Annotated in this window: 311 protein-coding genes, 4 tRNA genes, 3 rRNA genes and 3 pseudogenes (1 of these 321 only partly in view); 118 read left to right on the top strand and 203 right to left on the bottom strand. The window is 69.2% G+C overall.

What is annotated here, in order from left to right:
- Positions 1-944: glycosyltransferase family 4 protein (locus tag SACCYDRAFT_RS03550; RefSeq protein WP_005453660.1), on the bottom strand; the 944-nt coding region annotated here is incomplete at its 3' end.
- Positions 945-984: 40 nt separating this feature from the next.
- On the opposite strand from SACCYDRAFT_RS03550, the gene SACCYDRAFT_RS03545 reads away from it, so the two are divergent.
- The 3 genes from SACCYDRAFT_RS03545 to SACCYDRAFT_RS03535 are packed head-to-tail and all read left to right on the top strand — an operon-like array spanning position 985 to position 5,586.
- Positions 985-1,962 carry a glycosyltransferase family 2 protein gene (locus SACCYDRAFT_RS03545; protein ID WP_157606461.1) on the top strand — a complete coding sequence of 326 codons (978 nt, stop codon included), beginning with the start codon at positions 985-987 and terminating at the stop codon, positions 1,960-1,962.
- Positions 1,963-1,988: 26 nt separating this feature from the next.
- On the top strand, positions 1,989-4,511 hold the full coding sequence (locus SACCYDRAFT_RS03540; protein WP_005453658.1) for a glycosyltransferase: 2,523 nt from the start codon (positions 1,989-1,991) through the stop codon (positions 4,509-4,511).
- Positions 4,504-5,586 carry a glycosyltransferase family 4 protein gene (locus tag SACCYDRAFT_RS03535; RefSeq protein ID WP_005453656.1) on the top strand — a complete coding sequence of 361 codons (1,083 nt, stop codon included), beginning with the start codon at positions 4,504-4,506 and terminating at the stop codon, positions 5,584-5,586. The genes SACCYDRAFT_RS03540 and SACCYDRAFT_RS03535 overlap by 8 nt, the downstream gene beginning before the upstream one ends.
- Here SACCYDRAFT_RS03535 and rfbD read toward each other — a convergent pair.
- Both rfbD and rfbB read right to left on the bottom strand, forming a co-directional pair.
- Positions 5,562-6,503: a dTDP-4-dehydrorhamnose reductase gene (gene rfbD, locus SACCYDRAFT_RS03530; RefSeq protein ID WP_005453650.1), complete on the bottom strand. Its 942-nt coding sequence runs from the start codon at positions 6,501-6,503 to the stop codon at positions 5,562-5,564. The two genes, SACCYDRAFT_RS03535 and rfbD, sit on opposite strands and share 25 nt — an antisense overlap.
- Before the next feature lie 76 nt (positions 6,504-6,579).
- Complete coding sequence (rfbB, locus tag SACCYDRAFT_RS03525) at positions 6,580-7,572, bottom strand: dTDP-glucose 4,6-dehydratase (protein WP_005453649.1); 993 nt, start codon at positions 7,570-7,572, stop codon at positions 6,580-6,582.
- Positions 7,573-7,770: 198 nt separating this feature from the next.
- Here rfbB and SACCYDRAFT_RS03520 point away from each other — a divergent pair, with 198 nt between their 5' ends.
- The 3 genes from SACCYDRAFT_RS03520 to SACCYDRAFT_RS03510 all read left to right on the top strand — a co-directional run bounded on the left by SACCYDRAFT_RS03520 (position 7,771) and on the right by SACCYDRAFT_RS03510 (position 11,597).
- Positions 7,771-9,336, top strand: a complete 1,566-nt coding sequence (locus SACCYDRAFT_RS03520) for an LCP family protein (RefSeq protein ID WP_005453648.1) — start codon at positions 7,771-7,773, stop codon at positions 9,334-9,336.
- Between the two features lie 43 nt (positions 9,337-9,379).
- Entirely contained in the window at positions 9,380-10,759 is a 1,380-nt protein-coding gene (locus SACCYDRAFT_RS03515; RefSeq protein ID WP_005453647.1) for an LCP family protein, read from the top strand.
- A 130-nt stretch (positions 10,760-10,889) separates the two neighbouring features.
- The gene (locus SACCYDRAFT_RS03510) at positions 10,890-11,597 is read left to right on the top strand and encodes a TIGR03089 family protein (RefSeq protein ID WP_005453646.1); all 708 of its coding nucleotides are present in this window, start codon (positions 10,890-10,892) and stop codon (positions 11,595-11,597) included.
- A 7-nt stretch (positions 11,598-11,604) separates the two neighbouring features.
- Here the strand turns inward: SACCYDRAFT_RS03510 and SACCYDRAFT_RS03505 are convergent, their stop codons facing one another.
- Together SACCYDRAFT_RS03505 and SACCYDRAFT_RS27155 are read right to left on the bottom strand one after the other, a co-directional pair.
- Positions 11,605-12,108: a GNAT family N-acetyltransferase gene (locus SACCYDRAFT_RS03505; RefSeq protein ID WP_005453644.1), complete on the bottom strand. Its 504-nt coding sequence runs from the start codon at positions 12,106-12,108 to the stop codon at positions 11,605-11,607.
- A gap of 31 nt (positions 12,109-12,139) precedes the next feature.
- A complete protein-coding gene (locus SACCYDRAFT_RS27155) occupies positions 12,140-12,268 on the bottom strand; it encodes a hypothetical protein (protein ID WP_269744647.1) in 129 nt (42 codons plus the stop codon).
- 94 nt (positions 12,269-12,362) lie between these two features.
- Between SACCYDRAFT_RS27155 and SACCYDRAFT_RS03500 the strand changes: the two genes are divergently transcribed.
- Complete coding sequence (locus tag SACCYDRAFT_RS03500; protein WP_005453641.1) at positions 12,363-13,097, top strand: SDR family NAD(P)-dependent oxidoreductase; 735 nt, start codon at positions 12,363-12,365, stop codon at positions 13,095-13,097.
- Positions 13,098-13,101: 4 nt separating this feature from the next.
- On the opposite strand, the gene purE is transcribed toward SACCYDRAFT_RS03500, so the two are convergent.
- From purE to SACCYDRAFT_RS03485, 3 genes are all read right to left on the bottom strand, one after another.
- Positions 13,102-13,608, bottom strand: coding sequence for a 5-(carboxyamino)imidazole ribonucleotide mutase (gene purE / locus SACCYDRAFT_RS03495; RefSeq protein ID WP_005453639.1), 507 nt, complete (start codon positions 13,606-13,608; stop codon positions 13,102-13,104).
- 68 nt (positions 13,609-13,676) lie between these two features.
- Positions 13,677-14,858 (bottom strand): 5-(carboxyamino)imidazole ribonucleotide synthase, encoded by a 1,182-nt coding sequence (locus SACCYDRAFT_RS03490; protein ID WP_005453638.1) that lies wholly within the window; start codon positions 14,856-14,858, stop codon positions 13,677-13,679.
- A 12-nt stretch (positions 14,859-14,870) separates the two neighbouring features.
- Positions 14,871-16,229, bottom strand: coding sequence for a glycosyltransferase 87 family protein (locus SACCYDRAFT_RS03485; protein WP_005453636.1), 1,359 nt, complete (start codon positions 16,227-16,229; stop codon positions 14,871-14,873).
- Between the two features lie 236 nt (positions 16,230-16,465).
- Here SACCYDRAFT_RS03485 and SACCYDRAFT_RS03480 point away from each other — a divergent pair, with 236 nt between their 5' ends.
- Both SACCYDRAFT_RS03480 and SACCYDRAFT_RS03475 read left to right on the top strand, forming a co-directional pair.
- A complete protein-coding gene (locus SACCYDRAFT_RS03480; protein WP_005453634.1) occupies positions 16,466-18,661 on the top strand; it encodes a sigma-70 family RNA polymerase sigma factor in 2,196 nt (731 codons plus the stop codon).
- A 10-nt stretch (positions 18,662-18,671) separates the two neighbouring features.
- Complete coding sequence (locus SACCYDRAFT_RS03475) at positions 18,672-19,214, top strand: GtrA family protein (RefSeq protein WP_005453632.1); 543 nt, start codon at positions 18,672-18,674, stop codon at positions 19,212-19,214.
- Here the strand turns inward: SACCYDRAFT_RS03475 and SACCYDRAFT_RS03470 are convergent.
- Positions 19,211-20,494 carry an ATP-binding protein gene (locus SACCYDRAFT_RS03470; protein WP_005453630.1) on the bottom strand — a complete coding sequence of 428 codons (1,284 nt, stop codon included), beginning with the start codon at positions 20,492-20,494 and terminating at the stop codon, positions 19,211-19,213. The two genes, SACCYDRAFT_RS03475 and SACCYDRAFT_RS03470, sit on opposite strands and share 4 nt — an antisense overlap.
- Positions 20,495-20,502: 8 nt before the next feature.
- A complete protein-coding gene (locus SACCYDRAFT_RS03465; RefSeq protein ID WP_005453629.1) occupies positions 20,503-21,225 on the bottom strand; it encodes a response regulator transcription factor in 723 nt (240 codons plus the stop codon).
- Between the two features lie 9 nt (positions 21,226-21,234).
- Between SACCYDRAFT_RS03465 and hisN the strand changes: the two genes are divergently transcribed.
- Together hisN and SACCYDRAFT_RS03455 are read left to right on the top strand one after the other, a co-directional pair.
- Positions 21,235-22,050 (top strand): histidinol-phosphatase, encoded by an 816-nt coding sequence (gene hisN / locus SACCYDRAFT_RS03460; RefSeq protein WP_005453628.1) that lies wholly within the window; start codon positions 21,235-21,237, stop codon positions 22,048-22,050.
- 237 nt (positions 22,051-22,287) lie between these two features.
- Entirely contained in the window at positions 22,288-22,512 is a 225-nt protein-coding gene (locus SACCYDRAFT_RS03455; RefSeq protein WP_005453627.1) for a hypothetical protein, read from the top strand.
- 21 nt (positions 22,513-22,533) lie between these two features.
- Here SACCYDRAFT_RS03455 and SACCYDRAFT_RS03450 read toward each other — a convergent pair whose 3' ends face one another.
- The 7 genes from SACCYDRAFT_RS03450 to SACCYDRAFT_RS03420 all read right to left on the bottom strand — a co-directional run bounded on the left by SACCYDRAFT_RS03450 (position 22,534) and on the right by SACCYDRAFT_RS03420 (position 28,250).
- Entirely contained in the window at positions 22,534-22,806 is a 273-nt protein-coding gene (locus SACCYDRAFT_RS03450) for a hypothetical protein (RefSeq protein ID WP_005453625.1), read from the bottom strand.
- Entirely contained in the window at positions 22,803-24,893 is a 2,091-nt protein-coding gene (locus SACCYDRAFT_RS03445) for a glycohydrolase toxin TNT-related protein (RefSeq protein WP_005453624.1), read from the bottom strand. Before SACCYDRAFT_RS03445 ends, SACCYDRAFT_RS03450 begins: the two co-directional genes overlap by 4 nt.
- A 9-nt stretch (positions 24,894-24,902) precedes the next feature.
- Positions 24,903-25,241, bottom strand: coding sequence for a hypothetical protein (locus SACCYDRAFT_RS03440; protein ID WP_005453622.1), 339 nt, complete (start codon positions 25,239-25,241; stop codon positions 24,903-24,905).
- Positions 25,238-25,699, bottom strand: a complete 462-nt coding sequence (locus SACCYDRAFT_RS03435; protein WP_005453620.1) for a YbaB/EbfC family nucleoid-associated protein — start codon at positions 25,697-25,699, stop codon at positions 25,238-25,240. The genes SACCYDRAFT_RS03440 and SACCYDRAFT_RS03435 overlap by 4 nt, the downstream gene beginning before the upstream one ends.
- A 128-nt stretch (positions 25,700-25,827) precedes the next feature.
- Positions 25,828-26,772, bottom strand: coding sequence for a hydroxymethylglutaryl-CoA lyase (locus SACCYDRAFT_RS03430; RefSeq protein ID WP_005453619.1), 945 nt, complete (start codon positions 26,770-26,772; stop codon positions 25,828-25,830).
- The gene (locus tag SACCYDRAFT_RS03425) at positions 26,759-27,334 is read right to left on the bottom strand and encodes a PH domain-containing protein (protein WP_005453618.1); all 576 of its coding nucleotides are present in this window, start codon (positions 27,332-27,334) and stop codon (positions 26,759-26,761) included. The genes SACCYDRAFT_RS03430 and SACCYDRAFT_RS03425 overlap by 14 nt, the downstream gene beginning before the upstream one ends.
- Before the next feature lie 82 nt (positions 27,335-27,416).
- A complete protein-coding gene (locus SACCYDRAFT_RS03420) occupies positions 27,417-28,250 on the bottom strand; it encodes a biotin--[acetyl-CoA-carboxylase] ligase (protein WP_005453617.1) in 834 nt (277 codons plus the stop codon).
- 102 nt (positions 28,251-28,352) lie between these two features.
- Between SACCYDRAFT_RS03420 and SACCYDRAFT_RS03415 the strand changes: the two genes are divergently transcribed.
- Genes SACCYDRAFT_RS03415 through SACCYDRAFT_RS03405 form a run of 3 tightly spaced genes read left to right on the top strand, consistent with a single transcriptional unit; the run spans position 28,353 to position 30,943 of the window.
- A complete protein-coding gene (locus SACCYDRAFT_RS03415; protein WP_005453616.1) occupies positions 28,353-29,993 on the top strand; it encodes an acyl-CoA carboxylase subunit beta in 1,641 nt (546 codons plus the stop codon).
- A 36-nt stretch (positions 29,994-30,029) separates the two neighbouring features.
- The gene (locus SACCYDRAFT_RS03410; RefSeq protein WP_005453615.1) at positions 30,030-30,254 is read left to right on the top strand and encodes an acyl-CoA carboxylase subunit epsilon; all 225 of its coding nucleotides are present in this window, start codon (positions 30,030-30,032) and stop codon (positions 30,252-30,254) included.
- A gap of 38 nt (positions 30,255-30,292) precedes the next feature.
- Complete coding sequence (locus tag SACCYDRAFT_RS03405; RefSeq protein ID WP_005453614.1) at positions 30,293-30,943, top strand: Maf family protein; 651 nt, start codon at positions 30,293-30,295, stop codon at positions 30,941-30,943.
- A gap of 7 nt (positions 30,944-30,950) precedes the next feature.
- Here the strand turns inward: SACCYDRAFT_RS03405 and SACCYDRAFT_RS03400 are convergent, their stop codons facing one another.
- The gene (locus SACCYDRAFT_RS03400) at positions 30,951-31,679 is read right to left on the bottom strand and encodes a hypothetical protein (protein ID WP_005453613.1); all 729 of its coding nucleotides are present in this window, start codon (positions 31,677-31,679) and stop codon (positions 30,951-30,953) included.
- A gap of 181 nt (positions 31,680-31,860) precedes the next feature.
- Between SACCYDRAFT_RS03400 and SACCYDRAFT_RS03395 the strand changes: the two genes are divergently transcribed.
- From SACCYDRAFT_RS03395 to SACCYDRAFT_RS27150, 4 genes are all read left to right on the top strand, one after another.
- Entirely contained in the window at positions 31,861-33,633 is a 1,773-nt protein-coding gene (locus SACCYDRAFT_RS03395) for an acetyl/propionyl/methylcrotonyl-CoA carboxylase subunit alpha (RefSeq protein ID WP_005453612.1), read from the top strand.
- Positions 33,634-33,704: 71 nt separating this feature from the next.
- Positions 33,705-34,109, top strand: coding sequence for a DUF1707 SHOCT-like domain-containing protein (locus tag SACCYDRAFT_RS03390; protein WP_043537021.1), 405 nt, complete (start codon positions 33,705-33,707; stop codon positions 34,107-34,109).
- A 107-nt stretch (positions 34,110-34,216) separates the two neighbouring features.
- On the top strand, positions 34,217-34,741 hold the full coding sequence (locus tag SACCYDRAFT_RS03385; protein ID WP_005453601.1) for a GNAT family N-acetyltransferase: 525 nt from the start codon (positions 34,217-34,219) through the stop codon (positions 34,739-34,741).
- A complete protein-coding gene (locus tag SACCYDRAFT_RS27150) occupies positions 34,738-34,860 on the top strand; it encodes a hypothetical protein (RefSeq protein ID WP_005453600.1) in 123 nt (40 codons plus the stop codon). Before SACCYDRAFT_RS03385 ends, SACCYDRAFT_RS27150 begins: the two co-directional genes overlap by 4 nt.
- Here the strand turns inward: SACCYDRAFT_RS27150 and glpD are convergent.
- Complete coding sequence (gene glpD / locus SACCYDRAFT_RS03380) at positions 34,857-36,572, bottom strand: glycerol-3-phosphate dehydrogenase (protein WP_005453599.1); 1,716 nt, start codon at positions 36,570-36,572, stop codon at positions 34,857-34,859. The genes SACCYDRAFT_RS27150 and glpD overlap by 4 nt on opposite strands.
- 205 nt (positions 36,573-36,777) lie before the next feature.
- Here glpD and SACCYDRAFT_RS03375 point away from each other — a divergent pair, with 205 nt between their 5' ends.
- The 5 genes from SACCYDRAFT_RS03375 (at position 36,778) to SACCYDRAFT_RS03355 (ending at position 41,208) form a co-directional block, all read left to right on the top strand.
- A complete protein-coding gene (locus tag SACCYDRAFT_RS03375) occupies positions 36,778-37,731 on the top strand; it encodes an MIP/aquaporin family protein (RefSeq protein WP_005453598.1) in 954 nt (317 codons plus the stop codon).
- Between the two features lie 30 nt (positions 37,732-37,761).
- A complete protein-coding gene (gene glpK, locus SACCYDRAFT_RS03370) occupies positions 37,762-39,276 on the top strand; it encodes a glycerol kinase GlpK (RefSeq protein ID WP_005453596.1) in 1,515 nt (504 codons plus the stop codon).
- Between the two features lie 147 nt (positions 39,277-39,423).
- The gene (locus SACCYDRAFT_RS03365) at positions 39,424-39,819 is read left to right on the top strand and encodes a DUF6153 family protein (protein ID WP_005453594.1); all 396 of its coding nucleotides are present in this window, start codon (positions 39,424-39,426) and stop codon (positions 39,817-39,819) included.
- Between the two features lie 79 nt (positions 39,820-39,898).
- On the top strand, positions 39,899-40,528 hold the full coding sequence (locus SACCYDRAFT_RS03360) for a DUF305 domain-containing protein (RefSeq protein ID WP_005453592.1): 630 nt from the start codon (positions 39,899-39,901) through the stop codon (positions 40,526-40,528).
- Between the two features lie 77 nt (positions 40,529-40,605).
- Positions 40,606-41,208 (top strand): DUF305 domain-containing protein, encoded by a 603-nt coding sequence (locus SACCYDRAFT_RS03355; RefSeq protein WP_005453591.1) that lies wholly within the window; start codon positions 40,606-40,608, stop codon positions 41,206-41,208.
- A 64-nt stretch (positions 41,209-41,272) separates the two neighbouring features.
- Here the strand turns inward: SACCYDRAFT_RS03355 and SACCYDRAFT_RS03350 are convergent, their stop codons facing one another.
- Both SACCYDRAFT_RS03350 and SACCYDRAFT_RS03345 read right to left on the bottom strand, forming a co-directional pair.
- Positions 41,273-42,079 carry a VOC family protein gene (locus SACCYDRAFT_RS03350; protein WP_005453589.1) on the bottom strand — a complete coding sequence of 269 codons (807 nt, stop codon included), beginning with the start codon at positions 42,077-42,079 and terminating at the stop codon, positions 41,273-41,275.
- A 135-nt stretch (positions 42,080-42,214) separates the two neighbouring features.
- Positions 42,215-43,615: an NAD(P)H-quinone dehydrogenase gene (locus SACCYDRAFT_RS03345; protein ID WP_005453587.1), complete on the bottom strand. Its 1,401-nt coding sequence runs from the start codon at positions 43,613-43,615 to the stop codon at positions 42,215-42,217.
- Positions 43,616-43,713: 98 nt separating this feature from the next.
- Here SACCYDRAFT_RS03345 and SACCYDRAFT_RS03340 point away from each other — a divergent pair, with 98 nt between their 5' ends.
- Complete coding sequence (locus tag SACCYDRAFT_RS03340; protein WP_005453585.1) at positions 43,714-44,166, top strand: gamma-glutamylcyclotransferase; 453 nt, start codon at positions 43,714-43,716, stop codon at positions 44,164-44,166.
- A 142-nt stretch (positions 44,167-44,308) separates the two neighbouring features.
- On the opposite strand, the pseudogene SACCYDRAFT_RS03335 reads toward SACCYDRAFT_RS03340, so the two are convergent.
- The 6 genes and pseudogenes from SACCYDRAFT_RS03335 to SACCYDRAFT_RS03310 form a co-directional block, all read right to left on the bottom strand.
- Positions 44,309-45,138, bottom strand: a pseudogene (locus SACCYDRAFT_RS03335) (DUF559 domain-containing protein).
- Between the two features lie 201 nt (positions 45,139-45,339).
- On the bottom strand, positions 45,340-46,620 hold the full coding sequence (locus SACCYDRAFT_RS03330) for a M20 family metallopeptidase (RefSeq protein WP_005453583.1): 1,281 nt from the start codon (positions 46,618-46,620) through the stop codon (positions 45,340-45,342).
- 209 nt (positions 46,621-46,829) lie between these two features.
- A complete protein-coding gene (locus SACCYDRAFT_RS03325) occupies positions 46,830-47,159 on the bottom strand; it encodes a hypothetical protein (protein ID WP_005453582.1) in 330 nt (109 codons plus the stop codon).
- A gap of 50 nt (positions 47,160-47,209) precedes the next feature.
- Positions 47,210-48,211, bottom strand: a complete 1,002-nt coding sequence (gene meaB, locus SACCYDRAFT_RS03320) for a methylmalonyl Co-A mutase-associated GTPase MeaB (protein WP_005453579.1) — start codon at positions 48,209-48,211, stop codon at positions 47,210-47,212.
- Positions 48,212-48,213: 2 nt separating this feature from the next.
- Positions 48,214-50,394 carry a methylmalonyl-CoA mutase gene (scpA, locus tag SACCYDRAFT_RS03315; RefSeq protein ID WP_005453577.1) on the bottom strand — a complete coding sequence of 727 codons (2,181 nt, stop codon included), beginning with the start codon at positions 50,392-50,394 and terminating at the stop codon, positions 48,214-48,216.
- Positions 50,391-52,259, bottom strand: a complete 1,869-nt coding sequence (locus SACCYDRAFT_RS03310) for a methylmalonyl-CoA mutase family protein (RefSeq protein WP_005453576.1) — start codon at positions 52,257-52,259, stop codon at positions 50,391-50,393. The genes scpA and SACCYDRAFT_RS03310 overlap by 4 nt, the downstream gene beginning before the upstream one ends.
- A 110-nt stretch (positions 52,260-52,369) precedes the next feature.
- Between SACCYDRAFT_RS03310 and SACCYDRAFT_RS03305 the strand changes: the two genes are divergently transcribed.
- A complete protein-coding gene (locus SACCYDRAFT_RS03305; protein ID WP_005453571.1) occupies positions 52,370-53,629 on the top strand; it encodes a serine/threonine-protein kinase in 1,260 nt (419 codons plus the stop codon).
- On the opposite strand, the gene SACCYDRAFT_RS03300 is transcribed toward SACCYDRAFT_RS03305, so the two are convergent.
- Positions 53,552-54,265 carry a MerR family transcriptional regulator gene (locus SACCYDRAFT_RS03300; RefSeq protein WP_005453569.1) on the bottom strand — a complete coding sequence of 238 codons (714 nt, stop codon included), beginning with the start codon at positions 54,263-54,265 and terminating at the stop codon, positions 53,552-53,554. The two genes, SACCYDRAFT_RS03305 and SACCYDRAFT_RS03300, sit on opposite strands and share 78 nt — an antisense overlap.
- A 94-nt stretch (positions 54,266-54,359) precedes the next feature.
- Here SACCYDRAFT_RS03300 and SACCYDRAFT_RS03295 point away from each other — a divergent pair, with 94 nt between their 5' ends.
- The 5 genes from SACCYDRAFT_RS03295 to SACCYDRAFT_RS03275 all read left to right on the top strand — a co-directional run bounded on the left by SACCYDRAFT_RS03295 (position 54,360) and on the right by SACCYDRAFT_RS03275 (position 59,231).
- Positions 54,360-55,388, top strand: coding sequence for a hypothetical protein (locus tag SACCYDRAFT_RS03295; RefSeq protein ID WP_005453567.1), 1,029 nt, complete (start codon positions 54,360-54,362; stop codon positions 55,386-55,388).
- Positions 55,389-55,393: 5 nt separating this feature from the next.
- On the top strand, positions 55,394-55,864 hold the full coding sequence (locus SACCYDRAFT_RS03290; RefSeq protein ID WP_005453566.1) for an ABA4-like family protein: 471 nt from the start codon (positions 55,394-55,396) through the stop codon (positions 55,862-55,864).
- Positions 55,833-56,642 carry a purine-nucleoside phosphorylase gene (locus tag SACCYDRAFT_RS03285; protein ID WP_005453565.1) on the top strand — a complete coding sequence of 270 codons (810 nt, stop codon included), beginning with the start codon at positions 55,833-55,835 and terminating at the stop codon, positions 56,640-56,642. The genes SACCYDRAFT_RS03290 and SACCYDRAFT_RS03285 overlap by 32 nt, the downstream gene beginning before the upstream one ends.
- 389 nt (positions 56,643-57,031) lie before the next feature.
- Entirely contained in the window at positions 57,032-58,684 is a 1,653-nt protein-coding gene (locus SACCYDRAFT_RS03280) for a phospho-sugar mutase (RefSeq protein WP_005453563.1), read from the top strand.
- A 94-nt stretch (positions 58,685-58,778) separates the two neighbouring features.
- Positions 58,779-59,231 (top strand): flavodoxin family protein, encoded by a 453-nt coding sequence (locus tag SACCYDRAFT_RS03275; RefSeq protein ID WP_005453561.1) that lies wholly within the window; start codon positions 58,779-58,781, stop codon positions 59,229-59,231.
- 66 nt (positions 59,232-59,297) lie between these two features.
- On the opposite strand, the gene rrf is transcribed toward SACCYDRAFT_RS03275, so the two are convergent.
- The 3 genes from rrf to SACCYDRAFT_RS03260 all read right to left on the bottom strand — a co-directional run bounded on the left by rrf (position 59,298) and on the right by SACCYDRAFT_RS03260 (position 64,329).
- Positions 59,298-59,415: ribosomal RNA gene (gene rrf / locus SACCYDRAFT_RS03270) — 5S ribosomal RNA — on the bottom strand.
- Between the two features lie 76 nt (positions 59,416-59,491).
- Positions 59,492-62,621 (bottom strand): 23S ribosomal RNA (locus tag SACCYDRAFT_RS03265).
- A gap of 185 nt (positions 62,622-62,806) precedes the next feature.
- Positions 62,807-64,329, bottom strand: a 16S ribosomal RNA gene (locus tag SACCYDRAFT_RS03260).
- Together the 16S, 23S and 5S rRNA genes form the textbook arrangement of a ribosomal RNA operon.
- A gap of 505 nt (positions 64,330-64,834) precedes the next feature.
- Here SACCYDRAFT_RS03260 and SACCYDRAFT_RS03255 point away from each other — a divergent pair.
- Entirely contained in the window at positions 64,835-65,422 is a 588-nt protein-coding gene (locus SACCYDRAFT_RS03255; RefSeq protein WP_005453559.1) for a TetR/AcrR family transcriptional regulator, read from the top strand.
- Between the two features lie 9 nt (positions 65,423-65,431).
- Here the strand turns inward: SACCYDRAFT_RS03255 and upp are convergent, their stop codons facing one another.
- Entirely contained in the window at positions 65,432-66,055 is a 624-nt protein-coding gene (gene upp / locus SACCYDRAFT_RS03250) for a uracil phosphoribosyltransferase (protein ID WP_005453557.1), read from the bottom strand.
- A 99-nt stretch (positions 66,056-66,154) separates the two neighbouring features.
- Here upp and SACCYDRAFT_RS03245 point away from each other — a divergent pair, with 99 nt between their 5' ends.
- The 5 genes from SACCYDRAFT_RS03245 to SACCYDRAFT_RS03225 are packed head-to-tail and all read left to right on the top strand — an operon-like array spanning position 66,155 to position 70,527.
- Positions 66,155-66,535, top strand: coding sequence for a VOC family protein (locus tag SACCYDRAFT_RS03245; protein WP_005453555.1), 381 nt, complete (start codon positions 66,155-66,157; stop codon positions 66,533-66,535).
- Between the two features lie 58 nt (positions 66,536-66,593).
- The gene (locus tag SACCYDRAFT_RS03240) at positions 66,594-67,235 is read left to right on the top strand and encodes a DUF1707 SHOCT-like domain-containing protein (RefSeq protein WP_005453553.1); all 642 of its coding nucleotides are present in this window, start codon (positions 66,594-66,596) and stop codon (positions 67,233-67,235) included.
- Positions 67,236-67,281: 46 nt separating this feature from the next.
- Positions 67,282-68,235 (top strand): deoxyribose-phosphate aldolase, encoded by a 954-nt coding sequence (deoC, locus tag SACCYDRAFT_RS03235; protein ID WP_005453551.1) that lies wholly within the window; start codon positions 67,282-67,284, stop codon positions 68,233-68,235.
- A 2-nt stretch (positions 68,236-68,237) separates the two neighbouring features.
- Positions 68,238-69,677: an aldehyde dehydrogenase family protein gene (locus SACCYDRAFT_RS03230; RefSeq protein WP_005453549.1), complete on the top strand. Its 1,440-nt coding sequence runs from the start codon at positions 68,238-68,240 to the stop codon at positions 69,675-69,677.
- Entirely contained in the window at positions 69,664-70,527 is an 864-nt protein-coding gene (locus SACCYDRAFT_RS03225; RefSeq protein WP_005453544.1) for an aldehyde dehydrogenase family protein, read from the top strand. The genes SACCYDRAFT_RS03230 and SACCYDRAFT_RS03225 overlap by 14 nt, the downstream gene beginning before the upstream one ends.
- A gap of 77 nt (positions 70,528-70,604) precedes the next feature.
- Here the strand turns inward: SACCYDRAFT_RS03225 and SACCYDRAFT_RS03220 are convergent, their stop codons facing one another.
- The 4 genes from SACCYDRAFT_RS03220 to SACCYDRAFT_RS03205 form a co-directional block, all read right to left on the bottom strand.
- Positions 70,605-73,877 (bottom strand): S8 family serine peptidase, encoded by a 3,273-nt coding sequence (locus tag SACCYDRAFT_RS03220; protein ID WP_005453542.1) that lies wholly within the window; start codon positions 73,875-73,877, stop codon positions 70,605-70,607.
- Positions 73,878-74,146: 269 nt separating this feature from the next.
- On the bottom strand, positions 74,147-77,416 hold the full coding sequence (locus tag SACCYDRAFT_RS03215; protein WP_005453540.1) for a S8 family peptidase: 3,270 nt from the start codon (positions 77,414-77,416) through the stop codon (positions 74,147-74,149).
- A gap of 195 nt (positions 77,417-77,611) precedes the next feature.
- Entirely contained in the window at positions 77,612-80,920 is a 3,309-nt protein-coding gene (locus tag SACCYDRAFT_RS03210; RefSeq protein WP_043536106.1) for a S8 family peptidase, read from the bottom strand.
- Positions 80,921-81,173: 253 nt separating this feature from the next.
- A complete protein-coding gene (locus SACCYDRAFT_RS03205; protein ID WP_005453536.1) occupies positions 81,174-83,702 on the bottom strand; it encodes a DEAD/DEAH box helicase in 2,529 nt (842 codons plus the stop codon).
- A 141-nt stretch (positions 83,703-83,843) separates the two neighbouring features.
- Between SACCYDRAFT_RS03205 and SACCYDRAFT_RS03200 the strand changes: the two genes are divergently transcribed.
- Complete coding sequence (locus tag SACCYDRAFT_RS03200) at positions 83,844-85,127, top strand: hypothetical protein (RefSeq protein ID WP_005453534.1); 1,284 nt, start codon at positions 83,844-83,846, stop codon at positions 85,125-85,127.
- A gap of 64 nt (positions 85,128-85,191) precedes the next feature.
- Here SACCYDRAFT_RS03200 and SACCYDRAFT_RS03195 read toward each other — a convergent pair whose 3' ends face one another.
- Complete coding sequence (locus SACCYDRAFT_RS03195) at positions 85,192-86,283, bottom strand: adenosine deaminase (protein WP_005453533.1); 1,092 nt, start codon at positions 86,281-86,283, stop codon at positions 85,192-85,194.
- A 245-nt stretch (positions 86,284-86,528) separates the two neighbouring features.
- On the opposite strand from SACCYDRAFT_RS03195, the gene SACCYDRAFT_RS03190 reads away from it, so the two are divergent.
- Positions 86,529-87,572 (top strand): coiled-coil domain-containing protein, encoded by a 1,044-nt coding sequence (locus SACCYDRAFT_RS03190; protein WP_005453529.1) that lies wholly within the window; start codon positions 86,529-86,531, stop codon positions 87,570-87,572.
- A 17-nt stretch (positions 87,573-87,589) separates the two neighbouring features.
- Here SACCYDRAFT_RS03190 and SACCYDRAFT_RS03185 read toward each other — a convergent pair whose 3' ends face one another.
- From SACCYDRAFT_RS03185 to SACCYDRAFT_RS03160, 6 genes are all read right to left on the bottom strand, one after another.
- Complete coding sequence (locus SACCYDRAFT_RS03185) at positions 87,590-88,912, bottom strand: thymidine phosphorylase (RefSeq protein WP_005453527.1); 1,323 nt, start codon at positions 88,910-88,912, stop codon at positions 87,590-87,592.
- Complete coding sequence (locus SACCYDRAFT_RS03180; protein WP_005453525.1) at positions 88,909-89,307, bottom strand: cytidine deaminase; 399 nt, start codon at positions 89,305-89,307, stop codon at positions 88,909-88,911. The genes SACCYDRAFT_RS03185 and SACCYDRAFT_RS03180 overlap by 4 nt, the downstream gene beginning before the upstream one ends.
- Positions 89,307-90,587, bottom strand: coding sequence for an ABC transporter permease (locus SACCYDRAFT_RS03175; protein WP_005453523.1), 1,281 nt, complete (start codon positions 90,585-90,587; stop codon positions 89,307-89,309). The genes SACCYDRAFT_RS03180 and SACCYDRAFT_RS03175 overlap by 1 nt, the downstream gene beginning before the upstream one ends.
- Positions 90,584-91,678, bottom strand: a complete 1,095-nt coding sequence (locus SACCYDRAFT_RS03170; protein WP_005453521.1) for an ABC transporter permease — start codon at positions 91,676-91,678, stop codon at positions 90,584-90,586. Before SACCYDRAFT_RS03170 ends, SACCYDRAFT_RS03175 begins: the two co-directional genes overlap by 4 nt.
- Entirely contained in the window at positions 91,675-93,228 is a 1,554-nt protein-coding gene (locus tag SACCYDRAFT_RS03165; RefSeq protein WP_005453515.1) for an ABC transporter ATP-binding protein, read from the bottom strand. The genes SACCYDRAFT_RS03170 and SACCYDRAFT_RS03165 overlap by 4 nt, the downstream gene beginning before the upstream one ends.
- Before the next feature lie 102 nt (positions 93,229-93,330).
- The gene (locus SACCYDRAFT_RS03160; RefSeq protein WP_043536104.1) at positions 93,331-94,428 is read right to left on the bottom strand and encodes a BMP family lipoprotein; all 1,098 of its coding nucleotides are present in this window, start codon (positions 94,426-94,428) and stop codon (positions 93,331-93,333) included.
- Positions 94,429-94,876: 448 nt separating this feature from the next.
- On the opposite strand from SACCYDRAFT_RS03160, the gene sdhC reads away from it, so the two are divergent.
- From sdhC to SACCYDRAFT_RS03140, 4 genes are read left to right on the top strand one after another with little or no spacing between them, the layout of a single operon-like run.
- Entirely contained in the window at positions 94,877-95,323 is a 447-nt protein-coding gene (gene sdhC, locus SACCYDRAFT_RS03155; protein ID WP_005453512.1) for a succinate dehydrogenase, cytochrome b556 subunit, read from the top strand.
- Positions 95,323-95,739, top strand: coding sequence for a succinate dehydrogenase hydrophobic membrane anchor subunit (locus tag SACCYDRAFT_RS03150; RefSeq protein ID WP_005453510.1), 417 nt, complete (start codon positions 95,323-95,325; stop codon positions 95,737-95,739). Before sdhC ends, SACCYDRAFT_RS03150 begins: the two co-directional genes overlap by 1 nt.
- A 27-nt stretch (positions 95,740-95,766) precedes the next feature.
- The gene (sdhA, locus tag SACCYDRAFT_RS03145; RefSeq protein ID WP_005453508.1) at positions 95,767-97,554 is read left to right on the top strand and encodes a succinate dehydrogenase flavoprotein subunit; all 1,788 of its coding nucleotides are present in this window, start codon (positions 95,767-95,769) and stop codon (positions 97,552-97,554) included.
- A 1-nt stretch (position 97,555) separates the two neighbouring features.
- Positions 97,556-98,335, top strand: a complete 780-nt coding sequence (locus SACCYDRAFT_RS03140; RefSeq protein ID WP_005453506.1) for a succinate dehydrogenase iron-sulfur subunit — start codon at positions 97,556-97,558, stop codon at positions 98,333-98,335.
- A gap of 63 nt (positions 98,336-98,398) precedes the next feature.
- On the opposite strand, the gene SACCYDRAFT_RS03135 is transcribed toward SACCYDRAFT_RS03140, so the two are convergent.
- The 3 genes from SACCYDRAFT_RS03135 to SACCYDRAFT_RS03125 all read right to left on the bottom strand — a co-directional run bounded on the left by SACCYDRAFT_RS03135 (position 98,399) and on the right by SACCYDRAFT_RS03125 (position 100,806).
- A complete protein-coding gene (locus SACCYDRAFT_RS03135) occupies positions 98,399-98,878 on the bottom strand; it encodes a hypothetical protein (RefSeq protein WP_005453504.1) in 480 nt (159 codons plus the stop codon).
- A 45-nt stretch (positions 98,879-98,923) separates the two neighbouring features.
- A complete protein-coding gene (locus SACCYDRAFT_RS03130) occupies positions 98,924-99,187 on the bottom strand; it encodes an SCO4848 family membrane protein (protein WP_005453501.1) in 264 nt (87 codons plus the stop codon).
- Positions 99,188-99,423: 236 nt separating this feature from the next.
- Positions 99,424-100,806: an endo-1,4-beta-xylanase gene (locus tag SACCYDRAFT_RS03125; RefSeq protein ID WP_005453499.1), complete on the bottom strand. Its 1,383-nt coding sequence runs from the start codon at positions 100,804-100,806 to the stop codon at positions 99,424-99,426.
- 457 nt (positions 100,807-101,263) lie between these two features.
- Between SACCYDRAFT_RS03125 and SACCYDRAFT_RS03120 the strand changes: the two genes are divergently transcribed.
- A complete protein-coding gene (locus SACCYDRAFT_RS03120) occupies positions 101,264-102,499 on the top strand; it encodes a D-alanyl-D-alanine carboxypeptidase (RefSeq protein ID WP_005453497.1) in 1,236 nt (411 codons plus the stop codon).
- A 6-nt stretch (positions 102,500-102,505) separates the two neighbouring features.
- Here the strand turns inward: SACCYDRAFT_RS03120 and SACCYDRAFT_RS03115 are convergent, their stop codons facing one another.
- The 4 genes from SACCYDRAFT_RS03115 to SACCYDRAFT_RS03100 all read right to left on the bottom strand — a co-directional run bounded on the left by SACCYDRAFT_RS03115 (position 102,506) and on the right by SACCYDRAFT_RS03100 (position 106,829).
- Entirely contained in the window at positions 102,506-103,714 is a 1,209-nt protein-coding gene (locus SACCYDRAFT_RS03115) for an MFS transporter (RefSeq protein WP_005453496.1), read from the bottom strand.
- Positions 103,715-103,751: 37 nt separating this feature from the next.
- Positions 103,752-104,786, bottom strand: coding sequence for an inner membrane protein YhjD (yhjD, locus tag SACCYDRAFT_RS03110; protein WP_005453494.1), 1,035 nt, complete (start codon positions 104,784-104,786; stop codon positions 103,752-103,754).
- A gap of 82 nt (positions 104,787-104,868) precedes the next feature.
- Positions 104,869-106,314, bottom strand: coding sequence for an alpha-amylase (locus tag SACCYDRAFT_RS03105; protein WP_005453492.1), 1,446 nt, complete (start codon positions 106,312-106,314; stop codon positions 104,869-104,871).
- 182 nt (positions 106,315-106,496) lie between these two features.
- Positions 106,497-106,829, bottom strand: coding sequence for a hypothetical protein (locus SACCYDRAFT_RS03100; RefSeq protein ID WP_005453490.1), 333 nt, complete (start codon positions 106,827-106,829; stop codon positions 106,497-106,499).
- A gap of 254 nt (positions 106,830-107,083) precedes the next feature.
- Here SACCYDRAFT_RS03100 and SACCYDRAFT_RS03095 point away from each other — a divergent pair, with 254 nt between their 5' ends.
- Positions 107,084-107,590, top strand: a complete 507-nt coding sequence (locus SACCYDRAFT_RS03095) for a hypothetical protein (RefSeq protein WP_005453488.1) — start codon at positions 107,084-107,086, stop codon at positions 107,588-107,590.
- Between the two features lie 12 nt (positions 107,591-107,602).
- Here the strand turns inward: SACCYDRAFT_RS03095 and SACCYDRAFT_RS03090 are convergent, their stop codons facing one another.
- From SACCYDRAFT_RS03090 to SACCYDRAFT_RS03065, 6 genes are all read right to left on the bottom strand, one after another.
- Positions 107,603-109,714: a DEAD/DEAH box helicase gene (locus SACCYDRAFT_RS03090; protein ID WP_005453487.1), complete on the bottom strand. Its 2,112-nt coding sequence runs from the start codon at positions 109,712-109,714 to the stop codon at positions 107,603-107,605.
- A complete protein-coding gene (gene brxD, locus SACCYDRAFT_RS03085) occupies positions 109,711-111,036 on the bottom strand; it encodes a BREX system ATP-binding protein BrxD (protein ID WP_005453486.1) in 1,326 nt (441 codons plus the stop codon). The genes SACCYDRAFT_RS03090 and brxD overlap by 4 nt, the downstream gene beginning before the upstream one ends.
- 22 nt (positions 111,037-111,058) lie before the next feature.
- Positions 111,059-113,812, bottom strand: a complete 2,754-nt coding sequence (gene pglZ / locus SACCYDRAFT_RS03080) for a BREX-2 system phosphatase PglZ (RefSeq protein WP_005453485.1) — start codon at positions 113,810-113,812, stop codon at positions 111,059-111,061.
- Positions 113,809-117,690, bottom strand: a complete 3,882-nt coding sequence (locus SACCYDRAFT_RS03075; RefSeq protein ID WP_005453484.1) for a hypothetical protein — start codon at positions 117,688-117,690, stop codon at positions 113,809-113,811. The genes pglZ and SACCYDRAFT_RS03075 overlap by 4 nt, the downstream gene beginning before the upstream one ends.
- Positions 117,687-121,349 (bottom strand): BREX-2 system adenine-specific DNA-methyltransferase PglX, encoded by a 3,663-nt coding sequence (pglX, locus tag SACCYDRAFT_RS03070; protein WP_005453483.1) that lies wholly within the window; start codon positions 121,347-121,349, stop codon positions 117,687-117,689. Before pglX ends, SACCYDRAFT_RS03075 begins: the two co-directional genes overlap by 4 nt.
- Before the next feature lie 155 nt (positions 121,350-121,504).
- Complete coding sequence (locus SACCYDRAFT_RS03065; protein WP_043536101.1) at positions 121,505-121,705, bottom strand: MerR family transcriptional regulator; 201 nt, start codon at positions 121,703-121,705, stop codon at positions 121,505-121,507.
- 166 nt (positions 121,706-121,871) lie between these two features.
- On the opposite strand from SACCYDRAFT_RS03065, the gene SACCYDRAFT_RS03060 reads away from it, so the two are divergent.
- Positions 121,872-122,405, top strand: coding sequence for a hypothetical protein (locus tag SACCYDRAFT_RS03060; protein ID WP_005453482.1), 534 nt, complete (start codon positions 121,872-121,874; stop codon positions 122,403-122,405).
- A 44-nt stretch (positions 122,406-122,449) separates the two neighbouring features.
- Complete coding sequence (locus SACCYDRAFT_RS03055; RefSeq protein WP_005453480.1) at positions 122,450-122,881, top strand: hypothetical protein; 432 nt, start codon at positions 122,450-122,452, stop codon at positions 122,879-122,881.
- A gap of 18 nt (positions 122,882-122,899) precedes the next feature.
- Here SACCYDRAFT_RS03055 and SACCYDRAFT_RS25650 read toward each other — a convergent pair whose 3' ends face one another.
- From SACCYDRAFT_RS25650 to pglW, 4 genes are all read right to left on the bottom strand, one after another.
- Positions 122,900-123,499: a DUF3558 family protein gene (locus tag SACCYDRAFT_RS25650; protein ID WP_232283884.1), complete on the bottom strand. Its 600-nt coding sequence runs from the start codon at positions 123,497-123,499 to the stop codon at positions 122,900-122,902.
- A 65-nt stretch (positions 123,500-123,564) separates the two neighbouring features.
- Entirely contained in the window at positions 123,565-124,089 is a 525-nt protein-coding gene (locus SACCYDRAFT_RS25645) for a DUF3558 family protein (RefSeq protein WP_083844725.1), read from the bottom strand.
- A 51-nt stretch (positions 124,090-124,140) separates the two neighbouring features.
- Positions 124,141-124,593 (bottom strand): hypothetical protein, encoded by a 453-nt coding sequence (locus SACCYDRAFT_RS03050; RefSeq protein ID WP_005453478.1) that lies wholly within the window; start codon positions 124,591-124,593, stop codon positions 124,141-124,143.
- A 128-nt stretch (positions 124,594-124,721) separates the two neighbouring features.
- Positions 124,722-129,071, bottom strand: a complete 4,350-nt coding sequence (pglW, locus tag SACCYDRAFT_RS03045; protein ID WP_005453477.1) for a BREX system serine/threonine kinase PglW — start codon at positions 129,069-129,071, stop codon at positions 124,722-124,724.
- 196 nt (positions 129,072-129,267) lie between these two features.
- On the opposite strand from pglW, the gene SACCYDRAFT_RS03040 reads away from it, so the two are divergent.
- Positions 129,268-135,672: an AAA domain-containing protein gene (locus SACCYDRAFT_RS03040; RefSeq protein ID WP_005453475.1), complete on the top strand. Its 6,405-nt coding sequence runs from the start codon at positions 129,268-129,270 to the stop codon at positions 135,670-135,672.
- Between the two features lie 345 nt (positions 135,673-136,017).
- Here SACCYDRAFT_RS03040 and SACCYDRAFT_RS03030 read toward each other — a convergent pair.
- The 7 genes and pseudogenes from SACCYDRAFT_RS03030 to SACCYDRAFT_RS03000 form a co-directional block, all read right to left on the bottom strand.
- Positions 136,018-136,814 (bottom strand): annotated as a pseudogene (locus SACCYDRAFT_RS03030) (exodeoxyribonuclease III).
- 27 nt (positions 136,815-136,841) lie between these two features.
- Positions 136,842-137,147, bottom strand: a complete 306-nt coding sequence (locus tag SACCYDRAFT_RS03025) for a hypothetical protein (RefSeq protein ID WP_005453470.1) — start codon at positions 137,145-137,147, stop codon at positions 136,842-136,844.
- Positions 137,148-137,332: 185 nt separating this feature from the next.
- On the bottom strand, positions 137,333-137,653 hold the full coding sequence (locus tag SACCYDRAFT_RS03020) for an SH3 domain-containing protein (protein ID WP_005453469.1): 321 nt from the start codon (positions 137,651-137,653) through the stop codon (positions 137,333-137,335).
- Between the two features lie 112 nt (positions 137,654-137,765).
- Positions 137,766-138,776, bottom strand: coding sequence for an XdhC family protein (locus tag SACCYDRAFT_RS03015; protein ID WP_005453468.1), 1,011 nt, complete (start codon positions 138,774-138,776; stop codon positions 137,766-137,768).
- Positions 138,773-141,160 (bottom strand): aerobic carbon-monoxide dehydrogenase large subunit, encoded by a 2,388-nt coding sequence (locus SACCYDRAFT_RS03010; protein ID WP_005453467.1) that lies wholly within the window; start codon positions 141,158-141,160, stop codon positions 138,773-138,775. The genes SACCYDRAFT_RS03015 and SACCYDRAFT_RS03010 overlap by 4 nt, the downstream gene beginning before the upstream one ends.
- Positions 141,157-141,705, bottom strand: a complete 549-nt coding sequence (locus SACCYDRAFT_RS03005; protein ID WP_005453466.1) for a (2Fe-2S)-binding protein — start codon at positions 141,703-141,705, stop codon at positions 141,157-141,159. Before SACCYDRAFT_RS03005 ends, SACCYDRAFT_RS03010 begins: the two co-directional genes overlap by 4 nt.
- A 1-nt stretch (position 141,706) precedes the next feature.
- Positions 141,707-142,591, bottom strand: a complete 885-nt coding sequence (locus SACCYDRAFT_RS03000) for an FAD binding domain-containing protein (RefSeq protein ID WP_005453465.1) — start codon at positions 142,589-142,591, stop codon at positions 141,707-141,709.
- A gap of 132 nt (positions 142,592-142,723) precedes the next feature.
- Here SACCYDRAFT_RS03000 and SACCYDRAFT_RS02995 point away from each other — a divergent pair, with 132 nt between their 5' ends.
- The gene (locus tag SACCYDRAFT_RS02995; RefSeq protein ID WP_005453463.1) at positions 142,724-143,662 is read left to right on the top strand and encodes a LysR family transcriptional regulator; all 939 of its coding nucleotides are present in this window, start codon (positions 142,724-142,726) and stop codon (positions 143,660-143,662) included.
- A gap of 278 nt (positions 143,663-143,940) precedes the next feature.
- Here the strand turns inward: SACCYDRAFT_RS02995 and SACCYDRAFT_RS02990 are convergent, their stop codons facing one another.
- The 3 genes from SACCYDRAFT_RS02990 to SACCYDRAFT_RS02980 form a co-directional block, all read right to left on the bottom strand.
- Positions 143,941-144,564, bottom strand: coding sequence for a GyrI-like domain-containing protein (locus SACCYDRAFT_RS02990; protein WP_005453462.1), 624 nt, complete (start codon positions 144,562-144,564; stop codon positions 143,941-143,943).
- On the bottom strand, positions 144,548-145,018 hold the full coding sequence (locus SACCYDRAFT_RS02985) for a hypothetical protein (protein WP_043536098.1): 471 nt from the start codon (positions 145,016-145,018) through the stop codon (positions 144,548-144,550). The genes SACCYDRAFT_RS02990 and SACCYDRAFT_RS02985 overlap by 17 nt, the downstream gene beginning before the upstream one ends.
- Positions 145,019-145,211: 193 nt before the next feature.
- The gene (locus SACCYDRAFT_RS02980; RefSeq protein ID WP_005453460.1) at positions 145,212-146,435 is read right to left on the bottom strand and encodes an NADP-dependent isocitrate dehydrogenase; all 1,224 of its coding nucleotides are present in this window, start codon (positions 146,433-146,435) and stop codon (positions 145,212-145,214) included.
- Between the two features lie 237 nt (positions 146,436-146,672).
- Here SACCYDRAFT_RS02980 and SACCYDRAFT_RS02975 point away from each other — a divergent pair, with 237 nt between their 5' ends.
- Both SACCYDRAFT_RS02975 and SACCYDRAFT_RS02970 read left to right on the top strand, forming a co-directional pair.
- Positions 146,673-146,861 carry a DUF1918 domain-containing protein gene (locus tag SACCYDRAFT_RS02975; protein WP_005453458.1) on the top strand — a complete coding sequence of 63 codons (189 nt, stop codon included), beginning with the start codon at positions 146,673-146,675 and terminating at the stop codon, positions 146,859-146,861.
- 314 nt (positions 146,862-147,175) lie between these two features.
- Positions 147,176-148,405, top strand: a complete 1,230-nt coding sequence (locus SACCYDRAFT_RS02970) for an MFS transporter (protein ID WP_005453456.1) — start codon at positions 147,176-147,178, stop codon at positions 148,403-148,405.
- A gap of 54 nt (positions 148,406-148,459) precedes the next feature.
- Here the strand turns inward: SACCYDRAFT_RS02970 and SACCYDRAFT_RS02965 are convergent, their stop codons facing one another.
- Genes SACCYDRAFT_RS02965 through SACCYDRAFT_RS02950 form a run of 4 tightly spaced genes read right to left on the bottom strand, consistent with a single transcriptional unit; the run spans position 148,460 to position 151,141 of the window.
- A complete protein-coding gene (locus SACCYDRAFT_RS02965; protein ID WP_005453455.1) occupies positions 148,460-148,942 on the bottom strand; it encodes a GtrA family protein in 483 nt (160 codons plus the stop codon).
- Positions 148,943-148,947: 5 nt separating this feature from the next.
- Entirely contained in the window at positions 148,948-149,259 is a 312-nt protein-coding gene (locus SACCYDRAFT_RS02960; RefSeq protein WP_005453453.1) for a DUF3017 domain-containing protein, read from the bottom strand.
- The gene (locus SACCYDRAFT_RS02955) at positions 149,256-150,110 is read right to left on the bottom strand and encodes a bifunctional methylenetetrahydrofolate dehydrogenase/methenyltetrahydrofolate cyclohydrolase (RefSeq protein WP_005453450.1); all 855 of its coding nucleotides are present in this window, start codon (positions 150,108-150,110) and stop codon (positions 149,256-149,258) included. The genes SACCYDRAFT_RS02960 and SACCYDRAFT_RS02955 overlap by 4 nt, the downstream gene beginning before the upstream one ends.
- Complete coding sequence (locus tag SACCYDRAFT_RS02950) at positions 150,107-151,141, bottom strand: DMT family transporter (RefSeq protein ID WP_083844724.1); 1,035 nt, start codon at positions 151,139-151,141, stop codon at positions 150,107-150,109. Before SACCYDRAFT_RS02950 ends, SACCYDRAFT_RS02955 begins: the two co-directional genes overlap by 4 nt.
- A 124-nt stretch (positions 151,142-151,265) precedes the next feature.
- Here SACCYDRAFT_RS02950 and SACCYDRAFT_RS02945 point away from each other — a divergent pair, with 124 nt between their 5' ends.
- A complete protein-coding gene (locus SACCYDRAFT_RS02945) occupies positions 151,266-153,791 on the top strand; it encodes a TNT domain-containing protein (protein WP_005453447.1) in 2,526 nt (841 codons plus the stop codon).
- Positions 153,792-154,415: 624 nt separating this feature from the next.
- On the opposite strand, the gene SACCYDRAFT_RS02940 is transcribed toward SACCYDRAFT_RS02945, so the two are convergent.
- Positions 154,416-155,546: an epoxide hydrolase family protein gene (locus tag SACCYDRAFT_RS02940; protein WP_005453445.1), complete on the bottom strand. Its 1,131-nt coding sequence runs from the start codon at positions 155,544-155,546 to the stop codon at positions 154,416-154,418.
- A 62-nt stretch (positions 155,547-155,608) separates the two neighbouring features.
- On the opposite strand from SACCYDRAFT_RS02940, the gene SACCYDRAFT_RS02935 reads away from it, so the two are divergent.
- Positions 155,609-156,592 carry a helix-turn-helix transcriptional regulator gene (locus tag SACCYDRAFT_RS02935; RefSeq protein WP_005453435.1) on the top strand — a complete coding sequence of 328 codons (984 nt, stop codon included), beginning with the start codon at positions 155,609-155,611 and terminating at the stop codon, positions 156,590-156,592.
- Here SACCYDRAFT_RS02935 and purH read toward each other — a convergent pair whose 3' ends face one another.
- The 7 genes from purH to SACCYDRAFT_RS02900 all read right to left on the bottom strand — a co-directional run bounded on the left by purH (position 156,593) and on the right by SACCYDRAFT_RS02900 (position 165,326).
- Positions 156,593-158,173 (bottom strand): bifunctional phosphoribosylaminoimidazolecarboxamide formyltransferase/IMP cyclohydrolase, encoded by a 1,581-nt coding sequence (gene purH / locus SACCYDRAFT_RS02930; protein ID WP_005453432.1) that lies wholly within the window; start codon positions 158,171-158,173, stop codon positions 156,593-156,595.
- Complete coding sequence (gene purN, locus SACCYDRAFT_RS02925) at positions 158,170-158,787, bottom strand: phosphoribosylglycinamide formyltransferase (protein ID WP_005453430.1); 618 nt, start codon at positions 158,785-158,787, stop codon at positions 158,170-158,172. The genes purH and purN overlap by 4 nt, the downstream gene beginning before the upstream one ends.
- Before the next feature lie 71 nt (positions 158,788-158,858).
- Positions 158,859-160,055, bottom strand: coding sequence for a cell division protein PerM (locus tag SACCYDRAFT_RS02920; protein ID WP_005453429.1), 1,197 nt, complete (start codon positions 160,053-160,055; stop codon positions 158,859-158,861).
- Between the two features lie 101 nt (positions 160,056-160,156).
- Positions 160,157-160,963, bottom strand: a complete 807-nt coding sequence (locus tag SACCYDRAFT_RS02915) for a DUF5336 domain-containing protein (protein WP_005453427.1) — start codon at positions 160,961-160,963, stop codon at positions 160,157-160,159.
- A 250-nt stretch (positions 160,964-161,213) separates the two neighbouring features.
- Entirely contained in the window at positions 161,214-162,101 is an 888-nt protein-coding gene (sucD, locus tag SACCYDRAFT_RS02910) for a succinate--CoA ligase subunit alpha (protein WP_005453424.1), read from the bottom strand.
- 5 nt (positions 162,102-162,106) lie between these two features.
- The gene (sucC, locus tag SACCYDRAFT_RS02905) at positions 162,107-163,276 is read right to left on the bottom strand and encodes an ADP-forming succinate--CoA ligase subunit beta (protein WP_005453423.1); all 1,170 of its coding nucleotides are present in this window, start codon (positions 163,274-163,276) and stop codon (positions 162,107-162,109) included.
- A gap of 220 nt (positions 163,277-163,496) precedes the next feature.
- Positions 163,497-165,326 (bottom strand): hypothetical protein, encoded by a 1,830-nt coding sequence (locus SACCYDRAFT_RS02900; RefSeq protein WP_005453421.1) that lies wholly within the window; start codon positions 165,324-165,326, stop codon positions 163,497-163,499.
- A gap of 599 nt (positions 165,327-165,925) precedes the next feature.
- Between SACCYDRAFT_RS02900 and SACCYDRAFT_RS02895 the strand changes: the two genes are divergently transcribed.
- On the top strand, positions 165,926-166,636 hold the full coding sequence (locus SACCYDRAFT_RS02895) for a M23 family metallopeptidase (protein ID WP_005453419.1): 711 nt from the start codon (positions 165,926-165,928) through the stop codon (positions 166,634-166,636).
- A gap of 281 nt (positions 166,637-166,917) precedes the next feature.
- Here SACCYDRAFT_RS02895 and pcrA read toward each other — a convergent pair whose 3' ends face one another.
- The gene (gene pcrA, locus SACCYDRAFT_RS02890) at positions 166,918-169,398 is read right to left on the bottom strand and encodes a DNA helicase PcrA (RefSeq protein WP_005453417.1); all 2,481 of its coding nucleotides are present in this window, start codon (positions 169,396-169,398) and stop codon (positions 166,918-166,920) included.
- Between the two features lie 497 nt (positions 169,399-169,895).
- Here pcrA and SACCYDRAFT_RS02885 point away from each other — a divergent pair, with 497 nt between their 5' ends.
- The 9 genes from SACCYDRAFT_RS02885 to SACCYDRAFT_RS02845 all read left to right on the top strand — a co-directional run bounded on the left by SACCYDRAFT_RS02885 (position 169,896) and on the right by SACCYDRAFT_RS02845 (position 179,985).
- Complete coding sequence (locus tag SACCYDRAFT_RS02885) at positions 169,896-170,192, top strand: chorismate mutase (RefSeq protein ID WP_005453415.1); 297 nt, start codon at positions 169,896-169,898, stop codon at positions 170,190-170,192.
- Positions 170,193-170,306: 114 nt separating this feature from the next.
- On the top strand, positions 170,307-170,618 hold the full coding sequence (locus tag SACCYDRAFT_RS02880) for a hypothetical protein (RefSeq protein ID WP_005453413.1): 312 nt from the start codon (positions 170,307-170,309) through the stop codon (positions 170,616-170,618).
- Between the two features lie 269 nt (positions 170,619-170,887).
- Positions 170,888-172,096 carry a hypothetical protein gene (locus tag SACCYDRAFT_RS02875; protein WP_005453410.1) on the top strand — a complete coding sequence of 403 codons (1,209 nt, stop codon included), beginning with the start codon at positions 170,888-170,890 and terminating at the stop codon, positions 172,094-172,096.
- Between the two features lie 370 nt (positions 172,097-172,466).
- Positions 172,467-173,276, top strand: a complete 810-nt coding sequence (locus SACCYDRAFT_RS25375) for a hypothetical protein (protein WP_157606459.1) — start codon at positions 172,467-172,469, stop codon at positions 173,274-173,276.
- Positions 173,277-173,443: 167 nt separating this feature from the next.
- Complete coding sequence (locus SACCYDRAFT_RS02865; protein ID WP_005453406.1) at positions 173,444-175,162, top strand: serine/threonine-protein kinase; 1,719 nt, start codon at positions 173,444-173,446, stop codon at positions 175,160-175,162.
- A gap of 54 nt (positions 175,163-175,216) precedes the next feature.
- Positions 175,217-176,179 (top strand): serine/threonine-protein kinase, encoded by a 963-nt coding sequence (locus SACCYDRAFT_RS02860; protein ID WP_005453404.1) that lies wholly within the window; start codon positions 175,217-175,219, stop codon positions 176,177-176,179.
- A 172-nt stretch (positions 176,180-176,351) separates the two neighbouring features.
- The gene (locus tag SACCYDRAFT_RS02855) at positions 176,352-177,302 is read left to right on the top strand and encodes a glycosyltransferase family 2 protein (RefSeq protein WP_005453402.1); all 951 of its coding nucleotides are present in this window, start codon (positions 176,352-176,354) and stop codon (positions 177,300-177,302) included.
- Positions 177,287-177,709, top strand: a complete 423-nt coding sequence (locus SACCYDRAFT_RS02850) for a GtrA family protein (RefSeq protein ID WP_005453400.1) — start codon at positions 177,287-177,289, stop codon at positions 177,707-177,709. Before SACCYDRAFT_RS02855 ends, SACCYDRAFT_RS02850 begins: the two co-directional genes overlap by 16 nt.
- On the top strand, positions 177,706-179,985 hold the full coding sequence (locus SACCYDRAFT_RS02845) for a hypothetical protein (RefSeq protein WP_005453397.1): 2,280 nt from the start codon (positions 177,706-177,708) through the stop codon (positions 179,983-179,985). Before SACCYDRAFT_RS02850 ends, SACCYDRAFT_RS02845 begins: the two co-directional genes overlap by 4 nt.
- Here the strand turns inward: SACCYDRAFT_RS02845 and SACCYDRAFT_RS02840 are convergent.
- Together SACCYDRAFT_RS02840 and SACCYDRAFT_RS02835 are read right to left on the bottom strand one after the other, a co-directional pair.
- A complete protein-coding gene (locus tag SACCYDRAFT_RS02840) occupies positions 179,943-180,617 on the bottom strand; it encodes a response regulator (protein WP_005453396.1) in 675 nt (224 codons plus the stop codon). The two genes, SACCYDRAFT_RS02845 and SACCYDRAFT_RS02840, sit on opposite strands and share 43 nt — an antisense overlap.
- Positions 180,614-182,014: an ATP-binding protein gene (locus SACCYDRAFT_RS02835; RefSeq protein ID WP_232283770.1), complete on the bottom strand. Its 1,401-nt coding sequence runs from the start codon at positions 182,012-182,014 to the stop codon at positions 180,614-180,616. Before SACCYDRAFT_RS02835 ends, SACCYDRAFT_RS02840 begins: the two co-directional genes overlap by 4 nt.
- A gap of 127 nt (positions 182,015-182,141) precedes the next feature.
- Here SACCYDRAFT_RS02835 and SACCYDRAFT_RS02830 point away from each other — a divergent pair, with 127 nt between their 5' ends.
- Together SACCYDRAFT_RS02830 and SACCYDRAFT_RS02825 are read left to right on the top strand one after the other, a co-directional pair.
- Complete coding sequence (locus tag SACCYDRAFT_RS02830; RefSeq protein WP_043537009.1) at positions 182,142-183,413, top strand: PspC domain-containing protein; 1,272 nt, start codon at positions 182,142-182,144, stop codon at positions 183,411-183,413.
- Positions 183,406-183,624, top strand: coding sequence for a hypothetical protein (locus SACCYDRAFT_RS02825; RefSeq protein WP_005453390.1), 219 nt, complete (start codon positions 183,406-183,408; stop codon positions 183,622-183,624). Before SACCYDRAFT_RS02830 ends, SACCYDRAFT_RS02825 begins: the two co-directional genes overlap by 8 nt.
- Positions 183,625-183,649: 25 nt before the next feature.
- Here the strand turns inward: SACCYDRAFT_RS02825 and SACCYDRAFT_RS02820 are convergent, their stop codons facing one another.
- The 6 genes from SACCYDRAFT_RS02820 to guaB all read right to left on the bottom strand — a co-directional run bounded on the left by SACCYDRAFT_RS02820 (position 183,650) and on the right by guaB (position 191,593).
- Positions 183,650-184,432 carry an E3 ubiquitin ligase family protein gene (locus tag SACCYDRAFT_RS02820; protein WP_043536094.1) on the bottom strand — a complete coding sequence of 261 codons (783 nt, stop codon included), beginning with the start codon at positions 184,430-184,432 and terminating at the stop codon, positions 183,650-183,652.
- A 27-nt stretch (positions 184,433-184,459) separates the two neighbouring features.
- Positions 184,460-186,004, bottom strand: a complete 1,545-nt coding sequence (gene guaA / locus SACCYDRAFT_RS02815; protein WP_005453388.1) for a glutamine-hydrolyzing GMP synthase — start codon at positions 186,002-186,004, stop codon at positions 184,460-184,462.
- Between the two features lie 181 nt (positions 186,005-186,185).
- The gene (locus tag SACCYDRAFT_RS02810) at positions 186,186-187,007 is read right to left on the bottom strand and encodes a DUF1963 domain-containing protein (protein ID WP_232283768.1); all 822 of its coding nucleotides are present in this window, start codon (positions 187,005-187,007) and stop codon (positions 186,186-186,188) included.
- 59 nt (positions 187,008-187,066) lie between these two features.
- Positions 187,067-188,785: an FAD-dependent oxidoreductase gene (locus tag SACCYDRAFT_RS02805; RefSeq protein WP_005453386.1), complete on the bottom strand. Its 1,719-nt coding sequence runs from the start codon at positions 188,783-188,785 to the stop codon at positions 187,067-187,069.
- Between the two features lie 69 nt (positions 188,786-188,854).
- Complete coding sequence (locus tag SACCYDRAFT_RS02800; RefSeq protein WP_005453385.1) at positions 188,855-189,988, bottom strand: GuaB3 family IMP dehydrogenase-related protein; 1,134 nt, start codon at positions 189,986-189,988, stop codon at positions 188,855-188,857.
- Between the two features lie 60 nt (positions 189,989-190,048).
- On the bottom strand, positions 190,049-191,593 hold the full coding sequence (gene guaB / locus SACCYDRAFT_RS02795) for an IMP dehydrogenase (RefSeq protein WP_005453384.1): 1,545 nt from the start codon (positions 191,591-191,593) through the stop codon (positions 190,049-190,051).
- A gap of 107 nt (positions 191,594-191,700) precedes the next feature.
- Here guaB and SACCYDRAFT_RS02790 point away from each other — a divergent pair, with 107 nt between their 5' ends.
- Positions 191,701-192,087, top strand: a complete 387-nt coding sequence (locus tag SACCYDRAFT_RS02790; RefSeq protein ID WP_043536092.1) for a DUF5319 domain-containing protein — start codon at positions 191,701-191,703, stop codon at positions 192,085-192,087.
- Positions 192,088-192,145: 58 nt separating this feature from the next.
- Here the strand turns inward: SACCYDRAFT_RS02790 and SACCYDRAFT_RS02785 are convergent, their stop codons facing one another.
- The 4 genes from SACCYDRAFT_RS02785 to SACCYDRAFT_RS02770 form a co-directional block, all read right to left on the bottom strand.
- The gene (locus SACCYDRAFT_RS02785) at positions 192,146-193,174 is read right to left on the bottom strand and encodes an anti-sigma-D factor RsdA (RefSeq protein WP_005453382.1); all 1,029 of its coding nucleotides are present in this window, start codon (positions 193,172-193,174) and stop codon (positions 192,146-192,148) included.
- On the bottom strand, positions 193,174-193,746 hold the full coding sequence (locus SACCYDRAFT_RS02780; RefSeq protein WP_005453381.1) for a sigma-70 family RNA polymerase sigma factor: 573 nt from the start codon (positions 193,744-193,746) through the stop codon (positions 193,174-193,176). The genes SACCYDRAFT_RS02785 and SACCYDRAFT_RS02780 overlap by 1 nt, the downstream gene beginning before the upstream one ends.
- Positions 193,747-194,057: 311 nt before the next feature.
- On the bottom strand, positions 194,058-194,654 hold the full coding sequence (locus SACCYDRAFT_RS02775; protein WP_003073605.1) for a response regulator transcription factor: 597 nt from the start codon (positions 194,652-194,654) through the stop codon (positions 194,058-194,060).
- A 140-nt stretch (positions 194,655-194,794) separates the two neighbouring features.
- Complete coding sequence (locus tag SACCYDRAFT_RS02770; protein ID WP_005453380.1) at positions 194,795-195,685, bottom strand: hypothetical protein; 891 nt, start codon at positions 195,683-195,685, stop codon at positions 194,795-194,797.
- 297 nt (positions 195,686-195,982) lie between these two features.
- Here SACCYDRAFT_RS02770 and SACCYDRAFT_RS02765 point away from each other — a divergent pair, with 297 nt between their 5' ends.
- Complete coding sequence (locus SACCYDRAFT_RS02765) at positions 195,983-196,285, top strand: WhiB family transcriptional regulator (protein ID WP_005453377.1); 303 nt, start codon at positions 195,983-195,985, stop codon at positions 196,283-196,285.
- Positions 196,286-196,429: 144 nt separating this feature from the next.
- On the opposite strand, the gene groL is transcribed toward SACCYDRAFT_RS02765, so the two are convergent.
- A complete protein-coding gene (gene groL, locus SACCYDRAFT_RS02760) occupies positions 196,430-198,037 on the bottom strand; it encodes a chaperonin GroEL (protein WP_005453371.1) in 1,608 nt (535 codons plus the stop codon).
- Positions 198,038-198,121: 84 nt separating this feature from the next.
- A complete protein-coding gene (gene groES / locus SACCYDRAFT_RS02755) occupies positions 198,122-198,415 on the bottom strand; it encodes a co-chaperone GroES (protein ID WP_005443379.1) in 294 nt (97 codons plus the stop codon).
- Between the two features lie 345 nt (positions 198,416-198,760).
- On the opposite strand from groES, the gene SACCYDRAFT_RS02750 reads away from it, so the two are divergent.
- Both SACCYDRAFT_RS02750 and SACCYDRAFT_RS02745 read left to right on the top strand, forming a co-directional pair.
- A complete protein-coding gene (locus SACCYDRAFT_RS02750; RefSeq protein WP_005453369.1) occupies positions 198,761-200,386 on the top strand; it encodes an alkaline phosphatase D family protein in 1,626 nt (541 codons plus the stop codon).
- 42 nt (positions 200,387-200,428) lie between these two features.
- Complete coding sequence (locus SACCYDRAFT_RS02745; protein WP_005453367.1) at positions 200,429-201,658, top strand: alpha/beta fold hydrolase; 1,230 nt, start codon at positions 200,429-200,431, stop codon at positions 201,656-201,658.
- Here the strand turns inward: SACCYDRAFT_RS02745 and tsaD are convergent.
- The 7 genes from tsaD to SACCYDRAFT_RS02710 form a co-directional block, all read right to left on the bottom strand.
- The gene (tsaD, locus tag SACCYDRAFT_RS02740; RefSeq protein ID WP_005453364.1) at positions 201,639-202,685 is read right to left on the bottom strand and encodes a tRNA (adenosine(37)-N6)-threonylcarbamoyltransferase complex transferase subunit TsaD; all 1,047 of its coding nucleotides are present in this window, start codon (positions 202,683-202,685) and stop codon (positions 201,639-201,641) included. The genes SACCYDRAFT_RS02745 and tsaD overlap by 20 nt on opposite strands.
- Positions 202,685-203,158: a ribosomal protein S18-alanine N-acetyltransferase gene (gene rimI / locus SACCYDRAFT_RS02735; protein WP_005453359.1), complete on the bottom strand. Its 474-nt coding sequence runs from the start codon at positions 203,156-203,158 to the stop codon at positions 202,685-202,687. Before rimI ends, tsaD begins: the two co-directional genes overlap by 1 nt.
- On the bottom strand, positions 203,155-203,778 hold the full coding sequence (tsaB, locus tag SACCYDRAFT_RS02730) for a tRNA (adenosine(37)-N6)-threonylcarbamoyltransferase complex dimerization subunit type 1 TsaB (protein ID WP_005453357.1): 624 nt from the start codon (positions 203,776-203,778) through the stop codon (positions 203,155-203,157). The genes rimI and tsaB overlap by 4 nt, the downstream gene beginning before the upstream one ends.
- A 280-nt stretch (positions 203,779-204,058) precedes the next feature.
- Positions 204,059-204,718: a DUF5701 family protein gene (locus tag SACCYDRAFT_RS02725; protein WP_005453355.1), complete on the bottom strand. Its 660-nt coding sequence runs from the start codon at positions 204,716-204,718 to the stop codon at positions 204,059-204,061.
- A gap of 17 nt (positions 204,719-204,735) precedes the next feature.
- Positions 204,736-205,113 (bottom strand): VOC family protein, encoded by a 378-nt coding sequence (locus SACCYDRAFT_RS02720; RefSeq protein WP_005453354.1) that lies wholly within the window; start codon positions 205,111-205,113, stop codon positions 204,736-204,738.
- Positions 205,110-206,006 carry a Vgb family protein gene (locus SACCYDRAFT_RS02715; protein WP_408640308.1) on the bottom strand — a complete coding sequence of 299 codons (897 nt, stop codon included), beginning with the start codon at positions 206,004-206,006 and terminating at the stop codon, positions 205,110-205,112. The genes SACCYDRAFT_RS02720 and SACCYDRAFT_RS02715 overlap by 4 nt, the downstream gene beginning before the upstream one ends.
- 11 nt (positions 206,007-206,017) lie before the next feature.
- Entirely contained in the window at positions 206,018-206,674 is a 657-nt protein-coding gene (locus SACCYDRAFT_RS02710) for a CatB-related O-acetyltransferase (RefSeq protein ID WP_005453350.1), read from the bottom strand.
- A 91-nt stretch (positions 206,675-206,765) separates the two neighbouring features.
- Between SACCYDRAFT_RS02710 and SACCYDRAFT_RS02705 the strand changes: the two genes are divergently transcribed.
- Complete coding sequence (locus SACCYDRAFT_RS02705; RefSeq protein ID WP_005453349.1) at positions 206,766-207,404, top strand: TetR/AcrR family transcriptional regulator; 639 nt, start codon at positions 206,766-206,768, stop codon at positions 207,402-207,404.
- Between the two features lie 66 nt (positions 207,405-207,470).
- Here the strand turns inward: SACCYDRAFT_RS02705 and tsaE are convergent, their stop codons facing one another.
- The 4 genes from tsaE to xylB form a co-directional block, all read right to left on the bottom strand.
- Positions 207,471-207,944 carry a tRNA (adenosine(37)-N6)-threonylcarbamoyltransferase complex ATPase subunit type 1 TsaE gene (tsaE, locus tag SACCYDRAFT_RS02700; protein ID WP_005453347.1) on the bottom strand — a complete coding sequence of 158 codons (474 nt, stop codon included), beginning with the start codon at positions 207,942-207,944 and terminating at the stop codon, positions 207,471-207,473.
- 36 nt (positions 207,945-207,980) lie between these two features.
- Positions 207,981-208,934: an alpha/beta fold hydrolase gene (locus tag SACCYDRAFT_RS02695; protein WP_005453345.1), complete on the bottom strand. Its 954-nt coding sequence runs from the start codon at positions 208,932-208,934 to the stop codon at positions 207,981-207,983.
- Positions 208,934-210,070 (bottom strand): alanine racemase, encoded by a 1,137-nt coding sequence (gene alr, locus SACCYDRAFT_RS02690; RefSeq protein ID WP_043537004.1) that lies wholly within the window; start codon positions 210,068-210,070, stop codon positions 208,934-208,936. The genes SACCYDRAFT_RS02695 and alr overlap by 1 nt, the downstream gene beginning before the upstream one ends.
- Positions 210,071-210,165: 95 nt before the next feature.
- Positions 210,166-211,575 (bottom strand): xylulokinase, encoded by a 1,410-nt coding sequence (xylB, locus tag SACCYDRAFT_RS02685; RefSeq protein ID WP_005453341.1) that lies wholly within the window; start codon positions 211,573-211,575, stop codon positions 210,166-210,168.
- 231 nt (positions 211,576-211,806) lie between these two features.
- Between xylB and SACCYDRAFT_RS02680 the strand changes: the two genes are divergently transcribed.
- Positions 211,807-212,592, top strand: coding sequence for an SGNH/GDSL hydrolase family protein (locus SACCYDRAFT_RS02680; protein ID WP_005453340.1), 786 nt, complete (start codon positions 211,807-211,809; stop codon positions 212,590-212,592).
- On the opposite strand, the gene SACCYDRAFT_RS02675 is transcribed toward SACCYDRAFT_RS02680, so the two are convergent.
- A complete protein-coding gene (locus tag SACCYDRAFT_RS02675; protein ID WP_005453338.1) occupies positions 212,564-214,003 on the bottom strand; it encodes an NAD(P)H-hydrate dehydratase in 1,440 nt (479 codons plus the stop codon). The two genes, SACCYDRAFT_RS02680 and SACCYDRAFT_RS02675, sit on opposite strands and share 29 nt — an antisense overlap.
- Before the next feature lie 7 nt (positions 214,004-214,010).
- The gene (gene glmS, locus SACCYDRAFT_RS02670; RefSeq protein ID WP_005453336.1) at positions 214,011-215,873 is read right to left on the bottom strand and encodes a glutamine--fructose-6-phosphate transaminase (isomerizing); all 1,863 of its coding nucleotides are present in this window, start codon (positions 215,871-215,873) and stop codon (positions 214,011-214,013) included.
- A gap of 181 nt (positions 215,874-216,054) precedes the next feature.
- Between glmS and SACCYDRAFT_RS02665 the strand changes: the two genes are divergently transcribed.
- On the top strand, positions 216,055-216,888 hold the full coding sequence (locus SACCYDRAFT_RS02665; protein WP_005453334.1) for a dienelactone hydrolase family protein: 834 nt from the start codon (positions 216,055-216,057) through the stop codon (positions 216,886-216,888).
- A gap of 21 nt (positions 216,889-216,909) precedes the next feature.
- On the opposite strand, the gene SACCYDRAFT_RS02660 is transcribed toward SACCYDRAFT_RS02665, so the two are convergent.
- From SACCYDRAFT_RS02660 to rplM, 6 genes are all read right to left on the bottom strand, one after another.
- On the bottom strand, positions 216,910-217,389 hold the full coding sequence (locus tag SACCYDRAFT_RS02660; RefSeq protein WP_043536090.1) for a hypothetical protein: 480 nt from the start codon (positions 217,387-217,389) through the stop codon (positions 216,910-216,912).
- Between the two features lie 27 nt (positions 217,390-217,416).
- A complete protein-coding gene (locus SACCYDRAFT_RS02655; protein ID WP_157606458.1) occupies positions 217,417-219,879 on the bottom strand; it encodes a hypothetical protein in 2,463 nt (820 codons plus the stop codon).
- A gap of 23 nt (positions 219,880-219,902) precedes the next feature.
- Positions 219,903-220,208 carry a hypothetical protein gene (locus tag SACCYDRAFT_RS02650; protein WP_005453330.1) on the bottom strand — a complete coding sequence of 102 codons (306 nt, stop codon included), beginning with the start codon at positions 220,206-220,208 and terminating at the stop codon, positions 219,903-219,905.
- Positions 220,209-220,353: 145 nt separating this feature from the next.
- Complete coding sequence (glmM, locus tag SACCYDRAFT_RS02645) at positions 220,354-221,688, bottom strand: phosphoglucosamine mutase (RefSeq protein ID WP_005453329.1); 1,335 nt, start codon at positions 221,686-221,688, stop codon at positions 220,354-220,356.
- A 235-nt stretch (positions 221,689-221,923) separates the two neighbouring features.
- Positions 221,924-222,394, bottom strand: coding sequence for a 30S ribosomal protein S9 (rpsI, locus tag SACCYDRAFT_RS02640; RefSeq protein WP_005453324.1), 471 nt, complete (start codon positions 222,392-222,394; stop codon positions 221,924-221,926).
- Positions 222,395-222,408: 14 nt separating this feature from the next.
- The gene (rplM, locus tag SACCYDRAFT_RS02635; protein ID WP_005453322.1) at positions 222,409-222,861 is read right to left on the bottom strand and encodes a 50S ribosomal protein L13; all 453 of its coding nucleotides are present in this window, start codon (positions 222,859-222,861) and stop codon (positions 222,409-222,411) included.
- Positions 222,862-223,046: 185 nt separating this feature from the next.
- Here rplM and SACCYDRAFT_RS02630 point away from each other — a divergent pair, with 185 nt between their 5' ends.
- Both SACCYDRAFT_RS02630 and SACCYDRAFT_RS02625 read left to right on the top strand, forming a co-directional pair.
- A complete protein-coding gene (locus SACCYDRAFT_RS02630; RefSeq protein ID WP_005453320.1) occupies positions 223,047-223,934 on the top strand; it encodes a hypothetical protein in 888 nt (295 codons plus the stop codon).
- Positions 223,935-223,973: 39 nt separating this feature from the next.
- Positions 223,974-224,477, top strand: a complete 504-nt coding sequence (locus SACCYDRAFT_RS02625; RefSeq protein ID WP_005453318.1) for a DUF4333 domain-containing protein — start codon at positions 223,974-223,976, stop codon at positions 224,475-224,477.
- 60 nt (positions 224,478-224,537) lie between these two features.
- Here SACCYDRAFT_RS02625 and SACCYDRAFT_RS02620 read toward each other — a convergent pair whose 3' ends face one another.
- From SACCYDRAFT_RS02620 to SACCYDRAFT_RS02605, 4 genes are all read right to left on the bottom strand, one after another.
- Positions 224,538-224,825 carry a WXG100 family type VII secretion target gene (locus SACCYDRAFT_RS02620; protein WP_005453316.1) on the bottom strand — a complete coding sequence of 96 codons (288 nt, stop codon included), beginning with the start codon at positions 224,823-224,825 and terminating at the stop codon, positions 224,538-224,540.
- Between the two features lie 51 nt (positions 224,826-224,876).
- Positions 224,877-225,194, bottom strand: coding sequence for a WXG100 family type VII secretion target (locus tag SACCYDRAFT_RS02615; protein WP_005453314.1), 318 nt, complete (start codon positions 225,192-225,194; stop codon positions 224,877-224,879).
- A 194-nt stretch (positions 225,195-225,388) separates the two neighbouring features.
- Positions 225,389-227,338 (bottom strand): type VII secretion-associated protein, encoded by a 1,950-nt coding sequence (locus SACCYDRAFT_RS02610; protein WP_005453313.1) that lies wholly within the window; start codon positions 227,336-227,338, stop codon positions 225,389-225,391.
- 120 nt (positions 227,339-227,458) lie between these two features.
- A complete protein-coding gene (locus SACCYDRAFT_RS02605) occupies positions 227,459-231,472 on the bottom strand; it encodes a type VII secretion protein EccC (RefSeq protein WP_005453311.1) in 4,014 nt (1,337 codons plus the stop codon).
- A gap of 222 nt (positions 231,473-231,694) precedes the next feature.
- Between SACCYDRAFT_RS02605 and eccD the strand changes: the two genes are divergently transcribed.
- Together eccD and mycP are read left to right on the top strand one after the other, a co-directional pair.
- Positions 231,695-233,089 carry a type VII secretion integral membrane protein EccD gene (gene eccD / locus SACCYDRAFT_RS02600; protein ID WP_005453309.1) on the top strand — a complete coding sequence of 465 codons (1,395 nt, stop codon included), beginning with the start codon at positions 231,695-231,697 and terminating at the stop codon, positions 233,087-233,089.
- Between the two features lie 55 nt (positions 233,090-233,144).
- On the top strand, positions 233,145-234,653 hold the full coding sequence (gene mycP, locus SACCYDRAFT_RS02595) for a type VII secretion-associated serine protease mycosin (RefSeq protein WP_232283767.1): 1,509 nt from the start codon (positions 233,145-233,147) through the stop codon (positions 234,651-234,653).
- Between the two features lie 336 nt (positions 234,654-234,989).
- Here the strand turns inward: mycP and eccB are convergent, their stop codons facing one another.
- Positions 234,990-236,606 (bottom strand): type VII secretion protein EccB, encoded by a 1,617-nt coding sequence (eccB, locus tag SACCYDRAFT_RS02590; protein WP_005453305.1) that lies wholly within the window; start codon positions 236,604-236,606, stop codon positions 234,990-234,992.
- 562 nt (positions 236,607-237,168) lie between these two features.
- Between eccB and eccE the strand changes: the two genes are divergently transcribed.
- The 3 genes from eccE (at position 237,169) to SACCYDRAFT_RS26750 (ending at position 240,265) form a co-directional block, all read left to right on the top strand.
- Complete coding sequence (gene eccE, locus SACCYDRAFT_RS02580) at positions 237,169-238,383, top strand: type VII secretion protein EccE (protein ID WP_005453302.1); 1,215 nt, start codon at positions 237,169-237,171, stop codon at positions 238,381-238,383.
- The gene (locus SACCYDRAFT_RS02575) at positions 238,380-239,102 is read left to right on the top strand and encodes a hypothetical protein (protein WP_005453300.1); all 723 of its coding nucleotides are present in this window, start codon (positions 238,380-238,382) and stop codon (positions 239,100-239,102) included. Before eccE ends, SACCYDRAFT_RS02575 begins: the two co-directional genes overlap by 4 nt.
- Before the next feature lie 158 nt (positions 239,103-239,260).
- On the top strand, positions 239,261-240,265 hold the full coding sequence (locus tag SACCYDRAFT_RS26750) for an endonuclease domain-containing protein (RefSeq protein ID WP_005453298.1): 1,005 nt from the start codon (positions 239,261-239,263) through the stop codon (positions 240,263-240,265).
- Here SACCYDRAFT_RS26750 and truA read toward each other — a convergent pair.
- From truA to rpsL, 37 genes are all read right to left on the bottom strand, one after another.
- Entirely contained in the window at positions 240,175-241,101 is a 927-nt protein-coding gene (truA, locus tag SACCYDRAFT_RS25630; protein ID WP_083844723.1) for a tRNA pseudouridine(38-40) synthase TruA, read from the bottom strand. The genes SACCYDRAFT_RS26750 and truA overlap by 91 nt on opposite strands.
- Positions 241,098-241,679, bottom strand: a complete 582-nt coding sequence (rplQ, locus tag SACCYDRAFT_RS02570) for a 50S ribosomal protein L17 (protein ID WP_005453296.1) — start codon at positions 241,677-241,679, stop codon at positions 241,098-241,100. Before rplQ ends, truA begins: the two co-directional genes overlap by 4 nt.
- Before the next feature lie 37 nt (positions 241,680-241,716).
- Positions 241,717-242,790: a DNA-directed RNA polymerase subunit alpha gene (locus tag SACCYDRAFT_RS02565; protein WP_005453293.1), complete on the bottom strand. Its 1,074-nt coding sequence runs from the start codon at positions 242,788-242,790 to the stop codon at positions 241,717-241,719.
- Between the two features lie 115 nt (positions 242,791-242,905).
- Positions 242,906-243,514, bottom strand: a complete 609-nt coding sequence (gene rpsD / locus SACCYDRAFT_RS02560; protein WP_005453291.1) for a 30S ribosomal protein S4 — start codon at positions 243,512-243,514, stop codon at positions 242,906-242,908.
- A gap of 23 nt (positions 243,515-243,537) precedes the next feature.
- Complete coding sequence (rpsK, locus tag SACCYDRAFT_RS02555) at positions 243,538-243,942, bottom strand: 30S ribosomal protein S11 (RefSeq protein WP_005443310.1); 405 nt, start codon at positions 243,940-243,942, stop codon at positions 243,538-243,540.
- Between the two features lie 16 nt (positions 243,943-243,958).
- Positions 243,959-244,144, bottom strand: coding sequence for a hypothetical protein (locus SACCYDRAFT_RS02550; RefSeq protein ID WP_005453289.1), 186 nt, complete (start codon positions 244,142-244,144; stop codon positions 243,959-243,961).
- Positions 244,141-244,521 (bottom strand): 30S ribosomal protein S13, encoded by a 381-nt coding sequence (gene rpsM, locus SACCYDRAFT_RS02545; protein ID WP_005453286.1) that lies wholly within the window; start codon positions 244,519-244,521, stop codon positions 244,141-244,143. Before rpsM ends, SACCYDRAFT_RS02550 begins: the two co-directional genes overlap by 4 nt.
- Before the next feature lie 196 nt (positions 244,522-244,717).
- Complete coding sequence (gene rpmJ / locus SACCYDRAFT_RS02540) at positions 244,718-244,831, bottom strand: 50S ribosomal protein L36 (RefSeq protein WP_005453284.1); 114 nt, start codon at positions 244,829-244,831, stop codon at positions 244,718-244,720.
- A gap of 76 nt (positions 244,832-244,907) precedes the next feature.
- Positions 244,908-245,129: a translation initiation factor IF-1 gene (gene infA, locus SACCYDRAFT_RS02535; protein WP_005443304.1), complete on the bottom strand. Its 222-nt coding sequence runs from the start codon at positions 245,127-245,129 to the stop codon at positions 244,908-244,910.
- Between the two features lie 275 nt (positions 245,130-245,404).
- Positions 245,405-246,184: a type I methionyl aminopeptidase gene (map, locus tag SACCYDRAFT_RS02530; protein WP_005453275.1), complete on the bottom strand. Its 780-nt coding sequence runs from the start codon at positions 246,182-246,184 to the stop codon at positions 245,405-245,407.
- A gap of 42 nt (positions 246,185-246,226) precedes the next feature.
- The gene (locus SACCYDRAFT_RS02525) at positions 246,227-246,781 is read right to left on the bottom strand and encodes an adenylate kinase (protein ID WP_005453273.1); all 555 of its coding nucleotides are present in this window, start codon (positions 246,779-246,781) and stop codon (positions 246,227-246,229) included.
- Positions 246,778-248,085 carry a preprotein translocase subunit SecY gene (gene secY, locus SACCYDRAFT_RS02520; RefSeq protein ID WP_043537003.1) on the bottom strand — a complete coding sequence of 436 codons (1,308 nt, stop codon included), beginning with the start codon at positions 248,083-248,085 and terminating at the stop codon, positions 246,778-246,780. Before secY ends, SACCYDRAFT_RS02525 begins: the two co-directional genes overlap by 4 nt.
- Positions 248,086-248,478: 393 nt before the next feature.
- Positions 248,479-248,922, bottom strand: a complete 444-nt coding sequence (gene rplO, locus SACCYDRAFT_RS02515) for a 50S ribosomal protein L15 (RefSeq protein WP_005453269.1) — start codon at positions 248,920-248,922, stop codon at positions 248,479-248,481.
- On the bottom strand, positions 248,922-249,104 hold the full coding sequence (gene rpmD / locus SACCYDRAFT_RS02510; RefSeq protein ID WP_005453267.1) for a 50S ribosomal protein L30: 183 nt from the start codon (positions 249,102-249,104) through the stop codon (positions 248,922-248,924). Before rpmD ends, rplO begins: the two co-directional genes overlap by 1 nt.
- A gap of 1 nt (position 249,105) precedes the next feature.
- A complete protein-coding gene (rpsE, locus tag SACCYDRAFT_RS02505) occupies positions 249,106-249,735 on the bottom strand; it encodes a 30S ribosomal protein S5 (RefSeq protein ID WP_005453265.1) in 630 nt (209 codons plus the stop codon).
- Positions 249,736-249,771: 36 nt separating this feature from the next.
- Positions 249,772-250,170 (bottom strand): 50S ribosomal protein L18, encoded by a 399-nt coding sequence (rplR, locus tag SACCYDRAFT_RS02500; protein WP_005453263.1) that lies wholly within the window; start codon positions 250,168-250,170, stop codon positions 249,772-249,774.
- Between the two features lie 2 nt (positions 250,171-250,172).
- Positions 250,173-250,712 carry a 50S ribosomal protein L6 gene (rplF, locus tag SACCYDRAFT_RS02495; RefSeq protein WP_005453260.1) on the bottom strand — a complete coding sequence of 180 codons (540 nt, stop codon included), beginning with the start codon at positions 250,710-250,712 and terminating at the stop codon, positions 250,173-250,175.
- 15 nt (positions 250,713-250,727) lie between these two features.
- Positions 250,728-251,126 (bottom strand): 30S ribosomal protein S8, encoded by a 399-nt coding sequence (gene rpsH / locus SACCYDRAFT_RS02490; RefSeq protein WP_005453258.1) that lies wholly within the window; start codon positions 251,124-251,126, stop codon positions 250,728-250,730.
- A 95-nt stretch (positions 251,127-251,221) separates the two neighbouring features.
- Positions 251,222-251,407, bottom strand: a complete 186-nt coding sequence (locus SACCYDRAFT_RS02485) for a type Z 30S ribosomal protein S14 (protein WP_005453257.1) — start codon at positions 251,405-251,407, stop codon at positions 251,222-251,224.
- Between the two features lie 4 nt (positions 251,408-251,411).
- A complete protein-coding gene (gene rplE / locus SACCYDRAFT_RS02480; protein ID WP_005453256.1) occupies positions 251,412-251,981 on the bottom strand; it encodes a 50S ribosomal protein L5 in 570 nt (189 codons plus the stop codon).
- The gene (rplX, locus tag SACCYDRAFT_RS02475) at positions 251,981-252,295 is read right to left on the bottom strand and encodes a 50S ribosomal protein L24 (RefSeq protein WP_005453255.1); all 315 of its coding nucleotides are present in this window, start codon (positions 252,293-252,295) and stop codon (positions 251,981-251,983) included. The genes rplE and rplX overlap by 1 nt, the downstream gene beginning before the upstream one ends.
- Positions 252,296-252,664 (bottom strand): 50S ribosomal protein L14, encoded by a 369-nt coding sequence (rplN, locus tag SACCYDRAFT_RS02470; RefSeq protein ID WP_005453254.1) that lies wholly within the window; start codon positions 252,662-252,664, stop codon positions 252,296-252,298.
- A gap of 78 nt (positions 252,665-252,742) precedes the next feature.
- Positions 252,743-253,024, bottom strand: coding sequence for a 30S ribosomal protein S17 (gene rpsQ / locus SACCYDRAFT_RS02465; protein WP_005453253.1), 282 nt, complete (start codon positions 253,022-253,024; stop codon positions 252,743-252,745).
- Entirely contained in the window at positions 253,021-253,272 is a 252-nt protein-coding gene (gene rpmC, locus SACCYDRAFT_RS02460; protein WP_005443256.1) for a 50S ribosomal protein L29, read from the bottom strand. The genes rpsQ and rpmC overlap by 4 nt, the downstream gene beginning before the upstream one ends.
- On the bottom strand, positions 253,272-253,691 hold the full coding sequence (gene rplP, locus SACCYDRAFT_RS02455) for a 50S ribosomal protein L16 (RefSeq protein ID WP_005453252.1): 420 nt from the start codon (positions 253,689-253,691) through the stop codon (positions 253,272-253,274). The genes rpmC and rplP overlap by 1 nt, the downstream gene beginning before the upstream one ends.
- Before the next feature lie 3 nt (positions 253,692-253,694).
- Positions 253,695-254,549, bottom strand: a complete 855-nt coding sequence (gene rpsC / locus SACCYDRAFT_RS02450; protein ID WP_005453248.1) for a 30S ribosomal protein S3 — start codon at positions 254,547-254,549, stop codon at positions 253,695-253,697.
- On the bottom strand, positions 254,549-254,971 hold the full coding sequence (gene rplV, locus SACCYDRAFT_RS02445; protein WP_005453246.1) for a 50S ribosomal protein L22: 423 nt from the start codon (positions 254,969-254,971) through the stop codon (positions 254,549-254,551). The genes rpsC and rplV overlap by 1 nt, the downstream gene beginning before the upstream one ends.
- Positions 254,972-254,997: 26 nt before the next feature.
- Positions 254,998-255,279 (bottom strand): 30S ribosomal protein S19, encoded by a 282-nt coding sequence (gene rpsS / locus SACCYDRAFT_RS02440; protein ID WP_005453244.1) that lies wholly within the window; start codon positions 255,277-255,279, stop codon positions 254,998-255,000.
- 18 nt (positions 255,280-255,297) lie between these two features.
- The gene (gene rplB, locus SACCYDRAFT_RS02435; protein ID WP_005453242.1) at positions 255,298-256,131 is read right to left on the bottom strand and encodes a 50S ribosomal protein L2; all 834 of its coding nucleotides are present in this window, start codon (positions 256,129-256,131) and stop codon (positions 255,298-255,300) included.
- Between the two features lie 14 nt (positions 256,132-256,145).
- Positions 256,146-256,457, bottom strand: coding sequence for a 50S ribosomal protein L23 (rplW, locus tag SACCYDRAFT_RS02430; protein ID WP_005453240.1), 312 nt, complete (start codon positions 256,455-256,457; stop codon positions 256,146-256,148).
- Entirely contained in the window at positions 256,454-257,137 is a 684-nt protein-coding gene (gene rplD / locus SACCYDRAFT_RS02425) for a 50S ribosomal protein L4 (protein ID WP_005453237.1), read from the bottom strand. Before rplD ends, rplW begins: the two co-directional genes overlap by 4 nt.
- Positions 257,134-257,790, bottom strand: a complete 657-nt coding sequence (rplC, locus tag SACCYDRAFT_RS02420) for a 50S ribosomal protein L3 (protein WP_005453236.1) — start codon at positions 257,788-257,790, stop codon at positions 257,134-257,136. Before rplC ends, rplD begins: the two co-directional genes overlap by 4 nt.
- A 30-nt stretch (positions 257,791-257,820) precedes the next feature.
- The gene (rpsJ, locus tag SACCYDRAFT_RS02415) at positions 257,821-258,126 is read right to left on the bottom strand and encodes a 30S ribosomal protein S10 (RefSeq protein ID WP_003883485.1); all 306 of its coding nucleotides are present in this window, start codon (positions 258,124-258,126) and stop codon (positions 257,821-257,823) included.
- 427 nt (positions 258,127-258,553) lie between these two features.
- Positions 258,554-259,747: an elongation factor Tu gene (gene tuf / locus SACCYDRAFT_RS02410; protein WP_005453235.1), complete on the bottom strand. Its 1,194-nt coding sequence runs from the start codon at positions 259,745-259,747 to the stop codon at positions 258,554-258,556.
- A gap of 284 nt (positions 259,748-260,031) precedes the next feature.
- Positions 260,032-262,137 (bottom strand): elongation factor G, encoded by a 2,106-nt coding sequence (gene fusA, locus SACCYDRAFT_RS02405; RefSeq protein WP_005453234.1) that lies wholly within the window; start codon positions 262,135-262,137, stop codon positions 260,032-260,034.
- Positions 262,138-262,230: 93 nt separating this feature from the next.
- Complete coding sequence (gene rpsG / locus SACCYDRAFT_RS02400) at positions 262,231-262,701, bottom strand: 30S ribosomal protein S7 (RefSeq protein WP_005453233.1); 471 nt, start codon at positions 262,699-262,701, stop codon at positions 262,231-262,233.
- Complete coding sequence (gene rpsL, locus SACCYDRAFT_RS02395) at positions 262,701-263,075, bottom strand: 30S ribosomal protein S12 (RefSeq protein ID WP_005443238.1); 375 nt, start codon at positions 263,073-263,075, stop codon at positions 262,701-262,703. The genes rpsG and rpsL overlap by 1 nt, the downstream gene beginning before the upstream one ends.
- 472 nt (positions 263,076-263,547) lie before the next feature.
- Here rpsL and SACCYDRAFT_RS02390 point away from each other — a divergent pair, with 472 nt between their 5' ends.
- From SACCYDRAFT_RS02390 to SACCYDRAFT_RS02355, 8 genes are all read left to right on the top strand, one after another.
- Complete coding sequence (locus tag SACCYDRAFT_RS02390) at positions 263,548-264,129, top strand: YbaB/EbfC family nucleoid-associated protein (protein ID WP_043537001.1); 582 nt, start codon at positions 263,548-263,550, stop codon at positions 264,127-264,129.
- Between the two features lie 70 nt (positions 264,130-264,199).
- Entirely contained in the window at positions 264,200-265,042 is an 843-nt protein-coding gene (locus SACCYDRAFT_RS02385; RefSeq protein WP_005453231.1) for a hypothetical protein, read from the top strand.
- A complete protein-coding gene (locus tag SACCYDRAFT_RS02380) occupies positions 265,039-265,380 on the top strand; it encodes a WXG100 family type VII secretion target (RefSeq protein WP_005453230.1) in 342 nt (113 codons plus the stop codon). The genes SACCYDRAFT_RS02385 and SACCYDRAFT_RS02380 overlap by 4 nt, the downstream gene beginning before the upstream one ends.
- Before the next feature lie 36 nt (positions 265,381-265,416).
- The gene (locus tag SACCYDRAFT_RS02375) at positions 265,417-266,529 is read left to right on the top strand and encodes a hypothetical protein (protein ID WP_005453228.1); all 1,113 of its coding nucleotides are present in this window, start codon (positions 265,417-265,419) and stop codon (positions 266,527-266,529) included.
- A 9-nt stretch (positions 266,530-266,538) separates the two neighbouring features.
- A complete protein-coding gene (locus tag SACCYDRAFT_RS02370; protein ID WP_005453226.1) occupies positions 266,539-267,126 on the top strand; it encodes a hypothetical protein in 588 nt (195 codons plus the stop codon).
- Between the two features lie 323 nt (positions 267,127-267,449).
- A complete protein-coding gene (locus tag SACCYDRAFT_RS02365; RefSeq protein WP_005453223.1) occupies positions 267,450-268,136 on the top strand; it encodes a hypothetical protein in 687 nt (228 codons plus the stop codon).
- Positions 268,137-268,205: 69 nt separating this feature from the next.
- Complete coding sequence (locus SACCYDRAFT_RS02360) at positions 268,206-268,553, top strand: type VII secretion target (protein WP_005453221.1); 348 nt, start codon at positions 268,206-268,208, stop codon at positions 268,551-268,553.
- A 13-nt stretch (positions 268,554-268,566) separates the two neighbouring features.
- Positions 268,567-269,715, top strand: coding sequence for a hypothetical protein (locus SACCYDRAFT_RS02355; protein WP_005453219.1), 1,149 nt, complete (start codon positions 268,567-268,569; stop codon positions 269,713-269,715).
- A 21-nt stretch (positions 269,716-269,736) separates the two neighbouring features.
- On the opposite strand, the gene SACCYDRAFT_RS02350 is transcribed toward SACCYDRAFT_RS02355, so the two are convergent.
- A complete protein-coding gene (locus SACCYDRAFT_RS02350) occupies positions 269,737-270,270 on the bottom strand; it encodes a DinB family protein (protein ID WP_005453217.1) in 534 nt (177 codons plus the stop codon).
- Positions 270,271-271,307: 1,037 nt separating this feature from the next.
- Between SACCYDRAFT_RS02350 and SACCYDRAFT_RS26745 the strand changes: the two genes are divergently transcribed.
- The gene (locus SACCYDRAFT_RS26745) at positions 271,308-271,541 is read left to right on the top strand and encodes a hypothetical protein (RefSeq protein WP_005453215.1); all 234 of its coding nucleotides are present in this window, start codon (positions 271,308-271,310) and stop codon (positions 271,539-271,541) included.
- An 82-nt stretch (positions 271,542-271,623) separates the two neighbouring features.
- Here SACCYDRAFT_RS26745 and SACCYDRAFT_RS02340 read toward each other — a convergent pair whose 3' ends face one another.
- The 15 genes from SACCYDRAFT_RS02340 to rplJ all read right to left on the bottom strand — a co-directional run bounded on the left by SACCYDRAFT_RS02340 (position 271,624) and on the right by rplJ (position 292,504).
- Positions 271,624-275,535, bottom strand: coding sequence for a DNA-directed RNA polymerase subunit beta' (locus SACCYDRAFT_RS02340; RefSeq protein ID WP_005453213.1), 3,912 nt, complete (start codon positions 275,533-275,535; stop codon positions 271,624-271,626).
- Between the two features lie 120 nt (positions 275,536-275,655).
- Positions 275,656-279,147, bottom strand: a complete 3,492-nt coding sequence (rpoB, locus tag SACCYDRAFT_RS02335) for a DNA-directed RNA polymerase subunit beta (protein WP_005453211.1) — start codon at positions 279,145-279,147, stop codon at positions 275,656-275,658.
- Between the two features lie 334 nt (positions 279,148-279,481).
- Positions 279,482-280,588, bottom strand: a complete 1,107-nt coding sequence (locus SACCYDRAFT_RS02330) for a hypothetical protein (RefSeq protein WP_005453209.1) — start codon at positions 280,586-280,588, stop codon at positions 279,482-279,484.
- A 63-nt stretch (positions 280,589-280,651) separates the two neighbouring features.
- Positions 280,652-281,377 (bottom strand): hypothetical protein, encoded by a 726-nt coding sequence (locus tag SACCYDRAFT_RS02325; protein ID WP_005453206.1) that lies wholly within the window; start codon positions 281,375-281,377, stop codon positions 280,652-280,654.
- A gap of 59 nt (positions 281,378-281,436) precedes the next feature.
- The gene (locus SACCYDRAFT_RS02320) at positions 281,437-282,699 is read right to left on the bottom strand and encodes an MCE family protein (protein ID WP_005453203.1); all 1,263 of its coding nucleotides are present in this window, start codon (positions 282,697-282,699) and stop codon (positions 281,437-281,439) included.
- The gene (locus SACCYDRAFT_RS02315) at positions 282,699-283,934 is read right to left on the bottom strand and encodes an MCE family protein (protein ID WP_005453202.1); all 1,236 of its coding nucleotides are present in this window, start codon (positions 283,932-283,934) and stop codon (positions 282,699-282,701) included. The genes SACCYDRAFT_RS02320 and SACCYDRAFT_RS02315 overlap by 1 nt, the downstream gene beginning before the upstream one ends.
- Positions 283,935-283,942: 8 nt before the next feature.
- Positions 283,943-285,124, bottom strand: a complete 1,182-nt coding sequence (locus SACCYDRAFT_RS02310; protein ID WP_005453201.1) for an MCE family protein — start codon at positions 285,122-285,124, stop codon at positions 283,943-283,945.
- Positions 285,121-286,107 (bottom strand): MCE family protein, encoded by a 987-nt coding sequence (locus SACCYDRAFT_RS02305; protein WP_005453200.1) that lies wholly within the window; start codon positions 286,105-286,107, stop codon positions 285,121-285,123. Before SACCYDRAFT_RS02305 ends, SACCYDRAFT_RS02310 begins: the two co-directional genes overlap by 4 nt.
- Positions 286,104-287,135 carry an MCE family protein gene (locus tag SACCYDRAFT_RS02300; RefSeq protein WP_005453199.1) on the bottom strand — a complete coding sequence of 344 codons (1,032 nt, stop codon included), beginning with the start codon at positions 287,133-287,135 and terminating at the stop codon, positions 286,104-286,106. Before SACCYDRAFT_RS02300 ends, SACCYDRAFT_RS02305 begins: the two co-directional genes overlap by 4 nt.
- Before the next feature lie 49 nt (positions 287,136-287,184).
- Positions 287,185-288,513 (bottom strand): MCE family protein, encoded by a 1,329-nt coding sequence (locus SACCYDRAFT_RS02295; protein ID WP_005453198.1) that lies wholly within the window; start codon positions 288,511-288,513, stop codon positions 287,185-287,187.
- Positions 288,510-289,349 (bottom strand): MlaE family ABC transporter permease, encoded by an 840-nt coding sequence (locus SACCYDRAFT_RS02290; protein ID WP_005453197.1) that lies wholly within the window; start codon positions 289,347-289,349, stop codon positions 288,510-288,512. Before SACCYDRAFT_RS02290 ends, SACCYDRAFT_RS02295 begins: the two co-directional genes overlap by 4 nt.
- Positions 289,350-289,353: 4 nt before the next feature.
- Positions 289,354-290,148: an MlaE family ABC transporter permease gene (locus SACCYDRAFT_RS02285; protein ID WP_005453196.1), complete on the bottom strand. Its 795-nt coding sequence runs from the start codon at positions 290,146-290,148 to the stop codon at positions 289,354-289,356.
- Positions 290,145-291,308 (bottom strand): ABC transporter ATP-binding protein, encoded by a 1,164-nt coding sequence (locus SACCYDRAFT_RS02280; protein ID WP_005453195.1) that lies wholly within the window; start codon positions 291,306-291,308, stop codon positions 290,145-290,147. The genes SACCYDRAFT_RS02285 and SACCYDRAFT_RS02280 overlap by 4 nt, the downstream gene beginning before the upstream one ends.
- A gap of 203 nt (positions 291,309-291,511) precedes the next feature.
- The gene (gene rplL, locus SACCYDRAFT_RS02275) at positions 291,512-291,904 is read right to left on the bottom strand and encodes a 50S ribosomal protein L7/L12 (protein ID WP_005453193.1); all 393 of its coding nucleotides are present in this window, start codon (positions 291,902-291,904) and stop codon (positions 291,512-291,514) included.
- A gap of 54 nt (positions 291,905-291,958) precedes the next feature.
- Positions 291,959-292,504, bottom strand: coding sequence for a 50S ribosomal protein L10 (rplJ, locus tag SACCYDRAFT_RS02270; RefSeq protein WP_005453190.1), 546 nt, complete (start codon positions 292,502-292,504; stop codon positions 291,959-291,961).
- Positions 292,505-292,914: 410 nt separating this feature from the next.
- Here rplJ and SACCYDRAFT_RS02265 point away from each other — a divergent pair, with 410 nt between their 5' ends.
- Positions 292,915-293,793, top strand: a complete 879-nt coding sequence (locus SACCYDRAFT_RS02265) for a hypothetical protein (protein WP_005453189.1) — start codon at positions 292,915-292,917, stop codon at positions 293,791-293,793.
- Positions 293,794-293,873: 80 nt separating this feature from the next.
- Here the strand turns inward: SACCYDRAFT_RS02265 and rplA are convergent, their stop codons facing one another.
- The 5 genes from rplA to SACCYDRAFT_RS02240 all read right to left on the bottom strand — a co-directional run bounded on the left by rplA (position 293,874) and on the right by SACCYDRAFT_RS02240 (position 296,673).
- Positions 293,874-294,593, bottom strand: coding sequence for a 50S ribosomal protein L1 (rplA, locus tag SACCYDRAFT_RS02260; RefSeq protein ID WP_005453188.1), 720 nt, complete (start codon positions 294,591-294,593; stop codon positions 293,874-293,876).
- Between the two features lie 106 nt (positions 294,594-294,699).
- Positions 294,700-295,131 carry a 50S ribosomal protein L11 gene (gene rplK / locus SACCYDRAFT_RS02255; protein WP_005453187.1) on the bottom strand — a complete coding sequence of 144 codons (432 nt, stop codon included), beginning with the start codon at positions 295,129-295,131 and terminating at the stop codon, positions 294,700-294,702.
- Positions 295,132-295,213: 82 nt separating this feature from the next.
- Positions 295,214-296,032, bottom strand: coding sequence for a transcription termination/antitermination protein NusG (gene nusG / locus SACCYDRAFT_RS02250; protein WP_005453186.1), 819 nt, complete (start codon positions 296,030-296,032; stop codon positions 295,214-295,216).
- A gap of 78 nt (positions 296,033-296,110) precedes the next feature.
- Positions 296,111-296,566 (bottom strand): preprotein translocase subunit SecE, encoded by a 456-nt coding sequence (secE, locus tag SACCYDRAFT_RS02245; RefSeq protein WP_005453185.1) that lies wholly within the window; start codon positions 296,564-296,566, stop codon positions 296,111-296,113.
- Positions 296,567-296,600: 34 nt separating this feature from the next.
- Positions 296,601-296,673: transfer RNA gene (locus tag SACCYDRAFT_RS02240), tRNA-Trp, on the bottom strand.
- 228 nt (positions 296,674-296,901) lie between these two features.
- Here SACCYDRAFT_RS02240 and SACCYDRAFT_RS02235 point away from each other — a divergent pair.
- The 4 genes from SACCYDRAFT_RS02235 to SACCYDRAFT_RS02220 all read left to right on the top strand — a co-directional run bounded on the left by SACCYDRAFT_RS02235 (position 296,902) and on the right by SACCYDRAFT_RS02220 (position 300,456).
- Positions 296,902-298,134 carry a pyridoxal phosphate-dependent aminotransferase gene (locus tag SACCYDRAFT_RS02235; RefSeq protein WP_005453184.1) on the top strand — a complete coding sequence of 411 codons (1,233 nt, stop codon included), beginning with the start codon at positions 296,902-296,904 and terminating at the stop codon, positions 298,132-298,134.
- Between the two features lie 112 nt (positions 298,135-298,246).
- On the top strand, positions 298,247-298,597 hold the full coding sequence (locus SACCYDRAFT_RS02230) for a GntR family transcriptional regulator (protein WP_005453183.1): 351 nt from the start codon (positions 298,247-298,249) through the stop codon (positions 298,595-298,597).
- The gene (locus tag SACCYDRAFT_RS02225; protein ID WP_005453182.1) at positions 298,594-299,577 is read left to right on the top strand and encodes a DUF1648 domain-containing protein; all 984 of its coding nucleotides are present in this window, start codon (positions 298,594-298,596) and stop codon (positions 299,575-299,577) included. The genes SACCYDRAFT_RS02230 and SACCYDRAFT_RS02225 overlap by 4 nt, the downstream gene beginning before the upstream one ends.
- A gap of 39 nt (positions 299,578-299,616) precedes the next feature.
- Positions 299,617-300,456, top strand: a complete 840-nt coding sequence (locus tag SACCYDRAFT_RS02220) for an SGNH/GDSL hydrolase family protein (protein ID WP_005453181.1) — start codon at positions 299,617-299,619, stop codon at positions 300,454-300,456.
- A gap of 17 nt (positions 300,457-300,473) precedes the next feature.
- On the opposite strand, the gene SACCYDRAFT_RS02215 is transcribed toward SACCYDRAFT_RS02220, so the two are convergent.
- The 8 genes from SACCYDRAFT_RS02215 to SACCYDRAFT_RS02180 all read right to left on the bottom strand — a co-directional run bounded on the left by SACCYDRAFT_RS02215 (position 300,474) and on the right by SACCYDRAFT_RS02180 (position 306,867).
- Entirely contained in the window at positions 300,474-300,899 is a 426-nt protein-coding gene (locus tag SACCYDRAFT_RS02215) for a MaoC family dehydratase (RefSeq protein ID WP_043536996.1), read from the bottom strand.
- Between the two features lie 2 nt (positions 300,900-300,901).
- Entirely contained in the window at positions 300,902-301,345 is a 444-nt protein-coding gene (locus SACCYDRAFT_RS02210; protein WP_005453179.1) for a MaoC family dehydratase N-terminal domain-containing protein, read from the bottom strand.
- Between the two features lie 114 nt (positions 301,346-301,459).
- On the bottom strand, positions 301,460-302,605 hold the full coding sequence (locus tag SACCYDRAFT_RS02205) for a S1 family peptidase (RefSeq protein ID WP_005453178.1): 1,146 nt from the start codon (positions 302,603-302,605) through the stop codon (positions 301,460-301,462).
- Positions 302,606-302,787: 182 nt separating this feature from the next.
- On the bottom strand, positions 302,788-302,952 hold the full coding sequence (gene rpmG, locus SACCYDRAFT_RS02200; RefSeq protein ID WP_005453176.1) for a 50S ribosomal protein L33: 165 nt from the start codon (positions 302,950-302,952) through the stop codon (positions 302,788-302,790).
- Positions 302,953-302,983: 31 nt separating this feature from the next.
- Positions 302,984-303,056 (bottom strand) — tRNA-Met (locus SACCYDRAFT_RS02195).
- A 15-nt stretch (positions 303,057-303,071) separates the two neighbouring features.
- A tRNA-Thr gene (locus SACCYDRAFT_RS02190) sits at positions 303,072-303,144 on the bottom strand.
- 76 nt (positions 303,145-303,220) lie between these two features.
- The gene (locus SACCYDRAFT_RS02185) at positions 303,221-305,878 is read right to left on the bottom strand and encodes a bifunctional diguanylate cyclase/phosphodiesterase (protein ID WP_005453174.1); all 2,658 of its coding nucleotides are present in this window, start codon (positions 305,876-305,878) and stop codon (positions 303,221-303,223) included.
- Positions 305,879-306,216: 338 nt separating this feature from the next.
- Positions 306,217-306,867 (bottom strand): DedA family protein, encoded by a 651-nt coding sequence (locus SACCYDRAFT_RS02180; RefSeq protein ID WP_005453172.1) that lies wholly within the window; start codon positions 306,865-306,867, stop codon positions 306,217-306,219.
- A 166-nt stretch (positions 306,868-307,033) separates the two neighbouring features.
- Here SACCYDRAFT_RS02180 and SACCYDRAFT_RS02175 point away from each other — a divergent pair, with 166 nt between their 5' ends.
- From SACCYDRAFT_RS02175 to SACCYDRAFT_RS02145, 7 genes are all read left to right on the top strand, one after another.
- Positions 307,034-308,179, top strand: coding sequence for a sensor histidine kinase (locus tag SACCYDRAFT_RS02175; RefSeq protein WP_005453170.1), 1,146 nt, complete (start codon positions 307,034-307,036; stop codon positions 308,177-308,179).
- On the top strand, positions 308,170-308,814 hold the full coding sequence (locus tag SACCYDRAFT_RS02170) for a response regulator (RefSeq protein ID WP_005453168.1): 645 nt from the start codon (positions 308,170-308,172) through the stop codon (positions 308,812-308,814). The genes SACCYDRAFT_RS02175 and SACCYDRAFT_RS02170 overlap by 10 nt, the downstream gene beginning before the upstream one ends.
- 62 nt (positions 308,815-308,876) lie before the next feature.
- Positions 308,877-309,131: a DUF2630 family protein gene (locus SACCYDRAFT_RS02165; protein WP_005453166.1), complete on the top strand. Its 255-nt coding sequence runs from the start codon at positions 308,877-308,879 to the stop codon at positions 309,129-309,131.
- 143 nt (positions 309,132-309,274) lie between these two features.
- On the top strand, positions 309,275-311,038 hold the full coding sequence (gene ctaD / locus SACCYDRAFT_RS02160) for an aa3-type cytochrome oxidase subunit I (protein WP_005453165.1): 1,764 nt from the start codon (positions 309,275-309,277) through the stop codon (positions 311,036-311,038).
- 36 nt (positions 311,039-311,074) lie between these two features.
- The gene (locus SACCYDRAFT_RS02155; RefSeq protein WP_005453162.1) at positions 311,075-311,551 is read left to right on the top strand and encodes a DUF309 domain-containing protein; all 477 of its coding nucleotides are present in this window, start codon (positions 311,075-311,077) and stop codon (positions 311,549-311,551) included.
- A 68-nt stretch (positions 311,552-311,619) separates the two neighbouring features.
- Positions 311,620-312,315 (top strand): hypothetical protein, encoded by a 696-nt coding sequence (locus SACCYDRAFT_RS02150; protein WP_005453160.1) that lies wholly within the window; start codon positions 311,620-311,622, stop codon positions 312,313-312,315.
- Complete coding sequence (locus SACCYDRAFT_RS02145; protein ID WP_005453159.1) at positions 312,312-312,557, top strand: hypothetical protein; 246 nt, start codon at positions 312,312-312,314, stop codon at positions 312,555-312,557. Before SACCYDRAFT_RS02150 ends, SACCYDRAFT_RS02145 begins: the two co-directional genes overlap by 4 nt.
- A 3-nt stretch (positions 312,558-312,560) precedes the next feature.
- Here SACCYDRAFT_RS02145 and SACCYDRAFT_RS02140 read toward each other — a convergent pair whose 3' ends face one another.
- From SACCYDRAFT_RS02140 to SACCYDRAFT_RS02125, 4 genes are all read right to left on the bottom strand, one after another.
- Entirely contained in the window at positions 312,561-313,502 is a 942-nt protein-coding gene (locus tag SACCYDRAFT_RS02140) for an ABC-2 transporter permease (RefSeq protein WP_005453158.1), read from the bottom strand.
- The gene (locus SACCYDRAFT_RS02135) at positions 313,499-314,407 is read right to left on the bottom strand and encodes an ABC transporter ATP-binding protein (RefSeq protein WP_005453157.1); all 909 of its coding nucleotides are present in this window, start codon (positions 314,405-314,407) and stop codon (positions 313,499-313,501) included. The genes SACCYDRAFT_RS02140 and SACCYDRAFT_RS02135 overlap by 4 nt, the downstream gene beginning before the upstream one ends.
- A 1-nt stretch (position 314,408) precedes the next feature.
- Positions 314,409-314,813, bottom strand: coding sequence for a GntR family transcriptional regulator (locus tag SACCYDRAFT_RS02130; protein ID WP_005453156.1), 405 nt, complete (start codon positions 314,811-314,813; stop codon positions 314,409-314,411).
- Between the two features lie 80 nt (positions 314,814-314,893).
- On the bottom strand, positions 314,894-315,706 hold the full coding sequence (locus tag SACCYDRAFT_RS02125) for an aminoglycoside 3'-phosphotransferase (protein WP_005453155.1): 813 nt from the start codon (positions 315,704-315,706) through the stop codon (positions 314,894-314,896).
- A gap of 97 nt (positions 315,707-315,803) precedes the next feature.
- Here SACCYDRAFT_RS02125 and SACCYDRAFT_RS02120 point away from each other — a divergent pair, with 97 nt between their 5' ends.
- Positions 315,804-317,294 carry an amidase gene (locus SACCYDRAFT_RS02120; RefSeq protein ID WP_005453154.1) on the top strand — a complete coding sequence of 497 codons (1,491 nt, stop codon included), beginning with the start codon at positions 315,804-315,806 and terminating at the stop codon, positions 317,292-317,294.
- A 198-nt stretch (positions 317,295-317,492) separates the two neighbouring features.
- Here the strand turns inward: SACCYDRAFT_RS02120 and fmdA are convergent, their stop codons facing one another.
- From fmdA to SACCYDRAFT_RS02105, 4 genes are all read right to left on the bottom strand, one after another.
- Positions 317,493-318,740 (bottom strand): formamidase, encoded by a 1,248-nt coding sequence (gene fmdA / locus SACCYDRAFT_RS02115; protein WP_005453153.1) that lies wholly within the window; start codon positions 318,738-318,740, stop codon positions 317,493-317,495.
- 80 nt (positions 318,741-318,820) lie between these two features.
- Complete coding sequence (locus SACCYDRAFT_RS02110) at positions 318,821-319,450, bottom strand: AmiS/UreI family transporter (RefSeq protein ID WP_005453152.1); 630 nt, start codon at positions 319,448-319,450, stop codon at positions 318,821-318,823.
- 126 nt (positions 319,451-319,576) lie between these two features.
- Positions 319,577-319,852, bottom strand: a complete 276-nt coding sequence (locus SACCYDRAFT_RS25620; RefSeq protein ID WP_005453151.1) for an FmdB family zinc ribbon protein — start codon at positions 319,850-319,852, stop codon at positions 319,577-319,579.
- A 275-nt stretch (positions 319,853-320,127) separates the two neighbouring features.
- A tRNA-Tyr gene (locus SACCYDRAFT_RS02105) sits at positions 320,128-320,209 on the bottom strand.
- Between the two features lie 117 nt (positions 320,210-320,326).
- On the opposite strand from SACCYDRAFT_RS02105, the gene SACCYDRAFT_RS02100 reads away from it, so the two are divergent.
- The 4 genes and pseudogenes from SACCYDRAFT_RS02100 to SACCYDRAFT_RS02085 all read left to right on the top strand — a co-directional run bounded on the left by SACCYDRAFT_RS02100 (position 320,327) and on the right by SACCYDRAFT_RS02085 (position 323,199).
- The gene (locus SACCYDRAFT_RS02100) at positions 320,327-320,818 is read left to right on the top strand and encodes a YajQ family cyclic di-GMP-binding protein (RefSeq protein ID WP_043536992.1); all 492 of its coding nucleotides are present in this window, start codon (positions 320,327-320,329) and stop codon (positions 320,816-320,818) included.
- A gap of 10 nt (positions 320,819-320,828) precedes the next feature.
- Positions 320,829-321,245: pseudogene (locus SACCYDRAFT_RS27235) on the top strand (hypothetical protein); the annotation flags it as partial.
- Positions 321,246-321,464: 219 nt separating this feature from the next.
- A complete protein-coding gene (locus tag SACCYDRAFT_RS02090; protein ID WP_005453149.1) occupies positions 321,465-321,893 on the top strand; it encodes an ester cyclase in 429 nt (142 codons plus the stop codon).
- 616 nt (positions 321,894-322,509) lie between these two features.
- Positions 322,510-323,199, top strand: a complete 690-nt coding sequence (locus SACCYDRAFT_RS02085; RefSeq protein WP_043536991.1) for a DUF4232 domain-containing protein — start codon at positions 322,510-322,512, stop codon at positions 323,197-323,199.
- Positions 323,200-323,206: 7 nt separating this feature from the next.
- On the opposite strand, the gene SACCYDRAFT_RS02080 is transcribed toward SACCYDRAFT_RS02085, so the two are convergent.
- The gene (locus tag SACCYDRAFT_RS02080) at positions 323,207-324,628 is read right to left on the bottom strand and encodes an MBL fold metallo-hydrolase (protein WP_005453147.1); all 1,422 of its coding nucleotides are present in this window, start codon (positions 324,626-324,628) and stop codon (positions 323,207-323,209) included.
- 116 nt (positions 324,629-324,744) lie between these two features.
- On the bottom strand, positions 324,745-326,109 hold the full coding sequence (locus SACCYDRAFT_RS02075; RefSeq protein ID WP_005453146.1) for a hypothetical protein: 1,365 nt from the start codon (positions 326,107-326,109) through the stop codon (positions 324,745-324,747).
- Positions 326,110-326,258: 149 nt separating this feature from the next.
- On the opposite strand from SACCYDRAFT_RS02075, the gene SACCYDRAFT_RS02070 reads away from it, so the two are divergent.
- On the top strand, positions 326,259-327,248 hold the full coding sequence (locus SACCYDRAFT_RS02070) for an ArsR/SmtB family transcription factor (protein WP_005453144.1): 990 nt from the start codon (positions 326,259-326,261) through the stop codon (positions 327,246-327,248).
- Positions 327,249-327,333: 85 nt separating this feature from the next.
- Positions 327,334-328,215, top strand: coding sequence for a glucose-1-phosphate thymidylyltransferase RfbA (rfbA, locus tag SACCYDRAFT_RS02065; RefSeq protein ID WP_005453142.1), 882 nt, complete (start codon positions 327,334-327,336; stop codon positions 328,213-328,215).
- Positions 328,216-328,225: 10 nt separating this feature from the next.
- Here the strand turns inward: rfbA and htpX are convergent, their stop codons facing one another.
- The gene (gene htpX / locus SACCYDRAFT_RS02060) at positions 328,226-329,089 is read right to left on the bottom strand and encodes a zinc metalloprotease HtpX (RefSeq protein ID WP_005453140.1); all 864 of its coding nucleotides are present in this window, start codon (positions 329,087-329,089) and stop codon (positions 328,226-328,228) included.
- A gap of 56 nt (positions 329,090-329,145) precedes the next feature.
- Between htpX and SACCYDRAFT_RS27145 the strand changes: the two genes are divergently transcribed.
- From SACCYDRAFT_RS27145 to SACCYDRAFT_RS02040, 5 genes are read left to right on the top strand one after another with little or no spacing between them, the layout of a single operon-like run.
- Entirely contained in the window at positions 329,146-329,277 is a 132-nt protein-coding gene (locus SACCYDRAFT_RS27145; RefSeq protein ID WP_269744644.1) for a hypothetical protein, read from the top strand.
- A 48-nt stretch (positions 329,278-329,325) separates the two neighbouring features.
- The gene (locus SACCYDRAFT_RS02055; RefSeq protein ID WP_005453139.1) at positions 329,326-330,333 is read left to right on the top strand and encodes a metal ABC transporter solute-binding protein, Zn/Mn family; all 1,008 of its coding nucleotides are present in this window, start codon (positions 329,326-329,328) and stop codon (positions 330,331-330,333) included.
- Positions 330,330-331,100, top strand: a complete 771-nt coding sequence (locus SACCYDRAFT_RS02050) for a metal ABC transporter ATP-binding protein (RefSeq protein ID WP_005453137.1) — start codon at positions 330,330-330,332, stop codon at positions 331,098-331,100. Before SACCYDRAFT_RS02055 ends, SACCYDRAFT_RS02050 begins: the two co-directional genes overlap by 4 nt.
- Positions 331,097-331,987, top strand: coding sequence for a metal ABC transporter permease (locus tag SACCYDRAFT_RS02045; RefSeq protein WP_005453135.1), 891 nt, complete (start codon positions 331,097-331,099; stop codon positions 331,985-331,987). The genes SACCYDRAFT_RS02050 and SACCYDRAFT_RS02045 overlap by 4 nt, the downstream gene beginning before the upstream one ends.
- On the top strand, positions 331,984-332,838 hold the full coding sequence (locus SACCYDRAFT_RS02040) for a metal ABC transporter permease (protein ID WP_005453133.1): 855 nt from the start codon (positions 331,984-331,986) through the stop codon (positions 332,836-332,838). Before SACCYDRAFT_RS02045 ends, SACCYDRAFT_RS02040 begins: the two co-directional genes overlap by 4 nt.
- Positions 332,839-333,002: 164 nt before the next feature.
- Here SACCYDRAFT_RS02040 and ddaH read toward each other — a convergent pair whose 3' ends face one another.
- Entirely contained in the window at positions 333,003-333,827 is an 825-nt protein-coding gene (ddaH, locus tag SACCYDRAFT_RS02035; RefSeq protein ID WP_408640297.1) for a dimethylargininase, read from the bottom strand.
- 74 nt (positions 333,828-333,901) lie between these two features.
- Here ddaH and SACCYDRAFT_RS02030 point away from each other — a divergent pair, with 74 nt between their 5' ends.
- From SACCYDRAFT_RS02030 to SACCYDRAFT_RS02020, 3 genes are all read left to right on the top strand, one after another.
- Positions 333,902-334,348 carry an Lrp/AsnC family transcriptional regulator gene (locus SACCYDRAFT_RS02030; protein ID WP_005453129.1) on the top strand — a complete coding sequence of 149 codons (447 nt, stop codon included), beginning with the start codon at positions 333,902-333,904 and terminating at the stop codon, positions 334,346-334,348.
- Positions 334,349-334,494: 146 nt separating this feature from the next.
- The gene (locus SACCYDRAFT_RS02025; protein WP_005453127.1) at positions 334,495-336,447 is read left to right on the top strand and encodes a 2-oxoacid:acceptor oxidoreductase subunit alpha; all 1,953 of its coding nucleotides are present in this window, start codon (positions 334,495-334,497) and stop codon (positions 336,445-336,447) included.
- Positions 336,444-337,508, top strand: coding sequence for a 2-oxoacid:ferredoxin oxidoreductase subunit beta (locus tag SACCYDRAFT_RS02020; RefSeq protein ID WP_005453125.1), 1,065 nt, complete (start codon positions 336,444-336,446; stop codon positions 337,506-337,508). Before SACCYDRAFT_RS02025 ends, SACCYDRAFT_RS02020 begins: the two co-directional genes overlap by 4 nt.
- Positions 337,509-337,576: 68 nt before the next feature.
- Here the strand turns inward: SACCYDRAFT_RS02020 and SACCYDRAFT_RS02015 are convergent, their stop codons facing one another.
- Both SACCYDRAFT_RS02015 and SACCYDRAFT_RS02010 read right to left on the bottom strand, forming a co-directional pair.
- The gene (locus tag SACCYDRAFT_RS02015; protein ID WP_005453124.1) at positions 337,577-338,650 is read right to left on the bottom strand and encodes a sunset domain-containing protein; all 1,074 of its coding nucleotides are present in this window, start codon (positions 338,648-338,650) and stop codon (positions 337,577-337,579) included.
- A gap of 13 nt (positions 338,651-338,663) precedes the next feature.
- Positions 338,664-339,683, bottom strand: coding sequence for a polyprenyl synthetase family protein (locus SACCYDRAFT_RS02010; RefSeq protein WP_005453122.1), 1,020 nt, complete (start codon positions 339,681-339,683; stop codon positions 338,664-338,666).
- A 330-nt stretch (positions 339,684-340,013) separates the two neighbouring features.
- Between SACCYDRAFT_RS02010 and SACCYDRAFT_RS02005 the strand changes: the two genes are divergently transcribed.
- The 4 genes from SACCYDRAFT_RS02005 to SACCYDRAFT_RS01990 are packed head-to-tail and all read left to right on the top strand — an operon-like array spanning position 340,014 to position 343,116.
- Positions 340,014-340,484: a hypothetical protein gene (locus SACCYDRAFT_RS02005; protein ID WP_232283763.1), complete on the top strand. Its 471-nt coding sequence runs from the start codon at positions 340,014-340,016 to the stop codon at positions 340,482-340,484.
- Entirely contained in the window at positions 340,481-341,101 is a 621-nt protein-coding gene (locus SACCYDRAFT_RS02000; RefSeq protein WP_005453119.1) for a DUF3558 domain-containing protein, read from the top strand. Before SACCYDRAFT_RS02005 ends, SACCYDRAFT_RS02000 begins: the two co-directional genes overlap by 4 nt.
- Positions 341,102-341,113: 12 nt before the next feature.
- On the top strand, positions 341,114-342,436 hold the full coding sequence (locus SACCYDRAFT_RS01995; protein ID WP_005453116.1) for a PPE domain-containing protein: 1,323 nt from the start codon (positions 341,114-341,116) through the stop codon (positions 342,434-342,436).
- Positions 342,421-343,116, top strand: a complete 696-nt coding sequence (locus SACCYDRAFT_RS01990) for an ESX secretion-associated protein EspG (RefSeq protein ID WP_005453114.1) — start codon at positions 342,421-342,423, stop codon at positions 343,114-343,116. Before SACCYDRAFT_RS01995 ends, SACCYDRAFT_RS01990 begins: the two co-directional genes overlap by 16 nt.
- A gap of 6 nt (positions 343,117-343,122) precedes the next feature.
- Here SACCYDRAFT_RS01990 and nuoN read toward each other — a convergent pair whose 3' ends face one another.
- Together nuoN and SACCYDRAFT_RS01980 are read right to left on the bottom strand one after the other, a co-directional pair.
- Positions 343,123-344,694, bottom strand: a complete 1,572-nt coding sequence (nuoN, locus tag SACCYDRAFT_RS01985; protein WP_005453111.1) for an NADH-quinone oxidoreductase subunit NuoN — start codon at positions 344,692-344,694, stop codon at positions 343,123-343,125.
- Positions 344,695-344,702: 8 nt separating this feature from the next.
- Positions 344,703-345,147 carry the final stretch of an NADH-quinone oxidoreductase subunit M gene (locus tag SACCYDRAFT_RS01980; protein ID WP_005453110.1) on the bottom strand. It continues 1,148 nt past the right edge of the window, so only the last 445 of its 1,593 coding nucleotides appear in the window; its start codon lies beyond the right edge, outside the window; the stop codon is at positions 344,703-344,705.

The raw sequence follows: 345,147 nt of genomic DNA, 5'->3' as shown, positions 1-345,147 counted from the left end.
ACCGCCGCGCCCGCCGACACCTCGACCAGCGCGGGGTCGTCGCTGTGGACCACGGGAACGCCCGCCGCCATCGCCTCCAGCACCGGCAGCCCGAACCCCTCCGCGAGACTCGGCACGGCGAGGACGCTCGCATTCCGCAACACGGTCGCCAGCTCACCGTCGGCGACCCTGCCGAGCATCCGGACCCGGCTTCCGGCGAGCCCGTGACCCGCGGCGATCCGGACGGGGTCCAGACCACCCCAGCCGGGTTGGCCCACGAGTACCAGTGGCACGTCAACCACGTCGACGGGCCCGCCCGAGCGCGACAACTCGGCCACGGCCTCCACCAGCACGTCCACTCCCTTGCGCGGCTCCACGGTGCCCACGGCCAGCACGTAGCGGTCGGGCAGGCCGGGCACGGGCGTGGGCGGCCCGAGGTCGGTGACGCCGTGCGCGGCCACGCGGGTGGGCACCCGCACCGCGACCCGTCGCGCCAGGTCGCGGGCGACGGCCTCGGTGGGCACCACGAGGGTGTCCGCCCGCCGCGCCGCTCTCGCGACCATCCGCCGGTGCCAGCTCACTCCCCGGGGAGTGAGGGTCTCCGGATGCGACCAGGGCACGGTGTCGTGCACCGTCACCGACAGCGAGCGCCCGCGAGGCGCCTTCGGCGGGGCCAGCGGCGTGGGCGCGTGCACGGCGTCACCGCCAGGCCACAGTGACATCCCCGGTACCCCCGCCTCCCAGGCGGCCACGAGCACCCTCGGCGGCAGGGGCAGCACCCTGGGGCCCGCGACACCGTCGACCCTGGCGACCTCCACCTCCGCGTGCCTGGCCACGACACTGGACACCGTCCAGCCGCGCGGCGCGGTGGCGGCCAGCGCCCGCAGCAGTTGCGCGGTGTACCGGCCGGTACCACCCGGCACGGGAGCGAGCAGCTGCTCGGCGACGACCACGAGTTCCGGCACGCGGCCATTCTGCCGCCGCCGCGCGGGCTATCCTGCCCCGGTGCCGACCCGCGCCACGTCAGCCACGTCAGCCACGTCTTCCACCTCTTCGGACCCCGCCACCACCGTCGTGGTGGTCACCTGGCGCGGCGCGGAGCACATCACCGACTGTCTCGACGGCCTCGCCGCGCAGGACCGTCCACATCGAACACTTGTGATCGACAACGCGTCCGACGACGGGACGGCGGCCCTGTTGGCTCGGCACCCCAGCCGCCCGCGGGTGCTCCGGCTTCCCCGCAACACCGGCTACGCGGGCGGGGTGGCCGCGGCGCTCGCGCGGGTGGAGACACCACTGGTGGCCTGGTTGAACGACGACGCCGTGCCGGAGTCGGGGTGGCTCTCCGCCCTGGAGGACGCGTTGCTCGCCGGCCCGAGGCTCGGGGCCGTCGGCTCGCTGCTGCGGCACGCCGACGGTGGGGTGCAGTCGTTCGGGGTGCGTCTGACCGCCGACGGGCACGGCGCCGACCTGACCGAGCCACGCCGCCCGTTCGGTTTCTGCGGCGGTGCGGTGCTGCTGCGAGCCGACGTGCTACGCGCGATCGGCGGCGTGCCCGCCGACTTCTTCTGCTACTACGAGGACACCGACACCGCGTGGCGGCTGAGGCTCGCCGGGTACGACGTCGCCGTGGCGGCGGACGCGGTGGTCGTCCACCGGCACGGGGCCAGCACCCGGCCCGGCTCCGCACGGTTCCACCGCTGGAACGAGCGCAACCGGCTGTTGACGTTGCTGCGGTGCGCGCCCACGACGGTGGCCGCACGGCAACTGGCGCGGTTCACGGCGCTGACGGCCGTGCTGCCGCTACGGCGGGTCCGGCGTGGGGCGGTTCCGAATGCCGCGAACTTCCGGGCGTCGCTGCGCTGCCGGGTGCTGGCCGACGTCGCCCTCCGGCTGCCCGCGACGCTGCGGCAGCGCGCGGAGGTGCGGCGACGGAGTGTGCTCGGCCGAGGTGACGTCTGGCGCCGGTGGGCAGGCCAGTAGTCTTGCGCGGGCGGGAAGGAGCTCTGTTGGCCCAGGGGGATACGGCACGGAACACGACTCCGCTGGTCTCGGTCGTCGTGGTGAACTACCGGGGAGCCGAGGACACCATCGCGTGCCTGCGCGCGCTCACCGAACTGGACCATCCACGCCTGGAGATCGTCTGCGTCGACAACGCCTCGCCCGGCGACGACGCCGACCGCATCAGGGCTGCCGTGCCCGCCGCGTGGGTCGTGCCCTCCGACCGCAACCTCGGTTTCGCGGGGGGCTGCAACCTCGGCGCCCGCCACGCGAACGGCACGGTGCTGGCGTTCCTCAACAACGACGCCCGGCCGCATCCGCGCTGGATCGACGCCGCCGTGGAGGTACTGCGCGAGGAGCCGACCGTCGGGGCGGTCGCGAGCAAGGTGCTGGACCTCGACGGCGAGCGCGCCGACTTCGTGGACGGCGGGCTGACGTGGTTCGGCATGGGATACAAACGCCATGCCGACACCCCGATCGCCGACCTGCCGGAAGCCGAGCACGACGTCGCCAAGGACGTCCTGTTCGCCACCGGGTCGGCCATGTTCGTGCGCGCGAGCGTGTTCGCGGAGCTGGGCGGGTTCGACGAAGACTTCTTCATGTTCTACGAGGACGTCGACCTCGGGTGGCGGCTCAACCTGCGCGGCTGGCGGGTGCGCTACGTGCCCGGCTCGATCGCCTACCACCGCCACCACGGCACGATGTCCGCAGTGGACAGCCCCGACAGCGGGCGGGAGACGTTCCTGCTGGAGCGCAACGCACTCTGCGCGCTCTACAAGAACCTGTCCGACGAGACGCTGGCGTCGGTGCTGCCCGCGGCGCTGGCCCTGACCGTGCGGCGGGCCACCGCGCGCGGCGAGCTCGATCCGACACAGCTCGACCTGGCATCCGGCGTGGGGCCGCCCGAGGTCTCCCCGGTCCCGGTGTCGCGGGGTGCGCTGGCGGGCGTGCTCGCCGTCGACGCGTTCGTGGACCGCCTGCCGTCGTTGCGACGCGCGAGGGCCGAGGAGCAGGCCAGGCGCGTCCGCACCGACGCCGACCTGCTGCCGCTGCTGCGCAAGGCGCTCGAACCCGCGTACCCGTTGCCGCGCTACCTGGCCGCGCACGACATCCTGACCGAGGTCTTCGGCATCGAACGCACGTTCGGCAGACGCCGCACGATCTGCGTCATCACCGGCGACGCGTTGACCAGCCGGATGGCGGGGCCCGCCATCCGGGCCTGGAACATCGCCTCCGTGCTGGCGGGCGAGCACGACGTGCGGCTGGTGAGTGTCAACCCGGTGGTCGACCCGCCCCCGGCACCGTTCACCGTCACCGGGTCGACGAGGCGCGATCTCGTCGAGCACGTCGCGTGGGCCGACATCGTGATCCTCCAGGGCCACGTCCTGGAACTGGCACCCTCGCTGAAACGCGAGTACGCACACAAGATCGTCGTCTGCGACGTCTACGACCCCATGCACCTCGAACTGCTCGAACAGGGCAAGGACACTCCCGACGACCGGCGTGAGGCCGACCTCGCCGGGGTCACCCGCGTGCTCGACGCCCAACTGGAACGCGGCGACTTCTTCCTGTGCGCGTCCGAACGGCAGCGGCACCTGTGGCTGGGCCATCTCACCGCGCTCGGCAGGCTGTCGCCCCGCCTCTACGACGCCGACCCGACCACCCGGTCGCTGCTGGCCGTGGTGCCGTTCGGCCTGTCCCCCGAGCCGCCCCGCCGTACGGGTCCCGGGCTGCGGTCCACGCTCGGCCTCGCCGCCGACGACCGCGTCGTGCTGTGGGCGGGCGGCGTGTACAACTGGTTCGACCCGCTCACCCTCGTGCGGGCCCTCGGGATCCTCAGCGAGGACCGCCCCGACGCGCGTCTGGTGTTCCTCGGCATGAAGCACCCGAACCCCGAGGTCGGCGAGATGGACATCGCCGCGCGCACGCGGCGGCTGGCCGAGGACCTCGGACTCACCGGCAAGCACGTGTTCTTCAACGAGCAGTGGGTGCCCTACGACGAGCGGCAGAACTGGCTGCTGGACGCCGACTGCGGCGTCACCACGCACCACGAGCACGTCGAGACGATGTTCGCGTTCCGCACCAGGGTGCTCGACTATCTCTGGGCCGGCCTGCCGATCGTCACCACCGACGGCGACGCGTTCGCCGACCTGGTCCGCGAGGAACGCCTCGGCGTCGTGGTGCCCGCGGAAGACCCGCGGGCACTGGCCGACGCGCTGGACCGCTGCCTGTACGACACCGAGTTCGCGCAGGCCTGCCGCGATCGCATGGCGGCCGTGGCGGAGCAGTTCACGTGGCCGAACGTGCTTCGACCGCTCGTGGAGTTCTGCCGCGACCCGCGCCCCGCGGCCGACCGCCTTCCCGGTGCGGACCACCTCGCCCCGGCTCCGCCGCTGGGCAAGGTGGAGCTGGTGCGCCGCGACCTGGAACTGGTCAGGTCGTACCTCACCGAAGGCGGTCCGTCGGAGCTCGCCCGCCGCGTGGCGGGCCGCGTCCGGAAGGTCGCCCGCCAGGGGCTGCGCCGTGGCTAGGCGACTGCGCGTGCTGCTCGACGGCACACCGCTGCTCGGGCACCGCACCGGCATCGGCCGCTACACGGCCTCGCTGTCCGAGGCCCTGGCCTCCATGTCTGCTGTGGACACTCGGGCTGTGGCGTTCACACTACGCGGGTGGCGCGGACTCCGGTCGGCGCTTCCGCACGGGGTCCGTGCCCGGGGGATGCCCGTCGCGGCACGGCTGCTGCGCACCTGCTGGCTCAGGTCGAACCTCCCTCCCGTCGAGGCGTTCGCGGGGCTGACGGACGTCGTGCACGGCACCAACTTCGTCCTGCCGGGCACCGTGCGGGCCGCACGGGTGCTGACCATCCACGACCTGGCGTTCCTCGACGCTCCCGAGGAGCTCGCTCCGAGTGACCGGCGGCTTCCGGACCTGGTCCGGCGCGGCGCGGCGCAGGCCGACGTGATCTGTACCCCCACGGCCGCCGTGGCGGATTCGGTGGCCGAACGCCTCGACGTCGACCGCGCCAAGATCGAGGTGACCCCCCTCGGTGTCGACGCGGGGTGGTTCACCGGGCGACCGCCCACTGAGGACAAACGGCGGCAATTCGGCCTCCCTGAGGAGTACCTGTTGTTCGCGGGAGCTCCGGGACCGCGCAAGGGACTCGACTGGCTGTTGCGGGCCCACGAATCCGCTCCGGAACTTCCACCCCTGGTCTTCGCGGGTCCCGGTCGATTCCCCCACAGCCCACGCACGAGACACGTCGGCTATCTGTCCGATGTGGATCTGCAGCGCGTTGTGGCGGGTGCGTCGGCACTCGTGCTGCCCTCTCGCGACGAGGGGTTCGGGCTTCCCGTCCTCGAAGCGATGGCGTGTGACGTACCCGTGGTGTGCACCGACGTGCCCACCCTGCGCGAGGTGTCGGGCGGCCTCGCGCACCTGGTGCCGTACGGAGATGTCGACGCGCTCGCCGACGCACTTCGACAGGCTGTCGCGCAGCCGCACGCCGCCTCGGCGTCGGCGACCCGTAGGGCGCACGCGGCGGGCTTCACCTGGCGCCGGTGCGCGGAGACCACGCTCGCGGCCTACCGCCGCGCGGTGGAGTCCTGAGCCCGTACGTCGGCGAAGAACGCCGTGAGCGCGTCACGCCATGGGCGTGGTGACGGCAACCCTGCCTCGGTCCACGACGCGGTGGACAACACCGAGTACGTCGGACGCGGAGCGGGCCGAGGGAATTCCTCGGTCGCGCACGGCCGCACCCTCTGCGGATCGGCACCGAGTTCGGAGAACACCGCGCGTGCCAGGCCGCACCAGGTGGTCTCACCCGAGTTCGTGTAGTGCAGCACGGTGGACCTCGGGCCCTGTCCCGTCGCGATCCGCCCGGCCAGTTCCAGCAGTCCTCGCGCGAGGTCGGCCGAGTACGTGGGACTTCCGACCTGGTCGTCCACAACGGACAAGGTGTCGCGTGTGGACTCCAGCTCGATCATCGTGTTCACGAAGTTGCGGCCGGACGCGCCGTACAACCACGCCGTGCGCACCACCCAGGCGAGCGCACCGGAACCGAGTACGGCGTCCTCACCCGCCACCTTCGTGCGGCCGTATGCGCTGCGCGGGCCCAACGGGTCGCCGGGCTCGTACGGCCGTGCGGCGTCGCCGGAGAACACGTAGTCGGTGGAGACGTGCACCAGCGGCACCCCGCGCGACGAGCACACGGCCGCGAGCACCCTCGGTCCGTCCGCGTTCACGGCGAAAGCGGCCTCCTCGTTCTCCTCCGCGGCATCCACCGCCGTGTAGGCGGCGGCGTTGACCACCACCGCGCGCCGTCCCGCCTGCGCCGCCCCGGCGGCGAGGTCGGCGACCGCCTCCACCACCGCCCCGGGTTCCGTGATGTCCAGCTCGGCGGAGGAGGGAGCGACCACCTCTACTCGGTCGCCGAGCGCGTCGCCCACCGCGACCAGGTCGCGGCCGAGCTGCCCGCCGCCTCCCGGTACCAGTACCGCCAGGCCCGCGCCGTTCGATCGACTCATCGCCACCCTCCGCCTCGTGTCGGCCGGTTGACCGGCGCCGACTGACCTTCCTCTCGCGGGCACGCGCGGGTGCGGCTCACCCCGCGGCCAGGGCTGCGCGTTCCTTGAGCGGCTCCCACCACTGCCGGTTGTCCGCGTACCAGCGCACAGTGTCGGCGAGACCGGTCTCGAAGTCCACCTTCGGGCTGTACCCGAGCTCGCGGCTGATCTTCGTGATGTCCACCGAATACCGCCGGTCGTGCCCCTTGCGGTCCTCGACCCGCTCCACCATCTCCCAGCCGACGCCCACGGCGGCGAGCAACCGCTCGGTCAGTTCCCGGTTGGTCAGTTCGGTGCCGCCCCCGATGTTGTAGATCTCGCCGGGACGGCCGCCTTCGGCCACGAGCTGGATACCCCGGCAGTGATCATCCACATGCAGCCAGTCACGAACGTTGAGACCGTCGCCGTAGAGGGGAACGGACTTGCCGTCGAGCAGGTTCGTGACGAACAGCGGGATGACCTTCTCCGGGAACTGGTACGGACCGTAGTTGTTCGAGCACCGAGTGATGCACACCGGCAGGCCGTAGGTGCGGTGGAACGAACGCGCGACGAGATCCGACGACGCCTTCGACGCCGAGTACGGCGAGTTCGGCTCCAGCACGTGGTCCTCCGACCACGAGCCCCGCTCGATCGAGCCGTACACCTCGTCCGTCGACACGTGCACGAACCTGCCGACGCCCGCGTCCAGCGCGGCCTGCAACAACGTCTGGGTGCCGAGCACGTTGGTGAGCACGAAGTCCGCCGCACCGAGGATCGAACGGTCCACATGCGACTCGGCGGCGAAGTGCACCACGAGGTCCACACCTGCCATGGCCTCGACGACCACGGCGGGATCGCAGATGTCACCCCGGACGAACCGCAACCTCGGACTGTCCGCCACGGGGTCGAGGTTGCTCCTACTGCCCGCGTACGTCAGCTTGTCGAGGACGACGATCTCCGCGTCACGCAACGCTGCGTACTCCCCGGAAAGGGCCTGCCGCACATAGTGCGACCCGATGAATCCCGCGCCACCGGTGACCAGTACTCGCATCGCGTCCTCCCGTAAACGTGCTCCGATCCGCAGTGTGCCATGCGCGGGCCGCGCGACCGAAGACAACCGAACGCGACGCGAGCGAACTCAGCGCGACCGAACACAACAGCAAAGCAACGTTTTCGATCTCGAACGCGTCTTGATGCCGGAGGCGACAGTAACCTGGCGCCGGATCACATCACTGGGGAGGAGCAGCACGTGACCGACGGTGCACGGGAGCAGGTCGATGCACCGGGAGCACGCAGGTCCCGGCTCGGCACCATCGGACTGGCCGGGTGGCGAACCTTCGTGTCACTCCTGTCCGTGACGGTGCTGTCACTCACCTTCTACGGGTGGCAGGTCCTGAGTTCGGCGCAGTCCAACCTGACCACCACGGACCTGTTCGACGACAAGGAGGACGGCGCCCCACCCCTCGACGGCGCCGTCGACATCCTCCTCGTCGGCATCGACAGCCGCACCGACGCGCAGGGCAATCCGCTGCCGCCGGAAGTGCTCGCCAAGCTCCACGCCGGTGTCGAGCAGGGCGACAAGCAGACCGACACGATGATCCTCGTGCACATCCCTCAGGACGGCACGAGCGCCACCGCCATCTCGTTCCCCCGCGACTCGTATGTCGAGATCGCGGGCGGCTACGGCAACAGCCGGATCAACAGCGCGTTCGCCTTCGCCTACAACGAGACGGCCAACACGTTGGTCGCGCAGGGGGAGACCGACGACAAGGTCGTCCAGGAGCAGGCCAAGGTCGCGGGCCGCAAGAACCTCATCGCCACCATCGAGAACCTCATCGGCAGGCCCGGCATGATCGACCGGTACGCCGAGGTGAACCTGGCGAGCTTCTACGAGATCACCAAAGCCGTCGAAGGCGTTCAGGTATGCCTCAAGGAGCCGGTCAAGGAAGCGAAGTCCGGCATCGACCTCCCCGCCGGGGTGCAGACCATCGAGGGCGTGGACGCGCTCGCGTTCGTGCGACAGCGGATCGGCGTGCCGGGCGGTGACCTCGGCCGAATCCAGCGGCAACAGGCGTTCTTGTCCGGGCTGGCCCGCAAGATGCTCTCCAGCGACATCCTGTTGAGTCCGACGCGTCTCGCGGACGTCATCGAGGCCGTACAGAAGTCGGTCGTCCTCTCCGAGGACTGGGACCTGCTGGAGTTCGCCAACCAGATGCGCGGACTGACCGGCGGCAACATCGAGTTCCGCACGATCCCCATCGTGGGCGACGCCAGGATCAACGGCGCCGCCGTCCTGGAGGTCGACCCGGCGCAGGTTCAGGCGTTCGTCGACGAACTCATCCCGCAGGAGCCCGAGGGCGACCCGCGCATGGACGCGCCGGAGAAGGTGCCGGGCGCCGAGGCCTACGCCGTCGACATCTACAACGGCACGGGCGATCCCGCCGTGGGCGACGCCACCCGGTCGCTGCTGGCCGGGCAGGGCTTCGGCGGGGACAGCTACGCGTCGATGGACCCGCTGAGCTCCACGGTGATCTACCACGCCCAGGGCGAGCAGGCGGGCGGCGAGCTCCTGCGCCAGGCACTCGGCGGGAACCTCGCCGTCGTCCTCGACCCGCAGTTGCCCGCGGGCACACTCGCGGTGCACCTCGGCACCGACTTCACCCTGCCCGAGTCCACGAACCAGGTCATGGCGGATTCCAGCCAGGTGGAGCGGTTGCTGACCAACGCCCCCGCTCGGCAGCAGACCGATGCCGAGTCGATCGAGACGGCCGAGGACGAGCCGATCACGGCAGGTGGCGTGCCCTGCATCCACTAAGCTGACTCGCTGGTAACCGGCACGCGGGTGGAGGGGAGCCACCGTGGACGAGGGTGAAGCGCGTCCCGCCGACGACGCGGACGCGGTCGAGGGGGCTTCCGGGCATCGGGAGGACGAGCCGGACAGCGCCGACGAGCCGACCGGCGAAGGGCACGAACCGGACACCCGCGGAGACGACGAGGCGGACACGGCCGTGGAGCCGTCCGAGCGCGTCCACAGCGGTGCCGAGACGGCGCGGGAAGTAGCGTCTCGGCGGCGGGGGCGCAGGGCCGTCAGGGCCGCCGTGCGCTCCGCCGTCGCTCTGCTGTCGGTGGTCGCTCTGGGCGTGACGGGCTACGCCTACTCGACGCTCGACGCGCTTCAGGACAACGTCACCACCACCGACGCGCTACGCGTGAACGCCGACGCCCCGGACGACGAACCACCGCCCCCCGAGGACGACGGGGCCACCGACATCCTCCTCGTGGGCACGGACTCCCGCACCGACATGGAGGGCAATCCCCTCCCGGCGCACGTGCTCAGGCAGTTGCGTACCGAGAGCAATCCGGGGATCAGCACCGACACGCTGATCATCCTCCGCATTCCGCACGACGGCTCCTCACCGACGGGCATCTCCATCCCGCGCGACACCTGGGTGACGGTGCCGGGCGGCGAATCCGCGAAGATCAACTCGGTGTACGGGCAGGCCAAGTACAAGGCCGAGGGCGGGTTGCGCGCCGAGGGCGTCACCGACCGCTCCGAACTGGAACGTGAATCCGACCAGGCGGGACGTACAGCGCTGGTACGCACGGTGCAGAAGTTCACCCAGGTCCGCATCGACCACTACGCCGAGGTGAACCTGCTGGGCTTCTACCTGCTCACCGAGACACTCGGCGGCGTGAAGGTGTGCCTCAACAACGCCACGTCCGACCCCGACTCCGGTGCCGACTTCGCGGCGGGCGTGCAGACCGTGTCCGGCGGGGAGGCCCTGGCGTTCGTGCGGCAGCGCAAGAACCTGCCCCGCGGCGACCTGGACCGCATCCAGCGACAGCAGGCGTTCCTCGCTTCGGCGCTCAACAAGGTGCTGTCGGCGGGCACGCTCACCGACACCGACCGGATGGAGAAACTCGCCGACACGCTGCGGAAATCCCTGGTGCTCGACTCCGATCTGGACCTGTTGAAGTTCGCGCAGCAGACGCGCGGCATCGCCTCGGGTGATTTCTCGTTCGTGACGATCCCCGTCGTCGACATCGCCGCGTGGAGCCCCGACGGCGAGCAGAGCATCGTGCAGGTCGACGTGGAGGAGGTGCGGAGGTTCGTGGCCGGTGCCGTGTCGGAGGACGAGCCACCGGCGAAGGAGCCGTCCGGCGGCGGTTCCGCTCCGCAGGCCCTCCAGGCCGGGGACGAGGAGATCACGACCGACAGCGTGCCGTGTGTGAACTGACCGCCGTGTCCGCGGTCCTCGCGCACGTGTCGTCCCGCACCGCCGCCACGGTGTACCTGAACTGCGGACACGCGTGCACAGGCTGCGGGCACGGTGCGGGCCGGGTCGCGCGGGGCGTTAGTTTGGGCGTATGAGCCTCACCGAGCACCTCCTGCGGCCCTTGTTGTCGGCGTCGGCGGGTCGGCCCGTCATCACCCACTACGACGACGCCGACGGCAGCCGGATCGAACTCTCGGTCGCCACGCTGGCCAACTGGGCGGCCAAGACCGCCAACTGGCTCGTGGAGGAGTTCGACGTCGAGCCCGGCGACGAGGTCGCCGTCGACCTGCCGGCCCACTGGCAGACCGCGGGCGTGCTGCTCGGCGCGTGGTGGTGCGGCGCCCACGTGGTGGCGGACCCGGCCGAGGCCGTGGTCGCCTTCGTCGGCCCCGACGCCGACGGCAGCGCGGCCCGTTCGACGGCGGTCGTGGCGCTGGACCCCCTCGGCCGGGGCCTCACCACGGCGGCACCCGACGGCGCGTTCGACTACCTGACGGAGGCGCGCACCTGCGGTGACGACTTCTCCCCCGTGCTCCCCGTCGACGGCGACACCCCCGCGCTGCTCGGCACGACCATCGACGACCTTTCGAACCTCGTGCGTGAGCGCGCCGCCGTGCTGGGGATCGGCGAAGGCGACCGCGTGCTGTCCACCCGCGTCTGGACCCTCCCGGACGGCGTGGTGGACGCGCTTCTGGCGCCGATCGCGGTCGGGGCGCACGTGGTGCAGGTGACGAACCCGGACCCGGCGCGCACACAGGCCCACCGTGACGCCGAGCGCGTCACGGTCGACCTCGCCTGATCCGTCGTCAGCGCAGGCGCTTCTCGAAGAACACCTCGGCGTAGGGCGCGTCGGTGTAGGCACCGATCTCCGCGTAGCCGTGCGCCCGGTACAGCGCCTGCGCCTCCACCAGGTCGTGGCGGGTGTTCAACCGGATCGCGGTCGCGCCCCGGTCGCGGGCGGCCTCCTCGGCGGCGACCAACAGGCGAGTCCCCAGGCCACGGCCGCGGGCCGAAGGAAGCACGAACATGCGCCCCAGTTCGAGGACGCCGTCGGTCAGTGGCGCCAGCCCGACACACCCGACCGGCTCGTCGCCGTGCCAGGCCAGGAGGAACACACCGTGCGGTGGGCGGAGTGCGTCACTGGGGTCCTCCGCCATCGCGGCGTCGAGTTCCGCCTCGGTGGCCGGGCGGCCGTAGTAGCGGCTCGCGACGTCGTCGAAGTACACCCGCAGCAGGGTCGAGGCCTCGACCGAGTCGACCGCCACCTCACGGATCTCCGGCTGGTTCACGGCCGTGTCATTCGTGATCACAGTACCGACCCTAGGAGCCCGGGCAACCGGTTTACGTCGGCTGCTTGCGGTGTCCCGTCACCAACTCCCCCGCGAGCACCTCGCTCCACCGTCGCTCGACCCGCTCCGGTGACCAGCCACGTTCCACGGTGAGCGTGGTGTCCGGCCTCGCACTCCTCACCCCTGGTCCACAACACCCACGCATGACAGCCCGCACGGCCCGCACACACTGGTAGTGTACTGATCAATACAAAATGAACCGACGGAAGGAACCCATGAGCGCCAAGCGGATCGCTCTCGTCACCGGAGGCAGCAGGGGCATCGGCGCCGCGGTCGCACTGCGGCTGGCACGCGACGGCATGGACGTAGCCATCACCTACGTCAGCAACCCCGACCGCGCCAAGGAGGTGGTCGCCGAGATCGAGGGACTCGGGCGCCGGGGTGTGGCGATCGAGGCCGACAGTGCCGACGCCGACGCGGTGGTGGCCGCCGTGGACCGCACCGCCCAGGAACTGGGCGGGCTCGACGTCCTCGTCAACAACGCCGGCATCCTCCTGGCCGGACCACTGTCCGAACTGTCCCTCGACGACATCGACCGGACGCTGACCGTCAACGTGCGCGCGGTCCTGCTCGCCTCACAGGCGGCGGCGCGCCACCTGCCCTCCGGCGGTCGCATCATCTCGATCGGCAGCAACCTCGCCACGCATGTGCCCGGACCGGGAATGACTCTCTACTCGGCCAGCAAGGCGGCCCTGATCGGCATGACGAAGGGGCTCGCCCGCGACCTCGGCCCGCGTGGCATCACCGCCAACATCGTGGCGCCGGGTTCCACCGACACCGACATGAACCCCGCCGACGGCCCCGGAGCCGAGGCCCAGCGGACGGGCACGGCACTCGGCCGGTACAACCACGTCGACGACATCGCCGCCGCCGTGGCCTACCTGGCCGGAGAGGGCGGCCGCAACGTCACCGGCACGACGCTGCTCGTCGACGCGGGCACCAACGCCTGACGGGTCACCGGCGTTGCGCGACCCGCTGCCGCAACGCGGCGTCCTTGTCGAGCACGAGCGCTTCGAGGTCGGCCTGGAAGCGCTCCATCCGCTCGCGCAACGCGGTGTCGGAAGCGGCGAGCATCCGCACCGCCAACAGACCCGCGTTGCGCGCGCCGCCCACCGACACGGTGGCGACGGGGACACCCGCGGGCATCTGCACGATCGACAGCAGCGAGTCGAGGCCGTCGAGATGCTTCAGCGGCACCGGGACGCCGATCACGGGCAGCGGGGTGGCGGCCGCGACCATGCCGGGAAGGTGGGCCGCCCCACCAGCGCCCGCGATGACCACGCGCAGACCGCGGCCCGCGGCGGAGCGCGCGTAGTCCAGCATTCGCTGGGGCGTGCGGTGTGCGGAGTAGACCCCGACCTCGTAGGGCACGTCGAACTCGTCGAGCGCCGTCGCGGCGGCCTCCAGCACCGGCCAGTCGGAGTCGCTGCCCATGATGAGGCCGACGGCAGGCGTGGTCACGTGGTGCTCCTTCTGCTGCTGGGACGGGACACGGATACGTCAGGAACGGCAGAGCATCCGGCCGGGCGTCAGTGCACCCGGTAGCCGTCGAGCCATTCGGCGTGCGACAACCAGTGCGCGGCCAGCCGGGCCCGTTGCCGGGTCTCGCCGGTGACGGGCCCGAGGACGTTGACGTGGCCGAGTTTGCGTCCGGGCCGCTCACCCTTGCCGTACAGGTGGACCCGCACGTCGGGGAACCGGGCGAAGAGGTGGTGCAGCCGCTCGTCCGGGCTCGTCTCCGGTGTCTCCGGCGCACCGAGGACGTTGGCCATCACCGTGGGCGAGAGCAGTTCCGTGACCCCGAGCGGGTAGTCGAGCACGGCACGCACGTGCTGCTCGAACTGCGAGGTGTGGGAGCCGTCCATCGTCCAGTGGCCGGAGTTGTGCGGGCGCATGGCGAGCTCGTTGACGAGCAGGCCGGTGTCGGTCTCGAACAGTTCCACCGCGAGCACACCCACGACGCCGAGTTCCTCGGCGATGCGCAGCGCCAGTTCCTGCGCCTGGTGGGTCCTCTCCTCGGTGAGCCCCGGCGCGGGCGCCAGCACCTCGGTGTTGATGCCGTCCCGCTGCACGGTCTCCACCACCGGCCACGCCGAACCCTGCCCGAACGGCGAGCGGGCCACCAGCGCCGACAACTCCCGCCGCATCTCGACCTTCTGCTCCACGAGCAGCGGCGTGCCCGCGTCCAGCAGTTCGGGCACGAGCGAGTTCGCCGCGTCCGGGGAGTCGACCAGCCACACGCCACGGCCGTCGTAGCCGCCGCTCGCGGCCTTGAGCACCACGGGCCACGACTGCGACTCGCCGAACTTGCACACGTCCTCGACGCCGGTGACCTCGGCGAACGCAGGCCCCGGAAGGCCGAGGGCGGCGATTCGCTCGCGCATGAGCAGCTTGTTCTGGGCGAACGCGAGCGCCGACGGGCCCGGCCGGAGCGCGACACCCTCCGACTCCAGGGTCCGCAGGTGCTCGCCGGGGACATGCTCGTGGTCGAACGTCACCACGTCGACGCTGCGAGCGAAGGAACGCAGGGCCTCCAGGTCGGTGTGGTGGCCGGGCACGACGTCACCCGCCACGAGAGCGGCCGAGTCGTTCTCGCTCACCGCGAGTACGCGCAACGACAGACCGAGGGAAATGGCAGCCTGGTGAGTCATCCGGGCGAGCTGGCCGCCACCCACCATGCCTACGACGGGCAGTCCTGTTCGGGTGTCCATGGTGGCTCCAGACTAAGGGGCGCCCACGCGGCGGCTTTCCTCCGCCCGGGTCGGCCCGCCGCCCGTGTCCGCCACCGCGGCGGCGCGCCTGCGGCGTGTCAGCCAGCGGACACCCAGAGCGACCACCAGCGCCACGGGCACCAGCAGGTACGCGCTGCCGAGGACGAACTGCCAGACCTCCCAGTGCAGTTCGAGGTTGCGACCGTTGGGCAGCACCAGCAACACGCAACTGACGAACACGACGATCACCGAGCTCGCCAGCACCCAGCGGCGCCACGCCGTGGCGGGGGTCGTCTCCGGGAGCCGCGCCACGAGCACGACGATGAGCGGTACCGCCCACACCCAGTGGTGCGACCACGACACGGGCGAGACCAGCAGCGCGTAGAACGCCGTCACCAACAGGGCGTAGAGGTGCTGCCCACGGCGGTGGAAACGCAGCATGGCCCAGATCGCGAACGGCGCCAGCAGCGCGCCGATGCCCAGTGCCACCGTCGACGCCCACGGCGCGAGGTCGGTGACGCGGTTCAGCAGGCCGTTCAGCGACTGGTTGCCCGCCCAGTGCATCGGTCCGATCCGCCCCTGGTTGAACACCGTGTGGGTCCAGAACCGCACCGCGTCGGACGGCGCGATGACGAACATCAGCGCCTGCAACCCGGCGAACGTGCCGAGCGCCCTCGCGGCGTCCCACTTCCGACCGGTGAACAGCAGGTGCGGGATGAAGATCAACGGCGTGAGCTTGACGGCGGCGGCGATGCCGACGAGCACCCCGCCCCATCGGCTGTCCCGGCGGCACAGTACGAGCACGTCCAGCACGACCAGCGCCATGAGAATGATGTTGATCTGGCCGAGGAAGATCGTGCGCCACACGGGCTCCAGCCCGAAGAAGACGATCGTGAAGATCAGCGTGGCTCGGGCGGGAGAGGCCCAGCGCGGCAGGTCACCTGCCGACCGCGGCAGCGACGCGATCGTCACGCGGATCACCAGCGCGAGGACGAGGAACGAGACCGCGGCGACCACGCCCCACGCGACCTGCACGGGGAAGAACGCCAGGGGCGCGAACAGCAGGGCCGCGGCGGGCGGGTAGGTGAAGGGCAACAACGCCCACCACGGCTCGGAACCGAGGGTGTTCCCCGCGTACAGGGGGTCGCCCTGCAACAACGTCAGCGCACCCGCCCGGTAGACGGCGCTGTCGACGCCCAGCCGCCAGTCCAGCAGCCAGCCGAGCACGCCCGCGACCAGGGCCAGCACGGGCAGCACCGTCAACAGGGCCACCGAGCGCGGGCGGACCGAGAGCCTGCCGAGGGACGCCCTCAGCGAAAGCCGGGGCCCCTCGTCGGCACGGGCCTCGGGACCGGTGGTTGTGGTGGACATCGGGCGCGTCACCACTTGTCACACATCGACTGCCTCACGGCAACAAGGTAATCACGAAAGGGCCTGGGAAGGCGGAGGGCCCCGCTCCGGCCCCCACCCCGAGTCGTGTCCTCCGATGGAGTGACAGCAGGTGTCGTTGTCCCCACACAGCGCGCCCCGAGGCATGCTGCCCGGGGGCGAGTCGGCACACTGACCGCACCCGCCCTCACGATTCTTCGCCCAGCAGGGAGGACAGCGTGACCACCGACTCCGCGGGTCCGCACGACCGCAGCGACGCCGACCTCATCGCGTCGGTCCGCGCGGGCCGGATCGAGGAGTACGGCGCGCTCTACGAACGCCACGTCGGAGCCGCCGTGCGCCTGGCACGGCAACTGTGCCCAGCCACCGCCGACGCCGACGACGTGGTGTCGGAGTCGTTCGCGAAGGTGCTCGACGCACTGCGCGACGGCAAGGGTCCCGACCACGCCTTCCGCGCCTACCTGCTGACCACGGTGCGGCACACCGCCTACAGCCGGGCGCGGGCCGCAGGCCGCGTGCGCCCGACCGGCGACATCGGGTCGGTGGGCCGTGGCACCGTGTCGGAGTTCACCGATCCGGCGGTGGAGGAACTCGAACGCAGCCTGGTGGCGCGCGCGTTCCAGCGATTGCCCGAACGCTGGCAGACCGTGCTGTGGCACACGGTGATCGAACAGCAGCCGGTCTCCGAGGTCGCGCCGCTGCTGGGCATGTCACCGAACGCCGTGGCGGCGCTGGCCTACCGCGCCCGCGCGGGGCTGCGGCAGGAGTACCTCCAGGCCCACCTGGCGGAGACGTCGTCGCCCCGGTGCCGGGCGACGGCGGGCAAGCTCGGCGCGTGGACCCGCGACGGTCTCTCGCTGCGGGAACGCGCTCAGGTGGAGCAGCACCTCGACCACTGTGCCCGCTGCCGGGCGTTGGCCGACGAACTCGCCGACGTCAACGCCTCCCTGCGCGGTGTGGTGGCGTTCCTCGTGCTCGGCGGCGCCACCCTCGGCTACCTCGCGGGCGGCCGGGCCGCTCCCGCCGCGGCGGCGACCGGCACCACGTCCACGGTGGGTGCGAGCACGGTGGAGACGGGCCCGCGGCAGTTCCTCGGCGTCGCCGTGTCGGGAGTCGCACTCGCCACCGCCGTCGCCGTCGCGTTGGCCGCGGGCGGTGTGAACAGCACCCCCGTGGCTCACCGCAGCCAGGCGGAGCAGCCGCGACAGCCCTCGGTGTCCGCGCCCGTCACGCCGTCGCCGACCACGGAGGGGCCGCCCAGCCAACCGTCGTTGCCTCCGCTGCCCGCCCCGGAGCCGAGGCCGGATTCCTACCAGCCGTCGCTGCCCCCACTGCCCCCGCCGCCACTGCCCCCGCCGACTCCGGCGAACCCGGCGACGCCGGTCGAGCCCCGGCCCGTCCCGCCGACCACCGAACCACCGGCCGAGCCGGAACCGGACCCCGCGCCCGGCGACGACGCCGGGGTCGCTCCTCCGCCCCAAACGGTGCCACGCCCGCAGGTCTCGGCGTCCGCTCCGCACGACGGCCTCACGGTGGACGCGGGAGGCGAGGCCACCGATCTCGACGTCACCGTGCGCAACGACGGCGATGTCGCGGCGGAGCACGCCGCCGTGGAGTTGACCCTTCCCGCCGGGGTCTCGGCCGTCGCGCAGGCCGACGACGAGGCGGGGGACGCCGAGGCCCGGGCCCGGGCGGCCTCCCCCGTGCCCTGCCCCGCGGGTGAGGACACCGTGGTCTGCACCGTCCCCGGCGAACTCGGTCCGGACGAGGCCGAGGTGCTGCGCTTCCGCGTGGCGGCCTCCCCCGAGGCCGGTTCGGGTACCGCCAGCGGGCGGGTGACCGCCACCGGAGCGAGCCCCGCGCACTTCACCGTCCCGATCACCGTCCGGCAGGACGTGGTCGACCTCGACGTCAGCTCGGTGGGCAGGTTCGTGCGTGTCGAGATGCGTAGCGACGGAGTACGCGCGGCCGAGGCGTCGGTGTCCCTCGACGCGCCCGGACGGGTACTGCACACCCACCGCCTGAAGTGCGACCGGGAGCGCCGGACGCCGCACTGTGTCTCCCCCTCGCCGCTCGACCCTGGCGACACCGCGTATCTCTGGGCGCGCATCCCCTTCACCACCGGGACGGACACGGTGACGGTCACCGCCACGATCGGCGACGACACCGCGTCGGACACCGTCGAACTCGTGTCACTGCCGCCCGAGCCCGAACACGAGCGACCCGCCACCGGCACGGACGAGGCCGACCCGGCGGAACCCGCACCCACCACAGCCGGGCCCACCACCGCGCCCGTCTCCACGACGCTCAGCGTTCCCGACGAGGAGCACGCACGGTCACCGATCGGTTCGTTGCTGCGAGAACGGCGTCGCCGCCGTCTCGGGCGCCGCGTTCGACCACGTCGATCTGCGTAGACTTCGCGGCGTGGCCGTCGTCGGAACCATTCTCGCCCGGGTACCCGCACCACTGCGTGCGCTGCTGGTCAAGCACCGGGAGCTGCTCAAGTTCGCGGTGGTCGGCGGCACGACGTTCGTCGTCGACAACGGCATCTGGTACCTGCTGAAGCTCACGATCCTGTCGACGAAGCCCACCACGGCCAAGGCCATCGCGATCATGGTCGCCACCATCGTGTCGTACGTCCTGAACCGCGAGTGGTCCTTCCGCACCAGGGGAGGCCGGGAACGCGCTCACGAAGCGACCCTGTTCTTCCTGGTCAGCGGCGTGGCCGTGGCCATCAACCTCGTCCCGCTGTACATGTCGCGCTACGTGTTCAACCTGGAGGTGCCGCACGTCTCGCGGTTCGTTCAGGAGGTCGCGGACTTCGCCAGCGGATCGATCATCGGCATGCTGCTGGCGATGGCGTTCCGGTTCTGGGGACTGCGCCGGTGGGTCTTCCCCGACGAGCTCGGCCGCAACCGGCGTGACGTCTCCGCCGACGACACCGCCACCGCGGGCTCACGTCGCTAGCGCGGCACCCGCTCCACAGGCCAGTTCGCCTCGGCCACGTCACTGGTCCTCGGCACCCGGAGGAACAGGCTGAACGTGGCCGGCTGCTTCACCGAGAGTTCGAGCCTGCCCCCGTCCGCCTCGGCGAGCGCACGCGCCAGCGCGAGCCCCACCCCGGTCGAGCCGCTGCCTGAGAAACCCCGCTCGAACACGTGGGAGGCGAGGTCGTCGGGGATGCCGGTGCCCGCGTCCGACACCTGCACCACCACGGTCCGGTCGTTGTCGCCCTTGCGTGCGGTCACCACGACGGTGCCCGCACCGTGCTTGACGGAGTTGTCGAGCAACACGCCCAGGATCTCGCGCAGCCGCCCCGGCGTGGCCCGCGCCCACAGCCCCTCCCCGACCCGCAACCGCAGGGAACGGTTGTGGCGTTTCAACACGGGCCGCCACTCGTCGGTGACCTCACCGAGCAGCACGGGCAGGTCGATGGGTTCGGCGCCCACCTCACTCGCCGCGCGGGCGGCGGCGAGCAGGTCGTCGAGCACGGCGGCCAGCCTGTCGGCCTGCTCCTGCGCGGTCCGCGCCGAGTCGGCGACCTCCTCGTCGGGATACGTGGTGAGGGACTCCAGGCGTAGCTGCAGCGCGGTGAGGCGGCTGCGGAGCTGGTGGGAGACGTCGCCGACGAGCTGCCGTTCCCGCTGCACGAGCTGGGCGAGCGCCGTGGCGGAGGCGTCGAGCGCGTCGGCCACCATGTCCAGCTCGGCGACCTCGTACCGGCGCGGATCGGGACGGAAGTCACCGCTGCCCAGCCGTGCCGCGCGGTCGGCCACGTGGCGCAGCGGCCTGGCGAGCCGTCGGGCGGTCACGGTGGCCACCACGGTGCCCGTGCCCACCGACAGCACCACCAGCAGCAGGACGGCCGCCGCGACCTGCGTCTGCTGCGTGCGCATCGGCTGGGCCGGGATGGCCAGCCGCACCGTGCCGTTCTGCGCGATCGGCACGGTCTCCACGACGACGTCCGGGCCCAGCGGCCGGCCGTACCTCAGTGCCGGGGCGTCGGGCCGGATCACGGTGAGGTTGCCGTTCTTCGGCACCGCGACCCGCACGTTGCCGAGGTCGAGCGGGCGGCCGTCCGCGAGCTGGTCGTCGAGGATGGCCGCGATGCGCTGCGCGTTCGACGCCAGGTCCTCCCTGGTGAGGTTGTCCACGAGGAGCCAGCCGGTGACGCCCAGCGGAACGCCCAGCGCGACCCCCGTCACGGCCACGGCCAGCAGGATCGCGAGCAGGATGCGACGACGCACGGTGCGTCCTAGTCGGTGTTGAACCGGAACCCGACGCCGCGCACGGTGGCGATGTACTCCTCACCCGGCCTGCGGGGCGTTCCGTTCGCGGCCCGCGCGAGCTTGCGGCGCAACCACGACATGTGCATGTCCAGCGTCTTCGACGTCTTCGAGGTCTCCGGGGAGAGATCGTTCCACACCTCGGAGAGGATCTCCTCCCTGCTGACGACCTGTCCCGCCCTGGTGAGCAGCACCCGCAGCAGCTCGAACTCCTTGTTGGCGAGCGCGATCTCCCTGCCGCCCACGGTGACGACCCTCGCGCCGACGTCCATGCGCACGCCCCCCGACTCCAGCACCTCGGGGGCGCGGCGACGCAGCAGCGCACGGATGCGCGCGAGCAGCTCGGCCAGGCGGAACGGCTTGGCCACGTAGTCGTCGGCGCCCGCGTCGAGCCCCACGACGAAGTCCACCTCGTCGGTCCTGGCGGTCAGCATCAACACCGGGAGGCTCTGGTCGGTGGACCGCAGCCGCCTGCACACCTCGAGACCGTCCATACCCGGCAGGCCCAGGTCGAGCACGAGCAGATCGACCCGGTCCCGCGCCGTGGCCTCCAGCGCCGACGGCCCGTCGGCCACCACCGTGACCTCGTACCCCTCCCTGCGCAGGGCGCGCGACAGCGGTTCGGCGATCGCCGGATCGTCTTCGGCAAGTAGGACCACGCTCACCTTGCCAACCTTACGGCGAGCCGACATGAAACCATCGTGACCGTGTTGGGATACTCCGTTGACCTCGCGTTGGCGAAGCGGCTGGCGGACGCCGCCGACTCGATCACCACGGCGCGCTTCCGCGCACTCGACCTCAGCGTGGACCGCAAACCCGACCGCACCCCGGTGACGGACGCCGACACGGCCGTCGAGGACGCGGTGCGTGAACTGCTGGCCACCGAGCGTCCCGATGACGCGGTGGCCGGTGAGGAACGCGGCGGTTCGGCCACGGCACCCGGCCGGGTGTGGGTGATCGACCCCATCGACGGCACGAAGAACTTCCTTCGCGGCGTGCCGGTGTGGGCCACGCTGATCGCGCTCGTGGACGACGGCGTTCCGGTGGTCGGCATGGTGAGCGCGCCACTGCTCGGCAGGCGCTGGTGGGCCGGCACGGGCGAGGGAGCGTGGCTGCGGGACTCGGCGGGTGAGCGTCGGATCTCCGTGTCGAAGGTCGCCGCGCTGGAGGACGCGACGGTCTCCACCACCGACCTCGGCTCCTGGGTCGAGTACCACTCGCGCGAGGCCTACCTGCGGCTCGTGGACGCCTGCTGGGAGAGCCGGGCCTTCGGCGACTTCTGGCAACACTGCCTCGTCGCAGAGGGCGCGCTCGACATCGCGATCGAGCCGATCGTCAACCCGTGGGACGTCGCGGCCGTGCGCGTGCTGGTGACCGAGGCGGGCGGCCGGTTCAGCGACCTCTCCGGCGCGCCCCGCTTCGACGGAGGCTCGGCGCTGTCCACCAACGGCCTGCTGCACGAGCGGGCACTGGAGCTCGTCACGACGTCTGCCGAGGCGCGGGACGCCGAAGCCTGACCAGGAAGGCCTGCCCAGAAAGGAGAGGCACACGGTGGCGTCGTTTCCGGGAACGGCCGAGCGACCTCGGTCGCCGCGTTCCTCGACCACCGCGTACGGGTTCGCGGGAGCGGGCGAGATCGCCGCGGCCGTCGTGGAAGGCCTCAGTACGGACACCACCCAGCCCCCGGAGGCCTTCCTCTCGCCACGCATCTCGACTACCTCACCACCATCGCGGACCGGCTGGCCGAACACGGCGTGGAGCCCGCCGCCGCGATCTTCTGCATCGCGCACGTCTTCGGCCAGGTGGGCCGGTCCCTGTCGTCCCTGCCTCAGCACACCGGCTCGCTGGCCACGCTGACGGAGAAGCACATGACTCCGGGCGGCGTCGACGAGCAGTTCCTGACCGACCTGCGACACGAAGGCATGCCGGACATGGTGCGGCACGCCCTGGACCGGATACCGGCCCGGCTGCGCGAATAGCGGGCCTCGTTCCGGCCCGGGTCAGGGCAGCACGCCGACGGCGCCTCTCGCCACCTGCGCCCATGCGAGCCTGCCGAAGAGGTAGTGACAGGCGACCTGCTCGTTGGAGAACCGGGCCCAGTCGTAGCGGTTGCCCTGCTCTCTCCAGAAGACCTCCCACGCGACCTCGCCTTCGGGGCCTTCCGCCTCGGTGCGGAGCAGACACCAGGCGTTGTCGGTCTCGCTGCCGATCGAGACGACTTCGCCGGGCACGCCCACGGCGTCCAGCCAACGCTTGATCGACTCGCTGTTCATGCCCTCTCCTCGAACGTGACGTCCGCCAGGTGGCCGAGCACCACGAGCTCGGCCGCCGAGTACACGGTCCGGTAGCGCACACCGCCGCCGGGTTGCCCGAACCACGGCGCCGACACCGCCTTCCACGCGGGCAACCGCCTGACCACCCGGTAGCGGCGGTATCCGCTGCCGAGGTAGGAGGGCGGCAGCGACCGCTGCGCGAACCGGGTGCCGTCGGCGGAGAAGACACGGCCGTGCGCGGTGCCGAAACGGTCGAGCACGGTCCCCTCCTCCAGCAGGACGGGCTCCCCGGGTTCGTGACAGCCCTCGGGAAACCGCTCGGGTGGCGGCCAGGCGTACTCGGGCCGTTCCCCGTCGCGCACGAGGTAGCGGCGGTCCCACTCCAGCTCGGAGACCTCGCCGAGCGGGTCGTGCCCCTCGGTGAGGTCGTCGGGGACACCGGGCAGCACCTCGGCGGGGGGCGGGGCGGGCCTCCGCCCCCCGCCCCGCAACGCGGACAGCGCGTGCTCGGTCTCGATCGTGTCGGAGGCCGGGTGGTCGTGGGGCGGGAACCGCAGCACGCCGCACGCGGTGTCCCCGGAAGGCACGGGCAACTGGCGTGCGGGCCGGTCGGCGGGCACCGGCAGGTGTCCGATCGGGAACATGTGCACGACGAACAGCGCGACGACGCTCTCCCGCTCCTGCCGCGGGGCTCCCACGGCGACGGCGGCGGCACCCGGGTGCGGTGCCGGCGGCGGGGCCGCAGGCTGCTGGCGCGGTGGCGCGGGCTGGGGCGGGTGCTGCGGCTGGGGCGGGTGCTGTGGCTGGTGCGGGTGCTGTGGCGCGTGTGCCTGTGGCGGGTGCCCCGGAAGCGGAGGCGGTACCTGGGGCGCGTACGGCGCCGCCGGATACGGCGCGTTCCACGGTGCCGCCCGGTACTGCGCCTGCGGCCCGGCGGGCACCGGGCCGGGCGGCACGGGGGGTTGGCCCGGAGCCGCCGCATACCCTCCCCACTGCGGCGGCGCGTACTGCCCCGGAGCGGGCACCGGGCCGGGCGCGGGATTCGGCATCGGGTTCGGTACCGGGTTCAGCGGAGCGTTCGGTACCGGGTTCGGCGCGGCCGACGGCGCGAACCCGGACAGATGGGTCTGCCCCGGCTGCGGCGCCGGGCCCACGGCGTAGGGGGCGGGCACGTCGGGCGGCCGGAACGCCGTCCCGCTGGGCGGGGTCGGAGCGTCGGCGCCGAGGGCGGGCACGACCCGCTGTCCACTCGGCGGCGTGGGGATCTGCGAGATCGCGATCGGCCCGGTGTCCTCGGTGGAGAGCGCGTCGGGTGGGATCCCGTCCGCGACGACCCCCGGGTCGGGGAGCAGCTCCTCACCGGGGTTTCCGTCACCCGCGGGCTCGTCGAGCGAGTCGGCGACGAGCTCCTCCACGGCATCCACGGCATCCACGGCCTCGACGGCATCCACGGCCGCCGCGGCCTCCGTGGCTTCGGCAACCTCGACGGCCTCGGCAACAGCAGGAACCCCGACGGCCTCCGCGTCGTCGGGCAGCACCGTGTCGACCACGTCGACCGGCGCCGCGGACGGCGGGCGGGGGACCTCCCCCGCCGGAGCGGCCACGGCCTCGACCAGACCTTGGGTCACCGTCCCGATGTCGCCCGCCACACCGCGTAGCACCGTGTCGAGCCCGAGCAGGGCCGACGGATGACCGGAGCCGGCGGCCACGACGGCGGCGTCGTGGGTCCTCGCCGCCTCCACGAGCTGCCGCACGAGTTCGACCTTCGCCCTGCCCACCTGCTCGGCGGCGTGCTCCAGCCGGTCGGCCGCCTGCGTCGCTCCACGTGCCGCCTCGGCGAGCAGTCCCGAGTCAGCGTCACCGAGCGAGGCCCATCGCGCTCGCGCGGCCTCCGCCGTGGGACCGGCCAGAGCCCCGAGCGCTCTGGCCGCGCACGCGTCCGCGTCCCCTGCGAGCGCCGCCAGTTCCCGTGCGGCCTTGCGCCACGACTCGGCCTGCTCGCGTAGCGCGTCCTCGTCCGCCTCGGGCCAGCTCACCCCGGTCGCGTGTGCGATGGCGGCGAGTTCGGCAGGCAGTTCGATCCCCATCGGCCCGCCCTACCTCGTGTGGTCCGGCTCGTCGAGCGCGTTCACCGCGTCGGCGGCGGCGTTGTCGGCGGCCACGTACGCGTCCGACGCCTCGGCCAGAGCGGTGCCGAACTCCTCGAACGCCCCGGCCAGCCGGGTTATCCGTTCCCTCGCCTGCGCCGCCGCCTCGACGTGCACGGCAGCGAAGCTCTCACCCACGGCGTCGGAACCCCACGGCGCCGGGATGGCGTCCAGGGCCTCGGCCAGGTCCCTGGCCACGGCGCGCGCACGCTCGGCCAGCGTCGCGAACTCACCCGCCTGCGCGCCGAGCTCGTGCGCGTCGAGGCCGAACCCACCCGTCCGTTTCATCGGGATTTCGACCATTCACTGTCGTCGAGCCAGTTCTGGTCCTCGAACGTCTCGTCGGAGTCGTCGGAGTCGTCGGAGTCGTCGCAGGTCTCCGCGACGGCGAGTTCGGAGGCGGTGAGGTCAGCGGTTCCCGCCAACACCGCGCCTGGGTCGGTGTCGCGCCCGAGCACTGACGCCATGATCTCCTCCGCCCCGCTGAACGCCTCCGCGCCTGCCTCCCTCACCGCGCGCACGATGTGGGCCGCCAGCTCCGAGGGGCGGTACCGCGTGTAGGCGTCGCCGTCGAGCACGAGGTCGGTGAGTTCACCCCGCGCCCCGACCGTCGCGGTCACCAACCCGTCCGCGCTCTGCGCCGACGCGCTGACGCGCGCGAGTTGCCTGTGCACGTCCGCGAGTTGTTCCCTGCTGCGGCGATAGCCGGAGAGCAACTCCTCCACCTGCGCCCGATACTCGGTCACGGCCCCTCCCCCGACGTTCGAAGGGTCACTGATGACAGCAGTGGCCCCGGGTTGGACGCATGCTGCGCCGGATCGGTTCCTTCGTCCCATCGGCGTTCGCCGCGGAGGGCTTGACGAGCGAGGCGCCGCTATCCCGCGAGGGCGCGGACGACCCGGGACGGGCTCGGCCTACCGAGCTGCCGTGCCATCCACACACTGGTCTCGACGAGCGCGTCGAGGTCGACACCGTGCTTGATGCCGAGCCCGTCGAGCAGCCACACGAGGTCCTCGGTCGCGAGGTTGCCGGTGGCCGACTCCGCGTACGGGCAGCCGCCGAGGCCGCCCGCCGAGGAATCCACCGTGGTCACTCCCCTGCGCAGCGCGGCGAGGGTGTTGGCCAGCGCCTGCCCGTAGGTGTCGTGGAAGTGCACGGCCAGATCGCCGACCGCCACCCCGGCTTCGGTGAACGCGTCGATCACCCGCTCGACGCTCGCGGCGGTGGCGACGCCGATGGTGTCGCCGAGGGACAACTGCGAGCAGCCCGCGTCGAGCAGACGCTTGCCCACCGCGACCACCTGCTCCGGCGGGACAGCGCCCTCCCACGGGTCACCGAAGCACATGGACACGTAGCCCCTGACGTCGAGTCCCGCCTCCCGCGCCCGACCGATCACCGGCTCGAACATGGCGAACTGAGCGTCGAGCCCTGAGTTGAGGTTGCGCCGGGCGAAGGTCTCGGTGGCGCTGGCGAACACGGCGACGTGGGTCACACCCGCCGCGAGCGCGCGGCCCAGTCCACGCTCGTTGGGCACAAGCACCGGGTAGCGCACGCCGTCGTGCCGGCGCAGTCGCGCCAGCACCTCCTCGGCGTCGGCGAGCTGCGGCACCCACTTCGGGTGCACGAAACTCGTCGCCTCCAGCGTTGTCAGGCCCGCCCCGGCCAGCCGGTCGAGGAACTCCAGCTTCACCTCGACGGGCACGATCTCCGCCTCGTTCTGGAGCCCGTCGCGGGGACCGACCTCCCAGATCGTCACCTCCGTCGGCAACGGACCCTCCGAGCCGATCCGCTCCGGAAGCCCTAGTTCACGCACGCCCATAACGCTCCTGCCGTCCGGTTTCGGGTTCGTGACCGCCCGCGCGCGGCGACTCGTAGTCGTCGTAGGGATTGTCGTTGACCTGGCGGTAGATGTAGGTGTGCATCTTCTCGACCTGCGGAATGTCGTCGAACGTCAGCGGCTCGTCCGACGCGGACTCGATGATGAGCGTGCCGCAGCCGAAAACCCGGTCGACGAGACCGTGCTCGAACCGCACGCTGTGGATGCGCTGCATGGGAATGTCGATGCCGGTGCGCTTGATCACGCCTTCCCGGACGATGACCCGGTCGGTGGTGACGACGAAGTGCGTGGTGCGCCACCGGACGAACGGCGCGAGGGACAGCCAGAGCACGAGAACGCCACCGACGGCGGCCACGGCGATGGTCGCGACCATGTCCCACGGCGGTTCGAGCTCACCGGCCCGCAGGGCGAGCCAGACACCGGCCACCACCGTCACCAGCAGCACGAACACGGGGAAGACGAGCATCTTGAAGTGCGGATGCTTGTGCGCGACGACCTGCTCGCCCTCGCTGAGCAGACTGTCGGGATAGGCCACCTCGAACACCCCCACCACTCGTGCTTCGCCGTGAGCCTCACCGTACCGCGTGCGATGGCGCCAGGTGCGAGCGTTCGAGACGGTTTTCGGGCTACTCGGGCACGGTCCTCAGGTGCACCACGTCGGCGGCGAACACGGTTCGCCTGCCGCCGTCCTCCTCGTCCACCACGAGCGCGCCGCTCGTGTCGATGTCGACGGCCATGCCCAGCCGGGAGCGCCCGCCCGCGATCTCCAGCCGCACCTGCTGCCCCAGGGTGGCGCAGCGCTCGCGGTAGGTGTCCAGCAGGCCGGCGGCCGCGAGGTCCCCGCGCGCGTACCGCCACGGCAGTTCCCGCTCGTGCAGCGCGGCCAGCAGCAGAGCGGCGAGGTCGGTGCGGTCGGTGACGCGGGCCCCCTGCTCGGCGAGCGAGGTCGCGGGCAGGCCGCCCGGCCCCGGCCGCACGTGCTCGCGCACCGGCAGCACGTTCAGGCCGATGCCCAGCACCACGGCCTGTTCGTCGGAGGAGACGGCCTCGGCGAGCACCCCGGCGCACTTCGCCCGGTTCGGACCGGCGAGGACGTCGTTGGGCCACTTCAGCACCGCGTCGACTCCGATCTCGGCCGCGACGTCGGTCAGCGCGAGCCCGGCCACGGCGGCGAGCGAGCCGAGAGCCGCCATGGGCACCTCGGCGGGCCGCAGCAGCACGCTCAGGTACAGGCCCTGGCCCTGCGGCGAAGCCCAGCTCCGCCCCCTGCGGCCCGTCCCGGCCGTCTGCTCCTCGGCGATCAGCACGGTGCGGTCCGGTTCGCCCTCGACCACCGCCGCCCGCAGGTCGGCGTTCGTCGAGCCGGTTCGGGTGACGACGTTGATGGAGGGATAGGGCCCGACCGGCGCGAGCAACCGCGAACGCAGTCGGCCCACGTCGATGTGTCGTGACGCTGCCACGGCACCACCCTAGCCAGCGGGCGGTGCACGCCGACCGCGCACCCGGTGAGATTGCCTACGCGGCCCGCCCGCGGACACCGACCGCTGATTAAGCTCCGCACCATGAGCAGCGCGACGGAGCCACTCGGGACGCCACCAGCAGACGAGCCGGACATCCACACCACGGCGGGCAAACTCGCCGACCTGTACCGCCGCGACTCGGAAGCCGTCCACGCGGGCTCGGCACGCGCCGTCGAACGGCAACACTCCAGAGGCAAGAAGACCGCCAGGGAGCGCATCGACCTGCTGCTCGATCCCGGCTCCTTCGTGGAACTCGACGCACTGGCCCGCCACCGCTCCACCAACTTCGGCCAGGATCGCAACCGCCCCTACGGCGACGGCGTGGTCACCGGCTACGGCACGGTGGACGGCCGCCCGGTGTGCGTGTTCAGCCAGGACGTGACCGTGTTCGGCGGCTCGCTCGGCGAGGTCTACGGCGAGAAGATCGTCAAGGTCATGGACCTCGCCATGAAGACCGGCAGGCCGATCATCGGCATCAACGAGGGCGGCGGCGCGCGTATCCAGGAGGGCGTGGTGTCGCTCGGGCTCTACGCCGAGATCTTCCGCCGCAACACGCACGCGTCCGGGGTGATCCCCCAGATCTCGCTGATCATGGGCGCCAACGCGGGCGGCCACGTCTACTCGCCCGCGCTCACCGACTTCGTGGTGATGGTCGACAAGACGTCGCAGATGTTCATCACCGGCCCCGACGTCATCAAGACCGTGACGGGCGAGGAGGTCACGCTGGAGGACCTCGGCGGCGGCCGGACCCACAACACCAAGTCCGGCAACGCCCACTACCTCGCCGCGGACGAGGCCGACGCCATCTCCTACGTCAAGGAGCTGCTGTCGTTCCTGCCGTCCAACAACCTGTCCGAGCCGCCGGTCTTCGACGCGCCCGAGCCGGGTGAGGGCTCCATCGCCGACGGCGTGACCGACTCCGACCGCGAACTCGACACGCTGATCCCGGACTCCGCCAACCAGCCGTACGACATGCACGAGGTCATCTCGCGCGTTGTGGACGACGGCGAGTTCTGCGAGGTCCACGAGCTGTTCGCGCCCAACGTGATCGTCGGTTTCGGCCGGGTCGAGGGGCACAGTGTGGGCGTGGTGGCCAACCAGCCGACCCAGTTCGCGGGCTGCCTCGACATCGACGCCTCCGAGAAGGCCGCCAGGTTCGTGCGCACCTGCGACGCGTTCAACATCCCGGTGCTGACGTTCGTGGACGTGCCCGGCTTCCTGCCCGGGACCGACCAGGAGTGGAACGGCATCATCCGGCGCGGAGCGAAGCTGATCTACGCCTACGCGGAGGCCACGGTGCCGTTGGTCACCGTCATCACCCGCAAGGCCTACGGCGGCGCGTACGACGTGATGGGCTCCAAGCACCTGGGCGCCGACATCAACATCGCGTGGCCGACGGCCCAGATCGCGGTCATGGGCGCCCAGGGTGCCGCCAACATCGTGCACCGCAAGCGGCTCGCCGAGGCCACCGAGGCGGGAGAGGACGTCGAGGCCCTGCGGACGCGGTTGATCCAGGAGTACGAGGACACGCTGTGCAACCCCTACGTCGCCGCCGAACGCGGTTACGTGGACAGCGTGATCCCGCCGTCGCACACGCGGGGCCACGTCGCGCGGGCGCTGCGGATGCTCCGTGACAAACGCGAGACGCTCCCGCCCAAGAAGCACGGCAACATCCCCCTGTGACCGCCGTGGTGTTCCCGAGCGTTCGAGAGGTGAGCGATGGCTGACGAGGACACGAGTCCGCTGCTGCGCGTCGTGAGGGGGCGCCCCGACGACGCGGAGCTGGCCGCGCTCACCGCCGTCGTGGCGGGGCTCGCCTCGGCGGGCGGGGGTGCGGTGGAGCCGCCCCTGCCGAGGACACGCTGGGCCGATCCCGCGTCGCGGTTGCGACTGCCCGCCCGTCCGGGCCCGACCGCGTGGCGGGCGTCGGCCTACCCGGCCTGACCGGGGAGCCGTCCCTCGGCATGTCCTAGCCTGGCGGGGTGCGTTTCGTCCTGGCTTCCGCCTCCCCCGCCCGGCTGGCCGTGCTGCGCGCGGCCGGGATCGAGCCCGACGTCGTGGTCTCCGGTGTCGACGAGGACGCGATCACCGCGTCGCTGTCCGACCCCACGCCCTCCGAGCTCGTGACCACCCTCGCCAAGGCCAAGGCCGACGAGGTCGCCTCCCGGCTGACCAGCGGTGTCCCGGACGGCCAGAACGGCCAGGACACCGTGGTGGTCGGCTGCGACTCCATGCTCTCCATCGGCGGGCAGGTCGTCGGCAAACCGGGAACGGTCGAGACCGCCCGCACGCGCTGGAAGGACATGGCCGGCGGCACGGGCGAGCTGCTGACCGGGCACGCCGTGGTCCGGTTACGCGACGGCGGCGTCGTGGCTCGCGCGGAAGGCACGCGGGTCACCACCGTGCGGTTCTCCGTCCCGAACGCCGAGGAACTCGACGCCTACCTCGCCACTGGCGAGCCGCTGGCGGTCGCGGGCGCGTTCACGCTCGACGGGCTGGGCGGCTGGTTCGTCGAAGGCGTCGACGGCGATCCTTCCAGCGTCATCGGCATCAGTCTGCCGCTGACCCGGCGGCTGCTCGCCGAGGTCGGGGTCGGCGTGGTCGCGTTCTGGGGCGAGCGAACCCGGTCCTAGACGGCTCCTAGCGCGCGTCGATGTCGTCGGGGCAACTGGTCAGGTCGGTCTCCCTGACGTCCACCTCGGGCCAGTCACGCAGCTCGCCGGGCGAGGCCACGGGTCGGGTGCACCCGGCCCGCTCGCCGTCGAGCCGCACCACCTCGGCCAGGGTTTCCGGCTCGGAGCAGCCACCGTTTCGCGGGGCGTGCCCGGCACCGCCCTCGCCCGCGCAGGTCTGCCGTACCAGGACGATCTCGGGCATCGCGGTGCCCACCACGTCGTCGAGCACCATCCCGGCGTCGGCGAAGTGGATGCCGCCGACCGCCCGCCAGGTGTCCCCGCGCCAGGCGTGCACCTCCCCCGCCATGCCGCCGTCGTGGGAACCGCGCACGAGACACACGGGCGTCGCGCTTCTCGCGCAGCGCAGCGAGTCGTGGTGGAGCCGGACTCCCTGCGCGGTCAGCGCCGTGCCGGTGACCGCCCCGCTTGAGGGTGCGCCCGCCCTGAGCCTGCCGTGGCCGCCCTCCCGGTCGGCCAGCAACTCCACCGGCATCCCGTTCACCACGGTGGACGCGAGCACCCGGCACGGTTCGGTACCACACCCGACGTCGCCCGCCGGGCGCGCGGCCTCGGGCGCCACGGGATCGGACGCGGTCGAACCCCACAGCGCGGCGGCCACCTGGGCGGCGACGGCAAGAACCCAGGCCACCACCACGGTCACCACCACACTCCGGGGCGGCGATGCGCGCGTCACGACCGACCTCCTCCCTGCTTTTGCGACGAGGGTAAGGGAGGCTCGACCGAGTGGTCCGGACCTCGATGCGCTGACCAGCGGGGACGGCGAGCCACCGTTCACGCGGGGTGACCCTTCTCTCGTCTCAACGTTCGGACGGCGTCCGTAGACTTTCGCGTGAGCAGCTAACGAGGAGGTAAGCGTGCCGGAACCAGCCGCCGTGCGAAAGGTGCTCATCGCCAACCGCGGGGAGATCGCAGTGCGGGTGATCCGCGCCGCGCGGGACGCGGGACTGGCCAGTGTCGCCGTCTACGCCGACTCCGATCGCGACGCGCCGCACGCACGGATGGCCGACGAGGCGTTCGCCCTCCACGGTTCCACCGCGGCGGAGACGTACCTGGTCATCGACAAGCTGCTCGACGTCGCCAAGCGGTCCGGAGCCGACTCCGTGCACCCCGGCTACGGTTTCCTGTCCGAGAACGCCGACTTCGCGCAGGCCGTGCTCGACGCGGGACTCACCTGGATCGGGCCCAGCCCGCAGGCCATCCGCGACCTCGGTGACAAGGTCACCGCCCGGCACATCGCCATGAGGGCGGGCGCTCCGCTGGTACCCGGCACGAAGGATCCGGTGTCGAGCGCCGAGGAGATCGTGGCCTTCGCCGACGAGCACGGGCTGCCGGTGGCCATCAAGGCCGCGTTCGGCGGCGGCGGGCGAGGCCTGAAGGTGGCGCGCACGCGGGAGGAGATTCCCGAGTTGTTCGAGTCGGCCACCCGCGAGGCGGTCGCCGCGTTCGGTCGCGGTGAGTGCTTCGTCGAGCGCTACCTCGACCGGCCACGGCACGTCGAGGCGCAGGTGCTGGCCGACAAGCACGGCAACGTCGTCGTCGTGGGCACGCGTGACTGCTCGCTGCAACGCCGTCACCAGAAGCTCGTCGAGGAAGCGCCCGCCCCCTTCCTCACCGACGCGCAGCGCGAGATCATCCACACTTCCGCCAAGGCCATCTGCCGCGAGGCCGGCTACTCCGGCGCGGGCACCGTCGAGTACCTCGTCGGTGTCGACGGCACGATCTCGTTCCTCGAGGTCAACACGCGGCTGCAGGTGGAACACCCCGTGTCGGAGGAGACCACCGGGATCGACCTGGTGCGCGAACAGTTCCGCATCGCCGAGGGCGGCACGCTGCCGTTCCCCGAGGACCCGGAGCCGCGTGGCCACTCCATCGAGTTCCGCATCAACGGCGAGGACGCGGGCCGCAACTTCCTTCCCGCCCCGGGCACCGTGACGAAGCTCGTGCTCCCGTCGGGTCCGGGCGTGCGGGTCGACTCGGGTGTCGAGGAGGGCAGCGTCGTCGGCGGGCAGTTCGACTCGATGCTCGCCAAGCTGATCGTCACGGGAGCCGACCGGCAGCAGGCGATCCAGCGGGCACGGCGCGCGCTCGACGAGATGACCGTCGAGGGTCTCGCCACCGTGCTGCCCTTCCACCGCGCGGTCCTGCGAGACGAGGCGTTCGTCGGCGACGGCACGGGTTTCTCCGTGCACACCCGCTGGATCGAGACCGAGTTCGACAACACCATCGAGCCGTTCACCGCGCCGGGCGAGGCGGCCGAGGACGGCGCCACGCCCCGGCAGACCGTGGTGGTGGAGGTCGGTGGCCGCAGGCTCGAGGTGTCGCTGCCCGGCGATCTCGCTCTCGGCGGCGCGCCCACCACCGCCAAACCCAAGCCGCGCAGGCGCGGGGGCGGCACCAAGGCCGCCGCCAGTGGCGACGCCGTCACCGCACCCATGCAGGGCACCATCGTCAAGGTCGCCGTCACCGAGGGCCAGCGGGTGGAGGCGGGTGAACTCGTGGTCGTGCTCGAGGCCATGAAGATGGAGAACCCCGTCACCGCCCACAAGGCGGGCACGGTCGCCGGGCTGACCGCCGAGGTCGGCGCGTCGGTGAGCCAGGGTTCCGTGCTGCTGGAACTCAAGGACTGACCAACGCGTCGGGACGGTTACGGCTCGGTGGACGTTGGTGACCGGTGTCGTCGGCGACCTACCATCGTGTCGTGGCCGTTGATCGACCGAACTTCCGACTCAGCGACGCCGAGCGCGCCGAAGCCCTGGACGTGCTGGCCGAGCACGTCCGCACGGGGCGGCTCGACATCGTCGAGTACGACGAGCGCTCCACGGCGGTCAGCGCGGCCAGGACGAGGAGCGACCTCGCGCCCGTCTTCTCCGACCTGCCCGACCCCCGTCCCGCCGTGCTCGGCCCGGCACCTTCGACCGAAGCGGTGCCGGCGGCCGTCCCGCCGCTGACGCTGGGCCGTCGGGTCGCGGCGATGGCCGTTCCCGCCGCGGCGGTCCTGGCCATCGTCCTGTTCTTCACCGTGGGCCGGGTCGGGATCTTCGTGTTCGTGCTCCCGATCGTGGTGGCACTGCTCGTGGGCTCGCTCACCCGGCAACGTCGCTGAAAGCGCCGTCGAGGGGGCGAGTCGGGTCACGAGCCCACGCGGTCGCGGTGCCGTCCGGCGGTGGGACGCCACCCGCTCCCGCCCGCGAACTCCTAGACTGCCCGATCATGGAACCGGTCGAGATCAACGCGGGCGGGTACTACCTGCGACAGTTGAGGGCGGACCGTCTCCTGGACGACCGCCCCGCGCTCGTCGCGGCGTTCGCGGATCCGCTCATGCGACGGTTCGTCTCCTACTACGTCGTCGACACGCTCGACGCCGCAGGCGACTACGTGCGGCGGCGCGCCGAGGAGTGGGCGGGCGACCGGCGTTGCTCGTGGGCGATCGCGGAGCCGACGACCGGGGAGCTGCTGGGCGAGGTGGGGCTGAAGGACCTCGACCTGGCCGCGGGCACCGCGGACGTGGCCGTGTGGGTCGCCCCCTCGGCGCGCGGCAAGGGGATCGCCACCACGGTGGTGGACACGGTGGTGCGCTTCGGCTTCGGCGCGCTCGGGTTGCGGGAGATCGGCTACGCCCACGATCCGGACAACCACGCCTCCCGCGAGGTGGCGCAGCGATGCGGTTTCACGCTGGTGGGCCCGGACGGTTCGGACCTGCGCTGGCACCGGGTCGCGGAAGCCGCCGGACCATGAGCCCCGCGAGAGCGTTCGGCGCGCTGCCGGCGGCCGTGGCCGCTGGGCACGTCGCTTGCGCGAACGAGGGCCTCGCCGCCGCGCGGGAAGCCCTCGCTCGTCTCGGCGTCGAGGACTAGCTCGCGGCCACGTCGACCAGACCCGACCGGGCCTCGGGCGCCGCCAGCCTGCGCGCGTCGGCTCCCTCGTCGTTCTGCTCGGTCTGCGACTCCTCCTCGGCCTTGACCCTCGCGCGGTACAGCTCCACCTCCCGCGCCTTCGTCTCGGTGGACCAACCGAGCACCTCGCCCACCAGGTCTGCCACCTGCTCCGCGCAGTCCACACCCCGGTGCGGGTACTCGATCGAGATGCGCGTGCGCCGAGCCAGCACGTCCTCGAGGTGAAGCGCACCCTCGTGGCTCGCCGCGTACACCGCCTCCACCCGCAGGTAGTCGGGCGCCGCGTCGATCGGCTTCAGCAGCTCGGGCCTGCCGTCGGCCTCGGCGAGCACCTCACCCACGAGCGAGCCGTACCGGTCGAGCAGGTGCCGCACCCGGTACGGATGCAGACCGTGCCTGGCCGCGAGCTGGTCGGCCTGGTTCACGAGCGCGTGGTAGCCGTCGGCGCCCAGCAGCGGCACCTTGTCCGTGATGGACGGCCGGGCCCGCCCCGGCAGGTCGGCCGACGCGGCGTCCACGGCGTCCGCCGCCATGACCCGGTAGGTCGTGTACTTGCCGCCTGCGATGGCGACCAGGCCGGGCGCCACCCTCGCCACCGCGTGCTCCCGCGACAGCTTCGACGTCTCCTCGCTCTCCCCCGCCAGCAACGGACGCAGTCCCGCGTAGACGCCTTCGATGTCGTCGTGGGTCAACGGAGTCGCCAACACCTCGTTCACGTGACTCAGGATGTAGTCGATGTCCCGCTGGGTGGCGGCCGGATGCGCGAGGTCCAGGTTCCAGTCGGTGTCGGTCGTGCCCACGATCCAGTGGTTGCTGCGCCACGGAATGACGAACAGCACCGACTTCTCCGTGCGCAGGATCAGCCCGGTCTCCGACACGATGCGGTCGCGCGGCACCACGATGTGCACACCCTTGCTGGCCCGCACCCGGAACCGGCCCCTGCTTCCCGCGAGGTGCTGCAGCTCGTCCGTCCACACTCCCGTGCAGTTGACCACGACGGACGCCTCGACGTCGGTCTCCCTGCCGTCCTCCACATCGCGCACCCGCACCCCGGACACGCGGTCCGCCTCGCGCAGGAACTCCACGACCTGGGTGGACGTCCGCACGACAGCGCCGTAGTGCGCGGCGGTGCGCGCCACCATCATCGTGTGCCGGGCGTCGTCGGCAGCGGCGTCGTAGTAGCGGATACCGCCGATGAGCGCGTCCCGTTTCAACGCGGGCACCATGCGCAACGCTCCGGCCCTGGTCAGGTGTTTCTGGCCCGGCACCGACCGCGCGCCGCCCATCGTGTCGTACAGCAGCAGACCAGCCGCCGTGTACGGCCGCTCCCACACCCGGTGGGTCAGCGGGTACAGAAAGCTCACCGGCTTAACCAGGTGCGGCGCGATGGTGGTGAGCATGAGCTCCCGCTCCCGCAGGGCTTCCCGCACCAGTCCGAACTCGAGCTGTTCGAGGTAACGCAGACCTCCGTGGAACAGCTTGCTCGACCTGCTCGACGTTCCCGAGGCGAGGTCCCGCGCCTCCACCAGGGCGACCCGCAGTCCCCGAGTGGCCGCGTCGAGGGCGGTACCGACGCCCACCACGCCTCCACCCACGACGACGAGGTCGAAACTCTCACTGCCCAGTCGCTGCCACGACTCCTCGCGGTTCGCCGGTCCCAACGACACAGTCACTCTCGCCTCCTCGTCACGGCGGACACCTCGCCGTCGGATTTCTCGCACCTTCGGCCCTCTATTGAGCTTCCCACGTTCCGGTGTGGGCAATCAGGGGCAATCAGCTTCAACCACGCTGCGCCGTTCAGATGTTGTTAGGGCGGTGTCGGCAGAGCACGATGAGGTGAAGGGATAACGACGTCCCGGCTGAAGGCGGAGGTGTGGCATGAGTGTGAAGGACACCCGTCACCAGACCAGCGGCCTGTCCAGACTCCGATCGACCACGGGCGGGGAGTTGCTGGCCGAGTTCCTGGGAACGGCGGTGCTCATCCTGTTGGGCTGCGGCTCGGTCGCGGTCGCGCTTGCCGGGCTACCCGGCTCCGGACGCCAGATGGATGCCTTCGGACCGGGCAACTGGCTGATCATCGCGTTGGGCTGGGGTCTCGCGGTGGCGTTCGCCGTCTACGTGGCGGGCGGGGTCAGCGGCGCCCACATCAACCCCGCGGTGACGCTGGCGTTCGCCGTGAGACGGCAGTTCCCGTGGGCGAAGGTGTTGCCCTACTGGGTGGCGCAGGTACTCGGCGCTTTCGTCGGCGCGGCCATCGTGTACTGGGTCTACGCCGACGCCATCAACGCCTTCAACACGGCGGAAGGATTCGCGGCCAGGCCCGAGTCGGTACCGACCTTCTCCATCTTCGCGACGTTCCCCGCCGAGTACTTCGGTGGCGGGGTATGGGGACCGCTGGTCGACCAGATCGTGGGTACGGCCATCCTCGTGCTGGCCATCGCCGCCCTGATCGACAGCCGTAACCAGGCGCCACAGAGCAACTTCGGTCCGTGGGTGATCGGCTTCGTCGTGGTGGCCATCGGGTTGAGTTTCGGCACCAACGCCGGATACGCCATCAACCCGGCCCGTGACTTCGGACCACGGCTGCTGGCCTACTTCGCGGGGTGGGGCGAGGCGGCGTTGCCCGGCAACGGCGAATGGTTCAGCAACTACTGGTGGATTCCGATTCTCGGGCCTCTCATCGGTGGTGTGCTCGGCATCCTGATCTACGACCTCTTCATCGGCCAGGTCCTGAAGGCCAGGGAAGAGGCCCCCGGTGTGATCGAGGCTCCCCCGCCGGGCCGCGTGCCCGAACCCACCGACGGGACCGAGACGCGCAAGTCGGCCGAGTGACCGGCGGGCAAGCACGAGGAAAGGACACTGATGGCTTCGTACGTCGCCGCGATCGACCAGGGCACCACGTCGACTCGCACGATGATCTTCGATCACTCCGGACAGGTCGTGGCTTCCGACCAGCGGGAGCACAAGCAGATCTTCCCCAAGGCGGGGTGGGTCGAACACGACGCTGAGGAGATCTGGGCCAACACCAGGGCCACCGCGGCCGGAGCGCTCGCAGGCGCCGACCTCACCGCGGGTGACATCGCCGCCGTCGGCATCACCAACCAGCGCGAGACCACACTGGTGTGGGACCGCAGGACCGGCAAGCCCGTCTACAACGCCATCGTCTGGCAGGACACGCGCACCGACCGCATCATCGGGGAGTTGGGCGCGCTCGGCGGTGGGCAGGAGCGTTACCGCGACCGCACCGGGTTGCCACTGGCCACGTACTTCTCCGGACCCAAGATCAAGTGGATTCTGGACAACGTGGAGGGTGTGCGGGAACGCGCCGAGAACGGCGACCTGCTGTTCGGCAACATGGACACCTGGGTGTTGTGGAACATGACCGGCGGCGTCGACGGCGGTATCCACGTCACCGACCCCACCAACGCGTCGCGCACGCTGCTCATGGACCTCGACACCCTGTCCTGGGACGAGAGCATCGCCGCCGACATGGGCATTCCGATGTCCATGCTCCCGGAGATCCGGTCGTCGTCCGAGACGTACGGCACCACCCGCGAGCGTGGTGCGCTCGGCGGTGTGCCCATCGCCGGCATCCTCGGTGACCAGCAGGCGGCCACCTTCGGGCAGGCCTGCCTGTCGGTCGGTGAGGCGAAGAACACCTACGGCACCGGCAACTTCGTGCTGCTCAACACGGGCACCGACAAGGTCATGTCGCAGAACGGGCTGCTCACCACCGTCTGCTACAAGATCGGGTCGAAGGACACCGTGTACGCGCTCGAAGGCTCCATCGCCGTCACCGGGTCGCTGGTGCAGTGGTTGCGCGACAACCTCAAGATGATCAGCTCGGCGGCCGAGATCGAGGAACACGCGCGCACGGTGGAGGACAACGGCGGCGCCTACATCGTGCCCGCGTTCTCCGGGCTGTTCGCACCGTACTGGCGTTCCGACGCCCGCGGCGCCGTCGTCGGTCTGACCCGGTACGTCAACAAGGGACACCTGTGCCGCGCGGTGCTCGAGGCGACGGGGTTCCAGACCCGTGAGGTGATCGACGCGATGAACGCCGACTCCGGCGTTCCGCTGAAGACACTCAAAGTGGACGGCGGCATGGTGGTCAACGACCTGCTCATGCAGTTCCAGGCGGACATCCTGGGAGTGTCGGTGATCCGGCCGAAGGTCAACGAGACCACCGCGCTCGGCGCGGCCTACGCCGCGGGGCTCGCCGTCGGCTTCTGGGAGAGCGAGGACGACATCCGCAGCAACTGGGCCGAGGACAGGCGCTGGGAGCCGAGCATGGACGAGTCCCGGCGCGAACGCGAGTACCGCAACTGGAAGAAGGCCGTCACGAGGACCTTCGACTGGGTCGAGGACGGCGACTGAGTCCCGAACCGGCGTCGGGTCGCCTCCCGAGAGGGTGAAACAGCGATCCGGCGCCGCCCCCGCAAAGCCCTGCCCACGCGCGAGGCGGTACCGGGTCACTACCCTGGTTCCGGTAGTGACCGACGATTCCTTCGACGGAGAGCCACGGTGACCGACGGACGCCGGAGCGTGATACCACGCTGGCTGTTGCTCTGTCTGGTGTTGCTGGGGCTGGTCACCATGCATCACGTGGTGGACCAGCACAGCGAGCACACCGGCTCCGCGACCGCCCTCCAGCAGGTCGCCGTCGAACACCACGGCCCGGTGCCCGACGATTCGCCGGCACCGTCGCACGACCACTCGTCGGTACTGGGCCACCTGTGCTTCGCGGTGCTCGTCGGCTCGATCGTCCTGCTGCTCGCCGTGAGATTCGTCCGTCGCTTCCCTGGCACCGTCGCCAGGCTCAGACCGCGTGCGGCTCACACCGGTGGGGGACGCGCCCCGCCTGTTCCCCTTCCGCTCACCAGCGGCTTCGTCTACGACCTCTGTGTGCTGCGGCTGTGATGTCACCACGTCGCCGAGCCGAGCTCGTGCGGCGTCCCGGCAACACAGGTAACGCAGTCAAGCGGAGGAAGAAACCGTCATGAAGAAGTCCCTGGTTCGCGCTGCCCTCGTGGCGGCGATGGCCGCGGCGGTGGCCGCCGGATGCGCCGGAGGCGACAGCGGCGGCGACGGCACGGACACCGCCGGTGACACCGGTTCCCGGCCCGGCCCGAGCACCTCGGCGCAACAGCAGGCCCACAACGAGGCGGACGTGGCCTTCGTCCGGCAGATGATCCCTCACCACGTGGGGGCCATCGAGATGGCCGAACTCGCCGAAGGCCGCACCGACAACCCGCGGATCCTCGACCTCGCCGACCGCATCGAACAGGCGCAGGGCCCCGAGATCGAGCAGATGCGAAACCAGCTCCACGCCTGGGGAGTCGGCGAGATGCCCGGGATGGCCCCCGAGGACATGGACCACGGCGACATGGGTCACGGTGAGATGCCCGGCATGGGTGCCGAGGACATGCGGAAACTCGAACAGGCCAACGGCACCGAGTTCGACCGGCTGTTCCTGGAGCTGATGATCGAGCACCACCAGGGTGCCGTCGACATGTCCCACACCGTGCTGGACAAGGGCAGTGACCCCGAGGTGAAGGACCTCGCCCGGCGCATCATCGACACCCAGGAAGCCGAGATCACCGAGATGCGCTCGCTGCTGGAAAGCTGAGCGACTCCCGCCTGCGGGCCCGGCCACCGGGTCCGCAGGCCCCTCCCCTGCCGACCTTCCCGCACGAAGGACATCCGTTGCCGCACACACGTCGCGTTCTACCCTCGCTGGCTCTCCTGCTCACCCTCACCGCCGCCTGCGGCACCGAGAACACCACCACCGAACCGAGCCCTCCCCCGAACGCGGCGCCGAAAACGGCCTCCGCCACGTCCGAGCCCACCAGCGACCACAACCGCGGCGACGTCGAGTTCGCCACCAGGATGATCCCGCACCACGAACAGGCCGTCGTGGCCGCCGACCTCGCCCTGGAACGCGCGGCCAACCCGGAGATCGCCGACCTCGCCCGACGCATCAAAGCGGCACAGGAACCGGAGTTGGAGCGACTCCTGGCCCTGCCAATCCTGTGGGGAGAAACGGCCACACCGGGCGAAGGAGAACGAGACCACGACCACTCCCACCTCATGACCGAGGAAACGTTCCAGGCACTCCAGCAGAGCGCCGGGCACGCATTCGACGCGCTGTGGCTGCAAACCATGATCGAACACCACGAAGGCGCCGTACACATGGCCGAAGCTCAACTCCGCGACGGCCGCAACGCTCTCGCCTCGATGTACGCCCAGGACATCATCGACCGGCACAACACGGAAATCGACGAGATGAGAACACTCGCCGCACAGTAAGGCCCCAGGAACCGGACGCCCTCCCGGCGGCCACCACCGGCGGCCCGGTACCCGGGCCCCGCCGTCAGAACGGCGAGCCGGCCCGCTGCTCCTCCGGCTCGGCCGCCACGGTGATCACCGACAATGCCACGCCCTGGTTGTCGGCGATGGCGGCCATCCGCCCGTACGGGCTGTCGGTGGGCGGCGAGACCACGGTGCCGCCCAACGCGATCGCCCTGGCCACCGTCGCGTCGGTGTCCGTGACACCGAAGTACGACATCCAGTGCGGCGGCACGTCGGCAGGCACCTCGGAGGGCAACCCGCCCACACCTCCGACGATGCGGTCGCCCACCAACAGGGTGGCGTAGTCGAACTCCTCGTCCTCCATGTCCTGGACGGTGTAGCCGAAAACGCGCCGGTAGAACTCCTTCGCCGCCTCGAAGTCACGGGTCATGCACTCGTTCCAGACCAGGGCCGAGGGCATGTCGGTCAGCTGCACGCCAACGGTGTTGCCGGCCTGCCACAGGCCGAACACGGCGCCCGTCGGGTCGGAGGCCATCACCATCCGGCCTTCCGCCATCACGTCCATGGGCGCCATGAGCAGCCGCCCGCCCGCTTCGGTGATCCTCGCGGCCGTGGCGTCGACATCGGAGGTCGCGAGGTAGGTGGTCCAGACCGATGGGGCCTCGCGGTCCGGGGAGGAGCCGCCCATCCCGGCCACGACCCGCCCGTCCACCGAGCACAGCAGGTAGTTGCCCGCCGCGTCGCCCTGATCGGCGAAGTCCCAGCCGAACAACGCCCCGTAGAAGTCCATCGCCATTCGGGGATCCGGCACCATGAGGTCGACCCAGCACGGGGTTCCGTCGGGATAGGGCGTGTCGCGAACAGCCATTGCTGGACTCCTGGCGTGCGCTGGTGGACAGAGCTGCCGGCGAGACGTCGATCCACGCCACCGCCGTGTCCATCCAGAATGCGCGCGAGCAGGGACACCCGCCAACGGAGAGCGTCTCCGCGTACCCCGGAGGCGTCAGTCGAGGTCGTCGTGACGCATGAGCTGACGGCCCGCCTCGGTGACCGACCCGGACAGCGACGGGTACACCGAGAACGTCAATGCCAGATTGTCCACCGTGAGCTGGTTCTGCACGGCCAGCGCGATGGGCAGGATCAGCTCGCTCGCGTTGGGGGCCACCACCACACCGCCCACCACGACGCCCGTCGCGGGACGGCAGAACAGCTTCACGAAGCCGTGGCGGACACCCTCCATCTTCGCGCGGGCGTTCGTGGCCAGTGGCAGCATGATCGTGCGCGCGGGCACCTCGCCGGAGTCGATGGCCTGCTGGCTCACGCCCACCGTGGCGATCTCGGGGTGGGTGAACACGTTGGCCGCCACCGTGCGCAACCGGATCGGCGCCACGCCCTCGCCGAGGGCGTGCCACATCGCGATCCGCCCCTGCATGCTCGCCACCGAAGCCAGCATGAGCACGCCCGTGCAGTCACCGGCCGCGTACACGCCGGGAGCGCTGGTCCGCGACACGCGGTCGACGTTGATGAACCCGCCGGGGCCGGGTTCGATACCGACGCGTTCGAGACCGATGTCGGTCGTGTTGGGCACCGAGCCGACGGTCATCAGCGCGTGGCTGGCCTCGATCCGCCTGCCGTCCGTGAGGTGGACGACCACCCCGTCGGCCGTGCGCTCGACACGGTCGGCCCTCGCGTGCTTCACCACGGTGGTGCCGCGCTTGGAGAAGACCTCCTCCAGCACCGCGGCGGCGTCGGCGTCCTCGTGCGGCAGCACGCGGTCCCGGCTCGACACCACGGTGACCTTCACGCCCATCTCGGTGTAGGCCGAGGCGAACTCCGCCCCCGTCACACCCGAACCGACCACGGCGAGGTGTTCCGGGAGCTCGCGCAGGCTGTAGAGCTGCCGCCAGTCCAGGATCCGCTCCCCGTCCGGCACGGCCCCGGGCAGCACCCTGGGCGTCGCACCCGTGGCGACCAGCACCACGTCGGCGTCGAGGAGCTCTTCCTCTCCGGTCTCTGGGTGGGTCACCCCGACCTTGTGGGTCGCGAGCCCCGGCTCGGTGTCCCGGAACCGGGCCGTGCCGCTGACCACCCGGACGCCTTCCCGCTGCACGCGGGCTCGGATGTCGGCCGACTGGGCGAGCGCCAGGCCCCGCACCCGACCGTGCACGGTCGGCAGGTCGGTGTGTGGCGGGTCCACCTGGATGCCCAGCTCGGTGAAGCTCTGGAGGCTCGCCCGAGCGCCGGACGAGGCGATGAACGTCTTGGAGGGAACACAGTCGTACAGCACGCACGCACCGCCGAGACCGTCACGCTCGACCACAGTGACGTCCGCGTCGTGTTGCGCCGCGACCAGTGCCGCCTCGTAACCGGCGGGACCACCACCCATGATCACGATCTTGGTCAACTTCGTTCCCTCCTCATCACGGCACTGCACCCCAACTCTATGTGGGGACACGCGGAGTGCATCCGCTCGGGTGACGCAGTGGTCGCTACCCTTGGGACGTGCCCATCTATGCCGCGTACGGGTCCAACATGGATCCCTCCCAGATGACCGAGCGAGCCCCGCACTCGCCGATGGCGGGCACCGGCTGGCTGGAAGGCTGGCGGCTCACCTTCGGGGGCGAGGACCTGAACTGGGAGGGCGCGCTCGCCACCATCGTCGAGGACCCGGGGTCACGCGTCTTCGTCGTGCTCTACGACGTCACACCGCTGGACGAGTCGCGGCTCGACCAGTGGGAGGGCGGCGAACTCGGGTTGCACACGAAGATCAGGCTGCGGGTGCAGACCATGGACGGGTCGACGCTGGCGTGGCTGTACGTCCTCGACGCGTACGAGGGCGGGCTGCCCTCGGCCCGCTACCTGGGTGTGCTCGCCGACGCGGCCGAAGCAGCGGGCGCCCCGGCCGACTACGTAGACGATCTGCGCACCCGCCCCTGCAAGCGCATAGGCCCCTGACCCACCCGACCCGACCCCGCGTGTCCGCACTTCCCGCACGCGTGTCCGCAGCCTACGGAGCGAACACGCGAACCCCACGTACCAGAACTGCGAACCCCCGTACACAACCTGCGGACACGGTGACACCGGCTGCGGACACTGCCTATCGCGAACGTTCGGTGAAGACCCGCTCCAGCTCGCTCAGCACCCGCGACGGATCGCGGAGATCCGGGGCCCTCGCCCTGATCACATGCCATCTGCGGCCGGCCAACCTCCGATCGCGCTCGGCGTCGTAGGCGGCACGGCCTTCGTGAGCGTCATAGCCGTCGTATTCCAGAGCGATCCGCCGCGACTCCCACGCCGGGTCGAGTACCTAGAGCAACCGACCGTCGACCGTGTGCACGGGCAACTGCGCCTCCGGAACGGGGAATCCGGCCTCCACCACGATCATCGACAACGAGCTCTCCGGCGGCGAGTCCGCACGTCCGGTGGCGAGTTCGGTGAGCGCGAGGGCCCTGGCTACGTGGCGCCGGGCGTCGCGGGTGGCGAGCCGCTCCCGCACGGCGGCCCGGAACGACTCCGCGTCAGCGTGGCGACGTAGCACCTCGTCGAGGCAACCGAACGCCACACGTCCGTCGCCGTCGCACAACTGCTCCGACACGGCGAGGTCGAGCGCGAACACGGGAGTCCTTCGGTCTCGACGACGTCGCCCGGTTCGTAGCGGTTCTGGTGCATCACTAGCCCACGCCGAGACCGTGCCGACCGCGAGTACGGCACCGTGACGTGGACCGGCCCCGTGTCGCCCACCGCGGTGCACCCGTGCAGGGCCAGTGCCGTGGGCCCTGACACCACCACAGGGTGGCCGACGAACAACACGGCCGCTTCGGCGCGCGTACGGAGATCACTCAGGTCGGCCGTCCGCACCACGACGCCTCGCCACGGTTGGGTCAATGTCCCGACGTCGAGGGCCGCCCTCAGGGCCCACTCTCCCATGGTGGCGGCGGCTTCCCGTCGCGAGACGACGCCACGCACTCCCCAGGTCTGCGGCATTCCCCCAGGTTGAACGCCCGCGAAGCACCGCGCCAGCCACCTGTCCACAACCTGTGGACAACTCGCGAACCTGTGGACAACGCGTGTCCGCAGCCTAGGTACGTGCGGACACGCGTACGTAACCTGCGGACACGGTGTGGAACGTCAGGACGCCAGCGCCGCCAGGGCCGTGTGGACCATCACCCGGATACCGGTGAGCAGAGCCCGTTCGTCGGCCTCGAACGTCGGCTGGTGCAGGTCGCGCATCTGGCCCTCACCGGACCAGACCCCGAGCCGGGCAAACGCGCCGGGCACGTGCTCCAGGTACCAGCCGAAGTCCTCGCCGCCCGACGACTGTTCCGTGCCGACCAGCGCGTCGGCGCCCAGCGCCGCCTCGACGCCCGCACGCAGCAACGTGGTGCTCTCCCGCTCGCTCACCACGGGCGGAACGCCACGGCGGTAGTTCAGCTCGTACCCCACGCCCGTGGGCGCGAGCAACGCCTTCACCGACGACTCGACGAGCGGCTCCAGCATCCTCCATGTGTCGCGGTCGGCGGTCCGCAGCGTTCCGCGAAGCGCTCCCTCCTGCGGCACGGCGTTGGCCGCCTCACCAGCGTGCACGGCACCCCACACGAGCACGGTGCCCGACCGGGGGTCCACCCGCCGGGACAGCACCGCGGGCAGCGACGTGATGACGGTGCCGAGGCCGTGCACCAGGTCGGCGGTGAGGTGGGGCCGCGAGGTGTGCCCGCCCGGCGAGGTCAGTGTGAGCTCCACCAGGTCGGCGGCGGACGTCAGCGCCCCGACCCGCGTGCCGACCTTGCCCGCGGGCAGCCGCGGGTCGCAGTGCAGACCGAAGATGCGTTCCACGCCGTCGAGCGCACCGGCCTCGATGGCGTCGAGCGCACCGCCGGGCATGACCTCCTCGGCGGGCTGGAAGATGAGTCGCACCCGGCCGGGGAGCTCGGAGGCGGTGGCCAGCGCGAGACCCGCACCGAGCAGCACCGTGGTGTGCACGTCGTGGCCGCACGCGTGTGCCACACCGTCCACGGTGGAGGCGAAGGGCAGTCCCGTGGCCTCGTTCAGCGGGAGGGCGTCCAGGTCCGCCCGCAACGCCACGCACCGCGGCCCGGTGCCCACGTCGCACACGACGCCGGTACCGCCGGGCAGTACCTTCGGCTGCAGGCCTGCCGACGTGAGCAGCTTGGTGACGAGTTCGGTGGTCCCGTATTCGCGCCGGGCGAGTTCGGGGTGGGCATGGATGTGCCTGCGCCACGCCACCACGTCCGTCGCACGGTCGGCCAGCCAGGCGTCGAGCCAGCCGGGGCCACGTCCCTGTCCCACATCACCGATGGTGGCCGCACCCGAGGCTGCGAGCAGGGCTTCGACCGACGCGTCGTGGTCGGATTCGCCCGGCACCTCGGGGCGCGAGTCGAGAACGGTCACGCCGCACCTCCGCACGCAACCAGCGCGGCGAGGTCGGAACTGTCGCGCGCCTCTGTCGTCCGCTGGTAGATCATTGCCGTACGCATTTGCTCTCAGTTTGACACCAACCAGCGTATGCGTAACCCGGATGTCCTAATGGGTAGACAGAAGGTAGCCCGTTTGCGCTAAACGGTGACAGATCGTTCGGTCACGCTGTACGGCCGACAGTGCTAACCGCTCTTGGCCTTCTTGCTCCGCACGTACCGCCCCCAGGCCACGAGGCCGAGTAACACCGCGGCGATGACGCCCACCACGATCTTGCTCCGGTTCTTCTCCGCTTCGGCTTCCGTCTGGGGGTCGAGTGCCGGACCCTCCTCGGATGACTCGGACGACTCCGACGACTCGGACGACTCGGACGACTCGGAGGAGCGCGACGAACTCGACTCCTCGGAGTCCTGAGCCAGCGAGTGGGCGAGCACCGGGACGTCGGCCGTGGCACGCGCTGAGGGCGCGGGGCCGGCGGCGGACATCACGAGAACGACGGCGAGCACACTGAGCACAACCGGGAGAACACGCACGCTCACAGTCTGCCGTGAGACGTGGGGGCGCGTCAGCCCCCGCGGGGAGGTTCCCCGCTGAACGCCCGCAGAATGCGTTCGGCGGCGAGCGTCGCCGTGCTGCGACCTTCGCGCACGTCGCGCTCCACGTCGTCGACGATCTCACGCACGCCGGGGTGCCGCACCAACCGGTCGAGCAGTTGGTCACGCACCATCGCCCAGGTCCAGTCCACCTGCTGGCGCTGGCGCCTGACCTCCAGCTCCCCGGACTCGACCAGGTGCGCCCGGTGCCGTTCGAGCTGGTGCCACACGGTGTCGAGCCGTGCTCCCGTGAGCCCGCTGCACGTGAGCACGGGCGGGGTCCACGCCGCCTCGGGTCCGTAGATCATGCGCAGCGCACCCGAGAGTTCCCTCGCCGCGCGGCGCGCGTCGCGCTCGTGCTCACCGTCGGCCTTGTTGACGGCGATGACGTCGGCGAGTTCGAGCACCCCCTTCTTGATGCCCTGGAGCTGGTCGCCCGTGCGCGCCAGCGTGAGGAACAGGAAGGAGTCGACCATGCCCGCGACGGTGACCTCCGACTGCCCGACACCCACGGTCTCCACCAGCACGACGTCGTAGCCCGCGGCCTCCATCAGCACGATGGTCTCGCGCGTGGCCCTGGCCACACCGCCGAGCGTGCCCGAGGTGGGGGACGGCCTGATGAACGCGGCCGGGTCGACGGCGAGCCGGGCCATCCGTGTCTTGTCACCGAGGATGCTGCCGCCGGTGCGGGTCGACGACGGGTCGACCGCCAGCACGGCGACCCGGTGCCCCGCGGCGGTGAGCTGCGTGCCGAGCTGGTCGATGAACGTCGACTTGCCCACGCCGGGCACGCCCGTGATGCCGACCCTGATCGCGCCTCCCGCGTGGGGCAGCAGCTCGACGAGCAGCTCCTGGGCCCGTTCCCGGTGGTCGGCGCGCTGCGACTCGACCAGGGTGATGGCCCTGGCGAGGATTCCACGGTCGCCGTCGAGGACGCCCTTCGCGTAGGCGGAGACGTCGAGGATGCGTGCCATGCCTACGAGTGTCGCGCTTCGAGCTCGTCGAGCAGGGTGACGGCGGAGTCGGCGATCACGGTGCCCGGTCCGAAGATCGCGGCGGCACCCGCCGCGCGCAGCTCGTCGTAGTCCTGAGGCGGGATGACCCCACCGCACACGATCATGATGTCGTCGCGGCCGAGTTCCTCCAGCTCCGCGCGCAACGCCGGGACGAGCGACAGGTGTCCCGCCGCCAGCGACGACACCCCGACGATGTGCACGTCGGCCTCGACTGCCTGCCGTGCCACCTCCGCAGGCGTGGAGAACAGCGGGCCGACGTCGACGTCGAAACCGAGGTCGGCGAACGCGGAGGCGATCACCTTCTGACCGCGGTCGTGCCCGTCCTGTCCCATCTTGGCCACGAGGATCCGGGGCCTGCGGCCCTCCGCCTCGGCGAACGCCTCGACCCGTTGTCGCGCGGCCTCCACGCCCGCCGTCTTGCCCACCTCCTCGCGGTACACGCCTGAGATGGTACGGATCTGCCCGGAGTGCCTGCCCCAGACGCGCTCCAGCGCCTCGGAGATCTCGCCCACCGTGGCCTTGGCCCTGGCGGCGTCGATGGCCAGTTCCAGCAGGTTCCCGTCGCCCTCCGCTCCCGCGGTGAGCCTGCGCAGAGCGTCCTGTGTGGCGGCGTCGTCGCGCTCGGCGCGCAGCCTGCGCAGCTTTTCGAGCTGCTGCGCCCGCACCCCGGCGTTGTCGATCTTGAGGACGTCGAGTTCGGTGTCGTCCTCCGCGCCGACGCGGTACTTGTTGACGCCGATCACCGGCTGCCTGCCCGAGTCGATGCGGGCCTGCGTGCGCGCCGCGGCCTCCTCGATGCGGAGCTTGGGAATCCCCGCGTCGATGGCCCTGGCCATGCCTCCCGCGGCCTCGACCTCCTCGATGTGGCCCCACGCCCGCCGCGCCAGCTCGTAGGTGAGCCGCTCGACGTAGGCGCTGCCACCCCACGGGTCGATGACGTTCGTGGTGCCGGACTCCTGCTGCAACAGAAGCTGCGTGTTGCGCGCGATGCGGGCGCTGGTGTCGGTGGGCAGTGCCAGTGCCTCGTCGAGAGCGTTGGTGTGCAGCGACTGCGTGTGTCCCTGCGTGGCGGCCATCGCCTCGACACAGGTGCGGACCACGTTGTTGTAGACGTCCTGCGCCGTGAGCGACCACCCGGAGGTCTGGCAGTGGGTGCGCAGACTCAGCGACTTGGGGTTGCTCGGCTCGAACCGCTTCACGAGCTTCGCCCACAGCAGTCGAGCGGCCCGCAGCTTCGCGACCTCCATGAAGAAGTTCATGCCGATCGCCCAGAAGAACGACAGCCGTGGCGCGAACGCGTCGATGTCGAGACCGGCGTCCAGTCCCGCCCGGATGTACTCGACGCCGTCGGCCAGCGTGTACGCGAGTTCGAGGTCGGCCGTGGCGCCGGCCTCCTGCATGTGGTAGCCGGAGATCGAGATCGAGTTGAACTTCGGCATGTGCCGCGACGTGTAGGCGAAGATGTCGGAGATGATCCGCATCGACGGCTGCGGCGGGTAGATGTAGGTGTTGCGGACCATGAACTCCTTGAGGATGTCGTTCTGGATGGTCCCCGCCAGCTGTTCGGGCCGCACACCCTGCTCTTCCGCCGCCACCACGTACAGGGCCAGCACGGGCAGGACGGCGCCGTTCATCGTCATCGACACGCTCATGCGATCGAGCGGGATGCCGTCGAAGAGCTGCCGCATGTCGTAGATCGAGTCGATGGCCACCCCGGCCATCCCGACGTCACCGGACACCCTGGGGTGGTCGGAGTCGTAACCGCGGTGGGTGGCGAGGTCGAACGCCACAGAAAGACCCTTCTGACCCGCGGCGAGGTTGCGCCGGTAGAAGGCGTTGGACTCCTCGGCCGTGGAGAACCCGGCGTACTGACGGATGGTCCACGGCTGCGTCGTGTACATCGTGGGGTACGGACCACGCAGGTACGGCGCGATGCCGGGATAGGTGCGCAGGAAGTCGAGGCCGGTGAGGTCCTCGGCCGTGTACAGCGGTTTGACCCCGATGCCCTCGGGGGTCTCCCACACCAGCGCGTCGACGTCCTTGCCGGTGGCCGCGCGTACGGCTTCCGTCCACTCCCGCCTGTCGGCGTCGGAACCGGAGGTGGAGCCGAGTTCGATGTCGCTGAAGTCGGGGATGGTCATGGCGCGACTCCCAGGGTGTCGAGGGTGTCGGTGAGAACGGCGAGCACGTCACAGCCCCGGTGGACGTACCCGCTGATGCCGTTGCTGCCGCCTGTCTCGCCTTCGGCCGGCTTGCCCGCGAGCAGCACCGTGGTGGCCCCGGCCTCGCGCAGCGCGCCCGCCACCTCGGCGGCGTGTTCGGTGTAGGCCGTGTCGGTGCCGCACACGCAGGCCACCGGGGTGGAGCTGTCACGGAACGCCTGGACGAGTTCGTCCGTGGAGGCGCCGGCGACACCGGGGTTCACCGGTTCGATCCCGCCCGCGAGGAACAGGTTGGCCGCGAACGTGGCCCGCGCCGTGTACTCGGCCGGAGAGCCGAGAGTGGCGAGGAAGACCTTCGGTCTGCTGCCGTGCTCCGCCAGGTGGGCGTCGGAGCGGTCGCGCAGCCGTTCGTAGTCCTGGGCGTGGCGCACCCTCGGCAGGCCACCGCCCGCCGTCACCTCGGGCCGGGGCGCGCGGTCGAAGGCCCTCTCCTCCAGCAGCGGGAACTCGCTCACCCCGGTGAGCGCGTCTCGGCGCGTGGCGATCCGCCGCGACCGCGCCCTCCAGGTGCGCGCGAGACGTTCGGCCAGCGCTCCGGAGGCGAGTTCCGACTCGATGCCGCCCGCTTTCTCGATGGCGGTGAACTCGTCCCACGCCCTGCGGGCGAGGGCGTCGGTGAGGTTCTCCACGAACCACGACCCGCCCGCCGGGTCGATCACCGCGGCGAGTTTGCTCTCCTCCAGCAGGATGGCCTGGGTGTTGCGGGCGAGCCGCCGCGAGAACCGGTCGGGAAGCCCGATGGCGTGGTCGAACGGCAGCACGGTGACCGCGTCCGCCCCGCCGATGCCCGCCGCGAAACTCGCGACGGTGGTGCGCAACAGGTTCACGGCAGGGTCGCGACGCGTCAACATGGCGGGCGAGGTGACCGCGTGCTGGCGCATGGCGGCGCCGGGCGCTCCGCACACCTCCACGACCCGCGACCACACCCTGCGCGCGGCGCGGAACTTCGCGATGGTGCCGAACTGGTCGGTGGTGGCCGCCAGGCGGAACTCGATGCGAGCGGCGGCCCGCGCCACGTCAAGCCCCGCATCGGTCAGGGCCCGCAGGTACGCCACGGCCGTGGCCGTCACCGCGCCGAGCTCCTGGGCGTCGGACCCGCCCGCCTCGTGGTAGGGCAGCCCGTCGGCCACGAACGTCGACAGCCGCGGGTGGCGGTCGGCGAGCCGGGCCGTGAGCGTCACCGCTGCGGCGACGTCGTGTTCGCGACCCGTGCGGGCCCGCAGCCCGATCGGATCGGCGCCGAGGTTGCCCGCCACCTCGGTGTCGGGGACCCCCTGCTCCGAGTGCAGCGCGAGCAGGGCCTCCGCGGCGCGCTCGTACTCCGGCCCCGCGTCGAGGACGACGGGAGCGAGGTCGAGCCGCACCTCCCGCAGTACGTCGCGGAGGGCCGAGACCGGCACACCGCCCTCGCCCACCCGCAGCCACAGCGACGTCACGCCGCCTTCGAGGTCGGCGAGCACGGCCTCGTTGGTTGCGGCCACGTCGACCGCCTCGTGCAGGGCGCGCACGTCCCAACCCTCGAGCACGTGACCGTCGGGGCGGGAACCGCGGACGAACGGGGGTACGCCGGGGAAACCCGCGGGCGGAGCCGGGTCGTCGGCGGTGTAGAGGGGCAGCACCTCGATACCGTCGTCGGTGGTCGTCACCAACCGCTCACGACTCGAACCCGCCCGTTCGAGCACCTTCTCGACCAGGCGTTCCCAGTCCTGCCGACTCGGTGTCCCGAACTCGGCCGCCAGTGCCAGTTCGCCGGTGAGCCTCGTGAGCTCAGCGCCCTTGCCCATAGCTAGCCATCCTAGGTCTGGGCTCTTCCCCCATGATGTGAGGCTGATCTCCCACCGGCGTATCTCCCACTCCGACGGCCCGGCGGGCGGCGCGGCCCCGGTCGGTGACAATGGGACGCGTGTCCGCTCCGACTGACGACCGACGACTCGTGGCCGGCCGCTACCGGCTGCGGTCCGTGCTCGGCTCCGGGTCCATGGGCACCGTGTGGTCGGCCTACGACGAGTTCCTTCACCGTCCCGTGGCGGTGAAGGAGGTCCGCATGCCGCACGGTGTGCCGCCCGCCAGGGTCACCGAGCTGCGGGAACGGACGTTGCGCGAGGCGAGAGCGATCGCCGTGCTGTCCCACCCCAACGTGGTGATCCTGCACGACGTCGTCAGGGAGAACGACGACCCGTACGTCGTGATGGAACTGCTGCCCTCCCGGAGTCTCGCCGGGCTGCTCCGCCAGACGGGGAGGCTCACGGTCGCGCAGGCCGCGGCGGTCGGGGAGGCCGTCGCGGCCGCGCTCGAGGCGGCTCACGCCGCGGGCATCACCCATCGCGACGTCAAACCGGGCAACGTGCTCGTGGCCGACGACGGGCGCGTGAAGCTCACCGACTTCGGCATCGCCCGCAACGTCTCCGAGGCCACGATGACGCACACGGGGATGATGCTCGGCTCCCCGGCGTTCATCGCGCCCGAGGTCGCCACCGGCGGCCCCGTCACCTACACCGCCGACCTGTGGGGCCTGGGCGCGACGCTGTTCGCCGCGACGGAGGGCCGCCCGCCGTACGACGCCGACGGCGACCCGCTGGAGACCGTCGTCAGTGTCGTGCAGGGCGACGTGCCGCGTCCGTCCCCGGGCCCGCTGGCGCCGGTGATCCGCGGGCTGATGATGAAGAAGCCGTCGGAGCGCATGTCGCTGTCGGAGGTGCGGCGCAGGCTGTACCCGCTGCTCGCCGAGCCAGGACACACGCTCTTCCCGGCCGAGCTGTTCACCGAGAGCGACGCTGGCCGCGTCCGCGACGAGGCCAGCGCCACCAGGGTGATCCCCCGTGTCCCGATGCCGACCGGCGAACCCGACGACACGAGCGGGGTGGGTGACGCGGAGGCGGCGCTGGCCGCCGATCCCGGCCCGCTGCCGTTCGCCACCGACACCCCCGCGACACCACCGGCCGGGCGCGGCACCCGGCAGGCGCCCCGCGGGCCCGCTCACTCGAAGTCGCCCACGGCCTGGCCTGGCTGGCTGCCACGTCCGAACGCGGAACTGTTCGCCGGCCTGGTGGGCACGGTGTCCGAACGCAGGGGCGTCCTACTCACGGTGGCCATGGTGGTGTTCGTCCTCACCGCCGCCCTGGGTTTCGCGCTCACCCGGATCCTGGCCGGTTGAGGGCTGGCCGGAGTCGAACAGCCTCGCCGAGACGTCGGCGTGCGCCATCCTGCGCAGGGTGGCGAGCAGCGTGTCGCCGATGACCGTGCCGACCACCGCACCTTCCACGATCGACTCCGTGTCCGGCAGCCCGGCGATGTAGTGGAGGTCGGCCTCGGCGATCTGCTGCGCCGCGTCGGCGTAGCGGTCCAGTACCGAGGCGAGGTCGGCGTGCCTCAGCGTGTGCAGCGTCGCGAGCAACCCCACCAGCGACTCCACCAGCGCCGAATCCGGGTGGCACCGCCAGTCGCGCTCGTCGAGCAGTGCGGCGACCCTGGTCCGCGCCCACGTCCGCGCCTGGTCGTCGGCGGCGTCGGTGGGGGCCAGCGGCAGGCCGTGCTGGGTCACCCCGAGCACGTCGTGCAGGGACGACTGGGACGAGTCCACGGCCGCGAGGACGTCCTTGACAGCCGAGATCGACAGTCCTCCGACGTCGAGGAGCGCGCGCACGAGCCGCAGCCTGCGGACATGGCTGTCGTCGTATCGCGCCTGGTTGGGGCTCGTGCGCTCACCCGGGTGCAGCAGTCCCTCGCGGAGGTAGTACTTGACGGTCGCGACCGGGACCCCTGACTCCCTGCTGAGCTCGGCCATACGCATGCGCTGTCGCCTTCCTGTGGACGTTCTCAGGATAGATAGTCTAGCTTCCTATTACAGGAAGTGATGCTATCTACTATCCGAAACTGGTGAGATCATGAAACTCGACGAGTACCGCGACTGGCATCGCCCGATGCTCGCGTGCGCCGGCGTGATGGTGGTGATGGCCGTCGTGTCGGCCGTCGGCCTCGCGGTGGACGACCGGCTCATCGCGGGCGCACCGGCCTGGCTCAAACCGTTCAAGTTCGCCGTCTCCTTCGCGGTCTACGCGCTCAGCTGGGCCTGGCTGGTCTCGCTGCTGCGCACCCGCAGGCGCCTGGCCCACACTCTCTCGACCATCGTCGTGGCCGTCATCCTGGTCGAGTACGCGATCATCACGCTGCAGGTGGTCCGGGGAACGAGGAGCCACTTCAACTTCTCGACGTCGTTGGACGGCAGCCTGTTCAAGCTCATGGGCGTCTCGATCGCGGTGATGTGGATCGGAACGCTGGTGCTGACCCTGCTCCTGCTGCGCACCCGCATCGCCGACACGGCAAGCCGGTGGGCCGTGCGACTCGGCACGGTGATCTCCCTGCTCGGCCTGAGCCTCGGCGGGCTCATGGTGATGCCCACTCCGGCGCAACGCGCCTCCATGGGCACCGACACGTTCGACGGAATCATCGGTGCGCACAGCGTCGGCGTCCCCGACGGCGGCCCGAGCATGCCCATCACCGGGTGGAGCACCGTCGGCGGCGACCTGCGCATCCCGCACTTCGTCGGCATGCACGCCCTCCAGGCGCTGCCCCTCCTCGTCATGGCACTCACCCTGCTGTCGCGCCGATGGGCCCGGCTGCGGGACGACGCGGTGCGCGGCCGACTGCTGCTCGTTGCGGGGTTCTTCTACGGCGGCGTGCTCGTCCTGGTCACCTGGCAGGCGCTGCGCGGGCAACCACTGACCGCACCGGACGTCCTCACCCTCACCGCGTTGGCCGCCCTCGTCGGCGCGGCAACCGTGGGCACCGCCTGGGCACTGCGCCGCACAGCGGTGTCCGGCGGCGATGTCAGCGATGTCAGGGATGTCAGGGATGTCAGGGATGTCGCGGACAACGGCGCCGACGAGGCACCCGTGCTCGCCGGACGGCGGTGATCGGAATGACGCAGCGACTCTTCGACCTCACGTTCCTGCTCGCCGTGCCGTTCTGGGGCCTGATGATTCTCGCGCCCAAGTGGTCGTGGACACGGCGCATCATGGGTTCCCCCTGGTCCGCCACCGCACCGCTCGCCGTCTACGTGGTGTTCGCGGCCTCCGAGTTCGGCACGCTGTGGGAGGTGGTGAGCCGCCCGGATCTCGAGACGCTTCGCGCCTTCCTCGGCACGCCCGCCGGCGCGGCCGCGATCTGGGCCCATCTCATCGCGTTCGACCTGTTCGTCGGACGCTGGATCCACCTCGACGCCCGTGAGCGCGGGGTACCCCATCTCGTGGTGGCGCCGATCCTCGTACTCACGATCCTGCTGTCGCCGCTCGGCTTCCTGGTCTACCTGCTGGTCCGGTTGACCAGGCCCGGTTCGCCAAGCCCTAAGCTGCACGATCGTGAACTCCAGCAGCGACACGCAACCCCGTGACCTCGCCGCCGCGGCGGCATCCGTCCTGACCGACCGCGCGGGCGTCGATGCCTTCGACGTCGCCGTCGTCCTCGGCTCGGGCTGGCGGCCCGCCGCCGACGTGATCGGTGAGCCGCGAGCGGAGATCCCGCTCGGTGAGCTGCCCGGGTTCGAGACGCCCAGCGCGGTCGGTCACGGCAGTACCGCCCGCGTCGTCGAGGTCGGGGGAAGGCGCGTCCTCGTGCTGCTCGGCCGCACCCACCTCTACGAGGGCAGGGGCGTGGCCAGGGTCGTGCACGGCGTGCGCACGGCCGCGGCGGCCGGGGTCCGCGCCGTGTTGCTGACCAACGCCGCGGGTGGGTTGCGGGAAGGCTTCCAGGTCGGCCAGCCGGTGCTCATCTCCGACCACCTGAACATGACCGCCACCTCGCCCATCACGGGTGCGAACTTCGTCGACCTGGTCGACCTGTACTCCGACCGGTTGCGCAAGGCCGCCAAGGAGATCGATCCGACCCTGGCCGAGGGCGTTTACGCGGGCCTGCCGGGGCCACACTTCGAAACGCCCGCCGAAATCCGCATGCTCCGGACACTCGGCGCCGACCTCGTGGGTATGTCCACGGTCCTGGAGGCCATCGCGGCCCGCGCGGAGGGCGTCGAGGTCTTCGGCCTGTCACTGGTCACCAACCTCGCCGCGGGAATGACGGGCGCGCCGTTGAACCACGAGGAAGTCCTCGAAGCGGGCCGGGCGTCGGCCGAACGCATGGGAACGCTGTTGCGCGAACTCGTCGCCCGCGCCTGACGGACCGTTCACTTCTTGGTCGGAGCACCAATGGTGATCGGCACGTCGGTGAATTCGCACAGTCGCGTCATCGTCGATTCCTTTCGTGCAGGCGGCAGCGCCGAGCCACGCCTGGAGTGAAGAGTTCACGCGGTGATCCGCAGTGTTGACAAGAATCTGTCTGATGATTGGCAACAGGACAATAACCCGATCGTGTGCTACTCGGCACGGCATTGTTGACGCTGCGCGATACCGTCGCGGATTACCACTGGAAATGGTTCGACAACGCAGGTCAGTGCCGTACTCGGCAATATGAATACTGCATTTTGCGGCAAATTCGGTAATTGTGGACTCGGTCACGCGCGGGGGTCACCTGATCCCCGCGCGGTTCCCCTTGCCACTATGGCGTGATGCAGCAGAAACCGCCTCGGCTCACCCCCGAGCTCCGGGACACGACGTTCCGCTGGATCGCCGACGACGTCGACGACGACTCGCGCGCACAGATGCAGGACCTGCTCGCCCGCGCGATGGCGGGAGACACCGAAGCCCTGTCCGAACTCGACGACCGCATGAGCGGAACCCTCACCTTCGGCACAGCGGGCCTGCGCGGCCCGGTGAGGGCCGGACCCAACGGAATGAACACCGCGGTGGTTGTGCGCACCACGGCCGGTCTCGCGGCGTGGCTGGCCAAACGCAACCCGGGCGGCACCGTCGTCATCGGCCGCGACGCCCGGCACGGCTCCGAACGGTTCGCCACGGCGGCGGCCGAGGTGCTCGACGCCGCCGGTTTCGACGTTCGGGTACTACCGCGTCCTCTCCCGACACCGGTTCTCGCGTATGCCACGCTGGACCTCGGCGCGTGCGCCGGAATCCAGGTCACCGCGTCCCACAATCCCCCAGCCGACAACGGTTACAAGGTGTTCGACCACACCGGGATTCAGATCGTTCCGCCTGCGGATTCGGAAATCGAAGCGGAGATCGCGGCAGCCCCCGCAGCGGTGGCGGTACCCAAGGGAAAGGGCGCTCGCCTCCTCGGCGACGAGGTTGTCGACTCCTACCTCGACCGGATCGCCGCACTAGCCACGGCCGGGGCCCGAGACCTGCGGATAGCCGTCACCCCGCTTCACGGTGTCGGCGGCACGGTCGTGGTCGACGCGCTGCGCCGGGCGGGATTCACCGACGTCCACCTTGTCGAGGCTCAGGCCGAGCCCGATCCGGACTTCCCCACGGTCGCGTTCCCCAATCCCGAGGAACCGGGCGCCACGGACCTGCTGCTGCAGCTGGCGGCCGACGTCGACGCCGACCTCGCCATCGCGCTGGACCCCGACGCCGACCGCTGCGCCGTCGGCGCCCGGGGCCACGACGGCTCGTGGCGCATGCTGACAGGCGACGAGACAGGTGTACTGCTCGGTGACCGGCTGCTGGCGCGCACACAGGTCGCCGACCCCCTCGTCGCCACGACGATCGTGTCGTCCTCCCTGCTCGCGCAGGTGGCGCGTGCGCACGGTGCCCGCCACGCGCGCACGCTGACCGGGTTCAAGTGGCTGATGCGAGCAGGCGAACGCCTTGTCTACGCCTACGAGGAAGCGCTGGGGCTCTGTGTCAACCCCGGCTTCGTGAAGGACAAGGACGGCATCGCCGCAGCCGTGTTCGCGGCCGACGTCGCGGCCGAAGCCAAGAGCCAGGGCCGTACGCTGCTGGATCTCCTCGACGAACTCACGGTGGCGCACGGCGTCTCCGTGACGGGCCAGGTCGCGCCCCGGTTCACCGACCTCGCCGAGCGGGCCGCGGTGATGGAACGGCTCCGCACCGAACCTCCGACGACACTGGCGGGCATCCCGGTCACCACCGAGGAGCTGCCGGATGCCGATGCTCTCAAGCTGAGCGGTGAACGGATCCGCGTGATCGTGCGCTTGTCCGGAACGGAACCGAAGGTGAAGGCGTACCTGGAGGTGACCATGCCGACGCCTGCACCGGATGACCTCGTCAGCACTCGCCGCACGGCGCAGGAAACGCTCACCGCCCTTCGCGACGACGTCGCGAACCTGCTCACCGCTCGTTGACGTCACTGCTGTGGGGACCGGCGCCTCGACACCGCGGCGGTCTCCACAGCACTTCGCTTGCGCGGCCACATCCGTCCGGGCACGCTCGGATATCGTGGCCAGGTTGCTGATCGTTCATCACACGCCGTCCCCGCACCTCGCGTCCATGTTGGACGCCGTGCTGTCCGGAGCCACCGACTCCGAGATCACCGGAGTGGAGGTCGTGCGTGAGCCCGCGTTGTCGGCCACCGTATCGGACGTTCTTTCCGCCGACGCCTACCTGCTCGGCACTCCGGCCAATCTGGGTTACATGTCGGGAGCGTTGAAACACTTCTTCGACACGATCTACTACCCGTGCCTGGATTCAACACGAAAACGCCCCTTCGGTTACTACGTGCACGGCAACCAGGGCACGGAAGGCGCGACGAAGTCGATCGACACGGTGGTTACGGGTCTGGGTTGGCAGCAGGCCGCACCGGCCGTGGTTGTACGGGGCGAGCCGAGCAAGGATGACCTCGAAGCGTGCTGGGAGCTCGGCGCGACACTGGCCGCCGGACTGATGTCCTGATTCTGAAATAGGCACAAAAAAACCAGGGCCCGTCAGGTGATTCCTGACGGGCCCTGGTGAGGTTGTGTTCGGCGGTGTCCTACTCTCCCACACCCCTTCGGGTGCAGTACCATCGGCGCTGGTGGGCTTAGCTTCCGGGTTCGGAATGGGACCGGGCGTTTCCCCTACCGCTGTGACCACCGAAACTCTGGGAAACAATCACGCCGGGTGTGTTCCCGGGGTGGTGTTTCAGAGTTGCAGAGTGGGTGCGTAGCATGTTTGTGGGCAAGCCCTCGGCCGATTAGTACCAGTCCACTCGTAAACACATTGCTGTGCGTCCATGTCTGGCCTATCAACCCCATCGTCTTTGGGGGGCCTTACCCACTCGAGGGTGGTGGGAGACCTCATCTTGGAACAGGCTTCCCGCTTAGATGCCTTCAGCGGTTATCCCTTCCGAACGTAGCTAACCAGCCATGCTCCTGGCGGAACAACTGGCATACCAGAGGTTCGTCCGTCCCGGTCCTCTCGTACTAGGGACAGCCTTCCTCAAGTCTCCAACGCGCGCGGCGGATAGGGACCGAACTGTCTCACGACGTTCTAAACCCAGCTCGCGTGCCGCTTTAATGGGCGAACAGCCCAACCCTTGGGACCTACTCCGGCCCCAGGATGCGACGAGCCGACATCGAGGTGCCAAACCATGCCGTCGATATGGACTCTTGGGCAAGATCAGCCTGTTATCCCCGGGGTACCTTTTATCCGTTGAGCGACACCCCTTCCACCAGGAGGTGCCGGATCACTAGTCCCTGCTTTCGCACCTGCTCGACCTGTCGGTCTCACAGTCAAGCTCCCTTGTGCACTTACACTCGACACCTGATTGCCAACCAGGCTGAGGGAACCTTTGGGCGCCTCCGTTACTCTTTGGGAGGCAACCGCCCCAGTTAAACTACCCACCAGGCACTGTCCCTGAACCGGCTCACGGTCCGAGGTTAGATTCCCAATCCGGCCAGAGTGGTATTTCAACAATGACTCCACAACCACTGGCGTGGCTGCTTCCCAGTCTCCCACCTATCCTACACAAGCCGAACCGAAAACCAATACCAAGCTATAGTAAAGGTCCCGGGGTCTTTCCGTCCTGCCGCGCGAAACGAGCATCTTTACTCGTAGTGCAATTTCGCCGGGCCTGTGGTTGAGACAGCCGGAAAGTCGTTACGCCATTCGTGCAGGTCGGAACTTACCCGACAAGGAATTTCGCTACCTTAGGATGGTTATAGTTACCACCGCCGTTTACTGGCGCTTAAATTCTCAGCTTCACCCCCCGAAAGGGGCTAACCGGTCCTCTTAACGTTCCAGCACCGGGCAGGCGTCAGTCCATATACCTCGACTTACGTCTTCGCATGGACCTGTGTTTTTAATAAACAGTCGCTTTCCGCTGGTCTCTGCGGCCAACCCACCCTAGCCCGCGCAGGGCTTCAGGTGTTTTGGCCCCCCTTCTCCCGAAGTTACGGGGGCAATTTGCCGAGTTCCTTAACCACAGTTCACCCGATCGCCTTGGTATTCTCTACCTGACCACCTGTGTCGGTTTGGGGTACGGGCCACGCGCGCACTCGCTAGAGGCTTTTCTCGGCAGCAGAGGATCACCCTACTTCGCCACAACGGCTATGCATCACGCCTCACCCTCGTCATTCAAGACAGCCCAGCGGATTTCCCTACCGGGCGGGCCACACGCTTACACCAGTATCACCACTGACTGGCGGGGCTACCTTCCTGCGTCACCCCATCGCTTGGCTACTACAGGATCAGGTCCCACGCACCCCACACACCACCCCGAAGGGCGGACGCGCAGGGCGGGTGGTTAGTCTCACCTGCCTCGCCAGGGACGCACACACGCGGGTACGGGAATATCAACCCGTTGTCCATCGACTACGCCTGTCGGCCTCGCCTTAGGTCCCGACTTACCCTGGGCGGAACAACCTGGCCCAGGAACCCTTGGTCATCCGGCGGCAGAGATTCTCACTCTGCATTCGCTACTCATGCCTGCATTCTCACTCCCACACCCTCCACAACTCGGTTCCCCGGCTGCTTCCCTGGATGCAGGACGCTCCCCTACCCATCCACACGACTGGACCCAAGCCCCGAAGGACCCGAGCCGATCACCTGTGTGAATGACACAGCTTCGGCGGTGTGCTTAAGCCCCGCTACATTGTCGGCGCAGAACCACTTGACCAGTGAGCTATTACGCACTCTTTCAAGGATGGCTGCTTCTAAGCCAACCTCCTGGTTGTCTCAGCGACTCCACATCCTTTCCCACTGAGCACACACTTAGGGGCCTTAGCTGGTGTTCTGGGCTGTTTCCCTCTCGACGACGAAGCTTATCCCCCGCCGTCTCACTGCCGCGCTCTCACACACCTGTATTCGGAGTTTGGTTGACTTCGGTAAGCCGGTAAGCCCCCTAGGCCATCCAGTAGCTCTACCCCAGATGTGAAACACGCGACGCTGCACCTAAATGCATTTCGGGGAGAACCAGCTATCACGGAGTTTGATTGGCCTTTCACCCCTACCCACAGCTCATCCCCCAGGTTTTCAACCCTGGTGGGTTCGGGCCTCCACACCGTCTTACCGGCGCTTCACCCTGGCCATGGGTAGATCACCCCGCTTCGGGTCTAGACCACGCGACTACAACGCCCTGTTCAGACTCGCTTTCGCTCCGGCTACCCCACTCGGGTTAACCTCGCCACGCAGCACTAACTCGCAGGCTCATTCTTCAAAAGGCACGCCATCACCCCACAGGGCTCTGACGGCTTGCAGGCACACGGTTTCAGGTACTCTTTCACTCCCCTCCCGGGGTACTTTTCATCTTTCCCTCACGGTACTCGTCCGCTATCGGTCACTAGGAAGTATTTAGGCTTACCGGGTGGTCCCGGCGGATTCACAGCGAATTCCACGGGCTCGCTGCTACTCGGGAACACCACCAAGACAATGCCATGCAGTTTTCGCGTACGGGACTCTCACCCACTCCGGTCACGCATCCCAACGTGTTCCGCTAACCACACACACCATCCCCAGCAGTGTCAGCTACTGGACAGTGGCTCCCACAACACCGCACACACAACGCCTGACAGCTTCACCATGTGCACGGTTTAGCCTCTTCCGCTTTCGCTCGCCACTACTCACGGAATCACGGTTGTTTTCTCTTCCTACGGGTACTGAGATGTTTCACTTCCCCGCGTTCCCTCCACACCGGCTATACATTCACCGGCGGGTGACACCCCATCACGGGTGCCGGGTTTCCCCATTCGGACATCCTCGGATCACAGCTCGGTTGACAGCTCCCCGAGGCTTATCGCAGCCTCCCACGTCCTTCATCGGCTCCTAGTGCCAAGACATCCACCATGTGCCCTACACAACTTGACCACAAAGATGCTCGCACCCACTCTGCAATTCTCAAACACCACGCCAGAAACAACACAGCGTGTTGCCTCAAAACCCAACAGCGTGCCAGCGATCCGGTCGACACCCCCGCACCCCAACGGCACGGGCCGGCATCCACCACTAGTAGCGGTTCACACTAAGCTCTAACGAGCAGTCAAGCTCCTTAGAAAGGAGGTGATCCAGCCGCACCTTCCGGTACGGCTACCTTGTTACGACTTCGTCCCAATCGCCAGTCCCACCTTCGACCACTCCCTCCCCGAAGGGTTGGGCCATGGGCTTCGGGTGTTACCGACTTTCATGACGTGACGGGCGGTGTGTACAAGGCCCGGGAACGTATTCACCGCAGCAATGCTGATCTGCGATTACTAGCGACTCCGACTTCACGCAGTCGAGTTGCAGACTGCGATCCGAACTGAGACCGGCTTTGAGGGATTCGCTCCACCTCACGGTATCGCCACCCACTGTACCGGCCATTGTAGCATGTGTGAAGCCCTGGACATAAGGGGCATGATGACTTGACGTCATCCCCACCTTCCTCCGAGTTGACCCCGGCAGTCTCCCACGAGTCCCCGGCATTACCCGCTGGCAACATGGGACAAGGGTTGCGCTCGTTGCGGGACTTAACCCAACATCTCACGACACGAGCTGACGACAGCCATGCACCACCTGTGCACCAGCCACAAGGGAAACCCCATCTCTGAGGCGATCCGGTGCATGTCAAGCCCAGGTAAGGTTCTTCGCGTTGCATCGAATTAATCCACATGCTCCGCCGCTTGTGCGGGCCCCCGTCAATTCCTTTGAGTTTTAGCCTTGCGGCCGTACTCCCCAGGCGGGGCGCTTAATGCGTTAGCTACGGCACGGGACGCGTGAACAGCACCCCACACCTAGCGCCCAACGTTTACGGCGTGGACTACCAGGGTATCTAATCCTGTTCGCTCCCCACGCTTTCGCTCCTCAGCGTCAGTTTCGGCCCAGAGACCCGCCTTCGCCACCGGTGTTCCTCCTGATATCTGCGCATTCCACCGCTACACCAGGAATTCCAGTCTCCCCTACCGAACTCAAGTGATGCCCGTATCCACCGCCCGCCCACGGTTAAGCCGCAGGTTTTCACGGCAGACGTGACACACCGCCTACGAGCTCTTTACGCCCAATAATTCCGGACAACGCTTGCACCCTACGTATTACCGCGGCTGCTGGCACGTAGTTGGCCGGTGCTTCTTCTCCCGGTACCGTCACTTGCGCTTCGTCCCGGGCGAAAGGGGTTTACAACCCGAAGGCCGTCATCCCCCACGCGGCGTCGCTGCATCAGGCTTGCGCCCATTGTGCAATATTCCCCACTGCTGCCTCCCGTAGGAGTCTGGGCCGTGTCTCAGTCCCAGTGTGGCCGGTCACCCTCTCAGGCCGGCTACCCGTCGTCGCCTTGGTAGGCCATCACCCCACCAACAAGCTGATAGGCCGCGGGCTCAACCTGTACCGCCGGAACTTTCCACACCCCACCATGCGGTGAGGCGTCCTATCCGGTATTAGACCCAGTTTCCCGGGCTTATCCCAGAGTACAGGGCAGATTACCCACGTGTTACTCACCCGTTCGCCACTCATCCACCCAGCAAGCTGGGCTTCAGCGTTCGACTTGCATGTGTTAAGCACGCCGCCAGCGTTCGTCCTGAGCCAGGATCAAACTCTCCAACAATGAACAGTCAATCCGATGACTCACATGTCATCTCAAAGAAACCCACAAAAAAGGGGCTCAAAAGAGCACTACTAGCATGACAATCACTAGCACACTGTTGAGTTCTCAAACAACACACATTGTGTATTTCCAGCCACCGGGCGCAACCAACCCCACCACCAAAACCGATGATGAAGCAGTCTCACCCACCCGGGGAAGCCCACTCTACCACACCCGTGGGAGCTTGGTTCGCCATCCCCGCACCGAGTACCCCGCCCCGGCCCTTCCGGGCCCGGCCGGTCTCCCCGGCGACGAAAAGAAGATTACACGCCCCCAAAACCCACCCGAACAGGGGGGTCCCCTAACCACATTTCCCCAGCTCAGACACCCCAACACAACAGTGAACGACTCAAAGCACGCAGGAAGCCCGGCGGACTCCTCATCGAAGCGATCTCCATCCACGGCCTAGACGGGCGGCGAGCCCGACGTTCGTGGGCCGGTCCGGAAGCGCCGCTACCCTGGCCCCATGCCCCGTCCCAAGTCCTACGACGACTCGTTGCGGGCGAAGTTGCTCGACCGGGCCGGTGCGCTCCTCTCCGCCGAGGGCTCCCAAGGACTGAGTCTGCGGAAGCTCGCCTCGGAGGTTGGGACGTCGACGACGGCCGTCTACTCGCTGTTCGGCGGTAAACCCGAACTGATCGCGGAGCTGCGTGCGGAGGGTTTCCGCGCCATCGGCGACCGGCTTCGCTCGGTGACCCGCACCGGTGACGCGGTCGCGGACCTCGTCCGCCTGGGCATGGTGTACCGCGAGGCCGCGCTCGCCGGGCGGCACAGTTACCCGGCCCTCTTCACGGGGAACCACTCCGGGGACGTCCCCGTCGACCGGGACGGAGCGGCTCCGTTCGTCGTCGAGCCGCTGCGGGACGCGGCTCAGGCCGGCATCGACGCAGACGTGTTCCCCGGCGGCACGGCCGACACGATCGCCGCCGGTGTGTGGGCGTACGCCCACGGCATGGTCATGTTCGAGCTGCACCGGACGCTGTCGTCCGGATTCGAGTACTGCCGCACCTACGAGCAGGGGCTGCGTGCGACCGTGCGCGGTTGGTGCCGCTGAGGCGACGCCTCACACCGCGCCGTAGAGCCGGTCACCCGCGTCGCCCAGTCCGGGCACGATGAAACCGGAGTCGTTGAGTCGTTCGTCCACGCTCGCGGTGACCACCCGCACGGGCAGTCCCGACTGCCGCAACCGCTCGACACCCTCCGGGGCGGCGAGCGCGCAGACGGCCGTGACGTCCGTGGCTCCCCGATCGGTCAGCAGCCGGATCGTGTACTCCATCGACCCGCCGGTGGCCAGCATCGGATCGAGCACGAAAACGGGCCTGCCCGACAGCGACTCCGGCAGGGACTCCAGGTACGGCGTCGGTTCGAGAGTCTCCTCGTCGCGGGCCAGCCCGACGAACCCCATCTGCGCGTCGGGGATCAGCTTGTGGGCCTGGTCGGCCATGCCGAGCCCGGCGCGGAGCACAGGCACGAGCAGCGGCGGCTCGGCCAACCGGTAGGCGTCTGTGCGCGCCACCGGGGTGTGGATGCGTTCCGTCGCCAACGGCGCTTCGCGCATGGCCTCGTAGATCAGCATGACCGTGAGTTCCTGCAGGGCCGCACGGAACGCCGCGCTGTCGGTACGGGCGTCGCGCATGGTGGACAGCCGCGCCTTGGCCAGCGGGTGTTCGACGACGAGTACGTCCATGTCCGACACCCTAACGACGAGCACGAAAACCGAGGACACGCGTGAGGCCGACGGGAAAACGGGTTGTGGCCGGGGTGGAGAACGCGGGAACGTCCGAGCATGGGAAGCAGCATCGAGAACGTGTCCGTCGACTGTGCCGACGCCTACGAGCTGGGTCGGTGGTGGAGCCAGGTCCTCGGCCTGCCGCTGTCACCGGAGGACCGGCCCGGAGACCCCGAAGCACTCATCGAACTCGGGGACGGCCGCAATCTCCTCTTCATCCAGGTACCGGAGCCGAAGACGGTGAAGAACCGCCTGCATTTCTGCCTTCGTCCCGACGTGCCCCGCGACGAGGAGGTGGAGCGGCTGCTCGGGCTCGGGGCGACGATGGCCGCCGACCGGCGCAATCCGGACGGCACCGGCTGGGCCGTGCTCGCCGACCCCGAGGGCAACGAGTTCTGCGTGCTCCGCGGCGCGCACGACGATCCTCCCCGGCCGTGACCGTGTAAGAAGGTGGCGGAAGCCATGGCCGCGGCCCTCCCAGCGCTAAGGTAAGCGTGTGAGCGAACAGCCCCCACACCGTGATCCGAAACAGCTCCGGGCATCGGACGCGGACCGGGAACGTGTCGCCCAGGTGCTGCACAAGGCCATGGGCGAAGGCCGGATCACCCTCGACGAGCTCGAGGAACGTCTCGACCAGGTGTATTCGGCGAAGACCCTCGGTGAGCTCGAACCGGTGACAGCCGACCTTCCGACCGACGACGCGCCACTGCCCACGGCACCGGCTGCCACGTCGTCACTGCCCGATCGGCGCGTCGGTGGCACACCGGGCTCCACGACGTCGATCGCGGTGATGTCGGGAACGGAACGCAAGGGCGTCTGGGTGTTGCCGCCCCAGCACAACAGCTTCGCGTTCTGGGGTGGGGTGGAGATCGACCTGCGTCACGCCCGCTTCGCCGAGCAGCATTCCACGATCACGGCCGTGGCGATCATGGGTGGTGTCGACGTGATCGTCCCGGACGACGTCGCCGTCGAGGTCACCGGCGTGGGCATCATGGGGGCGTTCGAGACGAGGAACAAGAAAGGCGCCTCCCCGACCGCACCTCCGGGCGCTCCGGTCGTGAAGGTCACGGGGCTGGCGTTCTGGGGCGGCGTCGAGGTCAAGCGCGTGCCTCGCGACAAGATCAAGGAGATCGAGTAGTCCGCGGCCCCCGGCACCCCGGGGTCGCCGGGATACCCTTTCGGCCATGGCAACAGCTACCCTGCCGGCCGAGCTGAACGACGCCGTCCGCGACGATCGCAGTCTGCGCCGGTTCCTGCACGGTCTGCCCGGTGTGGACCAGGTCGGCGTCGAACAGCGTGCCGCGAGCCTGGCCACCCGCAGCATCAAGAAGAACTCGAAGCTGTGGGCGATCGACACCGCGATCTCGATGGTCGACCTGACCACACTGGAAGGCGCCGACACTCCCGGCAAGGTGCGGTCGCTGGCCGCCAAGGCCCGGCGGCCCGACCCCGAGCACCCGGACACTCCGCACGTGGCCGCCGTGTGCGTCTACCCCGACCTCGCGGCGACGGCCGTCGAGGCGCTCGCCGGTGCCGACATCGCCGTGGCGAGTGTGGCGACCGCGTTCCCCTCGGGACGGTCGAGCCGCGACGTGAAGCTGGCCGACGTGGCGCTCGCGGTGTCGGCCGGGGCCACCGAGGTCGACATGGTGATCGACCGCGGCGCGTTTCTCGCGGGCCGCTACGGGCAGGTGTTCGAGGAGATCCAGGCCGTCAAGCAGGCCTGCGGTGACGCGCATCTGAAAGTGATCCTCGAAACCGGTGAACTCGCCACGTACGACAACGTGCGGCGCGCGTCGTGGCTCGCGTTGCTCGCCGGTGGTGACTTCATCAAGACGTCGACCGGCAAGGTGTCTCCCGCCGCGACGCTGCCGGTGACCCACGTGATGTTGCAGGCGGTGCGCGACTGGCACACCGCGACGGGCGAGCTACGTGGTGTGAAACCCGCCGGCGGCATCCGGACCACCAAGGACGCCGTGCGGTATCTCGTGGCCGTGCACGAGGTCGCAGGCCCCGAGTGGCTCACGCCGTCACTGTTCCGCTTCGGTGCGTCGAGCCTGCTGAACGACCTGTTGCTGCAGCGACGCACCCAGCTCTCCGGCCACTACAGCGGCCCCGACTACCTCGCATTGGACTGATCGTGAGCCAGTGGGAATACGCGCCCGCGCCCGAGTCGCGCGAGATCGCGAACCTCAAACCGAAGTACCGGCCGTTCATCGGCGGCGAGTTCGTCGACGGCTCCGGTGAGCCCCTCAAGACCGTCAACCCGGCGACCGAGGAGGTCCTCGCCGAGGTCGGCACCGCCAGTACGTCCGATGTGGACACCGCGGTGAAGGCGGCGAGGAAGGCCTACGACCGCGTCTGGGGTCCGATGCCGGGCACCGAACGCGCGAAGTACGTGTTCCGGATCGCCCGCCTCCTCCAGGAGCGCGCGCGGGAACTCGCCGTGCTGGAAACCCTGGACAACGGCAAGCCGATCAAGGAGTCGCGCGACACCGACATCCCGACGGCCGCCGCACACTTCTTCTACCACGCGGGGTGGGCCGACAAGCTCGACCACGCCGGTCTCGGACCGGACCCCCGTCCCCTCGGGGTGGCCGGACAGGTCATTCCGTGGAACTTCCCGCTGCTGATGCTGGCGTGGAAGGTGGCCCCCGCCCTGGCCACGGGGAACACGGTGGTGCTCAAACCCGCCGAGACCACGCCGCTGACGGCGCTGGTGTTCGCCGAGATCTGCCAGCAGGCCGACCTTCCGCCGGGCGTGGTCAACATCGTGCCCGGTGCGGGTGACATCGGGGCGGCGGTGGTCGAGCACCCCGACGTGGACAAGGTGGCGTTCACGGGTTCCACCGAGGTCGGCAAGCAGATCCAGCGCACGCTCGCCGGCACGCGCAAACGCCTCACGCTCGAACTCGGCGGCAAGGCGGCGAACATCGTGTTCGACGACGCACCGCTCGACCAGGCCGTGGAAGGCATCGTGAACGGCATCTTCTTCAACCAGGGCCACGTGTGCTGCGCGGGTTCGCGGCTGCTGGTGCAGGAGTCGGTCGCCGACGAGTTGCTCGACAAGCTCCGCGCGCGGGTGTCGACGCTGCGCCTGGGCGACCCGCTGGACAAGAACACCGACGTCGGGGCCATCAACTCGCCCGAACAGCTCGCCAAGATCAAGGAACTCGTGGCCTCCGGGGAACGCGACGGCGCGCAGCGGTGGAGCAGTCCGTGCCCGGTGCCGGAGAAGGGGTTCTTCTTCGCGCCCACCGTGTTCTCCGGCGTCGAGCAGTCCATGCGCATCGCGCGGGAGGAGATCTTCGGGCCGGTGCTGTCGGTGCTGACGTTCCGCACGCCGGACGAAGCCGTCGCCAAGGCCAACAACACGCCGTACGGGCTGTCCGCGGGAGTGTGGACGGAGAAGGGCTCGCGCATCCTGTGGATGGCCGACCGCCTGCGTGCGGGCGTGGTGTGGGCCAACACGTTCAACCGGTTCGATCCCGCCGCACCGTTCGGTGGCTACAAGGAATCAGGATTCGGGCGCGAGGGCGGCCGGACGGGTCTGGAGGCGTACCTGCATGTCCAGGGTTGAGGTGGCGAAGACCTACAAGCTGTTCATCGGCGGGAAGTTCCCGCGCTCCGAGTCGGGACGCAGCTACGCCGTGACCGACGTCAAGGGGCGGTTCCTCGCCAACGCCTCGCACGCCTCCCGCAAGGACGTCCGCGACGCGGTGGTGGCCGCGCGCAAGGCGTTCGGTGGCTGGTCGGGCGCGACGGCGTACAACCGCGGTCAGGTGCTGTACCGCGTGGCGGAGGTGATGGAGGGGCGGCGGCAGCAGTTCGTCGCCGAGGTGGCCGCGAGCGAGGGCCTGCCCAGCCGCAAGGCGGAGTCCGTCGTGGACGCCGCCGTGGACCGGTGGGTGTGGTACGCCGGGTGGACCGACAAGGTCGCGAGCGTGTTCGGGGCGGCGAACCCCGTGGCGGGACCGTACTTCTCGTTCACCGTGCCGGAGCCGACGGGTGTGGTCGGCGTGCTGGCTCCGCAGAAGTCGTCGCTGCTCGGACTGGTCAGCGTGCTGGCGCCCGTGCTCGCCACCGGGTGCACCGCCGTGGTGGTGAGCAGCGCGGAACGCCCGTTGCCCGCCATCACGCTGTCGGAGGTGCTGGCGACGTCGGACGTGCCCGGCGGTGTCGTGAACGTGCTGACGGGCAAGGCGCTCGAACTCGGGCCGTGGCTGGCGTCGCACGCCGACGTCAACGCCATCGACCCCACCGGCGCGGGGCCCACGGGGCGGGTCGAGATCGCCCGTGAGGCGGCCGGGACTGTGAAGCGCGTGCTCGACGTGCCCGACGAGGAGCCGGACTGGTCCCAGCGGCCGGGGCTCGGCCGGCTGCGGACGTACCTGGAACCGAAGACGGTGTGGCACCCGATGGGTGTCTGAGCCGTAGGGGAAGTGCGGACACGCGTGCGCAGGGTGCGGACACGCCCGGAACCGGGTGAGTCCGCACCCCACGTTCGTCAGCGCACCGGGTAGGCGCCGACGATGGTCTGCTTCAGACCGTTGCCGTCGACGTCCTCCGCCTCGACCCGCAACGACACATCCTTCACACCCTCCGGAGCCCGCACCGCGATCACCCGCTCACCGTGCTCCCACCGATACGGCACCGACCGCCACGACTCACCACCGTCGAACGACACCTCCACCCGCAGCGAGTCCAACCTCGGCTCCTCCGGACTTCCGTTGCGCTGCACCGCCAACGGCAACCGCACCTTCTCCCCCACCCTCGGCGCGTTCTCCATGCCGAAGTCGGCATCGAAATGCACACCCAACAACGGCGGAATCGTTTCTCCGCCCGGCTCCACGCCCTCGTCGCGGAACGTCCACTCGGCGTCGATCATCCGCGACTGCGGCGTCAGCGAACCCCGATCGGCGTGCAACACGTACCGATACGACCCGGGTCCGTCCGGGACGGTGAACCAGTTCTCCGTGCCGGGCTGCTCGTCGACCAGTTCCCCGTCGCGGTACAACGTCGACGTGGACTTCTCGTAGTCGACCGGCGCGAGTCCCGCGTTTCCGGCGCCGTCGCTGTACAGCGGAACGCGGATACTCATGCCGTACTCGGTGTGGCTGGCCCAGACGCCGGGCTGGTGCGACTGGTAGGGGAACGCCGGTCCCTGCACCGCGGTGTTCCAGCGCTTCTGGACCCGCTCACCCGGCCGGTAGGTGCGCAGTGCGTCCGTCTGCTCCCCCACGATGTTCGGCCGGCCGTCCGGCGAGGGCGCGTCACCCAGCGCCAGCGAGGGCCACCACTCGACCCCGGGCGTGTAGTACTCCTCCAACTCGAACGGCAGCTCGCTCGCCATGACGTAGCGGTAACCCCACTTCGCGGACCCGCCCTCGGAGTGCGTGCTGTGGACCCTCGCGAGTCCGTCGTCGGTGACCTTCCGGGCCACCCTGTCGGGCACGCGCCCGGAGTAGGTGTGCTTCAGCCGGTACAGGTACGGGCTGTCGACGAACGCCCCCTTGCCGTCCGGCCGCGCGTGGGCCGTTTCCACCTCCAGCGAGAACTGCTCGTGCTCGGTGTCGGAGCCGTGTACCAGGACACCACCGAAGTCGGGGCCGAACAGTATCCAGCCGAGGTGCCACTCGGTTCCCACCCGGTAGGCCAACGCGGCGTCGCCGATCCCGGCCTCCGGCCTTGCCGCGAGTTCCACGCTGGGGTGATGTGCCTTCCTGACGTCGAACACGACCTCGCGCGGCCGGTCCACGACCAGCCCGGGTTCGGTGAAGATCGCCGTCCGCCACTGCCCTTCGGCGTCCTGGAAGGCGTGGAAGGCCTGGAGGTGATAGGTGTCCTTCTCTGCCCGCACGTGGTGGGTGCCGTCCGTGGCTCGCGGCCAGTACGAGCGGTCCTTCGACCGCGACACGAGTTCGATCTCGGCGTCCGCGACCGGTTTCCCGTCCACACCGAGCACGGTCACGTCGACGTCGTAGCTCTCGCTCTCCCTCGTCACACCGAACGGCGTGCGCACCACCGAGCCGTCGTCACCGTCGGCGACCACGGCTCCGCTGTACCGGCCGAACGCGGTACCCGTGTCGACGGTGACCGTCACCTCGGCCTGGCCGTTCGCCGGGACGGTGACCTCGGCCGGGTTGACGGTGACCGTGCCGCCCTCCGCACCGCCCTCCGGGCCGCGCAGAGCCGTGTCGAGGGTCAACGTGACCGGCTCGGAACCGCTGTTGTGGTAGGTGATCGTGTGGGAGCCGGGTGTCTCGCCGTCGTCGTGCGGCCACTTCTGGACTCCGAAGTTCAGCACGGCGGGCTCGCCCCGCACCAGCTGTTCCGCCGCGCGGGCGACGTCCACCCGGCCCGCGCCCTGCTCGTCCACCGTCAGCTCGGGGTGTGCCGTCGCCGAACCGGTCAGAGCGGGTTTGAGGGCGTCGGCCTTCCAGCCGGGCCGGGCCTGCGCCACGAGCGCCGCGGCTCCCGCCACATGGGGAGCGGCCATCGACGTCCCCGACATCCCCGTGTAGTGCTCTTCGGACGGCGGGAAACTGCCACTCGCCCGAGCCGCGGTGACGTCCACGCCTGGCGCGGTGATCTCCGGCTTGACGGCGTTGTCCCCGAATCTCGGACCCCGACTGGAGAACTCCGCCAGGTCGTCGCCGCCGTCCACCGCGCCCACGGTGAGCGCCGCGTCCGCCGACGCCGGAGAGCCGATGGTGCCCCGGCCGGGCCCGGAGTTGCCCGCCGCGACCACGAACAGCGCCCCGGTCTGCTCCGTGAGACGGTTCACCGCCTGCGACAGCGGCGCCGTGCCGTCGTCGGGCAGATCGGCGCCCAGGCTCATGTTCACCACGTCGGCGCGCTGCGCCGCCCACTCCATGCCCGCGAGAATCCACGACTCCTGGCCCGACCCGTTGCCGTCGAGCACCCGACCGATCACGAGGTCGGCATCGGGGGCCACGCCCTTGTAGCGGCCGTCGCTCGCGGTGCCGTCGCCCGCGATGATGCCCGCCACGTGGGTGCCGTGCCCCTGGGTGTCGTCCGTGGTGCCCTCACCCGTGAAGTCCCGCGCCTCCACGACGGCGTCGTCGAGGTCCGGGTGTCCGGCATCGATGCCGGTGTCCAACACGGCCACCCGCACCCCCTCGCCGGTGTAGCCGCTCTCCCAGGCTTCGGGCGCGCCGATCCGAGCCACGGTCTCGTCCAGAGCCGCCTCGACCGGACCGTCCAGCCACAGATGCTCGACGGACCGTCCGGGTTCCAGCATCGGGCGCACGCTGTTCCAGAAGTGGGCGGTCCGGTCCTTCACGGTGCTCAGTGCCTCGCCGTTGACCGCCTTCAGGGGCCGGACGCTCGTCGCTGCGCCGTCGGCCAGTGTGCGTGTGCGTGCCCGCGTCTGCCCTTCCGCGTACGAGACGAGCACCGGCACGTCGTCGCGGGCTCCGTCGTGATAGCCCGCCTCGACCAGCCCCGACACGTTGAACAACCGTTGGTCGAGCGTGCCCGCCGCGATCAGGGACGCGGCGTCATGGGGGACCACGTACAGGTCCCCGTCCTGACGGAACTGCCGGAATCCCATGTCGGCGCGGCCGGGGCCCGGCAACACCGCCGCGTTCTCTCCCGTGACCCTGACCCGGTCACCGGTGACCAGCGTGACGGTGGGTCCTTCGGCGGCGAAGAAGCTCGTCCGCCCCGGCGTCCCCGCGCCGGTCGCCGCGCCCGGCTCCGCGGTGACCGGTGGTCCCACCGCGAACGAGAGGCTGGCGGCCAGCGCCACCACCATCCCGAGCTTGGGTCGTCGTCGACCTCTCACTGTCGCTCCCTTTTCCGAGGTGCGGGAAGCCTTTGCCTCCCGCACCTCACACGCCCGACCAAGATCGTTTGGTTGCATGCGAGCCCGGATGTGTCGCCGAACGGTGCTACACACGGTCAACTGCTCGTCGGTTGCGGGCCGGAGGCTCCGTTTGTCGACGCTCTCGTAGGGGAAGTGCGGACACGCGTGCGCAGGGTGCGGACACGCCCGGAACCGGGTGAGTCCGCACCCCACGTTCGTCAGCGCACCGGGTAGGCGCCGACGATGGTCTGCTTCAGACCGTTGCCGTCGACGTCCTCCGCCTCGACCCGCAACGACACATCCTTCACACCCTCCGGAGCCCGCACCGCGAGCTCGTGCCCGTCGCGGGACCGGTTGTAGGGCACCGGACGCCACGTCTTGCCGCCGTCGAAGGAGACCTCGAACCGCAACGTCGTCAGCTTCGGCTCCTCCTGGCTTCCGTTGCGCTGCACGCTGAACGGCAGCCGCACCTTCTTCCCGGCCTTCGGCGCGTCCGACACCCCGAAGTCGGTGTCGAAGTGAACTCCGAGCAACGGCAGAGCCTTCGACTCTCCCTCCTCGACGCCGTCGTCGTCGAACGTCCACTCGGCATCGACAACCCGCGACAACGGGGTGAGTTCACCGCGCTCGGCCCGCACATGGAACCGGTAGGAGGCGGGCTCGTTCGGGACCGGGAAGAAGCCGCTGTCGTACTCGTCGGGCCGCACCGGCTCACCGTCGCGGTACAGCTCGGTGGAGATGCTGTCGGTGGTGGAGACACCCAGATGCCCGCCACCATCGCCGTAGAGCCGCAGGGGAAAACCCATGCCGTGTTCCAGCCGGAACGGCCCCCCGTTCTCCGGATCGTGCGTAAACGTGGGACCGTGCACTGCGGTGTTCCAGAGCAGGTTCACCGTCTCGCCCGCCTCCAGTTCGAGCGGCACGGCCGTGTACTGCGTGGCGACGACCGGGGCCGGACCTTCCCAACGGGGCTTGTCCACCAGCTCCAGCAACGGCCTGATCACGCCGGGTGTGTAGTACTCGGACAGCTCGAACGGCAGCTCGCCGACGACGACGCCGCGTTGTCCCCAGCCCGCGACGCCGTCGGCGTGCCTGCTGTGCACGTGGCCGAGGTCGCCATCGGAGACCCGCCGTGTGAACTCACCGGGGATCGACCCGGTGTGCTCGTGGGTCAGCTCGTAGAGGTAGGGACTGTTCACGAACGTGCCCTTGCCGTCCGGCTTCGCGTGCGACGTGTCGACGCTCAGAGTGAAACCGTCGTGCTCGGTCCGGGAAGGGCGCAGGTAGACGTGGTCGAGATCCGCCGAAACGCGCGCGCCACTGCCCACCCCCATGCCGTCCCTCATGAGAAGAGTCCCCAGCGAGACGTCGCCGACCTCGGCGCCGGGCCGGTCGGCCAACTCCACCCTGGGGTGGTAGTTCCGCCGCAGATCGAGCTCGATGTGGGTGTCGGCGTCCAGCACCAGTCGCGGCTCGGCACCCATGGCGAGGCCGCGTTGCCCGTCCGCTCCGGTGAAGTGTGCCGACGCGCTGAGGTAGTAGGTGTCCTTCGGCAGGCTGGTGTGGAACCGGCCGTTCTCGATGAAGGCCATCCCGGAGGAACCCGACTCCGAGAGGAAGGTGACCATGCCCTCGCCCAACGGCTCGCCGTCGTGGCCGACGACCGTGACGTCGAGGTCGTAGGTCTCCTCCTCCTTCGTCATACCGAGCGCCGTGCGCACCACCGAGCCGTCGTCGCCCGTGGCGACGAGTGTCCCGCTGTAGCGCCCGGCCCCGCCGACGGACGGGTCCACCGTCAGCGTGACCGCCGCCTTGCCACCCGCGGGAACGGTCACCTCCTTCGGATCGACGGTGAGCATGCCCTCCGGTCCTTGGAGGCTGCCGTCGAGCGTGAGGGTGACCGGCTCGGGACCGTGGTTGGTGTAGGTGACCGCACGCGTCAGCGGATCGGCGTCCTCGTACGGCCAGGCGACGGTGCCCAGGTTCACCACCGCGGGTTCGGCCAGTACCCGTTGCTTCACAGCACTCGCCACGTCCACTCGGCCCGCGCCCTGTTCGTACGACGACAGCGACTCGTTCGGCACCGCCGAGTTCACCAGCGCAGACTTCAGCTCCGCGGCCGAGGCGTCCTGGCGGGCCTGAGCCACCAGCGCCGCCGCACCCGCGACGTGCGGCGTGGCCATCGACGTACCGGACGCCGAGGTGTAGAACTCACCCTCCGTTCCGGAAGCACGGGCGGAGACGACGTCCACGCCGGGCGCGGTGAGCTCCGGCTTGATGCCGTTGTCCCCAAGGCGAGGGCCACGGCTGGAGAACTCGGCCAGCTCGTCGTTGTCGTCGACCGCTCCGACGGTGAGCGCGGCATCGGCCGCACCGGGGGAGCCGATGGTGCCTTCCCACGGACCGTCGTTGCCCGCGGCCACCACGAAGAGCGTGTCGGTCTCCTCGGTCAGCCGGTTCACCGCCTGGGAGAGCGGATCACCGCCGTCCGAGAAGCCACCGCCGAGGCTCATGTTCACCACGTCGGCGCGCTGCGCCGCCCACTCCATGCCGGCCAGGACCCACGACTCCTGGCCCTCGCCCGCGTCGTTCAGCACCTTGCCGACAGCGAGGTCGGCGTCCGGGGCCACCCCGCGGTAGGTGCCGTCGCTCGCGGTGCCGTCTCCGGCGATGGTTCCGGCGACGTGCGTGCCGTGGCCGTTTCCGTCGTCGGCGCTGCCACCGCCGGTGAAGTCCTCGGACTCCGCCACCGCGTCGTCGAGGTCCGGGTGGTCGGCGTCGATTCCAGTGTCCAGCACCGCCACCGTCACACCCTCGCCGGTGAACCCGCTCTCCCACGCCTCCGGCGCGCCGATCCGCGGCACCGTGTGGTCGAGGGTGGCCCTCACCGGCGCGTCGAGCCACAGGTGCTCGATCGCCCGGTCCTGCCTCAGCATCGGGCGCACGGAGTGCCAGAAGCGGGTCGTGGTGGCCTTCTTCGCCCGCAGCGCCTCGCCGTTGATGGTGGACAGCGTGTTGACGCGGGTGGCCGCGCCGTCGGCGAGTGCCGTCGACCGTGCCTGGACGTCGCCGTCGGCGTAGGACACCAGCACGGGCACGTCGTCGCGTGCGCCGTCGTGGTAGCCCGCCTCGATCAGCTGGGAGACGTTGAACAGTCGCTTGTCGAGGGTCCCCGCCGCGATCAGCGGCGCGACGTCGTCCGGGACGACATGGACCTCACCGTTCGCCTCGCGGAACCAGTTGTGTCCCATGTCCTCCCGGCCTGGGCCCGGCTGGAACGCCACGCCCTGGGCGCCCTCGCCGAGCAGTCGGACACGGTCACCGGTGATCAGCGTGACGGTGGGGCCGTCTGCCTCGGCGAAGCGCGCGGACACGGGTGGGGCGGATTCACTCGCCTCCGCGTTCGCGCCCACCGCGGTCAGGGGCGCGAACGCCAGCGTGACCGCCAGCGCGGCTGTCGTTCCCGGTCTCAGTCGACGACCTCGCACATCGATCCTTTCTCGCGTCGGGTGGGGAAGCTGTGTCGCTCCCCCACCACTGCTTGTCGCGAGCGGCCTCGACCGTTGCGTACTCGTCGCCGAGCGGCGGGGATGTCTCGGATGGTGGTGCGTAGGGGAAGTGCGGACACGCGTGCGCAGGGTGCGGACACGCCCGGAACCGGGTGAGTCCGCACCCCACGTTCGTCAGCGCACCGGGTAGGCGCCGACGATGGTCTGCTTCAGACCGTTGCCGTCGACGTCCTCCGCCTCGACCCGCAACGACACATCCTTCACACCCTCCGGAGCCCGCACCGCGATCACCCGCTCACCGTGCTCCCACCGATACGGCACCGACCGCCACGACTCACCACCGTCGAACGACACCTCCACCCGCAGCGAGTCCAACCTCGGCTCCTCCGGACTTCCGTTGCGCTGCACCGCCAACGGCAACCGCACCTTCTCCCCCACCCTCGGCGCGTTCTCCATGCCGAAGTCGGCATCGAAATGCACACCCAACAAAGGAAGCGCGGTCAGCTCCGCACCCGCGCCCACGTCGTCGCGGAACGTCCACTCCGCGTCGATCACTCGCGACAACGGTGTGAGCGAACCCCGGTCGGCGTGCACGGCGAGCCGGTACGACGCGGGCTCGCCCGGTACCGCGAAGAAACCACCGTTGCCGTCGTCGCTGCCGACCAGCTCACCGTTGCGATAGAGCTCCAGAGAGGACTTGTCGTAGTCCATGCTGGACGTCCCTGCGCGGGCACTGTCGTCGCTGTGCAGCGGTAGGACGAAGCCCACACCCGGCTCGGCACGGTACGCCCAACTCGACGGATTACCGGGAACGTAGGGGAACGCGGGGCCGTGCACCGCGGTGTTCCACCGCTGCGTCCGCTCGCCCCGCTCGAACACCTCCACCGGTGCGAGCTGCTCGCCCATGATCCCGATCGGCATTCCGTCCTCGTGTTCCGTCGTCAGCAACAACAGCCGAGACCACGGCCCGCCGGGCGTGTAGTACTCGTCCAACTCCAACGGGAGCTGCCCCGCCACGATGCTGCGCATTCCCCACGGGGCGGGGCCGCCTTCGAGGTAGCTGGTACGCACCCGGGCGAGGTCGTCGTCGGCCACCCGGTGGTTGATCTCGTCAGGCAGGCCGCCGGTGTACGGGTACCGCAGCCGGTACAGGTAGGGACTGCCCACGAATCGGCCGTTACCGTCCGGCCGGGCGTGCGCCGTCTCGACGCTCAGTGAGTAACCGTCATGCGTCGTCCGCGACCCCGCCAGCCGCACGTTGCCGGGGTCGGTGGAATTCAGGTAAAGCTCGTAGCTACCCCACTCCAGGTCGGTCCGGGACAGGATGGACATCTCGCCCACTTGGGCGTCCGGACGGTCCGCGAGTTCCACGCGGGGGTTGTAGGCATCGCGTACGTCGAAGCCGATTTCCTCGGCACTGTCCACCACGAAGCGGGGCTCGACGAAGAAGTCCAGCTTCCACTCACCGTGCTCGTCCTGCCTGAGGTACAGGATTTCGAGGTGGTACTCGCCTTTCTCCGCCGTGACGTGGTACGCGCCGGAGGCCGGCCTGGGGTAATACGTGCGCCGCTCGGTGTGGGACACGAGGGAGATCTCCGCGTCGTCCACGGGGTTGCCGTCGTGGCCGAGGACGGTGATGTCGACGCCGTAGCTCTCCCCTTGCCGGTGCACACCGACCGGGGTGCGCACCACCGACCCGTCGTCCCCCGTGGCGACCACCGTGCCGCTGTGAAGGCCGTCCACGCCGCTGGCCAGGTCGAGCGTCATCGTGGCCTGGGCCTGCCCACCCGCCGGAACGGTCACCTGGGCGGGGCTGACCGTCAGCGCGCCGCCGACGTCCTTGCCGTCGGGCCCCTGAAGGCTCGCATCGAGCGTCAGCGTGACGGGGGCCGAGCCGCTGTTGGTGTAGGTCACCGTGCGCGTGACCGGTTCGCCGTCGGCACGCGGCCACCCCTGGATTCCGAGGCTCAGCACCGCGGGTTCCGCGACGACCGACTGCTCGACCGCGCGGGCCACGTCCACCCGGCCCGCGCCCTGCTCGAACACGGTGCGCTCGGAATGCGGCGCAGCGGAGCCGACGAGCGCGGCCTTCAGCCGGTCCGCCTTCCACTCCGGACGGGCCTGGGCCACCAGCGCGGCCGAACCCGTGACGTGCGGTGCTGCCATCGAGGTACCGGACAAGCTCATGTAGTGCTCGTCGACGGGGACTCCGAGTTCGGAGCCACCCGCACGCGCGGCCACGACGTCCACACCGGGGGCGGTGATCTCCGGCTTGACGGCGTAGTCACCGAGTCGCGGACCACGGCCCGAGAAGTCGCCGAGTTCGTCGCCGTCGTCCACGGCACCCACCGTCAACGCGGCATCCGCCGAGCCCGGTGACGTGACGCTGCTCTCCTGGGGGCCGAAGTTGCTGGAGGACACCACGAACAGCGTCCCGGTCTCCTCCGTCAACCGGTCCACCGCCAGCGACAACGGCGCGGTGCCGTCGTCCGGCCAACTGCTGCCGAGGCTCATGTTCACCACGGGTGCGCGCTGTGCCGCCCACTCCATGCCCGCCAGAATCCAGGACTCCTGGCCCTGACCGCCGCTGTTGAGCACGCGGCCCACGACCAGGTCCGCGTCCGGAGCCACACCCCGGTATCGGCCCTCGCTCGCGGTGCCGTCCCCGGCGATGATCCCGGCCACGTGTGTGCCGTGTCCGTTGGAGTCGTCCGTGGTTCCCTCACCCGTGAAGTCCCGGGCTTCCACCACGGCGTCGTCGAGATCGGGGTGTTCGGCGTCCACACCCGTGTCCAGCATGGCCACCCGGACGCCCTCGCCCGTGCGACCACCCTCCCACGCGTCGGGGGCGCCGATCTGCGGCATCGTCCCGTCGGAGGTCGCGGTCACCGGCGCGTCGAGCCACAGGTGCTCGATCTCGTGGCCCGGCCGCAGCATGGACGCCACGGACTTCCAGTACCGCGTCGCCTTGTCCTTCGCCGCCCGGACCGCTTCACCGTTGACCACGGCCAGGGGACGCACGCTTGTCGCGGCACCGTCGGCCAGCGTGCGCGAGCGCGCGGGGCGACGTCCGTCCGCGTACGAGACCATCACCGGCACATCGGCGCGAGCTCCGTCGTGGTACCCCGCCTCGATCAGTCGCGACACGTTGAACAACCGCTCGTCCAGCGTTCCCGCCGCGATCAGCGGGGCAGCGTCGTGCGGCACGACGTAGACGTCGCCGTCCTGGCGGTACCGCCGGTGTCCGATGTCCTCCCGGCCGGGTCCGGGTACCACGACGAGGTCGGAGATCGCTCCGGCGCCGGTGAGCCGTACGCGGTCTCCCGTCACCAGGGTGACGGTGTGCCCCTCGTCCTCGCCGGCGAGTGAGAATGCGGTTCCCGCCGGCGGCTGTGGCCCGGCCGCCACCGGCGGTGCCGCCGCGACGATCAACGCGCCCGTCAGCGCGGCCACCAGGCCGAGCCGGGGTCGTCGGTGTCTCAAGAAATTCCCCTTTCACAGGTCGGGGGGAGCCTGAGCGCTCCCCACCCACCCATGCGCGGGGCTGGTGCGAGGTGGCCCGGAAGCCGTGGAGCTTCGCCGAGCGGTTCCTCTCACACGACCAACGGTCACCCGGTCGGGTTACATCCAGTGCGACTGAGGGGCCAGATTTCCTACCGTCCGTGTACCGGAAGTCCCGACACGCGTGCGCAAAGTGCGGACACGCGTGCGCAGGCTGCGGACACGGTGGTGGGGATTACGACTCGGCGACGTCGACTACGCGGATGACGGCCTCGCCCGCCTCGTCCGACGCCGCGAGATCGACCTCGGCGGTGATGCTCCAGTCGTGGTTGCCGTCGGGGTCGTCGAGGATCTGCCGCACGCGCCAGACGTCCGGCTCCTGCTCGATGACGAGCAGGGCGGGACCACGGGCGTCCGGGCCGGTGCGGATCTCGTCGTAGGTGTCGAAGTAGTCCGCCAGCGCGTCCTCCCACGCCTCGGCGTCCCAACCCGACTCGGCGTCGAGTTCGCCGAGTGCGTCGTAGTCCTCCCTGGCGGCGAGCTGCACCCGGCGGAACATCTCGTTGCGCACCAGCACCCGGAAGGCTCGTTCGTTGCGGGTCACCGGCGGCGGGCCCTCCGGCTCGGCGGGCCTGCCCTCGGAGTCCCTGACGACGGCGTCGGGATTGCGCAGGGCCTCCCACTCGTCCAGCAGGCTGGAGTCGACCTGCCGCACCAACTCCCCGAGCCACTCGATGAGGTCCGACAGCGGCTCCGTCTTCGCGTCGTCCGGCACGGTCCTGCGCAGCGCGTCGTAGGTGTCGGCGAGGTAGCGCAGCAACACGCCCTCTGAGCGGGCGAGGCCGTAGTAGCCGATGTACTCCACGAAGTTCATCGCGCGCTCGTACATGTCGCGCACGACCGACTTCGGCGAGAGCCGGTAGTCGGACACCCACGGGTGTCCCTGCCGGTACCGCGAGTACGCGGCTTCGAGCAGGTCCTCCAGCGGCTTCGGGTAGGTGACGTCCTCCAGCAGCTCCATGCGCTGCTCGTACTCGACCCCTTCCGCCTTCATCGCCGCGATCGCCTCGTTGCGGGCCTTGAACTGCTGCTGCGACAGGATCTGCTTCGGGTCGTCCACAGTGGCCTCCACGATGGACACCACGTCGAGCGCGTACGACGGCGAGGCCGGGTCGAGCAGTTCGATGGCGGCCAGCGCCAGCGGCGACAGCGGCTGGTTCAGCGCGAAGTCGAGCTGCAGGTCCACGGTGAGCCGCACCCTGCGGCCCTCGTCGTCGGGCTCGTCGAGCTCCTCCACCACGCCCGCCGCGAGCAGGGCACGGTAGATCGCGATGGCCCGCAGGATGTGCCTGCGCTGGGTGGGCCGGTCGGAGTGGTTGTCCTCCAGCAGCCGCCGCATGTGGGCGAAGGCGTCACCGGGTCGCGAGATGACGTTGAGCAGCATCGAGTGGGTGACCTTGAAGCTCGACGTCAGTGGCTCGGGCTCGGCGGCCACGAGCCGCTCGAACGTGCTCTCCGTCCAGTTGACGAATCCCTCGGGCGCCTTCTTGCGAACGATCTTGCGCTTCTTCTTCGGGTCGTCGCCCGCCTTCTCCAGGGCCTTGGCGTTCTCGATGACGTGGTCGGGGGCCTGCACGACCACGTAGCCGTCGGTGTCGTAGCCCGCGCGGCCCGCGCGGCCCGCGATCTGGTGGAACTCCCTCGCCTTGAGGTGCCGCTGCCGGGTGCCGTCGAACTTCGTCAGCGCGGAGAGCACCACCGTGCGGATGGGCACGTTGATGCCGACGCCGAGCGTGTCGGTGCCACAGATCAGCTTCAGCAGTCCCGCCTGCGCCAACTGCTCCACCAGCCGCCGGTACTTGGGCAGCATCCCGGCGTGGTGCACACCGATGCCGTGCCTGACCAGCCGCGACAGCGTGCGGCCGAAACCGGCCGAGAACCGGAAGTCGCCGATGGCCTCGGCGATGGCGTCCTTCTCGGCGCGCGAGCACACGTTGATGCTCATCAGCGCCTGGGCTCGCTCCACGGCGGCCGCCTGCGAGAAGTGCACGATGTAGACCGGTGCCTGGTTCGAGTGCACGAGTTCCGACACGGTCTCGTGCATCGGGGTCAGGGCGTAGCGGAACGTCAGCGGCACCGGGCGCTGCGCCGAGGTCACCACGGCCGTGGAGCGGCCGGTGCGGCGCGTGAGGTCCTTCTCGAAGAACGACACGTCGCCGAGCGTGGCCGACATGAGCAGGAACTGGGCGTTCGGCAGCTCCAGCAGCGGGACCTGCCAAGCCCAACCGCGCTCGGGCTCGGAGTAGAAGTGGAACTCGTCGGCCACCACCTGTCCGATCTCCTCGACGTCGACCTCCGGACCGAGCCGCAACGCGAGATTGGCCAGGATCTCCGCCGTGCAGCAGATGATCGGGGCGTCGGGGTTGACGCTGGAGTCGCCGGTCAGCATGCCCACGTTGTCCGCGCCGAAGATCTCCACCAGCGAGAAGAACTTCTCCGACACCAGCGCCTTGATCGGGGCGGTGTAGAAGCTGCGCCTGCCGTCGGCCAGCGCGGCGAAGTGCGCGCCGACCGCCACGAGACTCTTCCCCGACCCCGTGGGCGTCGACAGGATGACGTTCGCGCCCGAGACGAGCTCGATGAGCGCCTCCTCCTGCGCCGGGTACAGCTCGAGGCCGCGCTCGCCCACCCACGTGGAGAAGGCGTCGAAGAGCGCGTCGGGATCGGTGTCGCCCGGAAGGCGGTCTGTGAGAAAGTCAGTCATCGTGCCTTAGATCGTGTCACTGAAGTGCCGATCCCGTGAGGGGTGATCGCGGCGCGGAGCCGGAACCCGTAGGCTTCGGCTAACACGTCCGGTTTCGAGCGCCGAGACCCGGCTCGTGCACAGGTGTTTCCGGAGGGCGGAATGGCACAGGATATCATCCCGGTCGAACTCGGGCTGCCACAAGGCGATCTGGTGACCCTGTGGGCGCCACGATGGCGGGAGGACGGCGAGGAGTGGGAGGCCTTCCTCGGTGACGAGGAGGACCTCTACGCGTTCCCCGACGCCGCGCATCTCGCCGCCTACGTGCGTACGGCCGAGCAGCACGATCTGATCGACCATCCGGCGTGGGAGGCCGTTCCCGCTCTCAACGTGCCGGAACTCATCCCGGACGACGACCACTGCTTCGACCTCGTGGGCGTTCCGGAGCTGGTGGCCGAGGAGCCCGACTCCTGGACGCTGTCCGAGCTGGCCGAGATCGTCAACATCGTGCGATCGCTGGCCGACGTGTGCGAGCTGGACGAGGTCCACGAGATCCTCGACAGTTCCGAGGCGTTCTCCCTGCTCGACCAGGGGCAGCTGCCGTTCAGCGGACGCGAGGGCGCGAAGCTGTGGGACGAGCTGTCGCGGACGGTGTCGGAGAAGTGGGACGTGGTGCTCGACGCCATCGACGAGCTGGTCACGACCCCGGAAGTCGACGCGGCGACGTTGGACGCCACCGCCGAGGAGCTCGCGGCGTTCCACGAGGAGTCGGCGGAGGCCGAGGCAGGCGTGGACTCCGACGACGATGACGACCTCGACACGGTCGACCGGGACACCGCCGAGGCCGACGAGGACCTCGACGACGACGAGGACTTCGACGACGAGCCCGTGGGTTTCTGGGCCGAGGTGGGCATCGACCCCATCAAGATCCAGCTGTCGTCGCGGGACTACTACACGCTGCGCTGCTACCTCGACGACGAGCCGGTGTTCCTGGGCTCCGGCGGCACCATCGAGGCGTACCCGTCGGAGCGCGCGCTCGCGAGGGCGCTGGCCGACGGCGGCAACCTCGCGCACACCGACCTGGCCGAGGTCTCCACCTGGGGCGAGGTGCTGGCCGCGGCCACCGCCGGTGAGCTGGAGGTCGAGGTGGATCCGGACAACACCTACGTCCTGGCCGGGCTCGACGACGACATCGCGGACGGCATCGACGCCATCGAACCCACCCAGCTCGAACTCGCCGTCGAACTGCTCCGGGACGCGGCCGACTGGGCCGGCGACGACGAGGTGTCGAAGGAGCTGTCCACCTCCGAGCGGCTGGGCTGGCTGGTGTCGTTCGTCCTGCGGCCCGACCCGACGAGGCTGACCCCGAGCCCGCCGTTCGACACCGAGCAGCAGACGTGGCGCAGGCTCGTCGACTCGTTCGAGAACCGCCTGCACCTCAACTGAGGCCCGGCGACGGGGGCTCGCTCCCCACCCCGGCGGTGGGAGGAGCGAGCCCCCGCGCGTGCCGTCACACGCGTTCGGCGTACCAGGGCTTGATCACGTTGTTGATGATGTCGAGCCGCTCGTCGAAGCCGATGAACGCCGACTTCATGGCGTTGATCGTGCACCACTGCACGTCGGCCCAGTCGAAGCCGAAGGCGTCGACCAGCGCCGCGAACTCCGAGGAGACCGAGCAACCGCTCATCAACCGGTTGTCGGTGTTGACCGTGACCCGGAACCGCAGCTTCGCGAGCAGCCCGATCGGGTGCTCTGCGATCGAGGGCGCCGCGCCCGTCTGGACGTTCGACGACGGACACACCTCCAGCGGGATGCGGCGGTCGCGCACGTAGGCGGCGAGCCTGCCGAGCGAGGAACTGCCGTCGTCGGCCGTGGTGATGTCGTCGACGATGCGGACGCCGTGCCCCAGGCGTTCGGCCCCGCAGTGCTGGATGGCCTCCCAGATCGAGGCCAGCCCGAAGGCCTCGCCCGCGTGGATGGTGAAGTGGGCGTTCTTCTCGCGCAGGAACTCGAACGCGTCCAGGTTGCGGGTGGGCGGATAGCCCGCCTCCGGTCCCGCGATGTCGAACCCGACGACCCCACGGTCGCGGTAGCGCACGGTGAGGTCGGCGATCTCCAGCGCCCGCGCGTGCTGCCGCATGGCGCACAGCAGCTGACCCACCCGGATGTGCCTGCCGCGTTCGGCGGCGGCCTTGCGGCCGCGCTCGAACCCGTCCTGCACGGCCTCCACCACGGCCTCCAGGGACAGTCCGCGCTCGACGAACAGCTCCGGCGCGTACCTCACCTCGGCGTAGACGACACCGTCGTCGGCCAGGTCCTCCACACACTCGGCGGCGACCCGCGACAACGCCTCCTCGGTCTGCATGACGCCGCAGGTGTGCGCGAAGGTCTCCAGGTACTTCTCCAGGGAGCCCGAGTCCGCCGCGTCACGGAACCAGCGGCCGAGCTGGTCGACGTCGGTGGTGGGCAGACCGGAGTAGCCGGTCTCGTCGGCCAGCTCGACGACGGTGCCGGGACGCAGGCCGCCGTCGAGGTGGTCGTGGAGCAGCACCTTCGGCGCGCTGCGGAGTTCGTGCGGAGTCGGAACGGTTCGCGTCGACATGCGTCGACGGTACCCGCGGCCCCCACACACGACCGTGTGACGTCGCGCGATCGGCCTTCGACGTCGCCCGTTCCGGCACTCAAGTCTCACGCTGTACTCGAACCTTGGGCGGTGACCGGGTTGTTATTCAATCGTCGGAGTCGCACGTCACGCGACCTGTGGCCGGGGTTGATACCCTCCGCAGTCGGTCGATCGCTACGCTGCCATGGACGTCCCATCTTCCCCGCCGATGAAGGACAACCGCAGTGACGACTGAGAACCACCTCGCAGCCCCGTCCTTCGACCGGATGCGCAACATGTTGGTGCGTGCGGCCGAGGTCCGAGAGAGCGAGCAGCAGCAGATCTTCGACGCGCTCGACGACATCTACGCCCGGCTCGCTCCGGTGGACTCGCTCGGCGCCGTCCGCAAGCGACTCTCCGAGCTGCCCGACCGGACCGAGATGAGCGTGCTCGCCGAGCGGCTCGACGAGGCCATGACCCGCCTGGAGGCCCAGGACAACGCCCTGGCGGACCTGGCCCGGTCGGTCGAAGCCATCGTCGACAAGCTCGCGAAGCCCTTCGCTCAGCTCGACGGCAGGCTCGACGGCGTCGCCGCACGGTTCGAGGGTGTCGCGGGCCGGATGGACGGCCTGGAGGACAAGCTCTCGAACATCCACCGCAGGCTCGACGAGCTGGGCAACCACCTCGACAAGCAGGACATCAAGATCGACAACGTGCCCACGGCGGTGCAGGGTCCGGTGCGCGAGCGTCTCGACACGCTGGAGACGGGCCTCAAGGATCGGGTCGACCGCCTCGACGCCGACGCCAAGGAGCGCCTGTCCAGCACGTCCGACTCGCTGCGCTCGGCGTTGACCGACACGGCCGAGATGCTCGACCCGACGGCCCGCTTCGACACGCTGGGCGAGCGGCTGGAGAACCTGGGCAACAGGCTCGACGAGCTGGCAGGCCGCCTGGACAAGGTCGAGGAGAACGTCGCGGCGCGGCTGGGCGATCTGGACGGCTCGATCAAGTCGGGGCTGTCGCAGGTCGAGGGCACGCTGTCGCAGCAGCCGGACAACGACTACTTCACGTCCGTGGTGCGCAAGAGCAACGAGGAGTCCGAGCGGCGCATCGGTGGCCAGCTCGACGAGGCCATGGCCACGTTCGCGGAGCTGATGCTCGGCGGCGGCCCCGCGCCGCAGCCCGCCATCACGGCTCCGCCCACCCCGAGGCAGCCGCGCCGCCGCAACGGCAGGAACACCAAGGGTGCCGACGCGAAGGCCAAGGCCGACGCCGACTCCGACGACTGAGTAGGAGGGGCGGCCGGTCAGGGCCGGCCGCTCTCCCAGCGTTCCAGCACGACGCCCTCGCTCGCCTCCGCGGCGGCGAGGGCGCTGTCGTCTCCGCCCTTCTCGCCGATCGTGAGCGCCGCGTCGAGCAACGGCAGGGCCGCCGCCACGGCCTCGGGGGTGTCGGTGTGGAGTTCGAACAGCGGCTGTCCACGTTCGACCGGTTCACCGGGCTTCGCCAGACACAGCACACCGGCAGCGGACTGCACGGGGTCGCTCTTGCGGGCCCTGCCCGCGCCGAGCCGCCACGCCGCCACGCCGACACCGTAGGCGTCCAGAGCGGTCACTGTGCCGGACTTGGACGCCTCGACCACGTGCACGTGAGTCGCCTTCGGCAGTGGGGCCTCGGGGTCCCCTCCCTGGGCACGGATCATGCGGCACCACGTCTCGTACGCCCGGCCCGAGGCCAGCACCCGCGCCGGGTCGACGCCGCCGAGCCCGGCCAGCGCGAGCATCTCGCGGGCCAGCGCCAGCGTGAGCTCCACGACGTCGGCGGGCCCGCCGCCCCGCAGCACCTCCACGGCCTCCGCCACCTCGACCGCGTTGCCGACGGCCGCGCCCAGGGGCGTGTCCATGGCCGTGAGCACGGCGGTGGTGGCCACTCCGTGCGCGGCGCCGATCTCCACCAGGCTCGCCGCGAGTTCGCGGGCCTGTTTCCGGGTCTTCATGAAGGCGCCGGAGCCGACCTTCACGTCGAGCACGAGCCGCCCCGCGCCCTCCGCGATCTTCTTGCTCATGATCGAGCTGGCGATCAGCGGTACCGACTCGACGGTGCCCGTGACGTCGCGCAGCGCGTACAGCTTGCGGTCGGCGGGCGCCAGGGTCGGAGTGGCGGCGCAGACCACCGCGCCGACGTCCTCCAGCTGCGCGGCGATCTCGTCGGCCGACAACTCCGCCCGCCAGCCGGGGATCGCCTCCAGCTTGTCGAGCGTGCCGCCCGTGTGCCCGAGCCCTCGGCCGGACAACTGCGGTACGGCGGCTCCGCACGCCGCGACGAGCGGCGCCAGCGGCAACGTGATCTTGTCGCCGACGCCGCCCGTCGAGTGCTTGTCCACGGTCGGTCGCGAGCACTTCAGCGACAACCGCTCACCTGAGTCGATCATCGCGCCGGTCCAGCGGGCCGTCTCGGCGGCGTCCATCCCGCGCAGGAACACCGCCATCGCGAGCGCCGCCATCTGCTCGTCGCCGACCACGCCGCGCGTGTAGGCGTCGATCACCCAGTCGATCTGCTCGCCGGACAGGCGCGCCCCGTCCCGCTTGGCCCTGACGACGTCGACCGCCGCGAACGGCTCGGCCTTCATTCCGGCAGGTCCTCGGGTCCGAACGCCTGCGGCAGCACCGACGTCATCGGCTGCACCCCCGCCGGGGTGTCGACGAGGCACTCCGTGCCGCCGAACTCGTAGAGCAGTTGCCTGCACCGGCCACAGGGCATCAACAGCTCGCCCTCGCCGGAACGGCACGCCACCGCCACGAGACGTCCCCCGCCGGACAACCTGAGCTGCCCGACCATGGTGCACTCGGCGCACAGGCCGACACCGTAGGAAGCGTTCTCCACGTTGCAACCGGTGACGATCCGGCCGTCGTCGGTCAGCGCGGCGGAGCCGACCCGCAGCCGTGAGTACGGTGCGTACGCCTTCTGTGCCGCCGCGACGGCCTCCGCGCGCAGGTGCTCCCAGTCGATCGTGTTCTCGGGCATCAGTCGCCCTCCCCTCGCCGGTACCGCTTGCCGATCGCCTTCGGCGGGCGCAGTTTCTGCGCCGCCACGGCCAGCACGATGATCGTCACGAAGTGCGGCGTGTACGGGATCAACTCACGCGGAAGCTCGTCGTTGGCCCAGTACACGTAGTAGAGCGCGGCGGCACCGAGCGCGGAGAGGCCCGCGACGAGCCAGCGCCTGCGCACCAACTGCACCACCGTGAGCACCGCCAGCAGGAGCACCGCGCCGTAGCACAGCGCCAGCACGGCCTCCCCGCCCGCCGAGAGCTGGAGACCGTCGGAGTAACCGAACAGCGCCGCGCCACCCAGCAACCCGCCGGGCCGCCAGTTGCCGAAGATCATCGCCGCGAGCCCGATGTAGCCGCGGCCGTTGGTCTGGTTCTCCAGGTAGTCGGCGCCACCCGACAGCAGCACCAGCGACGCGCCACCCATGCCGGCGAGACCACCGGACACCAGCAGGGCCGCGTACTTGTGCACGTAGACGTTCACGCCGAGCGACTCGGCGGCCACCGGGTTCTCACCGCACGAGCGCAGGCGCAACCCGAACCGGGTACGCCACAGCACGAGGTAGCTGAGCGGCACCAGCAGCAGGCCCAGCATCGCCAGCGGCGACACCTGCGTGACGAGACCTCGGAGCAGTCCGGCGGCGTCGGAGATCCCGACCCGCTGGGCCTCCTCCAGATCCGCCAGCCAGTCGGAGAGGAAGGTCGCCGAGTACGTGTCGAACTTCGGCACGGGCGGCGACTGCCTCGGGTTGCCGGACAGCGGCTCGAACACGAGGTCGGCGAGGTACTTCGCCACGCCGAGCCCGAGGAGGTTGATGGCCACACCGGACACGATGTGGTTCACCCCGAACGTCACCGTGGCCACGGCGTGCAGCAGCCCGCCGAGCGCGCCGAAGACGATGGCCGCCAGCAGCCCGGCCCACACGCCGCCGTAGTACGCGCCCCAGGCCGCGCCCCACGTGCCGAGGATCATCATGCCCTCGAGGCCGATGTTGATGACGCCCGCCCGCTCGGCCCACAGCCCGCCGAGCGCGGCGAACAGGATGGGCAGGGCGAGCCTCAGCGCGGTCTGCGACGTGTTGCTCGACGTGAGCGTGTCGATGCCGGTGAGGTAGGACGTCGTGGACAGCACCGCGATGGCCGCGACGGCCCACAACACGCCCCGCAGCCACCCCGGGATCGGGCGCCGGGGGCGCGGCTGTTGCTCCGTCGCACCCGCCTTGCTCGGGGGCCCGGTTTCGACCGTGGTGCTCACACCGCACCTCCCTGGCTGACGCTCGCGGGCATGCCGTTGCGGGTCTGTCTGCCCACCCGGCGCTGCTCGGCGGCGAGTTCCGCTCGTTTGACGATTTCGTAGGCGACCACGACCGAGAGCACGATCGTGCCCTGGATGATCGTGGCGATCTCTCTCGGCACCCCGATGGTCTCCAGCGACACGGCCGACTTGTCGAGGAACGCCCACAGCAGCGCGCCGAACGCGACACCGACGGGGTGGTTACGACCCAGCAGGGCCACCGCGATGCCGGTGAAGCCGTAGCCCTGCGTCGCGGTCATGGCGTAGACGTGGTCGCGGCCCAGCAGTTCGGGCATCGCGATGAGCCCGGCGACCGCTCCGGACAGCAGCATCGCGGTCATCGTCATCCGCTTGGCGCTCACTCCGCCCGCCGTGGCGGCCGTGGGCGACTCGCCACTCGCCTGCAGCTCGAACCCGAACCGCGTGCGGTTGAGCAGGAACCAGTAGCCCACACCCAGGGCGACGGCGATGAGGACCGAGCCGAACATCGTGCCCGCGGCCCCGAGCGGGATGCCGGGGATCCACCCGGTCTCCGGGATCTCGGCGGTGCTGATGTTGTTGCCGCGCAGCACACCGAACTGGTCGGCGCTGATCAGGTACGCCACGATGCCGAACACGATCGAGTTCAGCATGATCGTGGTGATGACCTCGGAGACGCCCCGGGTCACCTTCAGGATCGCCGGCAGCAGCGCGTACGCGGCGCCGGAGAGCATGGCCACCGCGAGGATCGCCAGCACGTGCAGCACCGGAGGCAGTTCCATGGCCGCGCCCACGATCGCGGCGATGACGGCCGCGAACCGGTACTGACCCTCGACACCGATGTTGAACAGGTTCATCTGGAACCCGACGGCGACGGCCAGACCCGCGAAGTAGTAGACCACCGCGAGGTTCACGGTGTCGACGGCCGTGGTGCCCTCGAACAACTGCGCGCCCATGGTGGTGAACGCTTCGAGCGGGTCGGCGCCCGAGATGAGCAGCGCGACGGACGACAGCGCCATGGCGACGACGATCGCCAGGACGGGGGGAAGCAGGGCGGTACGCCAGGAGATCATGCGACGTCCTCGGGAAGGGAGTGGCTCTCACCGGCACCCGTCATGGCCGAGCCCAGCTCGGTCGGTGTGACGGTGGCGGGATCGGCCTCACTGACCAACCTGCCGCGCAACATGACGCGGATGGTGTCCGACAGCCCGATCAACTCGTCGAGGTCGGCGGAGATGAGCAGCACCGCGAGGCCGTCGGAGCGGGCGGCCCTGATGCGGTCCCAGATCAGAGCCTGCGCGCCGACGTCGACACCGCGGGTCGGGTGGGAGGCGATCAACAGCACGGGGTCGCCGGACAGTTCCCTGCCGACGATGAGTTTCTGCTGGTTACCGCCGGACAGCGCTCCTGCGGCGACCTCGACGCCCGGGGTGCGGACGTCGTATTCGTCGACGATGCGGCGCGTGTCCTCCCGCGCGGCGGCGCAGTCGATGATGCGGCCGCTCGACACCGGCCTGCGGGTCTGGTAGCCGAGGATCCGGTTCGTCCACAGCGGGCGGCCCAGCAGCAGGCCGTGGCGGTGCCGGTCCTCGGCGATGTAGCCGATGCCGGCCTCCCGGCGCGCCAGCGTGCCGAGCTTCGTGAGGTCGCGCGTGGTGCCCTCGGCGTCGACGAGTTCGATCGTGCCCCCGGCCGCCCTGCGCATGCCCATGATGGTCTCGACCAGCTCGGTCTGCCCGTTGCCCTCCACACCGGCGATGCCGAGCACCTCACCGGCCCGCACCGTCAGCGACACGTCGTCGAGCACGGCGCGCTCGGAGTCCTCGGCGGTCAGCCGCAGGTTCTCGACGCGCAGCACGGCCCGGTCGGTGACGGTGGACTCGCGCGTCTCCGGGCTCGGGAGCTGCGAGCCGACCATCATCTCGGCCAGCTCGCGCGAGCTCACGGTGCGCGGGTCCACGGTGCCGACCGTGGTGCCCCTGCGGATCACCGTGGCACTGTCGGCGATCCTGCGAACCTCGTCGAGCTTGTGGGAGATGAAGATGAAGGTGTAGCCCTGCTCGCGCATCGTGCGGACGGTGTCGAACAGCGCGTCCACCTCCTGCGGCACGAGCACGGCCGTGGGCTCGTCGAGGATCACGATGCGAGCGCCGCGGTAGAGCACCTTGACGATCTCCACCCGCTGGCGGTCCGCCACGCCGAGGTTCTCCATGAGACTGTCGAGGTTCACCCGCAGGCCCGTGCGCTCGGCGAGTTCGGCCATCCGCGCCGTGGCTGCCTTGCCGATGCCGTGCAGCGACTCGGCGCCCAGCAGCACGTTCTCCTTGACGGTCAGGTTGTCGGCGAGCATGAAGTGCTGGTGCACCATGCCGATGCCCACCTTGATCGCGTCCTGCGGGTTGCGCAGGCGCACCACCTCGCCGTTGATGGCGATGGTGCCCTCGTCCGGCTGCTGCATGCCGTAGAGGATCTTCATCAGCGTGGACTTGCCCGCGCCGTTCTCGCCGCACACCGCGTGGACCTCGCCGGCGCGCACCGTCAGGTGGACGTCCGAGTTGGCCACCACGCCGGGGAACCGCTTGGTGATCCCCTTCAGTTCGACCGCTGGTCGGGATTCGGTCATGTCGTGAAAGCTCCCCACGCCTGCCGTCCGACGGCGCGGGGGCCGGTAGGAGGGATCGCCTCCCACCGGCCCCGGCACCGCACGGCAGTTGAGAGTGGTCGGTTACGGGGTGGGCGAGACCTCGATCTCGCCGGCCACGATCTGCGCCTTGTAGCCGTCGAGGACGTCGGTGATGTCGTCGACCTTGCCGCCCGAGGTCGAGTAGCCGACACCGTCCACCGCCAGGTCGAACCGCTCGGGCAGGGAGTCGAGGTCGTCGGAGGCCACCGCGCGGATGTAGTCGTAGACCGCCACGTCCACGCGCTTGAGCATCGACGTCATGATGACGTCCTTGACCTCGGCGACCGTCTTCTGGTTGTACTGGTCGGAGTCGACCCCGATCGCCAGCGCGTCGGCGGCCTTGGCCGCCTCGAACACGCCCTTACCCGAGGCACCCGAGGCGTGGTAGAGCACGTCGGCGCCCTTGTCGATCTGCGCCTTGGCCACCACGTTGCCCTTGCCGGGGTCGTTGAAGCCGGAGATGTCACCGGCGGGGGTCAGGTAGTCGATCTCGACCTTGACCTTGTCGGAGACCGCCTTCGCGCCCTGCACGAAGCCCGCCTCGAACTTCTGGATCAGCGGAGTCTCCACACCACCGACGAAACCGACGTGGCAGTTGTCGCTCTTGTAGACGGCGGCCACACCGGCCAGGAACGAGCCCTGCTCCTCCGCGAACACCAGCGGGGTCACGTTCTTCGCGTCCACCGAGTCGTCGTCGACGATCGCGAAGTGGGTGTCGGGGAACTTCGGCGCGACGGCCTTCAGCGCGTCGGCGTACGCGAAACCGACGGCGATGATCGGGTCGTAGCCCTTCTCCGCCATCTGCGACAGCCGCTGCTGCTTGGCGTCCTCGGACTCGGTGCCCGCCGCCGTGCTCTCGGTCGTGTCGGCCACGCCCATGTCCTCGACGGCCTTGTCGACACCGGCTGCCGCCGCGTCGTTGAACGACGCGTCACCCCGGCCGCCCACGTCGAACGCGAGCGCGACCTTCAGGTCGCTGGCGTCGACGTCGGACGCCGCCTCACGTTCCTTGCTGCTGGCCTCGGCCCGGGGTGGCGCGGCCGCTGTCACGCACTCCCCACCCGACTCGCCGCCGTCACCCGCGGCGCTGTTGTCACCGGAGTCCTTGGCACACGCTGCCAACGTCAGCACGCCGGTCATGGCGATAGCCGCCAGCGCCGCACCACGCTTTCGACGCACGGTGTGTCTCCCTTCCCGCTGTTTTCCCAGCGGAACGCACCTCAAGGAAGCGCCCGGCGCGAAACGGCCGGGCGATTGGCGAACGGTACCGCCCGCGGAAACACACGTCACACACTGGCCGCCCGGTGTAACCCAAATGTTCAGGAGTCACCCTTCTGAGCGATCAGGCCAGCACACCGAGTAATCGAAAAAGCGGGACTGAATCGGTACCGCAACGGCCGCCGACAGCCCCGCGCCACGCGAAGACGTCAAATCCGTGTCTGGTCCATCACAGCGGCCAACCCGAGGTGGAGGCCCGCGTCAAGGGCGGGTCTAGCATCCTGGGATAACCACGCCCGCGCGGAATGTGGCCCGCAAAGTCGCAGGTCGCCGGGCAAAGCCCATCAGTGACGTTGGAGGCCGTACACCGATGTCCACCACTGCGAGCACCGCCGCCGAGGCGGCTGCTAGTGATCGGGCAGGCGCCTCACGTCGGAGCGGTACGTTCTACCGCGGCGACCCCGGCATGTGGTCCTGGGTGCTGCACCGCATCACCGGCGTGCTCACGTTCTTCTTCCTGTTCGTCCACGTACTCGACACCGCGCTGGTCCGGGTCTCGCCGAACGCGTACAACGCGATCATCGAGACCTACAAGACCCCGATCGTCAACCTCATGGAGGTCGGCCTTGTCGGTGCGGTCCTCTACCACGCACTCAACGGCATCAGGGTCATCCTGGTCGACTTCTGGTCCAAGGGCGCCAAGTACCAGCGCGTCATGCTCTGGTCGATCCTCGGTGTCTGGGTGCTCGTGATGATCCCCGGCACCTACTTCATGCTCGAACGCACCGTGAGTGAGCTGCTCGGAGGCGGCAACTGATGGCTGAGACACTCAACCTCGACAAGCCGCGCTCCGCCCGCAGGCCCGCGGCCCGCCGCAGCAACTTCGAACTCTACAGCTGGCTGTTCATGCGCATCTCGGGCCTGCTGCTCGTGGTGCTGGTGCTCGGTCACCTGTTCATCATGAACATCCTCGACGGCGGTGTTCACCGGATCAACTTCGCGTTCGTCGCGGGCCGCTGGTCGTCGCCGTTCTGGCAGTTCTGGGACCTGGCGATGCTGTGGCTGGCGATGATCCACGGCGGTAACGGCCTTCGCACGATCATCGACGACTACGCGCGCAGGGACAGCACCCGCTTCTGGCTCAAGATGGTGCTCTACGTCGCCGTGGTCGTCATCGTGCTGCTGGGCACCCTGGTGATCTTCACCTTCGATCCGAACATCCCGGCCGACTGACCCCACCACACGAAAGCGACGCTTGACATGCAGTTCCACAAGTACGACGTGGTCATCGTCGGGGCGGGCGGCGCGGGTATGCGCGCGGCGATCGAGGCCGGTCAGCGTGCCCGCACCGCGGTGCTCACGAAGCTGTACCCGACGCGTTCCCACACCGGCGCCGCCCAGGGCGGCATGTGCGCGGCCCTGGCCAACGTCGAAGAGGACAACTGGGAGTGGCACACCTTCGACACCGTCAAGGGTGGTGACTACCTCACCGACCAGGACGCCGCCGAGATCATGGCCAAGGAGGCCATCGACGCGGTCCTCGACCTGGAGAAGATGGGTCTGCCGTTCAACCGCACCCCGGACGGCAAGATCGACCAGCGGCGGTTCGGCGGGCACACCCGCGAGCACGGCAAGGCGGCGGTGCGCCGCGCGTGCTACGCGGCCGACCGCACCGGCCACATGATCCTGCAGACGCTGTACCAGAACTGCGTCAAGCACGGCATCGAGTTCTTCAACGAGTTCTACGTCCTCGACATCGCCCTGACCGAGACGGCCGACGGTCCGGTGGCGTCCGGCGCCATCGCCTACGAGCTGGCCACCGGCGAGATCCACGTGTTCCAGGCGAAGTCGATCGTCTTCGCCACGGGCGGGTTCGGCAAGGTCTTCAAGACCACGTCCAACGCGCACACCCTCACCGGCGACGGCATGGGCATCTACGCCCGCAAGGGGCTGCCGCTGGAGGACATGGAGTTCTACCAGTTCCACCCGACCGGTTTGGCGGGCCTGGGCATCCTCCTCACCGAGGGCGCCCGCGGCGAGGGCGCCATCCTGCGCAACGCCGACGGCGAGCGGTTCATGGAGCGCTACGCCCCCACCATCAAGGACCTCGCGCCGCGCGACATCGTCGCCCGGTCGATGGTGCTGGAGGTGCTGGAGGGCCGGGGCGCCGGGCCGAACAAGGACTACGTCCTGCTCGACTGCACCCACCTCGGCGCGGAGGTGCTGGAGACGAAGCTGCCCGACATCACCGAGTTCGCCCGCACCTACCTCGGTGTGGACCCGGTGAAGGAGCCGGTGCCGGTGTACCCCACCGCGCACTACGCGATGGGCGGTATCCCCACCAACGTGCACGGCGAGGCCCTGCGCGACAACGACAACATCGTGCCGGGCCTGTACGCGGCCGGTGAGGTGGCGTGCGTCTCGGTGCACGGCGCCAACCGGCTCGGCACCAACTCGCTGCTCGACATCAACGTGTTCGGGCGCAGGGCGGGCATCGCCGCCGCGGAGTACGCCAACTCGCACGGCTTCGTGGAACTGCCCGAGAACCCGGCGAAGATGGTCGAGGGCATGGTCGACCACCTGCGCACCGCCACCGGCGGCGAGCGCGTGGCCGACATCCGCACCGAGTTGCAGGCCACCATGGACGCCAACGCGGCCGTGTACCGCACCGAGGACACGCTGAAGCAGGCGCTGACCGACGTGCAGGCGCTCAAGCAGCGCTACGGACGCATCTCGGTGATGGACAAGGGCAAGCGGTACAACACCGACCTGCTGGAGGCCATCGAGCTCGGGTTCCTGCTGGACCTGGCCGAGATCCTGGTGAACGCCGCACTGGCCCGCAAGGAGTCGCGTGGTGGGCACGCCCGCGAGGACTACCCGGACCGCGACGACGTCAACTTCATGCGGCACTCGATGTCGTACAAGCTGCTGCCGGAGGCCGAAGACCCGGACGCTCCGCTCGGGCTCACCGGGTTCACCTCCGACATCCGCCTGGACTACAAGCCGGTGACCTTCACCCGGTACGAACCGATGGAGCGGAAGTACTGATATGACTGCCACGGTTTCCGAGGGTTCCCACGACACCTCGCAGATTCCCGCACCGGAGGGTTCGGTCACCGTCACGGTGAAGATCCTGCGGTACAACCCGGAGCTGGACTCCGAACCGCACTGGGAGTCCTACGACGTCCCGGCGCTGCCCACCGACCGCGTGCTGAACCTGCTGTTCAACATCAAGAACTACGTGGACGGCACACTCGCGTTCCGGCGCTCCTGTGCGCACGGCATCTGCGGGTCGGACGCCATGCAGATCAACGGCGTGAACCGCCTGGCCTGCAAGGTGCTGGTGAAGGACCTCCTCGCCAAGGAGGGCAAGAACACCACCATCACCATCGCCCCGATCAAGGGCCTGCCGACGATGAAGGACCTCTACGTCGACATGGAGCCCTTCTTCGAGGCGTACCGCGCGGTGAAGCCCTACCTCATCGCCTACGGCAACGAGCCGACGCGCGAGCGCATCCAGTCGCCCGCCGACCGCGAACGGTTCGACGACACCACCAAGTGCATCCTGTGCGCGGCGTGCACGTCGTCGTGCCCGGTGTACTGGGCCGACGGGTCGTACTTCGGCCCGGCGGCGATCGTCAACGCGCACCGGTTCATCTTCGACTCGCGTGACGAGGGCTCCGAGGAGCGGCTGGACATCCTCAACGACGCCGAGGGCGTGTGGCGCTGCCGCACGACGTTCAACTGCACCGACGCGTGCCCGCGTGGCATCCAGATCACCAAGGCCATCCAGGAGGTCAAGCGCGCGCTGCTGTTCAAGCGCGTCTGATCCGGGCCGACGACGAAGGCCACCCTCACCGCGGGCGCGGGAGGGTGGCCTTCGTCGTCGGGATCAGAGGTTCGCGCACGCCGCCCGGGCGTCCCGCATGGCCTGCTCGTACTCGGGGCCACTGGCCTCGAAGGTCTGCTGCACCACGAGCACGGGCTTCTGGAGCTTCTTGGAGAGCTGCTCGTAGGACGGGTCGGCTTCGGCCGCCGCCATCGCCAACGTCGACGCCGCTCCCCAGCGGTGCAGGTCGGAGAGGTCGTCCTCCGTCATGCTGATCTCGGGCGTCCTGGCCACCAGTTCACACGCCAGCTCGGCATCCGCCGCGGCGCCGCTCTCACCGCCCGAGGTCGAGGTCAGCAGCCACGCCCCGCCCATGCCGGCCGCGCCCAGCAGGACGCCGACCACGGCCGCGACCACCACGGCCGCCTTCCGGCGAGGCGCGGCCGGTACCGGCGCCTGCGTGGGTATCACCGGCGAAGGCCCACTGTGCTGCCACTGAGGCATCGGCTGCGGGGACGGAGGCGGGTCCGACTGCTGGGTCATGACGGTAGGACGCCTGAGCGGACCCGCCGGTTCCTCACGGCGTTCTCACACCGACTGGTCGGACCGGGCCTCGGCCTCCCGCCGCCGCGAGGCCCGCAGACCGCGCCAGCCGATCACCCCGATGACGGTGCCGAGCACGAAGGAGGTCACCGCGAGCAGCAGGTGCACCCAGAAGAACGGCGTGGGCGAGCCGTCGGCGTTCCAGGCGTTGTCGCTGTTCCACAGGTTGCGGGCGAACGTGATCCAGATGACCCAGGACCACACCCCGAACGCCGTCAGGAACAGGGAAGTACGGCGAGACATCCGCATGTCGGCAGTATCCCCCGCGACACCGCCGCTGGCCTGCACGGGTGCGCAGCACCACGTCGACCGCGCCGACGCGTGCCCGCACGGCATCCAGATCGCCAAGGCCGTCCATGAGGTCGAGCGCGCTGCTGTTCGAGCGCGGCTGGTTCCGAGGACAAGACCGGGCCGGTCCGTCACCGTGACCGGACCGGCCCGTTTCGTTCCGGGCCCCTTCCGCACGGGACGAGCCCGGGCGGTGCTCAGGAGGCGGTGCAGGAGCCCAGTGTCGGCGCCGCCCAGTTGCCGTTCGCCATGACGGTGAAGCCGAAGCTCGTCTCCCCACCCGCGGGTAGGCCGCTGTACGACCGCATCGTCATGACATCGCCGCTGTAGTCCCAGCTCGCTTCGCCGTTCCAGGTCGCCGTGATCTTCTGCGGCGGGTGCACGGTGACGGTGGTGCTCCACGAGCTGATCGCCTCGTCGCCCGCGCGGACGGTGACCCGGCCGTTGAACCGGTCGCCCCACCGCTGGGTCTCGTCGTAGGTCACGGTGCAGGCGGCGCCGTCGTCACCGCCACCGCCTCCACCGCCGGAACCGCCGAGGGTCTCCAGCACGGCGTGGTAGGCCTGCTTGGGGTTGTAGTCGCCGTCGAACAGCAGTGGCGTGTCCTCCGCACGCCAGGAGTACTTGTCGGTCACCCCCCAGACCGTGATGCCACTGCACTGGGGCACGGCCAGGCAGGCCAGGGTGACGCCGGCGTACTGCTGCGCCTGCGAGTCACCCCACCCCGCGATGTCCAGCTCGGTGATCTGGACCTCCACCCCGAGGTCGGCGAAGTTCTGCAGGGTGACGTGGTAGTTCTCCGGAACCGGATTGCCGCTGTTGAAGTGCGCCTGGAAGCCGACGCAGTCGATCGGCACGCCACGGCTGACGAAGTCGGCCACCATGTTGTACACGGCCTGCGTCTTGGCCGTGTTCCAGGCGTCGGTGTTGTAGTCGTTGTAGCAGAGCGTGGCATCCGGATCGGCCGCGCGCGCGGTGCGGAACGCCTCCTCGATCCAGCCGTCACCGAGCAGGCGCTGGAACACCGAGTCGCGGCGCGCACCGCTGCCACCGTCGGCGAACGCCTCGTTCACCACGTCCCAGGAGCGGACCTGGCCCTTGTAGTGCTCCATCACGGTGGTGATGTGGTTGTTCATCACCGCGCGGAGTTCGTCGGCGGACCCGATGTTCTCGACCCAGCCGGGCAGCTGCGAGTGCCAGACCAGCGTGTGCCCGCGCAGTTCCATGCCCTGCTGGCGCGCGTGTTCGGCGATGCGGTCGGCGGTGCTGAAGTCGAAGTACCCGGGCGAGGGCTGGAGGCTCTCCCACTTCCACGAGTTCTCGGCGGTGACGCTGTTGAACTCCCGGTTGAGCGTGGCCGTGTAGTCCGGTTCGCCGAGTCGGCCTGCCGCGACCGCGACGCCGAAATAGCGCCCCTGCGCCGCGGCGGCGTCGCCGAGTGTGGTCTGCGCACTCGCCGTCCCTGCCGCGGCGACGAACCCACCCGCGGTCACCGCACCGACCGCGGCCGCCGCGACGGCCTTCCTGATCCGGACCCCGATCCGTCGGGGCCCGAATCGCCGTTGGTGTGCCGTGCTCATCTTCCGAGTCCTTTCGTCGAGGACATGGCGACGTCGCGAAGGCACCCACCCCGCGCGGCAGTGACTCTCCGCGACGGCGGCACCGCACCCAGCGACGACAGCTCGAAAGTATGGCAACGGTCACACCATTGGTCAACATTCATTTTCCGAAAGTTTTCGACATTGAGCGAGTTCGACATGGCAGTTCACCTGCAGAAACCATCAATCAGGTGCCGAAAAGGCCAACTCGCGGCCAGAGGCCGAGAGGAAGTTTCGAAACTTTCGGAGCTGGGCGGGTCCACCGTTCGTGCTCAGGAATCCCCGACACTCGCGCGGGCACCCCGCCGTCCGCGCTGACCGACGACGGTCCCGAGGACGAAGGAGGGCACCGCCAAAGCGGCGTGCAGGAACAGCGACACACGGCGAGACATCCGCATGTCGGCAATGTGCCCCGCGACAACGCCGCTAGCCTGCACGGGTGCGCAGCACCACTCGGATCCGGACAGTTCTCGTCGTACTCGTCACGGCCGCTCTCACGGCCCTCACCACATTCGTCGCGACACCACCGAGCGAGGCGCTGGCGAAGCAGCCCTCCACGGCCTGCCCCAACCGCACCCTGCCGCCCTCACCCGTCGACACCTCGGAGAAGCCGCCCCCGGGCGAAGCCTCCCCCGCACCCCTGCCGGTGCCCGAGAGCCCCGCGGGCGGCCCGCGCATGGCGGAGTGCGGCCTCGTCCTCCCGCCCGGCAGCCCCGAACCGCCACAGGACATCACCGCCGCCGCGTGGCTCGTGCAGGACCTCGCCACCGGCGAGGTGCTCGCCGCGAAGGACCCGCACGGGCGCCACCGACCCGCCTCCCTCATCAAGACCCTGCTCGCGGTCGTGGCACTGGAGGAACTGCGGCCGGACCACGTCGTGGTGGCCACGGAGGCCGACGCCGACCAGGAATGCACGTGCGTCGGCATCGTCGCGGGCGGCGAGTACCGGGTCGACGAACTCGTGGACGCACTGCTCATGCGTTCCGGCAACGACGTCGCGCACACCCTCGCCACGGCACTCGGCGGGGTCGACGCGGCCGTGGAGAAGATGAACCGGCTCGCCGAGTGGCTCGGCGCCGCCGACACCCGCGCCGCGACCCCTTCCGGACTCGACGGCCCCGGCATGATGACGTCGGCCTACGACATGAGTCTGGTGTTCCGCCACGCCATGCAGCAGTCCGACTACGCCGAGGCCGTGGGAACGAAGGAGATTCGGTTCCCCGGCGGTCCGGGTGAGCCCGACTTCCCCGTCTACAACGACAACCCGCTGTGGGCGACGTACGAGGGCTTCCTCGGGGGCAAGACCGGGTTCACCGACGACTCCCGCCACACCTACGCCGGGGCCGCCGAACGCGACGGCAGGCGGCTCGCGGTGGTGCTGCTGCGCGCCGAGCAGCAGCCCGTCCGCGTGGCGGAACAGGCGGCCCGGCTCCTCGACTACGGTTTCACGCTCGCCGCCTCGGGCAGCGAGTCGGTGGGCACCGTCACCAGTTCCCCGCTCGACTCCCCCGGCGACGGAACCGGCGAGGAGCTGGCCTCCGCAGGCGTGGCGAGCACGACCCCGGAGGACCCGTTCGGCACCACGGGCTGGATCGTGACGCTGGCCGTGACGCTGGCCGTGATCGCCGGTCTGCTGATGGGACACCGCAAGGGCCTGCTGCGCCGCCCGGACTGACGCGGTTCACTCCTTCGCGGGCAGCGTCTCTCGCGCACCGAACCACAGCAGCAGGGCCACGGCCGCGACCGCGCCGGTGAGCCCGAACGCCGCCGCGTACGACCACTGCTCGGCCACGGCGCCCGCCACGAGCGGGCCCACGACGGCGCCGACGTCGGCAGCCATCTGGAAACCCGCCAGCACCGACCCGCCGCGGGCCTTCGAGCCGAGCACGTCGGCGACGGCGGCGTTCTGCGCCGGGTTCAACGCACCCGCGCCGAGGCCGGCGACCACGACGGCGGCGAGGAACAACCACGGATCGCTCGTCACCCCGATGCCCACCGAACCGACCGCCAGCAACGCCAATCCCACCAGTGCGGGCAGTTTGCGGCCCCGCTTGTCGGTGACCCGGCCCACGTACAGCAGCGCGAGTGCGTTCACGGCGGCGAACACGGCGAGCGCGATGCCGGTGAACGCCTCGTCCTTCGCCAGCACGGCGGTCACGAACAGTGGCAGCAGCGACATGCGAACGCCGAACACGACCCAGCCGTTGGCCAGGTTCGACGCGAGCGCCGCCCGGTACGACGGGTGGCGCATCGCCTGCGGGAACGTCAGCTCGGCAGCGTCGTCCTCCGGTGGCCGGGACACCAGCTCGGAGCCCCTCAGCTGCCACCACACGAACAGGGTGGTGAGCACGAGCGCGATGCCGTAGACGAGGAACGGAGCCCGCAACGACACCGTCACCAGGCCACTGCCCACCACCGGCCCGGCGATACCGCCCAACAGGAAGCTCGACCCCCACAGGCTCGACGCCCGGCCCCGCGCCTCCGGCGGCGAGATGCGGATCAACAGGCCGATCGCCGACACGGTGAACATCGTGGAGCCCACCCCGCTGGCGGAGCGGAACAGCAACAGTTGCCAGTACTCCGTGGCCGCCGCGCACGCCAGCGTGCCCACCGCCACGATCGACACGCCCCACAGGTAGATCGGACGCTCCCCGAAACGCGTCACCAGCCGCCCGCTCATCGGCGCGAACAGCAGCCGCACGAACGCGAAGGCACTCACCACCACCGACGCCGCCGTGACGCCCACGTCGAAACTCGTGGCGTAGTTGGGCAACGCGGGACCGACGATCCCGTAGCCGATGGCGATGAGGAAACTCGCCCCCACGAGAACCCAGATCTCCCGAGGCAGCGCCGCACCACGCGGCTTGGTCGTCGTCGCGATCACACTCACCCCTTAGTCCCGAGGGCGAGCATATGTCAGGCGACCGTCAGGACCTGCGCCTGGAAAACCAGCCGAGCAGCGCTCCGATACCGAACGCCCCCGCCGCCACCCGGGGTCCGCCGCGCCGCACCTCGACGGTCGGCCTGATCACGGCGGGTGCGGGTGGCTCCACGGTGCGGGAGAGGTTCTCGGTCGCCGTCGCCGTCCAGGCCGTCACGAACAGCAGGAAGCGGGCGACGAGGTTCGCGAACACCAGCAGACCGATGATCGGACCGAACAGCGCCCCGCTGGGCGAGCTGGTGACGCTGCTGAGGTAGATGCCCCCGACCTGCTTGAGGACCTCGAATCCCAGCGCGGCGATGATGGCGCCCCGCACCGCGCTGCGTGGCGCCACCTTCTCTCGCGGAAGCTGCGACAGCACCCACACGAAGACGAGCACGTTCGCGGCCAACGACAGCACGATCGTGCCGAGCCGCAGCAGGAACCGGGCCCAGCCTTCCTCCTCCAGCCCCACCAGGCCGAGCAGGAACTCGCCGACCCCGCTGCCGGCGGCGGTGAGGCCGAACGACACGACGATCGCCACCCCCAGGCCCACGAGAGCGAGCAGATCCTTGGCCTTGGTGGAGACGAACGGGAGCTTCTTCTTCTCCTGACCCCACTGAGCGGTCAGGGCGTCGCGAAGGTTCGTCATCCACCCGAGCCCGGAGTAGAGGGCCAGAGCCAGACCGAGCAGCCCGGCGCCTGCCCGCGAATCGAGCGCGGCGCCGACGATGGACGCGAAGAGGTCCCCGAGCCCCTCGGGCGCGGAGTTGACGATGCCCTCACGCAACTCCCGCATCGCGGTCTCGTTGCCCGCGAGGATGAAACCGGCGACCGCGAACCCCACCATCAGCAGCGGGATCAGCGACAGCACGGAGAAGTAGGTGATCGCGGCGGCGTAGTGGTTGCCGTAGCGCTCGGTGAACGCGTCTTTCGCTCTCACGACGTGGTCGAGCCACGGGTACTTCCTGCGCAACCGGGGCAGCAGCTTGTCCTCGTCGGCCCTGTCTTCGACCTTGGTGTCAGCCTTGGCGTCACCCACGAATGGACGCTAACCGACCGCACGCGTGTCCGCAGCCTGCGGCGCGGACACGCGTGCACAACCTGCGGACACGATGTCGGGGTCAGCCCACCCGCGCGCCGGCGTGGAGTGCCAGGCCGTCGTGGGCCCCGATGTCGGCGCGGAACCAGCCGTCGGCGTTCACCAGGTAGCTGGGGCCGGTGCACCCGCCGTCGACCACGTCACCGTGCAGCACGTCGCAGTACGTGCCCTCGGGAAGCGCCGTGTGGAAGGACCGCCCGGTCACGGCCGACGACTCGTCGTTGACGACCACGTATCCCTTGTCGCCCCGGCCGAAGGCGATGGTGTCGTTCCCGTTGTCCCACCACCGCACCACCGGCTCGCCACGCACCTCGTTGTGGAAGGCGACCATGTTGCGGATGGGCTGCCAGTCGTGTTCGCACTGCCACGCCGCCGAGCCGCAGGCCGCGTCGGTGGTGTTCCCGGCTGCGTCACTGGGCGGGCCGGCGTCGTAGTCGGAGAAGGTGTAGCTGCTCATCACCTTGGGCGTGCCGACAGGCCAGGCCAGCATGAAGGCGTTGGCCAGCGAGTAGCGCGCGCCGTCGCGGTAGGTCATGGTCTCACCGCCGCGCTGGCTGTCGTGGTTGTCGACGAAGACGATCACCTGCTCCGACGGCACGGCGGTGCCGAAGTCGCGCAGGTACGCCAGCTTCTCGGAGTTGAAGATCTTCGCCAGGTCGCGGGCGTAGCGCTGGTCGTAGACGTCGCCGTTGCCGAGGTACTCCTCCGGGGTGATCGGCTCGCCCTCGCCGTAGAGCACCTCCTGGTAGACGTAGGCGGGGCGGTCGAGCCTGCTCACCAGTGCGGCGACGTCGGTGGCGGGCATGTGCTTGGCCGCGTCGACGCGGAACCCGTCCACGCCGAGCGAGAGCAGGTCGTTGAGGTAGGCGCCGATCCGGTCGCGGACGTACTCGGAGCCGGTGTCGAGGTCGGCGAGGTTGACGAGCTCGCAGTTCTGCACCTCGTACCGGTCGCGGTAGTTCACGATGTCGTCGTTGCCGTTGCGACCGCAGTGGTGGAAGTCGCCGTGGCCGTATCCCGCCTCGGGGTAGGAGTAGTGGCAGTACCGTGAGCCCGCGCTTCCGGTGCCGCACTCCTCCTGGCCGGTCATGTGGTTGACGACCGCGTCGACGTAGACCTTGACGCCGGCGTCGTGGCAGGTGCGGACCATGTCGGCGAACTCGGCGCGCGTGCCACGCCGGGTGGAGTCGATGCGGTAGGAGACGGGCTGGTAGTCCTGCCACCACGGGTGTCCCTGGTCGCGGAGGACGACGTGCTCCGCGGGCGGGGACACCTGGACCGCGCCGTAGCCGTCGGGGCCGAGCTGGTCGCGGCAGGCGGTGGCGACACTGTTCCAGTTCCACTGGAACAACGTCGCGATGACGTCGCGTTCGCCGGGTGGGGCGGCGTCAGCCGGTGGCGTGGCCGCCAGGGGCGCGGTGAGCAGCGCGGCCACCAGCACGACCGCACCGAACACACGTTGGAACATCGTCGAACCTCCGTGCTCGTGTGATGTGACGGGCCACCGGTGGTTCGGACATGAGAGCCGAACCGCGTCGACGATGTCAAGAAACTTGCAGAAACTTACGAAACCCACGGAGGAGCAAGGCTTTCACCTGCTCCGATGCGCGGAGCTCTTGCAAAGATCAGCCGGTGAAACCGGGCGCCGCGTCAGTCCGCGGTGGCGACTCCGGTCGGGACGACGGTGGCCTCGCGGCCCGCTTCGACCGGCACGGCGGCCGGCTCCGGCTCCGCGGCCGCCGCAAGGCGGTTCTTCCTCCGCTGGCGCAGCACACCGGCCGCCATACCCAGCACGCCGATGATCACCGCGACAAGACCTACCGGCCCGAGCAGCCCGAACGTCATCGCGTTCGGCTCCGCCTGCACCGCCGCGGCCGTGCCCTGACCCGCGAGCAGCGTCGCGACCGCCAGGCCGGTGACGACAGCCGAGCCGCGAAGCGCGCGCACGGACGAGCGAAACGACGTCCTGTCTGGGTTGCGCACCGGGGTGCCTCCCACCATGTCTGTTCGACTGATCAGCGCAAGCGCTCACCATGCAGTGTGAACGTCGCCAGATGGACGCTACCGAGCGTGTCAAGCTCGGAGCCCACAGGCGCGGGTGAGACTAGCGTTCCGCCAACACGGCCCCGGCACGGGGGTCGATCACGGAGAGACAACAACCTCGCATCGTCCGAAAGGCACGGGATAACGGCAGCGGCGGCGAATCGGACACCTCCCGGGAAGGGAGATCATCAACAATGAAACGTCTGTCCCGATCGGCTGCCGTCGCGGCCGGTCTCGCTCTGCTCGCCGCGTGCTCCTCCAACGACGGACCGGCCACGCTGACCGAAGGCGTGTACCACTCCATGGAGTTCGGCGAGCCCGCCGCTCTCGGCCCCGTGGACGGCTCCGAAGAACAGGAGGGGGTGGTGTTCACCGTGGCGGAGCCGGGGCAGCCTCCCGCCTGTAATTACGGGGACGCCAACCTCCGCATCCGCGTGGACGTCACGACCGGCAGTGACCCGTACTACGTCAACCAACTCGAAGGCCTCTTCCTCGGTGACAGCTTCGCGGTCGAGCGCGACAGCGGATACGTCTCGCCCGCCCAGACCAACACCTCCTGCGGCTCAGGTCTGCTCGGAACCGAGTTCGAGACCAACGAGAAGTACACCCTCGACATCGACCTCGACGCGACGTTCGACTCCGGCGCGCTCGTCCTCACCTCGCCGCGCGTCCCGGACTCCGGCTGGAAGTGGGAGTTCTGAGCACCCGGCCGCTCAGCCGAGGACGGTGAACCGCACGGGCTCGGCGAGCACCTGTGCCGCCGCGTCGAGGTCGGCCAGGCGCGCGGCCAGGGTCGCCGTGGCCAACCGGGGCGGAAGCGCGGCGCTGAACTTCAGCCCGGCGAGAGCCCGCTCGTCGACCTCCGGGAGACACAGCCGGTCCGGGACACCCGCGGTGGCCGCCCGCCACATCCGGGGAGTGAGATCGTCACGCAGCCGGATCGACAGGTCGTCGAACCGCCCGTCGATCACCGCTCCCAGGGAGGCCGCGAGCGTGGCGTTGGCCTTGCGCCCCGCCCAGGTCCACCAGCGCACATCCGCCTCCGCGCCTCCGGTCCGGGTCACCACCAGCCCGTCGAGGGCGACGGTCGGGCCCCATTCCTCCCGCAGTGCCGCCAGTGTCCGCGTCGCACGTTGTGTCAGCTTCACCGGCGGTGTGGCGCCTAGCAGCACATCGCGGGCCGCGCGCGCGAGAGCGTGGCCTCGACCCTCCGTGCCGGGTGAGTGCCAGCGCGCCTTGCCACGCAGGTCGGTCTCCTCCACGAAGCACCGTCGACGCTTCCAGTCGATCCACGTCACTTTCCAACTCCGGCCGCCGAGTAGCAGTACGCGGGGGCCTTCCACCCGTTCTGTCAGCAGCGCCGGATCGGTCTGCCCGATCTCCTGGCGTCCGGCCAGCACGGTGAACTGCGGTGGTGCGGTGAACACGGCCGTCATGTCCATGAAGTTCCGGCGTCCGAACCGGCGTTCGGCTTCCGGACCGATGAACAACAGCTCGCCGTCCCGGTCGAGATAGCCTTGCTCGATCAGGTGCCGCACCATGGGTTCCGCACCGCTGTCGAACGGCGCGAGCCCGTTCCACGCCCCAGTCCACAACCGGCTGCCCACGGTGTGCTCCTGCAGACACAGTGCCAGCACTTGCTGGGCGACGATGTGTCGCGGTTCCGGCGGGGCTTCGACGGGTTCCACGTAGCCACGGCCCCACAGTTCCAGCAGCGCCGCCGCCCACAACAGCGCCCGCTGGGAGAGTGCGAGGAACAGGCAGTTGCGCACGCTGCCCGGACGCCGCCCGGTGCGGCCGAGCCGTTGCAGGAACGACGCTACGGTGGTGGGCGCGTCGAGCTGGATGACCCGGTCGAGATCGCCGACGTCGATGCCGAGTTCCAACGTGGACGTGGAGACGATGACGCAGTCACGGGCCTCGGCGAAGGCCGCCTCGGCACGGCGTCGCTCGTCGACCGACAGCGAGGCGTGGGACAGGAACGTGGTGACACCACGCATGCGCAGTGCCGCACCGAGCTGTTCGACGAGGCGGCGCGAGTCGCAGAACACGAGCCGTTTCTCGCCTCGGTGCAATGTGGAGATCACGGTGGCGGCGTTGTCGACGGACCCGACGTAGTCCAGTTCGATGTCCCCGTCCTGTGCCCTGTTCGGGGTCGCCGCGACTCCGGGGGCGACGACGGTCGCAGGCCGGGAGTCCTTTCCCGCCCCCTGCAACCAGGCCAGCAGGTGTTCTGGGTTGCCGACCGTGGCCGACAGGCCGATGCGCTGGATGGGCCGCTGCACGAGCACGGTGAGCCGTTCGAGCACGGCCAGCAGATGCCAGCCCCGGTCGTCGCCCGCGAACGCGTGCACCTCGTCCACGACGATCGCCCGCAGGTCGCCGAACTGTCGCTTGTGGTCGACGTTCGCGCTGACCAGCATGGCTTCCACCGATTCCGGCGTGGTCAGCAGCACGTCCGGCGGGTCGGCCAGGATGCGCCGCCGCGCGGCGGCCGTGACGTCGCCGTGCCACAGTTCGACCCGGCGGCCCAGCCAGGCGGCGTAGTCGCGCAGCCGGGGCAGCAGGTTGTTCAGCAGCGCCTTGAGCGGACACACGTACAGCACCGACAGCCCGGTCCAGCCGTGTCGCTCCATCGCGGAGAGCACGGGAAAGCAGGCGGCCTCGGTCTTTCCGCCCGCCGTGGGGGCGAGCAGCAGCGCGTCGTGCCCGTCCATGACGGGGTCGACGGCCTGCCGTTGGAGGGGCCGCAGCGACCGCCAGCCCAGGGTGTTGACCACGTGGTGCACCACCGCCGGATGCAGGCGGTCCAGTGCCTGACTCACGGCAGTTCCAGGTCGACGTCGTCGGCACTCGCCACGGCGTTGCGCTCGACGTCGGTGAGTTCGGTTTCGGTGACCGTGATCGGGTAGTCGCGGCGTGGGTCGAAGTCGGCGAACTCGTCCACGCGGTCGAGCACGTCAGCGACGAGTTTGCGCAGGAACAGCCGGGGTGCGAGGCCGACCTTGCCGCCGAGTTCACCGGTGAGCGCCTGCGCGAGCGTGGCGAGGTAGGCGTCATCCACCACCTCCCGTACGCGCTCGGGGTTGCGGGCCGTTCCCGCGTACAGGTCGCGCACGGTGCGACCGAGTTCACCGAGCCGGTCGAGGTCGAAGCCGGGCAGCCGGAGCTGCACCGCCCGTGGTGAGTCGAAGCGCGGGTCGGTGGAGAAGTCGGTGGCGAGGCGTTGCGCCAGGGGTGGGAGCCGCTGCACGCCCTGCTGCCCGTCGAAGAACGCGGGTGTGCCGGTGAGCACGAGGAACAGTCCGGGGAAGCGGCCCGCGTCGATCTCGTCGACGAGCTGACGTAGCGCGTTGAGGCCCTTCTCGCGCACGTCGCCGCGGACCCGTTGCAGGGTTTCGGTCTCGTCGAGCACGAGCAGCAGTCCGGGGTGCCCGCAGTCGCGCAGCACGGTGAGCAGTCCCTGCAGGAACCCGAGCGCGCCGAAGTGGTCGAGGTCCCCGCGCACGCCCGCCGCGCGCCGGGCGGATGCGGCGACGGACTTCTGCCCGCCCAGCCAGGCGATGAGGGCTTCGGCGGTGGCGGTGTCGCCGTCGGCGAGTGCCTGCCGGTAACCGCGCAGCGCGGCGGCGAACGCGGGTGTCGTGCGCGCCACGTCGACGAGTCGCTGTTCGGCGAGGGTGTCGACGGCGGCGGCGAACGCCGCCGGGTCGTCCTCGGTGACCTCTCCGGCGTCCAGCACGTGTTCTTCGAGGGTGTAGAGCCAGGAGTCGACGACGGCGCGCAGGGCGCTGGGCTGGTGGGTGGCGGTGGTCAGCCGTTCGGTGAGCCGCCGGTAGACGGTTTCCAGCCGGTGCAGCGGGGTCTCGGTCTCGGAGACCTGGATCTCGGAGGTGGCCAGTCCTCGGCGTTTGGCGCGTTCGGCGAGCCAGCGCGCGAAGAAGGTCTTGCCCGACCCGTACTCGCCACGCACGGCGTGGAAGGCCGCACCGCCCCGGGCGACGGTGGCGAGGTCGTCGTCCATGGCGGTGGCGAAGCGGTCGAGACCCACCGCGAGCAGGTCCAGGCCGCTCTGCGGCACGGTGCCCCGACGTAACGCGTTGATCACGTCCCGCCTCCGGGCCTCGCTGACCGCGCTGGTCACCACATCACCTCCGTTGCTCTACGGCTCAGTCCCGGGTGAGTCCGAACTGGAGACACAGGGTGTCGGTGTCCAGGCTCAGCCACTGCCCACCGTCCACGGACAGTACGGGGTAGCCGTCGACGTTGAGCAGTCGTTGCAGGATCGTGGCGAAGAACTCGGGCCCTCGGCTCTTGCGGCCCGCGAGTTCGGCCACGGTGTTCAGCGGTAGCCGGTTGCCCGCTTCGACGAGCGCGTCGACGATCGCCGCGACGACCCTGCGGTCGGGTGCCTTGGGCACGAACGCGCGTTGCCCCGCGTACACCTCCGAGTCCACGACCCGCTGCCCCAGCGACGGCTGTTCGGCGCGGTCGCCGTCGGCGTCCCGCGCCTTCTGGTCGTCCACACCGAACAGCGGTAGCGCGTCGGGCTGCTCCTTCCTCGCGCGGCGGGCGGGCGGTGCCGCCGGTTCGGCCCGTGCCGACTGCGCCTTTGGGGGGGCCGGCTGTTCGGCGCGTCGCTGCCACCACGTCGGCGCCACGCGGTCGGCGGGCAGCAGCTCCCAGCCGTCGGGCAGGGTGTTCAGGGCGGGCAGCAGCACCAGCACCGGCACGGCCAGCTCCGCGAGGGCCACGCCGCCGTGGTAGCCGGCCTTGCGGTTGGTGTAGCGGATGTCCTCCCGCCACGGGACGACCACGCTGCCACCGCCGAGGAGCACGCGGGGCCCGCTCAGTGCGATCTCGCCCTCCCCCGGCTCGCCGACGCGCCAGCGGGCCGATTCGACGTCGTCGACGGGCACCTTCGTGCCGTCGGGCCGGTCGAGCACGTGGCCGTGGTCGGAGACGAGCACGACGGGTCGGCCGTAGTTACGGGCGGCGTCGAGCAGTTCCGGCAGGTAGGTGATGTCGCCGGGTTGCCAGCCGGTGCGGTCGCCTTCCCTACCGTGGTCGAGGGCGGCGTCGATGGTGTTCAGCACCACGCCGACCACGTTCGACTCGTCGGAGAGCGCCGTCAGCAGTTGGTCGGACAGCCGGTGTCCGGCGTCGCCCGCGATGTCGGCCTTGTGGAACAGCAGCCCGGAACCGCCGGGGCGCTTCCAGAACGCGGCGAACCCGTCCTTCTCGACGGTCTGGTCGCCCGCGGTGAGGGTGCCGGTGAGCAGGCTGGGGCGGCTGGCCCGGGTGACCGAGGGGACGGCCGACACCGCGGCGATGCGCCTGGCCTTCGGGGAGGCCTCCAGCCACGTGCGTTGGGTGAGTTGCTCGGCGAGGTCGGCGGCGACGGCTCCGCTCATGCCGTCGAGCACCACGATCACCGGTGCCTTCTGGCGTGCCAGCGGCACCACCACCTCGTGGAGCACCCGCTCGATGAGCAGGCACCCGCCGGGGTCGTCGATGCTCGCGTGTCTGGTCCAGTTCGGCAGGTGGGCGGCGAACGTCTCGTCGAGGGTGGCGCGGCGTTCGCGCACCGCCCGGAACACCGCCTGATACGCCCGGCCCAGCACGGGATCGCCGGCGGGGTCTCCCGCCCACAGCGTGGTCAGCGCGCGGTCCACCCACGCCCATTCGGTGCTGTATCGCCGGATCGCGTCGGCCACCGAGGAGGGTTCGGGCGCGGGGTGAGCGAGCCAGCGGACCAGCCGCACGGCCATGTCCACCGCCCGCATCCGCTCGCCCGCCAGCCTGGCGAGGTGGTGGGTGCGCAGCGCACCGAGGGCGTCCTCGGCCGCGTCCAGCTTCCCCGTCCCGTCGAGGGCGGCGATGAGCGCGGTGGCGAGGTCGTGCAGCCGCGCGGTGAACGCCGAGGGCAGGAACCGGTTGCCCGCCAGCTCGGCGGTCAGCCCCGCCGTGGCGGCCAGCTCCTCCGCCCTGCGGGTCACGGCGAGCACCTTCTCCCGCGCGCCTACGCTGTTCCTGCCGCCGGACTCGGCTTCGCTGACCCAGCGTTCCAGCGCCCCCTCCACCGCCTCGGTGAACGCTCCGAGCTGCTCCGGCCGCACCCCGCCCAGCAGTCCGCCGAAGGCCAGGGCCGCCGCGGGGGAGGCGTTCTCCCCGACGGCGGCGGTGCCGACGATGCCGAGCGGCATGGCGTCGGCCGCGCGTCCTTCGGCGGCCAGGCGCAGCAGCAACCCGGCGGCGTCGCCGACGGTGTGGGTGAGCCAGTCGGTGAGCCCGTCGCGTTCGGCTGCGGGCAGCGCGGCGAACCGGGTGGTGCCCGCGACGTCGAGGGAGAAGTCGAGCAGCGTGCCGATGTCCACGGCGTCCTCGCCGAGCGCGGCGCGCCCGAGCCGCACGCCGATCAGGGCGTGGATGGCCCGGTCGCGGGTGAGCACCGAGCCGGTGCGGGGCCAGCCTTCGACCGGTTCGGCGTCCAGCAGGGCGTCGACGAGCCAGTGCTCCCGGCGGATGCGCGGGTCGACGTCCCGTGCGCCGAACCGCTGGGCGATGATCTGCGCCCGGTCCACCGACAGCACCCGCCGCTGCACGGCGTAGGCGAGCAGGTCCCAGCCGAACTGGTGGTCCTCGACGCCGGTGGTCACGACCAGCAGTGTGTCGGCTGTGTCGGTCTCGGAGCCGTGCTCACGCTGGTGGTCCTGCCAGGCCTCCAGCACCCCCAGCAGGGAGTGCCGGTCGGCGACGTGGACGCGGCAGCGGCATTCCTTCGTCCGGATGCCGAACTCCCGATCGCCGCCGTCGGCGTAGCGGCCGTGGACGAGCAGGAGCCGCCGCCCGTTCGCCTCGGGCAGCCAGTGTTCGACCAGCGCCTCCAGCATCCGCCGGTCGACCTCGGGCGGTGCGCTCATCCCGCGCTGTCCTCTCCGCCGACCGTCCGCCACACGACCTCGATCTCCGCCCCGGGGTGTTCGCGGGCGTAGTCGCGGATCTCGGCGCGCACTCCGTCGAGCAGCGCGGCGAGTTCACCCTCCGCGGCCCCGGCCCGCACCCGTCGCGGTGCCCGGCGCGGTGCGGATTCCCGCCTGCTGACGGCGGGTTGTCCGTTGTCGGTGAGGCTCACCGTGTCGGCACCGGCCTGCCCGTCCGGCGGGCTCGGCCGCTCTCCGGTCTTCTCGGGGACCGGTTCCGGAGCCTTCTCCGGGGCGGGGCCGGGGTTGACCACGGCGGCGAGCCGGGCGGCTTCGCTGACCAGCGCCACGGCCTTGGAGCCGAGTTCGGTGAGCACGGGCGCGAGCCGGCGGGTGAACTCGTCGGCCTCGGCGGTGTGGGCGAGTTCGTCGAGCAGCGCGTCGGCGCGGTTGCCGATGAGGTCGCCGCGGCCCGCGAAGCCGCGCACCGACGCCACCAGCGACCACTCGACGTCGCGCAGCGCGTCGGCCAGCTTGGGCGCGGCCGTCATGGTGGTGGCGAGCACGGTGTCGGCGGTGTCGTAGTTCGCCCGCGCGAGCCGGTTGACGAGGTCGGTGTCGTCCGTGGCGGCGGACAGCGCGGCGAGCAGGTCGGCGGCGTCGCGGGTGGCCACGACCCGGCGCGCGTCGGGCCTGCCCGCGAGGCCGAGCGCGTCGGCGTGCCGGTCCAGCATCCGCCGCACGCCGTTGACGGGCGTTTCGAGTTCGGCGACCTTGGCGCGCACGCCTTCGGCGAGCCGGTTGATGTTGCGGGCGAACCGCGTGTCGGGCACGACGACGCCGAACAGCGCGGCGGCCCGTTCGCGGGCGGTGGCGAACTCGGCGGCCTCGGGCAGTCGCTGGGCGCGCAGCGCGTGGCCGGGCCCGATCTTGTCCAACTCGGGCGGTTGCCGCAGCACGGAGCCGTGCAGGGTCCAGGTGCGGTCGGCCAGCAGCGCGTAGGTGGCGATGACCAGGTTCACCACGAGCTTGTCGAGCCCGGTGTAGCCGGCCTCGGTGATCCACGAGCGGATGTCCTCCACGCGCAGGTCGCCGGTCACGCCGCGCTGGGTGGCGGCCTGCTCGATGCGGCGCCGCCATTCGGTGGAGACGTTGAGCGGCCCGTCGCTGACCTCGCCGAGTTCCAGGGGATGCACGATGCGGCGCACGAGGGCGAGGTGGTTGCGGTCGACCACCACGCGGCGGCTGCCGTCCTCCATGGCCTTGGTGATCCAGTCGTAGACGGTGCGCAGTTCCCCGGCGGTGACGGCCTTGCGGTTGCCGTTCGGGTCGAAGTTCGGGTGCTTCGGGTACAGCTTGTCGAACAGGCTGTCGGCGAGGGCCAGCGCGTTGTACTGGAAGCCGGCGCCTCCGGCGAGCCGGGGCTGGTGGCCGGGGTGCAGCGACATCACGTGCCCGTCCTCGCCGACGGGTGCGCCGATGGTGGTGTCGTCGCCGCCCGCGATGCCGTAGAGCTGGCGCAGCGAGGCGGTGAGCTGGCTTTCCAGGGTGTCGCGCTGGGCTTCGAGCTGGTGGCGGATCTTGACGCGTTCGTCGGCGGAGCGGTTGCCCGCGTAGTCGTCGAGCCGGTCGCGCTCCAGCAGATAGTTGATCTTCAGTAGGCGGCCGAGCTGGGCGGACTTCTGCGCGGAGAAGAAGTGCGGCAACCACACGACGGTGGCGGCGGTGACGTCGTTCCTGCGCATCCGGTGGATGCGTTCGGCGTCGTGGCGGGGCGTGTAGTCGCCGGTGTCGTCGAACGGGTAGTCGAGCACGAACCGGATGCGGCCGGGCGTGCTGGGCAGGAACTGCGCGTCGGGCAGCTCGTGTTCGTCGCGCACGTTGGCGAACACGAACTCGGCGGTGCGCCGGGTGCCCTTCCAGACGATCTCCTTCTCGCACACGAAGTCGTCGGTGTACTTGATGCCGAGTTCGCTCCAGAGCTGCTGCCGCAGCCAGAGGCGGCGGGCTCCGACGGTGTCGCGTTCGCCGACGGCGTCGAGATACGGCTCGACGTCCAAGTCGGACAGTTGCAGCCGGAACACGGGGTCCTCGTCGCCTTCGTGGCGCAGTTCGCCGAACTCGGCCTGTAGCTCGCGCAGCCGGGTGACGGCCAGCGATCCGGCTGAGACGGTGCGGGCGCGCAGCGACCCGTGGTTGAGCGCGGCGAGCCTGCCGCCGGTGAGCCGGGTGAGCGCGGGCACCTGCGGCGCGAGCGCGGCGAGGATCAGGGTTTTGACGAGCCGGTCGGTGGCGCGGAACTGCTGGGTGTGTTCGCCGTGGCGGTCGACGAGCCAGGCGCGGGCCTTGGCGTAGAAGCGCTGGGCGGCTTCGGCTTCGCGCCGCAGTCGGTCGGTGAAGGCTTCACCCGCGCCGTCGGCGAGCACGTCCCACAGGTCGCCGAGGGGGATGAGTTCGCCGACCTTCATGTCGTCGCGGCGGCGGCGCAGCATCTCCTGCAACAGCTTCAGCCCGGTGCGTTCACGTTGCAGCGCGCCGGAGAGCGCGACGAGCACGTTGAGCAGGGCGGGCGAGAGCGGGTAGACGTCGCGGAAGTCCTGCCAGTCGGCGCCGGTGGCTCCGGCCGAGTCGAGCAGCACGTCGCGGTCGGCCTGCTTGGCCGACTCGATGCCGGCGAACGCGGCGTCGAGGATCTCCCGGCCGCCGGGCCGGGGTTTGAGGACGCGCTCCTTGATGATGGCGGGCAGGTTGCGGTCTTCCAGCGACACGGTGTCGAACCGCCCCGCGAGGTATTCGACCTGCCGTTCGAGTTCCTTGACTTCGGCGCCGGTGACGTCCTCGCCGACGAGTTTGGACAGGTCACGCTGCCGGGAGATGAACGACACGATGGGCAGCACGCGGCTCGCGTCGCCGGATTCGATGAGTTTGACGAGTTTGCTGACCTGGTTGTTGACGAACTGGCGGTCGCTCATGTGGGCCTGCAACCACAGGATCAGCTCGTCGAGGAAGAGGATCAGCCCGTCGTAGCCGAGGTCGCGGGCGTGGCGGGTGATGATCGCCAGCCCGTTCTCCAGCGGCAGGAACGCTTCCGCGTCGCCGGTAGCTCCGCGGACGTAGGAGGACATGGGCCCGGACAGCAGGGCCTGCACGAGCCGGTCGCGCACGGGGTCACCGGCGGGCGCGGTGAACGCGCGGTCGAGCTGCTCGCCGGTCCACCCGGTGTCCCCGAGGTCCGCGCCTTCGGCGGCCGGGCCGAGGTCGAGGTCGAGATCGTCGTCGTCCTCGTCGTCGACGCCGGAACCAGCGGGGGCCGGGGTGGTGGCGCCGATGCTGAGCCAGTCGACGAACGCGGCGTCGCCTCTGGCTTCGCGGTAGCGGCGGGCGTCGTCGAGCATCGCGTCCGCCCGGTACACGGCCGGGGTGGGCTGGTCGGGGTGCAGGGCGCGGACGGTGTTGACGTAGCCGCCGAGGATGGCGGAGTCGAGGTCGGTGGCGCCCACGAGGTGGTAGGGCACCATGAGGAACTTCTTGCCGCGCAGCCAGTCGTCGTGGTCGGCGATGACGGGTTGCAGGCCGGGTTTGGCGCGGGCGGCGGGGTGGTTGTTGAGCACGGCGTGCAGCACGGTGAGGAAGTGGCTCTTACCGGAGCCGAACGAGCCGTGCAGGTAGGCGGCGTGGGAGCTGCCGTCGCGCACGGCGGCGCGCACGATGCCGAGTGCTTTGTCGAAGGCGCCCCGGAGTTGGTCGGTGACGACGTATTCGGCGACGCGGGCTTCGGTGGCGGTGAAGCCTCCGGTGAGTTCGACCTTGAAGTCCCCGGCGTGGACGGATTCGGGGATGTCGAGGACGTCGCGCAGGTACACCTCGTTCGTGCTCACTGCTGGGTTTCCTTCGTTGCGCTGCGGCGGCCCCGGCGGGTGGGGGCGGGTCGCCAGTTGGTCAGGTCGGCTTCGGTGAGCTGGTGGGTGGTGCGTTGTTCGTCGAGGAACGCCTGGTATTCGTCGGCGGGCACGCCTTCCCATTCGTCGTCGTAGTCGCCGTGCCACTGCCGCACCCACGGCATCAGTTCGGCGAGTCCGGCGATGAGCGGGGTGAGCCGGTCGGTTTCCCAGCCCGCGTCGGCGGTGCGGTCGTTGACGAGGTTGACCAGCGCTTGGGCCTGGTCCTTGTGGTCCCATCCGGCCCAGCCGAGCAGCAGGCTGGGGTCGGCGTCGGGGGACGCGCCAGGATAGGAGACGAACCGTTCCTTGGGCACGTCGAGTTTGCCTCGGTGGGTCCAGTAGCTGGTCTTGCGGAAGTCGGCGGAGGTGTATTTCGGGGGTACGGGGATGTCGAGCCGCTGCCCCGTGCGGTCCTCTTCGCGCTGCTTCTCCCACACCTCTTCCCATTGGGCGCGTTTGCGCAGGCCGCTGTCCTTGTAGCGCAGCGCGGCGAGGTAGGGGACGTGCTGGTCGGCGATGATCGTTTCCAGCACGCGCGCGAGCGGCAGGTCGGGTTTGCCGAGGTGGTCGCTGGCATAGAGGGCGGCGACGGCGTGCATGTCGGCGTCGTCGCGGAACTGATCGGCGAGCTGGTTGACGGTGAGCGTGCGGGGCTGGGAGAACCCGTCGCGCAACCCGTACCACAGGTCTCGCCGCTCACACCGGTCGAGCAGCCACGTGCGCAGCGCGTCGGCTTCCTTGCGCTCCCACGTCTCGGAGGCCCACCGCCGCTTGCACTCGGGCCGCTCGATGAGGCCGATGTCGCGCCGCTTTTCGATGACGTCGATGCGCGCCTGGACGATTTGCCGGCACCAGTCGGGCCAGTGCGCGGGGATCTCGGTGACGGGCGGGAATTTGTGGTTATGGTGAGAGAACCACGTTGTGTCCGTCTCCCCTTGCCGCAGTCGGCGGGCGAGCACAATCGCGAATGCTCGCTCACTCGGACCAATCTCGGGCACGGTGTCGAGATCGGGTGCGATGAGCTGGGCGCGCTCGGTGTCGTCGAGCAGGCCGTAGGAGTGGTAGACGGTCCAGTCGAGTTCCTCCTGAAGCGCGATCATGCGTCCCCGGATACGCGCGTGCTCAGCACGGGCAGCGTCAAGCCGCTCGCGAGTCGGCGTACCCACCTCAGCGACGGCCGAGGGTTCGTGAGCGGCGAGGTCCTGGGCCAGCGAATCCAGCGCCCGCCCCAACTCCAACGGCAGCACAGCAGGAAGGGGAAACTCCTGAAGCTTGGTGCCAGTGAACTCGAATCGGTGCTCCCAAGGCTCATCGGCCCCTGTCTGCTCAGCTCCCGGCCGCCCCTTGTTGTGGCTCACCTGCTTGAGCCAGAAACAGGCCGTGGACGAGTTGAGCACCCCAAGCAACTCCAAATGCTCGTCCTCACCAGCCCCCTCCGGCAACTTAATCACCGGCGCCGACTGCTTGAAGACCTTCCCACCCCGATCCAACACGAAGTGGTTGTGCGTAGCCACGAACGCGAATGGAATCCCAAGGGGAACGGAAAACCTTTCTGGGTGCCACCGACTCCATTCGTACCAAGTCAAGCCTATTTCCTCGTGAGTCCCTCCGGGCTCACGGCGTTCACGCAAGTGCGCGCGATGCATCCATAGGTGCTTATAAGTAGGCAGGTCCTTAAGATCTGCGCGAAGGTCTGCGCCATACGGGAAAACAGCCTCCGTCACAAGAGGTAGAGACCAGTCCCGAACACTGTCTCCTTCAACCAGGGTCGCTACTCTTTCATCCGGAAGGCCCAGTCGAGCCCACGTACCGACCGGAGCAAAGTAGGCTTCATCACTTCCGGTGTGGGTAGTACGCCCAGTCAGCAACAGCACCGTGCCCAAATTCCTCGACGATGCCTCATGCAGGCTTCTTACCAGATCACTCGCTCCCCCTCCCGCCAAAGACCAAGGGTGATTCGAAAAGGAAGAACGCGGGATGTCGTCAGCCGTCACCCATTCGGATTCACTTCCACTACGTGATATTTGCTCAACAATGGCCGACCACACCAACCCTTTCGACGGGTCGGACGGCTGCGCCGGTTCACCTCGCACACCAAGCACCGCACGGACAGGGTCATCGTTTCGCGAAATATGGTTTCGCCCAACCAAGATGACCGTTGGAGTTCCATGCCCAGGAATGTAAGCGCCAGACGTATCGACAACATGCGTGAGATGGACACTAGGAAAGAACCGCTCGATCAAGTTCTTGCCGAACTCACGCTTCATGAACGAGTTTGCAGTAATCTGCCCCACAAATCCGGCGTCTCGATCACTACCGTGAGCACGCAAGGCCAGTTGGAACATGCGCTGCGCGAACGGCACAGACAATGCATATTGCCGTGAGCAGGCGTCATACCGGTCGCGGTAGTTCTGGTTCTCCTGCTTGTCCTTCACCGTGATGTACGGCGGGTTGCCCACCACCACGTGGTACGAGCCCTTGCCGAGCAGGTCGCAGGAGCGTATGTACTCGTCGATGTCCTCGGTGGCGTAGGTGTGCGGCTCCTCCAGCGCGAACAGCTCGCCCTGGATGCCGGGCGCGCCCCGGCCGTGCATGAGGGAGTCGCCGACCGCGATGTTGATCGGGAACCGCGGCGCCTGGTCGAGCCGGATCGCGTTCGCCTCGCGCAGCACCGCCACCAGCATCCGGAACCGGGCGATGGACGCGGCGAACGGGTTCTTGTCGCAGCCGTGTACCGAGCCGAGCGTGCGCTGGATCAGCTCCCACTCATCCGTGCCCGGCTCCGCCTCCCGCCACTTCGCCAGCACCCGCCGGAACAGCCCCAGCAGGAAGTGCCCCGACCCACACGCCGGGTCGATCGTGCGCAGGTCTTTGAGCCCGAATTCCTCGACGGCCGGTTCGAGCGTGAGGTCGAGGATGAACTCCTCCACGAACTCCGGCGTCTGCAGCAGCGCATACGTCTTGCGCGCGTGCTCCGACAGGTCCTGGTACAGATCGCCGAGGAAGCGCGTGTCCCATTCGGGGTCGGTGAAGTCGTAGCGGATCTCGCCGTCGTCGCCGCGCCGCCGCCAGAACTGCAACAGCGCCGTCGCCGCCTCGAACGACGGCGTGATCTCCCACAGCGGGTTGAACCGCGCGTCGAACAGCCCCGCCGCCGTCGGGTGTGCCTCCGCCAGGTGATTGAAGGCCGCGACGATCCAGTCGCGGTCGTTGTCCTGCGGGTGCTCGCGGAAGTACGCCTCGTGCCGCTCCTCCGCGTCCGCCAGCCGCTCCCCCGGCCCCGCGAGGAACGGCCACTGGATCAGCCCGTTGTCCTCACAGAACCGCACGAACACCGTGCCCAGCACCCACGCCGCAGCCACCTGCGTCACCCGCTGGTCGAGCCACGACTCCCACGTCGCCGCCGTGCGTTCCCGCTTGCGCGCCTCGTCGTATTCGGCGCGCAGCGGGGTGTGGAACTCCGACACCTCCTGGGCCCGCGCCCGCAAATCGTCTTCGAGCACGGTGACCTGCCTGCGCAGGTCCTTCACCAGCTCACCCAGGTCAGCACCACGCACTGCCACAGTCTGCCGCTCCCCTTTACTCGCCCCGACCATCCGGCACCCCGGCGATGCTAGTAGCGAGGTGCGTGGACAGGACAATTCGGCGACCACATCGCAACGCAGCCGCTACTCAACCCTGCGAAGAAAGATCGCGGTCACGGAGCGTGTTGTTACTGATGCCTGGTGAGACGCCCCGGCGGAGCTGAACCCTACGGGCGCTCGTCACGTTGCCGCTTGCGTAATTCCTCAAGCTGCCGCAGCAGATCGTCGAGATCCCATCGCGCTTGGCCACCCGCCGTGACGAACTCGGGTTCGACCATGCCGCGCTGCCACCAACGCGTGAGCGTGCCGCGAGCGACACCGAGATGTTTCGCGGCCTCACCCGTTGAAAGAAGCTTCTGCCTGGTCACAGATGACACGTAACCGCACAGACGCGCCCCATGCCGCTACTTAGATACGCTCGCGACCGATGCGACAGTTATGACAGATGATACAGTTAGGCCACTTGGCCGCTCGGTAAGGCCGAATGGAGCAATGCGGGAGCGGCTGCGGCCCACGTTCTGAGGGGAGTCGGTGATGATCGAACGTGATCGGGAACTGCTGGTGCGGCTGGGCCGGTTCAACCGCTATCTGGGCGCGGTGGTGGTGGAGTTGCTGCAGCGCCAGGACGGTGGGGAGCTGCCCGCCGAAGGGTTGTGCGCGCTGGCCGACCGGCTCTCCGCTCTCGCGGCGGAGCTGCACGCGCGGGCGGCCGAGATCGACGGTGTGGTGGTGGCGACGTGCTGCCGCGAACCGGCGGTGTTGCCCGCGCGCCAGTGGGAGGCCCTGGAAGAGGTGCTCGCGGAGATGTGCGAGCGCACGAGCGGCGCGCTGGAGGATCTGCACGACCGGGGGCGAGGCATCCTCGAAACGTGCCGCCCCGCAGGCCACCCCGCCCTCACTCTGCCTGAGGGCGACTCGCTGCGACGGCGCATCCAGCAGACCATCGGCGCGCTCGCCCACCTGGCCGACGTCGCCCCCGACGACGCGCGCGCCGTGCGGGCCACCGGCGAGGCCGTGGCCGACCTGGCCCGCCACATGCTGGCGCACTCCCCAAACCCCGTGCCATGACCGGAACCGCGCGCTATCCCTGGCCTCTGCGAGAAGGACCGACGATGACCACCGCAACCTACGTCCCGCCGACCCGAGAGCAGGTCGAGACCATCAGGCGGGTCCTGATCCACGAACGCGACATCGAACGAGCGGCCATCCTCCTAGCGGCGGCCACCTGCCCCGACGTCAAGGTCCCCCGCCTCCACGCGGCCGAGACCTCGACGATCCGCGCCCAACGACCCCCAGCCCACCACGACCTGTCGGCCGCACTACTGCGCATCACCAGAGCCATCGACACCGAAACCGAAGGGCTCTACCACCACCAAGACGCCGGACACCCCGACGCCACCCCAGCCCTACGAGCCATCGCCTTCCGCCTACTCGAACTCGGCTTCACCATCGCCGAACACGCAGGCCTGCACACCCACGACATCGAAACCGCAGTAGCACGGGCGTACGACCTGCCGGGCTACGACGAGGCAACGGCCGGATAGCCGCGACGACCGCTCACCTCACGGAAGCTCAGGCAACCGAGGCTCCACCATGCCCGCGATCACCTCGGCGAGCCCGCATGAATCACCATCTCCGTCTTCCCCCAAGACCGTCACATCAATCCGGGAGGAATCACTTATCTTCACAGCCAACATACAATCACCGCTCACCGGGTCTTCGGTTTTCACCGCTGGCCGCTGATTCACCTCAGTCGGATCAACTCCGCCGCCAATGTCCCTCACCGCGTCAATGCCCTGAGAATCTCGCACACCGACAGAGAAACCAAAGCCATTCCCACCGGATTCAAAACCCTCCTGCCACACGCAGTACCGAGAACCACCTCCTTCCTGGTACTCCGTCTCGAATTCCCCAACTTCGGCCAAGTCCTCCGCCGATATCAGGCCACACGGATCGATCGACAAGCTGGCTGGGCGCGCAAAGGAAGAAGACGAGGCAAAGGGGCCACTCACCCCGGTGCGCCCGAAGGTGATTTCGACTCCGCAAAACCCGCCTCCTGGCGCGAACACCCTGAAGAACCCAGCATTACCAAGGCAGCGATCGCAGCGCCAAAATGCTTTACACCCACGTCTTCTTCCCCGAAGAACCGGAAATATCCCCATGTCTCGCTTACTCACCCAACCGGCTCGAAGAATGCAGCACCGAGACGCTTCAAACCCACCACAGATTACGGAACAGCAGGCAAGCGAGGTTCAACAAAGTAAGCGACCTCTTCACCGAACTGGCATGGATCATCGTCGCGATCCGGAGGAGTGGTGATCGTGATATCGATACGGGAATTGTCGTCGATCTTCATCGCAACAGTACAGGAACCACTATTGGGATTCGCGGCCACAGCCGCCGGACGACCATTGACTTCACCGGTCACCACCCCGCCGCCAACATCATTGACCGCCTCAATACTTTGACTGTCCCGAACGTTCAAGGAGAACCCGGCAGCATCCTGACCCCCTTCAGCACTCCTTTGCCAGAAACATGACCGGGCGCCACCAAGGTTTTCTTTCTTTGACTCGAACTTGCCATAACCGGCTAGATCCTCAGAAGAAAGAACTTCACACGGGTCGATCGACATGCTGATCGCCTCAGCCGACGAGGGGGCTGATGTGGAGCTGTAACCAGGCGAGACGTTTGCCGAATCCTGTGGCTCTGCTATACCCTTCTCATCCGATGCACAACTCGACACAAAACCCATCAAGGCTATAGCAAAGGCAACTTTCAATCCGTTGGACCTTTTAGTCACGTCTCATCCATCCAAACCGCGAAATGAGTTCTGCGCCGATTCTTCTTGCTCTTGATATTGGTTCGATGCCCTAAGCAGCGCTTCCCGACTCCTTTCCAGGACTATCTGGAGCGAGTTCAGGGCAGCACGACCGGACCGTTCGTCGTTTGCCGCCTCATGCATACGCTGAGCGACAAGCTTGCCATAAGCATGGTCACCAAGTGGAGGAGCTTGGTCAAAAACGTCTAACCCGATCATCATTGTGGTTATCCTGTCGATGAAGTCTTCCAGGACTTTGATGATCGGGTCGGCGGCTTCCGGTGTGACCTTGAAGCCGCCGGACTTCGCCGAGGCGACCATTTGGTCCGCCGAGCGGGTCACCTCCGCCATCGCCTCGGTGCCCATCGACTTGTCCATAGCCGACATCACCTTGGACAGCGCGCCCCCTGCGACGAACTTGCCAGCGCCATCGCTCATGTCTCTGAGCTCAGCCACAACTACCCCCAAAAGCCGACGTCGCGGAACCGTTCGGCTTCGGAGTGTATCGACAGGCCCACCCTCCCGGAGCGCGATTGAGCCAAGCACCACCCCAGGCGACAGCGGCCTCAACTCGCCCGGTCAGCCGCCCGAGGACCGTGCAGGAACTCCCGGTCCAGCACCACCCGCTCCGCCTCCGTCAACGCCTCCACCCGGAGGCCGTCGAGCTGCGGCGCCTCCCGCTTCGACTCGCCCGGGCACAGCACCCACAGCCCGTGCGGCCACGCCCGCGCCGACCGGGCCGCCTGCTGCAGGCCCGTCAGGAACTCGCGCCCACCCAGGTCGGCGTAGCGGCCCACCAGGCCCGCGTGGTGCAGCAACAACACCGTGCGCTCGCCGTCGGACGACGCCTCCAGGCGGTCCCGCAGCCGCTCCCACGCCTGCTGCACGTAACGGCGGAAACCCGGCTTCGGCCGGGCCGTCCGCCCGAACCGCTCATCCAGCTTCCGCACCAGCTCCCAGTCCTGGCCGTGTTCGGCGACCAACTCCCGGAACGCCGCCAGGAACTCGCCGTCCACGTGCACCGCCCGCACCGCATACCGCGCCGCCAGCGACTCGGCCGCCCCCGGCAGGTTCGCGCCCCACAACGTCAACGCCACGAACCCGCCGTACTCCACCGCCCTGGTGAGCTTGTCGTGCAGCACGTCCTGCGGGTCCAGACCACCGGACCAGCGGGGGCCGGGACCGCCACGCGTCAGACTCGACGACGCCGCCAACCGGGAGAACTCCGGCGCCGGAGGCCGGAACCGCTGCGCCTCGATGTCCCACTCCAGCGGGGTGCCCGCCTCGCGCAGCGCCTCCTCCAGCCGCACATACGTGATGTTCTCGTCCACCGCCACGGACGGGAACCGCGCCCGCACCTTCGCCAGCAGATCCGCGAGCGTGATCCCCGCATCCCGCCGCACCCCCACGGCCGCCTGCGACATACGCAGCGCCCGCACCAGATCCAGCTCCCTCGGATACAGCTCCGAACGCGCCGACGCCGCCGCGTGCCGCGACATCACCGCCGCCAGCTCCACCAGCCGGGTGTCCGCCTGCGACGGCAACCCCTCCGGGGCCGGCACCGCCCGCAACTCCCGCACCACCACACCACGACCCGGCAGCGGGTCCAGCTCCACCAGCTCGTCGGCCCGCGCCCCCAGCGCGACGGCGTAGTCGGCCAGCTCCGGAGCACTCGGCGCGTCCGTGCCCGGCAACGACTCCAGCGCGATCAACACGTGCTCGCCGCGCCGCAACGCCGAGAACCGTGGACCGTCCTCGTCCTCGCTCTGCTGCCGCTCCCACGCCTCGGTGTCCACCGCCGCGCGCACCACCGCCAACGCCTGAGCAAGCGCGTGTTCCCGGGTGTCCCGCTCCGCGACGCCGTACCGGGCCCGAACCGTGGCAGCCAGCTCGTGCGCCGGCATCACGCGGCCCGCCTCGGCGACCAGCTCCACCAGCTCGTCGCGCACCGCCGACAACCGCGGTTCGGCCGCCCACGCCTTCACCGCCGCGCGGTAGTGCTGCGACACCGGGCCCTGCGTGATACCCAGCCGCCGAGCCACCTCGGTCTGCGTCGGCCACGGCGGAGGCGGCTGTTCGCCCTCCCCCGCCGGCAACCCGAGCGTCAACCGCACGACATCCGCCTTACGCGAACCCCGCCTGCCCCTCGGAGGCAACAACACGGCGACCAGTTCGTCCACAGTGGAGCGGCCGGATGGCGAGTCCGGCTCCGGGCGGTCGGGCTCGGAGGGCTGCAACAACGCCCGCGTCCACTGCTTGTGACGGCGGTTCAGCTCGTTGCGCACCACCTTCCCCGCGCCCCGCGCCCGGCTGATCTCGTACGGGCGCACCTGCTCCAGCAGCTCCCGCACCGTCGTCACCCCGAACGACTGCGCCAACGACGCCGCACGCGGACTCAACCCGGACACGTCGAGCTGCGTGTCCAGGGTGGCCCGCTCGGCATGCGCGTCGCGGGTGGCCTCCAGCGTCTCGCCCTCGACACCCACCGTGTCGGGCGTGGTGAGCGGCTGGGCGGTGTCCGCCGCGGTGAACACCTCCCGCCAGGCGTCCTCCATCTGCCGCACCGTGTCGAACCGGCGGTTGACGTCCCGGTGCAGCGCGCGCCGGAAGAACGCCGTCAACCCATCGCGCAACGCCGGTTCGAACAGCTCCGCCGCCAGCACCGGAGTCTCGTCGGTGGTGGTGCGGGGATCGCTCACCCCGTCGCCCCACACCGGCCGCTGCCCGGACGCCATCTCGTGCAGTGTCACCGCCGCCGCGTAACGCTCGGCGTGATCGTCGTAGGCGGGGCGGCGGTTCGTGCCGAGGAACGGATCCAGATACCCGCGGGTACCCGCCGTGACGTCGCGCTCCGAGACGTCGGCCAGCGAGAAGTCGAACAACATCAACTGTGTCGAGCGGTCGGCCCTGCGGTAGATGCCGAAGTTGTCCGGCTTCAGATCCCGGTGCCGCACACCCTTACCCGCGAGCTGGTCCAACGCGATGAACAGGTCGCGGCCGTAACGCTCCAGGTTGTGGTAGCTGAGCCTGCCCTCGGCGCGCAGATGCTCGCCGAGCGTGTAGCCCTGCGGGTCCTGCCCGCCCGCGTACTCCAGATCGAGCACGGTGCGGCCACCCACCTCGCGGGGGCCGTCGAGCAATTGCACCACCACGCCGCCGCCCGCCAGCGCCAAGGCCCGGGCCTCGGCGTGCAGGTGCTGCGCCTTGTCGTCGTCGAGCGCCACCTTCAACACCCGGCGCTCGGGCTGCTCGTCGTCGGTGTCCACCCTCCGCACCAGCAACGCCCGCGCCGTGGCACCGGTGCCGAGCACCCGCTCGACCCGCCACCGCTCGTCCACCATCTGGCCCGCCGACACCGTGAGCGGATCCACCACGGGCACGGACGACTCGGGCAGCGACTCCCACTCCGCCGCGTCCAACCGCTTCAGGAAGGCGTCCGCCGACTCCAGTCGCTGCGACAGCTCCGTGCGGGTCGCGTCGAAAACCAGCGCGTCGAGGGCGTCGGAGATGCCGTCCGACACGGCGTACGGGTGCAGGCCGTGGCTGTCGGCCAGCCACTCGATCAGGCCGCTGCGCTGCGTGGCGGGTGGCTGCCCCGTCAGGATCAGAAACGACACCGCGCCCAGACCGAACACGTCGAGATCCACCGGGTCGGCGTGCGGGGCGAACTCCGGCGCCAGATACACCTCCGCCGAGCCCGCCAGGTGCTCACCCGTCAACGAGGTCTTGCCCACCGTCGACAGCGACGTCGTGTCGAAGTCACGGGCGGCGGCCTGCCAGTCGGTGATCCGCAACACCGGGTCGGACCCGTCGTCCTTCGCCGACACCCACACCGAACGCGCCGACAGGGCACGGTGGTAGAGCGAGCGGTGGTGCGCGTACTGCACCGCCTCGGCGAGCTGGCGCACCAGGTCGAGCCGCGTGTCGATACTCAGCCGCTCGCCGTGCACGTCGAGGTAGGAGTCCAGCCGCAGGTCCGACGAGCTGTGGCGGAAGAGGATCGCGGGACCGCTCTGATGCTCCCGGATCTGCACGGCCTGCGCGATGCCGCGGTGGGTGATGCCCTGCAACACCTGGTACTCGCGCCGCGCGGCCCGCTCCACCGACTGCCGCCGCTCTTCGGCGGCCTGCTGCTCGGTGAGGTAGATGCGGACCCGGCCTTCCTCACGCACGAGGCCCGTGCGGAACGCGAGGCGGTCCTCCCACGTCGGGCCCGCGTCCAGCACCTCACCGGAGAGCTCCCAGTCGTCGCCGAACCGCAGATGCGCCGTCGACGCCCGGATGCCGATCTTCTCCAGCAGCTTCGGCAGCACGTGGCGGGAGAACTCCGGGCTGATCCGCTGGTGCTCCCGCTGCGGCGGGCGCGACAGCAGGTCACGCCAGATCCAGTCCAGACCGTCGACCTGCCCGTCACGGCCGTAGACGCGGGTGCGCTGCACCTCGTCGAGCTCCGAGGTCAGCCCCGGTGCGGACAGGAAGATCGCGGGTTCGATGCGCGGAATCCGGCCGGTGTAGTGGTTCTGCTTGGCCGCCCACTCCAGGCGCTGCTTGAGCTCCTTGCACTTCAGGTCGGTGAGATGCAGCGGGTTGCGCAGCGTGCGCGGGCGCCTCGCACCCTCGTCGTAGAAAATCCAGGTGTCTCCGTTGTTCACCACGCGCCCGGTGTGGCCCTTGAGCTCCACCAGGTAGAGCCCACCGGGAACCGCGATCAGCAGGTCACACTCGTTGACCCGGCCGGAGGCCGCGGTGAACGAGAAAGTGGCCCACGCGCGATACGGCTCCGCCTGCGGCATCAACCTACGGATGTGGTCCAGGCCGTCCTGCTCCCACGGATACGGAGACGTCCGCTCCTGGAACCACCGCTGCTTCGGAGGCGGCGGAGCTGGCTTCGGTGTCGGCCTCCGGCCGTCGGACATCCCGCCACCCTCCTTTGACCTGGATCACAGCGACGGCTCGTGATCCTACCGTCGTTACCAGGTCGTGGGTGATCCGTAGCCGTCGATCTCTGTCGTCCCTTTCCACCCTTTCGTAACGTTGCCACCGACCCCGGCGACACACCTGTGCTCGGCTGAGACCGTGCCGAGCACGCGCCGCCTTCAAGGAGCAGCCTCGGTGACCTTTCCCGAACACGATCCCGAACTCAAGGACCGCGTCGCCCGCCTGATGGGCTTCCTGCGCAAGCTCGCCATCAAACGCAGCGCCCCGGTGACGCAGATCAGCGACCACCGTGACCTGCTCTGGCTTTCCGACGTCGGAAAGCACCTGCCCGTCGAGCAGGACGCCGGCCTGGGCGAACACGTGTTCGTCGTACCGAGGGTTCAGGTGGCCGCCGAACCGAAGCCGCCGGAAGTGCTCCGGTACTGGCTCGACCGCAGCGGCGACGAGCCGAAACTGCGCGAACAGGGACCGCACCCGGTCACCGGGGACACCGTCAAGCTGATCGACGCCGGTGAGGTCACCGACGCGTTCCAGGAGTGGCTTGCCGAATGGCGGCGGTGGGCGGAAGCCGAAGCCCGACGGCGAGCCCTCCAGCAACTCCACAATCGCCTCGCGGACATGGAACGCCAGGCCTCGCAGCAGCCCGAATCGCTCGAAGTGGTCCTGGCCGCGGGGCTGCTCAGGGTGGCGGGCGAACACGGCGCCACGGTGCGGATCCACCTCGTCAGCCAGCCGGTGCGCATCGAACACCACCGGGAGAGCGGCGCGATCCACTGCGTGGTGAGCGACGAAAGCCCCGTGCGGCTCGAGGACGACGAGCTCATCGGCGACCTCGGCTTCTTCGACCGCAGTGCGGCCCCCTCACTGCGCAAGAAGCTCGCGGCCACCGCGCAGTCGCCGATCGACCCCCAGATTCCCGGCTTCCTCAAGGCCTGGGCCGAGCGGGCGCTCGACACCGAGTGCGACATCAGCGACTCCTGGACGCCGAGAACGACGGGCGCTTTCCGGCTCGACTTCGCCCCCGCGCTCCTCCTTCGCACCCGAGGTTCCTACGCACTGCGCAAGTACTACGAGCAGATCGGCAGCACGCTCGAGGAAAGCCACGAGCCCGTTCCCCTCGGTCTCGCGCAACTGGTCACCCCGATCGAGACCCGGGACAAGCTGTCGTGGCTGGAACGGACCAATGCGACGGCCGCGGCGGCACTGGCCGAGGACCCACTGTTCCCGCTACCCGCCAACGACCAGCAACGGGAAGTCATCCGGCGGCTCGGGGAAGACAGCGGTGTGGTCGTGGAAGGCCCACCCGGGACAGGCAAGACCCACACCATCGCCAACCTGATGAGCGCGCTGCTCGCGCGCGGGCAGCGCATCCTCGTCACCAGCGAGAAGGCCCAGGCGCTGGCCGTGCTGCGTGACAAACTCCCGGAGCCCCTGCAGGATCTCTGCGTGTCGATGACCTCGACCGACCGCAAGACCAACGCCGCGGCGCGCAAGAGCGTGTCCACTCTGTCCGACCGGCACGCCAACTTCAACGCCGAAGCCAGCGAACACTGGATCAACGAGCTGTCCGCCCGGCGAGGCGCCGCGCAACGGCGGCGCGCCGAACTGCTGGAACGGATCAGAGCGCTCCGCGAATCCGAGACCTACCAGCACCCGGAGATCTCCCCCGGCTACGCGGGAACGCTCAGCGAGATCGTGCGGAAGATCGGCGCGACCGGCGATGTCGGGTGGATCGAGGGCACCGCCACCGGCGAACCCCCGTTGAGCACCGACGAGTTCGGTGAGCTGATCCGGCTGCTCCGCGACGAGGACGACGAACGACAGGGACGTCGCGACCAGGCGATACCGGACCAAGCCCACCTCCCCGACGAGCAACTGGTCGTCGGACTCACCCAGGCAGTGGCCGAGGGCACCGAGGTCGTCGGTGGCGACCACGGAGAGCTGATCGGCGCGCTGGGGAACCTGACCGATGACCAGTTCCGGCGGCTGAGCCACGACTGCGCGCAGGTCCAGGAGCTCATCGTCGGGCTACGCGCGCTGCCCGCCCGGCAGGACTGGCTCGACGACACGGTCAGCGCGCTGCTCGGCCAGCAGCGAGAACACCTGTGGGCCGGCGCGGGCCAGGTGCTGTCACTCGTGGACGAGGCACTGCAGTGCGACCGGAACGCCGGGCATACGCCGATCACGACGGAAGGCGTTCCCCCCTCGGCGCACGCGGCCTTCCGAAGCTACGCGGAGTACCTCCAATCCGGCGGCAAGGTGCGCAAGCACCTGAAGAAACCCCAGCAGAAGGCGGTGGACGCCTACCTGCCCACGGTTCGGGTCGGATCGGCCGAGGTCACCAACACCGGTACGGCCATGCAGGTCGCCAACCACCTGCGGACACTGGAGATCGCCGAGATGGTCTCCGCGACCTTCGCGGCACTGGGCTACGTCCTCGACACGACCGCTCCCCGCAGCGTCGTGGTCGACCAGCTCGTGCAACTGCGCAAACTCTACGGAGTGGTGGAGCAGGTGCGTGCCGCGCAGCACACGCTGCGGCAACACCTCACCGCGATCCCCCCGACCGTGCGGCCCCGGTTGGCCTCCCTCGGGGAGCTGTTCGAGTTCACCGAGCGGACCATGGACGCCGCGCGGGCGCACAGCGCGAAGACCGCCAGAGGCAGGCTCGACCACCTCGCGGACCAGGTGAGTGCTCTGTCGCCGGCCCCGAACCGCTCACCCGAACACGACGCACTCACCGCCGCGCTACGATCCCACGACGCGGCCGCCTACCAGGACGCGGTGCGGGCACTGGATCGCGCCCGCAGGCAACGGGCCGCCCAACAACGGTGTGACACGTTGCTCGACCGGCTCCGGCGTGCGTGTCCCGCCCTCGCCGACACTCTCACCCGCTCCGCTCGGAATCCGGAATGGACTGACCGAATCCACGCCTGGCCACAGGCCTGGGCTCGCGCGGTGGCGAGGTCGTGGGTGGAGGAACAGACCGCCGCCGGGGCCGAACAGGAGCTGGAGGCCGAGCTCGAAGCCACCACCGCCGATCTGGAGAAGATCACCGCCGACCTCGCCGCCGAGCAGGCGTGGAACGCCTGCCTGCGGCGGATGACCGCGGAACAGGTCGGGGCGCTCAATTCCTACGCAAGCAACGCCGGCAACGCGGGCAAGAGCGGGAAGTACCACGAGCGGTTCCGCGCCGCCGCTCGCGAGGCGATGAGCGTGGCCCAGGGTGCCGTCCCGGCGTGGGTGATGCCGATCAAGCATGTGCTCGACACCGTCCCACCGCGGCAGAACGCCTTCGACGTCATCATCGTGGACGAGGCCAGCCAGGCCGAACTCACCAGCACCTTCCTGCTCTGGCTGGCACCGCGGATCATCGTCGTAGGCGACGACAAGCAGTGCACGCCGTCCGAGGTGGCCTCCGGGGCGCTGCAGCCGATCTTCGACACGCTCGACAGCGAACTCTACGACGTGCCGAACTACCTGCGTACGGAGTTCAGCCCCCGATCGAGCATGTTCTCGCTGCTGAGAAGCAGGTTCGGCCAGCTCGTCCGGTTGCGGGAGCACTTCCGGTGCATGCCGGAGATCATCCAGTGGTCCTCCAACGAGTTCTACCAGGACCAACCGCTCGTCCCGGTGCGGCAGTTCGGCGCCGACCGGCTGCCGCCGCTGCAGACCCAGTACGTGCGGGGCGGTTTCGTCGAAGGCAAGAACCAGACGCTGTGCAACCCGGTGGAAGCCGACGCCATCGCCGACTCCATCGTCGCGTGCCTGGACGACCCCGCCTACGACGACAAGACGTTCGGGGTGGTGGTCCTACAAGGTCAGCGTCAGGTGGATGTCATCACCAACGCCCTGTTCGACAGAGGCGTCGACCCCGAGGTGTGGGCGGAGCGCAGGCTGCGCATCGGCACCGCATCCGACTTCCAGGGCGACGAACGGCACGTCGTGTGGCTGTCGATGGTGGTCTCGCCGGAGCAGAACTTCGCGCCCCTCGTGCGCGCGAGCTTCCAGCGCAGCTTCAACGTCGCTGCCTCGCGAGCACAGGACCAGTTGATTCTGTTCCACTCGGTGACCAAGGACCGCCTGCGTCCGGGTGACCTCCGGCTGTCGCTGCTCGAGCACATGACGGCCGAACGCAAGGCACTCGACGACGTGCTGACGAACGTGCAGCGTGACGTGCGGCATCCGCAGTTCGACTCGCTGTTCGAGCAGCGCGTGTTCTGCGATCTCGTCGAACGCGGCTACCACGTGACACCGCAGGTCGAGAGCAACGGCAGGCGCATCGACCTCGTCGTCACCGGTGAGGGTGCGAAGCTCGCGGTCGAGTGCGACGGCGACCACTGGCACACCCCTGAGCAGCTCACCCAGGACCTGTACCGCGAGCAGGAGCTCAAACGCTGCGGCTGGAAGTTCTGGCGGGTGCGGGAGTCGTCCTACTACCTGGACAAGGAACGAGCGCTCGCCACCCTGTGGACGACGCTGGACGGGCTGGGTATCCGCCCGATTCTGAACACCGCACCGACCGCCTCCCCGAAGCAGCGAACCGAACCACGGCCCGAACCACCGGTCGACGAGTCCGTCCCCGAACCCGCCGAGGCGCTGCCCGCACTCGCCGAAGCACCGTCCGACGGAAAACAGCTCTGGCCGGAGGTCTTTCCGTGGCTGAGCGAATACCAGGCGGGCGACAATCCCGAGCTCGACGGGGCGTCCACCACCCCGGAATGGTGGTTGTCGAGCTCGCCCGGAGACTCCGCGCAGCTTTCCCCTTCGGCCGCCACCTACGCCATCGCGGCGACCCTGCTCATGGACTGGCCGGACGACACGCCACTGGCGCGGGCCTTCCCGGCGATTCCTCCCGACACGCGGATGGACCACCTGCCGTTCAGCAGCAGGGCACTCCGCCTACTGCGGTACCTGGAGATCGAGACCGCGGTGGACCTCTCCCGGCTTTTCCTCCCGGAGGTACTGGAAGCCCGAGGGATCGGTCGCAGAACGGCACTGGACCTGTTCACGACATTGGCCGACGCCTCGCTCGAACCGCCGTCACCTGCCGACACCGGCACGGTCGTCGAACAGCCGTCGGAAGAGGAGCCGGAGACGGCCGACCCGCTGGAGGAGATCGGCCGCTGGTTCGGCCGGTTCGACGCTCGAAGCCTCAGCATCCTGCGCAGGCGAACGTTCGCCGACGAACCGGAAACCCTCCAGGCGCTGGCCGCGGAACACGGAGTGTCCCCGCAACGTATCAGCCAGTTGGAGAGCTCCGCACGCAAGCAGCTCGACGCGAAACTCGCCGCCAGCGGGCCGGTGACCGAGTTGCGGGACAGTGTGCGCGCCAGGATTCAGCCGGTGGCGGCCCTGTCCCGGCTGCTGGAGGACTTCCCGGTGCTACGCGAACGCGTCGAGAGCCTCGGAAAACCGTTCTGGTACGTGCTCGACAAACTCGACGACGAGTTCGAGGTCGTCGACGGCTGGGCGCTCGCGCCCAACGTCAAGGCAACCCGGAGCCGGACGGAGCTGCTGCTGGAGGACAGCACCGACCGGCACGGCGTCGTCGCGCTCGACGAACTCGGCGCGCTGCTGGCGGAGTTCGGGATGGGCCTCGACGAGCTCCGGAACTGGCTCGTGTGGTGCGGATACGAGATCATCGACGGTCACGTGCTGACGAGGACCGCCACGCTGGGCGACCGGGCCGCGGCGCTGCTGTCCATCACCGGCGAACCCATGACGGCGAAGTCCATCGCGGAGCGACTGGAGGTCGCGAACCTAGGCGGGCTGGCGAACCGGCTCTCCGACGACCGCCGGTTCAAGCGCGTCGACCGGGGAACGTGGGCGCTGAGTGAGTGGGAGTTCGAGGAGTACACCACGATCCGCGACCAGATCGGCCAGATCATCGACCGCAACGCCGGAAGTGTTCCACTCAACGCGCTCGTCGGGGAACTGACCACTCGTTTCCGGGAGATCTCGGAAACGAGTATCAGGACTTTCGCGGCAGCAGCCCCCTTCCAGACCCGCGGCGGGATCGTCAGCCGCAGCACCAGCGGGCCCGCCCGCAGGAAAGGCCCCGCTCAGACACGGAAGGTGTTCCGCCACGACGGCGGCTGGGCCTACCGGATCGTGATCACCTCGGACCACCTCCGGGGTTCCGGCTTCACCGTCCCGGTCGGGCTGGCGATGGCACTGAGCCTGGCCCCGGAACAGACGGTGGAATTCTCCTCACAGCTGGGACTCCAGTCCGTCCGATGGTCGGGACCTCAGCCGCAGTGTGCGAGTATCCGCCGGTTCCTGGAGAAGGAGGACATCGGAGTAGGTGCGACCGTCTTCCTACTGTTCTCCGACGACCGCCGGTTCCGGTTGGTCGAGGCCGGCTCGGCCGAGGTCGAACCGCTCGGCGAGGCGCTGCGGCTGATCGGGCTGGGCAGCGACCGCGATCGTCCCGCCGACGTCGAGCGTGCGCTGGCGACCGCGGTCTGTTTCCCGCCCGACTCCACCCGGGATCAGCTCGTCACCGCGTACCGGGAACGCGGTGACGACGATGTGGCGGCACTGCTGGAGCAGGCATGGAGTGAACCCACCCTGTGATTGTGGTTACGGGCCCGCGAACGGTCAGGCTCCCGGCAACGGACCTGGTCACTCGCGGGCCCGACGCTCATTCCAGGACAGCAACTCCGCTGCCCTCAGCACATTCCGGAGATTCAAGCGTCACGCCGCATAAAGGAGTTCCCTGCTTTTCCAGCACCGACTACCTGAAGTGCGGAACGCGGACGCTGGTGGCGCTCACGGGACCGACCGGACGGCCGAGGACGCCTTCCGGCTCCTCCTGCAGAGCGAAGTGGTCGACATCCGGGCCGGTATCGACACCGACCAACACATCAAGCCGACGCACGACAATGACGACTCGGCACGCACGTCACCCCACCGGTGCGGTCACACCTCGTACGTCGCCGTCACCGGTGCGTGGTCGGACCACCGCGTCTCGTAGCTTTCCGCTCGCTCCACCACCAGCGACGTGCACCGCTGTGCCAGGCCCGGCGTCGCGACGTGATAGTCGATGCGCCAGCCGGAGTCGTTGTCGAACGCCTTGCCCCGATACGACCACCACGTGTACGGGCCGGGGCCCTCCGGGTCGAGGCGGCGCTGGACGTCGACGTAGCCCAACTCGTCGAACACCCGGCTCAGCCAGGCTCGTTCCTCCGGCAGGAAGCCCGCGTTCTTGCGGTTGGCCTTCCAGTTCTTCAGGTCGATCTCGGCGTGGGCGATGTTCCAGTCGCCGCACACCAGTACTTCCCGGTCGTCCGAGGCGGCCTTGTCGCGCAGTGTCGCCAGATACGGCAGGAAGGCGGCCATGAACCGTTCCTTCTCGTCCTGCCTCGGTGTGCCGACATCACCGCTGGGCAGGTAGAGGCTCGCCACGACGACCCCGGGCAACCACATCTCGACGTAGCGGCCGCTGTCCTCGAACTCGGCCTCCCCGAACCCGACGCGCACGCTGTCGGGCTCGATGCGGCTGTAGAGGGAGACACCGTTGCGGCCCTTCGCCGCGCACGGCGCGTGGACGGTGTGCCAGCCCTCGGGTTCCCGGGTCCGGCGGGCAGCACGTCCAGCTCGGCCCTCACCTCCTGACACGCGACGACGTCCGCGGAAGTGGTCCGGAACCACTCCGTGAAGCCCTTCTTGGCGGCGGCCCTCAGGCCGTTGACGTTGACAGTGGAGACGGTGAGCACGGCCAGCAGGCTACCCGGCCTCACGTGCTACGCGGCCAACTGCCGCCGAAGCTGGTCGAGTTCCCGCGCGATCCGGTCCACGGTCTGCACAGGGGATTCCGAGCCCGCCCGCAACTGGCCCAGAACCCAACCACGCACCAAAGCCGAAGCCGGGACCTCCAACGCGGCAGCGAAGCGAGTCAGCTCGTCGAACTCCTCCGAGCTCAACCGCACCGACAACACCTTGGCACGTCCCTGCCCAGGCCGCGTCGCCCGCTCCGGGAGCGGCTCATCCGGCGAGCCTTCCGCTTCGTCCCGATACTCTCGCAGGTCCCGCTCCAGAACCTCACTCATCGCCAGCTCCTTTCCAATACTGACGCAGTAGGGCACCTCTGATCGACCAGCCGGCCGGGCTCGGTGACGGCCTCAGCCATCCAGCCGGGATCGATCCCCACCACGTATGACAATGCATGACAGGGGGCTGTGGTGGGCTGCCCCTACGGCCGGAACAACTCCAGCAACGGCTTTGCACCGAGCGCTCAGTCGCAGTCGGCGCCGTCCACCGGCTCCAGGTAGTCGTCGGAGGCCCACTGCTCGTCGCCGATCCGACGGAAGCCGTCGCGGGTCTCGGTGGTGGCGTCGAGTTCCTCGTCCTGGCGCAGTTCGTCGACGACGTCGTGGTCGGTGCCCGGCCCCGACCGCACGTTGAGGACGTCGGCGGTGACGACGACCGTGCAGGCCGCGCGCTCGCCCGGCGTACCTCCGCTCTCGGCGTCAGAGCTGCGCTGTTCCGAGCCGGTCGTGTAGATGACCGCCAGACCGAGGACCACGCCCACGATGATCAACGCTCGCTTGAACACGACCAGCACTCCTCGCGCGGCGACATCTACTGCGTGCAGGGTAGGGAATTCCCGGGCACCGGGGACAGGCCCGTGCGGAGGAACCACGGCCACCGTCCGATCACGTCGACGGTCACGGAGCGTGAGCCGCGCCTGCGCGGGCGTACCGCTCGGGGTCCGCGTCGAAGGCACCGGCACAGCCGTCGCAGCAGAAGTAGTAACGATGCCCCGCGTGCACCGACTGAGGCGTGACGGGGCTGACGGCGACCGTCATGCCGCACACCGGGTCGACGGCCTCGGTGACCGCTGCGACCTCCACGGCCTCGGTGACCTTCACGGCCTCGGTGACCTCGGTGACCTTCACGGCCTCGGTGACCTCCCGGCCCTCGGGCCTCGGCGGTTCCTCCTGCCTCGAACGGAGCGCGAGCAGCTCCGCGTACACCGACAGCGCGATCTCGTGCGGCGTGCGCGCGCCGATGTCGAGGCCGGCGGGTGTGCGCACCCGTTCGGCGCCGGGTTCGCCGAGGTCGGCGAGCACGGCACGGCCCCGGCGCGGGCTCGCCACAAGACCGACGTAGCCGACCCCGGCCCGCAGTGCGGCGGTGAGGACCCGCTCCTCACCCCGCCCGTGGGAGGCGACCACGACGGCCTCGGTGTCGGCGGCGAACTCGGGTTCCGCGGGACACGCTCGCACGTCGTGGCCGAGCACCTCCCCGACCTCCCGCAGGGCCCTCGCGACGGGAGAGTCCCCGAACACCTCCACCAGCGGGGGCGGCAACTGCGGTTCGAGGAAGACGTCGACCGCACCGCCGGACAGGCACGGGTTCGCGACGGTGACCGTTCCCTCGACGTCCCCGTCCTCGCCGTCCGCCCCGCCCGCTGCGGCGTCGGGGGTGATCCGCAGGATGGTCGGCTGCCCGGAGGCCAGCACGCGAAGCCCCTGCAGCCGGACGGTGGACTCCGTGCACACCCCGCCGACGAACCCCTCCACCGTGCCGTCGGCCAGGACCAGCGCCCGGTCACCCGGCCTCGCGCTGGTGGGGCGGCGCGCCCGCACCACGGTGGCGAGCACGAACGGGGCGCGGGAGTCCCGGAGTTCCTCCGCGTGCGCGAACAGCGTCCGCGCCCACGTGCCGCCCGTCATGTGATCGCCAGGTCCGTGCGCAGGGGACGGCCCTGCATGGCCCTCCAGACCACGGCGGGCGTGGCGGGCATGTCGACGTGGCGCACACCGTACGGCTGCAACGCGTCCACGACGGCGTTCACCACGGCGGCGGGCGAGCCGACCGTGGCCGACTCCCCGACGCCCTTCGCTCCGATCGGGTGGTGCGGCGACGGCGTCACCGTCTGGCCGAGCCGCCACGACGGGCACTCCATCGTGGTCGGCAGCAGGTAGTCCATGAAGGAGCCACCGAGGTGGTTGCCGTCGGGGTCGAACGCCATCACCTGCATGAGCGCCATGCCCACGCCGTCGGCGAGCCCGCCGTGGATCTGCCCTTCGACGATCATCGGGTTGATGCGGACGCCGCAGTCGTCCACGGCCACGAAGTCGCGGACCTTCACCTGCGCGGTGTCGGGATCGACGTCCACGACGCACACGTACGCACCGAACGGATACGTCAGGTTGGGCGGGTTGTAGACGGTCCCGGCGTCGAGATGGCCCTCCACGCCCTCCGGCAGTTCGAGGTCGGAGTGCGCGGCCATCGCGATCTCGGCGATCGTCTTTCCGGACTCCGGATCGCCCCTCACGAAGAAGCGGCCCTTCTCCCACTCCAGATCGTCCGGATCGACCTCCAGCATCGCCGACGCCACCAGCCGCGCCCGCTGGCGCACCTTGCGGGCCACGACGGCCGCCGCCGCACCCGACACCGGTGTGGAGCGGGAGCCGTAGGTGCCCAGCCCGTACGGCGTCTGGTCGGTGTCGCCGTGCACCACGTCGACGTCCTCGGGCGGGATGCCCAACTCCTCCGCCACGATCTGCGCGAAGGTCGTCTCGTGGCCCTGGCCCTGGGTCTGCACCGACAGCCGCAGCACCGCCTTGCCCGTGGGATGCACCCGCAGTTCGGCGCCGTCGGCCATGCCGAGCCCCATGATGTCCATGTGTTTGCGCGGGCCCGCGCCCACCGCCTCGGTGAAGAAGCTGAGCCCGATTCCCATGAGCTCGCCGCGCTCGCGACGTCGCCGCTGCTCGTCCCGCAGCTCGTCGTAGTGCGCCAGCTCCAGCGCCGCACGAAGGGTGCGCGGGTAGTCGCCCGAGTCGTACTCCCACCCGGTGCTGCTGCGGTACGGGAACTGCTCCGGCCGCAGCAGGTTGCGCATCCGCAGCTCGGCGGGGTCCATGCCGAGGTCGTGGGCGAGCACGTCCACCATGCGCTCCACGAGGTAGACGGCCTCGGTGATGCGGAACGAGCACGCGTACGCGACCCCGCCGGGCGCCTTGTTGGTGTAGACGCCGGTGAGCTCGCAGTGCGCGGCCCGCAGGTCGTACGAGCCGGTGAACACGCCGAAGAACCCGGCGGGGAACTTGGTCGGCTGGGCGGTGCCGTTGAACGCGCCGTGGTCGGCGAGCACCTTCACGCGCAGGCCGAGGATCTTCCCGTCGCGGGTGGCCGCGATCTCGCCGTGCATGTGGTAGTCGCGGGCGAACGACGTGCTCATGAGGTTCTCGGAGCGGTCCTCCACCCACTTGACCGGTTTGCCGGTGACGATCGAACCCACCACCGCGCACACGTAGCCGGGATAGATGCCGACCTTGTTGCCGAAGCCACCGCCGATGTCGGGTGAGATGACCCGGATCTTGTGCTCCGGCAGGCCCGCCACCAGCGCGTACAGCGTTCGGTGGGCGTGAGGGGCCTGCGTGGTGGTCCAGACGGTCAGCTTGCCGGTGACCGGGTCCATGTCCGCCACGGCGCCACACGTCTCCATCGGCGCGGGATGCACGCGTGGGTAGAGCATGTCCTGGGCCGCGACGACGTCGGCGCGTGCGAACACGGCGTCGGTGGCCTCGCGGTCGCCGGTCTCCCAGTCGAAGATGCGGTTGTCGGTTCGGCCCTCCACGTCGTCGCGGACCACCGGGGCGTCGGCGTCGAGAGCGCGGCGCGCGTCGACGACGGGCGGCAACGGCTCGTACTCGACGTCGACGAGCTCCAGCGCGTCACGGGCCGCGTAGCGGTCCTCCGCCACCACGAACGCGACCTCCTGCCCCTGGAACCGCACCTTGTCGGTGGCGAGCACCGACTGCACGTCGTGCGACAGCGTGGGCATCCACGCGAGGTCGAGGCCTTCGAGGGTGTGGCCGGTGATGACGGCACGCACCTTCGGGTGGGCCTGCGCGGCGCTGGTGTCGACGGAGACGATGCGGGCGTGGGCGTGGGGGCTGCGCAACACGGCGCCGTGCAGCATCCCGGGCAGCACGACGTCGTCCACGTAACGCCCGTGTCCGCGCAGGAACCGCTCGTCCTCCTTGCGCGGCATGCTGCCGTATCCGACGGGGGTCGACCGCTGTGACGGGATGTCCGTGGTGCTCATGTCTGCACCTCCGAGCCTGACCGGTTCTGGTGAGCTGGGGTGGGGCCGCCCTGTTCGGGGATCGCGTCGGAGACGGCGGTCGCGGCGGCCTCGTGCTCCGCGGCCCACCGCACCGAGCGCACGATGTTCTCGTAGCCGGTGCAGCGGCACAGCTGCCCCGACAGCGCCTCGCGGATCTCGTCCTCCGACGGGGTCGGGTTGTGGTCGAGCAGCCAGCGGGAGGTCAGCATCATTCCGGGTGTGCAGAACCCGCACTGGAGTCCGTGCTCGGCGCGGAAACCCTCCTGCACGGCGTCCAGCCCGTGCGAGGTCTCCAGCCCCTCGACCGTGCGGATGTCGTGCCGGTCCGCCATGACCGCGAGCACGGTGCACGACTTCACCGGCGCGCCGTCCATGAGCACCACGCAGGCGCCGCAGTTCGACGTGTCGCAGCCCCAGTGCGTGCCGGTGAGGCCGAGCTCGTCGCGCAGGAAGTGCACGAGCAGCAGCCGGGGCTCCACGGAACGGGTGTAGGGCTGGCCGTTGACGGTGACGGTGATCTCCATGTCACGTCTCCTCGTGGTTACGCCTGCCGCGCCAGCGAGCGGCGGCCCTGCGCAGCACGCGCGTGGTGAGGGTCGCGGCGAGATGGCGTTTGTAGTCGACGGGGCCGCGCTGGTCGGCGACCGGGGAGCAGTGCTCCGCCGCGATGGTGCCCGCGTCCTCGAAGAGTTCCTCCGTGGCGGGCGCGCCCATGAGGTACTCCTCGGCCGTCGGCGCTCCGAAGGCCGGCGCGCCGACGGCGGTCAGCCCGATCCCGACCCAGGCGATGTGCCCGTCGTCCAGGCGCAGTGCCGCACCCGCCGACGCCACGGCCCAGTCACCCGAGCGGCGCTCGACCTTCGCGTACGCCGAGGCGGACGAGCGGATCGGCACGCGCACGGCCACGAGCAACTCGCCCTGGTCGAGCACCGTGGAGTAGGGACCGGTGAAGAACTCCCGCACCCGTACTTCACGCCCGCCGTCCGGACCCTGGATCAGGGCCACGCCGTCGAGCGCGACGAACGCGGCGGCGAGGTCCTCCGACGGGTCCGCCTGGCACAGCGAACCGCCCACCGTGCCGCGGTTTCGCACGGCCGGATCGGCGATCACCCGCTCGGCGTCGTGCAGGATCGGGAAGTGCTCCCCGATCACGGGCGAGTCGAGCAGCTCGGCGTGCCGGACCAGCGCCCCGATCGTCACGGCGTCCCGGTCGACGCCGATTCGGGACAACTCCCCGACGCCGTTGATGTCGATCAACGTCTCGGGTTGGGCGAGGCGCAGCTTCATCATGGGGATCAGCGAGTGACCACCCGCCACCACCATGCTGTCCTCGCCGTACCTGCCGAGGAGTTCCAACGCGTGCTCGACGCTGGTGGCCTTCTCGTACTGGAACTGCGCGGGCACCTGCATACCCGCAAGGCTCGGCTGGACGGGACCCGGTGGCAACGGCGCTATAAGCGGTTCCTTCATCGGCCTTGGGCGGTCACTTCCCCGGCGCGGAGATAGCCTGGGGATGTGTCTGGCGTCACCCGGACAGGGCGCATGACACTCGGTCAGCTCAGCGCCTTCGTCCTCGTCGCGCGGCTCGGTTCGGTGACCGGCGCCGCGAGAGCGCTGGGTGTCAGCGAGCCCGCGGTGTCGCAGGCCCTGGCAGCGCTGCGGCACCACCACGGCGACCGCCTCCTGGTGCGCACGGCGCAGGGCATGACACTCACTCCGGCAGGTCGTCGGCTGCTGCCGATCGCGTCCCGCATGGTGGAGCTGGGTGCCGACGCCGACGCGGCCGTGCGGCAGGCCAGCGGCGCGGCGGAGCCACTGCGGGTGGCGGTCACCAGCACCTTCGCCGAGTTCGTCGCCGGTCCACTGCTGGAGGCGTTCGCGACACGGTGCGGGGACACGGTGGACGTCTCGTCGGGACTGGCCACCACCGAGCAGACGGCCGTGCTCGTGAGTCACCGCCTCGCCGACGCCGCACTCGGCCCGGCGCTGGTGGAGCCGGAGCTGGAGAGCGTGCCGGTGTTCCGGTGTTCCCTGGTGGTGGTCGGTACTTCCGGCTGGCGGACGCCGGGCGATCCGGTGACGTGGCCGTGGCTGCTCGGCCCCTCCGGCGCCGACCCCGACAGCGACGTCACGCGACTGCTGCGGCAGTTGCGCGTACCCGACGAGCGCATCCAGGTGTTCCCCAACGAGGCGAGCGCGTGGACGGCGGCGGCGGGCGGCGCGGGAGTGTCGGTGGCCGTGGAACACCTGGTGGCACCGCTGTTGCGGCGACGCGAACTCGCCGTGCTGCCGACGTCGGCGACTCCCGCACCGCTGTGCTGGCACATCACCACCCCGGCCAGGCAACGCTGCTCGCCCGCCGCCGCGTCGCTGCGCTACTTCCTCGGCACACCCGCGGCCATGCAGCTCATGCGGTCGCCGGGCAACGGCGTGCCGCCCTCCCGGTTCCGCCCGCCGGTGCACGTGACGATCTGGTCGTGAGACCTGGACCCGCCGGGCACGCAGGGACGAACAACGCGTCGGCGTCCGGGGTGGACGCGTGTTACACGCGGTCTGCCCGAGCGAGCAGTTCGAGGCTGCTCAGGACGTTCTCGGGGAGACCGAGTGCGGGAGTAACCCTCCGTACGGGACGCGAGGAGGCCGGATTCCGCCGGTGGCGGCGAGTCGGCCCTCGCAATCGGCTGTCGCACTCCGCGCTCCCTCCGCTTCGGCGCGGAGTCCGGGGTCCTCGGTCGCCTCGTCACGGTAGCGGACCGGCCTCACGACCCCGCCTCGACGACCGGCTGCCGCAGGATCGTGCGGAGCCTTTCGGGCGCGACCTTCCGAAAGTCGCTGAGGTAGATCTCGTGGTGCTTGCCGGTCATCCGGAACCCGTTGTCCGGGATGAACTCGTGGTGCATCCGCTCCAGCACCTCGGCCTCGTCGTCGTAGGAGCCGACGTGCAGCGTCTGCACGCACCGGCCCTCGGACAGCGTGTCCAGGCGCACCTCGTGGAGGCGCCGGGGGACGGCCTTGGCCGCGACCTGTTCAACGGCGTCGGTGAACATCCGCTGGTCGATCCAGTCGGGGACCATGATCATCAGCGTCCAGTCCCATCGGGACTTGTCGCGGGCCGCCGTGAACGCGTCCATGTCCTCGGCCCACCACAGGCCTTCCAGTGGCATGACGACGTAGTCGCGCCCGAGGGACCTGCTTGCGAACTTCAGCTTGTAGGCCAGCGGGTAGAGCGCCTCGATCGCGTCGGTGTAGTCGGGTGAGGTGTTGGGATCGCCGTGCCCGTCGATCATCAGGTAACGCAGGTCGGGTACGTCCACGATCTCGAACCGGCCTCGCCGCGCCCGGTAGGCGGCGATCTCGCGCTTGAAGTCAGTCTTGTCGGTCATCGACTCCCGTCCATTCCCGCAGTGTCTCCACGAGCCGGTCGACGTCCGGGGCCGCGCGATCGTGGCCTCGTAACGCACCCCCGGATCCGCGATGTTCACCGACGTTCGTACAGCAAGGCCCCGACAGTCGGTCACCGGTCGGGGCCGCGGGCCCGTCAGCCCTGGGTGAGCTCGTCAGCCGGTCGCGGTCGAACGTGGCGAGGAACTCCTCGCCGTCTGGTACGACGGCCACAGGCTCCGGCTCGTGTCGCTCGCCCCGTCCACCGAACCTCGCCAGGGTCACGGCGAAGTCCGGGCGATGCGGATCGAACGGCGTCGTCGCGTGCTCGCGCTCGTCGGCGACGACCCGCACGAGACGCCCTGCCGCACCGAAGCCGGAAACCGTCAACACGGTCAGCGAACTGATGTCGGCACTGCGGTGATAGCGGGCGACCACGTCGACGCGACTGCGCACGCACCGGGTGACCCACAGAAGTCACAACACCGTGCCGACGACCACCTGGGCACAGAACTCCACCCTGCGCCACGGCGACAGCCTGCGCGCGACCGTCCAGCTCCTCCCGGTCGCGTCCACGATCCTCATGGGGCCATCCGAACGCAGAAGGCCCCGACCGGCGGCTACCGGTCGGGGCCTCGATGCGGGTCCGTCAGCTCTGGGCGATCTTGTCAGCCAGGTTGCGGTCCAGCGTCGCGAGGAACTCCTCGGTGGTCTGGTACGGCGTGTCGCCGCCGACCAGCAGAGCGAGGTCCTTGGTCATCTTGCCGCTCTCGACGGTCTCGATGACGACCTTCTCCAGCGTGTTGGCGAAGCCGACGAGCTCGGAGTTGTTGTCGAGCTTGCCGCGGTGCTCCAGCCCGCGCGTCCACGCGAAGATCGACGCGATGGGGTTGGTGGAGGTGGGCTTGCCCTGCTGGTGCTGGCGGTAGTGGCGGGTCACCGTGCCGTGCGCGGCCTCGGCCTCCACGGTCCTGCCGTCCGGCGTGCGCAGCACCGAGGTCATCAGGCCCAGCGAACCGAAGCCCTGCGCCACGGTGTCGGACTGCACGTCACCGTCGTAGTTCTTGCAGGCCCACACGTAGCCGCCCTCCCACTTCAGGGAGGCCGCCACCATGTCGTCGATGAGCCGGTGCTCGTAGGTCAGCCCCTTGGCCTCGAAGTCGGCCTTGAACTCGTTGTCGTAGATCTCGGCGAAGGTGTCCTTGAACATGCCGTCGTAGGCCTTGAGGATGGTGTTCTTCGTCGACATGTACACCGGCATGCCGCGGTCGAGGCCGTACTGCAGCGAGGCACGGGCGAAGTCCTCGATCGACTTCCGGTAGTTGTACATGCCCATGGCGACGCCGCCGCCCTCGGGGAAGTTGGCGACCTCCAGCTCCATGGGCTCGGAGCCGTCCTCGGGCGTGTAGGTGATGGTGACCTTGCCGGGGCCGGGGACCTTGAAGTCGCTGGCCTTGTACTGGTCACCGTGCGCGTGACGGCCGATGATGATCGGCTTCGTCCAGCCGGGTACGAGCCGGGGGACGTTCGAGATGATGATCGGCTCGCGGAACACGACACCGCCGAGGATGTTGCGGATGGTGCCGTTCGGGCTCCGCCACATCTTCTTGAGGCCGAACTCCTCGACGCGGGCCTCGTCGGGGGTGATGGTGGCGCACTTGACGCCGACCCCGTGCTTGGCGATGGCGTTCGCCGCGTCGACCGTGATCTGGTCGTCCGTGCGGTCCCGCTCCTCGATACCGAGGTCGTAGTACTCGAGGTTGACGTCGAGGTACGGGTGGATGAGCTTGTCCTTGATGAACTTCCAGATGATGCGGGTCATCTCATCGCCGTCGAGTTCGACGACGGTGCCCTCGACCTTGATCTTGGCCATGAGCGGGAACGCTCCTCTCGCGGGTCATCGCGGTTCGTCGGCATTTAGCGGTACAAGCGTACTGGTAGACGCGCACCACATGGCCGCGCACCGGGGTTACCCAGCGGTAATATCGGGTTTTCTGGTCGCCCTCCAAGGCTATCCCTCGCCGCGAGGCGGCCGGGCCCGGCCGAACCGCCGTCGAGTCGCCCCTCACCCACCGCGCTCCTACCCTCGAAGGTGCGGAGGTGGTACGCGATGCATGCATCCGTGGGAGACACGATCCGCGTCCACGGGCGCACCGTCGGCGCGGGCGAGCAAGAGGGCGAGATCATCGAGGTCCGGGGAGAACACGGCGAGCCGCCGTACCTCGTGCGGTTCTCCGACGGCCACGAGGGGCTGATGTTCCCCGGCCCCGACTGCGAGGTCGAGGCACACGCCGAATAGCCAAGCACGGCAACCACACCCGAACCCCGGTCGCTGTCGCGGCCGGGGTTCGTTCTGCACGCCACCTGCAGAAAACACACGTTCTCGCGACTAAACCCCATCGTGTGCAGGGTCACTCTCATACGGGATGACAGGCGGCCGCTGTCTGGTTGAAACTAGACGTCAGACAGATCCGGCGACGACGAAGTCAGGGCGTCGATCCGACCCCGCCGGAATCTCTCACTTCTTCTTCCGGCGCAGTTCTTGATCGATCCAGTATCGATCGGTAGTCCGCGTACCGAACTCAGTTCTCCACATCCCCCGAAGGGAGCCTCGTGCCCATCGCGCTGCTCGCGCTCGCGATCGGTGCCTTCGGCATCGGTACCACCGAATTCGTCATGATGGGTGTGCTGCCCGAGATCGCCCGCGACCTCGGCATCTCCATCCCCACGGCAGGCAACTTCATCACCGCGTACGCCCTGGGCGTCGTGGTCGGCGCACCGCTGCTCACCGCCGTCGCAGTGCGGCTGTCACGCAAGACGATGCTGCTGTCCATGATGGGCGTGTTCACCATCAGCAATGCCCTGTTCGCCTTCTCCCCAAACCCCGAGACGGGCATGTTGTTCCGATTTCTCGCCGGACTCCCCCACGGCGCGTTCTTCGGAGCCGGAGCAGTCGTCGCGGCCACCCTCGCAGGCCCGAAGCGCAGGGCCAAGGCCGTGTCGATGATGTTCCTCGGCCTGACCCTGGCCAACGTCATCGGCGTGCCCGCGGGCACCTTCCTCGGCCAGCAGGTCGGCTGGAGGGCGACGTTCGGTGTCGTCGCGCTGATCGGTGTCGTGGCGCTCGCCGCGATCGCCAAGCTCGTCCCCCACCAGCGCCAGACGACGAACACCTCGCTGCGTGGCGAGCTCGGCGCCTTCCGCAAGCCCCAGGTGTGGTTCGCGCTCGCCATCGTCACCTTCGGTCTCGGCGGCGGATTCGCCAGCCTGAGCTACGTGTCCCCCGTGCTCACGGACGTGTCCGGGTACGACGGCACCAGCGTCACGCTCCTGCTGTCGCTGGCAGGCCTCGGCATGACCGTCGGCAACGTGCTCGGCGGCAGGCTCGCCGACCGCTTCCCCCTCCCCGGCCTGTACGGCGCCCTGACCGCCCTGGCCGTCGTGCTGCTGACGTTCACCGTCACGGCTGACAGCAAGATCGGCGCCGCCGTCACGCTGTTCCTGGTCGGCATGACCTCGTTCATGGTCGGCCCCATGATGCAGGCCCGCATCATGGAGAAGGCCGGTGGCGCGCAGTCGATGGTGTCCGCCGCCGTGCAGTCGGCGTTCAACATCGCCAACTCCATCGGTGCCTACCTCGGAGGCCTCGCCATCGCCGGTGGCTTCGGTCTCGTCTCCCCCAACGTGGTGGGTGCCATGCTGGCCGTCGTCGGCATCACGCTGACCGTGGCGTCCAGCATCTTCGACCGCAAGCGGACCCCCGCCCCCGCACCCGCGGTCGAGGACACCGAGCTCGACGTCGAGCTCCCCCGGGAATCCCGACCCGAACCCGTCGCGGCGTGATGCCCCCACACACGTCGTGAACCGCCCGAAAGGGGCGCTTCGGCCATCCCCCCGTCATGGCCGAGGCGCCCCTTTCGGCGTTTCGGGGACACCTTCCGGGAAGACCCAGCGCCGGAACGCCCAGAACCGCCACGACATCGCCAGCGCCACTCCCAGCACCGAACCGCTGAGGAAGTCGGCCACCTCCTGCGTCACCAAATCGACGTGCGGGCGTTGCAGGCCGACGACGTAGCGCGAGACGTACAGCGGGATCACGTTGACGACCAGCGCCACGGCGCTGACGGCGAAGAACAACGCCGCCTCGTGCGGACGCTGGTGGCCACCCCGCTCCCGGAACGACCACTCGCGGTTGAGCACGTACGAGACGATGGTGGCCACCAGGATGCCGACGCCCTTGGCCGTCGTCGGATGCTCCACGAGCACCGTGAGCTTGAGCAGGTACCAGACCGTGTTGTCGACGACGAACGTGAACGCCCCGACGGTGACGAAGCGGGCCAGCTCGCCTCTCCTGCCCGGCACCGGGCCCCGCCCTGCCACGCCGCTCAGCGCAACGGCCCGCCCGTGATCGTCAGAGCCACGAACAGGATCAACAACCCGAGCCCCGCGTAGCTGAGCACGTCGACGGTGCGCGTCCGAATGGTCAACAGCGCCAGGTTCCGATGTGCCAGGGCCGCGCGCAGCACCGCCGCCACGAGCAGCGCGCCACCGATGAGCACCGCGCCCTCCCGCCAGTGATACATCGCGATGCGCAGCAGACCGAACGCGACCAGCGCCAGGACGGCGGCGAACGGCAGGTACTCCACCAGTGCGTTTCCCGGCCTGCGGGGCTTGCGGGTCTCCACGGCGGTGCTCACGGTCGCGCGGCGCGCTCGGCGGCCTCGACGACGTTGGACACCAGCATCGCTCTCGTCATCGGCCCCACCCCGCCGGGGTTCGGGGCGACGAAGCCCGCGACCTCCTCCACACCCGGTGCCACGTCGCCGGTCAGCTTGCCGTCCACCCGGGACACGCCCACGTCGAGCACGGCGGCACCCGGCTTGACCATCTCGGCGGTGACGAGGCCCGGCGAGCCGGCCGCCGCGATGACGACGTCCGCGCGTCGCACCTCGGCCGCGAGGTCGCGCGTGCCCGTGTGGCACAGGGTCACGGTGGCGTTCACGTCGCGGCGGGTCAGCAGCAACCCCATGGTCCGGCCGACCGTGATGCCGCGGCCGACGACGGTGACCTGCGCGCCCCGCAGCGGCACGTCGTAGCGGCGCAGCAGCTCGATGATGCCCAGCGGCGTGCACGGCAGGAACCCGGGCTCGTTCAGCACGAGCCTGCCGAGGCTGAGCGGCGCGAGCCCGTCGGCGTCCTTGGCCGGGTCGATGCGTTCGAGCGCGGCGCCCGAGTCGAGGTGCTTCGGCAGGGGAAGCTGCACGATGTAGCCGGTGCAGGCCGGGTCGGCGTTGAGTTCGTCGATCACGGCGTGCAGGTCGTCCTGCGAGATGTCCGCGGGCAGGTCCCTGCGGATGGAGTTCACCCCGACCTTCGCGCAGTCGGCGTGCTTCATCTTCACGTACGCGTGCGACCCGGGATCGTCACCGACGAGCACGGTCGCCAGGCCAGGGGTGCGGCCTTGCTCGCTCAGCGCGGACACCCTCGGTGCCAGCTCCGCGAAGATCGCGTCCTTGGTGGCCTTGCCGTCGAGAATCGTCGCCGTCACGGCGCCGATTCTTCCAAAGGCCGCCCGCCACCTCGTCGACCGCCCACCGTCGCGACCACCACGGCGACGAGTGCCACCCCGCAGCCGACCAGCGTCGCGGGGCTGACGCCGCCTCCCGTGGCCGGGACCACCAGGTCGAGCACCACCGAGCCGATGAGCTGCCCCGCCACCGAGGCCAGGCCGAACAGCAGCACGCCCGTCCACGAGACGAGCACCGACGCCACCGCGATGAACACCACCCCGAGCAGCCCGCCCGCGTAGAGCACCGGCTCGGCGGGGAACACCTCCGGCAGTGCACGGTCGGAGGTCGACAGCGAGACGACCCACGCCACCACCAGCGCGGTGGTCCCGACCGTGAAGTTCACCAGCGTCGCGGTGAGCGGGCTGCCCGCCGCCTCCCCGACCCGGCCGTTGAACGCCTGCTGCACCGCCATGCCGACACCGGCGGCCAGTGGCAACACCAGAGCCCACACGCGGTCGGCCTCGGCGTCGAGGAGGTCACCTCCCACGGCGACGCCCACCGCCGCCACCATGATCAACGCGCCGAGGACGCGGGGCCAGGTCACCGCACGCACCCCGGCGGGCCCGAGCCCGAACCGGTCCACGGCGAGGCTGCTCACCGTCTGACCCGCCACCACCCCGACGGTGAACATCGCGACGCCGATCAGCACCACCGTCACCGACTGCCCCAGTACGTAGGTGGCGCCCGCGAGGCCGCCGAGGAAGTGCCAGGGCCGCAACACCTTCGACCGCAACGCCGAGGAGACCCGGCGAAAGCCCGTCCGCATCCGGCGGGAGAACGGCAGGGAGCAGAACAACAACAGCAGGCCGCCGCCGAAGGAGATGACCGCCGCGAGGACGGCGTCGCCGAGTTGCCTGCCCAGTTCGCCGTTGACGCGGCTCTGCACCGCCATGCCGACTCCCGCGACGACGGCGATGACCAGGCCCAGTAGCTCACGACGTCGGCCACCCGATCGGAATGACGCGTCCGAGGGGCCACCCGCCACCGCGCGGGCACGTTCAGTAGCCATTACGCTCTATTGTTGGTCGCTATCCCATTCCGAGGTTGCTTCGATCCGGTGAAATGTGGCGCTCCGCACTCGGCTACGGGGCTCGCAGGACGTAAGTTGCCGAAAGGACCGCGACGATCTGCACATGTGCCGTGCATCCGCGGCGTTCATTAGCCAAGATGTTGACGTGGCTCTACCGACCCAGCTGAACGCAACCGAGCAGGACACCCTGGTCAAGCAGATCGGTCTTTCCTTGCTACGGGCTGCCCCGCGCGACTGGCGCCGGGTGACCGTCGAGTACCGCGCCGTGGGGAGGTACCACGAACTGACGGGTGAAACCGTCCTCTCCGACGGAACCACCCAGGAGTGGGTCGCCACCCACGACATCGCCAGTCTGTTCGGCCGGTTGCGCTCGGGCATGTACCGCGAGGGGCGGGGCACCTGGTTCAACGCCCGCTACCAGCTCGACCACCCGTCGAGCTACAACCTCGAGTACGACCGGGAAGAGCCGACCTGGGACCTGGCTCCACCACCCCAGGCGTACGCCGACGAACTGCGCATGTTCCCCCGTTCCGAGGAGAACGTGCCCGACTGGCTCATGCGCCGGATGGCGGGCCTGGGGCCCGAACGACCGGGGCCGCGTTTCCGGATGGCCCGGATCTTCGACGGCGCGGGTGCAGGCGGACGCCCCGTCGTCAACCGGCCGGAGCTGGACATCGAGGAGCAGGACAGGCTGCTCGACTACCTCGACGGCGCCCCTGTGGTGGTGCCCGGCCGGGGATACGACCTCGACCGGCTCGCGGCCAACGCCGAGAGCACCGTGCCCATCGCGTTCCACAGTGACGGGACGTGGATCTGGCCCGCGGCCGTCAACTACTACCTGCGCGAGTACGGGATCTCCCCCGAACCGGAGTTCGTGCAGCACGTCCGCGCGAACGGGTTCAGTATTCCCGACGTGCCCGACGCCGTGCGGCAGGCGGCGGCGGCACACGTCTCGCGGGGCGCGCCGCCGCCACCGCAGCGTCCCGCCGCGCCCGCCCCCGAGCAGGAGCACCCGTCCGAGCAGGCGGAGTCCGCACAGCACGCGCCCGTCGAGCAGCGACGCGAGCCCCAGGAGCCGTACGAGCAGGAACCGCCCGAAAGCGACGCCGAACGCACCCGCCTCGCCGCACCGGTGCCCGCCTCGCCGCAGGGCTTCGACGCCGAGCGGCGAGAGCCCGACGAACACGACGACCAGCACTTCCAGGAAAGCGACGCGGAGCGCACCCGTATCGCCGCACCGCCTCGGTTCGCCGAGGCCGAGGCGGCATCCGGGGACGCCCACTACGACGAGGGCGGCTACCCCGAGAAGCCGTACGGCCAGGAGTACGACGAGAAGTACGACCAGAAGTACGACCATGGCCGGCACACCCGGGAGCACTACGCCGAGGAGCGCTACGAGGGCCGGGAGTACGAGGACGAGGGCTACGAGGAGGAGCAGCACCACGGCCACCCGCCGCAGCCCGACCACTCCGTCGACGCCGCGACCACGTTCACCCCGGCCGCGGCGCTCGACGACGGGCCGCCCACGACGATCACCCCGGCACAGCCCCCGGCCGACGCCCCGGCTCCCCCGGAACCCGAACGTGAGCGCCCCCGCGCGGCCGAACCCGTCGCCCAGCAGCGCACGGACGAGCAGGCCCCCGCGCCCGCCTACGACGACGGCCCGCCCACCGAGTACTCGCCGGGCCCCCTGGTTTACGACGAGCCGGTGCTGGAGGAACTCCAGGACCGCCTCGAGGAGCTGGGCGTGCCCGCCACGGTGTACCGCATCGGCGAACCCGCCGAGCGGGGCTGGGCGTTGGAGGAAGCCGGCGAGGGCTGGCGGGTCGGCTGGTACGACGACAAGCAGCTGACCAGCCCGGCGGTGTTCGGCGACGTGGAGGACGCGGCGGCGTTCATGCTCGGCAAGCTGCTGCTCGCACCCGAGGGCATCGCTCAGGAGGCGCCTCCGCAGCCGAGCTCCGACAGCGGCACACTGCCCCGCCCGCCCGCACCGCCGCAGCGAGTCACCGCGACGCTGCCTTCCGACGTCGCCACGGGTGCGCGGCCGCCGGCACCTCAGGAGGTGCAGAGCGAGCAGCGGGGGCCCACTCCGCCCAGGGAGGAACCGCGCAGGCAGCAACCGACGCCTCCCGCGCCACCCGTGCCTCAGGCCCAGGGCGGGCCCACGCCCCCGCCGTCGACACCGCCGTCGGCCCCGGCCGCACCGCCCCACCGCGAGACGCAGACACCGCAGAACGGCCAGGCTCAGGGCGCGCCGGGCGGTAAGGGAAGCCAGTGGCCCATCCAACCGATGCCGGGCGAGCCGCCACTCACGCTGTTCCGGGGCAAGGAGATGCGCGAGCTGCCCGTGGGCAGCGAGCTCGACCGCTTCGGCTCCTCCAACGGCAACCTCACCTACGCCGCGGGGACGCCGTTCGAGGAGCGCTCGCTGGTGCCCGAGTGGGTCAACCGCCCGTACCACGTGTACCGGGTACAGCGTCCCCTCCGCGTGCTCGCCGGTGTCGCCATTCCGTGGTTCAACCAGCCCGGCGGTGGCGCGGCCTACCTGCTGCCCGCGTCGATCGACGACCTGCTCGCCGACGGTGACCTGATCGAGCTGGAGCCCAGCGACCCGCCGGTGGACTGACCCGCCCGGACAACGGCGAGAAACCGGCGCGGCGGGTGACCGCCGGGAACTCCGCGCCCGGGTGGAGAAGCGGCTCCGGCCGGAACAGCTCCACCCCGAGTTCCTCGGCGGCCACCGGGCCCAGCCACGGCGCCCCCACCACCGCGGCCCAGGAACCCCACGCCGCCACCTCGGTGAGCAGGGCGAACGGAAGTGACGTCGAGTCCCGGACCGCTACCGTGACGCCTGCGCAACCCTTCGCGAGGTGGCAGACCGGCGAGAGCGAGTGCTGCGGGCAGCGTCCGCCCCGACACCTTCGCGCGCTCGGCGGCACCAGCCGGCTCGCTGGCCGTGCTCACGCCAGGCGGGGATGCCGACCGCGCGACGGTACCCCTGGACACTCCCGTTCGCTCCGGCCGGATCCTCGTCACCGAGCCCTCGTACAACTCGGCTCCGAACAGCCCTTCGGACATCGACTTCACCTCCCCCCACACTGACTTCGCGCGTGCCGACCACAGGCCGACAGGCGTTGGTGGCGCCTCGAGGAAGACGGCAGTCGAACGTGTGTTCGACCACTTCAGTAAACGACGGTGCCCCCGCACTGTCAAGCGGGGGCACCGAGTCGAGTGACACCGAACGCGCTGCTCAGCGCACCGAGCCGAAGAACGTCCGCAGGTCCGCCACCATGAGCTCGGGCACCTGGTGGGCGGCGTAGTGACCGCCACGCTCCAGTTCGGTCCAGTGCACGAGCTTCGAGTGGTCCCGTTCGGCGAAGCGCCGGATGGTCTGGAAGTCCTCCGGTGGCATGGCCAGCCCGATCGGCACGGTCGTCGGCTCGGCGGCAGGCTCCACGCGAGCGTTCTCGTAGTAGAACCGTGCCGCCGAGGCCGCCGTCCCGGTCAGCCAGTACAGCGTCACGTTGTCGAGCGTGAAGTCGGCGTCCACGGCCGCGCCGAAGAGCTGGCCGTTCCACGCGAGCTGCCCCACGGGCGAGTCCTGCAACGCGAACGCCAGTGTCTGCGGCTGCTGCGCCTGGAGCGTGTTGAACGCTCCCATCTTCTCCCAGAACCAGTTCAGGTGCTCCAGCGCGGCGGCCTCCTGCTCGCTGAGATCCGTCAGCTCGGCCGGGTCACCGCTGGGGAAGGAGAAGATCTGGGTGACGTGCACGCCCACCACGTTCTCCGGTGCGACCCGGCCCACCTCGGGCGACACCATGGACCCACCGTCGTTGCCCACGGCGCCGTACCGGGTGTAGCCGAGCCTGCGCATCAGCTCGGCCCAAGCCGCCGCCACGCGCCGGACGTTCCAGCCCTTCTCCTTCGTCGGCCCCGAGAACCCGAACCCGGGCATCGACGGGATCACCAGGTGGAACGCCTGCGAGGGGTCACCGCCGTGCGCCCTCGGGTTGGTCAGCGGCTCGATCAGGTCGAGGTACTCGACGAACGAGCCCGGCCAGCCGTGCGTGAGGATCAGCGGCAGCGCGTCGGGCTCCGGCGAGGTCACGTGCAGGAAGTGGATGTTCTGCCCGTCGATCTCGGTGGTGAACTGCGGGTAGGCGTTGACCCGGCGCTCGAAGGCCCTCCAGTCGTAGCCGTCCGCCCAGTACTCGGCGAGCGCGCGCACGTAGTCGACCGTGACGCCGTACTCCGCGCCCACGCCCGGCAGCTCGTCGGGGAACCGCGCGGCGCGGATCCGGCTGCGCAGGTCGTCCAGGTCGGCCTGCGGAACGTCGATGCGGAAGGGGCGGATCGCGGTGTTCTCGGTGCTGTTCGTCATGTCTCACAAGCTACGGACCCTTTAGGCACGCTTCGTTCCTAAAGAAACGCGACACTGAAAAAATGTTGGAAACCTCGGCACGCCTGCTTCGACTGCTCGCTCTCCTCCAGACCCCACGCGAGTGGCGGGGAACGGAGTTGGCCGCACGACTGTCCGTCTCACCCCGAACGGTGCGCAACGACATCGAACGGCTCCGCTCGCTCGGATACCCGGTGCACGCGACCCGCGGCTCGTCGGGCGGCTACCGGTTGGAGCCGGGCGCCGACGTTCCACCCCTGCTCCTCGACGACGACGAGGCGGTGGCCGTGGCGGTGGGCCTGCGCACGGCGGCGAACGGCGGCATCGCCGGCATCGAGGAGACCTCACTGCGCGCGCTGGCCAAGCTCGAACGCGTGCTGCCATCCAGGCTGCGACACCGGTTGAACGCGCTCACCACGTACACGACGCCGGTGCCGAGGGACGACGGCGGCCCCACCGTGGAAGCGGACGTGCTGACCAGCGTGGTCACGGCGGCACGCGACCACGAGACGCTCCGCTTCGACTACCGCACCCACGACGGTGAGCCGGCGCGCCGCATCGCGGAACCCCACCGGGTCGTCACGTGGGGACGGCGCTGGTACCTGCTGGGCTGGGACGTCGAGCGCCAGGACTGGCGGACCTACCGGGTCGACCGCATGGTGCCGCGCGTGCCCACCGGGCCCCGGTTCACCCCGCGTGAGATCCCCGGCGGCGACGCGGCGGCGTACGTCTCCAGTGGGGTGTCGTCGGCGGCGTGGCGGCTGCACGCCCGCGTCGTGGTGCACGCTCCGGCCACGGTGCTCGCCGAGCGCGTCTCACCGGCCGTGGGCGTGGTCGAGGCCGTCGACGAGCACACGTGCGTGCTGCACACCGGCGCCGACACCGTGGACGTGCTCGCCGTCCACCTCGGACTGCTCGGCGCGCCCTTCGAGGTCACCGACCCACCGGAACTCGTCGCGCACGTGCGGGAACTGGCCCGGCGGTACGCCGCCGCCACCCCGGCGGTACCGGACGACGCCGGTGGGTGATCAGTGGGTGAAGTGCCGGGTACCGGTGAAGTAGACGGTGGCGCCCGCGGCCTCGGCCGCGGCGATCACCTCGGCGTCCCGCACGGAACCGCCGGGCTGCACCACCGCACGCACCCCCGCGTCGAGCAGGACCTGGAGGCCGTCGGGGAACGGGAAGAACGCGTCCGAGGCCGCCACCGAGTTCTTCGCGCGGTCACCAGCCCGGCTCACCGCCAGCCGCGCCGCGTCGACCCGGTTGACCTGGCCCATGCCGACACCCACGGTGGCCTGGCCGTGCGCGAGCAGGATGGCGTTCGACTTCACCGACCTGATGGCCCGCCACGCGAACGCCAGATCGGCCAGGGTGTCGGCGTCGACGGCCTCACCGGTGGCGAGCGTCCAGTTGGCCGGATCGTCACCCTCGGCATCGATGCGGTCGGCGTTCTGCACCAGCACACCGCCCGAGATCGGCCGCAACTCGGTGGTGTCCGACCACGCCTGCTCAGGCAACCTCAGCAGGCGGATGTTCTTCTTCCGCCGCAGCACTTCCAGCGCATCGGCGTCGAAGTCGGGGGCGAGGACGACCTCGGTGAACACGTCGGCGATCTGCTCCGCCAATTCGAGGGTCACCGGCCGGTTGGCGGCGATGACTCCACCGAAGGCGGACACGGGATCACACGCGTGTGCCTTGCGGTGCGCCTCGGCGATGTCCATGCCCACCGCGACGCCACACGGGTTGGCGTGTTTGATGATCGCCACGGCGGGTTCGGAGAAGTCGAACGCCGCACGGCGCGCCGCGTCGGTGTCGACGTAGTTGTTGTACGACATCTCCTTGCCGTGCAACTGCTCGGAGAACGCGAGCCCCGTCGGAGCCGAACCGCGGTAGATCGCCGCACGCTGGTGCGGGTTCTCGCCGTAGCGCAGTACGGCGTGACGCTGCCACGTGGCGCCGAGGAAGTCGGGGAAACCGCTCTCGTCGGCGTCGCCGTCGGGCGCGTAGGCACTCGCGAACCAGGAGGCCACCGCCGTGTCGTAGGCCGCCGTGTGTGCGAACGCCTGCGCGGCGAGGCGCCGGCGCTCCGCGAGTTCGAACCCGCCGTCGCGCACCCGCTGGAGCACCCAGCCGTACCGCGACGGGTCCACGACCACCGCGACGCTCGCGTGGTTCTTCGCCGCCGCGCGCACCATCGCGGGTCCGCCGATGTCGATGTTCTCGACGCACTCGTCGGGCCCGGCACCGGAGGCGACCGTGCTCTCGAACGGGTAGAGGTTCACCACGAGGAGATCGAACGGAGCGATGTCCAGCGAACGCAGCTGCTCGACGTGCTCCTCGCGCGTCGTGTCGGCGAGCAGCCCGGCGTGCACCCTCGGGTGCAACGTCTTGACCCTGCCGTCGAACGACTCGGGGAACCCGGTGACCTCCTCGACGGGTGTCACGGGCACTCCGGCGTCGGCGATGACCCGCGCCGTGCCGCCCGTGGAGACGATCTCCACCCCGGCCGCGTGCAGCCCCGTCGCCAGTTCCAGCAGTCCGCTCTTGTCGGACACGCCGATCAACGCTCGCCGCACGGGCCGCTGTCCCGCCGGGGTCCGCTCGCTCACGAGAACCTCACCTTCCGTCCGTCCACCGTGCACCCCGCACGGCCAAGTTTCGCGATGACGTCCACGAGCAGCCTGCGCTCGACCGCCTTGATGCGCTCGTGCAACGTCGCCTCGTCGTCCTGGGGCTCCACGACCACGGCTTCCTGCGCGATGATCGGCCCGGTGTCCACACCCGCATCCACGAAATGCACCGTGGAGCCGGTGACCTTGACTCCGAGCTCCAACGCGTCGGCCACGGCACGGATGCCCGGGAACGCGGGAAGCAACGCCGGGTGGGTGTTGATCACCCGGTTGGGGAAGCGGGCCAGGAACTCCGGCCCGAGGATCTTGAGGAAGCCCGCGGAGACCACGAGGTCGGGCCGGTGGGAGGCGACGGCCTCGGTGAGGGCCTTGTCCCACGCCGCGCGGTCGGGGTGGTCGGCGACCTTCACGGTGAACGACGGCACGCCCGCACGCTCGGCCCTGGCGAGGGCCTGCGCTCCCTCCCGGTCGGTTCCCACGGCCACGACCTGAGCCGGATAGGACTCCTCGGCCGCCGCGTCGAGCACGGCCTGCAACAGGGTTCCCGAACCGGAGGCGAGGACCACCGTCCTCGCCCGCGCCGGAAGCCGCAAACGGATAGCCAGTGGGTTCTCCTCGCCGGGGGTGCGCTACGCGCACGGCAACTGAGCTGGTGGCCTCAACCCTAAAGGCCCCGCCGCCGTCGTGGACGCCGAGGGGTGCGGCCCGAACGCCTCTTTCGGCCGGTCAGCCACACCACCGCGCTGCCGGGCACGACGACGAAGCCGAAAGCCGTGAGGGAGAACACCTCGGCGCGAAGCGCCACGGGATCGTAGAGGCCACCGCCGAGCGAGCCGCCGGTGAACGCGGCCACCACAACAGCGCAGAACCCGCACACCACCCCGGCCACGAACACCGCGCGCAGCCTCGCACCTGCGAACTCGTCGACGTCGCGCAGAGACCAGCCCACCAGAGCCCCGACGAGCACCGGCACCACCAGCAACAACGGCCACCACGCGCCGTACTCCGCGGGCAGCCCCGCCAGCAGCGGCACCGCGGGCACCGGCCCGGGGGTCATCGCGAACGCACTCACCGACACCTGTCCGAGCGTGAAACCACCGCCGGTGAGCACACTGGTCGCGAGCACCACCGCGTTTGGCACGTAGGCGATCGACAGCAGCGACATACCCACCGCGCTGCCCTTCTCGGGGGAGAAGGCGTCGAACAGCTCCCCCAGCGTGGGCCACGCCGCCACCGTCGCCGCCACGAAGACGAGGGCACCCAACCCGAAGAGAGCCCCGAACGCGGCGAGTCCGGCGCGCATCCCGCGCACGGCCAGGGGATCGAGGCGGTCAAGCCATCCGCCCGATGCGGCGGCCACCCCCGACAACGCCGCCGCGGCGGCCAGGACGGTGGGCAACACGATCGCCTCGGGAAAGCTCGCCTCCACAGCCGCCCCGGTGGACACCCCGACGAACGCGACGGCGGTCAGCGCGTGTGCCCCCGCCACCACACCCACCACCGGAAGAGCGCGGGCGAGAAAACCCGCATGCCGCCCGTCGAGGTCGTCGAGACGACGAGACGCCGACGACGACGTGCGGAACACGAGGAACACGACGGCGAAAGTCGGCAGCAACGGCAGCACGCCCAGCGGCGCGCCCACGATGTCGAGCGGTACCTGGTACGCGGCCAACCACACGGGACAGGCCGCGGACAGCACACCTGTCGCGGAGAACTCCGCTCGCGGCGCGAGGGCCGTCACCACCACCAGCAGGCTCGCCACCATGGCGTACCCGGTGACGATCGGGCCGACCGCGGCACCGAGGAGCACGCGGACGCGGTCGAACCCCACGTCACTCTCGGCCACAGTCGGTCTGCCCATGGTGGGCACCCTCGCACCTGTCGTCGGTCAGGAGGACGAGCCACGCCGCCACCGCCGACGCGGTGGGACGGGGCTCACCCTCCTGAGACACATCCTGCGACTCAACTCCCGGAGGGGTTCGAGCCACCCTGCTGACCGGTCTGGCCGGTCTGGCCCGACTGGGGGTTCGACTCGCCCGACGGCTGCTGGAAGAACTGGCCGTGCTGCGGCGCGTACGTGGTGGGCTGCTGCTGCACCGGCTGCGCGAACTTGGTGGGCTGCGCACTGCCACCCGACGTCTCCGGCGACGAACCCGGCTGAGGCTGCTGGGGCTGCTGAGGCTGCTGGGGCTGCGGGCCCGACTGCGGCCCCTGCGGGGTGGCGCCGAACTGGGAGTGCTGCGCAGGCTGGGGCTGGCCGAAGCCGCCCGTCTGCGGGCCGAAGCCCTGACCGTACGGCTGGGGCTTCGGCGCACCGGGCTTGATGACACCCGCGTCCAGCAGGTACGCGGCGACCGCGGCGCCCATCTGCAGGAGACCGAAGATCAGCACCAGCACACCGCCCGCACCGAGGTCTCCGGTCTGGAACACGGTGAAGAGGAAGGCCAGGACGACCCCCACCGACAACACCGCGGGCCAGGGTCCCGGCTTCGCCTCACCAGGCAGGTAGCCGACGACGGCGATCAACCCGGCGACGAGCAGCAGGGCGGGAATCCAACCCGCCCCCGCCTCGTAGAAGCTGGAGCTCCCGCCGAGGTTCGCGAAGGCGAGGAAGAGGTTGAGCACCCCGAGGCCGCCTGTCACCAGCAGGAGGATCTGCGGCAGCGGCAGCGCCGGACGTCCGGCGGACGGTGCCCCCGGGTACGGCTGGTTCGACTGCTGCGGGCCCTGACCCGGGAATCCACCCGGCGTGCCGCTCGGGAAGGTCATCCGTGTTCTCCTGTCGTCTCGAGCTCGAAAACGCGCGGTCGGCCGACGGCACGGCGCGGGCGCGATTCCACGACCGTGCAACCCGTTCGAGTGTGCCGACTTCTCGCCCACCTCTTCGACGCGGGAAGGCCGTGTCCGGTTTCGCTGTTCCGCTGCCTTTTTACACAGACCGGCCAGGACAAGGAACGGGGCCGGGCACACCGCGTGCCCGGCCCCGTTCCCGAAGACGGCATCACAGCCGTCGTCCGCGTCAGAGCGCCTTGTACAGCTCGCGCGCGAGCTCGGCGGTCTCGGTGGGGGTCTTGCCGACCTTCACACCGGCGGCCTCGAGAGCCTCCTTCTTCGCCTGCGCCGTACCGGACGAGCCGGAGACGATCGCACCGGCGTGACCCATCGTCTTGCCCTCGGGCGCCGTGAAGCCGGCGACGTAACCCACGACGGGCTTGGTGACGTTGGCCTTGATGTACTCGGCGGCCCGCTCCTCGGCGTCCCCGCCGATCTCACCGATCATCACGATGACCTCGGTCTCCGGGTCGGCCTGGAACGCCTCCAGCGCATCGATGTGCGTGGTGCCGATGATCGGGTCGCCGCCGATGCCGATGGCCGTCGAGAACCCGATGTCCCGCAGTTCGTACATCATCTGGTACGTCAGCGTGCCCGACTTCGACACCAGGCCGATCTTGCCGCGACCGGTGATGTTGGCCGGGATGATGCCCGCGTTGGACTGCTCCGGCGAGATGATGCCCGGGCAGTTCGGACCGATGATGCGTGTCTTGTTGCCCTTGGCGCACGCGTGGGCCCAGAAGGTGGCCGAGTCGTGCACCGGGATGCCCTCGGTGATCACGACGGCGAGCGGGATCTCGGCGTCGATGGCCTCGATGACCGCGTCCTTCGCGAACTTCGGCGGCACGAAGATCACGCTGACGTCGGCACCCGTCTCCTTCATCGCCTCGGCGACCGTGCCGAAGACGGTGAGGTCCTTGCCGTTGATGGTGACGGTCTGACCCGCCTTACGGGCGTTGACGCCGCCCACGATGTTCGAGCCCGCCGCCAGCATCTTGGTGGCGTGCTTGGTGCCCTCGGACCCGGTGAGGCCCTGGACGATGATCTTGGATTCGCTGTTCAGGAAAATCGACATGTCTCTCACGCACCTGCCGAAGCCAACTCGGCGGCTTTGTCGGCCGCGCTGTCCATCGTGTCCACCAGCGTCACGAGCGGGTGCGCCGCCTCGGCGAGGATGCGGCGGCCCTCCTCGACGTTGTTGCCGTCGAGCCGCACCACGAGCGGCTTGGTCGCCTCGTCGCCCAGGATCTTCAGCGCCTCGACGATGCCGTTGGCCACCGCGTCGCACGCGGTGATACCGCCGAAGACGTTGACGAACACGCTCTTGACGTCCGGGTCGCCCAGGATCACGTCGAGCCCCGCCGCCATGACCTCGGCCGACGCGCCGCCACCGATGTCGAGGAAGTTCGCGGGGCGCACACCACCGTGGCGCTCACCCGCGTAGGCCACGACGTCCAGCGTGGACATCACCAGTCCGGCACCGTTGCCGATGATGCCGACCTGCCCGTCCAGCTTCACGTAGTTGAGGTCCTTGGCCTTCGCCTTGGCCTCCAGCGGGTCCTCCGCCTCGACGTCGACGAAGTCGGCGTGCTTCGGCTGCCGGAACTCCGCGTTGTCGTCGAGCGTCACCTTGCCGTCGAGCGCGACGATCTCGTCCTTCGGGTCCCGCACCAGCGGGTTCACCTCGACGAGCGTGGCGTCCTCGGCGACGAACGTCTCCCACAGCTTGACGATCACCTCGGCGGCCTTCTCCCGAACCGCTTCGGGGAACTTCGCCTCGGTGACGATCTCGCGTGCCTTGTCGAGGTCCACACCGGTCAGTGGGTTCACCGGGACCTTCGCCAGCGCCTCGGGGCGCTCGACAGCGAGCTGCTCGATCTCCATGCCACCCTCGGCGGAGGCCATGGCCAGGAACGTGCGGTTGGCACGGTCGAGCAGGAACGAGAAGTAGTACTCCTCGGCGATCTCGGATGCCTCGGTCACCAGCACCCGGCGCGTCACATGTCCCTTGATGTCCAGCCCGAGGATCGCCCGGGCCTTCTCCACTGCCTCGGCCGGATCGGCGGCGAGCTTCACCCCGCCGGCCTTGCCCCGGCCGCCTGTCTTCACCTGAGCCTTGACCACCACCTGGCCGCCGATCTCCTCGGCCGCCCGGCGGGCTTCCTCGGCCTCACCGACCACGGCTCCGGGCAGTACCGGAACGCCGTGGGCAGCGAAAAGCTCCTTCGCCTGATACTCGTAGAGGTCCACTACTTCCGTCTCCTGACGACACGCCAATGTGGTTTTCGTAAAACCGTGCTGCCGGACGCCGTTGACCCTATCGACCTGCCCGGCGGCGACGTCGCCCACGTCAGGTGAACTCGGTCACCGCACCCCCTCTGACCTGGGCGGTGTGGCGCAGATCGCGCTCGCCGACGACCACTCTGACACTATCGGGTGATAACGATCGCGTACCCTGCGACGCGCCCGGTCACGCCCGCCGGTGACCGAGTACGGCGATCGTCGCGCACGCGGCGAGGGCCACGGTCGCCGCGAGCGAGAACCACAACCCGAGACCCGCCGACGACCCCTCGATCTCGCCACCGACCAGAGGCACGGTGGCCGCCCGCAGGCCCACGACGCAGGCCGCACCCGCGAGCAACGCCGCCGCCCGCGAGGGCCTGCTCCGCACCGCGAGCGCGCAAGCACCCGTCACCGTGAGTACCGCCACGACGAGGCCCCAGGTCGGCGGGCCCACGTCGGACCACAATCCCGTCTCGACGTACTCCGGCGCCGTCACCATCGGGGTCGCGAACGCGGCGACGGACAGCACCGTCGCCGCCGTCAGCGGGGTGAGCATCCGAAGCCCCACTCCCGACACCCCGCTCGCGGCACCGGAAACGTCGTCGCCCTCGTCGAGGTCCTCGCGTTCCACGACACCCGCCACGACCGAGCAGCACGCGGTGACCACAGCTCCCACCATCGCCAGCCAGGCCCACAGCACGCCGGGCCCCGAGCCGATCGACTCCGCCGTCAGGTACTCCCGAAGCTGTGGCCCGCCGGGGCCGGGCGCGGACCAGACCGACGGCGTGTACCCACTGGTGAGGGCCGTGTCCAACACCGCGGCGGCGGTGAACGGAACGCCCGCCCAGGCCACCGACACCGCCGGCCGCACCACCGGGGCGAGCCGGTCGACCAAGAGCGCGAGGCCGAGCACACCGAGCACGAACCCGGCCGCGAACAACAACCATCGCGCGGGGCTCTGCGGTGCGGGCCCTTCGCCGCTCACCTGCACCTGCGGCAGCAGTGCACCCGCCACGGCCAGCGCGCCGGTCACCGCCGCGAGCACTCCGGTGGCGACCTCCAACCTGCGCCGCCCCGGCATCCGAGCCCCCTCCCCCGACACGTCACCGGCCTCACGACCGGACGAGTCGGAGCCGAGAGCCGCCAACAGGCCGAGCCCCGCGACACCCAGGACGGCCAACACCGAGCCCGCGCCGACGTCGAGGGAGGGCATGGCCAGGGCTGCCACCAGCGGAGGCACGCCCACCGCCGCGAGCGCGAGCGCGAGCCCGGCCAGCGCGCCGCGCGCCACGGCCGCCTCGCGGCAACTCGCCACGAGCAGCACCACGCCGACGGGGAGCGCGAGCGCACACAGCACGCCGCCCACGAGCTCCATCCCCGGCCCCTCGAAGGCGTTCTGCGCGAGCAGGTACACGTCGTCCGAATAGAACGGCGTCATCAGCAACCCGCACGCCCCGACCACGGCGACCGGCAGGGCGACGAGCAGGTACCGACGTCGCCACGCCGCGACGGCACCGCCGAGGTCCTCGGTGCCGAGCGGGTCGGAGCCCGACCACTCGACGCGCAGAGCACCGAACGCCAACAGGCCCGAGGAAATCGCGGCCACGTGCCCTGCGAGCAGCGACCACAGACCGAGCCGGGGCTCGGGCAGGGACAGATCGACCGGCAGGTACAGCTCCGGCCGGGACGCCACAGACGGGTCCACGACGAGTTGGAGATCGGCCACGGCCGCTCCCGGAGCGAGCACGGCAGCGCCCAGCAGGACGGCGGCAGCCGCACCGGGGCGCGAGCGCGCGACGAGCACGCAAGCCGGCACCACGGGAACGACGGCGAGCACCACGAGCAGCGGGATACTCGCGAAGCCGCGTTCCGCTCCCTCCAGCACCGGCGCGATCCCGCCCGCGACCCGGAGGGCGGCGCCGACGAGTGCGACGGCCAGCGCCGCACGCACCAGGCGGGGGTCGGGACCTGACGCCGAAGGCTCGGGCGGACCACCCGCGGCCGGCGTAGCGGTCACGTCTCCGCGTCGCGTTCCGATGGTCCACCCCCGTGACGGATCTGCGGCACGCGGCGCATCCGGGCACGGTCGCCCGCGCCGCGAGGACTTCCGGCGACGAGGGTAGCCGGGAGGGCTTGCCGGGAGGGCTCACCGGGCTCGTACGACGGACCGGCGGAAACCCGAAGATCGAGACCTCTCCGGCACCGTTTCAAACCTCCGGTTGCCTAACTGTAACGCACATCACACACCATCGGTAAACCCCTCTCTACCTGTCGTCATGAGGGGACGAGCGCGCCGCGACGACCCTCTGTCGCACCCCGGCCGCGATCCGCATCTTGCCCCCAGCGCCACCATTTCGTTACTGTCCCGCAGTCCCCATTACGGTCAGATCACGAACCGCGAGCGGTACCCCCGACACCGCTCAACCGGGTCCCCCCGCCCGGTGGCTCGCGAACTGGCTCCCCCGAGTAACGGAAGGCGCTGTCTTGGCTCGACATCGCTCCCCCGGCGGCCAAGGTCCTTCCCCGGCACTCGAAGAAGCACTGGACAGTGCTGTCATCCGTGCCCGGGGTTCTCACCGGCTTCCCGCGCCCTCGTCGGCGCTGCGGGGCCGCGTGATGGTGGCCGCCGTCGCGGCAGGCGCGTTCGCCGCCGCCGCCGCAGGACAGACACTCCAGGCCGCGTCCGGCGACTCCACCGAGCGCCAGACCGACGTGACCCCCTTGGCCAACGCGAGCGACGCGAACGCGGCCATGACCACCGGAGGCGCCGCGGGCGTCGGTGGCAACGCTCGCGCAGGCGCACCGGTCCTGCTCCAGATGGCCGACGCCCCCACCGACGCCTCCGCCGAGGCGCAGAAGCTCACCGAGAGCGCCGAGCTCACCGAGGAGCGTCTCGAACGCGAGGCGGAGGAGCGTCGCAGGGCCGCCGAGGAGGCCGCCCGCCCCAAGTTCGTGACCCCCGCCCAAGGTGTGTTCACCTCCGGCTACGGCGCCCGCTGGGGCACCACCCACTACGGCATCGACATCGCCAACAGCATCGGCACCCCGATCGTCGCCGCCGCTGACGGCACCGTGATCGAGGCGGGACCCGCCAGCGGCTTCGGCCTCTGGGTTCGCGTCCAGCTCGACGACGGCACGATCCACGTCTACGGCCACATGGAGAGCTACTCCGTCTCCGTGGGCCAGCGGGTCAAGGCCGGTGAGCAGATCGCCGTCATCGGGAACCGGGGCCAGTCCACCGGCCCGCACCTGCACTTCGAGGTTCACCAGAACGGCCAGAAGATCGACCCGCAGGCCTGGCTCGCCGCCCGCGGCGTCTACCTCTGACCGCGACACCACCGAGCTCACCGAGCTCACCGAGCTCACCGAGGCGAGGCCTCGCCGCCCGGCGAACCCCTCTTCGAGCACCCACGCGGCCCGGGAGTCCACCGACCCCCGGGCCGCGCCGTGCGTCGCGCCTGTCCCCGAGCCGGACACCACCCCGGCTGTGACGCGACCCGCCATGAACCCCACTCCCGTCGAACCTGTGTTCGAGGAAGACAGTAGCGGGAGCCACCGACAAAAACCGCCTCCCGCGCAGCCGGTACGCGGGAGGCGTGGAACACGGCCTAGAGCTTCACCATCGGGACGCTACCGATCAACATGAGGCGCACGGTTCCCGCGCTGCCGAAGTCGATGGTGGCCGTGGCCCTCGGCCCCGCCCCCTCGGTCGCCACCACGGTGCCCAGCCCGTACTTGTCGTGGTTGACCCGGTCGCCCACGTCGAGTTTGAGCGCCACCGCGCTCTTCCACCCGTCGCCGCGCCTGGACGGCACGCCTCGGAACGACGTGGTGCGCATCCCGCCCGCCGCGATTCCGGCCTGCGCCGAATCGGAGCCGATGCCCGGCCTGCTTCCCCACGTGGTCGCCGCCCGGGGCGAGCCGGTCTCCCGCGACGGCGCCTGCCTGCGCCAGTCCAGGAGTTCTTCGGGGATCTCGTCGAGGAACCGTGAGGCCGGATTGCTCATCGGCTGGCCCCAGGCGGTACGCACCAGTGCCCTCGAGACGTACAACCTGCGCTGGGCACGCGTGATGGCCACGTAGGCGAGCCTGCGTTCCTCCGCCAGCTCCTTCGGCTCACCGAGGGCCCGCAGGTGCGGGAACACGCCGTCCTCCCAGCCGGTGCAGAACACCACCGGGTACTCCAGCCCCTTGGCCGTGTGCACGGTCATCAACGTGACCACACCCTGGTCGTCCTCACCGTCCTCGTCGTCACCGCCGTCCGGCGACGGGATGGAGTCGGCGTCGGCGACCAGCGACACCCGCTCGAGGAAGGCGGGCAGCGAACCCGGCTCCGGCACATCGGCGTCCTCGGTGTCCGACTCCGCCGCCACGGTCTGCGCGAACTCCGTGAACTCCCTCGCCACCGTGACGAGCTCGTCGAGGTTCTCCAACCGCGAGGCGTCCTGCGGGTCCTTCGACTCCTCCAGCTCGGCGCGGTACCCGGTGCGGTCGAGCACCGCCTCCAGGACCTCGGCGACGTCCGCGCCCTCGGCCACGAGCTCGCGTAGCCCGTCGACCAGCTGCACGAACCCACTGATCGCCTTCTGCGAGCGCGTGTTCAGCAGGGGGACGCGGCCTTCGACGGCGTCCCGCAACGCGGCGGCGAACGAGACGCGTTCCCGCTCGGCGTGGGTGGCGACCACGGCCTCGGCACGGTCGCCGATACCCCGCTTCGGCACGTTGAGAATGCGGCGCAGGCTCACCGTGTCGTCGGGATTCGCCAGCAACCGCAGGTAGGCCAGCGCGTCCCTGACCTCCTTGCGCTCGTAGAACCGCACGCCGCCGACGACCCGGTACGGCAGCCCGAGCCGGATGAAGATCTCCTCGAACACCCGCGACTGGTTGTTGGTCCGGTAGAAGACGGCGACGTCGGAGTACTTCGCCTCCCCCCGGTCGGCCAGCGCGTCGATCTCCCCGGCCACGAAGGCGGCCTCGTCGTGCTCGTTGTCGGCCACGTAGCCCACGATGCGCTCGCCGTCGCCCGCGTCGGTCCAGAGCCGCTTGTCGCGGCGGCCGGGGTTGCGGGCGATGACGGCGTTGGCCGCCGACAGGATCGTCTGGGTCGACCGGTAGTTCTGCTCCAGCAGGATGGTGCGCGCGTCCGGGAAGTCGCGCTCGAACTCCTCGATGTTGCGGATGGTCGCCCCGCGGAAGGCGTAGATCGACTGGTCGGCGTCACCGACGACGCACAGCTCCGACGGAGCCACGCCCGTCTCGGTGGGCGCGGTACCGACCAGTTCGCGCACCAGCGTGTACTGCGCGTGGTTGGTGTCCTGGTACTCGTCGACGAGCACGTGGCGGAACCTCCGCCTGTAGTGCTCGGCCACGTCGGGGAAGGCCTGGAACAGCTCGACGGTCCGCATGATCAGGTCGTCGAAGTCCATCGCCCCGGCCTGTGCGAGCCTGCGCTGGTACTCGCGGTACGCCTCCGCCGCCCTGCGGTCGAAGTCGCTCGCCGCCACGTCGGCCGCCGCGTCCGGGTCGACGAGCTCGTTCTTCCAGTTCGACACGTGTGTGGTGAGCGCCCGCGCGGAGTACCGCTTGGGGTCGAGGTCCAGGTCCCGGCCCACCAACGTCATCAACCGCCTGCTGTCGTCGGCGTCGTAGATGGAGAAACTGGACGTCATCTCCAGCGTCTTCGCCTCACGTCGCAGCAGGCGCACGCACATCGAGTGGAACGTCGACACCCACATCGCGCCCGCGCGGCGACCGACCAGGTCGGCGACCCGGTCGCGCATCTCGGCGGCGGCCTTGTTGGTGAAGGTGATCGCCAGGATCTGGCCCGGGTGCACGTCCCTCGCGGCGAGCAGGTAGGCGATCCGCCTGGTCAGCACGCGGGTCTTGCCGGAGCCGGCCCCGGCGACGACGAGCAGCGGACGGCCCTGGTGCTCCACGGCCGCGCGCTGGGCGGGGTTCAGATCGTCCAGTAGCTCGGCGTGCGTGGCCGGAGACACCGCCTGCGAGCCGTTGGCTCCGTTGGCTCCGTTGGCTCCACTACGCCCGTTGCGGCCCGCGGATTCGGGGGGAAGGTCGAACAGGGTGTTCATGGTGAGTGAGTGCACCTAACGACGTGCCTGGCGAGCTGACGTGCGCAGACGCTACTCGATACCGCCGACGACGGACGGATCGACCACAGCGCGGTCTCCCGACCACACCGCGTGCACCGAGCACGGTCGCGACACAGCGTCCGCAGCAGCTGCCCGGCCTGGGGAGGGACGGACGTATCGATGTTAGTCGTCGTACCCGGACGCCCGTACACCTCAGGGCCGACCCGCATGCGGCGGGCCCGCGGCGAACCGGCCCGGCCACGACGGCGTGATCGCACGAGCGGCTGTGTTCCCCGTTACCTGCGGGCTCGGCAGGCAAGCCGTGTGGCATACTCGACCCGTGCGACGCGACGCGTTTCGATTTTTCTACGGGAACCGGACTCCGGCTCCCGTGATCGCGTAGCACCACAAGTCGTCACGAAAGCCCCGGAGTCCACCGGACCCGGGGCTTTCGTCGTCTCGGGACGGACCGGCTCCACGAGCGAGAAGAGGTCACGATGAACGCCCAGACCCACGACACCGACGAGGCAGGCCGGTCCGGCGCGACCACCGCCGAGGAGATCGACCAGCTCCGCAAGGAGATCGACTGGCTCGACGCGGAGATCCTCAGGCTGGTGAAACGCCGCGCCGAGGTGTCGAAGACGATCGGGGCGGCCCGGATGGCCGCGGGCGGTCCCCGCATCGTCTACAACCGCGAGATGGACGTCCTCGCCCGCTACCGGGAGCTGGGTCCCGAGGGCAGGCAGCTCGCGATGGCGTTGCTCAACCTCGGCCGGGGACGGCTGGGACGCTGATCCTGGGACACTGACCCTGAGACGCTGACCCTTCACCGGCCGGCCGCTGGCCCCGTCCCGATTTCAGGGATCTCCCGGACCCGGACCCCGGCGGGTCGGCGGCACACTGGTGTCATGGACATCCTCAACATCATCGCCGTCGTGGTCTCGATCGCGAGCCTGCTCGCGGCGCTCGCGCACGCCGGCTACCTGGCCATGTTGAACAGCGCGGCGAACAAGCGGGCAGGCGGCGGTCCCATCGCCGACTACGTGCGGTCGCGGTGGCCGATCGCCGGGGGCGGTGTCGCGGGCGCGGTCGTGGCACTGCTCTTCTCCACCGGAGGAACCGTGATGGACATCCTGGCGGTACTGCTCGCCGTGGGTTCCGGCGCGGTGGCCACCAAAGCCCTCCAGTCGACCCAGGCGCGCTACCGCAGCGGTGGCTGACCGGCCCGGCGGCAGCGCCGACGCACGGCCCTCCGGCTCCCCGACCGAGTGAATCGGGCGGTCGTCGGCGTTCCCCGCCCACCGCCGGGGCGAAAAGCTCCTACCCTGCTTGAGGTGAGCGCGAAGGGTGTCGCGGACATCGAAGTCCTCCGGTCCACATGTGCGAGGTCGCATGCTGGTTCACGGACACGCGACGTCCTTCGTCCCGACCCGGCCACGGCGACCTCGTCCGACGCTGTGGCAGCAGCGGGAGGAGGCGTCCACCCGGCATGAACGGCACATCCGAAGTTCCCCACGAGCCCGGCCGAGCCACCGGTTCCGACGACGACACCGGACCTGTCACGGTCGTCGGCCACATGGCTTCCCGGCACGAACCCGACCACGGGCCGGACACCGGCCCGATCCTTCCGACCGTCGGGCACCGGCACCGGCCGGCTCCGGGAACGTGGACCCCGCCCGCCGGCGGTGGAGGTGCGTGCCACGCCCGTACCGAGGAGATCCCGCGGATCACCTCCCCGATCGCGAACGACGTCGGGTTCACCTCGGCCAGCGGCCTCCTGCCGCTGCCGGACGACGTCCCTGGGACCGAGCGGACCGGGGGGCGGCGCAGGAGGGTGCTGCTGACCGCACCGACGTCCGAGGCACAGGGGCCGGGCGACGAGAACGTCCGCGTACGCATGCCCCGGTCCGGCGGCCTCGGCAAGTTCAACCTCGGGTCGGTTCCCGCGTCGGTCACCCCGCCCCGCACCTGGCGAAAGGCCGCGTGGTTCGCCAGCGCGGCCTCCGGCGCCGTCGTGGCGGCGATGCTGGTGGCGGGCACAGCGTTCGTGAGCGACCCCGCCGAGGACGCGAGGGCCTTGCAGACGTGGCCCGAGCACAGTTCCCGGCAACCCACGCTGCCGGGCAACGGCGGCAACGACAATCCCCGCACCGAGGCCCACACCACCGCCGCACCGGACGACGACGGTCCCGCCGCGGCGGGTGACGCCGAGGCCGTTCCCGCCGCGCACCGGGGAGACGACTCCACCCCCGGCTCCGACGACGGCGGTGATCGCACCGTCGTCGCCGACGAACCGGGCGACGGAGACGGCGACGGCGTGCCCGGCACCGTCGCTCCCACGCCGTCGAAACCACCGGTCACACCCGCCCCCACCGACAGTGCCCCTGTCGTTCTGTGGGCTCCCCACGACGGCGACACGTTGGCGCAGCGCTCGCAGGACTACTTCAACACCGTCACGGAGGATCCGGACGCCGCGCACGCCCTGACCACGGGAGAGCTCGCGGCGCAGGGCCCCGACGGCCTCGCCGCGAAGTACTCGGACGTGGCGTACTTCGAGGTACACGAGGTCTACGTCGATCCCCACGAGGGCTACACGCTCAACACGGTCGAGGTCACGTACGTGGACGGCACGAGCGAGCAGCAGACCCGCAAGCTCGTGTTCTCGGACGACGACCTGATCGCGGCTGACACGCTGTGACGACGCCCTCGTGGCTCGCCCGTTCGGGTCGCGCAGTGGCCTCTCACCGGCCCCTCGCCCTCGCTGATGCACGCGTTTTCGCACATTCACCTGCACGTGCGGGTCGGTGAGTGGTTGAAAATTACTCTGCTTGGGTGACGTGAGGCGCCGTTCATCGTCCACGCCGTGCTCTCCACCGACGAATCCTGGTAAACGGCTCAACGAACGAGTTGTCTAGGTCGCGGAGTCCACGCATCGCACGGCAGGACAACGGCCACACCATCAACGCAGGCGAGGGCAGGCAGTGCACGACCGGCGCCATCAGGGGCAGGAGCCCACGGTCGTCGTCGACGACCCCACACATCCGAGCCTCCCGATCGAGGCTCTCGGCATGCACGACGCGTCAGCCGGCGACGCGGAAAGCGGATCCGGCAGTGCGGACACCGCACCCGCCGAAGAACCCGAGAGCCCGTTCGCCCGCAGAGCCAAGCTGATCGCGCTGCTGCTGGCCGCGACGGCTGTCGTGGTATCGATGGTGGTGGCCGCCATGCAGGCGAGCGACCCCGCCGAGCCGACCGGTGAGGGGCAGTCCGCCGACCGGGCCGGGATCACCGGTGCCGCCGCGCTCGGTGGGTTCTCCCTCCCCGCCTCCTCCGACCGGACGGACCGGGACACGAGCGCCGACGCGGCCTCTCCCGCCGCGGCGCGGGAAGGCGACGAGACAGCTATGTCGCAGACCGAAACCGTCGCGGACGTCGCGCCCCCTGCCGGCGTGGAGGCACTCGACGACCTGCCGGAACCGGGCGACGAACCACACGGGACGGCGGCCACCACGACCGAGGCGGGTGTCTCACGTACTGACGCCGAGGCCTCTTCCTCGACGCCCGTGGATCCCGTGGACCCACGGTCGGTCGTCCGCGACTTCTACGACCTCGTGAGCTCGGCTCCCGAGACGGCCCTGGCCAAGGTGTCCCCCACTCTGGTGGGTGACGAGCGGGAACAGCTACTGCGCGTGTGGCGGTCGCTCACGTCCGTGGAAGTGGAACACGTGTACCCGGAGACCGCCGGGTCGGTCCGCGTCGTCGTCACCATGAAACCCGAGTACGGACCCTCGTTGCGGATCACCCAGCTCCTGGGATTCAGTGACGGTCCGCATCCGGTCATCAACCGTGCGACGCTGCTGTCCATCAAGACCATGTAAGCTCATCGGCCTTGTGAGCCCGTTACCGTGGCCCTCGATCGGGGTGCGAAGGCTTTCCCCGAGCGTGCCCCCCATGTGTGCGTAGGGTGATCAGCCTAGTCTGTCGTGGGTCGGTCTCGGTAAGCCGGCACACGAACTCCGGTATGTGCGAGCCCGAAGGAGGTCGCGTGAGCGACGAGGGTCGCCTGGTCGCCGGCCGCTACCGTGTCATCAAGCGGATCGGGACCGGTGCCATGGGTGCCGTCTGGCAGGCACACGACGAAGTGCTGCACCGGACGGTCGCGATCAAGCAGCTCTTGCTCCAGCCCGGCCTCGACGAGAACGAGGCCGAGGACGCGCGGCAACGCACCATGCGCGAGGGCCGGATCGCGGCCCGCCTGCACCACCCGCACGCGATCACCGTGTTCGACGTGGTGACGGACGACAACGGGCAGCCGTGTCTGATCATGGAGTACCTGCCGTCGACCAGCCTCGCGCAGGAACTCCAGACCCGCAAAACGCTGCCACCCATCGAGGTGGCCAAGATCGGAGCGCAGATCGCGGCCGCCCTCAAGGAGGCGCACGCCGTCGGCATCGTCCACCGGGACATCAAGCCGGGCAACATCCTGCTCGCCGACAACGGAGTCGTGAAGATCACCGACTTCGGCATCTCACGGGCGAAGGACGACGTCACGGTCACCAAGACGGGCATGATCGCGGGAACGCCGGCCTATCTCGCCCCCGAGGTCGCCGTGGGAGGCGATCCGGGTCCCGAGTCCGACGTCTTCTCCCTCGGCTCCACGCTGTACGCAGCCTCGGAAGGACAACCGCCGTTCGGGCTCAGCGAGAACACGCTGGGGCTGCTCCACGCCGTGGCCGCGGGGCAGATCAACCCACCTCGCCGCTCCGGGCCCCTGACCAGCGTGCTCGCCGTGATGCTGCACCCCGACGTGTCGCACCGGCCGACCGCGGCGCAGTGCGAGGAACTGCTGGCCGCCGTCGCGCGCGGGGAGACACCGCTCGGTGGTCCCGGCGACGAGGCCACCCGCGCGCATCGCAGGCCCGGTGGCGGCACCGCCGTGCTCGGTGCCGCCGGCGCGGGCGCGGTCGGTGGAGCACTGGGTGCGGCCGCCGCCGACTACCCGGACGGCCACTCCGGCCAACTCGACGACCGCTACGACGACAGCTACGACGCCGGGTACGACGACCGCTACCAGGCCGACGAGTACTACGACGAAGGTCCGCCCACGGCGGCACAGCCGCGCGAGACCTACGACGACTACGACGAGTACGAGCGCACGGCGGTCGCCCCGGGCCCTCAGGCCACGCGTGCCGTACCCGCCGACACGGCGGCGTACGACGACGACCGCTACGACGACCGCTACGACGAGCGCGGTACGGACCGTGGCTACGACCGTCCTCCTCCCGGCTCGGCGGACGACGAGGAGAAGGGCAACTGGAAGGTGCCCGCCGTCATCGGCGCCGTCGTGGTGATCGGGATGGCGGCGTTCGTGATCTGGATCTTCGGCAGCGGAGGTAGCGGCAACACCACCGAGGAGCCCGGCAACCAGCTCCCCGAAGGCACCACGCAGTCGTGGCCGAGTTCGACGAGTTCCTCGGAGGAGTCCACGACGACCACCACCGAGGAGACCGTGGAGTACAACCCGGCGCCGACGGCTGCCGACCCCGGTGGTGGTCGGGACCAGGAGATCCCGGTCCCGACGGACGACGGTGAGGACACCACCGTCGACCCCACCACGACGGACGGTCAGCCGACCTCCACACCGGACGACAGCGACACCACCACTCCGGGGGACGGCGACGGAGGTGACACCGGCACCGAAACGCCGGGCACGTCCTCCACCACTCCGCCTGAGGGTGAAGCGTCGGGTGCAGGCAACGGGTGACCGCTACGCGTTCGTTGATGTTCGTTTGACTGGCATCGCGATACAAGGGGTCGTGTGAAGAACACCGAAGGCGCTCTCGTCGGCGAGCGGTACAGGCTCGACCAGCCGATCGGTCGGGGCCGGGCAGGCATCGTGTGGCTGGCCTTCGACACGATGCTGCACCGGACGGTCGCGGCCAAGCCGACGTACCTCGATCCGGAGCGGGAGCCCGACGAGGCGAGGCGGACGGCGCTGGCCGAGGCGAAGCGCGCCATGCAGGTGGTCCACCCGAGCGCGGTGACGGTGTACGACGCGCTGCAGGACGGCGACGAGGTGTGGCTCGTCATGGAGTACGTGCCGTCGCGCAACATGGCCGACTTCCTGGCCGAGCACGGCACGCTCACCCCGGAGCAGGCGGGCTACCTGGGCGCGGCGCTCGGGGCGGCGCTCGCCGCCGCGCACGGTGCTGGGGTGGTGCACGGCGCCGTGGAACCCGGCAACGTTCTGCTGGCCGACGACGGCGGGGTCAAGCTCACCGACATCGGCATCCACGGCGGAGCGCCCGACCCGGCCTACCTCGCGCCGGAGGTCAAGCGCGGCGCAGCGCCCACCGCGCAGTCCGACGCGTACGCGCTCGGCGCCACCCTGTTCAAGGCCGTGGAGGGTTCTCCACCGTTCGGCTCCGACGGCGAGGGGGATCCCGTGGTGCCCTCGCGTAGCGGACCGTTGACGGCGGCGCTGGAGAAACTGCTGCGCTCGGAGCCCGACCTGCGTCCGGCGCTGGCCGACACGGTCGCCGCGTTACGCGCCGTGAGCAAGGGCAGGCAGGCCGGGTTCGTGCCACCGACCGCCCCGGCCATGCCCACGGTTCCCCTGATGCCGCGCCCGCCGAGGGTGGCACCGGCTTCCGCCGTGTCCTCGAACCCCGCGGTGCGCGCGGCGTCGGATCCGGCGCCCTCGTCGCGGCGGATCCTGCTGTGGGCGCTCGCGGCGTTCGTCGTCGTGCTGGCAGTGATCGTGGTCGTCGTCGCCCTTTAGAGCGTTTTTCACGTCTTCCGCGCGGGCGGGCGACACACGATGGGCTGACCTCTGGTTTCCCTCCGCGACCGGTCGGCAAGCAAGGAGGGGGAACCGCAGTGCCGTCCGGGCCGCCGGCTCGTGCGCGCACCGCCGTTCCCTCGCGTGCCGGCCGAACCGAAAGCAGCGGACAATGCGTCTTTCCGTCATCGTCCCGTGCTACAACGAGGAAACCTGCCTACCCCGCCTGAGAGCGGAGCTGCTGCACGTACTGTCTCCTCTCACCGAGGAGTTCGAGGTCATCCTCGTGGACGACGGCAGCACCGACGACACACTCGGCCAGCTCCGTGCCATGGCACGGGCGGACTCGCGGTTCCGGTACCTGTCGCTCAGCCGCAACTTCGGCAAGGAATCGGCGATGCTGGCGGGGTTGAAACACGCCGCGGGTGACCTGGTGGCCATCCTCGACGCCGACCTGCAACATCCGCCGGAACTGCTGGGCGACATGGTGGCCCTCATCGACAAGGGATACGACCAGGTGGTCGCCAGGCGGAACCGGACGGGGGACGCGCGGGTCCGGACGGCGGCGTCGCGGGCGTACTACCGGATGATGAACCGGCTCGTCGACGTGGAACTGACCGATGGTGTGGGCGACTTCAGGCTGCTGACCAGGCGCGCGGTGGACGCACTGCTGTCGCTGGAGGAACGCAACCGGTTCTCCAAGGGACTGTTCGCGTGGATCGGTTTCGACACGGCTGTCGTGGACTACGAGAACGTGGCGAGGACCGACGGCGACAGCAAGTGGTCGCTGCGGTCGCTGGTCAACTACGGCATCGACGGCATCCTGTCCTTCAACCACCAACCGTTGCGGCTCGCGATGTACCTGGGCGCGCTGTGCACGGCCGCCGCGTTCGGCTACGCCCTCTGGCTCGTCGCCGGTGCCCTGCTCAACGGCACGACGGCACCCGGCTACGTCACGATCATGTGCGGCATCATCGGGTTCGGCGGGATGCAGTTGCTGCTGGTCGGTGTTCTGGGCGAGTACCTGGGCCGGATCTACCAGGAGACGAAACAGCGTCCGCACTTCCTGCTGAAGGAGACGAGCCACAGCGTCGCGCCGGAGACACCGTGCGTGGACGACTAGGTCGTGGACGGCTGGTGCGGTTCGCCGCGGTCGGCGTGGTCAACACGGCGACGTACGTGGGCCTCTACCTGCTGCTGCGGCTCATGCTGGACTACTTCGTCGCGCACACCGTCGCTTTCGTACTGGCGATGGTGGGGTCGTACTTCCTCAACTGCCGGTTCACGTTCCGCACCCGCCCGCGCCTGCGCACGTTCCTGCTGTTCCCCCTCTCCAACGCCACGAACTTCGTGGTGACCTCGGCGGGTCTGTACCTGCTCGTGAACGTGTTCTCGGTCGACGAGGCAGTCGCACCGCTGCTCGCGGCGTCGGTCGCGATTCCCGCGACGTTCCTCGTGACGCAGTACATCCTCACCGAGCGCCGCACCCACCCGAGCTGGGCCGAGCACACCACGGAGATCCGCTCATGACGACCACCACGACCGCCGCTCCCGTCGCCCGCCCCGACGACGCCGCCCCGCCGCCCCGCCACCGGCGGGCGACGGGATTCTGGGTGGCCACGGGGGTGTGTGTGGCGGTGGCGTTGCTCGCGCAACTGCCGCTGGTCCGTAACCGCATCTTCTACTTCTGGGACGACAGCGCCGCCCAGTTCCTCCCGATGTGGCACCGGCTGGGCGAGCGGATCGCGGAGGGGCAGTGGCCCCCGCTGCTCGACATCGACTCCTGGATGGGCGGCAACCTCGCCGCCGAAGCCCTGTTCGGTGTCTACAACCCGGTCAACGTGGTGAACTACCTCGTGGTGGCGGCGCTGCCCGATCTCGCCGTGGCCGCCGTGCTGGTCAAGACCGAGTTCCTGGTGTTGCTCGCGCTCGGCGCGTACCTGTTGTGCCGCGAGTACGGCGCGGCCCGCCCCGCCGCCGCCGCTCTCGCGGTGGCGTTGCCGTTCGCGGGTTACGTGCTCTACTTCGACGCCGGTTCGTGGGCGTCCGGGCTGCTGGCGTTCGCGTACGTGCCGCACGTGTGGTGGGTGACGCGCCGGGCGGCGCGCGGCGGGCTCAACCCGCTGTGGGCGTTCGTGGTCGCCGCGCTCGCCGTGACGGCGGGCAACCCCTACGGCGTGCTCGGGGTCGCGGTCGTCTACCTGGGACTTCTCGTGGAGTTCGCGGCGCGCCGCAAGGGCAGGGGCACCGTGGTGGTCCTCGGGCTGGGCACCTGCGCCGCCCTGCTGGTGCCGTTGGTGTTCCTGCCGCTGCTGTCGAGCTCCTCGGTGACGTGGCGCAGCGACACGACCGTGGTCAACGACGGGTTCCTCGTACCGAGCCTGACCGACCTGCTCGCGTCGAGCACTCCCACGCACCTGCCCCACATCGGGGTCTTCGGCGGTACCGGGCTCGCCGTGCCCGCCGTGTACTTCGCGTGGTTCGTTCTGCCGTTGCTGCCCTGGCTGCACTGGCGGGTGGTGCGGCAACGGTGGCGGCTGCTGCTCGCGCCGCTCGCGGTGGCGGCGGTGTTCGCGGTGGCGGCGTTGGGGCCGTCGAAGTTGTGGCTGTTCCGCTGGCCGATCCGGCATCTGGAGTACTGCTTCCTCGCGTGCGCGGTCGTGCTCGCCGTGGTGTTGTCGTCGGGACTGCGCACCGACCGTCCGCGCCCACGGGCGGCGGCGACGGCGGTGATCGTCGCGCTGGGGGTGTACCTGGCCTGGGCGGCCGACCCGGAGAAGTGGGTGTGGCACGTGGGCGGTGGTCTGCTGGTCGCCGTGCTCGCCGCGGCCGTCGTCGGCTGGTGCCGGGGCGCGAACGGAACCCGCCTCGCCGGCCTGCTGTGCGTGGGCACGGCCGCCGTCCTCACCTACCAGCTCGCGATGGCGCCCAAGAACACCAACGTCTCCCAGCTCCACTACCCGCACTCGGTGGCCGAGTTGGAAGCCCGGTTCGCCGACCGCTACCCCGGCGAGGTCATGCAGATCGCCGACATGGGCACGGCGGAGCAGACGCTCGGGCTGCACCCGGACGGGGCGTGGCGGTACTTCCTGTTCGGCAACGTCTACTCCGCCGCGGGTGTGGAGTCGCTCGTGGCCTACACGGGACTCGGCTTCCTCGACTTCATCGACACCTTCTGTCTCGACAACACGGGCTCCACCACCTGCCCCGAGGCGTGGGACGCGCTGTGGCGGCCCACCGGCTTCGGTGGCGCTCCGCTGGCGGACCTGCTCGGCGTCACCACGGTGGTGGTGCAGCACGCACTCGTGCCCGAGGCCCGCACGGCACAGCCGCCCGAGGGCTGGCGGGTGCGCGAACGCGACGAGGTGGTGACCGTGCTGCGGCGCGAGGCACCGCTGCGGTGGCCGGACTCGACGCTGACATGGGCGTCACCGGGGCTGGACGTCACCGACGCCGCCACCGTCCACAACGCCACGGGCGCGACCGGGGAGACCGTGCACTTCGCCACCACCGACCCGGCACGCGAGCACCGGCTCGTGTTCGCACGCCTGGCCTGGCCCGGCTACCACGCCACCGTGAACGGCGTCGACGTACCGGTGGAACCGTCACCGGCCGGGTTGGTCACCGTGACGCTGCCCGAGGGCACGAACACCGGTGTGCTGACGTTGGACTGGAGCCCGCCCGGTCAGTCGACGGGCGTGGCGTCGGCCGGCCTCGGGGTCCTCGGCGCGCTGGCCCTGGCCGTGCTCGTGCCGCGCTGGGGTCAGACGAGCCGCCGGTCGGAGGCCCAGCGCGAGAGCTCGTAGCGGTTGGACAGCTGCGTCTTGCGCAACACGCTGGACACGTGGGTCTCCACGGTCTTCACCGAGATGAACAACTCCGAGGCGATCTCCTTGTACGCGTAGCCGCGCGCGAGCAGTCGCAACACGTCGCGTTCCCTCGGGGTGAGCAGGTCGAGGTCGGGGTCGTTGATGGGCTCGGCGCCCGGACGGTCGGCGAACGCGTCGAGCACGAATCCGGCGAGGCGCGGCGAGAACACCGCGTCGCCGTCGGCCACCCGAAGCACCGCGCGCACCAGCTCACGTGATGAGATCGTCTTGGTGACGTACCCGCGCGCGCCCGCTCGGATCACCGCGATCACGTCCTCGGCCGCGTCGGACACCGACAACGCGAGGAACACCACGTCGGGCAGCTCCGGCCGCACCTTGCGCAGCACCTCGGCCCCACCGCCGTCGGGCATGTGGACGTCGAGCAACACCACCTGCGGCCGCGCCCGGCGGATACCGGCCACCGCCTCGCCCACGGAGCCGGCCTCGCCGACCACCCGGACCTCGTCGCTCACCGACTCCAGCTCGGTGCGGGCACCTGCCCGGAACAGAGCGTGGTCGTCGACGAGAAACACCGTCACGGGTCGTTTCTGCTGCTCGTCTGTGGTCACATCGCCCCCTGCGCGCTCCTGTCCGCGGACCTGCGCGGCATCTCCAACTGCACCTCGGTGCCCTCGCCCGGCGCGGTACGCAGCCGACACTTGCCACCGTTGCGTTCCATCCTGCCCCGGATGGAGTCCGCGAGGCCATGCCGGTCCGCCGGAACGGCGTCGGGGTCGAAGCCCCGACCCCGGTCGCGCACGAACACGGTCACCGCGTCGCTCTCGACCTCCGCGTACACGCTGACCTCCTCGACCTCCGCGTGCTTGGCCGCGTTCACGATCGCCTCGCGAGCCGCCTGGATCAGAGCGCCCAGCCGTTCGTCGACCTCGACCTCACCGCCGACGACCACCTGCTGCACCGAGATCGCGAAGGTGTCCTCCACCTCACCGCAGGCCGTGGCCAGTGCCTCGGAGAGACTCGTGACCTCGCGCTGCCCCTCCCCCGAGTTCCGCTTCGTCCCGTATCCGGACGGCCCGTACAGCCACTGCCGCAACTGCCGCTCCTGGCTACGGGCCAGCCTCGCCACCTCACGCGGCATGTCGGCCTGTTTCTGGATCAGCGCCAGCGTCTGCAACACCGAGTCGTGCAGGTGGGCGGCGATCTCGGCACGCTCCTCGGTTCGGATCCTCGCCCGGCGTTCCTCACCGAGGTCGCGGATCAACCGCAGCCAGAACGGCACCGTCAGCACCGCGACCCCGACCAGCGTCGCCAGCACCGCGATCAGCGCGAACTGCACCTGGTCGAAGCTGCCGCCGCGGAAGACCACCACGCCGATACCCGTGACCACCAGCGCCACGCCCGCGAGCACGCGGACGATCGGGCGGACCCCGCCACCTCCGAGCACCCCCGCCACGCCGGACCGGGCGCCGTCCCGCCACCGCCTGCGCTGCGACTCGTCGGCCTCCCGCCACACCACCGCGGCACCGACGAGTGCCACGGCGATCGGCAGTCCCACCCAGCCGCTGAACAGACCGGTGAGCGCACCGCCCGCGAAGGTCAGCCCGATACCCAGCGCGATGAGCCCGTACGCCTGCTGCCTCTCCTTGGCCGACTCGGGCGCGCTCGGATCCTCCCCCTGGTGTTGTGGCACGAACACCCACAACAGCCCGTAGGCGAGCAGCCCCATCCCCCCGAACGCCGCGAGCACCGCGAACGTCACCCGCACCCACAGCACGTTGACGCCGAGGTGGTCGGCGAGCCCCCCGGCCACGCCGGCGAGCGCCCGGCCCGAACGGCGGCGGTACATCTTCGGCGGGTCGTCGAACTCCCCCGCCGCTGAAGGAGGCCCGCTGCCCGCGGGCTTCACGAGCGCACCGGCCCCCGACCCGGACGTGGACCCCGGCCCCCGCGACACCGGCTCCTGCGTTTCCACGGACCCGCGCTCACCGGTCACCTGCTCCTCCACCCCGCCATCGTCACACGCCAGGGCCCCGAGGTCATCGGGGAAGCCCCTGAGGTCGTCCCGGACCCTCGCCCCAGGCCTGGGGAAGGTTCAGGGTTACTCCCCGATGTGCGCGGCCACGGCGTCGAGCATGCTGTTCGGCATGAACACCACGACGGACTCCACGAGGCGCATCGAGGGCTTCGAGGACACGGTGAAGGACTTCTGGGTCTCCCGGCCCAGGCGCCCGCACCGGGGCCGAAAGCTGGCGGGGGTCGCTGCCGGGATCGGTCACCGCTACGGCATCGACCCGGCCATCGTGCGCGTCGTGTTCGTCGTGCTGACCGTGTTCGGGGGTGTCGGTCTCGCGTTCTACCTGCTGGGCTGGGCCATCCTTCCGGAGGAGGGGGACGACGTGTCGGGGCTCGAAGGTCTCCTGGGGAAGGGGCGGAGCTCGATGTCGAAGGGGTTCACGCTCGCGCTGTGCGCGGCGCTCGTTCTCCTGGGGCTGGCGAGTTTCTCCGCGAGTTGGGTGGACGGCGGCACCTTCGTGGGGCTGGCGCTCGTCGTGGCGGGGGTGTACCTGCTGCACCGCAGCAGAGGCCACCTCCGCCGCCCGGCTCCCACCGGAGGGGTCGCAACGGGGCCGGCGGGGATGACCTCCACGGGGACGGGGGGCGACGCGGGTATGTGGGGACAGCCCGTGTCGCAGGCAGCGCCGACCTGGGATCCGCTCGGGGCCGATCCCCTGGGCTGGCGGCTGCCGGACGCCACCGCACCCACTCCGCCGCCGCCGGAACCGCCACCACCGCCACGCCGCAAGTCCAAGATCGGATTCGCGGTGACGGGCGTGGCACTGGCCGTCGGCGGAGTGGGCGCGGCGCTCGCCGCGGAAGGCGTGCCGTGGTTCACCCCGGCACACGTCATGGGTCTGGTACTCGCGGTGCTCGGACTCGGCATGGTGGCCGGCTCGTTCCTCGGGGGAGGACGGGGCCTGGTGTGGCTGGCCGTGCCGCTGGCGCTCGTGGGTCTCACCCTCAGCGCCGTGCCGCTCGAACACGTCGGGGGCGGGTTCGGCGAGCTGCGGGCCACTCCGACCTCGGCCGACCAGGTGCAGCCCGTCTACGAACGCACGGCGGGCGACGTGCAACTCGACCTGACCGGGCTCAGCGGCAGTGATTCGGCACGGACCACCGTGCGCAGCGGCGCGGGCAACGTCACGGTGCTCCTCCCACCCGACGCCGACGTCGACTACCGGTGCGAAGCCGCGGTCGGCAACGTCGAATGCCTCGGACAGGAACACAACGGCATCGACACCCCCGAGCTGCGGGGCGTCGACCCCGGCACCGACGGCGAGGGTGGTCCCAAGATCACGCTGACCGCGAAGATCGGAGCCGGAAACGTGGAGGTGCGTCGTGGCTGACTCGAACGACCGTAGGACCGCCCCGCGCACGTGGGACGTGTTCACCCTGCTCGCCGGGATCGCCACACTGCTCGTGTCGTCCTACGTCCTGTCCGACGCACACACCTGGCTCGGGCACGTGGACCTGCGCTGGGTGCTCGCGGGCGGAGCCGTCGCGGTGGGGGTACTGATGCTGGTGGCGTCGATCCGGCCCCGCGGGCGCCGGCACTGACGGACACCGACGCGTCACCGGCCCGTCAGGTGAACAGGCCGCCCACGAGCAGCCCGAGCCCCAGGAGGGTGCTCGCCACCGTGCCGATCGCCAGGAGCTTGTGCCGCTGGACCCGGCTGTCACGCAACTCCTGCTCCGTTCGGGTGGAGATGATGAAGTGACCCTTCCCCGCCGGCTTGCCGATCACGAGCGGGCCGGTCCGGTCGTGGACCTCGCCCAGCACGTAGAGGCGCCGGCCCGGACGGATCACCCACTCCTTGTAGTCGTAGCCGATGGTGCTGTCACCACGGCCGAGCAACGCGGGCAACGCGATGCCGAACAGTTCGACGCCGCCCTCCTTGCCCCCGTGGGGCTCGAACCGGCTGACGGTCTGCTCCACACCGTCGGGCTCGGTGCCGTTCGGGTCGACCTCGATCGTGCGGCCCTCGGCGTCGATCACCGCGTAGCCCTCGCTCGAGGTGTGCTCGGCGACGCGTTCGGTGCGCTTGCGCCGGTGCCGCTTGCCGTCGCGGTACTCGATCACCTCGTAGTGTCGGTCGATGCGGTAGCGGTACCAGACGCACTCCACCTTCGACAGCTCCGCCGTCAGCGGCCCCTCCGGTCGTGGGTGCGCCGCACCAACGACCTCGGAGAGCTTACGGAACGTGCCCGTGGCCCCGAGTCCGTCGGAGGCGCTGCGGTACTGCTCGAGTTCGGGGATCGAGAGCGTCTCCGTGCCGATCATGGCGTGCAGTTCGTTACGCGTGTGCTTCATGTAGAAGAACGCGCCCACCGCGACGATCAGCAGCAACACGCCCGCGATCCACACCGCTACCCACCCCCGGACCCGTGTCGTTCACTCCCACTCGATCGTCCCCGGGGGCTTGCTGGTCACGTCCAGCACGACCCGGTTCACTTCGGCCACCTCGTTGGTGATCCGTGTGGAGATCCGCTCGAGCACGTCGTAGGGTAGCCGAGCCCAGTCGGCTGTCATCGCGTCTTCGCTGGAGACGGGGCGCAGCACCACGGGATGCCCGTACGTGCGGCCGTCGCCCTGCACCCCGACGCTGCGGACGTCGGCGAGCAGCACCACGGGGCACTGCCAGATGTCGGAGTCGAGCCCGGCGGCGCTGAGTTCCTCACGCGCGATCGCGTCCGCGGCCCGCAGCGTCTCCAACCGGTCGGAGGTCACCGCGCCGATGATGCGGATGGCGAGGCCGGGGCCGGGGAAGGGCTGGCGGTGCACGATGGTCTCGGGCAGGCCGAGTTCGAGCCCCACCCTGCGTACCTCGTCCTTGAACAGCAGGCGCAGCGGCTCCACGAGCGTGAACTGGAGGTCGTCGGGGAGCCCACCCACGTTGTGGTGGCTCTTGATGTTCGACGTGCCCGCGCCGCCACCGGACTCCACCACGTCCGGGTACAACGTGCCCTGCACGAGGAACTCCACGTCTCCCTGAGCCTTGACCTCGCGCGCGGCCTGTTCGAAGACGCGGATGAACTCCCGGCCGATGATCTTGCGCTTCTGCTCGGGATCGGTGACGCCGTCGAGCGCCGCGAGGAAACGGTCGGCGGCGTCCACCGTGACGAGCTTCACGCCCGTGGCCGCCACGAAGTCACGTTCCACCTGCGCCCGCTCACCCGCCCGCAGCAGACCGTGGTCGACGAAGACGCACGTGAGCCGGTCGCCGATCGCGCGCTGAACCAGCGCCGCCGCGACGGCCGAGTCCACTCCCCCGGACAACCCGCAGATCGCGTGCCCGTCACCCACCTGCGCACGGATGCGCTCCACCTGGTCGTCCACGATCGACGCCGTGGTCCACCTCGGGCGGATACCGGCGATGTCGTGCAGGAACCGGCGCAGCACCTCCTGACCGTGCGGGGAGTGCGCCACCTCGGGGTGGTACTGCACTCCGGCGAGCCTGCGCTCGGTGTTCTCGAACCCCGCCACCGGCGCGCCGTCGCTGCCCGCCGTGACGGCGAAGCCCTCGGGCGCCTTCGTCACGCAGTCGCCGTGACTCATCCACACCGGGTGCCGGGCGGGCAGGGCCTCGTGCAGCGCCCCGCCGGTCACACCCAGCTCCGTGCGGCCGAACTCCCGCGTACCCGTGTGCTCCACCGTGCCGCCGAGAGCCTGCGCCATGGCCTGGAAGCCGTAGCAGATACCGAACACGGGAACACCCGTGTCGAACAACGCCGGGTCGACACCGGGTGCGCCCTCCGCGTACACGCTGGCGGGTCCACCCGACAGGATGATGGCGGCCGGGTTACGCCCGAGGAGCTCGTCGACGGGAGTCGTGTGCGGCACGACCTCCGAGTACACCTGCGCCTCGCGGACCCGCCGGGCGATGAGCTGCGCGTACTGCGCGCCGTAGTCCACCACGAGCACGGGGCCATCTGACACTGTCGGACTCCTCAACGATTCACTACGACGAAAGCCTGCCTCCATCGTCGCAGGCCGGTCGACGAGCGATTCCCCCAGGTGGCGGTTACGGCCCGCCGCGGGCGACCGCACGGGCGCCCGGCACGTTTCGCGGGCAAAACACGGTCGGACACCCCGCACGAGGCCGGATCAGCGGCCCGGATCAGTGGCACTGCACCTCGACGCGGGCCTGGCTGAAGTCGCCCGCTCGCAGAGCGTCGAGCGGGATCACGTAGTACAGCAGACCGAAGTCGCCGAACTGCCACTGTTCGTCGCTGTCGAGCTGAAGGAGATGCACCTCGCCGTCCCGCAGGAACCCGCTCTGGAGTGGCCATGGCCAGCCGAACGCACGGTGATGGCGACCCCAGTGGTAGGCCGGATGATCATCGCTGCCTGGTCTCCACTCGCCAGAGAGATCGAACGCGGCGAACCAGCGCGGCATGTCGTCCTCGTCGTCGGAACCAAGCAGAGCCTGCACCACCGGTTCGTCGTAGCTGGGCAGGGTGATGATCGGTGCGGCGGCTGCCGGACGAGCGTCGAACACGTACGCGGGCGAGGGAGCGAGCCTCTCCACCGCGTACCGCGGATCAGCGGCGACGACCCGCCAGCACCGCGAATCGGTGAACACGTCGAAGCGCCGGTATTCGGCGTAGGGCATGTCGGGCTCGAGATAGAAGAAGTTGAGCAGCCCCGAGACGGCTGGCAGCTCCTCGCCGAGCCAGGGGGCCAGCACATCGACGTCGAGGACCGCCATGAGATTGAGCGGTATCCCCTCGACATGCGGCCATTCGGTCACCGGCTCCAGCAGCGCGCCACCGCCGAGACGGCTCCGGCCGGCGGGTGCGGCGGCTTCACGGGCCGGGGCGATGCGGTAGCCGCGTCGCGCGAGCGCCGCCATGCGCGGCCCGTCCCGCTCGCCCAGCGTCTCGACGCAGTGTGCCTCCAGCTCGGCCAGCACCTCGGTCACGTCCATGCCCACGTCCATGCGAGGCATCCAACCACCGGGTGACTGCACTGCCGGTGCTGGGCGCGGCACCCGCTGACTCAGGTGTCCCCGCGCACCGGGGTGAGCCGCAGGGCGGCCGGGGCGTGCGAAGGCACGGCGGGCGCCCTCGGCGGCACGGGGTCGACCCGCCGGTACGGCTCGCCCGGCTCCGGCCTCGGGTCCGGCTCACCCTTGTTGGGCCAGAGCGAGAACGCCCGCTCGGCTTGCGCGGTGATGGTCAGCGAAGGGTTCACCCCGAGGTTGGCGGTGATCGCGGTGCCGTCGACGACGTGCAGGTTGGGGTAGTTGAACACGCGGTGGTACGGGTCGATGACGCCGTTGCCGGGATCGGTGCCGATGGGAGCGCCCCCGATGAAGTGCGCCGTGAGCGGGATGTCGAACACCTCGCCCCACGTGCCGCCCGCGATGCCGCCGATGTGCTCGGCCGTCCGCCGGTTCGCCTCGTAACCCGCCGGGATGAACGTCGGGTTCGGCGTGCCGTGACCCTGCCGGGACGTGTAACGGCGCCGCCCGAACCAGCCCTTCCTCGTGTAGGTGGTGATGGAGTTGTCCAGGCTCTGCATCACCAGCAGGATCACCGTGCGCTCGCTCCACCGGTAGCCGTTGAGCAGCTTGAGCGTCTGGACGGGATGCTTGCGCATGAACCGCAGGATCTGTTTCCAGCGGGGCACCTCCGACGCACCGTCGGTGGCGACCGTCTGCAACAGGCTCATGGCGTTGCTGCCCTTGCCGTACCGCACCGGCTCGATGTGGGTGTCGGGGTCGGGGTGGAACGACGACGTGATGGCCACCCCGCGGCTGTAGTCGCGGTCCGGGTCGACGGTGGTGCGGCCGGCACCGACGATGGCCTCGGAGTTGGTCCGGGTCAGCTCGCCCAGCCGTCCGGACAGGTGCGGAAGCACGCCCTTGTCGCGCATGTCGTGCAGCAGCCGTTGGGTGCCCCACGTGCCCGCGGCGAACACGACGTGGCTCGCGGTGAGCGTGGTGCGGAAGCGCCGCGACGAGGTGCCCGTCTTGCGAACGTCCACCTCGTACGTGTCGTCACCGCGCGGGCGCACGGCCGTCACCGTGGTCAGGGGGATCACCTTCGCACCGCACCGCTCGGCGAGGTACAGGTAGTTCTTCACGAGCGTGTTCTTCGCGCCGACCCGGCATCCGGTCATGCACGAACCGCACTCGGTACAGCCGGTGCGGTCGGGTCCGGCTCCCCCGAAGTAGGGGTCGGACACGCGCTTGCCGGGCTCGCCGAAGTACACGCCGACGGGAGTCGGGTGGTAGGTGTCGGCCACACCCATGTCGGCCGCCACCTTGCGCATCACCTCGTCGGAGGGCGTCACCGTGGGGTTGGTGACCACGCCGAGCATCCTGCTCGCCTGGTCGTAGTGGGGGGCGAGTTCCGACTCCCAGTCGGTGATGTGGGCCCACTGCCGGTCTGTGTAGAACGGCCGCAGCGGCCGGTACAGCGTGTTCGCGTAGACGAGCGAACCGCCGCCCACACCCGCGCCCGCCAGCACCATGACGTCCTTGAGCAGGTGGATCCGCTGGATGCCGAAGCAGCCCAGAGCCGGCGCCCACAGGTAGCGGCGAAGATCCCAGGACGTCGAGGCGAACTCGTCGTCGGCGAACCGGCGTCCCGCCTCGACCACGGCGACCCGGTAGCCCTTCTCCGTCAACCTCAGAGCGGCCACACTGCCGCCGAAGCCCGACCCGATGACCACGACGTCGTAGTCAACACGGTAGGTGTTACGCCCAGTCACAGGTAAGAGGGTAGACGGGGACCCTCTATCCTGACCAGAGGTAAGTTACCGATCGGTTGCCCAGCGAGTTCAGGCACGGACCGCGAGCCCGACCTTCTGGAACTCCTTCAGGTCGGAGTAACCCGTCTTCGCCAGTGCCCTGCGGAGAGCACCGAAGAGGTTCACCACGCCCTCCGGATCGGACGACGGACCGTGCAGCAACGTCTTCAGATCCACGTCGTGGCTCGGCCCCGCGGCGACGCGCGACCGCGGCAACGACGGGTGCGCCGCGGCCGCCGTCCAGTACAGGCCCTTGCCGGGCGCCTCGCGCGTCGCGGCGAGCGGCGCCCCGAGCATGACGGCGTCGGCACCACACGCGACGGCCTTCGCGATGTCACCGCTGCAGGTCACCCCGCCGTCGGCGAGCACGTGCACGTACCGGCCGCCGGTCTCGTCGAGGTAGTCCCGGCGCGCGGCGGCCGCGTCGATCACCGCGGTGGCCATCGGCACGCCGATGCCGAGCACCCGGTCGGTGCTCGTCACACCGGGCGTGTGGCCGTGCCCGACGATCACACCCGCCGCGCCCGTGCGCATGAGATGCATGGCCGTGCGGTAGTCGCTGACCCCGCCCGCGATCACGGGCACGTCGAGGTCGGCGATGAACTCCTTGAGGTTCAGCGGGTCGCCGTCGCGCGCCACGTGCTCGGCCGACACGATCGTGCCCTGCACCACCAGCACCTCGACGCCCGCGCTCAGCAGCACCGGAGTCAGCTCGGCCGCGTGCTGCGGGCTGACCCTGGCGGCCACCGTCACCCCGGAGTCGCGCACGGTGCGGATGGCCTCGGTGAGCAGCTCGTTCTGGATCGGGGCCGAGTGCAGCTCCTGCAGCAGCGCGCCCAGTTCCGCCCAGTCGGCACCCTTGCGGGCGAGGTCCACGACCCGCCCGAGGGCCTTGTCCGCGTCGGCGTGTCGCGCCCACACACCCTCGGCGTTGAGCACGCCGAGCCCGCCGAGCCTGCCGACCGACACCGCCGTGTCCGGCGACACCACGGCGTCGGTGGGGTGGGTCACGAGCGGCAGGTCGAACCGGTAGGCGTCGATCTGCCAGGCGGTGGAGACGACCTTCGACGACCGCGTGCGTCGCGAGGGCACGATGTCGATGTCGTCGAAGCCGTACGACCGCCGCGCCGTCCGGCCCATACCGATCTCGACCAGATCCCGCACGTGAAATCCCTTCTTTTCCGACCGTGAGGCCTTTTTCCGTGAACGTCGACGGAGCGCGAACTACCGGGTGGTGTAGTTCGGGGACTCCACGGTCATCGTGACGTCGTGGGGGTGGCTCTCCTTGAGCCCCGCAGAGGTGATGCGCACGAGCTGGGCCCGCTGCAACTCGGGGATGGTCGAGGCGCCTGCGTAACCCATGCCCGACCGCAGCCCGCCCACGAGCTGGTGCACCACCCCGGCCAGGGGACCCCGGAAAGGCGTCCTGCCCTCGATGCCCTCCGGCACGAGCTTGTCCTCGGAGAGCACGTCGTCCTGCGCGTAGCGGTCCTTCGAGTACGACCGCCCGCTGCCGCGCGACGCCATGGCTCCGAGCGAACCCATGCCCCGGTACGTCTTGTACTGCTTGCCGTTGACGAGGATCAGTTCACCCGGCGCCTCGGCGGTGCCCGCGAGCAGACTGCCCAGCATCACCGACGACGCCCCCGCCGCGATGGCCTTGACGATGTCACCGGAGTACTGGATGCCGCCGTCCCCGATCACGGGCACCCCGGCGGGCCTGCACGCCTTGTCGGCCTCGTAGATGGCCGAGATCTGCGGAACACCCACACCGGCCACCACCCGCGTGGTGCAGATGGAGCCGGGGCCGACGCCGACCTTGACGGCGTCCGCGCCCGCGTCCACGAGCGCCTGGGCGCCCGCCCGCGTGGCGACGTTGCCGCCCACCACGTCGACGGCGCTGCCGAGTTCCTTCTTCAGCCGGGCCACCGTGTCGAGGACCCCACGCGAATGCCCGTGGGCCGTGTCGACCATGAGCACGTCCACACCCGCGTCGGCCAGTGCCATGGCCCGCTGGAACCCGTCCGCACCCACGCCCACGGCCGCGCCCACGACGAGCCTGCCGTCGGTGTCCTTGGTGGCGTTCGGGTACTGCTCGGTCTTGACGAAGTCCTTCACCGTGATGAGGCCGCGCAGCTTGCCGTCACCGTCGACGAGGGGCAGCTTCTCGACCTTGTGGCGGCGCAGCAACCCCAGTGCCGCGTCCGCGGTGACACCCACCTGCGCCGTCACCAGCGGCGCCTTGGTCATCACCTCGCGCACGGGCTTGCTGTAGTCGACCTCGAACCGCATGTCGCGGTTGGTGATGATGCCCACCAGCGTGCCGGAGGAGTCCGTCACCGGCACACCCGAGATGCGGAACCGGGCGCACAGTGCGTCCACCTCGGCGAGCGTGTCGTCCGGCGAACACGTCACCGGGTCGGTCACCATCCCGGCCTCCGAGCGCTTCACGACCTCCACGGCCTGCGCCTGCTCTTCGATCGGCAGGTTCCGCTGCAACACGCCCAGGCCGCCCTGCCGCGCCATGGCGATGGCCATGCGAGCTTCGGTGACGGTGTCCATGGCCGCCGAGATCACGGGGATGTTGAGTCGAACGTTGCGCGTCAGCTGGGTGCTCGTGTCCACGGCGCTCGGGATCACGTCCGACTCGGCCGGGAGGAGCAGCACGTCATCGAACGTCAGACCCAGCATCGCGAACTTGTCCGGGGCTCCGCCGGTCTCCTCCGACTCGGAGGACAGCAAACCTGCGGGCACGGTGTCATTCGTCATGGGTGGAGCTGACCTTCCTCGGCAGGATGAACCGTCCAGGGATATGCGGACCTGTTAGCGATGGTATCTGGACGCACCCCGGGGATGGCCCGGTACCGTGCTGGATCGTGCCACACGAAGTGTTGCCTCCGGACCCGTTCGCTGACGACCCGAACGACCCCGCGAAGGAGTTCGCGGCTCTCGACGAGCCCGTCGCCGAGCCGATGAGCCCGGAAGAGCGGTCCGAGCTGCTCGCGGACCTGTCGGACCTCACGGTCTACCAGGCACTACTGGAGCCTCGTGGGATCAGGGGAATCGTCGTGGACTGCGCCGAGTGTGAGCAGCCGCACTACCACGACTGGCATCTGCTCCGGGCGAGCCTCGAACAACTTCTGACGGACGGGCAGATGCGCCCGCACGAACCGGCCTTCGACCCCAACCCCGCGCTCTACGTCACATGGGACTACTGCCGGGGGTTCGCCGACGGCATCACGGCCACCGAGAACGCCCACTGAGAACACCGTCCGACCGCGCCCTCCATCCCGAGGGCGCCCGCCGGGTGTGACCAGCCCGTCAGCTCGTCGCGCCCGTGCTGTCCTTCGATGTCGAGGTGTCGGAACGACTGTCGGACTCGTCGTCGCTGGGGCTCTCGGTGGTCGTGGTGGGCGAGGAGGGCTCGGTCGACGGCGAGGTCTCCGTCGTGGGGATCGACGACGTCTCGTCGAGTTCGGGCGGCACGCTGTGAAGCGACGACTCCGGTGGGGTGTCCGACGGTGTCGAGGTGAGCGACTCGTCGGTCCCCGGGGTGGTCTCCGACGACGCGGGCGGAAGCGGGTACGTGTCCTCCGGCTGGCCGAGCTGCGCCATCAGCTCCGTGTGGCGGGCGCGCAGCTTCGCGAGTTCGTCCTCGCCCGTGACACCCTGGAGCGCCTGCTCGGCCTCCTCCAGCGCACGACGCGCGTCCTCGTAGCGTTCCTGGGCGATGGCCAGACGCGCCGCGTCGAGGTCCGTGCGCACGGACGCCGCCGCCTCCACCGACCGCGCGTGGTCGGCGTACAGCACCTTGCTGAGTCCCCACAGGGTGTCGCCGGGCTGCGCGTCCCGGGCGGCGAGCGCCGTTCCGGTGAAGCCGATGGCCAGCACCGCGGCAGCCGCCGCCACGGGTACCAGCATGCGTCTGCGTCCCCTGCCACGGGCGTTGCGCGCGGCGACGGCCGTCCTCACGGTGGTGACGGCCGAGGGGGTGTCGACGAGCTCGGGGATGGCCTCGCTGTCCACGTCTCGCCGCCACGCCAGTAGCAACGCGCTCAGTTCGTGGTCGCCGAGACCGTCGGTGACGCGGGAGTCCGCCCCGCCGAGCGCGTCGAGCAGGGCGTCGTCCGCCTGGATGGCGGAAAGGTCGGTCAGCTCGACGTCGGTGGCCTCGACGTCCGGACGCGACGAACGCTGGGTGTCCGAAGCATTCGCGGTGCCCGAGGAGCCCGAGGAGCCCGAGGAGCCCGTGGAAGCCGTGGAGCCGCGCGACGGCATGCCGTCGCCTCGACCTTCGGCCTCGAATCCGGTTTCGTGGTTGTCGCCGTCGACACCGTCGCGTTCCGTCATCAGACCACCTCCTCAGCGGCCAGCGCCTTGCGTAGCCGCGCGAGGGCGCGATGCTGGGCGACTCTGACCGCCCCGGGCGTCGATCCGACGGCCTCCGCGGTCTCCTCCGCGGACAGGCCGACCACGACCCGCAACACCACGATCTCGCGTTGTTTGTCCGGCAGTACCTGCAACAACTGCGACATCCGTTCGTTCAGCTCACCCTGCAGAGCACGTTGTTCCGGCCCGATGTCGCCCTCGACCTCGTCCGGAACCTCGGCCACCGGCTCGGCACGGTTGCGGGACGCCGCCCGGTGGGCGTCGGCGACCTTGTGCTGGGCGATTCCGTAGACGAAAGCCAGGAAGGGGCGGCCCTGGTCACGGTACGAGGGCAACGCCGTGAGCACCGCGAGACACACCTCCTGGGCTACGTCGTCTGCCGAAGCGAACGATCGTTCCTGCCTGCCAACCCTGGCGCGGCAGTACCGCACCACCAGAGGACGGATAGCGGCCAGCAGCCGCTCGACCGCCTGAGGATCTCCCTCGACAGCGGCAGCGACCGACTCGTCCAGCCCGTCCCCCAAGTTGGCCATCGCAGACAACAGTCCCGGTGTTACGTCTAGGCGTGCAAAAACAACGGCGTGCGGCTGTCAGAACCGTCGCCATCACGCCGGTGACACCTACCGTACCTGCTGGTACCGCTCGATTTCGTTGACGGTCGCCCAGGAGTCCTTTCCACGATGCAACCTGCGACAACGGACCCTACCGTACTGGTCAACATTTCAACGATCATCGACTTCCCGGCGACACGGTTGTCGGCCACAACGTGACACGCCACACCGGCGTGACCGGCGTGGCGTGTTCGGTGATCAGAGGCACTGCGTGGCGGGCGGTACCGACCCATTCAGGAGACGAGGCCGCGTCGGAAGCCGTGCGCCACGGCCTGGGCTCGGTCGCGCACGCCGAGCTTGCGGAACAGCCGACGCGCGTGGGTCTTCACCGTGTCCTCGGACAGGTAGAGCTCGCGGCCGATCTGCCCGTTGCTCTTGCCCTGACTCATGCCCCGGAGCACCTGGAGTTCGCGCTCGGTGAGCTGAACGCCGGGGTCGGAGGGCTGCCGGGGCGCGGGCACGGACGTGCTGGCCAGCGTGTGGGCGAGCGCGGCGACGAGTTCCGGGCGGGAGGCGTCCCACCTCAGGTAGCCACGGGCCCCGCCGGCAATGGCCGCGGCGATGCTTCCCGCGTCGTCCGGGGCGCCGAACACGATCACGTTCGCCTGCGGGTTGGCGGAGACCAGCCGCCGCGTGGCCTCCACACCGGTCGGCACGGCACGCTGCGTACCCACGAGCACGACGTCGACCGGCTGCCGGGAGTACCGGGCGAGCAACTCGTCACCGTGCGCTACGCAGTCGATGCGACTGACGCCGGGAACAGCGGACATCACGCGCGTGAGCCCTTCGCGGACACTGCGTCGGTCATCGCAGATCAAGACCGTCGTCACAGGGGTTCCTTCCTGCAGCCGGGTGACATTCCTCTTCCCCTATCGGACGCTTTAGGTGTCACCTTGACACGATCCGGTGGCTTTTTTTGGAGGAATCTTCGCCCGGATGTCGGCATAGGCCATATCTCCCTGGAAACGGGCTAGATCGGCACCCATGGCGAGTCGTGAGCCAAGCGCCGTCCCACCGGATCGGTTGAGTCGAGTAACACACTCAACTCATCGGTAACTCTGGAGCGATTCCAAACAGCTTGTTCCGGTTCCAGATCGGCGAGAAGCGCGAGAGCGGGCCATGTCAATGATCGCCATCCGTTTCGCTCGGCTGCCGCCAATGCCGATTCGACGAGTGCCCGCGCCCGTTCGACCCCTTCACGCTCCCCCACGGCCGCCAACGCCGCCCCGAGCACCAGCGCCGACTTGGCGGCGTGCCGGTGGGCACCGCGCCGCTCCGCGATCGCCAGGGCACGTTTCGCGGGCAGAACACCGTCGGCCGGCCTTCCGGACGCGAGAGCGAGCTCGGCACGCACCCACCCCAGCCGGGTCTCGGCGCGCCAGCAGCCACTCACGGCGACCACCTGAGCGGCCCTGGCCACCAGCGCTCCCGACGCGGCCAGCCTGCCCAGCCCGAGGTGGTCCGCCGCCAGGCCCAGCAGGGCGTCGACCAGCGCACCCGCGGCGTCAAGGCCGTCGGGGTCGTCGCAGCGCCACCCCGAACCACCCGGCGGTTCCGCCTCGGCCGCCCTGCGCAGCGCCATGCCGTCGAGGCGCAGCGCGGCAGCATGGCCGCCGAGCTGCCGCCGGTGGGAGGCCAGGGCCGAGGCCGCCAGCGACGCGACCAGGGCGTCGCGGTGGCGGCTCAGAGGCTCCAGCAGCGACGCCGCCGCCGCGTACCGCCCGCACGCACCGAACACCACGCCCTGGAGCCAGCTCCGCAGCGGCGCGGACGCGACGGTCACGCCGTCCGGCATCGGCTGTTCGGCGTCCCGGCTTCCACCGAACGCGGCGGTTCGCAGCACTTTCTCGACGATCGGCATGCCCTCATCGTGACCCGGACGAGTCGCCAACAGCACAGCGGGTAGAGCGAAAAACGGGCAGGAAATACCACCGGATCACCTGGTGAAACTCGCCTGAGTGAAACCGTCGAACCATTTTTAGGCTGCGTGTCACCGATCACAGTCCCTTGGCACGCCTATCGGCTGATTCCACTGACAGGCCTTGAACATTCGGCAGAAGGGCTTCTAGCGTTACGGCCGTTGCACCAAATGGAGTAGTCGCACTACGACAACTGCACAATCCGGCCGCGTGGTGCCGGATATCGGAGGCGGTCACGAATGGCAGACACGCGCAGACTCCCTGGCCCGAACGCGGATGTGTGGGACTGGCAACTGGAGGGGGCTTGCAGGGGGATGGACAGCGGCTCGTTCTTCCACCCCGACGGGGAGAGGGGACCGGCACGAGCAAGGAGGGAGGCGCGAGCGAAGGCCATCTGCCACACCTGCCCGGTGCTTCAGATGTGCCGTGAACACGCGCTTGCCGTCCACGAGCCGTACGGAATCTGGGGCGGGCTTTCCGAGTCCGAACGGGAAGCCATCATCCGCTCCCGGAAGCGGCAGCTCACGCTGACCGCACGCTGATCGGGCGCTCGCGGGACGTTCCCCTCCCGCGCCTCGATCGCCGTCCGCCGAACTGGGCGAGCAGGGACGGACGGCACACGAACGGGGCGGCACTCCAACGGTGAGTGCCGCCCCGTTCGCCGTGTCACATCGGCGCCCCGGCGCTCAGTGAGCGTGGCCGTGGCCTGCCGCGTCGTCGCTCTCCTCGGGCTTCTCCACCACCGAGCTCTCGGTGGTGAGCACCAGCCGGGCGATCGACGCCGCGTTGGCCACCGCGGAACGGGTGACCTTCACCGGGTCGATGATGCCGGCGGCGAGCAGGTCGGTGAGCTCACCCGTGGCGGCGTTGAGCCCCTCGCCCCACTTCTGCTCCTGCACCTTCGACACGATGACGGCGCCCTCGTGGCCCGCGTTGGTGGCGATCCAGAACAGCGGCGCGGTCAGCGCATCGCGGACGATCTTGACGCCGGTGGCCTCGTCACCGGTGAGGCCGAGGTCGTCGAGCTCCTTCGCGATGTGCGTCAGAGCCGAACCGCCACCGGGGACGATGCCCTCCTCGACAGCGGCCTTGGTGGACGCCACCGCGTCCTCGATGCGGTGCTTGCGTTCGTTCAGTTCCGTCTCCGTGGCCGCCCCCACGCGGATCACCGCGACGCCGCCGCCGAGCTTGGCGAGCCGCTCCTGGAGCTTCTCGCGGTCCCAGTCGGAGTCGGTGGTCTCGATCTCCTTGCGGATCTGGGCGATACGGGCCTGCACGTCGTCCTTCGTGCCCGCGCCGTCCACGATCGTGGTGGTGTCCTTGGTGACCTCGATGCGCCGGGCCCTGCCCAGCACGTCGAGCCCGACCTCGGACAGCTTCAGGCCGACCTCGCTGGAGATCACCTGCGCGCCCGTGACGACGGCGAGGTCGTCCAGGAACGCCTTGCGGCGGTCGCCGAAGAACGGCGCCTTGACCGCCACGGCGGTGATCGTCTTACGCAGCGAGTTGACCACCAGGGTGGACAGGGCCTCGCCCTCAACGTCCTCCGCGATGATGAGCAGCGGCTTCTTGTCCTCGGCGACCTTCTCCAGCAGCGGGAGCAGGTCGGCCAGCGCCGAGATCTTCTCGCGGTGCAGCAGCACGTAGGCGTTCTCCAGGATCGCCCGCTGCTCCTCCGGGTTGGTGGCGAAGTGCGCCGACAGGTAACCCTTGTCGAACTGCACACCCTCGGTGATGTCGAGCTCGGTGGCGAGCGTGGAGGACTCCTCCACCGTGATGACGCCGTCCTCGCCGACCTTCTCCACGGCCTCACCCAGCAGCGCGCCGATGGTGGCGTCGCGCGAGGTGACGGTGCCGACCTGGGCGATGTTGTCGCGGCCCTTCACCGGGGTGGCCTTGGCCTGGAGCAACTCGACGACCTTCTCGGCCGCCGCTTCGATGCCCCGGCCGAGAGCCGTGGGGTTGGCGCCCGCCGCCACGTTGCGCAGGCCGACCTTGACCAGCGCCTGCGCGAGCACGGTGGACGTCGTGGTGCCGTCACCGACCACGTCGTTGGTCTTGGTGGCGACGTTCTTCGCGAGCTGGGCACCGAGGTTCTCGAACGGGTCGTCCAGCTCGATCTCGCGGGCCACGGTGACACCGTCGAGGGTGATGGTGGGGCCACCGAACTTCTTGTCGAGCACGACGTGGCGGCCGCGAGGGCCGAGCGTCACCTTCACCGCGTTGGCGAGCTTGTCCACCCCGCGTTCGAGCGCCCGACGAGCGTCCTCGTCGAAGTTGATCTGCTTAGCCATGGGGAAACCTCTCTCGGGGAAGCGCGAAACGCCCCGGTACCCCGGCGTGTGCGGGGCCCGGGGCGTTTCGACGCGAGGCGGTCGTCAGTTGATGACGGCCAGCACGTCACGAGCGGACAGGATCAAGTACTCCTCGCCGTTGTACTTGACCTCGGTGCCGCCGTACTTGGAGTAGATGACGACGTCGCCTTCCTTGACATCCACAGGGATGCGGTTGCCCTTGTCGTCGACGCGGCCCGGGCCCACGGCCAGGACCTTGCCCTCCTGGGGCTTCTCCTTCGCGGTGTCGGGGATGACGAGGCCGGAGGCCGTCGTCTCCTCGGCCTCGCTCGTCTGGACAACGATCTTGTCCTCGAGCGGCTTGATGTTCACGCTCACCGGTGTGACCTCCACGGGTCTTCCAAAGCGTTGGCAGGTACCTAGTTGGGTACGGCTCCTACCACCCCGCCGTCGCGGGTGCCGGGGCGTGTGCGGTGCCGTGCGATTAGCACTCTAGCCATCGGAGTGCTAGCCGCGCAACCAGGGTAACCCGGCCGACTCGTCCCTGGTCAGTGACGTGATGGCGGCGTGAGCTCGAGCACGGTCGCCACAGTGGCGCCGACCAGCAGCGCACGGGCGGAAACAAAGTTCACCCCGCGATCACCCGTTCGGGAAGAGACGGTCACCACTCGGCGGCAGGCTGTGCGGGTTCCGGCTGATCGAAACCACGTTGGGAGACGATCCATGCCCGCTTCCGGTGAGAAGAACACGTCACCGATCGTGCCGAGCCGCCGCCAGGTGTTGCTCGGTGGAGCCGCGTTGGGAGCCACAGCGCTCACCGCCACGGGCCTGACCGCCCTCGGCCCCGCTGCCAGGGCCGCCACCGCACAGGGCGCAGGCGCCCCCCTGCGTGGGGACGTCTTCACGCTCGGCGTCGCGTCCGGCGAACCCGACCACCACAGCGTGGTGTTGTGGACCCGGCTCGCCCCCGACCCCCTCGCGGAGGACGGGCTGGGCGGCCTGGGGCGTCGCACCGTCACCGTGCAGTGGGAACTGGCCCGCGACGAGCGGTTCCGCCACGTCGTTCGACGCGGCGTCGAGACGACGGACGCCGAGGCCGGATACGCGGTCCACGTCGAGGTCGCGGGACTCGCCCCGGGCCGGGAGTACTTCTACCGCTTCCGCTGCGGCCGGTTCCTCTCCCCCACCGGCCGCACCCGCACCGCGCCCGCCCCCGGCGCACTCGGTGCGGGGATGGTGATGGCCTTCGCCTCCTGCTCCCAGTACGAGCACGGGTACTTCACCGCCTACCGGCACCTGGCCGAGGACGAGCCCGACCTGGTGCTGCACCTCGGTGACTACGTCTACGAGTACCGGGCGGACTCCTACGTCTCCCCTGACGGCAACGTCCGCGACCACCGCGGGCCGGAAACCGAGACGCTCGCGAACTACCGGCAGCGCTACGCGCAGTACCGCGCCGACACCGACCTGCAGGCCGCCCACGCCGCCGCGCCGTGGCTCGTGGTTCCCGACGACCACGAGGTCGACAACAACTGGGCGGGCGACGTGTACGAGAAGCCCGAGATCCCACAACCCGACTTCGAGACGCGTCGCGCGAACGCGTTCCGCGCGTACTACGAGAACATGCCTCTGCGCCGCCGCAACCGGCCGCGCGGCTCGCACATCCAGCTCTACCGCACCGTGTCGTGGGGGGCGCTCGTGAACTTCCACATGCTCGACACCCGCCAGTACCGCGACGACCAGGCGTGCGGCGACGGATGGAAGGTCTGCGAGGACGCCGTGGACCCCGCCCGCTCGCTCACCGGCGACGACCAGGAGCGGTGGCTGCTCGGGCAGTTCCGGCGCTCCCGTGCTCGCTGGGACCTGCTCGGCCAGCAGGTGTTCTTCGCCCGCAGGGTGAACGGCTCCGGCGCGGTGAGCATGGACGCGTGGGACGGCTACCGCGGCTCGCAGGACCGCATCAGCGAGGGCTGGGTGGACGCGGGCGTGCGCAACCCGGTGGTGCTCACCGGTGACGTGCACACGCACTGGGCCAACGAGCTGAAGGCCGACTACGCCGACCCCGACAGCCCCGTGATCGGCACCGAACTGGTCACCAGCTCGATCACCTCGGGTGGCAACGGAGCCGACTCCGACCCCGCCGAGCACCCCGACCTGCGACGCAACCCGCACATCAAGTTCCGCAACAACCAGCGCGGTTACGTCCGTACCCGCATCTCGCGGGAGGAGTTGCGGGCGGACTTCCGTGTCGTCGACTACGTCACCGAACCCGGCGCGCCGGTGCGCACGCGGGCGTCGTTCGTGGTCGCCGACCGGCACCCCGGGCTGACCGAGGTGAGCCCACGCTGAGCCGGCGGGAACCCGCGTTCGGTGTTCGCGCGTTGACCGCGTGTGAACACCGAACGTCTCCGCGCACTCGCCGAGCACGAGATCCGTGATCCGGTGGGCGGCACCGTGTCCCGCCCGCTCGGGGACAACCGGACCGTCGACATCGCCTACACCCGTCCCCACCGCCGCACCGACCGGCCGCCGGTCGTGCTGCTGCCCGGTGGGCCGGGCCTGGCTTCCGTGTTGCCCTACCGGGTGCTGCGGCGCAGGGCGGTGCGGCGCGAACTCGACGTGATCATGATGGAGCACCGCGGCGTGGGGCTGTCGCGCAGGGACACCGAAGGTGTGGACCTTCCCGTCGAGGCGGTGACCGTGGAGGCCGCCGCCGACGACCTCGCCGCCGTGCTCGACCACGAAGGCGTGGACCGCGCCGTGGTGTACGGCTCGTCGTACGGCAGCTACCTGGCGGCGGTGTTCGGCGTTCGGCATCCGGACCGGGTCACGGGCATGGTGCTCGACTCGCCCGTGCTGTCGGCCTCCGACGTGGACACCGTCCGCGCCCACCGGCGGAGGCTGCTGTGGCACGGCGAGTCCCGCACCGCCGCGTTGCTGCGGGAGCTGCTGGAATCGGGCCGGGCCCCGATGGACGAGGCCGGCCACGTCGTGCAGGTCACGTACGAGTTCGCGGGCCCGGCGACGGTGGAGAGACTGCTCGAGGCGCGGATGCGCGGCCACGCCCTGCGAACGTGGCGGAGACTCGCCTCGCTCGGCGCCAAGGAGATCGCAGGCGAGGGCATCCCGCTCATGCTCGACATCGACCTGGTGGCGGGCATCACGCACGGCGTGCTCGGCTACGGCGCGGAACCCGACGGGCTGCCGCTCGACCCGCAGGCGATGTTCGCCGAGGCCGCGGCGAAGGGACCCGCTTTCACCGGCGACACCGTGGACCTGCCCCGCGCGCTCGGGGAGTTCCCGTGGCCCGCCGCCGTCGTCTCCGGCGGCCGGGACCTGCGGACTCCCCGACCGATCGCCGAGCGAGCCGTGTCGCTACTGCCCGACGCGGTGCTGGTGGAACTGCCCGAGAACGGACACAGCGCGCTGGACACTCACCAGCTCGCCGCGTTGCACGTCGCACACCACCTCGTCGAGGGGAACCTCCACGGGCTCACCCGCCACGCACCGCGCATCGCGGAACTGCCCAGGCGCGGTTCCTCCGCCTCGCTCGGCCCCCTGATCGTGGCGGCACTGGCGGCGGAACTCGCCGCCGACCGCGTCACACGCAGACGGTGCTGACCGGCAGCGCGGGGTTCGCCGACAGGTCCAGCGGGCTGGGCTCACAGCCCGCGGCCACGAGATGGGCACCCAGCGCGGCGATCATCGCGCCGTTGTCCGTGCACAGCCTCGGCCTCGGCACGCGCAGCTCGATACCCGCCTCCGCGCAACGCTGCGCCGCCAGACCCGACAGGCGGGAGTTCGCGGCCACACCGCCGGAGATGACGAGGGTGCCGATGCCGGAGTCGGTGGCCGCCCGCACGGCCTTGGCCGTGAGCACGTCGGCCACCGCCTCCTGGAACGACGCGGCGACGTCGGCGACCGGGATGTCCTCGCCCCGCGCCTGCGCGCCCTCGACCCACCGGGCCACCGCGGTCTTCAGGCCGGAGAAGGAGAAGTCGAACGCGGGGTCCCTCGGGCCGGTCATGCCCCTCGGGAACGCGATCGCCTTCGGGTCGCCCTCGCGCGCGGCCTTGTCGATGGGCGGCCCACCCGGGTAGGGCAGGTCGAGCACCCGGGCCACCTTGTCGTACGCCTCGCCCGCGGCGTCGTCCACCGTGGACCCGATTTCGGTGATCTTGCCCGCGATGTCGTCGACCCGCAGCAGCTGCGTGTGGCCGCCGGAGACGAGCAGCGCCAGCGACGGCGTGGGCAGCGGGCCGTGCTGGAGGGTGTCGACGGCGATGTGCCCGACGAGGTGGTTCACGCCGTACAGCGGGACCTCCAGCGCGGCCGCGTACGCCTTCGCGGCGGACACGCCCACCAGCAGCGCACCGGCCAGCCCCGGGCCCGCCGTCACCGCGATGGCGTCCACGTCGGACAGAGTGAGGCCCGCGGCGCCGAACGCCCTGCGCACCGTGGGAACCATCGCCTCCAGATGGGCTCGGCTCGCGACCTCGGGCACCACACCACCGAACCGCGCGTGCTGGTCCACGCTGCTGGCGACCTCGTCGGCGAGCAGCTCGACGGTGCCGTCGTCGTGCAACCGCACGAGCCCGACGCCCGTCTCGTCACACGAACTCTCCACGCCCATGATGATCCTGGGCATCAGCCTGCAACCTCCTGAGTGCGGCGGGCCGGCCGCACCATCGTGTACGCGTCGGCGCCCGAAGGCTGGTAATACCTCCTGCGGAGGCCGACGCGCTCGAACCCGTGTCGTTCGTACAGCGTGATGGCGGTGTCGTTGTCGGTGCGGACTTCCAGCACCACCGGGGCGCACAACTCGTCGGCGTGGGCGAGCAGGGACCGCAGCAGCGCGGTGCCGACGCCCTTGCCCTGGTGGTCGGGGTGGACCGCGATCGTGTGCAGGCCCGTCTCCCAGTCACCGGGCGCGCCCACCACGGCCAGCCCCGCGTAACCGACGAGCCGTTCCAGCTCGTCGATCGCGGCCAGGTAGTGCCCACCCGCGTCGAGCTCGGCGTGGAAGGCAGCGGCACTCCACGGGCTGTCACCGGAGAACAACAACCGCTCGATCTCCACGCACGCGCGGATGTGACGCCGTCGCAGCGGTTCGAGCCTCACGGCGTCGTCACCCGCTTCCGAGCGCCCGGCACCGTGGCGTCCGGCCGGCGCAGGTAGAGGGGAGTCAACGGCCCCGGCTCGGCACCGGAGAAGACCGCGGGCGCGGCCGCGCGGGCGAGGCCGGCGGGACTCGGGTTGGCGTGCTCGACACGGCGCACGGCGGCGTCCAGATCGGCGGGCTTGGACACCTCGGGGCCGCCCGTCCTGCGCCCGTCGGCGTCGTAGGCCGCCCAGTACACCTCGCGGCGGCGCGCGTCGGTGACGACGAGGAAGGGTTCGGCGAAGTCACCGCCGTTCACCGTGTCGGCGGCGATGGCGTCGAGGCTGCACACCGGATGTGCGGGGATGTCGAGGCTGTGGGCCAGCGCGGCGGCCGTGACGATGCCCGCCCGCAGGCCGGTGAACGGGCCCGGGCCGACACCGCACACCACCGCGGCGATGTCGCGCAGCCTCACCCCCGCGCGGCCGACGGCGTCGAGCACGTGCGGGGTCAGCAGCTCACCGTGCGCGCGGGCGTCGTGGGTGACGCGCTCGGCCAGCACGGTGGCCGACTGCTGCTCCAGGTCGACGACACCGGCCGTGACGGCGGGCGTGGCGGTGTCGATGGCGAGTACAAGCACCCTTCGAGCCTACGACCGGCGCGGGCGCGGCGGCCCGGCCGCCCGGCAACCACGTTTCGCGGGCTGAACGTGGTCGGGGTCCGCCCGGCCACCGTGTTCCGCCCGCGAAACGTGGCCAGCGGCAGCCGCCTGGCCGCGACAAGCCCGCGAGAAGTCATCGGGGTGACCCGATCACGGCAGGCTCGCCGACTGTGGCCAGGGCGGGCGACCGGACCGGAATATGCCCGCGAAACATCGTGGGGAGGGCCACCCCGACCGTGTTTCGCGGGCGAAACACGGTTCAGCCCGCGGCCACCCGCCCTCCGGCGGAGGCCATGCCGAGCCAGGTGTGCGGGTTGCGCTCCCAGCACCAGCCCAGCTTGGGCGCGTTCTTGCTGATCCAGAGGGCGGGCACCCGGCGGTCACCGCAACGCGAGCCGCCAAGCATGTAGCACTTGTTCTTCACCAGCACCTCCGGGAAGAGGGTCAGCAGCGCGACACCCTCCTCGATCGTCAACACGGTGCGCTCGCGATCGGCGATCACGCCCATGGCGTCGACCGGAACGGCCCCGCAGAACTCCTCACCTCGGTCGACGTCGAACACCAGGTACGCGCGCGGGTCGGGCAGGTGCACCGCGTCCGTGGCCACGAACCGTTCGAGGGAACCTTCCTCGAACGAGTGGTCGACGAACCCGGGTCTGCTCTTCCCCGCCAACGTCGTGCGCGGCATGGTCTCCTCGATCGGCACCAGTTGCCGGGTCACCACCAGCACGAACGCCACGCGCCCGCGTTCCGGGTCGTGCTCACCGGCCGCGGCGGAAGCCGCCACTCCGCGTAGCGGCGCCACCGTTTCGCCGAACTGCTCGGCCGTCAGGCCTGCCGCTCCGGGGTAGCCCAGCTCGATCAACCGGGCGACCTGCCGGTCGAACTCAGCTTCGGCATCGAAGGCGGCACCAGTCATGAAAACCCCCAGGCGGTTCAGATGTACGGTCGGGTGATGATCTCGATGGCGTGACCGCCGGGGTCCTTGAAGTACACCCCGCGTCCCCCGTGCTCGGTGTTGGTCCCGCCCGGCCGTCGCATCTGCGGATCGGCCCAGTGCTCGATGCCCCGCTCGCACAACCTCGCGTACGCGCGGTCGAACAGCTCGTCGTCCACCAGGAACGCGTAGTGCTGCATCTGGATCTCGTCCACCGGCGGTTCGGCGAACTGGAGCAGCACACCCTCGTCGAGCTGGACGTTCACGAACGGCCCCCAGGACGGCGCCTCGGGCAGCTCGAGGAGTTCGCGGAAGAAGCGGGCCGATTCGTGGCGGTCCTTCGCGGCGATGATGGTGTGGTTGAAGGTGACGGTCAGTGCTTCCTCCCGGGGTCGACGTCGACGCGCGCCAGAGCGCCGTTCTCAAGCGCGGTCCAGACGGCCCCGTCGGGGCCGACGGTGATGCCGTGCGGTTCGCTTCCCGGACTCGGGAGCTCGTGCACCTCGACGACGCCGTCGGACGTGATCGAACCGACGCGCCCGGCTCCCCACTCGGTGAACCAGTGCCTGCCGTCGTCGCCCGCGGTGATGGCGTGCGGCTTCGCGGCGCGGTCGGGCAACGGGTACTCGGTGATCTCCCCGTCGGTCGTGATGCGACCGACCTGCCCGGCCATGATCTCGACGAACCACAGCGCACCGTCGGCTCCCGCGGTGAGCCCCACGGGTCCCGCGGCCTCGGTGGGCAGCTCGTGCACCGTCACGGTGCCGTCGAGTGCCATGCGTCCGATGGCGTTCGCCTGGTTCAGCGTGAACCACAGCGCGCCGTCGGAACCGGTGTCGATGATCGACGGGAACGCGCCGCGCAGCGGTAGCGGGTACTCGGTGAGCTCTCCGTCGGTCGTGACACGGCCGATGCGATCGGCACCCAACTCGGTGAACCACAACGCGCCGTCCGGCCCCACCGTGAGCCCGTACGGGCCCGCCTCCGCCGTGGGCGGGGAGAACTCGGTCACCTCGCCTTCGGTGGTGATCCGGCCGATGCGGTGGCCCTGGTACTCGGTGAACCAGAGCGCACCGTCCGGCCCGCTGACGATGACGGTGGGCTGGCAGTCCGGGTCGAGCCGGTGGATCGTGGGCTCCTCACCGGGCACGAACCGGCCGATGCGTCCGGAACGAGCCATGGTGAACCACAGTGCGCCGTCCGGCCCGCTGGTGACGCCGTAAGGACCGGTACCGCTGCCGGGCTCGGCCACCACGGGATACTCGGTGATGAAAGTCCGTGTCACAGGGACTTCTCCAATCCGTGGTCGGCGGCGATACGGGCGACGTCGGCCGGGTCGCCGGCCATGATCGTGCGAGCGTGCTCGGTGACGAGATCGGTGGGCCAGTCCCACCAGGCGGCCCTGCGCAGCCGCTCCACGTCGGCCTCGTCGAAGCGGGCGCGGATCGGCCTGGCGGGGTTGCCGCCGACGATCGTGTAGGGCGGAACGTCGGCCGTCACCACCGCACCCGCGGCGACGATGGCGCCGTCACCGATTCGGACACCGGGCAGCACGGTGGCCCGGTAGCCGAACCAGACGTCGTTGCCGACGACGGTGTCGCCCCTGCTCGGCATGCTCGTGACGAGGTCGAGCGTTCGCTCGGCCCACTCCCCGCCGAACATCGTGAACGGGTAGGTGGACACCCCCATCGTGGGGTGCTCGGCCCCCGCCATCAGGAAAGTCGTCCCCGAGGCGATGGCGCAGTACCTGCCGATGACCAGTCGCTCGGGCCCGTAGGCGTAGAGCACGTTGCGGGTTTCGAACTCCGTCGCGCCGTCCGGATCGTCGTAGTACGTGTACTCCCCCACGACGATCTTGGGCGAACTCACCAGCGGCTTGAGGAAGACCACCCGTTCGTGCTGGGGCAGTGGGTGGACGGTCCTGGGATCAGGAGTCAAAGGCAATCCTTTCTGATACGAGGACAAACTTATGACTGACCTAACTTCATGTCAAGGATATTTTTTGAGCAGACCTAGGTAAGCTCGTGGCATGGGCATGGAACAGCTGGGTCTCAGGGAACTGAAGAAACGTCAGACCAGGGACAACATCTCCCGGCACGCGACGAGACTGTTCATGGAGCGCGGCTTCGACAACGTGACGATCGCCGAGATCGCCGCCGCCGCCCAGGTCTCCAAGATGACGGTCACCAACTACTTCCCCCGCAAGGAAGACCTGGCGTGGGAACTCAACGAGCGCTTCGCGGACATGCCCGCGAACGCCGTCCGCGCGCGACGGCCGGGGGAAGGGGCGCTGGCAGCGGTGAGGGCGGCCTACCTGACGCAGGTGGCTGAGCGGGATCCGATGGCAGGGTTCGCCGGGCCGCAGTTCGCCCGCATGGTGGCGGACAGCCCCGTCCTCGCGTCACGCCTGCGCCAGTTCCACGACTACCGCGAGAAGTCGCTCGCGCAGGCCCTCGCCGAGGAGACGGGGACAGCCGCGGACGACCTCGTTCCCCGGCTCGTCGCGGCCCAGCTCAACACCGTACTGCGGCTGCTCTTCGACGAGACCGTGCGTCTCGTTCTCGAAGGCGGGGAGCAGGACGCCGTCGCGGAGCGGATCACCCGGGACGCGGAGACCGCCTTCGCCGCCCTCGAACCGTCGTTCGGCGACTACGCCGTCCGTACCTGACCAGGGCGGGCACCACGATCAGCCCGCGAAACACGCCCGGCGGGGGGCGCGCGCAGCCCCCCGTGATCAGCCCGCGAAAGATGCCGAGGACACTCGCGCCGTCCACCCGCCGTGCGGTTCGAGCGTGACCACGCGGACGTCGTCGTGGCGCCGGTCGAGGCGCACGACGAGGTGGTCCTCGGCGAGCCGTTCGGCCATGCCCTCACCCCATTCGACCACCAGCGCGGCGCGGTCGAGTTCGGTGTCGAGGTCCAGGTCGTCGAGCTGGGCGAGGTCACCACCCAGCCGGTAGGCGTCGACGTGCACGAGAGGCACTCCCGACTCCCCCGCCGGGTGCACTCGCGCGAGCACGAACGTCGGTGAGCTCACCCGCCCCGACACTCCCATGCCTTCGGCGATCCCTCTGGTCATCGTGGTCTTGCCCGCCCCGAGCGGGCCTGCCAGCAACACCAGGTCACCCGCCCGCAGCAACCTGCCCAGCGCCCGGCCGAACTCCATGGCGTCGTCGGGGGTGGGCAGCTCGACACTCACCTGCGTCACCGGGTTCCTTCCTGCCTCTCGTGTCCTGTCCTCGCCTCACCGCACCCGACGCACCAGGTCGGCGAGATGTTCGTTCACCAGGGCGTGGTGCTCGAGGTGCACCATGTGCCCCCCGCCTTCGACACGCACCAGTTTCGCCCTCGGCAGCTCGGCGGCGATGCGCTCGGCGTGGACGAACGGCGTCAGCCGGTCCGCGTCACCACCGACCACGACCACCTCGACGTGCTTCAACCCGGCCAGTGCGGCGTACCGGTTGTGGCTGCCCAGCGTGTCCACGAAGTGCGTGAGCTGCCGCACGGGTGTCTCCCGCAGCATCTCCAGCATGAAGTCCACCAGCTCGGACGGCACGTCCTGGCTGCCGAAGGCCAGCCGACGCACCGCCGCCCTGGTGAGCTGGCCGCCCGCGGCGCGCACGAACTCCACGAGCCCCGGCTGCCACTCCGCGAGCTCACCCACTCCCCGCGTCAACGGGTTGTACTTCGACAGCAACGAGCGGGGCAGACCCTGCGCTCCCACCTCGCCGGCGGCCGTGGCGATCAACCCGACGCCGCGCACGCGCTCGGCGAACAGCTCGGGGCAGGTCTGCGCCAGTTCCATGATCACCATGCCGCCCATGGAGTGTCCCAGCAGCACGACGGGCGTGTCCGGTGCGACCGTGCGCAGCACCGCGTGCAGGTCGAGCGCGAGCTGCTCGATGGTGCTCTGCCGCGCGTCCGACGGGGCCGACTGGCCGTGACCGCGGTGGTCGTAGTAGACGTGCTTCACCCCGGGCAGCGCCTCCACGAGTCCCCGGCGCTGGAGAAACCAGCTGCGCCGGGACAACGCGAAGCCGTGCACACCCACCACGACGAGCTCGGCCCGCCCGTCGACCGGTTCGATCTCCTCCACCGCGAGCGGGGCACCGTCGTCGGCGGCGACGGTGGAGGTCCGGTCGGTGCGGGAACCCGCGAACGGGCCCACGACGGACGCATCCTCCCCGGACCGGGACATCACACGTGGTCCCGCTCGGCCCCGACGTAGCGGCGACTCACCCGCGGCCGGTACATGCCGGTGACGATCTCGTAGTCGATGGTGCCGATCGTGTCGGCCCACTCGGTGGCCGTGGGCATACCGCCCTCGCCCGTCCCGAACAGCACGACCTCGGTACCGAGTTCCGGCTCGTCGTCCCCGCAGTCGACCACGAGCTGGTCCATGCACACCCGCCCGGCGACGGGTCGCCGCGTTCCGTCGAGCCACACGCTCATCCGGCCCGACAACGTACGCGGCACGCCGTCCGCGTAACCCACCGGAACCAACGCGAGTGTCGTGTCGCGGCTCGCCGTCCACGTCTGTCCGTACGACACGGACTCGCCCGCGCTGATCCGTTTCGTGAGCACGACGCTGGACCGGAACGTCATCGCGGGTCGCAGGTCCTCCTGCTGCGGCACGGGGTTCAGGCCGTAGATCGCGATCCCCGGCCTGACCAGGTCGAAGTGCAGGTCCGGGCGCGTGAGCGTGGCCGCCGAGTTGGCCAGGTGCCGCAGCGGTGAGAGCCCGGCGTCGCGCGCCACGTCGTACGCGGTGGCGAACCGCTCGGCCTGCGCGTCGATGGAGGGGTGATCCGGCTCGTCCGCGCACGCGAGGTGTGACCACATGCCGACGACCTCGACGTTCTCCTCCGCCGCCGCGGCCTTCACCAGAGCGGGCCACAGCTCCGCGGTGCAACCGTTGCGCGACAACCCGGTGTCGATCTTGAGATGCACCCTGGCGCGGCGACCCACCCTTGCGGCGGCGTCGGCGACCCGCGTCAACTCGCCGGCGGAGCTCACCGAGACGTCGATGTCGTGCCGCACCGCGGGCGCGTAGTCCACGTCGGGGGTGTCGAGCCAGCTCAGCATCCGGGTGGCGAACCCGGCCTGCCGCAGGGCGAGTGCCTCGTCGAGCGCGGCCACTCCCAGCCACGTGGCGCCCGCGTCGAGCGCGGCGCGCGCCACCTGCACAGCACCGTGGCCGTAGGCATCCGCCTTCACGACCGCCATCGTCTCCGCGCCCGACGCGGCGGCGCGGGCCGAGAGCAGCCGCACGTTGTGGCGCACGGCCGTAAGGTCCACCACGACCTCGGCGCGGGGCAACGACGTAGCACTCACCGGGTCACCCCACAGCACATGATCAGGCCTTTCCTGTCCGCGCCGGGGCACCCGTGGGGCGCCCCGGCTCACCCGCCAATGTACCCACCGGGCTCTCAGGCGTCGTGCACCCGGCGACGGGCGTCGGCGTGGCGTTGCCTGATGCGTTCGCCCTCCTCGGCGTCCCGGACCGGCGGCTCCGGCAACCGCACGGCGATCTCGGTGTCCCACGCCGGTGGTTCCTCGGTCCCCCCGAGGGCCCAGGCGGCCTGGCGGGCGGCGCCGATCGCGACGTGCTCGCGTGGCTGCGGGACCGCGACCGGGGTGCCGAACACGGTCGGCGCGATCGCGCGCACGCTCTCCGACTGGGCGGCCCCGCCGATGAGCAGCACCCGCCGCACCGTGATGCCGTACTCGCGGACGGCGTCGAGTCCGGCGGCGAGTCCGCACAGCATTCCCTCGACGGCCGCGCGCGCGAGGTTCTCGGGAGTCATGTTCGCGCGGCGCAGGCCGAACAGGGAACCGGCCGCGTCGGGCAGGTTGGGGGTGCGTTCCCCGTCGAGGTACGGCAGCAGGGTGAGACCCGCGGCGCCCGGCTCGGCGCTCAACGCGAGTCGGTCGAACTCCTGGAGGTCGACGCCGAGCATGCGGGCGGTGGCGGTCAGCACCCGCGCGGCGTTGAGCGTGCAGGCCAGCGGGAGGTACCGGCCGGTGGCGTCGGCGAATCCGGCGACGGTACCGGTCGGGTCGGCCGCCGGTGTCTCGCTGACGCCGAACACGGTGCCACTCGTGCCGAGCGAGACGACCACGTCCCCGTCCCCCGCGTCCAGCGCCAACGCGGCGGCCATGTTGTCGCCGGTGCCCGCGGAGACGAGGGTCCCGTCGGGCGTGTGCCCCGCCGCCGCGGAGGGTTCCAGCACGTGCGGCAGTTCCGGGGTTCGCCCGCCGAACGCGTGGGTGAGGAAATCCGTGCGGTAGGCGTTCTTCGACGGCGAGAAGTAGCCCGTGCCCGAGGCGTCACCACGGTCGGTGACCGGGTCCCCACCGGTGAGTCGCCAGGTCAGCCAGTCGTGGGGCAGCATGACCCTCGCGACCCGGTCGGCCGCGTCCGGTTCGTGCTCGGCGAACCAACGCAGTTTCGTGACCGTGAAGCTGGCGACCGGAACCGACCCGACCGCCTCCGCCCACGCCTGCGGCCCGCCGAGTTCCTTCGTGAGATCGGCGGCGGCGGTGGCCGAACGGGTGTCGTTCCACAACAGGGCTGGTCGGACGACGTCACCGCGGTCGTCCACGGTGACCATGCCGTGCTGCTGACCCGCGACGCCGATGGCGGACACGCCGTCCAGGAGCCCGCCGGTGGCGGACGTGAACGCCGACCACCACTCCGCCGGATCGACCTCGGTGGTGTCCGGGTGCTCGGCACGTCCGCTGCGCACCACGGCGCCCGTGCGGGCATCGCACACCATCACCTTGGTCGACTGTGTGGACGAGTCGACCCCTGCCACCAGAACCTCGTTGTCGGTCATGGTGCAGAGCTTGACGCCTCCCCGGTGCCCACGTCCACGTCCGAAACGACTTTCGGTCCCGAGGCGGGCCTTCAGACCGTGTTCTGCCCGCGGAACATGGTCGGCGGGTCCCCTGGAACCACGTTTCGCGGGCAAAACGTGGTTCGTGGCCCCGTCCTCGCCACCGGCGCGCGCACTATAGTCGCGGCGACCGGCACTGGGGCCGCTCATCTCGATGGCACGGAGGCTGGCATGGTCTACGCCCGATACGTCGCGATCGGGGACAGCCAGACCGAGGGCATCGGGGACCCTGACGGCAACGGCGGCTGGCGCGGCTTCGCCGACCGGCTCGCCGCCCACCTCGCCACCGTCGCCCCCGACCTTCGCTACGCGAACCTCGCCGTACGCGGGAAGCTCACCCGCCAGGTACGAGAGGAACAACTCGACGCCGCCCTCGCCCTGCGCCCCGATCTCGTCACGGTGGTGGCCGGCATGAACGACCTCGTCCGGCCTTCGTTCTCCGCCGAGACGGTCGTGTCGAACCTCGACGGCATGTTCGCCGAACTCACCGCGACCGGCGCCCGCGTGGCGTCACTCACGTTCCCCGACCTGGCGCGGCTCTCACCCATCATGCGCCCACTGCGGCACCGCGTGCTGGACCTCAACGCGGGCATCCGCACCTCAGCAGCCCGGCACGGCGTCGTGGTCGTCGAGACGTTCGGCTACTCGGTGACCACCGACCCGAGGCTGTGGAGCCCGGACCGCATCCACGCCAGCCCCCTCGGGCACGCCCGCATCGCCGCCGCGTTCGCCGAGGTACTCGCTCTGCCCGGCAGCGACAACTCCTGGTCGAGGCCGCTGCCCGGCGCCCGTACCGCCACCGTGGTGCGCACGGTGACGGAGGAGCTGCGCTGGCTCACGTCGTCCGCGGCGCCGTGGCTCTACCGCCGGGTGCGCCGCCGCTCGACGGGCGACCGCCGCACCCCGAAGCGGCCGACGTTGGTACCCGTCAACCCTCCAGCGAGCGAGCCTGCCTGATCGCGTCCGGCACGGCGGCCAGCACCCCCGAAGCCGACGTCGGAACCCCACCCGCCGCGAGCGCACCCGCACGGGCGTGCACGTCGGCGGCGACGCCTGCGGCCAGCCACGGGTCCAGCCCGGCGGCGAGCAACGCGCCGATCAACCCGGACAGCACGTCACCCGACCCGGCCGTGGCGAGCCACGCCCCCCTCGGCCGGTTCACCAGCACCCGCCCGTCCGGATCGGCGACCAGCGTGCAGTGACCCTTCAGCAACACCACCGCGCGGAACCGCCGGGCCGCCTCGCGCACGGCCGCCACCCGGTCGTCTCCCGGCGCGGTGCCCGTCAACCGCTCGAACTCCCCGTCATGGGGCGTGAGCAGCAACGGCGTGTCCGGGTCACGGGCGTCGAGCACCTCCGGATGTCCCGCGATGATCGTGATCGCGTCCGCGTCCGCGCACACCGGCACGCCCTGTCCGAGCGCGTTCGCGAGTACGTCCCGACCCTCACGGCCGGTGCCGATGCCGGGGCCGACGACCCACGCCTGCACACGCCCCGCGTCGGTGATCGACCCGGTGGCCACGACCTCCGGCCAGTGCGACCGGACCACGTCGGCCGCGGGACCCGCGTAGCGCACCATGCCCGCCTTGGCGTGCACGGCGGCGGCGGCCGCGAGCACCGCCGCACCCGGGTAGGTCGACGAGCCGGCGGCCACGCCGGTGACGCCCTGCGTGTACTTGTTGTCGTCCGGTCTCGGCATCGGCCACGCGGCGGCCACGTCGGCGGCGTCGAGTTGCAGCAGATCCGGTTCCCCCAGCTCACCGCCCAGGCCGATGTCCACGACAACGGTGTGACCACAGTGGTGGGGATTCAGCACGTGGACGGGTTTGAGCGCGCCGAACGTCACCGTGCACGTCGCCCGCACGGCGGGACCGGTCACGGCCCCCGTGTCGGGGTCGACCCCGCTCGGCAGGTCGACGGCGAGCACGGGCGCCGCGACCCGGTCGAACACCACGGCGGCCTCAGGGCGCAGCGGCCCCTTGGCGGAGAGGCCGACCACACCGTCGATCACCAGGTCGGCGTTCTCGACGTCAACGGCCTCAGGTGTGCCGATCCGCCCGCCCGCGCGGCGCAGGGCCGCGAGCCCGGCGGGATGGGCCTTCTCCGGCCGCAGCAGCACCGCTGTCACCGCGACCCCGCGGCGCCGCAGGAAGAAACCCGCCCACAGCGCGTCGCCACCGTTGTTCCCCGCGCCCACGACGAGCACGACCCGCCTACCCGCGACCGCACCGGTGTGCTCGGCCAGCAACTCGGCCGCGCGCACGGACACGCCGTACGCCGCTCGCCGCATCAGCGCGCCCTCGGGTGTGCGCGCCAGCAGCCGTTCCTCCGCCGACCGGATCCGGGCGGTGGTCCAGACGCCGCGCACGGTGCCGCTACTCGACCGTGACGGACTTGGCGAGGTTGCGTGGCTTGTCCACGTCGTAGCCGCGTGCCCGCGCGATCTCGGCGGCCAGCACCTGCAACGGCACCGTGGACACGAGCGGCTGCAACAACGTCGGCACGGCAGGCACCTCGACGAGCTCGTCCGCGAACGGCCGAACCCGCTCGTCGCCCTCCTCGGCGATCACGATGGTGCGGGCGCCGCGTGCCTGGATCTCGCTGATGTTGGACACCATCTTCGCGTGCAGCACGGCTCGCCCCTTCGGCGACGGCATGACCACCACCACGGGCAGCCCGTCCTCGATCAGAGCGATCGGCCCGTGCTTCAGCTCGCCTGCCGCGAACCCCTCCGCGTGCATGTAGGCGAGTTCCTTCAGCTTCAGCGCCCCCTCCAGGGCCACCGGGAAGCCGACGTGCCTGCCCAGGAACAACACCGCCCGCGAGTCCGCCATGCGCCTGCCCAGCTCCCGCACCTGGTCGACCGTGGCCAGCACCTGCGAGACGGCGGACGGCATGGCCTCCAGCTCGGCGAACTCACGTGCCACCTCGTCCGGGTACTTCGTACCGCGCGCCTGGGCGAGCGCGAGCCCCACGAGGTAGTTCGCCGCCACCTGCGCGAGGAACGCCTTCGTGGAGGCGACACCGATCTCGGGCCCGGCGTGCGTGTAGAGCACCGCGTCGGACTCCCGTGGGATCTGCGCGCCGTTGGTGTTGCAGACCGCGAGCACCCGCGCCTTCTGCTCCCTGGCGTGCCGCACGGCCTCCAACGTGTCAGCCGTCTCACCGGACTGCGACACGGCCACCACGAGGGTGTCGCGGTCGAGCACCGGGTCGCGGTAGCGGAACTCGCTCGCCAGCTCGACCTCCACCGGGAGGCGGGTCCAGTGCTCGATGGCGTACTTGGCGACGAGTCCCGAGTGGTACGCGGATCCGCACGCGACGACGAACACCTTGTCGACGTCACGCAGGTCCTGGTCGCTCATGCGTTGCTCGTCGAGGACGATGCGGCCGGACTGGAAGTGCCCGCGCAGCGTGTTGGCGAGCGCCTCGGGCTGTTCCTCGATCTCCTTGAGCATGAAGTACTCGTGGCCGCCCTTCTCCGCGGCCGAGAGATCCCAGTCGACCTTGAACGGCTTGCCGTCGGCGGCGTCACCGTGGAAGTCGGTGATCTCGTATCCGTCGCGGCCGATGACCACGAGCTGGTCCTGACCGAGCTCGACGGCGTCGCGGGTGTGCTCGATGAAGGCGGCGACGTCGGACGCGACGAACGTCTCCCCCTCGCCGACACCGACGACGAGCGGGGACGAACGGCGGGCCGCGACCACGAGATCCGGCTGGTCGGCGTGGGTGACGACGAGTGTGAAGGCGCCTTCGAGCCTGCGGCACACGGTGCGCACGCTGGCGGGCAGGTCACCCGCGGTGTCACCGTGGTCGTAGGCGAGGGCGATCAGGTGGGCCGTGGTCTCGGTGTCGGTGTCGCTGCTGAGCTCGACACCCGCGTCCTCGAGCTCGGCGCGGAGCGCGGCGAAGTTCTCGATGATGCCGTTGTGCACCACGGCGACCCGGCCCGTGGAGTCACGGTGTGGGTGGGAGTTGCGGTCCACGGGGGCGCCGTGCGTGGCCCAACGGGTGTGGCCCATGCCGGCAGTGCCCGAGAACGTGGCGCGGCCCTTGACGTCGAGTGCGGCCTCGAGGTTGGCGAGCCGTCCCGCCTTGCGTTCGACGACCAGCTCCTTGCCGTCCGTGAGCACCGCGACGCCCGCCGAGTCGTAACCGCGGTACTCCATGCGGTGAAGACCACCGAGAACCACGTCGAGTGCCTGTCGATGCCCGACATATCCCACGATTCCACACACGCCCACCAGCGTAACGACAGCAGGAACGACCGCATCCCGGGCACGGTCGGCTGTACTCCGCAGAGCGCAGGCGCCGTCGGTGGCCCCCACCACGTTTCGCGGGCAGAACACGGTCACCCCACCCGCAGACCAGGCCTCGGGCACCACTGCTCCGGCCATGCGGGTCGGCTAGTCTCCTGCCATGGCGAGCACGGCGAAGCGGTTACTCGAACAGTTGGCACACCCGGGCCCGCACGACGTCCTGCGCGGTGACCTCGCACTCGTCGGACTCCCCGGTGTGGTGTTCACGCCACGAGCCGGTCTCAACCTCCCCGCTGTCGCGTTCGGGCACGGCTGGCTCCAGCCGCCCGGCCGCTACCACGGGCTCTTGCGTCACCTCGCGAGCTGGGGCATCGTCGCCGCCGCGCCCGCCACTCACCGCGGCGCGCTGCCCTCGCACCGGCTGTTCGCCGCCGACCTCCGAACGACGCTCGACATCGTGACGACCCTGCGTCTCGGCCCGGACGGCATCAGCGTCGACCCCACCAGGCTCGGACTCGCCGGACACTCGATCGGCGGCGGTGCCGCCGTCCTCGCCGCGGTCCCCGACGACGCGGACACACGACCGCGAGTGCGAGCCGTCGCCACGGTCGCCCCGGCCCAGACCATGCCGCCCGCCACCACGGCAGCGCTCGGCATCAACGCGCCCGGCCTGCACCTCGCGAGTGACGACGACCTCCTCGCACCGCCGACCGGCAACGCCGAAGCGATCAGCAAGGCATGGGCCGGCCCCGTACAGCTGCGGATGATCCCCAAGATGACCCATCTCGGCGTGACCGAAGGCACACACTGGAGCCAGGTCTTCCTACAGGGCAAACCGCAGTACGCGGTGCAGCGGCGGGTGCGGGCGCTGTTCACGGCCTTCTTCCTCACCGAACTGGCCGGCGACGACACCTACCGTGAGCTGCTGGACCACGACCTCAAGGCCGCCCGAATCGCCTACGAGGACGAGGCAACCGCGACGAGCCGCGTCTGACCGACGCGGTCGCCACGCGGTTCACTGCAGCCAACTGTTGTTCGAGAAGTCGTCGTCATCGAAGTCGTCCGCCGGACGAGTTTCGCGCCGAGCCGGACCGGAGGCCGGCGGCTGCTGACGTCGCGGCACAGGAACGGGTGGCGAAACAGGCGGTGCGACAGTCCTTTCCTCCGTCGACCGGGCGGCTGCAGGAGAGTCGGCGGCCTCCCCAGCGCCTTCCTGGCCGAACTGGAATGTCTCGTCGCGACCTTCGCGGCGCTGAAGCCACTGGTTCTTCGCCGTGGGATCGTCCTCTTCACCCTGCTGTTTCTCGTGCTCAGCCTTTCGCTTCTGAGCTTCAGCAGCGTGTTTCCTCATCGACTGCAGGTGTTCGAGCGTGTTCGCGGCCAACTTCTGTGTGACCTGCTTGCCGTACTCGGCGATCGCCGCTGAACGCGCCCTCACCGCGGCTTGGTTGTGCCGAAGCTGCTCGATGAGCTTCGGATCAGCTCTGTTCGCCATTAAGTCTGCCTTCCACCGCGTCAGTCATCAGCGGCTGAACCGCACCGGTACCTCGTTGCTTTCGCCAAGCACTCCGCTGACTCGTATAGCTCCACTCGAGACTTCGAAGATGTTGCCGTCGATGCGGTACGCGTTCGAGCTCCGTTCCTGGTCACCACCCTGACCGCCACCAGCGCCGCCCCCCATAGCGCCCATGCCGCCCATCATGCCCATGCCACCACCGCTCGAGACCGCACCACCGCTTCCCTGCGCCACCGCTGCAGGTGCCTCACCACCTGGTGCCACACCAAGTCCCGCGCCTGATGACCGGGACGGGCCGGAGCCGTCCGAGTCCTCCCCGAACAGCTCACCACCACCACCGCCACCACCGAAGGCATTCCCGCCCCCGCCAACGGCAGCCGCGTGTGTGGCACTGGATCCGCTGTCATCTCCGGCGAAGGCCTCATCAGGTGCGTCGCTGTTCCCGTCGAACGAGGGAGCCGCACCGGCGGACGCATCCGGAAGCCCCGCTGTGGAGGCAGACGCAGCATCCACCGGACCACTTCCGGGGTTGCCCCCACCCTGACCCCCACTGGCCTCGGTCGGAGGTTCGGCTGCGCGGCGGGGGTCGAGGTCAGGATCCGCATGAGCCGGCATCACACGCACGCCTTCTTCCGCGGGTAACACCTGCCCCTCCTGGTCAGCGCCGAGGGTGTAGGTCACGGGGTCACCCTTGCCGTTGTCGACCGTGACCACTGTCGGACCGTCGGGGCCTTCCGGCTGTTCAGCAGTGATCTCGAGATCCCCATCCTTCACATGGATCTTGCCGTCTGGACCCGGCCGGTAAACCTGCTGCGCTTCACCACCAGAACCCTGTGGGCCGAACTCCTCGACCCCATCCCCGCCCGGTGCCTCACCGAGTTCGGACTCAGTCCCGAAGTCCAGCCGGTACTCGCCGGGTTCACCGTCGCCGCCCTCGACGGTGATGCTCATCGTTCCGTCCTCACCGGGCTCCGTCATGGTGAACTTCTGGTCACCTTGCTCGACCGTCAGCGTGCCCGGCCCGTCCGCATCCGTGATCGCCTCGCCTGTCTCGGGGTCGATGGGATAAGGCTCGCCAGTTGCCGGGTCGACCTCGAGCGGCTCGCCAGTCACGGGATTGGTCGCCGTGTCAGGCTGCTCACCGAGGAGTTCCTCCGCGCTCGGGACCGTGGCTCCACCGCCCAGGGCTCCTCCGCCGGGGGCCCCGCCACCGGGGGCCCCGCCTCCTGGCACGCCACCACCCGGCATACCGCCACCAGGTGCGCCACCGGGGCCTCCCATGTCAGGACCTGGGCTCTGAACGTCCCCTCCCATGTCCATGTCCGCAGCTGGGTCTGTCTGAATCGCTTGACTCAGCCCCTGCACGATCACGCCGTAGTTGTTGTTTATGTGCTCGACATGAGCTGCAGCCTGCTCATGCACCTGACCTGCCAAGCTCTGGTAGGTCTGGCAAAAGCCGGAGAGCACTTCCTTCGCCTGATCTTGTGCTTCGGTGTATGCATCTCGGATTCCCGCGAGAAAGGATCCGCCCCACGAGTCAAGCATCGCTGAGGCCAGGTGGACGGTGCCAAGCGCCTCGTCGACGTCGGCCACGGTCAACTCGCCCATCTTGCCGCTGCCGTAGAGCCGGAACAGCTCCTCCGAGAAGCGGACGACCGTCTCCTCTTGAATCGCTGTCACCTCGTCGATCCCGTCCGCCGCAGTGGTCAGCGCATCCTGCAATGTCTCCGAGCCCTCCGACAGGGTCTTGTTTACCTGCTCGGCCGCGGCCTTGGCGTCGCCTGTCCAGTCGTCGGTGCCCTTCCAGGCCGAGTCGAGTGCGGCGGCCTTGTCGGCCACGGCAGCACCTGCCGACCGCAACATTTCCGCGTCAGCTCGGAAGGCGGCGAAATCGATACCGCGGAACTCGTCCAGTCCGGCTCGCAGACTCTGCGGATCGATTCCCGAGTGCGTGTACTCGGCGGTGCCGAACTCGTCGCCGCCCCCGGTGAAGGCGCTGACGTCCGCTGTCGGCAGTTCGCGGCGCTCCGTCTCCGGGACGACGGACGTTTCGATGACCTGCTGAGCAGCCTCGTAACGTGAGTAGAACTGCTCGAACCACTGGATCACGACCTCGGTCTGGTCGATGATTTCGTCCGATGTGGAAAACCCACCTGTGCCCAAACCGTCATACGCACGGCGCACGTCGGCGTCGAGATTCTCGGATCGCGCGGTGCCGAGCGCGGTCCGGGCGTTGCGCATGTTCTCGTCGACGTCACGGCCGCCCCATTTGACGTCTTGGGCGTCGGCGCCGACCTGAGGCGCGTAACGGTCGATCTCTTCCTCACTCAGACGGCCGGCATTCGACAGTGCGTAGAGGAAGTTGTTCTTGACTTCGCTGGACACATCCTCGTCATCGAGCATCGACCGCATGTAGTCGAGCTCGTCGGAGGTGAACTCCTCGTTGGCGCGTTCCTTGGTCTCCTGCACTTCCCACGGGGTTGGATACACGCTCACACCTGCTTCGAGGCGATCATGTCAGTGCTGACAGCCTCGCCGTCCTCGTAGGATTTCGCCGCCTTGGACAACCGATCACCGAAATCAGTGGCCTTGTCACCGTGGCTTTTCACGCGGTCCTTGTACAGCTTGATCGCATCGGCGTAGTGGGATCCAGCATGGGTCCACGCCTTGCCGAACTGCGCGCTGGACACCCCGGTCTCGATGCGGCTCGCCTCGTCGACGAGTTCCCCACCCACCTGCTCATAGGCCGTACCCGCCGCATTCAACTTCCCTGGATCGACGGTCTGACCGCCCGCCACGGTGCCCCCTCGCGTGCTCTCTCGACGACTTGCCTACTGCTGCGATATTGCACATCACAGCCACACGAAGAGGTTACCTATTGACCAGCGGACCACGGGGTCGATTGCCGCTTTCCTTCAGAGGAAGCCGTCCAGGCGGCCTGGCTCACCCCACCGAGGCGACGACACCGGCGAGCCGGTCGGCGGCCACCTGCGCGGTGTCGGCGTCCGGGGCCTCCACCATCACCCTGATCAGCTGTTCGGTTCCCGACGGGCGCAGGAGCACCCTGCCCTCGTCACCCAGTTCGGCCGTCACCGACGCAACGGCGTCCTTCACCGCGGGCGCGTCAGCCACGGTGTTCTTGTCCGTGACCGGTACGTTGACCAGCACCTGCGGCAACCTGCGCATCACCGCCGCCAGTTCACGCAGCGACCTGCCGGTCTCCGACATCCGACTCAGCAGCCGCAACGCGGTGAGCAGGCCGTCACCGGTGGTGGCGTACTCCGGCAACACGACGTGCCCTGACTGCTCCCCACCGAGCGCGTAGCCACCGGCCCGCAACTCCTCGAGAACGTAACGGTCGCCGACCGCCGTGGTGCGCACCGTGATCCCGTGCTCCTTCATCGCCAGGTGCAGACCGAGGTTGCTCATCACCGTGGCGACGAGAGTGTCACCGGCAAGCTCGCCCGCCTCGGCCATGCCGACGGCGAGGACGGCCATGATCTGGTCGCCGTCGACGAGGCGGCCGTCGGCGTCCACCGCGAGGCAGCGGTCCGCGTCGCCGTCGTGGGCGATACCCAGGTCGGCGCCGTGCTCCACCACCGCGGCAGCCAGGACCTCAGGGTGTGTGGAACCGCACCCGTCGTTGATGTTCACGCCATCCGGTTCGGCATGGAGGGCGATCACCTCCGCGCCCGCTTTCCGGTACGCCTCGGGGGCGGCGACGGAGGACGCGCCGTTGGCGCAGTCCACGACGATGCGGAGACCGGCCAGCGACGTCGGTGTGGTGTCCAGCAGGTGGGCGACGTAGCGGTCGACGGCGTCGGTGACGTCCGAGACGCGGCCGATCTGGGCACCGGTCGGACGGGGCCCCGGCGCGTTCAACCCGAGTTGAATCTCGTCCTCGATGCCGTCGGGCAGCTTGTGCCCGCCCTCACCGAACAGCTTGATGCCGTTGTCGGGCATCGGATTGTGGGAGGCCGAGATCATCACACCGAGGTCGGCGGACAGCTCGGTGACAAGATGAGCGACCGCAGGTGTGGGGAGGACACCCAACCGCAGCACGTCCGCGCCCGCCGACGTCAGCCCGGCGACAACGGCAGCCTCCAGCATTTCACCGCTCGCCCTCGGGTCCCTGCCGACGACCGCCAACGGCCGGTGGGAGCGGTCGTGGGCGGCGAGCACCCGCGCCGAACTGGCGGCGACCGCCAGAGCCAGCTCGGGGGTGAGCTCGTCGTTGGCGAGGCCGCGAACCCCGTCCGTGCCGAATAGGCGAGCCATTATCCGTCGACCTCCGTCATCGCGAGCAAAGCGAACCGACCAGAACAACCTAGCGATTCCACGATGCACGCCCGTGTCCGCACCAGCCACCCGACCGTATTCAGTCCGCTAAACACGGTGACGATGCCCGCCCCGACCATCTTTCGCGGGCTGAACGCGGTCGGCGCCACACGGACTCCCACAAAAAGCCGAACGCCCACCCGGCGAGCGGATGGGCGTTCGGATGAAACTCGGATCAGCGCTTGCTGTACTGCGGCGCCTTGCGGGCCTTCTTGAGACCGTACTTCTTACGCTCGGTGGCACGAGCGTCACGCGTCAGGAACCCGGCCTTCTTCAGCGCGGGGCGGTCGTCGCCGTCGATCTGGGCGAGCGCCCGCGCGATGGCGAGCCGGAGCGCGCCTGCCTGGCCGGAGATCCCGCCACCGTCGAGGTTGGCGTGGATGTCGAACGACTCGGGCTTCTCGACGGTGACCAGCGGCTCGCGGATCAGCTGCTGGTGAACCTTGTTCGGGAAGTACTCCTCGAGGCTCTTGCCGTTGAGCTTGAACTCGCCGCTACCGGGAACCATGCGCACCCGGACGACCGCCTCCTTGCGACGGCCGACCGTCTGCGCGGTACCACCGGCAGCCCGAGACGGCTTCGGTGCGGCAGGCGTCTCGCTGGTCACGACCGCGTCGTAGGCGGCCTCGGTCTCGGTGCTGGTCACAGACTGTTCCTCACTCACTGGGTCACCTGAGCGATCTTGGTGATCTCGTGCGGCTGGGGCTTCTGCGCGGCGTGAGGGTGCTCCGGCCCGGCGTAGACCTTGAGCTTCTTCGCCTGGGCGCGGCCCAACTTGTTCTTCGGCAGCATGCCCTTCACGACCTTCTCGACCAGTCGCTCCGGGCGGGTCTCGAGCAGCTCGCCGAACGAGCGCTTACGCAGACCACCGGGGTAACCGCTGTGCCGGTACGCGAACTTCTGCTCGCGCTTGTTACCGGTGAGCGCCACCTTGTCAGCATTGACGATGATGACGAAGTCACCGGTGTCCACGTGCGGGGCGTAGGTGGGCTTGTGCTTGCCGCGCAGCAGCGTAGCGACCTCGGTCGCCAGCCGGCCGAGCACGACATCCTCGGCGTCGATCACGTGCCAGGCACGAGTGACATCGCCGGGCTTAGGGCTGTACGTGGGCAAGGGTCTACCTCGTCGTCAACTGTTGCTTGTGGGTCAATGCAGGCTTGGCGCGTGCCGCTCGTGCGCGCACAACAACAAGTGAAGATACCCGGTCGCCGAGAAGAGGGTGAACCCGGGGGTCCGCACCGTCGGACATACTAATCTCTCCCCCAGCGCGCCGACATGACACCCCAGGGGGATGGACAATGAGACAACGACTGCGCAGAGTCGTCGCACTGGGTGCCGTTCTGTTGCTCGCTGCCGGCTGCGCCACCGGACGCGTGGGCGAACCGATTCCGGACGGTGACGGCGTTGCGAAATACGTCGGAACGAAGTTCTCCTCCACACTCGAACGGCTGGCCGACGACCTCGGCGAGAACGAACCTCGCAAGAGCAGGCTCCGCTCGTTCATGCGCGTCGGCGAGCTCAAGAGTGACAACACGGTGACGGCCATCCAGGTCGGAAGTCCCCCCACGCGCTTCTACAAGAACCACTCCAACCGGAACTCCGCCGACTACCGCGACTTCCTCCTGCCCGCGGGCAGCGACGTCGAGTACACCCTGCTCGGCCCCGACTACGAGTCACTCGCTCCGACACCGTGGGTGTCGATGCCGTACAGCGGTCAGGGGCTCGACATCTGCTTCTGGGGCGGATACCTCACCGTCTGCAAGATCTTCACCGCGGTCAACCGCTCCATGGAGAGCACCGAGGTGGACAAGGCCGCGAAGAGCCTCGCCGACGGCAGCACGGAACTCACCATCGGCATGCCGCTGCGGATCTTCCTGGAGGAGCGAATCGTCGTGCTCCCCGACTGGCTGCTGGAGGAGATCCCGGAGTCGCTGCTCGACAAGGTGATCGACACCCGCATCCTGCTCAGCCCCGAGGGCGATCTGAAAGAGATCGAGATGAACGGCCTGCTGGCCGACAACGGCAACGAGGTCGAGATCAAGCAGCACTACGAGGTCCTCGAACCGCCGACCGAGCACGAGATCCCCGCCGTGCCGTCTCCCGACGAGGTGACCGAGCTCACCACCGACAAGGAGATCGACGAGTTCTACGACCGAATGGCCGAGATCACCAGCAGTCGTGAGTGAGCTGTACAGGCAGTCCGGACGAGCACACGAGGAAGACACATGACACAGCCACCCGGCGCGCCTCAGTGGTGGCAGCCGCAAGGCCCGCAGGGACCTCCCAGCGGGCAGGTCCCGCAACAGCCGCACCCCTACGCCGCGCCCCCGCAGGCGACTCCGGCGTTCGGAGGGTCCTTCGCGTCCGAGTACGGCGGGTTCGGTGCGTTCGACGGCAATTCGCCCGCGAAACGTGCCAGGTCACGCAAGCCGTGGATCATCGGGGCCACCGCGCTCGTGCTGTTGGCAGGTGGCGGAGCCGCCGCGTGGTTCAGCGGTGTCTTCTCCGGCGACGTGCTCGACCAGGCCTCACTGCATGAGGGCGTCACCACCGTCCTGCGGGAGAGTTACGGCGAGCACGACGTCAGCAACGTCAGCTGTCCGGAGGACCAGCAGATCACCACCGGGCACACGTTCGACTGCACGGTCGACGTGGCCGGCAGGCAGAGGACCGTCAGCATCCGCATCCTCAACGACAAGCCCCAGTACGAGGTCGGTGCGCCCCACTGATCAACGGCACGAAAAAAAAACCGGGCCTGCCGTGGCAAGCCCGGTTCGTCGTGTCCAGGATCAGAACATGCCCTGGATGCTCTTGTCGGTGGACTGGTAGCCGTCGGCGATCTGCGGCAGAGCGGTGGCGATCTGAGCCAGGACCTGCTTCATTTCGTCGAGCGACTGGTTCCACTCGTTCTGGCACTGCTGCCACGCCTCCATGGCGTCACCGCTCCAGGAGTCGACGAGCGGGGCCAGCCGGGACTTGAGGTCCTCGAACAGGGCCTCCAGCTCCGAACCGGTGCGCTGGCAGTCCTCAGCCGCGGTGTGGATGGTGGCGTAATCAACGACGATGCCGTTCGGCATTGTTCCTCCCGTTCAGTGAAAAGTCTGTGGATGGTCGAGGATTGCAGTGGATCAGAGGCCGCCGAGCGCGTTGCCGATGTTGCTGATCGCGGCGTTCTGCTCCTCTTCCGCCTGCTGGTACTTCACACCGGACTGCTGGAGCAGCTCACCGATGTTGGCGAGCGCCTCGTTCAGCTTGCGGTTCTTCTCGTCGAAGGCGGCCATCACGTTCTGGAAGGCCTTCGCCGCCTCGCCCTGCCAGCCGGCCTGGGTCGCCTCGATGTTGCTGCGGAGCTGGTTGAGGTTCTGGTCCATCGACGCCTTGATCTGGTCGACGTCCTGGTAAGCCTGCTGGAACTGCTCCGGTGTCCCGGTGAAACCGCCTGCCATCGGGTGTTACCCCCTTCGCTCGTGGGTGCCGTACTTCGTTCGTACTGGCTCTACGACGGAGACAGTGCCATGCCCGGTTCCGCGTTGTCGCCCAAAATGGCCAAGTAGTTGCGAGCGTGAACGTGAACCCAGGAACCTGTGGGAACTGCGGCCCCCACACCGGATTTTGCCCGCTAAACACGACGTAGAAGCCGTCAGTTGGTGAACTCGAGCGTGCGGACGATCTGCTCGCAGGCGACACGGACCCGCGCTGGCACCTGCGCTTCCTGACAACCGACGCTCACCTGCGCGGTGCCGTGCGCGAGGACGTACCAGTGCACCGTGGCGGCGGGTTTGTCCTCCCGGTAATGGATGACGTCGCGGTCCGCGTACTCGTAGTGCTCCGAGAAGTCGGAGTAGACGCCGGGGTTCGAGCTCGTCAGCTCACGAAGTTCGCGGGCCAAACGCTGTCGTTGCGCCCCGCCGTCGTACGGCAACACGATCTCCTGGACCACCACGAGATCGTCGTCGGCGGGGGTCTGGGCCTCCTGCGGCTTCACGACCACCTGCCGGGCCTCGACGTTGTCACCCGTCTGCGTCCAGTCGTCCGGAGCGACGAACTTGTACGAGTACTGCGCGTAGGTGCGCCCCTGTGACTCCGGCTGGTCGCCTCCTTCGGCGATGGCGAGCGTCAACGCCACCACGGTGGCCACGAGCGCCAACACGGTCACCACGGCCGCGATCGCGATACGGTTCCGCCTCCGGACACCGGTCTGCCCGGGCGGCGGCATGGCGTGAGACGACGCCGGCATCGGTTGTCCCCGAGGCGGAGACGGCGGCGCGAGCAGTGGTCCTCTCGGAGCAGGTGGCCGGCTCGCGGGGCCGGGGGCCCTCGGTGCGGGCATCGGCGCTCGGCCGACGTTCTGCTGACCCCTCTGCCCCGGCGATCCCCCGGGCTTGGCCACGACTTCGGTGCGGTGATCGCTCTGCGGCAACGTTTTGCCCGCGAAACGCGCGGCCATGGTGCCCGGCAACACTCCCGTCCGGTCGGGCAGCAGCTGCACCGCGCGCAGTGCACCGCGGGCGACGACGGTTTCCGGCTGGTCGAGCGAGGTGGGGACCACTCCCGTCCGCTCGTGCACGAGCCTCGACACCATCGGAATCCGGCTCGACCCGCCGACGAGGAAGATGGCTGTCAACTGCTGCGGGCGCAGTCCCGCTTCCTCGATCGTCGCTCTCGCGAGTTCGGCGGCCCGTCCCAACGGCGTCCGCACAAGCTGTTCCAGGTCCTCACGCGTCACGTGAGCGTCCGCGAACGGCGGCGGCATCGGCACGTCGGTGTACGCGTGCCGTGACAACGTCTCCTTGGCGCCCCGAACGTCCTGCCTCAACACGCGTCGGCGGCGCCGGTCGGCCAGCTCGCGTCCCTGCACGAGCTGCTCCCAGGCAGCCGGGTCGGCCTTGGACACCAGCGATCCGACGTGTTCCAGCAGGGCTTGGTCGATGTCCGCACCGCCGAAACTCGGGTCTCCACGCGTCGCCAGCACCTCGAACCGGTTCTGCCCGTTGAGTTGCGCACGCCGTACCACGCTGACGTCGACGGTGCCGCCCCCGAGATCCAGCACCGCCATGGCGTCGCCGGGGCGGCCGCTGAACTCGACGGTTCGCTCCTGGTTCACCTCAGCCGGAGCGAACGTCGCCGCGTGGTATACGGCGGCCGCCACCGGCTCCGGAACCAACGCGACCTCGTGGGCCAACCGCCCTGCCGCCTGCCGCAGCAGCCGGGTACGCAGCGCACCCCACTCCGCGGGATGGGTCAGTACCAGCAGCGAGACCTCGACGTTTCCCGCGATCCGGCGTGCCTCCGACACCGCGCGCCGCAACACGGCGTGCACGACGTCCACCACGCTCAGGACCGTGTCACCGAGGAGCAGCTCGCCCTCGTCGATACGCCGCTTCGGATGCGGCTCGAACCGCGACGGGTCGACAGCTGCCTGTCGCTCGGCTTCCTGCCCCACGAAGACCGTGCCGTCCTGCGCGGCGTACACCGCCGAGGGCATGAGCGGCTGCCCGTCCACGACCACGACCTGAGGTTCGCGGCCGTTAACCGATGCGACGACACAGGTGCTCGATGTCCCGAAGTCCACCGCCACCCGCAGTGTCACCAGCCGCTCCTGCCAGTCGTTGGGCCTACCCCATCACCTTGTCGGAGTCCGTCCGCCGAATCGTGTCGAGAGAACATGGTGGCGTACGGACGCCGGACCGGGCGACCGTACGCCACCACCTCATTCAGGCGCGATCCACGAGACGTGCATGAGCTTCTTACCCACCTTGCGGCTGACGAAGTACCCGCGTCCCGGCGGCATGGGACCCGCCTTCACATTGCCGAGCAACTGGCCCTCGTCCTTCGACCCGTTCATCACCAGGCCCGGCATGGCGAGTTCCTTCAGCTTCCCGATGATCGGGTCCATGCCGGTACGGGCGGCACCACCGGTGCGGCGGGCGACCACCACATGCAGGCCGACGTCCTTGGCCTGGGGGAGGTACTCGGCGAGCGGGCGCAGCGGGTTGTTGGTCGAGGTAGCCACGAGGTCGTAGTCGTCGACCACCACGAACAGCTCCGGCCCGGTCCACCACGACCGGTCCTTCAACTGCTGCGGAGTCACGTCGGGGCCGGGCAGTCGCTTGGCCATCGACTGCGCGACCTCCTTCATCATGCCGTCGAGCTGGTTGGCCGAGACCGCGTACCCGAGGAGCTGGTCACCGTCGGCGAAGCCGAGCATGGTGCGCCGGTAGTCCACCAGGATGAGCAGGGCCTCCTTCTTGGTGTACCGGTCGGTGATACCCCGCACGATCTGCCGCAACAGGTTCGTCTTGCCCGACTCCCCGTCCGCGTAGGCCAGGAAGTGCGGATCGGCGTTGAAGTCCAGATAGACAGGCGCGAGCTCGTCCTCGTCGACACCGATGGGGATGAGCTTGCTGTCCCTGTGCTTGTCCTGGAGCAGCAGCTCCTCGTACGGCATGACGTCGGGAAGCAGCCGCACCTGCGGCGCGTGCCTGCCCTTCCACGCACCCGAGATCTTCTTCACCGCGTCGGCCACGCCTTCACCGACGTCGGCGTCGTTGCTGGAACCGTCGATGCGGGGCAGGCCGCTGAGGAAGTGCAGCTTGTCGCGGGTCAGCCCCCGCCCCGGACGCCCGGCGGGCACGTTGACGGCCACCCTGCGGTCGATGTCGGATTCGCTGGGGTCGCCGAGCCGCAGTTCGAACCGCGTGCCGAGCATGTCCTTGATCGCCGGTCGGATGTCGGCCCACCTGTTCGACGCGATCACCACGTGCACGCCGTAGGTCAACCCCTGCACCGCCAGCTTGGTGATCTGCGGCTCCAACTCGTCGAAGTCGTCCCGCAAAGCCCGCCACCCGTCGACGATGAGGAACGCATCCCCGAACGGATCCTGCTCGGCGGTGATGTCGCCCCGCCGCTTGCGGTTGCGGAAGTCGTTCATCGAGTCCACACCCAGCGCCCCGAACCGGGCCTCCCGCTCGTTGGCCAGCGTGGTCAACTCCGCCACGATGCGTCGCGCCTTGTCCGGCTCCCGCCGGGCGACGGCGACCCCACCCACGTGCGGCAGGCCCTCCAGCGCCGCCAGCGTGCCACCCCCGAGGTCGATGCAGTAGAACTGCGCCTCCTCCGGCGTGTGGGTCAACGCCATCGACATGATCAACGTCCGCAGCATCGTGGACTTGCCCGACTGCGGACCTCCCACGACCACCCCATGTCCGGCGCCGCCGGAGAAATCCGCCCACAACGGATCCCGCCGCTGCTCGTAGGGCCGGTCCACGATGCCCAACGGCACCTGCAACCGGCCGTTGCCGAAGAACCCCACCGGCGACAACCCCCGGTCCTCGGTCGGGTTCAGATTCGGCAACAACGTGTCCAACGAGTTCGGTTCCTTCAACGGCGGCAACCACACCTCATGAGCGGGTGGCCCCTGCCCCACGAGCCTGCCGACGATGACGTCGAGCTCGCTCGGTTCGACGGCTTCCTCCGACTGCGGCTGCTTCGGCTGCTCGACAGGCTCGGGTACCGGCTCCGGTTCCTTCGGCAGCTCGACGAAGTCGGGCACGAACAGCTGCGGGCGCTTGTCCGCGCGGACGACCTTCGCGCCGGGCGCGGCGGTCTTGATACCCGCGGGCCGGTACGGGCCCGACACGTACGACGCCTTGAACCGCACCAGCGTGGAGGTGTCGTACTTCAGGTAACCGCCACCAGGCACGGACGGCAGCTCGAACGCGTCGGGCACACCGATCGCGGCCCGCGACTCCGCCGCGGAGAACGTCTTCAGACCGATGCGGTAGGACAGGTGCGAGTCCAGCCCCCGGAGCTTGCCCTCCTCCAGACGCTGGGACGCGAGCAGCATGTGCATCTGCAGCGACCGCCCCAACCGTCCGATGGCGACGAACAGGTCGATGAAGTCCGGTTTCGCGGACAACAGCTCGGAGAACTCGTCGACCACGATGAACAACGCAGGCAGCGGATCGAGGTCGGCGCCGTTCTCGCGCGCTTTCTCGTATTCCCAGACGTTTTTGAAGTTTCCGCCGTTCTTCAGTGCTTCCTGACGCCGGTTCATCTCGCCCGCGAGCGCGTCCTTCATACGGTCGACCAGCGTGACCTCGTCGGCGAGGTTGGTGATGACCGCCGAGACGTGCGGTGCCTTGTCCAGGCCGAGGAACGTGGCACCACCCTTGAAGTCGACGAGGACGAAGTTCAACGTCGTCGACGAGTGAGTGGCCAGCATTCCCAGCACGAGCGTGCGCAGGAACTCCGACTTACCGGAACCCGTGGCACCGATGCACAGACCGTGGGGGCCCATGCCCTCCATGGCCGCTTCCTTGATGTCGAGTTCGACGGGTTGGCCGTACTCGCCGACACCGAACGGCACGCGGTAGCGGTCGCGGACCGGCCTCGGACGCCATGCCTGCTGCACATCGAACGTCATCGGGTCGCCGGGAATGCCCAGCAGTTCCAGCAACGACGGGTTGGACAGCAGCGGCTGCTCCTCGCTGTCCTCCGCGGCACCGGTGCTCATGCGGTACGGCGAGACCTTGCGAGCGAGCGCCTCGACCTCCACGACGCTGAGCGTGTCGGGACGGCCGAACCACTCCACACCGCCCGCGCTGCGCGCACCCAGGCGCTCCTCCTCCACCACGAGCCGGAGGCCGCGGCGGGCGGCGAGGTTGCCGATCGAGTCGGACAGGTCGATGAGGGTGACTCCGACGAGACCCTCTTCCAGCAGGATCTGTTCCTCACCGGTGACGTCCGCGTCGTCGAGCACGATCACGATGTGCGGTTGGTCGGGCGCGGGCGTGGCGTTGCGCGAGAACCGTTGCCGGTCGCGCAGCTCCTCGTCGAGCCACTGCTCGATCTGCGCCAGGGAGCCGCTCATCATGCGCAACTGGCCGATGCCGTCGGACAGGCTCGGGTGCTGGACGTGGGGCAGCCACTTGGCCCATTCCCACTCCTCCTTCGCCCTGCCCGTGGTGGCGACACCGATGAGGACGTCGTCGGGACTGTGGAACGTGACGAGCTGCGCCAGCATCGCCCTGGTCAGTCCACGCGTGAGCTTCTTGTCGCCCTGCATGCCGACAGCCGCGAAACCACGCAGCGTGATCTGCGTGGGAAGGTCAGGCACGATCGAGTGGGCTCGCACGAAACGACGCAACGCGAGCGTGGCGATCGGCTCCAGCTCGTCGACGGGCCCCGTCTGTGGCGGCACCAGGCGCGTGGCGAGGCGGTGGGAACTCCGGCCCACACGCAGGTGCAGGAAGTCCTGGTCGCTCTGGCGCCGCTCCCACATACGGCGGGTGGACGCCATGGACCACAGCGCCTCGGGATCCGGATGCACCCATTCCAGGGAAGCGCGCTGGTCGATCATCGCCTCGCGCGCCCTGTCACGCATCTGTCCGAGGTACCGCAGATAGTCCTTGCGGTCCTCGTTCATCTCGGCCTTCTTCTGCTGGCCGCCCTTTCCGCCGCCGACGAACATGCCGACCATCGACATCATCATCATCAGCGGCATCATCAGGAAGAACGGACTGCGTCCCATCGCGCCGCCCGCCATGAACATGAAGGCGACCATGCCCAGCATGGCCACCACCATGACCACCGGCATCAATTTCATGATGATGTTGCCGGGGATCGTCCTCGGGACCTCGGGCGGCGGCTCGAGATGAACCTCGCCACCCGGCGGCCGGGGAGCAGCCAGCCGTGGCGACCGCTTGAACTGCAGCGTGCTCACCGAAAGGACCCCTCTTCGACTCGGCGACTGGCGGCCAGCGCGGGAACGCGCACCGGCGACTTTCGCCGGAACCGCCCCACATGTGGCCCAGGTGCGTTAATACTAGGGCGGCATCACGACACCATGGGGCCGGTTCGGCAAGGTTACCGGCCCACAGGCGGGTTGTTTCCGCGACGCGGTATAAACACCCTGCGGCGAAATCTCCAGGTAGGGGGCGAAAAGGTGGCAACGGGCACGACGGTTTTCAGCAGGGTCACGGTGGTCGCGCCGCGAACCCGCATCGATGTCGCGCTGCCTGCCGACGTGGCAGTGGCCGACCTCATGCCCATGTTGCTGGAGATGGCGAAAGAGGTGAGCCCCGACGGCGGTGCCCGGCACGGCGGCTGGGCGCTGGCGAAGCTGGGCGACGCCCCTCTCGACCCGAGCCGGACTCTCGCGTCGCTCGGCATCGTCGACGGCGAGCTCCTCCAACTCCGCAAGCGCAACGAGAACCCGCCGCCACCGCTGTACGACGACGTCGTCGACGCCATCGCCGAGGCCGAACCGGACAGTTTCCGGCCGTGGACCAAGGAAACCGCCCAGCGCATCGGGCACATCGCCGGTGGGCTCGCGTTGTTCAGCGCCGCACTGGCGTTGTTCTTCGGTGGCCCGCTCTACGGCGGCAACGGCCTCGCCATCGCGATCACGGCCGGCGTCGCCGCCATCGCCTGCGTGGCCGTGGGCGCCACCCTCGCCAAGGCGTACGACGCCCAGGCCACCGGAGTCGTGGTCGCCGCGGCGGGCGGTCTTCCCCTGGCCTTCGTCAGCGGCTTCTACATCGTCCCGGACGCCACGATCCGAGCCAACCTGCTTCTCGGCAGCGCCCTGGTGGTGGTCGTGGCCGCGGCCTGCATCCTGTTGATGGGCACGGGTATCACGACGTTCATCGCCGCGGCCACAGCCGGCGTGTTCGGTGTCGTCGCCTTCCTCATCGCGACCCTCATCGCCCACCCCGCGCCCGGCATCGCCGCAGGCACCGCCGCCGTCGCGCTCGCAGGCATCTCCATGTTGCCGAGGGCCACCATCTGGCTGGCGAAGCTGCCCCTGCCCCACATTCCCGGCACCGCGGAAGAGCTGAAGGAGGACACGGGCTACCCCGACTACTCCTCCATCGAACGCAAGACCAGCGTCGCACACAACTACATGACCGGTCTGCTCGTCGGCAGCGGCTCCGTCACCGCCGTCTCCGCGATGATCACCGCCACATCCGGCGACGTCTGGGGCGTCCTCACCGCGGTCATCGCCACGCTGGTGCTGTTGCTGCGGGCCCGCACCTATGCCAACGGCAGCCAGGCCGTCGCCCTGCTCACCACCGGCCTGGCCGCGGCGGCGGGCATCGTGCTCGGGTGGATGTGGACGGAAGACGCACAAGGCCGTCTGATCTGGGTGTTCGGCACGATCATCCTGCTCGGTGCGGGAGCGCTCGTGCTCGGCGTCGTGTTCCCCAACCAACGGTTCACCCCGCCGATGAGGCGCGCCGTCGAGATTTTCGAAGCCGCATGCATCGCATCGGTCCTGCCTCTGGCGCTCGCCGTGATGGGGCTCTACTCCACACTGCGCCACCTCGACATCGGGTGAAACAGACCACAAGCGCCACGACTTCCAGGGGGTTCGCGTGCGTTCGGCCCGGACGATGAAACGACACAGGGCGTTGGCGCTCGCCGCCACCATCGGCATCGGGAGCTCGATGTTGGCGCCGCTGCCCGCTTGGGCACAGGACGAATCGGCGTCCCAGGACCCCGGTGGCTACCAGGCCACGCCACCGCCGGTGGATCCGAGTCAGCGTCCGCCCGGTGACGGGCAACCGGACAAGAAATACGAGCAGAAGGTCGGGTGCGTCGAACGCAACCTCGAGTACAACGAGGACATCCAGAATGCGCCATGGGGCCAGCGGTACCTGCGCATCAAGGAGGTCCACGACCTCATGCGCTCGACCACGGGCCACATCGGCGTCGACACCGAAACAAGGCAGCCGATCAAGGTCGCGGTGATCGACACCGGAGTCAGGGAGCACTCCTTCTTCAAACACGGCGTCGAAGGCGTCGGCGACTACGTGGTGAGGGGGGACAAGGGCCTCAAGGACTGTGACGGTCACGGCACCGAGGTCGCCGGCATCATCGCGGCGAACACACCCGACCGCATCGGCTTCATCGGCGTCGCACCCGACGTCGAAATCCTGTCGATCAGGCAGTCCAGCCAGAACTACGCGCCCGAGGACGAGAGTTCGGGTGGCGGCGGATCGCCCCATGGCACCGGGCCGTCACAGGACAGCCGTACCCAAGGCAGCGAGGGCGCCGGCACGTTGAAAACCCTCGCGAAGGCCATCGTCCAAGCGGCTGACGCGGGCGCGCAGGTCATCAACATCTCCATCAACAACTGCCGCCCCAACAACGGTCCCATCACCGCGGACGAACAGGCACTCCAGGCCGCCATCAACTATGCGGTCAAGGACAAGGACGTCGTTGTCGTGTCGGCGGCGGGCAACGTCTCGGACTCGACCAACTGCAAGCAGAACGACCAAGCGCTGGCCGAGAACCCCACGACCATCGTGACGCCGCCGTGGTTCGCCGAGGACGTTCTGTCCGTGGCGGCCATCGACGAGACCGGCGGCGTGGCCGACTTCAGCATGCACGGGCCGTGGGTCAGTGTGGCCGCACCGGGAACCGGGATCATCTCGCTCGACCCGGCGCCAGGATCCGACGGCCTGGCGAACCTGATGGTCGACGGCGGTGAGACGCAGGAAATCAAGGGAACCAGTTTCGCGGCGCCGTACGTGGCCGGGTTGGCGGCGCTTGTGCGTGCGAAGTACCCGAAGCTCAACGCCTACGAGGTCATGCATCGGATCAAGTTCACGGCGCAACATCCCGCGGCTTCGGGCGGGCGGGACAACTTCGTGGGTTACGGCGTCATCGACCCCATGGCGGCGTTGACGGCCACCGTGCCGTCCGAAGAAGACATGCAGCCCGCGCAGGCGGAGAGCCTGCCCTCCGACATGCCTCCCGCGTCGAACCGCGACTGGACACCGACCATCGTGGCGTTGACGGGCGCGGGCGGTGCACTCGCTGCTCTGGTGATCACCCTCTTCGTGGTCCACACCGTTCGCCGCAACCGTAAGGACGACGAGAAGCCCGCGCGAGTCTGACTCCCAACGCTTTTAGCCCGCTAAACACGGTCGGCATCACCTCCGCTGGGCCCCGCACACGTGTTTAGCGGGCTAAAAGCTGTTCAAGGTTGCTGGCACCGTGCCACACCCGTTCCCGGGACCCGCTCAGGAGCGGATCAGCGCTGAAGGTTGTCGAGAGAGTTCGCCCGCTGAACGCTCGGTCTCCCCACGCACGTTTAGCGGGCAAAAAGCGAGGGCCCCCGCCCCCACCACCTTGAGCCCAGCCCAGTGCTGCCCTCAGCACGACAGAGGCCGGGTGGCGCAGACTCCACTCGAGTCACTTACCACCCGGCCTTGTAAGCCGTTCTCTACCGCTCAGTTGCCGCCCTGTGAGGCGGCCCGCTCCTCGGGCTGGATCACGGTGCCCGCTTGCTCGTCCACAGACACGGTGTCGTAGGTCCTCTGCGCGTCCTGTGGGTTCAGCGAAGGCCCGGCCGGTAGCAACTTGATGATCGACTCGGGCGCGGGGGAGAGCTTGGTGAGCCCCAGGCCCTTTGCGATGTCCTCGTTCGGGATGCCATAGCGCACTCCGCGGTCGGAGATGAGCTGGATGTTGCCACGATAGAACGTGTCCTTCGTCGTCGCCGACTGCACAGCCGCCGCGAAACCAGGCTGCATGTAGAAGTTGTCGACCTTCAGGCCGTCCGGTGAGGGCGTCCCGATCTTCACGACCTGCGGAGTGCCGTCCGCGTTCTTCGGCGTCGGCAGGACGTTCGAGATGTACACCGACGTGAACGCGTCGCGCTGCTCGCCCTCACCCCTGAGGTTCCAACCCAGACACGCCACCTGGTGCTGCATGGGGTCGAGCACGGTCGGCTTGGCGTCCGGATAGTGGTCCACGTCGAGGTAACCGGCATCGCCCCGGTTCACCTGTGGCAGGCCCTGCAGCACGTCAGGGGTCACCTCGGCCGCACTGCTGCCTCCGATCGCCGGGTTGTACAGGATCATGTCTGCCACAGTCGGCGAAACCCGCTGCACGCCTTCCTTCAGCACCACGTAGATGTCCGTGCTGGTGGCGAGCTGAGTTTCGAACACGTCACCGACCTTGAGGCCGGAGACGTTGAAGTCCGGTGGCTGGTTGGCGCCTTGAATGGTCGGCAGGTTGAGGGTCCCTACCGACGGGATCGCGTTGAGCAGTCCGGTCGAGATGCGCCGCGCCCTGCTCTCGTCCAGGTTCAGTGCGACGGTGACCGCGTTCTGCGTGAGGTCCACCTCTGCCCGCACGGTGTTCGCGTTCAGCTTGTTGGCATCTGTCTTCTGCCGGTACACGAGGTAGTGCTTCTCGTCGTCGGCTGACACCAGCAACGCCTGGTTCTGAGCGAGCTCGCGACCGAGGTCCTTGACACCTGCCAGGACCGTGGTCTCCGTCACGGCCTGCCGCCTCGCCTCGGAGTCGTTCAGCGAATTGTCCACGTTGACCTGATCACAGATGCCCCATTCCGTGGAAACCAGCTGACTCTCCGACGGCAGCAGGTCAGGGCCGCCCGGGATACCCTGCAGACGCCCCTTGGGAATGTCCTTGAGCTGTTCGTCGGAGACGACTTTGGGAGGCGTGGCCTCGACGACACCACCGCCCTGGCCCCCCTGCCCCTCCCCCTGGTTCTGCGACATGAGGATCAGACGCGCCGACGCCAGGTTGAACGTCGGGATGAGCTTCTTCGGGTTACCGGCTACCACGTAAACGGTCCCGGACTGCTCCCCGATGACGATGCCGGAGTCCGGTGCCTTCGGATCGGGCTTGAAGAGGCCGACGATGATGAAGCCCAGCATCCCCAAGCAGCTCAGCACGACGCCCACGATGGTGGCACGCGAGTGTGTGCGCATCGGGTCGTGCAACATCACGGCGTCCTTGCGCACCAAGGCGGACTGCATGCGACGCAGCACGAATTGGTAGGCCTGGACTTGCGACTTTGTTGTCGGTGTTGACGGCATTCTTGACCTACAGCTCTCCCACTCGCGGTACGGTTCCGCAGGATAGCCGTACGGGGACCGTTCGGTGTTGGTTTCTACCAACTCCGGTTAGTGTGCGACTCGCCGGGATCGGCTGTCAGCTCAGTTGCAGGCACAAGGGGAAGAGATCGAGCGGATGTCCGTCACCACTCCTCCACGTCCGCCGGGCCCCCCGCAGGGGCCCCCGCCCCCCGCGGGGCGACCAGCGGGTCCACCGCAGCGACCGGGACGCCCCATGGCACCGGGAGGCCCTGGTGGAGGCTCCGGCCCCCGTGGACCGCAGGGTGTGCCTCCGGCTCCGCCGGGCGGCCCTGGCGGGCCGAACCGTCCTCGCGGTCCCCAGCCCCCCGGAGGTCGACGTGGACCGAACGGTCCCGCAGGCGGCCCTGGAGGGCCGGGCGGGCCAGGCGGTCCCGGAGGGCCAGGCGGTCCCGGAGGGCCAGGCGGTCCTGGAGGCCCTGGAGGGCCCGGGGATTCCGGTGGCGCACCGAAGCCTCCGGAGTCGGCTCCAACCCCCCGCGTCGCTCCTCCCGCTCGGCGCCGCATGTTCGGCGCGAACTTCGGCCCCCTTCCTGTCACCAACCTCGTGCTACTCGAGGTCGGTCTCGCGATCGGGCTGATCCTCATCGCGATCGACCAGTCCCTGGTCTATGTCGCGATCGGAATCGCCGGCGTCATGCTGATCCTGGCGTTCCTACGTTGGGGCGGTCAGTGGTTCACCCAGTGGGCCGGGCTGACGGCTCGCTACACCCTCAGATCACACGATCGCGTAGTCGTTCCGCCCGCTCCCACCGATGTGGAAACGCTCGCTGCGCAGGACGACGACAAGGTGATCGGCCCGGACGACGCACGCGTCAGTCTGCTCCGCCTCGCCGTGCCCGACCTCGTCGTCGCGCAGGGGCGGGATCACGAGCACCAGGAAGTCGGATTCGCGTACCACGACGGCACTTGGACGGCTGTTCTCCTCGTGGAACCCACGCCAGCGTTGATCACCCAGGCAGATGGTGCACCGAGCCTGCCTCTGTCGGCGCTGGCGCCCTGCCTGGAGGACCGGGGCGTGGTACTCGACTCCATCCAGATGACGTGGCACTGCTATCCCGGCAGTGCGGCGCTCCCGGCCGACTCGCCTGCGCTGGCGTCGTACATGGAGGTTCTGGGCCCGCTTCCCGCTGCTGCACGACGGACGACATGGGTGTCCGTCCGGCTTGACCCGAAACGGTGTCCGGCCGCAGTACGGGAACGCGGCGGCGGTGTCATGGGGGCACACAGGGCGCTGATCGGTGCGCTGTCGCGCGTCCGCAACGCCATGGAGTCGCACGGCGTCCCGACCCGACCGCTGAGCCCGGACGAACTGTTGCGCGCCGGAATTTCGGCCGCGGAACTCACCGGTGTCGCCGGGTCCAACTCCCGCGTCCGGATGCAGGAACGTTGGACGGGCGTGACGGCAGCGGGCATCGGCCACGCGAGCTACGCCATTACGGGCTGGCCCAAAGGCAAGATCAGCACGACTCTCAACGCGTTGACGAGCGTCCGCGCGTTGTCCGCCACGGTGGCGATGTCGATCTCCCCGTCCGATGAGGAGAACCGCATCGGGTTGCGAGGTGTGGTGCGGATCAGCGCGCGTAACCCGCGCGAGCTCGACGCCAGCGACCAGCGACTGACGAGCGTCTCGGAGCGCATCGGGGTCACGTTGACGCCACTGCGCGGACGCCAAGCGGCCGGTTTCTCCGCCACCCTGCCGATGGGAGGTACGGCATGAGCGCACGGGTGCACGACGCCAACAAGGCAATCGGTGTGTCGCCTGAGTTCGTGGTCGATCCAGCGTTGCTCGACGCGATCAGCCCATCCGGCGACCGGGGTGGCATCGTTCTCGGCTCGGGCCTGCAGGGCGAACCGTTGACGGTGTCCGCTCTGCGCGCCGCCCCAACCAGGATCGTGCTCGTCGGGGGCCTGTACCTGGCGCGGCAGGTCGCTATGCGAGCCATGGCGGTAGGCGCGTGGGTCGTCGTCGCGACGGGACGGCCGACGGCTTGGCATGTGCTGTCGAACGCAGCGGGGCAACAACCGAACGGGCAGCCCTCACAGCTGGTACAGATCCGTCGGCTGTCGCCGGTGGAGTTGCCACGCCCGTCCGAGGACGCACCGCTGTTGGTCGTCCACGATGGGGGCCCCACACCGCAGGACCTGTTCCCACCGAGGTCGCCGTGGCAGACGACCGTCTACGTCCTGCCGTACCTGCACCCGCAGGCCGGGGCTTTGGCGAACGCTGCTGATCTTGTGCTGATGCAGCGTCTGCCCGCCGGTCAGGCGGAACTCGCTGCCCGCATCTGGCGGCTCCCGCCGCAGATGATGCGGCAACTGACGACGCTCAAGGACGATCAGGTCGTGGCGCTGGGCCGCAACCTGTGGCGTCCCCTGCGTCTGGTCACGACAGCCAAGGAACAACAGATCCTGGGTCCCATCCGCAGAGGCGACTGAACTGTGGGCCTTGCCGGGGGGCGTGTTTAGCAGGCTAAACACGCCCCCCGGTTGTCTGTGGCACCCATGGCCTGGCATCGGGGACTTTCGCACCCGCCATCCCCAGCTTGTGGACAACCGGCCTTCTCGTCTCCGAAGCTGTGGACAACTCCGTGCACATGGACGTGAAAGTCCGCAGCGTGAGCGATGCTGCAGGCATGAGCGCGACTATCAGCATCAATGACGTTTTCCGAGGCTCTGTCGCGAGAGCACACGGCTATGTGACCGCTGCGGAACTGGGCGGGCCACGCTTTCGACGCCTTTTCCAGGATGTCTACGTTCCTGCACACGTACCAGTGACGCACGAGCTCCGTTGTCGTGGCGCAGCACTCATCGTTCCCAAAGAAGCGGTGCTGACCGGACGATCGGCAGCGACTGTACTCGGTGTCGAACTCGCGAATCCCTATGATCCAGTCGAGTTCGTCGTACCCGAGGTTCATCGGTTCGGACCGATCAAAGGAATTCACGTACGCCGCACCGATGTGAAGCCGCAAGAGTCACGCCCATGGAACGGAATTCGCATAGCACGACCGTGGCGAGCAGCTCTCGACTTGGTGTTACGACTGTCACCACGCGTCCAGAGCTGGGTTCGCCGTCTACGTATCGCAGTGCCTGACCTCGATGCGTTCGTCCGATCAGGTCGAGTCACGCTGAAGCAGCTACGGCGTACGTGGAAAGGACGACGTAATCGCGGTATTCGACTGGCTCGAGCTGCGCTGTCGATGGTCGACCCACGTGCCGAGTCACTACCCGAGTCGGACCTCAGAGTTGTACTCAAAACGGGAGGATTCGAGCCCGTCCCACAGTATTCGATAACGAGAGGAGGTCGCGAGGTGGCTCGTCTCGATCTCGCCTTGAAGGACACGAAAACAGCCATCGAATACGACGGCCGATGGCACCGGTCAAGCAAACAAATTCGCCGAGACAAAGCACGCAGAAAACGATTGGTGACGGAAGGTTGGAACTTCGTTATCGTCACAGCGGAGAAGCTGGCGGGAGATTACAAAAGAATTCTGGACGAGGTGCGCCAGGCTCAATCCCGACGTGAGATCTCCCGCGCGTCCAAGTCTCGCAGGTGTCGAGTCTTTTCGGCACGCAACGCTAGTTCGTCGTCAGGCGGGTAATCGACCTTGATGAGCGTAAGGCCATGTGCCGGCGCCACGACGCTGCTCCGCTCTCGGGTTTTCAGCAACTCCGCAGGCCAACCCGTAGAGCGGCGCCCGTCGCCGACCCAAAGGAGAGCACCAACCAGGCTCCTTACCATGGAATGACAGAAAGCGTCTGCTGACACCGATAGGTGCAGCTGATAGTCATCCACCCTCTCCCAATGCAACTCGAGGAGCTCGCGGATGGTGGTGGCACCTTCTCGTTTTTTGCAGAAAGCTGCGAAATCGTGAAGGCCCAACAGTGCTGACGCAGCCTCGTTCATCGAGTCGACGGACAAGGGCCGCATCCACGCCAGCGTGTCGCGTCTCTGGAGCGGGCTGACTCCCCACGGCGCGTCCGACACCTTGTATCGGTAATGACGTTTAGCGGCCGAAAAGCGGGCATCGAAACCGGCGGGGGCACGGCGAAGGCCTAGTACTCGCACGTCAGCGGGCAGAAGACGGTTCAGCCGGTGGCGAGCCCGGTCAAGGTCCGGCAAGCCGTCCGATGCGACTGGCATGGTCCTGGAACGGGTTTCGCCTGCTAAACGCGTCACGTCCGCATGGACGACCTGGCCAGCCGCATGGACTCCTGCATCGGTTCGCCCTGCCACTACTACTGAGCCCGCTAAAGACGCGCCGGGGGGTTGTTTCTGGAGGGCGTCTTCAAGGACTCCCTGGACTGTTCGGCGTCCTGGTTGCCGCGCCCAGCCGGAGAAATCAGTGCCGTCGTAGCTGAGGTCGATGCGCAGACGAACGAGCCCGCCCTCCCCTGGGGGAACGGCGGGCTCGCTGCGTGGACTCGTCTCGGTCAGGACTCGTCCTTCTTGTCCACGCCCTCGGCGGGCTCGTCCGTGGAGTCCTTGGTGGCCGACTCGGGTGCTTCGGCGTCCTGGTCGGTGGCGGAAGCAGCCTCGGCCTCAGCCTTGGCCTCCTCCACCGTCTCCTCCGCCTTCGGCTCCTCGGCAGGAGCGTCGGCGGCGGCGTCCTTGGCGAACTTCGTCTTCCTGGCCGCCTCGGCCTCCGCGGTGACGGTCTTCTCCGACACCAGTTCGATAACCGCCATCTGGGCGTTGTCGCCCTTGCGCGGCAGCGTCTTGGTGATGCGGACGTAACCGCCGTTGCGGTCGACGAAGAAGGGCCCGATCTCGGCCATCAGCTTGTGCACGACGTCCTTGTTGCGGATGACCCGCATGATCTGACGCCGGTTGTGCAGATCACCCTTCTTGGCCTTGGTGATCAGCTTCTCGGCGAGCGGACGCACGCGCCTGGCCTTGGCCTCGGTCGTTGTGATCTTGCCGTGCTCGAACAACGACGTCGCCAGGTTTGCCAACATCAACCGCTCGTGCGCAGGCGATCCGCCGAGACGGGGTCCCTTGGTCGGGGTGGGCATCAGTTCTCCTCGTTCAGCTTCGCAGCCGCAAGGTCACTTACAGCTGCTCCGTCTCTGCGTAGTCCTGGCCGTCGTCGTGGCCAGTGTCCGGAAGGCCCGGCGACGGTGTCTCCGCACCCCACGTCTCGCCACCGCTCTCGTAAGTGGAGGCAGCAGCCGTGGGGTCGAATCCGGGCGGGCTGTCCTTCAGCGTCAAGCCGAGGCCGACGAGCTTCATCTTCACCTCGTCGATCGACTTCGCTCCGAAGTTCCGGATGTCGAGCAGGTCCGCCTCGCTACGCGAAACCAGCTCGCCAACCGTGTGAATCCCCTCGCGCTTCAGGCAGTTGTACGACCGCACCGTGAGGTCGAGGTCTTCGATCGGCATCGCGTAAGCGGCGATGGTGTCCGCCTCCTGCGGCGACGGACCGATCTCGATGCCCTCGGCGTCGACGTTCAGTTCACGCGCGAGCCCGAACAGCTCGACCAGCGTCTTGCCCGCCGAGGCGACAGCGTCCCTCGGAGTGATCGACGGCTTGGTCTCCACGTCGAGCACCAGCTTGTCGAAGTCGGTGCGCTGCTCGACACGGGTGGCCTCGACCTTGTAGGTCACCTTGAGCACCGGCGAGTAGATCGAGTCGATGGGGATACGACCGATCTCCGCACCGGCCTGCTTGTTCTGGAGCGCGGGAACGTATCCGCGGCCGCGTTCGACAACGAGCTCGATCTCGAGCTTGCCCTTGCCGTTCAGCGACGCGATGTGCAGGTCCGGGTTGTGCACGGTGACACCGGACGGCGGCACGATGTCGGCCGCGGTGACCTCACCGGGGCCCTGCTTGCGCAGGTACATCGTGACGGGCTCGTCCTCCTCGGAAGAGACGACGAGTTCCTTGAGGTTCAGGATGATCTCGGTGACGTCTTCCTTCACCCCGGGCACGGTGGTGAACTCGTGCAGCACGCCGTCGATGCGGATGCTCGTGACCGCGGCACCCGGAATCGACGACAGCAGGGTTCGCCGGAGCGAGTTGCCCAAGGTGTAGCCGAAGCCGGGCTCGAGCGGCTCGATGGTGAACCGTGAGCGCGTCTCGTTGACCGTCTCCTCGCTGAGGGTCGGCCGCTGGGAAATCAGCACTGTTCTTCTTCCTTTCCTGCCGGCGCCCGCCATATGACGCCGATAGGTGTGGCGTAGCGGCGGCGCACTCGGGGCGCCGCCGCCGGCCCGCTCCCGGCCACAGCCGGGTGCGGACTCACTTCTTCGAGTAGAACTCGACGATCAGCTGTTCCTGAACCGGAACCTCGATCTGGGCCCGCTCCGGGAGCTGGTGCACCAGAATGCGCAGGGTCGAGGGCACGACCTGCAGCCACGAGGGCACGGGACGATCGCCCAGCGCTTCCTTGGCCGCCACGAAGGGCAGCGTCTTCAGCGACTTCGGCCGCACGTCGATGATGTCGAACTTCGACACCCGGTAACTCGGGATGTTCACCTTCTCGCCGTTGACGAGGAAATGACCGTGGCTGACGAGCTGACGGGCCTGGCGGCGCGTGCGCGCCAGTCCGGCCCGGTACACGACGTTGTCGAGCCGGGATTCCAGAAGCTGCAGCAGGTTCTCACCGGTCTTGCCGGTGCGCCGCGCGGCCTCCTCGTAGTAACGCCGGAACTGACGCTCGAGAATGCCGTACGTGTGGCGGGCCTTCTGCTTCTCCTGCAGCTGCAGCAGGTACTCGCTCTCCTTGATCCGGCCGCGGCCGTGCTGGCCCGGCGGGTAAGGGCGACGTTCGAACGCCTTGTCGTTGCCGACGAGGTCAACCTTGAGCCGACGCGAAATACGGGTCGCGGGGCCGGTGTATCGAGCCATGTGTCCTTACTCCTCCCCGTTCCTCAGACCCGGCGCCGCTTGGGGGGGCGGCAGCCGTTGTGCGGCTGCGGGGTCACGTCCTGGATGGTGCCGACCTCGAGGCCCGCGGCCTGCAGCGAGCGGATCGCGGTCTCCCGACCGGAACCGGGGCCCTTGACGAACACGTCGACCTTCTTCATGCCGTGCTCGGCGGCCTTGCGAGCGGCGTTCTCAGCGGCCATCTGGGCGGCGAACGGGGTCGACTTGCGGGAACCCTTGAAGCCGACGTGGCCCGAGGACGCCCAGGAGATCACCGCGCCGTTGGGGTCGGTGATCGAAACGATGGTGTTGTTGAACGTGCTCTTGATGTGGGCGTGCCCGTGAACGACGTTCTTCTTTTCCTTACGCCGGACCTTCTTGGTCCCCGACGTACGAGACTTCGGTGGCATGGTCGGGTGTATCTCCTTAGCGCGAGTTCTGCTGGTGGGCTGCCGCGGCTTCACGCTGCCCGCGCCGCATCAACGTGCCGGCGTCGGCGTACAGCTGGCGCAGCGCCATCGGACGGGCGTAGAGCGCCTTCGGCGACATCCGGGCCGAGCCGCGACGCTGGACCGCGCCCGCACGGACGGCTCGTCTGCCGCTGGCACTCACTTCTTGCCCGCCTTCTTCTTGCCGGCGACCGTCTTCTTCGGGCCCTTGCGGGTACGGGCGTTGGTCTTGGTGCGCTGGCCGCGCACAGGCAGGCCGCGCCGCCACCGGAGACCCTCGTAGCACCCGATCTCGATCTTCCGACGGATGTCGGCGTTCACCTCGCGCCGGAGGTCACCTTCGACCTTGTAGTTCTCCTCGATGAACTCCCGCAGCTTGGCGAGGTCCTCGTCACCGAGATCCCTCACACGGGTGTCCGCGTTGACCTGCGTCGCTGCGAGGATTTCCTTCGAGCGGGTACGGCCGATGCCGTAGATGTAGGTCAGCGCGATCTCCAACCGCTTCTCGCGGGGGAGATCGACGCCAGCGAGTCGTGCCATTGGCGGTTGTGCTCCTTCGTTTTCACTTTCTTCGGGTCTGCTCCCTGCCCGTCCCGGGACGACTCGCCGTCACCCGCCCGCTCTCGCGGACGGTGTCCCGGCCCCGGCCCGAAGTTCCGGGGGTGAACCGGGTCGTCGCCGACCCGGCAGGCGCGGGGAGGTTGCGATTCAGCTGTCAGATCACTGACGACCGCGATCAGCCCTGGCGCTGCTTGTGGCGCAGGTTGTCGCAGATGACCATGATGCGCCCGTGACGACGGACGACCTGGCACTTGTCGCAGATCCTCTTGACGCTCGGCTTGACCTTCACGTCTCCTGCTCTCCTGCTCGTGCTGAGTTGCTGCGCGCCCCCTGGCGGGAGTCGCCTCCCGCCACGCTCGCCGTGATCACTTGTAGCGATAGACGATGCGACCACGGGACAAGTCGTAGGGCGAGAGCTCCACGACAACCCTGTCCTCGGGCAGGATGCGGATGTAGTGCTGCCGCATCTTCCCACTGATGTGTGCAAGGACCTTGTGGCCGTTCTCCAACTCGACGCGAAACATCGCGTTGGGAAGCGGCTCGATTACGCGGCCCTCGACCTCGATGGCCCCGTCCTTCTTCGCCATGTACTCCGCGTTTCGTGATCGGTTTGAGCGTTCGAGTGCTTGCCTGGGTGGCACACACGTCACCTCGACCCCAAAGTGATCATGCGAGCACGTTGGAGCCGACGTGATGAGCACGCCGACTAAACAGTGTACGCAACAGTTGTCAAGCCCGACCACGGGGCCCGGTGGAAGAGGATGTCGGTGCGGCAACGTGCCGGTTCGGGACGGACCGTGTTCAGCGGGCTGAACCCGGTCGACGCACTCCGCGGGCTGCGAGTCGTACCGTTTTCAGCCCGCTAAACGTGGTCTTCGGGTGCGGTCAGCACCCACGGTCCGTTCTCGGTGACAGCGACGGTGTGCTCCCAGTGCGCGGCTCGGGAACCGTCTGCGGTGACGACCGTCCAGCCATCGTCCAGCTCGATGGTCTCGGCCGACCCACCCGTCAGCATCGGTTCGATGGCAAGCGCCATACCGACGGCCAGCTTCGGGCCCTTGCCGGGCTTGCCGACGTTCGGCAGGAACGGCTCCATATGCATTTCCCGCCCGATGCCGTGCCCGCCGTACTCCACGACCATGCCGTACTCGACACCGTCCTGGGAGCTCGCGCGACGGGCTGCGGACTCGACGGCGTAAGAGATGTCGGTCAACCGGCCGCCCGGCGACACGGCCTCGATACCCGCGATCATCGCGGCCTGCGTGGCCGCAGAGAGCATGCGATCGCGTTCGGACACCTCACCGATCTCAATCGTGACCGCCGAGTCGCCGTGCCAGCCGTCGAGGATGGCCCCGCAGTCGACCGACAGGAGATCCCCGTCGGCAAGCACGGCGTCCTTCGAGGGGATGCCGTGCACGATCTGTTCGTTGACCGACGCGCAGATTGACGCCGGAAAGCCGTGATAGCCCTTGAACGACGGCACCGCACCCGCATCGCGGATGACCTGTTCGGCCAGCTCGTCCAACTCGCCCGTGCTGACTCCGGGCCGCGCCGCTTCTGTCACTTTCCGCAGTGTGCGCGCGACAACGAGGCCCGCTGCCCGCATCGCTTCCAGCTCACCGGGCGTCTTGATCTCAATCATGCGTCGCCGTCGAAACATGCCGAACACGAAGTGGTCGCCGACTCACGAACGCTTGCCGAGCGCGTCGAGCACCCTGTTCGACACCTCGTCGATGTCACCGACACCGTCCACGGTGACCAGGATGTCCGAGTAGTACTCCAACAGCGGGGCGGTCTCCGAGCGGTACACCTGCTGCCGACGTCGGATGACGTCCTCGGTGTCGTCGGTACGCCCACGACCGAGCAGACGTTCCACGAGCATGTCCTCGGGAACCTTGAGCTCGATCACCGCATCGAGCGATTCGTCGCTTTCCTTGAGCAGCTCACCCAACACATCGGCCTGCTTGGTGTTGCGGGGGAAGCCGTCGAGGAGGAACCCCGACTTGGCGTCCGGCTCCCCCAGCCGCTCCCGAACCATCTCGTTGGTCACGGTGTCCGGAACAAGCTCACCCGAGTCGAGGTAGCGCTTGGCCTCCCGGCCCAGAGGCGTCTCGTCACCGACATGCTTACGGAAAAGGTCGCCCGTCGAGATGTGAGGGATTCCGAGCCGCTGCGACAGCGCCGCCGCCTGTGTGCCTTTACCCGCCCCTGGCGGGCCGACGAGAACTACACGCGTCATCGGAGGAACCCTTCGTAGTTACGCTGCATCAGCTGGCTTTCGATCTGCTTCACGGTGTCGAGCCCGACACCCACCATGATCAGCACAGCTGTTCCGCCGAACGGGAAGTTCTGGTTGTTCCCTTCGCCGGTGACCGACAGGAAGAAGTTCGGCAGAATCGCCACGATACCGAGGTAGATGGAGCCCGGCAGTGTGATCCTGCTGAGCACGAACCCGAGGTACTCGGCGGTCGGCCTGCCCGGTCGGATGCCGGGGATGAACCCGCCGAACTTCTTCATCTCCTCGGCGCGGTCGTCCACGTTGAACGTGATCGTGATGTAGAAGTACGTGAAGAAGATGATCATCGCGAAGTACAGCGTGATGTGCACCCAGTGCGACTGATCCGTCACGTAGTTCTGGAGGAAACGCTGCCAGCCGGACGCCTGGTTCGGGTCGCCGATGAGCTGTCCGAGGAGGTCCGGCAGATAAAGCAGTGACGACGCGAAGATGACCGGGATGACGCCGGCCTGGTTCACCTTGATCGGCAGGTAGGTGGAGGTGCCGCCGTACATGCGGCGGCCGATCATCCGCTTGGCGTACTGCACCGGGATCCGGCGCTGCCCCTGCTCGACGAAGATGACGCTCGCGATGATCGCCAGCGCGAGCAGGCAGATGAAGAAGAACGTCAGGCCGCCCTGGTTGCTGAGGATCGCGGCGCCCTCGGTGGGGATCCGGGCGGCGATGTTCAGGAAGATGAGCAGCGACATGCCGTTGCCGACACCGCGCTCGGTGATGAGCTCGCCCAGCCACATCATGACGGCGGTGCCCGCGGTCATCGTCAGAACCGTCAGCGCCAGCGTGTAGACGCTGTTGTCAGGCAGGACCGGCTGGTCGCAGTTACCGAAGAGCTGACCGCGGTCGGCCAGCGCGACGACGCCGGTGGCCTGGAGGATCGCCAGCGCGATGGTGAGGTAGCGCGTGTACTGCGTGAGCTTGCCCTGGCCTGCCTGGCCCTCCCGTTTGAGCTCCTCGAAGCGAGGAATCACCACGGTGAGCAGCTGGACGATGATGCTCGCCGTGATGTAGGGCATGATGCCCGTGGCGAAGATCGACAGCTGCAGGAGCGCGCCACCGCTGAACAGGTTCAGCAGCGAGAAGATGTTCTGATCCTCGACCTGCGCCTGACATGCCTGAACATTCGGGTACGAAACCCCGGGCGCCGGTGTGACCGCACCGATCCGGTACACGGCCACGATCATCAGCGTGAACAGGATCTTCTTGCGCAGGTCCGGCGTCGCGAGAGCCGAGCGGAAGGCGCTGAGCACGCGGGGGACCTCCTCGGCGTCGTCGGCGAACCGACGATCGGCTTTGGCCGGCATGGGACCGGCTGGACACTCTGTCACTGGCGGCAAGCCAGACACGCTCGGGACACAACGGCCCAAGCGTGGTTCGACTTTAACAGCATCGCCAAGGGGTGCCGCATCTAGTGCGGGGTTCACACGCCCCAAGGAGCGACGAAAGTAGGCGCGGTCGGCTGGCCCCTCTCCTCACGTTCCGCGGGCGAATCGCGATGGAGGAGTCGGGGTAGGCGCCGTGAGAACCGCGTTCAGCGGGCTAAAAACGGTTCGGACCGCACACGACAAGACCCGCCGGGCCTCTTGTCTCGGTCCGGCGGGCCTTGTTCGGATCGTTGCGGTTCGGCTTCGCGAAAGTGATCTCTAGAGCGCGGTGGCCGTGCCACCGGCCGCCTCGATCTTCTCCTTCGCGGACTTGGAGAACGCGTCGGCCGTGACGTCGAACTTCACGCCCTCCACGTCGCCGTTGCCAAGAACCTTCACAAGTTCACCCTTGTGGACGAGTCCACGGGCGATCAGCTCGTCCTTGCCGACCTTGCCGCCCTCGGGGAACACGCGGGCCAGGTCGCCCACGTTGATCGCCTGGTACTCGGTACGGAAACGGTTCTTGAAGCCGCGCAGCTTCGGCAGCCGCATGTGGATGGGCATCTGCCCACCCTCGAAGCCGGCAGGCACGTTCTTCCGGGCCTTCGTGCCCTTCGTGCCGCGACCCGCCGTCTTGCCCTTGGAACCCTCACCGCGACCAACGCGGATCTTGTCCCGCTTCGCGCCGGGTGCGGGCTTCAGGTGGTGGATCTTGATGGTCATTACTTGACCTCCTCCACGGTCACCAGGTGCCGGACCGCCTGAATGAGGCCACGCACCTGCGGCGTGTCCTCACGCACCACGGACTGCCTGATCTTGCGCAGGCCGAGGGTGCGGAGCGACGCCCGGTGGTTCTGCTTGGTCCCGATCGTGCTCTTCATCTGGGTGATCTTCAGCTGAGCCATGTCAGACCCCCTGCCCCGCACGCTGACGCAGCATCCGGGCCGGAGCCACGTCTTCGAGCGGCAGACCACGGCGAGCGGCGACCGCTTCGGGACGCTGGAGGTCCTTCAGGGCCCGCACGGTCGCGTGCACGATGTTGATCGCGTTGTCGCTGCCGAGCGACTTCGACAACACGTCCTGGATACCAGCGCACTCCAGCACGGCACGGACGGCGCCACCGGCGATCACACCGGTACCGGCGCTGGCCGGACGAAGCAGCACCACACCGGCGGCCTCCTCACCCTGCACGGGGTGCGGGATGGTGCCACCGATGCGAGGCACGCGGAAGAAGTTCTTCTTCGCTTCCTCGACGCCCTTGGCGATCGCCGCGGGCACCTCCTTGGCCTTGCCGTAGCCGACACCGACCTGACCGTCGCCGTCACCGACGACGACCAGCGCGGTGAAGCTGAAGCGACGACCACCCTTGACGACCTTGGCCACGCGGTTGATCGCTACGACGCGCTCGAGGTGCGGGGTCTTGTCCTGGGCCGCCCCGCCACGGCCACCGTCACGACGGTCCCTGCGGTCCCGGCCACCGCGCTCGCGGTCGCCCGGTCCGCCCTGGCCGCCGGATTGCCGCGTACGTCCCGGCATCAGGCGTTCCTTCCGTTCTCGAGAATCTTGCTCATGTCAGAACTCCAACCCGCCCTCTCGGGCGGCGTCGGCCAGGGCGGCGATACGGCCGTGGTAGGCGTTGCCACCGCGGTCGAACACCACCTTGGAGATGCCCGCCGCCTTGGCGCGGGCCGCGACCAACTCGCCGACCTTGGCGGCCTTGGCCTTCTTGTCGCCCTCGACGGCCTGGACGTCCGCCTCCAGGCTGGACGCCGAGGCCAGGGTGTGCCCCGCCAGGTCGTCGATCAACTGAACGACGATGTGGCGCGAGGAACGCTTCACCGACATCCGCGGACGCGCGGCACTGCCCTCGATCTTCTTGCGCAGCCGATTGTGCCGACGGACCTTGCCAGCACGACGACGGGTGGAGATGTCCTTGCCGACCGGCTTCCGCTTCGTAACCGTTTCGCTCATGATCACTTACCCGTCTTCCCGACCTTGCGGCGGATGCGCTCACCCTCGTAGCGCAGACCCTTGCCCTTGTACGGGTCCGGACGACGCAGGCGCCGGATGACCGCCGCGATCTGGCCGACCTTCTGCTTGTCGATGCCGGACACGGAGAACTTGGTCGGGCTCTCCACCTTGAACGTGATGCCCTCCGGAGCCTTGATGAGCACCGGGTGGCTGTAGCCGAGGGCGAACTCGAGGTCCGAGCCCTTGGCCTGCACGCGGTAACCGACTCCGTGGATCTCCATGCGCTTCTCGTAGCCCTGCGTCACACCGACGACCAGGTTGTTCACCAAGGTCCGGGTGAGGCCGTGCAGCGCGCGGCTCTCCCGCTCCTCGTCGGGTCGCTTGACCACCAGAGTGCCGTCTTCGCCGCGCTCGACAGTGATCGGCTCGGGAACGGTGTGCTCCAGCGTGCCCTTCGGGCCCTTGACCGTGATGTGCTGCCCGTCGATGTTCACATCGACCCCGGAGGGGACGGTGATCGGCAGCTTACCGATGCGTGACATGCCAGTCCCCCTTCCTCACCAGACGTAGGCGAGGACTTCGCCGCCCACGCCGTTGCGCTTGCACTGCCTGTCGGTCTGGAGCCCGGCGGACGTCGAAATGATCGCCACGCCGAGGCCACCCAGAACGCTGGGCAGGTTGGTCGATTTCGCGTACACCCGAAGGCCGGGCTTGGACACGCGGCGAAGCCCTGCGATGCTCCGCTCACGGTTCGGGCCGTACTTCAGCTCCACAACCAGGTTCTTGTGCTTCTCACCCGGCTCGGTGCGGTAGTCGGCGATGTAGCCCTCGCGCTTGAGGATCTCGGCGATGTTCGCCTTGATCTTCGAGTGCGGCAGCACGACCATGTCGTGGTACGCCGAGTTCGCGTTACGCAGACGTGTCAGGAAGTCTGCGATCGGGTCGGTCATCGTCATGGTGACCTGTCAACCTTTCTCGCCCTGGTTCCCCTGACGGGGCCTGTGGCGAAGTGGAATGGGTCCCTGCGCGGCGCAGGGGACGTCAAAGAGCCTTACCAGCTCGACTTGTTCACGCCGGGGAGCTGTCCCGCGTGCGCCATCTCCCGCAGGCAGATCCGGCAGAGACCGAACTTGCGATACACCGAGCGTGGACGACCGCAACGCTGGCAGCGGGTGTAGGAGCGCACCGCGAACTTCGGCTTGCGGGCAGCCTTGGCGATCAGAGCTTTCTTGGCCATCTGATCACGCCTCCTTGAAGGGGAAACCGAGCTTGCGCAGCAACGCGCGACCCTCGTCGTCGGTGTTGGCGCTGGTCACAACCGTGACGTCCATGCCGCGCGGGCGGTCGATGGAGTCGGGGTTGATCTCGTGGAACATCGACTGCTCGGTGAGACCGAACGTGTAGTTGCCGTTGCCGTCGAACTGCCTGTCCGACAGCCCGCGGAAGTCGCGGATACGCGGCAACGCGATGGTCAGCAGCCGGTCCAGGAACTCCCACATGCGGTCGCCACGCAGCGTCACACGGGCACCGATCGGCTGGCCCTCACGCAGCTTGAACTGCGCGATGGACTTGCGCGCCCGGCGCACCTCGGGCTTCTGCCCGGTGATGGTGGCGAGGTCGCGAATGGCGCCCTCGATGAGCTTGCTGTCCCGAGCGGCGTCGCCGACGCCCATGTTGACCACGACCTTGACCACACCGGGGATCTGGTGCGGGTTGGTGTAGCCGAACTCCTCGCGCAGCTGGCCGGCGATCTCCTCGCGGTACCGGGTCTTCAACCGCGGTGTCGGGTACGTCTTCTCTGCGGTCGTCATCAGATGTCCTTGCCCGTCCTACGCGAGATACGAACCTTCTTGCCGTCCTCGCCGATGCGGTAGCCCACCCGGGTCGGCTTGCCGTCGGAGTCGACGACCATCACGTTCGAGACGTGGATGGGAGCCTCCTGGGTGACGATCCCGCCGGACTGGGCACCGCGCTGCGTCTGGGTGATCCGGGTGTGCTTCTTGATGCGGTTCACACCCTCGACCAGAACCCGCTGACGCTCGGGGTAAGCCTTGATGACCTTGCCCTTGGCGCCCTTGTCCTTGCCTGCGATGACGAGGACCGTGTCGCCCTTCTTGACCTTCATTCAGAGCACCTCCGGCGCGAGCGAGATGATCTTCATGAACTTCCGATCGCGCAGCTCGCGGCCAACCGGCCCGAAGATGCGTGTGCCTCGTGGTTCGTTGTCGTTCTTGATGAGCACCGCGGCGTTCTCGTCGAACCGGATGTAGGAGCCGTCGGGGCGACGCTTCTCCTTCGCGGTCCTGACGATGACGGCCTTGACGACGTCACCACGCTTCACGTTGGCGCCCGGGATGGCGTCCTTGACGGTGGCGACGATGATGTCACCGATACCCGCGTAGCGCCGCCCCGAGCCACCGAGCACCCGGATGGTCAGGATCTCCTTGGCACCCGTGTTGTCGGCGACTCGCAGTCGCGACTCCTGCTGGATCACGTCAACTCCTGTATGTCGCGCCGGTTCTCGGCCGTGCCGAGCCTGGCGGAACGAAGGGGGCCTTTGCCCAGCCCCTGATTACTTGGCCTTCTCGCGGATCTCGACGAGCCGCCACCGCTTGGTGGCCGACAGCGGTCGGGTCTCCATGAGCAGGACCCGGTCACCCACCCCTGCGGTGTTCTGCTCGTCGTGCGCCTTCACCTTCTTGGTGCTGCGCATGACCTTGCCGTACAGCGGGTGCTTCTTCCGGTCTTCGAGCTCCACGACGATCGTCTTGTCCATCTTGTCGGACACGACCAGTCCTTCGCGGACCTTCCGGTAGTTACGTCCGGCGTCCTTGTTCTGCACCGCCTCCGTCATGCGGCACCCTCACTCTCGTTCTCCTCGGGGGAGACGGACAGACCGAGCTCCCGCTCCCGCATCACGGTGTAGATGCGGGCGATGTCCGCGCGCACCGTGCGCAGCCTGCGGTTGTTGTCGAGCTGCCCGGTCGCCATCTGGAACCGGAGGTTGAACAGCTCCTCCTTCGACTCCTTCAGGCGCAGCACGAGCTCCTCAGCAGTGAGCTCCCGAAGTTCTGACGCCGCCACTCCTCCGGCCTTCGCCATCAGAACTCACCACCTTCACGAGTCACGATCCTGCACTTCATCGGGAGCTTGTGGATCGCGCGGCGCATCGCCTCGCGGGCCACAGTCTCGTTCGGGAAGCTCATCTCGAACATGACCCGACCCGGCTTCACGTTCGCCACCCACCACTCGGGCGAGCCCTTACCGGAACCCATGCGGGTTTCGGCGGGCTTCTTGGTCAGCGGGCGGTCCGGGAAGATGTTGATCCAGATCTTGCCGCCACGCTTGATGTGCCTGGTCATGGCGATACGAGCGGACTCGATCTGCCGGTTGGTCACGTAACCGTGCTCGAGCGCCTGGATGCCGAACTCGCCGAAGTTGACCTTCGTGCCGCCCTTGGCAGCGCCGGAACGCTTCGGTGAGTGCTGCTTGCGGTACTTGACCTTGCGTGGGATGAGCACGCCTCAGCCCTCCGTTTTCTCTGTGGCGTCCGTAGCCGCCACCTGCGGGGCCTGACCGGTCGCGGTGTCGGTGTCGCTCTTGGCGCCACCCTGCGACGCGGAGGCCCGGCTCGACTCGTTCGAGGACGACGCGTTGCCGGAAGCACCGGAACGCCGGCGGGAAGGACGCTCGCGGCGCGGTGCGCGCTCGGCAGCGGCCGCCGCCTCCCGCTCCTGCTTCGCCTTCAGGCCGCCGATCAGGTCGCCCTTGTAGATCCACACCTTCACACCGATGCGACCGAACGTCGTGCGGGCCTCGAAGAAGCCGTAGTCGATGTCGGCACGCAGCGTGTGCAGCGGAACCCGGCCATCACGGTAGTGCTCGGAACGGGACATCTCGGCGCCGCCGAGACGACCGCTGCACTGCACGCGGATGCCCTTCACCTGGGGCGAGCGCATCGAGGTCTGGATCGCCTTGCGCATCGCACGGCGGAACGCCACGCGGTTGGAGAGCTGCTCGGCGATGCCCTGGGCCACGAGCTGGGCGTCCGCCTCGGAGTTCTTCACCTCGAGGATGTTCAGCTGCACCTGCTTGCCGGTGAGCTTCTCCAGCGCGCCACGGATCCGGTCGGCCTCGGCGCCGCGGCGGCCGATGACGATGCCCGGCCGTGCGGTGTGGATGTCGACCCGAACCCGGTCACGGGTGCGCTCGATCTCGACCTTGGAGATGCCGGCGCGCTCCATCCCGGTGGACAGGAGCTTGCGGATCTTGACGTCCTCGCCGACGTACTCCGAGTACTGCTTGTCGGCGTACCAGCGGGACTTCCAGTCCGTGGTGATCCCGAGCCGGAAGCCGTGCGGGTTGATCTTCTGGCCCACTACCGGCCACCTGCCTTCTTCTTGCTCTTCGACTTCGCCTTGTCGGCCGGACGCGACTCGACCTCCACGGTGATGTGGCTGGTCCGCTTGCGGATCCGGTACGCACGCCCCTGCGCCCGCGGGCGGATGCGCTTGAGGGTCGGGCCCTCATCGGCGTAGGCGTTCTTCACCCAGAGCGTGTCCGGGTCCAGGTCGAGGTTGTTCTCCGCGTTGGCCATGGCGCTCGCGAGCACCTTCGCCACGGAGTCGCTGGCCGCCTGCGGCGCGAACCGGAGCACGGCGAGCGCCTCGTTCGCATTACGACCCTTGATCAGCTCGATCACCCGGCGCACCTTGGTCGGCGAGTCCCGGACGAAGCGAGCCCGCGCGAAAGCCGTAGGCAGCTCCTCTGCCTCGACCACCGCGTCATTACGCGCGTTCATCGCTGCTTCCCCTTCTCGGTGCGCGCTCAGCGGCGGCGCGACTTGCGGTCTTCCTTGACGTGGCCCTTGAAGGTCCGCGTCGGGGCGAACTCGCCCAGCTTGTGCCCGACCATCGCTTCGGTGACGAACACCGGGACGTGCTTACGGCCGTCGTGCACCGCGATGGTGTGGCCGAGCATGTCGGGGATGATCGTGGACCGGCGGGACCAGGTCTTGATGACTGTCTTCTTGCCCGACTCGTTGAGCGCGTCCACCTTCTTGAGCAGGTGGTCGTCCACGAACGGGCCCTTCTTCAGGCTACGTGGCATCTGTGGCTACCTCCCTACTCAGCGCTTCTTGCCGGTGCGCCTGCGGCGGACGATCAACTTGTCGCTCGGCTTGCGACGACGGGTCCGGCCCTCCGGCTTACCGTTCGGGTTCACCGGGTGGCGACCACCCGAGGTGCGACCCTCACCACCACCGTGGGGGTGGTCCACCGGGTTCATGACCACACCACGGACCGTGGGGCGCTTGCCGCGCCAACGGTTACGGCCAGCCTTACCCCAGTTGATGTTGGAGTGGTCGGAGTTGCCGACCTCGCCGACCGTGGCGCGGTTACGCACGTCCACGTTGCGGATCTCGCCCGAGGGCATCCGCAGCTGGGCGTACGGACCGTCCTTGGCGACGAGCTGCACCCGTGCGCCCGCGGAACGAGCGATCTTGGCGCCACCACCGGGGCGCAGCTCGATCGCGTGGATCACCGTGCCGACCGGGATGTTGCGCAGCGGCAGGTTGTTGCCCGGCTTGATGTCGGCCTTGGGGCCGTTCTCGATCCGGTCACCCTGCTTCAGCTTGTCCGGCGCGATGATGTAGCGCTTCTCGCCGTCGGCGTAGTGCAGGAGCGCGATGCGGGCGCTGCGGTTCGGGTCGTACTCGATGTGCGCGACCTTGGCCGGGATGCCGTCCTTGTCGTTGCGCCGGAAGTCGATGATCCGGTACGCACGCTTGTGGCCGCCACCCTTGTGCCGGGTCGTGATCCGGCCCGCCGAGTTACGACCGCCACGGCCGTGCCGCGGCTTCAGCAGCGACTTCTCCGGCTCCGATCGCGTGATCTCGGCGAAGTCGGAGACCGAGGAGCCCCGGCGACCCGGGGTCGTTGGCTTGTACTTGCGGATGCCCATGTCGTCTCAGTCCCTTACGCGGCTGGTCCGCCGAAGATCTCGATCGGCTTGCTCTCGGCCGACAGCGTCACGATGGCACGCTTGGTGTCCTTGCGCTTGCCGTAACCGAAGCGGGTGCGCTTGCGCTTACCCTGCCGGTTCAGCGTGTTCACGCTGATGACCTTCACACCGAAGACCTTCTCGACCGCGATCTTGATCTCGGTCTTGTTGGCGTCCGGGCGAACCAGGAACGTGTACTTGTGGTCGTCGAGCAGCCCGTAGGACTTCTCGGAGATCACCGGCGCGATCAGGACGTCGCGCGGGTCGGGGATCGCCACGGAGCTCACTGCTCGTCACTCCCTTCAGCCTCGTTCGACGCGGCCACGGAGCGCTTGCCCTTGACCGGGCCGGCGAGGAACGCGTCGAAGGCGGCCTTCGTGAACACCACGTCGTCGTTGACCAGCACGTCGTAGGTGTTGAGCTGGTCCGGCGTGATCAGATGCACGTTCGGCAGGTTCCGCGCGGAGTAGGTGCCCACCTCGTCGTCCCGGTGCAGCACCACGAGCACGCGCTTGGCCTGCGTCACCGCGGCCAGAGCCGCCTTCGCCGCCTTCGTGGACGGCTTCTCGGCGCTGACCAGTTCGGTGATGACGTGGACCTGGCCGGCGCGGGCGCGGTCGGAAAGGGCGCCACGCAGCGCGGCGGCCTTCATCTTCTTCGGGGTGCGCTGGGTGTAGTCCCTCGGCGTGGGGCCGTGCACGGTGCCACCACCGGCGAACTGCGGCGCGCGAACCGAACCCTGCCGGGCGCGTCCGGTGCCCTTCTGGCGGTACGGCTTGCGGCCACCACCGCGGACCTCGCCGCGGGTCTTCGTGTCGTGCGTGCCCTGGCGAGCGGCCGCCATCTGGGCCACCACGACCTGGTGCATCAGCGGAATGTTCGCCTGCACGTCGAAGATCTCGGCCGGGAGTTCGACGGTGCCCTGGGCCTCACCCGCTGGGCTCTTCAACTCGACCGTCGCGGTCACTGGGTCACACCACCCTTCGCGGCGCTACGCACGAACACCAGGCTGCCCTTGGGGCCGGGAACCGCGCCCTTGATCAGGAGGAGGCCGTCCTCGGCACGCACCGAGTGAACGGTCAGGCCCTGGGTCGTCACCCGGTTGTTACCCATGCGACCCGCCATGCGCATGCCCTTGAACACACGGCCCGGGGTGGCGCAGCCGCCGATCGAACCCGGGGCACGGTGCTTGGCCTGGTTACCGTGGCTCGCGCCCTGGCCGCGGAAGCCGTGGCGCTTCATGACACCGGCGTAGCCCTTGCCCTTCGTGGTGCCGGTGACATCGACGACCGCACCGTCGGAGAACACCTCGGCGGTGATCTCCTGACCGATCTCGTAGGTCTCCGCGTCGGCCGTACGCAGCTCGGCGAGGTAGCGCCGGGGCGTCACACCGGCCTTCTCGAAGTGTCCGGTCTCCGGCTTGTTGACCCGGCGCGGGTCAATGGCGCCGAAGGCCAGCTGAACGGCCGAATAACCGTCCTTGTCCTTGTTGCGCACCTGGGTCACCACGTTCGGCCCGGCCTTGACGACGGTCACCGGGACGACCCGGTTGTTCTCGTCGAAGACCTGGGTCATGCCGAGCTTGGTGCCCAGAATGCCCTTCACTTGCCTGTCAGACATGAGTCTCTATCTCCGCCGCTCGACCAACGCTTACTGGATGTTGACGTCGACGCTCGCCGGAAGGTCGATGCGCATGAGCGCGTCCACCGTCTTCGGCGTCGGGTCGAGGATGTCGATCAGACGCTTGTGCGTGCGCATCTCGAAGTGCTCGCGCGAGTCCTTGTACTTGTGCGGCGAACGGATGACGCAGTAAACGTTCTTCTCGGTGGGCAGCGGCACAGGTCCGACGACCGAGGCGCCGGTGCGCGTCACCGTCTCGACGATCTTGCGCGCGCTGGCGTCGATCGCCTCGTGGTCGTAGGCCTTGAGCCTGATGCGGATCTTCTGTCCCGCCATGGTTCCTTACCGTCTCGTCCTCGACCGGCCCGACATCGACTCCTCGGGCCGGCCATTTCCGGCCTGCCCTCGATCGTCGAGGCGCCTCCCCGCGGGGGACGTCGGACGGTCGAGGAATCGTCTCGTACCGCTGTTACCGCACGTCAGCGCCCTGCTCCCGGTCCACGCGGTCGGGCGTGTCGCGCCCGCTGCGCAGACTGATCCCGCAGGAATCGTTGTCGTGCCGCTAGGTCTTCTTGCTCCTCGGAGCGCCAACCACAGGGTCGACGACTCCTGACTCGCCAAGTACGCGAGCCCGGGGCGCTCACGGCAGGGCGGCCGATTTCTCACAAGCGATATGTCCTTGCGAAATCGGCCGCCCCGCGTCGAGCAACCCTAGTAGGATGCCACATCACCTCATGGCATCCGCACCCGGGGGGTGGGTGCCTTACTTGATGATCTTGGTGACCTGGCCGGCGCCGACGGTGCGGCCACCCTCACGGATGGCGAACCGCAGACCCTCGTCCATCGCGATCGGCTGGATCAGCTGGACCGAGATCTCGGTGTTGTCACCAGGCATGACCATCTCGGTGCCCTCGGGGAGGGTCACCACGCCGGTCACGTCGGTGGTGCGGAAGTAGAACTGCGGACGGTAGTTGTTGAAGAACGGCGTGTGACGGCCACCCTCGTCCTTGGACAGGATGTACACCGAGGCCTCGAACTCGGTGTGCGGGGTGGTGGTGCCGGGCTTCGTGACGACCTGGCCGCGCTCCACGTCCTCGCGCTTGATACCACGCAGCAGCAGGGCGGCGTTGTCACCGGCCTGACCGGAGTCCAGCATCTTGTTGAACATCTCGATGCTGGTGACGGTGGTCTTGCGAGACTCGGGACGGATACCGACGATCTCGACCTCTTCGTTCAGCTTGATCTCACCGCGCTCGATACGGCCGGTGACGACCGTACCGCGACCGGTGATCGTGAAGACGTCCTCGATCGGCATCAGGAACGGCTTGTCGATCTCACGCTCCGGGTCCGGAACGCTCTCGTCGACCGCGTTCATCAGCTCGACGATGCTGTCGGCCCACTTCTCGTCGCCCTCGAGCGCCTTGAGGCCGGAGACACGCACGACCGGGGCGTCGTCGCCGGGGAACTCCTGCGAGCTGAGCAGCTCACGGACCTCCATCTCGACGAGCTCGAGGATCTCCTCGTCGTCGACCATGTCGGACTTGTTCAGCGCCACCACGATGTAGGGCACACCGACCTGGCGGGCGAGCAGCACGTGCTCACGGGTCTGCGGCATCGGGCCGTCGGTAGCGGCGACCACGAGGATCGCGCCGTCCATCTGGGCCGCACCCGTGATCATGTTCTTCACGTAGTCGGCGTGGCCCGGGGCGTCGACGTGCGCGTAGTGACGCTTCTCCGTCTGGTACTCGACGTGCGAGATGTTGATCGTAATACCGCGCTGCTTCTCCTCGGGCGCGTTGTCGATCTGGTCGAACGCGCGCGACTCGTTCAGCTCGGGGTACCTGTCGTGGAGCACCTTGGTGATCGCCGCGGTCAGGGTGGTCTTGCCGTGGTCGACGTGACCGATGGTCCCGATGTTGACGTGCGGCTTGCTCCGCTCGAACTTCGCCTTCGCCACTGGAATGTCCTCCTGGACTTTCTTGCTGCCGACCGGCGTGGCTGCCGGCCGGCGACTCGTTCTGCTCGGTTGTGCGGACCTTAGGGGAAGGCCCCTTTCGCGCCCGCGTTTGGGTGCTCCGGGTTCTTACTTCCCCGTCGCCACGGTGTCGGATCGAAGGTGTGGAGTTCGTTCACCATGCCGGCGCGGGAGTCCCGCACCGGCACCGCTCACGTTCCCTTCGCCCTTCACGGACTTCACTGCTCGACTCCGAGATCGCTCAGCTACGCGCTAGTAGCGCTAGCTCACTCCCCCGTCGCCTTCGCGATGATCTCCTTCGCGACGTTCGACGGAACTTCCGCGTAGGAGTCGAAGACCATCGTGTAGTTGGCACGACCCTGGGTCTTCGACCGAAGGTCGCCCACGTACCCGAACATCTCCGACAGAGGCACGAGCGCCTTGACGACGCGCGTACCGGCCCTCTCGTCCATGGCCTGGATCTGGCCACGGCGGGAGTTCAGGTCACCGATGACGTCACCCATGTAGTCCTCGGGTGTGGTCACCTCGACCGCCATCATCGGCTCCAGCAGTACCGGGTTCGCCTTCCTCGCGGCTTCCTTGAGCGCCATGGAGCCAGCGATCTTGAAGGCCATCTCCGACGAGTCCACTTCGTGGTACGCGCCGTCCAGCAGCGTGACCTTGAGCCCGACGAGCGGGTAACCGGCCAGCACGCCGTACTGCATGGCGTCCTGCGCACCCTCGTCCACCGACGGGATGTACTCCCTCGGCACGCGCCCACCGGTGACCTTGTTGTCGAACTCGTAGAGCGCGCCCTCCGCCGAAGCGGTGTCGAGCGGCTCGAGCTTGATGATCACCCGGGCGAACTGACCCGAACCACCGGTCTGCTTCTTGTGGGTGTACTCCAGCTTGTCGACCGTCTTACGGATCGTCTCGCGGTAGGACACCTGAGGCTTACCGATGTTGGCCTCGACCTTGAAGTCGCTCTTCATGCGGTTGACGAGCACCTCGAGGTGGAGCTCACCCATGCCCTCGATGATCGTCTGGCCGGTGTCCTCGTCCTGGCTGACCCGGAAGGTCGGGTCCTCCTCCGCGAGCTTCTGGATCGCGGTCGAGAGCTTCTCCTGGTCGGCCTTCGTCTTCGGCTCGATGGCCACCTTGATGACCGGCTCGGGGAAGGTCATCGACTCGAGAACGATCGGGTTCTGCGGGTCGGCGAGCGTGTCACCCGTGGTGGTGTCCTTCAGCCCCTGCACGGCGTAGATGTGGCCGGCCTGGGCCTCGTCGACCGGGTTCTCCTTGTTGGAGTGCATCTGGAAGAGCTTCCCGATGCGCTCCTTGCGCTCCTTGGTCGCGTTGACGACCTGCGTGCCGGCAGCGACCTTGCCGGAGTAGACCCGGATGTAGGTGAGCTTGCCGAAGAACGGGTGAACCGCGATCTTGGAGACCAGCGCGGAGAACGGCTCGTCGATGGACGGCTTGCGCGAAGCCTGCGTCGTGCCGTCCAGCAGCAGACCCTCGACCGGCGGCATGTCCAGCGGCGACGGCAGGTAGTCGATCACCGCGTCCAGCATGGGCTGCACGCCCTTGTTCTTGAACGCCGAACCGGCGAGCACCGGGAAGGCCTCACGGGCGATGGTGAGCTTGCGGATCCCGGACTTGATCTCGTCCTGCGTCAGCTCCTCACCACCGAGGTACTTCTCCATCAGCTCGTCGTCGGCCTCGGCGACCGTCTCGATGAGCTTCTCGCGGTACTCGGCTGCCCTGTCAGCGAGGTCGGCCGGGATGTCCTCGACCTCGTAGTCCTCACCCTTCTTGACCTCACCGCGCCAGGTCAGTGCCTTCATGCGGACGAGGTCGACGACACCCTGGAAGTCACTCTCGGCACCGATGGGCAGCTGGATGACCAGCGGCTTGGCGCCGAGGCGCTCCTCGATGGTGCCGACGGTGAAGTAGAAGTCCGCGCCGAGCTTGTCCATCTTGTTGACGAAGCAGATACGCGGAACGTCGTACTTGTCGGCCTGCCGCCAGACCTGCTCCGACTGGGGCTCGACGCCCTCCTTGCCGTCGAAGACGGCGACCGCGCCATCGAGAACGCGCAGCGAGCGCTCCACCTCGACGGTGAAGTCGACGTGGCCGGGCGTGTCGATGATGTTGATCTGGTTGTCGTTCCAGAAGGTGGTGGTGGCAGCCGAGGTGATGGTGATACCCCGCTTCTGCTCCTCCTCCATCCAGTCCATCGTCGCCGAGCCGTCGTGGGTCTCGCCGAGTTTGTAGTTGATCCCGGTGTAGAACAGGATCCGCTCGGTGGTCGTGGTCTTACCGGCGTCGATGTGGGCCATGATGCCGATGTTGCGGACCTTGCTGAGGTCGGTCAGCACTTCACGTGCCACTTGAATGTTCCCCTGTCTCAAACGTGGAACCCGGCATTGGCTCGGTCAATCGGACCGGGCGACGGTGTTTCCTGCAGTTCACCGCTGTCAGGCTCACCAGCGGTAGTGAGCGAAGGCCTTGTTGGACTCGGCCATCTTGTGGGTGTCCTCGCGGCGCTTCACGCTGGCCCCGAGGCCGTTGCTCGCGTCGAGCAGCTCGTTCTGGAGGCGTTCGATCATCGTCTTCTCGCGACGCTGACGCGCGTAGGTGACGATCCAACGCAGCGCAAGGGTGGTCGAGCGACCGGACTTGACCTCGATCGGCACCTGGTAGGTGGCGCCACCGACACGACGGCTCTTCACCTCGAGGGTGGGCTTCACGTTGTCGAGCGCCCGCTTCAGCGTGACGACCGGGTCGGTGCCGGTCTTCTCACGCGCGCCCTCCAGTGCGCCGTAGACGATGCGCTCGGCGATGGAGCGCTTGCCGTCCTGCAGCACCTTGTTCACCAGCTGGGTGACAAGCGGAGATGCGTACACCGGATCAGCGATCAGCGGCCGCTTCGGGGCCGGACCCTTGCGGGGCATTAGCTCTTCTCCTTCTTCGCGCCGTACCGACTGCGCGCCTGCTTGCGGTTCTTCACGCCCTGAGTGTCGAGCGAACCGCGGATGATCTTGTAGCGAACACCCGGCAAGTCCTTCACACGGCCGCCGCGGACGAGCACCATCGAGTGCTCCTGAAGGTTGTGACCCTCACCGGGAATGTAGGCCGTGACCTCGATGCCGTTGCTCAGCTTCACGCGGGCGACCTTGCGCAGGGCCGAGTTCGGCTTCTTGGGCGTGGTCGTGTACACGCGGGTGCACACACCACGACGCTGCGGGCTTCCCTTGAGCGCCGCCGTCTTCTGCTTGGCAGCCTTGTCCTGGCGGCCCTTACGGACCAGCTGCTGGATCGTGGGCAATGGACCAGCCTTCTGTTGCGTCTACCTAGCTCTACGTTGTCTCCCCGGTCCCCGCGGTCGGGCGTGTCGGCCCGCTTTCGGGATCGAAAAACGACCCGTCAACTTCCCATCGGGATTGCCGTGGAACTCCGCCTGACTCGACCGCGGACAGGCGCCGTAACGCCCAGCCGTGACCTGAAGGCACACGGAGGGCCCGACAGCGTGCCGGGCACGGTCGTCAAAGATACCCGCCCGCATTCACGGCTACCACATCGGGGGTCGGCTACGACCACCGATGCATACCCGGACGGGTGGCTTTGTTTTCGCAGTCTACCCGACGTGGGTGTGCACGGTGATCGTCCTGCTCTTTCGGGCCTGCCACGAGTGACTTACGTCCAATCCGCCCGAACCGGCCCCGTCCCGATCGGTCGTGGCTCATGATTGGTCACGCATTGTGCCCGAGTAAATGATCAAGGTAGTGACGGAGGAGCGGGTGTCAGCGGAGTTCGAGCGGCTCGTCGCACAGTTCGAGCAGTTCCAATCGAAGATCAGGAAGGTCGACGACCAGCTCGCGAACGTGGGACGGATGCAGAGTGAGATCGCGGCCATCGAGGCGACCGTGTCGAACGCCGATCGGAGCGTGACCGTCGTAGCGGGTCCCGGAGGGGCGATCAAGGACATCCAACTGACCGACCGGGCGCTCGCCCAGCAGCCGCAGGCACTCTCCGCGGCCCTGATGTCGACCATCCAGCAGGCCGTGGCCGAGGCCGCCCGCAAGCAGGCCGGGATCGTCGACGAGCACGTGGAGGGTCTGAGCATCACCGACCAGGTCCTGGAGACGCAGGCCCAACTCTTCGGCACCTCGACCGAGGAACTGCGGGAAAAGCTGGAACAGGAACGGCCCAGCCGGCAGCCCCGCCCGCGTCCCGAGGAGGAGTACCACGAGGACTACTCCCACCAGGACTTCCTCGACGGCGACAGCACCCCGCAGACTCCCACCTCTCCCCCTGGCTCGGGAGGCGGTTCGGCCGGGGACGAGTTCCTGCAGGGTCTCTTCAACGACGACCACCGCTGAGTCGGGCTTGCGGCACTGCCCGGGTTCGTGTGGAGCGAACTCGCGATGCCGGCGCACACCTTGAGGACATATGACTTCCGATGAAATCCTTCCGGCGCTGATCATCGTCGGATATATCGCCGCGTTCGGTCTCGGTCGGCTCGGGTCGAAACTGCGTAGGCAGTCACGTCCCCCTGAACCGGTGGACACCGGCGTCACCGACACCGAACCCGTCGTGCTCAACGGCGAGCCCCAAGAGCCTGTCGAGCAGCCCTGGGAGGGGCGCGAACGGTATCGCGCCGGTACATGGCTCCTCACCGCGGGGTGGCTCCTCGGGATCGCGGTGTCCGTGTTCTGGGGTGTGGTCAGCGTGGGGTGGGGCAAACTCCTCGTGATCATCGGAATGCTCATCGTCGCGCCGGCTGTCGTCTCCTTCGTGGTGGCGCTGATCGCCGCGGTGCGACGAGAGCGGGGCGAGGGCCCCTCTCCCGTGCCCTGGATGCTCGCCGTGGGCGCTGGGGTGGTGCTGCTGGTGGTCAGCGCGAACCTCACGGTCAACGGCCTCTCGACTTTCGCCGGCTACGCCCCTGAAACCCAGCTCCACGTCACCGACAGATACGGCGGGGGCAAGAAAAGCGGTTCGAGGGTCAGTGGAACGTACGTCTTCGACGGCGAGGAGCACTCGATCGACAACGCCGATTGGGGTGGTGATGGAGTCGCTCCCGAGAAGGGCGCGGTCGTGGACATGTGGGTGGGCCCGTTGTGGCCCCATCCGGCACTGACCGGCAACTGGGACTCGGGACGACTGCTGTTGTTCGCCGGATTCAGTGCCTTCGCGGGCGGAGCCTGCCTCTTCGGCGCTTTCCGTGAACGCAAGCGCGTGAACGCCGAAAACAGAAATCTCTCCGAACGACGTCAGTGGAGAACGCAATGAGCGGTTTCAACGTCAACATCGAAGCACTGCATCAGTACTCTCGGAAACTGGCCTCGCACAAATCAGCTGTCAACAAGGTGAGCGGTCTTGTCGACCAGTCCGATGTCGGTGACGAGTCCTGGGGGGTCGTCGGTTGGTTCGTCAAGCAGAGCTACACGGACATGCTGGGCGAGCTGAAGGATTTGATGACCGAGATGGAGAACGGGTTGCAGTCCGCGTCCGACAAGATCAGCGCCGCGGCGAAGCACTACCAGGAGGCGGAAGACGGCTACCAGAGCGAGCTGAAACGTATCGCCTCCGAAGTGGAGAAAACCACCGTCAAGACCATCAGCTCCTGACGATGACGGCCGAAGGTTCGAAGGGGGACGACGAGCATGAGTGACCCACTGGGCAGCATCGAGCTCAAGGAAGAAGATTCCTACGGAAAGCAAGTCGCCGAGGCCATTCCCGTGATCGGCGGCGGCATCAAGGTTCTGAACGGGTACAACAGCGCGAGGGAAGACGGCGACGTCAGTGCCTCGGACCTGCGTGGGCTCGCCGCGGACGGTGCGAGCTTCATCTCGTCGTGCTCCGGGGTCGTCTCGGACTTCGCCACCGACCCGATCGGTTGGCTGGTGGGCGAGGGACTCGGCTTCCTGATCTCCATCTGTCAACCCATCCAGGACGCCATCCACTTCGTCAGTGGTGACGGGCCCGCACTGTCGGCAGCTTCGGAAAGCTTCGCCAACATCGCCCAGGGCGTCTCCGACTTCGCCGACCAGTTCTTCGAGGAATGCCGGACCACACTGGCCGAGTGGGACGGCGGCGCGGCCGAAGCGGCGGCAGCCAAGTTCGGCGAGTTCGCCCAGGGCATCAGAGCCGTCGCGGGCGAAGCGGGCAACATCGGCCAGCTGTTGAAGATCTCCAGCATGTTCATGACGGTGATCGAGGAGTTCATCAAGGCTCTTCTCACCGAGCTCGTCACCTGGCTGCTCATGATCTGGATTCCTGCACTGGCCGCGGCGGTGGTCACCGCCGGGGCGTCCACCGCCGCCGCGGGCGCCGCGACCGGTGTCCGCGCGGCCCAGACCGGTGCCAGAGCGACGAAGCAGGTCAACTGGCTGCGTAAATTGCTCGACAAGATCCAGGACTTGCTGAGCAAGCTTCGGAACTTCATCGCGAAGCAGGGCAACGGGTTCCGGCAGGCCATGAACAACAAGCGGATACGTGCGGATCTGGCGAGAGAGGCAGTCACCGAAGCCCGGGCGAAGGGCACGAAGGCCAGCTTGAAAGATCGCCTGAATCACGCCGAGACCGGGATGGTCGGCGAGCGGGTCACCGACGGATTCGTGCGTTCGATGGGCGAAGCGGCCAACGACTTCCGCAAGGAGAGCTTCAAGAATTCCGCGCTCGCGGGTTACTACAACGACTTCAGGAGCGCCTCCGAGGCCGGGGACACCGGCGAGGAGCAGTCCACCGAGAAGACCTCCGGGCAGCTGGATTTCTAGAGCACTGACATGATCTTCGAGTTCATTCCATTACTCGCCCTCCTTGTGCTGGTCATTCTGTTCGCCAGTTCCCACGAGACCCTGCGCTCGGCCTGGTTCCGGTTCGTTCGACTCCCCGCTCTCGTGCGAGAGAACGGCTGGCTGATGAAACGCCGAATGCCGTGGCAGTCCAGGGAGGGCGGGGAGCTTCCGGGCAGTGGTTCCGTGCCGTGGACGTACGCGGTGCCGTACGCGGAATGTGAAGTCCTCGGTACCTACGCGCACCGCCCGGTGCACGGTATCGAGTTCGGGATACCGACGAAGAGCTACATCGGTGAGGGGAAGCCTAACCGGGTCATTGACCGGTACTCGGTGGTTACGGTGGCCACCTCGGCACAGCCGTTCGACGACTTCCACGGCGTTCCGGGCGGAAGACCGATCTCGGGGAACCCGGAGTCGTTCTACCCCGACTTCGTCGACTGGATCCGGGACCGGATGCCGAACTCGGCCGAACCGCTCAAGGACGAAGGTCCGGGCCTGGTGTCGTACAGCTGGCGAGGCCCCCTCAGCAAACGCCGCCTGTTCCGGGCTCTCGACGAGCTGACCGGCACTGGTTGACGGATCGGTACGCGAAGGTGTTCAACCCCGCACGATTCGCGGGGTTGAACACCACCGTCGGAAAGGTTCCTGTTTTCGTTCGACGGCTCGTGGCCGGCCGAACAGGATACGAACTTCCAGGACGGATGAACGCGATATGCGGAACCTTTACCTCCTCGTCTTCGTCTTCTTCGCCGTTCTCCCTTAGCTGGCCGTCGGAGGCGGCCCAAACCGTTCCGAGCATCGGTCACTGCACGACGTAGTCACTGCACGACGTATCGGGCTGAGCGCCGGGCCGGCGTGATGTACTGGCCGGGCCCGCCACCGACGGAAGAGCCGCATCGATGACTGTCGTGTACGTCGTGATCCCCCTCCTCGTGGTCGCCGCTGTCGTGGTCCTGGTGGCCACGGCCCGGTCGCGGCAGAAGGAGACGGCGAAGCTTCTGGTGGAGCGGGGTGAGTTCGCCCGTGGCATCGGTGGGACCGAACACCTGGACGCTGGCCGGACGAGGCCGTCGTTCGGCTACTTCCCCACCGAGGGCCACGGTGAGTTCCCCCAGCCGTTCGACTACGCCGTCGAGTTCGTGCGCGGTGGTACACCGGTTGTGGCCTTCGAGAAGCGAACGAGGAGGCATTCGCCCGGGGGCACCAGCACCAGCGCGCTCGCCCACGAGTCCTTCGTCGAGATCCCCGCCGCGCACTGCCCTCGGTTGTGGATCGGGCCGGAGCTGCTCGCGGTGCAGAACCTGGAACTGCGCTCACAGATCGTGCCGGAGCTCGCCATGGGGCGGCACCACGAGAAGCTCGTCGTCGCCTCGCCCGACGCGCACTTCGCGCGTTCCGCCGTCACACCCGAGACGCTGGCGTGGCTCGTCGGCCGTCTGGGGGCGTGGTTCCGCCCGGTCGTGCTCGAACACGGAACCCTGCGGACGAACGCGCGGCCCGGTGACCGGTTGACCGCGGCCAACATCCTCCCGACCGCGGACCTGCTCATCGAATTCCTCGAACTACTGCCACAGCACCTGCGCTGAGGGAACCGCAAGGGGCCGTTTTCGGTCCAAGGCCCGAATGTCCGGGCACAGTTCGAGGAGAACCGTTTCATGGCCGACGGCTTCAGGGTGCAGGTGGAGGCGTTGCGCGGCTACCGCGACGCGTTGGACGACTTCGGCTCGCAGGCCGAGACCTTCAAGGATCTCGTCGGGCGCGCGGATGTCGGTGACGAGTCGTGGGGGCTGGTCGGTCTGGCGACGAAAAGCTCCTACACCGAGGCGCTCGGGCAGTTGAACGACCTGCTCTCCCGCATGCAGGACGGCCTCACCGCCCTGGGGGAGAAGTTCAAGACCGCCGCCGATCTGTACGCGAGCAACGACGACCACGGCGCGATCCGCCTCGGCAACTACGAGGTCGAGATCGACAAGGTCGACGAAGCACGTCCGGCCGGCGCCTGAGGAGGGAACCCACATGACCGAGGTCACCGACGTCGCGGGCGCCGTCGAGCTGAAAGGGGACGCGGAGAAGTCGTTCGGCGACGCCGCTCTCGACTTCGCCAAGCAGGTGCCCGTCGCCAAGCAGGCCGTCAAGGGCTACGAGACGGTCACCAACATCTGGCAGGGGCTGCCCGAGGATCCGGACGTCGCGGACATCGTGTTGCACGCGGGCGATGTCATGACCGACACCGCGAGTTTCACCGCCGAATGCGCGATGGAGGCGGGCATGGCGGTGCTCGACCCCGTGGGCTGGCTGGTGAGCAACGGACTCAACATGGTGCTGCACCTCGTGACACCGCTGCAGGACGCGCTGCACATGGTGTCCGGCGACGGCCCGGCGCTGAGCACCGCCTCCGACGACTTCGCGGCGATCGGAGGTGGCCTCGTGGAGTACGCGGGCGAGTTCGTGCGGGTGGCCGACGAGGCGCTGGCCGACTGGCAGGGCGAGGCCAATGACACGGCCCGCAAGGCGCTCGCGGACTTCGCACAGGGCATCGAGGGCGTGGCCACCAGCGCGGGTAGCGTCGCGGAGATCCTCAAGACGTCGTCGATGCTCATGACGATCGTCGAGGAGGTCATCAAGGCCATCATCACGGAGTTCGTCACGTGGCTGATCTGGATCTGGGTTCCCGCGCTGGCGTCGTCGGTGGTGAGCCTCGGTTCGTCGGTCGCGGCGGCGATGTCGGCTTCGGTGGCGAAGGCGGCGAGCACGTTCTCGCGCGTCACCAGCAAGATGGGCAAGCTCGGCACGCTGCTGGAGAAGATCCTGGAGTTCTTCAGGAAGTTCGGCTCCAAGATGGTGACGCTCGGCGAGAAGCTCGGAGTCACGCCCAAGAACTACGGCGCGAACGTGCTCGACACGGTGGCCGAGGTCGGGCGTGGGGGCGCGATGAGGACGGCGGTGACGGAGTCGCTCAAGAAGGGCGCCACGCAGATCGCGCAGTCCACGATGGGGATCGATCCGACCGGCGCTCCGTCGAACGGCTTCCAGGCGGGTAAGACCATCGTCGACCACACCGGCAAACTCGTCGACCACACCAAGGGGCTCAAGGACTCCGCTGACAAGGGCGACATCGGATCGGGAGCCACGGCCGACGAGACCCGTGAGCTGCTCGACATCTGAGGTGCCACCGGCGAGCGACCGTCATCTCCCGGCGGCCGGTGCGCTGACGTCGTGGAGGTGGTGGACCACGTCGTGCACGAAGTACCGGACGAGGGTCTCCACCGTGAACCGAACGCCGTCCGAGCGCCTGCCGGAGCGGTGTACGGCGCCGTCCGGTAGCTGATCGAGGCGGGTCGCGACGCGCTCGGCGGCGATGCTCAGATCGGTCGCGACGGTCGAGGGGTCCTGGTCGTTGTAGCGGCCGTCGACGGCGGCGCGGTCCTGGTCCCAGTCGTCGTAGGTCGGCTCGTCCTCGGTGAGTGTCAGGACGAGTCGCTCGTCGAGCAGCCGCAGTGCGTCGCGGACGTGGCAGGCGTACTCCAGCACCGACCAACGGTCGGGACGAGGGCGCGTCCGCAGCCGCACACCGGCGCTCAACACGTCACACCACGATGCCGCGTTGGCGCGTACCAGCGCGGGCACCTCTTCCCAGCCGAGGGCGCCCGAGTCGAAACCGCATTCCGCGCAGGGCCGCTCCAGCACCCACGTCCAGTCCTTGGTGTCAGGCGTGATCATGTACCGATCTTCGACGTCCGTCCGGCGACACACAAGCACGGACCACTGGGCGGACGGGTTCGGCGCCGCTGAACAGGGTTTCCCGACAACGCTACGACGGCCCGTGCGGTGATGAAGTCATGAGCCCGCGTTCTCGACAGCGAAGGAGGGCACATGAGCGGGTTCACCGTGGACAGCGATGAACTGCGCCGGTACGGGGACAAGCCAGGGCGGCAAGTCGCCTCCGACCAAGCTGTGGATCGAGGAAGGCATGCTCGGCAGCCGCCTACAGCCCGGACTCGGCGGCTCGCTGAAGACCGCGATGCGTGACACCACGGTGTCCCAGCTCGGGCTCGGTACCGGTGCGAACGCCGGTGCCGACAAGCCGTTGCGCAACATCGGCAACTACCAGAAGGCCGGGAGTACGACGACACCGGCACCGATCAGTTCCTGCGGGAAACCAGGAACGATCTGGAGATCTGAGCGGTGGAGATCTGGCTCAGGCTCTCTCTCCGCTGCGGGGATGCCCGGCAGTAGGGATCCGGACTGGTCTTCTGGTGGCAGTGGCTCAGTGCCCGCAAGGAGCAGCGCGAGCACGTCGAAGCGCTCACCGCGCTCGCCGCCCGTCTCGGCGGCACGGTGTCCGGACCGGAGAACGCGACGGCGTGGTCCGCCGAGCTTCTCCGGCCATTCAGGAATTCCACCGGAGGCTTCATCAACTGGCTGGCCACGGTGCGGCGACCCCGGTTCGGGATCGCACTCGATTTCGAACGCGGACCATAGCGGCTCCGGATGACCGAAGCATCGATGGAAAGACGTGGCTCCAACGGAGGCGTGACACACCACGTGTGCCGCATCGAAGTGACCACCGCACCGGCTGGCACCCGTCAAACTCGCTCGCCGCCCGTACACCGACTTCCTCGGATGACCGCTCAAGCCAGGCGACGTGCTCACCGAGGGCATCGCGGTGAGCAGGGAGCCACCGGTGACCGTGGCCCAGCGCCAGGGTGAATGGCAGCGGCTCTGGCTCCCGGAAACCCAGCAACAGCCAGTACGCCGTGTTCGCGAACGACCTGGCCACCGCGAACCGCATGCTCAACCGGGAGGTCCTCGAGTACCTGGTCGAGAACGCGGGCGCTCTGCCGTTCGTGTTGACCTCCGAAGAAGGGCTGTTCTACACCACGATGCCCTACCGCATCAGTGCCGAGGCCCTGCCCAAGATGCTCGAAGCCGTCCTCGGCCTGCTCGAACGGACCCCCGGCGCCGCACCGGTCGACAACGTGCGTCACTGACCGTTCGGCCCGAGAGAACAGGCACGGACGAGAAAGCCCCCGACCCACCACGGTGGATCGGGGGCTTTCCTACTTCGCTCGGCTACCGGAAGTCGCGACCGAAGTCGTAGTCGTCCAGCGGGACGGCAGCACCGGTGCCGGTGCCGAACACGTCAGGCGTGTAGTAGCCGTCGTCGTAGGACGGGATCGCGTACGCGGCGACCCTGGCCTCCTCGGTGGGCTGCACCTGGATGTTGCGGTACCGGTTGATGCCCGTACCGGCCGGGATCAACTTACCGATGATGACGTTCTCCTTGAGACCGATCAGCGAGTCACTACGGCCGTTGATGGCCGCGTCGGTGAGCACGCGGGTGGTCTCCTGGAACGAGGCCGCCGACAGCCACGAGTCCGTGGTCAGCGACGCCTTGGTGATACCCATCAGCACCGGACGGCCGGAGGCGGGCTCGCCGCCCTCGGCGACCGCCTGCCGGTTGACCTGCTCGAACTTGGTGCGCTCGGGCAGCTCGCCGGGCAGGAACTCGGTCGAACCGGAGTCGATGATCGTCACGCGGCGCAGCATCTGCCGCACGATGACCTCGATGTGCTTGTCGTGGATGGACACACCCTGGGCGCGGTACACCTTCTGGACCTCGTCCACCAGGTGCATCTGCGCCTCGCGGGGACCCATCACGCGCAGCACCTCGTGCGGGTCCGGCGTGCCCTCCAGCAGCGGCTGGCCGACCTTGACGTGGTCGCCGTCCGCCAGCGGGCCGTCCGGGGTGATGGCGAGCCGCTGCCGCTTCGACAGCTTGTCGAAGACGATCTCCTCGCTGCCGTCGTCGGGGATGAGCGTGATCTTCCAGAACCGCTCGCTCTCCTCGATCCGCACGCGACCGTCGACGTCGGCGATGGGCGCCTTGCCCTTCGGGACGCGGGCCTCGAACAGCTCGGTGACACGCGGCAGACCCGTGGTGATGTCGTCACCGGCGACACCACCCTGGTGGAACGTACGCATGGTCAGCTGCGTACCCGGCTCACCGATCGACTGGGCGGCGACGATACCGACGGCCTCACCGACGTCCACCAGCTTGCCGGTGGCCATCGAACGGCCGTAGCAGGTGGCGCAGACACCCATGGCCGACTCGCAGGTCAGCACGCTGCGGACCTTGACCTTGCTGATGCCGGCCTGGATCAGCCGCTCGATGGCGGGGTCACCGAGGTCGTCACCCGCGTTGAGCACCACGTTGCCCTGCGCGTCCACCGCGTCGGTGGCGAGGTTGCGGGCGTAGACGCTGGTCTCGACGTGCTCGGCGCGCAGGAGACGGCCGTCGGGCAGCACGTCGGCGACGGTCATCATGATGCCGCGGCCGGTGCCACAGTCGGTCTCGCGCACGATGACGTCCTGCGACACGTCCACCAGACGACGGGTGAGGTAACCCGAGTCGGCGGTACGCAGAGCGGTGTCGGCCAGACCCTTGCGGGCACCGTGCGTGGCGATGAAGTACTCCGCCACCGACAGGCCCTCACGGAAGTTGGACTTGATCGGCCGCGGGATGTACTCACCCTTCGGGTTGGACACCAGACCACGCATACCGGCCAGCGACCGCACCTGGGTCATGTTGCCCGCCGCACCCGACTTCACGATCATCGCGATCGGGTTGTCGTCGGAGAGGTTCTCCTCCATGGCCTTGGCGACGTCCTCGGTCGCCTGGCTCCACACCTTGACGAGCTCGTTGTTGCGCTCGGCGTGGGAGAGCTGACCACGCTGGTAGCGCTTCTCCACCTGCGCGGCCCTGGCCTCGTACTGGTCGAGGATCTCCTTCTTCTGCGGCGGCACGAGAACGTCGGAGATGGCGACCGTGACGCCGGAGCGGGTCGCCCAGTGGAAGCCGGCGTCCTTGAGCCCGTCGAGCGTCTGCGCGACCTGCGTCATCGAGTAGCGCTCCGCGAGGTCGTTGACGATCGCGGCCTGCCGCTTCTTCGGCAGGGGCTCGTTGATGAACGGGTAGTCCGCGGGCAGCAGGTCGTTGAACAGCACACGGCCGAGCGTGGTCTCGGCGAGCCACGGCTGGCCCGGCTCCCAACCCTTCTCCCGCAGAGCCGCTTCCTGCTCCTTGTTCGGCTGCCGGTCGCGGACGCGGATCTTCACCGGGGCGTGCAGCGAGAGCTGCTTGCGGTCGTAGGCCATGATCGCCTCGGCGGGCGAGGCGTAGGCCGTACCGGCACCCTGGGCGTTCTCGTCGAGCCGCGTGAGGTGGAACAGACCGGTCACCATGTCCAGTCGCGGCATGGCGAGCGGACGGCCCGAGGCGGGCGACAGGATGTTGTTCGCCGACAGCATCAGGATGCGTGCCTCGGCCTGCGCCTCGGCCGACAGCGGCAGGTGCACGGCCATCTGGTCACCGTCGAAGTCGGCGTTGAACGCCTCGCACACCAGCGGGTGCAGCTGGATGGCCTTGCCCTCCACGAGCTGCGGCTCGAACGCCTGGATACCGAGTCGGTGCAGCGTGGGAGCACGGTTGAGCAGCACGGGGTGGCCGTTGATGACCTCTTCCAGCACGTCCCACACCTGCGGGCGGGCGCGCTCGACCATCCGCTTGGCGGACTTGATGTTCTGCGCGTGGTTGAGGTCCACCAGCCGCTTCATCACGAACGGCTTGAACAGCTCCAGCGCCATGTCCTTCGGCAGACCGCACTGGTGCAGCTTGAGCTGCGGACCCACGATGATGACCGAACGGCCCGAGTAGTCGACGCGCTTACCGAGCAGGTTCTGACGGAAGCGGCCCTGCTTGCCCTTGAGCAGGTCGGACAGCGACTTCAGCGGACGGTTGCCCGGCCCGGTCACCGGACGGCCACGACGGCCGTTGTCGAACAGCGCGTCGACGGCCTCCTGCAGCATCCGCTTCTCGTTGTTGACGATGATCTCGGGCGCACCGAGATCGATCAGTCGCTTGAGGCGGTTGTTGCGGTTGATGACGCGGCGGTACAGGTCGTTGAGGTCCGAGGTGGCGAAGCGGCCACCGTCGAGCTGGACCATCGGGCGCAGCTCCGGCGGGATCACCGGGATGGCGTCCAGCACCATGCCACGCGGGTCGTTGCCGGTGGCCTGGAACGCCGCGACGACCTTGAGCCGCTTCAACGCGCGCAGCTTCTTCTGGCCCTTGCCGCTGCGGATGGTCTCGCGCAGCGACTCGGCCTCGGCGTCGACGTCGAACTCGCTGGCCAGCTTCTGGATGGCCTCGGCGCCCATGCCGCCGGTGAAGTACTCGCCGTAGCGGTCGTAGAGCTCGCGGTAGAGCTGCTCGTCGACGATGAGCTGACGCGGCTCCAGCTTGGTGAAGGTCGACCAGACCTCCTCCAGGCGGTCCAGCTCCCGCTGGGCGCGGTCGCGGATCTGCCGCATCTCGCGTTCGCCGCCCTCCTTCACCTTGCGGCGAACGTCGGCCTTGGCTCCCTCGGCCTCCAGCTCGGCGAGGTCGGCCTCGAGCTTCTGCGCGCGCTGCTCGATCTCGGCGTCGCGGCGGGACTCGATGTTCTTCCGCTCGACGCTGATCTCGTTCTCCAGCGTCGGCAGGTCGTTGTGCCGCAGCTCGGTGTTCACACCGGTGATGACGTACGCGGCGAAGTAGATGATCTTTTCGAGGTCCTTCGGCGCCAGGTCGAGCAGGTAGCCGAGGCGCGACGGAACACCCTTGAAGTACCAGATGTGGGTGACGGGAGCGGCCAGTTCGATGTGGCCCATCCGCTCACGACGCACCTTGGCGCGGGTGACCTCGACACCACAGCGCTCACAGATGATGCCCTTGAAGCGGACGCGCTTGTACTTGCCGCAGTAGCACTCCCAGTCCCGGGTGGGCCCGAAGATCTTCTCGCAGAAGAGCCCGTCCTTCTCCGGCTTGAGCGTGCGGTAGTTGATGGTCTCCGGCTTCTTGACCTCGCCGTAGGACCACTGACGGATGTCGTCGGCCGTGGCGAGACCGATCCGGAGCTCATCGAAGAAATTGACGTCCAGCACGTTCTTGCATCCCCTTGGGGTTCTTCTCGGGGGTCCGGGGTGCTTTCCCGACCCCATCGGTTAGAGGGGTTCGGCTACCCGGTGGGGTCCAGTGGTGTCGGACCCCACCGGGCGGCTGGGTCATTGCACGACGTCGTCCACGGAGGGCGACTCGTTGCGGGACAGGTTGATGCCGAGGTTGGCGGCCGCGCGTTCGAGGTCCTCGTCGTCGGAGTCGCGCATCTCGATGGCGGCCCCGTCGGTGGAGAGCACCTCGACGTTCAGGCAGAGCGACTGAAGTTCCTTCAGCAGCACCTTGAACGACTCGGGGATGCCCGGTGAGGGCATGTTCTCGCCCTTGACGATGGCCTCGTAGACCTTGACGCGGCCGACGACGTCGTCGGACTTGATCGTGAGCAGTTCCTGGAGGGTGTAGGCGGCACCGTAGGCCTGCATGGCCCAGCACTCCATCTCACCGAAGCGCTGACCACCGAACTGTGCCTTACCACCCAGCGGCTGCTGCGTGATCATCGAGTACGGACCCGTGGACCGCGCGTGGATCTTGTCGTCCACCATGTGGTGCAGCTTCAGGATGTACATGTAGCCGACCGCCACGGGGTACGGGAACGGCTCGCCGGTGCGGCCGTCGAGCAGCGTCGCCTTGCCGTCCTCGCCGACCAGGCGGTCGCCGTCACGGTTGGGCTTGGCGCAGCCGAGCAGCCCCGTGAGCTCGTGCTCCCGGGCGCCGTCGAACACCGGCGTCGCGGTGTTCGTGCCGGGCTCGACGTCCATCAGCTCCTCGGTGAGGTTCTTCGCCCACTCGGGGTTGCCCTCGACCTTCCACCCCTGGGAGGCCAGCCACCCGAGGTGCAGTTCGAGGATCTGCCCGATGTTCATTCGGCGAGGCACACCGTGGGTGTTCAGCACGATGTCCACCGGGGTGCCGTCCTCGAGGAACGGCATGTCCTCCACCGGCAGGATCTTGCCGATGACGCCCTTGTTACCGTGCCGGCCCGCGAGCTTGTCACCGTCCTGGATCTTGCTCTTCTTCGCGACGTAGACGCGGACGAGTTCGTTGACGCCCGGGGGCAGCTCGTCGTCGTCCTCGCGGGAGAAGACCCGAACGCCGATGACCTTGCCGGTCTCACCGTGCGGCACCTTCAGCGACGTGTCCCGGACCTCGCGTGCCTTCTCGCCGAAGATGGCGCGCAGCAGGCGCTCCTCCGGGGTCAGCTCGGTCTCACCCTTGGGCGTGACCTTGCCGACCAGGATGTCACCGTCCCGGACCTCGGCACCGATGCGCACGATGCCGCGCTCGTCGAGGTCGGCCAGCACGTCCTCGGAGACGTTCGGGATGTCCCGGGTGATCTCCTCGGCACCGAGCTTGGTGTCGCGGGCGTCGATCTCGTGCTCCTCGATGTGGATCGACGTGAGCACGTCGTCCTGCACGAGGCGCTGCGAGATCACGATGGCGTCCTCGTAGTTGTGACCCTCCCACGGCATGATCGCCACGAGGAGGTTCTTGCCGAGCGCCATCTCGCCCTTGTCGGTGGACGGGCCGTCGGCGAGGACCTGCCCCTTCTCCACCCGGTCACCCTCGTTGACCACCGGACGGTGGTTGAAGCAGGTGCCCGCGTTGGTGCGGCGGAACTTGTAGAGGCCGTAGGTGCGGCGGGTGCCGTCGTCCTGCATGACCGTGATCAGGTCGGCCGACAGCTCCTCGACCACGCCCGCTTCCTCGGCGACGATGACGTCACCGGCGTCGACGGCGGCGGCGAGCTCCACGCCCGTACCCACCAGCGGGGCCTCGCTGCGCAGCAGCGGCACGGCCTGACGCTGCATGTTCGCGCCCATCAGCGCACGGTTGGCGTCGTCGTGCTCGAGGAACGGGATCATGCCGGTCGCCACGGACACCATCTGCCGCGGCGAGACGTCCATGTAGTCGATCTCCATGGGGTCGAGCAGCTCGACCTCGCCGCCCTTCCGGCGACCCAGGACCTGTTCCTCGGCGAAGTGGCCGTCCTCGGTCAGCGGGGCGTTGGCCTGCGCCTTGACGAAGCGGTCCTCCTCGTCGGCGGTCAGGTAGTGCACCTCGTCGGTGACCCGGCCTTCGACGACCTTCCGGTACGGGGTTTCGATGAACCCGAACGGGTTAACCCTCGCGTAGGCCGACAGCGAGCCGATCAGACCGATGTTCGGGCCTTCCGGCGTCTCGATCGGGCACATGCGGCCGTAGTGGCTCGGGTGCACGTCACGGACGTCCATGCCGGCGCGTTCACGGGACAGACCGCCGGGGCCGAGCGCCGAGAGCCTGCGCTTGTGGGTCAGCCCGGACAGCGGGTTGTTCTGGTCCATGAACTGCGACAGCTGGGAGGTACCGAAGAACTCCCTGATCGCCGCGACCACGGGGCGGATGTTGATCAGCGTCTGCGGCGTGATCGCCTCGACGTCCTGCGTGGTCATCCGCTCACGGACGACGCGCTCCATGCGGGAGAGGCCGACGCGGATCTGGTTCTGGATCAGCTCGCCCACGGTGCGCAGCCGCCGGTTGCCGAAGTGGTCGATGTCGTCGGTCTCGACGGGCACCTCGACGTCACCGGAGCGCATCGTCTCCTCGCCCGCGTGCAGGCGGACCAGGTACTCGATGGTGGTGACGATGTCTTCCTCGGTGAGCGTGCCGTTGCCGTACGGCAGGTCGAGACCGAGCTTCTTGTTGATCTTGTAGCGGCCGACCTTGGCGAGGTCGTAGCGCTTGTCCTTGAAGAAGAGGTTCTCCACCAGCGCCTGGGCGCTCTCCTTCGTCGGAGGCTCGCCCGGCCGCAGCTTGCGGTGGATGTCGAGCAGCGCCTCGTCCTGGCTGGCCGTGTGGTCCTTCTCCAGGGTGGCGAGCAGCGTCTCGGAGAACGAGAAGCGCTCACGGATCTGCTCGGTGGTCCAACCGAGCGCCTTCAGCAGCACCGTGACCGGCTGGCGACGCTTGCGGTCGATGCGGACGCCGACGGTGTCGCGCTTGTCGACGTCGAACTCCAGCCAGGCACCACGGCTCGGAATGATCTTGACGCTGAAGATGTCCTTGTCCGTGGACTTGTCGACCGCCTGGTCGAAGTACACACCCGGCGAACGGACGAGCTGCGACACCACGACGCGCTCGGTGCCGTTGATGATGAACGTGCCCTTGTCGGTCATCACGGGGAAGTCGCCCATGAAGACCGTCTGGCTCTTGATCTCACCGGTGTTGTTGTTGACGAACTCGGCGGTGACGAACAGCGGCGCCGCGTACGTCATGTCCTTGTCCTTGCACTCCTCGACGGAGGCCTTGACCTCGTCGAAGCGCGGATCGGAGAAGGACAGTGACATGGAGCCGGAGAAGTCCTCGATCGGGGAGATCTCGTTCAGAACCTCCTCGAGACCTCCGACCGGGTTCTCGTCGCCCTCGTTGACGGCGCGTTCGTACCACGCCTCCGAGCCGGTGAACCATTCGAACGACCGGATCTGCACATCAAGCAGGTGCGGGGTGTCGAGCGGCTCGCGAATCTCCCCGAAAGAGACTCGCTTCGGTGCTCCTGGAACACCCGTTGACGGTCGATTCGAGTTGGTCGCAGCAGTGGCCTGATTCGCGGGAGAGACTGCCAAGATGCGTCCTTCCGGGGACATAGCTGGTTGAGCAGCCGCGCTAGCAACTCGTAACGCGGACTGTCAAGGGTGCGGTGTTGCCGACCATCCTAGCTACCGCACACGGGCAGCCTGAAAGTGGGCAGCGCAAAGAAGCAGTCTAGCCCGCCATAGGAGAGTTGTCGAGAGGGGTCCCCCGATCGCCTGACGATCAGGGCCCGGCCTCGTGTTCGGCCTCTCCTTGTCGTGTCCCCGGCCCGCCTCCCGCAAGGCGTGCCGTGTTGCCTGTAAGCGTGAACCCCCGAGGACGCTGAGTCAAGCATCCTTCAACGGTTGACCACCGGTTGGCGCAGCGTCAGTTACCCTCCGTCGAATCTCCTGCCTGCGACGACGACGGTTCGGCCTCCGCCGGAGCCGCCCCCGATCGAGTATCGGACTGACTGGCACCGTAGACGTTCAGGTCGGCGACCTTCCACGCGCCGTCCCGACGCTCGGCTTCGAACCACATGGCGGCCGGGCCGCCCATCGGCTGCTCGCTGCCCGCCCGGGTCGCCATCTGATCAACGTAGACCATGACCCTGGCACGGTCGCCATCGAGGAGTACCACAGCACTGCGGACCGCCGTGGTGGTGACGACGATCTTCTGCTCCGTGGCCTGCTGCCGGTAGTCGCCCATGAGGGCGTCGTAGGTGCGCCGGACCTCCTCGCTCGCGAGGAAACGGTCGGCGGCCTCGTCGGTGGCGCCCATGTCCTGGTAGTTGACCGAGAACAGGCGCTGCGCGGCGTCCTGCATCGCCTGCTTGACCTCGGCGGTCGACGCCACGTCGACCATCGCCGTGTTGGCGGTCAGCTCCGTGGCCTCACCGTGCTTCACCTTGAAGAACACGGCGAGGCCCGACAACACGAGCGTGGCCGCGAGCAGGGCAGCCAGCACGGGGTAGCCCGCCCGGCGCGAGCGGGAGGTCTCCTCCACGCTGTCCGAGTCCTCTCGTCCGGAGTCCCGGCCCGTCCTCGGGACGGCTGCCTCGGCGTCCTCGTCGGTGACGTCGACCTGGTCGGCGTCGGTCGGCCGTGCCGTGCCCCGGTCGCGCGTTTTGGGCCGTGGGCTCGGCTTGTCACGTCCGGCCTCCTGCTTCGGCAGCTCGTCGTCGGACGTCACGGGCGTCACGGGCTCGGGTTCGCCGGACTCGACCGGTTCCGGTGCTCGGGTGTGTTCGGTGCGGGTCTCGTCCGCCTCACCGGTTCCGGACCCGGTGTCAGGAGTGCCCGGGGCTCCGTTGGTCCCGGTGGTCCCGGTGGTCCCGGTGGGCTCGTTGGTCTCGGTGGTCTCGGTGGTCTCGGTGGTCTCGGCGGGTTCCGGGGAGCGCTTCGTCGGGGACGGCTTGCGCAGTCCCGCCACCCTGGGGCGGCGGGCCGGAACGGGCGGCTGTGGAGCTGGGATGCGGCGCCGGGAGGGAGGCATTTCGGGAGATCTCCTGACTCGGATCGTGCGGCGGATGCTGCGGGAGGGCCGAAAGGCCACGGGTCAGCTGCTGGCGCCGTAGGGGACCGGCGAGATGCCCGACACCTTCCACGGCTGGTGCCCGGCGTCACCCGCGTTCGGGTCGCGTTCGAGCTGCAACTGCATCCGCAGCGTCTTCGTGCCGCTGTCCTGCTTCTGCGTGACGTCGAGCTCGACGACGGCCAGGGCGAGCGCCTTGCCCTCGTGGACGTTGAGCTCCTCGACGGCCACGTCCGCCACCCGGGACTCCACCCTGGTTCCGGCCTTGCTGATGGGCTCGCGGTACTCCTGCTCGGTCTTCGCGATCTCCTCCAGCAGACGGCCCGTGGCGATCTCCTTCTGCCTGCGGAAGTACTCGTCGGGGTTCTCCGAGTCGAGTCCGGTGAAGGCCACCACCGCTCTGCTCGCCGCCGCCACGACGGCTTCCCGGGACTCGGCGATCTCCACGTCGTCGCTGCTCGCGGCACTCTGCCACAGGGCCCCGAAGACGACGGCGACCACGAGTGCGGCCGAGGCCAGTGCTGCGGCCACGAACACGAGCGCCCGGGGCGGTCCGGGGCGCTCGGGACGTTCGGCGGTGGGTTCGGGACCGGGGTCGGGTTCGGCGTCCTGCTCTCCAGCCGGCTCCCCGTCCGGGCCGGGGGTGCGCTCGTGCGACTCGGTGTCGGCTTCGCTGTCGTCGTGCTCGGTGCCGGCGGACGGGCGGGTTTCGTGCTCGTCCGGTTCCGGCCGCTGCTCGTCCGAACTCATGGCACTCCAGACTGGCTCGGGGTGGGTGTTGTCGGGGTGAGTTCTGCGGGCCGGCCTGTTCAGTCCTCCACGCCCACGAGCTGTTGCAGGCTGGTGATCGACAGGGCGTCCTCCTTCGCGAGGCCGAGCGCGCTCCGCCGCAGGAACTCCAGTTGTTCGGAGTCACGGTCGCTGTTGGCCTGCACCTGCTGCTCGGTCGGCGCCACGGGAACGCCGTTGAACGGGGCGTTCTGCGAGCCCCGCACCGCGATGGGACTGCCTTCCGGTTCGGCGCAGTAGGCGTCGGCGTACGGCTCGCGCGGACTTGTCTCGTTGCCGGGCCGGTATTCCTCGGGGGGACGGTAGCCCTTCGTGCACGAGGGCGGGTTGAACAGGTTGAGTACGAGTCCGAGGTGGGCGGTGCCGTCTCCGGGCGTCACGCTGTACGCGCCCGCCGCGACGACGGGGTAGCTGACGAAGGCCTGTTCCAGCCCGTCGAGTCGGGTGACGAGGACGTTGGACGTGGTCAGGAGGTTGGCCAGCAGGGTGCTCAGGTCGGGGCCGGACTCCGCGAGCACCTCGCTGACGGTGGTGGCCGCCTCGGGGGCGGTCCTGATGAGTTCGCGGAGGTCGCCGTCGGAGTCCTTGAGCGTCTGTGAGAGGTCCTTCAGGTCGGAGCTGAAGGACCGCATGTGCGTGCTCAGGTCGTTCTGGGTGCGCAGGACCGTGGTGCCGTCCTCCAGCAACCGCACCGTCTGCGGCAGGTACTCCCTGGCGACGCGGGTGAACTCGCCGGTGGTGTCCAGCAGCGTCTGGAGGTGGCGACCGGTGCCGCTGAACGCCTGGTAGGACTCGTCGACCACCGTGCGCAACGACTCGGTCGGCACCGAGGAGGCGAGGCTGTCGAGGTCGGTGATGATGTCCTGGGCGGGGACGGGGGTGTCGACCCTGTCGGCCGGGATGACGTCGCCGTCGGCGAGGTACGGGCCGTCGTCGGTGACGGGCCGCAGGTCGACGTACTGCTCCCCGACCGCGGAGCGGTTGGCGACGGCCGCGTGGAGTTTCCTCGGTACCGGCGGGGCGTCGGCGTCGATGAGCAGGGCTGCCGACAGGCCGTCGGCGGTGAGGCTGAGCCTGCCGACCTCGCCGATGTTGTAGCCGCGGTAGGTGACCTCCGCGCCGGTGAAGATGCCGCCGGAGTCGGACATCTCGAGGTGGACGGTGTAGCCACCGGAGCCGAACGTCTTCTCGATGTCGGTGAAGCGCACGAGCGCGTAGCCGATGGCCAGGACGGAGATGACGAGAAAGGCGACGAGTTGGATCCGGGTCTTGCGCACGAGCATCAGCGGCCACCTCCGACGATGTCCTCGAGCAGCCCGCCGAGGCCGCCGGCGTCGCCGTCTCCGCCGGAGTCACCGGAGTCGCCGGAGTCACCGTAGCCCTCGTCTCCCGGCAGCGGCAGCAGCGACGACGTGTCGTCGGGGTCGGTCTCGCGGGGGTTGGTGAGGTCGCCGACGATCGGCAGGTTCTGCAGCGGGTTCTGCCTGCTGCGGCCGAGGTTGGCGAGGATCTCCTTCAGGTTCAGGTCGAGTTCGAGGTAGAGGTTCATGTAGTCGCCCTTGACCCCTTCGGCCGCCGCGTCGGTGAACGGGTAGGTGAGCATGAGTTCCAGGGCGTTGGGCAGGTCTGCCCCGGCTTCGGCGAGCTTGCGCAGTGTGGGCAGCAGGGCTTCGAGGTTGGCCACGAGGTCTTCCTGGCCTGCGTTGACGGTCTCGACGGCCACCTCGGACAGTCCGTCGAGCGCGCCCAGCATGTCGACGAGCTGGTCCCTCTGGCGTTCGAGGACCTCGAGGCCGGGGCTCAGGTCCTCGACGGCGACGGCGATCTTGTCGCGCTGGGAGTTGAGGGTGGCCGACAGCCGGTTGAGCGCGTCGAGCGCGGAGGTGATGTCGCCCGACTGCTCGTCGAGCGCCTTCACGAGTTCCTCGGCGTTGCGTAGCAGCGCCTTGATGTCGGGCGAGTTGCCCTCCAGCGCGGCGCCCAGTTCCCTGGTGATCGTGTTGAGCTGTTCGACGCCGCCGCCGTTGAGCAGCATGGACAGCGCGCCGAGGACCTCCTCGACCTCGACGCTGCGGTTGGTGCGTTCGACGGGGATGAGGTCGCCGTCGGAGAGCCGCCCACCGTGTGGGTCGACCTCGCCCTCGGCGGGCGCGGCGAGTTCGACGTACTTCTCGCCGAGCAGGCTGGACTGGCGCAGGTTGGCGATGGCGCCCGAGGGCAGTTCGACGTCTCCGTTGACGGAGACCACCACCTCGGCCGTCCACCCGTCGTCCGCCAGCCTGACTTCCTCGACGGCGCCGACGGGCACCTCGCCCACCCGGACGCCGGCCTGCGGCACGAGGTCGAGTACGTCGCGGAAGTGGATTCGTACGGTGTAGGGGTCGTCGCCGAGGTCCGCGCCGCCGGGCAGGGGGATGTCGTGGGCGCCGGTGAAACCGCTGCATCCTCCGGTCGCCAGGAGTGTGGCGACCCCCGCCGCGGCGAGGGTGGTGCGCATCCGCCTCGTCATCAGCGTCATCAGGTTCGTCACCGCCCTTCCGAGCCCGTGAGCTGCCCGACCAGCGGGAGCGGCAGCGGTGGCAACTTGCCCTTGTTCAGGGCGTTCACCGACTCGGCCAGGGACGGCAGCTGCACGGCGCCGTCGAGGACACCCCCGACCTCGGCACAGAGGTCGCCGAGCGCGTCGAGTGCCTCGGGTGTCTGCCTGAGCAGGTTGCAGACCATGAGGATCGGCGGTTCGGTGAGTTCGTTCATGTTGGGCCGGGCGTCGAGGGTGCCCGACGCGGCGTTGTAGGTGTTGGCGAGGTTGCCGAGCGCGAGTGGGGCGATGTCGAGTGTCTCCGCCAGCGCGGCGCGCTGTTCCACGAGCACCTGGGTGATGTCGGCCAGCTTGCCGACGTTCGACCTCACGCGGTCGCGGTTGTCGTTGATGAAGTCGTCGACGGTGGCAAGCGTGGTGCCGAGTTCGGAGACCGTGGCCGCGAGGTTGTCGCGTTCGGCGGCGAGGAAGTCGCTGACGTCGGCGAGCTGCTGCTCGAACCGGCGCACCTGATCGTCGCTCTCGGCGAGGGTTCCGGACAGCTTCGCGAGGTTCTCGACGGTGACGAAGAGGTCCTCGGAGTTGCCGGACAGGGTTCCCGCGGCCTGCCCGAGTTTGGTGATGGACTCGTGCAGGGCCTTGCCGTTGCCGTCGAGGTTCGCGGCGGCGGTGTCGAGCAGGTCCGACAGCGAGCCGTCCGCGTTGGCGCCGTTCGGTCCGAGTGCCTCGGACACGCGGCTGAGGCTCTCGCCGAGTTCGTCGATCTCCAGGGGCACGGCGGTGCGGGACAGCGGAATGATCGCGCCGTCGTCGAGTTCCTCCCCGCCGGTGTGGGCGGGGGTGAGCTGCACGTAGCGGTCGGACACCAGGGCGGGTGCGACGAGGACGGCGCCCGCGTCGGCGGGGACGGCGAACTCGCGGTCGTAGGTCATGTCGACCCGGACGCGGTCGCCCTCGGGCCGGACGGAGGTCACCTCCCCCACCTCGACGCCGAGGACGCGGACGCTGTTGCCTTCGTACAGGCCGATGGCCTCGGTGAAGTATGCGGTGACGTGCTTGGAGCCCGCGTCCTTCATGGTCCACCACAGGGCCGTGGCCACGACGAGCCCGAGCACGCACGCGGCGGCGACACCTCGAGCGAGCTTCAGTCCGAGACGGGTGTCGGTCATCGCGCGTTGCACCCCTCTTCGTTCAACGGGCCGATGGACGGCAGGAGCAGGCCGCAGATGTAGTTGTCGAACCAGCGGCCGTTGCCGATGGTGTTGTTGAAGACCCGCACGAACGGCGCGAAGTTCTCGATGCCCTCGGACAGCGATTCCTGGTTGCGCTCCAACATGTCGGTGAGCTTGTCGAGTTGTTCGAGCACGGGGTCGAGTTGCTCGTTGTTGTCGTCGACGAGCCCGCGCAGCTGTTCCGACAGCTCGCGGGTGCCGTCCAGCATCGCGCGGATGGCCTCCTCGCGGGCGGACAGCTCTTCCAGAAGCGCGTTGCCGTCCTCGATGAGGGTGGCGAGTTCGGCGTCCCGGTCGGCGAGGGTCTGGCTGACCTTCCGGGTGCCGTCGAGCAGTTCGGAGAGCTGGGCGTCCCGCGAGGCGATGGTGTCGGACAGCTTCGAAAGGCCGTCCAGCGCGCCGCGCACGTCGTCGGGGGTGTCGTCGAACGTCTCCGACAGGACGTCGAAGCTCTGCGCGAGCTGGTCGACGTCGATCTCGTCGACCGTCGAGGACAGGTCCCGGAACGCTTCGAGCACGTCGTAGGGCGCGGCCGTGCGTTCGAGCGGGATGGTCTCGCTGGGGTCGAGAGTGTTCTCGCCGACGGGGTCGAGAGCGAGGTACTTCTGCCCCAGCAGGGTCTTGATCTTTATGGCGGCGGTGGTGCGGTCGCCGAGCCAGGCGTCCGAGACCTTGAACGACACCAGCACCTTCGCGCCTTCGAGCTCGATGTCGGTGACCTCGCCGACCTTCACGCCCGCGATGCGCACCTCGTCTTCGGTCCGCAGCCCGGCGGCCTCGCTGAACTCCGCACGGTAGGTGGTGCCGCCGCCGACCAGCGGCAGGTCGTCGGAGTTGAGGGCCGCGAGCGTGCCGAGCAGCATCAGCGTGAGCCCGACGAGCGCGATCGGCACGGGGTTGCGCTTGGAGAAACTGGTCATGACAGGCACCGACTCCGGTTGGCCGGCAGCATCGGCAGCGAGACCGGCCTGTCGCCGAGGCCGGTGATGCTGATGTTGCCCTTCGCTTCGCACAGGAAGAAGTTCAGCCACGACCCGTAGTCCGCTGTGGACGACAGCCTGCTGACCTTCTCCGGCAGGTACTGGATGAAGTGCTCGACGACCTCCTCGTGGTCGTTGAGGTTGCTCGCGAGGTCGCCGAGCGCGTCGATGTCCTCGCGCAGCGGCTTCCGTGCCTCCTCCAGCAGGCCCGCCGTGGTCTGGGTGAGGTCGCCGATGGAGTCGATGGCCTCGCCGATGGGTTCGCGGTCGCTCGCGAGTCCCGACACGAACTCCTGGAGCCTGCTGATGAGCTGGGACAGCTGCGGGGTGCGTTCGTTCAGCGTGTGCAGCACCTGGTTGAGGTTGTCGATCACCTCGCCGATGACCTGGTCCTTCTCGGCGATGGTGGTGGTGAGCGACGCGGTGTGGGCGAGCAGGCTCTCGACGGTGCCGCCCTCGCCCTGGAGCACCCGGACGATCTCGTAGGACAGCGTGTTCACGTCCTCGGGCGACAGGGCCTGGAACAGCGGTTTGAAGCCGTTGAACAACTCGGTGAGGTCGACGGCGGGCCGGGTGTTCTCCAGCGGGATGGTCCCACCCTTCTCGAGGGTCCCCCTCGGCGGTCCGTCACCGCGTTCCAGCGACAGGTAGCGCTGGCCGACGAGGTTGCGGAACTTGATGGCGGCCACGACGTTGCCCGGGAGCGTGCGGCCACTGTCCAGTTCGAACTCGACCTCCGCGATCCTGCGGTCGACGATCCGGACGTCGGCCACCTGGCCCACCCGCACGCCCGCGATACGCACGTCGTCACCCGCGAGCACCGACGTGGCGTCGGTGAACCGCGCCCGGTACGTGTCGGTGTCCGAGGTGTTCATGCCCGCGATGCTCAGGCCGAGCAGGGCGGTGAACACCACGGTGGTGGTCACGAAGACACCGAGCTTCACCAGTGGTGCGGCGAGCCCCTTCACACGCTCACCTCCTCGCGGCTGCGCAGTCGGTCCTCGGCGGCTGTCCGGCTCACTCGACCGTCACCTCCGCTCCCCGATAGAGGGGGGCCACCAGCAACGAGCCCCAGGCGGGAACCTCGGACGGCCCGAGCCCCACCCTCGGACCCGCGAGCTGCGCCACCAGCGCGTGCTCGCCCGCGGTGTTGGCGGGGTTGCCCGCGGGGGCCGCGCCACCGCCCGCCGCCGAGTCGTTGAGCCCGGTCGCGGTCGACCGCGCCGCGGGCGGGGGCACGCTGCCGTCCCGCAGCGGGCCGTCCGGCGGATGCTGTGGGAACGGGTCGGGGTACTCCTCCATCGCGTAGCAACGCGGCCCGCGTTTGTCGCCGTACTCGGGCTCGTCCTGCCCCGCCCTGTACGGGCCCCGGTCCACAGTGATCTCCAGAGTGGCGTGGAGACCTGGTTTGTTCGTGCCCTTGCCGAACGACTCGTCGATCCTCGGCACGAGTTCCGCCATCTGCCCGAGGAAGCACGGATAGGAGGGCGCGTACTTGGCCAGCAGTTCCGCCGTGGGCCTCGCGGTCTCCCCCAGACTGATGATGTTGGGCCCGTTGGCGTCGAGGAACGCGTCCAGGTCGCTCGACGCCGTCGTCACCGTGCGGTACAGCGTGTCGAGGCCGAAGCTCTGGTCGACGATCGTCCGGCTGGTGGTGCTGAGGTTGTCGAGCGTGGCCAGCAGGTCCGGGGCGACGTCGGAGAGGTTGCCGGAGAACTCCGCCAGCTCCCGCAGGTTCTCCTGCAGTCTCGGCACGTGCGGGTTCAGCTCCCGCAGGTAGTCGCCCAGTTCGGACAACGTCTCACCGAGTTGTTCGCCTCTGCCCTCCAGTGCCGTGGAGATCGCCGACAGGGTGCTGGACAGCTTCTCGGGCTGTACGGCCTTCAACACCGGCAGCAGGTTGTCGAGCGCCTGCTCCAACCGCACCGCGTCCTCGGTGCGGTCCTGCGTGATCACGTCGCCGTCGGCGAGGCTCGACCGTGCGGGCTGCTCGGGAATGGTCAGGTCGACGTAGCGCTCACCGAACAACGTCTTCGGCAGAAACCTCGCCGACACGTTGGCCGGCACCAGTTCGGCGTGCTCCGGGTCGAGGTGCAGCACCAGCTCCGCACCGCCCGTGGGCGTCACCTCGATCTCGCCGACACGGCCGACGATCAGTCCTCGCACCTTCACGTCGGAGTCCCGTGCGAGCTGGTTTCCGATGGCCCCGGCCTGCAGTCGCACGGTCACGTGGTCGCTGAACGCCCGGTTGTAGACGGCCACGCTCAACGCGATGCCGCCGACGAGGATGCCCACCAGCAGCAGTCCGAGCAGCCTGCGACGAATCGTCGCCACCGTCGAGCTCATCCCGCGATCCTCACCGTCGTGTCGGTACCCCAGATGGCGAAACCGATGAAGAAGTTGACCACGGCCACCGTGACGATCGACAGCCGGACGGCCCGCCCGACCGCGATGCCGACGCCGGCGGGTCCACCGGTGGCCCGGTATCCGTAGTAGCAGTGCATCAGAATGATCAGCACGCTGAAGATCAGCACCTTGACGAAGGAGTAGAACACGTCCTCCGGGGGCAGGAACAGGTCGAAGTAGTGGTCGTACGTCCCCGCCGACTGCCCGTACAGATAGACCACCACGGTTCTCGACGCCAGGTACGAGCTGAGCAACCCGATCACGTACAACGGGACCACGGCCACGAACCCGGCGATGATGCGCGTCGTCACGAGGTAGGGCAGGCTCGGCACCCCCATCACCTCCAACGCGTCGACCTCCTCCGAGATCCGCATCGCACCGAGCTGGGCGGTGAACCCCGCACCCACCGTCGCCGACAACGCCAGACCCGCCACCAGCGGCGCGATCTCCCTGGTGTTGAAGAACGACGTCAGAAAGCCCGTGAACGCCGACGTGCCGATGGAGTCCAGCGCCGAGAAGCCCTGGAGGCCCACGAGGACACCCGTGAACAGTGTCAGCCCGACCATCACACCGACCGTGCCGCCGATCACCGCCAGTGACCCCGAGCCGAAGCTGACCTCCGCGAGAAGTCTCAGCACCTCCCTGCCGTAGCGGCGGATCGCCCTGGGCGCCCACGCGAGAGCGCGCAGGTAGAACGACATCTGGTCGCCGAGCATGTCCAACGTCGTCAGTGGACGGTTGGCGAGGTTCTTCACGTTCTGGAACAGGCGGGCCATCGGTTCAGTCCAGCTTCGAGGGGACGAGCTGCAGGTAGATGAGCGTGATCACCGTGTTGACCACGAACAGCAGCAGGAACGTGATGACGACGGACTGGTTCACCGCGTCACCGACGCCCTTCGGGCCGGGCGGGGGGTTCAGCCCCCGGTAGGCGGCGACGACCGCGGCGATGAAACCGAAGATCAGCGCCTTGATCTCACCGATCCACAGGTCGGACAGCTGCGCGAGCGCCGAGAAACTCGCCAGGTAAGCGCCCGGTGTGCCGTCCTGCAGCACGACGTTGAAGAAGTAACCGCCGAGCACACCGATGACGCTCACCATGCCGTTCAGCAGCACCGCGACGAACATGCACGCGAGCACCCTCGGCACCACGAGACGCTGCACGGCCGAGACGCCGAGCACCTCCATGGCGTCGATCTCCTCGCGGATCGTGCGCGCACCGATGTCGGCGCAGATCGCCGAGCCGCCCGCACCCGCCACGAGCAACGCCACCACGAGCGGGCTCGCCTGCTGCACCGTCGCGAGCACGCTGCCCGCGCCCGTGTAAGACTGCGCGCCGAGTTGCTTCGCCAGCGATCCGAACTGCATCGAGATGACCGCACCGAACGGGATCGCCACCAGCGCCGTCGGCAGGATCGTCACGCTGGCGATGAACCACGCCTGCTGGATGAACTCCCTGAACTGGAACGGCCGCTGGAACACGCCACGCGCCACGTCGAGACCGAGCGCGAACAACCTCCCGGTCTCGCGCAGCATCCCGAGTCCGGGAATCCTGGCCGTCGAGGCCGGTGAGCTCATGAGTTTCCTTGCTGGTGCGGGGGTAGTCGTCGGGTCACGGTGTCGGCGCCGGGCTGGATCGGCTGGGTCCACTGGGAGTCCGGCAGTTGGGCGACCTCACCGGTGGGCAGGCTCCCGCGCTGCACACCTACCAGGTCGGGCTGGTGCGCTCGTGCACTGTGGACTCCGTAGCGGCGCTGCTCCTCCGGCGTGAGCGAGGCGATGATGGACTCCCGCGCGGCCTCCGGCAGAGTGTGCAGGATCCGCATCACGCGGTCCTTGCGCCGCCGCGCGCCCTGCCGCTCCGGCAGCCCGGGGGTCGGTTGCAGCTGTGGCGGCACCCCCGTGACCTCCTCGACCCCGCCCGCGTGGTGGCCTGCCTCGAACATCGCGCGCTCCGCGGCGAGCGTGGCCGAGTCCTTCTCCTCCGACATTCCGATCGGCCCGTCCATGCGGCCGTTGAGGAACTGCTTGACCGCGGGCTCCTCGCTGGTGAGCAGCACCTCGCGGGGGCCGAACATCACCAGCTCCTTGCGGTACAGCATGCCGAGGTTGTCCGGCACCGTCCGCGCAAGGTTGATGTTGTGGGTCACGATGAGGAACGTGGCGTCGCTCTGGGCGTTGACGTCGATGAAGAGCTGCGAGATGTAGGTGGTGCGCACCGGGTCGAGGCCGGAGTCCGGCTCGTCGACGAGAATGATCTCCGGGTCGAGCACGAGCGCCCTCGCCAGACCGGCCCGCTTGCGCATACCGCCGGAGATCTCGCCCGGCAGCTTCCGCTCCGCGCCGGACAAACCCGTCATCTCCAGCTTTTCGAGAACGATCCTGCGAATTTCGGTCTCGGATTTCTTCGTGTGCTCACGCAACGGGAAGGCGACGTTGTCGTAGAGGTTCATCGAGCCGAACAGCGCGCCGTCCTGGAACAGCACTCCGAACAGCTTCCGCGTCTCGTAGAGCTTGCGTTCCGAACATCTCACGATGTCCACGCCATTGATCACACACTTGCCTCTGTCCGGTTTCAACAAGCCGATCATGGACTTGAGGAACACGGACTTACCGGTACCCGAGGGCCCGAGCATCACCGACACCTCACCGGGTGGCAGTGTCAGCGTGACGTCACGCCAGATGGTGTGCTTGCCGAAGGACTTGCTCAGCCCTTCGATGACCACCTCGGCACCCATCGCACCTCCCGGAGTGTTTTCACGGCGCGTCAACAACGTGCAACGAGTCGAAGGCGAGCAGGTTACTCATCAGTTTCGACAGGAGCGGTTCACGCTGCGGGATCGTGGCTCGCAGCACACTAACCCACGACCGGGTGAAAACAAAAAAGGCGGGTCACTCGTCTTCCGACGAACGACCCGCCTTTTCAGCGAAGTGCGCTAGCTCACTTGAGCGAAACCTTCGCGCCGGCGGCCTCGAGCTTCTCCTTGGCGGCCTCGGCGGCCTCCTTGTCGACCTTCTCGAGCAGCGGCTTCGGGGCGCTCTCGACGAGCTCCTTGGCCTCCTTCAGGCCCAGGCCGGAGACGACCTCGCGCACGACCTTGATGACCTGGATCTTCTTGTCGCCAGCGCCCTCGAGGACGACGTCGAACTCGTCCTTCTCCTCCTCCGCCGGAGCGGCGGCACCAGCGGCGGCACCCGGAGCGGCCATGACGGCGGCCGGGGCGGCGGCGGTGACGTCGAAGGTCTCCTCGAACTTCTTCACGAACTCGGACAGCTCAAGCAGCGTCAGCTCCTTGAAAGCGTCGAGCAGTTCGTCGGTGCTCAGCTTCGCCATGATGGCGTTCCTTCCTGTTGCGGACTCGTGGGTGGTGAGTCGGGTGAGTGGTGGTCAGCTCTCGGCAGCCTCGTCGGCGCCGCCTTCGGACTTGCGCTTGTCCTCCAGCGCTGCGGCCAGACGCGCGACCTGCGACGCCGGGGCCTGGAACAGCGCGGCGGCCTGGGACAGCTTCGCCTTCAGCACACCCGCCGTCTTGGCGAGCAGCACCTCGCGGCTCTCCAGGTCGGCAATCCGCTCGATCTCGCCGACCGAGAGGGCCTTGCCGTCCATGTAGCCGCCCTTGATCACGAGGGCGTTGTTGTCCTTCGCGAAGTCGCGGATCGCCTTCGCGGCCTCGACCGGCTCGCCCTCGACGAACGCGATGGCCGTGGGGCCGACGAACAGTTCGTCGAGCCCCTCGACGCCCGCCTCGGCGGCGGCACGCTTGACGAGGGTGTTCTTCGCGACCCGGTAGTTGGCGGTGTCGCCGAGAGCGCGGCGCAGCTCGCTGAGCTGGGACACGGAGAGGCCGCTGTACTGGGTGACGACGGCAGCCGAGCTGTTGCGGAACCGGTCCGCGATCTCGGCGACGGCCGCAACCTTGTCGGGCTTCGCCATGGTCGCCTCCTCTCTTGGCTTAGGTGACCACCGGCGGGCCCGGACCCCCACAAACGACAAAACGCCCCAGCGCAGCAGGCGCGGGGCGTACCACACGAACCCGGACAGCTAGCTGTCCACGCTCGCATCGACTTCTGCCTCGTCCCCCTGCGCAGGCCGCCCGTCGCTGTACGGGACCTTCGTTTCCCACGCCCGGCGCGGGAAAGACCAGCGGTCTTCGGTAGAACCGTCGACCAGCATACGCGCCACCGAGAACCGCCGAACCACCACCCCACCGGACGAACCCACACCGTGTCCGTAACCGGTGCACGCGTGTCCGCAGGTTGCGCACGTGTGTCCGCACTTCCCGTACGGATGTTCGCAGGGAAATCCGGCTTCCACCGGCCACGAATCGTGTGCGAGCAGGCATCATGGGTGACGTGGTGGAGCAGCGAGGAGACGCAACGCCCGGCCGGCCGGACGACGAGATCGAGATCGTGCCCGACGACCCGGGCACGGACCTCACCCCGGCCGCCCCGGAACTCGACCCCGAACAACTACGCCAGTTCCGGGAATTCCAGCAGTTCCAACAGTTCCAGCAGTTCATGCGCCACCAGCAAGCCGCCGGGCACCAGGCGCAACCCGGCCAACTCAGCACCACCACCGGTACGGACGTCGTCGCGCCGCCCCCACCCGCGCCCCGCACCCGCAGGGTGCCGGGATGGCTCCAGTGGCTCGGCAGGAAGATCCTCGGCTGGGTCGTCTTCTTCCTCCTGCTCGCCATCTTCGCCACCTGGGCGTTCAACGAGCTCTTCGGCTCCGACGACGACAACAACAGCACCGAGGCCGCGGCCCGCATGGGCGGAGGCACCTACCACACCGAGGAGCTGCTGGCGAAGGAGCCGCACGAGGCGGTACGCAAGGTCTACGACGCCATCGCGCAGGAGGACCCCAGCACCAACCGGCCGTTGATCGCCGAGGCGTGCGGGCACTTCGACAACGACCGCGGCATCCAGCAGCGTTTCGCGGTCAACACCGGCCACCCCGACTGCCGCGCGGCCGTGCTGGCACTGCACGAACAGGTGACGCACGTCAACGACTACGCGGAGTCGATCTTCCCGCGCTGGTACGAACCCGGTGCCACGACGGTCCGCATCGACTCCTGCGACTTCGCGGTGAAAGGCGGCCCCGCACTCGGGGTGTTCGAGGTCACCGAGGTCGAAATGGGCCAGTGGCTGATCACCGGCCACGAACCCGGGCCCACGACCTGCCCGGCAACCGGCACCACGACAGCGACCAGAGGCAACTGACCTCGTTCGACAGGCACCCTTCCGAAACGACGACGGGGCGGCCACCCCGCAGGATGACCGCCCCGGATGTCAGCTGCTCGTCAGACGCTGACCTCCTCGGCCAGGAGGTTGCGCGTACGAGCCGGGTCCACGGGGATGCCCGGACCCATGGTCGTGGAGAAGGTGACCTTCTTCAGGTAGCGGCCCTTCGAGGACGCCGGCTTGGCCCGCAGCACCTCGTCGAGCGCGGCGGCGTAGTTCTCCACCAGCTTCTCGATGTCGAACGATGCCTTGCCGATCACCATGTGCAGGTTGGCCTGCTTGTCGACGCGGAAGCTGATCTTTCCGCCCTTGATGTCGGCGACGGCCTTGCCCACGGCCGGGGTCACGGTGCCCGTCTTGGGGTTCGGCATCAGGCCACGCGGGCCGAGAATGCGGGCGACGCGGCCCACCTTCGCCATCTGGTCCGGAGTCGCGATCGCGGCGTCGAAGTCGAGCCAGCCACCCTGGATGCGCTCGATCAGGTCATCGGAGCCGACCGCGTCGGCACCGGCGGCTTCGGCCTCGGCGGCCTTGTCACCGGTCGCGAAGGCGATGACGCGGACGGTCTTACCCGTTCCGTGCGGCAGGTTCACGGTGCCGCGGACCATCTGGTCGGCCTTGCGGGGGTCCACGCCGAGCCGCATCGCGACCTCGACGGTGGCGTCCATCTTGATCTTGGAGGTCTCCTTGGCGAGCTTCGCGGCCTCCAGCGGCGAGTACAGCCGCTCGCGGTCGATCAGCTCTGCGGCCTGACGGTAGGCCTTGCTGCGCTTGGTCATGTTCTGTCCTTCAGCAGTTCGTGGCGGATCAGTTGTGGTGCGGGTCAGCGCGTGGCCCTTCCACAGGTGGTGTGACGGCCCGCGACGGCCGCCGACGCACCGGTGATCACTCGACCGTGATGCCCATCGAGCGAGCGGTACCGGCGATGATCTTGGCGGCCTGGTCGACGTCGTTCGCGTTGAGATCGGCCTTCTTGGTCTCGGCGATCTCGCGGATCTGATCCCAGGTGACCTTGCCGATCTTCGTCTTGTGGGGCTCGCCGCTGCCCTTCTCGACACCGGCGGCCTTCAGCAGCAGCTTCGCGGCGGGCGGAGTCTTGAGCTTGAAGTCGAACGAGCGGTCCTCGTACACGGAGATCTCGACCGGCACCACGTTGCCGCGCTGCGACTCGGTCGCGGCGTTGTAGGCCTTGCAGAACTCCATGATGTTGACGCCGTGCTGACCCAGCGCCGGGCCGACGGGAGGAGCCGGGTTCGCAGCACCCGCCTGGATCTGCAGCTTGATGATCGCTGCAAGCTTCTTCTTCTTGGGTGGCATTCTTCGTTCCTGTTCAGTGTCGCTCGTCCCCACGCCCCTGCCATGGCGTGAGGCTTTGCCTGCGACCGAGCGCTCTCGGTCGTCAGATCTTGGAGACCTGGGTGAACGACAGCTCGACCGGCGTCTCCCGGCCGAAGATCGACACCAGGACCTTCAGCTTCTGGGCGTCCGCGTTGACCTCGCTGATCGTGGCGGGCAGCGTGGCGAACGGGCCGTCCATGACCGTGACGGACTCGCCGACCTCGAAGTCCACCTCGACCGCACCCGTGGCGGCGGGTTGCTCGGCCGCTGCGGCCTCGCCCTTGCCCGCCTTCGCCGGTTCCGGCTTCTCGACCTTCGGGGCGAGGAACTTCAGGACGTCCTCGAGACCCAACGGCGAGGGACGGGAGGTGGCTCCGACGAAGCCGGTGACGCCGGGCGTGTTGCGCACCGCGCTCCACGAGGCGTCGTTGAGCTCCATCCGGACCAGGATGTAACCGGGCAGCACCTTCCGCTGCACGATCTTGCGCTGCCCGTTCTTGATCTCGGTGACCTCTTCGGTGGGCACCTCGATCTGGAAGATGTAGTCCTCGACGTCCAGCGTCTGCCGCCGGGTCTCGAGGTTGTTCTTGACCTTGTTCTCGTATCCGGCGTAGGAGTGCACGACGTACCACTCGCCGGGTAGGGAACGCAGTTCCTCACGCAGCTTCGCGACCGGGTCCTCGTCCTCCACCTGCACGTCGGCGGCGGCGTCGGCCTCCGAAGCTTCGGAAGTCTCCGCAGGCTGCCGGGCCTCGGCGGCTTCCGGCACCTCGGCGGTCTCGGTGGCATCCGAGCCCGTGTCGCCGACGGCGGCGAACGCCTGCTCCTCGGAGAGACCAGTCAGGTCCTGACCGGCTCCTGAGCCGTTCTCGGAGGTCACTTTCCGTCCTCTCAGTTGATCGCGTGTGGTGGTCGCGGGCGCCGCGTGGACGCCGCCACCCGCGAGGAATCAGGCCACCTAGTCGCCGAAGACGACGTCGACGCCCTCAAGGAACACGAAGTCGAGTCCGGCGACGAGAGCCACCATGAACACCAGGAAGAGCAGCACCACCGTGGTGTAGGTGACCATCTGCTTGCGCGTCGGCCAGATGACCTTGCGCAGCTCGCCCCAAACCTCGCGGATGAAGCGACCGAGGCGCGCGAACGGCGAGCCCTTCTTCGTTTCCCTGCGGTTCCGCTTCGGCGTCGGCGCGCCCTTGCCTTCCGGCTTGGCGAGCTTTTCCGAAGTCTTCCCCTTGGGCGCGGGCCGCTTGGCGGACTCCGCACTCTTCCCGGCTCGCGCCCCGGAGTCGGTCTTCGCTGGTGTGCCCGTCGGGTCAGCGGAGGCACGCCGTGCGCGCCGAGCCGCGGCGGTGTCCGGACGGGAAGGGCGCTCGGCCGCCCTCTCCTTGTCCTTCTCCCCGTCCTCGCTCACGAGCTACTCCTCCGCTCCACCTGACACGTCAACGCAGGGGTGACAGGACTTGAACCTGCAACCTGCGGCTTTGGAGGCCGCTGCTCTGCCAGTTGAGCTACACCCCTTCGAGCGGTGACCCACTCACAAGGACGTTCTTCACCGGCCCCGCAGGGGCTGTGGGGCCAGTTCCGTACGTTCCAAGTTCAGCAGTCTACGGCAAGCCCGACGGTGACTCGCAACCACGCCCTCGTTACGGCGTGCCGAGTCGCTTCCGCCACGGCCGTCGCAGGGGGCCAGGACGCTTCGAGGAGGCCTGCTGCCTGGCACAACGCCACCCGTGAAAAAATGTCGGCATGGCCACATCCGACAGCATCACCTCCGGCTCCCGTCCCCGAGTGTCCGCTCGCATCGCGGGCATCACGCCGTCCGCGACGCTCGCCGTCGACGCGAAGGCGAAGGCGCTCAAGGCCGAGGGGCGGCCGGTGATCGGCTTCGGCGCCGGGCAGCCCGACTTCCCGACACCGGAGTACATCGTCGAGGCCGCCGCGGCGGCGGTGCGCGACCGCGGCAACCACGGCTACACGGCGGCGGCGGGCCTTCCCGAGCTCCGCGAGGCCATCGCCGCGAAGACGCTGCGGGACTCCGGGTTCTCGTGCGACGCGTCCCAGGTGCTCGTGACCAACGGCGGCAAGCAGGCCGTGTACTCGGCGTTCGCCACCCTGCTCGACCCGGGCGACGAGGTCCTGCTGCTCGCCCCCTACTGGACGACCTACCCCGAGTCGATCACCCTTGCCGGCGGTGTGCCGGTGCAGGTCACGGCCGACGAGTCCACGGGTTACCGGGTCACGGTCGAGCAGCTGGAGGCGGCGCGCACCGAACGCACGAAGGTGCTGCTGTTCAACTCGCCGTCGAACCCGACCGGCGCCGTCTACACCCGCGAGCAGGTGGAGGCGATCGGCAGGTGGGCGGCCGAGCACGACATCTGGGTGATCACCGACGAGATCTACGAACACCTCGTGTACGACGGTGTCAAGGCCGCGTCACTGCCCACGGTGGTGCCGGAACTGGCCGACCGCACGCTGATCCTCAACGGCGTGGCGAAGACCTACTCCATGACGGGTTGGCGCGTCGGCTGGATCGTGGGGCCCCAGGATGTGATCAAGGCCGCGTCGAGCTTCCAGTCACACCTGTGCGGCAACGTCGCCAACGTCTCCCAGCGCGCCGCGCTCGCCGCGGTGGAGGGCCCGCTCGACGTGGTCCACGAGATGCGGGCGGCGTTCGACTCCCGCCGCAAGAAGATCGTGTCGATGCTGTCGGAGATCCCGAACGTCGAGTGCCCGACGCCCGAGGGCGCGTTCTACGCGTACCCGTCGGTGAAGGCGGTGCTCGGCAAGGAGATCCGGGGGCAGCGGCCCGCCGACACGGTGGAGCTGGCCGACCTGATCCTGCGTGAGGTGGAGGTCGCCGTCGTGCCCGGCGAGGCGTTCGGCACGCCCGGCTACTTCCGGTTCTCCTACGCGCTCGCCGAGAAGGACCTCGTGGAGGGCGTCACCCGAGTGGCGGATCTCCTCTCCGAGGCGAAGTAACGCACAGTCCCTGACGCGAAGCCCCCGGACCGCTGTGGCGGTTTCGGGGGCTTCGTCGTGTCCGGAGCGGGCGACCGAATTAAGCCACCATTGTTCTAGTAAAGTTAGAACTATGCTCTTCCGTATCGACCCTTCGTCGACGGCTCCGCTGTACGAGCAGGTCGCCGCGTCGGTCCGTCGTGCGCTGTCCGAAGAGCGCCTCAAGCCGGGCGACAGCCTCCCTGCCGCGCGAGAACTAGCGAAGCTGCTGGACATCAACGTGCACACCGTGCTGCGCGCGTACGGCACGCTGCGGGACGAGGGAATCATCGACCTCCGCCGCAGGCGGGGGGCCGTGGTGACGGGCCGGTCCGACGGCCACGCCCGCCTGGCCGCGCTAGCCGCCGAACTCGTGGCCGAGAGCAGACGCGCCGGCGTGGGCGTGGAGGAGTTGGTCACGATCGTGAGGAGGAATTTCTCGTGAGAAGCGTCCCCGTTCGCGTGGTCCTGGCCACGCTGGGTGTTCCCGCCCTGCTCGCCGTCGTGGCGTTCGCCCTCCGCGGCGCCTGGTCGGATCGCGTGCCCGAGCAGGTGGCCACCCACTGGGGCCCGTCGGGCGCCCCCGACGGCGCGACGAGCCTCGACGCGCTGACGACCTGGACCCTCGTCGCCACACTCGCACTGGCTGTCGTCCTCACGGTCGTCGCCCTCGTGCTGCTGCGCACCGGACGCGGTTCGTATCCACCGCTGGTCGGACTGGCCTCGGGACTGGTCGTGGTGCCCGTGGCGGGCCTCGTGACGTCCGTGATCGCCACCCTCGACGCACCCTCCTGGCGGGAAGCCTCGGGCCCGGGGCTGTCGATCATCGTGCTCGTGGGTGTCGGCGTCGCAGCGGGTGTCGTGTCGTGGCTCGTCGCGCCCGACGTGCCACCGAAGCGGAGCGCGGTCGCGGTGGGTTCCGAGAGCGCCGGCCTGAACCCTGGCGAGCGTGCCGCGTGGGTGGGTACCGCGACGAACGCCGGGTTGGCGGTGCTCTGCGTCGCGGTACCGCCTGTCGTGCTGGTCGTCGTCGGCGCGCTGAGCGGGACGACTGCCGCGTGGAGCACCTATCTGGTGCCCCTGGGGATCGGGGTTCTCGCCGCTGTCGGCACCGCCCGGGTACACGTGACCGTCGACGCCACGGCCGTCACGATCCGCATGGGCGCGCTGGGCTACCCGCGGAGGACCGTCCCGCTCGCCGAGATCACTTCGGCGAGCACGGAGTCGCTCACGCTTCTCGGTGGCGGTGGCCTCGGGGTACGGACGAACTCCTCCGGTGACGTGGCCTTCAAGTGCCGGAGCGGCGCGGCGCTGGTGCTCACCCTGAGCTCGAACCGCCGGGTGATCGCCACCGTGGACCACCCGGACGAGGCCGCGGGACTCGTGAACGACCTCGTTCGGCGGGCTCAGAACCGAGCCGACTGATAGAAATCGAGTGTGCGTGGACGAGCAGGACTCGTAACGGTGGCCGTGGCGGCGCTGGCAGTGGCGTGCGCCGGCGGGAACGTGGCACGCACCGACGACGAACCACAGGGCAGGCAGGAGCCGGTGCACTACGTCGCGCTCGGCGACTCCTACACGGCCGCACCCGGCACCGGCCGCCCCGTGGGGTCACCGGAAGGCTGCGAACGGTCTGACAACAACTATCCGCGGCTGGTCGCGGCCGAGGTGGGCGCGGAGTCGTTCACCGACGTCAGCTGTGGAGGCGCCACCACCGAACACCTCACCCGACCCCAGCAGACCACTGACGGCACCAACCCGCCCCAGCTTTCGGCGGTCACCTCTGACACGACGCTGGTGACGGTGGGCATCGGCGGCAACGACGTCGGCCTCGTGGAGCTGGCGGCCCAGTGCGGCGAGGTGGCGGCCGACGGCGGCGAGTGCAGCGAGAGCGTCGCCGTCGGCGACCGCGTCGCCAACACCGTGTCCGCCGTCGCGTCGGTGGTCGAGGGCATCAGGGACAAGGTGCCCGAGGCGCGCGTCCTCGTGGTGGGTTACCCGACGATCCTGCCGGACGACCCGGCGGTGTGTGCCGACGTGCTGCCCCACTCCCCCGGCGACCTGGCCGCTCTGCGCGAGGGCCTGGACCTGCTCAACCACGTGCTGGAACAGCAGGCCAACACCCACGGCGCGGAGTTCGTCGACACGGCGTCGGCCACGGCGGACCACCACCTGTGCGCACCGGAGGGCGAGCGCTGGATCGAGGGGCTGGAATCCACCACCGGAGCCGCGCCCCTGCACCCCACCGCACGGGGGGAACGTGCCATCGCCGACGCCGTGCTCGCCGCGGTACGCGAAGGCTGAGCCCCGCCCCGGAGCCCTCAGAGCCGGACGACGGCCTGTGCCTTGCCCAGCACCGTCCTGCCGTCGAACTTCGCCGTGACGTCGATGCGTGCGGTGCCGTCGTCGCGCACCTCGCCCACCTTGCCGGTGAACTCGACGAGCGCGCCCGTGTCGTCGTCGGGCACCACCACCGGCCGGGTGAACCGCACGCCGTACTCCACGAGTCGCCCGGGATCGCCCAGCCAGTCGGTCACCAACCGGCCTCCGAGGGCCATGGTCAGCATCCCGTGGGCGATCACACCGGGAAGCCCGACCTCCGTGGCGAACCGCTCGTTCCAGTGGATCGGGTTGAAGTCCAGCGACGCGCCCGCGTATCGGACGAGCTGGTCACGGGTGACGTGCACGGACAGCGGCGGCAGCTCGTCGCCGACGTTCACCGTGGCACCGGCCGTGGTCTCGGACACGGTCACTCTCCCCTCACGACGAGTTGCGCGTGCGTGGTGCACACCGGCTCTCCGGCCGTGGTCTCGACGTCGGCGCGGACGTTCAGGAAGTCGTTGCCCGCGCGGGCGAAGACGCTGTCGATGTGCGTGGTGAGCCGGAGCACGTCCCCCGCGTGGACGGGGCGGTGGTGGGTGAACCGCTGATCGCCATGGACCATGCGCGAGTAGTCGAGGCCCAGTTCGGGATCGGCGACGATCGCGTTGATCGACGTCAGGTTGATGATCGTGAGGAACGTCGGCGGCGCGATCACGTCCGGGTACCCCGCGGACTTCGCCGCCTCGGGGTCGCGGTACAGCGGGTTGTCGTCACCGATGGCGTCGGCGAACTCCGCGATCTTGGCGCGGCTGACCTCGTACGTGGTGGTGGGCGGATACGTGCGCCCGGCGAAACTCGGATCCAATGGCACGAACGGCAGGTTACCGGGGCGCGTCCACGGCTACCGGACGCGGCGGCAGCCACGGCCAGGCTCCACAAGACACGGGGCCTGCCCGCGACCGCCGCCGCGGCGAGTGGGAAGGGATCAGTTCAAGCGCACGCCGTACGCGCTGAGCGCCTCCGTCAGCGGCTGGAAGAACGAGCTGCCGCCACCCATACCGGAGGTGATGCCGAGACCGACGCTGCCGGCGAACAGCGCACCGCCGGAGTCACCGGAGTTGACCGACGCCGAGGTCTGCACCAGCTGGTACACGGCACCCTGCGGGTAGTTCACGGTGACGTTCGTGGCCCGCACGGTGCCGCAGGTGAGACCCGTGGTGCTGCCGCTCTTGCAGATCGACTGGCCCACGTACGCGTTGGACGCCGAGTTGATCTGCTGGGCCGAGCCGTTGTACAGGCTCACCGCGCCCGGCGCACTGCCCGTGTCGTTGCGGATCAGGCCGTAGTCGTTGCCGGGGAAGCTGGCACCGACCGAGGGACCGACGTTCCACTGGGACACCGCACCGGTGCAGTGACCGGCGTCGACGATGTAGTTCTGGCCTCCCGAGTTGACGTTGAAGCCCGCCGAGCAGCGGCTGCCACCTCCCGTGATGGCCTCGCCACCGTAGATGGCCGCTTCGAACCCACCCGCGACGTACTCGACCCTGACCTTGTCGCCCAGCCGCTCCGCCGCGGCCACCAGGTCGGCGGCCTGGGCGTCGTCGGCCGCGTCCGAGACCGTGACCACCACCTGGTTCGTGATGGGATCGGTGGCGATCGTGGTGTCCGACACCGACGGCAGGGACTCCAGTTCCGCCCGCGCGGACTCCAGCTCGGCGGCCGTGTGGGAGACGAGCCTCGTCACCACACCCGAGCTTTCGACCGAGGTCGCCGCGGCCTGGCTCACGACGTTGACCACGGGGTTGCCGGAGGCGTCCAGGTACCCGCCCGCGGCACGGTCGCCGAGCTGGGACAGCGCCGCGTCGAGAGTCCGGACGGCGGCGTCCTGTGTACGCAGCAGCGCCTTCGCCGCCTCCTGGTCGACACCGCGTTCCGCGACGAGCGCGGACACCGCCTCCGCGGCGACGTCGGCGGAATAGCCCTCGACTCCGGACGTCGACGCCGTGGAGGCCTCTGGGGTCTCGGAGGCCTTGGAGGCCTCCGAGGCCTCCGAGGCCATTGCCGGCGCCACCGCACCGAACACCAGGGCGCACGCTCCGGCCGCGACCGTCGATCTCACCAGTTTCCTCATGTCGGTCCTCACTTCCGCAGGGTTGGAAATGGGTCGCCGACCAAGGTGATCCCTGACACGCCGGAAAAGGTAGGCCCGATCGTTGGGTTTTTTCCAACTTCCCTGACGCTATACTGCCGTCCAACACAACGAAGCCGCCCTCGACTCGCGAGGGCGGCTTCGTGAAGCTGGTGGGATACGCGTCAGCGCGTCTCCTTGTGCACCCGGTGCGTTCCGCAATTGGGGCAGAACTTCTTCATCTCCAAGCGATCCGGGTCGTTGCGACGGTTCTTCTTGGTGATGTAGTTGCGGTGCTTGCAGACCTCGCACGCCAACGTGATCTTCGGTCGTACGTCGGTGGCAGCCACAACGGCTCCTTACTCTCTCATCGAAACAGCGTAGCGGTGGCCGGACTCGAACCGGCGACACAGCGATTATGAGCCGCTTGCTCTACCGACTGAGCTACACCGCCTCGTAACACACACCGAGCCCCTTTACGGAATCGAACCGTAGACCTTCTCCTTACCATGGAGACGCTCTGCCGACTGAGCTAAAGGGGCCTGCCCCATCGGGCTGACAACAAGAATACAGCACCTGCCGAGCCCCCGAAGGCGGGGGTCGGTTTAGGGCAAAACCTCAGGTCAGCAGGGTCAACACCGCCTCGGACGCGGGATCGAGGGAGCGGGCCGTCCTGGCCTGCAGCCAGGCCTCCAGGCGGTCTTCCGACAGCGGCCGGGAGATGAGATAGCCCTGGGCCACGTCGCAGCCCATGGCCTCCAGCTGATCGCGCGCCAGGTCCTCCTCGACGCCCTCGGCGACCACCGTGAGCCCCAGCGAATGCCCCAGTTCCACGATCGATCTGACCACGGCCAAATCGCCCAGGTCGGTGCCCATGCCGAACACGAAGCTCTTGTCGATCTTGACCTGGTCGACGGGGAGCTGCCGCAGGTAGGCCAGCGACGAGTACCCGGTGCCGAAGTCGTCCACGGCCAACTCGATCCCCAACTCGCTCAGCTCCCGCAGGATCGGCAGCGCCCGCTCCGGGTCCTGCATCACGTCCGACTCGGTGAGCTCCAGCGTGAGCAGCTCACCGGGAACACCGAACCGTTCCAGCGACTCGGCGACCCGCTTGGGGAACTCCGCGTCGGCGAGGTTGCGCACCGACAGGTTCACCGCGACCGAGATGCGCAACCCCTCGGCGAGCCATCGCCGCACGCGGTCGAGCGCCGTTTCCAGCACGAACGACGTGAGGACACCGACCAGCCCCGCGGCCTCGACGGCGGGCACGAACTCGTCGGGGTTGACCCGGCCGAACTCCGGGTGCTGCCAGCGCACCAGCGCCTCGACGCCCAGCACCTGCTTGCCGGGAAGGGCGACCTTCGGCTGGTAGTGCACCGTGACCTGCCCCTCCTCGATGGCCTGCCGGAACTGCGTGACCATCTGGAACCGTCGCAGGAAGATCTGCCCCATGCTGGGGACGTAGGACTTCACCTCCTCGCCTCCGCGGGTGGCACGGACCGCCATGTCGGCCCGTTGCAGGAGACTGTCCACGTCGGCGCGCTCGGCGTTCTCCTCCGCCGTCGTCGTGACGTAACCGACCACGGCGTTGGCCTCGACCATGAGCCGTTCCACGGGGTACGGCGCGGAGAGCTGGCTCCGCAGCCGCTGGGCGACCCGCTGCGCGCACTCCGCGTCGCAGTCGGCGAGCAGTACGGCGAACGACGCGCCCTCCAGCCTCGCCAGCGGAACGTCGGAGCCCAGCGTGTCGCGCATGCGCCTGCCCGCCGCCATCAACATCCGGTCGGCCCAGGTGTAGCCGAGTGCATCGCTGACGGTGGAGAACACGTCGAGATCGACCCGCAGCACCACCAAGTTCGCGCACTTCCGGAGCGGTTCGGCGGCCACCTGCCGGAAACCGGGACGGTTCAGCAGCCCCGTCAGCGGATCGTGATAGGCGTCGTGGCGCAGTGTGGCGAGCAACCTGCGGTTGTCGAGCGCGGTGGCCAGATGACTCGCCATCGTGCCGAGCAACTGGACGTCGTACTTGCCGAAGCCCCGCCACCGCGACAACCTGTCGTGTGCCTCGACGATGCCGAGCAGTTGGTTGGCGCTGCGCAGCGGGACGGCGAGCGCCTCGCTCGCGCCTCGGTGGAGCAGCGCCGACCTGACCTGGGTGTTGGCCTCGGTGATGCGCAGGTGCCGGACGTGGGAGCCCGGCAGCCGCAGCAGCGGGTCGTCGATTCCCTGGTCGTCCCTCGCGGCGGCGGGCAGTTCCTCGCCGACCACCACGGTGCGCAGCGGTTCGTCGGGTTCGAGCCGCAGCCGCAGCACGATCCGGGCCGCGGCGAGCTGGTCGCGGATGCGCTCGGCGATCGTGGCCCACTCGTCGAGGTCGACGTCCACGCCGATGTCGCCGGCCTTGCCCGCCGGACGTGCCGCGACCTGCTGTCCCGACCTGGCCACCATGAGGCTCACGTCGGTGAGCGCCTCCATGTCGCGCTGTTCGCGTAGCAGGTCGGAGTACGCCCAGTACAGCGCGGCGAGGCCGAGGCTCACCGCGAGCACGATCGGCCAGGCTTGCGGGGTCTTCGAGACGACGAGGTAGCCGGTGAGCCCCACGGAGGCGTTGACGAAGCCGACCACGAGGATGCGGCCCGCGAGCCGGACCACGGTGCCGATCCTCATGCGCCGACGCAGCACGCGCACGGCCGCCATCGCGAGCAGCGTGCTGGCGAGCGGTGCGGTCAGCGTGCCCGCGAGCGCGGCCAGCCACGGCATGTGGTCGCCCTCGCCGAGGGCGTGGCTCACGAGGCCCGCGACGGCGAACGCGCTCGTGACCTCCAGCAGGAACGCGCCCGCGTTGTAGAGGACGCGACCGGTGACCCGGCGTGCCAGCAGTGTGGTGACGCCCGCGACGACGTGCGCGGCGAGTACGACTTCGAATGGGGCGACCAGCAGGCCGATGACCAGTGGTATCTCGGTGAAGGAGATGGTCCAGGAGATTCCGCTGCGGACGTCGACGTTGACGCCGAGTTGCTCGGCCCCGAGGAAGGCCACGGCGAGCAGTGGTCCGATCCACCACAGATGGATCGAGCCGTGGAAGGGCAACCACGCGGACACCGCTGCCGCCGCCGCGATCCCCAGTGTGAGCACCGCCACTGTGTAGAGGCGGAACCGACTCTCGTCCGCGTGCGCCTCACTCGACGATTGGCTCTCCTCGATCGACCGCCCAGCCGGTTCCGGCACATCACCCGCCGCACCGGCCTCGGGGGCGTCGCCGTATGCGTCCGGCATGCAACCTCCTTGCGTGACGCGCATGCGCCTGTCGGGGCCGACCCGCGAACGAGGCGATACTTTACCCCCAGTAGGCGTATCGGGACGGCTGATCGCTGCCATCAGATCAGCGCTGCGTTAACAACGTCCAACATTGACGGTCGTCCGACCGCGAAGCGGGTGAACACCTCCGTCTCGAATTGGTCGCGAATGGTAGTCGACGAGTATAGTGATTTATGACACATTCCGTCTTGCTTCGCGACCCAACCGCCTTCGCGCGGCGAACCGGGCGCACACACACGAACACCCGCGCGCTGATCCGCGCGCGGGTGTCGGTGTTTCCGATACGCCCCGGTGGTTCAGACGCCCGCGTTGCGACGCTCACGCACGCGCTTCACCACGAACACCGCGAGAGCGATCACGATGGCTCCGATGACGACGTACTGGAAGATGCCCGCGTACTCGTCGACCACGTGCCAGTTGGCACCCAGGAAGTAGCCCGCGACGACGAAGATGGAGTTCCACAACAGACTGCCGAGTGCGGTGAGCGACAGGAACACCCAGAACGGCATCCGCTCGATGCCTGCGGGCACGGAGATGAAGCTGCGCACCAACGGCACCATGCGCCCGAAGAACACCGCCTTGGTCCCGTGCTTGCGGAACCACCGCTCGGCGTGGTCGAAGTCCGACTCCTTGACCAGCGGCAGCATCGTGATCAGCTTGCGGGTGCGCTCCCGGCCGAAGAAGTACCCCACCAGGTACACGATGACCGCACCGATCACCGAACCCGCCGTGGTCCACACCAGCGCCTCGACGAGGCTGAACCGGCCCTGCGCGGCGGTGAAGCCCGCGAGCGGCAGGATCAGCTCGCTCGGAATCGGCGGGAACAGGTTGTCGAGTCCCACAGCCACGGCCGCACCCGGGCCGCCGAGCGCGTCCATGAGATCAACCGTCCACCCGGCGAGCCCACCGAGCTCGGTGTTGTCGGCCTGAGCTACGAGACTGTTCATGAGGGGCCTTTCGCGAAGTCACAAGTCCGTTTGTGGCCAGAACACTACAAAGCGCTACGGCATGGACGGGATGGTGCACACCGCCGAGTGCGGGGTGCTCATCCGCAGGCCGGAACTGTGGAAAACCTCAGTCACACGGTGATCCGGCCCGGCTAGTCTCTGCGGGGTGTCCTCCCCCGCTGAGCGTATCGCGCGCGGTGCGCTGCGGGTGTGCACCGGGTTGTCGCTCGGAGCTCTCACGGCCTTCGCGGAACTGGTTTTCGTCGTCCTCACCGCTCCGGCCCTGATCACACCGGTCACGCGGAGGTGGGTGTTCGCGAGCGCACGCCGCCTGGCCGAGGTCGAGCGCGCGAGGGTCGCCCGGTTCCTGGGCAACGAGAACTCGGGTGACTACGACGACGGCCGGGCGTGGCGCTATCTCGCCGTACGGTGTGTGGTGGGCGGGCTGGGCGCGGGAGTCCTCGTGCTGATCGTGCTTGGGGTGATCACCGGCGCCATCATGCTGGGGCAGTTGCTGTCGGGTGAGGCCGTGGGCGGTGGCGACGACCCCCGCTGGTACGACCCGCTCACCGTGACGCTGGGTGGGACGCTGTTGTCGTTCCTCGCCGTCCAGGGACTGCTGGGGGTGGCCGCGCTGGACCGCGCGGTCGCCCACCGTTTCCTCGGGCCGAGCGACAAGGAACGGCTGCGCAGGCGGGTTCGGGAGCTCGCCACCACCCGGGCCGAGGTGGTCGAGGCGGTGAACGCCGAACGCAGGCGCATCGAGCGGGACCTCCACGACGGTGTGCAGCAGTCGCTGGTGGCTCTGGGAATGCTGTTGGGGCGAGCCCGCAGGGCGTCGGACGCGGCCCGGGTGGACGAGCTGGTGAGGCAGGCCCACGAGCAGTCGCGGCAAGCGTTGAACGAACTGCGTGAGGTGACCTGGCGGGTGTATCCCATCGCGCTGGAGACGGGAGGGCTCGGCGTGGCGCTGGAGTCGCTGGCCGAGCGATCGACCGTGCCGACGACGTTGTGTTACGAGCTCTCCGAACGCCCGGACGCGGCGACGGAGACGGTGGCGTACTTCGTCGTGTCGGAGGCCGTGACGAACGCGTTGAAACACTCCGGCTGCGCCCGGATCGAGATCAGGGTGTCGCGGACCGAGACAATGATCATCGTGCAGATCACCGATGACGGCGTCGGCGGAGCGGATCCGGCCGGCGCGGGGTTGTCCGGACTCGCGCGCAGGGTCGCGGCGGCCGACGGCGGCTTCGCCGTGGACAGCCCCCTCGACGGGCCCACCGTGGTCAGGGCGGAGCTCCCGTGCGCGTGATCCTGGCCGAGGACTCGGCCCTGCTGCGGGAGGGCCTGGTGCGGCTACTCGCCGAGGAGGGACACGACGTGGTGGCGGCGGTGTCCGACGGCGAGGCGCTCGTGGCCGCCACGGGTGAGCACCGTCCCGACGTGGTCGTCACCGACGTGCGCATGCCTCCCACGCACACCGACGAGGGGTTGAGGGCCGCCATGGAGATCCGGCGGTCGTGGCCGGAGATCGGTGTGCTCGTGCTCTCCCAGTACGTGGAGCGCCGCTACGCGGCCGACCTCGTCAGTGACGACCGCGGCCGGGTGGGTTACCTGCTCAAGGACCGGGTGGCTCAGGTCGGCGAGTTCCTCGACGCCCTCGACCGCGTCGCGGCGGGGGGCGCGGCGTTCGACCCCGAGGTGGTGCGGCGGCTGCTCGCCCGTACGAGCCGGGTGGACCCGCTCGCCCGGTTGACGCAGCGGGAACGCGAGGTGCTGGAGAAGATGGCGCAGGGACACACCAACGCGAGCATCGCCGCCACCCTCCACGTCTCGCGCAGCGCCGTCGAGAAACACGTCGGCACGATCTTCGACAAGCTCGACCTCGGCCACGTCACCGGCTTCAGCCGCCGGGTGCTCGCCGTGCTGCGGTACCTCCAGTCGTGAGCCGCGGCCCGGTTTCGGCTTCGCCGCCACCGGGCACGCCCAGGTGCGGAAAGGAGCGGCAGATGGCGAACACGGACGGCACCGACAACCCGCTGGAGCGAATCAACCGGCTCATCGCCGAGGAGCGGGAGCTGCGTTCGCGGGCGACCGGTGAGGGCCTCAGCGACGACGACAAGAGCAAGTTGAAGGAGCTCGAGCAGCGCCTCGACCAGTGCTGGGACCTGCTGCGGAGGCGGCGTGCGAACTCCGAGTTCGGCGTCAGCCCTGACCAGGCTGAGGCCCGGCCGGTGAGCGAGGTCGAGTCGTACCAGCAGTAGTCGACGCGAACGACTCCGCCGGCCTCCGCGTCGACATGCGGGTGCGCGGGGTCGGGTCTAGCGTGAAACTCTGACCGCCCCGGATCTGCTCGGAAAGCACCGGCCAGGGACGTGGGGCGCACCGTCGTGAGCGGAGGTGCTTCGTGGACACGCAGATCGGCGTCCGCCCGACTCGGATCCAGCATCCTGCCCCCATACCCGGCAAGCGGTGGCAGGCCATGCTCAGCCTGCTGCGTACGACCGATCACAAGGTGATCGGCAAGTTGTACATGGTCACGTCGATCGTGTTCTTCATGATCGGCGGCGTCATGGCGCTGCTCATCCGGGCCGAGCTGGCACAGCCAGGCCTGCACTTCCTCTCCACCGAGCAGTACAACCAGATGTTCACGCTGCACGGCACGCTGATGCTGCTGCTGTACGCGACCCCCGTGGCGTTCGCCTTCGCCAACCTGATTCTGCCGTTGCAGATAGGTTCCCCCGACGTGGCGTTCCCGCGACTGAACGCGTTGTCGTACTGGTTGTTCCTGTTCGGCGGGCTGATCGTGGTGGGATCGCTCCTGCTTCCCGGCGGGGCCGCCGACTTCGGGTGGACGGCGTACACTCCGCTGTCGCGGGAGATCGCCTCTCCCGGAGTGGGCGGCGACCTGTGGGTGATGGGCCTGGCCGTGTCCGGCCTCGGCACGATCCTCAGCGCCGTCAACATGATCACCACCGTGGTGTGCCTTCGCGCCCCCGGGATGACGATGTGGCGGATGCCGATCTTCACGTGGAACATACTGTTCACGAGCATCCTCGTGCTGATCGCGTTCCCGATCCTCACGGCCGCGCTGATGGGGCTGGCCGCCGACCGGTTGCTCGGCGCGCACGTGTTCGATCCCGCCAACGGCGGCTCCATCCTCTACCAGCACCTGTTCTGGTTCTTCGGGCATCCCGAGGTCTACATCGTGGCGCTGCCGTTCTTCGGCATCATCACCGAGATCATCCCCGTGTTCAGCCGGAAACCGCTGTTCGGCTACCGGCTGATGGTGTTCGCGACGATCGGGATCATGGGGTTGTCCATCGTCGTGTGGGCGCACCACATGTTCGCCACGGGCGCGGTGCTGCTGCCGTTCTTCTCCATGACGACGTTCCTCATCGCGGTGCCGACGGGGATCAAGTTCTTCAACTGGATCGGCACGATGTGGAAGGGTCAGTTGACTTTCGAGACGCCGATGCTGTGGTCGTTCGGCTTCCTCATCACCTTCCTGCTCGGCGGCCTGACCGGTGTCATCCTCGCCTCGCCGCCGCTGGACTTCCACGTGCACGACTCGTACTTCGTGGTGGCGCACTTCCACTACGTGCTGTTCGGCACCATCGTGTTCGCCACGTTCGGCGGCATCTACTTCTGGTTCCCGAAGTTCACCGGACGGATGCTCAACGAGCCGCTGGGCAAGCTGCACTTCTGGCTCACGTTCGTCGGCTTCCACACCACGTTCCTGGTGCAGCACTGGCTCGGCAACGAAGGGATGCCCCGCCGCTACGCCGACTACCTGCCCACCGACGGGTTCACCACGCTGCACGTGGTGTCGTCCATCGGCGCGTTCATTCTGGGGCTTTCGATGCTGCCGTTCCTGTGGAACGTGGTGCGCAGTTACCGCTTCGGGGATCCGGTGACGGTGGACGACCCCTGGGGCTACGGCAACTCGCTCGAATGGGCGACCACCTGCCCGCCGCCGCGCCACAACTTCACGGAGCTGCCCCGGATCCGGTCGGAACGCCCCGCGTTCGAGCTGCACTACCCGCACATGATCGAGCGGAACCACGCCGAGGCACACATCACGTTCACCGGTAAGACGAAGTCGTGGGAGGACTCCACGACGCCACCGGAGGTGAAGGCGTCCGACGCCACGAAGGGCGAGACCGGATAGCCCCACTCGGCCACGAGGCCGTGCCACACTCGACGCGTGGCTGAGCGCGACCGAGACGACGAGGGACGAGCCCGCAACGCCAGGCCGAGGGACGGCCTCGGCAGGCCCCTGCCGCGTGATGCGACCGGAGTGCCCCGTCAGCCCGAGGGCGTGGCGCGCACGCCGGAGGAAACGCTGCGCGAGGCGCAGCGACTGCTCGACGAGGGCAAGCCCTTCCACGCGCACGAGGTGTTCGAGGACGCGTGGAAGTCGGGGCCGGAGGCCGAGCGGGAACTGTGGCGGGGGCTCGCTCAGCTCGCCGTGGGGCTCACCCACGCGGCTCGGGGCAACCGGGCGGGAGCCGTGGCGCTGCTGAGGCGCGGTGCCGAGAACATCGCTCCGTTCGCCGGCGCACGCCCGCACGGCATCGACGTCACGACCCTGCGCGACTGGGCGGCCACGCTGGCCGAAAGCGTGCCGCGCCACGAGACGCCGCCCGACCCTGCCGCACTCGCACCTCGGCTCAGGCCGTGAGACGGCGATAAGACAGCACGAGCGGGTACTCGACAAGGACGTCCCTCCACTGTGGGAGGTGGTCCGAGGTGACGCACTGGAACGACGCCGACGATCTGGAAGGCCCCGAACCGCCCAAGGCTCCCTCCGAGTCCGGTGACGAGGTCGACGAGTCCGAACCCGATGTCCTGCTCGACGTACCGGATCTGTCTGTCGACGAGATCGACCTCGAGGTCGAGGACCTGCGGGCGAACGTCTCGCTCCAGGCCGACGTGCTCGACCTGCTGAAGCTCCACGTCGGCGCCGACGTGAAGCTGGGCAGGGTGTCACTCACGATCACGGGGGTCCAGGCGCAGGCACAGCTCAAGGTCCGGCTCAACCGGGTGGCGGAGATCATCGGCCGGGTACTCACCACCATCGACCGGAACCCCGAGGTGCTCGAACACGTGGTGCGGACGGTGGAGCCCGTGCTGCGCGACGCGGGTGTCGCGGTCGGTGAACTCGGTGAAGGCGGTAGGAGAGCGCTCGAGGACGTGGGCCACGGCGCCGGCGACACGGTGGAGGGAGTCGGCGGGGCCACGGAGGAACTCACCGGCGACCCCGGCACGGCGATGGACAGTCTGACGGAGAAGCCGGAAGCCGCAGGGGCCGAGGCTGAGACCGGTATGGAGACCGGCATGGAGACCGACATGGAACGCGGACCGAAACGTCGCAGGCCGCCGGGTGACCGCCGCGAGCCGCGTCGCCGCGTACCCCCAAAACGCCGCAGGCCTCGGCCGTCGTGACCGACTCCGAGGCCCCGGACGTCTCGTTCACCGCCCATGTCGACGGGAAGAGGCTGCGCTGGCACGAGGACCCGGAAACCGAGGTGTCGTTCCACGGTTCCGACGGCTTCCGGTCGCGGTCGAGCAGCGAGCGGGTCGGCCTGCCCGAACGAGTCCGGGCCCGGCACACCTACCGTGACGTCACGGTGGACTACCGGCTCGAATGCGCGCTGCCCGACCGGGAAACCGAACCCACCGAGTGAGACTCAGGCGATCCGGCCGACCCGCCACAACCCCACCCCGAGCAGCGCCGCGCCGACGACGAGGTGGATGGCGCTCTCGACGCCCTGGAACAGCCAGAACCGGTCGGCAGGGTGGAACGCCGTCCGTTGTTCCACCACCCCCTGACGGGTCAGGCAGGTCGCCGACGTGTCACCGTCTTGGCATGCCGAGGGGTTGAACGGCACCACGGCACCCTGCTCGTCGTAGTACACGGACCCCAGCCGCCACGCGTCGTCGGGCACGGGACTCGTTTCCCGCTCCGCCGACGCCGTGACATGGGCGGGTTCGGCGTAGTGCGACCGCGCGGCAACACCGACGCCCACCATGAGAACCAGGTAGAGCACCAGCGTGAGGGCCATGGCCCCCACCGTGTTCCGCAGGACGAGTCCGGCCGTGGTGCCGATGGCGAACGCCAGGGCGGTGTAGGCGCCCAGCACCGGGCCCTGGGTCTCGAACGCGGGAGTCAGCAACGAGCCTCGCGTGACGTAGTACAGCGGGTCGAACGCCCACGCGCTGAACAGGCCGAGCGCGAACATCGACGCCACGGTGGGAAGGCCGACGACGGCCACCTTGACCGACCACCAGCGGAGCCTGCTGATCGACTGGGTCAGGCCGAGGATGTGCGTGCCCTGCTCGAAGTCCCTGGCGAACAGCGGTGCCCCGGTGAACATGCCCAGCAGGGCGGGCAGCCCCAGGAGCACCATCGGGAAGTTCCGGGCGTATCCCTCGAAGGCGTCCGCGAAGGAAGCCATCGCGCCCTGCGGACAGCGCTCGCCCTCGACCCGCACACAGCCCTCGATTCCGGCCGCGGCGAGGTGGTCGAGTGCGGCGATCCGGAACCAGAGCATCACCGCGGCTGTCACCAGCACGAGAGCGAACACGACGAGCAGTGAGAGCCGGTGTTGCCGCCACGCCACCCAGGTCATGCCGCGACCTCCTCGTCCTGTGTGGTGCCCAGCGGCTTCGTCGCACGCAGGTAGGCCATCACCAGCTCTTCCAGGGTCGGATCGTGCACTTCCCAGCCGGGCCCGGGCACCGATCGCTGCGGCGTGTCGCGGAGCAGGAAGGTCACCTGCCGGGCCGTGCTTCGCGCTTCGACGACGGCGTGCTCGGGCATCGAGTACCCGTGGTCACCCGCCGGCCCGATCAGCAGCGCGTGCTCGGACACCAACCGATCCACGTCGCCGGCCAGCCGGAGCTCACCCCCGGAGAGCAGCAGCAGGTGATCGCAGACGTTCTCCAGGTCCGACAGAACGTGCGAGGACAGCAACACCGTCATGCCGGTCTCGGCGACCTCGGCCATGAGCACCTGCATCACGTCCGCTCGCGCCACCGGGTCGAGGTCGGCCAGCGGTTCGTCGAGCACCAGCACCGTGGGTCGCCTGCCCAGCGCGACGGCCAACGCCACCCTCGTGCGCTGTCCGCCGGAGAGCGTGCCGATCCGGGCTCTCGTCGGGACGTCGGCGTCGGTGACGAGCCGACGCGCGTACGCGGCGTCCCAGTCGGTGTTGAGGGAGCGGCCCGCGCGCAGCATCTCCTCCACCGTGAAATTCGAGAACAGCGGCTTGTCCTGTGCCAGGAAGGACAGTCCGGGGTGCGTTCCCCTGCCGTCGGCAGGCTGCCCCAGTACCCGCATCTCGCCCGTGGTGGGCCTCCGCAGTCCGGTGGTGAGCGACAGCAATGTGCTCTTGCCCGCACCGTTCGGTCCGACGAGTGCGCACACGCTTCCCCGAGGCAGCGAGAACGTGCAGTCCCGTAACCCCCATCCCCTCCGGTACCGCTTGCCCAACCCGACCGCCTCCAAGGCGGCCGCTGTCTCGTCTGCCAACACGTCACTCCTTCCCGGTCGGACCGGAGCTCGGGAACCGCTGGTCGAGCACGGAGCCGACGAGCGCCTCGACGTCCTCACGCTGCAGTCCCGACTCGCGGGCCTTCGACATCCACGCATCGAGTTCCTGGCGAAGGGATTCCTGTTCGGCCGCGTCGCCGCTCGCGAGCGAGCGGAGCACGAACGTCCCCAGCCCCCGCCGCGCCTCCACGAGCCCCTCACGTTCGAGCTCCCGGTACGCCTTGAGAACCGTGTTCGGGTTGATCGCCGTGGCCTCGACGACCTCCCTCGCCGTGGGAAGCCGGTCTCCCGGCCGGAGACGACCGAGACGCAGAGCCCGTTTCGTCTGCTGCACCAGCTGTAGGTACGTCGCCACGCCCGAACGTCGGTCGATGCGGAACTCGATCACCAAGCACCTTTCACTAATCAATTAGTGGAATACTAGAACAGCGGAGCGTGCCCACGCCAGGGCGGAGCGGTACTCGCTGGTCAGCCCAGGTCCCAGAGCAGCCGGTAGTAGGCGAGGCGCTCGCGGTCGGGCTCGACGCCGTAGGCGGCGTACACGAGGTGGTCGTAGCCGGGGCCGTGGTTCCAGTCCAGACTCCACGCGGCGACGGCGAGGTCGGCCCAGCGGTCGGCCACACCGAGCGAACCGAGGTCGACGTGCGCGGAGAAGGTGCCGTCGTCGTGCAGCAGCGTGTTCGGCGCGCACGCGTCACCGTGGCACACGACGAGCCGGTCCACCGGTGGGGTCTCATCGAGGCGGGCACGGGCCTCGACGACCGTGAGGTGACGGTACTCGGGCGACCAGTCGGCGGGGCCTTCACCGGCGGCGATGCGCTCGTCGGCACGCTTCAGGCGGTCCGCGACGCTCCACTCGTACGGGCAGTCGGCCACGGGAAGCGCGTCGTGCAGCCTGCGAAGCCCCTGCCCGATGGCTGTGGCCGCGGTGACGGGGTCCTCCAGCCAGCGGGTGTCCACCGCCGACCGTCCCGGCACGGGCGCGGTCACCAACCACACTCCGTCCGCGTCCGCGCCCTGCCCCAACACACGGGGCACCCGCACCCAGCGGCCCGCCCACGCGAGACGTTCCGCCTCGGCGGTGAGGTCGATCTCAGGCGTGCCGTGGGCCACCCACTTGACGTAGCGAGTGCTGCCGTCCGGCGCGGCGAGCCGGAACGTGAGCCCGCCCAACTCGTTGCGCCACACCGGCGTGATCTCGTCCCCTCGAGCCAGACCTGTGACGGCTACGGGCACGGGTACCGGACCGGTGGGGATCTCTGCGACCTCGCGAGCGTTCACTTCGTCACTCTACGACCGAAGTCACCGCGCGAACGTCACGCGAAGGCGGCCGGTGCGTTGTCCTCTTCGAACGGACCTTTCGAGCAGGGCGGTGTGCATGGCGGCGATCGAGTACGGCGAGTACCGGCGGTACGACGCGGTGGGTCTGGCCGAACTGGTGGCGCGGCGCGAGGTGTCGCCCGCCGAACTGCTGGAAGCGGCGATCCGCCGGGCCGAACACGTCAACGGACACCTGAACGCGATCGTGTACCCGATGTACGACATCGCCAGGCAGCGGGCCGCCACGGAGTTGTCGGGGCCCTTCGCGGGGGTGCCGTTCCTGCTCAAGGACCTCATGCAGGACTACGCGGGCGTGCCCACCGGCAGCGGTTCCCGGGCCATGCGCCGCCACGTGGCCACCCGGCACAGCGAGGTCGTCCGGCGCTGGCTCGACGCCGGGCTCGTGGTGTTCGGCAGGACGGCCACACCGGAGTTCGGCACGAAGGGCATCACCGAATCCGACGCCACCGGACCGACCCGCAACCCGTGGAACCTCGCCCACACGCCTGGTGGCTCGTCCGGCGGTTCGGCGGCAGCGGTGGCAGCGGGCGTGGTGCCGGTGGCGGGCGCCAGCGACGGCGGAGGGTCCATCCGCATCCCCGCCGCCTGCTGCGGCGTCTTCGGGCTCAAGCCCGGCCGCGGCCTGGTGCCCGCGGGCCCCGACCACGCCGAACACCTGTCGGGTGCCGCCACGGACGGCGTGGTGTCCCGCACCGTGCGTGACACCGCCGCCATGCTCGACGTGCTGGCGCGGAATCCGGATCCCGGCGGCCCGTACCTGGCCGCCGTCCCCGACACGCCGTACGTCGAGCTCGCCAGGCGGACCCCGCCGAGGCTGCGGATCGGCTTCACCACCCGCTCCCCCCTCGGCACACCCGTGCACGCGGACGCCGTCGCCGCCGTGGAACACGCGGCCACGCTGCTCGACAAGCTCGGCCACGACGTCGAGCCGGCCGAACCCGACATCGACGGAGTGGCACTGGCCCGGGACTTCATGACGATGTGGTCGGCGCAGACCGCGGTGACCATCGCGACGATCAAGCGGAACACCGGCGCCCGCGACCGGGAGTTCGAGGTGGACAACCGCCTGCTCGCCGCGTCGGCGCACACCGTGCGCGCGGCGGATCACGCCGCGGCGCGGGCGCGCTGGAACGGCTACACGCGAGCGCTGGCCGAGTTCCACGAGCGGTACGACCTGCTGCTCACCCCGGCCATCGCGCGGCCACCCGTACGCATCGGTGAGCTGACCACCCCACCGTTGCTGCGTCTCGGCGGTGAACTCCTGCTGCGGCTCCGGCTCACCGGCCCGCTCACGAGAACCAGGGTCTGGAACGAGCAGATCCTCGCCAACCTCGCGCCGGTGCCGTTCACCCAACTCGCCAACATCACCGGCAGGCCCGCGATGTCCGTGCCGCTCTACCGGACGGCAGGCGGCCTGCCGCTCGGGGTGCAGTTCGTCGGCGGGCTCGGCGGGGAGTCGACCCTCCTGGCGCTGGCCACACAGTTGGAGGCCGAGCACCCCTGGGCGGAGGAGGAACCGGAGCTGTAGCACTGTAGCGGCGCCCCGCGCAGCCCGCGGGCGCACCGAAGGCGCTCCTCGAAGGCCGCTGACACCGAGGCCGTCCCCGCACCCGCGACAAACGCCCCGCGGCCTGAGTTCCCAGGTCAGCGGGGCGTTTCGCCTGCCGTGACGGGCGAGGAGCCGAACGCCCGCAGGCCGCGCGTTCCCCGGAACGCACGCGGTCGGTCAGGAAGTGACCGCACACTGTCCGCGATCGGTCCGCACCGGCCCTTCACCGGTGGGGCGCACATCGAAATCGAAGATCGCGGTGGGCACATAGATCGTGCAACAGGCGTTCGGGATGTCCACGATGCCGCTGATGCGCCCCTCGACGGGTGCCGAACCGAGCAGCAGGTACGCCTGCTCGCCGGTGAAGCCCCACTTCTTGAAGTACTCCACCGCGTTCAGGCAAGCCCTGCGGTAAGCCACGGTCGCGTCCAGGTAGAGGTTCTCGTCCGTCTCCCGATCCACCGAGACACCCACGAAGGACAGGAACTCGGAATACCGTGGTTCGACGTTTCCCGGCATGAACACCGGGTTCGTGGTGATGCCGTACTTCTCCATGCCGCCCTTGATCAGGTCGACATGGAAGTCGATGAACCCACCCATCTCGATGGCACCACAGAAAGTGATCTCACCGTCGCCCTGGCTGAAGTGCAGATCCCCACCCGAGAACTTCGCGTCGTCGACGAAGACCGGGTAGAAGACCCGCGAGCCCCGGGTGAAGTTCTTGATGTCGTGGTTTCCTCCGTTCTCCCGGGCCGGCACCGTGCGAGCACCCTCACGGGCGATCCTCTCGGCGGTCTCTCCGCTGGCCGTCCCGGCGAGCGCGTTGTCCTCCAAGGGCGGCAGACCCAACGGCGGCACGCGGTCGGGGTCGCGGTCGATCAGCGCCTGCTCCCTGCGGTTCCAGCGCTGGAGCAGCTCGGCCGACGGCGCGGTACCGAACAGGCCGGGGTGGGTGATGCCGGTGTACCGGATGCCCGGAAGGTGGCGCGAGGTGGCCTGCTGGCCGTGGAAGTCCCAGATCGCCTTGTAGGCGTCGGGGAAGTAGTCGGTCAGGAAGCCACCGCCGTTGACCTTGGCGAACACACCGGTGTAACCCCAGCCCTGCCCAGGTGCCTCACCGACCTGTTGGGGAACCGGGCCGAGGTCGAGAATGTCGACGACGAGCAGGTCGCCAGGTTCGGCACCCTCGACGCCGATGGGTCCGCTGAGCATGTGGCAGCGTGAAAGGTCGACATCCCGCACGTCGTTGGCCGAGTCGTTGTTGCCGAGCTGCGCGTCCGTCCACTCCCGGCACTCCACGCGGAATTCCTGTCCGGGACGGACCATCGCCGCCACGGGAACGTCCGGGTGCCACCGGTTGTGCCCCGGCACGTCCTGGTCGTGCATGGACTTCGACTGGTCTACGGTGAAGACGGTCTCCGGCATGATGTTCTCTCCTCCCACTTCGTGGACCTCTCACCAGGTGTCGCCTACTGTTGCCCTCTCCGTGAACGGAAACCTCCTCGTCACATCGGCGTCGCCGGCCTTCGAGCCGCCGGGTAAAGACGGATTCGGCCCCTGGTCAGCGGTATCAGCGCCCCGAAGACCACGACCCCGAAGATCGCCAGCGCCACCGCGGCCAACCTCGTGTTGTCCCAGTAGCCGGCAAGGAGCAGGAACGCGGGAATCGCTCCGGTGACCCAACCCTGGATCGCGGTCACCCAGCCGGTGTAGGTGGTGAGACGCTCGATCTTGAGCCCGAGCACCAGGAAGAACAGCAACCAGAGGAACGACCAGTACAACCAGATCACACCGAACGAAGGGTCTCCGAGGATCTGGAAGTTCGCGATGGAATAGCCGATGGCCATGACAGCGACGAACAACGAGAACCAGCCGACCCCCGTCGTGTCCAGGTCGGCCAGCAGGCCGACCCCGACATAGAGGTAGGTGAAACCGAACAGGTAAAGCCCCGAAGCGGCGAGGATGGTGTTCGGATCTCCACCCGAGGTGAAGATCAGATATGTCGGCGTGATCACTTGGAGTCCACCGACGAACAGGTTCAGAACGGCAGCGGCTTTGGGATTGACCTTGCCCAAGAGCATGACGCCGTTCAGGAAAAGTACCGCGCCGACGTACAGCAGGCCCACAGCCGCCATGAGCGATCATCTCCTCGATTCACGCGAGTCGTCGATGTGGCGACCCTCGCTGCGTTCGGCGGCCCACGAACCTGCGCGGGTGTCGACCAGGTCCTGACGGTTCGACCCATGCTCGCCAGTCCACGTTCATGGCCGTGGAAGGTGAGCAAGTGCCGGATGCGGCCGCCGCACCGTACGCCTGCCAGGTATTTCCGACACGACTTCGGGTTCGTCGCGAGTGCTCTCCGCGCGCTCGTGCGCGGCTCCCAACTCCTTGGACATCAGGGAGAGATGAACCGCGGTGAACCTCCGACGAGACGCTCCACCACACTCGGGACACTCCGACCGGTCGGGTGCCGTGCCGATCGGATGCCGCGTCTCGAACGGACCACACTGTGCGCAGCAGTATTCGTAGGTCGCCATCACCACCTCCACACATGAGCCGGCTCACATGTTTCGGGTGGACAACTGTTGGTCCTCGGTCTTCTGGCCTCTAAGCGTCTGACCAGCCCTCTCCAGCAGAACTCCGGCAGGATCGGGTGTCAAGAGCAGGCGTCGCGGTAGGTCGGCGCCACGGTCGAACGATCCCCCCGAGTGCGACTGGCTCGCGACCCACTGCATGCAGCCACACACAGCCGCACCGACGAAAAACGCCCCGCCGCCTGGTCTTCCAGGTCAGCGGGGCGTTTCGACTGCTGTGGCGGGTGAGGGATTCGAACCCCCGTAGGCTGAGCCGTCTGATTTACAGTCAGATCCCTTTGGCCACTCGGGTAACCCGCCATGGCCGGTCAACCCGGCCGGTTCCAAGGATAGCGAATGCCCAACTCGCCCGACCGGCGGGGTTGGCGATGGCTAGGGTGGGAGCCATCCAACAGCCGAAACGACGAGGTGTGTGACGTGGCCGATCCCTCTTTCGACGTCGTCAGCAAGGTCGACCGTCAGGAGGTGGACAACGCGCTCAACCAGGCGAGCAAGGAGCTGTCCACGCGGTTCGACTTCCGCGGTACCGGCGCCAAGGTCGAGTGGGCCGGTGAGCATGCCGTGACGATCGAGGCCGAGACCGAGGAGCGCGCGAAGGCGGCGGTGGAGGTCTTCAAGGAGAAGCTGATCAAGCGAGGCATCTCCCTCAAGGCGTTCGAGGCCGACGAACCCGCCGTGTCCGGCAAGATCTACAAGATCAACGGCAGGATCCTGGAGGGCATCGAGTCGGACAAGGCGAAGAAGATCGCCAAGTTCGTCCGCGATGAGGGTCCGAAGGGCGTGCAGGCCCAGATCCAGGGCGACCAGCTGCGGGTGTCGGGCAAGAAGAAGGACCACCTTCAGGAGGTCATCGCGTTGCTGAAGAACCAGGACTTCGGCATCGCGCTTCAGTTCACCAACTACCGGTGATGCTCGCTGCGTGACCTGCGGTGATGCGCTAGTCGGTGCCGCCGGGTACATCCCCGGTACAACCGAGGGCGGAGTCCACCAGCGAACGAGTCCGGTCCACGGCGTCCGGCCAGTAACCGACGTAGGTGTCCGGCGTGACCGTCGGCGTCGTGTGGCCCATCGCGAGCTGGACCGTCTTGACGTTGGCTCCGCCGAAGATCAGCACCGCGGCGAAGTAGTGCCGCAGGTCACGCAGGCCGAACCCCTTCGGCAGTCCCGCCTGCGCCACCGAACCCACGGACACCGACGCAGCGGCCGCCGTGTTCCACGAGACGGCGAGGGCACTGCCACGGACATCGCCGTGTTGGGCCGCCTGTTCGGCCACCCCGAAACCCGAGGACACCGAGCCGGCGAACTGCTCACCCGTGCCGTCATGGACCACGCAGCCGGTGAAGGGCTACGCCTCGTGCTGGACGTCATGGAGAAGGACCAGGCCGCGATCCGACTGCCGCGATCCGACTCTACGAACGCCTTGGACGGGGTCAGAACCAGGCCTGGGACATCGACTATCGGCGCTCACTTGACCCTGGGGCAGAAAGGCCCTGGTGGGTCCTTGGCGCGCGGATTAGGTTGGACGGCTCCATCGCCGCGGAGAGGAGTGTGCGCCATGTCCGAGGCTACCGATCTGCAACGGCGGATGTTCGAGCTCATCCGAAATCATGATCTCGACGGGCCGCGCGCGATGTATCACCCCGACTACACCTATGTGGGCCCGGACGGCACGGAGGAATCCGGACCCGATGCGGGTGTCCGGGCCGCGGAGACCTATACGACAGCGTTTCCGGACCTGGACTTCGAGGTCCGCGCCGGTTATGACTGCGGCGCCGGAACGGCGGTTCTGGAATTGATCGTGTCCGGTACTCACCAGCAGGAACTGGCCGGTGTCCCGGCGACGGGCAGAACCATCCGGGCACCGTACTGCAACGTGATCGAGGTGCGCGACGGCAAGATCTACCGCGAGCGGGACTACTTCGACAACCTGCACCTGATGAACCAGTTGGGAGCCACGTCCCTCCCACAGGGCACAGGGGCGTGAGCCTGCGTGCCTCGACGAGCCCGTCTCGCGAGCTTCGGTGACGATCACTCGAACACAGTTCAGAAGGTCAGGGGGCTCGGCCAGCGCCTGACCACGCTTTGCCCTCGCCAATCAACCACAGACGCGCCGCCATGAAGCGGGCTTTGGAGGGTGGGCGCTTCTTGGCGAACCATCCGGTCGGAACTGCGGACGCTGGCGACTGCCGTGAGCGGGGGACGGTGGGGCGATGATCCTGAACCACGTCAACCGTGGGGGAAGCGGCAAGGGCTGGTTGGTGGGCCCGTGGAACTCGCTTGTCCGGTCGCGATCGGACGTGCCGACCAGGGTGTGGACGACCCGCACCTGCACCACCACATGAACGAGGTCCACCTCGTCGCACGGAGCGAGAGTGTCGCCGTCGTAGAGGGGCGTGAGGTGCGGCTGCGGGCTGGGTACATGCTCGTAGTCGAACCTGGCGAGCTTCACACGGTCACCGATAACTATGCGTCGGTCCCCGTTCGTGTGCCTTCATCCGATCGGGGGTGTGCCCGTCCTTTCGGAGGGTCTTGCCCCGGCGAAGCAACCCCGCCCGTCGGCGTTCGCGTCCTGAGGTATGGACCCGGAGAAGGGGGTGGCCATGAAACGCACCATCACGGCACACGTACTGCTGGCCACGACCGGCATGGCGCTCGCGCTGGCCGGATGTGCCCAGAACGGCGGTGACGACCGGGTGCAGGGCACGGCACCTGACTCGGCGGCCGCCACCTCGGACCCCGCGTCCGCCTCGGAATCCGCGCCGCCGACGAGCACCGAGGCGAACGCCCAGTCGCGCGAGGTGTCCACCAGCAAGGGCGAACCCAGAGCGGCGGCCGAACAACCTCCACCCGACCCGGACTTCTGCACGTCGGCGGAGCTTTCGTTGTCGCTCGGCGAGGGTGGTGGCGCCGCGGGCACGGTGTACCGGCCGTTGCGGTTCACCAACGTCGGCGACTTCCCGTGTGTGCTCCAGGGGTTTCCCGGCGTGTCCTACGTCGCGGGCGACGACGGCCACCAGGTCGGCAAACCCGCGGAGCACACCGGCGGCGAAGGGCCTGCCCTGACGCTGTACCCGGGCGATGTGGCCCACGCCGACGTGGGGTTCACCCAGGTCCGCAACTACGACCCCCAGGCGTGTTCGCCCACCGAGGTGCGCGGGCTACGTGTCTACCCGCCGCAGGAGACCGCGTCGAAGTTCGTCGAAGTGCCTGGCACCGGGTGCGCCCGCTCCGAACTCCACGGCAACCAGCTCACGGTCTCCACGATCGAGGAGGGACCGGGCCACGGCTGAGCCGGGTTCACGGCTCCACCGGCACGCCCGCGGGCGCGGCGTTGTCGAACTTGTCGTCGATCACCACCACCGTCCGGCCCGCGCGTTCGAGCAGCGACGCTGCGGCGGTGGCGCGGTAACCGCTGCCGCAGTGCACCCACACCGCGCCCGGCGGCAGCTCGGTGAGCCGGTGACCCACGTCGTACAGCGGGATGTGCACCGCGTCGCGGATGTGGGAGGTCGCGTACTCGTTGCCGGTGCGCACGTCCAGCACCACGTCGGGACGGGGGAGCGCCCCGGCGTCGCGCCGCGTGGCCTCGGCCAGGTCGGCGAACGTGGCCACCGGGATGCTGCGAAGCTGCTCCGGCGCGGCCGCGAGTTGTTCCGGGGTTCCGGTGGCGGCCCCGGCGAAGCGGTCGATGCCGATGCGGGCCAGCTCGCGCTGCGCCTCCGCCACCTGCTCCGACGTCTCGCCGAGCAGGGTGAGCGGCGCTCCCCAGTCGATCATCCAGCCGAGCCAGGTGGCCATCGGCCCGTCCAGCCCCAGGCTCACCGTGCCCGCGAGGTGCGACCGCACGTAAGCCTTGCGGGAACGCAGGTCGACGACCCATTCGCCGTCGTCGAGGCGGCTGCGGAGCTGTTCGGCGTCGGCGCGTTGCGGCGCCCTCAGGTCCAACGGCTCGGGTCCGGCGGTGTTGCGGACGCCCATGTGCGCGTAGTAGGCGGGGTAGGTGTCCAGGCCCGAGAGCGTCTGTTCGACGAACTCGTGCTCGGCCAGCGTGAAGGCGGGATTGGACTGCTTCTGCTCCCCGATCGTGGACGCGTCGCCCTGCACGGGAGTCGCGGAGCAGAAACTGCCGAACCCGTGCGTCGGCCAGATGTGCGCGCCGTCCGGCAGCAGTTCGGCGAGCCTGCGCGCGGAGGCGTGCTGGTGGCGGGCGAGTTCCTCGCTGTGCTGCTCCCCCAGCAGGTCGGTGCGTCCCGTCGTGCCGTACAGCAGGGAGCCACCGGTGAACACGCCCACGGGCCCGTCGACGCTCTCCAGTACGTACGACAGGTGGTGGAAGGTGTGACCCGGTGTCGCCACGGCCCGCACCCGCAGCCTCGGTGAGACCTCGATCGTCTCGCCGTCGTCCAATCCCCGATGCGGGAACGGAACGTCATCGTGTGCGGACAGTCCGTACTCGGCACCGGTCAGCCGTGACAGTTCCAGCCCACCCGACACGTAGTCGTTGTGGACGTGGGTCTCCAGGACCAGTGCCACCCGCGCGCCCCGGCGGCCCACCGCCGCGAGCATCCGGTCGACGTCGCGCTGCGGGTCCACCACCACGGCGACCTCGCCGTCCGCGGCGACGTAGCTGCGGTCACCCAACGACGACGTCTCGATCACGTCAACGGTCAGTCCACCGGGCAGCGGGGGGTCGTCGGCCCGGAATCGGTCGTCACTCATCTCCGCAACGTGCCCTCCGCCCGTCGGTGGGAAACCACCTGGGTCTCGGTCCGGCGAGCGACCGGTAGGGCTGGACGGCCGTGGTTCGGCCGGGCCCCGGCACGCGGGTGCGGAGATCACCGCAACAGCACGTCGGTGGTGGTGACGGGGATACCCCGCTCACGCAGTGCCCGGGTGAGCGCGAGTGCTGACGCGACGTCGCCCACGAACGGCTTGAGAGTCTTCCCGCGCGTGTGGACCGTGTGGACATTGACGGCGAACATGGTGAACTCGACGCGTTCGACGTCCGGCCAGGGCACGCTCTTCTTCTTCGCCACGAGCGCGTGCGGGGTGAGCTGCCACTTGCCGAACGTCGACGTCCCTCCGTCCGCTCGCGCTCGCTCGTCGAGGCGGAGGAGGTACTCGGCGTACTGGTGCTCGATGGCCGACCCGACGGCCTGGAAGTCCTCGACCGGTGGGAAACCGGTACCCCTGTTGTCGAGTGTGAAGGAGCACTTTCCCGCACGGAAGTCGAAGGTCACGAGCCAGTGCGAGCGCTGTTGACGGTAGCTCCACATGACCCACCGCACGTCCGGCCACGCGACGGCTTCGGCCTTCTTTCGAGAGCTGGCCAGCACCACGCCGTCGGAGTAGAGGACGAGACCCGTCTGCGGCGCGATCTTCTGCACGCCCCTGCGTTGCGGTATCCACCAGCGCAACGGCTGGGTGAGTCCGTGTTTCGCGGCGGCGGCCTCGATCGTGGTCAGCAACTCGTCGACTCCCTCGGGGCGGGTGAACGACGGGTCCTGCTGGATCACGTGACTCGGCGGTACGGCGTCGGCTGCCGGAGCGCCGGACGGGAGACCCACATCGCCGGTGTCGCGGTATCTCCGGGCCAGCTCGGTGACGTACTCGGCGAGGACGTGCACGCTGCGCACCGTCGACGCCGACACGTGCAGGGCAGGCTTGCTGCGCCCACCGGTGTCGTGAATCCGGAGGTGCCCGAGGGCCAGTCGGGCCGCGCCCACCAGCTTCCACGGCAACGTCGTCCCCTGGTAGTGCACGCCGTCGGCGTCGATGCGGGCATCACCGAACGAGTACCACCCCTCGGTCTCGAGCGCCTCGTCCACGACCTCGTCCAGCCATGCCGTGTACTGCTCGTGAAGGGTGGTCATCAGCGGTGTGAGCTGCTCCGCCGTCAGCTCGGGCAGTGCCGCGGCCGACGGTTTGAACACGATCTCGCGGTCGCCCGCCCTGATCTCGGTCCAACCCCGGAAGCCGTAGACCTGTTTGCTGTCCGGGACCTCCACGAGCCTGAACACGTCGATGTCCGGCCAGGCGAACACCTCGACGGTGTCACCCCTGGCGTACGCGAAACCGCCGTCGAAGGCGACGAACACCCGCTTGGCCTTGGCGAACAATCCCCCTCCGATGGAGGTCACCCACCACCGTGGTTCGCCAAGGCCGTGGGAGCGGGCACGCTCGATGAGCGCGTCGGTCACCGGGCCCACTCCGTCAGGTGGAGTCGCTCGACCCACCGGAACCCTGTCCCACAAGCCTTCGTCCACGGTATGAGTGAAAAACGGTCGCAGGAGGCCGTAAACACCATTCGTCGTGGACCGAAACGTTCCGTCGAGACGCTGGGGGCCGGATGCTGCGGATTCACTTCACAGACCGTGACATCGCGCGCGTACGCATCGCGAGGGAGCCGGACCCGCTGTGGGAGGTCGTGCTCGGTCTCCAGCAGTTGCACCCGAGCCATCTGGGCTCGCTCGCCCACGCCACTTGGCGCAGGAAGGCGCACGAACAGCTAAGGCGCCAGGGCGCGAACGGAGCCGTGGCTCTGTTGAACGACCTCGTGCCGCTCAAGGGGTACTTCCCGGACTTCCTCACCCCGGCCGCCGCGGAGGCGGGCCTGGACGAGGGACTCGCCGCCGTCGCCGCCACCCCCCGCGCCCAGCTGTCCGCCGAGCTGGCCTACGCGGCCCGGACTCGGGCACTGCCTTCGCGGCTGCGGCGCCTGGCACACGGCGACCGCGCGACCCTGGAGCAGGTCGGTGCCGCGTTGCGGGCTGTGCACGACACTGTGGTGCGGCCGGGCTGGGCCATGGTCAGCGACCACGTCACGGCGGACGTCGCGGTACGGCTGCGGGCGTTCGCGGACGGCGGTGCGGAGGGAGCGCTCGCCTCCCTGCGGCCGGTGCTGCGCTGGGAGCCACCCGTGTTGTGGGCCGACTACCCGTCCCGGTACGGCGACCTGGACGTCCACCTCGACGGCCGGGGGCTTCGGCTCGTGCCCTCGTTCTTCTGCTGGGGCACCCCCGTGGTGCTGGCCGACCCCACACTCCCACCGGTGGTGGTCTACCCGGTGAGACATCCGAGCGAATTCCTCACCCGGGCCGACCGCCGCGACACGTTGGCGGCGTTGCTGGGCGGCACCCGCAGTCGTGTGCTCTCCGCGCTGGTGTCGCCGTCGAGCACACGCGAGCTCGCGAGCAGGCTCGCGCTCTCACCGTCGTCGGCGAGCGAGCACACGGGGATCCTCCGGAACGCGGGGCTGGTCTCCACCTCCCGGGAAGGTCAACGGGTGGTCCACCGGCTCACCGCACTCGGCGAGGCGGTGCTCACAGGCGAACTGTGACTCCGGGCGAAGGCGCACGTGGTCTTCAGGCGGCCGCGATACGCTGCCCACCGGCACGTCGATGGGCGAGAAACGGGGAGGGCGCATGAAGGGCATCGTGCTGGCCGGTGGCAGCGGCACCCGGCTGCACCCGATCACCCAGGCGACCTCCAAACAGCTCCTGCCCGTCTACGACAAGCCGATGATCTACTACCCGCTGTCGGTGCTGATGCTGGCGGGTATCCGGGAGATCCTGCTGATCAGCACCCCGAGTGACCTGCCCAACTTCCAGCGACTGCTCGGTGACGGCAGCCAGTGGGGCCTCGACCTGCGGTACGCGGAGCAGCCGAGCCCCAACGGGCTCGCCGAGGCGTTCGTCATCGGCGCCGACTTCGTGGGTGACGACCACGTCGCGCTGATCCTCGGGGACAACATCTTCTACGGTCGGGGGTTCTCCGGACTGCTCCGCCAGGAGGCGGCGAACCTCGACGGGTGTGCCCTGTTCGGTTACGCCGTCAAGGACCCGCAGCGCTACGGCGTCGGCGAGGTCGACGCCGAGGGCAACCTGCTGTCGATCGAGGAGAAGCCCGCCGAGCCGAGGTCGAACCTCGCGATCACGGGCCTCTACCTGTACGACAACCAGGTGGTGGACATCGCGAAGGGTCTCACTCCGTCGGCGCGTGGGGAGCTGGAGATCACCGACGTGAACCTCGCCTACCTTCGTGAGGGCAGGGCGCGGATGCACACGCTGGGCCGGGGCTTCGCGTGGCTCGACACGGGCACGCACGACTCCCTGCTCGAAGCGGGCCAGTTCGTGCAGGTGCTGGAGCACCGCACGGGCGTTCGGATCGCGTGCCTCGAAGAGGTGGCCCTGCGCATGGGGTTCATCACGCCCGACGAGTGCTACCGGCTGGGCCGCAAGCTGGCGAAGAGCGGCTACGGCGAGTACGTGATGAACGTGGCCCGCGACGCGGGCGCCACGGCCTGACCGGCCGGACTCAGAACGGCCGTCGCGCCATTTCCTCCAGCCTGCGCACCCGCTCCTCGATGGGCGGGTGGGTGGAGAAGAGTTGGGACATCCGCTCTCCCGGACGGAACGGGTTGGCGATCATGAGGTGCGACTGCGACACGACCCTGGGCTCGGGTGCGAGCGGCAGGGCCCGCGTCCCCTGTTGCAGTTTGCGCAGAGCCGAGGCCAGCGCCAGCGGATCGCCGGTGAGCCCGGCACCGGACGCGTCGGCCTGGTACTCGCGCGAGCGACTGACGCTCATGCGGATGATGCCGGCCGCGATGGGCCCGAGGAAGACGAGCAGCAACGTGGCGAGAGGGTTGGTTCCGCCCTCGCGGTTGCCGCCGAACAGGCCCGCGAACATCGCCATGTTGGCGAGGAAGCTCACGACGCTGGCGAGTGCTCCGGCGACGCTGGAGATCAGGATGTCGCGGTTGTACACGTGGGACAGTTCGTGTCCGAGCACGGCGCGCAGCTCGCGTTCGTCGAGCAACCGCAGGATGCCGGTGGTGCAGCACACGGCGGCGTTGCGGGGGTTGCGGCCGGTGGCGAACGCGTTGGGCGCCTGGGTGGGGCTCACGTAGAGCCGGGGCATGGGCTGGCGCGCCGAGGTGGCCAGCTCCCGCACGATGCGGTACATGGCGGGCTGCTCGGCTTCGGACACCGGCCTGGCTCGCATGGCGCGCAGGGCGAGCTTGTCGGAGTTGAAGTACGCGTAGCCGTTGACGGCGAGCGCGACGAGCAGGCCGATGACGAGTGCTCCCCTGCCGAACAGCCCGCTGATCGCGATGATCAGGGCGCTGAGCAGGCCGAGCAGCAACGCCGTCTTCAGCCCGTTGCGATGGCTGTGCACGTGCTCCGCCTCCCATTCGCGACACGGTGAGACACGGTTTCGAACCGTCCCCCCACGTGTCGAACGACTCCGCTCGGGGTGGTGTTCCGGGTGTCCCCGGCATCACTCCCGTCGTGAGCGGCTACTCGGGGGTGTCCGCCGTCGAGGAGCCGTGCCACGACGACGGCCTCACCACCACGACAAGGTAGTTCGCTATCCCTTATTCTGAAGTTCGGTGTACCGAAAAGAGGTGGTCCGTGGGTCTCGACGAGGCGTTGTCGTCCCGGCGACGGCGAGCCCGGCGCAGAGACGTACGCACGGTGGTGGCGGTGGTCGTGGCCGCCACGCTCACCGTGTCGCTCGCCGTGGGGTACAGCCTGGGGCCCGGCTCGTCGGCCTCGGAAGGCAGGGCGGCGGGGACACCGCTGCGGGTGGTCACCACCACGACGTTCCTGGACGACACCGTGCGCAGGATCGGCGGCGAGGACGTGACGACGGTGCGGCTCATGGGCCCCGGCGTCGACCCGCACCTGTACCAGGCGAAGGCGAGCGACCTGCGCGAGATGCGCCGCGCCGACGCCGTCGTCGCCGTCGGCCTGTACCTGGAGGGATCGCTGATGCGGACGCTTCAGGCGGTGGCCGAGACCAAACCCGTGCTGTTCGCGGCCGAGGCCGTGCCCGAGCACCTGCTGCTGTCACCGCCGCCGGGCGCGGCACCCGAGGAGGAGCACGACCCACACGTGTGGTTCGAGCCACGACTGTGGGTGTACGTGGTGGACGCCGTCGCCGCGGAACTCTCCGAACTCGACCCGGCGCACGCCGCCGACTACCACCGCCGGGCGGCGACCTACCGGGAGCAGGTGCTCGCGCTGGACGAGGAGGTGCGGGCGATGCTGAGCGACGTTCCCGAGATGTCGAGAGTGCTCGTCACCTCGCACGACGCCTTCCGGTACTTCGGCAGGGCGTTCGACCTGGACGTGGTGGCGGTGCAGGGAGTCTCGACCCAGCAGGAGGCGAGTACCGCCGACATCGGCCGGGTGGCCGGCGTTGTCGCCGACCGTGACGTCGGAGCGGTCTTCGTGGAGACCAGCGTGTCCGGACAGACGGTGAACGCCGTGCTCGCCGCCGTGCGGCACCGAGGGGGCGACGCTCGGCTCGGCGCTCCGCTGTACTCCGACTCCACCGGCGAGGACGGCACGCCCGAAGGCACCTACCTCGGCATGGTGCGCGCCAATGCCGAACGCATAGCGGAGGGACTGCGATGACCACCACATCCCGGCGCGCGACCGGAGCCCGGCGCGGCACCGCGCCTGCGCTGAGCATGGCGGGCGTCACGGCGGCCTACGGGGGCCGCACCGTGTTCACCGACGTGAGCGTCGACATCCCGCCCGGCACGTTGAGCGCGATCGTGGGCCCCAACGGCGCGGGGAAGTCCACGCTGGTGAAGGCCGCGCTCGGGCTCGTGCCGTCGGTGCGTGGCCGGGTGCGGCTGCTGGGGCAGCCACTGGCCCGGGTGCGCCGCCACGTCGCGTACGTGCCGCAGCAGGACTCGGTGGCGAGCGACTTCCCCATCACCGCCGTGCAGGTGGTCGAGATGGGCCGTTACCCGCACCGAGGCTGGTGGCGACGCCTCACCCACGCCGACGACGAGCTGGTGGCCGAAGCGATGGAGCAGGTGGGCGTCGTCGACCTCGCCGACCGCCCGCTCGACGAGCTCTCCGGCGGGCAACGCCAACGGGTGTTCCTCGCACGTGCGCTCGCCCAGCAGGCGAAGCTGGTGGTCCTCGACGAGCCGTTCACCGCCGTGGACGCCCGCACCGAGTCGGCGTTGCTCGACGTGCTCACCGGCCTGTGCGGGCGGGGCGTGTCGGTGATCGCCGTGCACCACGACCTGCGCACGGTGCTGCGCCGGTTCGACCACGCGGTGCTGCTGGCGGGCGGTGTGGTGGCGGACGGCGCGGTGGCGGACGTGCTCACCGCCGAACACCTCGAACGCGCCTACGGCATGGCTCCCCTGGTGCTCGACTCATGATCGAGGGACTGCTGTCGGTGCTGCCGCTGCCGTACCCGGACGCGGTCGTCGTGGTCGGCACCGCCGTCGTGGGTTTCGTGGCGGGCGCACTGGGTCCGTTCGCCGTGCTGCGGCGGCGCAGCATGTTCGGCGACGCGATGAGTCACGGCACGCTCGCCGGCGTCGCCGTGGCGTTCGTCGCCACCGGCGCGAAGGTTCCGGAGCTGCTGCTGCTCGGTGCCACGGTGTCGGCGGCACTGGCGGCGTTCGCCATGATCGCTCTCGAACGCGCGGGCAGACTCAGGCCGGACGCCGCCATCGGCGTGGTGCTGTCGGTGTCGCTCTCGCTGGGCATCGTGCTCATCACCCACGTCTCCGCGTCCGGCGACAGCAGCCAGTCCGGGCTGACGAACTACCTGCTGGGCCAGACGGCGGGAATGTCCGAACGCGACATCGTCGTGGCGCTCGTGCTGGGTGCCGTCGGGCTGGCCGTGGTCGTCGCGGGCTTCCGGCTGCTGCGCAGCGCCGCGTTCGACCCTGGGTTCACCTCGGTCGCGGGCGTGCCGACGTGGGCGGTGGACGCGGCGAGCACCGGGTTGCTGGCACTGGCCGTGGTCCTCGGCGTCCGCACGGTCGGCGCGATCCTCATGGTGGCGCTGCTGGTGGCGCCCGTCGTGGCCGCACGGCAGGTGACGAAGCGGCTCTCGGCGCTCGTACCGCTGTCCGGCGCCGTCGGGGCCGCGTGCGGGGTGCTCGGCGGTGTGCTGTCCGGCCGCGCCGAGCTGCCTGCGGGCCCGGTGATCGTGCTGCTCGCCACCGGCGTCGCACTGCTGTCCGTCGTCTTCGCACCCCGGCGCGGGGTGCTCGCCCGCGTCCGCAGGGCCCGTCACCCGGAGCGTGCCGCATGACCCCTGACGACGTGCTGATCGTGGTGATCGCCGGGCTGCTGTCGACGTCGTGCGCGCTGCTGGGCAGCTTCCTGCTGCTACGCCGCCAGGCACTGCTGCCCGACGCGGTGAGCCACGCCGTGCTGCCGGGCATCGTGCTCGTGTTCCTGCTCACCGGCGAACGCGCCTCGGCGGCCACCGTACTCGGAGCCACCGCCTTCGGCGTGGCCTGCGTGGCGGGCTCGGAATGGTTGCGGCGCACCGGGGTCGTGGCATCCGACGCGGCGCTCGCGCTGGCGTTCCCGGCGTTGTTCTCGCTCGGGGTGCTGGGCATCAGCGGTTACGCCTCGGGCGCGCACATCGACCTCGACTCCGCCATCTACGGCGACATCACGTTCGCGCCGCTGCGCACCGTTTCCGTCCTCGGTACGCTGGTGCCGACGTCGCTGCTCGTCACCGGGATCGCGGCGGCGTGCACGGTACTGTTCGTGACGCTGCTGTGGCGGCCGCTGTCGGCGGCGACGTTCGATCCCGACTTCGCCGAGCTCTCCGGCATGCGGGGCGCGCTGGTCGGTCGCATGCTGCTCGTCGTGGTGGCCGGTACGGCCGTCGTCGCGTTCGACAGCGTCGGCGCGATCCTGGTGATCACGTTCTTCGTCGTGCCCGCCGCGACCGCGCGGCTGCTGACCCAACGCCTCGGACCCATGCTCCTCGTCGCGGTGGCCGCGGGCTGGGTGAGTTCGCTGGCGGGTCACCGCGCGGCGCTGGCGCTCGACTCGTCGGTCGCGGGCACCATCGGTCTCGCCGCCGGTGCGCTGTTCGCCGTGGCGCTGGTCGCGAACAGGCTCACCCGCCGCCGCAGAGCAGCCTGAACATCGTGTCCGCAGCTCCTGCACGCGTGTCCGCACTTCCTGCACGCGTGTCCACAGCTGGCGTACACGTGTGTGCCGAGTACAGGAGCCCGCGTACGGGAGGTGCGAACACCCGACCACAGGCTGCGGACACGCGTTCACAACCTGCGGACACGCCGGTGGGGTTACTTGCGGATCTCCATCGTGCAGCACTTCGGGCCGCCGCCGGCCTTGCGAAGCTCGGAGACGTCCACGAACACCGGCTCGTAGCCGTGTGCGGCCACCTTCTCGGCCAGTGCCGTCGCCTCCACGGGCAGCACCACGTTGCGCCCGTCCGAGATCGCGTTCAGCCCGAAGCAGGCGGCGTCGTCGGCGTCGGCCACGACCGCGTCGGGGAACAGCCTGCTCAGTGCCTTCCGCGAACCGGGTGAGAACGCACCCGGGTAGTAGGCGATGTGCGCGGGGCGGTCGTCGCCGGCCTCCGACAGCACGAACAGCGCGGTGTCGAGGTGGTAGTAGCGCGGATCCACCAGCCGCAGCGACACCACCGGCACCCCCAGGACCTCCTGTGCCTCGGCGTGGGCCTTCGGGTCCGTGCGGAACCCGGTGCCCGCGAGCAGCAGGTGCCCGGTCCACGTGAAGTCGCCCTCGGCCTCGTTGGTCTCCTGCGGCATCGTGACCTCGCGGAAGCCGTTCTCCACGAACCAGCGGCGGAAGTGTTCGGCCTCGGCCGCGCGCTGCCTCGTCGCGAACTTCGCGCCGAGCACGCGACCGTCCACGACGGTGCCCGAGTTGGCGGCGAACACCATGTCGGGCAGTCCGGGCTGCGGCTCCACCTCGTCGACGAGGTGGCCGAGCCTGCGGTAGGTGTCCCGCAGTTCCGTCCACTGCCGCAGGGCGCGCTCCGGGTCCACGGGCACGTCGGGGTCCATCCAGGGGTTGATGGCGTAGTCCACGGAGAAGTACCGCGGCGGGCACATCACGTAGTGGCGTGGCATGGGTACGCGCATATATCGAATGTATGCGCAGCGTAATACGGCGATCAATTGTCATTGATTGCGCATCTGTATGCTATTTGTTGCGTGTGAACACGTTGGATCAACGCATCGTTTCGTGCCTGGTCGCGAACGCCCGGTCGAGCTACGCGGAGATCGGCAAGGTCGTGGGTCTCTCCGCGCCCGCGGTGAAGCGCCGGGTCGACCGCCTGCTGGAGACGGGAGTCCTCCGCGGCTTCACCGCCGTGGTCGACCCGGAGGCACTGGGGTGGGGCACGGAGGCGTTCGTCGAGGTCCACTGCCAGGGCAACATCTCGCCCGCACGGATCCGGTCGCACCTGGAGCCCCTGCCGGAGGTCGTCGCCGCGTACACGGTGTCGGGAGCGGCGGACGCGATCGTGCACCTGCGTGCCGCCGACATACACCACCTGGAGGACGCGCTGGAGCGGCTGCGCGGGTTGGAGATCATCGACAGGACGGTGTCGACGGTGGTGCTGTCGACGTTGCTGGAGAGGCCACCGGACCCGGGCCGCTGATCTCAGATCCTGAAACCAGGGTATCCTGTTACCGCCGGTTACAGGTAAGCCGGATCACAGCGGCGGACGGGGTCGCCGAACGCCAAGTAATCTCGAAGTATGAGCGCGTCGCGCGCCGGAGTCTGGAGAGAGGGATTTGCTGGCCCATGAGCACAAGCGCAGGCGCAAGCGGCGGTGACGGTGTCGGTGCTTCGAACGGGGAGGACGCACTGACCTCGACCCGGCAGACCGAGGTCAGCCGACTCGACCGGGTGGTCATCCGGTTCGCGGGCGACTCGGGCGACGGGATGCAGTTGACAGGCGATCGCTTCACGTCCGAGGCGGCCGCGTTCGGCAACGACCTCGCCACCCTGCCCAACTACCCCGCCGAGATCAGGGCGCCACAGGGCACCATCCCCGGGGTCTCCAGCTTCCAGGTCCACTTCGCCGACTACGACATCCTCACGCCGGGCGACCGCCCCGACGTGCTGGTGGCCATGAACCCGGCCGCGCTGAAGGCGAACATCGGCGACGTGCCGCACGGCGGCATGGTGATCGTCAACACCGACGAGTTCACCAAGCGCAACCTGAGCAAGGTCGGCTACGACGCCGACCCGCTGGCCGACGACTCGTTGTCGGCGTTCCAGGTGTACGAGGTGGCGATGTCCACGCTCACCCAGGGCGCGCTCGCCGACACCGGGCTCGGCAAGAAGGACGCCGAACGCTGCAAGAACATGTTCGCGCTCGGCCTGCTCTCGTGGATGTACCACCGGCCCACCGAGGGCACCGAGGCATTCCTCCGGGAGAAGTTCGCCGCGAAGCCGCAGATCGCGGAGGCCAACATCCTGGCGTTCCGCGCGGGCTGGAACTACGGCGAGACCACCGAGGCGTTCAAGACCACCTTCGAGGTGGCGCCCGCGAAACTGCCCAAGGGCACCTACCGCCAGATCACCGGCAACACCGCGCTCGCCTACGGCATCGTGGCGGCCGGGCAGCGTTCCGGTCTGCAGGTGCTGCTGGGCACCTACCCGATCACCCCGGCGTCCGACATCCTGCACGAGCTGAGCAAGCACAAGAACTTCGGCGTCATCACGTTCCAGGCCGAGGACGAGATCGCGGGCATCGGGGCCGCGCTCGGCGCCTCCTACGGCGGCGCGCTCGGCGTGACCTCGACGTCCGGCCCCGGCATCGCGCTGAAGTCCGAGACCATCGGCCTCGGCGTGATGATCGAACTGCCGCTCGTGGTGATCGACGTGCAGCGCGGTGGGCCGTCCACGGGACTGCCCACCAAGACCGAGCAGGCCGACCTGCTCCAGGCCATGTACGGCCGCAACAGCGAGTCGCCCGTGCCCATCGTGGCGCCGCGCTCGCCCGCCGACTGCTTCGACGCCGCGCTGGAGGCGACGCGCATCGCGCTGACCTACCGCACCCCGGTGCTGTTGCTGTCCGACGGCGCCATCGCCAACGGCTCGGAGCCGTGGCTCATCCCCGACGTCGAGACGCTGCCCGACCTGCGGGTGACGTTCGCGTCCGAACCCAACGCACTCGACGGCTCCGGCGAGTTCTGGCCGTACGTGCGTGACCCCGAGACGCTCGCCCGCGAGTGGGCCGTTCCGGGAACGCCCGGCCTGCAGCACCGTGTCGGAGGTCTGGAGAAGGCCGACGGCAAGGGCAACATCTCGTACGACCCCGACAACCACGACAGGATGGTGCGGCTGCGCCAGGCCAAGATCGACGGCATCGACGTGCCCGACGTCGAGGTCGACGACCCGAGCAACGGCGAGGCTCGCGTGCTGGCGCTCGGCTGGGGCTCCACCTACGGCCCCATCGGCGCCGCCTGCCGCAGGGTCCGCCGCAAGGGCATCCCGATCGCGCAGGCCCACCTGCGGCACCTCAACCCGTTCCCCGCGAACCTGGGTGAGCTGCTGCGCTCGTACGACACCGTGGTCGTGCCCGAGATGAACATGGGGCAGCTCGCGGCCCTGCTGCGTGCGAAGTACCTCGTGGACGTCCACTCGCACACGAAGATCGCCGGTCTTCCGTTCAAGGCGGAGGAGCTGGAGCACGTGTTCACCGACATCGCCGACCGCACAGCGAACAAGGAGGCCGTGGTCAAGTGACCCAAGTCGACCTGGGTCTGCCGGCCCTCGGCGGGCTCGACCTCGTCCCCACGACCGACGAGAAGCAGAAGGCCAAGGACTACAAGTCCGACCAGGAGGTCCGGTGGTGCCCGGGCTGCGGCGACTACGTCGTGCTCAACACCATCCAGTCGTTCCTGCCCACGCTCGGACTGAAGCGCGAGAACATCGTCTTCGTCTCCGGCATCGGGTGTTCGAGCCGGTTCCCGTACTACATGAACACGTACGGGATGCACTCCATCCACGGCCGCGCCCCCGCCATCGCGACCGGGTTGGCCACCACGCGGCCCGACCTTTCGGTGTGGGTGGTGACCGGTGACGGTGACGCGCTGTCCATCGGCGGCAACCACCTCATCCACGCGCTGCGCCGCAACGTCAACCTGAAGATCCTGCTGTTCAACAACCGCATCTACGGGCTGACGAAGGGCCAGTACTCGCCCACCAGCGAGTCCGGCAAGGTCACCAAGTCCACGCCGATGGGCTCGCTGGACACGCCGTTCAACCCGGTGTCGCTCGCGGTGGGTGCCGAGGCGTCGTTCGTGGGGCGCGCGCTCGACTCCGACCGCAAGGGCCTCACCGAGGTACTCACGGCCGCCGCGCAGCACCGCGGATCGGCGTTCGTGGAGATCTACCAGAACTGCCCGATCTTCAACGATGGCGCGTTCGACGTGCTCAAGGACGCCGACGAGGCGTCCCGCCGCCTCATCCCCCTCACTCCGGGCGAGCCGATCCGGTTCGGACCCGAGGGCGAGTTCGGGGTCGGCCGCTCCGGCTGGGGCGGGCTGGAGGTCGGCAAGGTCTCCGAGATCGGCGAGGACGACGTCGTGGTGCACGACCCGTCCATCGCCGACAGCTCGTACGCGTTCGCGCTGTCGCGGCTGAGCGACGAGAGCCTCGGCTACACGCCCACGGGCATCTTCCGGCAGGTCACCCGACCCACCTACGACGACCTAGCGCGCACCCAGGTGGAGCAGGCGGCACAGGCCAAGCCCGCCGACCTGCAGGCCCTGCTCACCGGCAAGGACACCTGGACCGTCGACTGATCCGAACGACGAGGAAGGGGCACCCACGCGACGCGCGGGTGCCCCTTCCTCGTGTGTGCTCGCGCGAGCTACGACAGGGGGCGGAACCCGACGCGCTCGGCGTCGGCCGGTGTGCGGAACCAGACCTCGGCCACCATGCGCGGGTACTCCGGTGAGCCTTCGGCGCAGTAGCGCAGCGCGGTGACGCTGGCCTTGACGGTGAACTCCTCCGAAGGGCGCCCGCCGCCCGGCTTGGGCATCGCCGAGCCGGGCCCGAAGGGGCCGGGCGGGAGGCCGGGGGTGGCGGGGATGTCGCGCGCGGGCGGCACCGAACTGGACGGCGAGACGGTGGGCTCGAACAGCGACCCGGTGCGTTCCTGCCGCGGCTGCGGGTCCCGGCGCTCGACCGGGCGCATCGACGGCTGGATGGGCTTCGCCGGTTCGAAGCTCTCCATCTGTGTGCGCCCCGGCTGCCGCTTCGGCAGCGCGGTGGTGCGTTCGGCCTGCGGTTCGGCGTCCTCCTCGGCCGCCCCGTCCCCGAACGCGTAGGCGGGTGGCGTCTCCTCCGGCTCGTCGGCGAGTGATGGGGGCTCGAACAGGCTGTTCCCTCGGCGGCTCCCACCACCGGTGTCGTCACCCTCCACGGAACCGGAGTCGAGTTGCCCGCCGTGGCTGCCGTGGACCCGCGTGGGGGCCTCGGAGTCGGGCACCGAAGGGCCGTCGAGCACGCCGCCCGTGCTGCCCTGCAACTCGTCGTCGAGCGCGTCGAGTCGCGCGAAGTCCTCGTCCAACTCGTCGATCTCGGACTTCGACGTGCGCTCGCGGCCCTGGAGACTGTTGCTCTCGGGCCAGCTCGGGGCGGGCGCGAGATGCTCCGTCACGTCACGGGACTCGTCCTGAGGCTCCGCCGCGGGCTCGAAACGTCGGGTCGGCGGGGTGGCCGCCGGCCGGTCGTCGTCCTCGTCGCCCACGCGCACGACCGGAGCCACGCGCGTGCGTTGCGCGCCGGCCTGCGGCCTCGACGCGTTCTCCGCGGAGGCGAGCCGACGTTGGAGTTCGTCGATGCGCTTCCGCATGGGGCGGACGAGAAAGAGCCAGGCGAGAAACGCGCCGAGCACGAAAGCGACCGCACTGAACACCCAGACCTGACCGAAAACGGACATGACGGCTGCCTTCCTAGTGGGTCCGTGCGACGAGGTAGTCGGCGACCGACTCGCAGGCCTCCCTCGCCGCCGATGCCGGCAACGCGGCGAGCTCCTCCTGTGCGCGCCGAGCGTAGTCGGCGAGTGTGGCCCGCGTGCGTTCGAGCCCACCCGATCGGCGCAGGAGGTCGAGCGCTTCCTCCACGTGGGCGTCATCGGTGAGGGGGGCGGACAGCAACGTCACCAGGCGGGGGTCGGGGTCGTGTGACAGCGCGTAGTGCATCGGCAGTGTGCGCACGCCCTCGCGGAGGTCCGTTCCCTGCGACTTGCCCGAGGTGTCGGACGGCGACGCGATGTCGATGATGTCGTCGGAGATCTGGAACGCCGTGCCCACGATCTCCCCGAACCGGCGCAGGGCCTCGATGTGCTCGGGTTCGGCGCCGGAGAACATGCCACCGAAGCGACCCGCCGTCGCGATCAACGAGCCGGTCTTCTGGCCGATGACGGACAGGTAGTGTTCGACGGGGTCGTCCCCCTCCTGCGGCCCGACGGTCTCCCGCATCTGCCCGGTCACGAGTTCGCCGAACGTCTCGGCGATGATGCGTGCCGCGTCGGTACCCAGATCGGCCACCAGCCGCGAAGCGTGCGCGAACAGGTAGTCGCCGGTCAGGATGGCCACGCTGTTGTCCCAGCGGGCGTTGACGCTCGGCGCGCCCCGGCGCATCGTGGCCTCGTCCATCACGTCGTCGTGGTACAGCGTGGCGAGGTGAACCAGCTCCACCGCGGCGGCCGCGGTGATCACAGCCTCCCGGTTACCGCCCTTGCCGAACTGGGCGGCCAACAGTGTGAACATGGGACGGAAACGTTTGCCCCCGGCGTCCACCAGGTGACGCGCGGCCTCGTCTATGGCCGCGACGTCACTGCTGACGACACCGCGGAGGACGTCCTCCACGTCCTCCAGCCCCGCGACGAGCGTCCGCAGTAGTTCCTCGTCCGCGATCTGCAGCCCGACTGCAGCGCGCAACTCGTCGATGGTGCCACCACGCACTGACACGTCGGCTCCGCCCTTTCGGCCCTGTGTTCACGGTCCTCACCAGCCTAATGGGCGGAGGTCACGCGGCGATGCCCCACAGGTCGCTCGCCACTTCGTGATACCGACGACACGGATGATGTATCGTGCTACTTCACGCCGCTGCGTGCCGCGTCAGCATGCGGACCACCATGAGGAAGCACCGAAAGGAAATTGATCGAGAATTGTGAAACAGCAATTCCGCCCACTCAATCGATCATTTCGTTTACGTAGCCGTCCGTGCACAACGAGCACATCGCTGCTAGTTTCGATTCCTTCACACGGAGACCGAAGCCGAATTACACGGGGGTCGAGGTGGCCGAAGAAATCCGGGGAATCGCCAGCCCTTCGGAAGCCGTCTACGTACCGCAGGCCGCCCCTCCACCGTTCGCGATGCCGAGTCCCCAGGACCTCCTGCTCTTCCGGGCCGACGTGGGCAACGCCGTGCTCGGCCAGGCCACCCGGGAGGGAGACGGCTTCGCCTTCGACGCCGAAACCCTCGAACGCCTGGCGAACAAATGGGAAGACTTCACCCGCCGGTACAGGGAGACGCTACTGCTGGCCCGTGACATCGTCCTGGCGGAAGGGCCTGGGCTCGACTACGCGAGCGTGGGACACGCGGAGAAGGTGCGGGAGTCCGGTGACGCGCTGCGCGAAGCCTTGGAGGAACGGGTCAAGTACTGCGCGGACATGCGGGACAAATTCCTCGCAGCACTCGGGGGATACACCGACGCAGAGAACGATGCCGAAGCCACGGTGACACAGGAAAAGGGCAAGTTCGAATGAAGCACGCCAGGATCACCGTCACGCTGTTCGCCTCTGCCGCGCTTGCCACCGGGTGCACGGGCACGCCTAGTGATGGGGCGACAGCAACGCCCTCACTCTCACCCGGCCCTTCCCTGCCCGCCACCAGCAGCACCGTGCCCGACGTTCCCCGGGTCGAGCCCCCGCTGAACGTCGACTCGTTTCTCGCGCAGCCGTGCACCTCACTGACGGATGACCAAGTCACCGAGTACCTGGGCGAGAACACCGAGCAGGAAGACAAGACAGAACGGAGCTCGGGGCCGTCCTGCTCCTGGTACTCGGGCCTGCGCAGCAATGCGCACATCTCGGTGACCTACCCCCGGCTCACCGACGAAGGCCTGACCGCGATCTACCGCAACAGAGACAAGACCGCGTACTTCACCGAGTTGTCACCGGTGGACGGTTATCCGGCCATCGCCACCGGCACGACCGACAACCGCGACGAAGGGGAATGCCTCGTCATCGTCGGCACCAGCGCATCCGACTACATGAACATCGACATGTACCTCGGCGACGGCTCCGTCGGGAAGGTCGATCCCTGCGAAGCCGCGCATGAAGTCGCCACCACCGTCATCGGCAACATCAGGGCAACCAACTGACAGCGGGTGATCATGACTCTCGAAAGACCGCTCACGGCTGCCGAGATCTACGAGCAGGTCACCGGCGGCAACGGCCCAGGCAGGTTGTCCGCCGCCGCGGAAGCCGCCGGACGGCTCCGTCAGGTGCTGGACGACCTCACCGCCGACGTGCGGGCTGCCGCCGAGGAGACCGACCGTGGCTGGGAGGGCGGTGCGGGAAGCCGCGCCGCTGTGCTCGCGATGCCGCTCGCGCTGGCGTCGGAGACCGACGGGGCTCTGCTCCGGAGTGTCGACCGCACGCTCACGGACCAGATCACCGCCTTCGCCGGAGCCCGCGACAGCGTCGTGCCTGTGCCGCCGCAACCACCGGTTCCCACCAGGGAGGACGTCGTACGCGACCTGCTCGGCGGCAACTCGTACCGAACGAGCCTCGACGCCTACGAACGCGCCGCCCTGAACAACGTCGCCGCGTTCCGCTCCTACCACCAGGCCAGCACCGCCAACAGCGACGCGCTGCCCGCCCGGTACTCCCCATTGACCACCGACGGCATCGGGATCACTCGGACCGGAGCGAGCGGACCGGCCCTCGGAGACTCCGGCGAGCTCCAGCTCGTTCCCGTAGGGCGTGGTCCAGACTCGATCGAACTGGTCGAGTCCTCCGACTCCACGGCCGGCTCCGCATCGGCCACCTCGCCAGAACGGCACTCCCACCCCTCGAACACGTCGGCGGGCACGGCCTCCCCGTCTCCTGCGCCCTCACCGGAACGCACCGACGGCACCCACGCGGCCGCCCACACGTCACAGCCGACCGTCACTGCCCCACCTCCGTCTCCCGGCGACGCCCAGTTCGGGCCGTCCGGCAGGCCGGGCACTCACCTCCCGGCGACACAGCACGCCTGGACGCCCGCACCCACCGGCACCGGCTCCGGCCCGCGCAACGTCCCGCTCAGAACGGGAGGAACGGCGCCGCCCTCGCACGGGCCGGCAACGCCGCCTCCGAACTCACCGAACGCGAACACGCCGGGACGCACCCCCACCACGCCACCTCCCGGACACCCGTCGCCGCCCGGCCGTGGCAGCGGGGCGGGCATGGTCGGCGGGCTCGGCGACCATGCCCGTGGCGGCACGGCCCCCGTGCCGGGCACCGCCAACGGTACGGCCGCCAGGGGTACCACCGGGCTGCCGATGGGTGCCGCAGCTCGCGGCGGCGCCGAGGACAAGGACCGCAGCCGCCCCGACTACCTGCGTAACCCCGATCCGGAGGACACCTTCAGCGACCCTCTGCCCAAGACCGCGCCACCGGTCATCGGTCGAACGCACCAGACACATCGAGGTGGAACGTGGCGGTCGAACTGACCCTGCACACGTTCCTCGCCGCGCTGTCGGCCATCGGCTGCCACACCCCACACGCGATCTTCTCGGGCGGCGCCCGGTACGTTCCGCCGTCCGCTACCGCTCGCGTGGCAGCGGAGACCGCCAACGAACTCGCCGCTGCGGGACTCACCAGGGGAACCCGGCTCGAACCCGGGTTCGAAGACGTCCTGCGCGTGCTCGACAGGCCCCACACCGAGTACTTCGCGCACGTGCGCTCAGGCGAGACGCAACACCATGCGCTCGTCGCCGCACGCGGTCGGTCGGTGGTCGTCGCGGTCAGGGCCGGCGACCGAGTGCACCTCGACACCACCACAGCGCGAACGCTGCCCGACGTACTCGTCGGCACCCTGCCGCCCGCCGACGTTCCGGTGTTCGAACCGTTCCCGGTGCACACGCGCCAGCTGCGGGAGGGGCCCGACGACCCCGCCGGGGAGGATTTGCACGACCTGCTCTCCCGCCCGGAGCACGGGCTCGGCTACCTGCGTGTGGCACGGCGGCCCGACGGTGGTGACCGGATCGAGGCGGCAGGCGCCGTGTGCTATCTCGACGTCGACCTCGGCCGGGTCGGGCTGCAACGCGAAGGTGACCACATCACCGTGTTCCCGGGCAGCCCTGGCGGCCTGGTGTCCAGGGTGGCCGCTCTTCGCGCCACCCTGGACTGAAACCACTCACGACGTGATGGAGAAACCGCCCGCGCCCGCCCAGTCGAGCGCGAACGTCGGCGCGACGCCGAGCAGGAGCGTCACTACCACACCCAGCGTGATGGCCGCCGTGGTGAAGGTGCCCGGCACGCTGACGGTGGGGCCGTCCTCGGCGGGCTTGGAGAAGTACATCAGCACGACCACGCGCAGGTAGAAGAACGCCGCGACCGCGCTGAACACCAGACCGATCACCACCAACGGCGCCATCCCGTCGGACAAAGCCGCCGAGAACACCACGAACTTGCCCACGAACCCACTCGTCAACGGGATACCGGCGAGGGCGAAGAGCAGGAACGTGAACACGGCCGCCAACACGGGGGAACGCTTCGCCAGCCCCGCCCACGCCGACAGGTGCGTGGCCTCACCGCTCCCGTCGCGCACCAGCGACACCACACCGAACGCGGCCAGCGTGGTGAAGCCGTACGCGAGCAGGTAGAACAGCGTGCCCGAAAGGCCCTCGTCGGTCAGCGCCATCGTCCCCACCAGCAGGAACCCGGCGTGCGCGATGGACGAGTACGCGATCATGCGCTTGACGTCGGTCTGCGTGAGACCCAGCACCGCGCCGATCAGCATCGACACGATGGCCACGCCCCACAGCACGCCGCGCCACTCCCAGTGGGTCGACTCGAAGGCCACCGTCAGCACCCGCAGCATGCCGCCGAACGCCGCCACCTTGGTGCACGCGGCCATGAACGCCGTGACCGGGGTCGGCGCCCCCTGGTAGACGTCCGGGGTCCACGTGTGGAACGGGCCGACGGACGCCTTGAACAGCAGACCCACCATGAGCAGGCCGAGCCCGGCGAACAGCAGCGTGTCGGAACGGTCGGTGCCCGCGGTGGCGTTCGCGATGTCCGACAGCCGCACCGAACCGGCGTAGCCGTAGAGCAGCGCGAGACCGTACAGGAAGAAGGCACTCGCAAACGCACCGAGCAGGAAGTACTTCACCGACGCTTCCTGCGACAGCAGGCGCCGCCTGCGCGCCAGCGCGCACATCAGGTAGAGCGGGAGGCTCAGCACCTCGAGCGCCACGAACATGGTCAGCAGGTCGTTGGCCGCCGTGAACGCCATCATGCCGCCGAGCGCGAACAGCGTGAGCGGGAAGACCTCGGTCGACATCGACTGGGTCCTGGCCTGCTCCTTGTCCTGGAAGGTGCCGGGACTGATACCGGCCTCCGCCACGAACGCACCACCCCGCTCGACCGTGCGGTCGGCGATGAGCAGCAACGCCGCCACCGAGAGGGCGAGCAGCGTGCCCCACAAAAACAGCGCGGGGGAGTCGACGGCGAGGGTGCCGCTCAACGTCGTGGTGCCGTGCTCGGGAGCGTCGGGCAGGTACAGCGCCAGGGCCACACCGGCACCGGCGACGGCGAGCAGACTCAGCGCCACCTGCGCCGTCCACCGCTGGTGCCTGGGCAGGAACGCCTCCAGCAACACCCCGACGCACGCCACGCCGAGCACGATCACCAGCGGCATGACGGCCGGGAAATCGATGGCGGGCGCTTCGATCGGTCCCTGCTGGGCGAGATGAAGGTTCAACACGGCTGGGATTACCTTTCCTGCACCGCTTGCAGTGTCGCTTCCACCGACGGTGTCACCGTGTCGAGCACCGGCTGCGGGTAGAACCCGAGGCCGACGATCAACACGACGAGCGGTGCGAGCACCGCGATTTCCTTGCCGGACAGATCACGGATCGCCTTGCGGGTCTCGGTCTTCTCCGGGGCGACCGCCGTGGCGGTGCCTGTCCCACCACCGGCCGGGGTGGCGTCCGGCACGGCGCCGCCGTCCGTGACGTCCACGAGCGCGGCTCCCCGCACCGGGCCGGTCATGATCCGCTGGTACAGCCAGAGCACGTACGCGGCGGCGAGCACCATGCCCACCGTGGCGATGATCGCGTACACCGGGCGCGAGTCGAACGCACCCAGCAGCACGAGGAACTCGCTGACGAACGAGTTCGTGCCCGGCAGGGACAGTGTGGACATCCCGGCCAACAGC

This window comes from Saccharomonospora cyanea NA-134 (assembly GCF_000244975.1).
Taxonomy (GTDB): domain Bacteria; phylum Actinomycetota; class Actinomycetes; order Mycobacteriales; family Pseudonocardiaceae; genus Saccharomonospora; species Saccharomonospora cyanea.
This window is presented reverse-complemented; position numbering and strand designations above follow the sequence as displayed.

What these genes read in the sequence shown, in the direction of transcription:
- SACCYDRAFT_RS02885 (WP_005453415.1), top strand. Translation starts at nt 169,896, where the DNA reads ATGAACGCCCAGACCCACGACACCGACGAGGCAGGCCGGTCCGGCGCG.
- infA (WP_005443304.1), bottom strand. Translation starts at nt 245,129, where the DNA reads ATGGCGAAGAAGGACGGGGCCATCGAGGTCGAGGGCCGCGTAATCGAG.
- rplF (WP_005453260.1), bottom strand. Translation starts at nt 250,712, where the DNA reads ATGTCACGCATCGGTAAGCTGCCGATCACCGTCCCCTCCGGGGTCGAT.
- SACCYDRAFT_RS02380 (WP_005453230.1), top strand. Translation starts at nt 265,039, where the DNA reads ATGAGCGGTTTCAACGTCAACATCGAAGCACTGCATCAGTACTCTCGG.
- rplQ (WP_005453296.1), bottom strand. Translation starts at nt 241,679, where the DNA reads ATGCCCACCCCGACCAAGGGACCCCGTCTCGGCGGATCGCCTGCGCAC.
- SACCYDRAFT_RS02385 (WP_005453231.1), top strand. Translation starts at nt 264,200, where the DNA reads ATGACTTCCGATGAAATCCTTCCGGCGCTGATCATCGTCGGATATATC.
- SACCYDRAFT_RS02705 (WP_005453349.1), top strand. Translation starts at nt 206,766, where the DNA reads ATGGGCATGGAACAGCTGGGTCTCAGGGAACTGAAGAAACGTCAGACC.
- rpsQ (WP_005453253.1), bottom strand. Translation starts at nt 253,024, where the DNA reads ATGACGGAGGCGGTGCAGAACAAGGACGCCGGACGTAACTACCGGAAG.
- rplE (WP_005453256.1), bottom strand. Translation starts at nt 251,981, where the DNA reads ATGACGACCGCAGAGAAGACGTACCCGACACCGCGGTTGAAGACCCGG.
- SACCYDRAFT_RS25650 (WP_232283884.1), bottom strand. Translation starts at nt 123,499, where the DNA reads ATGGGGATATTTCCGGTTCTTCGGGGAAGAAGACGTGGGTGTAAAGCA.
- SACCYDRAFT_RS03245 (WP_005453555.1), top strand. Translation starts at nt 66,155, where the DNA reads ATGGGAAGCAGCATCGAGAACGTGTCCGTCGACTGTGCCGACGCCTAC.
- SACCYDRAFT_RS03050 (WP_005453478.1), bottom strand. Translation starts at nt 124,593, where the DNA reads ATGAGCGATGGCGCTGGCAAGTTCGTCGCAGGGGGCGCGCTGTCCAAG.
- SACCYDRAFT_RS02330 (WP_005453209.1), bottom strand. Translation starts at nt 280,588, where the DNA reads ATGCCTCCCTCCCGGCGCCGCATCCCAGCTCCACAGCCGCCCGTTCCG.
- SACCYDRAFT_RS03445 (WP_005453624.1), bottom strand. Translation starts at nt 24,893, where the DNA reads ATGGGGATCGAACTGCCTGCCGAACTCGCCGCCATCGCACACGCGACC.
- rpmD (WP_005453267.1), bottom strand. Translation starts at nt 249,104, where the DNA reads ATGGCTCAGCTGAAGATCACCCAGATGAAGAGCACGATCGGGACCAAG.
- SACCYDRAFT_RS03135 (WP_005453504.1), bottom strand. Translation starts at nt 98,878, where the DNA reads ATGACCCAGCAGTCGGACCCGCCTCCGTCCCCGCAGCCGATGCCTCAG.
- SACCYDRAFT_RS03440 (WP_005453622.1), bottom strand. Translation starts at nt 25,241, where the DNA reads ATGAAACGGACGGGTGGGTTCGGCCTCGACGCGCACGAGCTCGGCGCG.
- scpA (WP_005453577.1), bottom strand. Translation starts at nt 50,394, where the DNA reads ATGACCATCCCCGACTTCAGCGACATCGAACTCGGCTCCACCTCCGGT.
- SACCYDRAFT_RS02750 (WP_005453369.1), top strand. Translation starts at nt 198,761, where the DNA reads ATGCCCGCTTCCGGTGAGAAGAACACGTCACCGATCGTGCCGAGCCGC.
- SACCYDRAFT_RS02295 (WP_005453198.1), bottom strand. Translation starts at nt 288,513, where the DNA reads ATGAGCTCGACGGTGGCGACGATTCGTCGCAGGCTGCTCGGACTGCTG.
- xylB (WP_005453341.1), bottom strand. Translation starts at nt 211,575, where the DNA reads ATGACCGACAACGAGGTTCTGGTGGCAGGGGTCGACTCGTCCACACAG.
- SACCYDRAFT_RS02165 (WP_005453166.1), top strand. Translation starts at nt 308,877, where the DNA reads ATGGCGAACACGGACGGCACCGACAACCCGCTGGAGCGAATCAACCGG.
- SACCYDRAFT_RS02360 (WP_005453221.1), top strand. Translation starts at nt 268,206, where the DNA reads ATGGCCGACGGCTTCAGGGTGCAGGTGGAGGCGTTGCGCGGCTACCGC.
- rpsD (WP_005453291.1), bottom strand. Translation starts at nt 243,514, where the DNA reads ATGGCTCGATACACCGGCCCCGCGACCCGTATTTCGCGTCGGCTCAAG.
- SACCYDRAFT_RS02575 (WP_005453300.1), top strand. Translation starts at nt 238,380, where the DNA reads ATGAGCGCACGGGTGCACGACGCCAACAAGGCAATCGGTGTGTCGCCT.
- SACCYDRAFT_RS03150 (WP_005453510.1), top strand. Translation starts at nt 95,323, where the DNA reads ATGGCTGAGACACTCAACCTCGACAAGCCGCGCTCCGCCCGCAGGCCC.
- mycP (WP_232283767.1), top strand. Translation starts at nt 233,145, where the DNA reads ATGAAACGACACAGGGCGTTGGCGCTCGCCGCCACCATCGGCATCGGG.
- SACCYDRAFT_RS02630 (WP_005453320.1), top strand. Translation starts at nt 223,047, where the DNA reads ATGAGACAACGACTGCGCAGAGTCGTCGCACTGGGTGCCGTTCTGTTG.
- SACCYDRAFT_RS03170 (WP_005453521.1), bottom strand. Translation starts at nt 91,678, where the DNA reads ATGATCTCCTGGCGTACCGCCCTGCTTCCCCCCGTCCTGGCGATCGTC.
- SACCYDRAFT_RS03500 (WP_005453641.1), top strand. Translation starts at nt 12,363, where the DNA reads ATGAGCGCCAAGCGGATCGCTCTCGTCACCGGAGGCAGCAGGGGCATC.
- SACCYDRAFT_RS02375 (WP_005453228.1), top strand. Translation starts at nt 265,417, where the DNA reads ATGAGTGACCCACTGGGCAGCATCGAGCTCAAGGAAGAAGATTCCTAC.
- SACCYDRAFT_RS03055 (WP_005453480.1), top strand. Translation starts at nt 122,450, where the DNA reads ATGACCACCGCAACCTACGTCCCGCCGACCCGAGAGCAGGTCGAGACC.
- SACCYDRAFT_RS03300 (WP_005453569.1), bottom strand. Translation starts at nt 54,265, where the DNA reads ATGCGTATGGCCGAGCTCAGCAGGGAGTCAGGGGTCCCGGTCGCGACC.
- rplV (WP_005453246.1), bottom strand. Translation starts at nt 254,971, where the DNA reads ATGAACGCGCGTAATGACGCGGTGGTCGAGGCAGAGGAGCTGCCTACG.
- SACCYDRAFT_RS03375 (WP_005453598.1), top strand. Translation starts at nt 36,778, where the DNA reads ATGAGTGTGAAGGACACCCGTCACCAGACCAGCGGCCTGTCCAGACTC.
- eccE (WP_005453302.1), top strand. Translation starts at nt 237,169, where the DNA reads ATGTTCGGCGCGAACTTCGGCCCCCTTCCTGTCACCAACCTCGTGCTA.
- deoC (WP_005453551.1), top strand. Translation starts at nt 67,282, where the DNA reads ATGGCAACAGCTACCCTGCCGGCCGAGCTGAACGACGCCGTCCGCGAC.
- SACCYDRAFT_RS02770 (WP_005453380.1), bottom strand. Translation starts at nt 195,685, where the DNA reads ATGCCGATCGTCGAGAAAGTGCTGCGAACCGCCGCGTTCGGTGGAAGC.
- SACCYDRAFT_RS03185 (WP_005453527.1), bottom strand. Translation starts at nt 88,912, where the DNA reads ATGAAGGCCGAGCCGTTCGCGGCGGTCGACGTCGTCAGGGCCAAGCGG.
- upp (WP_005453557.1), bottom strand. Translation starts at nt 66,055, where the DNA reads ATGGACGTACTCGTCGTCGAACACCCGCTGGCCAAGGCGCGGCTGTCC.
- SACCYDRAFT_RS02205 (WP_005453178.1), bottom strand. Translation starts at nt 302,605, where the DNA reads ATGAGGAAACTGGTGAGATCGACGGTCGCGGCCGGAGCGTGCGCCCTG.
- SACCYDRAFT_RS02230 (WP_005453183.1), top strand. Translation starts at nt 298,247, where the DNA reads ATGCTCTTCCGTATCGACCCTTCGTCGACGGCTCCGCTGTACGAGCAG.
- SACCYDRAFT_RS03200 (WP_005453534.1), top strand. Translation starts at nt 83,844, where the DNA reads ATGGCACAGGATATCATCCCGGTCGAACTCGGGCTGCCACAAGGCGAT.
- SACCYDRAFT_RS03015 (WP_005453468.1), bottom strand. Translation starts at nt 138,776, where the DNA reads ATGACGGGCGGCACGTGGGCGCGGACGCTGTTCGCGCACGCGGAGGAA.
- SACCYDRAFT_RS02620 (WP_005453316.1), bottom strand. Translation starts at nt 224,825, where the DNA reads ATGCCGAACGGCATCGTCGTTGATTACGCCACCATCCACACCGCGGCT.
- SACCYDRAFT_RS03385 (WP_005453601.1), top strand. Translation starts at nt 34,217, where the DNA reads ATGGAACCGGTCGAGATCAACGCGGGCGGGTACTACCTGCGACAGTTG.
- SACCYDRAFT_RS02765 (WP_005453377.1), top strand. Translation starts at nt 195,983, where the DNA reads ATGGCAGACACGCGCAGACTCCCTGGCCCGAACGCGGATGTGTGGGAC.
- SACCYDRAFT_RS02615 (WP_005453314.1), bottom strand. Translation starts at nt 225,194, where the DNA reads ATGGCAGGCGGTTTCACCGGGACACCGGAGCAGTTCCAGCAGGCTTAC.
- SACCYDRAFT_RS03280 (WP_005453563.1), top strand. Translation starts at nt 57,032, where the DNA reads ATGCAGCAGAAACCGCCTCGGCTCACCCCCGAGCTCCGGGACACGACG.
- SACCYDRAFT_RS03140 (WP_005453506.1), top strand. Translation starts at nt 97,556, where the DNA reads ATGACTGCCACGGTTTCCGAGGGTTCCCACGACACCTCGCAGATTCCC.
- SACCYDRAFT_RS02625 (WP_005453318.1), top strand. Translation starts at nt 223,974, where the DNA reads ATGACACAGCCACCCGGCGCGCCTCAGTGGTGGCAGCCGCAAGGCCCG.
- rplB (WP_005453242.1), bottom strand. Translation starts at nt 256,131, where the DNA reads ATGGGCATCCGCAAGTACAAGCCAACGACCCCGGGTCGCCGGGGCTCC.
- SACCYDRAFT_RS02875 (WP_005453410.1), top strand. Translation starts at nt 170,888, where the DNA reads ATGAACGGCACATCCGAAGTTCCCCACGAGCCCGGCCGAGCCACCGGT.
- eccB (WP_005453305.1), bottom strand. Translation starts at nt 236,606, where the DNA reads ATGCCGTCAACACCGACAACAAAGTCGCAAGTCCAGGCCTACCAATTC.
- SACCYDRAFT_RS02140 (WP_005453158.1), bottom strand. Translation starts at nt 313,502, where the DNA reads ATGACCTGGGTGGCGTGGCGGCAACACCGGCTCTCACTGCTCGTCGTG.
- SACCYDRAFT_RS02695 (WP_005453345.1), bottom strand. Translation starts at nt 208,934, where the DNA reads ATGTCCCGGTCCGGGGAGGATGCGTCCGTCGTGGGCCCGTTCGCGGGT.
- SACCYDRAFT_RS03415 (WP_005453616.1), top strand. Translation starts at nt 28,353, where the DNA reads ATGAGCAGCGCGACGGAGCCACTCGGGACGCCACCAGCAGACGAGCCG.
- SACCYDRAFT_RS25620 (WP_005453151.1), bottom strand. Translation starts at nt 319,852, where the DNA reads ATGGCGACCTACGAATACTGCTGCGCACAGTGTGGTCCGTTCGAGACG.
- SACCYDRAFT_RS02810 (WP_232283768.1), bottom strand. Translation starts at nt 187,007, where the DNA reads ATGGACGTGGGCATGGACGTGACCGAGGTGCTGGCCGAGCTGGAGGCA.
- SACCYDRAFT_RS03000 (WP_005453465.1), bottom strand. Translation starts at nt 142,591, where the DNA reads ATGCAGGTGCCCGCGCAGTTCCAGTACGAGAAGGCCACCAGCGTCGAG.
- SACCYDRAFT_RS02050 (WP_005453137.1), top strand. Translation starts at nt 330,330, where the DNA reads ATGACCACCACATCCCGGCGCGCGACCGGAGCCCGGCGCGGCACCGCG.
- rplJ (WP_005453190.1), bottom strand. Translation starts at nt 292,504, where the DNA reads ATGGCGAAGCCCGACAAGGTTGCGGCCGTCGCCGAGATCGCGGACCGG.
- SACCYDRAFT_RS25375 (WP_157606459.1), top strand. Translation starts at nt 172,467, where the DNA reads ATGCACGACGCGTCAGCCGGCGACGCGGAAAGCGGATCCGGCAGTGCG.
- rplO (WP_005453269.1), bottom strand. Translation starts at nt 248,922, where the DNA reads ATGACCATCAAGATCCACCACCTGAAGCCCGCACCCGGCGCGAAGCGG.
- rpsE (WP_005453265.1), bottom strand. Translation starts at nt 249,735, where the DNA reads ATGCCGGGACGTACGCGGCAATCCGGCGGCCAGGGCGGACCGGGCGAC.
- SACCYDRAFT_RS02070 (WP_005453144.1), top strand. Translation starts at nt 326,259, where the DNA reads ATGCTGCGGATTCACTTCACAGACCGTGACATCGCGCGCGTACGCATC.
- SACCYDRAFT_RS02370 (WP_005453226.1), top strand. Translation starts at nt 266,539, where the DNA reads ATGATCTTCGAGTTCATTCCATTACTCGCCCTCCTTGTGCTGGTCATT.
- SACCYDRAFT_RS02185 (WP_005453174.1), bottom strand. Translation starts at nt 305,878, where the DNA reads ATGCCGGACGCATACGGCGACGCCCCCGAGGCCGGTGCGGCGGGTGAT.
- meaB (WP_005453579.1), bottom strand. Translation starts at nt 48,211, where the DNA reads ATGGCACGCATCCTCGACGTCTCCGCCTACGCGAAGGGCGTCCTCGAC.
- map (WP_005453275.1), bottom strand. Translation starts at nt 246,184, where the DNA reads ATGATTGAGATCAAGACGCCCGGTGAGCTGGAAGCGATGCGGGCAGCG.
- sdhC (WP_005453512.1), top strand. Translation starts at nt 94,877, where the DNA reads ATGTCCACCACTGCGAGCACCGCCGCCGAGGCGGCTGCTAGTGATCGG.
- guaB (WP_005453384.1), bottom strand. Translation starts at nt 191,593, where the DNA reads ATGACGAATGACACCGTGCCCGCAGGTTTGCTGTCCTCCGAGTCGGAG.
- SACCYDRAFT_RS03430 (WP_005453619.1), bottom strand. Translation starts at nt 26,772, where the DNA reads ATGGGCGTGCGTGAACTAGGGCTTCCGGAGCGGATCGGCTCGGAGGGT.
- SACCYDRAFT_RS03255 (WP_005453559.1), top strand. Translation starts at nt 64,835, where the DNA reads ATGCCCCGTCCCAAGTCCTACGACGACTCGTTGCGGGCGAAGTTGCTC.
- SACCYDRAFT_RS02855 (WP_005453402.1), top strand. Translation starts at nt 176,352, where the DNA reads ATGCGTCTTTCCGTCATCGTCCCGTGCTACAACGAGGAAACCTGCCTA.
- SACCYDRAFT_RS03465 (WP_005453629.1), bottom strand. Translation starts at nt 21,225, where the DNA reads ATGTCGGCTCGCCGTAAGGTTGGCAAGGTGAGCGTGGTCCTACTTGCC.
- SACCYDRAFT_RS02000 (WP_005453119.1), top strand. Translation starts at nt 340,481, where the DNA reads ATGAAGCACGCCAGGATCACCGTCACGCTGTTCGCCTCTGCCGCGCTT.
- SACCYDRAFT_RS03290 (WP_005453566.1), top strand. Translation starts at nt 55,394, where the DNA reads ATGACGCAGCGACTCTTCGACCTCACGTTCCTGCTCGCCGTGCCGTTC.
- sucD (WP_005453424.1), bottom strand. Translation starts at nt 162,101, where the DNA reads ATGTCGATTTTCCTGAACAGCGAATCCAAGATCATCGTCCAGGGCCTC.
- SACCYDRAFT_RS02320 (WP_005453203.1), bottom strand. Translation starts at nt 282,699, where the DNA reads ATGCTCGTGCGCAAGACCCGGATCCAACTCGTCGCCTTTCTCGTCATC.
- SACCYDRAFT_RS02980 (WP_005453460.1), bottom strand. Translation starts at nt 146,435, where the DNA reads ATGGCCAAGATCAAGGTCGAGGGCACCGTCGTCGAACTCGACGGCGAT.
- SACCYDRAFT_RS02915 (WP_005453427.1), bottom strand. Translation starts at nt 160,963, where the DNA reads ATGACCTTCCCGAGCGGCACGCCGGGTGGATTCCCGGGTCAGGGCCCG.
- SACCYDRAFT_RS02880 (WP_005453413.1), top strand. Translation starts at nt 170,307, where the DNA reads ATGGACATCCTCAACATCATCGCCGTCGTGGTCTCGATCGCGAGCCTG.
- SACCYDRAFT_RS02040 (WP_005453133.1), top strand. Translation starts at nt 331,984, where the DNA reads ATGACCCCTGACGACGTGCTGATCGTGGTGATCGCCGGGCTGCTGTCG.
- SACCYDRAFT_RS03125 (WP_005453499.1), bottom strand. Translation starts at nt 100,806, where the DNA reads ATGAGCACGGCACACCAACGGCGATTCGGGCCCCGACGGATCGGGGTC.
- rpsJ (WP_003883485.1), bottom strand. Translation starts at nt 258,126, where the DNA reads ATGGCGGGACAGAAGATCCGCATCAGGCTCAAGGCCTACGACCACGAG.
- SACCYDRAFT_RS02485 (WP_005453257.1), bottom strand. Translation starts at nt 251,407, where the DNA reads ATGGCCAAGAAAGCTCTGATCGCCAAGGCTGCCCGCAAGCCGAAGTTC.
- SACCYDRAFT_RS02085 (WP_043536991.1), top strand. Translation starts at nt 322,510, where the DNA reads ATGAAACGCACCATCACGGCACACGTACTGCTGGCCACGACCGGCATG.
- SACCYDRAFT_RS03195 (WP_005453533.1), bottom strand. Translation starts at nt 86,283, where the DNA reads ATGTCGACGCGAACCGTTCCGACTCCGCACGAACTCCGCAGCGCGCCG.
- rplC (WP_005453236.1), bottom strand. Translation starts at nt 257,790, where the DNA reads ATGTCTGACAGGCAAGTGAAGGGCATTCTGGGCACCAAGCTCGGCATG.
- SACCYDRAFT_RS02120 (WP_005453154.1), top strand. Translation starts at nt 315,804, where the DNA reads ATGGCGGCGATCGAGTACGGCGAGTACCGGCGGTACGACGCGGTGGGT.
- rpsK (WP_005443310.1), bottom strand. Translation starts at nt 243,942, where the DNA reads ATGCCACCGAAGTCTCGTACGTCGGGGACCAAGAAGGTCCGGCGTAAG.
- rfbB (WP_005453649.1), bottom strand. Translation starts at nt 7,572, where the DNA reads ATGCGAGTACTGGTCACCGGTGGCGCGGGATTCATCGGGTCGCACTAT.
- SACCYDRAFT_RS03410 (WP_005453615.1), top strand. Translation starts at nt 30,030, where the DNA reads ATGGCTGACGAGGACACGAGTCCGCTGCTGCGCGTCGTGAGGGGGCGC.
- SACCYDRAFT_RS03305 (WP_005453571.1), top strand. Translation starts at nt 52,370, where the DNA reads ATGGGACGCGTGTCCGCTCCGACTGACGACCGACGACTCGTGGCCGGC.
- SACCYDRAFT_RS02235 (WP_005453184.1), top strand. Translation starts at nt 296,902, where the DNA reads ATGGCCACATCCGACAGCATCACCTCCGGCTCCCGTCCCCGAGTGTCC.
- SACCYDRAFT_RS03205 (WP_005453536.1), bottom strand. Translation starts at nt 83,702, where the DNA reads ATGACTGACTTTCTCACAGACCGCCTTCCGGGCGACACCGATCCCGAC.
- SACCYDRAFT_RS03350 (WP_005453589.1), bottom strand. Translation starts at nt 42,079, where the DNA reads ATGGCTGTTCGCGACACGCCCTATCCCGACGGAACCCCGTGCTGGGTC.
- SACCYDRAFT_RS26750 (WP_005453298.1), top strand. Translation starts at nt 239,261, where the DNA reads ATGGACGTGAAAGTCCGCAGCGTGAGCGATGCTGCAGGCATGAGCGCG.
- glpK (WP_005453596.1), top strand. Translation starts at nt 37,762, where the DNA reads ATGGCTTCGTACGTCGCCGCGATCGACCAGGGCACCACGTCGACTCGC.
- SACCYDRAFT_RS02680 (WP_005453340.1), top strand. Translation starts at nt 211,807, where the DNA reads ATGGTCTACGCCCGATACGTCGCGATCGGGGACAGCCAGACCGAGGGC.
- SACCYDRAFT_RS03105 (WP_005453492.1), bottom strand. Translation starts at nt 106,314, where the DNA reads ATGTTCCAACGTGTGTTCGGTGCGGTCGTGCTGGTGGCCGCGCTGCTC.
- rplX (WP_005453255.1), bottom strand. Translation starts at nt 252,295, where the DNA reads ATGAAGGTCAAGAAGGGCGACACGGTCCTCGTCATCGCAGGCAAGGAC.
- SACCYDRAFT_RS02080 (WP_005453147.1), bottom strand. Translation starts at nt 324,628, where the DNA reads ATGAGTGACGACCGATTCCGGGCCGACGACCCCCCGCTGCCCGGTGGA.
- SACCYDRAFT_RS02045 (WP_005453135.1), top strand. Translation starts at nt 331,097, where the DNA reads ATGATCGAGGGACTGCTGTCGGTGCTGCCGCTGCCGTACCCGGACGCG.
- SACCYDRAFT_RS03295 (WP_005453567.1), top strand. Translation starts at nt 54,360, where the DNA reads ATGAAACTCGACGAGTACCGCGACTGGCATCGCCCGATGCTCGCGTGC.
- rplL (WP_005453193.1), bottom strand. Translation starts at nt 291,904, where the DNA reads ATGGCGAAGCTGAGCACCGACGAACTGCTCGACGCTTTCAAGGAGCTG.
- SACCYDRAFT_RS02940 (WP_005453445.1), bottom strand. Translation starts at nt 155,546, where the DNA reads ATGACGAACAGCACCGAGAACACCGCGATCCGCCCCTTCCGCATCGAC.
- SACCYDRAFT_RS02285 (WP_005453196.1), bottom strand. Translation starts at nt 290,148, where the DNA reads ATGAGCTCACCGGCCTCGACGGCCAGGATTCCCGGACTCGGGATGCTG.
- SACCYDRAFT_RS03220 (WP_005453542.1), bottom strand. Translation starts at nt 73,877, where the DNA reads ATGGTGGTGGCGCTGGCCGCCAGCCTCTCGTTCGCGGTGGGACCACCG.
- SACCYDRAFT_RS02280 (WP_005453195.1), bottom strand. Translation starts at nt 291,308, where the DNA reads ATGGGTGCCGAGGTGGTCATCGAAGGGCTGAGCAAGTCCTTCGGCAAG.
- rfbA (WP_005453142.1), top strand. Translation starts at nt 327,334, where the DNA reads ATGAAGGGCATCGTGCTGGCCGGTGGCAGCGGCACCCGGCTGCACCCG.
- SACCYDRAFT_RS02920 (WP_005453429.1), bottom strand. Translation starts at nt 160,055, where the DNA reads ATGGGCAGACCGACTGTGGCCGAGAGTGACGTGGGGTTCGACCGCGTC.
- SACCYDRAFT_RS27150 (WP_005453600.1), top strand. Translation starts at nt 34,738, where the DNA reads ATGAGCCCCGCGAGAGCGTTCGGCGCGCTGCCGGCGGCCGTGGCCGCT.
- SACCYDRAFT_RS02310 (WP_005453201.1), bottom strand. Translation starts at nt 285,124, where the DNA reads ATGACCGACACCCGTCTCGGACTGAAGCTCGCTCGAGGTGTCGCCGCC.
- SACCYDRAFT_RS02660 (WP_043536090.1), bottom strand. Translation starts at nt 217,389, where the DNA reads ATGGCGAACAGAGCTGATCCGAAGCTCATCGAGCAGCTTCGGCACAAC.
- SACCYDRAFT_RS03510 (WP_005453646.1), top strand. Translation starts at nt 10,890, where the DNA reads ATGAGCCTCACCGAGCACCTCCTGCGGCCCTTGTTGTCGGCGTCGGCG.
- rplA (WP_005453188.1), bottom strand. Translation starts at nt 294,593, where the DNA reads ATGACCAAGCGCAGCAAGGCCTACCGTCAGGCCGCAGAGCTGATCGAC.
- SACCYDRAFT_RS02845 (WP_005453397.1), top strand. Translation starts at nt 177,706, where the DNA reads ATGACGACCACCACGACCGCCGCTCCCGTCGCCCGCCCCGACGACGCC.
- SACCYDRAFT_RS02015 (WP_005453124.1), bottom strand. Translation starts at nt 338,650, where the DNA reads ATGTCCGTTTTCGGTCAGGTCTGGGTGTTCAGTGCGGTCGCTTTCGTG.
- SACCYDRAFT_RS02355 (WP_005453219.1), top strand. Translation starts at nt 268,567, where the DNA reads ATGACCGAGGTCACCGACGTCGCGGGCGCCGTCGAGCTGAAAGGGGAC.
- SACCYDRAFT_RS03005 (WP_005453466.1), bottom strand. Translation starts at nt 141,705, where the DNA reads ATGGAGATCACCGTCACCGTCAACGGCCAGCCCTACACCCGTTCCGTG.
- SACCYDRAFT_RS02025 (WP_005453127.1), top strand. Translation starts at nt 334,495, where the DNA reads ATGAGCACAAGCGCAGGCGCAAGCGGCGGTGACGGTGTCGGTGCTTCG.
- SACCYDRAFT_RS02350 (WP_005453217.1), bottom strand. Translation starts at nt 270,270, where the DNA reads ATGATCACGCCTGACACCAAGGACTGGACGTGGGTGCTGGAGCGGCCC.
- rpsH (WP_005453258.1), bottom strand. Translation starts at nt 251,126, where the DNA reads ATGACGATGACCGACCCGATCGCAGACTTCCTGACACGTCTGCGTAAC.
- SACCYDRAFT_RS02945 (WP_005453447.1), top strand. Translation starts at nt 151,266, where the DNA reads ATGTGCCGTGCATCCGCGGCGTTCATTAGCCAAGATGTTGACGTGGCT.
- SACCYDRAFT_RS03180 (WP_005453525.1), bottom strand. Translation starts at nt 89,307, where the DNA reads ATGCCCGAGAACACGATCGACTGGGAGCACCTGCGCGCGGAGGCCGTC.
- SACCYDRAFT_RS03025 (WP_005453470.1), bottom strand. Translation starts at nt 137,147, where the DNA reads ATGAGTGAGGTTCTGGAGCGGGACCTGCGAGAGTATCGGGACGAAGCG.
- SACCYDRAFT_RS02725 (WP_005453355.1), bottom strand. Translation starts at nt 204,718, where the DNA reads ATGACTGGTGCCGCCTTCGATGCCGAAGCTGAGTTCGACCGGCAGGTC.
- pglX (WP_005453483.1), bottom strand. Translation starts at nt 121,349, where the DNA reads ATGGTCGGGGCGAGTAAAGGGGAGCGGCAGACTGTGGCAGTGCGTGGT.
- sdhA (WP_005453508.1), top strand. Translation starts at nt 95,767, where the DNA reads ATGCAGTTCCACAAGTACGACGTGGTCATCGTCGGGGCGGGCGGCGCG.
- SACCYDRAFT_RS02325 (WP_005453206.1), bottom strand. Translation starts at nt 281,377, where the DNA reads ATGAGTTCGGACGAGCAGCGGCCGGAACCGGACGAGCACGAAACCCGC.
- rpsS (WP_005453244.1), bottom strand. Translation starts at nt 255,279, where the DNA reads ATGCCACGTAGCCTGAAGAAGGGCCCGTTCGTGGACGACCACCTGCTC.
- rpsG (WP_005453233.1), bottom strand. Translation starts at nt 262,701, where the DNA reads ATGCCCCGCAAGGGTCCGGCCCCGAAGCGGCCGCTGATCGCTGATCCG.
- pcrA (WP_005453417.1), bottom strand. Translation starts at nt 169,398, where the DNA reads ATGAACACCCTGTTCGACCTTCCCCCCGAATCCGCGGGCCGCAACGGG.
- SACCYDRAFT_RS02935 (WP_005453435.1), top strand. Translation starts at nt 155,609, where the DNA reads ATGTTGGAAACCTCGGCACGCCTGCTTCGACTGCTCGCTCTCCTCCAG.
- SACCYDRAFT_RS03130 (WP_005453501.1), bottom strand. Translation starts at nt 99,187, where the DNA reads ATGCGGATGTCTCGCCGTACTTCCCTGTTCCTGACGGCGTTCGGGGTG.
- SACCYDRAFT_RS02110 (WP_005453152.1), bottom strand. Translation starts at nt 319,450, where the DNA reads ATGGCGGCTGTGGGCCTGCTGTACGTCGGCGCGGTACTTTTCCTGAAC.
- SACCYDRAFT_RS03360 (WP_005453592.1), top strand. Translation starts at nt 39,899, where the DNA reads ATGAAGAAGTCCCTGGTTCGCGCTGCCCTCGTGGCGGCGATGGCCGCG.
- SACCYDRAFT_RS03160 (WP_043536104.1), bottom strand. Translation starts at nt 94,428, where the DNA reads ATGACCGGCGTGCTGACGTTGGCAGCGTGTGCCAAGGACTCCGGTGAC.
- SACCYDRAFT_RS02665 (WP_005453334.1), top strand. Translation starts at nt 216,055, where the DNA reads ATGGCGAGCACGGCGAAGCGGTTACTCGAACAGTTGGCACACCCGGGC.
- SACCYDRAFT_RS03010 (WP_005453467.1), bottom strand. Translation starts at nt 141,160, where the DNA reads ATGAGCACCACGGACATCCCGTCACAGCGGTCGACCCCCGTCGGATAC.
- ddaH (WP_408640297.1), bottom strand. Translation starts at nt 333,827, where the DNA reads ATGCGCGTACCCATGCCACGCCACTACGTGATGTGCCCGCCGCGGTAC.
- glmM (WP_005453329.1), bottom strand. Translation starts at nt 221,688, where the DNA reads ATGGCTCGCCTATTCGGCACGGACGGGGTTCGCGGCCTCGCCAACGAC.
- fmdA (WP_005453153.1), bottom strand. Translation starts at nt 318,740, where the DNA reads ATGCCGGAGACCGTCTTCACCGTAGACCAGTCGAAGTCCATGCACGAC.
- rplK (WP_005453187.1), bottom strand. Translation starts at nt 295,131, where the DNA reads ATGCCACCCAAGAAGAAGAAGCTTGCAGCGATCATCAAGCTGCAGATC.
- SACCYDRAFT_RS03310 (WP_005453576.1), bottom strand. Translation starts at nt 52,259, where the DNA reads ATGGGCAAGGGCGCTGAGCTCACGAGGCTCACCGGCGAACTGGCACTG.
- SACCYDRAFT_RS02180 (WP_005453172.1), bottom strand. Translation starts at nt 306,867, where the DNA reads ATGAACAGTCTCGTAGCTCAGGCCGACAACACCGAGCTCGGTGGGCTC.
- pglZ (WP_005453485.1), bottom strand. Translation starts at nt 113,812, where the DNA reads ATGAGCGCACCGCCCGAGGTCGACCGGCGGATGCTGGAGGCGCTGGTC.
- SACCYDRAFT_RS03225 (WP_005453544.1), top strand. Translation starts at nt 69,664, where the DNA reads ATGTCCAGGGTTGAGGTGGCGAAGACCTACAAGCTGTTCATCGGCGGG.
- SACCYDRAFT_RS02290 (WP_005453197.1), bottom strand. Translation starts at nt 289,349, where the DNA reads ATGGCCCGCCTGTTCCAGAACGTGAAGAACCTCGCCAACCGTCCACTG.
- tsaD (WP_005453364.1), bottom strand. Translation starts at nt 202,685, where the DNA reads ATGCCCAGGATCATCATGGGCGTGGAGAGTTCGTGTGACGAGACGGGC.
- SACCYDRAFT_RS03060 (WP_005453482.1), top strand. Translation starts at nt 121,872, where the DNA reads ATGATCGAACGTGATCGGGAACTGCTGGTGCGGCTGGGCCGGTTCAAC.
- SACCYDRAFT_RS02365 (WP_005453223.1), top strand. Translation starts at nt 267,450, where the DNA reads ATGACTGTCGTGTACGTCGTGATCCCCCTCCTCGTGGTCGCCGCTGTC.
- SACCYDRAFT_RS02995 (WP_005453463.1), top strand. Translation starts at nt 142,724, where the DNA reads ATGACACTCGGTCAGCTCAGCGCCTTCGTCCTCGTCGCGCGGCTCGGT.
- SACCYDRAFT_RS02830 (WP_043537009.1), top strand. Translation starts at nt 182,142, where the DNA reads ATGCTGTTCGGCATGAACACCACGACGGACTCCACGAGGCGCATCGAG.
- SACCYDRAFT_RS02315 (WP_005453202.1), bottom strand. Translation starts at nt 283,934, where the DNA reads ATGACGCTGATGACGAGGCGGATGCGCACCACCCTCGCCGCGGCGGGG.
- SACCYDRAFT_RS02950 (WP_083844724.1), bottom strand. Translation starts at nt 151,141, where the DNA reads ATGGCTACTGAACGTGCCCGCGCGGTGGCGGGTGGCCCCTCGGACGCG.
- groL (WP_005453371.1), bottom strand. Translation starts at nt 198,037, where the DNA reads ATGGCTAAGCAGATCAACTTCGACGAGGACGCTCGTCGGGCGCTCGAA.
- rfbD (WP_005453650.1), bottom strand. Translation starts at nt 6,503, where the DNA reads ATGAGTCGATCGAACGGCGCGGGCCTGGCGGTACTGGTACCGGGAGGC.
- rpsM (WP_005453286.1), bottom strand. Translation starts at nt 244,521, where the DNA reads ATGGCACGACTCGCTGGCGTCGATCTCCCCCGCGAGAAGCGGTTGGAG.
- SACCYDRAFT_RS01995 (WP_005453116.1), top strand. Translation starts at nt 341,114, where the DNA reads ATGACTCTCGAAAGACCGCTCACGGCTGCCGAGATCTACGAGCAGGTC.
- SACCYDRAFT_RS02975 (WP_005453458.1), top strand. Translation starts at nt 146,673, where the DNA reads ATGCATGCATCCGTGGGAGACACGATCCGCGTCCACGGGCGCACCGTC.
- SACCYDRAFT_RS02525 (WP_005453273.1), bottom strand. Translation starts at nt 246,781, where the DNA reads ATGACGCGTGTAGTTCTCGTCGGCCCGCCAGGGGCGGGTAAAGGCACA.
- SACCYDRAFT_RS02265 (WP_005453189.1), top strand. Translation starts at nt 292,915, where the DNA reads ATGGGTGACGTGGTGGAGCAGCGAGGAGACGCAACGCCCGGCCGGCCG.
- SACCYDRAFT_RS02305 (WP_005453200.1), bottom strand. Translation starts at nt 286,107, where the DNA reads ATGACCAGTTTCTCCAAGCGCAACCCCGTGCCGATCGCGCTCGTCGGG.
- SACCYDRAFT_RS02785 (WP_005453382.1), bottom strand. Translation starts at nt 193,174, where the DNA reads ATGACGGAACGCGACGGTGTCGACGGCGACAACCACGAAACCGGATTC.
- SACCYDRAFT_RS03490 (WP_005453638.1), bottom strand. Translation starts at nt 14,858, where the DNA reads ATGGACACCCGAACAGGACTGCCCGTCGTAGGCATGGTGGGTGGCGGC.
- SACCYDRAFT_RS03450 (WP_005453625.1), bottom strand. Translation starts at nt 22,806, where the DNA reads ATGAACAGCGAGTCGATCAAGCGTTGGCTGGACGCCGTGGGCGTGCCC.
- rpmC (WP_005443256.1), bottom strand. Translation starts at nt 253,272, where the DNA reads ATGGCGAAGGCCGGAGGAGTGGCGGCGTCAGAACTTCGGGAGCTCACT.
- rplR (WP_005453263.1), bottom strand. Translation starts at nt 250,170, where the DNA reads ATGAGCGAAACGGTTACGAAGCGGAAGCCGGTCGGCAAGGACATCTCC.
- SACCYDRAFT_RS02990 (WP_005453462.1), bottom strand. Translation starts at nt 144,564, where the DNA reads ATGACCGACAAGACTGACTTCAAGCGCGAGATCGCCGCCTACCGGGCG.
- SACCYDRAFT_RS03165 (WP_005453515.1), bottom strand. Translation starts at nt 93,228, where the DNA reads ATGACCGAATCCCGACCAGCGGTCGAACTGAAGGGGATCACCAAGCGG.
- SACCYDRAFT_RS02090 (WP_005453149.1), top strand. Translation starts at nt 321,465, where the DNA reads ATGTCCGAGGCTACCGATCTGCAACGGCGGATGTTCGAGCTCATCCGA.
- SACCYDRAFT_RS02780 (WP_005453381.1), bottom strand. Translation starts at nt 193,746, where the DNA reads ATGGCCAACTTGGGGGACGGGCTGGACGAGTCGGTCGCTGCCGCTGTC.
- SACCYDRAFT_RS25645 (WP_083844725.1), bottom strand. Translation starts at nt 124,089, where the DNA reads ATGGGTTTTGTGTCGAGTTGTGCATCGGATGAGAAGGGTATAGCAGAG.
- SACCYDRAFT_RS02895 (WP_005453419.1), top strand. Translation starts at nt 165,926, where the DNA reads ATGGTGGCCGCCGTCGCGGCAGGCGCGTTCGCCGCCGCCGCCGCAGGA.
- SACCYDRAFT_RS03095 (WP_005453488.1), top strand. Translation starts at nt 107,084, where the DNA reads ATGAAACGTCTGTCCCGATCGGCTGCCGTCGCGGCCGGTCTCGCTCTG.
- SACCYDRAFT_RS03485 (WP_005453636.1), bottom strand. Translation starts at nt 16,229, where the DNA reads ATGTCCACCACAACCACCGGTCCCGAGGCCCGTGCCGACGAGGGGCCC.
- pglW (WP_005453477.1), bottom strand. Translation starts at nt 129,071, where the DNA reads ATGTCCGACGGCCGGAGGCCGACACCGAAGCCAGCTCCGCCGCCTCCG.